The organism is Actinomadura sp. NPDC047616 (assembly GCF_040642915.1).
In the GTDB taxonomy this organism is placed as follows: Bacteria; Actinomycetota; Actinomycetes; order Streptosporangiales; family Streptosporangiaceae; genus Spirillospora; species Spirillospora miaoliensis.
Map to the genome: position 1 here is coordinate 230,687 of NZ_JBEYTB010000004.1, position 395,444 is coordinate 626,130.

Here is a 395,444-nt window from a genome sequence, read left to right on the forward strand (position 1 = left end):
GGATGGGTGAACACGACGGCGCCGCGGCGGTCGAGCTCGGCCAGCAGCGGGTCGAACGCCCGGTCGCCGAGATAGCGCCCGGCGGCCGAGGTGTTGAGCAGCACCCCGTCGGCGCCCAGCTCGTCCAGCGCGTACGCGATCTGCCAGAGCGCCAGGTCCGGGTGGAGCATGGCCACGTTGGCGAAGAAGCCGAACCGGGTGGGATGGTCGCGTACCAGCTCGGCCAGGGACTCGTTGCACACGCGCACGCCCGACTCGGCGACCTTGCGGTCCGCGAACACCTCGGCCGGCACGGGTGCGGAGGCCACCCCTACGGCGATGCCGTTGGCCTCCAAGGTCTCCAGGGTGCTCGGCAGGGTCCACTGGGCCCAGGAGGGACCGCCGGTGGGCGGGATGATGCCCTGCTCGATCGCCCACAGCCGCATCCTGCGTGGCACGGCGTGGTGGTGAGTGTCGATCCGTCCGTACGAGGGCCGGTGCGGGCTCGCGGCGGCGCCGCGCACCGGCAGCGGCACGGGCATGGCGACGGCCGCCGCCGCCATGCCGGTCGCGGCGGTCAGCTTGAGTGTCCCCCGGCGGGTCAGCTCGGGCATGAGGGTCTCCTTGTCGATCGCGAGGAGGTGGCGCATATGAGATAATCTCATCTGAGACTATATCAGGAGCTACTAGACTGGGCCCATGCTGGACGACCTGCTGGAACGCCTCCTGTCCGGGGAGGGCGGCCCGGCCGCCGATCAGGTGGGGCTCGGCATGCTGCTGGCCGAGGCCCACAACCAGAGCCGGGAGCGCCTGAACGAGGCGCTGCGTCCGCTGGGCATCAACGTCCGCGGATTCGCCGTGCTGCTCGCGCTGCCGATGTACGGCCCGGTCAGCCAGCGGGACCTGATCAGCCATATCGGCATCGACAAGTCCACGATGGTCCGGCTCATCGACGAGTTGGAGGACGGGGGACTGGTCTCCCGCGAGCGGGCGCCGCAGGACCGGCGCGCGTACTCGATCGTGCTGACGCGCCGCGGCGAGCAGACCCTGACGAAGGCACGGCGGATCGCCGAGCAGGCGGGCGAGCACATCTTCGGCCGGCTCACCGACGCCGAACGCCGGCACCTCGTCGACCTGCTACGCCGCCTGGCCGAGCAACCCGTCCCACCCCAGCCCGACGCCAGTCCGCGCTGATCACCCGCCGGTGCCGCCCGCCCGTCCGGCGCCTTGACGAACCTCGGCCGCCGCCGGCCATGCGGAACTCCGCCGCCTGCCCCGCCTTTGACCGTCCTGCACCTGGTCACCCGCGCGCTGAATCCGACCCGCGCGACTCGGCCCGCGCCTGCACCGAATGGCCTGTGCGGCTCCCAGCCACTCCCGCCGCCGGTCGGCCTCACCACTGCCCCGTGGTCAGGGCACAGGCCGCCCTACCCCACCACGGCCTGATCGGACCTGCCCAGGCACGTGAAAACCTCCGCCCCGAACACTCCACCGATTCGTTGAGGCCGCTGACGCCGGCAACCGTTGATAACGGCCCCTTGAGCCGTCCACCCGTCGTATTCGACCCGCGTGTGGTTGAGCGGCTGCGGATCAGTCAGGGGTGCCGGGTCTGCGCGCGAGAACAAGCCGGTAGCGCGGGCTGCCGTCCTCGCGTCGGCCCAGAAGCGTCAGGGGGACTGTCGTCACGGTGAATCCGGCTGCCGTCAGATCGTCGCGGACCGCATGCAGCGGGCACGTGCGGTAGTACATGACGAACGGGGGACGCCACACGGCATTGCGGGCCCGCATGGCCAGGTCGAACCCGAGCAGCGCCCAGTACCAGCCCGAGGTGATGGGCTGCGGTGCACCGATCGGGAAGGCGAAGAGCCCGCCGGGCCGTAGCGCGCGGTACACCCCGGAGAAGAGCGCGGGCCGTTCGGCGGGCAAGAAGTGTCCGAGCGCCCCGAAACTGACCGCGAGGTCGAAGGCCTCGTCGAAGGGCAGGTCGCGGACGTCGGCCCGTACCCACTCGGCGTCTGGATGCGCCCTGCGCGCCTGCGCGAGCATGCCGGCGCTGAAGTCAACGCCCGTGATCCGTCCTTGGCACAGGGGTTGGAGGACCCGCATGCCCGCACCGGTGCCGCAGCACACGTCCAGTCCGTCGCCAAAGGGCCCCAGCGAACCCAGCGCGTCGGCGGTCGCGTCGAGAATGCCATCCGGGGTGCGGAAAGGCGTGTGGTCGAACTTCGGAGCGAGCAGGTCGTAGCCGCGCTCGACCGAGGACAGCGCCTGCATCGCCAGTTCACGCAGAGAGGGACCTTGGGCCGAGAACACCGCCCAAGCCTACTTCCCAGCCCCCGACCAACCGTCAGCTCGGGCACGAGGCGGTGGATCCGGCACCCCTACAGAATCCACCCCGGATTCATGTCGCCTCCCGCACCACACCACCCGCCGCGCCTCCGCCGCCACCGCACCGGCCGGCGCAGGCACGGACCACGCCACCAACGCCGGCGGCCCGGCCGGCCGGGAACACGGACCGTGCATACGGACTGTGACCGGCAGGCGCGGATGGCGGCTCGATCGGCACCGGTGCCGCTGAGCTGCGGCGCCGCCCGCCGGAGGCGACGTGAACAGGGCCCTGTCATCTGCGGCGACGCGCTGAGCACACACTCCGCGCGCCCTTGTTCCTCCACCCCGTTTCCGACGTACCGTGTCCGCCCCATGTGATCCGGATGCGCGGCGCTCAGTCGCCGCCGTCGCCACCCCCGTTCCCGTCGCCGCCGAAACCGCCAGCGGAGGAGCGGCCGTCGTACCCGGCCCCACCGTCGTAGCCGGTTCCGCCACCTTCGCCCCCTCCTGGAAGAGGGCCACCACCCCGGCGACGAGAAGCGCGACCAGCCCGGCGGCAGCAAGGAGGTCATCGTCAATGAACCAGGCCGCCAAGCCGGAGACGATCAGGAGCAAGCCCCGGTAAGTGGCATGGTCATGCGCAGCCCTGTGTGCCGCACGCTCCTCCGTACTCAGGAGATGCGCGTGCCCCCTTCCCCAACGCGGTGCCTGTCATTCACAACCGACATCGCCGTGGGACTGGCCTCGGTGCCGCCCGCGCAGGCCGATCCGCCGAACTCCGAACGCCCAAAGGTGGGCGACCGGGAAACGTGTCGTCGAGGGCAAGAGGCTCTCAAGGATCGCCCACGCACGAGCGACCCGGCAGCCAAGCCGGGACCTGCCGCCAAGGCCGCTTGGTCGAAGGCCGACGCGGCCGAGGTGACCCTCGACGATGGCACCCGCTCAACGCAGCGCACGGCTGCGGCGAACGGGCTGGCTCGGACCGATGATCTCCCGGTGTGGCTACAGGGCCCCGGCCTCGCGTAAAGGGCACGCGGTCGCGACCGGCGATGGCCGGCAAGGCCCGGGGCGAGATCCTCAACCGTCAAGCCGCATGCTGCGCCAGTGTGGGGAACTTGTCTTCACCGTCGCTCCCGCTGGGAAGGTCGTCGGCGGCCGGGTCGGGACCGCGTTCGCCCAGTCCTTCGGCGGAGCGTACGGCACTCGACTGCGGCTTGTTCAGCTGCTCGCGTGCGCGGTGAGCAGACCGCAGAAGACCGAATGCCGCCGTTCCACACCACTGAGCACCACCAACGACGGTGATACCAAGACGCTGACCGCCGACGTCGACACCGGCGCGGCGGCACCGGTGGTGCTGGCGGCGGCACCCGGTCCGGCCGTTTCGTAAGGGGGCTACACCGCCACCCAGCTGGAACCCTCGACGACCTGGGACGTCTAGGCAATACCGGCGAGACTTCACCTGGAAGTACCCGATGCGCGCCGTCCCGGTGCCTGGGGACCTGTCTCCGTCGATCCGGGTGGGCTACTCGGCGCAAAGCGTGGACGGCCGGACCGGCAACACCAACAGCCAACCCTCCTGGGCCGGCGAGGGTTTCGACCCATGGCCGGGGGCATCGACGCCGCTACAAGTCCTGCGAGGACGACGGCGTGCCCAAGAACACCGAAGGCAAGCCACCGAGCGATCTCTGCGGGGGCCATGACAAGTTGCACGGCCGGGGCCCGGAGTAGGTTGAGCGGATGTCCACATCGTCGGTGATCCTGCTGCTGTCGGGGAGCCTGAGGTCCGGCTCCACCAACGAATCGGTGCTGCGCACGGCGCAGGCCGTCGCGCCCGAGGGGGTGCGCGCCGTCCTGTACGACGGCTTGGCGGAGCTTCCGCACTTCAACCCCGATGACGACACCGACCCGCCACCGGCCCCCGTGGTCCGTCTCCGGGCGGCGATCGACCAGGCCGCCGCGATCCTGATCTGCACCCCGGAGTACGCGGGCACCCTGCCGGGCTCGTTCAAGAACCTGCTGGACTGGACGGTCGGCGGCACCGAGATCTGCGACAAGCCGGTGGCCTGGGTCAACGCGGCCGCCCCGGGCCGCGGCCACGGCGCGGAGGCCACGCTGCAGGCGGTCCTCGGCTACACCGGCGCCCGCATCGTGGAGGCGGGCTGCGTGAAGATCCCGGTGGACCGCGGCATGATCGGCGACGACGGGCTGATCACCGACCCAGACGCGCGCCGACGACTCGGCGACGTGCTCGGGCTGCTGGCGGCTGCGCCCGCGCAGGCCGCGTGACCTGATCCTTCCCACTGCCTTCAGGGGCAGTGTGCTGAGCTGCGGAAATCATGGACGCCACCCCCGTACGCGCGATCCAGTTCACCGGAGTTCACTCATGGCGCCCCTGTCCTGCCCCGCCCGTACCTGAGCGCTGCCGCTGTGCCGGGCGGCCGTGCTCGGGGGCGTCTGGCATCAGAACTGTGATCGTTGAGCTGCGGCCCGGGAGGGGCTGTTGCCAAGCTCGGCGTCGGCATTTTCGGCATGACCCCCAGTCGGAACTGGCGCTCACGGAGCCATGTTTCCGCCAGGCACCCCGCCCGGATCACGACACGGTCCAACAGGGCAGGGCGGCGGACTAGGGTCGTCAAGCGTGATCGAGTCTTCCTCCCTGGACACCACCCGGGCGGCCTACGACGCCGTCGCCACCCTTTACGCCGAGATGTTCCGTGACTCGGTCGAAGGCCATCCGCTGGACCGCGCCCTGGTCACCGCGTTCGCCGAGTTCGTACGAGCCGCGGGCGCCGGGCCGGTGGCCGACCTCGGATGCGGCCCCGGCGGCGTTACGGCGCGCCTGGCCTCCCTCGGTGTGACCGCTTTCGGCATCGACGCGTCGCCGGCGATGATCGAGCTGGCCCGCCAGGAGTACCCGGACCTGCGGTTCGACGAGGGTTCGATGCTCGCGCTGGACATCGCGGACGGCACGCTGGGCGGCGTTCTCGCCTGGTACTCCATCATCCACACGCCTCCGGAGGATCTGCCGGTGATCTTCGCGGAATTCGCGCGGGTGCTGGCGCCGGGCGGTCATCTGCTCGTCGGGTTCTTCGCGACCGGCGACGACTCGCCACACCCGGCCGAGCCGTTCGACCACAAGGTCTCCCTCGCCTACCGGCTCTCCATCGACCACGTCGCGGACCTGGCGTCCAAGGCCGGGCTCACGGAGATCGGCCGGTCGCGTCGCGAGCCGGCCGAGAACGAGAGGTTCCAGCACGGCCGTCTCATCGCGCGCAAGCCGACGAAGTCGTAGGCCCGGTCAGCAGGTCAACGAACGCCGGGTCGGGTGCCGGCGGAGGAGGTCGCGGGCCTGTTTCGGGAGACGTGGAGTGGGTCTACGAGTCGCCGTGGTCGAGGGATCCCGCGAGAGCCCGCCGCGCCCCCACTGGGGCGTCCGCGCGCCGTCGCCGGTGCCGCTCCGCCACCTGGCTATCAGCCCATCTGAACCCGGGCCCTACTACCGCCGAATACCTACCGGCCGCCGGGCGTGCGGGTGAGCGCTCCCCTCACAGAATCCGGGGAAGGGCGCCCGGGACAGCGCCAGATTCTAGGTCGCCAACGCCCCTTTGCGCAGGGAACACCCCGTCCTACTTCCTGCTGCCCTGACCACCCCGCCCGAGCGGACTGGCCCCACCACCCGCATCCGGGGGAGGCACGACCGGCACACGTCTGCGGCATACCCTGGCCTCCCTGGTCTGCCCCGGTTCGCCCAGGCATTCGCAGGACAGTCGGCAGTTCGGCCGGTCGGACACTGGCACCGGTCAACCGAACTCCGTCTCGACCCTGGAAAGACACTAAGGCTTAGGTGCGCGGGGTGTCCGTACGCGGGGTCAGGCGGGGGTGGCTGTGCGCAGGGGGTCGGGGAAGGGGACGCCGGTCAGTTCTTCTGAGGCGGTCCATAGGCGGCGGGCGGTCTGGGGGTCGCTGGCTGCTGTGGATCGGCCGACGAGCGTGGGGGCGCCGCGCATTTCTGCCAGGCCGTTCGGGCCGACATAGGACGCACCGGGCAGGTCCTGGACGGCGGCGTACAGCGTGGGCAGCGCGCCCGCCCTGCTGTCCTGCGCGACGATCCGGTTGCCGAACAGCATGGACGCGCGGCGCAGGACGCTGGCGTCGCCGCCCTGCAGGTTGGTGGCGGCATAGCCGGGATGGGCGGCCAGGGCGCGGACCGGGGAGCCGGCCGCGGTCAGGCGGCGCTGCAGTTCCAGGGTGAACAGCAGGTTGGCCAGTTTGGACTGGCTGTAGGCGCGGGTCGGGGAGTATTCGCCCGTCAGGTTCAGGTTCTCGAAGTGGATGCGGGTGCCGGGCCACCTGTGCGCGCCGGAGGAGACGGTCACGACGCGGTCGGTGACGTGCGGCAGCAGCAGGTTGGTCAGCGCGAAGTGGCCGAGGTGGTTGGTGCCGAACTGCATCTCGAAGCCGTCCTTGGTGCGCGACTCCGGGATGTTCATGACACCGGCGTTGTTGATCAGCAGATCGAGGTCGCCCTGCCAGGAGGCGGCGAACTCGCGGACCGAGGCGAGGTCGGCCAGGTCCAGGCGGCGCACCTCCAGGGTGCCGCGCGCGCCCTTGACGGCCGCGGCGGCGGTCTCGCCACGGCCGGTGTCCCGCACGGCGAGCACGACGTGCGCGCCCGCGCGGGCCAAGGCTTCGACGGTGGCGGCGCCGAGCCCGCTGTTGGCTCCGGTGACCACGGCGGTTCGGCCGGTCAGGTCGGGAAGGTCGGCTGCGGTCCAGCGTGAGGTCTTGTTCTTCGCCATGAAGGAAATGTAGACAACGCCAACAATGCTGTCAATGTCAACAATGTTGGCGGTGACCACGACGGGGCTAGGCTGGTGGCCATGACGACCCGCCGCTACCACCACGGAGACCTGCGCGCCGCGCTGCTGACCCGCGCCGAGCAGACGCTGCGGGACAAGGGGCCGGGGGCGCTGTCGCTGCGGGAGCTGGCCCGTGACCTGGGCGTCAGCCACGCCGCGCCGAGCCGCCACTTCAAGGACAAGCAGGCGCTGCTGGACGCGCTGGCGCTGGCGGGATTCGAGCGGCTCGGGGCGGCGATGACCGCGGCGCTGGAGGAGGCGGACGACTCGTTCGCCGACCGGCTGAGCGCCGTCCTGCGCGCCTACGTGGGCTTCGCCATCGGCAACGCCGCCCTGCTCGACCTGATGTACTCGGTCAAGCACGACCCCGCCGCGTCCGAGGCGCTGATCGCGGCCACGAACAGGCTGGCGACGCTCGCCGCGGAGCTGATCGAGGACGGTCAGCGCAGGGGAGAAGTGCGCGACGGCCCGGTGGAGAGCATCGCCCTGCCCGTCATGGCCGCGCTGCACGGCTTCGCCGCCCTGGTGGTGAGCGGCGCCCTCCCCCCGAATCTGGTCGAGCAGGGGCTGGACGACACGGTCGCGTTCGTCCTGCGGGGCGCACTGCAGACGAACGCGGTATAGCCACAACACCACGACCCCTGAGATCGCCGATTCCCAACGTGGGACCAACTCTCATCACCGTGACCGACACGATCCCGTTTACCGTGCCGCCTAGCTGACCGGCTGCGGATATGGATGCCCGCGATGGCACGGCCTGCGAGGCCGGGAGAGCGGCTGCAGGGTGCCGGGTGGTTGGGCTGCGGCCGCAGCCCAACCCGGGTGCATCGCTGGCGGTTCCTCTCTGTCAGGACGGGGCATCCTCGGCCAGCATCGCCGTCACCCTCCCGATCCCGGGGAATTCCGCCGTGATGCTGTCGCCCGGCGCAATCGGGATGGCCCTGGTGAGGGAGCCGGACAGCACGACCTGGCCCGGTTCCAGCGACACCCCCATCGCGCCGATGGCGTTCGCCAGCCAGGCCAAAGCGTTGAACGGCGTGCCGAGGACCGCCGCTCCCGTGCCAGTTTCGATGACCGTGCCGTTCCTGAGCAGAGCGCAGTTCGCGGACGGCAGGTCGACGTCGGCCGGATCGATCGGCGTGCTACCGAGGATCGCCGCCCCGGACGACGCGTTGTCGGCGATCGTGTCGACGATCGAGATCTCCCAGTCCCGGATCCGGGAGTCGACGATCTCGAGCGCCGGCAGCAGGTATCCCACCGCCCTGACGGCGTCGTCGGCCGTCACGCCGGGTCCCCGGAGAGGGGCGTCGAGGACGAAGGCGATCTCCGGCTCGATCCGGGGCTGGATGAACGCGCGGGCGGGGATCGGCCGGTGCTCCGGGCGGAGCATGCTCGCGGTCAGATGGCCGTAGTCCGGCTCGTGGACGCCCATCTGCCGCTGGATCGCGGCCGAGACCAGGCCGATCTTGTGGCCGCGGACCCGGTCTCCGGCCTCGGTCCAGCAACGCGCCTGCTCCTGCTGGATCCGGTAGGCGTCGGCGATCGTCGCGCCGGGGTAGGTCGCGCTCAGGGGAGGGATCGGCGTGCCCGACCGGTGGGCGTCGAGCAACGCGGCGGCCGCCTCACGGATCTCGGAAGTCCTCACTGACGCGCTCCGTACCGGCTGGAGAGCTCCGCCGCGACGTCGATGATCATGTCCTCCTGGCCGCCGATGACCTCGCGCCGGCCCAGTTCCAGGAGGAGTTCGCGCACGGGCACGCCGTACTTGTCCGCGGCGCGCTTCGCCGGGTGAAAGAAGGTGGAGTAGAGACCGGCGTAGCCGAGCAGGAGCGCGGTCTCGTCGATGATCTGGGGTTCGGTCATCAACGGTGCGATGACGCGTTCGGCGACCTCGATCAGCGCGAAGACGTCGACTCCCGGGTGGTGACCGGCTCGTTCCAGCGCCGCCGCGAGAACCTCCGTCTGGGCGTTGCCCGCGCTGGCCCCCAGACCTCGGAGAGACCCGTCGATGTAGGTCGCGCCGTTCTCGACCGCGGCGAGCGCGTTGCCGATGCCCACTCCCAGGTTGTTGTGGGCGTGAAACCCGATGTCGGCGTGGACCGCGTCGCGCAGGGCGGCGACGCGGGCTCCGGCGGAGCCGGGCACGAGCGCCCCGGCGGAATCGACCACGTAGATCACCTGTGCGCCATAGGAGTCCAGTTTGGCGGCCTGCTCGGCGAGGGCCGCGGGTTCGAGCTTGTGGCTCATCATCAGGAAGCTCATGACACGCATGCCGTGGTCGCGGGCGTGGCGGATCGGCTGCTCGGCGCAGTCGGCCTCGGTGCAGTGCGTGGCGACCCGCACCGTGGCCGCCCCCGCGTCGCGGGCGGCGTCCAGGGCCGCAAGCGTCGAGATCCCCGGCACGTACAACACGGCGATGTCCGCCCTGTCCACCGCGGCGACGGCGGCCCGTACGTACTCGACGTCCGTCGCGGCGGCGAACCCGTACTGGACCGAGGAGGCGCCGATGCCGATGCCGTGGGCGACCTCGATCACCCGGACACCCGCCCTGTCGAGGCCTCTGGCGACCGCGCCGACCTGGTCCGGCGTGAACCTGTGCGAGACGCTGCTCATGCCGTCGCGCAGGCTCGTGTCCACGAGAGTGATCATCGGGCGGCTCGCAGGGTCTTCTCCGCGATCCGTTCGGCGACGGCGACCGCGGCGGCGGTGATGATGTCGAGATTGCCCGCATACGTGGGCAGGAAGTCGCCGGCGCCCTCCACCTGCACCATGACGGTGACCAGGTCGCCGTCGACCTCCACGAGTCGCAGCCGGTAACCCGGCACATAGCGGCGGACCTTCGCGACCATGTCCCGCACGGCGCGCTCGATCCGGCCGGCGTCGCTCCGGCGAACCCGTGCGTACACGGTGTCCCGCATGACCATGGGCGGCTCGGCCGGATTGATCAAGGAGAACGCCTTGGACTCGTCCACTCCGGCGACCGCGATCAGGGCCTGTGCGGTCTTCTCACTGAACTCGCTGAGATTCCACCGGGTCCCCGGACCGGCACTGGCGCTCGCGATGGTCGCGACGATCTCGCCGTACGAGACGTCGGCGACCTGGTTGATCGCGTGCAGCAGGGGGATGGTGGCCTGTCCCGCGCAGCTGACCATGTTGAGGTTCGGCGCCTCCAAATGGTCGTCGAGGTTGACGGCGGGCACCACCCAGGGGCCGACCGACGCGGGTGTCAGGTCGATCGCGGTGATTCCCGCGGCCGCGTAGCGCGGCGCGGCCGCGGCGTGCACCTTCGCCGAGGTCGCCTCGAAGACCAGCGGGGGTCGGTCCGGTCGGCCGAGCAGCCAGTCGACGCCCTCCGCGGACACCTTGACGCCGAGGTCCTTCGCGCGCCGCAGGCCCTCGCTGCCGGGATCGATGCCGATCATGAAACGCGGGTCGACGAGCTCGGACCGGCGGAGCTTGTAGAGCAGATCCGTTCCGATGTTGCCCGAACCGACGATCGCCGCCGGGACTTTCGCGGGCATGCGCGCCCTCCTCGTGACGAAAGGTGTTGCCTTCCCCGCAGGCCGGCGGCCGGGGGCTTCAGGGGATTCGCGGGCTCAGCCGCGTGCCGGTCGGTGAAGCTCGACCAGGAGTTCCAGTTCGACGGGCGAGCCCAGCGGCAGCGTCGACACGCCGACCGCCGAGCGGGCATGCTGTCCGACGTCGCCGAAAAGTTCGCAGAGCAGGTCCGATGCCCCGTCGCCGACCCGCGGGTGCCGGGTGAAGCCGGCCGTCGACGCGACGAACACCAGGGCTTTGACCACGCGGGCCACCGCCGCCAGGTCACCGATCTCCGCCTTCAGCGCCGCCAGTGCGTTCAGCGCGCACTGGCGCGCGCACTCGTACCCGAGTTCCACGCTGACCGTGTCACCGAGCCGGCCGACCGCGATCAGCCGCCCCTCCCGCAGCGGCACCTGGCCCGATACGTGGACGTGGTCACCGCTGCGTACGGCGGGCACGTACGTCGCGACAGGGGGGACGACCTCCGGCAACGTCAGCCCCAGTTCCCCGAGGCGCTGTTCGGGATGTGACCTCGTGCGCTCCGTTCCGCGGCGTCCCTGGCTCATCGAGGGCCACCGCGCCAGTCGGGCATCGCCCGTTTGCCGACGGCGACGTCATAGGCCGCACGGGCCAGCAGACGGGTCGAGTCCAACGTCGGCAGAGAGGAGACATCGGGCGTGATCAGCAACGGGATCTCGGTGCAGACGAGGGCGACCGCGTCACAGCCCCGGTCGGCCAGCCGGTCGATGACGCGGAGGTACTCCTGGCGCGACGCGTCGCTGATCACGCCGTTCACCAGCTCCTTGAAGATGACCTCGTTGACGAGGTCGCGGTCGTCGGCGTCGGGCAGTTCCGCGGCGATCCCACGGGCGGCGAACGCACGCGGATACAGCGGGCCGTCCATCGTGTACTTGGTGCCCAGCACGCCGACACGGGTGCGCCCCTCGGCCGCGGCCTGGTCCGCGACGACCTCGGCGATGTGCAGGCCTGGCAGCGCCAGGTCCGGTCCCGGCACCTCCATGGCCATGTGGGCGGTGTTGTCCGGGCATGCGAAGAAGTCGGCGCCGGCCCGGGCGAGCCGCTGCGCGCTGGTGGCCAGGGTGGCCCGGACGGTCGCGTGATCTCCCGCGTCCCAAGCGGGCATGCTGTACCCGAAGGCGATGTAGTCCAGGGTGACGTCGGGATGCTCGTTGCGGCCGGTCCGGTGGAATCCCTCCTCACAGAAAGTGAGGAAGCAGAGCGCGGCCCCTCCCGTGCTGTGAGCGAGAACCCCAAGGTGTTTCACGACGGCTCCGGCATTTTCCGGTGAAGCGGGACGGCTTCATTCTTTACCGAGGGATCCCGACATGCCTACTCTGAGGCATCGATCGATATGGCGCCCATGCCCTGGAGGTATGGATGGATCTACGGTTGCTGGGTTATGTGGTCGCGATCGCGGAAGAGGGATCCATCAGCGGAGCCGCCCGCCGGCTACGGCTGACTCAGCCGAACCTGAGCCGGCAGCTCCGTGAGCTGGAACGACGCCTGGGTGCCGAACTGTTCGCCCGCGGCGGCCGCCGGCTCGTTCCGACCGCCGCCGGGGAGGCGCTGCTCCGCCGGGCCGTGCGCATGCTGGCCGATGCCGAAGCCGTTCCGAACGACGTACGGCTGGCCGCCGAGGGCAAGACCGGTCGCTTGACGGTGGGGTTCGCCGGATCGGGCATCAACGGCGCGCTGGGAGACGCCCTCGGGCGGCTGCGAGCGGAACTCCCCGACGTCGACCTGTCCCTGGTTGAATTGTTCGATGACGCCGAGATGTCGGCCGGCATCCTGGACGGAAACCTCGACGTGGCGGTGCAGCGGCTGCCGGTCCGCGACGCCCGTCTCGCCACACGGGTCTGGGCGCGCGAGCCGCTGACCCTCTTCCTGCCGTCCGTGCACCCCCTCGCCAGGACCCGTGAGCCGGCGCCGGTGTCCGTACTCGGTGAGATCCCCCTGGTGCTGTGGCCACGCGAATCCGCGCCCCATGCGCACGACGAGATCATCGCGTTGTGCCACCACGCCGGGATCGTGCCGCGCATCGGCGCACGGGGCCGGACCGTTCAGACCATCCTCGCGCTGGTCGCCGCCGGCTTCGGCGCGGCCGTGATGGCCGACTCCTATCGAGTGCTGCACCGGGAGGGGGTGACACCTCGACGCCTCGCGGGTACCGCCACCACCTTGCACCTGGTCTGGCGAGCCGGGGACACCGACCCGCTCCTCACGCGTTTCATGGCCGCCCTGAACACCGTGAAGGCCCGGCATCGCACGCAGTGATCCCACGGTGCGACGGCATTCGCCAGCGCCCGGTAGGTCGCGGCCGCCTGCGCGGGCGGCATGACGCCGTTGTTCAGCGCTTCGGGCCCGGATCGGCACCGGCTGTCAGGAGCGTGGGGCGGGGCCGCTCTGTTGCTCGGCCACCCATGCGGCGATCTCGGCGCGGCTGGTGAAGCCCAGCTTGCGGAGGGCGGCGCTCACGTGGGACTGGACGGTACGGGGGCTGAGGAAAAGGAGCGAGGCGATCTGCTTGTCCGTCTTGCCTTGGGCGATCAACTCGGCTACGGCGTGCTGTTTGTCGGTGAGCAGCCGGTTCGCCGTCCGCGGCCGGGGCGGAGCGTCGGCCCGGAGGGTGGACGGCTGGCCCAGCGCCAGGTCGATCGCGGTGTCGAGTTGCATCTGCGCGCCGTAACTCTCGGTCATGTCGTACGCCTCGCCGAGGGCCGCCCGGGCTTGTTCGACGCAGGCGGTGTGGGCCTGCGCCCAGGGACGCAGCCGGTGGATGGCCACACCGAGGGTCCGCTGCATGTTCCGCGCGGCGCCCAGAAGCAGAGCCGCCTCTTCGTGATGACCGCGGGCCACCGCGCACCACGCGAGCGACTCCACGCACCAGACCGAACCCCACCGTTCGCCGATGTCCCACTGGGCGCGCAGCGCGGCCCGGAACATCGCGACGGCGGACGCCGGGTCACCGTGGCGGAGCTCGGCCACGGCGCGGGCCCACTGGGCCCAGGCGGCCGCCCAGGTCGCGTCGTGGGCGCGGGCGTCGGCGAGGTGCCGGCCGGTGACGGCGAAGGCGTCCCGCGCGGGCGCGGTGAACGCGGCGGCGATCGCGTGGAACATGTCGGCCATCGGCAGCACACGCGTGTCGTTCATCGCGGCCAGTTCGTCGCGGACGGCGGCCCACCGCGCGAGCGCCTCGGGGTCGCCGTGGACGAACAGGGCCGTCGCGGCGATGAAGAAACGGTGAACGGCCAGTGCGAACGCCGCCTCGCCGCTTCCGGAGACCGCCGGTGCCAGGGCGTCGCAGCGGCGCAGCAGGGTCTCGGCGTTGATCTCGTCGCCCAGGCACAGCGCAATCCAGCCCGCCTGGGCGAGCACCGTCAACCGGAGCGGTGCGGCCGCCGAGTTGTCGGCCAGGGCCTTTTCGGCTCGCAGCAGGGTCCGCATGCCCTCGCCCAGCGTCCCGCCGAAGAACCACAGCCGCAGAGCGGTCAGCGCGGAGGCGAGCCGGGCGCCGACCTCCGCCTCCTCCAGCGTCGTCGCGGTGGCGCACCGTTCCAGGACGGCCCGCTGGTTCGGCAGGTCCTGGCGCGCCTCCCACAGGTACCGGGTCTCGTCCGGTCCGTACCAGTTGCGGCTGCACCATTCGGCGCGGTCGAGGAGGTATGCGCTGAGCCGACGGTACGCGGCAGTCTCCTCGCCGGGCGGCGGCGTGGGCCGACGGTGCTTCGGCTTCGGCGGGTCCCCGGTGCGCGAGCCGAGGCGGGCCAGCCCGTACTCCCGCACGGTCGCGAGCATGGTGTACCGCGTCGGAATGGCATCGGTGTCGGGGACGACGATGCTCTTGGCGGCCAGCTCGCCGATGAGGATCGGCACCTGGCCGGCGTCGAGCTCGCCGCCTGCGGCGACGGCCGCCGCCGCGTCCATCGTGAAGCCGCCCGCGAACACCGCCAGCCGGGGCCACAGCAGCCGCTCGGCCGGCGAGCACAGCTGGTAGCTCCACTCGAGGCTGTCCCAGAGGGTCCGATGGCGGGCCGGGGCGTTCACGTCCGCCGTGAGCGTCCGCAGCCGGAAGTCCGACAGCATCGACACGATCTCCGCGACCGACATCACGCGGACGAGCGGCGCCGCGAGTTCGATGGCGAGCGGGATGCCGTCCAGCATCGCGACCAGGCGCGCGACGTCGGCCGCGTTCCGGGGCGTGAGCGCGAAGTCCGCGCGCGCGGCGCAGGCCCGCGCCGCGAACAGCCGTACGGCCTCGTACTCGGTCGCGACGGCCCGGTCGGGGACGGCCGGGACGCTCAGCGGCGGCACGTCGATCAGGTGTTCACCCGCACAGCGCAGCGGCACCCTGCTGGTCGCGATGATCCGCAGTGCGGGGCAGTCGCGCAGGAGACGGACCACCAGGGGCGCCAGTGTCCGGATGAGGTGCTCGCAGTTGTCGAGCACGAGCAGGGCCGCCCGTCTGCTCAGCGCTGCGGTCAGGATCTCGCCGGTCTCCCGCGCCGACACGTCGTCGATGGGCAGCGCGTCCAGGATGACCCGTCCGACCGTGGTCGGGTCGGTGTGGGAGGCGAGGTCGACCCACCAGGCTCCATCGGGGTAGGCGCGGCGGGCCTCGCTCGCCAGCCGCATCGCGAGCCGGGTCTTGCCCGTACCGCCGGCGCCGGTCAGTGACAGCAGCCGTACATCCGGGTCGGCCAGTCGCGCCTTCGCCGAGGAAAGCAGCTCCCGGCGGCCGATGAAGCCGTTGAGCTCGGCCGGAACGTAGCCGTCGCGCCAGCCGTCCGCAATGCGTTCCGTCACCCGCTCCGCCCGTCCTCGCCTCCCCGCCGCGGGGGCGGGTACGCCGAACGGCTCATGATCGTAGTGAGTCCGGCGCCGCCCGGTGGCGAAGTCGGTCTCGTCGCTCGCCGAACCCCCGTGAGGCCAATTCCGTACCGGACTCCGTACAACGACGGAGGATGCGGGATCCCCTGCGGCAGCACCATATCCGGATGCACCAGGTCCCGGTGGCGCCCCGCCGATCCACCCTCCACAGCGGATGAGTGAGACACCGCTTCGGCACGACGCCGGGCCGATCCGCGATCCCGGGCCCACGATGGCGTGGGCGGCCCCGTCCATCGCCCGCGTCGTCGACTGCCTGCTGGGCGGCAAGGACAACTTCCGCGCCGACCGCGAACGAGCGGCGGAGGCGCTCGCCGCCGACCCTCGGCTCCGGCAGGTCGTCGTCGAGAACCGCCGGTTCTCCCGCAGGGCCGTCCGCTACCTGGCCCGTGAGTGCGGTGTCAGGCAGTTCGTCGACATCGGGACCGGCCTGCCGGCCGCCGAGAACACCCACGACATCGCCCAGGACCACGACGCGAGCGCCCAGGTGCTCTACGTGGACAACGATCCGATCGTCGTGGCCCACGGTCAGGCGCTGCTCGCCGAGAACGATCGCATCGGGGTCGTCCAAGCCGACCTGCGTGACCCCGGCGCACTCCTGGACCACCCCGTGTTCACCCGGCTCATCGATCTGGACGAGCCGGTCGCGGTGCTGCTCACTCCCGTCCTGCAGTTCCTGTCCGACGCCGACCGCCCGGAGGAGGTCATGCGGACGGTCCGCGACGCACTGCCGCCGGCCAGCCATCTCGTCCTCTCACACGCGTGCCCGGAGGCGTGCCCCGAGCGGGTCGAGCGCGTCATGGACGTCTACCGGTCCGTCGTGCCCTCGGCCACGGCACGCGAACGCGAGCGCATCGCGGGCTTCTTCGGCGACTTCGAGTTCGCCGAACCGGGTCTGACCTGGGTGTCGTCCTGGCGTCCGGACATCGCGGTGCCGCCCCGGGTGGCCGAGCGCGTCTGGCAGCTCGGCGGCGTCGCCCGCAAACCGGGCCCGGCGGCCGGCCGGGCCTGACGACCACCATCACGACGAGCCGACGCATTGGAGAACGAACGTACATGGGTGGGAGACCGGTCCGTCGTTTCCGTGAACTCAGCGCCGTGCGGCCGCCGACCGACACGAGGATCGTGCTGCGGCGTGCCGTCGTGCTCGGCGGCAGCATCGCCGGCCTGCTCGCGGCCCGCGTCCTCAGCGACCACGCCACCGAGGTGATCGTCCTGGAACGCGACGACCCCGACGCGCGCGGGCCGAGGCCCGGGGTACCGCAGGGAACGCAGGTGCACGTCCTGCTGAACGGCGGGCGGGTCCAGCTCGACCGCTGGTTCTCCGGGTTCTCCGACAGCCTGCTCGCCGACGGTGCGGTGCTGTCGAAGGACGACGCCATCCGCATGTACGTCGACGGCGTCCTCAAGGTGCCGGTCGCGGACGGGATCGTCAGCGCCAGCCGCCCGTTCCTGGAGAGCCGGGTACGGACCAGGACGCTCGCCCTGGGCAACGTCCGGCTGCTCCGGGCCAGGGCGTGCGGCCTGACGTTCGGCCCGGACCGGGTCACCGGCGTGCGGTACACCGGCGACGGCGACGCGGCCGACCGGATCGCCGAGTTGCCCGCCGATCTCGTGGTCGACGCGATGGGCCGGTCGAGCCGGCTCGGCGACTGGCTCGAAGAGGCCGGCTGGCCCCGGCCGCCGATGCGGCGGGTGGGCATCGACCTCGGCTACGCCACCGCGAGCTTCCGGCGCGACGGCGCCCCGCTCGACGTCTCCACCGTCCAGGCGATCGTTCAGCCGGGCAGGGAGCGCCGCCCGGGGGTCAGCGTGCTGACCGCCGTGGAGGACGGCCGCTGGTCCATCCTGCTGTCCGGGTTCGCCGACGACCGGCCGACGCGGGACCCGGAGGAGTTCCGCGCGCGCTGCCAGCGGCTCCCGCCGGTTTTCGCGTGGGTCGCCGACAACTGCCCGATGATCGGGTCGGTCGTGACCTACCGGCAGGCCGACTCCCGGCGGCGCGACTTCCACGCGGTGCGGCGGCTGCCGGCCGGCCTCGTCGCCGTGGGTGACGCGGTCGCCTCGTTCAATCCCGTGTACGGCCAGGGCATGTCCTCGGCCACGCTCCACGCTTCCTGCCTGTCGGCCTACCTGCGGTCGTCGCCGTCGTTCTCGGAACCGGCCCACGACTACTTCGCCCTCGTACGGCTCGTCGTCGACGCCGCCTGGCAAACGTCGACGACCAACGACCTCGCGCTGCCGCACGTCACCGGCCCGTATCCGCGCGGCTTCCGACTCGCGCACCGGATCAGCGACCTGATCCTTCGGGCCTCCGTGACCGACGCGGAGGTCAACCACCGCTTCATCCAGGTCACGCACATGCGAGCCCATCCGAACACCCTCATCCGGCCCGGTCTCCTGCTTCGCGCCCTGCGCGCCAGGCGGGCGGCCGGCACCGCTGAGCATTCCGATCCGACCGCCTAAGGAACAGCCATGGACATCACTCCCCGCGGAGCCGGACACGCCCCGCCGCCCGGCCCTCCAACGCACCCCGAGCGTGTGCGGCTGTACGACGAGGCATTCGCCGCGGATCCCGCGCGGACGTACACGCGGCTGCGGGAGTACGGCGATGCCGTGCCGGTTGAACTGGCCCCAGGCGTTCCGGCGACCCTCATCATCGGTTACGAGGCCGCGCTCGAGGTACTGCGCGATCCGGTGACCTTTCCCAAGGACCCGCGCCGGTGGCAGCGGGACGTCCCGCAGGACTGCCCGGTGCTGCCGCTGATGATGTACCGGCCGAACTGCATGTACACCGACGATCCGGTGCACACGCGGCTGCGGCGGGCGGTCACGCGTGCGCTGGACCACATCGACTCGTCCGCGCTGCGCGAGCAGGTGGGCGGCATCGCCGAGGAGCTCATCGCCGGATTCGGCGCCGCGGGCGAGGCCGACCTGCTCGCCGACTTCGCCCGCCCCCTGCCGCTGCTGCTGTTCAACCGGCTCCTCGGCTGCCCGCCCGCCCTCAATGAGCGGCTGGCCCGCGGGTACCAGGGCATCTTCGACGGCGTGGCAGCGGAGAAGGCGAACGCCGAGCTCACCGAGGGCGTCGCCGAGCTGATCGCGCTGAAACGACGCCGGCCAGGGCCGGACCTGACCTCCAAGCTCCTGGCCGATCCGGCCGAGCTGTCCGACGAGGAGGCGCTGCATCAGGTGCTCCTCCTCATGGGCGCCGGGGCCGAACCGGAGCAGAACCTCATCGCCAACGGCGTTCACCTGCTGCTGACCAGTGCGGAGATGGCGGACGACGTCTGGGGCGGCAGCCTGCTCATCGAGGACGCGCTGGACGAACTGCTGTGGAGCGACCCGCCGATTGCGAACTTCGGCTTCACCTATCCCCGGCAGGACGTGAAGTTCCGCGGGACGATCCTGCCCGCGCACCAGCCGGTGGTGATCGGTTTCTCCGCCGCCAACGCCGACCCGCGCACCATGGCGGGAGCACGGGTCGGCAACCGGGCCCACCTTGCCTGGGGCGCCGGCCCACACCTGTGCCCCGCCAAGCGGCCCGCGCTCCTCATCGCGACGGTCGCCATCGAGAAGCTCCTCGACGGACTGCCCGGCCTGACGCCGGCGTTCCCGGGCGGCGAGGCGACCTGGCGGCCCGGCCCGTTCCACCGGGCCCTGACTGCCCTGCCCGTACGCTTCTCCCCGGTGACGGCCGGTCCGCGCCGCCATGGCGACCTCAGCGGCGTGTGACCGACCAAGGTCACCCTGCCGGTTCCGGAGGCATCCTGTATGACGCCGTCAGGGCAGGTCTGAGGCGGGCGGCTGCGGCGAATCTCCGAGGGAGGGCCGCTCGGAACTCTCCCACTCCTCCACGTTGCGCGGGAGCGTCTCCAGGGGGAGCGCAGATGCCTGCGGTGGACGTCGCTGTACGTACGCAGATAGGCGATCTCGCGTTCCAACCGGCGCCGTTCGTCCTCTGCGAGCACCCCTCCTTGCCCATGCCGCGCGACACTGGGCCGTGCCGCCCGGCTCCGCGGATACCGGCGAGCGGCGGCGGTGAGGTCGTGGAACGCGCCGTCCTGGATCGGCGATCACGACCTCAGCGGTCGAGAGCCTGGCGGAGCTCCGCGATGTCCACGCCGAGCGAAGCCAGTAGCGGGCCGCATGGCGCTGCCGGCTCGGCGACCAGTACGGCCAGCAGGTGGGTGGTCCCGGTGGACGGATCCCCGCGCTCGTGGCAGCGCAGGCGTGCGCGGGTCAGGAGCCGTGCGATCTCCTCGTGCATCGTCGGGCGGAACGGATCCGCCGTGGACGGTTCCGCAAGCGCGTCCACCACGGCGGCGAGCGTGATCCCTCGCTCCCGCAGCAGCTCGGCGCCCTTGTTGGTTGGCGTCCACTCGGCGCGGAGCGTCAGTCCGGCCTTGGTGAGCTGGTCGTCCAGGGCGAGCATGCCGAGCAGCAGATGAACGGGGGTCACCTCGGGGTGCCCCAGCCGTACGGCCTGGCGCTCGGCCTCCAGGCGCACCGTGGGAATGACCGGCGACCCGAAGCCGCCGCTGGACAGGACTCTGGCCAGGCGGCCCCAGTACCTGCCCCGCTCGTTGAGCATGCCCATGTTGCGCAACCCGGCGGCGCCGTCGGGGTGCCGCGTGCCGTCCTCGCGCGCGCTCGGATGCACCGCGAGCCTGGCGATGAGATCGTCCCGGTTCACTCGCTGTTCGAGCAGCGCCTCGCACGCCCGGTTGCCGCGATCGTGCAGCAGTCCCATGAGGAGGTGGGACGGGTTCGCCCGCGACACCCCCAGCTCCCCGGCCCGCATGAGCGCTTGGGCGAGCGCGGCCCTGAGCGCTCCGGTCGGCCGTGGCGGCACCTCGTCCTCGGCCGCCGCCCACGCCGTCTCGCGCAGCAGGGCCGCGGCGGCGTGGCCGCCGAGGGGCTCACCGTCGCCGGCACGGTCCTCGCCGACCCAGTGCTCGGCGCCCTTCGCCGTGATGACTCCCATCAGCGATCCGCTGTCGCGGACCCGGGGAGCCAGCAGATCCTTGGCCGCGGACTCGCCGTCGAGCAGCGCCAGGAGCACGTGCTCGGTCCCCACGTCCGGCCGCCCGTCCCGGATGGCCCGGCGGAACGCCTCGACCAGAGTCTCCCTCAACTCGCGAGAGGCGTCGGCGGTGGCGGTGTGCGGTTCGGGCCGCATGTCGATCCTTTCGGTCGCGGGCTCGGTGACGGCGGTTTCGATCACCGTTCGGCAGCCTACGAACGCGCATCGAACCGGGGCATGTGCCGATCGGCCCGACCTCATGGCCGATCGGCCATCATGTCGGAGTAGATCCTCCAGACCCGCATACCGACCGGCCGAAGGTGAGGTGACCGCAGTTGCCTGCGCCGACCGGATGGGCTCGTACTCGGGCGGCGGCCGCCGTCCGCGAGGCGCGGACGGCCGTACGTTCGGCGGCGCCGCATGTGGTGGCCGCCGAACTGGCGCTCTTCCTCGTCGCGCTCGCCGCCGGATTCCTGCAACTGCTGTGGTCGCCGCCGGCGCCGGCCCGGGTGGCGGCCGTCGCCGCGAGCGCGTGCTGGGCCGCACTGCTGCTCCCCGCCCGCAGACGCTCGCCGGTCGCGGCCCTCGCGGCCACGGCGCCGGTGCTCGCCAGCGGGAACGTCGGGGCCATGGCGGTCCTGCCGATCGTCTCGTACGCGACGGCACGGCGCGTCCATCCTGCCCGGCGTCTGTGGACGGTCGTACCGGCGACCGCGGCGGCCGGGCTGCTCCTCGCCCTCGCCGTCGAACGGGACGCGCCGTACGGACTGGAAGCGGCCCTCGCCGGAAACGCGATCAGCGTCGCCGTTCTCCTCGTGTTCCCGGCACTCGCCGGTGCCCTGCGGGGTCAGCGCAGGCCGCGCGTCCGCCTGCTACGTGAACGCAACGCCTACCTGGAACGGGCACAGGGGCTGGCCGCTGACAAGGCGCGGATGAAGGAACGCGCGCGCATCGCCGCCGAAATGCACGACATGCTCGGCCACCGGCTCAGCCTGATCTCGATGCACGCAGGCGCGCTCGAACTCACCGTGGCCCGTTCCGCGCCCGAGCTCAGCGCCCAGGCCGAGCTGCTGCGCACTTCCGCGTCCACCGCGATGAGCGAGCTGCGCGGCATCCTGGGAGTCCTCCGCGACGCCACGGACGAAGCCCCCGAAGCCGAACGCAGCGGGACCCGAGCCGACATCGCCGACCTCGTCGCCGAGTCCCGGAAGGCGGGCGTCGACGTGGAGCTGGTGTGGCCCGGCCCCGACCTCGCCGGCGCCGATCCGCGAACCCGCCACGCCCTGCACCGCGTCGTACGCGAAGGGCTGACCAACGTCCACAAGCACGCCCCGGCCGCGCGTACCAGGGTCGAGGTGACCATGGAACGCGACCGGGTACGCGTCCGCGTGACCAACGGCCCCGTACCGGGCACGCGCCCGCGCTCGCCCGGCACCCGGCAGGGACTCGTCGGCCTCGAGGAACGTGTCGCCCTGCTCCAGGGCGCGCTGACCGCAGGCCCCACCCCCGAGGGCGGCTTCCAGATCGCAGCCGACCTCCCCGCCCATCCGTCCGTGCCCGCCGACCCCCCGGTGCCCAGGGAGGAACCCGAGCCGCGCGAGGTGCCGCCCCCGCTCGACGCCGAGGTGCTGACGCTGCCCCGCGTACTGGGCGCGGGATGCCTGGGCGCCCTGGCGGCCGTCCCGGTCGTCACCGGCCTGGCCGTGCTGATCGTCCTCAGCCTCCTAGAATGACCCGGTGATCCGGACCCTCATCGCCGACGACGCGACGCTCATGCGTGCCGGAATCCGCCTCATCCTGGAGCACGCAGACGACATCGAGGTCGTCGCCGAAGCCGCGGACGGGCCCGCCGCCGTCCGCGCCTGCCGCGAGCAGGAGATCGACGTCGCCCTGCTGGACGTGCACATGCCCGGCGGTGACGGGCTCACCGCCATCGCCGGTATCGTCCGGGAGTCGCCGCGCACCAACATCGCCATGCTCACCGCCTACGACGACGACCGCAACGTCGCCGAGGCCCTGCGCGCCGGCGCCATCGGGTTCCTCCTCAAGGACACCGCGCCCACCGAGCTGATCCGCGCCGTACGCGTCGCCGCCACCGGCGAGTCGATCCTGGCGCCGCAGATCACCCGCCGGCTCATCGAACGCCACCTCATCTCCGACTCCGGCGGCGCCGAGGCGGCGGCCAGGAGCCGGATCGAGCGGCTCACCGACACCGAACGCGACGTGCTCCGCCTCGTCTCGGCCGGGCTCTCGAACGCGGAGATCGCCGAACGGCTCTACATGGCCACCGGCACCGTCAAGGCGCACATCAGCCGCATCCTCACCAAGCTCGACTGCGCCAACCGCGTCCAGGCCGCCATCCTGGCCCACGACGCCGGCCTCCCCGCAAACGGCTGACCCCGTCCCCGCCCCTGACCGGAACCCACCGAATCCGGGTCACTTCTGCGGTTTGCGCAAAGGCAGTTCCAGTTCGAACGGGAAGCGCTGCTCCGGGGAGCCTGTAACTCGAGGTGTGAGCGTGATCTTGTAGCGGGTCTGGTTATCTTTACTGGACGCGGCCTGGGTCGGGGCGGCGTCGGGCACGGTGTAGGCCTTGCGCAGCTCTGCGGCCACGGCGGCGCGGTGCTTGCGCGGGACCGGCCGGAGGCTGTCGCGGATCAGGTGGACCACACACGACTGGACGCTGGTGTGCGGGAACGCGGCGGCGATGGCGTCCTCGAAGCCGGTCAGCCGGTCGCCGCGGGCTCAAGGCGCCGATCGCATCCGGGCGCTTGGCAGCGGTGCGGACGGTCCTGGCGGGGGGCGAATTGATCGGTCGGCGCTGCCAGAAGGCCGCTTCGGGATCGGGGTGGGACAGCGCGAGTTGGATCGTCCGGCGGAGCCGGTCGGTGATCTCCTCCGGAGTCTCCGCCGAGGGCAGCAGTCGCGCCGACCACATCCCGGATGCGGCGCGGGGTGTTCCAGCCCGGCAGTGCGGCGTCGGCGCCGCCACTGGGCGGCCGGGAACTGGGCTGGGACACCGTCGTCTTCGACGCTGATCCTCTGAATGGGCAGCTGGGGGCGGTGGCTTGGTGGGGGCGTCCCCGGGTTGGCCTCGCGAGCCAACAACGAGCCGACATGGCTGGCCGGCGGTCACGGATGGCCGGGAAAAACACGTCGGCGATCGACGACACCACGTGCGAGGGGCGGAACGGGAATTCCGGGATGCACGTGGCCACCGCCCACCTGGTCGCCACCGACCACTCCGACGCGCACTGTGTGGAACGGTTCTTGGATTGATTCGAACCGCGGCTGGCTAAGGTGCAGCGGGTGTCGGGTTTGTTTGGGAACGTTTGCGGGCGCGGAGGAACCAATGCGCGGCGACCAATGGGATGGCGCCGACGGGGTACCAGGCAACGTCAATGAGGTCGAACTGGGCGCCTAGCAGCTGGCGTGCGAGCCAGCTGCGCTGGGAGAGTGCCGCAGGTATGGGGGTGAGCTGTGCAAACTCAATGAACCAGCAATATGCGATCGCGGCGCTGCCGGCGTGCAGCGGGGAGATCGGCGGCCATATGAAAATCACTATCGTGTAGACGATGGCCGCGGACAAGGCGGCGCCTGAGTACTGTTCGATGGGCCCGTCCATCGAGGCGCGGATTGCGTAGGCCGCGCCTGCAAAGCCGGCTGCCGATACCACCATCAGCAGCCGGGTCCAGCGCACTGCGAGCGACATCGCGCAATCATAAGTGGCAGCGCAGCTAAGGTGGTAGCCAGGCCGCTGAGCTTGGACGGGCCGCAGCTGCACCGCTTCTTGGCCGTATCCGGCTGGACCGGCTTCGCGTCGGCGACGTGGAACGCGTCTTCGACGCGATCGATGAACTCAACGAGACCATCACCCGTGCCCGCGAATCCGGCGATCCAAAACTGCGGGCCAGGGTCAAGGGGCGCCGGGTGGTCGGCCCGGCCACCAAACAGCGGATCCGGGCGACGCTGCGGTCCGCGCTCAGCAAGGCGATCCGGGAACGGCTGATCGAGGTGAACGTCGCCGCGCTGGTGGAGCTGCCCTCGGGTAAGGCGCCCAAGGCGCTGGTGTGGACCGACGAACGCATCACCGTATGGGAGCGGGACTTCGCCGCCCACATCGAGAAGATGAACGCGCGCCGCAAACGACAATCCCGGCTCGAACCGCACAGGCGGATCGGGGAGCGGATCAACCGGCTGGACGCCTACATCGGCGCCCCGCGCCCTTCCAAGGTGATGGTGTGGACCCCGGCCCTGACCAAACGGTTCCCGCACCGCGCCCGCGGCCACCGGCTGTACGTGCAGTACCACCTGATCGCCTTCCGCGGCCTGCGCCGCAGCGAATCCTGCGGCCTGCGCTGGAGTGACCTGGACCTGGACAACGGGACGGCCACGATCCGGTGGCAGAAGATCGGAGCCGAGACCTTCGAAGGCAAACCCAAGACCGAAGCCGGGGAGGCGACCATCAGCCTCGACACCGCAACCAACAAAGTCCTGCGCGCCCACAAGGCTCGCCAGAACGCCGAACGTCTGCAGGCTGGAGATGCGTGGGTAGAGACCGGTTACGTGTTCACTACCCCGACCGGGGAACTGGTGACTCCCAACCAGGTCACCGACCAGTTCGAACAACTGTCGATGGAGGCAGGACTGCCTCCCATCCGTCTGCACGATCTCCGGCACGGTGCCGCGACATTCCTTCTGGCAGCCGGGTACGACATGAAAGTCGTCCAAGAGACCCCGCGGCTGTCGTCGATCACCATCGCCGCCGACATCTACACCCGCCTGCTGCCGCAGCTGGCCCACAAGTCCGCCGAAGACGCCGCCGCCGTCATCCTCAACGCCGACCACCACGGCAAACCCGCCAAGCCCGCCTCGAACGGACGGGCCTTCCAGCTGGGAAAGGCACCAGTGGTGGAGCGGCCGACGGCGGGGACTGGGAGGCCGAGACGCTGACCGCAGGGGACACCGCTGGGGCGAACGGCGCTGACCATTGCCCCCAGGCCGCCCACCACAGCTGCCACCGCCTGATCTGGGGCGAGCATGCCGAGCGGACCAATACCTTCGTTCAACCAACTCAGCTCTCGCTCGCACACGGTCCCGCATCTTCTCGCTCTCGGCAGGATGGCGGGACCACCAGCTGCGGCTCAGTGACCAGGTCGCGGCAGCGCAGGTTTGGCGGTGCGCAGTGAGGCTATGGTGGCGTGAGATCCCAGGATCCGCTACTACCTGTAAGTCCCCGACGCCAAGCTCGACATGCCGTTCGAGTAGATCGACCATAGCGTACTCAAGCGCATCACGGCCAAGGCCAATGTATATCTCAGCCAGCGTGACTTTCATGCAGGCCGATCCCCCCCGCTCGGATGGTTTTTGGGGGCTCCTGTTGAGAGGGCAGCTGGCGGAGGACTGGGAGGGGCCTTGTCCGTGTGATGCCGCTCAGACTGGCAGCCCGGGTAGTAGCCTCCGGTGGGTCGTCACCGATTCGGGCTGTCGGTCCTCCGACTTTGGTACCGGGCGCACCGGGGCCGATGAGCCGTCTGCACCAGCTGTGTATTCGTGCCCAGATCGTGCTTGGGGCTGGTGGCGGTGGGAGGGTAAGGCGTCGTAGCGCCTCTTCGGCATGATTGGCCTCGCTGACCAGTTCCTGACCGAGTTTGCGGCACCACCAGCGGTGGAGGTTTCTGCCGAGCACCAACCCGATCGGGCTGACGAGGAGAGCCAGGGCTAGTGGCCACTGAAATCTGGTGGTGGACGGCCAGAATCTAGTAGTGATCAGCTTGCGGGCGGTCTTCGGAGCCGGTACGCCCTGGCGCGTGACGCCAGGGCGTAGGTGAGCATGTCGTTGCCGCCCACCTTCGGGGGACGGTGCTCAGAATCCTGGGCTCACCCAGTGCGCCATGACTCCGGTGCGCCCGTCGGCGTTGCTGAGGATATTGGCGGTGCCGGTCTGCCCGATGCGGTAGGCATGGAGCGTCACACGGTCCCCGGCGTCGAATTTGTGCAGGAACGTCTGCCCGGTGGTGTTCTGGATCACCTCGTCCGAGGCCTGGAGGCCGGTGATTGCCTCGCTGCCGGGGATGAGCGCGTTGTTCTTGAACAGTGCTGTGGTGACCCACAGTGCCGCGTTCGTGGACACAGAGATCGCGGGGCGGGCGAGGTAGGAGATCTCCCACACACCGGGGAAAGGGATCGTGAGTTCCGGGACATCGGAGACCGGCTCGTAGTCACGGTCGGCGCCGGTGAGGTCGTGGCGGAAGGTGAGCGGGTCGGTCTGGAGCCAGGTCGACCCTCCCTGCTGGGAGGTTCCTGTGGTTGCTGCTTGCATGGAGATCTCCGTATCCGTTCGCGGCGATGATCCTGGAGCAATCATCCAGATACCCTGTGTAACCAAACGCCAAATGTACCTTCACGTGTCAATCATCTGCCGGTGCGGCATCTATTCCGTCTCGGCGAGGAAACCTCTACCAGGGGGGATCGGGCCGGAAGGGTGCGAGCGGCGTGTTCGAGTGGCATGCGGCGTTGGTGAACCAGCGTGCCGGTGATCGACGGTTTGTGCAGCGGGTGACCGACGCGCAGGGGCGGGTCACGGTGACGCCTGGCGAGGCGGAGGGACCGCAGGTCACCGATGCGCTGCGGCAGCAGCAGGAGTTGTTCCGCGCCAAGCTCGGCAGGGAGATGGGGCCGACGGATCCGGTGTTCTTCGACCCGGACGCCGATGAGCCGGTTCCGGTCGACCCGGGCAAGATGATGGCCGAGATCCGCCAGGAGGCCGAGCGGATGCCCGAACCTCAGATGCGGGCGTATCTGCTGGCGTTCGCCGACTGCGGTTACATGGTGACCGAGGCCAACCAGCACACGTTCTGCGGCCTGCCGGCAACGCGCTCGCCGCCTCCAGCTCCGCGTGGCTCGCCCCAGGGCGGCGGGCGGGGGGCGTGATAACCGCCAAGCCGAGCGCGAGGCTGAGCGTCGGCCGCCGCCGTCACGGCGCTGACCGGGCGAGCCGTCACAGGCTGGGACCGCGACGAGTACAGCTGCTCGGTGTACGGGCCGTCCACCTACGGGGGCAGGCAGAGCATGCCGTTGCGGGGCTCCCTTGATCGCACGGTCGCTCAAGGGAGCATCAGCCGAGCAAGCGGCTCGCGAGCGTGGCGTGACGCAGCTCGGTCCGTCGCAGCGCGCCCAGCACGATCCCGTGCGGGCGGGCGTAGCAATGGGCCGCGATCCTGACGAACGCGTCGCGGGTGCCCCAGAACAGCGGGAGCTGCCCGGTCTTCTCGGCCCGCAGCAGTGACCAGCGGCTGAAACCGAACGACGGCGCCGCCGCCTCGGCCGTCAGCGCTGCCCAGTGCCGCAGATCCGCCAGGTTCGCCCAGTACGGCTTGACCCCTGCGAGCTGTTCGGGCGGTACGTCCAGGGCCTTGGCCAGCGCCACGAGTCGCGGCGGGTCCGGTCGGCACCGCCCGGCCACACAGGCGATCAGCTGGTGACGGGTCGCCCCGCTGCCCAGGGCCTCGGCGAGTGCGTCCAGGCTCAGCCCACACGCCAGCCGGGCCCGACGCAATGCCTGACCGTCCAACCGTGGCACTCCATGCACCGGCACATCCCCCCTCGCAAGACGTGCCACCCGGCCTTGCTCCCTTAACCATCCGGACAGTCAAGCGTTGTGCCCCAGCTCCGCCTATGCTGGGCGAACCGTTTCATCCTTCCGCGCTGCGGGAGTTCCCGCCGACCTGGGTGGCCCATTCACCAGGTCGTCCGCGTACGCGGGACATCGGCACCTCGTGCGTGTGCTCAATGTGGAACGGCGATCGAACTTTTCGGCCCGAGTCGGGGTCGTACGTGACGCCAACGCGTTTTCGGATTGGGAGGAGGACCGCATGCCAGATGATCTGATCATCCCTGCGATGCTGGCCGGCTGCGCCGCGTTCGCCGGAGTCGTCACCTACGCACTCGTCGGCCGTGACCTTCGTGGTGGGGCCAGGGTGGCGGCCGCGCTGGGCAGTGCCGTTCTCGTGGGACTGGCATCCGTGTTCGTGCTCTACCTTTCGGTGGCCGCTTTTCTGGCGTGCGCGGTGGCCTATCTGGTGACGCGCCGCCTCCTACGGCCGGGTCTCGCTCTGGCGGCGTCCGGGGTCGTTCTCCTTGGCGGGATTTCCTGCGCTGTGGTGATCATGTCCATCGCGCTGAGTGAAATGTAGTCGGTGGCTTCTCCAGCCAGGTCACGGGGCTGATGTGCTCGCCTGCCCGCAGCAGTGCAGGGCGCGCTGCCGGTACAGCTGTCCTTTCCGCCCCGGCACCCGCGCACCGCCAACGTCATCTGCGCGCCGCGCACGGCGGGGCAGGTGATCAGTCTGGCCGAGCACCGCGACCCCGGCCGAGGGTGTCCTGTCGGTACGGGATCTGGCGGTCACGGCCCTGTTCTCGTATAGCTACGGCGAACGGTCATGTAGCGCCGAGTGACGCTCAGGGCTGGGCTTGGCGCGAGGGTGGGCGGTACAGCGGTTGGCGGTAGCTCCAGCTCCGCTTCGAGGTCGGCTTATCGGACTTCTGTCGCCTGACGGTTTGGCAGGGTGATGTCGCAGTAAGTGCCGGATTTACTGTGGCAGAGCCCCAACCGTGATCGCCGCGACCTGCGGCGGGGCAGTCCGGCCGCCGGGGCGAGGTGTACGCATTTACTGCGACAGTGCTGGAAGGATGGGACGGACGTGATGATCGAACCGGTGACCGAGTCCGGGAGTGGGGGCGCGCTCCGGCTGCCGCGCGCCCGGGTAGTGCCCCTGTCCGCCCCGCCCTCGTCGTACACCGCGGCGGTCGAGCGCTACCTCACCGGCGCCGGCATCGCGAAGTCCTCCGCGCGCATCTACCGAATCTCCCTCACGACGTGGGGGTGGATGCTCGCCGGCGAACCGGCGCCGACCGGCCCCTCCCGCCGGAGCGCGAAGCCGCCCGTCTTCCCCGTCACCGCGATCGACGACCCGGCACTGCCGGAGGTCTTGGCCGAGCTGGCGGCGGCGCGGGCGGACGAGTGGACGCCGACACCGTCAACCGGGAGCTGTCCATCGCGCGCAAGGCGATCGGCTGGTGGCAGCGCCAGGGCTGGATCGAAGGCGATCCGACAATCGGCATCGAGCGGCGGCCGGCACCGCCGGACCGCACCAAGGCTCTCGCGGAGAAACCAGATCGCCGCTCTGTGGCGCCTCGACGTCGCGCCGCGGGAGAAGACGCAGTGGAAGATGCTCTATGAGTCCGCCGCGCGGGCCGACGAGGTGCTGTGCCTGAACGTGGAAGACCTCTACCCGCAGGACAAGCGCGGCAGGATCACCGCCAAGGGCGGGGCGACCGAGTGGATTCACTGGCAGTCCGGCACCGCCCAGCTCCTGCCCCGCCTCATCGCCCGCCGCACCCGCGGCCCGCTGTTCCGCACCGACCGCAAGGCCCCGGCCGGAACACCGACGCTCGACGTGTGCCCGGAGACCGGCCGGGCCCGGCTCTCCTACCGCCGGGCCGAGGAGATCTTCGAGGAGAACACCCGGCTGCCGGCCAACCCCCTCGCCTCACCCGACGACATCGAGGACCTGGACGGGTCGACGCTGGCGGGGACATACCGGGGCGAACTCGCGTTTGCCCTGGTCAGGGGTGGTGGGTCGCGTGGGACTCGAACCCACAACCTACGGATTAAAAGCCAGCCCCGATCCGTATCTCCCGTGCCACCGGACACCAGAACGTGCCGCCGCGTCCACGTCTACCCTGATTTGCGTGTCACTCCGTGACGCCCTGTACCGCTCCCTACCGTGGCCGCCGAGCGACCACCGAGCGACCGAACTGGCCTATGTGCAGGAGGTGCTGATCGGTGGCGCGAATCACGACGCCGGGTTCTCACCTCTTTGCCGCCAAGTGCTGGCGTGCCTTCAGCAGTCGACTTCTGGCTGTTCCGGATGGGCACGGGAGCACTGCGGGAGGCGGCTTGCCGAACATCCAGAGTGAATCGTCGCTTACCTGTGCGCGCGTCTGCGGCCCAGGCCGTCGGCCTCGGCGCGCCAACGTGGCTGGGACGCGGGTGCAGGTCCAAGGGACTGCACTCATCGACGCAGATCACCCGCGATCGCCGCTGGGACGACCGAGTCGAGGTCCGCGCTGAAGTCTAGGACCACCACAGAGTGGCCGCTCCAGCAGCCCGGAGCCGAGCAGGAGCGCTCCCCGGGGGAAGGAGCGGGTCGGCGTCGGCGCAGATGCCTGGGTGGATGAGCCCAGTTCGACGTAGCTGCACCAGCGTTGCCGATTGAGGAGCTCGGTCTGCATCCGGCCCAGAACGACAGATGACGGCGTTGTCTGAACACTTGCCGACTGAGCCCATGGAGCGACCATGCCAGAGCTCTTGGCGCGCTCGGTGATTGCCCAAGAGGCGCACCCGGTGCTTGGAGTGGATCAGTGTGCCGGGCTCGGGCGTCGCTCCTGGATCGCCGTGTCGAGCGCGCGTTGGGGGACAAGGGGAGGCCACAGCCTGTCGATGAGGGGCGCGGCCAGGCGCTCGCGGCTCTCGACCTCAGCATCCTTCGAACTCGGCCGACTACCCCGTCGCCACATCCGCCAGTCAGTCTGATTAGCCCTGGATCAGCCCTTCACATTATGACATGTCGTTGTCGGGCTAAACGAGTACCACATGACTATGCCGGTTTGGCACGTCGACGAAGCCGAGTGCCTCATTCCTGCTCAACTCTTCGACCGCAGCTCGCAATGAGGTATGCCCGATCTCGAGTTGTTCCACGAATGGCTTGAGTCGCTCCCTAGCATCCTCGCTTTTGATTCGAGGAAGGACCACCTCCAAGAGGTCATCCGCGTGAATTTCTGCCAAGCCATCAGAACCCCGGGCAAGGGCACGCATTTGTGTCCTGTAAGTCTCTAGGCAGAGACCGACCACCAAGTCGAATCGGTACTCCTCCAATCCGGGCTTGATGCGTAGCCGGTGAAAGCCGTTTGTCACCACAAGCCTAGTGCAATCACCTCCCGCCATGAACCACTTGCGCACAGAGGACCAGATTGCTCCGACAAATATGTCTCCAGGCGCCGCTGAATGTTTAGCGCGATCTGGCAGTTCCCATCCGCGCATCTCAGTCCATTCATACGTGCCTACGCCTACGTCGGCGATCTCTACATACTTGTAGAGATCGGAGGCGAAGCGGCCTGACTTCCCAAGCGATACTTCGGGAACGATGTCCACGACATCACGAAGGGAAAAGTACTCGCCAGCGTTGATCACTTCCTGCTGTGCTTCTATGAACTTCCTACTGTGCCGCTTCGGGTCCAGTGTGAGCTTGGGGTCTGCAATAATGCGCTCGATAGGAATCGCCCAGCCCGAGCCAGGATGGAGCTCGCCTTGTCCTCCCAGCCACGAGAAGTAAGTCCGCGCGTCGCTCGACCGAAGCCGCTGTAGTACTCCTGTGAGGTCTTGATCGAGAACCTTCTCGCCGTCAATTACAATTTCGGTGCCATCTTCAGGGGCTCGTTTCCAAGTCGGCCGCCCACCTTTGTTGCCAACTTCCCAGCCGACCTTCTCGACCATCTCGACTGCTACTGCATAACTGTCCGTCTCTTTGCTGTCGGCGAGCGGAGTTTTTCTCTTCTCAAGTAGGATGACGGAGGCAGATACATCGGCTCCGCTTTGCTTGAACGTGAATCGAGGGAATGCCACGATGGCTGCAATCCGGCAGTGTCGCAGAAGCCATTCTCTCAGAACCAAGTACTGACTCGAGCGGTTAGCCAAATAGCCGTTAGGGAGAATGATGGCAATTCGTCCATCAGGTTTAACCATGCGAACGCACGCCTCGAGAAAGAGAATCCCTTTCTGCTGTGCCTTGCGTATTTTGTTGTCTCTTTGGAGACGACCCTTGCTATCGACGATCCACTCATGCCCTAGGTCGAACTTTGCGAGAGTCGTGATGTGCTTCTCGGTAATGTTCGTACCGAAGGGCGGATTGCATATCACGACGTCATAGCGTTCATTGTTGTGCTGCGCGTCGACGTTGGCTAGAGAGTCTTCAAGTGTGATTTCAGTGTCGGTTGCTCCTTGTAGAACTTTGTTTAGTTCGGCAACTTGGACAGCTGTTACATTGTTATCTGCCCCAAACAGGGTGTTGACCAGGCTTCGCTTGCCGGTCCGACGTCGGTGAGTCGCCATCAGAAAGTCGGCAGATCCAGCTGCGGGATCCTTGACGCGATCGGTCTTGCTAGGGGCCACGAGTTCGACAATGAAATCACTCAGTGTGGTCGGAGTGAAGTACTGCGCCATATCCCAGCGGTAGAGGTCTTTGGCGAACTTCATATAGAAGTCCTGAACCAGCCGGGGGCTTGCCTGGCTCAGATTTCTGTCGGCAAGAAGGGTCAGTGATTGCCGAAGAGCCTCACCCTTGACTTGTACTCGGTTTGGCACGCTCTTAGGCAGCTTGGCGCCGAAATACTCGACTGCCTTAGTCAAGACGGCGTTGAATGCCTTCTCGGTTATCTCATGCGGCATGCCAAGCGCAATTGGGTCTTGCAGGTTCAGTGCATCATTTGGACGGTCGACGTACTCCATCTCGTCAAACAGCTTCGCTAGCAGAAGCTGGAGCATTACCGTATACCTAGTCTCCTTATCGATAGCGTCGGCATGAAGGACGTCTTCGATACGGGCGAATAGGTCCAGGAGCGAACCTGGAGACTTCAGGTCAGAGAACGTGAGCTTGGGGGCGCCCCTAAACGATTCGCCATACCGAGGAAGCGCGGCGAGCGGGGCTTCTCTTACTCGCTTTTCTCTGTCATGCCAAAAGACCCTCTGCTCAACATCATCCCAATAGATAGCAAGGGCGCCGCGCTTGGCGGGACCGAGGAGCGGCTTAACTTGAGTCTCTTTTGCCTTGCTGGCGTCCGTGTTATCACGCTTGACTTCACCGAGAACCACCGCGTGAAGAAGGCGATCCTCAGTCTTCATGTTACGAGCTTCTTCAGCTGAAATGTCGTAGACAACCACATCAGTCCGAAGACTGTTCCGTCCGGCGTTACCAAGCCGGTACACGATTGCCTCAGTAGTGATCTGCTCTTTCGGATAGCCGAGGCTGAGCAGGTGACGGATCATGTCGATGCGGAGCTTCTCCTCAGACGGTCCAAGGCCGTCTGAGCGCCGCGCAGTCGCCTTGAGGGGACCACGAAGCGGACAGTGAAGTGTAAGTCCGCCGCCACGCAAGCCGGCCTGCAAAGAGGAGGGGGACGCAGCTGTACTCACGGAGTGACCCTTCTAGCAGCCCAACGGGGGATGTGAATGCGACATCTCAGCGCACCAAGTATAGCGCTATGGCGGCCGGGGCGTCGGAGGTGAGGCCCGGCGCGAGGGGTCAGACGTAGGAGCGGCGCGGGGATGGTCCAACAACGCGTCGAACTACTCCAATGCCACAGAAGTAGCCAAGTGCCCCATTGCGGACATTTATTGGAATTGGAAAATTTGCAGAGACCCGGGAAGTTGGCATCCAGAATTTCACTACAATGCTTGACCAGACGTCTGGCGGTGGCTACTACTAGTGACGTCGGAATTCAGTCGCTGAGTGAACTGGCTGACTTGATTGCCGCAGTAGTTGGCCGCTAAGTACAGGAAGATGTCATTATGATTGCGAATTCTGAGGCTAACCTGGCCGCTATCCTGCAGGTGCTTCGTGAAGTGGTTAGGCCTTGGATGCGGGAGGTGTGGCCAGCAAACTCATGTGTTGCTACTGCGCGCGTAGTAACTGAGGTACTTCATTCGTGTGGATTTGAGCCACGGCCAGTTTCGGTTTGCGCCGTAGTTGCGAATGAGGCACTGCGGCAGGCAATTGAAAGGGATGTTCCTAATCCGCTGGCAATAGAGGGTGTCATGCTGGCGAGATTGGGAAATCCAAGGGGTGGTGCCAGGTGCGGAGAGGCCGGTTGGGCTGGGCATGTTGCTGTCATATGCGAGGGCTATATTATTGATCTCGCGATAGATCAAGTTGATTGGCCAGGGCGTGATATATGTGTTGCTCCACTCGTGGCACCTTTTAGTGAATCGACGCCCAGGGGTGACATGCTTGAGTGGCGAGTGGCGCATGGTGCCATATATTTCCATTTCCTTTGGGAGGATTTTTCTTTTGTTGACACGCCTGATTGGTGCTGCTTTTCGGGAGGGGCCGTGGGAGATATGATCCGGAAGGCCATAATTTTCCTTTCTGGCTTTGGATTGCATTTTTCTGGAGACCTGTATAGTGGAGAATCTTTGCAAAGATGTTGATTTGCGTGTTGGGTCGTGGTCATGGCGGCTATCCGAAGGGCTGTCGGGAGGCTGGTCAACATTTCATCGTACGGCGGGCACGAACCTGACTTGGGTCGACCAGGCCAGGCTGGCTTCGGCCAGTACCGGATCCTCCAGCAGCAGATTGAACTGGCGGTAATTGAGCGGGGCCATCTCGCATGCGCTCGGCCGAGCAGATCCACCACCTGACGCCGGCTTCTGCAGAGCTACGGCAGCGCCCCCGCGAATCTTCAGCGCTGGCGCCCGCAGGGACGCTAGGGCAGCTGCGGGCTACTACCGTCCCTGGGCTGCAATAGGGGATGACCACCTCAGGGTGGGCCCCACAGGGCGCCATCGCCCATCATGTGCCGTCTGCCAGTGCCCGTCGATGCCCCGAGTCGCGGTAAACCTTGGTAGTCATTACGGTTGCCCGGCACCGGGTTGGGGACGGCCGTGACCAAGTGGGTATTGGCGTCGATGGTGATTTGCACATTGGCCAAGTACCGACAGTTCTTGCTGCGCACGGCCAGGCACCAGTCGCGCATCGACACCACGCCGTCCACTCTTCGCCGTCCGGACCACCTTTGAGTGGATCACTGCATGGCTCGCAGTAGTCTGTGTCGTGCTGTGACCGTCTCGCTCGCCTTCACTGCGGCTAGAAGATCGGCCATGAGGTGGTCGGGAATGGTTCCGCGATGGAGTCCGGAGAGCTGGACCCTGTTCGACAGGGTGTTCTGCTCGGTGGTGAGCAGCTGGGTGCGGCATAGGTGATGGGCGAGAATGTCTCGTGCCACGTATCCGTCCCCGTTGGCCACTGCCTCCTGGAGTAGCCGAGTGGCGGCCGGTGCAGCGTCGGGGCGGCGTTCGGCTGCTTCTGCGAGGTCGATGACGGTCATGCCCAGACGTGCGTGGAACACCGCGAGTCCTGGGGCGGTGTGCAGTCTTAGGTAGTTGTTCACCATGGTGGTCAGGGCGGAATCGACCGGCCGCGCGGTGGCAGATAGGCACAGGACAGTCAGGCAGGCCGTGACCGTTTGTTCCCATGGTTCTGCGGGGGTGCTGTCCTGGAGCAGTGTGAATGCAGTAGCGGGATCGTCGGCATGCAGGTGGGCCAGTACGGCCACCTGGCGTCCGTCCAGGAGCCGACGTCCGACGCCTTTGTGTCGCTCGGCGTGGGTCAGTGCCTCTTCCCACCTGCCTGCGCTGGCCAGGGCTCGGGTGCCGTCGGCGAGCAGGACGGTCCAGAGCCACTGGCAGAGGGTGCGGTGGTCCTCGCCTGGGGTGGTGAAGTTTCGGAAGGACACGTACCGACCGTCTAACTCGGTGTCTGTGCGGGCGGTGACCGCGTGGAACAGCGTGCCGAGCAGGCGGTAGGCGCCGTCGCCGTCGCCCTCCCGGATCAGTAGTCGGGCGAGGTTGACCAGGGGCTCCAGGGCATGCCGGGCCACCGCCGGGTCCAGTGGCCGGCCGCTGAGGTAGGTCTCGAAGTGACGCCAGCACAAGGAACTCGCCAGGTCAGGCAGGCCGCAGTCGCTGGCGATCAGTGCCGCCTTGTTCTGCGCGGCGGCGGCCAGCGCCTGGTTGCCGTCGCTTTCGGCAGCGCGTGCCAGGTCGCCGATCTGGCGAACCCGCTCGGCGAGGGGCAGGCATGGAGGGCGCGGGCGAGCGACCAGCGGGAATCGCCTTGCTATCTGGGCGATGTCCATTTCATCGCCACTCGATGATGATCCGATTCAGGGCGTTGTCGAAGGCGAATCGGCCGGGACGCGACTTGGGGGATTCGCTGTCGAGTGGTTGGAGCTCGAATTCGGCCTGGCGGCCGCGGTACTCACCGTCCCAGGTGCGGACGGCATCGGCCACCTGTTCGGCGAGCTTGTCGCCACCGGGGCCGTGGCCGATGACGCCGAACTCATACAGCGTGGCGCCGTCTGGGGCGGTCTTTGTGGCCTTGCGTCGGGTCAGGTAGGTGAGTGCTCCGTGGTCGAAGGTCGCGGTGGAACTGGGGTAGGGGGCGCTGAGCAGGCCGTTGTCGATGGCCTGCCTGGTGGCGGGCATCCGGCTCAGGCCGTTGGGCATTGTGCAGGTGAGCCATAGTTCCAGCCACTCTGCCGACTCGGGGCCGCGAAAGGTGACGCCGGTCCAAACTTCGCAGCGGGGCTGGTGGAGTACGTCGGCGAGTGCTTCGGCGTCGACAGTTTGGTCGCCGTTGGTTACCAGCGTCACGGTGCTGTCGGGGGTCAGTGGGACCAGACGCCGCGGATCGTCGGCGATGCCCTGGCGCAGGGGCATGAAGGTGTTCATTTCGCTGTTGACGCTTCGCCAGGCGCCGTCCTTGCGTTCGAAGGCGATCGAGCGGGAGACGCTTCCGCGCAGCCGCAGCGGTGCAAGCAGCCGTCCTGTGGAGGCGAGCTGGTCCAGCCATGCGTGCGGCACTCCGTGCGCGCCGACCGTGGCGATGATGCGGTCGTAGGGCGCGTTGTCGGCGTAGCCGAGCGCTCCGTCGCCCAGGACGACCGTTACGTTGTCGATGCCGGCGGAGGTCAGCCCGGCTCGCGCTCCCTGCACGATATCGTCGTCGACGTCGATCGTGGTGACGTGGCCGCGCTCGCCCACCAGGTGGCCGAGCAGACCGGCGTTGTACCCGGTCCCGGCGCCCAGCTCCAGCACCTTGTGGCCTGGTTCGACTTGGGCCTGTTCGAGCATCATGGCCACGATGTCGGGCTGAGATGCACAACTGATTGGCGCGCCGCCGGCGTCGAACTTGGTGTCCACCGTCGTGTTCGCATACGCCTTCTCCAAGGGAGCATGCGGGACGAACACGTGGCGGGGCACCGTCCGCATCGCTTCGCGGACGCGGGCTGTGCGGATGCGCCCTTGCTCCATGAGTTGGTCCACCAGGGCGGTGCGAAGGTGCTCGGCGGAGGTGCCGATCGTGTTGCTGCTCACCGCGCCAACGGTAGTGTTCCGCGAGCCCGCCCTACGGGGGAACACGGCGTTGTCTTCGGTTTCCATGACTACCTCTTTCGCCAGTGCTGCCAAGGTGCCTTGGTCCTCGCGCGCGAGACCCAAGCGGTTCCAGTGGAAGATCAAATGGTGGGCGAGTACGGCTCGCAGTCCTCGTTCCAGCCGTCCACGGCCATTGAGATCTGCGAGCTGTTGACCGGCCTGCTCGAACGCGGCGATCCATTCGGCCAGGTGCGATAGCCGTCCGCCGGTAATGGGACTGCTGCTCGGGCCGACGTCGACGGTCATGAGCCGACGCACGGCATCCGTGAGCCGTCCGGCTGAGAGCGGGCCGCGCTCGGCACGAGGCTGCTCGGGGGGACGTTGCGCGGCGACTTTGGCCCACACGTCCCCCTGCTCGTACCAGTCCAGTCGGGCGGCGCGCATCGCCACGCTGGGCAGCAGGATCGCCAGTTCACGGCGGCCAAGACTTGGCGTGCCCCTCTGCCCTGGGGTGTGCCGGCGGGCGAGGTGGCGCAGGATGTGGTGGCTGTCGTGGTGGAACAGCGTGTGAGCGACGTCCATGCCGGCGGTGCCGCCGAATGCGGTGGTCTCCGGTTCGTAGATGCCCGGCGTCCATTCGCGGATCAGTCCGCCGGACATCAGGTCGTCCAGCACGCGGTCCAGACGCTGGGACACGCGCTGGTCCGAGGTGTGGTGACGCAGCCGCCAGGTGGGATATTTCCGCACGAACGACCACCGGGTGAGCTCCTCGCCGACGTGTGTGGCGACCAGCGCGGGCAGTAGATGTTCCACAGCCACCATCTCGGCGTTCGGCCAGTCGGTGAACTGGATGAGGCGTTGCGGCCACTCTGGTGGTGCCATGGGTTCCCCCTCCTGCGGGTCCGGGTGACGTGGGCTCAGTTGATCAACAAGCAGGTCTCCCACCCCGAAAGCGAGGGCCTGTCGTCCTGGGCATGGGTGAGCAGGGCCAGCGCCACGCCCGCGGCGCCTTCGAGGAACCCGATGTCGCCGCCGCCATCTCTCGGGCGCAGCAGGCAGGTGGCCACCACGTCGGGCGCGATGCCGGTGATCGGGGCCAGCAGGCGCGGCACGCAGTCGGCCAGCCGCTGCGACAGGCTGGGCGTGGTCGCATCGGCGGCGGCGAGCCGGGTGATGTGGGCGAGTCCGGCGAAGCCGTGGCACAGCGACCAGTCGGCGATCGCGGTGAGCTGGGCCGGATCGGTCATCGCGCCCAGCAGGGCGTGCTCGGCCATCTGCTGCCGTGCTTTGTCGCCGGTGGCCAGCGCGGCGAGCTGATGGGCGCGCGCGAGCCCGGCGGTCCCGTAGCACCAGGACGGGCGCCCGGGGCCGCCGCCAGGCTGGCTGGAGCGCAGGTGCCGACGCGTGATCCAGTATGGCCACCAGGCGCCGTCCGACTCTCCATCGGGGCCCCCGCCGGGTCCGGGTTGACGCCATTGATCCAGCCAGCCGCAGATCCGCCCGATCGCCTCAAGTTGACCGTCGACGACGATGCCGTGACGCGCGGCCAGCGCCAGCAGGGCCAAGGGGCCAGCGATGCCGTGCGCGATCCCGCTGTTGGCGTGGCCATCTGGGAACTGCGGTGACGGTTTGCCGGACGGCGCCAGGTCGCTCCACCAGCCGGGCAACAGGTCCCCGTCGTGGGGCAGGGGCTCGGTGAGCCGCACCAGGTAGGTCAGGACGTCCCGGGCCAAGTCGGTGCAGGTCTCGCGGCGCAGCAACAGTGCGCCGATGCCGGTCAGGCCGCGGATCGTATCGAACTCGGCCAGCGCGGGCAGCTCACCGCGGTCCAACCGGGTGTGGGCGCGCTGTAGGCGTTGGCGTGTCGCCGCGGCGATGTGCCGGTCGAGGATGGCCAGAGCGCGGGCGTAGCGGCCGGGCCGGTTTTCAACTGCGGCGTGCAAGGCGAACGCGAGCGCGGGTGCCCCGTAGTACAGGTGACTGCCCTCGCCCGTGACGACCGGTTCGGCGGCGGCACAGGCGAGCCAGTCGTGAGCACGCTGCCAAGACGACTCACCGGCGTGGGCCCGTTCGATGTGCAGCAGCGCGACGCCGACGGCGCCGTAGGCCAGGGACTGAGGCCACCAGCCCTGCTTCAGGTCCACACCGCGCGCAGCGGCCGGCGAGGCGAGCCGCTCGGCGACCTCGGCAGCGATCGTCCGCGCCGCTTGATGCTGCTCGACGGTCACGGTGGCCAGGGGAGTCACCGGGTGCTCCTCCGAGCCCTCCAGGCCAAGGCGGCGGCACGTGCCAGCCGCACGCACACGCGCTCGTCTTCCTTGGCGATTCCGGCTGCGCGGAGGTGGTGGGCGTGCAGCAGCGAGTCCAACACCATGTCCGGCCCGGGGTCGCCGACCTCATCTAGAAGAGCCCGGTAGCGGGTCAGCGCGAGGTCGCGGTCCTGCCACGGGGCGAGGATGGCCGTGCCGCCGGGCGCCGCCCGCAGTGCCGCCCAGCCGCCGGTCGGGTCGGCCAGGCGTACCGCTTCGGTGAGCACCGCCCGATCAGGCGACTGCGGAACCCTGACGTTCCCGTACCTGATCAGCCAGTCCATGCCGCGCTGGGTGCTGCCAGTGAACGCGGCGGCGATCGCCACGAAGTTCGCCGCGGCCAGGGCCTGGGGGTGCGGACGGTCCGGCCGGGCGAACTGCTCGGCCAAAGCACACGAGTCTGCGGCGAAGACCTTTTCGGCCGCGTCCATCACCGGCCCGGTGCCCCACCGGCCCGTCTCGGGGTAGGAGGTGGCGAACTGCAGTTCGCTCAGTAGCCCATGGCGCCGAAGTCGTGCGGCCCACGCGCTGACGCGGCCTGCGGCCGCGCCGAACTCGGAGGGGGTAGGCAGCGCGATACGCAGGCGCAGGTGCCAGCGCGGGTCACGGTAACGCAGGTACCACCACAGCGGAGGCTCGTCCCATTGCGTGAACAGTTCGCCAAGATGCCGCCCCAGGATCTCGGGGTGCCGCTCCACGTGCATGTAGAGCTTCACCAGTAGCCACCGGGACGCCCCGGGGAGGTGCCCGTGATCGCGGGTGAGTAGACGGGCGGCCGACACCGGCGGCACGGTCGGCCAGCGCGGGGCACGCGCGGCCGTCATCGCGACGACGACCTCGTGGGCGTGCCCCTCAAGCCAGGCATCGTTGGCGGACACTTCGGTCAGGACAGCGACATCGGCGGAATCGAGATGCGCGCGCAGCACCGCCAGGTGCGCGCGCTGGTTCAGGTCCAGCCGCAGCAGCCGATCTCCCTCGGTGAGGGCGACGGTGTGCGGCGCTCGGCGCCGGGTCCGCCACTCGTCCACCGCCTTCTCCCACTGCGGCCAGGGAGCGGAGCGGCCGGGCAGGTCACGACGATGCAGTCTCCAGCGGGCGGGAGACAGCACCGTGCGGCCGTACCGCACGCGTGGCAGGTACGGCAGATAGCCGGCGGCGCCCCAGTCGAAGGCGGTGACGACGGCCGCCTGGGATCTGGTGATCTCGGCGAGGAACCGTGCCAGTGGAGGAGTGTGCCCGCGCAGATCAAGGGCGTGCAGGATCGTGGGCTCCAGCCGACACCTCCGAGATAGAGAGGCCAGGTAGAGCCGCCGCCGGTCGCAGCCCACGGCCACGTCCTCCAGCGGGATCACCTTCCCGCCGGGAAGTCGGTGTTCGGCGATGCTGATCGTGGCGGGTAGCAGCGCGGGCGCGCGGGTCACATGGGCGTCACTCTGGTGCAGCGGCGCGTACGACACCTGCACCGGCAACGAGCCGGGGTCGATGACCGGCAGATGCTCCAACACCGCAGCGGCCCTGGCCCGCTCGTCAGGCTCCAGCAGGCCGATGAACCGGCCGGTGGTCGTGCCGACACCACGCGACGGACTGACGACGGTGAGGCCGAAGTCCCCGCGGGCGAGCGCGGCCAGAGAAGTGGAGCGGAGGTAGAACCGCAGCTCGACGTGCGGCGGCACTTCCATGGCGGCATGGTCCCCCGCCTGCAGCTCGCCGATCAGCTGCTCATCCAGCAGGATTTCCTCACGGCCGTCGAGCGCCGCCTCCTGGGCAAGAGCGAGCAGTCGCCGATCTCGCGCGGTCACCGGCTCACGCGGTTCGGGCCCGCAATTCAGAAAGCCCTCGGGAAAGCCCAGCCCGACATCGGGGTCCACAACGTCGCGGAGCGGCACCAAAGAGCCGGTCCCGTACCGCTCGAAGAAGCGATTGTGGTACCTCTGCCAGGCTGGAGTACCGAACGGGAACGCCGTCAGGCGAGCCAGCGCCGACGCCGCCGTCTCGGCCTCCCGGGCGACCTGCGGCGGCAGGACGACCGAGCAGTCCAGCCGCAGATCCACGGCCACCGGCTGGTCCGCCGCCGTGCTCAGCGCCGCCATCTTCTCCCGCAGAGCGGTGCGCAGACGCCGCCTTGCCACCACGCTGGCGGCGCGGTTGTGCTCCTCCAAGCCGTCGTGGATCTCCCTAAGGCGGTGCAGCAGGTCGGCGCTCTGCGACACGTCGTCGCCCCCGGCAGCCTCTACCTGTTCCACCAGATGGCCCAGAGCGTCAAGCGTTCCGGACGGCGCGTGCAGGCTGGAGATGAGGGCGCCGTGTTCCACCAGGGTGGTGATCAGTGCCCTGACCGCGGACGGTGCCGCGGCCGGGAACTCGGCTGCGACCTTCTCCGCCAACGCCTCGAAGCGGGTCGGCGTCCGAGCCGCCTCCATAACGATCCGCACCGCGGATGTGAACCGCAGCGATACCTCCGTCGTGGCGGCACGATCGCTGCGGCGCGGCCGAGGCGGATAGGGGACGATCAGCCGCCCGCCCCGGACGAACGCGGCGGAGTTGGCCATCAAGGGCAGCCGTTGCAACAGGTTCGGGCAGGCTTCCAGCCGGACGGTTACATCACTGAGCCAGCGGGCGTCGGCTCGCGCGACGGGACGGTGTCCCTCGCCCCAGGCCGCCATCGGCTGGGGGCCGAAGGTAGCGGGAGCGACCCCGGCGAACAGGCCGAAGGGCGTCGCCCGGCCAGTCATCCGCAGCAGGTACCGAACCACGGACATCACCGTGCGCCGCATCTGCCGAGTGTCCGCGCTCGCCGTCGTGCACATCGCCTCAATCTGCCGAGCGAGCACAGGACTGGCCTGCTCGATGGCCTCGGCAACCGCATCCAGCGCCCACACCTGGCGCAGCCATGTGCGCCACCGAACAACCTGGCCCGGCGAGTCGTCCGTCAGGTCCGGCCACGCCGGCAACGGCAACACCGCATGTCGAGCGGCCCGGACCAACGCCGTATCAGCACACCGGTACATCAGCCCGTCGTTCCTGGAAGCCATACGCTCACCCTGGTCGTGTGAGGCTCGTGGCCGATGGTCCCGGGCCACGCGGAGAGCAGGCCCCGCGCGCCCCGGAACCGGCCGAGTGATAAGGGATGTCAGACCACGTTGGTGGCGCACGGGCTGGAGCAGGTGCTGCCGCAGCCGTCATCGGTGAGCACGATCAGCTCTGCGGACCCGTCACCGGACTCCAGGACGCTGATGTCCAAGTCGAACTCGCTGTTCCCCACGGACGTTTGATCGGCCATTGACCGCCTCCCCAAGTCGGAGCTGTTGACCCTTGTCAGCCTGCTTTGAGGCATCTCTGATGCCAGATTTACCGGCTGCCGCGCTCGTAGCAACAAGACAAAAGGGGCGGTGTGCTGATGGCCGTCATAAGATCTAGAAAGCGGCCTATGAAACCGCAGCTTAGGTTCTAAGCGGCTTGCATGGAAAGTATGCCAGGAAACCTGGTGAGTCTTCGCCGCAACAACGCGCAGGTGATCACTTCAAACGTCTGCGACGTGCCCTGCTGCCGCGCTACCGGGAGCAGGGACGCTGACGGCGCTTGCGTCGACACGACGGCTTCTCGAAGGGCGGCAAGCTGCCCGCCTGACGAGAGCGACAGTGCGCTCAAGCGGATCGGCGTCGATCCGCTTGTGTTGCCATCGGTTTACTGATCAGAACCTCTATGTAGCCCGCTGATCGTGCCACTCGTCCGCCAGGATCGAGTGAACAATCGAGTCCCTCCATTGCCCCCGGACGCGGATGTGTCCGCGGATGCGGCCTTCCTCGATCATTCCCAAGCTGGACATCAGCCGTGCCGATACAAGATTGTCGGGGCTTCGCGCACCCCACAGGCGGTACAAGCCCAGTTCCTGAAAGCCCAACCGCAGTAGGAGCCGGACCGTAGCGGCACCGAGCCCCTGCCCCCAGTGTGAGGCGCGGAGCGCGAACCCGAGTTGAGCGCTGGACTGGCCGGGGTGCTGGGCATCGACGGCGAGGCGGGCAAACCCGATGGTCTGGCCGTCGTAGACCACCGCAAGCGAGTACTCCGTGCGATGCTCCTCCTGGCTGGCCGCCATCACCGACTTCAGCGTCTGTGCTACCTGGTCCCGGGTCCTCGGCTCAAAGGACAAGTGCGCGGTCACCTTCGGATCGCCGTACACAGCCAGCACGGCGTCGACATCATCAGCGGTGAATTCGCGCAGCATGACGCCGCGGTCATCGGTGATCGAGACCGGATACATGCCTTGAGGTTAGCGGCTGGGCGGCAACGCCGCGGGAGCCGGAGTTGCCGCGTACGCTTCGATCTGCTCTTGGAGGTCGTGAACGCCTGCCGCATGGCGCAGATCTGGTGCACCGAGCGCGCGGTGCACGCGCATGACGCTGGCGCGTATACCTTCGATCCGCAAGGCGGGTGGCAACGCCAGCACCGGGACGAGGGCTTCTGCCGCGCCGTCGACGTTGTTCTGAGCCGCTCGGGCCAGCGCTAGATCGGCGTGCGCGCCTGCTTCATCGGAGAACGAACGGTCTGCCGGATCGGCCTCCTGGTAGGCGCGAATCGCGGCAATCGCCGCCCGCTCTGCGTCGGCTTCCTCCCCAGGGAGCCACACTTGGGCGTCTGCGGCGTAGTAATCCTGCCGGGGGGCAGGGAACGACATGATCCCGCCGAACTCGTCCAACTCGTCGCTCTGAACAGCCTCTCGGGCGTCTTTCGCCCGATCGATCGCCTCCCGGCAACGCTCGGCGTCCCCGATGATCGCGTAGCAGCGGGCCACCTGCGCCTGCAGCCACACTGCAGCGGAACCGCGGGTCGCCTCGGCCGCTGCCGCACCCTGCTGTGCGTAGCGTACGGCTTCGTTGCCTCGCCCAGTCCAGTAAGCGATCAGCGAACGGAGCCCTGCGGTCCAGGCCATGAGCCCGTGGTGCTCGATCTTGTCGGCGCATACATAGGCGGTGCGCGCCTGTGTGAGCGCCGCGTGGGGCTGCCCGAGATCATGCGAGGCCTTGGCCATCATTCCCGATAGCACACCGGCAAGCAGATACAGATCAGCCGCGTGGGCTGGCCGCTGCCGCCCTTCCAGAAGGCGGAACGCGACATCTTGCAGATCGGCGAGATCCGCGAGCAGTTCCGGTAGGGGCGTCTGCGTGTAAGCGACGGCCAGCCGGGCGGCCTCCTCCCGAAGCTGCGCCACCGTCTCCGGACCTACGTTGCTGGCCTCGACTCCGGCAGTGAACCGCAGGGCTCTACGTGCTGCCACCTCTACCTGCCTTTCAGGGCCGTGTGTCAACGGTGCTGACTGCACGGACGGCTGTTCCTGGGCTGGGGCCGGCTCCCCGACCGTGGAGAGCGGTATGGGCGGGCCGAGCGCTGCACCACATCGGAGGAGCACTGCGCGTTCGTGCTCGTCAAGTCGATCCAATGCATCCGGCGTCAACAGCCGAAGCGGGTTGGTCTGGAAAATCGACGCCAATGTGATGATGTGTGTCGCCAGCGGACGCCGGGACGAAGGGCCGGGGAACGCCTCCAGCCGCGACAGCATGGTTTGATCCATCGCTGGACCAGGAGCCGCCTTGGTAAAACGTTCCACCACCTCACTTTGTGACCAGCCCACAGCCATCCGGTAGGCCATCAGCATCGAGCAGCCGGTCCGCGCGCGAACCTCGCACGCGATGTCGTGAAGCTCGCGGCCTTGCGCGGTCATCCGTTCCCGAAGCAAGCGGATGTCGCGTTTCGACCAAGTTCCCACCTTGGCTCCTTCGTGAGGCTCCCTGATGCCAGGGTCGCCGGTTACCGCGGGCGTAGCAACAGTGCAAAACGGGCGGCGTTATAGACGACTGTCATAGGGCTAGGGGTGTGAAGTGAGAAGTCGCAGGTCAGAACCCACGTACCTTGCATAAAAAGTATGCTTGCCCCCGGACTTTGCCTCGAGCCCAGGTGACTTGAACGGTAGAGCCGACCGCGCGCCTGGGCTATGTCCAGCCTGCCGACACCAACCCGGCAACCCCAGAACGCCAAGTTCCGCAAGATGGTGTGGACTGAAGTGCGACCTGCGCCGGTTCACGTGCCCCGGACCCGGCGGGCGCCTTCGGGCTTGCGCTGGTGCCCAAGCGGTCCGGGCGAACGGTCAGCAGCCTGGACACCTTACTTGGCCTTCACCGCACCGCCGCAAGCGCCAACGGCATGGAGTTGCTGAACTGCCAACTGCGCAAGGTCGCCAAAGTCGGAGGGCACTTCCCCGGCGACGACACACTGATCGAGCTGCTACGGCTGACCACCGTCAACTCGAAGACAAGTGGACACGGGAAACTCGGAATCCTGCGAGCAAACTGCGGTCACGTAAGGGTGATGGGCGCGTAAAAAGAGTCAGTGTAGACGGTCGGTTGCGTGGCGAAGGTCGTGCACTCGGCCAATGCTGTTCTAGCGTCTCCTTCATGTCCAACAACTTTTCGCTGCTCGATCTCCTGAGGAATCCTTCAATTGCGAGACTGTATGCGGCGCGGGTAACGGGGAATGCCGGTGACGGTTTCGGCATGCTGGCATTGTCCTTCGGGGCTCTTCATATGGGATATGGGCCTGCCGGGCTGTCGGTGGTTGTGGCGGCCAAGGCGGCTCCAGCGCTGTTGGTACTGGCTGGCGGAATCGTCGGGGATCGGTTTCGTCGTCACCAGGTCATGGCCGGCGCCGAAATGCTCGCGGCGGGCGCGTGGTGTGGTCTTGCGGTGTGCTTCTTTGCTGGAGCCGCGCCGCTGGCGTTGGTGTGTGGACTGGCGCTGCTGGCTGGGCTTGCCCGCGCGCTTCTGGTCCCCGCCGAGCGTGGCATCGTTGCTGACCTGGTGGAGGGGCGGGCACGGCAGGTGGCCAACGCGCTGCTCGGGCAGTCGGTGGCGGTGGGGTTGTTGATCGGGCTTGCGGTGTCGGGAGTCCTCGTCGCGGCGGCCGGCGCGTGGGCGGCGGCTGCGGTGAAGTGCGGGACGTCCATGGTGGGTGCGGCGCTGTTGGTGCGGCTGCGTACCCCCGCGAGGCGTCGGGAAGGCTCGGGCATGCTCGCCGAACTGCGCGGCGGTTGGCGGGAATTCACCTCGGTGCAGTGGACGTGGGCTCTCACCGGGCAGTTCACTGTCGTGGCCGTCGCGGTCAGCGCGTTTTCCTCTGTCGTCGGGCCCTTGTACATGGCGCAGGGGCATGGCGGCCCTGGCGGCTGGGGGATGGTGTCCGCGATGGAGGCGGGTGGAGCGTTGGCGGGCGCCCTGGTGGCGGCCCGATGGCGTCCAGCACGGCCAGTCCTGGCGGCGGCCTTGCTGCCGGTCACGGCTGCGGGGCCGATGGTGCTCGCGGGTGTGGGGGCGGATTGGTGGCTGGTCGCTGCGGCCATGGTGGTGCCGGGCGTATGCCAGACGATCTACGCGGTGCTCTGGTCGACCACGGTGCAGGCCACCTTCCCGCCGGACGTCCTGGCCCGGGTCAACAGCTGGAACCTGCTGGGAGGATTCGCGCTGACTCCCGTGGCGGTGCTGGTGGCAGGTCCGCTTACCAGCAGGTTCGGTGTCTCCGTCGTGGCGACAGGAGCAGGAATGCTGATCGTCGTGGCGACCTTGACGGTACTCCTGGCCGTGCAGGTCCGTCGGTTCGGGGCACAGACCGAGCACGGTGAGCTTGCTCAGGCTGGATGACGGCGCGAGCGCTCTTGATTCTGAAGGCCCTTCAGGGGCCTCGGCCGAGCGGGTGTGATTGTGCTGGTAAGCCGACGGTAGAGGTCAGAGGTCTGGCTGGCGGGACGGAGGGCGGTATCGAGCGCTCGCAGAACCTCGCAGAGTCGTTCGTACGTCTTGTGGATCTCGGCGGCCCGACCGTGTTGGGCGAGCAGCTTCATCTGCGCGCGGTAGAGGTGCTCGGCGTACGGGTCGATGTCGATCGCCGCCGCCAGATGGGTGATGGCGGCGTCTGGTTCGGTTTCGAGGTCGGCCAGTTGCATGAGCGCTTTGGTGATCTTTTGGTCGAGGTCGCGGGCGGCTGTCTCCGCCCAGCTGTATGGACTGCCGTTGAGGATCGGTCCGGTGTACGCGGCTACTGCCGCTTGAAGGGCGGCGTGCCGGGTGGTGGGGTCGGTCGCCGTGGCGGCACGGGTGAGCGCGTCGTGGATCTGCCAGAGGTCGGTGGTGACCAGGTCGGGGTTGAGGCGATAGCCAGAAGCCAGCCGCTGGATGACGATCTTTCCTGATGACGTTGGCCGCCCCAGGGCCCGACATAGCTTGCCGCGAAGCTCGCGAAGAGGCCCGTGGAACCGCTCACGATCAATGGTTGGATCGGCCTCCGGCCACAGCAGGTCGTAGGCGGTGCCGCGCTGGAGTCCTTGGCGGTGTTCAGAGAGGAGAACCAGCATGTGGAAGGCGTCGGTTCTCCTGGGGAAGCCGACTGTTGCGGCGGGTCCTTCGATGACCATTCGCCCGATACGCGCGATGGCTGTAGTGGCGGATTGATGGACGCTCACGCTTGGAAGGAGTCGTTCAGGCGCGGCTTCCTTGGAGGCGGCAGGGGGCTCTGCAGAGGGTTCCTCGGGGGAGACGGTAGGGACGCCTACCGAGGCCGTCCTGATATTGATCGCGAACTTATCGAGTACTTCCGTGCACCGTGCTGCGCTGAGCATCGGCATCGGATCGAGGGTTGGTGTCGTGATCGGGGAGCCGTGTTGCAGCGGATGGCCGTCCGCACGGATGTCCAGGGTGACCCCGTATGGCCACTGACCGACCAGGACTGCCCTGACCAGACGGGCACCTACCTGGGCCAGATCAGCATGGAGACGCTGACCAGCTTCGGCGGCATCCGCGAAGAGGACCAGCTTGGGCTCTGCGGAGGTGGTTGTACTCATCACGTCCTGCTCTTCGGCCGCCTTGGCGGAAGCGATGATTGAGGCCTCCGCGTGGAGAAGCGCGTCTTCTGTCGCCGGGGTGATCACTAGGTTGGATGACGAGCTCGTCCACCGTGCTTGGGAATCTTCCATGCCCAGGAGCCGGTTGAGCATGGGGCGAGGAATCACGACGACCAAGTCCTCGGTGTCATGAGTCAGGCACTGGCACAGCAGCGTTCGTGCAGCCGCAGAGGCTCCAGGCCCTACAAGGCCGAGTCCCCTGCCGGCGCCGAGGTCAATGATTGCCGGATAGCTCCTGCCCGCATGGGCTCCTGTCCGCGGAGGTGAGGGGGCGGTCCCCAAAGCGTGTGCGTCAGGGGTAGTCGTCGCCACGTCTCGTTGTTGTCGCTTGAGCCCGGCCCAGGTCAGTCGACGTGGCCGACGGGTTCGCTGGGCGAGTCGTGCAGCGCCAGCATCGGCTTGTGGCCTCACGGTGAGCTCAAACAGCCGCATGCTGTGGTGCATGAGCAGTAGCAAGACGATCCACAGAACGGGCACGACATTGCCGGGCGTCAGAGCCGTCAGCCGTCCTTCCCCGGCTGACGCCTTGGCGATGGTGGAGCTCGTGGAAGATGTTCGTTCTGCCAGGCGTGGCGTGCGGCCCGTGAGGATCCTGGCCACAGGGGTGCGCACGATCCAAACAGCCGAGCGAGGGCGCGGCTTTCGGCTATGCGGCTCGGCCTGGTTACGTCCGGTCGGTCGGTGGCGCGCTGCGTGATGGCGACGGAGGGAGAGCCGAAGCAGGCCTGTTCCGACGTTTATCGGTGCCCAGTGCCAGTGCGGTGTGTTCCGAGGTCGCTTCCGTGGCCGTGTGGGTGCAGTCACCCGCTGGCCAGAGAACAGGGGATGGAGCTGGGGGCGCCGCAGTTCGCCGAACATGTGCTGGCACAGCTGCCTGCTATTGAGCCATGCGGTCGGTACCGGGAGCTCGCTCAGCGGGCACGTCGGCTTGGACAGCGTCACGGACTTCGGCGGGTTCGCTGCCCGGCTGTTCGCCGGTAGGGCCCAGGCTGACGGCAACAACAGCACGGTGACGCACATTGCTCCCGGGAGAGCTGCCCAGCGCCGAGGGCGACGCTCGCGTGCCGGGCTGACCTTCCCCAGTGGCATCCACATGAGCCTCGTCGGCATGGCACACCTCCACCCACTAGATGATCAGTGACGTCTTGATCAAAGCCGCAGGTCAGAGGTGGGAAAAGCGTGGAAACGATCACTGGGTGGAAGTGGCCGGCCGGCCCGGAGCCTCGCCGGTGCGGCGGGACGAGGCGAGGTCGCCCGACAGGAAGGGCCTGCGGAGTGGGCGGCCCGTTGGCGATGCGGGGTGATGAAAAGTCACCAACGATGAGAACCATCAACCCTGGCGGCGTGGTGAGCAGCGCCGGTTCGACACGCGACGCGTCCTCCAAGCTTCGTAACAGCCCGCATGCTCGTCGGTACGCTCTGTCTCAAGGGGGTGACTGTGAGCATGCGAGATGAGGAGACTGCACGGCGGTTGCTGGAGGGCGTGGTCTCGGACGAACTCCTGGCCGTCTACACGAAGCTGCTGACCGAGGACGGCTGCCCGCATGACGAGGCCCCCTCGATGCTCGGGAGCCCGGATGCGGTCGAGGCACTCACCTCGCGCGGCATGGCTCACGTCCGTCCGGGAGGTCCCGCCGTTCCGCCACGGCTGGTGCCGGCCCCACCTGACCTGGCGTTGCAGGGTGTCCTCGCGGACCTGGGCCGACGGCTCATGGCAGAGCAGGAACGCCTGCTCGCAGGGCATCGCCGGCTAAGCGAAGTCAACAGCGTGTCCGCCGCCGCAACCGGCGACGGTCCGCTGGAGCAGCTCGTCGAGATCGTGACCGATCGGGCCGAGATCAGCCGCCTGTCCTACTCGTTGATCAATGCCGCCCGGCACGACTGGCTAACGCTTGACAACTACGTCCTCGAAACACCGGTCGAGGAGACGACCGGGTTCGCGCCGCTACCGGTGTTCGAGGGCGAGGTGCGCTGTCGCGCCATCTACGAGACCAGGTGCGCCGAGCATCCCATCGGTGTGAAGACCATCGAGGCGGCGGTGAAAGCGGGCGAGCAGGCCAGATTGCTGCCGCGCATCGGGATGAAGATGAAGCTCGCCGACGAGGCGGTCGCGCTGTTGCCGTTGACGCCCACCGGCATGTCAGGCGCCCTGTTGGTTCGATCCCCGGTCATCGTCGGGGCGCTGCGAGAGTATTTCGAGATGCTGTGGGAGCGGGCCGTTCCGTTCGGCAGTCCTGACGGGAACGCGCCCTCGTCGCCGTTGACGTCCACACAGGCGACCGTCCTGCGATTGCTGGCCCAGGGGTTGCCGGACGAGGTCATCGCGCGCCGCATGGACCTGAGCGTCAACACCGTGCGGCGCCACATCACCGCCATCCGGGAGGCGTTGGGGGTCGATACCCGCTTCGCCGCAGGAGCCGCCGCCGTACGCCGCGGTTGGATCGAGTAGCCACGCACAAGGGAGGCCGCCCCCATGCCCGAGTTCCGGGATTTCGTCCCCCGACAACGGTTCCAACCGACGTTGGCGTTGTCGCCCGACGCGACGACCGTGGCGTACTCGGGGAACGCGTCCGGCCGCTACGACCTGTGGCTGGTGCCCGTGGCAGGCGGGCCTCCTCGTCGGCTGACCAACCTCCAGGGGCGTGCCGTGCGGCAAATCGCCTGGACACCCGACGGCAAGGAGCTGGTCTTCTCCGCCGACCGGGACGGCGACGAGCGGTTTCGGCTCTTCAAGGTCTCGCGAGAGGGCGGCGAACCGGTCGAGCTGACCTCCGGGGCCGACTGCCAGCGGGTCCTTCCCGCCGCTCCCTTCGATGCCACCGGCCGGTTCCTGGCGTACTCCGCCAATGACCGCGACCCCGAGGTCCAGGACCTCCTGGTGCTCGACCTCCAAGAACAACGTGAACGCCGCATCGTTCCGCCGCACGGCGTGGTGTTCGAGCCCACCGGCATCTCCCCGGACGGGAGTTGGCTGCTTGCGGGAGGCTTCCGCACGCACACCGACATCGGCGCCTACCTGATCGACCTGGCCGCCCCCGACGCGGAAGCCGTGTGCGTGACGGCCCCGTTCGACGCGGGCGTCTTCGAGCCAGGACCGTGGGCACCCGACTCCTCGGGCTTCTACCTGCTCACGGACATGTGGAGTGAGTTCGCCGCTGTGGCCTTCTACGACCTCGCCGATCGCGATATCCGTCCGATCGCCCGTCCCGAATGGGACGTGGAGCTCGTGGACGCGGCCGCGGCCACCGTTCTGTGGTCGGTCAACCAGGCTGGCCGTTCTGCTCTTCACGCCCGGCGAGGCGCCCACGACCTGGCCCTGCCTGAGGTGCCGCCTGGTGTGATCACGGCCCTCGACCTCGCGCCGGATGGCTCCCGTGCCGCGATGCTCATCGACACGGCGACCCGTCCCGCCGAGATCGCACTGTTGGACCTCGACGGCCGCGAGTTCCGCTATCTCACCGATACGCGTCCGTCGGCGCTCAAGGTCGTCGAGCCTGTCGCGCCGCAGATGGTGACGTACCCAGCGGCGGATGGCCGGCCGATCCATGCGCTGTTCTACGAGCCGAGTGGCGACGGCCCCCATCCGGTGCTCCTGTCAATCCATGGCGGCCCGGAAGCCCAGGAGCGTCCCATTTACGCACGGTCGGGCCTCTACCAGCATCTTCTGGCGCAGGGCGTTGCGATCCTCGCCCCGAACATCGCCGGATCCACCGGGTACGGGACGGCGCACCAGAAGCTCATCCATCGAGACTGGGGCGGCATCGACCTGGACGACCTCCACCACACGGTGCGGTTTCTGCGTGCCCTGCCGTGGGCGGACGAGAACCGAATCGCGGTCGCCGGGGCGTCCTATGGAGGTTTCGCCGCGCTGTCCTGCCTGGCCCGTCTACCGCACCCCTGGGCCGCCGGCGTGTCGATCTGCGGACCGACCAACCTGGTCACACTTGCCGAAGCGTCCCCGCCGACCTGGAAGACGTTCGTCGCCACGGTCCTGGGCGATCCGGAGACCGACAGAGAACGCCTGCTGCAGAGGTCGCCGGTGACCTACGCCGACAACATCGCCGCGCCGCTGTTCATCATCCAGGGCGCTCGGGACCCGCGGGTGCCGCAGTCCGAGTCGGACCAGATCGTTCAACGGCTCCGGGCGCGTGGCGTGGAAGTGCGATATGACGTGTACGCCGATGAGGGGCACGGCTTCACCAACCGCGACAACGAGATGAAGGCGTACAACGACATCGCGGACTTCCTCATCACTCATCTGCGCCCGGGGAAGGCGTGAGGTCCTTGGCAAGTGCGCGGTTGATGGTGGCGTCGCGGTCCCGGTAGGCCGGGATGGCACGGTACCCGGCTCGGACGTAGAGGCCGAGCGCTTCGGTGTTGCGTGAGCCGGTTTCGAGGATGATCCGGTGAGCGCCAGCGGCACGAGCCGCCTGCTCCAGGTCGTCCAGGATGCGCCGCCCCAGGCCGCGTCCGCGGTGTGCCGGGGTGACGTACATCTTCTTGATCTCGACGATGCCGGGCTGGTAGGTGCGCATGCCGCCGCAGGCGCATGGGATGTCGTCGGCGTAGGCGACGAGGAAGACGCCCAGCGGCGGGGCGAATTCGGTTGGGTCCTCGTTCGGTGCGTCGGCGAAGCCGTACCGGCCGATCTGTTCCAGGTAGAGCTCGTCGACGAGTCGCCGCACGTCAGGGTGGTCATAAGGACGTGGCTGGATGACGAGGCGAGGATTGCTGTCGGAGGAAGGTCTGGCCGGCGCCATCCCTCCATGGTCACGCAGTATGGAGTGCGTCATCCAACTCGGGGAGCAGATCGGCGACGTAGGGGTTGCGAGCCCGGCGTGCGAAGGCCCGACGTAGGCGGCGGATCAGTGTGCGGCAGCGAACGGACTGGACACCCGCAAGGCGTGCGGTGGCGGCGCGCGCCGCCGCGACGGCCGCTTCGAGGTCGTGCTGCTTGAGGTGTGCCTCGACCAGGTAGCAACCGTGCAGAAGGGCCGAGCGCTGGTACTCGGCGCGCAGGCCGGCCGACGTCAGCGGGGTGAGCAACTCCACGGCCTCGCCCAGCAGGTGCTTCGACTCGGCCGGGTTCTGCCCGGCCAGGTCGACCAGCGCCTGACCGGCCTCGGCGTCGAGCTGGTCGGTGTTGAGGTAGTAGAGGAACGGCGGGGCATCGTCCACGGTGCGCTTGTCCAGCAGATCACGAGCCTGTTCCGCGGCGTCCCGGAATGCGTGGACGTCTCCGGCGGCCGCGTGGGCGGTGGCCAGGCGCCCCGCGAGCCGTGCGCGCGTGGCCGGGGTCGCCTTACGTGCACGCGCCGCGGCGGCTTCGGCCAGACGGACGGCGTCCGCCGGGTGGCCGGAGTGGGCGGACTGGTAGGCCAGCATGCCGAGGCTGTTGGCCGCACTCTCGATCGCGACGGCGCGGATGCTCGGCTGGTGCGACTCGGCGGCGGCTCGGGCGGCCCGGATCGCCAGGAGCAGGTAGCGCTGACCCGCGCCGTGGTTGCCGGCGTCCCAGTGCATCCAGCCGGAGAGTTGGGCGAGGTCAGCGGCGGCCAGCAGGAGCCGTTCTCGGACGTCGGCGGTACTGGTGGCGTTGCGCAGGAGGTCGAGAACGGCGTGCAGTTCGTTGCTGACGTAGCGGAGATTGAGCGCGCCCCCACCGGCCCGGTCATCGAGCAGGCGCAGGTCGGCGATGTGGCGTGCGATCAGCGTCATCAACGCGGGGCGTACGGGCTCGCCACTGGCGGCGTCCATGACGCGGCATGGCGAGTGGCGTATGCCGTCGAGCGCTGAGGCTATGAGCTGAGGACCGCCGACCTGGACGCATCCCTCCTGGGGATGGCGAACGAGGTCGGCGATCTGTGAGAGGACGTCGTCGGGGTTCCAGGCCGCTGCCAGGTTGTCGACAGCGGTGGCCGGTGGTCGTGTCGCCGGCACCTTCCCCGGCCAGATGTCGTGCGGTGTGATCACTGTGCCCAGAGCGGTGGACAGCACCTCGGCCACGACCGTCGGATATGGCGGGTATGGGCAGAACCCTTTGGAGAGCCAGTGGTACGGCGTCGTGGGGTGGATCTGCTCGCTGATCCTTCCGCGGATCTCCAGCCAGCCGTTGACGGCATGAGCCAGATCGCGCGGGGTCCACTTCACTCGATCGAGGTAATCGGCGAGAAAGATTTGTTTCGTTGTCATGTGATCTCCAGCCGATTTCGCCGTTCCGCTCAATGTAACCGGACGTGACGCGCGGAGCTGCAGGAACGCAGTCTTCGACGGCACGTTCACGACGTTCACGGCCCCGTCGGTAAGCATCACGATGTTCACGCCGCTACCGGCTGGCCGCCCCAGGTCACGCAGCGCAAATGTGAACCGGCACCGATACCCGCAGGTCGCTGGTGCGATCAGCGCTCCGATCAACGACTGCGAACTCCGACCTGGAGTGATCGATCATGAATGCCTCACGACTGGTACTCCCGATGGCCGTCCGTTCGCCGATGCGAATGATCCTCATGCTTCGGTCGACGACCAACGCCAGCCGACGCCTCCTCCAGTACGTCCAGGGGAACTCGCTCCGCGTGCCGGCCAACCGCGAACAGGTCCAGATCGCCCGCCGTCACACCCGGATCGTCCTGGGTGACGGTCACCCCTGCATCGACGCTGCGCTCATCGTGGTCAGCGAGCTGGTGACGAACGCGATCGTGCACGGCTCGGCCGAGGGAGCACCAGTCCGGCTGAAGGTGCGGCCGCTGCCCCGATCGCGGGTCGTCGTGACGGTGACCGACCGGGGCGGGGGAGTTGGAGGAGCACCACGGCTGCAGGTTGACGCCGGGGGACAGACCTCCGGTCGCGGGCTCTTCATCGTGGGCGCCCTGGCGGCCCGCTGGTCGATCCGACGGGTGGGCAAGGGCCATCGCATCCGCGCGGTCCTCAGCCCGAACGCGAAAGACAGCGCGGGGCTCGCTCTGCCGGACTTTGAGGCCCTGCTCCACTGCGATGATCTGTTCACCCATGCTCTGAGCCAGTGGTGACAAGAAAACCACGCAGAAAGGCCGCCGCTGCCGACATCGCCAGCCTCAAGCAGCTTGGAGATCGGCTCCGGGAAACCTACGAACTCACCGCCATGGTGGAAAAGGCGAAAGGGCGTCCACGCCTGGTGGTGGCTTGGCCGCGGCTGACTTCTGCGCGGATTGTGGTCGGGGTCGACTGGTTCTGGTGGTCGTGGGGCGAGGCCATCGCTCCGCGGCACGAGCCTGACCTTGCAGCCACAGCTATCGCTCGACGGTTCTATAAGGCACTGATCGTTCACGCGAGCGTCGGAGGATCCCTCTACAAGCCATAACCATGGCCTTCTCTTGTTGCCGGTCGACAAGGAGAAGTGGTGTTTTCTTCGGTCAATTTCTTCTGTCGACGTTCACCGTTGACTTGACGCGTCCACTGCAGGTGAGCCCTGATGGCGGCGCGCCGCACGGAATTCAACAGATGGGCCGAAGCGGCAAGGTGAGGGAAGGGAAAGTCATGGTGGCGTTGAGGGGAACCGTTCTCCAGGCAAGGAACTGGCTGGTCGAGGGCGAACCAATGTCATGGCGCCGTGTCTTCGCCGGAAGGGCGGACCAAGCCGCAACCGCGCGCAAGTTCGCCGCCTACATGCTGGCGGACACAGGTCGAGCCGACGACGCGGAGTTGATCGCATGTGAACTGATCAGCAATGCGTTGCTTCACTCGCGTTCCGGAGAGCCGGGCGGATGGTTCGGCATCGAAGTGACGCGCCACGGCAACGTGCAGATCGCCGTCTACGACGTAGGGGGAAAGGGAATACCGCGCTTCCCAGACACTGTCGCAACCGAGTCGACCGAACACGGCCGCGGACTATACGTAATACGTGATCTCGCGGCTGGGATGGGCGTCCGAGGTAGTCCGGAAGACGGTCATATGGTCTGGGCTCGTCTCTGCCTCGGACAAGAGAGCTCATGACCGCGGCGGAGCCCTATCCGGCCGCCGAGTTGGCGCGATTGCGCGCCCGATGGCCGCACTGGGGGTTCTTGTACATCCGGCCGCGTTGGGTCGCAGTACAAGGGAAGGTCACCATCATCACGGCGACTTCCGTCGAAGCGCTGTGTGCCCAGCTTCCTCCCGCTCGTCGTCAGCGACACGAACTCTTGTCTATTCCGCCGCCTGGAAGGAGCTCGAACGGGCGCGGATCGCTCGATTGACCTTCCCATCAGTAGACGACGTGGGTGTTCACCTCGGAGGAGGGGCCGAGGTGAACACCCACGTCTTTCTTCCTGTCGCGCCGGGGTGCCACAGGGGCGGCCATGCGGTGGACCGCTCGGCGGACCGCTTATGAGCGGCACACTGAATAGATGACGTTCGTGCAGGTCATCGTCGTCTTGAGGGTGCCACTGGAGCGTCCGACTATCCCTAAGGGGATACGGAATGAGTAACGATGGTGCGTCGCTGGCTGACTGTGCCGGCTGAACCGCTCCTGCCTATAACTGCATGTCAGGTAGAAGAAGCAGGCCCACACCCAGGATGAGCCGGCCGGTAAGTGGGGTGAGTCTGCGGCCGATGCTCCGAGTCCTGTGCCCCTGGAATGCCCTTCCTCGAGTGCAGCCATCGCGGTTTGTGCTGACCCGCCCGCAAGTTCGGGACGAGATTGACGACGCCACCTCGCGTGAAGGTGCAATGCCCTCAGAGCTTCGCCGATTTTTTGTGCAGGCTTTATGTTGTCGAATTCGGTAATGCGTGGAGGGAAGCTAGTCCAGCCGTTCAGGTGACACAAAAAATATGCGGGCGGCCTTGCTATCTGGTGCCAGGTCGAGAAATGGTCGAGCTGCAAACGCCGGAACGGCACCGGAAACCCGGTAGCCGAATCGTGAAGGGAAACCGACATGACCGCCACCGACATCCGCCCGGCCGCCACCACCGAAACGCGCCACAACGACGACACAGGAACGCAGGACGCCGTTTCCGCACCTGCACCCGACCCGCGCTCTTCGGGCGCCGGAGGCGCGGTTTGGGACGCGCTGAACGACTACCCCGGAAGCACGGTCGCCGCCATCGCCGAGGCGGCAGGTGTCAGCAAGGCCACGACGGCACGGACGCTGACGGCCCTGGAAAAGAACGGCCAGGCAACCCGAATCCACAGGACCCGCAAAGGCGGCAAGCGCACCCCGGACACCTGGCACCCCGTAACCGTCACCATCGCTCCTGAACACGCTGACACCGACGACGACCCGAGCACCGCCGAGAAGGCGACCGAAGCGTCCAGCGGCCATTCGGACGCACCCCAGGCCGACAACCACGACACCGGCTCAGACGAGACGGCGGAAACCCCGGACCCCGCCCGGGACGCCTCTGAGACGGAATTGGACGCAACGGCGGTAGCCGAAGCGCGCGAGGCCCTGACGACCATGGCCGCCGCAATCAGCGCGGCCCTGGAAGCCCTCGATTCCGGCGACCGAACCGAGGCGCTGACGGCGACCGAGACGGTTTACAGCGGTTCCGCGAAGGCGCGCCGCTTGGTCCGTGCCGCCGTCAACGGACGGCCGCGCAGCGCCTCCGGCCGGGTTCGTTCCCAGCCCGGTGAGATGCGCGCCAAGGTGGCCGCGCACCTCGCCGCACACCCGGGCGCCGAGTTCACCCCGCACGAGGTGAGCAAGGTCATCGGTCACTCGGCCGGTGCCGTCGCCAATGCCCTCGACCGCCTGGTGAGCACCGGCGAGGCCGAGATGACGTGCGAACGTCCCCGCCGCTACACCGCCGCCCGCACTACCGAGGACGCGGCCGCAACGTCGGAGACCGCCACGCCGTGAGCACCGGGCGGGTTACCGGACGACCGGGACCCGCCCAGCCTCGACCAACGCCGCCACCGCAACACGCTTCGGAGAGCCACGATGACTACGACCGTTTCCGCCGCCACGCCGTCGCCCACGGCCGCCAGCACCGCCGCACCCGCCGCAGCGAGCAGCCGCACCAGCACCGGCCGACTTGGCCAAGGCGAACTCCGCCGCAGAGTCGCCGTTCACCTGGCCGCCCACCCCAGCACCGCGTTCACCCCAGGGGAGATCGCCCGCGTTCTCGACCGATCGGCCGGGGCCGTGGGGAATGCCCTGGAGACGCTGGTTGCCCACGGCCACGCCGAGCAGGTGAACACCAAGCCGCGCCGGTTCCGCGCTACGCCGACCACCGCCAGTGCCACGGTCAGCCATGGGCCCAAGAAGGCGACGCCGCGTGCGTCGTCCTCACCGCCGCCCGCCCCGCCCACGGCTGCCACCCCGACGCCGCCCACGTCACCGAGCTCGCCACCGAAGGAAAGCCCGGCGACCGGCACAACGCGCAAACCGGCGCCGGTGCGACGCCCGAACGGCCAGACCTACCATCCGCGCCAGCTGGCCGATCTGCCCGACGTGGCGGCCCTGCGCCGCCTGCGTGAGGCGTCCATACCCGCGCTGTTGTACGGTCCGCCCGGCACCGGTAAGACGTCCCTGGTCGAGGCGGCCTTCCCCGACCTGATCACCGTTGCGGGGGACGGAGACACCGCCGTCGCCGATTTCATCGGCGAATACACCCAGGCACCGGGCGGCGGCTATGAGTTCGTGTACGGCCCGCTGGTCACCGCGATGACCGAAGGCCGGTGCCTGTTCATCGACGACGCCACCCTCATCTCGCCGAAGGTCCTGGCCGTGGTCTATCCCGCCATGGACGGCCGCCGCCAGATCACCGTCAAGACCCACAAGGGTGAGACGGTCACCGCCGCCGATGGCTTCTACGTGATCGCCGGACACAACCCCGGCGTACACGGCGCGGTTCTCACCGAGGCGCTGGCCTCCCGGTTCGCCGTGCAGATCAGGGTCTCCACCGACTACGACCTGGCCCGCACCCTCAAGATCGATTCCAAGGCCGTCCGGGTCGCGCGCAACCTGGCGCACCGGCAGAACTCGGGCGAGATCGGCTGGGCGCCCCAGCTGCGCGAGCTGATCGCCTTCCAGAAGATCTCCAGCGTCCTCGGCACCGATGCGGCCGTCGCCAACCTCCTCGGCATCGCCCCCGAAGAAGACCGCGACGTGGTCGCCGAGGTCATCGGTTCCATCTACGGCCGCACCATCACCCCGCTGGCCCTCGGACACCAGCTCTGACCAACCCGCGCCACGAACCGCAGGAGACGACATCATGACCGCACACCTGATCGCCGCACCGACCCCGACGCCGACCACCGACCCGCGCGGCCCTTGGTTGAGGCTGTCCGCCGCCCTCACCGAGGAGGTCACTGACCTGGCCGACCGCGAAGACCTCACGGTCACCTGCGCCCCAGGACTCGGACGAGGCGCCCCGGGATGCTTCATCCCCACCCTGGCCACCGTCGAGCTGGACGGGGCACACCTCGGCCACGACCCCACCACCTGCGATCCATCCCGCCCGTCCGACCGTGACCGCTACCCCGCGTTGTGGGGCGTCCTCGTCCACGAAGCCGCACACGCCCGCCACAGCCGCTGGGCCACCCCCGGCGGAACGCCCGCCGCCCACGTAGACGCCGCGATGACGCTCGAAGAATCGCGCATCGAGGCCGCCCATATACGCCGACGCCCCGCTGACCGGCGCTGGCTGCGCGCGGCCGCCAGTCACCTCGTCCTGGCCGACTTCACCACAGCTTCCGGCGACCCCGCCCCGTCCGCAACGGCAATGACCCCATGGAACGCCGCCCGCGCCGCCGGACTCCTGCTCGCCCGCACTGACGCCGGGATCCTCGACCACGACGAAACCGCCGCGCTGGCCGCCACCATCACCAAGATCCTCGGAGCCAGCCGCCTCAGCGCCCTTGCGGCCCTATGGCACATCGCGCACATCACCGCCGACGACGACCACGAGACAATGCTCGACCTCGGCCGCCGTTGGTGCGCCATCGTCGGCACCAACCCCGACCAACCCGCACCCGCCCCCGCACCAGGCGCCTCGGGCGAGTCCGAAGAACCCTCTCCGCTGGCCGAAGCGATCACGTCCACCGTGACCACCGTCATGAGTGCCGAAGCCTCCAGCGATGCCTCGCCCGAATCCGACCCGCGTCAGCAGGAACGGGACGCGCGCGACGCCGCCGAACGCGCCGCCCGCCGCGTCTTCGGCGCAACGCACACCGACACCGGCCGCCGAGGACCGACCGCCATCAAACGCACCCGCCCGCCACGCCCCGACGAGCAGGCCGCCGCCCGCCGCCTGGCCCGCCAGCTACGAGCAGCCGCACACCGTGAACGAACCGCCGCCACCCACACCTCCGCCACCCCGCCCGGCCGCCTGCGGATGCGCGAGGCACTGGCCGCCGACGCCCAACGAGCCGCTGGCGTCATCCCGACCGCCGAACCGTTCACCCGGACCGTTCGGCGCCACGTCCCCACACCGCCCCTGCGTGTCGGCATCGCCTGCGATGTCTCCGGCTCCATGAACGCCGTAGCGGCACCCGTCGCCTCCGCCGCCTGGATCCTCGCCCGCGCCGCCGCCCACGTCCCCGATGCCCGCTCGGCCACCGTCATCTACGGCGCGAAGGTACGGCCGATCACCCGCCCCGGCCGGACGCCGACCCGCGTCGCCGAGTTCACCGCCAACGACTCCACCGAAGACTTCATCGAGGCCGTAGAAGCACTCGACGCCGCGCTGGACCTCAGCCGCCCCGGTGCCGCCCGCCTCCTGATCGTCGTCTCCGATGGCATCTACACCACCCGCCAACGCACCGAGGGCCAGCAACGCATCAACCGCCTCACCGCCGCCGGTTGCGCCGTCCTGTGGCTCGCCCTCGACAAGCATGCGTACCCCATGAAGGGCGCCCATCTGGTCACCCTGGCCGACCCAGCCACAGCTGCCGACACCATCGGCCAAGCCGCCACCCAAGCCCTCCGCAACGCCTGAAACACGAAACTGACTTCAGCCGCGTGCGGCGGCGGACCCCAGCAGGTGAGCTGGCCGGGGTCTGGCTGGGCCCGGTGGGCGTGGTCAGGTGGGTTCGGCCGTGACGATGTAGCCGAGAGGTGAGCTTGGCGATGAGACGGTTCTTCTCACGGTCGGCATGTCGCGGCGCGTGTAGAAGTCGGCGCCGAAATACCCATTGTCCTATGCGCGGCAAGGTACCGGGCCTGCGGAAAACTGGCTCGCCTCCTCAGAGTCGGATGGTTTCGGCGGGTGACGGCAGGCGACTCTGGATCAGCAGGCTAAGACGCCTGCGGCCAGCGTCCCCGCTAAATCTGCTGGCGACCGACCCAACGCGCCAGAAGTCGGCACCCGACTGGATCCATCGCCGGCCCTCGTTATCAACAGATTCTGCCTCCAGCGTGGGCAAATCCCTCATAACGTCCGCATAGAGCTCGGGCTGGGCGAGACCTCCGCCGGTGCTTCGTACCACCTCGATCACCTGGGGTAGCACCCGGTGCAGCGCGACCGCACCGCTGCCCTTCTGCAGGACGAAGTCCGAGGCGTCCTCGAACGGCTCGGGCATGACCTGCTGAATTCCGGTCCAGTAGGCGTTGATGATGGCTGCGATCTGGACGGCGTCCGCGCGCTTGAGTGCTGGCATGTCCAGGACGGGCTTGAGAGAACGGGCGAACTGCGGTTTGGGGATGGTGACCCCGTCGCCACGGGTCTTGCGCCGGTTCGCCTGCTGGAAGCGGCCCCGCCACGGCCCGTCCAGCTTCTCCAGCTCATCGACAACGGCGTAGGCGCGAGTCACCCAGTCCCGGTCCTCGGCCGCGAGCATCTCCCTGTACTTGGGGTCTTCTTCGGCCATCTTGGTCAGCAGTTCCTCGGCGAGGCTGGTCTTGACTGGAGCAGCGTTGCTGTTGACCTCGTAGAACTCCCGCATTTCTTCGACCGGGTCCAAGCCGAGGGTGAGACTGATCGGCACGGGGAAGTCTTCGTAGCCTTCCAGCTCGGCGAGGAGTTGGATGAGCCCGCTCGCGCGGTGCTGGCCATCGTAGATCCACAGCTCCAGGTCCTTGGCGAACGCAATTCGCCCGCTGCCGATCCAGTTGCCGCCCTCTTGGACGGCCTTCTCATAACCGGCCTCGTCGACGTCGACAAGGATGGCGACCCTCTGCTCGTCTATGTCCTTCTTGCGGATGTTAATGAGCAGCGGGTTGGGCATCCGGCCGTGTCGCTCGTTGTAGTACCGAGCCGCCTTCTGTACCCGGGCTTTGACCGGGGCGCGCTGGTAGCCCTCCTTGGTGCCCGGGTCGTATATGTCGATCTGCTGATGCTTTGCGACGGTGGCAGCGTTGGCGAACGCCTGAAGCATGCGGGTGCCTCTCTGCACACAGAGCGCCCCTGAGATTTCGATCTTCTCGCTAATGATCATTCTTCTCTCCAGATGCCGCAGTCAGAGCTCGTACAGTAGATCTTGATCAAGGTCTGGTCAATCGGATCTGGTGAGAAATCCTTGGATTGCAGTACTGAGTCCAGCTTTGTCGGAACGTTCCATGTCGGAACTAGATCACTAAGTTATGGGTCTATGTCTGTTTTTGTGCCAATTGGAGAAGATTTCTTCTCTCCAATGGATGTCAGCCATCAAGGAACTCAAGTCTTCGATAGCCTCACTGCTTCAGCGCAGTTGGATTCGCCTCGGAGCCATCCTGAGCCTGAGAAGCACGGCGACGCCGACGTCACCGTCGTATAGTTCGAGCTATCCATGGGGACCGGGACGGGAGAAGCCGAGCAGGGTGCGGCGGTTGTAGGACTGGATCTGGACGACGGTGCCTCGGTGTGGGGCGGCGATCATCTTGCCGGGGGCGATAACGAGGCCGACGTGGCCGGGGTTGTCGGGGGAGGTGCCGGGGCCGGAGTTGAAGAAGACCAGGTCGCCGGGCTGTTCCTGGCCTTTGCGGACGTGGGGTGTTTGCTTCCACTGGTCGCCGGAGACGCGGGGGATGGTGACGCCGGCGGAGCGGTAGGCGGCGAAGGTGAGGCCGGAGCAGTCGAAGGCGTTCGGACCTTCGGCTCCCCAGACGTAGGGCTTGCCGAGTTGGGCGTGGGCGTAGGCGACGACCTTCGCCGCGACGGCGTTCGGCGGTAGGGCGGGCGCGGTGCAGGCTGCCGGGAGCGCGGCGGCGCCGGGGGCTTTGGCGTAGGCGTTGGCTTTCGCGAGGACCTTGGTCACGTAGTCGTGGGAGTGGTTGTAGCGGAAGATCGCTGTTCGGAGCTTCTTGGGGGCTCCGTTGTGTTTGAGGTAGCGGGCGGCCGCGGGGATGGCGTCAGCGGGGTTGTAGCGGTCTTTGCGCCCGTCTTGGTCGCCGTCGACGCCGAAGCTTTGCCAGGTGGCTGACAGGAACTGCATGGGGCCTCCTGCGCCGGCGTGGTTCTCGCCAGAGCGGATGCCGGGGAGGCGCGATCGGCCGTGGTCGGATTCGGCCTTGCCGACCGCGGCCAAGACCTCCCATGGGACGCCGTACTTGGCGGCTGCCTGTTGGTAGAGCGATAGGTAGTTGACGGGGATGTCGGCCACCGGTCGGCCGAGCGGGGCGCAGGCTGCGGGTGGTGCGTCCTGGCCGGAAGACATGGCGCCGGTGAGGCCCGCGATCAGGGCGACGATCAGGAGCAAGGTGATCGCCAGGGCGCCGATGAGAATGTTCATCGGTCACCCTTCGTCGGTGGGGTGGGCGGGTTCTTCGGCGCTGGTGAGTTCGGCGAGTCGTAGGCGGGGGCCTGCGAGGGTGAGCGGTAGCCAGACTGGGCCGGCTGGGCCTTGTGGGTGAGTGGGTGGGGTCTGGACGGCGGTTGCGACGGGGACTGGGCGGGGTTGTTCGGTGAGGTGTTTGCGGAGGTTGGCTTCGCGGGCGGTGCTGGGGAGCCAGAAGAGCACGATGGTTGAGATGCCGCTGGATTCGGCGAGGGCGGCGTAGCCGTCGAGCTTGGCGGCGACTTTGGTGAGGGGTTCGCTGCCGGTGTCGTGTTCGAGGAAGAAGTCGAGTCCTGCTTGTTCTCCGCGGGCGGTTGGTTCGACCCAGTGGCCGAAGGCGTCCGGGCGTACGAGGTCGCCCCAGAGCGCGGCGCAGCGGCGTTGCGACCACCAGGCGGCGAGTTGGGTGCCGTCTGCGCGTTCTCGGGCGTGACGGTGGAGGGTGGCGAAGAAGTCGTTGACGCCGACCAGGTGGCCGAGCTGACGGGAGTGGCAGACGCTAAGCGCGGTGGTGCGGCGGTAGCCCAGCTCGGCAAGGTCGATGCCGCGTTGTGCGGCGAGGACGTGGGCGCCGGCGGGGCCGAGGACCCAGTGCCAGGGCAGGGTTCCGGTTGGGGTCCAGGGCTGCATGCGTTCCAGTGCCGCCATTCGGTACAGCTCCAAGAGCCGGTGGCGTGCTTTGGTGGCGCTGGAGAAGAAGATGGCGGTGAGCTGGTGGGTGGTCAGGACACGGTGTTCCCAGACCAGTTCGAGGATGTCTCGGTCGCGGTCGGTGAGGCGGCGGGCGAGGTCGGCGAGCAGTTCGGCCGTCACCCGGGGTGGTGGTGCAGCGCTGGGCTTGCGTGTCCTGGTGGCGGGTCGGGTCATTCGCGCCTCCTCGGTCGGTTGGGTGCAGTGCTGTGGCTCGTCCGGTGGCGGGGGTCGGCGAGGAGGCGCTTGGCGCGGGGTGTCGTGGGGGTCGTGGGGCGTGTGGTCGGGGTTGACCAGCGGCGGGCGGCTGTTCGTACGGCGTCCTGGCGTCCGGGGGTTGCCGGTGGGAGGGGGCGGGTGCGGAAGGTGAAGGCGCGGGTTTGTTCGGCGCCGGTGACCAGGCGTGCGGCGACTTGGTAGGCACCGAGGTGGGCCAGGTCGTGGGCGGACAGCAGGGGTGTGACGTGTCGTGCCAGGTCGGAGGCGTCTTCGGGGGAGGTGGCGAAGTAGAGCTTGTTGCGGGCGTCGGCCGACAGCGCCTCGCGCAGGTCTTTGGGGAGTTGGGTGAGATGCTGGTGGGCCAGGACGAGGGAGAGGCGGTAGCCGCGGGCCTCGGCGAGCACGTCGGCGATGGAGCCGGGCAGGTTGAGGAAGTTGTGGCACTCGTCGACGTAGGCCGCCGCGTCCGGGCGCTGGGCTTCGGGGACGTTGGCGCGGCGGGTGACGGCCTGCCAGGTGTGGGCCAGGAGCAGGGACCCGAGGAGACGCGCGGCGTCTTCGCCGAGGACGCCCTTGGGGAGGCGGGCCAGGATGATGCCACCGGAGTCGAGATGACGGCCGAGGTCGACGGTGGATTCGCTGGAGGAGAGGGCGTCCCGGACGAAGGGGCGGAGCAGGACGGCGCGGAGCTTGTTGAGGACGGGCCCGATGACGGCTGCGCGGCTGGCTGGGGAGAGCTGGTCGTAGTCGGCCCAGAAGCCGGACAGCAGTTCGTCGTTGAGCTGGGCGGTGATCCGGGCGCGGTACGGGGTGTCGGTGAGCAGGCGGGGGACTTGCGCCAGGGTCGCTTTGGGACCGTTGACGCGGGTGAGGGTGAGGCAGGCCGAGCGCATCAGGTCGTCCAGCCGGGGTCCCCAGGCGGAGGAGAAGCAGCGGCGGAAGATCGTGATGATCGAGTCGACGGCGAACGCGGGGTCGGGGCCGGCGAGGACGTTCACCGATGGAGGCGGTGCCGCGTCGGACGGGTCGAACAGGACCGTGCGGTTGACGGCCTTGGGCGGGAGGCGGTCGAGAATGTCGACGATCAGGTCGCCCTTCGGGTCGATGACCAGGGCACCTCTGCCCGCTTGGGCGTCGGAGAGGATCATTGAGGCGAGCAGGGTGGACTTGCCGACGCCGGTTTCGCCGAGCACGTGGACGTGCTGGCGCGCCGCCTCGACGGAAAGGGCTACGGGACGCGGGTGGCCGGTGTCGGCGTCGCCGAGTATCCGGACGTTGCCAGAGGTGGGGATGGCGGGTGAGGGGGCGACTGGGCGGGCTCCGGCGCGGGTTACTCCGGGAGCGTCGGGGTCGAGAGGGAGATGAGCGAGTGCCGCCAGCTCGTCCGCCGACAGGAGGAAGCCGCGGCCCAGTTGACGCCCGGCGAGGTGGGCGGCGGGGCGGTGGAGTCTGCGGCGTTTGAGGTGCTGGTGTGCGGAGCTGTAGAGCGCGAAGGTGGAGGCGAGGGTGTGGGCGTGTCCGCGTAGCCAGCCGCGCGCGGCAGCCTCGGGGCGGGAGTCGGTGGCGACGGCGTAGCGTATCTGCGCTTCGAAGCGTGGCTGGGCGGCCTTGGCCAGGATCGCGCGGACTTGCTCCGCGCGTTCGGGATGCGTGCGTGCCAGTTCGCCGGCGCGGGGATGGCCCGACATACCTGGAGTGGTCAGCTCGAAGAGCCACGCTTGGGGTGCGCAAGAGCGTCCTCCGCGCAGGGCGGCTGCGGCCCGGTGGGCGCGGGCGAGTCGGCGGCCGGTGACCGGGCGGGCCAGGATCTGTACGACGGCGTACTCGCCCTGGCCGAGCCCCGAGACGGCAGAAAGCAGTGCTCGTAGCGGGTCGGCGTCATGGTCGCTGACCAGCGGGAAGTGCTCCGGTCGAGCTGGTAGAAGGCAGCCGCCGGCCGAGGCTGCGGTGACGGGGATGGGCGGCGTGGCCGTTTCGGTCTTGACAGTGGCGCCTGGCCACGCTGCCCGGATCGTCTTCTCGACCATGCCCGGCGGTACGGTGCCGGGCACCCAGATCTGGATCCGGACGCCAGCGGCGTCGGCGACGTACTCGAAGCCGAGATGGGGTTGACCGAGCAGCAGGCGTTTCCACGCGGGGCGGAGCAGTCCCGTTTGATGGGCCCACCATGCTGCGGCGCTGGACGGCTCGACTGCGGGTGGCAGGGAGATGTGAATGACGCGGGCGCCTTGCCTGAGCCGATTGCTGCGCCAGCGCCAGATCAAGGACCTCGCACCGTAGAGCCCGGTGCTGCCGGCGAATGTGATGGCCGCGAGGGTGGGGCCGTGGTCCGCGAGGAGGTCGATGAACTGCTGCGGGTTGTCCAGCAGGTCGGGTAGGAGGTGGGCTGGCCTGGTCACAGTGGGGCTGCCTCGTCGTTCTCGAGACCGGATGCTTCGAGTTCGGCTAGTTCGGCGGGGTTGGTGGTGACGAGGTTGTGCTCGGCGGGAGACGCTTCGCTGAAGAAGGCGGCTCGGTCGCCGGCGGTGCCGCCGCACAGCAGGCCCTCGCCTCGGTCGGCGGACAATAGGAATGCTCTTTCGCCATCGGAGAGGTTGAAGGCGTCGGCAACGGCCTGGATGGCCTGCGGGGACTGCCGGAGCAGGACCTGGGTGGCGGCGTTGGACACCACGGCTCGTCCCAGGTCGGTGGAGAGTAGGTCGGCGGCGTCCTGGGTGACGACAGCCAGCCCGGCCCAGTGCTTGCGGGCGGACTTGGCGAGGCGGTAGAGGAACTTGGCGCCTTCGGATTCCTTCATCAGCAGCCACGCCTCGTCCACCACGACCAGCCGCCTGCGGCGGTCGCTGGGGTTGGCGACGCGCCGCCAGATGGCGTCCAGAGCCAGCAGCACCCCGACCGACTTCACCTCGTCGGGCAGGTCCCGGAGGGAGAAGACGATGAGGTGCCCGTCCGGCTTGGTCGTCGTCGGACCGGCGAACAGGCTGCGATAGGAACCGGTGACGTAGGGTTCCAACCGTCCGGCCAGCTCAACCGCTTCGGGCGTGGCGTCCTCGTGCAGTTGTGCGACGAGGTCGGCCAGCAGCGGAGCGGGACGTTTCCAGGTTCGGGCGTCGGCGGTGATGCCCTTGGTCGCGTAGGCGGCCACCACGGCGCGGTCCAGGGCCGCGCGGGCATCGGAAGCCAGGGGCTCCCCGATCATCGTTGAGACGAGGGTCTGGCAGAACAGCGCCCGGCGGATAAGGGCGTCTTGGCCGTGCGCGGCGGGCAGGTCGAAGGGGTTGAAGCACTCACCCTTGGCGCCCAGCGGCAGGCGGGTGCCGCCGACCGCCTCGCACAGACGTCGATACTCGTCCTCCGGGTCCACGACGGCGACTTCGACGCCTTGGTAGAGCAGTCGGAGAAGTTCGAGTTTGGTGAAGTAGGACTTGCCCGCGCCGGAGCGGGCGATGGTGACGGAGTTGTGGTTGTCCTGGGCGAAGCGATCCCAGACCACGACGCCGGAACTGGAGAGGTTCAGCCCGTAGAGCACGGCGGTATCGCCGACGGCGGCGGCCAGGTCTGGGGAGACGAACGGGAAGCTGGCTGCCAGAGCGCTGGTGTCGAAGGCCCGCCGCAGTCTGAGGGGATCGGTCCCCAGCGGCAGGGTGGTGACCCAGCCTTGCAGGGCCCGGAACGTGGTGGGCTGCGCGTCCAGCAGCAGCGATGCCGCCAACGCGCGGACCTGCTGAACCTCGCCGTCGAGGGCGTCCTGGTCGGGGGCGTGAACGGTCAGGTAGAGGCCGACGCGGAACAGCTTTCCGTGGCCGCGCGCCAGCGCGGCGGACAGTTCGGCTGCGTCGTCGGCGGCGGCTTCGGCGGCGAAGTCGGTCAGCCGCCCGGCCTGGGCGTCGGAACGCGACGAGGACTCCAGCCGGGCGAGCTGGCGGCGCAGCCGCTGGACCGCGACCATCGGCGGGATCGGCTCGATGTGCAGGGAAAGGTCCAGGTGACCGGGGTAGGTCAGCAGGGGTTCCAGCCATCCTGCACCGACCTCTCGCGGGTAGCCGATTATCGCGAAGGACGCGCACATGCCTTCGGGGAGCTGAATGCTTCGAGAACCGACCCGAAGTGCTGAGGGCCCGAGAAAGTCGGCCAACCGTGCTCGGTGCTGGACAGCGGGACGGCCGAACCGGGACAGGGACGAAGGAATCTTCATCGAGACACCGCTTCCATGCTTGGCGGGACACCTGGCCCACGTGGCGTAGTGATGTGAAGGCAGCGAGGATCTGCGACGGTCAGCGGTCGTCCGCTTCCGCGGCGGTGATGGTGTCGTGAGGGCTGGCGAGTCCAGGCGGCCTGGCTTCGCCCGGTGAGAGAGCGCTGGACAGAATCTCGATGCAGGCCCGCGCGTGCAGTACCTCGGCGTTGATGCCGATGGCCGACAGTGACCGCACAGCGTTATCGGCGCGACGGGCCAGCAGGTTCGCGGTGACGTCGCGGGCGCGGCTGCGCCGCACCGGCTTGGCCTCCGGCTGCTCGCGGAGCACCAAGAGCACGTGCCGGATCAGCAGGTCACGCGAGGTGTTCAGTTCCCGCAGGTAGCCGGCGTGTTCCAGGGCGGCCTGCTCAAGAGCGGGGTGCGCCAGTTGCGGAGCGGAGTCTTCGAGCCGATCGATGAGTCCGCCCAGATCGGCCGAGCGCGCCTGCACCAGGATCTGTACGGGTGCGTCCAGCGAGTTCAGCCATCGCCCGAACATCGCCACCAGCGCCGCCTGTTCCGCCGGGGTGCGTAGCGTGAACGACACCGTTCCGGCGCGTACAAGCATGGCGGTGCCGCCGTCGGCCAGCTCAAGGACGCCGTCCTCACGGATCGCCCGGACGGGAAGATCCAACGGGCCTGGCATTCGTCCGCGCAGCTTGCACCACGCTGGGAGCGGTGCCACTCCCTCGGGCGCGGCGACCAGCGCCTTGCGAAGCCGCAGGTGATGCAGGCCGGCAATGACGAGCCGGTCCAGGCTCAGCCCATCGCGGCGTCCGAGTGCGAGCGCGCAGCCAATGGCGACCATGGGGAACACGACCGCTGCGATCATCGGTAGGGGAAGGTGATCCTGGGCGAGGAGGTACATCCATGCGGCCAGGAGCCCGGTGCCGCCCAGGATGAGCACCTGTCGGGCCGTCAAGCCTGCGATGAGCTTGTCGGGCATCTCCACGTCCGCAGGGATCTTGGCGACCAGCAGCTCGTCGTCCGGCGTGGTCATCGCCTGCCTCCTCTCCGGCGCCGCGGCCGGTCAAGCCGCAACACCACATGCCGCGCCGGTGTGGCGCCGCGCTGTGCTGGTGGAAACGCCCTCTGCCGCCGACCACCGTCTGCAGTAGCCGGAGCGCTGCGCTGGGCATGCGGGACGCGCTTGGTCGGTGTTGCATACGTCGCCTGCGGCTGCGCGGGGTGCCGCCTGGCGCCAGGAGCCCTGTGGTCGCGTCGGTGCTCTGGACGTGGACGCTCGTCTCGATGCCCGTGCTGGGGACCTGTGTGATGCCGTCCGTAATGGCTGCGATGGCGCCGCTCCGGTTGGTCACCGCTGTGCCTGTTGGCCGGCGCCGGGCCACCGCCAGGATGGCGTGGCCTGGGATTGCCACGGGTGCCACCAGGGCTGTTGCCAGGGCCCCCTCCCGGGTGTCCTCCGCCCGGCCCAGGACGGGAACGTGGGCCACTGCCCGGTCCGCCCCGATGCTTGCCGGTGTGCGTGGCTCGGCCACCACGCACTACGCGACCGACGGTGCTGACTGCCGCGCCGACCGTCCGGTAGACCAGGAACGACCTGACCAACTGCCCGAGCATGCGCGGCTGGGCCGAGCGCCAGATGGTGCGGGCCACCCAAGACGGGATGCGGATCATGACCCACAGCAGGCAGATCACCAGCAGTACGTCGATCAGGTCCTGCTTGGTGGTCGGGATGTTGTGGAAGGTCCCCTCGTCCTTGGTTTCGGCGAACAGCACCTGTAGCGCGGAGACCAGGACCAGTGATTGGCAGACCTGGATGGCGAGCATCCCGGTGATCCCGCGCCACCACAGCCGGGCGATGCCGTCGGTCATGGGCAGGGCGTGGAACATCAGGGCCAGCGGCGCGGCGGCGATCAGCACCATGGTGATGGCCAGCCGGGCGACGTAGATGAACGCCACGATCAGCGCCAGCACCACCGCCACCAATGCGACGAGGACGAAGAAGGTGCCGACGGTGTTGATGGACGCCTCGACGCCGTTCCCGAGAACCGTGCCCGCCTGCGCCGGGTCGATCTTGCTGCTTCCGGCGGTCAGGAACGCCTTGGCCAGTCCGTTGGCCAGCGAGATCCCGTGCCCGATGAAGATCAGGCTGAGGTTTGTGGCCAGGAACGCCAGCAGCAGCCGCGGCAGCAGTTCCTTGGGCGACAACTCGCCTGGCAGGGACTGGCCCGCCATGAGCAGGATCCCGGTGATGGTGATCATCAGGACGAAGCAGGTGTTGGCGATCCACTGCGAGGTGCCCCACAGCTCCCGGGCTCGTTTCATCTCCGGCGAGTCGATCTCGGGGGTGCCCAGCACGGTGGCCGACAGGAACTCGAAGGTCGGCTTGGACGCCGACTCCACCAGGTCCCGGAACCATCCGGTGACCGCGTCGCCGGCCATGCACCCCAGGTCGCCGAAGCCGCACTTCTTGGGCGGTGTGCCGCTGTTGTTGTACGGGGAGCTGGGGTCCTGCACCCACTTGCCCGGCGAAACCTCGCACAACGTCTGCGGCATCGGTGCACCCAGGTTGTAGACCAGCTTCTGCTTCCCCGGGCAGGTTGCCTGCCCGGGGAGCGGCTTGGCGGCGGAGGGATCGATCGGCACCCACTTGCCCGGGGACACCTCGCACATCATCTGCGGCTTGATGCTGAACGGCCGCGTCTCCACCTTCGTCTTCCCCGGACAGGACGCCCCCGCCTGACCTTGCCCCGCCCCGGCAGGCGGTGGCGACGGTGTCACGGTCCCCGGCGTCGTCGCTGGCGGGGAGTTTTGACTGCTGGGCGGTGTGGTCGGTGACGGCCCAGGCGACGCTGGGGCAGCCGCCGCATGCTTTCCCGTGCTGGCAGCGGCAGCCTGCGAGGAGCCTGAGCTGACGCCCGTAGCGAGCATCGCGGCACCGATCAAGGCGGCCAAGATCATCACCAGGAGGACCCAGCGCCCGGAGCGAGGGTCGGCCATTCACGCCCCCACGATCTTCTTCAGGATCTGCACCAGCACGGGGGCCAGGACCGCGATGCCGTAGCCGAGCGCGGCGTATTTGAGTGTCTTCTTGGCCGCCTCCACTTCGCCGGGGTCGCCTCCGGCCAGGATGTAGCGGACGCCGCCGATGGTGGCGAACAGCGTCGCCAACCCCACCAGCAGGCCGACGAGCACGTTCCGCAGGTTGGTGATCACCTGGTTGAGGTCGGCGACCGCGACCAGGTTCGTGGCTGCGCCCGCCACCTGTGGCGCCAACGCCACCCAGGCGCCGACACCGGCACACCACAGCGCCACGGCCCCGGTGAGGCGGATCCAGCTCACCCCTCGCCGCGCCGACTGCCGCCGAGACGGATCTGATTGCATTGAGCAACTCCCACGAGTTGACGAAGCCGGAGGAAATGCCTGGGCCAGGGGAGTCCGCGGGGCCGCGATGGCCGGGCTTCCGGGTGTCCTCCTTCGAGGTCCTCGGATGAGCGGTGTGCGACGGGGATCGAGCGGCCGCCTCAGCCGGCCTATCGCGACGCCCCGCGGACTTCCCTGTCGCTCTCTGAAAGCCCCGCTACCAGCCCGGATTCCGATCCAGACCAGCAGAATTGGCCGTGACTTTGCCGTCCTGAATGGCCGCGACGAGCCGCTTTTCGGCCCGCTCACGCCGGTCGTAGAGGCGTCGCGGCACCTCACCACGCTCACGGGCGAAGACACTCAGCGGAATCTTCTCCAACCGGGTGACCCCGATCAGCTCCGCCTCCTCGGCCGTGATGACGCCCTGGCGGACGGCGTCGGCCAGCACCAGATCCTCATGCCCGCCCACCGGCCGCGGAGCGATCATCGGCAGCGTCTCAGTAGTGAGGGGGACGCAGGTGGCCTCTTGGCGGCAGGTCTTCACGCCGGCGCGCCTGGCCGCCCACAACAACCGCGGTGCTATCGAGTGACGCTCCAGGTCGATGCTGGCCAGACCGGCGACGAACGCGGTCAGGAGCGAGGAGATGACGTCCTCGGCGTGCGCTGCGAGCAGGCCGCGCAGCAGGCGCGCGGTGACCTGCTTGAGCCCGGGCATGGCCACCCCGACACAGCCGATCGTCCACGCCGGCCCGTCCGACCGGGAACGGTGAACCAGTTCTCGCCAGGCGGCGTCGCGCGCGGACAGGTCCGTGGCTGGATGCAGCAGGATCGCCCGCAGTTCCCGCAGATCGATGTCCCGGGCCGGAAGACCATGCCCGATGAGCGACCCATCGAGGCTCAGCGGCGAAGGGCCGCTCACCAGAAGGTTGAAGTGCTGGTCGGCGAGATCAAGCGCGTTGCATCGCGCGGCGTCGTACTGCTTCTCGGTCGCGGTGAGGTTGGAGTGCATGACAGGCCCCTCGAAGCTGAGCGGAGTGGATCGGACGCCGCCAGTCCTCCACCCCCGTTCGGGACTTCCTTGGGGCCTTTTCGGGACCAGTTCGAGGCCCTCTCTCCGCGCGAGAAACAACCCCGTAACCCTCAAGTTCGGCCCTGACCTGCAGAAACCCCGGGTACGGGAGCATTGGCTGGACCGCTGAGTAAACCTGCGACAAGTCCCAAAACCCGCCCTGACCAGCCACGACTGCCGCCCCAGAGGACGCTCGTAAAGCATTGTTAAGTCGCCGATCCCACGTCCACGCATCGAGGAGAAATGCCCCGGCCGTGGGCGTTGACGGCGGTAATCACCCTACTCGGGTGATTCGTCCAGGTGCTTGGCGGACTCTTTACGACAGGCGCCCGAAAAGAACCTGCCCGGCCGGGCTTTTAGAGGTGCGACAGGGATCGAGTGACCGCGCCGGGTCACCCCACGATGAACTCACCACCCAGCTTCGGGTCCTCCAACCCGAACAACCGGCGGTCCGGCATCAACGCCAAGACCAGGCAACTGCTACCGCTGACCGTCTGGCTGTGCCCCGACACCGCCCAGGAGACGAGCACCACCACCGCGAGCCAAGGCCAACAGCAGACCGGGTTGTGTCTGCGCCACACGCGAGCTGTGGGGACCGAGCTCGCCCGCCAGCTGATCTCCACCTGCACACCCCAAGGGGGTGTCGTCGCCGAGGCGTTCACCTCCAGCGACGCCACCCTGCGCGCGGCCGCCGAACTCGATCGCCGGGCGATCGCCTGCGTGCCCCATCTCCCGCTGGCCCAGCACATCGGTGGACGCCTTCGCGCGGACTGCTCACCACAGCAGCTGTCGAGGATCGCGATGCGTCCCTGCCGTCCCGATCAGATGCATCGCGGTCTGGCAGACTTCGCCGGCGAGGTGGCCTTGGTGATCGCGGCACCGCCCCCATACTCCCTCGGCCGCCCCGCCGGTACAGGACGGTGCCCAGGCTGCCTGTCGGACGCCCTGACCGGTGGCGAACTGCGCATCGACGGCTTCCTGCTGGCGGCCTGGCGTACCCTGCGCCGCGGCGGCCACCTCGCTCTGATCACCACGGCCCGTCACGAGAGGGGCCGCCTGGTCGACCCGGCACCCCAGATCATCCGGCAGGCCAGAACACTCGGCTTCCGCTACTCCCAGCACGTCATCGCCTTGCGCGTCCCCGTCCAAGGCGACGAACTCCTCCTCCAGGCCAGTCCCACACAAGTGGCTCAGCTTCGTGACATCAGGTCACGCGCCTTGCCACCGGCTGTCAGTGTGCATGCCGATGTGTGCCTGTTCACCAAATCGTCTGCAGCCCGTACCGGCGGCCAAGGGGCAGGCCGATGAAGGGCTCTGGTTCACGCCCTCAACGCGTCGCGGAGGAACCGTGTGTGCCGGCCCGTCGGAGGCTCTCGGTGCTGGTCACCGCGCAACGACCTTCCCGGCAACAGCGCCAGGGCCGGTACGTGCCCGAGTCGATGAAGCACCCGGCCCGCATGCTGCCCGCCATCGCCGCCCACGTCATCACCGACTACACCGGCCCCGGGGAGTTGGTTCTCGACCCGATGTGCGGGATCGGAACGACACTGGTGGAAGCGATCCACCTGGGCCGCGACGCCGCGGGCATGGAGTACGAGACCGACTTCGCGCACCTGACGTTGCGGAACCTGCGGCACGCCCAAGCCCAAGGTGCCACGGGGACGGCGCGGCTGGTGTGCGGGGACGCGCGCAACATCGCCACCGTGTTCGCCGAACTACGCGGCAAGGTCGCGCTCGTGCTGACCTCGCCACCCTATGGATCTCACACGCACGGGCACGTCAGATCCGGACGTGACAACGGCGGCGGAAAGATCGAGAAGACCAACCACCGCTACTCCACCGATCCGGGCAACCTCGCCCACCGCGGCCTCGACGAACTGCTGGACGGGTTCGGGCGCATCCTCGCCGGCTGTACTCAGTTGCTCCAGCCCTTCGGGGTGGTCGCCGTCACCGTCCGCCCCATTCGGGTCAAAGGAGAACTGATCGACCTCCCCGGACGCGTCACCGAGACAGCGGAACGTGCCGGGCTGGTATTGACCGATCGGCTCGTGGCGCTGCTGTGCGGACTGCGGGACGGTGGCCTGGTCAATCGGGCCTCCTTCTTCCAGATGCTCGAAACCCGCCGCGCCCGAGACAAAGGCATCCCCGCCTGCGCGACCGCGCACGAAGACCTGCTGCTATTCCAGCGCACCACCGACCTCAACACAGACCGCGAGTAAGCGAACCGATCCCATTCCGCACGTCGTTGGCTGACGGAATCGCCGTTGACTTCGGCGGCGCATCAAGTGCCTTTCCCCGCGGTGACAACAGTAGGCCTGGCCGCAACCGCCATCACTGTGCCTGCTGCGCACTTCGTGATGACTGTTCCAGAGGGACTGGCGGGGAGTCGGGGCGTTCTCGACTTGCTGGAGGTGTGGCGCGCTGGCGGAGCCTTGACATTCGCGGATGAGGCGAGCGTGCATGCGCCCGTGACCGCCGCCGTTCGCATGATCGCCCAGCAACCCTTCCTGCCGCGCCCTTGGTCTGCCTGCTATGTCGGCACGGTGGGGGACCGGTGCACGGCGCCTGGCTGGACACCGCACCTGGCCACGCGCCACGAGAGCCGCAACCGCTCTCTTCAGTGCGGCCAGGTTGTCGGACGTGTCTGCACGGAGTGGTCACAAGATTCAGACCAGCAACGATCGATCGGAGAAATTCATGTCGCTTACCAGTCCTGAAGGCACCCCGCTCCGGAAGACCGACCACCGTGAGCAGACCGGAAGCGAGGTCCACGCTGAAAGGGCACGCGCGGCGGCGCGGTTCGCCTTCTACGGTTGCACGCCGCAACGCGCTGACACCGGCCGCATCGCCCACGTCCAGCGGGCCCAGCAACGCGCCGTCGCGCGGGAGGTGATCAAGCCATGTGGCGGGGAGATCGTCGTCGAGTACTTCGACACCTACACCCGCCACTGGACCGCCGACGTCCCGCCGGAATCCCACCGGCCCTGGGGACAGCGGCCCCAGGCACGCGCACTGATCGACGCCCTCGCAACCGACACCTTCGACGCCGTGGTGATCGGAGACCTGGCCGCCGCCACCTTCGGCAGCACCAGCATGTGGGACGTCGTCGAACTTCTGCGCCAGCACCACAAGACGCTGTGGGCTCCAGGCATCGAAGGCGCACTCGACCCCGACGACCTGGCCCAGCTGCTGCTGGCCAAGGTCCTCATCGGCACGCCCATCCCACGGCCTCGGGGCTCGGACCGCGAAAGCGCGGCTGACTAGTCCGGCCCGCTGGCCGCACCGGACGGCTGCAATGGCCGCCCGGTGCGGCCGGACCGCCTGCCCTCGACTCCACACGATCACCTGCACACCCAGCGAAGGGACGCTGCATGACCGATCCCTCCCCCAAGACGAGCCACAACCGCCCCGCCTGCCAGCGCGCCGAACGTCCGGCCTCCTCGACACGGCGCCCGGGACGACGCTGCCGACGCACGATGGCGCAGGGTCTGTCCGCCGAAGAAGTCCGCAACCTGCCGGTCACCATCGACCTGGTCACGGCCGGGCGCGCGCTGGGAATCGGACGCACCAAGGCCTACCAGCTGGCCCGCACCGGCGACTTCCCCTGCCGTGTTTGGCGGGTGGGCCACAGCTACCGGGTCCGCACCACCGACCTCCAGACATTCCTCGGCATCGACCCTGCGGCGTCGCCCGCGCAGCGAAAGGACATGTGATCGTGGCGGCAAAGGGAAGGACGTTCAAAAGCTGCGGATGCCGCGACCAGGCGGGCAGGAAGCTGGGCCAGCAGTGCCCGAAGCTGCGCCGCGCCGACGGCCGGTGGAGCACCACCCACGGCACATGGAACTACCAACTGGAGCTGCCACCCAATGCCGACGGCACCCGGCGCGGCCCGCTGCGGCGCGGCGGATACCCCAGCCAGGACGCCGCCGATGACGAGATGAACGAGGTCAGGGAGCTGCTCAACATTGCAGCCGGAGACACCGGCGTCGCTGTGAAGATCGCCGACTTGATCACCGCCACCGTCCGGGAGACCAAGAAGCTCCCCGCCGCCGAGGAGGTGCGGCGTAAGGTCCGCACTGGGCAGGACCTGGCGCGGTCGATCACTGTGGGCGAGTACCTGGACCAGTGGCTGGCCGGACGCAAGGCCCTGCGTGAGAGCACGCGCCGCAGCTACGCCGACCACATACGGCTCTATCTCAAACCGCACCTGGGCGACATCCGCCTGGAACGGTTGCGAGTGGCAGACGTGGACCGGATGTTCGAAGCGATCGATGAACTCAACGACCTCATCACCCAAGCCCGCGAATCCGGTGACCCGAAGCTGCGCGCACAGGTCCAGGGCCGCCGCGTCGTGGGAGCGGCCAGCAAGCAGCGGATTCGTGCCACATTGCGCAGTGCGCTGAACAAGGCGATCAAACAGCGTCTCATCGAGGTGAACGTGGCGGCGCTGGTGGAGCTGCCGTCCGGTAAGGCACCCAAGGCACTCATCTGGACGGACGAACGCATTGCCGAATGGCGCAAGAACCTCGACGTCTACATCCAGACCGTCAACGCCCAGCGCAAACGCCAGCGGATTGCCGACCCCGCCAAGTGCACAGGCAACAAGATCAACCGGCTGGACGCCTACATCGGCGCGCCCCGCCCGTCGAAAGTCATGGTCTGGACTCCGGCTCTGACCAAAAGGTTCTTGCAGCGCGCCGAAGGGCACCGGCTATACGCGCTGTACTACCTCATCGCTTTTCGTGGGTTGCGGCGCGGTGAGGCATGCGGGCTCCGCTGGACCGACCTGGACCTGGCCAAGCGAACGGCGTCGATCGGCTGGCAGATCACCCAGATCGGTCCGGAGACGTTCGAGGGCAAACCCAAGTCCGAGGCCGGGGAGGCCACCATCAGCCTGGACACCTCCACCGTCAAGGTGCTGCGCGCGCACAAGGCCCGCCAGAACACAGAACGCCTGGCCGCCGGAGACACATGGGCCGAGACCGGATTCGTCTTCACCGACCAACTCGGCCAGCCGGTCGTGCCGAACGAGGTCACCGACCAGTTCGAGCGGCTGTCGATGGAGGCGGGGCTGCCGCCGATCCGGCTGCACGACCTGCGCCACGGCGCGGCTTCCTTCCTGCTGGCCGCTGGCTACGACATGAAAGTCGTCCAGGAGACCCTACGGCTGTCGTCCATCTCCATCGCGGCCGACATCTACACCAGCCTGCTGCCGCAGCTGGCTCACAAGTCCGCCGAAGACGCTGCCGCCGTTATCCTCAACGCAGACACTACCGACATGCGGACGGCTTAGCCTGGAAGTCTGCTGTTCCTTGGGCTGCGTGGCCGACTGCCTCTCATCGGTTGGCGCTGCTGCGTCGTGGCGGGCCGCTGACGTCCGGAAGGACGGCAGGCATACCGCATCGACACCGAGGCGGTCGAGCGGTCCCTGAGGAGTTGCAGAGTTACCTGCGGACCTGCTGTCCGCCTGCGGAAATCAACGCGAGCCGTACAGGATCTCGGTGGTATCGGCTCCGTCCTGCTCCAGCCGCCATAGCGCTCGACGGGCCCGGGCGCGGCGGTGTTCGAGGACTTCGGACAGGTCTTGGCCTGTGACGACGCCGTTGATGGCGTCGTCGACGATGAAGGCCGACAGACTGTTCAAGAAGCTGTCGACGGTGGCAACGACGGCGGGCACCGTCCGGGTGCCATGAACAACGGCATTGCGTAGCCGAAGCGCGCGGACAAGCAGCAGGCCGAACCGCTGCTCCAGTTTCTGCAGGTGCTGTCGTGTTGCCAGGGGATCGCGGGCCCACCGGTCGACGGCTTTGGCCTGGTAGCGCTCCAGTGGCCAGTCCTTGGGAATCGCGGCCGCGACCGCGGCCGCAGAATGCAGGAACGCTGGCATATCGAGGGGCCTGCGGTCATGGCGGGTCCGGGGCCCGAACGCCTCGTAGGCCGGATGCTCAGCGGACTGCAGTCTTGCCATCAGCCAGTCGCATCGGCTGGCGGTGACGCGCAGGTCCCGCAGGAACTGGGCCAGTGCCCAGCGCTGGCGCAGGAAGTAGTCGACGGTCCGGTCCCAGCGCTCGCTGCCGCGTAGCGGCAGCGACTGTTCAAAGGCCCGCACGTACAGCACCACGCGCTGGGCGGGGTCGACCTGGCGGCGTGTGGCCTGGTACCAGCGCACCTCGGCAGCGGCGTCCAGGGCGGCGGGTTCACCGCGTGCCAACGCTGCCGCGTAACCACCTGGCAATGACTCCAGTGCCCTGCCCGTACCTTCCTGCAGCACCTCATAAGGGGTTACCGCGTCGTCACGTGCGGGATCATCGAAGGGCAGGGCATACGACCAGTTGGCCTCGGGATCCGGCTCCGGGTCTGCGTGGACGGCGGGCGCTGGATCCTGCACGACGCTACGGCCGTTATCGCTGGTGTTGCTCGACGTGCTCGCAGTGGGCGAGTCGGCAGGGTCGTGGTAAATGGTCTCGCCCAGCATCAGACGCCACGCCGAACCGCCGCGGCGGAAGGTGGCCGCCTCCACCACGCTGAGTACCAGGTCACGTGCCCACTCGGCGGGCGCGCGGCCATGGGCTTGGGGGTTGTAGCGCCCCTGAGCTCGCGGGCCCTCCAACTCCACCCGCGCATACACGTAATGCCCGGCCGCGTGACCTGTCGGCGTGTCGGCGTCATCACTCCTGTGGGCGGGGTCGGCATCAGCCGGGTCGTCATCGACGCTCATCAGGCGCCTGATAGGCGGTGTGAGTTCAGCAGGGAACTGCGCTTCGCGCCACCTGGTCAGGATTTCGGGGTGCTCGGCCAGGTCATCCCACAGACGGCGGGAGAAGAACTGGATCTGCCCGACGCGCAGGTAGTCGTCGGCCAAGCCGGCGTTGGCGAACGCGAACCAGGCCACCCGGACGGGGTGATCGGCGATGCTCAACAGCTGCTCGGCTTGGTCGAAACCCGCCTGTTGGACTTTCGACCGCAGATGTGAACGCCGCCAGCTCCACTGATTGCCTAGCGCTTCATCGATCTCGCGTACCTGCAGAACATGGAGCCGGTCGCGATCCAGCTCGGGACCAGAGACGCACACCGCCTCCACAAGGTCTCGCCAGGCGGCTTGGGCGCACTCGCTGCGGCGCAGTCGCTGCCGCAACAGTCGGGTGGTGTGCAGCAACCTCAGGCTCGCCCCGCCGTCCTCCAAATCCTTGGGCAGGTCTTTCAGCGCCTGCAGGTAGTCCTGCAGATCCGGTTCCAGTATCCGGCTCAGATTCGGGCCCAGGCTCTTGAGCGCCTGGATCACGTCGTTGGTCAGAGTTCGACGGTCGTGTGGCTGTGGCGGCTGGTGCCCGGCTCGCACCGTCTCGCACACCGAGATCACCTCGCTCAGCGCCGCGACCGGCAGCAAGGTGAACGGCGCCTGGGCAGGCTCGGTCTTCAGATATGCGACCACGAACGCCCGATGCCCGGCGGATGCGGAAAACTCGGCCATCCTCCGCACTTTAAAGTCTTCACGGCGCAGCGGCACGGAATCTGACGGTTCCAGCGTTCAACGTCGCTCGCGCCCCCAGCCGGGTGACCGCTAGTCCGTCAGCTCGCCGATCAGACCCTCGACGCGTTTTCGGACCTCGTCCCGGATGGGACGGACGGCGTCCAGGCCCTCGCTGGCGTGGTCGCCCCCCTCATCGAAGTCCCCGTCCTGGTCTCCCTCGTCTACCTGGCGCTGTCACCACGCCACCGGATGGTCGGCAAGCCCACCATCCCAGGCCGTGCACCCGAACAGTCCCACCCTGCTCGCACGCTCACTCCTTGAGACGCGGCGGCGCAGGTGTTCTCCCTGGAGCCTCGACGATGAGCGATACGGTCGCTGCTTCGACTTCCGCAACCCGGCCATGCGCGGCAGGTCATTCCAGCACGTGGCGGCCAGATCCTCATTCCGCCAGTCGATCGGTCGCGGCCGCGGCGCGGCCCTGTCGGCACGTCCGCCATGAACGACTCGGTACGGCACAACCGAGATGGAGATTGTGGACGGAAAATCCGGTGCGTGTGTCCGGGGGCTGACCGCCGAGCAGGCATGGAGCGACCACGGGGACGAAGCGGGGCAAACCTGGCGGGGGACATACTAGGGCGAACTCGCGTTTGCCCTGGTCAGGGGTGGTGGGTCGCGTGGGACTCGAACCCACAACCTACGGATTAAAAGTCCGGAGCTCTGCCAATTGAGCTAGCGACCCTGGGGGTGTGTGGTGTGGTTCTCACCGGCCTTCGTGGTGGTAGTCCTGTCCGATCAGAGTCTAGAGGGCGGTGTGGGTGCTCGCATCCGAGTATGGCCAGGGGGGCTAGGTGAGGCGGACGGGGAGGTGTTTGAGGCCGTTCTGGAAGTTGGAGGCGAGGCGGACGGGGGTGCCGGTGCGTTCGACGTGGAGGGGAAGGAGCTCGGTGAAGACGGCGCGCATCTGGGTGCGGGCCAGGTGGGCGCCCAGGCAGTAGTGGGGGCCGAAGCCGAAGCTGACGTGGTCGTTGGGGGTGCGGGTGATGTCGAAGCGGTCCGGGTCGGGGAAGACGGTCTCGTCGCGGTTGGCCGAGGCGTGGTAGACGACGACCTTGTCGCCGGCGCGGATCCGGACGCCGGACAGGACGGTCTCGTGGGTGGCGGTGCGGCGGAAGTTCATGACCGGGGGCCAGTAGCGGAGCATCTCCTCGATGGCGGTGGCCAGGTGGGAGGGGGTCTCGCGGAGGCGGCGGAACTCGGCGGGGTGGTCCAGGAGGGTGAGGAGGCCGCCGGGGATGGCGTTGCGGAGGGTCTCGTTGCCCGCCACGGCGAACAGGAAGAACATGTTCTCGAACTCTGAGCGGGTGAGGCCGCCCGCGAGCATGCGGGACATGATGTCCTCGCCGGGGGCGTGCCGTTTGACGTCGGCGAGGGCGTGGGCGTAGGCGAACATGTCGGCCAGGGCGGCGCGGGAGCGGGGGTTCATCGGGCGGCCGTCGGGGCCCGTCAGGGAGCGGGGGCGGTGCGTCAGGGCGTCGCGGCCGAGGGGGGTCAGGGACGCCTGGTCGGCGGTGGACAGGTCGGCGTGGTCGGGGTCCTGGTAGCCGATGACGCGGGACGCCCAGTCGTACAGGAGGCGGCGGTCCTCGGCGGGGACGCCCATGATCTGGGCGAGCGTCCAGACGGGCAGGTCGGCGGCGACCTCGACGAAGTCGATCTCGCCCTGGCCGGCGGCGCCGGCGATCAGGTCGCGGGCGCGTGCGGCGATGGTGGCCTCCAGGGCGCGGACGGCGCGCGGGGTGAAGGCGGCGGCGACGATGCGGCGCAGGCGGGTGTGGCCGGGCGGGTCCTGGTTGAGCATCATCGACCGGACGAAGGCGAGGTCGTCGGGGGTGTCGGGGTCGCGGATCTGGGTGGCGCCCAGGCGGGAGGAGAACGATTCGGGGGTCCGCAGGACGTGCTTGACGTCGGCGTGGCGGAACACCGCCCAGTAGCCGGGGCCGGGAGGCCAGGGGCCAACGGCGGGTTCGGGGATCCAGCGGACAGGTGCGGAGGCGCGCAGCCGCCGGAACGTGGCGTAGGGCACGTCCTCGGCGTAGGTCGCCGGAAGGAAGATCTCTTCGTGCGTCGGCACCTTTCCATTGTCATCATGACGGGATGACGATGACTCCCGCCGACGGCGACCGGATTCTGCGTGAGAACTTCGCGCCCTGGGTGCAGGACCTGGGGCTCACCGTGGAGGAGGTGGGGGACGGGCACGCCACGCTGCGGCTGCCGTGGTCGGATCGGCTGGCGCGGGAGGGCGGCGGCCTGTCGGGGCAGGCGCTGATGGCGGCGGCCGACACCGCCACGGTGATCGCGGTGTCGGGGGCGCGGGGCGGGTTCGTGCCGATGACGACCGTGCAGCAGTCGACGACGTTCCAGCGGCCCGTCGTCGGGACGGACGTGCTGGTGACGGTGCGGATCACCAAGCTGGGGCGGACGCTGGCGTTCGCCGACGTGACGATGACCGCCGACGGGTCCACGGCCGCCATGGCGAGCACGGTCTACGCTCTGCTGGCATGAGCAAAACGATCAAGGTGGTCGTCCCCGACGGCGAGTTCGACCTGCATGTGTGGGAGCCGGCCGGCGGGAGCGGGCCGGGCATTCTGCTGATCCAGGAGATCTTCGGCGTCGGCGAGTACATCCGCGCGGTCGCCGAGGACCTGGCTGGGCTCGGTTACGTGGTGGCGGCCCCGGACCTGTTCTGGCGGCTGCAGCCGGGCTGGGCGGTCCCGCACACCGAGGAGACCGTCAAGCAGTCGATCGAGCTGGGGGCGCGCTTCGACGCGGAGAAGGGCGTCGACGACCTGGCGGCCGCGCTTGAACTGCTGCGGGAGTTGCCGCAGGTGACGAACGGGGTCGGGGCGCTGGGCTTCTGCCTCGGCGGGACGATGGCGCACCTGCTGGCAGCCCGGGCGGATCTGGACGTGGCCGTGGCGTTCTACGGGTCCGGCGTGCCGGACGCACTTCAGCTGCTCGACCAGATCAGCTGCCCGATCCTGTACATCTTCGGCGGGTCCGACCCGTACATCCCGCGTGAACAGGTCGCGCGGGTCGAGGAGGCCGTCGCGGGACGGGCCAACGCGACCATTCAGGTGCTGGAGGAGGCGGGGCACGCCTTCCACAACCGCAAGGCGCCGATGTTCCACCAGCCCGAGCCCGCCGCGCGCGCTTGGGAGTTGACGGAGGAGTACCTCAAGCGGAACTTCCCGGCTCAGCCCAGGTAGGGAGGGCTTCGGTGGCCGCCAGCCACTCGGCGGGCGGCTGGGCGTCCGCCGAGGCGGCCACGATGCCGCCGACGATCGCGCAGGTGGTGTCGACGTCGCCGCCGGCCGCCGCGGTCGTCCAGAAGGCCTGCGCGTAGTCGTCCAGGTGGCGGGCCGCGGCCCACAGCGCGAACGGGACGGTGTCGTGGGCGGCGACCCGGCGGCCGTTGCCGAGGACGGCCGAGGCGACGGACGGGTCGGAGATCGTCAGCAGCCGCCGCGCCTCCGCGATGCCGTCGCGCACCTTGCCGGACGGGACGTGCCGCAGGATCGAGTCGATGAACACTCCCGGCGGCCGGTGGCCGGAAGCGGTCAGGGCGGCGGCCACGGCGACGGCGATCGTCCCCGCGACGGCCTCGGGGTGCGCGTGCGTCACCACGGCCGACCGTTCGGCCTGGCGCGCGGCTTCGGCGGGGTCGCCGGCGTACCAGGCGCCGAGCGGCGCGACCCGCATCGCGCCGCCGTTGCCCCACGAGCCCTGGCCGTCGAACGTGTCGCGGGACAGCACGCGCCAGTCGCCGCCCTCGCGGACCAGGCGCAGCAGCCGGTTGGTGGACGGGCCGTAGCCCCGGTCGAAGTCGTGGTGGGCGGCGAAGCTCGCGGCCAGGGCGTCCTGGTCGACGGTGCCGTGGCGGCGGAGGACGTGCAGCACCGAGCAGGCCATCTCGGTGTCGTCCGTCCACTGCCAGGGCGCGGGCGGAAGGGCGCGGTCGTCGAACGCGGCGCGGTTGGCGGGGACGAAGAACTGCGAGCCGAGCGCGTCGCCGACCGCCAGTCCTCGCAGGGAGAGGTGTGCGCGCATCGCACCGCACCCTATCCCGGCCAGAGCGGATCCTCCGTCTCCAGCAGCCATGCCCAGGTGACGGCGGGGTGCAGGAATTCCTCGCCGTCGGCCTTCCGGCGCGTCCACACGTCGCCGTCCCAGCCCTGCGGGGCCAGGCGGCGCAGCGCGGCCACGCAGTCGGCCGCCGGGACGGGCGGGACGACGGAGACACTGAACTCCAGGTACTCCGGGATCTTCCAGTACGGTCCCTGGGCCAGCACCAGCACCTCGCCGTACCGGCGCAGGCGCCGCGCCAGCCAGGTGGCGACCGCCCCGCCGTACGCCTCCCCAGCCTCGGCGAAGATCCGCAGGTTGACGGTGCCGTTCACGACTCCGCCCGCCCCACGGCGCCCAGCAGCCGCGGCAGTTCCCTACGGGATGAGACGCCCAGCTTGGGATACGCCTTGTAGAGGTGGTACTCCACCGTCCGCGGGCTCAGGAAGAGCTGGGCGGCGATCTCGCGGCTGCTCACGCCGTCCGCCGCGAGCCGCACGACCTGCCGTTCCTGCGGCGTCAGCCGGTCGAGCACGTCGGGTGCGGCGGCGGGCGCGGCGGCGCCGGTCTCGCCGGTCGCGCGCAGTTCGGCGCGGGCTCGTTCGGCCCACGGCGCGGCCCGCAGCCGTTCGAACGTCTCCAGGGCTGAACGCAGCGGGGCGCGGGCGTCCGAACGGCGCCGCGAGCGCCGCAGCCATTCGCCGTAGAGCAGTTGCGTGCGGGCCCGTTCGAACGGCCTGCCGCCGTGCTCGACGTGCAGGCGGACGGCCTCGGTGAACGGCTCCTCGGTGTCGTCCAGCAGGGCCTGGCAGCGTGCCGCGACCGCCAGCGCCCACGGCTGCCCGCCCGCCCGCGCCCACCGCTGGAACCGCTCCAACGGTTCGCGCGCCCGGTCCGGGGTGCCCGCGCGGACGGCCGCCTCCACCCGGTCGGCGTCGGCGGCCGCCATGCGGTGCGCCACGTCCTCGAAGTGGCGCAGGGCGTCGGCGTGCCGGCCGAGACCGAGGTCCAGCAGGCCGAGCGCGTACGCGGCGTCGGGCGGCGCGTCGGCGAGCAGTTCGCGCACCCGCCGCTCGTCGCCCTCGATCGCCGCGATCCGCGCCAGGGTCGCCTTGAGCGGTCCGGTGCTCTGCCGCAGGCCGATGTCGCGGGCCAGCGCGAGCGCCTCGGCGACGGTGCTCTCGGCGTCGCGGTGCAGCCCGGCGGCGATCTGCGCCTGCGCCTGGGCCCGCAGGACGCCCGGCAGGGAGCCGACCAGGCCGCCCGCGCGGCAGTACGCGGCGTGCGCGGTGGCCAGCTCCAGCGTCGCCTCGTCGTCGCCGACGATCAGGCCCGCGTGCACGGCCTGCATGCGGCGGTCGGCGAGGGCGGCGTCGGCGGCGGGGGACGACGCGGCCGGAGAGGACGCGTCCGCGGCGCGCACCTCGGCGATCATCTCGGCCAGCAGGGGCAGCCCGGCGGCGTGGTCGCCGGCGGCGACGAGCGCCATGCCGTCCACCGCCTTGTCGGGACGGCCCAGCGCGTGCAGCCGTTCGGCGGCGTCCCGCACCCCCGACAGCTCGCCCGACGTCCAGGCGTACGTGGCGGCGGTCCGCAGCATCGACTGGGCCTCGGCGGGCGCGGCGTCCGCGGCGTGCTCGACCAGCAGCCGCGAGGCGGCGCACGGATCGCCGCGCTCGAACTCCACCGCCGCCCGGACGGACGCCAGCCGTGCCCGTTCGGCGGCGTCGCCGGCGTACTGTTCCGCCTCCGCCGCCAGCGACAGCGCGGCCGCGTGGTTGCCCGCCCGCAGGACGGCCGACGCCGCGTACCGCAGCCGCCGCGCCCGCCCCGGCAGGGCGGGGGTGAGCCGTGCGGCCTGCCGGTACAGGGACGCGGCGGTGTCGAAGTCGGCCAGCTCGCCGGCCCGCCCGGCCTGGGTCTCCAGGTCGGCGGCGACGCTCTCGTCCGGTGTCACGGCCGCCGACGCGCGGTGCCGGGCCCGGCAGCCCGGATCGTCGGCGGTGTCGGCCAGCGCCCGGTGCACCTCGACCCGCCGAGCCGACGGGGCGTCCTGGTAGGCGGCGGCGCGCACCAGCGGATGCCGGAAGGTGATCGAACTGCCCGCCACCTCCACCAGCCCGGCCTGCTCGGCCGCCGCCAGGTCGGCCAGGTCCACGCCGAGCCGCTGTGCGGCGCCCAGCAGCGACGGCATGTACCCGCGTCCCTCGGCCGCCGCGATCAGCAGCATGAGCCGGGCGCGCTCGGGCAGGGCGGCGACCTGCGCGCGGAACGAGGCCAGCACCCGGTCGGTCACCGGCAGCGGCGCGGCCCCGCCGTCGGACAGCCCGCGCCGTGCGGCGGCGAACTCGATGAGCGCCAGCGGGTTGCCGGCCGACTCGCGGAAGACCCGGTCGTGCAGCGCGGCGGGCAGTCCCTGCTCCGCCAGCAGCCGGCCCGCGTCGGCGCGCACGAGCCGCCGCGGCCGCAGCTCGGGCAGGCCCGTCCCGCCGAACGTCTCCTCGCGGGTGGCGAACAGCATCGCCACGCCCTCGGCGGCCAGCCGCCGCGCGGTGAACAGCAGCGCCTCGGCCGTCCCGCGGTCGATCCACTGCAGGTCGTCCACCAGGCAGAGCACCGGCTGCCTCTCGGCCAGGTCGGCGAGCAGCGTGAGCAGCGCCAGCCCGGCGGCGAACCGGTCACCGGGCCGGTGTTCCACGCCGGCGCACAGGCCGAGCACGGCCTGGAGGGTCTGGGCGTGGACGGGCGGCAACGCGCGGATCCGCTCCTGCACGGGCCACAGCAGCTGGTGCAGCCCGGCGAACGGGATGTCCTGCTCCGCCTCGACGCCCGTCACGCGCAACACCCGCGTCCGCGGGGCGCCGTCGTCGGCGTTCGCCGCCGTGTGCTCGGCGTGCTCCAGGAGTGCCGACTTGCCGATGCCCGCCTCGCCGCGCACGACGAGGGCGCCGCTGCGCCCGGCGCGCGCGTCGGCGAGCAACCGGTCGATCTCCGCCAGCTCCGCTTCCCGCCCGTACAACACGCCCCCAAAGTTACGTGGCCGACCCCCGAAACCCTACGGATTCGGCCCGTACCGCCCCGCTCCTAGGTTCGTGGACGTCTACCGACAACCTTGCATCCCCTTGGGAGAACATCGTGGACGAGCTGTTCGAGCCCGTGACCGTCGGAAAGCTGGAACTGCCCAACCGCCTGGTGATGGCCCCGATGACCCGCAGCCGGGCCACCGAGGACGGACGAGTGACCGAGGCGACCGCCGAGTACTACGCCCAGCGGGCCGCCGCCGGTCTGATCATCAGTGAGGCCGTGCAGCCGAGCGTGCGCGGCCAGGGGTACGTGCTGACGCCGGGGTTGCACTCTCCCGAGCAGACGGCGGCGTGGCGCGCGGTGACCGACGCGGTGCACCGCGAGGGCGGCCGCATCTTCGCCCAGCTCATGCACGGCGGCCGTGTCGGGCACCCCGTGCTGTACCCGGACGGCGGCCTGCCGGTGGCGCCGTCGCCGATCGCCTCGGGCGGCCAGCTGTTCACCCCGGACGGCATGCTCGACCACCCGGTGCCGCGCGAGATGACGCTCGACGACATCGCCGAGGCGATCGAGGACTTCGCCGCCGCCGCGCGCAACGCGGTAGAAGCCGGGTTCGACGGGGTCGAACTGCACGGCGCCAACGGCTACCTGATCCACCAGTTCCTGGCCGACGGCAGCAACCGGCGCACGGACGCCTACGGCGGTTCCATCGAGAACCGCGTCCGCTTCGCCGTGGAGGCGGTGGCCGCCGTCGCCGACGCCATCGGCCCCGAGCGGGTCGGGCTGCGCATCTCGCCGGGGAACGCCGTCAACGGCGTCACCGAGAGCGACACCGCCGACCTCTACTCCGAGCTGGTCCGCGCCCTCGCCCCGTACGACCCGGTGTACCTGCACATCATGGAGGTGGGGGACCGGGCCCTGACCGAGCGGCTGCGCGCGCAGTGGCCGGGCACGCTGGTCCTGAACCCGCATCCCACCCCCGAGGCGTTCCCGGCGACCGTCGAGCACGGCGTCGCGGCGCTGCGGGACGGGGTCGCCGACGTGGTGGCCTTCGGCGAGCTGTGGCTGGCCAACCCGGACCTGCCCGCGCGCATCAAGGCCGGAGGCCCCTACAACGAGGCGGACAGGGCGACCTTCTACGGTGGCGACCACCGCGGCTACACCGACTACCCGCTGCTGGAAGCCTGACCGGTGTCCTCGCGGCGGTCGCGCCGTGAACACAGGTGAGCGCTCCGGCGCCATCGGGATGGTGCCGGAGCGCTCACCGTGATGCAGCCGAGAAGCCCCGTCATGGCCGTCTCAGCTTCTTTGCGCTGCCCTGGGGTTCAGCTGCCCAAGGCCGTTCGTGGGCCGCGTCGCCCGCGTCCCGCGTCCGAGCGGGGTCCGTGCCCCGCGCCGGGGCCGGCGTGCCGGTGGTGCGTCCGCGCCGATCGCACGATGGGACGCCGCCTGGGCGGGGTCGGATGAGGGGGATGCGGGACGCGGGCGCGGGCGTCGCGGAGACCGCGGATCAGTAGCCGGGACGGACGGCGCCGCTGAAGTTGCGCTTGTAGTAGCCGGTCAGCTTGATCTTCTTGACCCGCTTGCCGGAGCTGGGCGCGTGGATCATGTAGCCCTTGCCCACGTAGATGCCCATGTGGCTCTTACCGGAGTAGAAGAACAGCAGGTCTCCCTTGACGGCTCCCTTCCAGGAGACCTTGTACTTGACCGCCCGGTAGATCTGCTGGGTGGTGCGCGGCAGCTTCACTTTCGCGCCCTTGCGCCAGGCGCCACCGGCCAGACCCGAGCAGTCCCAGGACTTGGGACCGGTGCCGCCGTAGCGGTACGGGTCGCCGATCTGCTTGTAGGCGTACTTGACGGCGGCGGCCGCGCGCTTCTTCTGCTTGGCCTTGCGGGAGGCGGAGATCTTCGCGCTCACCAGGGTCGCCGTCTCGGGGGCGACGGTGATGGCCTGCGCGCCCTGCTGCGACGTGGTCCTCGGTGCGGCCTCGGGCTCGGCGGCCCGCACCGAGCCGGCCGCGACGAGGCCGGCTCCCAGCGCGGCCGTCGCGGTGAGCGCGACGCCGCCCGTGAGCGCGCCGCGGAGGCCGACCTTGGACCTGGGGGTGGTTCGGGGGGTATGCAGAACTGCTCCTGACCTAGCTCTTGACGCCTACCGGGGGCAGCCCGCGCGCACGCGGTGTCACCGCGGTCGCGATAGGGAATGCCGGGGCCGCTCGGCGGCGGTCGCGTCCTGGGAAGCCGGACACGCCGCTGGCCTCGGGGCCCGCACCGGTTCCGTGTCTCCGGTCGACACGGATTCGGCTCGACGGCGGTCTGCTCGGCGCCGGGCGGCCGGTGTCTCCGTTGACCGGCTCACGCTCCCGGGGCTTCCGGGATGGGGGGCGGCGCCACCGCCCGTCGTGGATGTTCTGTTATCGGCAGCGGCAGCGGTGCCGCGTGCTGGAACCGGCATGAAGGTAGCCACGGCTCGGGATATCCGGCAAATCTCCGATGCCGTCCGGAAGGGTGGACAGGTGTCCGGCGAGAACCCGTCCGAGCCGTTCTGCCTGCGCGAATACAGTGCGGTATTCGCGCATTGTGATCTGAATCACATTTGATGCCGATAGGAAAATCTGCCGTCCGCGCCGGGCGTGTCGCGGGGCTCGGATACGGCCTCGGTGCCTCGCCTCCGGCCCCCGCCGAGGGTCACGGTCTGTAGTGGACGGCCGTGTGCCATCCCTCCGGGGTGACATCTTGCATGCTGGTCAAGGCAATGGAGAACAAAAGCAATTCGGGACACTTTACTCTGTGTGATGTCGACGTCGCTTAGGCGATAGATAATTGTCCGCTCTGTGATTAACCCCACAATGGCCGCCGAAGTTGATCTCCGCGGCCTTCCGGACCGTAACGGATGGACGGGTGTGCCGGACGCCGGGAGGTGCCTGGAGCGGTCCATACGGTTGCGCTTCGTGTCGGCCCGAACACGTCGACGGCGCCCGTCGGGTGACGGGCGCCGTTCCATTCGGTGTTGGTCGGGCCTTTGAGGCGCGTCCGGCGGCCCCTCCCGGTCGATAACGGTTGCGTTACTCGCGGCGGTATTCAGCTGTCGCTCAGCTCCAGGCGGCGGCGGAAGGATCGACGTACGGGGCGTTCGGGGGCAGCACCTGCCCGGACGCCTCGCGCCGAGCCGCCGCCGCGCCGGCCTCCTGGCGGTCGCGCACGCACTTGGCCAGCGTGAAGGTCGAGGTCGTGACGTAGAGCATGCCGAGCGCCAGGAAGGCGCGGATCCAGACCGGCGCCGGCAGGTAGACGATCCCCAGCGTGACCGCGGCGATCGACACCACGAACGACAGGATCGCCTGGACGAAGAATGCGGTCGTGCCCTTGAGCTGCAGCAACGCGTTCATGTGCCCACTGTGCCGCGCGGCGGGCGGCCGCGCCTGAGTAGAAGTGCGCACTGACCTACTCAAGTCCGCTCAAGTCCGCGCCCCCGGACCGGCCGTCCGTCTGGGCATTTCCGGCACATTTTCGTATCCAGGCCGGAATCGGTCATTCGTCACCGAGCGCGTTCACGTTGAAATGAATATCGTTTTCGTGTCACCCTGGTGCACGGATCGTTCCGACCCGTAACCGAGGGGAGACATGCCATGTCCCTGACCGTCGACGACCGGCTCCTGGAGCGGGCCCGGCAGGGGGAGGTGGACGACGCGGAGTTCGTCGACTGCGTCCGCCGGTCGCTGCCGTACGCCTGGCAGGTCATCAGCGACGTCGTGACGCGGATGCGCGACTCCGCCGACGGCTTCGCCGACAACACCACCCCGCCGCCGGACGAGCGCGCCCGCGGCCAGCTGCTGCGCGTGCTGGCCAGCGACGCGATGCGCGGCGCGCTGGAACGCCACTTCGGCGTCCGGCTGGCGTTCCAGAACTGCCACCGCGTCGCGGCGTTCGCGCCGGGGGAGAGCCGCCGCCACGCCGAGTTCGTCACGCCCCGCGCCCAGTTGCTCAACCAGTCCCCGGAACTCGTCGACTGCTGAGCCGGCCGCCGCACGGCCCACCCGGCGGTGCCCGGCCGGACCACCCGGCTGGGCACCGCCAGGAGGTCCGCCGCAAGCGCTGCGGATCGGGGTGAGGTGGGCATGACCCCTGAATCTGCGGGTACCGCCCTCGGGACCGGAACCGACCCAAGGGAAACGTGTGGAGAACATGCAGACCAAGGCCGGACGCCCCGAATCCGGCATGGCCGGGACGCCGGAGCAGGCGGGCTGGTCCGGTCCGGAGCGCCTGCTGCTGACGCTCAAGCGCGCGGCCGCCGTCCTGCAGGAGGTGGACGTGGAGTTCGCGCTGGCGGGCGGGTTCGCCGCGTACGCGCACGGCGCCGCGGTGTCCACCCACGACGTCGACTTCATCCTGCGCGAACGCGACGTGGAGCCCGCCGCCGAGGCGCTGGTCAAGGCGGGCATGCGGCGCCGGGACTGCCCGGAGAACTGGCTGGCCAAGGTGTACGACGGGGACCAGCTCATCGACCTGATCTACCATCCGTCCGGCCGTCCGGTGGACGACGCGCTGCTGCGGCGGGCCGAGGAGCAGACCGTGGCGGCGGTGCGCATGCAGGTGCTGCCCGCCACCGACCTGGTGGTCATGCGGCTGCTGGCGTTCTCCGAGACGTCCTGCGACTTCTCGGAGTACCTGCACGTGTGCCGCGCCCTGCGCGAGCAGGTGGACTGGCCGCGGGTGGCCGAGGAGACCGCCGACTCCCCGTACGCCTACGCGTTCCTGGTGCTGCTGTCCAGGCTCGGCGTGATCGAGGGGGAGTTCCTGTGACCGACGTACCCGGTTACCTGGCCGCGCACATCCAGGAACGGCTGGCGGCCGAGGCCCACGAGCTGGGCATCCGCGTGGACGTGCACGGCGACGTGGTGTACCTGCGCGGCGAGGTCGTCACCGAGGAACGGCGCCGTGAGATCGAGGACGCCGCCCGGGGCGCCGCCGAGGGGCACCGGATCCGCAACGAGGTGTCCGTGGTCACGGCGCGGGAGCCGGACGGGGAGGAGACGCTTTCATGATCCGTGTCGCCGCCGTGGGCGACCTGCACGTGGGGCCGGAGGTCGCCGGAAGCTACCGTGAGCGGCTGTCGGCGCTGCCCGACCAGGCCGACGTGCTGCTGGTGGCCGGGGACCTGACCCGGCACGGCACCGTCGAGGAGGGCCGCGTCGCCGCGGCCGAGCTGCGCGACGCCGGGGTGCCGGTGATCGCGGTGCTGGGCAACCACGACTACCACTCCAACGCCGAGAACGAGATCACCGCCGTCCTGCGGGACGCGGGGATCACCGTCCTGGAGGGCGAGGGCACCGTCGTGGACTGCGGCGGCGTGCGGCTCGGCGTGGCGGGCGGCAAGGGTTTCGGCGGCGGCTTCCTGGGCCGCTGCGCCAGCGACTTCGGCGAGCCGGAGATGAAGGCGTTCGTCCGGCACACCAAGGATCTCGCCGACCGGCTCGGCACCGCGCTGCTCGGCCTCGACTGCGACGTGCGGGTGTCCCTGACGCACTACTCGCCGTCCGAGGACACCCTCGCCGGGGAGCCGCCGGAGATCTACCCGTTCCTGGGCTGCTACCAGCTGGCCGAGGCGATCGACTGCGCCGAGGTCGACCTGGCCGTGCACGGGCACGCGCACAAGGGCACCGAGAAGGGCGTCACGCCCGGCGGGGTACGGGTGCGCAACGTGGCGCTGCCGGTGATCCAGCACGCGTACGCGGTGTACTGCCTGGGCGAGCGGCCGGACGCCGAGGCCGAGTGCCCGCCCTCCGCCGAACACGCCGCAGTGAGCTGACGCAGTGAGCTGACGCCGTGAACTGACGCCGTGAGCTGACCTCGCCACCGCCGCTCGCCCGCTGAGAGGCCCCGGCCGGGGGCGCCGCGCGCCCGGCCGGGGCGGTGGGCGGTCAGCCGGGGTGGATCTCGCCGCCGGCGGGGACGAGGGTCTGGCCGGTGTAGTAGGACGACAGGCGGCCCGCCGCGAAGAAGACGTAGGACGGGGCGATCTCGTCGGGGTCGGCGGCGCGGCCCATCGGGGCCTGGGCGCCGAAGCTCTCGACGCGCTCCTCGTCGAAGGTGGCGGGGATCAGCGGCGTCCACACCGGGCCGGGCGCCACGCAGTTGACGCGGATGCCGCGGTCCATGAGGTTCTGCGCCAGCGACTGCGCCAGGACCATGGCGGCGGCCTTGCTCGCCGAGTAGTCGATGAGCGTCTTGTTGCCGCGCAGCCCGTTGATCGACCCGGTGAACACGATGGCCGACCCCTCGCCCATGTGCTCCAGGGCCTGCTGGACGATCCAGAACAGGCTGAGCACGTTGACGTCGAAGGTGCGCCGGAGCTGGGCGTCGTCGATCTCCCGGATGTCCTTGACCGGCTGCTGGGTGCCGTGGTGCAGGACGAGCACGTCCAGGCCGCCGAGCTCGCGGGCGGCGTGCTGGACGACCTCGCGGCAGTGCCGCTCCTCGGCCAGGTCGCCGCCGAAGGTGTGGCAGCGGCGGCCCTCCCGTTCGACCAGGCCGGCGGTGTGCCGGGCGTCGTCGTCCTCGTTCAGGTAGGTGATGGCGACGTCGGCGCCCTCCTTGGCGAACGCCACCGCCACCGCCCGGCCGATGCCCGAGTCGCCGCCGGTGATCAGGGCCTTCCTGTCCTTGAGCAGGCCGCTGCCGGTGTAGCCGCGCATCTCGTCCCGGGGCTCGGGTGTCATCTCCCCGGTCCGGCCTGGGTAGGGCTGGCTCTGCGCGGGTCGTTCGCTCATGGGTCCCCCTCGCGGTAGCTGGTCCTGAGGAACCGGGCGTACGGTACGGAACCGGGTGCCCGGCGCACGCGGGGCGGGTGCCCGGCGGGGCGGGGGCCAAACATGACCCGTGGCGTGACCCTTCGGTAACATCGGCCCGAACCAGATTCGGTCCCTGACGTAAGGTGCTGCTTATGGACCTGAACGGAGTTTCCGCCGTCGTCTCCGGCGGCGCGAGCGGCCTCGGTGAGGCCACCGCCCGTGAGCTGGCCGCCAACGGCGTGAAGGTGGTCGTCGCCGACCTCCAGGAGGACAAGGGCAAGGCCCTGGCCGAGGAGATCGGCGGCGTGTTCGTCAAGACCGACGTGACCGACGAGGCTCAGGTGCAGGCCGCCGTGCAGGCCGCCGTCGACAGCGGCGCGCCGCTGCGCGTCATCGTCAACAGCGCCGGCATCGGCTGGGCCTCGCGCACCGTGGCCCGCGACGGCAGCCCGCACGACCTGGGCGCCTTCGAGACCGTCATCCGCGTCAACCTGATCGGCACCTTCAACCTGATGCGCATCGGGGCGGCCGCGATCGCCAAGACCGACCCGGCCGACGAGGACGGCCTGCGCGGCGTCGTCATCAACACCGCCTCGGTCGCGGCGCTGGAGGGGCAGACCGGCCAGGTCGCCTACTCGGCGTCCAAGGGCGGCATCGTCGGCATGACGCTGCCCGCCGCCCGCGACCTGTCGGCGATCGGCGTGCGGGTCAACACGATCTGCCCCGGCATCATCGACACGCCCATCTACGGCACCGGCGAGGCCGCCGAGGCGTTCAAGGCCAAGCTGTACGCGCCGGTCCCGTTCCCCAAGCGCATGGGACGGCCGTCGGAGTTCGCGCACCTGGTCAAGGCGCTGATCGAGAACGACTACATGAACGGCGAGACCGTCCGCTTCGACGGCGGCATCCGCTTCCAGCCGAAGTGAGGAACGCATGAGCGAAGCCCTATCTCCCGAGGGGGGACGACCCCCCACACCCCCCGAGGAAGCGGTGCTCACCGAAGAGGACGGCGCCGTCCTCATCATCACCATCAACCGTCCCGAGGCCAGGAACGCCGTCAACGGCGCGGTCGCCCAGGGCATCGCCGCCGCCCTGGACGAGCTCGACTCGCGCAAGGACCTGTCGGTCGGCATCCTCACCGGCGCGGGCGGCACGTTCTGCGCGGGCATGGACCTCAAGGGCTTCCTCACCGGGGACAACCCGATCGTGGAGGGCCGCGGGTTCGCCGGGATCGTCGAGCGCCCGGCGGCCAAGCCGCTGATCGCCGCGATCGAGGGCTACGCGCTGGCGGGCGGCTGCGAGGTCGCGCTGGCCTGCGACATGGTGGTGGCGGCGCGGGACGCCAAGTTCGGGCTGCCCGAGCCGTCGCGCGGGCTGGTGGCGGCGGGCGGCGGGCTGCTGCGGCTGCCGCGCCGCATCCCGTACCACATCGCCATGGAGATCGCCCTGACCGCCGACAAGTACCCCGCCGACCGCATGGCCGAGCTGGGGTTCGTCAACCGGCTGGTCGAGCCGGGCGAGGCCCTGGCCGCCGCCAAGGAGCTGGCGCTGAAGATCGCCGAGAACGCTCCGCTGGCGCTGGCCGCCACCAAGAAGATCATCGTCGAGTCGGCCGACTGGTCGGACGAGGAGGCCTGGCAGAAGCAGGGCGAGATCGTCATGCCCGTCTTCGGCTCCAAGGACGCCCAGGAGGGCCCGGCCGCCTTCGCCGAGAAGCGCAAGCCGGTCTGGAAGGGCGAGTGACCCTTCCGTAGCCGAACCCGGACGCCCGGACGGCCTCGCGCCGCCGGGCGTCCTCGGTTGTGGAGGCGGCGGTCCTCGGCGAAAGCTCAGCGCGCTTTCAGGTTGCGTTCAGGTTGGCTTGTCACCCTCTGGAATGATGGACGAGGGGGACGTGTCAGTGGCTGAGCGAACGCCGAACAACGCCGCGGGCGGCGCCCGGGCGCCGGAGGCGCTGCTGCTCGTCGTCGAGGACGAGCCGAACATCCTGGAGCTGCTGGCGGGCAGCCTGCGCTTCACCGGCTTCGAGGTGATCACCGCGACCAACGGCGCGGACGCCGTCCAGGCCGCCCAGCGGCACCGTCCCGACCTGATCGTGCTGGACGTGATGCTGCCGGACTTCGACGGATTCGACGTCGTGCGGCGGCTGCGCTCGGGCGGCACCCGCACCCCGGTGCTGTTCCTGACCGCGCGGGACGCCGTCCAGGACCGCATCAAGGGCCTCACCATCGGCGGCGACGACTACGTCACCAAGCCGTTCAGCCTGGAGGAGGTCATCGCGCGCATCCGCGCGGTGCTGCGCCGGGTGCGCGACGGCGTGCCCGAGCCCACGCCGCGCATGGTGTTCGCCGACATCGAGCTGGACGAGGACAGCCACGAGGTGTGGCGCGGGGGCAAGCCCGTCCAGCTGTCCCCGACCGAGTTCAAGCTGCTGCGCTACTTCATGGCGAACGCGGGCCGCGTGCTGTCGAAGGCCCAGATCCTCGACCACGTGTGGAACTACGACTTCCGCGGGGACGCGGGCATCGTCGAGTCCTACGTCTCGGCGTTGCGGCGCAAGGTCGACAACGTCGAACCACGGCTCATCCACACCCTGCGCGGTGTGGGCTACGTCCTGCGCATGCCCCCCAGCGGGGGCTGATCCCATGCCAGCCCCGGACCAGCCGAGGGGCCCCGACTTCGTCCCGCCGGACGACCACCGCCCGGCCGACCCGGGCGCCCCCGCGCCTACCCAGCCCGTTCAGGGGGGCGGGGCCACCCGCCCCGACGGTGTCGCGCCGGTCGGGTACGGCGGCGGGCCTCTTCCCGGAGGCGCGGGCGGGTACGGCGCGGCGGGCCCCGGGTGGGCGGCGCGCCTCGCCGAGCGGCTGCGGGCGATGGCCGGGCGGACGTCGCTGCGGGTCAAGCTCATCGCCGGGATGCTGGTGCTGGTCACCCTGGGGTTGACGGTGATGAGCGTCGCCTCGGTGTACGTGCTGCGCGAGTACCTGATCGACCGGGCGGACGTGCAGCTGAACGCGGCGGTGGAGCAGGCGATCGGCCAGGTCGTCCCGCAGCTGCGCCGTCCCGCGGCCGACATCGGCATCCGGGTGCCCAGCGAGATGTACGCCCAGGTGCGCAGCGCCGACGGGCAGATCCTGGACGAGGAGGCCGCGTTCGGCGAGCGCGGCACGCCCCGGCTCCCGGCGAACCTGGACGGCCGCATGAACCAGCCGTTCACCGTGCGGGGCAACGGCGGGTCGGGAGCGAGCTGGCGGGTGCTGGCCGAGCCGCTGCCCGGCGGCTCGATCCTCGTCGTCGGGCTGAGCCAGGACGAACTGCAGCGCACCGTGGGCCAGCTCATCGCCATCGACGCGACCGTCGGGGTGCTGGTGGTGGGCGTGCTGGCGGGCGTGGGCGTGTGGGTGGTGCGCGCCAGCATGCGCCCGCTGGCGGCGATCGAGCAGACCGCCGGGGCGATCGCCGCCGGGGACCTGTCGCGGCGGGTGCCGGACGCCGACCCGAGCACCGAGGTGGGACGGCTCGGCAGCGCCCTGAACAGCATGCTGGCGCAGATCGAGGCGGCGTTCCGGGCGCGGGCGGAGTCCGAGGCGTCCGCGCGCCGGTCCGAGGAGCTGGCGCGGCGCTCGGAGGAGCGGATGCGGCGGTTCGTCGCCGACGCCAGCCACGAGCTGCGCACCCCGCTGACGGCGATCCGCGGGTTCGCCGAGTTCTACCGGCAGGGCGCGGCGCGGTCGCCCGACGAGCTGGACCGGCTGATCGGCCGCATCGAGGACACCGCGTCCCGGATGGGCCTGCTGGTGGAGGACCTGCTGCTGCTCGCGCGGCTGGACCGGCAGCGTCCCATCGAGCGGCGCCCGGTCGACCTGCTGGCCGTGGCCGCCGACACCGTCCAGGAGACCCGGATGGTCGCCGCCGACCGCGAGATCGAGCTGTCGGTCAGCGGCGACGTGGCGTTCCAGGTGATCGGGGACGAGGCGCGGCTGCGCCAGGTGCTCGGCAACCTGCTCACCAACGCCGTCACGCACACGCCCGCCGGCACGCCGGTGGAGGTGCGGCTGCGTCCGGGCACGTTGCGCGACGCGCCCGCGGCCGTGCTGGAGGTCGCGGACGAGGGGCCCGGCCTCACCCGCGAGCAGGCCGAGCGGGTCTTCGAACGCTTCTACCGGGTCGACCCGGCGCGCGGCCCGCAGACCCGCAGCAGCAAGCACGCCGGGACCGGCCTCGGCCTGGCGATCGTGGCCGCGCTGGTGGCCGCGCACGACGGGGCGGTGGAAGTGGACTCCGAGCCGGGACAGGGCGCGGTGTTCCGGGTGCTGCTGCCGCTCGCGCCGGACTGAGCCCTTCCGCACTGAGCCCTTCCGCACTGAGTCGTTCCGCACTGAGTCGTTCGGCGCTGAGTCGTTCGGCACCGAGCCGTTCGGCGCCGGCCCTGGGCGAAGTTTGAGGAACGATTCAGGAAGCGTTCAGGTACGTGCGATTCGGTGGCTGTCACAGGGCGCCCTCCGGGGCACGGGCCGTGCCGGCGGAGGCGTGCGCCCTGGCCAAACGCCACCGTGACCGGGAATCGCGCGAACCGCCCGCCCGCGCCGATTCCCGGTCACGGTCTTTGTTCGTGATCTTCGGGGGCGGCCGGAATTGTTTTCAGGTGACTTTCAGGAACGGCTCAGGGACATTCCAGCCCGGTGGCGCATCATCGTCGGTAAGTGAACGACAGGGGGATGAGATGAGCGCCGACCAGCCGAACTTCGCTCCGTATGGGGAGCGGGGGCAGGGGCAGCCGACCCCGCAGCCGCAGCCGGGCCCGCGGTCCGGCCCCCAGACAGATCCGCAGGCAGGCCCGCGGCACGACCCGCAGGGCGCCGCCGCCGAGACCGGGCCACAACCGCAGCAGCCGCAGCAGGCCCCTCAGGACGGGCCGCAGGCATCGCCGTACGCCGGGCCGTACGCCGGGCCACAGGCAGGACCGCAGCCGCAGTGGCGGATGCCGCAGTTCGGGCCGCCCGCGCCGGGCATGCCCGCGATGGCGCACCCACCGGCGGGTGCCTCGGGCGGTGTCTGGTGGACGGCGCGCCGCAGGCTCGCGGCGGTCGGGGCGGCGGTCGCGCTGGCGCTGGGCGCGGGCGCCACCGGGGCGGTGACCGCGCTGGCCGTGTCCGGCGGCGAGACGGTGTACTCCAGCCCCACCGCGGTGTCCGGGGCGTCCAACAAGAACGCGACGGCGACCGCGCAGACGGCCGCGGCCGTGCAGCCCAGCGTGGTGTCCATCCAGGCGCAGACCGCCACGGGGCAGACCGCCGGCGGATCCGGGGTCATCCTGCGGTCGGACGGCGTCATCCTCACCAACGCGCACGTCGTCGAGGACACCGCCCAGATCGCGGTGAAGTTCAGCGACGGCAGGACCGCCTCGGCGCGGCTGCTGGGCGCCGACTCCAGTCACGACGTCGCGCTGATCAAGGCCGAGGGGGTGTCCGGGCTCAAGCCCGCCACGCTGGGCGACAGCGGCGCCCTGGCCGTCGGCGACCCGGTGCTGGCCGTGGGCAGCCCGCTGGGCCTGGACGGCTCGGTGACGTCCGGGATCGTCAGCGCCCTCGGCCGCAAGATCCAGGAGGGCGACTCGCAGGAGCAGGCGCCGGGACTGCCGCCCTACCTGCGGGGCCGGCTGTCCCAGCAGCAGACCACGGTGATCGAGAACGCGATCCAGACCGACGCGGCCATCAACCCCGGCAACTCCGGCGGCGCGCTGGTCAACGCGGCCGGGCAGGTGGTGGGCATCAACACCGCGATCGCCACCTCCGGCAACGGCTCGGGGAACATCGGCGTCGGATTCGCCATCCCGATCAACGACGCCAAGAAGATCGCCGACAAGATCATGGCCGGCGGCGGCGTCTGACCGGCCGGAGGGGGAGAGAGCGCCGCGCCGTGCCGGGTCCGTCTAGGGGGTTCGGGCCCGGTCGCGGCGCGGCATGGGGGGAGGCGGCCGCGTGATCCCGGTGGGGGTCGGGATCACGCGGTCGTGCCGCCGTGCGCGGCCGGACGGCGCGGCGCCGGCATCCTGGCCAGCATCTCGCGCGTCGTCCTCAGGTAGTGGTCGCGGGGGAACGTCCGCACCCGCAGCGGCAGCCGTGGATACACCGTCCGCAGGGTGCCCATGAGCAGGTGGAAGCGGCGTTCGCGGGCGGCGTCCCAGGGCCATCCGTACTGCTCGCGGATCGGCGCGGGCATCAGCCCGGCGGTCAGCAGCCGGATCGCCGACAGCCCGGGCTCGGCGGCGCGGCCGAACGGCAGCCTCGGGTACAGGACCTGCCGGGCGATGGCCCGGGACGCGTCGCTGATCTCCAAGGTCTGGATCATGTGCGCGTAGTAGGCGCGGAACTCGGGGTAGGCGGCGGGCATCCGCTCCTCGGGACAGCCCAGGATCGTCGCGAAGACCTTCGTCTGCCGGTAGTACTCGTCCAGTTCCCGCTCGGTGAACGCGTGGCGGAACAGGTACTGGTGGAGCTGCGCCGCGACGGCGAACAGCGTGGCGGCCACCCACATCTGCAGCTCGGGGTCGTCCGCCCGGTAGCCGGGCCCGGTGACGCGGCCGTGGGCGCGGCGCACCAGGGCGCTGAACCGCTCGGCCTCGTCGCGGTCGCCGAACACCACCGCGTACACCCAGCCCATGGTCATCCGCAGCCGCCGCAGCGGGTCGGCGGCGGTGTAGCTGTGGTCGTAGACGCCCTGGGCGACGCCCGGGTGCGCGGTCTGCAGCAGGGACGCGGCGCCGCCGGCCGCGATCAGCACGCCTTCGCGGGAGACGACGCGGATCAGGTCGCCGTCCCGGAACAGTCCCTCGCTCATACGGCCAGTGTAAGTGGCTACTTGCGCACGGGGGTGTGGCGGTCGCCGGGGAAAACGAGGCGACATGATCCGGGACGAGCGGGGATAATCTGGCCCATGCCCGAGCAGATCCGCGTCCGCGACTCGTTCTCCGTGCCGGAGTCCGAGCTCGCCTGGCGCTTCTCCCGCGCCTCCGGGCCGGGCGGGCAGCACGTCAACACCAGCGCCACCGCGGTCGAGCTGTCGTTCGACGTGGCGGGCTCGCCGTCCATCCCCGAAACGCTGCGGCGCCGGGCGCTGGACCGGCTGGCCGGACGCCTCGTGCGCGGCGTGCTCACCATCCGCGCCGAGGAGCACCGCTCCCAGCTGCGCAACCGGGAGGCCGCCAAGGCCCGCCTGGCCGCCGTGCTCGCCGAGGCCACCGCGCCGCCGCCCAAGAAGCGCATCCCCAAGAAGATGCCGCGCGCCCTCAACGAACGCCGCCTGGAGAACAAGCGCCGCCGCTCGGAGATCAAACGGCAGCGCGCGTCCCGCTGGTACTGACCTGGCCCCGGTGGGGGCTGGTGCCGGCCGGGGTCACGCGGACGCCGAGCGGATGGCGCGCATGGCCTCCCGGCGCTCCTCGCCCGACAGCGTGTCGACGTAGACCTCGCCCCGCAGGTGACCGCACTCGTGCTGCAGGCAGCGCGCGAAGTAGCCGGTGCCCTCCACGCGGACCGGCCTGCCCTTGACGTCCACGCCCTCCACCACGGCGTGGCCGTACCGGGGCGTGTCGAACCGCAGGCCGGGCAGCGACAGGCAGCCCTCCGGCTCCACCAGCGTGTCGCCGTCCGCCGTGACCAGCACCGGGTTGATCACGTGGCCGACATGGCGGCGGTCCCGGTCGTCGAGGCAGTCGTAGACGAAGATCTGCTGGGCGACGCCGATCTGGTTGGCCGCCAGCCCCGCGCCCTCCGCCTCGTACATCGAGGCGAACATGTCGTCGACGAGACGGCGCAGCGCGGCGTCGAACGTCCGTACCGGGTCGCACTCGGTCCGCAGCACCGGGTCGCCGAGCCGCCGGATCGGCCGGACGGTGCCCCGCCCGCCGTCCCCGCGCCCGCGGCGCCGTGCGTCACGTATGTCGGCCGCCTTGCTCATGACGGTGATCCTACAAAGCGCGACGGCGCCCCGCCCGAAGCGGCGGAGCGCCGTGCACGCGTGCGATGCGTCGTGTGAGGTGTCTTCCGATGCGTCCCGAACCCCCGGATCCGGTACGGATCAGCTCGGATCGAGCGGGCCGCGGCCCGCCTGGGGCGGCACCGGGCCCGGGCCGTGCGCGGTGCCGGGGCCGCCGGGCCGCGCGATCTCGGGGTCGTCCACCGGGGCGGGCGCGTGCACCTGCGGTGCGGGCTTGACCTGCGGCGGGGCCGGCGCCGGCGCGGGCGCGTCCACGTTCGCGGGGTCGGGCTCGGGCTTCTTCAGCGGCGTCGCGGGGGCCGCGGCCTGCGGCGCGGGCGGGGCGGCGGGCTTGCCCACACCGGTGCCGCCCACCGACGACGCGGACGGAGCGGACGGAGCGGACGGAGCGGAGGGAGCCGACGGGGCGGCCGGAGCGGGCTTGGCCGCCGGGGCGGGGGCGGCCGGGGCCTTGGCCGCGGCGGGCGGCTTGGCCTGGGCCGGGGCCTTGGCCTGGGCCGGTGCGGCGGCCGGGGCGGTCTGCTTGCGCTGCGGCGCGGCCGGCTTGACCGCGTCCTCCACCATCTTCTCCAGCGGCCCGGCCTCGTTCTCGGCCGTCAGCAGGCGGTTGAGCGTCTCGCTGATCTCGGTGAGCCGCTGCAGCGCCGTGGTGTGGTTCTTGGTGAGGTGGTTGAGCCGCTGGGTGGCGCCCTCGTTGATGACGCTGGCGCGGCGCTCGGAGGCGGTCAGCGTCCGCTCGGCCTCCAGCCGGGCGCTGGTGACCGTCTGCTCGGCCTCGGACTTGGCCGCCGACAGCACGCTGTCGGCCTCCTTCTTGGCCGACGCCAGCACCTGCTCGGCCTTCTCCTGCGCCTGGGCCACGTCCCGGTCGGCGCGGGAGCGGGCCTCGTCGATGATGCGCCGCGACTCGTTCTCGGCGTCCTTGCGGATCTCGGCGCCCTTGGCCTCGGCCTGGGCGACCTTGTCCTTGGCCTCGTCCTCGGCCAGGTTGATGATCTGGCGGAGCCGGTCGGACAGGTCGTCGCCGGTGGGCTTGCGCGCCTCGCGCAGCTCGGCCATCTCGCGCCGGGTGCGCTCGACGTCGTCCAGCGCGCGGGCCAGGCGCGCCTCCAGCTCCTGGATCTTCTGCTGGCTGCGCGCGATGTACTCGTCGACCTGGCGGCGGTTGTAGCCGCGCATGACGATCTCGAAGTTGTCCTCACGGAGGAGGTTCGGCAGGATTTCCGCTTCGTTGCTCATGGTGCCTTGGGGGGTCGTCGCCGGGGTGTCACCCCGTCGGGTTCGGGGACTGCACGGGCTTCTACGTCGCTCACTGCGTCGTGAGGGGTGGGCGGGACGTCGCTAAGGGTAGGGAACGTCAGAGTTGACTCTTGTCCGCCCCACCCCGTTCGCGCAACCGGAATGCCTGTTCTCGCTGCTGTTTCTTGTCCCGCGCCACATCGGCACGTTAGCCGCTCCACCGAAAAGCCCGGATATGTCCGAGGCGCCCCGTGCGCGTGCCCCGGCGCGGGGCGGGCCTAGCATCTGCGGCATGAGCCATGTCGGTAGCTATGTCGGTTCGTTGGGCGAGGACGCGCCGCGCATCCATCCCGAGGCGTGGGTGGCGCCGGGCGCGGTGGTCGTCGGCAAGGTGACGCTCGGACGCCGGTCGAGCGTCTGGTACGGGTCGGTGCTGCGCGGCGACGACGAGGAGATCATCGTCGGGGACGAGTGCAACATCCAGGACCTGAGCTGCCTGCACTCCGACCCGGGGGTGCCCGCCGTGCTGGAGGACCGGGTCAGCCTCGGGCACAAGGCGATGGTGCACGGCGCGCACGTGGAGGCCGGGTCGCTCATCGGCATCGGCGCGATCGTGCTGAACGGCGCGCGGATCGGCGCGGGCACCCTGGTCGCGGCCGGGGCGCTGGTCCCGCCCGGCAAGAAGATCCCGGCCGGGGTCCTGGTCGCCGGGGTGCCGGGCAAGATCGTCCGGGAGCTCACCGACGACGACCGGCTCGTCCTGCGCTACACCCCCGACACCTACATGGAGAAGGCGCGGCGGCACCGCGAGGCCTCCTGGGAGTGACCGTTCCCCGCCCATATGGCCGTGCCTGCCTGCGATGACGCCCCTTTTGCGTTGATCGCCGGAGTGGCGGCCCCGTCATGCTGACTACGATGACGACGTGGTGTGGGGACCGGGCTATGGCAACGCTCCGCCGCCCAGCCCCCCGAGGGGGCAGGATCCTTTCTCGGCGGCTGAGCACGACACGAAGGCGATGGTGGCCGCCGGTTGGTGGGCGTCGGCCCCTCCCCAGCAGCGCCAGCACGCCCTCAGCGGACGGGTGCTGGTGCTCCCGGACGGCACCCGCTGGCTGTTCGGCGCGTGGGCCCGCTGGTACCGCCTGCACCCCTCGGACGGCCAGTGGTACCTGTGCCCGCCCCCGCGCTCGCCGCAGATCCGCATGGCGGCGCGTCCCGCCCAGCACGGGGCGATGGGGCAGGTGCCCGCACTGCCTCCCCACGTCATCCCGGCGGGGCCGGACTTCTCCTACGACGCCCCGGCGGCACAGCCCTTCGTACGACGCTCGTTCCTGCCCGACCTGACGTCCCAGGTGCGTTCGACGGTGGAGTCGGCCGCCGCGCTGCCCGTCGCCGAGTACCCGCACACGTGGCAGCAGTTCACGCCGCAGACGCCGTCCACGGTCGCCGCCGCCTGGGGCGTGCTGCTGTGGTGCGCGCCCGCCCCCGTTTTCGACGCGCGGATGGACGAGCAGATGCTCGACCTGTGGCGTCCCTACCGCGCCAAGCCGCTTCCCCAGGTGGACGGGCCGCGCTGGCTGACGCCCCCGTCGCTGGAGGCGCTGGCCGGGCTGTACGCGGAACGGCTCCGGGCCAGCCGCGTGGACGCCGCCGTCGTCGTCCTGCGCACGATGTGGGCGGTGGCGAGCGCGCTACGCGAGGACGTCCGTTTCCGGGCGCGCGCCGACGCGCTGCTGGCCATTCTCGGGGTGACGCTCAGCAACCCGACGGTCGACTATGACGTGCTGCCGTACGGCGACCAGGCCCTCGTCCAGCAGTGGCTGACCCGCTGCCCCCCGCACCTGGTGCCCGCCCTACGCGACGAGAGCTCCCCCGGTGACAACTTCCGCCACGCCTTCTACAACCTGGCCGAGGTGGTGGGGAAGCTCTCCGGGCAGCACGCCGACCCCGCCTACATCGAGCCGCGTCTGGTGGCCGCCGCGCTGCTGGCCGCCGACCTGAACGTGGTGCGCAGGGACGTGGCCGGGAACATCGTCCCCTGGCTCGACCCAGAGATCCGGTACACCGTGCAGGCGGTGCTCGACCAGCAGGGCCATCCGTTGCGGCGCCTCTGGCCGGAGGACCTGCGCCTGCCCGAGCCGCTTCGTTCGGCGATCTCCCGGGGGGACGACGCCGAAACCCTGCTGGCCGCGATGTACGCACTGGATCTGGCGTGGTGCAGGCTGGCCGGGGGGATGCCCGCGCGTCCCCGTGGGTTCCCCGTGCCGAACGCCGTCATCGCCAGGATCATCGGGCGGCACCGCGTGCGCGCCACGGCGTCGGCGGCGACGGTCGCGCCTCTGTCGTCCGCGTCCCCGGCGCAGCCGTCCCACGACCCGTCGTTCGGGGCGTCGCCGTCGTTCGGCCCCATGAGCTCGCAGGGGCAGCCGGGGCTTCCGCCGGGTGTGCCGTCCGGTTCCTCCGGCGGGCCGAGCCGGCCCGACCGGCCCTTCGTGCAGCCGCCCGCGGACGCCGACCGCAGGGAGCGCCGTGACCTGGGCCGGATGCAGCCCCCGGCGCCGAACATGTCGTACTCGCCTCCCGAGCCGCCGATGTCGGCTCCCGAGGAGGACAAGGAGCCCGAGAGCGTCGCCCCGCCCTACACCGAGCTCGGATTCCAGCGTCCGGGCATGCCGAATCCGGCGAGCCCCGCCGCGCCGCCCGGCCCGGGGGGTTCGCCAGGGGACGCGGCCGCCGTCTACGACATGCCCGCCCCCGCCGCACCGGAGCCGTACAGGGCGCCGCAGCCCGCCCAGCCCCAAGCTCAGCAGGGCCAGCCTCAGCCTGCCCAGGCCCAGTCGCCGCAGCTTCAGCCTCCGCAGCACCCGCAACCGGTGGAGGAGGAGCAGCAGGCGGAGAACGCCGCCCCGCCGTACACCGCGCTCGGCTTCCAACGCCCCGGGGCGCCCGCCGCGACGCCACCCGCGGCCTCCCAGGGGCCGCCTGTGCCCCCCGCCCCCGTCCAGCCCGCGCAACCCGCACCGCCTGCCCAGCAGGCCGCCGAACCCGCCCCGCCCGCACAGCCCGCGCAGCAGAGCCCGCCTCGCACGCGCGTCTTCAGCGGCGACGACCTGCAGGGCATGGACGAGCAGGAGCAGTCCCAGCAGCCTCCCCTGCCGTCCGGGGGAGACGCCGGCGGCCCCGGCACCCGGATCATGTCCGAGACCATGGTCGGCAGCTTCGACTTCCTGGAGGACACGCCCGCCCCCGACCGGCCCGTCCACGAGATCCCCCCGCCGCGCGTCCAGGAGGAGGACCGGCGCGTCCTGGAGCGGTACGGCATCAGTTTCGTGTCCGGCTCGCAGGACGCGGGCGAGCTGCTCGACGAGCTGCGCGCCCAGGTCGAGGAGTGGAACGCCCCCGCCGGGTCGGACATGGAGGCCACCCGCGTGGACCGTCCGGGCGGCGCGGGCGATCCCATGACACGCGTCGACAGGCCGTCGCAGCGAGCGTCGCAACGATCGTCCACGACGGGCCTGACCCGCGTGGACGGCGGAGCGGCGCCCGGCCCCGGCGTGCCCAGCGTGCTGCTGGTCGGCAGCCCGCACACCGGCCAGCGGCGCCTGGCCCGGCTGATCGCCCTCACGCTCGCCGAGGCCGGCCTGGGCGACGGCGCCATCCGCGCGGTCGACGCCGAGGACGTGCGCGCCGCGCCCGCCGAGCGCACCGCGCACATCCTCACCAGGCAGGGCCCGACGATCCTGTTCGAACGGCTCGACGTCGCCATCGACGCCGCGCCCGACCCCAGGGCGGTCGTCGGGGCCGTGCGCAGGGCCCGGCTCAGCCCGGCGGCGAGCACGGTGCTGATCGCCACGTGCGACCCCCGCGCGTTCCGCCGCCTGCGCGAGGACCACCCCAAGCTGGTCGAGGTGTTCCGGGTCTTCCGCATGCCCGACCTGACCGACCTGGACCGGCGCATGACGCTGCTGCACGTGCTGGCCGGGGAGCGGCGCGTCACGCTCGGGCCCGCCGCGCTGGAGGTCGTCCACGCGGACCTGGACCGGCTGCGCGGGCCCGGCGACCTGGTCAACGCCCGCCTGGTGGAGGCCTACCTCGACCAGGCGTGCCAGCGGCACCTGGAGCGGGCCGGCAGCGCCTCCCGCGACCGCCTGGTGCTCACCCCCGACGACTTCGACGGCGTCGCAGAGGGCATCGAGCCCGCGCTGCGCCCGCCCGGCGACGTCGACGGCTACCTCGGGCGGCTGGACGGCCTGTACGGGCTGGACGAGGTCAAGGCCACCGTCCGGGAGCTGCTGGACGAGGCCGAGGTCGAGGCCGAGCGGGTGCGGCACGGGATGCGCGGCCAGGCCGACCGCAACCTGATCTTCGTGGGCCCGCCCGGCACCGGAAAGACCACCGTGGCCGGCCTGCTCGGCGGGATGTACGCCGCGCTGGGGCTGCTGGACGCCGGGCACGTGGTGGCCTGCCGTCCGGTCCACCTGGCCGGACGCGACGCGGTCGACGCCGAGAACCGCGTGCACGCCATGGTGGACCAGGCCATGGGCGGCGTGCTGCTGATCCAGGAGGCGTACCGGCTGGACCGCACCCCCGCGGTGGTCAACGAGCTGATGCGCTGCATGGCCGAGCGCGGCGACCGGTTCATGGTGGTCTGCTCCAGCCCGGCGGCGGAGATGGAGGGCTTCCTGTCGGGCAATCCCGCGTTCCGCGGCCGGTTCGGACGCGTCGTGGAGTTCTCGGGCATGGACGACCGCGACCTGGTGCGGCTGTTCCAGGACTACGCCGAGCGCGACCTGTACGTGCTGGACGAGGAGCTGCGCGTCGAGCTGCTGACGCGCTTCGAGCGGCTGCGCCAGGACGCCTCGTTCGCCTACGCCCGCACCGTCCGCGAGCTGTTCGAGCAGACCGTGGCGCGGCAGGCGGCGCGGCTGGCGGGCGTGGACGTCAACGCCGCGACCGTGGCCCGGCTCACCGTCCGTGACCTGCCGGAGTCGTCGCTGCAGCAGATGATGGGCGAGCTGCGTCCCGGCCAATGACCGCCGCGGACGCCCCATCCTGTCCGCCCGTCCTGTCCGTCCTGCCTGCCCCGATGCGTCCCGCCCGCGCGGCCGCGCCGACCGTCCGGTTCGGCCTGGTCCGTACCGGCGGGCCATGTCTTGACATAGGCGGACTAGGCCGGGAATGGCACGCATCATCCCTACGGCGCCCGGGAAGACCGGGCAAAGAGAGTGACCCCCGAATGGCCCGCTTGGGTCATGTGCCGTCAGGGGCCGGACGCGTAGCCTCGACGGTGGGTGCGGGGAACGAACGGAGGTGGACGCGGTGCGCCAGCAGGATGTCGACCTGCGCGTCCACGACCGTGTCGCGCTGGACGAGATCGAGCTCTACGCCGAGATGCTCAGCGCGGTCGCGGCGGCCGAGGGGCCGCTGACGCTCGCGGAGATCGACGTGGTGCTCGGCGTGCGTTCCGACGGAGGCGGTCGTCGCGAGCTGATGCCACGGGACTAGCCGGCACCGGACTGGCTACTGGAGACCGGGATGTGCCGGGGGACGCGGGACGCGCCCCCGGCACATTTGCGTCCGGCCTACCGCCACCCCCCGACCGCGACCTTCGACCCCCACGAGCCCCTCGGACGCCCGGCAGGCCGTCGGAAGCCCCCCGGGCCTGGCCGGAAGCGGGCTGTAACGAATCTCACGCGGTCTGCGGTGGCCCCCCGCGACCGCCCCTCCGCCGCCCGCCGTGGTGATCCATCCGCCCAGATGGCGGGCTTTGGCGGGAGTGTGCACCTCTTGATCTCGGGCATCTTCTAGGTGAGAGGATGGGGACCGGCAGCCGAAGGAGGGGCAAAGGTTCTTTTTACCGCTGGTTGCCCCTACGATCCTCAGCGGACCGTTCCGGCACTTCAGGAGTACGACGTGCGCTTGCGTCTCACGCCGCGTGAGGACAGCTTCTACGACATGTTCGCCGACTCGGCGAACAACCTGGTCACCGGCGCCAGGCTGCTCGTGGAGCTCATCAGCGACGGCGCCGACCGGGAAGGGATCGCGGAGAAGCTGCGCGCCTGCGAGCACGCGGGCGACGAGTGCACTCACGCGATCATGCGCCGGTTGAACGAAACGTTCATCACGCCGTTCGACCGCGAGGACATCTACCGGCTGGCCTCCACCATCGACGACGTCATGGACGCCATGGAGGAGGCGGCCGACCTCGTCGTCCTGTACCAGATCGACGAGCTGCCCAAGGGCATCGTGAACATGGTCGAGGTCCTGGAGCGGGCCGCCGAGCTGACCGCCGAGGCGATGCCGCGGCTGCGCTCGATGAAGGAGCTCAACGAGTACTGGATCGAGATCAACCGGCTCGAGAACCAGGGCGACCAGGTCTACCGCAAGCTGCTGGCCACCCTGTTCAGCGGTGAGTACGACACCCTGACGGTGATGAAGCTGAAGGAGGTCATCGACCGGCTGGAGGAGGCGGCCGACGCCTTCGAGCACGTGGCCAACACCGTCGAGACGATCGCGGTCAAGGAATCATGAGCGCGGCCGGCAATCCGGGGGCGACGCTGGCCGCCAAGGACGCCGGGCCCGGGGCCGAACCGTCGCTGGCCGAGCAGGCGCGCCGGGGGCCGAGCAAGTTCTGGCTGGCGCTGCCGATCGGGATCATCGCGGTCATGCTGGCCGGGGCGCTCGGGCTGCGCCAGGACGCCCAGACCGCGGTGCTGGTGCTGGTCGTGGCCGTCGCGCTGGTCTTCGACTACACCAACGGGTTCCACGACGCGGCCAACGCCATCGCCACCTCAGTGTCGACGCGGGCGCTGACGCCGCGGGCGGCGCTGCTGATGGCCGCGGTCATGAACATGGTCGGCGCGCTGCTGGGCGTGGAGGTCGCCAAGACCGTCAGCGAGGTCATCACCCCGCCGACCGGCCTGCACGGCCTCACCGTGGTCGCCGCCGGGGTGCTCGGCGCGATCACCTGGAACCTGATCACCTGGTACTTCGGGCTGCCGTCGTCGTCCTCGCACGCCCTCATCGGCGGCGTGGTGGGCGCCGGGCTGGCCTCGGCGTCCTCGGTGAACTGGAGCAGCGTCGTCGACAAGGTCGCCATCCCGATGGTGGTGTCGCCGGTCGTCGGGTTCTGCCTGGCGTACCTGGTGATGGTGGCGATCCTGTGGATCTTCCGGCGGGCGCACCCCAGCCGGGTGGGGCGCCGCTTCCGCGTCGCCCAGTCGCTGTCGGCGGCGTCGATGGCGCTGGGGCACGGCCTGCAGGACGCCCAGAAGACCATGGGCATCATCGTGCTGGCGCTGGTCACCACCGGGCACAACACCGGCGGCACGGTGCCGCTGTGGGTGATCGTCTCGTGTGCGGGGGCGCTGTCGCTGGGCACGTACGCGGGCGGCTGGCGGATCATGCGGACGCTGGGCCGCAAGGTGATCGAGCTGGACCCGCCCAAGGGGTTCGCCGCCGAGGCGACGGCCTCGATGATCCTGTACGCGACCGCCTACATCTGGCACGCTCCAATCTCCACCACCCACACGATCACCTCTTCGATCATGGGGGTGGGCGCCACCAAGCGGCTGTCGGCGGTCCGCTGGGGCGTGGCGGGCAACATCGTCACCGCCTGGATCCTCACCATGCCGATGGCCGCCGCCGTGGCCGCCGTCGTCTACTGGCTCGTCCACTTCTTCGGGGCCTGATCCGCCGCGATCCCCCCAGGCCTCCGCGGGCGGGGCCGCCCGGCGCCGTGTGCGCCGTGAGCGGCCCCGCCCGTTCGGCTCACCGGCCGGAGATGCGGTTCAGCGTGGGCGGGGAGACGGGCGAGCTCGTCTCCAGGTACTTCTGGAAGGCGTCCAGGTCGACGGGGCCGAGCACGGGGTTCTTGTCCTCGGTGAAGACGGTGAAGCCGTCACCGCCGCCGAGCAGGAAGTTGTTGGCCGCCACCTTGTAGGTCGCCGCCGGGTCCACCGGCTGCCCGTTCACCGTGATGCCGGAGACGCGGTCGCCGACCGGCCTGGACCGGTCGATCGTGAAGCGCAGCGTCGACGACGGCTGCAGGATCTTCTCGCCCGACGACGTCCACTGCTGTTCGAGCAGCGCGTCGAGCTGCGCGCCGGTCAGCGACGCCACGCCCATGATGTTGCTGAACGGCTGCACGGCGAACGCCTCGCCGTAGGTCACCACGCCGTCGCCCTCGGAACCGGAGGCGGCGTAGGTGAGGTCCGCGCGCACGCCGCCCGGGTTCATCAGCGCGATCTGGGCGCCCTGGTCCTTCATGGAGGCCAGCTGCGCGTCGGCGATCACGTCGCCCAGGGCGGTCTCCCCGGTCGGGGACGGCGCGCGGGTGAGGTCGGCGGTGATCCGCCCGATCGGCTTGTTCGCGACCGGCGCCACCCGCTCCTTCCACGTCTTGACGAACTGGTCGATCTCGGGGTCGGGCGGCACGTCCCGGGTGACGACGTGGTTGTCGCCCTTGAGCGAGGAGCGGACCACGTCGCGGGTGCGCCGGTCGACGCGGAAGTCGACCTGGGTGACGACGCGGCCGAACGACGAGCCCGAGGAGTACAGCCGCGGCTGCCCCTTGGGGTCGGTCACCTTGCACACGTACTGCTGGTGGGTGTGCCCGGACAGTACGACGTCGATCTCGGGGTCGGCGTCGCGGGCGATGCGCGTGCCCGCGCCGGCCACCACGCCGCAGGCGTCGGGCCGCTGCCCGGACGGGGCCTGGTCGCCCTCGTGGACGAGCAGCACCATGGCGCGCACGCCGCGGCGCTTGAGCTCGGCCGCGGCCCGGTTGGCGGCGGCGACCTCGTCGTCGAACTTCAGCCCCTGGATGCCGGACGGGGTGACGATCGTCGGGGTGGTCTTGGTGACCACGCCGATGAATCCGACCCTCACGCCGTTGATCTTGCGGATCGTCCACGGCCTGATGGCGGGCCTGTTCGTCTCCTCTTTCAGCACGTTGGCGCCGAGGTAGTCGAACCTGGCGCCCTTCCAGGTGCCTGCGGGTGAGCAGCCGTCGACGGGGTGGCAGCCGCCGTTCTGGATGCGCAGCAGCTCCTTGTAGCCCTCGTCGAACTCGTGGTTGCCGACGGCCGAGGCGGTCACGCCGACCTTGCCGAGGAACTCCACCGACGGCTCGTCGTGGTAGGCGGCCGAGATCAGCGGCGAGGCGCCGATCAGGTCGCCCTGCGCGACGGTGACGGTGTTGCGGTCGGCCAGGCGCTTGAGGTGCGCGGCGATGTACGCGGCGCCGCCGGCGGGGACGGACGCGCCGTGCTCGTCCACGGCCGTGCCCGAGCTTCCCGTGGGCGGTTCCAGGTTGCCGTGGAAGTCGTTGAGCGCGAGCAGCCGTACGGGGGCGGTGGGTCCGTTCTGGGCGGCGGCGGGCTGCGCCGCCACGCCCACCGCCAGGCCCGCGAGCGCGACGGCCAGGGTGATTCGTCGTCGGGTCATGCGGGCACCGTAAGCCAGCCGGACGTACGGGTATATGCAGCTCAATGACGTTTTCGTGACGGTTTCGTCAGGGCGGCGGGTGCGCCGGCCCGACCACTCCGCGCGCCGCATAACCTGTGATCATGAGCGGTGTGGCGGTGCGGCGGACGCTGGCGGAACCGGAGATCGCCGAGGTGATGGCGCTGGTGGCCGCCGCCGAGGAGCACGACGGCGTGGGTCCGCTCTCCGAGCACGCGCGCCTGTGGCTGCGCCGCGCGCACGAAGGCCCGGGCGGGCCGCGCGCCCTGACGATCACCGCCGGCGGCGCCGTCGTCGCCTACGCGCACCTGGACCCGGCGTCCGGCGAGGAGAGCGCGTCCGCCGAACTGGTCGTCCACCCGGCCCACCGGCGGCGCGGCCACGGCCGGGCGCTGCTGCGGGCGCTGCGCGAGGAGACCGGCGACGGGCTGCGCGTGTGGGCCCACGGCGACCTGCCCGCCGCCGCGGGCCTGGCCGGGGCCGAGGGCCTCGCGCGCGTGCGCGCGCTGTTCCAGATGCGCCGTCCCGCCGCCGACCCGCTGCCCGAGCCGCGCCTGGCCGAAGGCGTGCTGCTGCGCACGTTCGAGACCGGCCGCGACGAGAAGGACTGGCTGCGGGTGAACGCCCGCGCCTTCGCCGACCACCCCGAGCAGGGCGCCTGGACGCTGGACGACGTGCTCCAGCGCGAGCGCGAGCCGTGGTTCGACCCGTCCGGCTTCTTCCTGGCCGAGCGCGACGGCGCGCTCGCCGGGTTCCACTGGACGAAGATCCACCCGGACGGTGTCGGCGAGGTGTACGTCGTCGGCGTCGACCCCGCCGCGCAGGGCCTCGGCCTCGGCCGCGCCCTCACCCTGGCGGGCCTGCGTCACCTGCGCGAACGCGGCGTGCCCGAGATCATGCTGTACGTCGACGAGTCCAACACGGCGGCCGTGCGGCTGTACGAGTCGCTCGGCTTCACCCGTCACGCCGTCGACGTCATGTACGGCGCGGCGTAGGGAACCCGCCGCCGCGGCCGGACGTGGCCTGCGGTGTTAACCCGCCGTCTACGCCTAGGCGAGACAGTTTTTTTAACGTTGCCTGACCCAGTTCACCGTCCGTTCACCTTCTCCAGGGTGACTGGTCACCTCCTCTGCCTAACTTCTCACCCGACGGTGACCCCATGGGCCCAGACGGACCGCCGGCACCCGGCGGTCGGACGGGGTGGGTTGGTCGGGTGTGACCAGGACGGGGCGCCGCCCGACGACTAAGAGGAGATTGACCGGTGAAGAACGGTTCTCGGTTGGCCGCCCTGGGCGGTGTGGTGGTCGCCGGGGCTCTCGCCCTGAGCGCCTGCGGCAGTGACGCCAACACGACCGCCACTGCCAGCAACGCACCCACCGGCAACATCGACTGCGCCAGCGGCATGGTCAACGCGGCCGGGTCCAGCGCGCAGAAGAACGCCATGGACGAGTGGGTCAAGCAGTACACGGCCAAGTGCTCGGGTACTCAGATCAACTACAACCCCAACGGTTCGGGCGCGGGCATCAAGGCTTTCACCGACGGTCAGGTCGCCTTCGCGGGGTCCGACTCGGCGCTCAAGCCCGAGGAGGTCACCGCCGCCAAGCAGCGCTGCCAGGGCGGCAACGCCGTCAACCTGCCGATGGTGGTCGGCCCCATCGCGGTGGTCTACAACCTTGACGGCGTGGACGGCCTGCAGCTGTCCCCGGAGACGGTCGCCGGCATCTTCAGCGGCAAGATCAAGAAGTGGAACGATCCGGCGATCGCCAAGGAGAACTCCGGCGCCAAGCTGCCCGGCACCGACATCAAGCCGGTGTACCGGTCGGACGAGTCCGGCACCACGGAGAACTTCACCAAGTACCTCAAGGCCACCGCGCCCGGCGCGTGGACCGCCGAGCCCGCCAAGAAGTGGCCGTCCAGCGGCGCCGGGCAGGGCGCGGCCAAGTCCGACGGCGTGAGCGGCCAGGTCAAGAGCACCGCCGGGACGATCTCCTACGTCGAGATGTCCTACGCCCACAACCTGAAGCTGAAGACCGCCAAGATCAAGAACGGTGCGGGCGAGTACGTCGAGCTGTCGGCCGACAGCGCGTCCAAGGCCCTGGCGGGCGCCAAGCAGGTCGGCACCGGCAACGACGTCGCCCTGGAGCTCGACTACGCCACCAAGACGGCCGGCGCCTACCCGATCGTCCTGGTGACCTACGAGATCGCCTGTGAGAAGGGCCTGCCGGCCGAGCAGGCGAAGTTCGTCAAGTCCTTCCTGAACTACACCTCCAGCGCCGACGGCCAGAAGGTGCTGACCAGCGTGGGCTACGCGCCGGTTCCGCAGGAAGTGCTGAGCAAGGTGCAGGCCACCGTGAAGGCCCTGTCCTGAGATCGGACCCCAGTGACCGCAGCCCCGCCGCCGAGGACCTCGGCGGCGGGGCACGCCTGGGTTTCGCCTAGTCAGTGAAGGAGGATCCCCCCGTGACCACCGACACGGGCGTGAAGAGCACCGCCGCGGCCAAGGGCCGCGTCCGCGGAGCGGCCATGAGCACCGGACGCGCCGGTGACAAGATCTTTGTCTCGGCCGCACGGGGTTCGGGGATCCTCGTGCTGGCCATCATGGCGGCCATCGCCGTCTTCCTGATCTGGAAGGCGATCCCCGCGCTGCGGGAGAACGAGGCCAACTTCCTCACCAGCGAGGAGTGGGACCCCAACGGGACCACGCCCCGGTTCGGCATCGCCCAGCTGGCGTTCGGCACAGTGATCTCCTCGCTGCTGGCGCTGGTCATCGCGACGCCGGTGGCGATCGGCATCGCGCTGTTCATCTCCTACTACGCGCCGCGGTCGGTGGCGGGCCCCCTGGGCTACCTGGTGGACCTGCTGGCCGCCGTGCCCAGCATCGTGTACGGGCTGTGGGGCCTGCTCGTGCTGGCCCCGCACATGGAGGGCGTCAGCTCGTTCCTCAACTCCGTGCTCGGCTGGATCCCGCTGTTCGGCGGCGACAGCCCCGGCAAGAACTCGATCTTCACCGCGTCCGTGGTGCTGGCGATCATGATCCTGCCGATCATCTCGTCCATCTCCCGCGAGGTGTTCCTGCAGGTGCCGCGGGCGCACGTGGAGGCGGCGCTGGCGCTCGGCGCCACCCGCTGGGAGATGATCCGGATGTCGGTGCTGCCGTACGGCCGGTCCGGCATGATCGGCGCCTCCATGCTGGGGCTCGGCCGGGCCATGGGCGAGACGATCGCCGTGGCCATGGTGCTGACGTTCGTGCCCGGCATCAACTGGCACCTCCTGGAGGACGGCGGCACCACCTTCGCCGCCAACATCGCCAACAGCTTCGCCGAGGCCACCGAGACCGGCCGCGGCGCGCTGATCGCCTCCGGTCTGGTGCTGTTCGTGATCACGCTGATCGTCAACATGGCGGCGCGGGCCGTCGTCGCCCGCCGCAAGGAGTTCGTGTGACCACCCTGACGAAGCCCACCGACGACCTGCCGCCCGCGGCCCGCGGCTCCATCGGCTCGGTCTCGGCCGCACGCAAGCTCAAGGACCGGATCGTCCAGGTCCTGGTCTACGTCGCGTTCGGGCTGGCCGTCGTGCCGCTGGTGTCGGTGCTGTGGACCGTGCTCACCAACGGCCTCGGCCGCCTGGACGGCACCTTCCTGCAGTTCTCCATGAACGGCGTCGGCGGCCGCGACGAGGGCGGCGGCGCCTACCACGCCATCCTCGGCACCCTGGAGCAGGTCGCCATCACCAGCCTGATCGCGGTGCCGATCGCCGTGCTGACCGCCGTCTACCTGGTCGAGTACGGCGGCAACAGCCGGCTGGCCCGCGCGGTCAGCTTCTTCGTGGACGTCATGACCGGCATCCCGTCCATCGTGGCCGGCCTGTTCGTGCTGGCGCTGTGGCTGCTGACGTTCGGGTTCACCTACTCGGGGTTCGCCGGGTCGCTGGCGCTGACCATCCTGATGATCCCCACGGTGGTGCGGGCCACCGAGGAGATGCTCAAGCTGGTGCCCAACGACCTGCGCGAGGCCTCCTACGCCCTGGGCGTGCCGCGCTGGCGCACGGTCTGCTTCGTGGTGCTGCCCACCGCGCTGACCGGCATCGTCACCGGCGTCATGCTGGCCGTCGCCCGGGTGATGGGGGAGACCGCCCCGCTGCTGCTGACGATCTTCTTCACCAAGGCGATCAACACCAACCCGTTCGAGGGGCCGCAGGCCGCGCTGCCCACCTTCATCTGGGAGCAGGCCGGCGACCCCAACCAGGCGTCCATCGACCGGGCGTGGACCGGCGCCCTGGTGCTGATCCTGCTGATCATGCTGTTCAACCTGGGCGCGCGGCTGGTCGCGCGGGTCTTCCGGCCGGTGAGCCGCTGACCGTCCCGCCGGAAGACGATCCGACCGCGATGCGGCCGCGCGAGGCGACCGCACAGTAGGACCCGATAGGAGCGATTCCCCCCATGGCCAAGCGGATCGAAGTGTCCGGACTGCACGCCTACTACGGCGGCGTCCACGCCATCGAGGACATCTCGATGACCATCGAGCCGCGCTCGGTGACGGCCTTCATCGGGCCTTCGGGCTGCGGCAAGTCCACGTTCCTGCGCACCCTCAACCGGATGCACGAGGTCATCCCCGGCGCCCGCGTCGAGGGCAAGGTGATGCTGGACGACGAGGACCTGTACGGCCAGGGCGTCGACCCGGTGGCGGTGCGGCGCGTGGTCGGCATGGTGTTCCAGCGCCCCAACCCGTTCCCCACCATGTCGATCTACGACAACGTGGCCGCCGGGCTCAAGCTGAACGGGGTCCGCCGCAAGCGCCAGCTCGACGAGATCGTCGAGGAGTCGCTCAAGGGCGCCAACCTGTGGAACGAGGTCAAGGACCGCCTGAACAAGCCCGGCGCGGGCCTGTCCGGCGGTCAGCAGCAGCGCCTGTGCATCGCCCGTGCCATCGCCGTGCAGCCCCAGGTGCTGCTGATGGACGAGCCGTGCTCGGCGCTGGACCCGATCTCCACCCTGGCCATCGAGGACCTGATCGCCAAGCTCAAGAGCCAGTACACGATCGTCATCGTGACGCACAACATGCAGCAGGCCGCCCGGGTCAGCGACCGCACCGCCTTCTTCAACATCGCCGGCATCGGCCAGCCCGGCAAGCTCATCGAGATCGGCGACACCAGCAAGATCTTCACCAACCCCGAACAGAAGGCCACCGAGGAATACATCACCGGCCGCTTCGGCTGACGTCGCGCACTCCCGGCGCGGGCGGTGTCTGCAGTGGCGTCCTGCTACGTGGGGAGGGCGGCCCTCAGTGCGGTGGGCGGTGGCTTGACCACGTGGCGGGGTGCCTTGCCGGCAGGCAAGGCACCCCACCACGTGAAGGTTTTTGGTTCGCTCCAGTGAGGGAGTGAGCCTGGGTGTGAGTCTCAGGAGGGGACCGGGGCGGCCTCTTCCTGCTCGCCCGGGCGGTGGTCGGGGACGAAGCGGTATCCGACGTTGCGGACCGTTCCGATCAGGGACTCGTACTCGGCGCCGAGCTTGGCGCGCAGCCGCCGGACGTGCACGTCCACCGTCCGTGTGCCGCCGAAGTAGTCGTACCCCCACACCTCCTGCAGGAGCTGGGCGCGCGTGAAGACCCGCCCGGGATGCTGGGCGAGGTACTTCAGCAGCTCGAACTCCTTGAAGGTCAGGTCGAGGACCCGGCCGCGCAGGCGCGCGGTGTAGGTGGCCTCGTCGATGGTCAGTTCCCCGCTGCGGATCTCCCCGGGCACGTCGTCGGCCTCGGCCGCCGCCGACGCCCGGCCCACCGCCAGCCGCAGCCGCGCCTCCACCTCGGCGGGGCCCGCCGACTGCAGCAGCACGTCGTCCAGCCCCCACTCGGGGCTCAGGGCGGCCAGGCCGCCCTCGGTGACGACCGCCAGCAGGGGGCAGTCGAGCCCGGTCGTCCGCAGCAGCCGGCACAGGCTCTTGGCCTGCACGAGGTCGCGGCGGGCGTCCACGAGCACCACGTCGGCCGGTGGAGCGTCGATCAGCGCGGACCCCTCCGCGGGGGCGACGCGCACCGAGTGCAACAGCAGCCCCAGTGCGGGCAGGACCTCGTCGGAGGGTTCCAACGCGTTGGTCAGCAGGAGCAGGTTGCTCAAGTGCCGCCTCCTCGCCCATAAAAACGATGAAGGATCCAGGCTTGCGTCCTCCGTCCGGCACCGGTCGCCGAACCGAAGGCGGGGTTGCCATGAAGGGTGTTCACACGAACTCCACGGCCCCATCGCCCGGATCCCTATCCCCCGAGCATAGCCGAGCCGACCTTCGGGGCAACGGCCGGACGTCCGCCCACCCCGCCGGACCACATCCGGCCGCCGCAGTGGGAACATCGTCTGGGGACGCGTTCCTCTTTCCTCTGCGGACTCTCAGCGGCTGGTGACGATGGCCAAGGGAACGATCAGGTACTGGGCGGCGGCGAAGGCGGCGGCCGGGGTGGAGCAGGAGCCCTACGACGCGGCGACCCTGGCCGAGGCGCTCGACGCGGCGGCCGGACGGGACGGACGCGGCGCGGACTTCCGGCGCGTGCTCGCCCGCAGCTCGTTCCTCATCGACGGCGACCCCGTCGGCGCCCGCCCCCACGACGCGGTGGCGCTGCCCGAGGGCGGTGTCGTCGAGGTCCTCCCGCCCTTCGCGGGCGGCTGACGCATAGCGCCGGGTTCGTACGGAGAGTTCCGCGATGTCATCCCGCAGGGCGACCCGGCGGAACCCGGGCGAACGGCACTATCGTGAGGCGACCGTGCGGCCCGTACCTGCGAGGACCCGAGGAGAGGCATGCGCAAGCTACTGGTGGTGTTGATCTTCCTGGCCGTGGTGGTGGGCGTGCTCGGCGTCATCGCCGACCCGATCGCCCGCAACCGCGCCGAGGACGAGATCGGCAGGCAGGTGGCGGCGCAGTACAACCTGTCCACGCAGCCCGAGGTCACCTTCCACGGCTTCTCGTTCCTGCTGCAGGCCCTCCAGGGCGAGTACGAGGGCATCGACGTCGACCTCGGCCGCTGGACCGAGCAGGGCGTCACCGTGCACGACGTCAAGGTCGAGATGCGCGGGGTGGACGCGCCGCTGTCCGAGATCGCCAAGGGGTCGAGCGCCAACGTCACCGCGCGGACCGCGACGGCCTCGGCCGTGGTGCCCTACGACGTGATCAAGCAGCGGGCGCCCCGGGAGGTGCGGCGCATCGGCCAGCGCGGCGACGACCTCGAGGTGGACCTCGCGGGTTCGGTCGCGGGCATCCCGCTGTCGGGCAGCGCCGTGGTCGAGGTCAAGCCCACCTCCCGGGGGATCGCCATCACGCCGGTGTCGGTCGGCGCCGACGGCGGCGTGCAGGTGCCGCTGGCCCTGATGCGGCGCCAGCTCACCTGGACCGTGCCCGTCACCGACCTGCCCGTCGGGTCCCGGATCAGCCGGGTCGAGCCGACGCCGGGCGGCCTGCGCGTGGCCGCGACCGCCGAGAACGTGCGCCTCAACGACCTGCCGAACACCTGATCGCGGCCGATCTCCGGCCCGGTTGAACCGATGGGGCAGCCCGAACGTGATGCGGGTGTGGGTCCCACGGCGGATGAGGGGTTGCTGCGCGCCCTTTACAGCGAGCACGGTGGTCCCCTCCTCGGCTACGTGATGCGGCTGACCGGCGGGGACCGTCCCCAGGCGGAGGACGTCGTCCAGGAGACGCTGCTGCGCGCCTGGCGGCATCCGGAGGCGCTGGCGGGACGTCCCGTGCGGCCCTGGCTGTTCACGGTCGCGCGCAACCTGGTGGTGGACGCCCACCGGGCCCGGCGCGCGCGCCCGCCCGAGACCGGCATCGACGAGCAGGTCACGTCCACCCCGGGGTCGGACGACATCGACCGGGCGCTGGAGTCGTGGACGGTGGCCGAGGCCCTGGCCGACCTCAGCCCGTCGCACCGGGCCGTTCTCGTGGAGACCTACTACCGGGGCCGGTCGGTCGCCGAGGCGGCCAAGGCGCTCGGCGTCCCGCCCGGCACCGTCAAGTCCCGTACCTATTACGCGTTGCGGGCGCTCAAACTCGCATTGGAGGAGCGGGGGTTGGCGCCATGAACGAGTGCGCGCAGGTGCGCACGGCGCTCGGCGTGTACGTCGTCGGCGCGATCGACGCCGCCGAACGCAGCCGGCTGGAGGAGCACCTGGACGCCTGCCCGGCCTGCCGTGACGAGCTCGCCGGGCTGGCCGGGCTGCCCGCGCTGCTCGGACGGGTCGACGAGGCGCAGATCCGGCAGGTCGCGGGCCCGCCTCCCGAACTGCTCGACTCGCTGCTGGCCCGCGCCGCCGAACGACGGCGCACCCGCTGGTTCGGGGGCGGGGTGGGGCGGCTGCGGTGGGTGCCGCTGGCGGCGGCCGCGTGCGTGCTGCTCCTGGTGGGAATGCTGTTCGGCGGCCTGGTGCGGCCCTTCGGGGACGGCGGGCGTCCCACGGCCGAGCGGACGGTCACGGCCGCCCCCCAGCCGCAGGTGACCGCCGCGGAACGGCTGACCGCCTCCGACCCGCGTACACGCATCGACGCCTACGTGATGCTCTACAAGAGGAAGTGGGGCACCAAGGTCGAGCTGTACCTGTCCGGGGCTCCGCGCGGGGAACGTTGCAAGTGGTACGCGGTGGCCCGGGACGGGCAACGCGACCCCTTGGGCAGCTGGTACGTCGCCTACGGCAGGGGCTACGGCCGGTACGACGCGTCCACGATGTTCCAGCGCGACCAGATCTTCTCGTTCGAGATCGTCACGGTGCAGGGACGGCCGCTGCTGACCGTCCGGGGGTGATCGTCCCGGGTGATCGTCGTCCGGGGCCGTCGCGGAACGGAAGAACCGGGGCCGCGCAGCCGTTGTGCCAGGCGATGTCGATCGAAGGCGCCGCGGCGGTGTTGCCCGGCGGCGGCGCGGCGGCGTCCTGCGCGGACGGAAAGGGGACGGCGGGTGGACGAGCGTCTCGGAGCCGGTGATCTGGGGGCCGAGCTGGGCGAACGCGCCACGCTGGTGCAGTTCTCGTCGGCGTTCTGCGCCCCCTGCCGGGCCACCCGGCGGATCCTGGGCGAGGTCGCGGCGATGGTCGACGGCGTCGCCCATGTCGAGATCGACGCCGAGAAGAACCTCGACCTGGTGCGCCGTCTGGGCGTCGTCCGCACGCCCACGGTGTTCGTCCTGAACGCCTCGGGCCAGATCGTGCGCTCGGCCGCCGGGCAGCCCCGCAAGGCCGACGTGATCGCCGCCCTCGGCGCCGCCGTCTCGTGAACGCCGCCGCGTCCGCCGCTCCGTCCGCCATTCCGGCTGTCGCGGGGGCGGCGCTGACCTGCGGCGAGGCGACTGTCACTGTCTCGAAAGCCGAGACGGATGTGACAGGGCGCCGATCGTCGGCTTACCATCGGTTCGTGCGTTACCGGACGGAGCAGCTGCTCACGAAGCGTCGCGCGGTCGACTTCTGCCGCGTGACCACCGCGCTCTGTCGTATGGCCTGAGGCATCGAGCCCGCTTTCCGCCCCGAGCTCCACTCGATCTCGTCGAACTCGCCGTACGCACGCCTCCTCTCCGCCAGGAGCACCCCGATGCAGGTACACCCGCGTGGGCAGCGTTGGGCCGCGGCCGTCACGACGGTGGTCCCCGGCGTGACACCGGCGACCGCAAGCCGGTGGCTGCTGGCCGCCCAGGCCGCGGTGTCCGCGATCGCGAGGGTCCCCGGCCCGCGTCGCGCCCCGGTACGCGCCGCTCTTCCAGGTGCCGGCACGGCCCCGGCCGGGTGCGCCACGGGAACTGGAGTCCGCTGGTCCGCCTGGGTTCGCGCAGGGCGTAGGCCTGGTCCTCGCCCTGGTCGCGACCGCCGGGTACGCCACGGGGACGGGATGGCTCGGCAACGGTGCCGCCGACTTCGCGCCGGGTACGGCGTTCCTGAACGCGGCGTTCGGGTTCTGCCTCGGCTGCGAGATGTACATGCTGATCCGCCGTTCCACTTGCAAGATCCGCTCCGACAGGGAGGTTCCCGCATGAGCCGCTCCGACGTCCTCGTGGACGCCGACTGGGTGGAGGCCCACCTCGACGACCCCGGCCTGGTTCTGGTCGAGGTCGACGAGGACGTGTCCGCCTACGACAAGGGCCACATCCGCGGCGCCGTGAAGATCGACTGGAAGACCGAGCTGCAGGACCCGGTCCGCCGCGACTTCGTGGACAAGACCGGCTTCGAGCAGCTGCTGTCGGCCAAGGGCATCGCCAACGACGACCTGGTGATCCTGTACGGCGGCAACAACAACTGGTTCGCCGCCTACGCGTACTGGTACTTCAAGCTGTACGGCCACCAGAAGGTCCGGCTGCTGGACGGCGGCCGCAAGAAGTGGGAGCTGGACTCCCGCGAGCTCGTCACCGACGTGCCGTCGCGTCCCGCCACCGAGTACAAGGCCAAGGACCAGGACCTCGACATCCGCGCGTTCCGCGACGAGGTCGTCGACGCCATCGGCAGCAAGAACCTCATCGACGTCCGTTCGCCCGACGAGTTCAGCGGCAAGCTGCTGGCCCCGGCGCACCTGCCGCAGGAGCAGGCGCAGCGGGCCGGCCACGTGCCGACCGCGCGCAACATCCCCTGGTCGAAGGCGGCCAACGACGACGGCACCTTCAAGTCCGACGAGGAGCTGCGCGAGCTCTACACCGAGGCCGGGGTGGACCTGTCCAAGCCCACCATCGCCTACTGCCGCATCGGTGAGCGCTCGTCGCACACCTGGTTCGCCCTGCACGAGCTGCTGGGCCTGTCGGACGTGAAGAACTACGACGGGTCCTGGACCGAGTACGGCTCGCTGGTCGGCGTGCCGATCGAGCTCGGCGAGGCCAAGTAACACCCGACCGGCCAAGACCGAGGCCGCGCCGACGGCCGAGACCCGCCAAGCCGCCCGGCGGCCGTGCCCGCCGTGTCCCGGAGATGTGGAGGAACATATGACCACCCAGGGCTGCGCAGCGCCCGCGCAGACGGCGCATCTGCCCGCTACCGTCGACCTGTCCAACGAGGCCGTCATCCAGGGCAAGGTGACCCGTGACGGCGCCCCCGTGACCAGCGCCTACGCCCGGCTGCTGGACTCGACGGGCGAGTTCACCGCCGAGGTCGTCACCGGCGACGAGGGCGTGTTCCGCTTCTTCGCCGCCGACGGCGACTGGACCGTCCGCGTGCTGGCCGCGGGCGGCGTGAGCGTCGACACCGCCGTCACCGCCAAGACCGGCGAGGTCGCCGCCGTCGAGGTCTCCATCTGACCCGACGCCGGTCGCGAACGACGACAAGGACCCCGGCACCCCCGTCAGGCGGGCGCCGGGGTCCTTCGCGTCTCACGTCCTGCTACCGCTCGGTTGCTCACCAGGCATTTGTGTAACATTCGCGGAATGCCTGGACTGTCGGCACGTTCGCCGCTCGTGCTGCCGTGGGCGACGCTCAGGCTCGCCGGGCGGTTCGCGCTGCCGCTGGCGCTGTGGTTCACCGTGGGGGAGCTGCTGCGGTACGGGGTGATGTACGGCGGCTACCGCCTGGGTCATCTGAAGGGCGCAGCGGCCACGGTCGCGCCGCTGGTGACGGTCAGCCTGCTGGTCATGATCTCCCTGGCGGTCACGGTGGCGATGGTCCACTGCGTCCGGGAGGGCCTGGACGTGGTGCACGCCCGCGAACCCGGCGGCGACCTGACCCCGTGGGCCGTGGGCAACCGCGAGACGGCGATGGAGGCGCTGGGCCGCGCCGTCCTGCCGTTCATGGTGTTCTACCTGGGCTGGGGCCTGCACAGCCAGGACGCCCGCGAGTTCGTCGACATGGCGCAGAGCCGCGGCTTCGCCGAGGGCGGCATCACCGGCCAGATCGAGGGCCTCGGCATGCTCATCAGCCTCGAACGGCACCTGACGCTGGCGGTGGGCCTCACGGCCGGGTTCTTCGTACTGAAGGTGGCGTTCGAATGGCTGGCCCAGGGCCGGCTGGCCGGCTCCGGCGCCGTTCTGCTGGCCTTCCTGGAGATCAATTTCGCGCTTTTCGGCATTTTCACCGTCGACCACCTGCGCGGCGAGGCGGGCGAGTGGATCACCGACCGGCGGGTGTGGGGCTGGGTCGAGCAGGCCGCCGGCGGCGGCCTGGACCTGTGGCCCTCGTTCAAGCACGCCGTGCTCGGCTCGCTGATCTGGCTGGTGATCGCCGGGGTGGTGCTGGGCCTGGACACCGGGGACGAACGGGTCGTGCTCGGCCGCGGCGGCACGGCCCGGCGGCTGGCCCGCGCCGGCGACCTCGACCGGACCGGCAGCCCCCGGGAGATCGCCACCCGCGGCATCCGAGAGATGTGGCTGCCCGCCTGGTACGGGCTGCGGCTGGTGCGCCGGTCGGGCGTGGTGCCGTTCGGGCTGTTCTGCGTGCTGTTCGTGGGCCTGGACGTCGCCGAGCGGCTGGCCCGGCGGCAGATCTACGAACTGCTGGGCCCGCACTCGGCGGCCTGGTGGGTGCCCCGCCTCACGCTGATCGGCTTCGGCACGGCCCTGGTCTTCCAGATCCTGCGGATCTGCCTGCTGGCGGCCGCGTTCAACCTGGTCGTGGCCAGGGTCACGACGCGAACCGCAGCGAAGGCAGCGGCCCCTTCGGCTGGGACGTCGCCGGCGGCCGCACCTCGAGCGTGACCGTCCCCGCCTTGGCGCGGGGCAGGACGCCCCTGACGGTGAGCAACGCGGTGGCGCCCGCGCGCGGCGGGGACGACGGCAGCGCCGTCGCGCTCCAGAACCGTCCTTCGGCGTCGCGTAGCCGGTAGGTCATCCCGTACGAGGTGACGGCCTTGGCACCCGCCGGGGTGAGCGGCCTGATCGCCACCACCATCCGTACCTCCGCCACGTCCGGGTCCGGGTTGAGCGGCGCCTTGGTGACCGTCCGCCGGACGAACAGCCAGCGGGTGCCGGCGAGCGTGCCGACACCGCCCTTGGCGACCACGGTCGGCTTCTCGGGCCGCTCCAGCCGCTGCTGGATGTTGCGGGTGTCGTCCAGCCAGTGCAGCCCGACCAGGGCCGGCAGCAACGTCACCAGGGCCATCGCCTCAAGGAACCGCCGATCCCCGGGCCGCACCCGCCGCCGCGGCTCCGCTGTGTCCTCCGAGGCACCCGCGGCCTCGTCCTCCTGGCGTGTCGAATCACCGGACGCCCGGTGCTCGCCGCGTTCCCGGCCGCCGGACGGCTGCGTGCCGCCCTCGTCCCGCTGCCCCGTCTCGTGCGCGAGCGGTTGAGCCGCCGACTGCGCCCTCTCGTTACGCGCCGTCCTGCTATACCTCCCCACGGCAGGCACCCGAGGCGAGGCCCTGTCCGGCCGCTCGAACCACGGATTGGAGCCGGCCGACCCGCGAGCATCGTGTTCGCCCGGAGTACGCCCAGGCTGGTCGCCGGGATCTTGGGAGGGTGCCCGGTGGGTCATGATGCCGCCGTTCGCACGTCGTAGCCTTCGGAGGCGCGGCGGACGAGGTCGGTGGCGCGTGCCCGGGTCAGCCCCAGGTCGATCTCGGTGGCCGCCGACAGCTGCGGCAGCAGCCCGCCCTCCCCGACCACCAGCCGCGCACCTTCCAGCCGCCGCGACGGGAGCTCGAAGACGAACGCGGTCCTGTCCCAGATCAGCGGCTGGAACTCCGGGTCGAGCCCCAGCGACACCGACGGTCGCGGGTCCTTCCGGAAGATGTAGCCGCCGGGCGTCTCCACCTGCGCCGTCTGCAGCCTCAGCGGCTCGCGCCGGCTCATCACCCGCGCGTGGACGATCAGGAAGACGCCCTCGGTGCGCACCGGCGGCCTGCTGGGCAAGGAGGACGCCAGCGAACGTGCGGCGGCGACCCGCTGCACCTGCACGCTGAACTCCGGGTTGGTGACGACCTGGCCGATCCGGCCGGTGTCGCGAATCGGGTCCAGTTGCCGCGACTCCACCTCCGGCGTCAGGTCGTACAACCACAGCGCCGCGGCGAGCAGGGCGGTGCCCACGAGCGCGGCGCCGCCCTGGACGAGCAGCCTGCCCGCGTTCATGACGGCGCCACCGGCAGGGTGAGCCGTCCGGCCAGCCCCGCGTCGTCCTCCAGCTCCACCCGCCACCGGAACGAGGTGTCGGTGAACCCGGTGCCGAACTCCCATTTGCGCAGGCCCACGGTGAACGCGGCGGGCGCCTCGCGCGGTCCGAGCGGCCACCGCGCCGCCGCCTCGACGGGCAGGCCCGGCTGGACGACGGCGGTGGCCGAGCCCGCGGCGGTGCCTTCCACGTCCTCGGGCTTCACCCACTTGCCGTTCGCCGCGCGGGCCGCCACGCCCTGGCCGAACCCGCTGAGCCCCAGGGAAGCCGTCTCCTTGCCCTTGTTCACCACCCGCAGCCGCACTTCCAGGCGCCGCTGCGGCGCGTTGCCGAACGGCGGCCTGACGTTCACGATCCGCGCGTCCCGCACGGTGACGTCGAACCACCCCTGGTCGATCGGCCTGCCCGGTGCCTTGACCGGTTCCTGCGGCGTCTCCCGGAGCCCGCCGGTCAGCCACAACACCGACACCAGGACCGCCGCCGCGCCCGCCGCCGACAAGGGCACGAGCCATCTCGGCCGCGTGGGCGGCGTTGTCGACGTGGAGGCTCGCACGCGCCAGATGCTAATCCCGGCTTCCGACAACCGACAGGCCGCGGCCGTCACCGCCCGGTCCTAGGCGGCCTCGCGCACCGCCGTGCTCAGCGGTTGCCGCCGATCTTGGCCAGGGTGTCGTTGATGGCCTGAGTGATCAGCTCCATCTGCCGGAGGCTCTGGTTCTGGATGTCCTCGGCCTGCTCACCCGGGTCCGCCTCCCGCTGGGCCGCCCCGGCGGTCGCCGCCTTGGCGCGCAGGTCCTCCAGCGCGGCGTTGACCGCCACCACCAGCTGCTCACCCAGCTCCTGAGGGGACATCCGCATGGCCTTCTGATCCAGGTCCACGCTCTTGACGCGGCCCCCTGCCTCGGCGGTCACCTTGATCCTGCCGTCGGCCGCCTCGCCGACCCCCTCCAGCGTGTCGCCGTCCGCGGCCTTGGCGCTCTTCGCGGGACGGGGCGCCGTGTCGCCCTGCCGCATCGACTCCAGGGTCTTGCGCGCCTCGGTCAGCATCCGTTCGAGCTCCGCGCCCGAGAACTCCGCCACCCTTGTCACCCTCCAAGATCGAATCCCGTCCGCCAAAGGAGCATATGACGCCGCATGGTCGGATACGGGGGCATTCATTGGACGATTAGTGGAGGTGCACGCCACGCGGGCCGACCGTACCGTCCGCGCCGCTCCGAACGCCGCAGGGCACCACGACGGCGGTCGGAGTTTCGTAGGCTTGCGGTGACGAAGGGGAGGCAGGTGTCCGACTCGAGCTGGCAGCAGATCGTCCTGCGCGAATTGGGAATGCCCCGGCGCGGACTCGCGACCCTCGACCCGGAGCCGGACAGCCCCCCGCAAGGACCAAAACCCCACCCCGCCCCGACCCCAAGGGCACCGCAGCCGCCCGCCCCGGACAGTGCTCCACAGAGGCCAGCGCCCCACCCCTCGCCGATGGCGCAGCCGAACGAGCAGGTGCACGCGCCCCCGAAGGGCCAGCCCGCACCAGCGCCCCCGCCAAAACCGGATCGCGCACCGCAGCGGCCAGCGCCCCATCCCACTTCGGTAGCGCAACCGGGCGAGCCGGCGCCCCCGTCCCCGAAGGCGCCGCAACCCGCGCTGGCGCGGCCGTCCGAGCCGGATGGTGCTTCACAGGGGCCAGCGCCCCACCCCTCGCCGGTGGCGCAGCCGGGTGAGCAAGTGCGCCCGGCCTTGGAGGTGCCGCAGCCCGCGCCGGTGCGGCCGCGCGAAGCGGACAGTGCTCCGCTGGGGTCGGCGCCCCATCCCGCTGCGGTGGCGCGGCCGAGTGAGCCGGTGCGCCCGGCCTCGAAGGTGCCGCAGCCCGCGCCGACGTCGCCCCGGCATGGTGACGGGGGGATCGGCGATGAGCTGGGGCGTAAATCGCATCATGGTGACCCGCTGCTCGTGCGGATGGGGCGGGGTGTGCGCAAGGTCGTCGGCGGCTCCGGAGCGTCCGGCGGTCAGGCTCAGGTCGCGGTCGCGGAGATGCTGCGGCGTCCGGTGCCCGGTCTCCGGCGGCTCACGGTGGTCAGTGTGCGCGGCGGGGCGGGGAAGACCACCATGGCGGCGCTGCTGGCGACCGAGCTGTCGCGGTATCGCGCCGACCGCGTGCTGGCCGTGGACGCCGACGCCGAGCTGGGCTCGCTGCCGCTGCGGCTCGGAGTGCAGGCCGAACGCTCGCTTTTCGACCTGGTGGAACGCCGGCCGCGTTCGTTCGAGGAAGCCGCTCCGTACCTCACGCGCGCGGGCGAACGGCTGTGGGTGCTGTCGGCCACCCGTGGCGGGCGCATCGCGGAGCAGTTCACCCTCGACGCCTTCGAGACCGCGCTCGGCGCCGTCGGCGGTCATTTCGCCGCCGCGGTCGTCGACTGCGGCGCGGGCATCCTCACCGACCTGCACCAGGGCATCCTCGCGGGCACGCACGGCCTCGTCCTGGTCACGCCGGGCACGGTGGACGGCGCACTGAGCGCCCGCGGCGCGCTGGAGTGGTTCCGCGACAACGGCCGGCAGGCGCTGCTGCAACGCACCGTCGTGGCGACGGTGACGCACGCGCCGCAGGCGAGCGCCGACCTGGAGCGCGCCGAGCAGATGCTGAGCCAGTGGCAGCTGCCCGTGGTGCACGTGCCGTACGACCGGCATCTGGCGGTCGGCGGCGCGTTCGACGCCGGCAAGCTGGCCGGGGACACCGGGACGGCCGTCGGCCGCATCGCCTACGAGGTGTTCGCCCGTTCGATCGGCGCGCCGGGGGTGGGCGGATGAGCTGCGACCTGGTCGCCGTGGTGCGCCGCCCGCCGGACGTGCGGGCGGTCGTCGACGGGCTGATCGCCATGGGGTTGTCGCTGGAGGTCCGTGGCGGCGAGCCCGCGGCCACCCGGCTGTACGACCTCGCGGGTCAGCTGCTCGTGTCCATTGAGGCGCCGGTGCCGGTGGCCGTTCCCGGGGAGATCCGGCGGCTGCTGGGCGCGGAGTTCACCGAACGGCTGGCGTCCTCGGACCAGGTCTGGTGGGTGGACGTCCGCGCGGCCGCCGACGTGCCGGAGGGCCCGCAGGTGGCCCGTCGCTTCGCCGACGCCCTGGTGCGCTGGCTCGGCGGCGCGGTCCACCCCGACGGCGAGTCCGACGGCCCGCCGCTGAGCTGGCGCGCGACCGAGGCGGCGGCCGAGGCGGCAGGCGCCGGCGGGTCCGCCGCTGCCGGCTGAGCCCGGCGTCACCGGCCCGCCGCCCGGACTGGTGGCGTCAGCCTGCGGCTCGGGTCCGGACGATGGACGCGCAACGACCGGTTTCCCTGACCGGTTCGAGTGGTGGCGCAGTTGAGCCGCGGCCGTGTCCGTGGGGCTGTCATGGCGAAGGGCCGTACCGGGTGGCGGTACGGCCCTGTGGGGGGTCGTCAGCTGCTGAAGCGCAGGGCGTTGGTGACTTCGACGCCGAGTTCGCCCGCCGTGTTGTAGACGGAGCCGGTCCGGTCGCCGACGGCGCCGCCGCGTGCCCAGTACGACTGGGCGTAGATGATCGAGGAGTTCAGCGTCCAGGCGCGGGTCCACTGGCTGGGCTCCTGGGAGAGCTGCGGCATTCCGCTGGTGTTGGACGGCTTGAGCAGGCGGGGCCAGCCCTCGGAGTAGACGGCCCGGCTGAGGCCGTTGGCGTCGGACGAGCTGCCCACGTTCACGACCGAGATGACGGTGACGATGCTGCGCGACGGGTTCGCGTACACCGCCGAGTACATCTGGCCCGTGCACGGGTAGAGGCGCAGCCGCTCCAGCATGGTGGAGTTGGCCCGCGCGGTGCATGAGTCGATACGCGTCCCGACCTGCGTGAACGTGTTGCCGCGCGCGGTGCGGATCGTCGACTTGAGCACGCCCTGCGGGTCGATTCCGCCGGTGCCGGTCGTCGGGGTGCTGTAGGGCGAGTACGACGGCGTCGCCGTTCGGGACACGGCGAGCGGGGGCGTGGGCCGGTCGTCATCGTCGTCTCCGCCGTTCGCGAGCACGACGACGACGCCGACGATCAGAACGAGTACCAGGAGCCCGCCGCCGAGAAGCAGGGCGATGATGACACCGCCGCCACCGTCGCTCTTGGGCGGCGGAAGCGGGTTTCCGGGCACTCCGGGACCGAACGGCGGCCCCTGCTGGGGCCCCGGCGGGTAGCCCGGCTGCCCGGGCCATTGAGGCGGCTGCATGGTCCCTCCGAACAGGTCGAACGGTGAGGTTTCAGCGAGACGTGGACGGCGCGGTGGTCATCAGACGGCCCGTTCGGTCCTGATTGTCGCTGTTTCGGCCATCTCTTTCGATGCCGTCGAGGCGGCCGATGTTCATGTGACGCATCGTCGTCCGCGGCCGTTCCCTCCTGCCGGAAGAAACGCGGGGACGTCGTTCGCGCCGGTCAGCGGCCGGAGTGGTGGGCCAGCAGCGCCGACAGCAGCCGTACCAGTTCGCCGCGTTCGGCGGGGGAGAGCGGGGCGAGCAGGTCGTCCTGGACCTGGGCGAGGACCTGGTCGAGGTGGCGCAGGTGGCGCGTCCCCTCGGGGGTGATGGTGATGACGTTGCGGCGCCGGTCGGCGGGGTCGGGCGAGCGGCGCACCAGGTCCTGGTCGGACAGCTCGTTCAGCATGGCGACGACGTCGCTGCGGTCGATGCCGGTGCGGCGGCCGAGCGCCGCCTGACTGGCGGGGCCGAACTCCTCCAGGGCGGCCAGCAGCCGGTAGTGGTAGCCGCGGGCGCCGGCGGCGGCCATGCTCTCGGCGACCAGCCGGTGGGAGTGCAGCGAGACCTGGTTGATCAGCCAGCTCGGCGCGTCCTTCAGGCGGGCGGGGGTGCCGTCGTCGGCCGTGGCGTTCATGCCGTCAGTCTACCCAGTCGTTGGTCAACCCCACGATTTCTCACCGGTTCGCCGAGCGCAGGTACGACGTCGTCCACTGGACGGAGTTCGACCGCGGCGGCCACTTCCCGGCCATGGAGATCCCCGGCCCGTACGTCGAAGACGTCCGCGTGTTCTTCCGCGGGCTCCGCTGAGGGCGGCGTGAAACGGCCCGGCCCGTTCGTGGCCGGACGTGGCCGGACGACGCGTCCGGCCTGGTCAGGGCGTGAGCGGAGGGTGATGACGTGTGCACCGGGCGGCAGTAGCATGCCGGGGCATGCCAGAGAAAAAGATGAATGGCGGATTCGTCGCCTGTCTCATCATCGGCGTGCTCGCGCTCATCACCGCCGTGGGCGTCCAGTTCCTGAACATCGTCACCGCCGGGGACGACTCGCGCGATCCCCGGCAGATGGCCGAGCTGGGGAACTTCACCATCGTGTGCGCGATCACCGGGGTCGGCATGATCCTCGCCGGTGTCGGGCTCCAGCTGGGCGGCCTCGCCAAGGGCCCGGAGCGCGCCGCCACGCCGGGGCAGGCGGCGGCGTACCCGCAGTTCCAGCAGCAGCAGCCGCAGTACGCCCAGCAGCAGCCGCAGTATTACCCGCAGCAGGGAGCCGCCGTTCCGCAGGCGCAGGCCCAGCACGCCCCGCAGGCTCAGTACCAGCAGCCGTCGCCGCAGCAGTCCCAGCAGCAGGGGCAGTCGCAGCAGCCGGAGAGCTGACGCGTCAGGACGGCTGGGCGGACCGCAGGTGCCGCATGACCTCGCGGTGGCGACGCCAGCCGTCGGGGGAGCGGCCGTCGCCGAGCGGGAAGAGGGTGACCGGGGCGCCCGGCGGGCCGATCTGCCGGCCGGGGATGCCGGGCGGGCCCGTCACGGTGCCGGTGACGGCCAGCGCGACCGGAGCGGGGCTGCCCGTCCAGCGCGGTTCGGCGGTCAGGTCGGCGCGGCCGGGGACGAGCTGGGCCAGCAGGGAGGTCACCGGCTGCTCGGCGGCCAGCGCGCCGATCAGGGACGGCAGGTGCCGCAGCGGCGGCGGGTCGTCGGCGGTGTAGCCGACGGTCACGGTGGTCACCTCGGTCGTCGAGCCCGTGCCCGCCGCGGTGAACTCGCACACCGCCTGGGCCGGTCGCGGGCCGTCGCCGATGACGACGAGCCGGGCCGAGGCGCGGCCGCGGGCGTACTCGGTGAACCGGTCGGGCTCCCAGGAGTGCGCCAGGGGTTCTGCGGGGCCCCACCCGGCCGGTGGCCGGCCGGTCAGCAGCCGCAGGAGATGGTCGGCGGCGCCGCCGAGGGTCTCGTCGCCGGGGCCGTGCTGCGAACGGTAGACCAGCGCGAGCTGCGCGCCGATCGGGGCGGTGGGACGGGTGGTGAAGCCCGGCGCGTAGTCGCGGGCCTCGGGCACGGGGACGAACGTCGCGCCGTCCCACTGCAGCGGCCGTCCGGTCAGGCCCTCGTAGTAGCCGTCGCCGTCGCGCACCACCCACTGCGCCGTCCGGCCGGCCACGACCGAGCGCAGCGGCAGCGACAGCCGCGTGTCGATCGGGGTGACGAGCTGCAGCGTGCGCCCGGAGGCGGCGCAGTCGTCCAGGGATTCGGCCAGCCAGGCGTGCAGCGCCACGAGGGGACGGTCCTGCAGTACGACCATCGCCTGGTCGGTCAGGGCGTCCACGATGCTCATCCTCACCGGAGTCTAGTCGTCCCGTAGCGCCCGGTAGTGGCCGGAGCCGGCGGGCCTCGACTTTGCCGTGAACCGGGTGGCGGCTGTCCCCTGTGTGCTGAAATGTTACGGATGCAGCGATTGGCGGCGCCCCCGCGCGTGTACTTCGACAACGGCGCGGCCCCGCCCCCGGAACCGGGGCGGAGCCGCCGTTGGCGCGTGCTGGGCTGGGTCTCCATCGCGCTGTCGGCGCTGCTGGTGGTCGGCAGCCTGACCGCCTACGGCTTCTGGCGCCGGCTGGACGGGCAGATCACCCGCGAGAACGTCGACGACAAGCTGGGCGAGAACCGCCCGGCCAAGCTCAACAACTCCATCAACATCCTGCTGATGGGCTCGGACAGCCGCCAGGGCGAGAACGCCCGGTACGGCACCGAGGAGGGCGAGCGCTCCGACACCACGATCCTGCTGCACATCTCCCCGGGCGGCGACCGGGCCATCGGCCTCAGCTTCCCGCGCGACACGATGGTGCAGCGCCCCTCGTGCAAGACGCGCAACGGCGGCACGCAGCCCGGCGGCCTCAGCATGCTGAACGCGGCGTACTCGATCGGCGGCCCGTCCTGCACCTGGAAGACCATCGAGGCCATCACCGACATCCGCATCGACCACTACGTCGAGGTCGACTTCACCGGCTTCAAGCGGGTGGTGGACGCCCTGGACGGCGTGGAGATCTGCGTGCCCAAGGCCGTCAACGACCCCAAGGCCGAGCTGTACCTGCGCGCGGGCAAGCAGACCGTCAACGGCGACCAGGCCCTCGGCTACGTGCGCACCCGCACCGGCGGCCTCGGCGACGGCTCGGACCTGTCGCGCATCAAGCGCCAGCAGCAGTTCATGGCCTCGGTCGTCAACAAGGCCACCAGCCAGGGCATGCTCACCGACCCGGGCAAGGTGTACGGGTTCCTGTCGGCCGTCACCAAGTCGATGAAGACCGACAACCGGCTGACGCTGTCGGTGATGCAGCGGCTGGCGGGCAGCATGCAGGGCCTCAGCGCCGGCAAGGTGCGGTTCGTCACCGTCCCGGTGCAGGCGTATCCGGCCGACCCCAACCGCGTGCAGTTCAACAACGCGCTGGCCCAGCCGCTGTTCAAGGCGATCCGCCAGGACAACGAGGTCCCGCAGAACAACCCCGGGCCCAAACCCCCGGCCGCGGGTCAGGCGGGCGGACAGCCCGGCGGCGGGGCGCGGCCGGGCCCCGCGCAGCCGCCCGTCCCCCCGAACCAGGTGAAGGTCGCCGTCTACAACGGGACGCCCACCGACGGGCTCGGCCAGCGCGTCGCCGACCAGCTCGCCGAGAAGAACTTCCAGGTCGTCAGCGTCGGCAACACCAAGGCCAAGTCCACCGCCCGCACGCAGATCCTCTACGGCGCCGGCGCCGAACGGCACGCCGCCGCGCTCGCCGCCGTGCTGCCCGGACGCCAGCCGCGCCCGTCCGCGACGGCCAGACCTGGCCAGGTGTACCTGGTAATCGGACGGGACGGGGCGAACGTCGCGGGGGCGGCCCGCCAGGTGCCCAAGGTGGCCGGGGAGATCCGCGCCGACCAGGACGTTTGCGCCCAGACATGACCGCGCGCGCAGCTCGCGGGGCAGGCGCGGGAAATGTTACAAGGGGGTGAATACAGCGAGGAACGCGAACAACCGGTCGATGGTCCGTCCGGCTCCGCTGTATCTTGGCGACGCTCACGAACCTTTCACCTACCTTCGGCAATGAACCAGCTGGACGTGACGGCTCCCCGCCCGTGACGACCGCGGGGCCGCGTGCGGCCCCACCGCACAACGGCCCGCTCCCGGGAATGGACAGTTCTTGAAGGCCGACATCCCCCCCGAACCCTTCGCCCTCCTGATGACCGTCTACGGCGGTGACCGGGAGGAGTATGTCCGGGACGCCTTCCGCAGCGCCGTGCACGACCAGACCGTCCGGCCCGACCAGGTCGTCCTCGTCCAGGACGGCCCCGTCTCGCCCGAACTGGAGTTCTGCCTGCGCGGGCTGATCGCCGCCAGCCCGGTCGAGGTGACGTTCGTGCAACTTCAGCGCAACCGCGGCCTCGGCCCCGCACTGGACGCCGGGCTGCAGGCCAGCCGGTTCGACATCGTGGCGCGCATGGACGCCGACGACGTGGCCATGCCGCACCGCTTCCAGATGCAGGTGCCGCTGGTGCGCGCCGGGGCCGACCTGGTGGGCGCCGGGCTGCTGGAGTTCGGCTCCGGCATCGACGACGTGGTGGGCCGCCGCATCCCGCCGAGCGACCCCTACGACATCGCCCGCTACTCGCGCCTGCACGACCCGTTCAACCATCCGACCGTCGTGTACCGGCGCAGCGCGGTCATCGCCGTCGGCGGCTACGGCGACCTGCCGCTGATGGAGGACTACTGGCTGTTCGTCCGCATGATCGCCAACGGCGCGCGCGTGGTGAACATCGCCGAACCCCTGGTGTACTACCGCGTCGGCGACGGCGCGTACGAGCGGCGCGGCGGCCGCGAACTGCTGCGCTCGGAACTGCGCCTGCAGCGCGAGATGTACCGCGAGGGCTTCATCACCCGCATGCAGTACTGGCGCAACGTCATCATCCGAGGCGGCTACCGCCTGACGCCCACACTGATCCGCCGCCCCGTCTACCGGCTGATCGTCGCCCCCTACGGCGCCCGCCGCAACCGCGACGCGTCCGATACGCTGCCGGCCCCGCAGCAGCAGGCCCCGGTCGCGCAACCGGAGCCCGCGGCTCCGCAGCCGCAGGTCCCGGCCCCCGCCCCGGTCCCTGAGCCGCAGCAGGTTCCGGCTCCCGCTCCGGCCTCTGAGCCACAGCAGGTTCCGGCTCCGGCTCCGCAGCCGCGGGGCGCGGCCGTGCGGCCGAAGCCGGCTTCCCGATACGTCCCGCGTCACGCCCGCGACCAGCGCGACGCGGTCGCGGGCGGCGGAAGCGAGGGCTGACCGGCCGTCAGGGGACCGGGCGCGTCCACAGGATCGGCTGGTCGTCGTTCGGGTCGGCGGTGCGGCCCACTCCCAGCAGCTTGCCCTTGAACGCGGCGAGCCCGGTGACCTGCTGCTCGCCGTCGCCCGCCAGGCCCTTGCCGCCGGGCTTCTGCGACGTCCAGGACGAGCCGTTCGCCGACGTCCACGACACCACGTCCGCGGCCCCCGGGTCGCCGGTCGTGCCGGTGGCGGCGAAGCCCTTGCCGGCCGACGACAGCGAGGTCATGGTGACCTTGGCGTCGCCGCCCGGCGCCTGCAGCGGCTGCCAGGTCTTGCCGCCGTCGGACGAGACGTACCCCAGCCACACCAGGCCCTGCCCCGTCGCGGCGATCCCCGCGGCCACCAGCGTGTTGCCGTTGGACGCGACGTGCGTGAGGTGCCCCTCCTTCGTGCCGCCCGGCAGCGACAGCAGCTGGAGCGTCCACTGCTTGCCGTCCGTCGACGACCACACGCCGGGACGGTTGCCCGCCTTCGGGTCGCGGACACCGCCGACGGCGGCGTAGCCGAACGAGCCGCCGGTCACGTCGAGAATCCACCGGGTGTCGCCGTTTCGGCTGTTCAGCGCGCCGTTCGGGCCGGCGTTGGCGCCCGCGTCGCGGCCGCGCTCCCAGTTCTTCAGGTCGGCGGAGAACCAGGCGGCGGCCGACGTGCCGTCGGTGCCGACGACCACGTAGCCGGCCTGGCCGGACGCCGCCGCGCTGGTCGTCGGCACCGCCCGGGAGCTGCCGCGGAACGCGGCGGCGGTGTCGACGGCCTGCCAGGTGGTCCCGTCGGCGGAGGTGACGACCAGCGGCCGCCGCGGCGCGACCTGGTCGTAGCCCACGGCCAGCCAGCCGGACCCGCCCGAGGTCACGTCCAGGAGCTGCTGCGAGCCCGGACGGGTGAAGGCGGCGCCGAGCCCCTGGGCGGGCTGCCAGGTGCCGCCGTCCTGGGACGTCCACACGGCCGCGTCGCCCGCCGCGCTGCCCACGGCGACCGCGCGGTCGCCGGTCGCGCCGACCGCGATGACCGAGTGGTCGGAGCGGACCGCGCCGGGCACCTTGGCCAGGTCGACGGGGAGCTCGCGACCGCCGCCGTCCCACACGCCCAGCAGCGGGTCGGCGTCGCCGCCGCCCGGCTCGGTGCCGACGAGGACGGCCTGCTCCCCGGCCAGCGCCGCGTCGTTGATCTCACGGCCCGGCTGGGCGGCCAGCACCCCGGCGTCGCGCCAGCTCCGGCCGTCGGCGCTGCGCGACAGCAGCACGTCGCGGCCGCGCGTGACGACGGCGGCGAAGCCCTTGTCGTCGCCGAGCAGCTGCGTGGTCACCCGGTAGCCGGACGTCTTCAGCGTGCCCGCCTGGGTCCACGAACCGCCGTCCTTGGAGACGAACGCCTGGCCGTGGGCGGAACCGCCGGCGCCGAGCTCCCGCACCGCGACGAACCCGGCGGGGCCGCCGCCGATGATCAGTCCGCGCGAGCCCTTGGGCACCGGGACCTCCGAGTTGGTCCAGGTGCGGCCGCCGTCCTGCGAGCGCCACACCCGCCGGTACGCGCCCTGGCGGCCCTTCTGCGGGGTGACCAGCGCCTCCATGAGGATGACGTCGCCGCTGGCGGCGGCCGTGACGAGCTGCAGCCTGGCGTCGCGGACCTGCAGGCCGATCTGGTCGCCCGAGCGCGGCTCCCAGCGGCGGCCGTCGCCCGACAGCCAGACGGCCGGGACCGAGTCGCTGAAGTCGCCCTTGGCGGAGGTCTCGCCGACGGCCAGGAAGCGGTCGCCCGCCGCCACGATCCGGTTGACCCGGGTGTTGCCGCCGAACACGTCGCCGACCGCGTCGGGCTGGCGCTGCCAGTCCCGCCCGTTCTCGCTGGTCCACACCGCGCCGCCGCCCACGCGCGAGCCGATGGCCACCCAGCCGCGCGACGAGCCGCCCACGGCGGCCGGGACGTCGCCGACGCGGGGGGCGGTGTCGTCGGCGCCGCGCACCGCGGCGGGCCCGAACGTGCGGCCGCCGTCGGTGGAGACCAGGAACATGCCGCGCGAGCCGCGCGGGCCGGTCTCGCCGCCCACCGCGACCACGGTGGAGCCGGACGCCGCGACACCGGTGATGTCCTGGTCGTACCCGTCGGTGCGGGCGGTGGCGTCCACCGGGAACACCGAACGGGCGAGCTGGGCTCCGGGGCCGCCGCCCTCGTCGTCCCCGCCGAGGTTGGACACGACCACGAAGCCCCCGGCGACCAGCGCGGCGGCGGCGAGCCCGGCGCCGGCGATGAGCGCGATGCGCTTGCCGAGCTTGCCGGAGCCGCGCTTCTTCTTGCCGCTGGGCGCGGTGCGCCACGGCTCGTCGATCTGCGGCGGCGGCGCCACGGGTTGGGGTGCGGGCCCCATGTCGAACCGGGTGTCCGACAGGCCGGGCGGGTTCGGGTCGTGGCCGGGGATCTCCTGCGCGTAGGGGAACGGCGTCGGCTGCGGCTTGTTGTCGGGGATGTCCTGCGGGAACGGGAACGGCGCCGGGGGCTGCCGGTGGTCGGACGGCGGCGCCGGAGGCTGGTACGGCGTGGGTGCCGGCGCCGGTGCCGGCGCCGGCCCGGGGGCGGGCAGCGCGGACGACGCGTCCGGGATCTGCTGGGCGTAGGGGAACGGTTCGGGTGCGGGCGGGGCCGGTGGCTGGGGCGTGGCGGTCGGCGCGGCCAGCGGGGTTCCCGGGATCTGCTGCGCGTAGGGGAACGGCGCGGCCGCGGCCTCGTCCGGCGCCTCCTGCTGCGGCCCGGGCGCGGGCTGCCGCGGGAGCGGAAGCTGCTCGGTCGGCTCCTCCTTCGACAGCCGCGGGCCGTGGTCGACGCGGGTGCGCTCCAGGTCGTCGTCGTCCTCGTCCTCGTCGGTGGCCTGGTCGGCGGCCTCGCTCTTGGACGGGAGCCACGGGGACAGGTCGGTGACGGTCTCATCGGGCGACGGCTGGGGAGCCGGCGGCGACGCGGCGGCGGCCTTGGCCGGGTACACGTCGGTACGGGTGGCGTCGGCGTCGTTCTCGTCGCCGCCGTCCTGTCCGGCGCCGCGGTCGACCCGGGTGACCTCGCTGTCGAAACGCGTGGTCTCGGCGTCGTTGTCGCCGGCGTCGTTGTCGCCGGTGTCGAACGGCGGCGGGGGCGCCTCCGGCAGCAGGGGCGCGTCGGCCTGCGAATCGGCCTCGGTAAGCCACCGCGGCGGGGGCGGGACCGCCGCGTCCTGCGGGGTCGACGCCTGCTGCTGGTCGCGGCCCGGCTCGTCGTCCGGGGTCCTGGGTGCGGTCACGCCCGTCTCCAGTGATCGTGTGACGCCCGACTGTGCGCGCCTCAAAGTATGCGCGTTCGATGGCCCATCAAAGGTTCGCCACGGATCATATCGGCGGCGCCGCGTGAAACGGTCTTGTAAAGCGGTGCCCGGCCGCACATCTGTTGCCGTAAATGGCGAGTGACTCGCGTGAACGTGTGCCGGCCGGGCTTGCGATCTTCGTAAAGGTGGCCTGTTGCGGACCACGGGACCAGGTGGTTCAGCGGGTGCGTCCCGCGGTGTGGCACTTGGCGCCCGCACAGCGGGTCAGCGCGTACATCAGGCCGGACAGTTCCCGCGCGCGCTGCGGCGGGATCGCTTTCGCGCGGTTGTCGAGCGCGTGCGGGTCGCGTGCGAGGTCGTAGTACTCGCGCTCGCCGTTGACGTACTCGACGTACAGCTCGTTCGTGGTGCGCAGCGCGTTGTAGGTGGGGGGCGCGCCGGGGCCGGAGTCCTGCCGGTCGGGGTCCTCGCGGCTGGGCGGGGGCTTGACGTGCTCGATCAGCGCCACGTTCCGCCAGTCGTCCGGGTCCTTGCCGCGCAGGAACGGCACCAGGGAGCGTCCGTCGGTCGCGGGCGGCACGGTCACGCCCGCCAGTTCCAGGAACGTCGGGGCGATGTCGGTGTTCTGGGTGAGGGCGTCGGTCGTGCGGCCCGCCGGGACGCCCGGGCCGGTGACGACGAACGGCACCCTGATGTCGGTGTCGTAGGCCGTCATCTTGCCGCCCGCCAGCCGGTACTGGCCGAGGTGGAAGCCGTTGTCGGAGCCGAAGACCAGGTAGGTGTCGCGGTCGTGGCCGGTGTTGGCGAGCGTCTGCTGGATGCGCCCGATGAGTTCGTCCACCGACTGCACCATGCGGACCCGGTCGCGGAAGCCCGCGTCGATGCGGCCGATGCCGGGCTTGCGCAGCCGGGGCCGCGACCGCAGCCACGACGGCTTGTCGGCGTTGTCGGGCTCGTTGAACGACGGCGGCCGGGGCGCCGTCAGCTGCGGGAAGGCCGCGGCGTGGCGGGGCGCGGGCACGAACGGGCCGTGCGGCGCGAACGTGGCGACCTGCAGGAAGAACGGCTTGCGGTCGGCGGCGGCGCGCTGGATGAAGTCCACGCTCTTGTTCGCCAGCACGTCGGTGAGGTAGTCCTGCGGGCGGCTGCCGTAGTGGACGAGCCTGCCGTTCTCGTTCAGGTTGTAGTCGTACTCGGGGTAGCCGTTGCCGGTGACGGCCCACTCGTCCCAGCCGGGCGGCACGTACGGGCGCGGCCCGCCCTGCGTGTCGGCGGGAAGGTAGCCGTTCATGTACTTGCCCATGAGGGCGGTGCGGTAGCCGGCGCCGCGCAGGGCCGGGGCGAAGGACGCCTGCTCGCCGCCGCGCGCCTTGAACACCCCGTACCCGCCGTCGGGCGGGAAGTTGGTGCGCACGCCGGTGTTGTGCGGATACCGCCCGGTGAAGATGGTCGCGCGGGACGTGCAGCACAGCGAGTCGGCGACGACGAACCTGTCGAACGTGGTGCCCTTGCCCCGCATGTCCTGCACGCGCCGCATGTGCGGCACCAGGTCCCAGGACAGGTCGTCGGTGAGGACGAAGACGATGTTCGGCTTCTTCGGCACGGGCGTGACCGAGGGGCTTGCGCCGCCGCCGAAGGGGGACAGGTTGACGCCCAGGCACCCGGCCAGGCCGAGCGTGAGCGCCAGCAGCAGCGCGATGACGAGAGGAGGACGGGCGGTGCCGAGACGCCTGTGCCGGTACAAGTCCCGAGTCTCCTCTCCGGCGGGGATCGACCAGTAAGCGTATTAGGTTCCTCCGGAGTGGTCCGGATGCGTATTCAGTGACGAAGGAGGCCGAACCGGGCGCGCGGGCCGGGTGTTTGGCATCATGCGGGTGGCGAGGGAGTTGATCGTGGACCTGCGAGCACGCGGACCGCTGTCGTCGTTCGGCGGGCCCCACGGCAGGCCCGGCGCGCCGGTCAGCGCGCTGGTGGCGCTCGTGGTGCTGGCCGGGCTCGCGGGCATGCACGCCCCGGAGCCGGGCATGGCCGAGGCGGGCGAACGGAAGGAACCCCGGGCCGGACGGCCGTCCGCGCGGCCGTCGCCTGCGGCCAAGCCGTCGCGGGCGCCCGCGCCGCCGGTGCCGAGCCCCGCGCAGACGGCGACGCCGTTCACCGCGCCCGGGTACTCGCCCGTCAAGCCGGTGATCGACCAGTACTTCGCCGACCCGACCGTCGTCAAGGTGGCGGGCACGTACTACGCCTACGGCACCAACAGCCCCGACGCGGTGATGCCGGTGGCCACGGCCCCGTCGCCGACCGGGCCGTGGACCCGCAGGCCGGGCGACGGCCTGGCGCGGCTGCCGGCGTGGGCCGCTCCCGGGTGGACGTGGGCGCCGGAGGTCGTGCCGCCCCGTCCGGGCGGCCGCACCCACGTCCTCTACTTCTCCGCACGCCGCAACGACCGCGACATGCAGTGCATCGGCGTGGCCACATCCACCTCACCCGCAGGCCCGTTCGTACCGCTGGACGGTGAGCCGCTGGTCTGCCCGCTGGGCCTCGGCGGCGCCATCGACCCCGCCTCCTACATCGAGGAGGACGGCACCCGCTACCTGCTCTACAAGACCGACGCCCGCAGCAAGGCCGCCGTCTACCTCGTCCGGCTGACCGCCGACGGGCTGCGCCTGGCGGGCCCGCCCAAGCGCATCCTCGGCCGCGGGGCGGGCGAACCCGTCCTGGTGGAGGCCCCCGACCTGGTGCGACGCGGCGGCAAGTACGTGCTGTTCTACTCGGCCGGCTGGTACTTCAAGTCGAACTACCAGACCCGGTACGCGGTCGCGTCGTCGATCGAGGGCCCGTACGAGAAGGCCCGGGGGCCGCTGCTGTCGACCGGCGGGTACGGCGGCAGGGTGCGGGGTCCGGGCAGCGCCGACGTGCTCGCCGACGCCGGCGGCGACTACCTGGTCTTCCACGGCATCCAGCGGTACCTGGGCGGCTCGAAGGTGAACCGGGGCATGTACGTGGCCGCGCTCGGCTGGGACGGCGCCCGGCCCGTGGTGCGCGGCGCGCCGGTCCGCTACGAGGCGGAGCGGGCGCGGCTGAACGGGTGCGCGACGCCGCTCGCCCGGCCCAGGGCGTCCGGCGGCAAGGCCGTCGGGCCGTTCGACCGTCCGGGCTGCCCGGTCGACGTCTCGGTGTTCGTGCCGGTCGCCGGGCGGTACTCGGTGCGGATCCAGTACGCCAACTGGTCGGGCAAGAAGGCGCGCCTGGAGGTGACGGTGAACGGGGCGGCGCCGGGGCCGGTGGGCCTGCGCAGGACGAAGAAGGGCTCCTGGACGTCGGCGACCGTGCAGCGCGACATGAGCGCCGGGTGGAACACGCTGGGCCTGCGGCGCCTGGACGGCAGCGGCCAGGTCGACTACGTGGAGGTGCGGTAGGGGCCGGTCCGCTCCAGCAGGGTGAGCATGCCGCCCCGGAACCGCCACTCCCCGGCGACGCGCCACGGCCCCGTGGCGAGGACCATCTGCTCGCGCCGCCACACCACGTCGCCCTGGTGCGTGACGATCGACCTGGTGCGCATCACCCAGACGCGTTGGGAGCGGATGAGGGAGCCGCGTATCTCGCGGGGGAGCAGGTCGCGTCCCTTGAGGTTCTCGGCCCGCACCGGGGACTGCGCCTGCCCGATGTCGCGCAGCCGTCCGAAGGTGCCCGGATAGGCCGCCGCGCCCCACCGGGCGATGCCCGCCAGGTAGACGATGGCGTCGCCGTCGCGTCCGTGGTCTCGCACGGCCTGCGCGGCGGCCCGGAAGTCGTCGAGACGGCTGTCCTGCTTCCGGATCGCCACGTGCTCGGGCACCGAGACGGCCGCCACGACCGCCACCGCCGCCGTCACGGCCACCGCGCCGGCCGCCGGACGCGCCAGCGTGCCCAGGCGGGCCAGGCCCGCGCCGGTCAGCAACGCCAGGGCGGGGACGCAGAAGAAGACGTAGCGCTCGGTGTACATCGGGTCGGACACCAGCGAGACGAGCACCAGCACCGCCGGGGGCAGCACCAGCCACGGCACGGCCAGGGCGGTGAGGGAGGCGGTGCCGTGCGACCGCCGGCCCGCGACCGCGCCGACCACCGCCAGCGCCAGGACCGGCGCGACCAGCCACCGCCCGCCGGCCAGGAACTCCGGCAGCTTCTGGACGGTGTGCCACGTCGGGGTGCGCAGCCAGTCGATCTGGACCTTCTGGCCGGAAGCGGCCAGCCCGAACGGCACGAGCGCCAGCGCCGCGACCCCCACGGCCGTCGACCAGCCCGCCCACACCCGTCCGGCACGCGCGAGCCCCGGACGCGCCGCCAGCAGCGTGACGGCATGCGCGGGCACCAGCAGCACGGCGTCCAGGTTCAGCAGCCCCAGCAGCACGACGGCCGGCGCGTAACCGGCGAACCACAGCCAGGGACGCCGCGCGTCCCGCTGCACGGCCCGCACCAGCAGGTACGAGGCGAGGACGGCGGCCGCGGCCACCATCGCGTACGAGCGCGCCTCCTGCCCGTACCGCGACACCGTGACGCCGCCCGCGTACGCCAGCCCGGCCAGCAGCCCGGCGAGCGGGCCGTGGCAGCGCCGCCCCAGCACCGCGACCCCGGCGGCCGCCGCGGCCGTGGCCAGCGCGCTGGGCAGCCGCAGCGACACCTCGCCCGTGCCGAACACCGCCGCCCACGGCCGCATGATCAGGTAGTAGGGGGCGTGGACGAGGTCCAGGTCGTCGAAGACCCGCAGCATGTCCGCGACGGGACGGCCGGCCAGGCTGACCGTGGCGGACTCGTCCAGCCAGAACGACGGCCCGCCGATGCCGGCCAGCGTCACCGCCAGCGCGACCACCGCGGGCAGCAGCGGCATCAGCCGGACCGCCCGGGACGGCGTGCGATGGTCCACGACACGCACGTGATGATCAGACGTCGCGAGGGACATCTGGGGATGATGCCTAAGAACGCGGCGGTTCGTCCACGGAGCGCGACGCATCATTCACGACGTTCACTTCCGCGTTCACCCCCACGTCGCGCAGCAGCGCCGCCGTCGGCCGGGGCCGGGACAGCACCCCGTCCCTGATCCCCCGGAGCAGGGCACGGCGCAGAACCGTCCGGTCCGAGGACGCGGCGAACGTGCGCGACCAGCGCCGCAGCGTCGACCCGGCGTACAGGACGCGCTCCGGAAGCGACAGCCCGGGACTGCCGGTGAACAGCCAGATCTTGTTGCGGACCTCGTAGAAGAAGCGGTCGCCGGGGTCGGTCTCGGTCCCGCCGAACGCCCGGGTCTTGTGGACGACCACGCTGTCCGGGCACAGCAGCCCGCGGCGGCCGCGCAGCAGCCGGGTGGTGAACTCGAAGTCGTCGTTCCACAGGAAGTAGTCGGCGACCGGCAGCCCGCGTTCCCGCACGACGGCCGCGTCCACCAGCACCGACACGAACGACGCGGAACGGATCGGCACGCACCCCGCCGCCTGCGCGACCTGCCGTTCGGCGGCCGGGACGCGGGGCTTGGCGCGCGGCGTGTTCATCGGATGGTCGCGGCCGTCGGTCCACACGACCCGGCTGGCGACCAGCGTGGGCGCGCCGTCGTCGGCGGTGGCGCGGTCGCGCGCGTCCAGCAGCGCCCGCAGGGCGCCCGGCTCGGGGACGGTGTCGTCGTCCAGCAGCCACAGCAGGTCGGCGCGTCCGTCCAGCGCCCGCGCCATGCCCGCGCCGAACCCGCCCGCGCCGCCGACGTTGCGGGGCAGCTCCAGCAGGTCGACGTCCGGGAAACGGTCGCGGACCATCGCCGCGGTGCCGTCCGACGAGGCGTTGTCCACCACGACGATCCGGTCCGGGACGCGGGTCTGGGCGAGCAGCGCGGTCAGCGACTCGGCCAGCAGGTCACGCCGGTTGAAGGTGACGACGACGGCCGTCACGGCCGCGACGCTCACGGGGTGCGCCTTCCGGCGGCGCGGCGGGCCGCCCGTTGCAGGCCGGGCGACGGCGACGCGGCCGTCTCGATGAGCTGGTCCAGGTTGCGCCGCACGTTCGCCAGCTCGCTGTGCAGGTGGGCCAGGCCGATGCGTTCGTTGGCCTCGGCGACGCGTTCCAGCAGGTAGGCGGCGACGGCGACGGACCCGGTGGCGATCAGCTCGTCCGGCACGTCCCCGGGCAGCAGCGTGGCCTGCGGGGAACGGGAGGTGGTCAGCTCGTCCAGGTCGCCGACGATCCGGTAGCCGGACGCGCGCAGCGAGCCGGCGAGCGCGCGGGTGCGGTCGGCGGCCCAGGCGGCGTGCCGGTCGGGCAGGCCCATGGGGGTGCGGCCGGCGTCCTCGGCGGCGTCGGCCAGCCCGGCGCCGACGAGGTGGTCGCGCACGGCCCGTTCGTAGTCGGCGCCCAGCGCGGGCCCGATCTTGACGTTGAGGCGGCGCAGCAGCTCGGCCTCGACCACCGACAGCGGCTCCTCGGCGGGGATGCCCGCCACGTCGTAGGCGGCCGGGTCGAGCCCGGTGAGCCGGCAGTACCGCTTCCACAGCTGCTCGGGACGCGCCCCAGGCGGCGGCAGCGTGATGACGTGGATCCGTTCGCGCGGCACGGCCGACTCCCACGTCCGCAGCACCCGCACCGGGTCGTGCAGGCCCCAGAACATCGGCCCGTACGGTTCGGGCGCGTCGATGCCCAGCTCGACCAGGTCGTCGACGAACCGCTCGAAGGTGATGGTGTGGGCGTGCCGAAGCTGGGCCTGCCAGTCGAGGATCAGCTGCCAGCCCAGGTCGCGGGTGATGAACACCACGTGCACCTCGGCCGGTTCCAGCGCGGCCACGGCCCGTTTGACCTGCTGCTCGGTGGCGCCGCCGAGCAGCTCCTGGGAGAACAGCACGGTGGGCCCGTCCCAGTCGCGGGCGCGGCGGGCCACGCGTTCCCAGGCGCCGTCCCAGGCGGGGTCGCGGCGGCCTCCCCACGACATCTCGCGCAGGTCCATGACCGCGCCGAAGTGCTCCCCCGGCCCCCCGAGCGGGTAGCAGGCCCCGGCGTCGCCGAGCCGCGCCCGGTTCTTCCACAGCGCCCGCTGCAGGAAGTCCGCGCCGGCGCTGGGCGCGCCGACGTGCAGGAAGACGGACTTGGCGGATCGATCTTCGGCCATGTGCGCGCTCACCTTCACTCGCTGTCGGCGCGGTCGTCCGGGGCCGCGGGGGCGTCCGGGGCCGCGGGGGCGTCCGGGCGGGCGCCGGTCCGGGCCTGGATGCGGCGGTAGGCGCCGCCCAGCCGCCGGACCGCAGGGTAGCGCCGCATGCCGCGGGCGGCGCGCGTGGTGAGCGGGGCCGCGTCGCGGACCATCCGCGCGGTCAGGTCGCCCAGCGCGGCCGTGTCGGCGGACAGCTCGTCGAGCCGCTCGCGGACGGTCGCGTCGCCGCCGGGCGTCGCCGCCGCCTGCCGCTCGCGGTCCAGGAGCCGCCCCAGCAGCGCGGCGACCGCGTCGGTGCCCACGTCGGCGGCCTCGGCCCAGCGCGGGGCGTCCGGGTGCGGCGCGGGCGGGGCGCCGGGCGGGGTCTCGTACCCGGGGATCAGCTCGTACAGGTCGCCGACGACGCGGTAGCGGGCCGCGCGCAGCGCCTCGACGGTCTCCACGGCCCGTTCCACCGCCCAGGGCAGGTGCTCCCCGGGCAGCTTGATCTTGATGGGGGAGGGCCGCCGGGTGAGCACCTCCTGCGCCAGGAACAGCTTGACCTCGTCGTTGAAGACGTGCCAGCCGACCCGGTCCTCCAGCCCCTCGTTCAGCAGCCGCAGGAACTGCGTCTCGGCCAGGCCCAGCGACGGGTTGGCGAACGTGGCGGACAGGTCGCAGGCGGCGGGGTTCAGGCCGACGGCCTCGCAGAACCGCAGCCACAGCAGGTCGCGGGGCGCGCCGGGCCGCGGCAGCGTGACGACGTGGACCCGCTCGGGCGGCAGCCGCGCGCCCCACCGGGCGAGCACCGCCACCGGGTCCTGCAGCCCCCAGAACAGCCGCGCGGCCTCGAAGTTCTCCCAGTCGGGCCGCGACAGCGCGTCGACGAACTCGTCGAACGACCAGGTGAAGCGGTTCTTGACGTCCTCCTGCCAGTGCGCCGGGATCTGGCGGCCCAGGTCACGCGCGGTGAACAGGACATGCACCTCGGCGAACTCCAGGTCGGCCAGCGCCTGCGCCACCCACCGTGGATGGGTGGGGGCGAACAGCTCCTGGGAGATGATCGTCGTCCCGGGCCAGTCGCGCGCGGCGTCCACCAGTTCGCGCCACGCGCCCCGCACCGTCGGGTCGGTGGCGCCGCGGAAGAACGTGCGACGCAGGTCGAAGGCGGCCCTGACGTGGGCGGCGAAGTCGCCGCCCGGGTACAGCACGCCCTCGGCGCGCAGCCGCTCACGGTTGTGCCACAGCACCGTCTGCAGGTAGGTGGTGCCGCTCTTGGCCGCCCCCACGTGCAGGAAGACCACGGGACGGTCGCCCGAGGGCACGCTGCCGGAAGGGGTCGGGGCCACGAAGATCCTCGTTGACGTACGCGTCGACGTGCGGATCCTCACTCCCGCCGGGGGGCGGATCCTCACGGACTTGCACCTGTACCAATGGAACCCCGGGTATCTTAGCCCCGAATCAGTACCGATTGGCCGATAGCAGGCCCTTGCCAGACTCCCCCGAATCCCCCGCGGAGACGGACGTCGTCCTGTGAATGTTGATCTTGTAGTCGCCGGGTCCGGGTTCTTCGGGCTCACGGTGGCCGAACGCTGCGCCGCCGAGCTGGGCCTGCGGGTGCTGGTGCTGGAGCGTCGCGGGCACATCGGCGGCAACGCCTACAGCGAGCCCGAGCCGGAGACCGGCATCGAGGTCCACCGTTACGGCGCGCACCTGTTCCACACCTCCAACGAGCGGGTGTGGGAGTACGCCCGCCGGTTCACCGCGTTCACCGGGTACCGGCACCAGGTGTACTCGACCTTCAAGGGCCGGGTGTACCCGATGCCGATCAATCTGGGCACGATCTGCGCCTACTTCGGCCGGGTGTTCTCCCCGGACGAGGCGCGGGCGCTGATCGCCGAGCAGGCGGCCGAGGTGTCCGCCCCGGCCAACCTGGAGGAGAAGGCGATCTCGCTGATCGGGCGGCCCCTGTACGAGGCGTTCATCCGCGGTTACACCGCCAAGCAGTGGCAGACCGACCCGCGGGAGCTGCCGGCGGAGGTCATCGCCCGGCTGCCGGTCCGGTACACCTTCGACAACCGGTACTTCAACGACACCTATGAGGGACTGCCGGTCGACGGGTACACCGCGTGGCTGGAGCGGATGGCCGACCATCCGCGCATCGAGGTGCGGCTGAACGCCGACTTCTTCGACGTGCGCGACGAGGTGGTCGGCAACGTGCCGGTGGTGTTCACCGGGCCGCTGGACCGCTACTTCGGTTACGTGCACGGTGAGCTGGGGTGGCGCACGCTGGACTTCGAGACCGAGGTCAAGGAGACCGGCGATTTCCAGGGCACGGCGGTGATGAACTACGCCGACGAGGACGTGCCGTACACGCGGATTCACGAGTTCCGGCATTTCCATCCCGAGCGCGACTGGTATCCGTCCGACCGGACGGTGATCATGCGGGAGTACTCGCGGTTCGCCGCCCGTGACGACGAGCCGTACTACCCGATCAACACCCCGGCCGACCGGGACCGGCTGCTGGCCTACCGGCGGCTGGCGCGGGGCCAGGACGGCGTGCTGTTCGGCGGGCGGCTGGGCACCTACAAGTACCTCGACATGCACATGGCCATCGCCGGCGCGCTCAGCATGGTCGACAACAAACTGCGCCCCCACTTCACGAAGGGAGCGCGTCTCGTGACCGGAGGAGTGGACGAGTGACCGAGGTGACCGGCGCGCCCAGTAACCTGCGCGTGCTCCAGCGCGTGGTCATGCCAGTGGACCGCGACCTGGACGTGCTCAAGCTGTACGTGGAGGGCCGCATCGCCCGGGGCGCCGAGGCGCTGGAGGCCGAACGCGTCGCGGAGAACGACATCGCCAGGGCCGCCGAACTCCCGGTCGACGTCGCCGCCGAGGACGTGGGGCGCCGCACCGTCGTCGTCCCGATCGGGCGGCGCGTGTCGTTCGCGACCTACTTCAACGCCTTCCCGGCCAGCTACTGGCGGCGCTGGACGAGCATCGAGGACGTGCTCCTTCGGGTCCGGGTGCGCGGCCAGGCCACCGTGATCGTCTACCGGTCGTCCGCCAAGGGCCACATCCAGCGGGTGGCCTCGGTGCGGATCGACTCCGAGGAGCCGCGCGAGGAGACGTTCCGGCTGTCGCTGCAGCCGTTCATCGACGGCGGCTGGTACTGGCTGGACGTGCTGGCCGGGGAGCGCACCGCCGTGCTGGAGCGGGCCGACTGGTGCGCCGAGCCGGACGGGGAGCAGCCGGTCCGGCAGGGCCGGGTCAGCCTGGGCATCACCACGTTCAACCGGCCCTCGTTCTGCGTCGACCAGCTGATCGCGCTCGGCGGCGCCCCCGAGGTCCTGGAGATCCTCGACGAGATCTACGTCGTCGACCAGGGCACGCAGAAGGTCCGCGACCACGAGAACTACCCGCGCGCCGCCGCGCTGCTCGGCCCGCGGCTGCGCGTCATCGAGCAGGCCAACCTGGGCGGCTCGGGCGGGTTCGCCCGCGCCATGGACGAGACGCTGCGCGCCGGCAAAAGCGACTACGTGCTCCTGCTCGACGACGACGTGGTCACCGAGACCGAGGGCATCCTGCGCGCGGTGGCGTTCGGCGACCACGCCCGCACGCCCACCATCGTCGGCGGGCACATGTTCAACCTGTTCGTCCGGTCGCAGCTGCACGCCTACGGCGAGAGCATCCAGCGGTACCGGTGGTGGTGGGAGGAGGCGCCGCACACCCGGCGCGAGCACGACTTCGCCCGTCCCGCCAACCCGCTGACGGCCAAGCAGACCAGCACGGGCAGCCTGCTGGAGACGCCGTGGCTGCACCGCCGCGTCGACGTCGACTACAACGGCTGGTGGATGTGCCTGATCCCGGTCGACGTCATGCGCAAGGTCGGCCTGTCCATGCCGATGTTCATCAAGTGGGACGACGCCGAGTACTGCGTGCGCGCCGGCGCCGCGGGCTTCCCGACCGTCTCGCTGCCCGGCATGGCCGCCTGGCACGTCCCGTGGCAGGACAAGGACGACGGCATCGACTGGCAGGCCTACTTCCACGAGCGCAACCGGCTGGTGACCGCGCTGCTGCACTCGCCGTACGAGCGGGGCGGCAACCTGCTCAAGGAGAGCCTGATCATCTCGGTCAAGCACGCGCTGGCCATGCAGTACTCCACCGCCGAGCTGATGCTGCAGGCGATCGAGGACGTGCTGCGCGGACCGGACCACATGCACGCCGAGATCGCCGGGAAGCTGCCGCAGATCCTGGCGTTCCGGGCCGCGTTCCCCGATGCCCAGAACCGGTCCAGCCACGAGGAGTTCCCGCAGGTCAAACGGCGGCGGCCGCCCAAGCGCGGACGCGACCCGCGGCCCCCGCGCGGCCGCGCCGCGCTGCTGGCCAGCGCCGCGTTCGGCACCCTCAAGCAGCTGCGCCCGGTGGACGCCGCCACGCGCGACAACCCGCAGACCGTCATCCCGCACATCGACCGGCACTGGGGCGTGCTGTCGAAGTTCGACAGCGCCCTGGTGTCCTCGGCCGACGGCACGAAGGTGGCCTGGTACCAGCGCGACCCCGAGCGGTTCAAGCAGATCATGAAGCGCACGTCGCTGCTGCACGCCCGGCTCACCCGCGAGTGGTCCGACCTGAGCCGCCGCTACCGCGCCGCCATGCACGACCTGGCCGCCCCCGAGACCTGGCGCCGCACCTTCGACGCCGCGGACGCCGGGGACCGATGACGGCGGCTCCGGCACGGGCCGACGACCGGCTGCGCCCGCCCGAGGCCGACGGCGGGCTGGCGCAGGTGTTCCGGCGCCGCTACCTGCTGCGGCTGCTGGTGCGCCGGGAGCTGAAGGCCCGCTACAAGGGGTCGCTGCTGGGGCTCGGCTGGTCCTACGTGCGGCCCGCCGTGCACTTCGCGGTCTACTTCTACATCATCGGCGTGTTCATGGGCATGGACCGGGCGGTCCAGCACTTCCCCGTCTACCTGTTCTCCGGGATGGTGCTGGTCAACCTGTTCACCGAGACGCTGCACTCGTGCACCCGCTCGGTCACCGGCAACGCGCCGCTGGTCAAGAAGGTGTTCCTGCCGCGCGAGCTGTTCCCGGCGGCGTCGCTGCTGGTGTCGCTGGTGCACTTCCTGCCCGGCTTCGTCATCCTGCTCGCCGCGTCGACGTCGTACGGGTGGCGGCCGTCGCCGGCCGCCCTGGGCGCCGCCGTGCTGGGCTTCGCGATCGTGGGCACGCTGGGCCTGGGCCTCGGGCTGATGTGCGCCGCGATCAACGTGTACTTCCGGGACCTGGAGCAGGTCGTCGACATCCTGATGATCGTCATCACCTGGACGGTGCCGATGATCTACCCCTGGACGCACGTGCGCGACCAGGCCCCGGACTGGGTGCTGGACGCCTACCTGGCCAACCCGCTCGTCTCGGCGGTCAGCCTGTTCCAGCGGGCGTTCTGGTTCCCCGGCACCCGGCAGGACTTCGCCTTCCCGCCCGACCTGTACGCGCGGGCCGCCGTGTCGCTGGCCGTGGCGCTGGTCGTGCTGGTGGCCGGGAAGCTGCTGTTCGCCCGCGCCCAGCGCCGCTTCGCCGAGGAGCTGTAGCCGTGAGCAGTGACTTCGTGAGCAGTGACGCCTTGAGCGGTGACGCCGTGAACGTCCCTCCGTCGATCGTCATCGACCGGGTCAGCAAGCGGTTCACGCTGCGGCACGCCCGCTCCATCAAGGAGATGACGGTGCGGGCGATGCGGCGGGAGAAGCTGTCGGAGACCTTCAACGCGCTGGACGACGTCAGCCTGACCGTGCGTCCCGGCGAGACCGTGGCGCTGATGGGGCTGAACGGGTCGGGCAAGAGCACCCTGCTCAAGCTGATCTCCGGGGTGATGCGGCCGGACCGCGGCCGGGTGCTGGTGCGCGGCCGGATCGCCGGGCTGATCGACGTCGGGGCGGGCCTGCATCCCGAGCTGACCGGCCGGGAGAACGTGTACCTCAACGCGGCCATCCTCGGCATGGGCGAACGCGAGATCCGCGCCAAGTTCGACCAGATCGTCGAGTTCTCCGGCGTGCAGCGCTTCCTCGACAACCAGGTGAAGTTCTACTCGTCCGGCATGTTCATGCGGCTGGCGTTCGCCATCGCCGCGCACACCGAGCCGGACATCTTCCTCATCGACGAGGTGCTGGCCGTCGGCGACCCGCCGTTCCGGGAGAAGTGCCTGGCGCGCATCCGGGAGCTGCGCGGCGAGGGCCGCACCATGGTGATCGTCGCGCACGACATCCGGATGCTGACGGAGCTGTGCGACCGCGGCGTGATGATGCGGGACGGACGCAAGATCTTCGACGGGGACGTGGCGGAGGCCGGTTCGCTGTGGCGCGAGGACCGGCAGGCCCGCCGCGTGGCGGCCACGGCCGGCCATGGCGGGACGCCCGGACCCGGCGGCGCCGCCGGACATAATGGGGCGGCTCCCTGAATTTCCCGCGATGACGGAACGCGTCGATGCATAACGCGTCGATAGGGTGTCCGCACCATCATCGGCACGCCGGGGGCACGGCAGGTACGGCAGCAGGAGGGGACGGCGTTGGCTGAGCACGAGATCGGGTGCCCGCTGCTGGAGGAGGTCCATCGCATCGTCGCCGACAAGCAGTGCGCGGTGCTGTCCCTGGACATCTTCGACACCCTGCTGTGGCGGCGGGTGCCGCGTCCCACCGACGCGTTCGCGCTGCTGGCGGCCCGGCTGCGCGCCGAGGGCCTGTGCCCGCCCTGGGTCACCGACGCCACGTTCCGCCGCATGCGGATCGCCGCCGAGCGCGCCGCCCGCCGCGGCCGCGACGCCATGGGCAGCGAGGTGTCGCTGGCCGACATCTGGCGCGCCATGCCCACCGACGTGTTCCCGGGCGCCGTGCTCGACCAGCTCGTCGAGGCCGAGGTGCGGCTGGAACGCGACGTCACCGTCGTCGACCTGGACATCGCCGCGGTCGTGCGCGCCGCCCGCAAGCAGGACATCCAGATCGTGCTGGTGTCCGACACCTACTTCACCGAGGACCACCTGTCGCTCCTGCTCGACCGGCCCGAGCTCGGCCCGATGCAGGACGTCACCATCTTCCGCTCCAACCAGCACGGCACCGACAAGGCGTCCGGCCTGTGGGAGATCGTGCTGCGCGAGCTGGACCGCAGCCCCCGGCAGATCGTGCACATCGGCGACAACGAGACCGCCGACGACGAGGTCCCGGCCGAGCTGGGCGTGCGCACCGTCCACTACCGCAGGCTCGACGAGGCCTACGAGGAGGTGCTGCGGCGCGAGCGCGAACCGGTGGACGACCTCGACACGCACGCCCCCGACCTGGACGAGGTCCACGGCGACTTCGGCCTGACCAGCCTGCGCGCCAAGACGATCCACGCCGGCGGCCCGCACGCCACCTCCGCCCTGGACACCGCCTGGCGCTACGGCGCGGGCGTGCTCGGCCCGGTGCTCACCGGCTTCGCCGAGTGGGTCGCCGCCCGCGCGCACGCCTCCGGCACCCGCCTGCTGTGGTGCCCCATGCGCGAGGGCGAGCTGCTCTCCCAGATGATCAACAACGCGGCGCGGACCCGCGGCTGGGACGTCGAGGCGCGCCCCGTCTGGCTGTCCCGGTTCGTCACCTCGCTGGCCGGGCTCGACCCGTTCGACACCGGCGCGGTCCACGCGTTCGTGCGCAGCGGCTACCAGATGACCGTCCGGCAGGTGCTGTCGGTGCTGGAGCTGCAGGCGGGCGAGGTGCCCGGCCTGGCCACCGAGCTGGACACCGTCATCGACAACGGCGACATCGCCGAACGCGTCGCCCGCGCGCTGACCGAGACGCCGCACCTGCGCAACCGGCTCGCCGTCACCGTCACCGCCGCCCGGGAACGGATGATCAGGTCGCTGCGCGAGGCGGGCGCCCTCGACGACGGCGCCGAGCTGACCCTGGTGGACCTCGGCTGGGGCGGCACCATCCAGCTCCAGCTGGCCCGGGCGCTGCGCATCGCCGGGATCGACGTCGCCCCCGCCGGGCTGTACCTGGCCACCGACAACCGGTCCGAACGCGTCTACCTGGCCGGGCTGCGCGCCGAGGGCTACCTGGCGCAGGCCGGGCACCCCGAACGCGTCGCCACGACCGTCACCCGCAGCCCCGAGATCGTCGAGCAGTGCGTCAACGCGCTGTGCGGGTCGCTGGTCGGGTTCGAGGAGGACGGCTCCCCGATCCTCGGCGAGACGTTCGACGCGCCGTCGCAGAACGCCGAGCGGCGCGCCGTCCAGGACGGCATCCTGGCCTTCCAGCGCATCTGGAACCGGTATGCGACGGCCGCCGAGGGCCACTGGCCCGACCTGGCCGAGCCGCGGGCCGCCCGCGACCGCCTCGCCCGGATCCTGGTGGCGGCCCTGGAGGCGCCGACCCCCGCCGAGGCCGCCGTCTTCGGCAACTGGGCGCACGAGGACAACTTCGGCTCCGACCTGGTCACCACGCTGCTGCCGGACGACCTGCGCGCCGCCGTGCCGTACCTGTCCGTCAACGACCTGGCCGACCTGCACATGCGCGACTCGTTCTGGCCCGGCCTGATCGCCGCGTCCGACCCGCAGCTCGGCGCGCTCACCCGCGTCATCGCCGACGGCCACCTCGACCGCCGGGCGCTGGAACCGGCCGGGGAGCCCGTCGACACCCGGCTGCGCTACCGCACCGTGGACGACCGCTGGCACGAGACGATCCGCTGCCGCGTCCGCGTCAACCACAACGGGCTGTCGTTCGCCCGGCTGCGCTTCGAGCACCACGACACCGTCGACATCTCGCTGGCCATCCCCGGCCGTCCCGCCATAGTGCGGGTGGACTGGATCGAGGCCAGGGTCATCGCGGGCGGCCGCCGCCGCGAGCAGGTGCTGCGCTGGGACAAGCCGGAGGACTTCGTCGGCCTGCACTACGCCGACTGCCGCTACCTCGGCGGCAACCTGATGGAGTTCTTCGCCCCGCACGCGGCCGTGTGGCTGCCGATCGCCCGCCGCGCCGGGGAACCGGTCGTGTCGTCCGGCCAGGTCAGCGTCGCCTTCGCCATGCTGCCGCAGTCGATGAGCGGGATGGCCCCGCGCATGCCCGTCGACAGGCGCGCGGAGATGTCGGCCCGCGCGGCCCGCCTGTCGGACCGGCTGCGCCAGGAGTACCGCAGCGCGGGCGTCAAGGGCGTGGCGGCCGGGGCGAGCCGCGTCGCCAAGCGCAAGCTGGGAGGTGCGTCCTGAACCCGGCCGAGATCGCCGGCTCGCGCGACGACCCGCACCGCCAGGCCCGCGCCGCCCGGGAGCAGTCGCCGCTGCTGCACTCCATGTCGGTGTTCCGCGAGCTGTTCGAGCTGGTCTTCGCGCACCGCCAGGTGGCCGCCGTCGTCGAGGTCGGCGTGGAGTCCGGCCAGGTCAGCGCCGTCTACGCCGACCTCGGCGCCACCGTGTACTGCGTCGAGCCGAATCCGGACGAGCGGCTGCGCGAGTTCCTGTCGGCGCACCCCCGGCTCAACCTGGTCGAGGGGACGTCCCCGGAGGTCCTGGGCGAGCTGCCCGCCGCCGACCTGTACGTGCTGGACGGCGACCACAACTACGCCGTCGTCCGCCGCGAGCTCGCCTGGATCATGGAGCACGCCCCGGACGCCGTCGTGGTGCTGCACGACGTGCTGTGGCCGTGCGGCCGCCGGGACTTCTACTACCAGCCGTCCCCCCTGCCGCCCTCGGACGTGCACGACTCGACCCGCGACGGGCCGACCGTCTGGCACGACGAGGTCACCCCGGCCGGATTCGTCGGCGACGGCGCGTACACCGTCGCGACGCACGCGGGCGGCGAACGCAACGGCGTGCTCACGGCCGTCGAGGACGCGCTCGCCGACGACGGCGCGGACTGGCGTTTCGAGATCGTCCCGGCCGTCTTCGGGTTCGGCGTGCTCGCCCGCGACGGCGTCCCCGGCACCGCGGAACTGTTCGCGGCGCTGCGGCCGTACACGTCCTCGGCCCTGCTCGCCGCCATGGAGAACAACCGGATCGCGCTCTACACGCGGGTGCTGCAACTGCAGTACGAGGCGCGGAGTCACGCCGACGACGCCAACCGGCTCGCCGAGACCATCGCCGCCCAGCAGCGGGAGATCGAACGGCTGCGCGGCGAACTCGACCGGGCCAACGCCGAGATCGCGACCCGGCGGCACGAGCTGCAGGGGCTGCGCGACGAACTGGCCCGGCGGTCGGCTCCCAGCCGCGCCGCGCCGCCCGAGCTCGGCACCGCCGTCACCCAACTGGGGAGGGCCATATCCGCCCGCGTGCGCAGGGACCCGGACCCACGATGAACCCGGCGCCGCCGTCCCGGTTGATCGCGATCCTGGCCTTCGTCGGCTTCTTCGCGGTCGGCGGCGGCTGGGCGATCGCCATGCCCTGGGACGGGGGGCCGGACGAGCAGGCGCACATCACCCGCGCGGCCGGCGTGGTCGGCGGGGACGTCGCCGCACCGCCGGAGTACCTCACCGTGCCCGGCTTCTCGCGGCCGCTGCCGGGCACCCACCAGACCGTCCCGTCCGGCGTCCTGCGGAAGTCACCCGCCTGCTTCGCGTTCAAACCCGAACAGCCCGCGAGCTGCCTGGACGAGACCGCCTCGGCGCCGCGTCCGCACGCGCCCGCGGACGGATTCTCCGCCACGGGCCGCTACCACCCCACCTACCACGCGGTGGTCGGCTGGCCGCTCAGGCTGTGGCCCGACGACACCGGCCTGCTGCTCGCCCGGCTGCTCAGCGCGGCCCTGTCGGCGGCCTTCCTCGCCGCCGCGACGTACAGCGTCCTGGCCTGGTCACGGCGGCCGTTCCTGCTCGCCGGGCTGCTGGTCGCCGCCACCCCCATCGCGCTGCACCTGACCGGTGTGATCAACCCGAACGGGCTGGAGATCTCCGCGGCGATCGCGATGTGGACGGCCCTGATCCCCCTCGTCCTCGGCGACGGGCCTGTCGACCGGCGGCTGCTGGTCCTGGCCGGCGTCGCCGCCGCCGTCGTGACCTGGACCCGTCCCTCCGGCCCCCTGGCCGTCGCGCTGGCCCTGGCCGTCCTGGTCGGCACCGCCGGACGCGCCCGCGTCGCCCGGCTGGCCCGCGACCGCGGCGCCCGGCTGTTCGCCCTGGTCGTCGCCGTGGCGGGCCTGACCTCGGGGATCTGGACGCTCGCCATGAAGGCCACCGAGCTGGTGCCGGTCCCCGGCGGCGCCGGGCTCGGCCCCGCCGACGCGCTGCGCGTCGTCGCCGTGGAACGCACGTACTTCTACCTGAAATCCATGGTCGGCCAGTTCGGCTGGCTGGACTTCAACATGCCGGGCGCCTTCTACGCCGTCTGGTTCGCCGCGGCCGGTTTCCTCCTGGTCGCCGCACTGACCGCGGGCACCCGCGGCGACCGGCTCCGCCTCCTGCTCGCCGTGGCGGGCGCGTTCGCCCTGCCCCTGGAAATGGACATCCTCGGCGCCGAGTCCGACGGCATGGTGGCGCAGGGCCGCTACATCCTGCCCGCCGCGGTCGGCGCCGCCCTGCTGGCCGCGTACACCATCGACGAACGCGGCCTGCTCACCCGGCCGTTCGCCCCCTCGGTGACCCGCTGGCTCGCGGCGGCCGTGCTCCCCGCGCACCTCGTGGGACTGGCGTACACCATGATCAGGTACCAGCACGGCCTGCGCCCCGACGTCCCCACCCTGAACCCGCTCACCGGCGAGTGGCATCCCCCGCTGGGCTCGGCCACAGCCCTCCTGACGGCGACGGCCGGCCTGGTCGCCCTCGGCACGATGATCTGGCTGTGCACCCGCGCCACCCGGGAGACCGCCGTCCTGCCGCCACGCCGAACACCGACCGCCGCGCTCTGAGCAGTCGGCGATCGGGGCCCGTAATACCCAGGGAAAGGAGCCGTGAATGACCGACTACGTCGCGACCATCGCCATGCACCAGGAAACCTGGGGGACCTTCCTCGAACCCGACCCCTCCCTGGCCGACGTCGAAGACCTGCACGAGGCGCTGGGCATTCCCATCTACAGCGGTCACCACGCCCCGCTGAAGGCGTTCGCGGGACACAACACGATCTTCGACCGCATCACCACGCGGATCGAGTCGTCGCAGGTGGCCTACGAGGACCAGTGCAGCGCCAACCACTACTTCGACATCTTCTCCCGCGTCGAGCGCACCCACCTGGAGCTGACCCGGCTCGTCGACGTCGGCGTCTTCATGGGCGGCTCGTCCAGCGTCCTCGCCGGCTGCGTGGAGCCGATGGGGCTGGAACTCGACCTCGTGGACGTCAACCACGCCTACCTGCAGTTCACGCGCGAGCGCCTGCGCCGCCTGTTCCCGAACGCGATGTCGCGCGTCCGGATGTTCCACGGCGACCTGCCGACCTACGTCAGCACCGTGCTGACGACGGAGCCGCAGACCCGCGCGTTCGTCCACCACGACGGCGCCCACGACTTCAACCAGGTCGTCAAGGACCTCAGCTCGCTGTACTTCGTCCGCGACCGCGTGCACGGCCTGGCCATCCAGGACACCCACCTGCGCGGCTCCATCGAGCACAACAACTTCGTGGACGCCGCCGTGTACGCCATGTTCGGCGTCGGCGTCCACTACGAACCGCTCGGCGCCAACTTCCCGGCCGGTGACCCGGTCACCCACCCCAACCAGTGGAACGGCAACTACTTCCTCGCCGGCCAGTCCGAAGGCATGTACATCCCCTTCGCCGACCTCGAATGGAAGTACCCCCACCCCTCCATGGACCTGGAAACCTTCCTCCCCGTAAAAGCCTGACGCCTCTGCGTCACCGCGTGGCCTCTCCTACTCCCAAGAGGCTGCCGCCCACCCCACAGCAGCCGTGTCGGCGGAATGCCCGCCGCCTTGCTCGGCATCGGCGCTGGTGCCCGCGGGACGGCGTCGGCGCCGTCCGGCCGGGCACCAGCGCGCCGGGCGCGGGTCTCGACGTCATTGGCGGCTGGGTCTCAGGTCGACTCCCGGTCCGTTGTGGTGAAGTCGCGCGGCCGGGGGTCAGGAGGCGGAGAGTGTGCCGGTGGCGACCAGGGCGAGGACGATGAGGCCGAGGATCACCCGGTAGCCGATGAAGACGGTGTAGGTGTGCTTGGCGACGAACTTGAGCAGCCAGGCCACGGCGACGTAGGCCACGATGAAGCTCACCGCCGTGGCGGTGAGGGTCGCGGGCCAGCCGACACCCCGGGAGATCGCGTCGTACTCGTCGACGATCTGTAGTCCCCCGGCGGCGGTCAGCGCGGGAACCGACAGGAAGAACGACAGCTTGGTGACCGTGACCCGGTCCAGGCCGCGCAGCAGGCCCGCGGACATCGTCGCGCCCGAACGGGACACCCCCGGGATCAGCGCCAGGCACTGCACGATCCCGATGATCAAGGTGTCCTTCCAGGTCACGTCCTTCTCGTTCCGGGCCTGCGTGGCGGTCCTGTCGGCGAAGTACATCACCCCGCTCCACAGGATCAGCGCCGACCCGACGAACCACAGGTTGCGCAGCGTCGTCTCGATCTGCTCCTTGAACAGCAGGCCGACGATGCCGATCGGAATCGCGCCGAGCCCCACCGCCCATGCCTGGCGGTAGTCCAGATCGTCCCGGTACTCGCGGCGGAACAGACCGCGCAGCCACGCGCCGATCAGCCGCGCGAAGTCGGCACGGAAGTACAGCAGCGTCGCCAGAACGGCACCGACCTGAATGATCGCGGTGAACGCCGTGATGTCAGAATCGTCGGGAGAATATCCGAGCAGGCTCTCCAGAATCGTCAGGTGCCCGGTGCTGGATATCGGCAGGAACTCGGTCAGCCCCTCCACGGCACCGAGGAAAACCGCTTCCAGAATGTTCAAAGGTGACCCTCGTATTCGTTCATCGGTGTACGCCACGGCACGAGCGCGGTCGTCCGCGACCGGCTCGATCGCATGCTCAGGCGGTGTGTGCCGCTCGCCGTACAGCCCCCACGGACGGGGAACTCCCTCAGCGCCAGGAGAGACAGTACTGGTCATCGCCAAGCGGGCAAAACCCGCGATCGGCACCGAATGCAGCTTACTTTGGCCGGTGCGCTCGCCGCGCTTGAAACGAGAGGATCGGGCGGGTGTCTGTGGGCGTCGGTGAAGGACTGCCGGGCCCGAATATGCCTATGTGGAACAGATTCGAGACGAATGGCTTAGGAATTGGTGACATTCGCGTAAACGGTCAGTGAACGCCGGCTCTCCGCCTCCCGTGGTGGCCGAAGACGCCTCCCTGGGACGTCGTCACCGTCACGCCACGCCGCCCCGGGACCCTGGGCCGCCCCAGCGCGTTGATTCGCCATCGGTAGGGTCGGGCCGTGTGACGGGGATCGTGGACTATGGGCGGTTTGCGGAGCGGCTCCGGCAGGTGATGCCGCGCTGGGACGAGCGGACGCGGATGACCGAGGAGGAGTTCGCCGAGCACCTCGCCGACACCGGGCCGCGCTGGGAGCTGCTGCGCCAATTCCAGGAGGAGTGGGGGTACGTTCCGCTCGAAGATGACACCGTCTGGCCGCGCTGGTCGGAGGACGAGCACAAGGCGTACGTACGCCGGCTGTCCGGCCGGACGGGCGACGACGACCGGTTCGCCGACGTCGACCTGGCGCTGCCGATCCCCAAGGCACTGGACGAGTGGTGGGATCTGCCGTTCAACTCCTTCACCCACCGTCCCCGCCTCTACTGGACGAACCCGCTGTGGCCCCCGACCGTGCGTCCCGACCCGACCGGGTACGGCGCGAGCGACGGGCTGCCGGAGGACAACCCGTACGTCGGCCCCGGCGGCGACCGGCGGGTCTGCGTCCTCATGGCGGAGAACCAGTACTGCAACGAGTGGGGCTATCTGGCCGCGGAGGCCGGGATGGCCGATCCGCGGGTGTTCGTGAGCGTTGAGAAGGACTGGGTCGAGCAGAGCCGCTCGGTGTCGGAGTTCTTCCTCCAGCTCGCGGTGGAGCGGCTGCCCGAGCACTTCGGGTGGACGCTGTCGCTGGGGGAGGAGGAGTTCGGCGCGGACGAGGCGGAGATGGCCCGGCGGGTCCGGGAGCGGTTCCCGGAGCTGGGCCTGCTGCCGTGGCGGGAGCTGGGCGCCCGGACCTACGCCTACGGCGCGCCCGACGCGATCATCCGGTACAACGCCGGGGAGTACCACGACGCTCCCCTCCACATCCACGCGCGGACACGCGCTGCCCTGCGCCGCGTCGCGGACACGCTCGGGATCGACCTGCGAGAAGAGTGGATCGCGGCGCCCGACCCCGAGGACGCCCGGCTGGACATCGGGCCCGTCGCGATCGCGGCGGGCGACACCGACGACCGCGGCAGGTGGACGGCGCGCCAGGTGAGCCCCGAGCGGCCTGAACGCGCCGAAATCTCGTTCGGGCGGCTGACCGGCGACGCCGAGCCGCCTGGGCTGACGGTGACGGCCCTCGACTCCGAGGCCGTCACCCTCGTCGCCGGGGACCGTGACGGCGGAGTGCACGCCCGCCTCCTGGACGCCGACCCGCCGCATGCTCTCCACCACGCCCTGCACAAGGGCGCGATAACGGCGGTGACCAGCATGCGGACCTTGACCGGGGCCCCGGTGATGTGGAGCGGAGACGACAAGGGCGTCGTCCGGATCTGGGGATCGAACGTCGACCCACGGGACACGCCGTACGACGTCAGGAGGCGGAACCGGGTCACCGCCCTGCACGCGGAGTCGCTGCCGACCGGTCCGGCCGTCGCCATCGCCTGGTCCGACGGAGTCGTCCGGATCTGGGACGTGTTCACCCTGCTCGCCGCCGATCTGGAACTCGGCAGCGGCATCGACCATCTCGTCCTGCGGCCCGACGCCACGCTCGTCGTCGGCGGCGACCACGGGACGGTCACGTTGCAGTTGCGCCCCGAGCGGCTGTGGCCGACGCACGAACTGACGGTGCGCCTGGGCAAGGTCGACTGGGAGTCCCTCGCGACCTCCCGCGATCGCGACGCCTCCGGTATCCCCGACCTGATCCTGCGCGCGGCCACGGCGAACGCCGACCATGCCGAGCGCACGGTAGAGGCCCTGGCGTCACGGCTCCTGGAGAAGGACGCGCCCTGCTCGGCCGCCGGGCCTGCGGCGCCCTTGCTGCTGGACGTGGCCGCCGCCCCAGGCTGCGAGGCCCGCGCCGGCCTGCTGGAACTCCTCGCCCGGATCGTGGGCGCCCCGACCGCCGACCGTAGTGCGGCGCAGGCCCGCGCGGCGGCCGCGTCCCGGCGGCCGACCCTGCTCGCCCTGCTGGACGACCCGGACCCGGCGGTACGCGCCGCCGCCGCGACCGTCATCGAAGCCGCCGACCTGGACACCGCCCGCTCGAATCCACACCCCACCTGAGAACAGGCCAAGGCCGGTGCCAGAAATCCACCGCGCCACCCACCCCACCGCGCCAGCCCGCGCCGATGACTACCCGGCTGGCCCGCGCTGCGCTGACCACCGGCCGCGCCGACTCGCGCGGCGCCGGCGACTACCCACCGCACCGGTCCGCGCCGTGCTGACGACCGGCCGCGTGGTGCCGTGCGGTGCTGGCGACGGGCCGCGTGGTGCCGTGCGGTGGTGGTGACGGGCTGCGTGGTGCCGTGCGGTGGTGGTGACGGGCTGCGTGGTGCCGTGCGGTGGTGACGACCGGCCGCGTCGGGCCGCGCCGTGCTGATCGGCCGCTGCGTCGGGCCGTGCCGCGCTGACCGCTGGCCGCGTTGGGGCGCGCTGGCGACTACCCGCCGTGCCGACCACCAGACGTTCGTTCCCGGTCGGGCGGGGCAGGTGGGTGGCCGAGCCCGGCGCGGACTCGAACTCGTCGCGCAGCTCAATGGCAGGGCCCAGAACGGGCCGAGCCTGGTCGGGCGCGGCCGGGTGGGCTCCAAGCACCACATGTTGATCGACGGCCACGGCGTCGGGCCCAGAGTTCACCGTCCGAGGGCGCCATGCCGGCCCCGGCGCGGCCTTCACCCGAGCCGGGCGGTGAGGTCGTCCAGTGTGGTGGCGAACCAGACGTGTCTGCCGCGGTTGCTCTCGGCGACGAAGGCGCGCAGGGCGCTGCTCGCCTGGAGTTGCGTCGAGATGTCGCCGACGATGGCGACGCGCACCCCGTAGTTCACGAATTTCTGGAGGAACTCTCCGGCGATACGGGTCGAGAGGTCGAAAAAGGCGTCGTCAAGCCGTTCCACGGGGAGGACGACCATGTCGGCTCCGTTCGCGGCGGTGTCTCCGATGAGGTCCAGGGCGTCCTGCTCGGCCTTCAGAACATTCCCGTCCGGGTTGCAGATGAGCACTGTCGTGTCGCCGATGTGCTGGGTGGCGTGTGACATCCAGGGTCCTTCATGGGGTTGCGCCGCGTGGTGCTGACGGCAGTCCGGAGGGTGTGCCGGTCGTCGATTCTCAGAGGGGGACGTCTCGGTGACAGGCGGGGTGGCGAACGTGGTCGTCCTGTGCTGTGTCCTCACCGAGGGACGGTCATGAGTTCCCGTTCAGGTAGGCGTCGACGAGTCTGAGGATGTCGGCGGCGCGGTCCAGATCGGCCAGGATGACGATCTTCATGGCGGCGCGCTCCTCGTCGTAGACGATCTCGACGCGCGGCTGGCGGCCGTCGTGCGAGGCGCTGACCGTGGCCGTGAGGTAGGTGCTGAGGCGGTCCATCAGTTCGCGGCCGACCGCGTCCACCTGAACGACGCTGGTCACTTCCGCGCGAGGTCGCGCGTGGTGCGGCTCGTCCAGCGGCCGCCCGGTGAAGGACTCCAGGTCCGCCCGCGCGATCCGGTACTGCTTGCCGATGCGGGTGGCCTGGAGGCGGCCATCGCGCACGTAGCCGCGCACCGTCTTCACATGCAGCCCGAGCAAGGCGGCCACCTGCTCGACGGAGTACCACTGATCACCCGGTCTCAACTACCCCAACCTTCCCTATCACTCCCTTGATAGGCGGAGCATAGCGGAAGATAGGGAACTCCCGTTGGACGGCACACCCGGGGCTCACCAGGACGCGACGCACAGCCGGTGGCGACGAGTCGTGTGGCCGCCCCTACCACGGGGCACGCCAGGCCGGCCGGGTCAAGAGGTGGCGGTGGTGTAGCGGGTGGCGAGCATGCGTAGGTGGGTGACGAGTTCGGGGGGTTCGGTGACGGTGAAGTCGGCGTTCAGCAGGCCCAGGTAGACGGCGAGGGTTTCGATGGTGTCGGCTCCGGTGTGCAGGATGCAGCTCTCGGGGTCGACGGCTTCGACGGTGCCTACGGCCGGGTTGATGCGGTCGGCTATGACGTCGGCGGGGGCGTGGACGGTGACGCGGGCCCGGTAGCGCCAGGCGGCGGCGGAGACGCGTCCCGAGACGTAGGCCGCCACGTCGTCGTCGGGCAGGGCGCGGGGCGTGAAGCGGGGGCCGGTCGGGATGCGCGGGGTGAGGCGGTCCACGCGGAAGGTGCGCCAGTCGGCGCGGTCCAGGTCGTAGGCCAGCAGGTACCAGCGGCGTCCCCAGGTGACCAGCCGGTACGGCTCGACCTCGCGGCGGGTGCCGCCGCCCGCGTGGGTGGTGTAGTCGAAACGCAGCCGTTCGTGCGCGCGGCACGCGGCGGCGAGGGCGGTCAGGACGTCGGGGTCCACGGACGGGCCGGGCCGGTCGTTCGGCACCGGCACCGTGTAGGTCTGCAGCGTGTTGACGCGGTGCCGCAGGCGGGACGGCATGACCTGTTCCAGCTTGGCCAGGGCGCGCAGCGACGCCTCGGCGTTCCCGGCAACGCTGCCGGCGGCGGTGCGGAGCCCGACCGCGACCGCGACGGCCTCGTCGTCGTCCAGCAGCAGCGGCGGCAACGACGCGCCCGCGCCGAGCCGGTAGCCGCCGGCCGAGCCGCGCGTCGCGTGCACGGGGTAGCCCAGCGAGCGCAGCCGCTCGACGTCGGCGCGGACCGTCCGGCCGCTGACGCCGAGACGTTCGGCCAGTTCGGCGCCCGTCCAGTCGCGGGGCGTCTGCAGGAGGGCGAGGAGGCGCAGCAGGCGCGCCGAGGTTTCCAGCATGAATCCAAGACTGCCGGACCATTAGGAACGAACTTCTCCTAATGGCGGTGCAGAGTCGTCCCCATGAGCGACATCCGCGAGTTCCGCATCGACACCCCGCAGGCCGACCTCGACGACCTGGCCGACCGGCTGGCCCGGACCCGCTTCGCCGAGGAACTGCCGGCCGAGGAGGTCACCGACGGCGTGCAGCGCGGCCCGATCCAGCCCGGCTGGGAGTACGGCGTGCCGGGCTCCTTCGTCCGCGACCTGGTGGCGCGCTGGCGGGACGGCTTCGACTGGCGGGCTCAGGAGGCCGGGCTCAACTCCTTCCCGCAGTTCACGACCGAGATCGACGGCCAGACCATCCGCTTCGTGCACGTCCGCTCCGCCGAACCGGACGCCACCCCGCTGATCCTCACCCACGGCTGGCCCAACACCTTCGTGGAGTACCTGGACCTGGTCGGCCCCCTCACCGACCCGGCCGCGCACGGCGGCGACCCGGCCGACGCCTTCCACGTGGTCATCCCGTCCCTGCCCGGGTTCGGCTTCTCCGGACACACCCGCACCAAGGGCTGGGACGCGGCCCGTACCGCCGACGCGTGGGCCGAGCTGATGCGGCGGCTCGGCTACGAGCGGTTCGGCGCGCACGGCAACGACGCGGGTGCGATCGTCAGCCCCGAACTCGGCCGCCGCCACGCCGACCGCGTGCTGGGCGTCCACGTCAACCAGATCTTCTCGTTCCCCTCCGGCGACCCGGCCGAACTGGTCGACCTCACCCCCGAGGAACAGGGCTACCTGCGGTTCCTCGGCAACTTCGTCGAGCACGCCATCCACGACCGCGCCCAGCAGGCGCAACCGCAGACCCTCGCGCACGCCCTGGCCGACTCCCCGGCCGGGCAGCTCGCCTGGATCGGCCAGCTCCTGGCCGGCGTGCCCGACCCCGACGTCATCCTGACCAACGCGACGATCTACTGGCTCACCAACACCGCGGCGTCCTCGGCGCGCTTCTACTACGAGAACCACCACGCCGACCGGACGACCGAGCCGACCACCTTCCCGCTGGGGCTGGCCTCGTTCGCCTACGACTTCCGGCCGCTGCGGCGCTTCGCCGAACGCGACCACAAGAACATCGTGTCCTGGAACGAGTACGACCGCGGCAGCCACTGGGCCGCCCACGACGCCGCCGACCTGCTGGTCGACGACCTGCGCGGCTTCTTCCGCCGCTTCCGCTGACGACGTCCCGGGGGCGGCCGCTCATCCCTGCCGCCCCCCAGGAATCCGGCCGCCGGCGGAGTGTCACCGACGACGCCCTTCAAGGGCCCACCAAAGTGGGGGCGAGGCATTGACGTTCGGCCAGTGCGCAGACCGGGGCTTCGCCCGCATGGTGATCACTGTGCCGCATGTCCTCACCAAGTCCTCCTCTGACAATGCCGACGACGGCCGTTTCCTCTCCTTGACGCACCGGCTGGGCGGGGCCTCCATGCTCATCTCGCCGCTGCTGCTGCTGGTCGGGGAGTCGTTGCGGATCTCGGCCGACCTCCTCTCGCCCGACGGGCCGTCCACCGGGTTCGACTACCCCGGGCAGCTGGCCGCCTACCAGGACCACCCGGCGCTCATGACGGCGTCGTACGTCGTGTTCGCGCTCGGCTGGTTCGCCCTGTGGCCGGCGTTCCTTTCGCTCGCCGCCCTGATCGGCAGGACGAGGCCCGGTTGGGGACTGCTGGCAGGCGCGTCCGCCCTCACCGGGCTCATCGCCCTGGCCTTCTACGAGGGCATCAACCACCTCGCCTTCCGGCTGGTGGACCACCAAGGCGTGACGGCCGCCACCGCGACCGTCGGTGACGTCTATGCCTCCCCGAACCTCGCGTACGCGCTGACCGCCGCGTACAACCTCGGCTGGATCGTCCTGGCGATCGGCGCCTACCTCTCCCGCACCCTTGGCCCGTGGCGGTCACTCTGCCTCGCCCCGATGGCCCTACACGCCACTGGAGTGCTAAAGGCGGGCGAACCGCACGGCATCGCTTTCGTCCTGGCCCTCGCGGCCGCGTTCGTCCCACTGGGCCTCACCCTGGTACGCGGTGCGGTTCCGGCCCTCTGTGCGGCGCGTCGCGGATCGGGAGCCGACGCCACTACATGAGGCATTGCGACATGTGGTGACGGTTGGGTGCGGTTTACGCACCGGCGTCCGCGTCCTGGACGCTTGCGCGCTGGAGGTGCGTGTCCTCATTGAGCCTTGTCGGCATAGGGGCCGCGTGCACGGCGTGGTCGGCGTGTCGGTGGGGCCGGTTAGATTGCCCCGCATGTCGCGAGGATCCCTGAACGAACTGCCGGACGGACTGCCCGCAGGCAAGCTGATCACGCCCGAGGACGCCGACCGTCCGGCCCTCTGGGTGTCGGACGAACGGCTCCCCGACGCGGGCCGGCACTGGCTGAGGCTCTACGACCTTCGTCACGAGACCGGCCTCTACCCCTTGCTGCTGGACGGGATGGCCAACGACCCAAGCCGTCCCTGGCATGACGGCGAACTGTGGCCGGAGCCCGTCGACGCCATCGACGCACTCGACGCCGGGGACGTCCTGGAGAAGAAGTGGAACTCGGTGACGGAGGACTCGCAGGGCGGCCCGCTTTCAGGCCCGTGGCCCGGCCTGGCCCCTCCCGGCAAGGCGGATGTGGACGCCGACACCGTCGCGCGACGCCACGGACAGGGAAGCGACTCCAGCCTGCTCGGCCTGGTCCCCGCCGACCGCGGCGCGGACGCGCTGACCGTGGCGGGCTGGGACGGGCCGTGCAACCACATCAGCACGGACAAGATCTCGGCCGTCATCCGCACCTGGGAGGACCGGTTCGGCGTCCGTGTGATCTCGGTGGGCTTCGACATCCTCCGGCTCTCCGTGGCCGCGCCGCCGACGACGATCGAGCACGCCCGCCAGGTCGCCGTCGAACACCACGCGCTCTGCCCCGACAACATCTGGCAGGGGGTCGGCGACTTCGAGGAGTACGCGAAGTTCCTGGTCGGCGCCGAGTCCTGGTGGTTCTGGTGGGACTGACAACGGCCACCCGCCGCCCCGCTCGTCACACCTGACGAGTTCGACTTGCTTCTCACCCCCAGGCACGAACCCGATCTCTCCCTTGTACGAGACGGGCTCGTCCTGTTCACGCGCGCTGTCCTGCTTCCCAGCGCAAGGCGCGCTTACCTGGCGACTGTCTGTCCAGCGAGCGTCTTGGAGCGCCTGCCCGGCAAGCGGGGGCATATCTCGTGAGCATCGGCTGGTGTGCCACATCGAGTTGTTCAGGCTTGCGGACGGCGTTCGCCCCGATCGCCTTGAAGGCCTCCGGCAGCAAGCCCGGTGTGCATGGCCTACGACGCGCGGCCGTCACCATGTCGAACGCCGCCCGCACCGGTTGGCGTCACCGGCTCCCGCACCCGTTCCCGAACACCACGCCCGCGACCAGGCACGCCGTTCCGTACACGAAGACCACCAGCGTCATCATGAGGCGCTCATCTCCTGGACGATCTTTCGCACGGCCACGTCCACGCGCTCGGCGGAAGTGATCACCTTGCCGTTGTCGGCCCAGACGAACCACCACACGCCCTGGACGTAGTCGCACCCGATCTCCCTCGTCCAAGCGGACGTTCTCTCCCGGGCGATCCTCAAGAGGGGGAAACCGCACCGCTCCACTACGGAGCCGCGGATGTTGTGCGTTTCCAGGGACGCCTTGAGCGCGCCCAGGTGTTCCCTACGGGGATTACGCGGCATGAGTTGCTCGGGGGTCGCCGCATGCCGTCCTTTGTCGAAGCCCATGGGAATTGGGTCTCCCTTCGTGTATGGGCGGCGCGGCCGGTGTGCCCGGGGGGACGCCCACCGGCCGCGCCGCTTTCTCCCCCCTGGTCAGCGACCGTTGCCCTTGGCCCGCGCGCGCTTGGCCTCGGCGTTCAGTGCCTTACGCAACGCGGTGGGGTTCGGCTGCATAACCGTGGCGTCCACTCCGGCGGTGGGGTCGATCAGTGTGGCGACGTATTCGCCCGGCGCCCCGTCCCACCTCTTGGACCGCCAGATGTGGTGCCCAGGGAAGTCCCTACGCAGCCGCTCCATAGCGGGGTCGTCGATCTGCATGTCGATGAACCTTCGGTCTGGATTTCTCGAGGAAATGCTGTGACCAGCCTCACACGTTCGACTACTCTCTGCGTCAGACTGAACACACAGTGCAGGACCACCAAGTCTCATCCCGCACGCGGAGGTGACCCCCCATGACCGGACAGCAGCCCGAGCAGACCCGTGATCCGCTCATCCGCGCCTTCGGCGCCGTCCTACGCTCCTACCGTGAAGGGGCGGGGCTCTCTCGCCTCCAGCTCGCCGAGGCTCTCGGCTGCACCCCTGGATGGATCGAGAAGATGGAGACCGGCACCAAGCCGTCCGTGGACTCGGCCATCGACCTGGACACGTTCTTCAAGATCCCGGAGAAGACCTTCCAGAAGATGGCCGAAGAGATCGAGAAGGCCGGCCGCCACGTGGCCCCGCCCCCAGGCTTCAACCACTACCTGGAGTACGAGGCCAAGGCCGACTCGCTGCACATCTATGGGGCCATGCTCGTCTCTGGTCTTTGTCAGAGCGAGGGGTACGCCCGGGCGATCATCGGCGCCAACCAGCAGCCCGATGCTGTAGAGCCGCTCCTGCGCAAGAGAATGGATCGCAAGAACATCCTCATGCGTGAGGATCCTCCGCGTGTCTGGCTTACGTTGGACGAGAACGTTCTGCGACGTCAAATAGGCAGCCCAGAGGTCATGCAGGAGCAGCTACAGCATCTGCTCGACCTATCGCTACGTCCCAAGGTCCACGTGCATATCGTGCCACACGACGTTGGCTACCACGAGGGACTCGGAGGTAGTTGCACTCTGCTGAGCTTCATTGATGGGCCCGGGGTTGCCTACATCGAGTCCTTCGGGCAGGGCCTGCTTATTCAAGAAGCTAGCGCCGTTGCCAGATGCAGCGAGGGGTATAGCATTCTGCGTAGTCATGCACTGTCAGTGGACGAGTCGCGAGCTGTGATCAAGTCAATAATGGAGAGCTATGAGAACCCATGACCCTTCGGTCCCTCGGTGGCGTAAGAGTAGCCACAGTGACCACCACGGTGGAGAGTGTGTAGAGGTCGCCACCCTTGCCCCGGCGATCGCTGTCCGGGACTCCAAGAATCCTGACGGTCCGAAGTTGACCTTCGGCGCTGCGGAGTGGCGCGCGTTCATGCAGGCGGTGAAGGGTAGTGAGTACGACCTCGGCTGACGTTCGCTGGCGCAAGAGCACTCGCAGTTCTCACGAAGGCGGCGAGTGCGTCGAGGTTGCGGACCTCGTAACCGGTGTCATCGTGCGGGACTCCAAGAACCCCGAGGGGCCCAGGCTGACCTTCGGCGCTGCGGAGTGGCGCGCGTTCATGCAGGCGGTGAAGGGTAGTGAGTATGACTTCGGCTGACGTCCCCTGGCGCAAGGGCAGCCGCAGCGGGCATGAAGGCGGCGAGTGCGTCGAGGTCGCGGACCTCGCCGCCGGTGTCGCCGTGCGGGACTCCAAGGACCCGGACGGCCCCAAGTTGGCGTTCGCCGCGGGGGAGTGGCGCGCGTTCATGCAGGCGGTGAGAAACAGTGAGTACGACCTCGGCTGACGTCCGCTGGCGTAAGAGCAGCCACAGTGACCACCACGGTGGACAGTGTGTGGAGATCTCCAGCCTTGCCGCAGTGGTCGCTGTCCGAGACTCCAAGAACCCCGACGGGCCGAAGTTGGCGTTCGCTGCCGATGAGTGGCGGGCGTTCACCGAGGCGGTGAAGGGTAGTGAGTATGACCTCGGCTGACGTTCGCTGGCCTAATTAGGCGACCTTGGTGATCTTGCATTCAATGCCGGCGGGTCCAATCGGAGCTTGCGCCGCGGTGGTTCCTCCGAAGGTGTTCGTGCCTCGAACCTCGAAGGTCTGAAGGCCGATCCGCTGGTGAGAGGCTGCATCCAAGACCTCGACGGTGACCGAATAGCTCGTCGCGTCGCCTGTGATCGTGCCGTTGATCGTTACCGTGCCCTGCGATCCGGTCGTGTTCACCTGGCACTCGACGTTGGTGCTGTAGCTCTTCGAGCCAAGGGACGGGGTAGTCCCTCCTGGCGTACTGATCAAGTAGAGCACGGCGAGTAGTCCCAGGAATCCCGACAATCCCAAGGCGACGGTCAAGTAGGTCTTCCACCTGGGGCGCGGACGCGAGCCGTATTCATCATTGGCCATGGTCCACTCGTGAGTCGGCATCGCTGTCCCGTCATCCTGATCGAAGTCTGCGCAGGTCAGCATATAGCTCAGTACATGTGATCTTGTGGGTCTGGTACTGGGGACCGGTCGGCGCTGGTGGCTACGTCACCGTGGTCCCCCGTACAGCGAAGGCGCCCAGAGCGCTCCGTGCACACGCAAGGCGTACCGCGTCGCTCGGCATGGCGGGTGACCTGCCCGGGGTCGCGACCAAGGCCCGCCGGGTCGTCAGCAAGGGGTGGCCGGTGCAGGCGGGGGGACCGGTGGTACGCCAGCGCCGCCCGGCTACCCAGTGCGGATGCACCGCAGCCGTCCGGGCCGCCCATGGCCCGGCCTCACGTGCAGCGGCGCTGGTGCCTGCGTCGAGGTGGCGGACCTCGCAGCCGGTGTCGCCCGTGCGGGACTCCCAAGAACCCCGAGGGGCCGAAGTCGACCTTCCGGGCCGACGAGTGGCGGGCGTTCACACGGCGGTGAAGAGTAGTGAGTATGACCTCGGCTGAGCATGTGACGAGCGAGCAGCACGCGCCCGTCCTCGATGCACACGGCGTACGCCGCCAGCCGGAAACTCATCCCTGTACCTCCAACACCCGGAATCGGGAAGAAGGTCTGTCGCGACCCAAGATCCGCGAATGAACCTCGCCGCATACTGACAGAGGCTCCGCCACTTCGCGCTCAACACTCGGCCTCCGCGCCAGGGCGATCAGGAAGGGCTCACCGTGATCGACGGCGGGGCCACAGGAGTCAGTGGGCGGGGGCGGGGCCGGCGGAGGGGCTGGGGAGGGTGGTCGGGGGCGCGGGCTTCTTCGTGGGTGGGGGCGGGGTGGGGTAGCTGGTGCGGGGTGGGAGGCCGCAGTACTTGAGGTGGGCGGCGCCCGCGCCGAGGTGGTTGGTGGGCAGGTAGTCGACCCCGGCGGCGAGTTCGAGGTCCATCCAGTCGATCTGGCGGAACCTGCGGCAGTCGTGCATGCCGGGCAGGCACTTGGTGAAGGCGCCGTTGGCCTCGTTGTCGCCCATGAGCGGGTTGTCGCCGCCGAAGCCCTTGCCGCTGGCGAACCAGTCGGAACGGTACTGGCCGTCGGGGCCGTGCCACATGCGGACCTTGAGGCCGGCGTCGTGGGCCTTCTGCACCAGCCGGGTGAACTCCTCCTTCTCGTCCTCGCTGAGCGCGGGGTCCGACGAGACGCACTTCTTGAAGTCACCGTTGAGGATGGAGACCCGCTGGGCGTACTCGTGGTCGTAGGCGGGGTTCCTCGGATCGAGGTTGGCCGGGATCCTGCACTCGTCGAAATCGGTCAGGAAGGTGACGTTCGACGGTGCGCCGATGACCGCCTGCCGGTCGGCCTCGTACGGGTCGGCGGCACTGAGCGGCAGGACGACCTGCACGTCCGGGGGCAGATCCTTGATCTCCTTGAGGATCTGCTTGTAGGCGAGCGCCTTGGGCTTGCTCTTGACCTCGATGAAGATCTGGAACGGCTCCCGGCGGCCCGGGTAGACGGCGCCCTGCTGCCGGGCCCGTTCGATCAGCGGGTCGATGTACTTGTCGCGCAGGGTGCCGACCTTGGCGGTGCCCTTGTCGTGCTTGAGCTTGAGCTCGCCGTCCTCCCACCACACGTCGGCCTCCACGCTGGTCGCCCCCGCGTTGAGGGAGTCGGTCAGCGGCCTCCGGTTCTGGTAGTCGTTGTGCGCGTTGAGCCGGTCGAACCAGGGCGCGTCCGGATTCGGCCGGCAGACCGGCTTCGGCAGCGGCGGCTTGGTCGGACGCACCGTCTGATGGGCGAGTGTGCCGGGCGGCGTCTCTCCGCGGCCCCGTTGAGCCAGGGGGCAGGAGTCGCCGAGAACGCGGCAGACCGCGCTGGTGCAGGCATGCGCCACGGTGGCCCCCACACCGGACATGGACACGGCGGTGACGATTCCGGCGATCAGCAGGGTGACGGCGATGTACTCGAGAGCTCCGGCGCCGCTGTCGGGACGTTGCACGATCGAGATGATCGTGTTGGGCTGCGGGTGCCCCCCAGGGTCCTGAGACCTGCTTTGGGACCCAGTTCGGGTGCCTGTCGCTGGGCCGTGGAGGCTGGCCCGCAGGTGCCGGGCGCCCAACCCCGGGAAGTCGCCTGCGACGGCTCAGCGAGGGGCGCGGCGCGCATATGGGCCGGGACAGGCGCGCAGTCCGCCGGTAATGTCGGCGACATGTATTCGACGCGGGTCTCTCAGCGTGTGAACGCGCCGCGCTCTGTCGTCTACCAGGCGCTCGTGAACGCGGACGCGATCGCGAAATGGCGGGTTCCGGCGGGCATGAGCAGCCACGTTCACGAATTCGACGCCCGGGAAGGCGGATCGTTCCGGATTTCGCTCACCTATGACGTGCCGGGGCCGACCGGAAAGTCGTCGTCGCACACCGACACCTACCACGGCCACTTCGCCGAGCTGGTCCCGGACGAGCGGGTGGTCGAGGTGTTCGAGTTCGAGACCGCGGAACCGGAAATGCGCGGGACCATGACGATGACGACGACGCTCACCGACGCCGACGGCGGCACCGAAGTCGTCATCGTGCACGAGGGGATTCCCGACGCCATTCCCGCCGCCGACAACGAGACCGGCAGCCGGATGGCGCTGGCGAACCTCGCGGCGCTCGTCGAGGGGGAACGCGCCCTCTGACCTCCCCGCGTCCATGGCACGGGCGTGTGCGCGGGCAACGGGCGGTCCCTATGCCGCGAGGCGTCACTCGGACGGGCGGACGGGCTGGCGGAGGATCGTCTTGAGCTGCTCCGGCCGGGTCCGGCGCGGGTCGCTGAGGTAGATCTCGTGGTGCAGGCCGTGGAGGCGCAGGCCGTTGGCCTTGACGTAGTCGTTGTGGAGGTGGGCCAGCAGGGGAGCCTCGTCGTCGTAGGAGCCGACGTGCAGGATCTGGGCGCACAGGCCCTCGTGCAGGGTGTGGTGGCGGAGGCCGGCGATGGCGGGGAGTTTCTTCTTGGCCGCCGCGGCGGCGCGGGCCTCCTCGATCGTCTCCTTGGTGATCCAGTCGGGCAGGCTGATGAGCATCGTCCATTTCCAGGACGCCTTCGCCCTGACGGTGAACGCCTCGTAGTCATCCGCCCACCACAGCCCTTCCAAGGGCGCCACGACGAAATCCTGGCCGTCGCGTTTGGCGGCGAACTTGAGCGTATAGGCCACGGTGTAGAGGGCCTCGACGGCGGCCGCGTAGGTGGGCGAGGTGTTGGGGTCGCCCTGGCCGTCGATCGCGATGAACTGCTGTTCGGGCACCTCGATCAGCGCCCACGCGGTGTTCTTCGGCGCGTACAGTTCTTTGCGTTCTCGTTTGACGTCGTAGGGCGACATCACTCGGGTCCCTTCGGGGGCGGATGCGTGGGCGGGCGCGTATTCGTCTTTCGCGGGTCCGTTTCCGGAGGCGCGTTCATTCCGCGTCGTCCAGCCGGATCATCAGGCGGGTCCGGAGCTGGTCCGGTGGCGTGCGCGCGGGGTCGGAGACGTAGACCTCCCGGAGCGGCCCGGCGGGCAGGTGCCCGTGGTCGCCGACCCAGGCCAGCAGCGCGTACGCGGTGAGCCCTATCTGCTCGTACGGCCCGACGTGGGTCGCCGCCGCGAACAACCCGCCGGGCAGGACGTCCGGAACCGTACCGGGGACGGCCGCGGACGTCTCCACCGCGACGGAAATGGCGATCTCCGGAGCGAGGTCGAGAGGGAACAGGCCGATCAGTGTTCCGAGCGGTCCGCCGTCCGGGGCCGAAGGGTCGTCGTCGGCGCCGTGGTCCGGCGGGCGAGTGTGCGGCTGCGCGTTCCCGCCGAGCACCGCACCGATCAGCCGGGCCACGCACGCCGACGTGACCTCTCCGATCCGTTCCTCCGACGCGACGTCGCGGACGAGCGCCACCCGCCGGGCCGGTTCGCGCACGAGCCGCACCTCCGGCAGGGGCAGGCCCGCGGCGAGGATGCGTTCGAGCGCGGCGAGGTTGCGGCGGCGCCGCGCCAGGTCGGCCTCCATCCGGTCGCGGACGTCGCCCAGCACGTCGGTCGTCCCCGCCAGCACCTGCCCGATCGCCGGAAGCGGCACGTCGAGGGAGCGCAGCAGGCCGATGACGAGCGCGTCGCGGGCCTGCTCGGGCCGGTAGTAGCGGTACCCGGTGTCCGGATCGACATGGGCCGGCGCCAGCAGGCCCATGTCGTCGTAATGCCGGAGCTGCTTGACGCTGAGCCTGCACAGCCGGGCGAACCGCCCGATCGGCAGAAGTCCCTCTGTCACGCCCACAAGCATGGACGCTCCCATTGTGGGAGAGTCAAATCGCGACGAGTTCGTGCGCGGAGTTCGGACGGACCGCCCCGATTCCCTTCACCCCTGTGGCGCCGGGGGCAGGTCGACGTGGCGGACGGTGAAGTTCCCCTGGGTGACGGGGGCGAAGGCCGCGGGGGCCATGCAGGTGCCGACCGGAGACTCCTCCCACGTGCCGTGCTCGTTCTGGGTGACGTTGCCGACGGCCCAGGAGAGGCCCACCCAGTCGTGGCCGCGGTCGTTGACGCTGAAGCCGAGGCGTCGTCCCACCCAGTCGGCCAGCGGGCCGTCGGCGCGGACGACCTTCGCCGTCAGGGTGGCGTTGCCCGGGCTGGTCGCCAGGCAGTCCACCTCGGCCTCGGCCCGGAGAGTCGTCTGCTGCGCGGCCACGTAGTGAGAGATCTTCACGGTGCCGCGGGCGTCCGTGGGCAGTCCGCCGGGTGCGCCGATCTCCGGCATCGGCCGGGAGTATGGGACGGCGTGCGCGTCGATGGCGAACCTGCGGACGTCGGCGTCGGGCGCGAAGGTGAGGCGGAAGGAGGCCGCGCCCGTGACGCTCGCCGTCTTCGGCTTGGCGGCGGCCCGCGGTTGCGCGGCGGACGCGGAGGTCGCGCAGGCGGTGACGGCGGCGGCCGCGGCCAACGTGAGAGTGACGGCCTTGATCTTCGCGCTGGGCATGTGGGCTCCTCGTTCGGTCAGGGCGCCGGGTCCTCGGTGGCCCGGCATCCCTGATCCTGCTTTCCGGCGCGGGTGGCCCGGCTCCCCCGTGCGAGGCATCCGGCTCCCGCGCTGGTAGGAGACGGACGGCCGGTCGGGGCGCCGCGGCTCGGTGACGCGGTGCGCGCGGGCGCCGCCGGGATCGCCGTACCGAAGGGCGTCGCGGCTGGTCGGACGCGGTTAACGGGTCGCCTGCAAGATCCACTGAATGGGACAATGCGGACGTGGCCAACCTCTCCATCGCCGGGATCCTGCGCAGCGTCATCGGGACCGTCGTCACCCTGCTGGTCGGCGTCGGCCTGGCGACCCTCGGCATCTTCTTCGCCGTGACCCAGGCGCCGGACGGCGTCCGCGACCTGCGCGCCTACGAGGCGGCGCAGCGCTGCCCGGCCGCCCCGTCCGGGCCCGCCGAATGCCGCTGGACGAAGGAGTTCACCGTGTCCGGCGTCCGCCTGACCAACAAGAGGGGCGAGTCGGACCGTGTGGTGCTGACCGACGCGGACGGCGTCAGGTGGGAGACGTACTACTCGTCCCGGGTCCCCCTCGTGGACAGCCTCGACGAGGGCGACCGGGTCACCGGCACCATCTGGCGCGGCCGGCTGACGGAGATCGCGGCCGACGGCGAGTCCCAGCGGACGCACGAGGCCCCGGCCAACCTCCGCGCACGGTTCCTCATCCTCGCGCTGATCACCGTTCCCAGCGGCCTTCTCATGGCGGCCTCGTGCCTGTGGCGGCTGGCTCGCCGCGCCTCCGACCCGACGCCGGGCATGGTCGCCACCCTGGGCCTGTCCTTCGGCCTGTTCTTCGGCGGGCTCTTCACCCCGCTCCTGACCGCCGGCAGCAGAGAAGAGAACTTCTGGCTGACGGCGGCCGTCTGGCTCCCCATCGCCGCCATCATGACCGCCGTGGCCCGCGTCCATGTCACGCAGAAGCGGGCCGCCGCCGACGCCGACACCGCGACGCCCGCGTCATAGCCGCTGATACCAGGCACCGGGCATCCGCCGGTCCGGACGTTCCGGTACGTGACGAGCCCCCGATCCGTCCGGGATCGAGGGCTCGCGGGGGGTGGGGGAGCGGGTCAGGCGGACTGCACGCCGGGCCTGCGGTCTTCGACGACGAACGCGGCGCGGGTCGAGATCGGGGCGTTCGGCCGGGTGACGTACGGCAGGACGCGGAACTCGCCGAGCCAGCGCTCGCGGTTGACGTTGACCCGGACGTAGCCGCGCTGGGCGTTGTAGAACTTCATGTGCGGGTTGGCCGCCAGGAAGGTCTGGCCGAGCGCGTCGACGTCGGCGCCGTCGCCGCCGCTGGTGATCGAGGTGCCGACGAACTCGCTGGCCACCGTGGGCGAGTCGGGGTCGTCGAAGTCGCGCTTGAGGTCGGCGGCGTAGTTCTGGTGGCGGTCGCCGGTGATGACGACCAGGTTGCGGACGTCCCGCTCCTGGACGGCCGCCAGGATCTCGTTGCGGTCGGCCACGTAGCCGTCCCACGGGTCGACCCACACGTCCTTGCCGGTGCCCGGGTCCCAGTCGGTCTCCAGCATCGGCACCTGGTTGCCCAGGATCTGCCAGCGGGCGCGGGAGGAGCTGAGGCCGTCCAGCAGCCATCGCTTCTGGTCGGCGCCGAGGATGGTGCGGTCGGTGTCGAAGCGCTCCTGGCACGCCTTGGTCCGGCCGGTGCCGTTGCCGTACGAGCACGCCTGGATGTCGCGGGACCCGCGCGTGTCGATCATCGTGATGTCGGCGAGCCGTCCGTACGCCAGCCTGCGGTGCACGCGGATGTGCGGGCCGGAGGGCAGCTGGGCGCGCCGCAGCGGCAGGTTCTCGTAGAAGGCCTGGAACGCCGCCGCCTTGCGCCGGGCGAACGCGGCCGGGTCGGGGTTGGGGTTGCGGCCCATGAGGACCGTGTCCTTGGCCCAGTCGTTGACGACCTCGTGGTCGTCCAGGGTGTGGATGAACGGGAAGCGGGCGTGCGCCTTCTGCAGCGGCGCCTCGGCCTTGTAGAGGGAGTACTGCAGCCGGTAGCGGGCAAGGTCGAACGTCTCGGTGCCGAACTGCTCCGGCACCGTCACGCCCCGCTTGTTGTTGTTCTTGATCTCGTACTCGTAGATGTAGTCGCCCAGGTGCACGACCAGGTCGAGGTCCTCGGCGGCCATGTGGTCGTACGCGGTGTAGTAGCCGTCCTGCCAGGCCTGGCAGGAGGCGAACGCGAAGTCGAGTTCACGCGGGTTGGCCGCGGCCACGGGGAACGTCCTGGTCCGGCCGACCGGGGAGATCTCGCCGCCCGCGCGGAACCGGTAGAAGTACTCCCGGTCGGGGGCGAGGCCGTGGATCTCGGGGTGCACCGAGTGCCCCAGCTCCGGCGTGGCCACCGCGGCGCCGCGTCGCACGACCTGCCGGAAGCGCTCGTCCCGGGCCACCTCGTACTCGACCCGCACGCTCCTGTCGGGCATGCCGCCCTTGCCGTCGGCCGCGAACGGCTCCGGCGCCAGCCTCGTCCACAGCACGAAGCCGTCCGACGACGGATCGCCCGACGCCACCCCGAGCGTGAACGGGTTGTCCTTCCTGAGCGTGAACGCGTTCGCGCTCTCCCCGCCGAGCACACCCGTGCCGAGGACGACGGCCGCGGCGCCGGCACCGCCCAGGCCAAGGAATCGGCGCCGTGGCACCGAACCGACTTGCGAAGTCATCTTGCCTCCCGCCCTTGATCTTGACGGCGGTAAGCAAACCTCACAAGGCACACAAATTGCCAAAAACCGGGTGAACAACTCCGATCACACAGCTTTCGGTGCGTGTCCATCGGCGCGACGGAGATCGTTGCACACGAGGCAACGCCCCGATCTCCCGCAGTTCACGCGCCGGGGGACGGTCATCTCGGCTGCACGGTGTTTTCGCAGGTAGACGGGCAATCATCCGTGCTCGCGAGGGGTGGAACGCGGATCGCGCGCACGTTCCCCGGCGTGAGCGGCCTGTCAGAAGTCGACATGCGGCGCCTGCGGGACGGCGCCGACCGTGACGGCATCGGCGAGCCGGTGGTCGGTGCAGTCGTGCACGACCACGGCAGGGCGCTCGTGCTGCGCCGCTCCGAGGTCAGCGACGAGACCGCGTGGAGCGTCCGTGCCTGGGCCGCCCGGTCGTCGGGCCGCGGCTCCGCGACCGCGTCCTGATCCGAGCGGATTGTCATGCCGCGGCCGAGAGAAAAGCAGAATCGAAGGACGTTCGGTCGTGTCGGCACTTAAGATCAAAAATCGGTGGAGGGTGTACGTGGGAGAAAGGGCGACGCGATGGCGGACGTGTCCGAACAGGCGGAGGACTGGGCCTCCAGGGGCATCGACATCAGCAAGCCGAGCATCGCGCGGGCGTACGACGTCGTCCTCAACGGCAAGGACAACTTCGAGGCCGACCGGGCGTTCGTCGGCGAGATCACCAAGGTCGTTCCGGAGATCTACGACGTCGCACGGTACAACCGGGAAATTCTCGGACGCGGCGTGCGATTCCTGGCCGAGCAGGGCATCCGGCAGTTCCTCGACCTGGGCTCCGGCCTGCCCACCGTGGAGAACACCCACCAGGTCGCCCAGCGCGTGGCCGCCGACGCCAACGTCGTGTACGTCGACAACGACCCCATCGTCCTGGCGCACGGCCGGGCGCTGCTGGCCGAGAACGACCGCACCACCGTCGTCACCGCCGACCTGCGCGACCCCGCCGCCGTGATGGGCGACCCGGAGGTCACCCGGCTCATCGACTTCACCCGGCCGACGGCGATCATGCTGGTGGGCATCCTGCACCACCTGCACGACGACGAGGACCCGCAGCGGATCGTCGAGACGTACATGGACGCGGTGCCGTCCGGCAGCTACCTGTTCGTCACCCACTTCTGCGCCTCCAGCCAGGCCGCGCGCGACGCGGAGAAGCAGTACCTCGCGCTGCTGGGCACCGGCCGGTTCCGCACCCCCGAGGAGATCACCGCGTACTTCGACGGCCACGAACTGCTGGAGCCCGGCGTGGTGCCGCTCCCGCTGTGGCGTCCGGAGGGACCCGTGCCGCCCGAGGACGAACTGTCGGTCGGTCAGCGCCTCATGTACGGCGGAATCGCCCGCAAGCCGTAGCTGGTACGCGGAGCACGTCGACCATCGCCGGAACGAAGGCCGCTGCACCTACGGGCGCGGTGGTGGCCGCGCGGCCGGGTGCCGCATCCTCGGTCGTCACGGACTGGGTGAAGCGGAACGGAACCGTGGTGGACGGCTCCGCGTACGGCGGCTCGTCCTGGGGCGGGGCAGGCGGCACCTTGTACCGGCTCGGCTGAGCCCGCGTGCGGCGAATGACGATGTTCCGGTGGCCGGATCCGGCCACCGGCGCGCCCTCCGGGTGTCCGATGTTTACCGCAGGTGAACCTGCTGACCGAATTCGACGTGAAATATCGTTCTCCAGGCGCTGTTCGGGGGAACGTGGCGCGGGACCCGGCGAACGTCTTTAATCTGGGCGGAAGAGGACGCCATGCCCCCAGGCATCCCGCAACTCCCAGGGGTCTCACGACGTGACCGACAGCGCCCACGGGTCCGCGATGACGCGGCTGATCCAGGCCGACCGCGTCTACGTCGGCTGGCGCTACGCGCAGGTCCACCCGGATCCGGGGCCGCCGCCGGTCCCGCCCGAGCCCGCGCGTCCCGAGCCGCCGCCCGGCGTTCCGGCGCCGCGGCGCGTCGAGCACATGGCCGGGCGCCCGCTGCGCATGGCCGCGGGCGGCACCGGGGTCGGCGTCGCGCTGTTCGTCGGCTGCGGGCTGGCCGGGGTGCTGCCCTGGGCGTTCGCCGGTGTGGCGCTGCTGGCCTGCGCGATCATCCTCGGCATCACCGGGTCCGCGCTGTGGCGGGAGGAGCGGGTCATCCGGGCCCGCCTGGCCGCCGAACACGACCGGCTCGAACGACTGCGCGCCGAGCGCCGCCGCCGCGAGGAGGCCGCGGCCCGGGCGCACGACGCCGCGTACCGCGACTGGGAGCGGCGCCGGCACGCCTACGACAGCCAGCGCGAGTGGTACCCGGTGGCCGTCCCGCCCGGCGTCGACCGCGTCGACGTCGTCGGCGGCACGCTGGCGGGCTGGTCGGCCACCGTCACCACCATGGGCGCGTCCCGGCTGGCGGTCGGCGCGCGCGTCACCGTCATCGACCTGTCGGAGGGCGCGGTCGCCCACGACCTGCTGCGGCTGGCCGCCGACCGCGGCGACGACCCGCTGGTGTGGGTGCTGCCCGCCGACCTGCCCCGGCTCGACGCCACCCGGGGTCTCGGCCCCGAGGCGCTCGCCGACGTGCTGTCGCTGGTGGTCGGCGCCGGAGACGAGCACGGCAGCACCCGCGACCTGTCATTCGACAACTCCATCCTGGAGCGCATCATCGAGGTGCTGCGGCCCGTCGACCCGAGGGGCGGCGCCGCCGAGCCCACCATCCCCCAGATCACCGCCGCGCTGCGGGTGCTGGCCCAGGTCGGCGACCCGCGCGACGACCTGCGCCGCGGCCTGCTCACCGACGACCAGCTGGAACGCATCGCCACGATGTTCGGCCGGGACGCCACCGACCGGATCGTGGTGCGCCGCGCCTGGGCGCTGGAGGCGCAGCTGCGCAAGCTGGAGAAGCTGGCCACCGAGCCGGTGCGGCTGCCGCCGTCGCGCCTGCACGTGCTGTCCATGGACCGCCGCGCCGGGGTGCTCACCAACCGGATCCTCGGGACGTACGTCACCACCGCGCTCACCCACCGCATCCGGCAGTCGCCCCCCGGCGGGCGCTGGGACCACACCCTGTTCCTGTGCGGGGCGGAGAAGCTGCGCGGCGACGTGCTCGACCGGCTGGTCGACGCCTGCGAGGCCACCGGCACCGGGCTGGTGCTGATGTACCGGTCGATCCCGCCGCACGTGCGCGAGCGGCTCGGCCGCCGCGGGCACGCCGCCGTCGGGTTCATGCGCGTGGGCAACCCCGAGGACGCCCGCGTCGCCGCCGACCACATCGGCGCGGGGCAGCGGCTGCTCGTCGCCGAGATCACCGACTCGGCGGGCGAGACGCTGTCGGACGACGTCGCCGGGGAGGGCTACGCCAGCACGGTCGCCTACGCCCGCGTCCGCGGCGACGAGCTGACCGACCCGGTGTGGTCGCCGCTGCCCGCACCGGCCGCCGACGACGCGGCGCTCGCCCAGGTCATCGGCTCGGCCACCACCTGGGGCCGCACCATCGGCGCCGGCGGCGCGGGCAAGCAGCGCTTCCGCGAGCTGCTCATCGAGCCGCACCAGCTGCAGGAGCTCCCGCCCACCGCGATGGTCTTCACCCACGCGGGCGGCAGCGGCCGCCGCATCCTGCTGGTCGACGCCAACCCCGGCATCATCACCCTGCCGACCACGCACTCGATGCAGTTCGAGGAGTATCTGCGCGAGCAGGAGAAGCTCGGCGGCCAAGCCGAGCTGGAACGCGACAGCGGCGACGCCCCGCCGCCGGACGACGCGTCCGGCGCGCACACCTCCGAGGCGTCCAACGGCTCGCACGGCCCGCCGCCCCCGCGCGCGTCGTCCGTGCCGCCGCATGCGGCGCCGCACGTGAGCCCTCAGGACGCGACGCCCGGCGAGGACGACACGAACCGCACCACGAACCGCGACGCGACGGGCGCCAGGGACGGCGACACGAGCGGCGCCAGGGACGGCGCCATGAATGGCGCCCCGAGCGGCGACGGCGGCAGGGACGGCGCCACGAGTGGCGACAGGGGCGGCGCCACGAATGGTGACGCGAGCAGCGACAGGGGCGGCGACGCGAGCGGCGGCGGGGGCGGCGGCAGGGGCGGCGACGCGAGCGGCGACGGGAACGGTGACGCGGACGGGGCGGCGAGGCGCGGCAGGCATGGCGGCGCCCGGAGGGGGACGCGGATCGTTCCGTCGCTGCGGTCCAGCGGGAGGCACGCCGCCGACCCTCCGGCGGGACGCTAGGAGTGCTGGCGCGAGCGGCCGGGGGCCGGTAAGGATGCTGGGGTGACGTCAGCCCCGGATGCGCAGTCCTCAGGTGCCGAACTCTCGCAGGGCAGGTCCGTACTCGCGGGGCCGTGGTACCGGATCCAGGCGATTCCGGCGCCGCGGCGCACCGCCTCCGCCGAATGGGACTTCGTCAGCGTGCTGCCCGCCGCGATGTCGGCGGCGCGGGGCCGGCGGCCGTTCGTGGTGGGATGGCTGTCGCCCGGCGGCGGCGCGCCCCTGGAGCTGATCACCAACGCCGGGCCGGTCGGCGGGCCGCCCGCGCGGGACGGCGAGACGCGCGGGCTGCTGTTCCCCAGCGGCGCGCGGGGCGTGGCGATCGGGGACGCGTGGCAGCGCCAGGCCGAGCGGATGACGTGGACCCGCTGCCCCGGGCGCCTGGCCCCGCAGGTGGCGCGTCCCGACGAGGGCTTCGGGCTGTTCGAGTCGACGCTGGTCACCCTCATGGAACGGCCGTTCGGCTGGTTCGTGGTCGCCGACCCGTGCGACGAACGGCAGGTCGACGCCGAGATGCGCGAACTGCACCACGAGCTGCGCATGCTGCGGCGCGGCGAGGACGAGCAGGCCCGGCTCGCCGTCGCCCGCGCCGACCAGCGGCTGGCCGAGCTGGACGCGTTCCGCGAGGCCGGGCTGTGGCGGGTGCGGGTGCTGGCGGGCGCCGCGAACCCGGCGGAGCTGGGCCAGATCGCGCCCGTGCTCGTCGGGTCGATGGAGCTCGGGCACCACCCGTACCGGCTGCGGTCCGGGCAGGTCAGCGGCTCGTTCAGCGAGATGTTGGACGTCGACCCCTACAGGGGCGCGGAGGCGTACCGGGCCGCCGAGAGCTACCGGGGCGCCGAGCCGGCGCGCTACCGCGCGGAGGCCGCCGCGTACCGGGGGCAGGCCCGCCGGGCCGACGCCGGGGGCGTGGACGGCGAGCAGCGGTTCCCGTTCGTCGCCACGGCCGGGGCGCTGGCCGCGCTCGCCGGGCTGCCGCGCCGCGAGGTGCCCGGCCTGCGGGTGCTGGACGCGGGCTACTTCGACGTCACCTCCGAGACCGACGAACCGTCGTCCACCGCAGCCCACGAGCCGCGCATCGAGCTCGGCGCGATCCTGGACGGGCAGGACCGCCAGGTCGGCCGGTTCACCGTGCCCCGGTCGACGATCAACCGGCACGTGTTCGTCACCGGCGCGACCGGGGCGGGCAAGTCGCAGACCGTCCGGCACCTGCTGGAGCAGCTCACCCGCGCGGGCATCCCGTGGCTGGCGATCGAACCGGCCAAGTCCGAGTACGCGGCCATGGCGGGACGCATCCACGACCTCGGCGGCGGCGTCACGGTGGTGAACCCGTCCGACCCGGGGGCGGTGCCGCTGTCGGTCAACCCGCTGGCGCCCGAGCCCGGCTACCCGGTGCAGGCCCACATCGACATGGTGCGCGCGCTGTTCCAGGCCGCCTTCGACGCCGAGGAGCCGTTCCCGCAGATCATGGCGCAGGCGCTGCAGCGGGTGTACGAGGCCAACGGCTGGGACGTGGTGACCGGCGGCGGCGTGCCCGGCTCGCTCATCGAACCCGCCGTCCCCACGCTCGAACAGCTGCAGAACGCCGCGCTGCAGGTCATCGGCGAGGTCGGGTACGGGCGGGAGCTGATGGCCGACGTCCAGGGGTTCGTGGACGTGCGGCTGCGCAGCCTGCGCATCGGGTCGGCCGGACGGTTCTTCGAGGGCGGGCATCCCGCCGACGTCGGCGGCATGCTGCGCGAGAACATCGTGCTGGCCATCGAGGACGTCGCCAACGACGAGGACAAGGCGTTCCTCATGGGCACGCTCATCATCCGCATCGTCGAGCACCTGCGGATGCGGGCCCGCGCGGGCGGCACCGCGCCGGGGCTGCGGCACGTCATCGTGATCGAGGAGGCGCACCGGCTGCTGCGCAACCGCGGCCCCGAACGCACCAGCTCGCACGCCGTGGAGCTGTTCGCCGGGATGCTGGCGGAGATCCGCGCGTACGGCGAGGGCATCATCGTCGCCGAGCAGATCCCCACCAAGCTGGTGCCGGACGTCATCAAGAACACCGCGCTGAAGGTCGTGCACCGGCTTCCGGCGTTCGACGACCGGCACCAGGTGGGCGCGGCGATGAACCTGGACGACGACCAGTCCCGCGAGGTGGTGTCGCTGCGGCCCGGCGTGGCGGCGGTGTTCGCCGACGGCATGGACCGGCCGCTGCGGGTGCGGGTGCCGCTGGGCGAGGGACGCGAGGAGGTGCTGCCCGGACCGCCGCCCCCGATCGACGGGCGCCGCTCGGCCGCCTGCGGCTGCGAGTGCCGGCTGGGCCGCGCCTGCACGCTGATCGAGCTGCGCGAGGCCGACCTGCTGGCCGCCGGCCCCGACTGGGCGTGGCTGCGGCTGTGGGCGGACGTGCTGGTGCTCGCGCACGTGGTCAACCGGCCGCTGCCCGCCGTCCCGCCGGACCTGGCCCGCGCCTGGTCGCGGCTGGCGCCGCGGCTGCGCGAGTGCGCGCTGGCGACCGTCCTGGAACGCGCGGTGACGCGCCGCGCCTGGGCGCTGCGCACCGTCTACCCGCCCGCCGAGCTGACCGCCAAGGCCGCGGAGGTCGCGCAGCGCCTCCTGGACGGCGCGCACGAACTCGCCGGTACGGCGCCGGGGCCCGCGTGGGTGATTCCCCAGGTGCGGTGGCTGCACGAGATGGACAAGCTGTTCCCCTACGGCTCCGGCACCCCCGACAAGCACGCGCCCGCCCCGCCGCTGGACTACCAGCTTCCCGGGTTGAAGCAGTCGCCCGAGCCCAAGCTCGGCCACCGGCTGCGGGCGCTGCGCCGCCACCCGCTGTCGATGGAGCTGGAACGCAACCGTCCCGTCGCGCTCACCGCGCTGGGCGGCGAGGACGACCACGCCGCGTTCGGCCGCGACCTGGCCGTGGTCACGATCGGCGTGCCCGAGGACGAGCAGCTCGACCAGATCGCCGACACCATGCGCGTCACCGCGTGGCTGGAGTCGGTGCTGACCTGGCCGGAGCGGTTCGTCGACTCCTTCGAGGAGGACGCGCCGGGCCCGGACGCCTGACCGAACGCGCGCGGGTCAGATGGTGTCGGCCGAGCGCGGGGACAGGCCCTGCCGCTCGGCGATCGGCCGCCAGTAGCGCATGAACTCGGCCTTGGCCTCGCTGGCACGCACGTTGACGTCGGCGACCTCGCTGTCGGACGGGCAGCCGGGCGCCGCGTCCAGGTAGCGCTGGTTGGACTCCACCGACGCCTGCAGGGCCCGGACGAGCGCGTCCTTCATCTCGGCGCCCTGGTCGAGGTCGTCGACGTCGAGCGCGCGGGCCCTGCCGAGCTGCTCCTGCCGCTGCCGGCGGATGCGTTCCAGGGCCGACGGCTGGCATCCGCCGGTGACGACGCCGCCGAGCTCGGACCGGGTGCTCGCCATCTCCGACAGCAGCCCGTCCACCTCGGTGGCCTCCCGGGCGGCGTCGCCGTCACCCGGCGGCGACTCCTCGGGCGTGGGGTCCTCCGCGGCCGACTCGTTCCCCTGCGGGCTCGCGACCGTGCTCGCCGAGGGGGCGGCGGAGCCTCCGCCGTCGCCGCGCGGCCACAGGACGATGGCGACCGCCACCGCGACCAGCACCACCCAGCCCGCGAGGAACAGCACGTACGGCAGCGCACGGCGGCGGCGCCTGCGGGGCGGGGGCGGCTGCCACACCTGCGGCTCGTCCCACGGCTCCGGCGACAACGCGATCGCCGTCTCCCCCGGGGACGAGGGCGGCGTCATCCACGGCGGGGGGTCCTGCGGGGGGACGGACGGCGGCGGACCCGGCTGGTACGGGTTCGGCGCGTACGGGTCCCGTGCGTGCGGATCGGGGACGGTGGCGGAGTCGTCGCCGAAGACGCGCGTGGTGCCCGAGTCGTCGTTCGGCGGCCGCAGGTCGTCCCCGACCAGGGTCGGTTCGTCCCCGCCGAGCGGAGCGTCGCAGCGTGTGCAACGTGGCAACGCAGGCGTGGTGTCGCTACCGCATGCCGGACAGCGCATCGCAGTCCCTTGCCGTGATGGAAGACCCGTCCCAACATAGTGCGGCACCGCCGGATGGGCCGCAATTCATCCCGCGATCAGCCGGTCACAGATTGGCTGCGATCCGGTGCGGCAGACCGGCCTTCTTCGCGATCGGGTTCCAGATCGCGACGAGCCTGCGCTTGGCGATGATCGCCTTGCGCTCGGCGGGCACGCGTCCCGACGCGCGGCCCACGTCGGGACGGGGCTTGCCCCGGCAGTTGCGCTGCGCGCGCTGTCCCCACGTGATGAGCGCCTGGTCGGCCTGCAGCGACGCCTGGAACGCCTGCCGCATGGTGGCGCGCAGACGTTCACCGTTCGGCACCTTGTCGAGCTGCAGGGCCTGCGTCCGGCGCAACTGGTTCTCCCGCCGGGTCTTGACGTTCTGGAAACCGGCCATGGCGGCGGGCAGGGTCTTGCAGGAGCGGGCGGCGCCGACCGCGCGCTTGAGCTCGTTGCGGGTGTCGCGGCTGGCGACCAGGATGGCGTCCACTTCCTTGGCCTGGTCCTGCATCGTGGCCGGAAGCTTCGTCTGCCGCTGCGTCACCGTCGTCTTGGTGGGGGACGGCGACGCGGAGTTGGCCACGGGCTGCTGCGACTTGGTGTCGTCCTTGGCGAACACGACGAGACCCACCGACACCAGCGCCGCGACGACGAGCCCGGAGACGGTGATGAGCAGCGGCTTGCTCACCCCCTTCTTGGCCTTGGCGTGCGGACCCGCCGGGTAGGGCGGAAACCCCGGGGGAGCGGTGTCGGCCCCCTGGATGGGGTGGGAGAAGTGCCCGTCGGCCGGGTTGTGATAGGGCGCGCCGTAGTACGGGCCGTTGCCCGGCGCGGCGCCCGGGTGGGGCGCCGGCGGCTGGTTCACGTACATGCCCTGGTCCATGAGGGTGGGCGGCGCGGGCTGCTGCATCGGCGGCGCGGGGGACGCGGGGGGCATGGCCGCGTGCGGCATGGGCGGCTGCGGGGCGCCGGCGTCCAGGACGGTGGTCTGCCCGGGCGGCTCGGCCGTGGGCGGCGCGGTGTCGGCCGGAGGCGGGGCGTCCATGCCCCAGGCCGGGGGCGGCTGCTGCGCCGCCCACGCCTGGGCGGCCTGCCCCTGCTCGTCCGGACGCTCCTCCGGACGCTTCGGTTGGGCGAACCACGACTCCGGGATGATCGACTCGGGGGCCGTCGGATCGTGCGGTTCCGCCGGGCCCTGCGCACCGGCGGCCTCGTTCGTCCACGCGGCCGGGGCGTCGGGCGCGGAGGGCGTGGGCGCGGAAGCGGCGGGCTCAGGAGGAGCGGGCTCGGCAGCAGCGGGCGCGGGCGCGGCGGGCGGGACGAAGCCGTTCGAGGGAGTGGCCGCGTCGGCTGGGGCGACGGCGGGCACGATGACGGTCGGCGCGCCCCCGGCGGGCGTCTTCGGCGCCTCCGCGACGTCCGCCACGTCGGCGGCGTCGAACGCCCACGCCGACGTCGTCTCCGGGTCCACGGCGGCGGGCGCGGACGGCGCCGGGGAGGCCGGTGGGGCGGGCGGCGCCGGGATGACGACCGTCTCGCCGGTCGTGGCGGGCTCGGCGGCCACCGGAGCGCCCAGCGGCCCGTTCGCCGGGCCGCCCAACGGCGTGTGGCAGTTCGGACACGTGCCCGGCGTGCCGGGCGTGTTCGTACCGCACGTCGGACACTGCATGGCTCAGACCTCGCCTTGTCGCCGCTTTCCCCCGCGAAACAGCAGGGCCCCGGACAAAGTACTAGGTGAGGGCGCTCTCCGGCGCCTGGATGGCAAGTACGGCCGGCATCGCCGCGCCGCCGCCGGGGCTCGCACCGAACCACGACATGTCGATGGGAGTCAAGATGAGTAAGCCTGGTTTACCCGATTCCGTGTGACGCTCGTCGCAATCCGGGGTCCGGTGCGGCCGGGCCGCCGCGGTGACGCGCCCACCTTGATCGTCCGGTCGGGCGACGGGACACCCGCCGGGGCGGCTAGGCTCGGAGCGGTTTCCAGGCGCCCGGATGCACAATCAGAGAAGACGGAGCCCATGAGCGATCTACCGCTGCGTTCGCAGCTGGCCGTCGCGCTCGGTCGTACGGCCGCGAGGATGTCCCGGCTGGCGGGCCGGGGTGACGGATCGGTGATCGGGGGACGGGTCGGGCTGGCCCTCGACCCCGAGCTGCTCACCAGGCTCGCCCGGGACCGCAAGCTCGTCCTCGTCAGCGCCACCAACGGCAAGACCACGACGACCCGGCTGATCACCTCGGCGATGACCCCGCTGGGGGAGGTCGCCACCAACGCCTTCGGCGCCAACATGCCGACCGGGCACGTGTCCGCGCTGGCCTCCGCCCCGGGCGCGCGCTACGGCGTGCTGGAGTGCGACGAGAAGTACGTGCCGATGGTGCTCGGCGAGACCGGCGCCAACGTCGTCGCGCTGATGAACCTCAGCCGCGACCAGATGGACCGTGCCGCCGAGATCTGGCTGCTGGCGGGCAAGTGGCGTAAGGCCCTGGAGGCCTCGCCGCAGAGCCACGTCGTCGCCAACTGCGACGACCCCCTGGTGACCTGGGGCGCGGCCACCGCCAAGAGCGTCACGTGGGTGTCCGCCGGGCAGCACTGGCGCGAGGACTCCTGGTGCTGCCCCGAGTGCGGCGGGCCGCTGGACCGCGAGGAGCACGACTGGCGCTGCCGCCAGTGCGCCTTCGCCCGCCCGCGTCCCGACTGGACCCTGCAGGGCGACGTGGTGACCGCCCCCGACGGCCGCGCCTTCTCGCTGGCGGGGCTGTCGCTGCCCGGCCGCGCCAACCGGTCCAACGCCGCGGTCGCGCTGGCCGTCGTCGCCCAGTTCGGCGTCCAGCCCGAGCAGGCGCTGCCGCTGCTGGCGCAGGTCAGGTCGGTCGCCGGCCGCTACACCACGGTCGAGCACCAGGGCCGTCAGATCCGCCTGCTGCTGTCGAAGAACCCGGCGGGCTGGCTGGAGGCGTTCGACGTGCTGCAGCCCGCGCCCGGCCCGGTCGCGCTGTCGATCAACGCGCAGGGGCCGGACGGCCGCGACACCTCCTGGCTGTGGGACGTCGACTACCGCATCCTGCGCGGCCGCCCCGTGTGGGTGACCGGCGAGCGCCGCATCGACCTGGCCGTCCGCCTGGAGGCCGCCGAGGTGTCGTTCACCGTCGTGGACGACATCGAGCAGGCGGTCATGGCGGTGCCGCCCGGGCACCTGGACGTGATCGCCAACTACACCGCCTTCCAGAACATCCGAGCGAGGTACGGCCGTGTCGTCTGACCGCCTGAAGATCGTCTGGATCTACCCCGACCTGCTGAGCACCTACGGCGACCAGGGCAACACCATCGTCCTGGAGCGCCGCTCGGCGCTGCGCGGCATCCCCTACGAGACCGTGCACGTGCGCTCGGACGAGCCGGTGCCCGTCGACGGCCACATCTACCTGCTCGGCGGCGGTGAGGACCGGCCGCAGATCCTGGCCGCCCAGCGGCTGCGCAACGACGGCGGCCTGTACCGCGCGGCCGAGCGAGGCGCCGTCGTGTTCGCCGTCTGCGCCGGCTACCAGCTGCTCGGCACCCAGTTCGGCGGCGAGGAGGGCCAGCCCGTTCCGGGCCTCGGCCTGCTCGACATCAGCAGCGGACGCGGCGAGCAGCGCGCCGTCGGCGAGATCGTCGGCGACGTCGCGCCCGAGCTGAACGTGCCGCGCATCACCGGGTTCGAGAACCACCAGGGCGTCACCCGGCTGGGCCCGAACGCCCGGCCGCTGGCGCGCGTCGTGCACGGCATCGGCAACGGCGACGGCCACGAGGGCGCCTACGCCGGGCGCATCATCGGCACCTACATGCACGGCCCGGCGCTGGTCCGCAACCCCGGCCTCGCCGACCTGCTGCTGCGCTGGGCCATCGGCCAGGAGCTGCCGCCCATCGACGACTCCTGGGCCGCCCGCCTGCGCGAGGAACGCCTCAACGCCGTCCTGTCGTCCTGACCGGCCCGGCCGGGGGTCACATCTCCTGGCCGGAGAAGTCCATGATCGGGCGGATCTCCACGGCGGCGAGCCGGGCGTCGGGAAAACGGGCCGCGATCTCCGCGGCCCGCTCCGGGGTCTCGCAGTCGATCACGAAGTAGCCGGCGAGCTGCTCCTTGGCCTCGATGTACGGGCCGTCCGTGGCCACCGGGACGCCGTCGCGCGCCCGCACGGTCCGCGTGTTCACCGGGTCGGCCAGCGCCGTGCCGGAGACCAGCTCACCGGACTCGATGATCTCCTCCCACAGGCGGTCGGCCTGCCGGGTCAGTTCCTCGCGCTCCTCCTCCGGCAGCGCCAGGAACCGGGGATCGCGCAGGTACAGCGGGTGCTCCCAGTTCTCGGGGTTGCTGTAGATCAGCAGCAGGTACTTCATGCGGGCTCCTCGTGTGCTCGACGACGTCACGACTCACGGCCTCGGCGCGGACCTGTGGCCGGCGCGGACAGCCTGCACCGCGGACCGTCCCGTGACCAGTTCTCCCGGCGCGTGTCGGGAAGGCCCGCGAAGCGGCTCTCACAACGAGGATCGGAGCGGACGACCCGGATTCGACATCGCGTCGCGGCGTTCTCCGCCACACGAGGCCCGGCGTGACGTGTCAGCGGGACGAGGCGGCGGGCTCCTCGTCCCGTTCCGGCTCGCGGCGGCGCGTGCGCAGCGTTCCGGCGCGGGCGCGCTCCTGCGGGTGCGCGCGGACCCGCAGCAGGCTCGCCACCGCCGTGATCACCAGGACGCCCAGGATGACCGCCAGCGACAGCGGCGTGGGGATCTCCGGCACGCTCTCGCTGACGTCCTCGTGCACGAACAGCAGGATCAGCTTGACGCCGATGAACGCCAGGATCACCGACAGCCCGAGCGACAGGTACACCAGCCGTTCCAGCAGCCCTTCCACCAGGAAGAACAGCGCCCGCAGCCCGAGCAGGGCGAACGCGTTGGCCGCGAAGACGATGAACGGCTCGCCGGTCACCCCGAACACCGCCGGGATGGAGTCCAGCGCGAACAGCAGGTCGGTGCTGCCGATCGCGACGAACACCAGCAGCAGCGGCGTCACCACGCGCCGCCCGTCCTCGCGGGCCAGCATCCGCCCGCCGTGGAAGTCGTCGCTCACCGGCATGATCGAACGGCTGCGCCGCACCAGCCAGTTGTCGCGCACGTCCGGGTCCTCGTTCCGATGCCGGACCAGCTGCGCGGCCGTCCACAGCAGCGCCAGCCCGAACAGCAGGAACGTGAACGAGAACAGGTGGATCGCCGCCGCGCCCGCCGCGATGAACACCGCCCGCATCGCCAGCGCCGCCGCGATGCCGAACAGCAGCACCTTCTGCTGGTACTCCGGCGGCACCTGGAACCGCGCCAGGATGATGACGAAGACGAACAGGTTGTCGACCGACAGGCTCTTCTCCACCACCCATCCGGCGAAGTACTCGGTGCCCGCCGCCGACCCGGCCGTCCACCACAGCACCAGCCCGAACGTCACGGCCGCCGCGATGTAGAACACCGACCAGAACGTCGCCTCGCCCAGTCCCACGGCGTGCGGCCGGCGCACCGCCACCAGGAGGTCGAACACGAACAGCCCGATGATCAGCGCGATCGTCGCGCCCCAGGCCCACAGCGGAATCTCGATCACGCCGGACGCTCCTTCGCAGCGAGGGGTCGCCCGCGATTGTCACCGCTGTGCGGTGGAGTATTCCGGCGCGCTTCGCCAACCGAGCCGCCTGCCGAGCCGCCCTCCTGGCTGCCCGCGGCGGCCGGTGCCCGGCGGTCAGTAGACGAGCGCCTGCACGCCGTCCGTGGTGATCTCCTCCACGAACGTGGGGGCGCCCGCGATGCGCACGCCGGGGAGCACGTCGTCGGGGCCGATGTCGCGGCGCGCCGCGCACTGCGTGCACAACGTCACCCGGCCGCCCGCCAGCACCGCGTCCAGCAGGTCCTCCAGCGGCGTCGCGTGCGGCAGGGAGAACTCCTTGGCGCGGCCGGGCAGCGCGAACCAGGAGGACTCGCCGGTCAGCCACAGCGACACCGGCACGCCGCTGACCACCGCGGCCGCCGCGACGTTGAACGCCTGGTTGCAGCGTTCGGGCGCGTCGGCGCCCGCCGTGGCCTTGATCACAAGAGATCTCGCCATGCCCGCAGCCTAGCCCCGGCCGGGACGCGCGTCGGGACGCGGGCGGGCACCGCCACGGCGTAGGGTGCCTGCCGTGGGCGGCATGGTGAACGCGGTGATCCTGGTCGTGGTGCTCGGTCTGGTGGCGGTGGCGGCGGTGCTGATGGTGGTGCGGCTGTCGCGGCTGCGCTGACGTCGGCGGCGTCCCGCGGCCGGAGGGGCGGCGATCTCGGCGGCCGGCGATGTCCCGTGCCCTCCGGCGCGCCGCTACGCTCGGTGGTCATGGAGCCTGAGCTGCACCCCGACCTCAAGCCGCTGGAGTTCCTGCTGGGCACGTGGGAGGGCGCCGGAGTCGGCGACTATCCCACGATCGACGCGTTCAACTTCGGGCAGGAGATCTCGTTCACCCACAACGGGAAGCCGTTTCTAATCTACTCCAGCCGCACCTGGCTGATCGAGGAGGACGGCTCCCTCGGCCGGCCGCTGGGCACGGAGACCGGGTACTGGCGGCCGCAGCCCGGCAACCAGGTCGAGGTGACCCTGGCCCACCCCACCGGCATCGTCGAGATCTACGTCGGGAACGTGGCCTTCCACCGGGTGGAGCTGCAGACCGACGTGGTGGCGCGGACCAGTTCCGCCAAGGAGGTCACCGCCGGACGGCGGCTGTACGGGCTGATGCCGGAGAAGGACGGCAAGCGCGACCTCGGCTGGGTGTACGAGATGGCGGCCATGGGGCAGCCCCTGCAGGCCCACCTGTCCGCCCAGCTCAAGAAGATCGACTGACGGAACCGGGCGCGCGGAAGGCGCCGAGCGCATGAAAAGACCCCCGGACCTTCCGCGCGGTGCGGGTGATGGGAGGACTACCCATCGGTCCGGGGGCCCGGTGCCTGCCTGGTATTCACCGGTCGACGCCGCGACCGGACTGCCTCTCCCTGGACGGCTAGCTCGTCCGCGGAATCGGTAGTGCCAAGGCGTGACGGCGACCTAGTGGACAGCCACCTCGCAAGTCCTACAGTCACTCATGCCTAGGACCACCTCCTTTCCTGCGTGAGACGCAGGTTATGCGAGGCCGACGCGAGGGGCAAGACATTTTTCCGGTGGACCGATGCGCCCGGCGCCCCCAGCCCCGCGGAAGGCCCGCGGGCTCGCCCGGAAGGCCGCGCTGCACCGGGGCTGAGACCCGCACGGTGACATCCGGCACAACATAGAATCTGCACATGGCGGACACGTGGCAGGAGGAGCTTCGGGCGAAGGGCTACCGGGTCACTCCCCAGCGCCAGCTGGTGCTCGAGGCGGTGACGAACCTGGAGCACGGGACCCCGGAGGAGATCTGCGCCGAGGTACAGCGCACCGCCCGCGGCGTCAACATCTCCACCGTGTACCGGACGCTCGAACTGCTGGAGGAGCTCGGGCTGGTCAAGCACGCCCACCTGGGGCACGGCCCGCCCAACTACCACCTGGCGGCCGAGGCCGAGCACATCCACCTGGTCTGCCGGGACTGCGGCACCGTCAACGACGTCGCCCCCGAGGCCGCGGCCGGGCTGGCGGAACTCCTGGAGAAGCAGTTCGGCTTCGAGACCGACGTCCACCACCTCACCGTCTACGGCCGCTGCGGCTCCTGCCGCGGCTAGCGCGCCCGGCGGACACCCGTCGCCGCGACATCCGGCCTCGGGCGGGGGCTCATGAGCGCCGGTGGCGGGAAATAGTCTGGGACGCATGGAGAGCCCGCTGTTGAAGCTGCCGGGGGCCGTCGCCGCGGACGCGCCCGACCAGGAGATCGCCGCCCACTACGGTGAGCCGACGCAGGAGCAACGCGCGCTGGAGGCGGGCGAGGCGTTCGTCGACCGGAGCAACCGCGGGGTCGTGCGCGTCTCCGGACCCGACCGGCTGAGCTGGCTGCACAGCCTGACCAGCCAGCACCTGCAGAATCTTAAGCCCCACGAGCCGACCGAGGCGCTGCTGCTGAGCCCGCAGGGACACGTCGAGCACCACATGCATCTGGTGGACGACGGCGAGGCGGTCTGGATGCACGTCGAGCCGGGCACGGCCGGCCCGCTGGTGGAGTTCCTCGACAAGATGCGGTTCATGCTGCGCGTCGAGGTCGCCGACGTCAGCGACGCGTACGCGGTGGTGACCACCGGGCGCGACCCCGAGCCGGGAACCCTGGCCCTGCCCGACGTGGTCGGCACCGCGCAGATCATCGAGCGGGAGGAGCTGGCGAAGCTGCCCGAGGCCGCGCGGCCCGCCGGCGTCTGGGCGTACGAGGCGCTGCGGATCGCCGCGCACCGCCCGCGCATGGGCCGGGACACCGACCACCGCTCCATCCCGCACGAGATGGGCTGGATCGAGGTCGCCGTCCACCTCAACAAGGGCTGCTACCGGGGCCAGGAGACCGTGGCCCGCGTCCACAACCTGGGGCGCCCGCCGCGCCGCCTCGTCTTCCTGCACCTGGACGGCAGCGTCGACCGGCTGCCCGCCCACGGCGACCCGGTGGAGATACCGGGCGGCCGGACGGTGGGGTTCGTGGGCTCGGCGGCGCGGCACCACGAGCTGGGGCCGATCGCGCTGGCGCTGGTCAAGCGGAACGTACCGGTGGACGCCGAGCTGCTGGCCGGAGGCGTGGCCGCCGCCCAGGAGGTCGTCGTGTCGCCGGAGACCGGCGCGAACGCCAAGATAAATTTCCGCCGGCAAGCCGCACATCGGGCGTAAAGTTCCTACCATCCGGGCAGACTCGTCTGTCGTAGACGGAAACCGTCAGGGGGTGGGTCCCGGCCGATGGTCGCGCACCAGGGGAACCAGGAGCCGCCGCTCGTCCGCAAGAGCGCGACCGGACGGCGCCGCCGTCGGCGCCGCGAGTCGGCCCTGGTCTGGTGGGGCGCGTTCGCCGTCCTCCTGGTGGCCGCGGGGTGGTGGCGGTCCTGGCGGCTGGCGCTGCTGGCCCTGCTGCTGTGGTGCCTGTACGAGCTGGTGCTCGTCCCCACGATCTGCCGGGTCGCGACGCGTCAGGGCTACTCCTGCCGGGAGCCCGCGCGCGGCCGCCTGTTCGCCTGCTCGTCCGGCCACCAGCAGGTCAAGACGGACGCGCTGTGGCGCCTGGTGGGCCTGCGCAACCCCCTGCGCCGTCCGCCCAAGGCCGACCCCAACCGGGAGACCGGCACGCTGATCGTCTCGCCGGCGGTGCGCGGCCGGCTCGCCCAGGCCGACCGCGCCCTCATCCTGCTGGCCGCCCTGGGCACCCTCGTCACGATCGCCGGGGTGGTCTACGGCTTCGACCTGTGAGCCCCGAGACCGCAGCCCCCAGACCGCAGCCCCGAGACCGGCGATCCGGGGCCCGGGACGGGTCAGGTCTCGACGATCAGGGTGACCGGGCCGTCGTTGACCAGGGCCACCTTCATGTCGGCGCCGAACACGCCCGTCTCGACCTTGGCGCCGAGCGCCCGCAGCTCGGTCACGACCGCGTCCACCAGCGGCTCGGCGACCGGGCCGGGGGCGGCCGCGATCCAGGTGGGACGCCGCCCCTTGCGCGCGTCCCCGTACAGCGTGAACTGGCTGATCACCAGCAGCGGGGCGCCCAGGTCCGAGCAGGACTTCTCGTCGGGCAGGATGCGCAGCCCCCACAGCTTGGCGGCCAGCTTGCGGGCCTGCTCCGGCGTGTCGTCATGGGTCACCCCGACCAGCACCAGCAGTCCCGGCCCGTCGATCGCGCCCACCACGCGGTCGTCCACGGTCACGGAGGCGCGGCTCACCCTCTGGACTACAGCCCTCATGGCCATGCATTCTGCCTGGCATGGGAGCAAAGACGCTCATCACGGTGGCGCCCACCGGGGCCGAGTCCGCCAAGGCGGACGTCCCGGCGCTGCCGGTGACACTTGACGAGCTGGTCCAGACGGCCAAGGAGTGCCAGGCCGCCGGGGCCGCGGTGATCCACGTGCACATCCGGGACTACGACGCCCGGCCCACGCTCGACCTGTCCCGGCTGCGGGACACGGTGCGGGCGCTGCGGGAGTCCACGGACCTGATCGTCCAGCTGTCCACGGGCGGCGCGGTCACCGACCCGTACGAGGACCGGCTGCGCGTCCTGGAGGCCGGTCCGGACGCGTGCTCGCTGACCTGCGGCACCGTCAACTTCGGCGACGAGGTGTTCATGAACCCGTGGCCGTTCATGACGGAGCTGTACCGGCGCACCCAGGAGCTGGAGATCGTCCCCGAGTTCGAGCTGTTCGACCTGGGGCAGGTCGCCGCGCTGCACCGGCTGCTCGACAAGCACGGCGCGCCCTACGGCGGCCACGTCCACTGCGACCTGGTGATGGGCGTGCCGGGCGGCATGCCGGGCGACGCGCGGACGCTGGTCGCGGCGGTCGAGGCGCTGCCGGACGGGGCGACCTGGTCGGCCACCGGCGTGGGCCGCACCACACTTCCCGTCATGTACGCGGCGCTGTCGGCGGGCGGGCACCTGCGCGTCGGCATGGAGGACACGCTCACCTACGCCAAGGGGCGGCCGGTGACGTCCAACGCCCAGCTCGTGGAACGCGCGGCCACCCTCGCCGACCTGGCCCAGCGTCCCGCCATGCCCGCCGCCGAGGCCCGCGCCTTCCTGGGCGTCAGACCGCGCTGACCACCGCCGCCGGCTCCCTATCCTGTGGGTGGTCGAACGGCAGGACGCGGCGTTGGGAGCAAGGTGGACACCCATCCGGTGCTGGTGGAGGTGGAACGTTCCGGGTTCGTGGAGTCGCGGCATCGCGGGTCCGCGGTGGGGCTGGCCGCCGGCGGCTCGGTGACGGTGCGCGCCGGAGACCCCGACGTGCCGATCTTCCCCCGGTCGGCGAACAAGCCCATGCAGGCGGTGGCCATGCTGCGCGCCGGGCTGGACCTGGACGGCGAGCTGCTGGCGCTGGCCGCGGGCAGCCACTCGGGCGAGGACTTCCACGTCGAGGGGACCCGCGCCGTCCTCGCCGGCGCCGGGCTGGACGAGCGGGCGCTGCGCTGCCCGCCCGCCTGGCCGATGGAGCAGCGGATCGCCGTGGCGGTGGCGCGGTCCGGCGGCGACCGGTCGCGGCTGCGGATGAACTGCTCCGGCAAGCACGCGGCCATGCTGGCGACGTGCGTGGCGGCGGGCTGGCCCACCGCGTCCTACCTGGACGCCGATCATCCGTTGCAGCGGGCCGTACGCGCCACGATCGAGGAGCTGACGGGCGAGAAGGCCGCCGCGGTCGGCGTCGACGGATGCGGCGCCCCGCTGTTCGCGGTGTCCACGACCGGGGTGGCGCGGGCGTTCCGCGCGCTGGTGCTGGCCGCGCCCGGCACCGCCGAACGCCGCGTCGCCGACGCGATGCGGGCGCATCCGCAGTGGACCTCGGGGACGCGCCGCGAGGAGCGCCGCCTCATGGACGCGGTACCGGGGCTGCTGGTCAAGTGCGGCGCCGAGGGCGTGGACGCGTTCGCCGCCGCGGACGGACGCGCCGGCGCCGTGAAGATCGACGATGGGGCGATGCGGGCGCGCACTCCCGTCACCGTCGCGCTGCTGCGGGCGCTCGGCGTCGACGCGTCGGCGGACGTGGACGCCGCCGCCCTGGACGAGCTGGCGGCCGCGCGGCTGGACGGCGGCGAGCGGACCGTGGGCACGATCCGTCCCGCCGCCGGCCTCTTCACGGCGGCGCGCTGACCCGGCGCCTGCTCAGGCGGACGGCGTCCTGGGGCCGTGCCGGGCGGGAGCCTTGGGCTCCCCGGCCCCGGGCGCCTCGGCCCCGGGCTTTTCGGCCATGGGCTCCCTGGGCTTCGGCTCCTCGGCGAGGGTGCCGTCGAGGTTCAGCGGCGGGGGCTGCCGGCCCGGCCGCTCCGGCGCCGGATACAGGTCCTTGGGGAACTGCATGTCCGGGGAACTGTGCGAGTACATCCCCGGCCAGTAGTGATAGGCGCCGCCCTCGACCGGCCCCCAGTGCGGGGACTGGTCGCATCTGCGGTCCGGGTGGATCTTCCTGGACGAGGCGAGGATCGTCATCGTCATCCACGTGAGGATGCCGATGACCAGGATCGGCGGGCCGATCCACAGCGCGATCTCCGGGCCGATGTGAACGGCTCCGGGCAGTACCACCACGTCTCCCACCTCCCGAGCGGAATGTTCCGAAACGGGCGGATACCCATGTGCACCGCGGATACTCCCATCGTAGGTCCCGTGTTCGCGCAGGTCAGCGCGTTTCTCCGGAAGTCACGCGGGCGGGTTCGGCGGGGGCCGGGGCGCCCACGGTGCGGTCGCGGGCGGCGGCCATGCCGGGCAGCGCCAGCCCGGCGGTGATCGCCAGCACGACGGTCATGGGGACCGTCCAGCCGTCGGTCACGTCGTGCAGCGCGCCGACCAGCAGCGGGCCCAGCGCCGCGATCAGGTACCCGACGCCCTGCGCCATGCCCGACAGCTGCGCGGCCACCTGGGCGTCGTGCGCCCGCAGGCCGAGCAGCGCCAGCGCGGTGGCGAACAGCACGCCCTGCGCGAAGCCGAGCACGACCGTCCAGAGCCACACCGACCCGATCGGCGCCCAGGCGATCCCGGCGAACCCGACCAGGCACAGCGCGACCGCCAGCACGACGATCGGCCGCTGGTCGCGGGCGCGGCGGGCGAGCGTGGGCATCGACAGCGACCCGACCGCCTGGAACAGCGCCGACAGCGCCAGCACGTATCCGGCGGACGTCTCGGCCATGCCGCGGTCCTGGCAGATCGTCGGCAGCCAGCCGAGCACCACGTAGTTCAGCAGCGACTGCACGCCCATGAACACCGTCATCTGCCAGGCCAGCCCGGACCGCCACACCCGCGCGGCCACCTGGCGCGAGGCGCCCGCGGGGACGGGCGTGCCCGGCGCGGCGCGGCGGGCGCGCGGCAGCCAGACCAGCGCCGCCAGCACCGCCGGAATCACCAGCAGGCCCAGCGGCAGCCGCCACGACGCGTCCAGCGCCCGCTGGACGGGCACCGCGATCCCCGACGACACCGCCGCCCCGGTGGTGACCGCCACCGTGTAGATCGCGGTGACCGTGGTGATCGAACCCGGATGGTCGCGCTTGATGATCGCGGGGATCGCGACGTTGCCGATGCTGATCGCGATCCCGGCGACCAGCGACCCGGCGAACAGCGCCGCCGTGCTCGGCGCCAGCCGCAGCAGCAGCCCCGCCACCAGCAGCCCCATGGCCGTCACCAGCAGCGTCTCGCCGCGCGGGGCGCGCCGCAGGAACGCCGCCAGCAGCCCGTAGGCGCCGAAGAACGCCAGCGGCAGCGTGGTCACCGCGCCCGCCCCGGTGTTGGACAGGCCGAGGTCGTCGCGGATCTCGGTGAGCAGCGGCCCGACCGAGGCGAGGGCGGGCCGCAGGTTCACCGCCACCAGGACGATCAGCAGGATCTGCAGGACGAACGCCCCGCGCCGCTCGCTCACGCCCCGGCCTCCCCGGCGTCCCGGGCGTCTCCGGCGTCCCCGGTGTCCGCGGGCTCGGCGCCGGATTCGGACTCCAGCAGGGCGGACACCACGGCCAGCGTCGGTTCGATCACCTCGGCGGCGGCCCGGGCGGCGGCGTCGGCGTCGCCGGCGGCGATGGCGTCCAGGACGGCGCGGTGCCGCTCGGGACCGGCCTCGGGGATGCGGTGGTCCAGGCGGATCGCGCTCAGCGACTCGTGCAGCCGCCCGAGGAAGTACCGGCACGCCTCGATCAGCACCGGGTTGCCGGAGGCCTCGGCGACGCCCAGGTGGAAGCGGGAGTCGGCGGCGCCGAACTCGTCGGCGTCCTCGGCCGCGTCCCGGGCCGCCAGCAGCTCCTCCAGCCGGGCCAGGTCGGCGTCGGTGCGGCGGCGCGCGGCAAGCCGGGCCGCCTGCACGTCGTAGGCGAGCTGCACCTCGAACACGTCGCGCAGCGTGGCCCCCTGGACGCGGCGCAGCAGCGGCCGCGGGTCGGCGGAGCTGCGCACGTACGTGCCGTCGCCACGCCGCACCTCCAGCACGCCGACGTGCGCCAGCGCCCGGATGGCCTCGCGCACCGCCGGGCGGCTGACGCCCAGCCGGGACGCCAGGTCCAGCTCGCCGGGGATGCGCTCGCCCACCCGCCATGCACCGCCGCTGACCTCGGCCTGGAGCTGGTCGAGCACGGCCTCCACAGTGGACCCGCGCGGGACGGGACTCAGGGCCACGGCACGCTCCTTTCGTAAGATGTCTGACATCTTACGATCAGCGCGAATCCGCGCCGCGCCGGGCGCCTACCCCCGCGCGCCGCCGTCCTTCATGCCGGTACGCCCCTCAAGCCGGTACGCCGGGGCTCAGCTCTTGCGTTCGGCCTCGTCGCGGCGCGTCCGCTGTGCCGGGCTGCCCTCGATGATGCCGCCCGTCACGGCGCCGCGGTGCGCGGACCGGCCGTGCATGCGGTCGATGCGCACCCGCTTGTGCTGCCCGTACCAGAGCAGCAGCAGCCACGTGATGAGCGCCAGCGCGATCACGATCGGGCCCAGGACCAGCCAGTAGTTGTCGCCGAGGGGAAAAGTCGCATCCAACACCAAAACGGTCACACCTCCTCGTCCCGGCCCCTACCCGGCGGGAGGATTCCAACCGCGATACCCGTGTGTTCCCGGACGGTCCGGAGGGTCAGCCCTCCGGATTCGCGAGCACCCCGCGCAGGCCCCGGGACTGCGAGATCGAACCCGACGTCGTCAGCGTGAACACCCGCATCGACTCGGCGAACCGGGACAGGTCCCACTCGGCGGGGCCCTCGTACCAGGCGAGGTTGTCGGCGCCCTCCGCGCGCTCGCCCGCGTCCTCGACCGTCTTGGCCCACGGGCCGACCACGCCGAACACCACCGCGTACGGCAGGAACCGGGAGAACAGCGCGATGCGCTCCCGCGAGCCGAGCTCGGCCGCGGCCCCGTCCGGCAGCTCCCCGCGCTCCAGGAAGGCCCGGAAGCCGATCGTGTGCGCCAGCACCGTCGACCCGCGCGCGGTCTTGGCGGGCATGAACTGGCCGCCGTACGCCAGCGCCGCCCCCGCGATGATCACCGCGAGCCCGGCCAGCGCCATGTCGGTGAACAACGCCAGCGCCACGGTGCCCGCGACGCCGAGCACGGTCAGCACCATGCCCGCGATCGTCCAGCGCGAGCGCACCGCGTCGGGGCGGCGCGCGAACCAGCCCTGCTCCACCACGTCGTCGTACATCGCGCTGCGCACCCGCGCCAGGGCGCGGGCGAACGTGCCGTCCAGCTCCGACAGCCGGACGCTGTCGCGCGCGCCGCCGTCCGGGGCGGTGAACAGGGCCTCCAGCAGGATCCGCTCGTAGCGCAGCAGGTCGTCGGGCGGGGCGGGCAGGCGGCGCAGCGTCCAGTCCAGGCGGCCGGTGACCGCCCGGTCCTGCTCCTCGATCAGCAGGTGGCCGCGCACCGCCAGGTCGACGATCGTCGCGGTCACGTCGATCACGTCGGCCTGCTCGTCGATCAGCGTGCCGATCTGGCCGGGACGGACCCCGTCCGGCGGCTCGAACCGGGCGCCCGCCACCGGCGCGTGGTCGCCCTCGGCGGCCCTGCGGCCCACGACCCGCGCGTCCCGGCCGCGCAGCAGGTACAGCACGGCGATGCCGCCGAGCAGCAGCACCAGCAGCCCCAGCAGCGCCGACGCGGTCACCGCGTTGATCGAGAAAGCGGTCGCCACGGTGTGCCGCCGCTCGTGGATCGGCCGGCCGCCGATGGTGCCGGGCGGGTACCCGACCACGACGGTCAGGTACTCGCCCGCCAGCATCTCCTGCTGGCTGAACACGCCCTGCGTGTGCGTGTGGTTGGTGTAGAACTGCGTGCAGCCGATCGCGGTGCCGGGCGGCCCGGCGAAGCAGTTGATGTTGCGGATCATCGCACCGCCGTCGACGGTGGCCCGCGAGTCCTCCACCGGCACCCGCCAGCCGCCCGCCGCGGGCCAGCGCAGCTCCTCGGTGGCGCCCATCGGGGCGACGGCGCCGCGCACGTCGTACTCCAGGATCACGGTGCGCCGCCCGGTCAGCGCCCCCGGGCCGCTCACCCGGACGTCGGTGCGCGTGTCCGACGTGGACACCGACACCTGGGTGGGCCCGCCGTCGGGGCTGGACGCCCGCACGTTCTCCAGCCGGTAGACCCGGTCGCGGGTGACGCTCTCGTGCTCGCGGGTCACGAACGAACGGGTGAAGCCGCGCCGTCCGGCGAACTCGTAGACGATCGTCTCGCGGGCGTGCAGCGTCCCGCCGGCGCCGACCCGCAGCGCCACCTGGTCCCGCACCACCTTCTCCGCGGCGGCGGCGACCGGCGCGGCGGCGACCTGGGCGGTGTCCGTCTGGGGGGTGGTGACCTGGGCGGACGGCGTGGCCGCCTGGGCGGGGCGCCCCGGGACGACCAGGGCGACGAGCGCGGCGAGGGCGAGGGAGGCGACCATCGGCCGCGAGCAACCCGACATGGGCGCAAATCGTAGCCGCCCGGCGCCCGCCTGCCACGGGGGTACGGGCGCCTCGTCCGGATCCGTGACCAGCGCGTGGGGTTTCGGCGGTGTGGGATGATTCTGCCCTATGGCAGGCCAGTACCCCCCGCCGGCACCGGCGCCGGCCCCGGCCCCGCCGCGCCTGCCCGGCCAGCGGCCCGGGGAGTACCGCTACACCCCGCCCCGGCGCGGGCCGCGCCGCACCACCGGGGGCACCGTCGCCGGGCTCGTCGGCGTGCTGGCCGCGTTCGTGGTGCTGGCCATCGTGGGGTTCTGGCTGTTCGGGGACGGCGACGGCACCACGCGCGGCCCCGGCCTGGGACGCCAGCCCGCCGCCTCCCGCGCCGACGCCACCGACAACCGCCTCTACGCCACCGGCGCGCTGACCCCCGTCGCCTGCCGCATCCCGGCGATCGACCAGGCCCCCGCGTCGATGCGCCGCTTCATGGACGCGCTCAGCGACTGCCTCGACGCGTCCTGGCGGACCCAGTTCGGCAAGGCGAGCATGGCGTTCAGCCCGCCCAAGCGGGTGTTCTGGGAGACGTCGGGCCGCAGCCCGTGCGGCACGTACCCCAACCCCGGCGCCTCGGCGTTCTACTGCCCGGCCAACAACACGATGTACGTGGGGCTGCGGCACGTCGTGGAGACCTCGGGCGGCGAGCCGCTGTCGAACTTCACCGTGTTCGCGCGGGTGATCGCGCACGAGTACGGCCACCACGTCCAGGAACGCGCCGGGATCCTGCGGTACGGGCACCGGCAGATGGAGACCGCCTCCACCGCCACCGCCCGCATGGAGACCAGCCGCCGCATCGAGCTGCAAGCACAGTGCCTGGCGGGCGCGTTCCTCGGCGCCGAGCGCCGCGCGATGGGCATCACGCGCCGCCAGTACCTGGCGATGATGGAGGACGTGCGGGGCCGCGGCGACGAGCGGCTGCCCCCTGACCAGCGCGATCACGGCTCGTCCCGCAACTACGCGGGCTGGGTCGCGATCGGCTTCCGCGGCGACGGCCTGGCCGTCTGCAACACCTGGACCGCGCCGCCCCGTGCGGTCGGGTGAACCCTCTGTGAGCGTTCTCACGGATCAGTGCTAGCTATCGTGCTTGCAATTGCAAGCACCCTGACGCAGGGTGGAACCATGGCAAGTCCGAAGGTCGGCTCGATCGGCGAGTACATCCGCGAGCAGCGCACGCGCGCCAAGATCTCGCTGCGCCAGCTCGCCGATGTGTCGGGGATCTCCAACCCCTACCTGAGCCAGATCGAACGCGGGCTGCGCAAGCCCAGCGCCGAGATCCTCCAGCAGATCGCCAAGGGGCTGCGGATCTCGGCCGAGGCCCTGTACGTGCAGGCGGGGATCCTGGAGGACCGCGACGCCGACACCGACGTGCAGACCGCGATCCGGGCCGACCTCATCCTCACGGAACGGCAGAAGCAGGTTCTGCTGGACGTCTACGAGTCGTTCCGCCGGGAGAACGAGGCTGCCGCCGCCACATCCGAGCGTTACCAGGACACAGGAAAGGACGAGGTGGGATGACATTGGCTACCACCCTCCGCGCCAACAAGGCCGTCTACACCATCGCCGGCGCGGGCGACCTGGCGGTCGAGAAGATCCGCGAGGTCCCCGACCAGGTCGTCAAGGCCCGCGAGACCGCCGTCAAGTACCAGGACGACCTGCGCGAGGTCATGGACCGCTACCGCGGCCAGGTCCTCGAGGCGATGGGCCGCTACCGCGGCGAGGTCCGCGACAACGTCGGCCGCGTGCAGGAGCGCATCGAGGTCAAGGACCTGCCCAACGCCGCCGTCGCGTACATGACGCACGGCGCCAGCCGCGCCGTGGAGTTCATCGACGAGCTCGCCGAGCGGGGCAAGCGCGTCGTGCACAAGGAGGCCGTCGCCGTCGCCGAGATCGCCGAGGCCGACGCCAAGCCCGCCACCCGGGCCCGCGGCACGCAGCGGCGCACCACGCAGTCCCGCGCCGCCGCGGCCAGCAGCCGGAAGGGCGGCGCCTGAGCCTGCGGCCGCCTGGGCGCCCCCAGGCCCACACCAGGTCCACGGGGCCCGGTCCGGGAACACCCGGCCGGGCCCCGTCGTCTTGTATGTGACGCGCACGTTGCCCATAAGGTGGGAACCGAGGACCTCGCGGCAGAGACAGGCAGGAGCGCTGATCGGTGGCCGGTTTCGGAATCTTGGACTTGTTCTTCTGGGCTCTCCTGGTCGTCGCGTTCGTCATGGAGGCGTGGGCGCTGGTCGACTCCCTGACCGTGCCCAAGGACGCCTACGCGGCGGCCAGCAAGCAGAGCAAGAAGCTGTGGACGATCATCCTCGGCGTCGCCGCCGTCCTGGGCTTCGCCCACGCCGTGCTGCCCCTCCAGGGCGCCTCCCCGATCATGCTGCTCATCGGCATCCTGCCGGTGGCGGCCTTCATCGCCGCCGCCGTCTACCTCGCCGACGTCCGTCCCGCCGTCAAGCCCTACAAGAAGCGCGGCGGCGGTGGCCGCACCAACATGGGCCCCTACGGCCCCTGGTGACCCCGCGCCCCGCACCCCCACGTTCCTGAACGCACCAATGACCTCTCGCCGCCGACTGTCCTCGGTAACGCCGTGGCATGCCGCTGCCCGCGCCCTCGGGTGATGCCGCGCGTCCACGCGTCCGCCCAGCTCCGCGACACACAAGCCACGGCGGCGCCCCCCGGCTTCGGCCGCTCAAGCGCCCGGAGCGTTCCGCGCGGCTTGCCCCTCCCGTAACAGGAGGTCCTACGGTCTCGGGGCATGAAGATCGTTGTCCATGACACCGCGTCCGCCATGTCCGACCTCCTGCGGCTCCCGTTGGACGAGCGGCCCGACGCCCTGCGCGAGATCTACCGCCCGCTCGAGAACGTGATGCCCGTGCCGCCCGGCATGGACCTGGTCCAGACGCACCAGCAGATGGGCAGTGGCTTCCGGATCGACCGTGAGGACCCGCGTTACCTGACCGCCTTGAGGCAGATGCGGGACGCGGACGTGTGGACCCGCATCGAGGATTGCCTCACCGCGGCGTGGGAGCGACTGAGCGACGCGGCCCCCGGGATCAACAGCGCCGACACCGTGCACGTCGTCCTGGTGCTCGGCAACCCCGATGACGACCACCTGACGGTCCGCAGCGCCGGCTACTTCGGCATGGGCGGCTTCCCGGGGGCGATCCACCTGGTGATGTGGCCCACCGAGACCAGCCTGGCGAAGATCGGCTACGCCGCCGCGCACGAACTCCACCACAACGTGCGCTACGCCAACGTGACCTGGAACCCCGCGACGGTCACGGTCGGCGAGCAGGTCGTGGCCGAAGGGCTGGCCGAGGCGTTCGTACGGGAGTTGGCGGGCGAGCAGGCCATGGGGCCGTGGGCGACGCGACTGACCGGAGCGGAACTGGACGGGGTCTACGAGAAGGTCTCGGCGGGGATCGATGTGGCCGGGATGCAGAACCTCACCGCGTACGTGCACGGCGACGCCACCGCGCAGCTCATGGGGCAGCAGCCCGTCGGACTGCCGGACTTCGCCGGGTACGCGGCCGGCCTCCGGATCGTGGACGCCCATATGGCTGCCTCCGGCCTGACCGCCGCCCAGAGCACCGCGCTGCCGGCACGCGACATCCTCCTGAACGCGGGCGTCCCGACCACCGCGTGACGCATTGGTGAGTCCCGCGGATCGGAACAGAGCCCCGGAGAGGTGAGCGACACTGTGCTGATGACGAGTGATGCCCACCGACAGGAAGGGGCGCCCGCCGGCGAGGGCGTCGAACCTCCGGCCCCCGAGGAGCTCACCGTCGGCCGGGCGGCCGCGCTCGTCGGGGTCAGCGTGAAGACGCTGCACCACTGGGACGCGATCGGCCTGGTGCGTCCGAGCGGGCGCACATGGGCGGGGCACCGGGTGTATTCGGGCGACGACGTCGCCCGGATGCACCGGGTCCTCGTCTACAGGGAGCTCGGGTTCCCGCTCGCCGAGATCGGCCGCATCCTCGACGATCCGGACGCCGACGCGCGCGACCACCTGCGCCGGCAGCGGGCACAGCTCGTGGAGCGCATCTCCCGCCTGCGGAAGATGGTCGACGCGGTCGATCGCATGCTGGAGGCGTCCGGACGCGGGATGCGGCTGACCCCCGAGGAACAGGTCGAGATCTTCGGCGACGACTGGCAGCCCGCCTGGATCGAGGAGGCCGAGGAGCGCTGGGGCGACAGCGCGCAGTGGGCACAGTACGCCGAACGGGCCGCCGGGATGACGCCCCGGGACTGGAAGGACGTCAAGGCCGCGACCGACGCCCTGCACGCCGACCTCGCCGCCGCCAGGCGCGCCGGCGTGACGCCCGGCTCCGACGAGGCGAACGCCCTCGCCGAGCGGCACCGCGCGTTGCTCTCCAGGTACTTCGACTGCACGCACTCGATGCAGGTGTGCATCGGGCGCAGGTACGTCGGCGAACCGGGATTCGCCGACTACTACGACGCGCTCGCGCCGGGCCTGACCGTCTGGCTGCGCGATGTGATCTTCGCGAACGCCGAGGCGCACGGCGTCGACCCGGAGTCCGCGATCTGGGAGTGACCGCGCGCGGGGCGGCGGTTCAGGGCGTGGTCGCGGCGGTCGGGGTGCCGGCCGGTGCCGGGGTGGCCGGGCGGCCGCGGACGGGACGGGCCAGGCCGAGGGCCCGCAGGTTGGTGACGAGGCGCGCGGCCATGTGCCGGTTGCCCGCCAGGTTGGGGTGGATGTTGTCGGCCCGGATGTAGTGCACCGCGTTGCCGGTGCCCTTCTTGCGGTTGCCGGTGAACCAGCGCTGGCCGATCGGGTCGATGAACGGCACGCGTTCGGACACCGCGGCGGCGCGGATGGTGTCGCGGACGCGGACGGCCTTGGCTCCCACGTCACGACCCCACGTCGGCCCCATGATCACCAGGTGCGTGCCGGGCCACTGCGCCCTGATCCGGCGTATCAGCTGCACGGTGCGGCGGCGGACGTGCCGCGCGGGGGTGAGCACGTCGTTGTGCCCGCCGGAGACCAGCATCATGTCGGGGGCCGGCCGCCAGGCGAACTGCCTGGTGAACAGGGCGTCGTAGCGCTGTTTCGCGGGGCCGGGCTCGGCGAAGCCCGAACCGACCCGTCCGCCGATCACCACCTGCCAGCCCAGCAGCCGCGCCGCCTGCCCCGCGTACGCCTGCTGCGAGGTGAGGCCGCGGATCCCGGTGGTGAAGCTGTCGCCCAGCACGTACACCACCGGCGGCCGGGGAGGCGGGGCGGTCTTCCGGGCGGACGTCGAGCCGGATCTCAGATAGGTCGCGGCCGTGCCGGCCAGCCCGAGCGCCAGCAGCACGACCAGTGCCGAGAGGACACGTCGGGACAACGGCTGGGAGGCCTTCCTGTGGCGACGGCAGAGGTCAACGGAACGGTGGGAGCGCCGTTCGGGCTGGGTGACGGTCGACGCGGGCCGCGGGCGGCGTCCGACCGGTCGGCATCCTATCCGGGCGGCGGGGCCGATTGATGGACCACTGCGTGTCGCCGTGGCAGGGGTGTGTCAGGCTCTCGTGGGGGGAGTCGGCCCTGCGCTTCGTAGGTGGCGTGGTCTCGTGCTTGCGGGGCCCCGCCCTGTGACCCGTCCGTCCTAGGGCTTACTCGTCCTCGTCGTCGCTCCGCACGTCGATGCCCTGGTGCTTGAGCAGGGCCTCCATGCCCCTCTCAAGGCGGTCCATCCGGCACTCGAAGCGCCCGAACCCGGTCTCCAACCGGCCGAGACGGCCCTCGACGCCGCCGACGCGGGTCTTGATGTCCGAGACGTCGTTCTCGAGGCTCACCAGGCGGTTGTCGAGATTCGCGACGCGGTTGTCGAGACCCACGACCCGGTGTTCGAGCTGTACCACGCGGGTTTCGACGTTGCCGATGCGGGTTTCGACGGTTCCGATGCGAGTCTGGACGTTCACGAGCCCGGTCTCGACGCCGACGAGGCGGCTCTCGAGGTGCTTGACCCGCTCAAGGGTCTCGACCGTCGTGTCGGCGATGCTGGTGATGTCCTCGTCGTGCCGTTCCTGGCGACTCTCCACGGCCTGGAGCCTAGTCGTCAGGTCCATGATCGTTGGCGCCATGTCACCGTCCTTCCACGGGTTGTACGTGCCGTGACGAAATGGCGACCCTGAGTATAGGGCTCCTCGCCGACAGTGTTTCTGGTGTTCGGTTAACCACTTTTCCTACTGGTTTGATTGACTTAAGAGGGATGTCCGTTTACTCTCGTGGCGTGTCGGTGACGATGTGCTTGACCAGCCGGGGGCACGTGGATCTGTGCCGCGTGGCCAGCGCCCTCTGTCCGCTCTGACGTCCTGAGCCACGGACCGCCCGGGCGGCGACTCCGCCGGGGTCCGTGTTCCGCTGTGCGGTGATCACCCTTTTTGTCGAATTTCGCGCGTGCCCTCTTGGCGTGCGTGCATTGTTCCCTGGAGGTCGGGCCGGTCATGGCCTATCTGATCCGTGATGACGCCGAGGCGGTCGAGGTCGCGCGGCGGCTGGCGACGCGGCTGGCGGTCGGCGCGGCGCGCCGGGACGCCGAGCGGACGCCGCCGGTGACCGAGGTCGCGGAGCTGTCGGAGTCGGGCCTGCTGGGCATCACGGTGCCGCGCGAGCACGGCGGCGCCGAGGTGAGCGCGGTGACGCTCGGGGAGGTGTTCCGGCTGCTGGCGGCGGCCGATCCCAGCGTCGGGCAGATCCCGCAGAACCACTTCTTCTTCGTCCGGGTGCTGGCCGAGAACGGCACCGAGGAGCAGCGCGGCTTCTTCTACGCCGAGCTGCTCAAGGGCCGGTTGTTCGGCAACGCGCTGGCCGAGGCGGGCGCGCGGGACGCGTTCGAGTTCCGGACGCGCCTGACGCCGCTGCCGGACGGCGGCTACACCGTCAACGGCACCAAGTCCTATGCCACCGGGTCGCCGTTCGCGGACTGGATCCCGGTGTACGCGACCGACGAGCGGAACCGCGTGCACGCGGTGTTCGTCCCGGCGGGCGCGCCCGGACTGGAGGTGGTTGACGACTGGTCGGGGTTCGGGCAGCGCGGTACGGGCAGCGGCACCGTCCACCTGCGGGACGTGCGGGTCCCCGCCGAGCGGGTGGTGCCGCACTACCGGACGTTCGAGCGGCCCGAGGTGTTCGGCGCGTACGGGCAGTACATGCACGCGGCGATCGACGTCGGCATCGCCGGGGGAGCGCTGGCGGAGGGCGCGGCGTTCGTCCGCGAGTCGGCCCGGCCGTGGCCGGAGGCGAAGGTCGACCGGCTGGCCGAGGAGCCGCTGGTGATCCAGAAGTTCGGTGAGCTGGCGCTGCTGGTCCGCGCGGCCGAGGCGCTGCTGGTCCGCGCCGGGCAGGCCCTGGACGCGGCGCTGGCGGGCGCGCCCGTCCTCGACACGGGGAGTCTGACGGACGCCGACGCGGGGGCGGAGGCGTCGCTGGCCGTTGCGGCGGCGCGCGCGCAGGCCGATCTCGCGGCGTTGACGGTGGCCGCCGAGGTGCTGGGCGTGGTCGGTGCCCGCGCGTCGCTGGAACGTTACAACCTCGATCGGCACTGGCGGAACGCCCGCACCCACACCCTGCACGACCCGCGCCGCTGGAAGCTGCAGCACCTCGGCGACCACGCGCTCAACGGCGTCGCCCCGCCCGCCAACGGCATCGTCTGACCATCTTCCGGGAGATCCAACGTGACCACCGAGACCGAGACAACGCCGCGCGACCACGAGGGATGGCTCGCGCGGGCCCGCGCGGCCGCCGCCGAGCTCGCCGCGGACGCGGCCGAACGCGACCGGGCGGGCGGCGCGCCGTTCGCCGAGGTGGAGGTCCTGCGCCGGGCCGGCCTGCTGACGCTGCTGATCCCCGCCGAGCGCGGGGGCGGGGGCGCGACCTGGCGCACCGCCTACCAGGTGACCAGGGAGATCGCCGCCGCCGACGGCGGCATCGGGCAGCTCCTCGGCTACCACTACCTGCTGTCGTGGAACCTGCACTTCTTCGGCGAGGAGAAGCTGCGCGAGCGCGTCGAGCCCCGGGCCGCCGGCGAGCGCTGGCTGTGGGGCGGCGCGTTCAACCCCCGTGATCCCGACCTGACGTTGACGCCGAAGGACGGCGGGTTCGAGCTGAACGGGACGAAGACGTTCGCCACCGGCGCGCGGGTGGGCGACCGGCTCGCCGTCGGCGCCGCGCACGCGCACACCGGCGAGCCGCTCGTCGTGATCGTCGACCCCCGGCACGAGGGGGTGCACCGGCCGGACGACTGGGACAACATCGGGCAGCGGCTGTCGGCCAGCGGAAGCGTGTCGTTCTCCGCCGTCCCGGTGCCGGAGGAGGACGTCATCGGGTCGCTGGCCGACCCGTCCCCGTGGACGACGCTGGTGACGCCCGCGATCCAGCTGGTGTTCGTGCAGTTCTACATCGGCATCGCCGAGGGCGCGCTGGCGGCCGCCCGCGACTACACCCGTACGACCACCCGGCCGTGGCTGTTCAGCGGCGTGGACCGGGCCGTGGACGACCCCTACGTGCTGGCCGTCTACGGCGACCTGCTGGCCCGGGTGCGGGCGGCGCGGGCGCTGGCCGACCAGGCGGTCGAGGAGATCGAGCAGGCGCTGCACGCCCCCGACCGGGAGGCGCTGACCGAGCGGCGGCGCGGCGAGCTGGCCGTGCTGATCGCCACCGCCAAGGTCGCCGCGACCGAGGCGTCGCTGAGCGTCTCGTCCCGGATCTTCGAGGTGACGGGCGCGCGGTCGACGCGGGCGGCGCTGGCCCTGGACCGCTTCTGGCGCAACGCCCGCACGCACACCCTGCACGACCCCGTCTCCTACAAGAAGCGCGAGGTCGGGACGCATTTCCTGACCGGCGAGTTCCCCGAGTTCTCCCTCTACACCTGACCGCCCGCACCCGACCGAGCCATCCCCGCAGAACGGACGCACGATGTCCCCAGTCCCCTTGCCCCATCACCTCTCCCGCCGCGCCGTGCTGCGCGGTGCCCTCGGCGTCGGCGCGCTGGCCGCCGCCGGTCCGCTGCTGAGCGCCTGCGGCGGCGACGGCGGCGGGGACGCGCTGGACCCGGCCGCCAAGCCGGAACTCGCCGGCGAGACGCTGAAGGTGCTGGTCAACCAGCCCAACGCCGGGGCGTTCGAGGTCCTGCGGCGGACGTTCAAGGCCGAGACCGGGGCCGACATCCAGGTCACGCCGGTGCCGTACGACAAGCTCCTGGCCACGGCGATGCTGGACGCGCAGTCCGGCGCCGGGCAGTACGACGTGATCATGTACTGGTACGTCGGGCTGGGCAGCCTGGCCGAGGGCGGTGTCCTGGAGGACCTGACCGCCTACATCAAGGCCAACCCCGACATCGACACCGGCGACCTGCTGCCGTCGATCTACGACCCGTACACCCTGTACCAGGGCAGGCGGTGGGGCCTGCCGTTCGACGGCGACACTCACATCCTCTTCTACAACACCGAGCTGTTCGAGAAGTACGGGCTGGACGCCCCGAAGACCTGGGAGGACTCCAACGCCGCCGCCGAGAAGATCACCAAGGACGGCCGGGGCGCCCACTACGGCGTGATCGTCGAAGGCCAGCAGGTGCCGATCATCCTGGGCTGCACGTTCGCCAACCGGCTCGTCGGCTTCGGCGGCCGTTTCCTGGACGACTCCGGCAAGCCCGCCCTGGCCTCCGACCAGGGCGTCGCGGCGCTGCAGTCGCTGCTGGACGTCGCCCCGTACGCGCTGCCGACCCCGCTGCAGACCGGCTTCGACCAGGCGCTGCCCGCGTTCCTGTCCGGAAGGGCAGCCCAGCTGGAGTTCTGGACGGACCACTCCGTCAAGGCGCAGGACCCCAGGCAGTCCAAGGTCGTCGACAGGTGGGACGTGGTGACGCTGCCGGTCGGCGGCTCCAACACCACCCACGCCACCTCGCTGGACGCCGGGTTCGCGCTCGGCGTGTCGAAGCTGTCGAAGAAGAAGGAGGCCGCGGCCGCGTTCGTGAAGTTCGCCGCGAGCAGGAGGCAGAACGAGGCGCAGATCGCCGTGTCGACCAGCGGCTCGGACCCCGTCCGCACCAGCACCCTCCGCTCGCCGGTCTTCCGCAAGTCGTTCGGCCGGGCCGCCGACGTCGTCGCCGAGGGGCTGTCGGGAAAGCCGCTGGTCTGGCCGAACGGCCCCGAGGCGCCGGAACTGCTGCAGACGCTGGTGGACGAGCTGGCGCTGGCCCTCCAGGGCAAGCAGCAGGCGCGGCAGACGCTGGAGAAGGTGCAGAGCGCGTGGGAGAAGCGGCTTGGCTGACAGTGCGATCAGCCGCCCGGCCGTGCGGTGGGGGGCGTGGCGACGGCGCCGCGCCCGCCGCTGGTCGCGCGTCTCCCCCTGGCAGGCCGCGCCGGTCACCCTCGCCCTGCTGGTGTTCACCGCGTACCCGCTGGTCTACCTGGTGGGCCTGGCGCTGACCGAGTCGACGCTGGCGCGGCCGCTGCGCGAGTGGGTCGGCACCGAGAACTTCCGCGCCGCGCTGGAGAACGACGTGTTCACCGGGTCGCTGTGGCGGTCGACGGTGTTCGCGGTGCTGGCGGCGTCCGTCCAGCTGGTGATCGGGACGGCGCTGGCGCTGGCGCTGCACGCGCGCGGCAGGCGTCTCGGCCTGCTCGGCGGGTTCCTGCTGCTGCCGCTGGTCACCCCGCCCGTCATGGTCGGGGTCGCGTGGAAGCTGCTGCTGGCCCCGGTGGGCGGCGCGCTCAACGGGACGCTCGGCCTGGCCGGGCTGGCGCCGGTCAACCCGCTGGGCGACGAACGCGGCGCGTTCCTCGCGCTGGTCGTGATCGACACCTGGCAGTGGACGCCGTTCGTGGTGCTGCTGGTTTACGCGGCGCTGCTGGGCGTGCCAGGAGAGCTGCGCGAGGCGGCGGTGCTCGACGGTGCGGGCCGGTTCCGGCTGCTGGTGTCGGTGGTGCTGCCGTACGTGCGTCCGGCGCTGCTGGCCGTGCTGCTGCTGCGGCTGGTCGGCGGGTTCAAGGTGTTCGACATCGTGTACGTGGTGACGACAGGAGGTCCGGGCGCCGCCACGAACACCTCCACCTACGAGATCCAGCGGACGGCGCTGGAGTCGTTCAAGGTCGGCACGGCCGCCGCCGAGACACTGCTGTTCTCGCTGGTGGTCGGGTTGGTCGCCACGCTGGTGGCGGTCGTGCGGCGGCGGGTCGCGAGGGCCGAACGGTGAGCCGCCGCTGGATCACCCCGCTGCTGGCGCTGGTCGCGGCGCTGATGGCGGTGCCGCTCGTCTACATCGTGTCGCTGTCGGTGCGGTCCCGGGACGACGTGCTGAACGGCGGGCTGCTGCCGAGCACGCCGTTCTGGCGGAACTGGCCCGACACGTTCGAGTCCATCGACCTGGCCCGCCACCTGGCCAACTCGTGGGTCGTCGCCGCCGGCGGCGTCGCCCTCACCCTCGTGATCGCGGTGCCCGCCGCGTACTACACCGCCCGCGCCCGGCGCAGCGGCGAGCGGCTGCTGTCGCTGGTGCTGGCCTCGTACTGCGCGCCGCCCGTGGTGGCCGTGCTGCCGCTGTTCTACCTGCTGCGCACGGCCGGGCTGAGCAACACCCTCACCGGGCTGGCGCTGGTCACCGGGCTGGCGAACGTGCCGGTGGCGGTGTGGCTGCTGGACGGGTTCGTCCGCCGGGTGCCGCGCGAGGTGGAGGAGGCGGCGTGGCTGGACGGTCTCGGCAGCTGGGGCGCGCTGCGGCACGTGGTCGTCCCGCTGGCCGCGCCGGGGATCGTCGCGTCCGGGCTGATCTGCTTCTTCCTGGGCTACAACGAGCTGCTGTTCGCGCTGAGCCTCGCGCAGGAGACGTCGGTGCAGACGCTGCCCGTCGCGCTGTCGCGCTTCCAGGGCGACCGGAACATCCAGTTCGGCCAGCAGGCGGTCGCCTCGATCATCGGCGTGGCCCCGGTGTACGTGCTGGCGCTGCTCGCCCAGCGCCGCCTGGTGGCGGGCCTGTCCGCGGGCGCCGTGAAATGACCCGGTTTCGTCAAAGGAGTGCGCATGACACCCGTCCCTGAACCGAAGAAACGGATCTTCCTCAACGCCTTCGACATGAGCTGCGTCGGCCACCAGGCGCCGGGGCTGTGGCGACATCCCGACGACCAGGCGTACCGCTACACCGATCTGGACTACTGGATCGAATTGGCGCGCCTTCTGGAGCGGGGACGTTTCGACTCGCTGTTCCTGGCCGACGTACTCGGCGTGTACGACGTCTACACCGGTTCGCGTGACCCGGCCGTACGGCAGGCGACGCAGATCCCGTTGAACGACCCGCTGCTGGTGGTGTCGGCGATGGCGGCGGCCACCCGGCACCTGGGCTTCGGCGTGACGGTGTCCCTCACCTACGAGCAGCCGTACAACCTGGCCCGCAAGTTCACCACGCTGGACCACCTGACCAAGGGCCGGATCGCCTGGAACGTCGTCACGTCCTACCTCGACAGCGCCGCCCGCAACCTGGGCATGGGACGCCAACGCGACCACGACGACCGGTACGAGGTGGCCGAGGAGTTCCTCGAAGTCTGCTACAAGCTGTGGGAAGGGTCCTGGGAGGACGACGCCGTCGTCCGGGACGCGCGCAGGGGCGTCTTCACCGACCCCGCCAAGGTGCACGAGATCGCGCACAAGGGCAGGCACTTCGACGTGCCCGGGGTGTTCCTCAGCGAGCCGTCGCCGCAGCGCACGCCCGTCATCTACCAGGCGGGCGCGTCCACGGCGGGACGGGCGTTCGCGGCACGGCACGCCGAAGGCGTCTTCATCAACGCGGTCACCAAGGAGGGGCTGCGCAAGCGCGTCACCGACATCCGCGCCCGCGCCGCCCGCGCCGGACGCGACCCCGCCGGCGTGAAGATCTTCATCCTGTTCACCGCGATCACGGCGCCCACCGACGCCGAGGCCCGCGCCAAGCACGACGAGTACCTGCGTCACTCGTCCCACGAGGGCGCGATGGCGCTGTACGGCGGCTGGAGCGGCCTGGACCTGTCCCGGTACGACCCCGACGAGCCTCTCGAGTACGTGCGCACCGACGCCGTCCACTCGGCGCTGGAGATCTTCACGACGATCGACCCGGAGCACCGCTGGACGCCCCGCGACATCGGCCGCTACCTGGCGATCGGCGGCATCGGCCCGGTCGTGGCGGGCTCCCCGTCCACCGTGGCCGACGAGCTGGAGTCCTGGGTGGACGAGACCGGCATCGACGGGTTCAACCTCGCCTACGCCGTCACGCCCGGCACGTTCGAGGACTTCGTCGACCTCGTCGTCCCGGAGCTGCGGCGCCGGGGCCGCGTGCCCGGGGCCTACGAGTCGGCGACCCTGCGCGAGAACCTGCTCGGCCCCGGCCAGGTCCGCCTGCGCGACGACCACCCCGGCGCCCGCCACCGCCGCGCCGTCGCGGCACGCGGCGCCGGCCGACCCGTGGAGAAGGTGGGATGACCATGGCCGAGCACGAGCACGAGCACGCGCACGTCATCAGGACCGACGAGGAGGCCGTCGCGACCGCCGCGCGGCTGGCCGCCGCCTTCGCCGCCGGCGCGGCCGAACGCGACGCCCGGCGGATTTTGCCGCACGCCGAGCTGGACGAGCTGTCCCGCAGCGGGCTCCTGGCGATCACCGTTCCGCGCGAGCACGGCGGCGCCGACGTGCGCGCCGACACGCTCGCCGAGGTGTACCGGCTGCTGGCCGAGGCCGATCCCAGCATCGCGCAGATCCCGCAGAGCCACGTCGTGTACCTGCGGGTGCTGGCCCAGCAGGGCGACGCGGACCAGCAGAAGTTCTTCTTCGCCGAGGCGCTGGCGGGCAAGCGGTTCGGCAACGCCCAGTCCGAGGCGCACACCAGGCACGTCCAGGACTACCGCACCCGCCTGCGCCCGCACCGTGACGGCGGCTACGTCCTCACCGGCGAGAAGTTCTACTGCACGGGCGCGTTGTTCGCCCACTGGGTGCCGGTGCTCGCCCAGCTCGACGTCCCGGGCGAGGGCGACAGACTGCACGTCGCCTACGTGCCCAGGGACGCCCCCGGGCTGGAGATCGTGGACGACTGGTCGGGCATGGGGCAGCGCACCACCGCCAGCGGCACCGTACGGCTCGACGACGTGCGCGTCCCGGCCGAACGCGTCGTCCCGCATCACCTGACGTTCACCGGCCCGCAGGTGCACGGCGCCTACGCGCAACTGCTGCACACGGCCATCGACGCGGGCATCGCCGGGGGCGCGCTACGCGAGGCCGCCGAGTTCGTGCGGACGAAAGCCCGCCCGTGGTTCGAGAGCGGATACGACACCGCCGCAGAGGACCCGCTCCTCATCCAGAGATTCGGTGAGCTGGCCATCACCGAACGCTCCGCGCGTGCGCTCCTGGCCGAGGCGGGACGCGCCGTGGAGACGGCCCGGCACGCGCTCTCCGACGAGGCGGCGGCCGAGGCGTCCATCGCCGTCGCCGTCGCCAAGACGGCCGCCGACCGCGCCGCGATCGAGATCACCAACGCGCTGTTCGAGGTGTCGGGCACCCGCTCCAGCCTGGACGGGCTCAACCTGCACCGGCACTGGCGCAACGCCCGCACCCACACCCTGCACGACCCGGTGCGCTGGAAGGTCCAGCACATCGGCCGCCACGTGCTCAACGGAACGCCGCCGCCCCGGCACGGCGTCATCTGACAGAGGGGCCACCTGTGACGCTGACCTTCCACTGGTTCCTGCCCACCTACGGCGACAGCCGCTACATCGTCGGCGGAGGCCACGGCCTGGACGCGGGCGCCGCCGCCGGAGACCGTCCCGCCACCCTGCGCTACCTGGGCCAGATCGTGGCCGCCGCCGAGGATCTCGGCTTCGAGGGCGCCCTCACCCCCACCGGCGCGTGGTGCGAGGACGCCTGGCTCACCACGGCGCTGCTCGTGGAGGCGTCCGAATCGCTGAAGTTCCTCGTGGCGTTCCGGCCGGGCCTGCTGAGCCCGGTGCTGGCCGCCCAGATGGCCGCCACCTACCAGCGGCACTCGCGGGGGAGGCTGCTGCTGAACGTCGTCACCGGCGGCGAGGCCCACGAGCAGCGCGCGTACGGCGACTTCCTCGACAAGGCCGGCCGCTACGCCCGCACCGACGAGTTCCTCCACGTCGTACGCGCCCTGTGGCGGGGCGAGAAGCTGGACTTCGACGGCCGTCACATCAAGGTCGAGGGCGCCCGGCTCGCCCAGCCGCCGAGCCCCGTCCCGCCGATCTACTTCGGCGGGTCGTCGGCGGAGGCGGGGCCGGTCGCGGCCCGGCACAGCGACGTCTACCTGACCTGGGGCGAGCCGCCCGCCGCCGTCGCCGACAAGATCGCCTGGATCCGCCGGCTGGCCGGCGAGCGGGACCGCCGCGTGCGGTTCGGCATCCGCCTGCACGTCATCAGCCGCGACACCGCCGAGGAGGCGTGGGCGCAGGCCGGACGGCTGCTGGCCGGGATCTCCCCGGAGACGATCGAGCAGGTCCAGGCGGGCCTGCGGCGCAGCGAGTCGGAGGGACAGCGGCGCATGCTCGACCTGCACGGCGGCGCCGCCCGCCGCGACCTGCGCGAGCTGGAGATCGCCCCCAACCTGTGGGCGGGCGTCGGCCTGGTCCGCGGCGGCGCCGGGACCGCCCTGGTCGGCAGCCACGCCGAGGTCGCCGACCGGATCGCCGAGTACGCCGAGCTGGGCCTGGAGGAGTTCATCCTGTCCGGCTACCCGCACCTGGAGGAGGCGTACTGGTTCGGCGAGGGCGTCCTGCCCCTGCTGGCCGACCGCGGCCTGTGGAAGCACCCCGCGGGCGGCCCCGACCTGGCCGCGCCCGCCGTCCCCTTCGTCTGACCGCCCCGGGACCACACCCCCCGTGAAAGGACTCGGTGATGACCGAACTGCTGCCCGACCAGATGATCGACGAGGACCGGTTCCGCCGCGCGCTGGCGCTGCACGCGGCCGGGGTGGTGGTGGTCACCGCGGCGTGCGGCGCGGAGCCGGCCGGGCTGACCGCGACCTCGTTCTCCTCGGTCAGCCTGTCCCCGCCGCTGGTGTCGTTCTACGTGGACCGCGGCTCGACCACCTGGCCGTCGATGCGCCGCGCGGAGCGGTTCGCGGTGAACATCCTGGCGTCCGGGCAGGCCGACGTGGCGGCCCGGTTCGCCCGGCGCGGCATCGACCGGTTCGCCGCGCCCACCCGGTGGCACCCGCACACCGACGGCACCCCGCTGCTGGACGACGTGTGCGCCCACCTGCTGTGCGTCCCGTACACGACGATCGACATCGGCGACCACATCCTGGTCGTGGGCCTGGTGACGTCCGCCGACATCCGTGAGTCCGACCGGCCGCTGCTCTACCACCTGGGACGGTTCGGGCACTTCCTGCCGCAGGAACGGTGACCGCGGGCCGGGCACCGGGGCCGGGCGCCACCGGCGCCGGTGCCCGGCGGCTCAGGGGCCGGCGGGACGGCTGAGCGCCTCCACCGACCGCAGGCCGTGCTCCACGACGTCCAGGGCGCGGTCCAGGGCGGCACGGGTCGCCGCCGGGTCGAAGCCGTGGCGGCGGCAGTGCATGATGACGGTCTGCACGGCGCCGACCGCCGCGCCCGCCGCCGCGAGGGCGTCGATCTCGTCCAGGTCCGGGCACAGCCCGGCCAGCAGCGAGCCCAGTTCCTGCTGGGTGTCAGTGAGGCGTTGCAGCGCGCGGGCCTGCAGCCCGGGACGTTCCAGGATGAGCCGGATCTGCACCGCGCCGTAGTCGCCGTGCTCGGCGGCCAGCGCGGCGATCGCGTCCGCCGCGGCGCGCCGGACGGTCTCCAGCGGCGTCTCGTCGGGGACGCGCCGCGCCAGCCGTTCGCGGACCTCGGCCAGCCGGTCGTCGATCTCGGCGAAGACCACGTCCTCCTTGCTCGGGAAGTAGCCGAAGAACGTGCGCGGGGACACCTCGGCGGCGGCCGCGATGTCGGCGATCGTCGTCTCCTCGTAGCCCCGCTCGGCGAACAGCCGCAGCGCGGCGGAGGCGATCGCCCGGCGCGTGCGCTCCTTCTTGCGCTCGCGCAACCCCGGGCGCGGCTCTGACCGTCCGGCGTGATCCACGTCACGTACGGTATCACGACTGCAAACTTGCAGTTATTGCAAACCTGCAGCGGACGTGTTTTCCTGCGTGGTCATGACGGGCATGTCGGGCATGGCGGGTGGGCTGGATCGGCTCGGCCGCTGGTGCGTCCGGCGCCGGCGCGCGGTCGTCGGGCTGTGGATCGCGGTGATGCTGGGCACCGCCGTGCTCGGCCTCGCCCACGGCGGGATGTTCGTCCAGCAGGGCACCCTGCCGGGCACCGAGACGCAGCGCGCCATCGACGCCCTGCGCGCGGACTTCCCGGCCATGACCGGCCCCACCGCCACCGTCGTGTTCCACGGCACCGACCATGGCAGCCCGGCCGACTGGCGGGTCGCGCTGGCGATCGGCCAGGCCGTCGACCGCATCGGACGCCTCGACCGCGTCGCCTACGTCGAGAACCCCTACGTCGAGGGCATGGGCGGCCTGCGCGGTGACGACGCCGTGGCCGTGCGCGTCAACTTCACGGGCACCATGGGCGACCTGGCCGTCTCCGACCTGGAGGACCTGGACCGCGCCGTGGAGCCCGCGCGCATGGCGGGCGTGGACGTGGCGTTCGGCGGCATCGCCGCGATGCTGCTCAACCAGCCCCGGGGCGGCCCGCAGGAGGCCGCCGGGATCGTCATGGCGCTGGTGGTGCTGCTTTTGGCGTTCGGGTCGTTCCTGGCCGCGGGCGTCCCGATCGTGGTGTCGCTGTGCGGGATGGCGGTCGCCTACTCGCTGATCCACTTCGCCGCGTCGCTGTTCGAGGTGCACCCGACCGCGCCGCTGGTGGCCGCGATGCTGGGCATCGGCGCGGGCATCGACTACGCGCTGTTCATCGTCACCCGGTACCGGCAGCAGCTGGCGGCCGGGGACGACGTGGAGACCGCCGTCGGCAGGGCCATGGCGCACTCGGGGCACGCGGTGGTGTTCGCCGGGGGCACCGTCGTGTTCGCGATCTGCGGGCTGTTCCTGGCGGGCATCGCGTTCGTCGGGCGCATCGGGCTGGCCTCGGCCCTGGCGGTCGGCGTGATGGTGCTGGCCGCGCTCACCCTGCTGCCCGCCGTCCTCGGCGCCCTCGGCACGCGGATCGACCGGTGGCGGCTGCCGCGCGTGCGTCCCGACCGCAGCGCCGACCGGTGGACGCGCTGGGGCCGCCACGTCGACCGGCACGCCTGGCCGTACGCGATCGCCGCCATGCTGGTGCTGCTCGCGCTGTCGATCCCGACGCTGAGCCTGCGCTTCGGCGTGATGTCCGACAGCACCGCGGCCCCGGGGACGGACGCGCGGCAGGCCTACGACATGGTCGCCCGCGAGTTCGGTCCCGGCCACTACAGCCCCTTCGTGATCGTCGCCAAGGTTCCGGGACGCGCCGAACGCGTCCCCCGGCCCAAGGCGACGCCTTCCCCGAAGGCGTCGGAGACGTCCGCGCCGGTGGTGAGGGGCCTGGCCGGGCTCGGCGGGCTGACGGGGCCGCCGCCGGCGACGCCCTCCCCGTACCCGGGCCAGCCGTCGCCGTCGCCGACGGAGGGCACGCAGCAGGTGAAGGGCGCGCCCGACCCCACCAAGAAGCCCGACCGGGACGCGGTGCTGCTCGGCCAGCGGCTGCGGCAGCGGGTCGCCGAGGTGCCGGGCGTGGCGTTCGCGGCGGAACCCGTCGTGTCCGGGACGACCGTGATCGTGCGGGTCGTCCCGGCGACCGCGCCGCACGAGGCGGCCACCACCGACCTGGTGCACCGGCTGCGCGCCGTGGAACTGCCCGCCGTCGCGGCCGCGACCCCGGGGGCTGTCGTGCACCTGGGCGGCGAGAATCCGGCGATCATCGACCTCGCCGACACGGTCGGGGCGCGCATGCCCGTGGTGGTGGTCGCGGTCGTCGGGGTCGCGCTGCTCCTGCTGGTGGTGGCCTTCCGAGCGGTCGTCGTCCCGGTGAAGGCGGCGCTGATGAACCTGCTGTCGATCGGTGCGTCGTTCGGGCTGGTGACGGCGGTGTTCCAGTGGGGCTGGGGGATCGGGCTGCTCGGCCTGGACCAGCCGATCCCGGTGATGTCGTTCGTCCCGCTGTTCATGTTCGCCCTGGTCTTCGGGCTGTCCATGGACTACGAGGTGTTCCTGCTGGCCCGCGTCCGCGAGGAGTACCAGCGCACCGGCGACCCGCACGACAGCGTGGCCCGCGGCATCGGCGCCACCGCCCGGCTGATCACCTCCGCCGCGCTGATCATGATCTTCGTGTTCGCCGGGTTCGTCCCGCAGCCCGACCCGACGGTCAAGATGATGGCGCTGGGCATGGCGGTGGCGGTGGCCGTGGACGCCACGCTCGTGCGGTTGGTGCTGGTGCCCGCCCTGATGAGCCTGCTCGGCCACGCCAACTGGTGGTGGCCCGGCCGCGGCGGACGGAAGGGAGGCGGCGCGCCGGACGAGAGGTTGCCGACCGTGACCGCCCGGCGCGCCGCGGGTCAGGAGGTGCGGGGCTCCTCGCTCTGAGGCGTCCCGCGCTGGAACAGGACGAACAGCCACGCCATCGACGGGACGAGAATCACCGCCCCCACGCCGAGGGACACCAGCACGACCTGGAGCACGGCGTCGTGCGCGGCGGCCGCGTCCAGGTCCAGGTCCGCCATGGCGGCGGCGCCCCACAGCACGGTGACGACGGCGAGGGCGCCGGTCGCCCGGACCGCCAGGTAGGACCGCCGCACCAGCAGCACCAGCGAGACCAGCCCGGCCGCCGCCGACACCAGGATCAGCGGGTCGTGCACCCCGAACGCGGCGGCGCCCGGCAGCGCCAGCACCCCGACCGCCGCGCCGGACACCAGCGCGAAGCCGCGGAACCGCAGGGAGGCGCCCTGGTCGCCGAGCCGCCGCGCGTCCCAGATCAGGTAGACGGCCGCCAGGTACGCGCACAGCACGGTGGTCAGCAGCCCCCCGTACACCCCGGCCGGGGTGAGCCAGCCGGACGCGCCGACGGTGAGCGCGGCGGCCACCGCGCCCAGGCAGTAGGGCGTCAGCACCGACGACACCCCGAAGATCCACCGGTACCAGCCCTGGTCCGGCACGGCCTTGGCGAACACGAACGTGCTGCCGCGCGCCACGATGCCGAGGGCCGCCAGCGACAGCGGCACCCAGTGCGCCGCCATGACGTCGGCGAACACCGGCGGGAACGCCGTCCAGGTCATCACCATCACGAAGATCAGCCAGACGTGGTTGGCCTCCCACAGCGGCCCCATGGCGTGCTCGATGACCCGCTGGTCGGAACGCCGCCGCGACACCAGGTGCCACAGCCCGGCGCCGAAGTCCGCCCCGCCGAACAGCAGGTACGCCGACAGCCCCACCAGGATCAGGCCGATCGCGACGTCCGCGTAGCTCATCGTCCGCTCCTCGTCTCGCCCGAGCCCACGGTCTCCTTCCCGGCCGCCTCCCGGTCGGCGGCCGGCTCGTCGGGGGTCGTGGTCGCGCCGGTCTCGTCCTCGGGGGGCGCGGACGGGCCGTCCGCCGCCGCGGGGACGGGACGGCGCCGCATCCGCCGCAGCACGCTGATCGTCGCGGCGGCCAGCACGGCGTACACCACCAGCACGATGTAGAGGCCGTAGCGCAGGCCGGGGTTGGGGTTGACCGCCTCCTCGGTGCGCATCACCCCGTACACGATCCACGGCTGGCGTCCCACCTCGGTGGTGGTCCATCCGGCGAGCATGGCGACCGACGCGGCGACCCCGGACGCGGCGGCCAGCCGCAGGAACCACGGCCGCCACGGCAGCTCGGCCCGCGCGCCGCCCGACCGGCGGCGCAGCCACCAGGCCAGGCCCCACCAGGCGGCCAGCGCCAGCAGCGCCGTCCCGATCGCGATCATGAGCTCGAAGGAGGTCTTGACGACCTCGGCGGGCGGCCGCACGTCCTCGGGGAAGGAGTCCAGCCCGCGCAGGGTGGCGTTCGCGTCGAACTTCAGCATCAGCGACAGCGCGTTGGGGATCTCCAGCACGGCGAACCGGAACGGGACCCCCGCCTCGGTGTGCTCGACGCCCTCCATGGCGGCGAACTTGACCGGCTGGTTGTCGGCGACGAACCGCACCGCCCAGTCGCCCACCAGCACCTGCAGCGGGGCGCACACCGCGCCCAAGGAGAAGGGGATGGCGAAGCCGAGCCGGTGGTAGCGGTCGACGCGGCCCGCGCGGGCGTCGCGCAGCAGCGCCACCGCGTACACCGACGCGACGATGAACCCGCACACCATCAGCGACGCCAGCAGCAGGTGCACCGCCTGCGTCGGGGTGGCCGGGTTGAACATCGCCGCCAGCGGGTCGACGTCCGTGACCCTGCCGTTCTCCAGCCTGAACCCGCGCGGCTGGTTCATCCACGCGTTCACCGTCACCACGAACGAGGCCGACAGCAGGCCCCCGATCACCACGGGGATACCGGTGAGGAAGTGCGCGCGGGGCGACAGCCGGTCCCATCCGTAGAGGTAGACGCCCATGAAGATGGCCTCGATGAAGAAGGCGATGCCCTCCAGGGCGAACGCGGCGCCGAACACCTGCCCGTAGGTGTCCATGAACCCCGGCCACAGCGTGCCCATCTCGAACGACAGCACGGTGCCGGACACGGCGCCGACCGCGAACAGCACGCCCGCCGCCTTCATCCAGCGCCGGGCGAGCTCGGCGTAGACGACGTCGCCGGTGCGCAGCGACCGCCACTCGGCGAGCAGGGTGATCGCGGGCAGTCCGATGCCGATGCTGGCCAGGATGATGTGGAAGCCGAGGGTGAACGCCATCTGCTGGCGCGCGGCCATGAAGTCCGCCGGGGTGGCCGCCCCGGTGCTCGTCGCGTTCTCCGCGAGCAGCGCGAGGGAACTCATGCAACCGACTGTAGTACTACAAGCCGTAGTACTACAGGAAGTGGTACTACCGGCCGTGGTGACGTCCCTCTCAGTCGGATACCCTGGCGGTCGTGAAGGGTCTGGGAGAGCTTGAACGCACGGTCATGGAGGTCCTCTGGGAGCGGGACGGCGCCGGCCTGGCGGCCGCGACCGCCCGCGACGTCAGCAGAGCCCTGGCGAGCGATCGGGACCTCGCGCACACCACCGTCATGACGGTCCTGGACCGCCTGGCCAAGAAGGGTTTCCTCCAGCGCGAGCGGGACGGCCGCGCCTGGCGCTACCGCCCGGTCGCCAGCCGCGAGGAGTACGTCACCGAGCTGATGCTGGGCGCCCTCAACGAGACCGGCGACCGTGACGCGGCCCTGGTGCGCTTCGTGCACTCGGTGTCGCAGACCGAGGCCGACGTGATCCGCCAGGCCCTCGCCGAGCTGACCGGGAACGGCTCCGCCGCCGGCCTGCCCGGCGCTAAGCTGCCGGACGGGGAGCTGCCCAACGCGAACCTGTCCGACCGGAACCTCACCACCGGCAAGGAGCCACCGGCATGACCGGCGCCGCCCTGCTCGCACTGATCTCCATCGGGACCGTTGGCGGGGCGCACCTGCTGTCGCGGGCCCGGTGGACGTGGCGTTCCCCCCGCACCGCGATCGCCCTCTGGCAGGCCCTCGGGCTGGGCTGGGGCGTCGCCACGATCGGCGCCCTGCTGGGCTTCGCGCTGATGCCCTACGACCACGGCATCGCCGGCGGCCTGCCGCTGCTGCTGGCCGACCACGCCGCCCGCCTCGACGCCTGGCACGTCGCCGCGCTGCTGTCGGCCGTCACCCTGGCCGCCGTGCTGCTGGTGATGCTGGCGTACGCGGTGGTCCGGGTGGTGCGGGCCCGGCGACGTCACCGGGCGCTGCTGGCGCTGATCTCCCGCCGCGACGCCGCAGTCCCCGGCACCCTCGTGCTCGACCACCCCACCGCCGCCGCCTACTGCGTGCCGGGCGTGCGCTCGTCCAAGGTCGTGGTCAGCGCCGGGACGCTGGAGCTGCTCGACCCGGCCGAGCTGGCCGCGGTGCTGGCGCACGAGCGCGCCCACGCCCGCGAGCGGCACGACCTGGTGCTGCTGCCCTTCGCCTCGCTGCGCCAGGTCTTCCCGCAGATCGGGCTGGTCGGACGGTGCCTGGACGCGGTCGAGCTGCTCATCGAGATGGCCGCCGACGACCGCGCCCGGCAGCACCGCGCGCCCCGGGAGCTGGCCACCGCGCTGCTGCGGTTCGCCGCCGCCCGCCCGGCGGCCGCCCCGTCCGGCGCCCTCGGCGTCGCGACCGCCGACGACATCCCGGTGATGGCCCGGGTCAACCGGCTGCTGCAGCCGGTGCCGGTGGGCCGTCCCACCCGGGTCGCCGCGACGGTCGCCGTCCCGCTGATCGCGCTCGTGCCGCTGCTGCTGTACGCCCTGCCGCACTGATCCCCGGCTAACCGGCGAGGGTCAGTCCGTACAGCCGCGCCACCCGGATCCTGATCACCAGCCGCCGCTCCTTGACCATGTGCTCAAGGAAGGCGGCCTGGTCGGCGGCGCTCATCTCGACCGGGTTGATGGCGAGCAGCTCGCGGCCGGTCTCGTCGCCGGGCTGCTCGCTCACCGGGGACGCCTCCGCCTCGCCCTCGGCGACCACGTACGTCATGTGGTCGGCGGACGTCACGTAAAGCGCCACGCGGGGGTCGTTGCGCACCTGGCGCACCTTCAGCCGGTCGGCCGTGGTGGAGAAGCGCAGGACGCGTTCCTCCGGGTCCCAGTGATACAGGACGGTCGACAGCGCCGGATGCCCGTTGCGCTTGTTGGTCGCCAGCGCACCGAACCGGTGCTCACCCAGCAGGCGTGACAGTTCCTCGTCGGTCAGCTTCTTCGGCCCGGGGCCGGTGCCGGGCGGGTATTCGTCGGTCATTTCGTTCAGGCCTTCTTCTCGGTGGGGACGCGGCGCAGCACGAGCAGCGCCAGCACGATCGCGGTGACCAGCAGCCCGGCGCCGACGCCGAACGCCAGCCGGTAGCCCCCGGTCAGCGCCAGCGCCTCCCGCAGGCCGTCGTCGCGCAGGTGCGCGGCGCGGGTGGCGGCGAACGTCGACAGGGCCGCCACGCCGAGCGCGGCGCCCATCTGCTGGGTGGTGTTGAACAGCCCGGACGCCGCCCCGGCGTCGTCGTCGCGCGCGCCGGACATGCCGAGGCCGGTCAGCGCGGGCAGGGCGAGGCCGAACCCGCCGATCAGCACCATCACCGGCAGCAGGTGGGTGACGTAGGGGCCGTCCGCCGACAGGCGGGTCAGCACCGCGTACCCGGCGACCACCGAGGCGAGCCCGGTCAGCAGGACGGTCCGTTCGCCGAACCGGTTGATCATCCGCGCCGACACCACCAGGGAGATCCCGCCGATGGCGATCGCGCCGGGCAGCAGGGCCAGGCCGGTCTCGGTGGCGTTGTAGCCGCGCACCTGCTGCATGTAGAGCGCGATGAGGATCTGGAACCCGAACATCGCCGCGACCAGCAGCATCTGCACCAGGTTGGCGCCCCAGACGTTGCGGACGCGCAGCGTCCGGAGCGGCAGCAGGGGAGCGGCGGCGGTGGCCTGGCGGGCGACGAACCCGGCCAGCAGCGCCAGCGAACCGGCGGCCAGTGCCAGGGTGCGCGCCGACGCCCAGCCGTGCCGCTCGGCCTGGACGATCGTGTAGACGGTCAGCATGGCCCCGGCGGTGACGAGCACGCCGCCGAGCACGTCGGCGCCGCGCCGCAGCCCGAGCCCGGGGTCGTCGGCCAGCAGCCGCACCGCCCCGATCATCGTGGCCAGCCCGATCGGCACGTTGATGAAGAACACCCAGTTCCAGCCGAACCCGTCGGTGAGCAGGCCGCCGAGCACCTGCCCGAGCGCGGCGCCGGTCGCGCCGGTGAACGCGAACGCGCCGATGGCCCGGCCCCGCTCGCCCGGGTCGGTGAACAGCGTCACGATGATCCCGAGGGAGACCGCGGAGGCCAGCGCGCCTCCGGCGCCCTGGGCGAACCGGGCGGCGACCAGCATCGCGGGCGTGGTGGCCAGCCCGCACAGCACCGAGGCGGCGGTGAACACCGCCAGCCCGGTCAGCAGCACCCGGCGGCGGCCCGCCAGGTCGCCGAGGCGCCCGGCGAGCAGCAGCAGCCCGCCGAACGTGATCATGTAGGCGTTCACCGTCCAGGTCAGGCCGGACGGGCTGAACCCCAGGTCGGACTGGATGGCGGGCAGCGCCACGGTGACGATGCTGCCGTCCAGGATGATCATCAGCGACGCGGCGCACAGCACGGCCAGCGCATACCAGCGGCGCCGGGACGCGGGCGCCGCGGTCTCGCCCGGGCCGGCCGCGGGCCGCGCGGACGCGGTCCCGGTCGCCGGAGAGGCGGTCTCGGACATGGGGTCATCTCCTGTCAGCGCTCAGCGCGGGACGAGCTCAACAGGAGAGACAGTAGCAGATAGTTTTTTAGTAGACGATCCTCTATTGACCTATCTTGTGTCCTATCTGGCGCGCTCGCGCGGGCGGCGGCACTGCGCCTCCACCGGTTCGGCCAGGTGGCCGCCCGCCAGGCGTTCCATGGCGCGCAGGAACACCTCCCGCTCGTCCTCGGGCAGCGCCTCCAGGACCGCGCCGTGCACCCGGTCGACGATCTGCCTGCTACGCTCCACGATCTCGGCGCCGCGCTCGGTGACCTTGACGATCCGGGCGCGCCGGTCGTGGCTGGACGGACGGCGCTCGGCGTATCCGGCCTTCTCCAGCGCGTCCATCGTGACGACCATGGTGGTCTTGTCCATGTCGCCGAGCTCGGCGAGCTGGATCTGGGTGCGCTCCTCCTCCAGGGCGTGGACGAGCACGCAGTGCATGCGCGGGGTCAGCCCGATCTCGGCGAGGGCGGCCGTCATCTGCGTCTTCAGCACATGGCTGGTGTGGTTGAACAGGTAGGACAGGTCCGGGATCGCTTGCGTGACGGTCATGCCGCCAGAATAGTTCGTCAGCAGATAATCCGTCAGATTACCTATCGTCGGCCGGGTCGTCGGCCGGGGTCCCGGCGGGGGGCGATGCCGTCGAGCACGGCCGCGACCAGGTCGCCGACCTCGTCGTCCCCGGGCACGTCCGCGGGCGGCGACGCCGGCCGGGCGTACCCGTGGACGAACGTCGACGTCACCGCCTCGTGGCACACGCCCACGATCATCCTGGTCGCCGCCTCGATCCGCGCGTCCGGCGCGAGCCTGCCCAGCTCCCGTTCGTCCCGCAGGTAGGCCAGCAGCCGGTCGCGCCAGTCCCCGCCTGGCCGCCCGCCTCCGCCGCCGGGGGCGGCGAACCGGGCCAGGACGGCGGGCTGCCCGACGAGCCCGGCGAAGGCGGGCAGGATGCCCGCGTGCAGCCTCATGCCGTACACGACGTAGGCGCGCAGGTTCTCCTCCACCGTCGCGGTGCCCGCCCCGGGGAGGTCGCCGAGCTCGCTCTCCACCGCGCGCACACGGGCCCGCAGCGCGCACGCCAGCAGCTCTTCCTTGTCGGCGAAGTGGTTGTAGAGCACTCCGTCGGCGACCCCGGCCTCGCGGGCGATGAGCCGCACGGTCAGCCCGGCCGTCCCGCGCTCACGGATGAGCCGTTCGGCGGTCGCGACCAGGTGCTCGCGCAGGCTCTGCTCCCCGCCCCGCAACGCGGCGGCTCTCCTCGGCGACATCACCCCTGATCGTAATCGGGCGGCCCGCCCGGCGGCACGATCCGTCCGGTCATCGGAACGCGGTGACCAGCCAGGCGGTCGCCGGCAGCCGGACGGCGTCCGGCTCCTCGAACCGCCGCATCGCGATCTCCAGCGCCTCCAGCGCCCGTGCCGCCGTCGCCTCGTCGACGCCGCCGAGGTGGTGCCGCACCGGGCCCCAGCCGCCGAGGAACCGCGCCGCGTCGGCCGCGTCCCGTCCCCAGACCTGCACCGCCTCCACGTGCGCGCACGTCACGTCGCGGAACCCGGCGCCGTCGCCGAGCACGGCGCGCACCCGTTCGGGGTCGGCCAGCGAGGTGGGCCCCGTGTCGGCCGCGCCGGCGGGACGCAGTTGCGGCACGTGCTCGGCCAGGGCCGCGAACAGCTCCCCGAGGCCGCTGCCCCGCACCGGCTGCATGCACAGGAACGCCACCCGCCCCCCGGGGCGCAGCGCGCGCCGGATGTTGGCGAACGCCGCGACGGGGTCGGCGAAGAACATCACGCCGAACCGGCTGATCGCCACGTCGAACGCGCCGTCGGGGAAGGGGTGCACCTGGGCGTCGCCGCGTTCGAACGTCACGTTGCCGACCTGCTCGTCCAGGGCGGCCAGGCGCGCCGTGCGCAGCATCGGCCCGGACAGGTCCACGCCGGTGACCTGCCCCAGCCGGGCCCGCCGCGCGGCCAGCCGCGTCACCTGCCCGTTGCCGCAGCCGACGTCCAGCACGCGGTCGCGCTCGCCGATCGCGGCCGCGTCCAGCAGCGCGTCGTTGAAGCCGCTGTTGACCGCGTCGTAGCGGTCGCGGTGGGCGGCCCAGTGCTCGCCCTCGTAGCCGTTCCACGCCTCGGCCTGGTGGGAGTTGACGATCTTCGGTGCGGTGGCGCTCATCCCGGCCCTCCATATGAACACGTGTTCATGAACATGCGTTCATAGTGGGTCATGCGGACGCCTCCCGTCAACGGCGAGGGCATGCCGAGCGCACGACGAAGGCCCGCCGCGACGGGGCGTCACGGCGGGCCTTCGGGGAGGCGGCTGGCTCAGGCGGCGGCGGTCACCCGTGGGGCGGTGCGCACGACCTCGTCGACGAAGCCGTACTCCTTGGCCTCCTCGGCGGTGAAGAACCGGTCGCGGTCGGAGTCGGCCTCGATCCGCTCGACCGGCTGGCCGGTGTGCTGGGCGATCAGCTCCTGCACGATCCGCTTGGTGTAGCGCATGTTCTCCGCCTGGATCCGCACGTCGGACGCGGTGCCCGCGACGCCGCCGGACGGCTGGTGCATCAGGATCCGCGCGTGCGGCAGGGCGTAGCGCTTGCCGGGCGTCCCGGCCGACAGCAGGAACTGGCCCATGGACGCGGTGAAGCCCAGCGACACCGTCGCCACGTCGTTGGGCACGTACTGCATGATGTCGTAGATCGCCATCCCGGCGGTGATCGAGCCGCCGGGGGAGTTGATGTAGAGGAAGATGTCGCGGCGCCGGTCCTCGGCGGACAGCAGCAGCATCTCGGCGCAGATCCGGTTGGCGATGGCGTCGTCCACCTGCTGCCCGAGGAAGATGACGCGCTCGCGCAGCAGCCGCTGGAACACCGGGTCGAAGCCTGACGGCAGCTCGTCCTTCGTCGCCATGGTCGTGGTCATGGCCCCAGCAAAGCCGCGCGGCGCCGCCGGCGTCCAACAACTTCCGGCGGGCGATTGACGACCGGCGGTGGTTAATCTGGACGCGTGGACGTGGATCTCCAGCTCGTGCGCGCCTTCGTCGCCGCCGCGGAGGAGATGCACTTCGGCCGCGCCGCCGCCCGGCTGTTCCTCACGCAGCAGGCGCTGTCCAAGCGCATCCGCAGGCTGGAGGAGGCGCTGTCGGCGTCGCTGTTCGAACGCACCACGCGCCGCGTCGAGCTGACCCCGGCCGGGCACAGCTTCCTGCCGCTGGCCAAGGACGCGCTCGCCGCGTTCGACGCGGCCGTCGCCTCGGTGCGCGAGACCGCCCAGCGGCTGCGCGTCGACGTCTTCGACGAGCGTTTCACGCCCATGCGGCTGCTGCGCGAGCTGCTGGAGCGCGACCCGTCGCTGCGCGTCCAGCCCAGCATGCGCCAGGGCCTGGCGCTGGCGCTGCCCGCCCTGCGCACTCGCGAGATCGACGCCGCGTTCGGCCAGGTCATGGACCTTCCCGAACCGCTGCCGCCGGAGCTGGCGCACCGGCTGGTGCACCTGGAGCCGATGCACGCCTTCGTCCCGCTGGACCATCCGCTGGCGTCCCGGGACGCGATGCGCCCGTCCGAGCTGCCGGGCGTCGCCATGCCCGACCCGGGCGGCGCGAGCGAGGCGCGCGGCTACCTGACCGGCCTCGCCCACCACTTCGGCGTGCCGATCCGCTTCTACGAACCGGCGATCGGCCACCGCCACTACGGGGAACTGGTGCGCCGCGAGAAACGTGACGTGGCGCTCGGCGAGGCCGTCATCGAGATCCCGCCCGACTTCGGCCTGCACCGCATCCGGCTGGTCGACCCGGTGCCGCTCGCCCCCTGGTCGGTCGTGTGGCATCGCGGCAACACCAGCCCCGCGCTGCGCCGCATGCTGCGCCTGCTGCCCGCGCCGACCCCGCCGCCGGACGACCCCGGCCACTGGATGCCGGACGCCTACCGCGCCTGACCCTTTCTCCGGATGTCCGCATTCGGACATCCACGGGTGCTCCACCAGTGCCGTCACCGCCATTGACGAAAACGGTGGACTGAAACAGGGCATTCGCGTTCCCGGGTCGTGCAGAATGATCCGTCCAACACCGGGGGCGACCAGGGGAACGGCAATGATCGAACGCGACTGGTATCGGCGGGTGGATCGGAGCATGCCCCATCCGGCGCGCATGTACGACTACTACCTCGGGGGCAAGGACAACTTCGAGGCCGACCGCAAGGCCGCCGACGAGGTTCTGCGCGTCCTGCCCGAGGCCCGCCTGATGGCGCTGGAGAACCGGGCCTTCCTCGGCCGGACGGTGCGTTTTCTCGCCGCCGCCGGCATCCGGCAGTTCCTCGATATCGGCACGGGACTGCCCACGCAGGGCAACACCAACGAGGTGGCGCACGAGGTCGCGCCGGACGCGCGCATCGTTCACATCGACAACGACCCGATGGTGCTGGTGCACGCCCGCGCCCTGCTGGCCGACCGCCACGACGGACCCACCGTCGTGGTCGAGGGGGACGTGCGCGATCCCGACGCGATCCTGGGGCATCCCGACGTCCGCGCGGTCATCGACTTCGACCAGCCCATAGCCGTTCTGCTCGTCGCCATCCTGCATTTCGTCCGCGACTCCGAAGAACCCGCGGGAATCGTCGAACGTTTCAAACGGGCCATGGCGCCCGGAAGCCATCTGGTGATCAGTCACGGCACGCAGGACTTCGACCCCGAACGGTCCGCGGAGGCCGTCCGGCCCTACGACAGCGCCACCGCCCCGTTCGTCACCCGCAGCGGCGCCGAAATCGAGCGTTTCTTCGACGGCCTGGAAATGGTCGACCCTGGAATGGTGCGACTCCCGCTGTGGCGCCCGGACGGCGACCCGCCGCCGTACCTGGACGCCATCTGGGTGTACGGAGGGGTCGGCCGCCGCGCATAGGCGCGGCCGGTGCCGTCGGCCTTACCGCCCGTAACATTACTGTGCCGTCCGGGCGGCGGCCACAGTCCGCCAACGGTCTTCCCGCGCCGCGCCCGAACACCGAAGGTGGTCCCCGGGTCGCTGACTGCGGGAGGCCACGCCGATGGTCAACGTCGCTGCCGGATCGGGCACCACGCGCGTTCTCCGGGACGAGGCGTCCCGATGAGGCTGCGCTGGCGAAGGCGGCCGCGCCGCCCCGAGGTGCTGCTGGAGGCCCTGGGGCCGAAGCTGACCGAGCCGGAGTGGTACGCCAGGGCCGCCGAACTGTCGCGGACCGGCATGCTCACCATGGCGCGGCGGCTGCCCGCGCTGATCGGCCAGGTGATGGTCCTGGCGTGGCGGGCCAACCGGCGCGACCTGATCGCCACGGTGGTGCTCAACGTCGTCGCCGGACTGTTCACGGCCTTCGGGCTGCTGGCGACCACGGGCGTCCTGACCGCCCTGTTCGCCGCCGGTCCCACTCCGGACCGGGTCCGCTCGGCCGCGCCCGCGCTCGTGCTGGTGGGAGTGGCCGTCACGGTGCGGGGGGCGTTCGCGGTGGCGGCGCAGTGGGCGCAGGCCCGCCTGCGGCCCCAGGTCGAGCAGATCGTCGAACTGCGCCTGTACGAGGTCACCACGGGCATCGAACTGGCGGCCTTCGACGACGCCGACTTCCAGGACCACCTGCACCGCGCGCGGCTGCGCGGCGTCGATTCGGCCCCCTCGATGGTGGACAACGCCGTGGACCTGTTCACCGCCGCGGTCGGGGTCGCGGCGGCGGCCGGCGCGCTCGGCGTGCTGCACCCGGTGCTGCTGCCGCTGCTGCTGCTGACCGCGCTGCCCGAGGGCTGGGCGGCGGTGCGCGCGGCCCGCCTGGGCTATCTGACCCAGCTCAGCCTGGTGGAGGCCCGCCGCCGCAGCTGGATCATGGCGGAGCTGATGACCGAGCGGATCCACGCCGCCGAGGTCCGCTCGTTCACCCTTCGCGGTTTCCTCCTGCGCCAGTACGGCACCCTCGCCGACCACATCCGCGGCGTCATGCTGGCCCTCGCGCGCCGCCAGACCATGACCCGGGTGTGGGGCGACGTGCTCAAGGGCCTGGCGACGGCGCTGATGTACACGGCACTCGGCCTGCTGCTGTGGAAGGGCATCATGCCCCTCGCGGTCGCCGGAACAGCCGTCCTGGCGATCCGCGCCGGCCAGAACTCCCTGATCAACCTCGTCTACGCCCTGAACCGCTGTTACGAGGACGGCCTGTACTTCAGCGACTACGTCAGCTTCTGCCAGACCGCCGAGACCCGGCTGCCCCCGAACTTCACCACCTCCGACACGGCGAGCGCGCCCGGCAAGGCCGCCTCCCGCCCCGCCCCGGCCTCCCCGGCCGACGCTGCAGGCGAGACGAACGTCCCGGCCCCGGCGAGCACCTCCAACGGGGCGGCGACGTCCGGCACGCTGGACACCGCGACCCCGGCGCGGGCCTCCACCACGGCCGACGCGCCGAACGCGCCGGACACGTCCAACGGGGCGGCGGCGTCCGACGTGGCGGGCGCGTCCGGCGTGGTGGCGGCGTTGCGGCGGTTCCGGGAGATCAGTGCCGAGGCGGTCACGTTCGCCTACCCCGGCGCCGACGTGCCGTCCCTGCGCGAGGTGTCGGTGCGGCTGCGGCGGGGCGAGATCGTCGCGCTGGTCGGGGAGAACGGGTCGGGCAAGACGACGCTCGCCAAGATCCTGGCGGGCCTGTACGAGCCGCAGCAGGGCGAGGTGCGCTGGGACGATCTGCGCGTGTCCGACCTCGACCCCGACGATCTGCGCCGCGCCATCGCCGTGATCGCCCAGGACCACACGCACTGGCCGATGACCGCCGCCGACAACATCGCCATGGGCGACGACCTGGACGCCGGCCCGGTGCGGCGGGCGGTGGAGGAGGCGGCGGCCGCGTCCGGCGCCGACGAGGTGATCGCCACCCTGCCGCACGGGCTCGCCACGCTGCTGGACAAGCGGTTCGCCGACGGGCGCGAGCTGTCGGGCGGCCAGTGGCAGCGGCTGGCCGCCGCCCGCGGGTTCTACCGGGACGCGCCGTTGCTGATCTGCGACGAGCCCACCGCCGCGCTGGACGCCCGCGCCGAACACCGCCTGTTCCAGCAGATCCGCCACCACGCCGCCGCGCACGGCCGCACCGTCCTGCTGATCACCCACCGGCTCGCCAGCGTCCGGCTCGCCGACCGCATCTACGTCCTGGACGAGGGTCGCGTCATCGAGCACGGCGACCACCGGCACCTGATGTCCCTCGGCGGCCTGTACGCCGAGCTGTACGAACTGCAGGCCTCCGCCTACCGGCAGGGCGGCCGCGTCGAGGTCCGCGCGGCGGCCGACGGCGGCGTCCGCCCGGCCGCCGACCCGGGTTAGGCTGGCGATCATGAGTTCGGCCGTGCTCTCCCCTCCCGCCGCGTAGGGCGGGCCACCGGGACAGACGAGCGCGCGGGGTGAACGTCCCTCCGCGCGACGGTGCGGTGTGCCCGCGGACGGAAGCACACGACCACTTCCTCTCGCGGAGAACGAACACGTGTCGAACACCGTCGTCCGCGTGCCCGTCGCACGCGGACTTCTGTACCTGGCCATCGCCGGCACGACCTGGGGCACCACGGGCGCAGCCGTGGACCTGGCCTACCGGTCGAGCGACCTGGGGCCGGCGGCCGTCTCCTTCTGGCGCTACGTCAGCGGCCTGGCCCTGCTCCTCCTCGTACGGCCCGCCGTACGTCCGTCCGGGAAACAGCCACGCCTCTCCCACCGCCTGGGGACAGGGCTGGGGCTCACCGTCTTCCAGACCGCCTACTTCGGAGCCGTCCAGACCACGGGTGTGGCGGTGGCCACCATCGTCACCCTGGGGGCCGGGCCGGTGCTCATCGCCGTGGGCGCCCGCCTCGTGTTGGGCGAGCGTCTCGGCGTGGGCGGCGTCGCGTCCATGGCCGGAGCCCTCGCCGGGCTCTCGGTGCTCGTCCTGGGGGACGACACCGGAACGGTGCGTCCCCTGGGCATGGCACTCGCCCTGCTGTCAGCCGCCGGATACGCCGTGGCCACGCTCCTCACCCGCTGGGCGGGCCCGGACCAGGACTCCTTCACCACCACCCTGTGGGCCTTCGGCATAGGCGCCGCGGTACTTCTGCCCCTGGCAGCCGCAGAGGGACTGTTGCCGCACACCGCCGACCCGGTACGCGTCCTCGTCCTGCTGGCCTACGTGGCGGCGGTCCCGACCGCACTGGCGTACCCGCTGTACTTCGCGGGGGCCGCCGCCGTCCGAGCCGCCACCGCCTCGGTCGTCATGCTGCTGGAACCGGTGAGCGCGGCCGTCATCGCCGTGACCGTCCTGGACGAGCGCCTCACCCCGTCCACCCTGACCGGCGCCCTGCTCCTGCTGGCCGCCGTCACAACGCTCACCTACGCCGAAACCCGCCGCCCATAGCCGCCGTGCCCGGCCGTCTCACCGACGGCCGGGCCATCGCTGTGCTAAAGCTCGTCGCCGCCGAGACGATCGGACATGGGTGCGGTACGCCTGGCCATGGTTGGTCGCGGTTGTGGACGGTTGACTTCTTGTCGTGGGCGAGACCCGCTCAATGCGATGTGAAAGGGATGTTCGATGGACAAGAAGCTGCTCGGCCGCGAATTCCGACTGGCTTACCGTCCGGTCGGTGAGCCGAAGACGGACGTTTTCACGATGGTCCGCACCGAGGTGCCCGAACCCGGGGACGGGCAGATCGTGGTCCGTAACACCTGGATGTCGGTGGATCCCTGGATGCGGGAATCGATGAAGGGGAAAGTGCATCTTCCGCCGTTCGATCTCGATGCCCCCTTGCCCGGCCTCGCCGTCGGGGAGGTCGTGGCCTCACGGTCGGCGGCGATACCGGTCGGCGCGACCGTCTCGCACTTCCTGGGCTGGCGGGAGTACGCCGTCGTGGCGGCCGCCGAGGCGACCGTCGTCGACACCGACCTCGCACCGGCCGAGGCGTATCTGGGTGTTCTGGGGATCACCGGGCTCACCGCGTACGCGACGTTGACCGAGGTCGCGGCGGTGCGCGAGGGCGACGTGGTGTTCGTCTCGGCCGCCGCGGGGGCCGTGGGAAGCGTCGCCGGCCAGGTGGCCCGCAAGCTCGGCGCCGCGAAGGTCATCGGTTCGGCCGGCGGCCCCGAGAAGACGCGGAGGCTGGTGACCGATTTCGGCTATGACGAAGGCATCGACTACAAGGCCGGGCCGATCGCCGAGCAGCTCGCCAAGGCCGCCCCCGACGGCATCGACTACTATTTGGACAACGTCGGCGGCGACCATCTGGAGGCCGCGATCGGCCTTCTGCGCGAGCGCGGCCGGATCGCGATGGTCGGCGCGATCAGTTCCTACAACGCCACCGAACCGCCGCCCGGCCCGCGCAACCTGTTCGATCTGGCGGGCAAGAACGCGAGCCTGCACGGGATGCTGATCGACGCGTATCTCCACCTGTCTCCCGAATGGGTCCGGCGCGGCGCCGAATGGCTCGCCGACGGCACGCTGCGGAATGAACAAACCGTTTTCGAGGGGCTCGAACAGGCGCCCGCCGCCTTCCTGAGCCTCATGCGGGGAGCCAACATCGGGAAGATGCTCGTCCGCATCGGCTGATGCCGACATGGGCCCGAGGGGGGCGGCCCACCGCCGGTCGAGGGCGGCCCCCTCCCCGGGACGGCCGTCCTCGACCTGGACTAGGGCCCGGACTGGCCGCGGAAGGTGGCGCGGTAGGCGGTGGGGGCGACGCCGAGGGCGTCCTGCAGGTGCCGGCGCAGGGACGCGCCGGTGCCGAAGCCCGCGCGTTCGGCGATCTGGTCGACGGTCAGGTCGGTCTCCTCCAGCAGCCGCCGGGCCAGGTCGACGCGCCGGCGCGTCAGCCAGCGGCCCGGCGAGGTGCCCACCTCCTCGCGGAAACGGCGGGTGAAGGTGCGCACGCTCATCGCCTCGCGGGACGCCAGGTCGCGCAGCGTCAGGGGGCGGTGCAGGTTCTCCAGCGCCCAGGCGCGCGCACGGCTCGTCGAGGTCACGCCGGGCTCGGGCAGCGGACGCGGGATGTACTGGGCCTGGCCGCCTTCGCGGTGCGGCGGCACCACCGTGCGGCGGGCCACCGCGGTCGCGACCGCCGCGCCGTGGTCACCGCGGATCATGTGCAGGACCAGGTCGATCCCGGCCGCCTCGCCCGCCGAGGTCAGCACCCGTCCGGCGTCGGTGTAGAGCACGGCGGCGTCGACCGTCACGTCCGGGAACGTCCGGGCGAACAGGTCGCACGACATCCAGTGCGTGGTGGCGGGGCACCCGTCCAGCAGCCCCGCCGCCGCCAGCACGAACGCGCCGGTGCACACCGAGGCGACGCGCGCGGACGGCCGGACGCGGGCCAGCGCCTCCGCCAGCGGCTCGGGCAGCGCGCCCGGCCGCAGCTTCTCGTCCTCCTCGTGCGACGCCGGGACGATCACGGTGTCGGCCTCGCCGAGCGCCTCGGGGCCGTGGGGCACCGTGACGGCGAAGTCGGCGTCGGTGCGCACCGGGCCGGGCGTGGTGGAGCACGTCACCACCTCGTACAGCGGGCTCCCGTCCGGTGCCGTCGCCGTGCCGAACAACTGGTGCACCAGGCCCAGCTCCATAGGCAGCACGCCGTGCCGGACCAGGACCGCCACCCGGTGCCGCCCGTCGTCACGGAACACGGCCATGGCCCGATCCTTGCACATGTTGGCCATCGGGCCACTGGTCCGGCCGCACGCCCGGCGAGCAGCATGGCCGGAACGACGCCGAGCGGAAGGAGCCGCGACCGATGAACGTGCTGTGGGTTCTGGCGCATCCCGAGCCGCGCTCGCTGAACGGCGCGCTGCGCGACGAGGGCCTGCGCACCCTGGCGGACCTGGGCCACGACGTCCGGCAGTCCGACCTGTACGCGATGCGGTGGAACCCCGTGGTGGACGACGCCGCCGACACGTGCGACCAAGACACGTGCGACCACGACGTCCGCCGTGAGCAGGAGAAACTCCTGTGGGCGGACGCGCTCGTCGTGCAGTTCCCGCTGTGGTGGCACAGCGTGCCCGCCATCCTGAAGGGCTGGTTCGACCGGGTGTTCGCCAAGGGGTTCGGGTTCGGGGTGCGGGACGGCGACGGGCGCGTCCTGCGCTACGGCGAGGGCACCCTGGCGGGCAGGCGCGCGTTCGTCATCACCACGGCGGGCGCGCGCGCCGCGGGCATGGGCCCGCGCGGCGTGCACGGCGACGCCGAGCAGGTGCTGTTTCCGCTGTTGCACGGCACGCTGTGGTACACGGGCATGTCGGTGCTGCCGCCGCTGGTCCTGACCGGCGCCGACCGCCTCACCCCCGGCGGCTACCGCGCCGCGGCCGCCGAGCTGAGGCGGCGCCTGCGCAGCCTGCCGACCGCGGCGCCCATTCCGTACCGCGCCGAGCACGGCGGGGACTACGACGAGCACCTCGTCCTGCGCCCCCACGTCGCCCCGGGCCGCTGCGACTTGGCCGTGCACCGGGCGTGAAAGGAATGGTCGACGCGCCTTTCGCCTGGCAGGAGGGCCGGCAATTCACGCCGCCCACCGGCCGGCCCGGATGAGGGGCGCCTAAAGGCAGACCCAGCAATAGAGCTGCTCTCCCCTGGCGCGGGCCAGTACGGCGAGCTCGATCAGTTTCTCGAGCAGCGGTTGGATGTGCTCGACGCGCGTCACGTCGAGCTCCTCGGCCCGCATCCACTCGGCGGCCAGCTCCGGTACGTCCGCGTCCGGCACTCCTGCCAGCGCGTCCCGCACCGAGCTGTCAAGCTGCGTCACCCACGGCCCCGTCACCCATGGGTCGTCATCGTCTTCGGGGCCTTCCGGCCAGGGATACGGGGTGGTCGGCCACACCGTCGTCTCCTTGACCAGGTCCGGTGACCACGGCACCTTCGTGATGGCGGCGATCAGCTGCCCCAGGACGACGCACGAATCCACGCCTTTGGTCTGGACTCTGTCGAAGCCGTAGCCGAACAGACTGCCATCGGGTTCCAGCGCTTCCACCACTGATTCCGCATCGGGCGCGCGGAAGTAGTCGGTCAACACACCCATCGGAACTCCTCGGTCCGGTACGCCAGACGGTCGACGGCCAGTAGAGCAGGGGACACCGACAGAACGGCCCATCGGCCGACCGGCGTTCGGCGATGGCGCTGGGACCGCCTGCGCGTCAGCCGGGCCCGGGAATGAGCAGGACGGAAAGGGACTCGCCGCCGGGGCGATCCCGGGCGGAGTTTTCTGCGTCCCATTCCCCGGAGGCGATGTGCATGGGATCGGTTGTGGAAGCCGCGGTGGAGGCGTTTCGGGCCGCGCAACGCGGGAGCCGGGAGGCGAGGGCGCGGCTGGAGGAACTGCGGGGGCCGCTCGTCGCGCTGGCCGACGAGGGCGACGTGGAGGCGCAGAACGCGCTGGGCGGTATCGCGCTGGAACACGACGGCGACGCGGAGACCGCGCTGCGGTACTGGACGCTCGCGGCGCAGCGGCAGCATCCGGCCGCGCAGCGGGGGCTCGGGCATTTGTACGCGGCGGGCAAAGGCGTGGAACGGGACGTTGAGAAAGCGGTGGAGTTGTTCCGCCCCGCTGCCGTCGCCGGGGACCCTTACGCCATGTTCAATCTGGCGCTGCTGCATCTGCGGGAGGAACGGCTCGCCGGGTGCATGAGCCGGGACGAATTGGTGGCCCTGCTGGAGGGGGCCGCCGACCAGGGGCTGGCGGAGGCGGCCACGGAACTGGGCAATCTGCTGGCCAAGGAGGATCGGGACGAGGAGGCGCTGCGGTGGTATCTGCGGGCCGCGCACGTCGGGTACCCGCCGGCGATGTTCGTGGCGGCGTGCTGGTACCGGGACGGCTACGGCACCGAACCCGATCCGGTGCAGGCCGTGCGCTGGTTCCTGGCGATGCTCGGCGCGGGCAGCGGGGACGGCGTGCACGAGGCGATCCGGCTGGCCGGCTCCATGACCGACGAGGAGATCCGCCGCGCCGCCGCGCTGGCCGGAGATCCGAACAGCGGTGACGCCCTCATTTCCACCGTTCGGGGACGCACCTCCGGCGATTAGCGTTTCACCGCCGTCATCCGGGTCGTGAAACATTTCACGGCCCGGATGACGCATTTGCGGGCGCCGGGTTAGCATCCGCATGGGAGCGCTCCCAATCCGGCAACCCCCGCCACCGGAACGGAGAACGCGTAATGCGCCTCAACCGAATGCTCCGCCGTGCCCTGACAATGCTCTCCGCGGCGGCGCTCGTGCCGCTCGTGTCGGTCGACACCGCGTCGGCGCACGGATCCGTCATCGACCCGGCGTCCCGCAACTACGGCTGCTGGCAGCGCTGGGGCAGCGACCACCTGAACCCGAACATGGCGCAGCAGGACCCCATGTGCTGGCAGGCGTGGCAGGACAACCCCAACGCCATGTGGAACTGGAACGGCCTGTACCAGAACAACGTCGGCGGTAACCACCAGGCCGTGGTCCGGGACGGGCAGCTGTGCAGCGGCGGCCTGGCCGAGGGCGGCCGCTACCGCTCCCTGGACGCCGTGGGCGCGTGGAAGATGAAGGACATCTCCAGCACGTTCACCATCAACCTGTACGACCAGGCCAGCCACGGCGCGGACTACATCCGCGTCTACGTCACCCGCCAGGGCTACAACGCCCTGACCCAGCCGCTGCGCTGGAGCGACCTGGAACTGGTCCGCGAGACGCCCCGGTACGCGCCCGCCAACAACTACGTGGTGTCCAACGTGAACGTCTCCGGACGCAGCGGCCGCCACGTCGTCTACACCGTCTGGAAGGCGTCGCACATGGACCAGACGTACTACATCTGCAGCGACGTCAACTTCCGCTGAGCCGTCAGGGCGACGCCCACCGATCCCGTCCCGCCGGAAGCCGCGCCGCGTCCGGCGGGACGTTCTCTTCCCGGGCGGGCAGGCGCACGGTGACGACCAGCCCGCCGCCCGCCCGCGGCTCGGCGGTGACCGTCCCGCCGTGGGCCGTGGCCGTGGCGCGCACGATCGACAGCCCGAGGCCCGAGCCCCGGTCCGAGCGCACGCGGTCGGTGCCGAGGCGGCGGAACGGCTCGAAGATGGTCTCCACCTCGTACGGGGGGACGACCGGTCCGCTGTTGGAGACGACCAGCTCGGCCCAGCCGCCGCGGCGGCGCGTGACGACCGACAGCGACCCGTCCTCGTGGTTGTGCCGGATCGCGTTCTCCACCAGGTTCTGCACGAGCCGTTCGACCAGCACCGGGTCGCCCGCCGTGGGCGCCGCCGCCAGCGCGCGGGACGCGCCGACCCCGCGCGCCGACGCCTCGGCCGCGGCCTGGTCGAGGACGTGCGCGGCGACGTCGGCCAGGTCGAGCGGACTGGTGTCGGTCACCTCGTTCTCGCTGCCCGCCAGCGTGAGCAGCCCGTCGATGAGCCGTTCGTGCCGGCCGTTGACGACCAGCAGCGACTCGCCGAGCCGCCGGACGTCGTCGGTGGCGTCCGGGCGGCGCAGGGCCACGTCGATGAGCGTGCGGTTGATGGCCAGGGGCGTGCGCAGCTCGTGCGAGGCGTTGGCGACGAAACGGCGCTGGCCGTCGAAGGCGCGGGCGAGCCGTTCCAACATGGTGTCGAAGGTGTCGGCCAGCTCCTTGACGTCGTCGCGCGGTCCCCGGTAGGCGATCCGCTCGGTGAGGTTGTGGCTGCGCGCCACCCGCCGCGCCGTCTCGGTGATGGCGTGCAGCGGACGCAGCGCCCGGTCGGTGAACAGCCAGCCCAGCCCGAACGCGGCGGCGGTCACCACGGCCAGCGCGATGCCGCCCTGGGTGAGCAGGGAGTTCAGGATCTCCTGCTGCGAATCGTCCTTGACCCTGACGAACACCGCCTGTGCCTCCCGGGAGGAGATCAGCGTGTCCGGCGGGACGTCCATGAAGCCCCGGTTCGCCGTCGTCGGCGCCGTCTGGCCGTAGTAGGCCAGCTTCCCGCTCTCCACCGGGCCCTTCGGCGGCGCCACGGTGCTCTTGACGAGGAAGTACGTCAGCGCCAGCAGCACGATCCCGCCGAGCAGGAACAGCCCGCCGTACAGCAGCGTGAGCCGGACCCGGATCGTGGGCCGCAGCCCCTGCACCAGCGTGTTCATGGAATCCGGTACCCCACTCCCGGGACGGTCTCGATGAGCGGCGGCTCGCCCAGCTTGCGGCGCAGCTTCATCAGCGTGACGCGGACGGTGTTGGTGAACGGGTCGGTGTGCTCGTCCCACACCTTCTCCAGCAGCCGTTCGGCCGACACCACGGCGCCGTCGGCGCGCAGCAGCTCGGCGAGCAGGCCGAACTCCTTGCGCGCCAGGTGGACGTACCGGCCGTCGCGGTACACCTCGCGGCGGGCCGGGTCGAGCCGCACGCCCGCGCGTTCCAGCAGCGGCGGGTCGGCGGGGCGGGCGCGGCGGCCCAGCGCGTGGACGCGCGCGAGCAGTTCCTCGAACGCGAACGGCTTGACCAGGTAGTCGTCGGCGCCCAGGCGCAGCCCGGCGACGCGGGCGGGCACGGCGGACGCGGCGGTGAGCATCAGCACCCGCACGTGCGCGCCGGAGTCGACGACCGCGCGGCACACGTCGTCGCCGTGCACGACCGGCAGGTCGCGGTCCAGGACGAGCACGTCGTAGTCGTTGACGCCGAGCCGTTCCAGCGCCGCGTCCCCGTCGTACACCACGTCCACCGCCAGCGCCTCGGCCCGCAGGCCCTCGGCGATCGAGTCGGCGAGCATGCGCTCGTCCTCGGCGATCAGTACCCGCACCGTGTCCCGTCCTCCGTCGTACGCCGTGTGCGGCAACAGCCTTCGCCATGGCGCGTAACGCCGGCATAACCCGGATCGGTTACGCCCGGGTTATGGGCGCGGCGCTGGACTTCCGGCACGTGTTCCGGCGCGGGAGGCGCCGGAGGACGCCGAGGACGAGGAGTGCGACCGATGAGACGACGGATGCTGGCGTCCCTGGCCCTGTTGCCGGTGCTGGCACTCGGCCCCGCGGCCTGCGGTGACGGCGGAGAGGACGCCGTGAGCAGCTCCCGCAAGGAGCAGGCCGCCGACCTGGACAAGATGCGGCAGTACGCCAGGTGCATGCGCGAGAACGGCGTCGACATGGACGACCCGGACCCCAATGGCGGCATGCGCGCCCGCGTGACCAAGGAGGACGGCAAGGGCGCGGAGGTGATGAAGAACGCCGAGGCCAAGTGCCGCCGCCTGCTGCCGGACGGCGGCAAGCCGAAGAAGCCGTCCGCCGAGGAGCTGGCCAAGATGCGCGCGCTGGCCAAGTGCATGCGCGAGCACGGCATCAACATGCCCGACCCGGAGTCCGACGGGAAGGTCGTGATCGGGCACAAGCAGGGCGACCCCGGCCCCACACCCGGCAGCGCGGAGTGGCAGAAGGCGCAGAAGGAGTGCGACAAGTACGCGCCCAAGCGCGGCTCCGGCGGGGGCAAGGTCAGCGGAAGGAAGACCACGCCGTGAGCAGGACGCGCATCGCGGTGCTGGCCGTCGTCGGGGCGGTGGTGGTCGGCGGCGCCGGCCTGGCCACGGTCGGTCTGGGCGGTGGCGGCGGGGCCGATCCCGCCGCCGCGGGGTCCGCGCTGCCGCCCGCCACCGAGCCGGTCGAGCGCACCACGCTGGTGGAGACGCAGACGGTGGACGGCACCCTCGGCTACGGGACGACGCGTACCGCGACCGGCGGGGGCGGGCGCGGCACGGTCACCTGGATCGCCTCGCCCGGCACGGTCGTGTCCCGCGGCCGGTCCGCCTACAAGATCGACAACCGTGCGGTGCCGCTGCTGTACGGGAGGCTGCCGGTCTACCGGACGCTGTCGGCGGGCACCGAGGGACCCGACGTCGAACAGCTCGAACGCAACCTGCGGGCCCTCGGATACACGGGTTTCACGGTGGACGACACGTACGACTCCGCCACGGCCGCCGCCGTCGAGCGCTGGCAGGACGACCTCGGCCTGTCCGAGACCGGCACGGTGACGCCCGGGTCGGTGCTCGTCGCGTCCGGCGCGATCCGCGTGGCCGAACGCAAGGCCGAGGTCGGCGACCGGGCGAGCGGCCCGATCCTCACCTACACCGGCACGACCCGGGTGGTCAGCGTCGACCTGGACGTCAAGTACCAGCGGCTGGCCCGCAAGGGCGCCGAGGTGACGGTCGAGCTGCCCGACGGCGACACGGTCAAGGGCAGGATCAGCGCGGTCGGCAGGGTCGCCACGGAGGGACGCGACGAGGAGTCCCCGACCACCATCTCCGTCACCGTGGCCCTGCGCGGGCAGCGGGCGCTCGGCTCCTACGACAAGGCGCCGGTGGACGTGCGGCTGACCGCCGAACGGCACGAGGACGTGCTCGCCGTCCCCGTCGCCGCGCTGCTCGCCCAGTCCGACGGCGGCTACGCCGTGCAGGTCGTGGAGGGCTCGCGGGTGCGCACCGTGCCCGTGGAGACGGGCGTGTTCAGCGACGGCAAGGTGGAGGTCTCCGGGGCTGGGCTGGCCGAGGGCATGAAGGTGGGGGTCCCGGCATGATCCCCGTCGCGGAGCTGCGCGAGGTCACCAAGTCCTATCCCGGCGGGGTGACGGCGCTGGACGGGGTGTCGCTGACGGTCGCCGCCGGGGAGCTGGTCGCGGTCGTGGGGCCGTCCGGCTCCGGGAAGTCGACGCTGCTGCACCTGCTGGGCACGCTGGACCGGCCCAGCTCGGGGACGGTGCTGGTGGAGGGCAAAGACGTGTCGCGGATGTCGGACCGGCGGCTGTCGGTGCTGCGCGCCCGGCGGATCGGGTTCGTCTTCCAGCAGTTCCACCTGGCCGCCGGGGTGTCCGCGCTGGACAACGTGGCCGACGGGCTGCTGTACGCGGGACCGTCGCCGGCCGAGCGGCGGCGCCGCGCCCGCGCCGCCCTGGAACGCGTCGGCCTCGGCCACCGGCTCGGGCACCGGCCGCACCAGCTGTCGGGCGGTGAGAAGCAGCGCGTCGCGATCGCCCGGGCGGTGGTCGGGGAACCGGCGATGCTGCTGGCCGACGAGCCGACCGGCGCGCTGGACTCGGCGTCCGGCGCGGGCGTGCTCGACCTGCTGCGCGAGCTGGCCGCGTCCGGCACCGCCGTCGTGGTCATCACCCACGACCTGGAGATCGCCGCGTCGCTGCCCCGCCAGGTGCGCGTGCGCGACGGCCGTATCGTCCACGACACCGTGGCCGCCGGGGCGGAGGTCGCGCGATGACGTGGAGACCCGCGATGACGTGGAGACGGCGGCGCGGAACGCCGGAGGAGCAGGCCGCCCGGCTGGGGCCGCGGGACGTGCTGCGGGTGGGCGCGGCCGGGCTGCGGGCGCGCCCGCTGCGGGTGTTCCTGTCGGCGCTGGGCATCGCGATCGGCATCGCCGCGATGATCGGCGTGGTGGGCATCTCCACCTCCAGCCGGGCGCAGCTGCAGGCCACCCTCGACCGGCTCGGCACCAACCTGCTGACCGTCGCTCCCGGAAAGGACTTCTTCGGCGCCGACGCCAAACTGCCCGAGAGCGCCACCGGCATGATCGGCCGGATCCCGGACGTGCTGTCGGCGTCCGCCACCGGCAAGGTCGACGCCAAGGTCTACCGCAACGACCACATCCCCGAGGGCGAGAGCGGCGGGATCAGCGTGCTGGCGACCCGGCTGGACCTGCCCCGCACGGTCGGGCTGTCCATGGCCGACGGGACGTGGCTGAACGCGGGCACCGGCCGCTACCCGGCGGTCGTGCTGGGGTCCGAGGCGGCCCGGCGGCTCGGCATCGCCCAGGCGGGCGCGCAGGTCTGGCTCGGCGAGCAGTGGTTCACCGTCGTCGGGATCCTCGCCCCCGCCGACCTGGCCCAGGAACTCGACTCGGCCGCCCTGATCGGCTGGGACGCGGCGGGCTCGCGGCTCGGCTTCGACGGGCATCCCACCACGGTCTACGCGCGCGCCGCCAAGGACCGGGTGGAGCAGGTGCGCGACCTGTTGGCCGCCACCGCCAACCCCGAGTCGCCCAACGAGATCGAGGTCAGCCGCCCCTCGGACGCGCTGGCCGCCCAGAACGCCACCGACCAGGCGTTCACCGGGCTGCTGCTCGGCCTCGGCGGGGTGGCGCTGCTGGTCGGCGGTGTGGGGGTGGCCAACACGATGGTCATCTCGGTGCTGGAGCGCCGCGCCGAGATCGGCCTGCGCCGCTCCCTGGGCGCCACCCGCGGGCAGATCCGGCTGCAATTCCTCACCGAGTCGCAGCTGCTGGCCGCGCTCGGCGGGGTCGGCGGGGTGAGCCTGGGCATCGTCGTGACGGCGGTGTTCGCGGTGATCCAGGGGTGGCCGACGGTCGTCCCGGTGTGGGCGATGGCCGGCGGAGTCGCCGCCACCCTGGTGATCGGGGCGATCGCCGGGCTGTATCCGGCGATCCGCGCGGCCCGGCTCGCCCCGACCGAGGCCCTCGCCGCGCCGTGACGACGGTGCCCGGCCGGGCGCGGAACCCCGCGTTCCTTACGATGACCTGCATGGAGTCGACGACGCGGGGGTCCACGGACGGGGCCGGGGCGCGACCGCCGAGCGGGCGCGGAGCCCAGGCGGCGCGCAACGACCGGCTGATCCGGGAGGCGGCCCGGGCGGTGTTCACCGCCGACCCCGAGGCGCCCATCGCGGCGGTGGCCCGGCACGCGGGCGTCGGCATCAGCGCCCTGTACCGCCGGTACAGGAGCAAGGAGGACCTGCTCCAGCGGCTCACCGCCGAGGCCATGGACCGCTACCTGGCCGAGGTGGACCGCGCCCTCGCCGACGACCGCGACCCGTGGACGGCGTTCGCCGACTTCATGCGCCGCTGCCTGGACCTGGGCGCCGGATCGCTCGGCATGCGGCCGGCGGCCGGCCTGCCGCCGACCGAGGAGATCGCCGTCAGGGAGCGGCGGATGCGGGCGGCCACGCACCGGCTGCTGGACCGCCTCAAGGACGCGGGGACGCTGCGCCGCGACATCGAGGTCGGCGACGTCGCCGTGATCCTGGAGAACGTGCAGGCCCTGCGCGTCGGCGACGACGAGCGCACCAGGCGGCTGCGGCACCGCTACCTGACGTTCCTCCTGGCGGGGCTCCGGCTGCCCGCGGACGCCGAGCTGCCCGGCCCCGCCCCCGCCTGGGAGGAGCTGCGTGCCCGTTAGGCGTCCGTGTCAGGCCGTGCTAGCAGGCCGGGCAGCCGGAGCCGCCGCCGCCGTCGCCGTCCTCGGCGCAGTCGGAACCGTCGGCGGCGTCGCAGGGGCCGAAGATGTCGGGGCTGCCGGCGCCGTCGGGGTCCAGGTGGGCCAGCAGCGTGCGCAGGATCTCGCGCAGCCGCAGCACGTCCTCGCGGCTGAGCGGGTCGAACAGGTGGCGCCGCACCGCCTCCACGTGCCCGGGGGCGGCCGCCTCCAGGACGGCGAAGCCCTCGTCGGTGAGCTCGGCGATGGTGGTGCGCCGGTCGTCCGGATGCTTGGCGCGGCGCACCCAGCCCGCCTCCTCCAGCCGGTTGACCGCGTGCGACAGGCGGCTCGGCGAGGAGCGCACGACCGCGGCCAGCTCGGTCATGGTCAGCGCCCGGCCCGGCGCCTCGGACAGCATGGCCAGGATCACGTAGTAGGTGTGCGGCAGGCCCGAGTCGCGCTGGAGCTGGCGTTCCAGCGTCTCGTTCAGCAGCCGGGTCGTCCACAGGAAGGCCCGCCAGGTCTGCTGCTCCTCGGCGTCCAGCCAGCGCGTCCCGTACTCGGCCATGCCCTCCAGCTTACTTGAAGATTCAAGACTTGAAGCTTCAACCAACTCGGCGTATGCTCCGCACAGACTTTTGTCAAAGTTTGAACTATCTGGACCGAGTGGAACGGGGACGATCATGACCGCCCGGATGCCCGTGCTCTACCTCAGCCATGGCGCCCCGCCCCTGGCCGACGACGAGGTCTGGACCGGCCAGCTCGCCCGCTGGTCCGCCGGCCTGCCGCGCCCGCGCGCCGTCCTCATGGTGTCCGCCCACTGGGAGGAGGCCCCGCTCACGATCGGCGCCACCCGGACGGTGCCGCTGGTGTACGACTTCTGGGGCTTCCCCCGGCACTACTACGAGGTCACCTACGAGGCCCCCGGCGCGCCCGAACTCGCCGACGCGGTGCGCCGCATGCTGCCGGACGTCCACCACGACCCGGAACGCGGCCTCGACCACGGCGCCTACGTGCCGCTGAAGGAGATGTACCCGGACGCCGACGTCCCCGTGCTGCAGATGTCCATGCCCACCCTGGAGCCCGAGCGGCTGTTCGAGATCGGCCGGAAACTGGCCCCGCTGCGCGACCAGGGAGTGCTCATCGTCGGCAGCGGCTTCACCACCCACAACCTGCGCGCGATGAGCCCCGCCCCCGACGCCGCGCCCCCCGCGTTCACCGTCGAGTTCGACGACTGGGCCGAGCGCTCGGTCGGCGCCGGAGACGTCGACGCGCTGCTCGACTTCGAGGCCAAGGCGCCCGCCGCGCGCCTGGCGCACCCCCGCACCGAGCACTTCGCGCCCCTGTTCGTGGCGCTCGGCGCCGACGCCGACGGCACCGGTGGCACCGGCGGCCGCTCGGTGATCGACGGCTACTGGTTCGGGATGGCCAAGCGATCCTTCCAGTTCGGCTGAGCGCCCCCGAGACGGGCGCCGGACCGCGGGATCAGCTCATCTCGGTGAAGCCGTCCCGCCAGGTGGCCACGCTCGGCTTCCAGCCCAGCTTCTTGGCCTTGGCGTTGGACACCGGACGGCCGATCGCGGCGGCGTGCCGCGCCGTGCCCGGCGTCGGGGCGCCCAGCGCCGCGCTGTAGACCGGCAGCCACTCGGCCGTCGTGGCGGGCTCGTCGTCGACGATGTTCACCGGGCCCGCCGGCCAGTCCAGCGCCGCCAGCGCGGCCGAGGCGGCGTCGTCGACGTGCACGAACGAGGTCCACCCCGGGTTCTGCCGCAGGTTGCCCGCCCGCACCCGCTCGGCGATCGCGCCGCCCGGCGCGTACCAGGTGCCCGGGCCGTACAGCGCCCCGTACCGCAGCACCACCCCGCGCGGCATGGTGCCGACCGCCTCCTCCAGCGGGGCGATGCCCGCGTGCGGGGGCAGGGTCGGGTCCAGCGGGTCGGTCTCCACGGCCGGACGCGTCCCCGGCACGTACAGCCAGGCGATGCTCTGCGCGACCATGACCTCCACGTCGGCGGCCCGCGCCGCCGCCACCAGGTTGCGGGTGCCCTCCACCCGCAGCCGGGAGTTGGCCTCGAAGTCCTCGTCGGCCAGGTCGGTGAGCTGGTGGACGATCACGTCGGGCCGCGCGGCCAGGACGGCCTCGCGCAGCGCGCCGGCGTCGTAGACGTCCACGACGACGGGCGTGGCGTGCTGGTCGGCGAGGGACCGGGCGCGCTCCGGCCGCCGGGTCGTCCCGGTGACCTCGTGGCCCGCCTGCACGAGCATCGGGACCAGCCGGCGCCCGACAACCCCGGTGGCACCGGCGACAAAGATCTTCAAGGGGGGTACCTCCACGACATTCACGCCGTTGTGGTCGTCACCACGGCAGGATAATGCGGCATCGCACGACGTTTCGCCTCCGCCTGACGGACCGGTGGCCTGCGGTGCCGGTCCGGCCGTCGGTTCGGTCGCTGTCCCACGTCGATGATGCGGCGAATGTCACCCCGGCCGCGCGCGCGGCACGCGGATCGACCCCAGCTTTTCAGGTATCTCTCGTTCCCGGTAGTTGAACTTCGAACAGCGCGCCGCCGCCCGGCGCCTCGCCGACGGTCAGCGTGCCGCCGTGCGTGCGCACCAGGTCGCGGGCGATGGCCAGGCCGAGCCCGGCGCCGCCGTCGTCGCGGCTGCGCGCGTCGTCCAGCCGGACGAACCGTTCGAAGATCCGCTCGCGGTCGTCCGGCGGCACCCCCGGGCCGTCGTCGGCGACGCGCAGCACCGCCCGCGTGCCGTCCGCGGACGCGGCCAGCGACACGCGGATCGCCGACTCGGCGTGCCGTTCGGCGTTGTCGAGCAGGTTGGACAGCACCCGGGCCAGGCGGGTGCGGCCGCCCATGACCGGTGGCGCGTCGCCGGCCACGTCGGCGTGCACGGCCAGGTCGCGCCCGCCGGCGGGACGGCGGCGCAGCTCCTCGCCGACCAGCGCGGCGAGATCCACCGGTTTCGCCTCGACGGGCCGGTCCCCGGCGTCCAGGCGGGCGAGCAGCAGCAGGTCGGCGGCCAGATGCTGGAGCCGGATGACGTCGTCGGTCAGCCCCTGGACGTCCAGCAGCTCCGGATGCGCGGCGGCCACCTCCAGCTGGGTGCGCAGCGACGCGATCGGGCTGCGCAGCTCGTGGGAGGCGTCGGCGACGAACCCGCGCTGCCGCGCCACCGACCGCTCCAGCGCCGCCAGCGTCTCGTTGGTGGTGGCCGCGAGGTGGGCGACCTCGTCGCGCGACCGCGGCAGCGGGACGCGCCGGGCCAGGTCCCCGGACGCGGTGATCTCCGCCAGCTCCCCGCGGATGGCCTCCACCGGACGCAGCGCCCGCCGCGTCACCAGCCACGTCACCACCGCGACCACGATCAGCAGCGCGGGCAGGCCCACCAGCATCGCGCGCGCCACCGTGCCGACGGCGTCGCGCGTGGTCTGCAGCCCCGCGCCCGCGTAGACGGTGACGGTCTCCCCGGCGGGCGTGGTGGCCTGGACGGCGGCGAACCGGTAGTCGGCGGTGTGCCCGTCCACGGTGGCGGTGCCGGTGGAGTGGCTCACCTCTCCGGAGACCTGGCCGCGTCCGGGCGTGTCGTCGTCGCCGTGGTCGCCGTCCCCTTGATCGTCGGCGTCGTCGTGGTGGGTGGGGGGCGCGCTCGCCGTGGCGCCGGGCCGTACCTCGCTCGTGCCGGTGCCCGTGATGGCCGTCAGGTCCTCGCTCACCGCCCGTACGCGGCCCAACGCGTCCACGACCTGGACGGGATGCTCATCGCCGTCGTCGAGTTCCAGCCGGTCGAACGGCGTGCCGGTGGCCAGGTGCGAGGCGATCTCGCGCGCGGTCACCTCGGCCTGCAGGTCGGCCCGGCCGGCGAGGTTGGCGCGCAGCAGCAGCACGACCGCCAGCCCGGCGGCCACCAGCGCCGCCGCGACCACGGCGGTCGCCCCCAGCGTCGTGCGGGCGCGCACCGAGTCGAAGAACCGCACGGTCAGCCGCCCCCGTCCGGTGTGCGCGGGGCGCCGCCGTCGGTGGCCAGGCGGTATCCGGCGCCCCGCACCGTCGTGATCGACCGGCGGCCGAACGGGGCGTCCAGCTTGCGGCGCAGCGCGCTGACGTACACCTCCACGATGTTGGGATCGCCGTCGTAGGCGAAGTCCCACACGTGCTCGATGATCTGCTGTTTCGACACCACCCGGCCCGCGTTCACCGCGAGCTGCTCCAGCACCGCGAACTCCTTGGCGGTCAGCTCCACCTCCGTGCCGCCGCGCGTCACCCGCCGGGCGGCCTGGTCGACGGTGAGGTCGCCCAGCACGATCGCGGGGGAGCCGCCGCGCGTGCGGCGCCGCAGCAGCGCCCGGATGCGGGCCAGCAGCACCACGTAGGAGAACGGCTTGGTCAGGTAGTCGTCGGCGCCGGTGTCCAGGCCCTCGGCCTCGTCGTACTCGCCGTCCTTGGCGGTCAGCATGAGGATCGGGGTGTCGTCGCCCGCCGCCCGCAGCCGCGCGCACACCCGGTAGCCGTTCAGGCCGGGCAGCATCACGTCCAGCACGATCAGGTCGTAGTCGTGCGCGACCGCCCGGTCCAGGCCGGTGACGCCGTCGTACGCCACGTCCACCGCGAAGCCCTCGGCGGCCAGCCCGCGCGCCAGCGCGTCGGCCAGCCGTTTCTCGTCCTCCACGATGAGCAGGCGCATGCCCCTCAGGCTGCCAGAGCCACCTGAAGAGGATTTCAGGTTGGTTCAGGAGCGCTACAGGTCGGGTTGCCAGCGTGGTACCCGTCGGAGGCGGCCGACCGGAGCCGCCGCGAACGACGGGAGGAATTCATGGGTTTCGCCAGGAAGGTGCTGTCGGGCCGCGGCCTGCTGGTCGCCGGGCTCACCGCGGGCGTGCTCGCCGCCGGCGGGACGGCCGCCGCGTTCGCCGCCGGCGGGGACGACGACGACACGGCGCCGCGCGCCCCGCGCATCGGCTACGCGCAGGCCGCCGACGCCGCGCTGAAGGCGGTGCCGGGCGGCCGGATCGAGAGCCTGGAGCTGGACGACGACGGCCGGGCCCTGTGGGAGGCCGACGTGCTGGCGGGCGACGGCGTCTGGCGCGACCTGCGCGTCGACGCCGGCGACGGCCGGGTGGTCTCCAACCACGTGGACCGTCCCGAGGACGGCGACGACGGCGACGACCGGGACGACCGCAAGGAGCACGACGGCGCGTCCGGCCGCCCGGCGCAGGCGCGGGCGCTGCAGTCCGCGAAGGTCGACGCGGTGCGGGCCGCCGGGGCCGCGTCGCGGTCCGCGCCCGGCGTGGTGACCTCGGTGGAGTTCGAGCACCGTGCCGCGCAGCCGGTGTGGGAGGTCGACATCACCGGGCAGGACGGCCGCGAGCGCGAACTGCACGTGGACGCCGCCACCGGCAAGGTCGTCGCCGACGACGACTCCGGCGACGACTCCGGCGACGACTCCCGCGACGACTCCGGCGACGACGACTGAGTTTTCGGGGGACGCGACGCGGCGCGGCGGGAATGAGATCGTACGCGGGGAGGTGACGGTCGATGCAGATCACGCTGGTGCAGGGAGACATCACCGAGCAGCAGGTGGACGCGGTGGTGAACGCGGCCAACTCGTCCCTGCTCGGCGGGGGCGGAGTCGACGGGGCCATCCACCGCAAGGGCGGCCCGGAGATCCTGGAGGAGTGCCGCAGGCTGCGCGCCTCCCAGTACTGCGGGGGCCTGCCGACGGGGCAGGCCGTGGCGACCACCGCCGGACGGCTGCCCGCCCGCTGGGTGATCCACACGGTCGGGCCCGTCTACTCGGCCTCCGAGGACCGGTCGGAGCTGCTGGCGTCCTGCTACCGCGAGTCGCTGCGCGTCGCCGACCAGCTGGGCGTGCGGTCGGTCGCGTTCCCCGCGGTGTCGGCCGGGATCTACGGCTGGCCCATGGAGGACGCGGCGCGCATCGCGGTGCGCACCGTCCGCGCCACGGCCACCACCGTGGAGGACGTGCGGTTCGTGCTGTTCACGCCGGACGCCTACGAGGCGTTCGGCAAGGCCGTCGGCGACGGCTGAGCACCCGAGCCCGTGAGCACGGGGCGTCAGGCGTCGGCGGCCAGGGCGCGGGCGGCGGCGTAGTCGGCCTTGCCGTTGGGCAGGCGCAGGCTGCGCCGCGTTCGCGCGAACGCTTTGGGGATCTTGTATCGGGCCAGGTGGCGGGCGCATCCGGCGCGCAGCTCCGCGTCGTCGGGGCCGTCGCCGTCCCGGTCGCCGGCCACGCGCAGGACGGCGACGATCTCGGTGCCCCACCGCTCGCTGGGACGTCCCACCACCAGGGCGTCCAGCACGCCCGGCAGGTTGCGCAGCACCCCCTCCACCTCCTCGGCGAAGACCTTCTCCCCGCCGGTGTTGATCGTGGTGGCCTCGCGGCCGTGCACCTCGACCGTCCCGTCGGCCAGCAGCCGGGCCCGGTCGCCGGCGATGACGACGCGTTCGCCGTCCACGGTGCGGAAGGTGGCGGCGGTGCGCTCCGGGTCGCCCAGGTAGCCGAGCGGGATCGTGCCGGTCTTGGCCAGCCAGCCCAGCTCGTCCTCGCCGGGGGACAGGCGGCGGGTGCGGTCGGCGCTCAGCACCCGGGCGTCCGGCGTCGGGACGAACGGGCCGTCGGCGGCGCCGCGCCGGGTCACCTGGAACCCCGACTCCGAGGACCCCAGCACGTCCACGATCCGCGCGTGCGGCAGCCGCTCCAGCAGCCGCCGCTTGACGTCCGTGCTGATCGCGGCGGCCGAGTTCAGCAGCGTGCGCAGCTCGGGCAGCTCGACGCCGCCGCGTTCCAGCTCCGCCAGGACGGGCCGCGCGAACGCGTCGCCGACCACCGGCATCCGGGTGACGCGTTCGCGCGCGGCCGTGGCCACCAGGTCGGCGGCGTCCAGCCCGTCGACCCGGCCGGGGAACACCACGCAGGCGCCGCCGCACCAGGCGCCCAGCGCCGACCACGTGCCGCCGCCGTGCATCAGCGGCGGGCCGACCAGCACCCGCTGCCGGGCGCGCCTCGCCCGTTCGACGGCCTCGTCCAGGTCGGTGATGGGCGTCCCGTCGCGGCGGGCCAGGCCGAGCGGGCCGGTCATCAGGTCGCCGATCCGCCACAGCACGCCCTTGGGCAGCCCGGTCGTCCCGCCCGTGTAGAGGATGTGCAGGTCGCCGGGGTCGGGGTGGACGCCGTCGAGCGGGGTCGCGGGGGCCTCGGCCAGCGCGGTCTCGTAGTCCAGCGCGCCGGGCGCGAGAGGCGTGCCGGAGCCGTCGCGCACCTGGAGCAGCAGCGGGGGCCGGTCGAGCCGTTTGGCCACGCGCGCGATCACGGGGGCGAAGCACGCGTGGTAGAGGATGGCGCGCGGGCGGGCGTCGCCGAACAGTTGCGCCAGCTCGTCGTCGACGTACCGGTAGTTGACGTTGAACGGCGCGACGCGGGCCTTGTGCGCGCCCAGCAGCCCTTCCAGGTACTCGGGCCCGTTGTGCAGGTAGAGCGCCAGGTGGTCGTGCGGCGACTCCCACGGGTGGGCGGCCTTGCCCCGGACGCCGAGGCCGTGGGCGTGCAGGACGTGCGCCAGCCGCCGCGTCCGTTCGGCGACCTCGGCCCAGGTGCGCCTGCCGTCGCGCCACACCACGCACTCGCGGTCGGGCACCGCGGCGGCGATCGCCTCGTGCAGGGTCGCCAGGTCGAGCTGCGGCATCGGCTGGGGCATCGGCACTCCCTTCGCACACGCTCCAGGAGATCACCGTAACCGAACACTTACCGAATCTCATTCAGTTACGGCGATCAAGGCTCAGCGGCCCGCGTTGCCCAGCGCCCGGGTGCCCCGGTCGACGGTCTCCAGCCGCGTCGTGCCCTCGCCGACGCGGAACGTGCGCAGCGTGAGCAGCTCCGGCGTCGCCGCCGAACGGATCGACCGCACCGCCTTCATGGTCGCCGTGATGCCCGCCGGGGTGACGTCCATGACCACGTAGCCGTGCGCCGCCGAGTTGAAGTACTCCAGGTGCGGGTTGCTGCCGCGCAGCGCCCACGTCAGGTCGGTCTCGGGCGGCACCAGCAGCCCGCCCTGCCCGAACGTGGCCATCTCCGTCAGGTTGGACGAGGTGACCGAACCGCCCAGCAGGCTCACGCCGACCGGCCGCTGCAGGGGGTTGTCGAAGTCGGGCCGCAGGTACCCGGCGCCGAACGAGTGCAGGTCACCGGTGATCGTGACGAGGTTCTCCACGTCGCGGAACGCCGACAGGATCCGCGTGCGCTCGGCCGGGAAGCCGTCCCACTGGTCCAGGTTGAGGAACACCTCGAACCGCCCGTCGAGCAGCGAGCGGGCGTTGGGCCGCGCGTTGACCTGTTGCGCCTTGACCCGCTGGGATCGCCCGTGGTCTCGTAGATGTAGTCGCCGAGGTGGACGATGAAGTCGACGTCCTCCTCGGCCAGGTGCCGCAGCGCCGTGTAGTAGCCGTTGGTGTAGTCCTGGCAGGAGATGTAGCCGAAGCGCAGGCCGCCCAGGGACGCTCCGGGCGCGGGCAGGGTTCGGAACCGTCCCGTCCGGCTCGCGGTGCCGCCGACGATGAACCGGTAGTAGTAGGTCTGCCACGGCCGCAGCGCCCTGGCGGAGACCCGCACCTTGACCGTGAAGTCGCGGCTCTCCTCGGCGGTGGCCACGCCCCGCACCAGCGGGGTGCCGAACGCCTCGTCGGCCGCGATCTCGTACGCCACGCTCGGCGTCGCCCGCGCCGCGTCCGGCGCCACCCGCGTCCACAGCACGGCCCCGTCCGGCGACGGGTCGCCCGACGCCACGCTCTGCGGGAACACCTCCTCGGCCCGCCGCGCCCCGCGGATCTGGAAGAGCCGCGCCACCGTGTCGGGGGACCCGGCCGCGGCGGGCACCGCCTCCCCGACCGACCAGGTCACCGCCGCCGCGAACGACAGGCCCAGGAACGAACGACGGGACACCCGGCTCACGGCGACCTCCGGCGGGGGGATCGGGGATCTTGACCGACGCAACCCTGACGGTGGCCGACGAGCGCCGGGTAATCAACAGATGGCCGCCGGGCGACGTGGCCGATAGTGGCAACGACCTGCGCACGCCCAGGCACACGGCACAATCACTGGGTGGCCCCCCGCACGACCAAGCCCCGGGGAGAGGTCACCCGGGGCACCACCGCCCCCAACCGGCTGCGCCGCATCGACCGCTGGATCACCGCCACCCAGACCGGCCCCCTGCGCACCGGCCCGCGCCCCCTCGTCGTCGACCTCGGCTACGGAGCGTCGCCCGTCACCACCGTCGAGCTGTACACGCGGCTGCGGCGGGTGTCCCCGCGGGCGGAGGTCGTCGGCATCGAGATCGAGCCGGAGCGCGTCGCCGCGGGGCTGGCCTTCCTGGACAACGCCCCCGGCCGTTACGAGGGGCTGTCGTTCCGGCGCGGCGGCTTCGAACTGCCCGTCGAGCGGCCGCCCGTGCTCGTCCGCGCCTTCAACGTCCTGCGGCAGTACGAGGAGGCCGCGGCCTGGCAGGCGTGGGACGAGCTGTCCGCGCGCCTGGCGCCCGGCGGCGTCCTGGTCGAGGGCACCTGCGACGAGATCGGCCGCCGCGCCGTCTGGGTGACGCTGCGCGGCGGCCGACCGCAGACGATCACGTTCGCGGCGCACGTGACGTCCCTGGACCGCCCCTCCGACCTGGCCGAACGCCTCCCCAAGACGCTGATCCACCGCAACGTGCCCGGCGAACGGGTGCACGCGCTGCTCACCGCCTTCGACCACTGCTGGGCGATGGCGGCACCCCACTCGGCGTTCGGCCCCCGCGCCCGCTGGATCGAGGCCGTCCGGCTCCTGGCCCGCACCCACCCGGTGCTCGTCCACCCGCCCCACGGGGGCCGGGCGCGCTGGCGGCTGGGCGAGCTCACCCTCCCCTGGTCGGCCGTGGCGCCCGCCCCGTGAGATCCCGCGCGCTCAGACCCGGTGGACCTTGTGGGCGGTGGCCTGGGCGCGGGGCTGGACGTCGATGCGGTCGATGTTGACGTGCGAGGGACGCGTCACCACCCACGCCACGCAGTCGGCCACGTCCTCGGCCACCAGGGGCTCCGCGACGCCCGCGTAGGTCTTCTCGGCCTTCTCCGCGTCGCCGCGGAAGCGCACCAGGGAGAACTCCTCCGTCTTCACCATGCCCGGCGCGATCTCGGTGATCCGCACCGGCTCGCCCACCAGTTCCAGGCGCATCACCTCGTTCACCGCGTAGGCGCCGAACTTGGCCGCGTTGTAGCCCGCGCCGCCCTCGTACGGCTGGTGCGCGGCCAGGGAGGTGATGTTGACCACGTGCCCGTCGCCGCCGGCGATCAGCTTGGGCAGCAGCGCCTTGGTGACCCGCAGCAGCCCCAGCACGTTGACGTCGTACATGCGGGCCCAGTCGTCGGGGTCGGCCTCGGCCACCGGCTCCAGCCCGATCGCGCCGCCGGCGTTGTTGACCAGCACGTGGCACGCGTCGACCGCCGCGGCCAGGGCGTCCACGGACTCCTGGGAGGTCACGTCCAACGTCACCGCGGCCGTCCGGCCCGCGCCCGGCACGTTCTCGGCGATCTCCTTGGCCAGGGCGTCCAGCCGGTCGCGTCGCCGCGCCGCCAGCACCACGTTGAACCCCTCGGCGGCCAGCCGCCTGGCCGTGGCCGCTCCGATACCGCTGCTTGCTCCGGTCACTACCGCCGTCTTACGCATGCGCCCAGCTTTCCAGGCACGACGGGGCCGCGCACCGCCGGGGGCGGGGCGCGTACCGGCAGGTGAGGTTGATCACGACCGGTGCCGAAGCGGTTGGGGACCGCCGCCCGGGAACACCTGAAGCGGGTGGATAGGTTGCAGTAGCGGAGGTGGTGTCCGGTGCCGCGTCGAATCAACCGGGTTGCGACGATCAGCGTTCACACGTCCCCTCTCGACCAGCCCGGTACCGGAGACGCGGGCGGCATGAACGTCTACGTCGTGGAGGTCGCCAAGCGGCTCGCGGCACGCGGCGTCGAGGTCGACATCTTCACCCGCGCCACCTCGCGCGCGCTCCCGCCCGTCGTCGAGCTGGCGCCCGGCGTCGTGGTCCGCAACGTCATCGCCGGGCCGTTCGAGGAGCTGGACAAGAACGAACTGCCCCGCCACCTGTGCGGCTTCACCACCGAGGTGCTGCGCGCCGAGGCCGACCACGACCCCGGCCACTACGACCTCCTGCACACCCACTACTGGCTGTCCGGCCAGCCCGGATGGGCCGCCAAACGCCGGTGGGGCGTGCCGCTGGTGCACTCGATGCACACCATGGCCAAGGTCAAGAACGCCGCGCTGGCCGACGGCGACGCGCCCGAGCCCCGGGACCGCGTCCTCGGCGAGGAGCAGATCGTCCAGACCGCCGACCGGCTCGTCGCCAACACCGCCAAGGAGGCCGGCCAGCTCACCCGGCTGTACGGGGCGGCGCCGTCGCAGGTGGAGGTCGTCACGCCCGGCGTGGACCTGTCGGTCTTCCGGCCGGGGGCCGCGCTGGCCCGCGGGCTGCTGCCGCACCGCACCGGCCCCGCCCGGCGCCGCCTCGGGCTGCCGCGCGACGCCTACGTCCTGCTGTTCGTCGGCCGCATCCAGCCGCTCAAGGCGCCGGACGTGCTGCTGCGCGCCGCCGCGCGGATGCTCGCCGACGAGCCGCGCCTGCGCGGACGGCTGGTCGTCGCCGTCGTCGGCGGGCCCAGCGGCAGCGCCCGGTGCCGTCCAGAGGAACTGCACTCCCTGGCCGCCGAGCTCGGCCTGTCGGACGTGGTGCGCTTCGAGCCGCCCTGCCCGCAGCCGGAGCTGGCCGACTGGTACCGCGCCGCGGACGTCACCGTCGTCCCGTCCCACAACGAGTCGTTCGGCCTGGTGGCGGTGGAGTCGCAGGCGTGCGGCACGCCCGTCGTCGCGTCCGCCGTGGACGGGCTGTGCACGGCCGTGCGCGACGGGGAGTCCGGCCTGCTGATCTCGGGCCACGACCCCGCCGACTACGCCGCCGTCCTGCGCCGCCTGCAGGCCGAACCCGGACTGCACGCCCGCCTGTCGCGCGGTGCCGTGCGACACGCCCAGCGGTTCGGCTGGGACGCCACCGTGGACCGCCTCCTGGAGGTGTATACCGGTGCACTGTCCACGTTCGCGACGTCCCGCATCCCCGCCGAGGTGACAGTGTGAGTGCCGCAGGTTCCGATCCGGTTTCGGTGATCGAGGAGACGCTGCGGGCGGCGGAGCTGGAGTACGAGACGCCGCGCGACGGCGCGTTCTTCGTCAGGCTGCCCGGCCAGCGCAAGCTCGCCACCATGACGTGGCTGATCGTCGGCGACCACAGCCTGCACGTCGAGGCGTTCTTCTGCCGCCGCCCCGACGAGAACCACGCCGAGTTCTACCGCTTCCTGCTGGAGCGCAACGGCCGCATGTACGGGGTGAGCTTCGCCCTGGACGAGGTCGGCGACGTCCACCTCGTCGGCCGCCTGCCGCTGGGCGCGATCACCCCCGAGGAGATCGACCGGCTGCTCGGCTGCGTGCTGACCTACTCCGACGAGAACTTCAACAAGGCGCTGGAACGCGGCTTCAAGACCTCCATCCAGCGCGAGTGGGACTGGCGCGTCAAACGCGGCGAGAGCCTGGCCAACCTGCGGGCCTTCGCCTCGTTCGCCGACCCCGCCAACCGCGACCCGCGATAACCCCCTGTTCACGCCGGGCGGATAAGCTTCCATGCCATGGCGACCCTGGTACTGCTGCGGCATGGCGAAAGCGTCTGGAACGCGGAGGGGCTGTTCACCGGGTGGGTGGACGTCGACCTGTCCGCCAAGGGCGAGAGTGAGGCCACCAAGGGCGGCGACCTGCTGCTCGACGCCGACATCACGCCCGACGTGGTGCACACCTCGATGCTGAAGCGGGCGATCCGCACCGCGAACATCGCACTGGACGTGGCCGACCTGCTGTGGATCCCGGTGCGCCGGTCCTGGCGGCTCAACGAGCGGCACTACGGCGCGCTGCAGGGCAAGAACAAGGCGCAGACCCGCGAGGAGTTCGGCGAAAAGCAGTTCATGACCTGGCGCCGGTCCTACGACACCCCGCCGCCGCCGATCAAGGACGACGACCCGCTGTCCCAGGTCAACGACCTGCGCTACGCGAGCCTGCCGTCCGAGCTGATCCCGCGCACCGAGTGCCTGGCCGACGTGGTCGACAGGCTGCTGCCGTACTGGTACGACGCGATCGTCCCGGACCTGGCCGCGGGCCGCACCGTCCTGGTCGCCGCGCACGGCAACTCGCTGCGCGCCCTGGTCAAGCACCTGGACGACATCTCCGACGAGGACATCGTCGGCCTCAACATCCCCACCGGCATCCCGCTGGTGTACGAGCTGGACGACGACTTCGCCCCGCTCAAGCGCGGCGGCGAGTACCTCGACCCGGCCGCCGCCAAGGCCGCCATCGAGGCCGTCAAGAACCAGGGCAAGAAGTAACGGCCGCCCACCGCCCCGCTGGCGCGAGGGCCGGGCAGCGCGAGGGCCAGGCAGCGCGAGCGCCGGGCAGTGCGGGGGCCAGGCAGTGCGAAGGCCCCGTCCCACCGGAGGGACGGGGCCTTCGCGTACCCCCAGGGGACGGCTCAGGAGTCGACGATCTCGGCGGGGCGCTGGCCCGTCACCATGTAGACCACGTTCTCGGCCACGTGCACGGCGTGGTCGGCGAACCGCTCGAAGTAGCGGCCCGCCAGGGTGATGTCGACGGCGGGCTCGACGCCGTGCTTCCACTTGGGCGACAGCAGCACGTCGAACAGCTTGCGGTGCAGCCGGTCCATGGCGTTGTCGTCCTCGTCGAGTTCGAGGCCCATCTCCACGTCCCGCGCCGCGATCACGCTGCCGGTCTTGGCGATCATGCGCTCGGCGATCTGGCCCATCTCCAGCACGGTGGCCTGCAGTTCCGGCGGGACCGCGGGCTCGGGGTGGCGGCGCCGGGCCGTCTTGGCGATGTGCACCGCCAGGTCGCCCATCCGCTCCAGGTCCCCGCTCATCCGCAGCGCGGTGATCAGGGTGCGCAGGTCCCCGGCGACCGGCTGCTGCCGGGCCATCAGGTCGAACACCGTCTCCTCGATCTCCGCGTCGATCTTGTTGACGTGCTCGTCGGCGCTGATGACCTCCTCCGACAGCCGCAGGTCGGCGTCCAGCAGGGCGGTCACCGCGCGGGCCATCGCGGAACGGACCAGCCGGGTCATCTCCACCAGCTTGTCCGAAAGGCCGTCGAGTTCCTCGTGGTAGAGGTCGCGCACTTGTGAAATCCTCGCGTGTTCCGGGACGGGGGTAGGGGAGTAGTGGGGGCACGGGTCGGGGAAACGGGCGGCCGGGCGGACTCGCCCACGCCACAGCTTGCCGTATGGGCATGAACGACGCCGAATGGCCAGGTGAACATTGGGGGAACGCCGCCGCGTCCGGTACCCCCGCGGTGCCTGACGGGCGTCAATGGCACTTACGATCCGTTGTGTGGAGGTGGAGATTGTCGCTGGTCTGGCCGCGCTCGCGGGCCTCGCGATCGGGCTCACGACGGGATTGGCGGTGCGCGTGAGCGAAAGGGCCCAGCGCGTCGCCCCGCCGGCGACCCCGCAGAGTGTGCTGCCCCCCGGAGTGGCCTCGGTGCTCAGCGTCCTGCGCTCGTCCGGCGTGGTCGTGGACGCCGAGGACCGGGTCGTGCGGGCCAGCTCCGCCGCCCGCGCGTTCGGCCTGGTCAGCGGCGACCGCCTCATGGTCGACGAGGTGTTGGCCATGGCCCGCCTGGTGCGCCGCGACGGCGAGATCCGCGAGACCGAGATCCAGGTCGGCCCGTCCCGGGCGCGCGGCCGCGCCGACGGCCGCTGGTTCGCCGTGCGGGTGGCCCCGCTCGGCTCCCAGGGCCTGGTGCTGGTGCTGGCCGAGGACCTGACCGAGATGCGCCGCGTCGAGGCGATCCGCCGCGACTTCGTCGCCAACGTCAGCCACGAGCTCAAGACGCCCGTCGGCGCCCTGTCGCTGCTGGCCGAGACGGTGGAGAGCGCCGCCGACGACCCCGAGGCGGTGCGCCGCTTCGCCGGGCGCATGCAGCAGGAGTCGGTGCGGCTGACCAACCTCGTCCAGGACCTGATGACGCTGTCGCGCATCCAGGGCGACGAGCCGCTGCCCGAGCTGCGCCCCGTCCCGCTGGACGAGGTGATCGCCGAGGCGATGGACCGCAGCCAGATCAAGGCCGGCTCCAAGAACATCGAGCTGACCAGCGGCGGGCAGCGCGGCCTGGAGGTGCGCGGCGACGAGGAGCTGCTGGTCACCGCGCTGCGCAACCTGATCGACAACGCCATCGCCTACAGCCCCGACAACACCCGCGTGGTGGTCGCCACCCGGCGCTGCGACGACCAGCGGCACGTCGAGATCAACGTGACCGACCAGGGCATCGGCATCCCCGAGAGCGACCTGGAACGGATCTTCGAGCGCTTCTACCGGGTCGACCCGGCCCGCTCCCGCCAGACCGGCGGCACCGGCCTCGGCCTGGCCATCGTCAAGCACGTCACCACCAAGCACGGCGGCGAGGTGACCGTCTGGAGCAAGGAGGGCTCCGGGTCGACGTTCACCATCCGGCTGCCGCTGCTCGGCGGGGGACGCGCCGCGCGGTCCGAGACCGGGGCGGGCGGCCTGCACGGCGGACCGCCGTCCGGCGAGCGCGCCCGGGTGGGCGCCCGCCGCCCGCCGATGCCCGCCGACGACGGCTCCATCGTGTACCCGACCCCACCGACCCCGGAGGGCCCGGCGTGGACGTCGTGACGACCGCACCGCCTGCCCTGCCGGCGGGGGCCGCCCCGCCCGTCCAGGGACCCGCCAAGACATACGCCCGGGAGGCAACACCGTGACCCGCGTGCTCGTCGTGGAAGACGAGGAGTCGTTCAGCGACGCACTTTCCTACAACCTGCGCAAGGAGGGCTTCGAGGTCGCCGTGGCGGCCACCGGGCCCGACGCGCTGGACATCTTCGAGCGCAACGGTGCCGACCTCGTGCTGCTCGACCTGATGCTGCCCGGACTGCCCGGCACCGAGGTGTGCCGGGAGCTGCGCGCCAAGTCCAACGTCCCGGTGATCATGCTGACCGCAAAGGACAGCGAGGTCGACAAGGTCGTGGGCCTGGAGCTGGGCGCCGACGACTACGTGACCAAGCCCTTCTCCACCCGGGAGCTGATCGCCCGCATGCGGGCGGTGCTGCGCCGCCAGGGCGAGGTCGAGGAGCTGGCCCCGGCGGTGCTGGAGGCCGGTCCGGTGCGCATGGACGTGGAACGCCACGTCGTCAGCGTCAACGGGGCCCCGGTCCAGCTTCCGCTCAAGGAGTTCGAGCTGCTGGAGGTGCTGCTGCGCAACGCGGGCCGGGTGCTGACCCGCATGCAGCTCATCGACCGGGTGTGGGGCGCCGACTACGTGGGCGACACCAAGACCCTGGACGTCCACATCAAGCGGCTGCGCGCCAAGATCGAGGAGACGCCCTCCCAGCCCCGCTACATCGTCACCGTGCGCGGTCTCGGCTACAAGTTCGAGCCCTGATTCACCAGGCGGCCGCGAACGGAAACGGCCCGTACGGCGATCGCCGTACGGGCCGTTCCGCGTTCTGAGCGGCCCTGAGGCGCCCTCAGGGCCGCTCGCGGCGTGTCAGTGGCCCGCGGCCGGGCTCTGCGACGTCTCGGCCGCCGGGGACTCGTGCCCGGCACCGCCCGCGGGCGTGGCGCCGCCGGTCGGCTCGGGTGCGCCCTCGTGGCCGCCGGGGGCGGGGCTCGCCGGGGCGGACGGCGTGGCGGTGGCGCCCGGAAGCGGCGACCCGCCGGACACCGGGGCATAGGTGCTGAACTCGCCCTGCTGCGGGATCACGGGGACGTTCACCTCGATGCTGCCCGCGTGCTCGAACCGCAGCGTCACCGGCAGCACCTCGCCGCCGATCAGCTGCCGGTTCAGGCTCGTCAGCACCACGACGGGGCCCTTGCCGGCCGGGACGGGCGCGGGGGCGGGCTGGCCGGGCGCGGTGGTCTGCGGAGCCCCGGTCTGCTCACCGGCGGACGGCGACGGCGAGGTGGTGCGCTCCTCCTGTGCCGTGGCCGTGGCCGTGGCGCGGGGCGTGGCCGTCGGCTCCTCGGCGCCGCCCTCCTCGGTCGGCGACGGGCTCGCACCCGGACGGGGCGACTCGGCGCCGGGTTCGGGGGAGCCGGTCGGCTTGGCGGCGGCGGTGGGGCTGGGGGAGGCGCCGGGCTCGGCCGCGCCGCCGCTCAGCGTCACGGCCGTGGCCACGCCGTTCTCCTGCGCGGCGGGCAGCACCACGGCGCCGCCCGCGATGCGGGCCTGCGCGAACGCGGGCGAGGAGACGCTCACCAGGCGGTCCTGCCGGCCCCTGACCTGGTTGATGATCGTCGCGTACAGCGGCAGCGAGCTGCCCGGGCCGAACTGCATGCCGGGCTTGGGGCCCAGCAGGAACATGTTGCGGACGTCGACCTGCGGGATCTTCGCGCCCTTCGGCACCGAGGCGTTGACGCCCTCGGTCAGCTGGGTGGGCGCGGCGGTCTGGGGTTCGCTGCCGGCGCCGCAGCCGGAAATCACCGGCGCGATGGCGACGGCACCCGCGATGGCGAGTGCGACCACTCGACGGCTGTCTCGGATCACGGCGTCGTTAACTCCTCGCGAAAGGGCGTCTGGAAGGCGTGGCGGTGGTGTGCAGGAGGCACGACCCCCGCGTTCCGGGGTACGGACGGCGCTACAGCGCCAGGGGAAGCGTAGCGAGGTCTCGCAGGTGACTGCGTTCTGGGGGTGCCTTCGGCGTGGAACGCCTCGTCGGCCGCCCGGTCGGTGCGCGCCTGGGGGGGCGCGTCCGGGGCCGCGCCCCGGGTTACGACAGCGCCTTGATCTTGTTGGTCAGGTCCGGGCCCGGCTGCGGCGCGTGCAGCACCTCGGTGACGACGCCGTCCGGCGCGACCAGGACGGCGGTCGGCGCGGTGGCCGGTGCGCCGGACGGCCGCGCGGCACCGGACGCGGTGGCCGTCGGACTCGCGGACGCGACGGGCGGGGCGTAGGTGCCGGCCAGGACGTTGCCGGTGTCGTCCACGAGCACCGCCGTGCCGTGGTGGGCGGCCCCGGCCAGCTGGCGCAGGCGCCGGACGGCCTCGTCCGGCTTCGCCTTGTCGGCGCGGCGGTCGGCGGTGATCCAGAACCGCAGCTCGAACTCCTGGGTGCGGGCCGCCAGTTCGGCCACGAGAGCCTCGCAGCGGCATTCTGGCGGCACGATGACGATCACCCCGGGGCGCAGGTCGCGCAGCGGGATCCGGGCGCGCTCGCGGCCGATCAGCGCGACCTGGGCGTCCGGCAGGTAGCCGCCGATCCGGCCGGGGGCGGCGGTGGGATGCGGGGCCAGCATGGGCGTGCTGGGACGCGGCGTCGGACGCGGCCCGAACGCCGTCATCAGCACCCCGCTGGCCAGCGCGACCAGCAGCGCGCCCGCGATGATCGGGATCGCGATGCCGTACCGGGTGAACGGCCGGGTCAGCCGCCGTATCCGCTCGCGCCGCCGCCGCTGGCGCTCCTCGCGCCGGTAGGCGATGACGTCGCGATCGAGTTCGCGGGCGTCGTCGGGCACCACGACGTCGACAGGGGGCAGCCCGTAGTCGTCGGGCTCGGGGTCGCCGTCTGGCCTCACGCCGCACCTCACATCCTCGGTCGCCGTGTCCCGGGACGGTCGCCCGTGCGGAGCGCTCGCCCCTCGTGCCCCATTTCTTCCGTGTCGGGCGCTTCGTACCCGCGCGGCCCGGCATGTTCACCTCCCAGTATGGGCCGCCCGGGCCGGGACGGCAGGGGGTTGCCGTGCGCTGTCTTCACTGATAAGCCGGGGTGTGATCCCATGGATGTCGGCCCCGGGTTTCGCTTGCGGTATGCGCCGGTCATGCACCTTTCACGGCCTTTGTCAAGACCCCAATTAAGGGGTTGACCTGCGCATTTGTCCTTAAGGTCGGTGCGGCCACCGACGGGTCCGTGCTACCCTTGCTGTAGCGGAAGGGGTACTTGTCACATGACTTTCCAGGTCGGCGACACCGTCGTCTACCCCCACCATGGGGCTGCTCGGATCGAGGCCATCGAGACTCGCACCATCAAGGGTGAGGAAAAGACCTATCTGGTCTTGAAGGTCGACAAGGGCGACCTGACAGTGCAGGTTCCAGTGGAGAACGTCGAAGAGGTCGGCGTTCGCGATGTCGTGGGCCAAGAGGGTCTGGAGAAGGTGTTCGAGGTGCTGCGCGCACCCTACACCGAAGAGCCGACCAACTGGTCGCGGCGTTACAAGGCGAACCTGGAGAAGCTCGCGTCCGGTGACGTCAACAAGGTCGCCGAGGTCGTCCGCGACCTGTGGCGCCGCGACAAGGAACGCGGACTGTCGGCCGGTGAGAAGCGGATGCTCGCCAAGGCCAGGCAGATTCTGGTCAGCGAACTCGCGCTGGCCGAGAAGACCAACGAGGACAAGGCCGAGGCCCTGCTGGACGAGGTGCTGGCCAGCTGAGGTGACCGAGAAGTCCCCACGGGTGGGCGTCGGAACCGACGTCCACCCGTTCGCTTCCACGGACCGGCCGATGTGGCTCGCCGGGCTCGAATGGCCCGGAGAGGGGCCCGGCCTGGCCGGCCACTCCGACGGCGACGTCGCCGCGCACGCCGCGTGCGACGCCCTGCTGTCGGCGTGCGGCCTGGGCGACCTCGGCGCCGTCTTCGGCACCGACGACCCGCGCTGGTCCGGCGCCTCCGGCGTCGACCTGCTGCAGGAGGTGGCCCGCCGCGTCGACGAGGCCGGCTACACGATCGGCAACGTGGCCGTCCAGGTCATCGGCAACCGGCCCAAGGTAGGCCGCCGCCGCGCCGAGGCCGAGAAGATCCTCACCGAGGCACTGGGCGGCGCCCCCGTCAGCCTCTCGGCCACCACCACCGACGGCCTGGGCCTGACCGGCCGGGGCGAGGGCCTGGCCGCCATGGCCACCGCCCTGGTCTTCCCCCGAGGCTGATCCCCGAGCCCTGATCCCACGAGCCCGATCCCACGGGTCAGGGCGTCGCGGGAAGGACGGTGGCCGTCACCTCGCCGAAACTCAGCGGCGCCCCCGTGGCGCCGGGGGCGGTGGCCCGGATGGTGACCGTGTCGCCGTCCTCCAGATAGGCGCGTCGGGTGCCGTCGGCGAGGTCCAGTGGTTCGGTGCCGTTCCAGGTCAGTTCCAGCAGGCACCCGCGGTGCTCCCGTTCGGGGCCGGAGACGGTGCCGGACGCGAACAGGTCGCCCGTGCGCAGGGACGCGCCGTTCACCGTGGCGTGCGCGAGCTGCTGCGGTGACGTCCAGTACATCAGCGCGAACGGCGGACGCGCGACCACGTGGCCGTTGATGAGGATCTCCAGGGACAGGTCCAGCCCCCACGGCTCGTCGCACCGCAGGTAGGGCAGGGGCGGGGGGTCCTGCGCGGGCGGGGTGACGCGGGCGGCCTCCAACGCGGCCACCGGCACCACCCAGGGCGAGATCGACGTGGCGAACGACTTGGCCAGGAACGGGCCCAGCGGACGGCTCTCCCAGGACTGGATGTCGCGCGCGCTCCAGTCGTTCACCAGCAGGAACCCGAACACGTGGTCGCGGAACGCCTCGGTGCCCACGCGGCGGCCCGGTGGGGACGGCACGCCCGCCACGAAGCCCACCTCCGCCTCGAAGTCCAGCCGCAGGGAAGGGCCGTAGGACGGCTCGGCTTCGCCGGGGGCGGTGAGGCGCTGCCCGCAGGGACGCACCACCGGCGTCCCGGAGACGTAGACGGTGCCGGAGCGGCCGTGGTAGGCGACCGGAAGCCGCTTCCAGTTGGGCGGGAGCGGGTCGCCGCTCGCGCGGAAGATCCGCCCGGCGTTGGCGGCGTGGTGCTCGGAGGAGAAGAAGTCGACGTAGTCGGCGACCTCGACCGGACGCAGCAATTCCACGTCGGCACGGGGCACCAGGTGCGGTTCGACGCGGTCCCGGTACGTCTCGTCGGTCAGCAGTTCGGTCAGCCGCGCCCGGTTGGCCTGCCAGGCGGCGCGTCCGGCCGCCATGAAGGCGTTGAGCGAGCCGGAGGCGAACCAGCGGCGGTCGTCGACCAGTCCCGCGGCCGCCAGCCCGGCCAGGTCCAGGACGTGCCCGCCGATGGCCACGCCGACGCGCGGCAGCTCGCCGCGCCGGGAGAACACCCCGTACGGCAGGTTGTCGACACCGAAACCGCTGCCGGCGCTGCCCGCGACCCATGATTCGCTCGTCATGAGCCGTATCTTCCCCGGGATCCCGATCATCCATCAGGCCCAGCCGGATCAGGTCGGCCCGGCCTGGGGCGGCCGGCCGCCGGTCGCTCAGGCGCCTCGCTCGGCGTCTCCGGGCGGGGTCGGGGAGCTGCGGAGCGAGCCCGACGGCGGGTTCCAGTCCCAGATGGGCAGGTCGTCGGAGCGGCCGGCGTCGCCGTTGGGCTCGGCGTCCCCGGCGGGGACGAACGGGCGCGTGGTGGTGGCCGTGTCGTCTCCGGCGTCGGGATCTTCGGCGCGGTCGACGTGTGTGAGCTCGGTGTCCTCGTCCGGGAGGGGGATCTCCGCCGTCTTCGCCTCGGCTCCGGCCTCCGGCTCCGGCTCGGGTTCGGGCTCCGGCTCCGGCTCCGGTTCAGGCTCCGGCTCGGGCTCGGGCTCGGGCTCCGGCTCGGGCTCGGGCTCCGGCTCGGGCTCCGGTTCGGGCTCGGGTCGGGCGGCGACGGCCGTGGGCACGGTCAGCGTCGGTGCGGGCTCGTCCCGAAGGACGGGGGGCGGCTCCAGCTGTTCGGTCGCGGCGACGGCGGCGGCGGGCACGAAGGACTTGGGCGCGGGCTCGTCCCACGGAATGGGAGGCGGCTCCACGGGCTCGGGGGCGACGGGCTCCGCCGGCTCGGCGGGGGCCTTCGCGGGGCGGCGGCTCTCGGTGCGGAGATGGCGGAACATGGTCAGCCACAGCCAGACGCCGATGATCAGCATGGCCTCGGGGGCGATCGCGACGCCCGCGCGCAACCGGTCGTCCGGGAGGGACGCCAGGCCCCAGACGGCGTGCTGCACGCCGATCGCGGCCATGCCCGCCAGCAGCGCGGCCAGCAGCGTCCAGCGGACGAACCGCGACCACCAGCGGCCGTGCCGTGCGACCACCAGCGACAGGATGACCACCACGACCGTCACGTCGGTCATGACCGGGTACGCCCAGGCCCAGCGGCGCGGCACGCGTCCGGCCAGGGCGAGGTCGCGCAGCACGTCGTAGGTCAGGACGAAGGCGCAGGCGGCGAGCGCGGTGACGGCCAGGCCGGCGGCTGCGGTGAGCAGGCGGCGCAGGGCCGTGCCGCGGGGAGCGTCCGGCTGGCCGGAGCGATCAGTCGACATGTGGGCTCGTCTCGGGGCGTGGACCGGGGTCGGTGAACGGACCGGCCCGGCGGGGGCCGGGCGGCCGTCCCTATCTTCGCGAGCATCGGCGCGGACTGGGTACGTCACACGCGGGGACGCACGTTATGGGCAACACGTACCCGGGCGAGGGGCGCCCCCGAGGAGGGCTGCCATGCCGTACTACAGGGCCGTCGGCGACATTCCGCGCAAGCGTCACGTGCAGTTCCGCCGCCCGGACGGCGGTCTGTACGCCGAGGAGCTGATGGGGGAGGAGGGCTTCTCCTCCGACGCCAGCCTCCTCTACCACCGCTACGCCCCCACGGCCATCATCAAGAGCGAAGGCGTCGAGGACGGCGCGGGCGCCCAGCTGGATCTGGCGCCCAACCAGCCGTTGCAGCCCCGCGCGTACCGCACCCAGGACCTGCCCGCGGGCGGCGACCTGGTGACGGGACGGCACCTGCTGTTCGGCAACGACGACGTGCGCATGGCGTTCGCGGCGGCGACCGCCCCCAGCGAGCTGTACCGGAACTCCATGGGGGACGAGGTCGTCTACGTCCAGACCGGTGCCGCGCGCTTTGAGTCCACCTACGGCGCCCTCGACGTGGCCGAGGGCGACTACGTCGTCATCCCGACCGGGACGATCCACCGCTGGGTACCGTCCCAGGGCGAGCCGTTGCGCGCGCTGGTCGTGGAGGCACGCGGGCACATACGGCCCCCCAGACGGTACCTGTCGCAGTACGGGCAGTTCCTTGAGCACGCCCCCTACAGCGAACGCGACCTGCGCGCCCCGGCGGAACCCCTGCGCGTGGAGGGCGAGCAGGTGCCGGTGCTGGTCCGCAACAGGGGCGGCCTGTCACGGCTGACGTATCTGCACCATCCGTTCGACGTGGTCGGCTGGGACGGTTACCTGTACCCGTACGCGTTCAACATCCGCGATTTCGAACCGATCGTGAAGCGCACCCACGCGCCGCCGCCCGTGCACCAGACGTTCGAAGGCACGGGTTTTGTGATCTGCTCGTTCTGCCCCCGTCCGCTGGACTTCGACGAGCACGCCGTGCCGATTCCCTACAACCACCACAATGTCGACTCCGACGAAATGATGTTCTACGTGGGGGGCGACTACTCGGCCCGTAAGGGCTCGGGCATCGGAATCGGCTCGATCTCGCTGCATCCGTCCGGGTTCACCCACGGGCCGCAGCCGGGCGCGGTTGAGGCGGTGGTGGAGGCCGTCCGGCAGGGCCACACCACGACGTCCGAGACGGCCGTCATGATCGACACGTTCCGGCCGCTGCTGCTGGGCGCGGCGGCGCGCCGTTGCGAGGACCCCGAGTACGCCTGGACGTGGGCGCGGTCGGCGACCTGACCGGGACGGTGATTTCCTGGGCGGTGATTTTCTTCGCCCTTGATGGGGTAGGCGGATGTTTGTGCCCTTCCCCTCGTCCGTGCTGGAACAGGCGGCCCGCAGGCACCTCGGCGAGCCGATCCGTGCCTTCGACGCCCGTGGCGCCCGGCGCCGCGCACTGGCCTGCCCGGCGCTGGCGGCGTCGGCGGCCGCCGCGTTCGCCGCGCCGGCAGTGGCGGGCTTCGGGAGCGGGCGGCCGTGGCCGGGCGTCCTGGCCGCGCTGGCGGCCGTCGTCTGCCTGTGCGGCGCCGTCTGGACGCTCCGCAGAGCCGCCTGGGCCCTGCGCCGCACCGGAACCCCCCGGATCGTCTATTTGTTCGTCCACGGGCTCGTGGTGGACGACGGGAGGGGCCTGGCCACCCACCACTGGGACGAGCTGACCGCCGTCACCGTGTCGGGCGTGCGGACGGCGGCGGGGGCGCGCACCCGGTGGCGGGTGACGGTCACGGCGGCGGGCGGACGCGAGATCGCGCTCGGCGGCGGCATGCCGGACGCCGGGGTGCTCGGCGAGATCGTCTCCGCCGAGGTGACCGCGCGCGCCGTGCCCCGGCTCATGGCCGCGATCGAGGCGCGCGAACGGGTCCGGCTCGGGCCGTTCACCCTCGGCCCGCAGGGCGTCGGCAAGGACGGCGACCGGCTGCCCTGGCCGGCGGTCGCCGAGGCCGGCATCGACAACGGCGTGGTGTACGCGCGCGACGCCGACGGCCTGGTCGAGATGACCGCCCTGGCGGCGCGGGTGCCGAACGCGGTGGCGTTCGTGGAGGTGTGCCGCCGCGTCGGGGCCGGCCACCACGACGACGACGGCGACCTCGTCCGCTGAGAACGCCGCTACTTGCAGAGCTTCTGGGTGGCGGTGCCGGTCTCGATCTCGGGTTTGCCGGGGGTGGGGGAGGGCGACGGGGAGGAGATCTTCACGCGCTTGGCGCCGTCCCAGTCGGCGCCCACCATGACCTGCACGCGCGAGCCCAGCGAGGACACCTTCCGCAGCTTGGCGCCCGGGACGGCGGCGGCGACGGTCCTGGCCGCCTTCTCGCCGTCCGGGCCGTACTGGATCTGCGTCGTCTGCAGCCCGCGCCGCGCCACGCCCGGCACCACCGTCACCGGGAACCCGACGCGGCGCAGCTCGCCGCCCGCCCGGGTGGCCAGGCCCGGGGTGCCGATCGCGTTGAGCACCCGCAGCGGGATCTCGTCCGGCGGGACGGTCGGCCCGTCGCTCGGCTTGGCGCTGGGCTTGGCCGCCGACGGGCTCGCCGACGGCGAGGCCAGCGGCTGGTCGCGGTTGAGGCGGTGGAACAGGTCGCGGGCGTGCCGCTGGTCCCACAGCACCGTCGACTGCGGCTGCGGCGAGTTCCACAGGTTGACGTTGTAGTCCTGGTTGGCCAGCGGGACCTTGGCGAAGGTGACGTTGTCGGTGGACAGGTCCTTCATCTGGTCGGCGAGCTTGGGCAGGTTCTCGGCCAGGTCCTCGTCGACCCGCAGCGACTTCAGCGCGGCGTTCAGGAAGCGCGTCGACTTGACCGGGTCGCTCAGCGTCCGGGAGTTGAGCGCCTGCTTCATCATCGACGCCATGAACCGCTGCTGCCGGTCGATGCGGCCGAGGTCGCTGCCGCCGGTCAGGGTGTAGCGGGCGCGGGCGTAGCTGAGCGCCTTCAGGCCGTCCAGGCGCGATGTGCCCGCCGGCAGCACCAGCCCGCTCTTGCGGTCGTTGATGGGCTCCTCGGTGCACACCTCGACGCCGCCGAGCGCGTCCACCATGTTGATGAACCCGTAGAAGTTGACCTCGACGTAGTGGTCGATGGACACCCCGGTGGCCCGCTTGACCGTGTCGACGGTGAGGTCCGGCCCGCCGAACTGGTACGCCCACGTCAGCTTGCCGGGACGCGCCGGGACGGAGGAGCCCTTGGCGCCCTCCGAGCCGTTGGAGCGGTGCGCGGGGATCGTCACGTACGAGTCGCGCGGCAGGTTCACCACGCTGACGCGGTCGTGGTCACGGGACACGTGCACCAGCATCATCGTGTCGGACCGCTCGCCGGGCTCGTGCCCCAGCCGCGCCGCCTTCTGCTGCGCGCGGGTCAGGCCCTCGCGCCGGTCGACGCCCGCCACCAGGACGGTCATGGCGCCCTTGGGGCCGTCCTTGTTGAGCCCGCCGACCTTCACCCGGTCGATGGCGTCGCTGACGTAGTTCTGGAACGCCCACGCGCCGCCCGACGTCAGCAGCACGAACGTCGACATCACCCCGGTCACCATCAGGAAGCGGCGCTGCCGCCGCGCGCTGACGGCCGCGCGGGGGCTCAGCCCCGGGCCGGGACGGCGCGGGCCCCGCGGCGCGTCCACCGCGACGCGGGGGGCGGGCAGGCCCTCGACGGTGACGCCGTCGATGTCCTCCTCGTCACCGGCCCCGCCCGCACCGCCGGACGGGCCGTCCGCGGGTCGCGGCCGGAAGTACCGTTCGAGCGGATCGCTGTCGTGACCGTCCCTCATGTTGGCTCTGCCATCCTGGCCGCCGCCTCCCGAAGCCTCATCGACGCCTGGCCGCTCGTCGCGCCGCAGGTGCCGCGAACGTTCCCCACTTTAAAGTGGGGAACACCGGTCCGTTCGCTACCTGAGGCTCGTGTCCTTGGAGTAACGTGGCGCCGTCTTGACCTCCTCCCCGGCGGCCGCACTCGCCCAAGGGTGTCGTGAGCTGCGTCATGAACGAGCGAGCAAGAGAGGAAGGGGGGCTCTCCCCGGCCGACGGCCGGGGCTCGGCCCACGAGCCCAGAATGAAATCGTCTCCCCACGCGCACAGCACCGACGAGCAGCACACCGTGCACGCGACCGATCCGGACTCCGGCCGCGATCCCGTCTGGGACGCCGGCCGCGGTCCCGGCGGCGCGGGCGATCCCGGCCGGGACCCGCGTCCCGGCGCGTCGCCCGCCGCGTCCGGCCGCACCTGGCCCGCGGTGTCGGTGGTCATGCCGGTGCTGAACGAAGAGCGGCATCTGGCCGACGCCGTCCGGCGCATCCTGTCGCAGGACTACCCCGGCGAACTGGAACTGGTCCTGGCCATCGGGCCGTCCAGGGACCGCACGGAGGAGATCGCGCAACGGCTCGCCACCGAGGACCCGCGCGTCGTGGTGGTGCCCAACCCCACCGGACGCACCCCGCAGGGCCTCAACATCGCCATCAAGGCGTCGCAGTACTCCATCATCGTCCGCGTGGACGGCCACTCCCTGCTGCCGCCCGACTACGTCCGGGTGGCGGTGGAGACCATGGAGGAGACCGGCGCCGACAACGTCGGCGGGATCATGGCGGCCGAGGGCATCACCCCGTTCGAGAAGGCGGTGGCCCGGGCCATGACGTCCAAGATCGGCGTAGGCAACGCCCGGTTCCACACCGGCGGCGAGGCCGGCGACGTCGAGACCGTCTACCTCGGCACGTTCCGGCGCAGCGCGCTGGAGCGCGTCGGCGGCTACGACGAGACGTTCGTGCGGGCCCAGGACTGGGAGATGAACCACCGCATCCGGCAGACCGGCGGCCGGATCTACTTCACGCCGCGCATGCGCGTCACCTACCGGCCGCGGCCGAACCTGCGCGCGCTGGCCAAGCAGTACTACCACACCGGGCGCTGGCGCCGGGTGGTCGGCCGCGAGCACCAGGGCACGCTCAGCCTGCGCTACCTGGCGCCGCCGATGGCGGTGCTGGCGATGGCCGCGGGCGTGGTGGCCGGGGCGTTCGGCTTCTGGCCGGGCTGGCTGGTGCCGGGCGCGTACGCGGCCGGCATCGTGGCCGGCGCGGTCGTGGAGGGCCGCGGCCTGCCGGTGTCGGCCTGGGTGCGGCTGCCGCTGGTGTTCGCCACCATGCACATCAGCTGGGGGGTCGGCTTCCTCACCAGCCCGCCCGGCCTGGGGCAGGCGACTCCGGCGAAGTCGTAGAAAGTCACTCGAACCGCGCTGGTCAGGGCCACGTCTCACGGTTACGTTGGTGATCGCCCAGGTGGGCGTCGCCCACTGCCCAGGGAGGTGGCCATGACCGGCGGAGCGCGTCACGGGATCGGCGCGGGGATCGGGATCGTCGGCACGCCCGTGTTGATGGCCTTGCTGATCTTCGGGTCCGAACGGCTGTTGATGCAGTGGCGGTACACCGCCGTGTACTTCCGGGGCGAGTTCGCCACCGGCACCGGCCTGCTCGGAGGCCTGCTGATCCTGCTGCTCGCGGCGGGCGTCGCGGCTCTGGTGACCACTCGCGTCTCGCCGGTGGCGTCGCTGATCCCCGGCGCGGTGTTCACCTTGTACGGGCTGCTGTGGATGCTGCTGCCCGGCCGGGCCATCCGCATCGAGCTGCCCCTGCTCAGCAGGGAGTACGGCCTGGTGGTGGCGCAGGTCGGCGGCATGGGCATACTGCTGCTGATCGGCGTCATCCTGGTGGCGGGCTCGGCGGTGCCCTCGCGCTGGCGGGCCGCGGCCGCGTCGGGGCCCGGCCGCCTGGCGCAGCCGCACGGGCCGGCCTTCGCGGCGCCGGGCCAGCCCGCCCCCTATGGCGCCCAGTCCGCGCCCTACGGCGGCCAGTCCGCCCCGTACGGCGGTCAGCCCGGCCCGTGGGGGCAGGGGCCGCAGCAGCCGTGGCAGCAGCCGCAGCCCGGCCAGCCGCAGCCCCAGTACGGGCAGGCCCAGCCACAGTTCGGGTCCGCCCCGCCGCCCGGCGGCGCGCAGCGGTCCGACCAGCAGGAGATCCCGGCTCCGCCCACGTCCGGGAAGGACGAGGGGACGGCGCCCCGGTCCGGTTCCACGCCCGGTGACGACGACGAGCCCGGCGAGTGGACGCGGGCGTACGGCGGCGGCGACGACCGTCCGCCGCCGCCCGCCTAGGCCGGCGCGGCGCCGTCCAGGGCGGCGACGACGCCCGGGACGTCGTTGACGACCACGGCGTCCACCCCCGCCTCGGCGTAGGCGGGGGCCGTCTCGGCCGACGGGCACCACGCCAGCACCTCGAGGCCCGCCTTGTGCGCCACGTCCACGCAGTGCTCCAGCGGACGCAGCCGCGTGTCGGGGTGCTCGAAGCCGCACGACCCGGTGTGCAGGCCGACCGCCTGCACACCCAGCCCCGACGCGGCGGGGATCGCGTGCCACAGCGGGAAGCGCAGCCACGTCAGCAGGCCCACCGCCAGGTCGGGCAGGTTCTCGCGCAGGTGCAGCAGCAGCGACGGGTCGAACGAGGTCACCAGCAGGGGACGGCGGCGGGCCTCGCGGCGCAGCAGCGGCACCAGCAGCGCGCCGGTGCGCCGGGACGGCGGGTCGACCGCGTCCTCCAGGATCGTCTTGACGTCCACGTCCACCGGCACGCCCGGCGGCAGCGCGTCGAACACCTCGGCCAGCAGTGGCAGCCCGCACTCGGCGGCCGCCGTGTCGACGAGGAACGCGCCGTCGGCGGTGGTCGGGTCGTGCCGCAGCACCAGCTCGTCGTCGGCGGTGCGGGTCACGTCGATCTCGATCCAGGTCGCGCCCGCGTCCAGCGCGGCCAGCAGCGACTCCAGGGTGTTCTCGGCGACGGTGCGGGGGTCCGGCCCGTCGCCGTCCGCGCCGGGCGGGCCGGGCAGCGGGACGTGCCCCGAGCCCAGGCCGCGATGACCGATGACGGTGGGCGGGTTCTCGAAGATCACGTGTTCTCCGGGGGGTTGGCGGCGATCTGCTCGGCGATGTGCTCGGCCAGGGCGACGTCCAGCGGGTGGGTGACCTTGAGGTTGTGCTCGCTGCCCTCGACGACCCGGATCGGCACGTCGGGCAGGTAGCGGTGCACCACCCCGCAGTCGTCGGTGGCGACCAGATCGGGGTCGGCCAGCGCCAGCTCGTAGGCCTTGCGGACGGTCCCGAGCCGGAAGCCCTGCGGGGTCTGGAAGCGCACCAGCGTCGAACGCGGCGGCATGTCGGCGACCAGGCCGTCGCGGACCGCCACGATCGTGTCGGAGGCGGGCACGCCCACCGCCACCGCGTCGTGGTCCTCCAGCGCCGCCAGCGTCCGGTCGATCACCGCGCGGTCGACGAACGGGCGGGCCGCGTCGTGGAACAGCACGCGGGTGCCGTCGGGACGGTCGGCCAGGGCGGCCAGCGCGGCGGCGGTGGACGCGGTGCGCGTGGCCCCGCCCTCGATCACGCCCGTGACCTTGCGGAACGGGGCGGTCAGCGCGGCGGCCTCGCGCACGTGCCCGGCCGCCATCACCACCAGCACCTCCGCCACGTCCGGGTGGCCGTCGAACGCCGCGACGGCGTGCGCCAGGATGGGCCGCCCGCCGACCTCCAGCAGCTGCTTGGGCCGGCCGGCGCCCAGCCGCGCGCCGACCCCGCCCGCGAGCACCACGGCGACCGTCCGGGTCGCGGTGTCCACTGTCAATGTGACCTCTCACTCCGTGGTCGTGCCGCTACTCTGGGCAATCGTCCGTGCCGGCGCCGGTGTCGCGCTCGCCGGCCCGGCGCCGCGCGACGCCCGCGCGGTGCGCATCCCTTTTCCTACCCTGTTGCGACGCGATCCGGAGGCGCCGATGACCGTGGCGGTGATCATGGCGACCGGGTGGGACGGCGGCGGCCCGGACCCGGGTCCCGCGGCCGTCCTGCCCTGCGGAGGCGATCCCCGCCGGGCCGCCGAGGCGGCGGACGAGGCGCCCACGCTCCTGACGCGCCTGTGCGAGCAGCTGGCAAGGCTCAACGTACCGGATCCGGTCATCGTCACCCGCCCCGAAATGGCGCCCGCCCTGCACAAGGACGGCCACTTCGTGCTGGAGTCGCCGAGCCCCGCCGCCGACCTGCGGGAGATCGCCCGGATCGCCCGGCACGCCCGCGAGCCGGTGCTGCTGCTGCCGGGCGACGTGGTGGTCGGCGCCGAACTGCTGCGCAGGCTGCTGCTGGACGGCGACGACGCGCCGGTCACGGCCGTCACCGTCCCGCGGGGCGGCGGGTACGGCACCGTGCCGGTGCGCAGGTACGACGGATGGATCATGTCGGCCGGGTCGCCGTACCATCGGGTGACCGCGCCCGACGCCGCGTCGCCCGGCGTGCTGCGGGTGGCCGCCGACCGGACCGACGACCTCGCCGCCCTCGCCGGACGACTGGCCGACCTGCTGCGGGACGCCCGCGCGCTCCCCCTGACCGTCGTCGAACCCGAGGCGGCGCACCTGCTGCTCGTGGGGCTGGTGCGCACGGGCGTGCCCGTGCGTGACTGCGGCGACCCGCGGCTGCCCTGCCCGCGCGTCGGCAGCGCGGACGCCGCCGTCGCCGCCCGCGAGGCGGTGGAGAAGGCCGACGAGGAACGGGTGCGGCTCGCCGCGGCCGTCAAACGCGACGACGGGGTGTTCGCCACGTACGCGGTCGGCTCCTACAGCCCCCACCTGGTGCGGTGGGCGGCCCGCCGGGGGCTGACGCCGATCACCGTGACGTGGATGTCGCTGGGCCTGGCGGTCCTAGCGGCGGTCTGGTTCGCGGCGGGCACCCGCGGCGGCGTGGCCACGGGCGCCGCGCTGCTGTACGCGGCGTTCGTGCTGGACTGCGTGGACGGCCAGCTCGCCCGCTTCACGCGCCGCCGCAGCGCCCTCGGCGCCTGGCTCGACGTGCTCCTCGACCGCGTGAAGGAGTACGGCGTGTACGCGGGGCTGGCGGTGGGCGCCATCGCCGCCGGGCACGGCTCCGGGGCGGTGTGGGGGCTGGCGGTCGCCGCGATGACGCTGCAGACCGTCCGGCACACGCTCGACCACTCGTTCGCGTCGCGTCCGGTCGGCCCCGGCCGGCGGCCCCTGCCCCAGCGCACCGCCCCCCTGACGGCCCCCGACGACGGGCCGATCGAACGCCGCCCGGCGCCGTCCAGGAAGGCCCTGCGGTGGGCCAGGAAGGTCGTCGTGCTGCCGGTCGGCGAGCGGATCGCTCTCATCGCCGTGACGGCGGCGCTGTTCGACGCGCGCGTGACGTTCGTCGCGCTGCTGGCGTGGGGCGGCCTGGCCCTCGCCCACCGGCTCGCCACCCGTGTGCTCACCGGCCGGAGGAGGAAGGTGATCGTGCGATGACGATGCCGGCGATCCGCGTCCCGGACGCCCGCGTCCCCGTCCCGCCGTACCTGCTGCGCGACGACGGCCCGATCTGCCTGACGCTGGCCCGGCTGGCCGGGGGCCGGCTGCCGCCGCTGCCCGGCGTGCTGGTCGCCGTCGCCCTCGGCGCCGTGCTGATGACGGCCGGTCTCGGCGCGGATCGGGGGCCGGCGCTGTTCCTGCCGGTGGCGGTGGTGCTGCTGACGGGGGCGGCTGCGACACATCCGCATAACGGAAGGTTCGACTGGCTTGTCCCGCCCCTGCTGCGCACGATCGAGTATGGTTACCTGGCCGGACTGGGGTTCGCGCAGGGTGTGCCGGCACCGCTGGTGTACGTGCTGCTCGCGGTTCTGGCCTACCACCACTACGACACCGTGTACCGCACCCGTCAGGGGCTGCGGCCGGGCGCCTGGGTGCTCCGGGCCGGTCTCGGCTGGGAGGGCCGCACGCTGGTCGTGGCGGCGGCGGGCCTGGCCGGGCCGCTCCCGTTCGCGTACGCCGCGCTGGCCGCCTACCTTGGCGTGTTGTTCGCGGGTGAGAGCGTCACGACCTGGCTGCGGACCGGGCGCGACAGCGGCGTGATCGTCGACCTGGAGGAAGAGGAATCATGATCGGCATGGTGCTGGCGGCGGGCGCCGGACGCAGGCTGCGGCCGTACACCGACACGCTGCCCAAGGCCCTGGTCCCCGTACGGAGCGGGCCCGACGGCGACACCACCATCCTGGACATCGCCCTGGGCAACCTGAGCGCGGTCGGGCTGACCGACGTGGTGATCGTCGTCGGCTACCGCGCCGAGGCGGTCGAGACCCGCAAGTCCGACCTCGAACGGCGGTACGGCGTGTCGATCACCCTCGTCCACAACGACAAGGCCGAGGAGTGGAACAACGCCTACTCCATGTGGCTGGCGCGCGAGCACTTCTCCAAGGGCGTCCTCATGGTCAACGGCGACACCGTGCATCCGGTGAGCGTGGAGAAGACGCTACTGGCCGGGCGGGGACCGGACATCCTGCTCGCGGTGGACAACGTGAAAACTCTGGCCGACGAGGAGATGAAGGTCACCCTCGACGACCAGGGCGACCTGGCCCGCATCACCAAGCTGATGGACCCGGCCGAGGCGTACGGCGAGTACATCGGCGCGACCCTCATCGAGCCCGCCGCCGCCGGGCCGCTGGCCGACGCCCTGCAGGCCACCTGGGAGCGCGATCCCGACCTGTACTACGAGGACGGCTACCAGGAGCTGGTCAACCGGGGCGGCCGCGTCGCCGTGGCCCCGATCGGCGCCGTGGAGTGGGTCGAGGTCGACAACCACGACGACCTGGCCAAGGCCCGCCGGATCGCCGCCGGCTACTGACCCGGGCTCCCGCCGCGTCGCGGTATCCCTGCCCCTCCCCTCCGCCGTACGGGACGACCGAGCGAGGAACGCACATGCCCCTGCTGACGCGGATGCTCACCGCGCCGCTGTCCATCGACGTCCGCCGTGGGGCCGTGGCCGCCCTGGGCGACCTGCTGGCCGACCGCCGCATCGCCACCGAGGGCCGGGTCGCGATCGCCGTGGGCCCCGGCCAGGGCGACCAGATCGCCGAGCACGTCAAGCCCTCGCTGGAGGACTGCGAGCTGTTCCGGGTGGACGGCGGCACCGTCGACGCCGCGGTCAGCCTCGGCTCCAAGCTGCGCGGCGGGTCCTACGAGGCGGTGGTCGGCATCGGCGGCGGCCGCACCATCGACGCCACCAAGTACGCCGCCACGCTCGCCGGCATCCCCATGGTGTCGGTGGCCACGAACCTGTCCCACGACGGCATCTGCTCCCCGGTCGCCTCCCTGGAGCACGACAAGGGCAAGGGCTCGTTCGGCGTGGTCATGCCGCTGGCGATGATCGTCGACCTGGACTACGTGCGGGCCGCGCCGCCGCGGCTGGTGCGCGCGGGCATCGGCGACGTGGTCAGCAACCTGTCGGCCGTCGACGACTGGCTGCTGGCCGCCGAGGCGTGCGGCGAGCCGGTCGACCGGCTGGCGCTGACGCTGGCCCGCACCGCCGCCGAGGCCCTGCTCAACCAGCCCGGCTCCATCGAGTCCGACCGGTTCCTGACCGTTCTGGCCGAGGGACTCGTACTGTCCGGCATGGCCATGTCCTTCGCCGGTTCGTCGCGGCCCTCCAGCGGCGGCGACCACGAGATCCTGCACGCCATCGACCAGATGTTCCCCGGCACCGCCAACCACGGCGAGCTGGCCGGGATCGGCGCGGCCTTCTGCTACCACCTGCGCGCCACCCGCCTCGGGACGGGCGCCGACCGGCTCGCCGAGGTCATGACCTGCCTGGAGCGGCACGGGCTGCCCCGGCTGCCCGGCGACGTCGGGCTGACCGTCGAGCAGTTCGCCGAGGCCGTCGCGTACGCCCCGCGCACCCGCCCCGGCCGCTATACGATCTTGGAGCATCTCGGCCTCGACAAGGGCGCGATCCTCAAGGCGGTTGAAGAGTATGTCCAAGCCCATGGAGGCTGAGCTGCCCGCCGACGCCGTCCGCCCGTCCCGCAGCGCGGCGACGGTCGCGGACGTGCGGCGCCACGGGCAGCCGCCCGGCCTCAAGGAACGGCGCAACGAGGAGCACTGGGCCGGGCGCCTGTACATGCGCGCGCTGTCGCCGTACTTCGCCTGGCTGTTCCTGCGGCTGGGGTTCACCCCCAACCAGCTCACCTACCTGATGATGGCCTGCGGCGTGGCCGCCGGCGTCGTGGTGTCGCTGCCGGCCGACCCGCTGTGGACGGCCCTCGGCGGCGCCCTGCTGATCCAGGCGTACCTGCTGCTGGACTGCGTGGACGGCGAGGTCGCCCGCTACCTGCGGCAGACGTCGGTGGCCGGGGTGTTCCTGGACCGCATCGGCCACTACCTGTCGGAGGTGGCGCTGCTGATCGGCCTCGGCTACGCCGCGCAGGGCGGCTGGCAGACCGGCGGCTACGCCGAGCTGGGCCTGCTGGCCGCGGTGGGCGCCGCGCTGATCAAGGCCGAGACCGACAACGTGGTGGTGGCGCGGGCCAAGTCGGGCCTGCCCGCCGACCCGGTCGGCGGCGACCGGGCGCTGCGGCCCCGCTCCACCGGCATCGCGCTGGCCCGGCAGGCCGCGTCCATGCTGCGTTTTCACCGCATCATCGGCGCGGTGGAGCTGTCCCTGCTGATCCTGGCCGCTACTGTGCTGGACACGCTGCTGGGCACCGAGACCCCGGCCGCGATCCGGGTGCTGACCGTCGCCGTGGCGGTCGTGGCCGTCCTGCAGACGCTGCTGCACCTGATCAGCATCCTGGCCTCGCGGAGGCTGAAGTGAGCGCCGCGCGGACCGGGGACGACGTGTGGACCGGGGACATCGACGCCGTGGGGGGACGCCCGTGAAGCTCAGCGTTGTCGTGCTCACCATGGGGAACCGGCCGGACGAGCTGGCCCGCGCGGTGCGCAGCGCGCTGGAACAGGAGCACGTGGACGTCGAGGTGGTGCTCGTCGGCAACGGCGTCGACCCGGTCGGCGGCCGCGCCGCGGTGCCGCCGTTCGACGACGAGCGCGTCAAGACCATCAGCCTGCCGACCAACGTGGGCATCCCGGCGGGGCGCAACCGCGGCGTGGAGGCCTCCAGCGGCGACGTGATCCTTTTCCTGGACGACGACGGGTGGTACCGTTCGCCGCGGCTGGGTGCGCACGTGCGCGACCGCTTCTCCGCCGAACCCGACCTCGGGATCATCTCCTTCCGCGTCCGCGATCCCGAGGGCGGACGCGGTGAGCGGCGGCACGTGCCCCGGCTGCGCGCCGGCGACCCCGAACGGTCGTCGGAGGTGACGACGTTCCTGGGCGGCGCCTGCGCGGTCCGCCGCGCCGCGTTCGACGCCGGGGGCGGGCTGCCGGAGGACTTCTTCTACGCCCACGAGGAGACCGACCTGGCCTGGCAGGTCCTCAACGCGGGCTACCGCATCGTCTACGACGCGTCCGCGGTGATGTACCACCCGGCGGTGCTGCCGACCCGGCACGCGATGTTCTACCGCTACAACGCCCGCAACCGGGTGTGGCTGGCCCGCCGCAACCTGCCGTGGCCGCTGGCGCTGACCTACCTGGCCGTGTGGGTCGGGATGACGGTGCTGCGGGAACGCAGGCCGAGCGCGCTCAAGCCGTGGTTCAAGGGCTTCTTCGAGGGGTGGCGCAAGCCGGCGGGCGCCCGCCGCCCCATCTCCTGGCGCACCGCCTGGCGCATGACCCGCACGGGCCGCCCCCCGATCATCTGACCGTCATCCGGCGGGGCGCCGGTCGCCGGTCAGGGTGTCGCGCCACCCGGGCCTGGTGGTCAGGACGGTCAGGTGCTGGGTGGCGCGGGACACGGCGACGTAGAGGACGCGCAGGCCGCGCGGTGACTGGGCGGCGACGGTCTCCGGCGCGACGATCACGGCCGCGTCGAACTCCAGGCCCTTGGCCTCCAGGACGTCGAGGACCTGCACGCGTTCGGGGAAGCCGGCGGCCAGGCGGTCGCGGTCGGCGGCGGTCCAGGACGGGGCGGCGCCGGTGTGCTCCTCGGCGGTGTCCGGGGCGTCGGTCAGCGGGAGGGAGGTCTGCCCCTCGGGCCGGTTGCGCAGCTCCAGCGGGACGATCAGGCCGATCGTGCCCTCGACCTGCGTGAGGAGTTCCGCCACGGCGGCGCGGGCGGAGGAGATCAGGTCGGCTTCGGGCACCACGCGGACGACCGGGTCGATGCCGGAGGTGCGGACGGCGCGGGCCGGGCGGGCGTCGGGCAGGGCCAGGGCCAGCACCCGGGACGCCACGGCGGCGATCTCGGTGGAGTTGCGGTAGTTGGTGGTCAGCTCGTACTCGTAGCGGGCGCGGGCGGCGGGCTTGCGGGGGCGCCGCCGCGACGACGAGCGGCCGCGCCGGGGTGAGGGCTTGTCGACGCCGAGGGCGGCGTCCATGGCCCGGCGGGCGGCGTCCAGGTCCTCCCAGGCGCTCTGCGCGGGGTCCTCGACGATCGTCCAGCTCGCGTGCCGGCCCCGGCGGCCGAGCATGCGCCACTGCATGGGCGACAGGTCCTGGGCCTCGTCCACCACGATGTGGGCGTACTCGGGACGTTCCTCGACCACCTCGTCGTCGACCCGGCGGGCCCGTTCCAGGCGTTCGATGGACGTGGTGAGCTCCTGCATCTCCGGCTCCCACGACTCGTCCGCGATCTCCTCGCCGGTCAGGATGTTGACGCCGTCGACGACGAACGGGTCGTCCTCGGCGGCGGGGCGGCGCCGGGCCGGCGGGCGCGGCGGGGAGCCGAGCAGCGCGTCCAGCTCGTCCAGCAGCGCGATGTCCTGGTAGGTCAGGACGGGCTCCGTGCCGGATCGCGAGTCGGGCCCCAGGGCCGCCGACCACGCCTCGGCCAGGCGGGTGACGGCGTCGCGGTCCAGGTCGCGGCCCGCCGCGCGGCGCAGGCGGGCCGGGTCGCCCAGGGAGCGCAGCACGTCCAGCGGACGCCGCAGCGGCCACCAGGCGAGGAGGAACTGGGCGAACTCGCGCTGCTCGCGGACGCGGGCGTCGAACTGCTCGCGCCGGGTGTCGCGCTCGTCGGGGCGGGCGCGGGAGGAGCCCGGGGCGTCGCCCTCGTCGAGGGCGGCCAGGCCGTCGGCGGCCAGCAGCGCGTTCCACAGGCCCGCGTCGGCCTCCTCGGCCTGGGCGGCGGCCTCGGGGCCGCCGAGGTCGGTGAAGCGTTCCCACAGCGCGTCCAGCAGCGCGTCGGCGGCGCGGGCGCGGGCGGCGTTGACCGAGCCGCGGCTGCGCCGGTGCAGGTCGGCGCGCAGCCGGTCGAGCCGGGCCCGGTCGAGGCGGACGATCACGCCCTTGTGGACGACGCGCAGCTCGTCGGGCGCGCCGGGCGGGTGGTCGGTGACGGCGCGGCGCAGCACCCGGGCCATGACCTCCGAGCCCTTGAGCCGGGCCAGCTCCGGGGTGTCGTGCGTGCGGGCCGACACGCCGTCCACCAGGTCGCCGAGGGACCGCAGCGCCGCCGACTCCTCCCCGAGGGACGGCAGGACGCGCTCGATGTAGGCGGTGAACCGCCGGTTGGGGCCGACCACCAGCACGCCGCGCGAACCGAACCGCCGCCGGTGCCGGAACAGCAGGTAGGCGACGCGGTGCAGGGCGACGGCGGTCTTGCCGGTGCCGGGGGCGCCGCGCACCAGCACGGTGCCGTCGGCGGGGGCGCGGATCACCTCGTCCTGCTCGCGCTGGATGGTGGCCACGATGTCGCGCATGGCGCCCTCGCGGGTGCGGGCGAGGGAGGCCAGGAACGCGCCGTCGCCGACCACCACCATGCCGTCGGCGGCGGACGGGTCGAGCAGGTCGTCCTCCAGGTCCACGACCGTGTGGCCGCGCGAGTGCAGGACGCGGCGGCGCACCACGCCGCGCGGGTCCTCGGGGGTGGCGCGGTAGAAGTCCTCGGCGGCGGGCGCCCGCCAGTCGATGACCAGCGAGTCGTGGTCGGGGGTGCGCACGCCGATGCGGCCGATGTAGCGGATCTCGCCGCCGGAGAGGTCGAGGCGCCCGAACACCAGCCCGTCGTCGGCGACGTCGAGGGCCTGGGCGCGCAGCGCCGCCTGGTGCACCATGGCGTCCCGGTCGACCAGCGAGCCCTTGGTGCCCGCCAGCGCCTGCCGGTAGCCTTCGCGCAGCATGGCCTTGGCGTCCTCGCGCATCTCCTCCAGCCGCGCGTACGCCCGGTCGACGTACCGCTGCTCGGCGGCGATCTCCTGGTCCTTGACCGTCTCCGTGGTCTTGGCGGACCCATCCGTCACCGGGGACGACATTCCGGGCTGCTCCCTCGCGACCTGCGCTGACCTGCTGTCCTGCCGAGGTGCTCGGCGGTGCGCCCCAAGGGGGCGAAAGAGACAGCTTACGCGGTCGCGGCCCCGGCCCGCGTCTTCCGATGATCAAGCAGCGGGCCGAGACGATCAAGCGGTGGCGCGGGCCAGGACGCGGCGCAGCAGGCCGGGGGCGTACCGCTTGGCCAGCACGGTGGCCCGGGTGAGGGCGTCGGGGTAGACGTAAAGGAGTTCGTCGCGCCGGGCCAGGGAGCGGTCGACGGCGTCCAGCACCGCGCGCGGGGGCATGCCCTTCATCCCGGCGGTCGCGGCCGGGTCCGCCGCGGCGGCCGCGCGGAAGCCGGGCGTGTCGACCTGGCGCGGGCACACGACGCGGATCCGGACGCCGCCGCCTCGGTGTTCGGCGGCGACGCACTCGGCGTAGGCGTTGACCGCGGCCTTGGCGGCGGCGTACGCGGAGGTCTTGGGCGTCGGCACCCAGGACGCGAGCGAGGAGAACAGCACCAGGTCGCCCCCGCCGCGCGCCAGCATTCCCGGCAGGACGGCCCGGACGGCGTGCACGGTGCCCAGGTAGTCGACCCGCAGCACCCGCTCCACCTCGTCCAGAGGCTGTTCCAGGGCCGGGACGAGCGGCCCGACGGCGGCGGCGTGCACCAGGCGGTGCACCGCGCCCGCCTCGGCGACGACCTCCTCGACCGCCTTGGGGTCGGCGACGTCGCACACCCGGACGTGCGTGTTGGGGGAGCGCGCCGCCGTGCGGGCCAGGCCGTCCTCGTCCACGTCGACCGCGACCAGGTCCCAGCCCGCCGCGGCCAGGCGCTGAGCGGCCAGGGCGCCCAGCCCGCTCGCGGCCCCGGTCACCAGTGCGGTGCGTTTCACGAGGGCACCTCCTCGGCGGCGCCGAACGTCATGGTCAGGTGGGCGATGGTGCTGCTGCTCAGCGCGGCGGCGCGGTGCAGGCCGAGGCCGCGCAGCTCGTCGGCCACGGGGTGGTCGCCGAGCCTGACTTCGGCGCCGCCGGGCCGCATCCGCAGCCCGGACGGCGACACCGTCCAGGGGATGTGGCGGGTGACGCCGTCCAGGCACGAGTAGGAGTCGAGGCGGGGCGCCGTCCGGCCGCCGGGACGCCCGGCGGGGACGGGCAGGCCGGGTTTGACGGCCAGTTCGATCGCGGTGCGGCCGCCGAACCGCACGGCGCACCGCTTGATCCGGCCGCTGAGGTCCATGGGCATGTCGGCCAGCACCTTGGGGAAGCCCCAGATGGACCGGCCCGCGTCCAAGGTGAACTCCTGGTTGACCGGCAGCCAGTGGATGAACGCCCCCACGCGCTTGCGGCGGCCCCCGGAGGCGCCGGGGGCTCGGACGAGGAAGGCGACGGCGAACTCGTGGTAGGGGCCGAGGTCGCCGTCGGCGTACCGGACGAACGCCAGCGAGCAGATCGCCCGGCCGGGCAGCGGCTCGGCCACCTCCAGCCCGGAGTAGGCGATCAGGCTCTGCGCGGGGCCCGCCGGGACGGCGAACATCGCCGAGGCCACGGCGGCGTCCCGGATCCGCACGGGCAGGGCGACCCGCTCGCCCTGGATCACGTGGACATCGGTGGCGGTGCTCACACCACTAAGTAGAACAGGTTCTTATTTTGTTGTCACCCCGCCGGACAGCGCGGCCCTGATGCGCTCCAGCGTCCGGCGCATGCCGCGCCGGTTGACCTCGGCGCGCCGCTCGGCGGGCACGCCGGTGAACACCCGGCCCAGCAGCGACACGAACGCGGCCCCCCGCTGGTCGCGGCGCAGGTCGTGCCAGTACTCGGTGAGCCGCGTGGAGTTCTCGCCGACCCCCTCGACCCGGTAGCCCCACAGCGCGACCGGCATCCCGAAGCTCGACACCCGGAACGCGAAGACCTCGCCGGGCACCGCCGCCGTCACCTCGCAGGTGGTGAACCACACCCGCCAGCCGATCCGGTTGAACCCGACGAACCGGGTCCCCTCGCCGGCCGGGCCGCGGCCCCGCACCCACACCGCGAACAGCTCCGGGCTCCACTCGCGCATCCGCCGCGGGTCGGACACCGCCTCGTACACCGCCGCGGCGGCGGCGTCGACCAGCACGCTCTCCTCGGCCACCCACTCGCGTTCCATGCCCCGATGATCCCGCACCCGGCGGCCCGCCGTCCGGTGTGGGGCGGGCGGTCGGGCGGGTCCGGTCAGCGCAGGTGGGCGAAGCGGGCCCGCCAGGTGGCGTACCATTCGGCGAACCACGGGTCGCCGCCGTCCGGCAGGTCGGCCAGCGGGATGATGTAGGTACAGGTCTCGGCGTAGTAGCGGCGCTGGAAGTCGGGCGGCATCCGGTCCAGGGTCTGCACGTTGCTGATCCGGTCGGCGAGCTTGACCATGATCGCCTCACGGGGGGCGTCGCGCAGGCGGCGCAGGTAGGCGGCCTTGGCGGCGCGTTTGGCCTGGCGGCCGAGCCCGTCGGACGGCGGCTTGGTCACCCACTCGACCAGCTCGCCCACCCACGGGCCGAACTCGGCCTCCACGTCGCGGGCGGTGGCGCCGGTGTCCTCCACGACGTCGTGCAGCAGCGCGGCGGCCAGGACGGACACGTCGGTCACGCCGCGTCCGCGCGCCAGGACCTCGACGGCCTCCAGCAGGTGCTCCAGGTAGGGGGCGCCGGTGGGCCGGGTCTGGTCGCCGTGCCAGTGGCGCGCGGCGGCCACGGCCCGGTCCAGCGTGGCAAGGTCGGCGGGAGCGGCGCCGGACGCGGCGAGGGCCGCGCGGGCCTGGTCCCACGTCCGCCACGTGGTGAACAGTTCCACCGGAACCTCCGTTCTGGCCTGGCCGTGTCGCGCGGGGGGCGTGGAACACGGCATGGTGGAGACGTTCTCGCAGCACAGTACGTGACGGCGGAAGGAGGCGGCACGGGCGTGGGCGGCAGGCGGTTCGGCGGGCGCCGGCGGGCGGCGGTCGGCGTCGTCTGCGGCGTGCTGGCCGTGGCCGTCTGCGGGGTGCTGGTGGTGCGGGCCGTCACGCGCGCCGAGTGGTGGCAGGTGCGGCACAGCGTCACCGCCGTGCCCGTCGCGCCGCTGGCGGACGTCGGCCCCCCGCCGGGCCCGCTGGCGACGAGCTGGCAGCGTTCGGCGCCGGTGCACCGGGGGCCGCTGGCCGGTTACAACAGTGTGGCGTTCGAGGTGGCGCACGGGCAGGCGGTGCTGGCCTCGGGCGGCGGCCTGGACGTCCGCGACGCCCGCACCGGCGGTGAACGCTGGAGCTACCGGCGCATGGGCTGGACGATGCTCGGCTGGGCGGCCACCGGCTCGCGGCTGGTCGGCTACTTCGAACGCGACGGCGACCGCGGCGAACGGATGATGGTGGGCTTCGACGCGCTGTCGGGCGCCGAGCTGTGGCGGCAGGCCGACGAGACGCCCGCCTCGGTGGCCCGCACCACGCTGCGCTGGCCCGCGGGCTCGGACGCCGCGCTCACCACCAGCGGCGACCGCCGCGTCCTGTACGGGCGGTCGGCCGCCAACGGCGCCCGGCTGTGGACGCAGCGGCTCCCGGCGGGCTGCCGGCTGTTCGAGGGCGCCGCGCACGCCTCCGACTCCGTGGAGACGACGGCCGTCCTCGCCCTGGACTGCGCCAAGGGCCCGAGCCGCCTGATCGCGGTCAGGCCGGACACCGGCGCCGTGCGCTGGACGCGCCCCCTGGAGTCGGCGGAGGCCCCCGAGGTGACGGTGCTGGACGGCGTCACGCTCGCCGACGACGGCACGGCCCTGCGCGCCTACCGCGAGAACGGCCACCGGCTGGCCGAGTGGGGCGGCGAGAACGTGTGCGGCGACGCCATCTGCCCGGCCGTGGTCGCCGGCGGCCGCCTGGTCGTCGCATACCGGCCCAACGGCGCGCGCCGCGGCGAACGGCGGCTGGAGGCGGTCGAGACGGCGTCGGGGCAGGCGGCCTGGCGCCGCGACGCCCCCGCGTACGCGGCGCTGGCCGCGGCGGGCGGCCGGATCTACGCGCTGCGGCCCCGGCTGTCGGGCGCGCTGCTGCCCGCCGGGGTGGACGTCGTCGAACCCGGCGACGGCGGCAGCCGGACGGTCGCGGCGCCGTTCGCCATGGACCCGGAGCTGGACGGGGCGCGGCCCTGGCTGGCGGCGGCGGGCGGGCTGCTGTACGCGGCGGTGCCGACCGCGACGCCGCGTCCCGGGGGCGCCGCCCGGCTGGTGGCGCTGCGCGGCGGTTCGGCCGGGCCGGGCCCCGCCGAGCTGGGCGGCACCCCGGCGGCGGACTGGCCGGACGCCTGCGCGCTGCTGAAACGGCCCGACCTGCTGGCCGCGCGCCTGGATCCCGGCAGTGCCCGCCCCGGCGGCGACCGGATCGGCGAGCAGAAGCTGCCGCATCCGGTGAGCTGCACCTACGAGGCGCCGGAGCGGGACGGGCTGCCGGACGCCCCGCCGCTGACCGTCGCGCCGTCCGGCGGCCCCTCCGAGCAGCCCTCCGGCGTCCCGGCGGCGCCGCGGGACTCCGCCTCCCCGGACCGGCCGGGCTCGGCGTCACCGAGCGCGAGCGCCTCCGGCGGCGGGGTGTCCGGCAAGAAGAGCCCCGGCAAGGACGGCGACCGCCGCACCCCCGAGCCGAGCGCGAGCGGCCCGGGGACGGACGACGACGAGTGGGGCGCCCGCAGCCTCACCGTGACCGTCAAGTGGGTGGCGCCGACCGGGCAGGCCGCGTCGGCGCTGATGGAGACGCTGCGGGCGGTCCAGTCCCAGGCGCGGCGGCGCACCGACATCGGCGGGGACGAGGCGTACGAGCTGGGCCCCACGGCCGGGACGATCGCCGTGCGGGTCGACCGTTACATCGTCGTGGTCACCGCCGCCCGCCCGCCCGGCGCGGCCAGCAGGCTGGCCCGCGCCGCCGCCGTCGGGCTGACCGGGGGAGCGGGGCGCTCCCCCGAGCCGTCCTAGTCGGCGAGCGGCTCGGGCTGGGGCGCCACGACCGGGCCGGGGGTGGTGCGTCCGGCCCACTGTTCGAGCTGGGCGACGAACCGCTCGGCGTGCACCGGCCAGTGGAACCGGGCCCGCGCCGTCTCGTAGCCGCGCTTGCCGAGGTCGGTGCGCAGCTCGGCGTCGTCGCGCAGCCGCCGGATCGCGTCGGCGGCGGCGGCCGGGTCGCCGAACGGGACGACGAACCCGCAGCCGGCCGGTTCGACGATCTCCACGGCGGGCGGATTGGGCGTGGTGATCACCGGGATGCCGCGGGCCATGTACTCCACGACCTTGGTCGGCATCGAATGCCGGTAGTTCGGCTCGTCGTGCAGCAGCGCCAGGCCCGCCATGGCGCCCTCGGCGATGCGCAGCGCCCGGTCGTTGGGCACGAAGCCGTACCAGCGCAGCACGCCCTCGCGCTGGGCGTCGCGCAGCGCGGGCCGCACGTCGCCGTCGGCGGCGCCGATCAGCTCGACCAGGACGCCCTCGGGCGCCAGCAGCCGGGCCGCCTCGATCATGTCGAACGCGCCCCGGGCGCGCGACAGGTGCCCGACGTAGACGGCGCGGTGGCCGTCCGGCGGGGAGGGCGGCAGGTCGGACACGTAGGTGGTGTTGGGCACCACCGGGTGCTCGCCCTGGAACCGCGCGCGGTAGCCCTCCTCGGCCAGCAGCAGCCGGTGCCGGCGTTCGCTGCGCGTCTCCAGGCGCCGCACGGCGGGACGCAGCAGCGGCCGCACCGGACCGGGCACCCAGCCCTTTGCGGTGAGGGCGGCGGCGGTGTCCTCGTGCACGTCCCACACCACCGTGCGCCTGCGCACCGAGCGGGGCAGGCCGACCAGCAGCTCCGGGTCGTGCAGCAGGATCACGTCGGCGTACGGGGCGTGCTCCTCCAGCGCCCGGTGCGCGGCGCGCAGCGCGCGGAGCCTGCGCCGTCCCACCGCGCGCGGCACGTCCACCGGGCTCACCCGCCGCCAGGGCGTCACGTTGCACGCCCGGAACGGCGCGATATAGGTGACCTCGTGACCGGCGTCGAGCAGCGCGCGAATCTGCCGGTGCAAAATCCTGGCATCCTCTGGATGATGCACAATCGTGCAAACGCAGACCCGCATGGGCATTCACTCCGGATCGGTGCCGATAATCGTCCATCGTCGAGTCTGCGCGGGCCAGGGAAATTGTGTGTTAATTCCGCCTTACCGCGCGATGGCCGCCCCCGGTCGGCGACCCGTCCCGCGACCGGGACCGGGGGCCGCGGCGCTCAGAGCAGCTCGACGCTCTCGCTGCGGGCGCCGCGGGTGCGGCCCCGGGTGTCGAACAGCAACCGCGCGTGCCGGGACAGCAGCGACGCCTCGTAGGCCGCGTGGTCGGCCAGGACGATCACCAGGTCGGCGTCCTCCAGCGCGGCCACCAGCTCCGGATCCCACGGGGACGGCTCGGCGCCGGGGCGCTGCCCGCCGCCCGGCCGCACCACCGGCGGCGGGCCGACGCGCGGCACCTCCGCCCCGTCCACCCGCCAGTCGGCGACGTACGGGTCGTGGAAGCGCAGCTCGGCGCCGAGCCGGGCCAGCCGCCGCGCCACCGGCCGCGCCGGCGACTCGCGCTGGTCGGCGATGTCGGCCTTGTAGGTGACGCCGAGCAGCAGCACCTTGGCGCCCTTGAGCGCGCGGCCCTGCTGGTTGAGCAGCTGCTGGGCGCGCTCGACGACGTACCGGGGCATCCGGTCGTTGATCTCCTGGGCCAGCTCCACGAACCGGAACGGGTAGCCCAGCGACCGCACCTTGTACGACAGGTAGTTCGGGTCGATGGGGATGCAGTGCCCGCCCACGCCCGGCCCCGGCCGGAACGCCTGGAAGCCGAACGGCTTGGTGGCCGCGCAGTCGATCGCGTCCCACAGGTCGATGCCCAGCTCGTGGCAGAACACCGCCATCTCGTTCACCAGCGCGATGTTGACGTGCCGGTAGGTGTTCTCCAGCAGCTTGGCCATCTCGGCCTCGCGGGTGCCCTTGGCCTGCACGACCTCGTCGACGAACTTGCCGTAGAACGCCGCCGCGGCCGACGCGCACGCCGGGGTCAGCCCGCCCACGATCTTGGGGGTGTTGCGCACCCCGTAGACCGGGTTGCCCGGGTCGATCCGCTCGGGGGAGAACGCCAGGTGGAACTCCTCGCCCGCGGCCAGCCCCGACGTCTCCAGGATGGGCCGCACCACCTCGTCGGTGGTGCCCGGGTACGTGGTGGACTCCAGCACCACCAGCGTGCCCGGCTCCAGGTGCCGCGCCACGGTCTCGGCGGCGCCGCGCACCGCGGTCAGGTCCGGGCCGCCCTCCTCCGACAGCGGGGTCGGCACGCAGATCACCACGGTGCGGGCGCCGTCCAGGACGTCCTCGTCCACGCTCGGCCGGAACCCCGCCGCCAGCATCTCCTCGACCTCGGCGGCCGACACGTCGTCGACGTGCGACAGCCCGGCCTTCAGCCCGGCGACGACCCGCGGGTCGCGGTCCAGCCCGCCGACCCGCAGGCCGGCCCGGCACGCCTCGCGCACCAGCGGAAGCCCGACGTAGCCGAGCCCGATGACCACCAGATCCACCCGGCGGCTCCCTTCACGCGTGTTCACGGCGCCGGAACGGCCGCTCCTGCCGTACGGGACCCGCCGCGCGGGAACCGTCGGCACGGGTTCCCGGTGTCACGGGAACCCCTGTCACGGCACCCGCGGCGGGTCCGGATAGGCGGACCGGTACCGGTCCGCCACGGCTCGCCAGGTGCGTTCCGCTCGAACCCATTCCCGAGCGGTCTGTCCGATTTTCCGGCGTAGTTCGGGACTGTAAATGAGCCGGGAGAGTGCGTCCGCCCATGCCTCCGGGTCTTCCGGAACTGTTAACGTCCCGGTCACGCCCGGTTCCACGATTTCGCGCAATGCCTTGACATCACTTGCTATTACTGGGATTCCCCCGGCCATCGCCTCCACGGGCTTGAGGGGCGTGACCAACTGGCAGACGCGGTCGGCCCGCCGGGGAACCGCGAACACATCGAGGACCGCGTGATACCGACGTACCGACGACATCGGCACCCTGCCGGGGAACACCGCGCGCACGCCGCGCTCGGCGGCGCGCCGTTCCAGCGCGCCGCGCTCCGGTCCGTCGCCGACCAGCAGCAGCACCACGCCGGTGCCCTGCCCGCGCAGCAGCGCCGCCGCGTCGATCAGCGTGTCGATGCCCTCGTAGCCGTAGAACGACGAGGTCAGGCCGACCACCGGGGCGTCGGTGCCGAGGCCCAGCTCGGCGCGCAGATCGGCGGCGTCGGGCAGCGGCTCGAGGAACGCCTCGTCCACCCCGTTCGGCACCGTGATGATCTTCTCGGGGTCGACGCCCCGGCCGGCGATCTCGGCGCGCATCGCCTCGCCCAGCGTCACCACCACGTCGGCGGCGGCCATCCGCCGCGTCTCCAGCTCGCGGGTGAGCCGGTAGAAGTCGTCGGTCTCGCGGTGCGACGGGTCGCGCGACAGCCAGGAGTCCTCCAGGAAGCCGCGCACCTCGTACACCACCGGCAGGTCGTGGCGGCGGCCCAGTTCCAGCGCGACGGCCGCGTTGTGGTGGTCGCTCACCGCGTGCAGCACCGCCGGGCGCAGCTCGCGCACCAGCCGTCCCGCCAGGTCGGCGCTCTTGGCCACGGCCTTGACGGGCGTGCCGGGCGGCAGCCACGGCAGCAGCCGGTGGTAGGGCACCCCCTCCACGTCCACCCGCGCGCGCAGGTCGGCGATGCCCTGGTTGAGCGGGTAGCCGAGGCGGGTGACCACGTGGGTGTCGTAGCCCATCGCCCGCTGCGCCAGCGCGATCCGGTGGGTGCGCACGGTGTACCCGGCGTTCGTGCGGGGCAGCGCGTTCGTCACGAACTGCAGGACGACCGCGGAGCCGGCCGGACCGGCGCCGCCCGTCGTCGCCGCGGCGGCGCGGCCGGGGACGTCGTGGTCGAGCAGGACGCGCAGGTCGGCGGACTCGCGCCGCGGATCGCGCGGCCGGGGCACCGCCAGCCGGCCGAGCCGGGTGCGCCGCAGCCGGGCGCTGGCCCCGGCGGGCAGCGCGCGCAGCAGCAGCCGCACGGCCAGCCGGGGCGCCCGGCGCGGGTCGGCGCGCAGCTGCCGCCAGGCGAGCCCGGGCAGGTAGACCGCCGCTTTCAGCGGCGGGAGCAGGGGATTTCGGATGAGCACGGCGGGCGAGCGTAAGCAACCCGGATGAACAGAAGGGAAATTGTGTTGGGGTCGATCGTTCATGTCCTGGGGGCCCGGCCGAACTTCGTCAAGGCCGCCCCGGTGATCGGGGCGCTGCGCGCGGCGAACGCCGGGCAGGCCGTGGTGCACACGGGCCAGCACTACGACGAGCGGATGTCGGAGATCTTCTTCCACGAGCTGGGCCTGCCGGAGCCCGACGTCAACCTCGGCGTCGGCTCGGGCAGCCACGCGGCGCAGACCGCCGCGCTGCTCACCGGACTGGAGGGGGAGTTCACGAGCCGTTCACCCGCGCTCGTCATCGTGTACGGCGACGTGAACTCGACGATCGCCGCCGCCCTCGTCGCGGCCAAGCTGCACATCCCGGTCGCCCACGTGGAGGCGGGGCTGCGCAGCTTCGACATGACCATGCCGGAGGAGGTGAACCGGCGCCTCACCGACCAGCTGTCGGACCTGTGCTTCGCCACCAGCCCCGAGGCCGTCGGGCACCTGGCCCGCGAGGGCGTCCCGGTGGAGCGGGTGCACCTGGTCGGCAACCCGATGATCGACACCCTGCTGGCCAACCTCGACAAGTTCGACACCGCCCGGGTGCGGGCCGAGCACGGGCTGCCCGAGCGGTACGTGCTGGCCACCATGCACCGCCCCGCCAACGTGGACGCGCCGGAGACGGCCGCCGCGCTGGTCCGGCACCTGCACGGCGTCGCCGACCTGGCCGACCTGGTCATCCCGGTGCACCCGCGCGGCCGCGCCAACCTGCTGGCCGCCGGGCTGGACGACCACCCGGGCGTGCACGTGCTGGAGCCGCTGGGCTACATCGACTTCGTCGCGGCGGTGCGCGGCGCGGCGGCGGTCGTCACCGACTCCGGCGGCCTGCAGGAGGAGACCACGATCCTCGGGGTGCCGTGCCTGACCGTCCGGCCGAACACCGAACGGCCGATCACGATCACCCACGGCACCAACCGGCTGGTCGGCTTCGAGGAGCTCGTCCCCGCCGCGCGGAAGGTGCTGGAGGCGGGGCACGTCGACGCCTCGCGCAAGCCGCCGCTGTGGGACGGCCAGGCCGGACCCCGCATCGCCGACGTGATCATGGAGTATCTCGGTGACCAACCCGCGTGACGCCCTACCCAGAGCCGCATCCGCAGCGAAGGCCAACCGCCAGGTGGCCCGCCTCCGCGCCCAGCTGCGCGAGAGCCAGGCCCGCGTGCAGGAACTGGAGCAGCGGCTGACCGCCCTGGAGACCTCGGCGGCGCTGCAGTTCGGGCGGCTCGTCGCCGGCGCGGCCCGCAACCCGCGGCGCCGCGCGCCGCGCCTGCCGCGCGAGCTGTACCGGCTGTGGAAGAAGCGCAACGCGCCCACGGCCGCCTCGGCGACCGCCACCGACGCCAAGGACCGCGTCCAGCTAGACCACGTCGACCGGGCCGAGGACCGGCTGCTGGTGGCGGCCCCCTACGAGGGCCCGGTGATCGCCGGGATCCTCGGCCGGGCCGCCGCCGCGGCGCTGGCCGGGCACGCCAAGATCGTCCCGCTGTACCCGCACGACGCCGTCACCGTGCTGGAGACCGCCGACGTCGACATGCTGGTGGTGGACGCGGCGGCGGGCGAGCCCGGCGGCCCGTGGGCCTACCTGGGCACGCCCGGCATGTACGACCGCGAACGCGTCCTGCACGACGCGCGCGAGCTGGCCCGCGTCCGCGGCCTGCCGCTGGTGCTGTGGGGCGAGGCGCCGCCGCCGGGCCTGGCGATCCTGCAGTGGGACGCCACCGTCACCGCGCCCGCGCGGCTCGCCGAGCTGGTCCCGACGTTCGAGCCCGCCTGACCGAAACGCAACGCCCGAAAGGAATGCCCGTGCGACCACGCGCGCTCGTGTACGGCGACGTCGATCTCAACCTGATCGACGGCTCGGCGATCTGGGCCCAGGGAATGGTGCAGTCGCTGGCCCGCGCCGGCTGCGCGGTGACCCTGGTGCTCAAGGCCCCGGTCCGCACCGGACGGCTGGTCGACCCGCTGCGCGCCCTGCCCGGCGTGACCGTGCGCAGCCCGCACGCCGAGGGACGGGTCGAGGGCGACCGCGGCATGCCCGCCAAGCAGGCCGCCGTCGTCCTGACCGAGATCGACGCCGAGGACCCGTTCGACCTGGTGGTGGTGCGGGGACGGCGCCTGGCCGGCAAGCTGGCGGCCGGGCCGCTGGCGGGACGGCTGTGGACGTACCTGACCGACGTGCCGCAGTCGGCGGGCGAGTTCGACCGGGCGGCCAAGGGTGAGCTGCGCCGCATCGCCGACGCCTCCCGGATGCTGCTGTGCCAGACCGAGGAGCTGCGCTCGTTCCTGGAGAGCGCCGTCCCGGCCACGGCGGGCAAGAGCGTGCTGTTCCCGCCCGTGGTCGTCCTGCCGGACGGGCTGACGCCGCGCGGCGGAGAGCCGCCGCGGGGCCGGGCGCTGCGGCTGGTCTACACGGGCAAGTTCGCGCCGCGCTGGAACACCTACGAGATGACGGGGCTGCCGCGCATGCTGGCGCTGCGCGGCGTGGACGCCGAGCTGCACATGGTCGGCGACAAGATCCACGACGACCCGAAGGACCCCGGGTTCTCCACCCGCATGCGCACCGCCCTGGAGAGCGCGCAGGGCGTGGTGTGGCATGGCGGCCACCCGCGCGCCGAGGCGATGCGGCTGACCGCCGAGTGCGACGTGGGCCTGTCGTGGCGGCACCCCGAGATGGACGCCAGCCTGGAACTGTCCACCAAGGTGCTGGAGTGCGGCGCGCTGGGAGTGCCGGTGCTGCTCAACCGCACCCCCATGCACGAGCGGCTGTTCGGCGCCGACTATCCGTTGTTCGTGGCGTCCGAGACCGACGTGGTCGACGCGCTGACGCTCATCGGCAAGAACCCCGACCTGTACGCGCTGGCCGCCGAGCGTTGCCGGGCCGCCGCGCGCGACTACACGCTCGACGCGGCCGCCGAGCGGCTCGGCGCCTACCTGGCGCAGGCGTTCCCGGACCCGTCGGAGGCCGTCCTCGCCGCCGCCCGTCAGGCCGCCGCGCACGGCGCGGGCGCCGCCCCGGCGGGCGCCGCCGGCGAGCGGAAGCTGCGCGTGGGCGTCGCCGGGCACGACCTGAAGTTCTTCACCCGGCTGCTGGACTACCTCCGGTCGCGCCCCGACATGGAGGTCCGCGTCGACCACTGGGCCGCGCTGAAGGTGCACGACCCCGAGCGCAGCCGGGAACTCGTCGAGTGGGCCGACGTGGTCGTGTGCGAATGGTGCGGGCCGAACGCGCTGTGGTACGCCAAGCACAAGCGGCCCGGCCAGCGCCTGCTGGTGCGCCTGCACCGGTTCGAGCTGTACGCCCGGTGGCCGCAGCACCTGGACATCGACGCGGTCGACCAGGTGATCTGCGTCAGCCCGCACTACGCCAGGCTGACCCGCGAGACCACCGGCTGGCCCGCCCACAAGGTCACCGTCGTGCCGAACTGGGTGGACGACCGGCAGCTCGACCGGCCCAAGCTGGCCGGCGCCGAGCACCACCTCGGCATGATCGGCATCGCGCCGTCTCGCAAGCGGCTCGACCTGGCGCTGGACGCCCTGGAGGAGCTTCGCCGCGACGATCCCCGGTTCACGCTGTTCGTCAAGTCCAAGCTGCCGTGGGAGTACTGGTGGATCTGGCAGCGCGACGAGGAGCGCGCGCACTACGAGCAGGTGTTCCGCCGCATCCGCCGCTCCCCGCTGCTGGCGGGCGGCGTGGTGTTCGACACCTACGGCCGGGACGTGGCCGCGTGGCTGCGCCGCATCGGGTTCGTCCTGTCCACCAGCGACGACGAGAGCTTCCACCTGGCCCCGGCCGAGGGCATGGCGTCCGGCGCGATCCCCGTGCTGCTGGGCTGGCCGGGCGCCGACACCATCTACGACACCCGCTGGATCCACGCCGACGCGTCCGCGATGGCCGCGTCGATCGCCACGACGGTGCGCGACGGCCACTGGGAGGCCGACCGGCAGGTGGCCCGCGAGCAGGTCACCCGCGCCTACGGCCTGGCCGAGGTCTGCCGCCAGTGGACCGAACTGCTGGCGGGCGTCCGCGCCTAGGAATTTGGGGGACGACCCCCAGCCCCCCGTCACCCCGGCAGGCGGTCCTCGCTCCGCTGGCGCTCCGCTGCGGTCGCCTGCCGGGGCGCTAGGAACCGGGGAACAGGTGATCGACGACGCGGGCGGCGGCCCTGCCGTCGTCCAGCGGGCAGAACCGCTCGACGAACGCGTCGTAGTTGTGCCGGTACTCCTTGGCGATCGGCTCGATGTCGCGGATCGCCTCGATCACCGCGTCGGAGGTCTCCAGCAGCGGACCCGGCGCCTCGGCCTGGAAGTCCAGGTAGAAGCCGCGCAGCCGGTCGCGGTAGTCGGCCAGGTCGTAGGTGAAGAACAGCATCGGCCGCCGGGTGTTGGCGTAGTCGAACATGACCGACGAGTAGTCCGTGATCAGCACGTCGGCGATCAGGTACAGGTCGGTGATGTCGGGGTAGAGCGAGACGTCCATGACGAACTCGCCGTCCTCGGGCACCCCGTCCACGACGTTGCTGTGCAGCCGGACCAGCAGCACGTGGTCCTCGCCCAGCGCGGCCCGCGCCCGCTCCAGGTCCAGGCGCAGGTCGAACTTGTAGCGGCCCCGGCTGTAGTACTGGTCGTCGCGCCAGGTCGGCGCGTACAGCACGACCCGCTTGCCCGCGGGCACGCCGAGCCGGTCCCGCACCCGCGCCGCGACCCGGTCGGCCTCGGGGTGGTACAGCAGGTCGTTGCGCGGATACCCGGCCTCGATGATCTCGCCCTTGAACGAGAACGCGCGGCGGAAGATCTCGGTGCTGAACGGGTTGGGCGACAGCAGGTGCGTCCACTCCGGCAGCGCCGGCGCGGCCTGCGCCTCCTCGCCCTTGCCCTTCCCGCCCTTCGCCAGGGAGCGGTAGGCCTGCTTCATGCCGGGCGCGTAGGCGAAGTGCGCCTCCTTGACGTCCCGGCCGACCTTCTTCAGCGGCGTGCCGTGCCAGGTCTGCAGCACCACCTGGTCGGGGTGGCGCTGGAACCAGTCGCCGAGCCGGTGGTTGGTGATGATGTACCGGGAGCTCGCGATCGCCTCGTGCCACTCGCGGCCGTTGAGGCGCACCGGCGTGAGCGTGCCGGGCAGCTCCACCTGCGCGTCGTTGACGACCCACAGCTGCTCCAGGTCGCCCGCCAGGCCGCGCGCCACCATCTCCTGGTGGATGGCCTTGGGGCTGTCGGAGTACTGGCGTCCGTTGAAGCAGGAGAACACCACCGCGTCGCGCAGCCCCTCCTTGGCCACGCGCTGGCGCGCCTCGGACCGCAGCGTCGTCGCGGCCGAACGCTCCTCGGGCGGGACGTCGCCGGACACCCGCACCACCAGGCCGACGCGCTGCAGCTCCAGCGCGTAGCCGCGCCGCGCGACCTCCAGGGCCGGGGGCAGCGCGGACGACACCGCCGGGTCGGTGCGCACGGCCAGGGCGCGGCCGCCCGGGGAACGGAACAGCACGTCCCACTGGCCGGCGCGCAGCGGCAGCACGCCCGCCACGCTCGGCACCGCCGCGGCCGGGACCTCGGCGCGCAGCACGCCGTCGTCGCCGCGGGTCACGCCGAACGCGTACTCCTTGCGGCGGCCCCGGCTGCGCAGCACGATCTCGCCGGTGTCGCTCGCCCGGTGCGTCCCGGCCAGGACCAGGGTGCCGTCCGGACGCCACGCGCACTCGGTGACCGTCAGCCGCGCCGTGCGCGACTGGACCCGCAGGTAGCCGGACGCGTCGCGGCCGGCGAACAGCTCCCGGCCGCCGGTGAGCCGCTCGATGCCGTCGACGCCCTCGGCCAGCACCAGGGGACGCCCGTCGATCAGCACGGCCCAGTCGCAGGTGTCGTCGACGGCCCGCGGGTCGGTCACCTCGTTCGGCTCGGGCAGCGGGACGCGCGCCACGAACCGGGTGCCGACCACCGTGACCGGCACCGGGACGACCTCGTCGCCCACCGCCAGCGCCAGCGCGGCCTCGCCGGCGCAGGCGCCCTCGACCGCCAGCTCGTCGCCGTCCCAGCGCAGCGACGTCGCCTTGGCGGTGACGGTCTCCACGTCGATGCGCAGGGTGCCGTCCACCACCTGCGGGACGATCCGCACGTCGGCGTCGACGTAGTGGTACGGCGGACGGGCCGCGCTGCCGCTGGTGCCGCCGCGCAGCCGCGCCGAACGCAGCACGCCCGCGTTGAACACCACGGCCTCCACGTCCCAGGACCCGTCGGCCCAGGCACCGCCGCGCCGCAGCTTCTTGGGGTCGAGGACGAACTCGAAGCCGGTCCACGGCCCGGAGTTCTTGCCGGGCTTGCGGGTCTGCCGGGCCCGCAGCACCACGCGCCGCCGCCCCGACCGCAGCACCACGCTCTTCACCGACGTCCAGCGGCGCCGCATGCTGACCGAGTTGATGTACGCCTCGCCGGACACGAACAGCCGCCCGTCCCGCCAGGCCACCTCGTGGGTGCGGCTGCGCAGCGCCACCTCGGTGCGCGCCAGGTACACCTCGTCGGGGACGGCGAGGTTGTCGTCCTTCCAGTACGGGTGGACGACGTAGCGGCGCAGCCCGCTGCGCACGATGCTGGGGTGCGGCTTGCCGCGCGCGTACCGCACCACCTTGACCAGTTCGGTGCGGCGTTCGCGGCTGGCCAGGTGCCACTTCAGGCGGGTGATCGACGGCAGGTCGGCGAGCGTCTCCGGCTCCAGCCAGGACGCGTGCGCCGCCGCCTGCTCCACCACGGTGGCGCGCTCGTCGTCGGTGGCGTCGGGCAGGGCGTCCAGGAACGCCCGCAGCTCGCCGTTCAGCACCGACGCCAGGAAGTCGCGGCGGTCGCGGGGCGTCCAGCGGCCCTCCAGCGCGTCCAGCGCGGCGGCGACGGCGGTGAAGCCGTCGGCGACGGCCTGCGGCTCGGCGGTCGGCTGGGGCGCGGTGGGACGGGCGCGGCGCAGCACCACCTCGGGGAGCACGTCCACCGCCTCGGCCAGGAAGTGCGCCTGCACCGCCACGGCCAGGTCGTCGTCCCGGTTGATGTCCGGGAAGGTCAGGGCGTGCCGGTCCCAGAACGCGCGGCGGAACAGCTTGGCGGTGACCAGCCGGTCCTCCAGCAGCGCCGGGTGCCGGCGCACGTGGGTGCGTGACAGGGCCGACGCGAACGCCTCGCGGTGCCGCCGCGACGGTTGCGACCCCTGTTCCCGCCGGACGGCCACGTTGCCGGCCGCGAAGTCCGATCCGCTGGTGGTGAGCGCGGAGTGCAGCGCGGACAGGGCCCCTTCGGGCAGCACGTCGCCGTCGTCGGCGAACGCCAGGAACTCGCCGCCGGCCTCGGCGACGCCGATGCCGCGGGCCGCGCCGCGGCTCGGCGCCCCCCGGCGGATCACCCGGAACCGCTCGTCGGGCAGGTCGGCCTCGGCCGCCGCCCCGGTCCCGCCGTCGACCACCAGGACCTCCAGCGAGCCGTACGACTGCACGGCCAGTGACCGCAGCGTCTCGTTCAGCTCCGTGGCGGTCCCGTGCGCGAGGACGACGACGCTGATCCGGTGTGGCACCAAGGCGATCTCCTTCTGCCGGGGGGTGGCGGGAGCCTGGGTGGCGGGGAGTCTAGGGGGCTTCGGGCGGGTTGGGCACCTGTTCGCCGAGGAATATGCGGCGCACCGCCCGCTCGGCGGCGTGCCCGTCGTCCCACGGGCAGAACCGGGCGCGGAACGCGGCGCGGGCCCGCGTCACCGCCTCGTCCTGCCAGGGCGCGCCCGACCGGAACGTCTTGATCAGTTCCTCTTCGTCGTGGGCGACAGCGCCGGGCGGGAAGGCGGTGACGTCGAAGTTGGTGCCCCGGGTGAGCTGGTAGGTCTCCCAGTCGGGCACGAACAGCACGATCGGCCGGTCGGGCAGCACCGCGTAGTCGAACATGATCGAGGAATAGTCGGTGAGCAGCGCGTCGGAGGCGATGCACAGCTCCTCGACCGAGCGGTGCCCCGACACGTCGATGACCCGCTCGGGGTCCCACTGGCCGGCGCCCGGCTTGTAGAAGTAGTGGGCGCGCATCAGCAGCACGTACTCGTCGCCGAGTTCGCGGGCGAACCGCCGGATGTCGAACGTGGGCCGGAACGAGCGCTGGTACTCGCGGTGCGTCGGCGTGTAGAGGACGGCCTTCTTGCCCTCGGGAATGCCCAGCTTCTTGCGGAGCTCGGCCTTCTCGGCGTCGGTGGCGCGCGCCAGCCGGTCGTTGCGCGGGTAGCCGACCTCCAGCATCTCGTACTTGCAGGGGAAGCCGCGCTCCCACGCCTCGGTGGACAGCGGGTTGGACGACACCACGAAGTCCCACCGGTCCGCCCGGGAGATCATTAGCTTGAAGTCCATGCCCTTGGCGCTGGCCGGGTACTTCATCTGGTCCAGGCCCATGCTCTTGAGCGGGGTGCCGTGGTGGGTCATCACGTGCACCTGGCCGGGCCGCTTGACGATGTCGTCGACCCAGTTGACGTTGTTGACGAAGTACTTGCCGCGGGCCATGACGCGCCAGAAGTCCTTCGACCCGCGCACCACGTAGTCCACGCCCTTGGGCACGGACTTGACGTTCTCGCGCTTGACCACCCACACGCCGTGGATGTCCGGCGCCAGCTCCCTGAGCTTCTCGTAGATGGCGGCGGGGTTGCAGGAGTAGCCGCGGTGCCAGTACGCGGCGAACACCGCCAGGTTCTCGTCGATGGGCATGCGCAGCTGCGCCTTGTAGTACTGGCGCAGGCCGGTGCGCTTGGCGACGTTGACGGCGGCGCGCTTGCGCTTGCGGAACATCGACGTCGCGGCCTTGGCCGGCTTGCGGGACGGCGGCTTGCGGGTCAGCAGCCGCTGGTAGCCCCTGTAGTCGTTCTTCTCGATGAGCTGGTACTTCTTGGCCGCCTGCTCCCCGTCGGGAAGCTCGTGCCCCGCGGGCCGGTACCTGGCGTAGGTCTGCGCCATGCGCTCGAAGTAGCGCGGGGCGTCCTCCTCGTGCACCCGGTCGCCGCGCTCCAGGATGAGCTGCATGTGCCACATCGCGCGGTCGAACATCGGCGCCCGGAACCGCTCGCCGTCCGCGCCCATCGCGTCGATGAACGCGAACACCCGGTCGTACTGGTCGAAGACGTCGAAGTGCTTGGCGCTGGCGGTACGGGTGACCGCACCGCGCCGCCGCTGCCGGTAGATGTAGCAGACCTGGTCGAGCAGGCTGATCCGCTCGGCCGCCAGCAGCACCGGGTAGGTGACGTTGACGTCCTCGTAGTAGCCGGCGCCGAACCGCAGCCCGAGGTCCACCAGGTACTGGCGGCGGATCGCCCGGTTCCAGGCCGTCATCATCATCTTCAGCACCGACGGCCGCTCGGCGCAGGTGAACACCTCGGGCGCGGGCGGGTCGCGGAACAGGTCGTTGCCGGTGCCGCGCTTGACCTTGCCGTGCCAGTACTCGCGGGCGTGGTCGAACAGCAGCACGTCCGGGCGGGTCTCGGCCAGCCGCTCCAGGACCGCGGGGACCGCGTCGGGCGTGAGGTAGTCGTCGCTGTCGACGAACCACACGTAGTCGCCGGTGGCCATGTCCAGGCCGATGTTGCGGGCCTCGCCCAGCCCGACGTTCCGCTCCAGGTGGCGGACCCGCACCCGCGGGTCGCGGGCGGCGTACTCGTCGAGGATCTGCCCGCAGTGGTCGGGGGAGGCGTCGTCCACCGCGACCACTTCGAGGTTCGGCACGTCCGGCACCAGGATCGAGTCCAGGCACTGGCGCAGGTACCCCTGCACCAGGTGCACGGGGACGACGACGCTGAGCGATACGGGCGCGCCCGGGCGCGGGGCGGTCTGTCCGTCTCCGGTGTGAGCGGGGGTGTCTGCCATGGCTCCGAAAGGGTCTCGTCCTGCGGTCGGCCTGTAGAGGGGCTGTACGGACTTTAGTCGTTGTTTACCGGGCATACGCCGCTGATTCGATAGGACGCCGCCCACATCACCGGCCCCCACCCGTCGCTGCCCACCGTCGCGCTGTGGTTACGGTGGGACATGTTTGGCATATAAGGGATGTCCGACATGCGGGTGCCAGAGGGAGGCAAGCGGGACGTTGGTTGTGGTCGACCACAGACTCAGGATCGGTGAACGTCTGGGAAGACCGGGGGCAAGGGCCACGGCGGCGCACGCGCCGTTCGCGGTGGTCCTGACGGCGGGGATCGCGCTGCGGATGCTGGCGGTGCTGGGCTACCCGTCGGTGCTGTGGTTCGGGGACTCGGAGGGCTACCTGCGGGGCGCGCTGCGCCCGGAACCCTCCGAACTGAGGCCGAGCGGCTATTCGCTGATGCTGTGGCTGCTCAGGCCGTTCGGCGACTTCACGCTCGTGGTGGCCGTCCAGCACCTCATGGGCGTGGCGGTCGGGGTGATGCTGTACGCGGTGGCGTGGCGCGCGGCCCGCGCCGCATGGCCGGACCGCGCCCTGGCACCGGGCCTGGTCGGGGCGGCCGTGGCGGCGCCGTCGCTGCTGGACGCCTACCAGATCGAACTCGAACACCTGCTGATGTCGGACACGGCGTTCACCTTCCTGGTGACGGCGGCGCTGACCGTGCTGCTGTGGCGTCCGGGGCTGACCTGGCGGACGGGCGCGGCGGCCGGGCTGATGCTCGGGGCGGCCGCGCTGACCCGTTCGGTGGGGCTGCCGCTGATCGCCGTGGTCGTGGTGTGCCTGGCCCTGCGCCGGGTGTCGTGGCGGGCGGTGGCCGCGTCGGTGGCGGCGTTCGCGATGTGCGTCGGCGCATACGCGGGCTGGTACCGGGCCGTGCACGGCGAGTTCGCGATGTCCAGCTCCAACGGGGCGTTCCTGTACGGACGCACCGCCGCGTTCGCCGACTGCCGGGAGATCCGTCCGCCGGCCGACCTGAGGGTGCTGTGCCGGGAGCAGACACGTCACGTCCCCGGGGTGGCACCCGCCTTCGCCGCCCTGTGGACGAAGTATTCGCCGTTCCGCGACCTGCCGGGCGGGGTGACGGGCCGGTACGCCAACGAACTGGCCACCCGATTCGCCCTGCGCGCGGTGATGGCGCAGCCCGCCGACTACGCGTGGACCGTGGCGCGCGACACGTCCCGGTCGTTCGCCTGGACCCGTAGCGACTACCCCCGCAGGTGGACGGCCTCGCAGTACCGCTTCCCCGAACACGGGTGGATGCCGAAGAAGGCCGTCCCGGAGGCGCGGGCATACGGCCGCGACTCGGCCGAGCCGCGCGTCGTGGAGCCTTACGCGGGCTGGATGCGCGCCTACCAGAAATGGGGCTACCTGCCCGGGACGCTCCTGGGCGTCGTCCTGGTCGCGGGCCTCGCCGGCATGGCCGTCAGGCGGCGTCCCTGGGGAGGGGCGGCGCTGCTGCCGTGGCTGACGGGCGCCGCGCTGCTCGTCGTCCCGCCCGCCATCGCCGACTTCGACTACCGCTACGTGCTGCCCGTCATGCCGATGGCCGCGCTGGCGGCGGCGCTGGCGCTGCTGCCCCGGACCCGCGCCGCGGAGCCGCCCCGAACCCACGCCGCGGACGCAGACGACCCCGGCAAAGGCGACGCGGCAGTGCGGGGCGACAGATAGCCTGGTGAAGTTCTGCAGGTGACCGATTTGCGGACACGCGGGGTGGGTGTGGAACAAAGGCCGAAAGTGACCGTCGTCATGCCGGTCTACAACTGCCGGGCATCGCTGGGGCGGGCGCTGGAGTCGGTGTACGAGCAGTCGCTGGGCCGCTCGGCGGGCGCGGGCGCGATCGAGATCATCGCGGTCGACGACGGATCGACCGACGGCAGCGGCGAGGAACTGGACCGGATGGCGGCCGCGCGGCCCGGGCTGACGGTGGTGCACCAGCCCAACTCCGGCGGTCCGGGCGCGCCGCGCAACACCGGCATCGACCGGGCGTCCGGCGAGTACGTGTTCTTCCTCGACGCCGACGACCACCTGGCGCCCGAGGCGCTGGAGCGCATGTGCGCTATGGCCGACGCCAACGGCACCGACGTGGTCGTCGGCCAGTACGTCGGCGTGGGCCGCCAGGCGCCGGTGTTCCCGCGCGACCTGCCGCGCACCACCGTCGCCGAGACGCCGCTGCTCTACAACACCCTGTCGCCGCTGAAGCTGTTCCGCCGGTCGCTGCTGGAACGGCTCGGGCTCCGGTTCGTGGAGAACCTGTTCTCGCACGAGGACATGCTGTTCACCGCCCAGGCGTACTTCGGCGCCGACGGCATCTCGGTCGTGGCGAGCTACGACTGCTACTACTGGATCGACCGGGAGGACGGCACCAGCAGCCTCCAGCAGGGCGGCGCGCCCGCCGAGCAGTACTTCCCGGCCATCTCGGAGGTGATGAGCTTCCTGGCGGGACGGGTCGAGCCGGGCCCGCTGCGCGACCGGCTGATGCTGCGGCACTTCCGGCACGAGATCGCCACCCGGTTCGGCGCGCGCTACCGCGAGCTGCCGGAGGAGGAGCAGGCGCTCACCCGCGTCGGCGCCCGCCGGCTCGTCGACGCCTGGTACACGCCCGGCGTCGAGACCGGGCTGTGGCCCCGGTCCCGGCTGGTGATGCACTGCCTGCGGTACCGGCTGGACGACGTGCTCGCCGAGATCGTGGCGACCGACCCCGACGGCCCGCCGCCGCCCACCGTCGTGGAGAAGGACAAGGCGTTCCAGGCGTTCCCCCGCTTCCGCGACCCCGCCACGGCCCTGCCCGACCACCTGTACGACATCACCGACCGGATCGGCACCGAGAACCGGCTGACCGAGGTGTCCTGGACGCCGTCCGGCCTGCGCGTCATCGGCCGTGCCGCGCTGTCGGGCGTCACCGAGCGGCAGGAGACGACGCTGCTGCTCAGGCGCCGGGGCGAGCCGTCCGCCGAGCGCCGCCTGCCGGCCCGCGCGCTGCCCCCCGACAGGTTCCGCGCCGACATCGACCTGGTCGCCGACGAGATGCTGGACGACGGCGCCTGGGACCTGTACGTGGAGATGCGGGTGCAGGAGCTGACCGTGGTCCGGCAGCTCGGGCCGGCCGACGACCTGGAACCGCCGGAGCGGCGGCTGGTGCGCGGCGGGCGCGCGGCCGTGCCGGCCCGTCGCGGGCAGGGCCTGGAGCTGCGGGTGACCGCCGCGCAGCCCGGCGTCGTGATGACGCTGGAGAGCGCCGAATGGGCCGCGGACGGGGTGCTGCGGATCACCGGTCACGTGCCGAGCGCGCTGCCGTCCGGCCACCCGGTGGAGGCCTCCGCCGAGCTGCTGCGCCGCCAGGACGGCACGGTGGTGCCGGCGAAGGCGCGGGCGTCGTGCGTCCCCGAGGCGCTGAACCTGACCGCCGAGTTCGACCTGCGCGGCTGCGACCCGGGCAGGTGGACGCCCTGGGTGCGGTTCACCGTCGACGGCGTCACGATCCGGGTGCGCCCCCCGGCGCCGCCCTCGCCGCCGCGGCCCGGCCCGGCGGGCAGGCTGCGGCAGGCCACGCCCTACCGCACCGAACGCGGCGGGCTGTCGGTGAAGATCACGCCGGCGCGGGCCGCGCAGGCCGCGCGGCGCTTCGCCCGCCGCCTGCGGGGCTGAGCGCCTTCGGGACGGCGGCGGCGCTCTGTGCGCCGCCGTCTCCGTCTCCGGGCACGGTGCCGGGACGCAGGTTCTCGTACAGGGTCACGGTGCCGCCCTTGAAACGCCAGCGCTTCACCTTGCGGAAGGCGCCGGACCGGCGGACGAGCCGTTCCTTGGCGCGGTCGGGGGCGTCCGGCGCCTTGGCGTTCCGGTGGACGTACCAGAGGCGCTCGACATCGGCCAGGCGTCGCGCCAGCTCGGCCGAGGGGACCTCCTCGCCGTCGATGGTGCCCGACCGCGTGCCCGTCCGTCCCAGAGCGATGTCGCGCAGCCCCGCGTAGGCGTCGGCGTAGGCGCTCATGGCGCGCCGGTAGTACTGCTGGTGGAACAGCAGCGCGTCGCCGGGCCGCTTGCCGGTTCGGATGATCGTGCTGAGCGTCCGCAGGTCGTCGGCGCGCGCGTCGGGCTCGCGGACCTGCCGGTGCGCCGGGACCAGCGCCACGACGAGCACCGCCAGCACCGCCGCCGCGGCCCACGCGGGCAGCCGCCGCAGGCCCAGCGCGACGAGCAGCGCCAACGCCGGGAAGCAGAACAGCACGTAGCGGAACAGGTACGTCGGCACGACGAGCGAGGCCACCAGCAACGCGACGGGCGGCACCACCAGCCACGCCAGCAGTCCCCAGCGCGTGTCGTCTCCCGCGCCCTCGCCGGGACGCGTGGACGGGCGCCAGAGCGCGACGACGACCAGGGCGAGGGTCGGCAGGATGAGCCAGTGCGTGCCCGCCAGCATGTCGAGCAGGTACCACAGGTCGTCGCGGCCGGGCCTGGTGATCCAGTTGACCTGCGCCCGCTGCGTGACCGACAGGAGCGCCAGCGGCAGCACCGCCGCCAGCGCGCCGCCCGCCGCCACCGCCCAGCGCCGCAGGTCGCGCCGCGCCGCCACCGCGTGCGGCAGCACCAGCAGCAGCGCGAACATGTGCAGCCAGCCCATCAGCGCGACCACCGCGCCGTAGGCGGCCCACTCCCGCCGTCCGCCGTCGTCGCCCCGCCGCTCCAGGGCGCGGACCAGCAGCAGCGTCGCCGCCACCGCCAGTGCCGTCACCCACGTGTACTGGCGGGCCTCCTGGGCGTACCGCGACATCGCGGGCGACACCGCGACCAGCAGCCCGGCGACCAGCCCGGTCCGCGCGTCCGCCAGCCGCATCCCGAGCCACGCGGTGAGCCCGGCCGCGGCCGCGGCGCCCAGCACCGACGGCAGCCGCACGGCCGTCTCGCCCGCGCCGAACACCGCCACCACCGGATGCATGACCAGGTAGTACAGGCCGTGCACGGCGTCGATGTCGGACAGCAGCCGCAGCGCGTCCCACGGCGAACGCCGCGCCACCCCGATCGTGACGGCCTCGTCCCGCCACAGCGCCGGCCTCGCCAGCGCCCACAGGCCCACCGCGAACGACAGCGCCACCGGGATCGTCACCGTGAGCGCGCCGGCCCCGCGAAAACCCCCGACGGCTCTCCCGATCGCGCGCACCGACAGGACGCGCCTCGGCATGAAGACCCCCGTCCCCGCACAAAGGTGGATGTTTCGATCCTAGGTGGAATTGCGCATTTGATCTCAGCCGTCCGCGGGCGGGCTATGCTTCGCGGGGGCGGTGCCGGGGGGTTCGCGTACATGGCCGGATGCGGCCGCATGGACGGAGAGCGCGGAGCTGGAGTGAGCGACGAGGCCACCAACGTGCAGGGCTCGAGCCGATCGACGCGTGGCCTGGCGCGTGGGCTGATGGGCGGCCTGAGCAGGTTTCTTCTCGGGCACGGCCTGTTCCTGGTCGTGCTGGCCGGAGCGGTCGTGATCCGCTGGATCGCGGTGCGGGGTTTCCCGTCGGTGCTGTGGTTCGGCGACTCCAACACCTACCTGGAAGGCGCGCTGCACTTCGAGCCGTCCCCGCTGCGGCCCGGCGGCTACTCGATCTTCCTGTGGCTGCTCAAGCCGTTCCACAGCTTCCTGGTCGTGCTGGCGGCGCAGCACGCGATGGGCGTGCTCACCGGGGTCATGGTGTACGCGCTGGTGTGGCGGGGGATCCGCGCCGCCTGGCCGCGCCGCGGCGTGTGGCTGCCGGGCCTGGTCGCGTCCCTGCTGTCGGTGCCGGTGCTGTACGACGCGTACCAGATCCAGCTTGAGCACATGCTCGTCTCGGACGAGCTGTTCACCTTCCTGCTCGCCGCCGGCGTCACCGCGGTGCTCTGGAAGCCCCGCCGGATGAGCTGGTGGGTCGGTGCCCTGGCGGGCCTGCTGATCTCCTCTGCGGCCATGGTGCGGTCGGTGGGGCTGCCCATGCTGATCGTGGTGCTGGTGTGCATGCTCGTGATGCGCTCGGGCTGGCGGGCCATGGCCGCGACGGTCGTGGCGGCCGTCATCCCCGTCGCGCTCTACATGTCGTGGTTCCACTCCGCGCACGGCAAGTACGCCATCACCACCACCGACCGCATCTGGCTGTACGGCCGCACCGCCGACTTCGCCCGCTGCGACATCATCAAGCCCGACCCCGACGTCGCCATCCTGTGCCGGGACCACCTGACGCCCGTGCCCGGGACGGCGCCGGCCTTCCAGGCCCTGTGGGGCGACGACTCGGGCTTCAAGAAGGTGCCCGGCTGGATGTACAACCCCAAGGCCAACGAACTCGCCGGGGAGTTCGCCATGGCCGCGATCACCAAGCAGCCCGGCGACTACGCCCGCGTGGTCGTGCGCGACACGTTCCGCTCCTTCGAGTGGGAGCGCAAGCCCTACCCGCGCAAGAGCACCGTCGAGGAGTACGAGTTCCCCGTGGGCGCGTCACTGCGGGACGACCACGCTCTGCGCGCCTACCCGTACGGCGGCAAGACGGCCCAGGCGCGCGTCGTCGAGCCCTACGGCGACTGGATGCGCGACTACCAGGACTGGGCGTTCGTGCGCGGCCCGTACCTGGGCGTCCTGATGGCGGTGGGACTGCTGGGCGTCCTGGTACGGGTGCGGCGGCTCGGCGGCGAGGTGCTGCTGCCGTGGTCGATCTCGCTGGCCCTGCTGGTCGTCCCGGCCGCCACCGCCGACTTCGACTACCGCTACGTCCTGCCCGCCATCCCGTTCGCCGCGCTCGCCGCGGGCCTGACCTTCGCCCGCCGCCCCCGCCCGGCCGTCGCGCCCCCGGCCGCCGCCGAGCCGTCGTCCCCCGAGCCCGGTGAACTGTCCGACGACTCCGAACCGACGGAGAACCGCGAAAAAGTCGGCCGGTAATCGCCGCTCGGCGGCAGGGCCACTTTCCAGTGATTACTGAAAGTGTTCAAATGAACACTCTCTGCTGTCGTTGTATGGCTGAACATCAGTCTTGCCGACATCGATCAGAATCGCGGTAATCTTGCTTCTCTTTGCTGATCTGGAGGTATTCGCACAAGAAGGCTCGGGCATCTCCTCATTTGGCGAGAAAACGGAAATTCCCATCTCTCGCCACGGTCGAAAACCCAGATGGGGGGAGACATGCGAATCGACATTCGCACGGGAGTTGCCCTGGGCATCTCCGGGCTCGTGCTGAGCGGCGCGGCCGTGCTCACGCCCGCCGCCCAGGCGTCCACCGTCGCCAACGGCACCACCGCCGTCACCGGCCAGGCGACCTCGACCACCGCGGCGATTCCCGTCCGGTGCGCCGCCAAGAAGGGCTGCAAGCGCATCGGCCGTCAGGGGCGCAAGGACTGGGGCTGGGGCTGGGGTCGCCGCGGCTTCCGCCACCACCGCTTCTTCCGCCACCACCGCTTCTTCCGCCACCACCACCGCAAGTTCGGCCACGGCCGCGGCTTCGGCTACGGCGGCAACTTCGGTGGCGGCCGGGGCTTCGGCGGCTACGGAGGGAACTTCGGCGGCGGGGGCTTCGGCGGCTACGGAGGGAACTTCGGCGGCGGGGGCTTCGGCGGCGGCCAGGGCTACGGCGGCGGCTACGGCGGCGGCTTCGGTGGCGGCCGGTAGGGCCTCGGGCGCGACGGCCTCGGCTGCGGTCGGGGCCTAGTCCTACCAGCGGGCCTCGGTCCGTGACCACCGCACACGGGCGTCTCCTGCCAACGGCAGGGGACGCCCGTCCCATGCGCGGCCTCGGCCGAAACCCATCCGCCCGCTACCACGTGCCCTTCTCGACGCGACCGCCAGCCGGCCCCGGAGATCACGAACGTAGGCGGCGGCAGGCCAATCACCTCCGTTCGGCGGCATTATCGGCCTCCTCCAAAGGGACTAATTCTCCCCTCCTGGGAGGACCCGGTTCTCCACCCGAATACCGTGCCACCGACCAAAAACAATTGCGCCCCGGCCCGGCGGCTGCCCACCAGTCCGCGCCACCCCGCGCCACCGCGGCGAAAGGCCGTCCCCGCACAAGGGCTGACCGGGCGATACGGTCGCCCGAGACCGAACCGTGCGCTCAGCGTGCCGTCTAGTACTGGGCGTCGGCGTCGTCTAGGAGGCGGTGCAGACGTTGGGCGCGTCCGCGGGTGATGGTGTCCTCGCGGGTGCGGGTGACGACCTTGGCGCGGAGCTGGTCGATGCGGACGTTCACAAGGCGGCGCTCGCCCTCGCGGGCCTCCCGGATCGCGGCGTCGATGAGGTTGGTCAGGTCGAGGCCCACGTCGGAGCGGATCTCGTGGGCGCGCACGCCGTTCTCGACCGACGTGCGCAGGATCCGGAGCACGTCGCCGCGCCCGGGGGTGCGGCGGTTCGGCGGCGGGGCGGGCGGCGGCGCCTTGCCGGTGGACGGCGGGTCCGGGACGGGCGTGGTGGCCGGGGCGGACCCGGTCGCGGGCAGCCGGGACGAGGTGTTGGGAGTTCCGGGCGCCGAGGCGCGGGGCGGGGCCAGGGTGGGCCGGTCGTCCAGGGGTGTCATGTCGATCCCGGCGTACAGGATCGTCGCGGCGGTGGCGGTCGAGGCCAGGCTGCCCGCGACCGGCCAGAGGATCCGCAGCCCGCGGCGGCCGTGCGGGCGGGGTGCGGCCGGACGACCGGTGGCCTGCGGACGCGCGGCGCGGTCGCCGAGAGGGTCGACGATCTCGTCGGCCGGCGTCCCGCGCCGGCCGTCGCCCCGGAGGTCCGGCTCACCCGCCATGCTGGTCCAGGACACCGGTCAGCTCGGCGGCCGCGTCCGCGGTCAGCGCGCGTTCCCGGAGCCGTGTGTCGATCTTGCGGCGCAGCTCGGCGACCCGGGCGTCCACGTCGACGGCGCGGCCCGTGGCGAGTTCGCCGCGAAGGTTGTTGATCAGGTTGGTGAGGTCGACGGCCACGTCGGACCGGATCCGGCCGCTGGCCCGGCCGCCGTCCACGAGCGGTTGCAGCCGTCCGAGGACGCCCAGGGTGCTGGTGTCCACGGCCCGGCGGGTGGCAGTGGGCCTGGACGGCGCGGCGTCGGTGGGCTCGGGGACCGGAGCGGACGGCTCGGTGGGCTTGGTGGTGGCCGGGGGCGGTTGCGGAGCGGCGACCTCCCTGAACGGGGGCGGCGGGCGGTTCAGCGCGACGAGCACCGCTGTGATCACGGCGGCGGCGGCAATGACGGCGGCCGTGACGAGGACGGGCCGCCGGTCAGGGGGCGGTTCCTCCGGCGGGGGAGGAGCGGGCAGGAACTCCGTCCGCCCGTCGTCGTGCGGCGAGTCGGGGTCCGGGTCCGGTGGGGCGGGGTCGTCGCCGCCGAACAGGCTCGCCAGGGTCATCTCGTTCCGGGCGGACGCGGACGGCGCCGCCACGCGGGCGAGCACGTCGGCGACGCGGCTCATGGGCGGCCGGTCCAGGGGATCGGACGCGCGGCACTCGTAGCCCAGGATCGTCACCTCGTCCGGCACGCGCGCGGCCGTCGCGCCCGCGTCCAGGCAGGCGGTGAGCAGCGCGCCGAACGCCAGGACGTCACCGGCCCTGTCGATGGCCAGGCGGTCGGACGGTGTGGCGGGCGCGGCGTCGGCGGCCCGGCCGGGCGGCTCGGAGGTGGGGCCCGCCGCGGCGGCGCGCAGCACCGCCCCGATGCCCACGTCCACGATCTTGACGCCGCCGGGCGTGAGGAAGATCCGGCGGGGCGTCAGGTCGCCGTGCGCCACGCCGTCGCGGTGCGCGACAGCCAGCGCGGTGGCGACCCGGGCGCAGATCTCCAGGGCCTCGGCGGTGGGCAGCGGGGCCCGGTCGACGCGCGCGGCCAGCGTCTCGCCCTCCAGATACTCGGTGACCAGGTAGGGAGTGGCGCGTCCGGCGGAGTCACGGGTCTGGTCGCAGTCGTAGATGGCGGCGAAGGCGGCGTGCCGCAGGCCCGCGGCGCGGCTCGCCAGCTCGTGGAACGCCCGGCCGCGGACGGTGTCCGCCAGCCGGGACGGGTCGGGCAGCTTGACGGCGACGGACCGGCTCAGCGCCTCGTCCCAGGCCCGCCACACCTCCATGGCGTCCCCGTCGTCCAGGCGCTCCATCAGCCGGTAGCGCTCGGTGAGCCGCAGGCCCGGCCTCACCGGACCGGCCTTCCGCGCGTGCGGGCCGTACATCCAGGCACGTCCAGCAGTACGCGGCACACCGCCCCGAGGGTTCGACGCCGTGCGGCGGCCTCGGCTGCCGGGCCGTTGGCGAATGGGAACGCCGTCGTTGCCGGGGAGGTTTCCGCAAACGGCGGTGTTTACGAAAAGGCCGGCGCCCGCCCGGCTGCGCGCACGCCGGATCCCGTCGGAATTCCCCGCGGGTTCGTCCCGCACGCCCTCCGGCCGTCGTCAACTTCGGCGCCTACGGCGGGATACGTAATGCCACTATTGGGACTCTTCCGGCAAAGCCCGTCATTTCACCCGCTGGAGTTCATGGCGTCTATCGGCGCTAGCCGCCATCCCCGTCGAATCCGGAGGAATCCCTGGGGGAATATCCCTGCCACCACCCCTGGTACGGCCACCGCCCCCACTGCGGCTGCTGCCGGTCCTGTGGAGACTGCCACGACCGCCACGGGTGGTAGGGGTAGGGGTATCCGGGCATCGGTGTCAGCGGGCCCGCCATCCAGCTCGGTGGGGCGATCCCCGGCCTCGGCGCGGCGTGCGGGGCGGGCTCGGACGGCTCCGGCAGGGCGATGGGCCGCTCCGACGGCGGCGTGGACGGTGTCGACGGCGCGGACGGCTCCTGCCCGCCGGGCCCGCCGGGCTTGTCGTCCTGGTCGGCGGGCGTACCGGGAGACTTCGCCGGTGCCGTCTCCGGCCGCTCGGCCGGCGGCTCAGGACGCGGCGTCCGCTCGGGTGACGCACTCAGCGACGGCGTGAGCGTGTTCCGCGGGACGATGCCGTCCGGCGTCGTGGACGGCGTCCGCGACGGATACGCCTGGATCGCCACCGACTGCGGAACGGGCAGCGGATCGTCCCCCGCGTCCAGCGACCCGACGATCCCGTAAAAGGCGACGCCAGCCGTCGCGGCCAGCAGCGCCATTCCGGTCCAGGCGCCGTAACGCGGCGAGGTGTCCCGGACGTCGCGGGGCCGCCGGTGCCGGCCGGCGCGCATATCGGAAATGCGGTCCCTGTTGAACATCCGGCCCACTCCTGTCGCTCCGCCACGACCAACGCTCAGGCCACTTGACTACGCTCACCGGCCGATCACCGTCAAGAGGAATCGGAGGACTATTTCGACGCGCTTCGACCCGCGCGGCCACCGGGCGGTGAACGGCGAATGAGCGCGCGCCGCGCACCCGCCGGATCGATCACGTCCTGATCAAGGACATGGAAAAGCCCGTCCGCGTTGACGCGGACGGGCGGTGCGAAACGCGCCGGGCGAGCGGCGCGCCCGCCGGTCAGACCCGGTCGGCGACCGTCACCTGCTCGGGAAACCGGGCCCGGTGCTCGGCGATCTTGCGCTCCAGCTTGGTCAGCGTGCGGCTGTAGTCGCGGCTGGACAGCCAGAACTTGTAGATGATCACCAGCTCGAAGGCCAGCATCCCGGCGGCGGCGAGGGCGGTCACCGGAATGATCGCGCCCGGCACCGCGGCCGCGACCAGCGGGGCGACGATGAACACGCCCATCTGGAACTCGATGCCGCTGACCAGGTGCGGGCGGATCCGGCCGCGCAGCAGCGCGTTGCGGATCCGGGCGTACCAGGGGAAGCGCCGGTTGAACTCCTGCTGCATGGCCAGGTTGGCCTGCTGGTCGGGGTTGTCGCCGACGACCCGCTCCTCCATGTCGGCCTCCGGGTCGGGACGCAGCGCGCCCGCCGCCGACCGCAGGTCGTCGCCCATCTGCGCGGCCTCGGCCCCACCGTCGGCGCGGCGCGCGGCCTCCTCCAGGGTCCGCGCCTCCTCCTGCATCTGCCGCAGCTTGTTGCGCATCTGCGAACGCACCTTGTAGATCTCCAGGGCGTCCATGTAGCGCAGCATGTCCAGGAACACCACGGCCAGCGCCGTCCACACGTACGCGACGTTGCCGGTGGCCGCGTACTGCCCGCCCATCAGCGCGATCGCGCAGGCCAGCACCCGCACCCGGTCGAAGATGTAGTCCAGCCAGGCGCCGAACACCGATCCGGTGCCCTTCAACCGGGCGATCTTGCCGTCCATGCAGTCGAGCGTGAACGACAGGTGGTACAGCAGCGCGCCCACCAGCAGGTACGGCCACTCGGCCACCGCGAAGCAGGCCCCCGCGCCCAGCCCCAGGATCAGCGCCCCCACGGTGAGCTGGTTGGGCGTGATGTTGGTGCGGTTGGCCGTGAAACGCACCAGACGGGATGCCAGCGGGTCGACCAGCAGCACGGTCCACCATGCGTCACGCGCCTTGTACGTCCGTTCTCGAACGTCCGCGAGCGTGAAGTTCGCCATGGAGAGCTGTCCTTTCAACTTTGTGGCTGGAGGCTTCCCGCCGTCGCTGGGCACGAACCCACGGGGACGCCGCGGTTCGCGGTCCTGGTGGCTCGCCCTGGCGGCTCCGAGCGCCGTCGGCCGCGGGACTCGGGCGCGCGCGCCCGTCGGCCGAGAGGCTCGATGCTACCGCTCCAACACGGGGTGTCCGCCGGGTGAACGCGCGATTTGTCATCTTATGGTGATCAAGTCGGCCCCGTGCGCACCCGGCGCGTCCCCCCGGAGCACCTGGACGGCCCCGGGGGGACCCGGAACGATCAGCGCGACAGCAGCCGGTCGACGACCTGGGCGGCGGCCTGCCCGTCGTCCATCGGGCAGTACTTGTCGCGGAAGGCCCGGTAGGCGGCGGCGTGCTCGACGGAGAGGGAGTCGACGCGGCGCAGCGCGTCCACCACCTCGTCCGGCTCGGTCAGCAGCGGGCCCGGCGCGTCCTCGGCCAGGTCGAAGTACACGCCGCGCAGCTCGTCCCGGTAGAAGTCCAGGTCCGGGGTATAGAAGAGGATCGGCCGCCCGGTCGCGGTGAAGTCGAACATGGCCGACGAGTAGTCGGTGACCAGCACGTCCGCGACCAGGAACAGCTCGGCGACGTTCGGGTAGTTCGTGACGTCCACCACCTGGTCCCCGATGCCGATCGTGCGGTCGGCCACCATGTGGTGCTGGCGGACCAGCACCACGTGGTCGTCGCCGAGGGCGGTGGCGAGCCGCCCGGTGTCCAGCACCAGCTCGGCCTGCCGGCCTCCGGTCTGCCACACGTCCTCCCGCCACGTCGGCGCGTACAGCACCACGCGGCGCCCGGCCGGCAGCCCGAGCCGCTCGCGCACCCGCAGCGCCCGCTCGTGCCGGTCCTCGGCGAACAGCAGGTCGTTGCGCGGGTAGCCGGTCTCCATCACGTCGCCGTCGTAGCGGAACGCGCCGCGCAGAACCTCCGTGACGTGCGGCCCGGACGACAGCAGGTGGTCCCAGAACGGCACGTCCTCCACGAACCGGCCGAGCGTGGCGATGCCGCCCGCGATCCGGCCGCCCCGCAGCAGGTCGTAGCCGACGTGCTTGTAGGGCGTGCCGTGCCAGGTCTGCAGGTACACCTGGCCAGGACGCTTCTCGTACCCCTGCATCTGCGGGCCGTTGTTGACGACGAACCGCGCCGCCGCCGTCAGCTCGTAGTACTCGCGGCTGCCGCGCAGCACCGCCCTGCCGCCGTCCGGCACCCGGAACTGCCCGTCGGAGGTGCACCACACCAGCTCCAGGCCCAGGTCGCGGCGCTTGAGCTCCTCGTAGATCGCCTGCGGGTTGCACGCGTACTTGCGGCCCGAGTAGCTCTCGAACACCACCAGGTCGCGCAGCGGCGCGGTGTTCGACGACGAGAAGTGCCGCCGCTGCAACGTGCGCTGGGCGTAGGGGCCGCGCTCGTCGTCCGACAGCGCCGTGCGCACCCACAGGTGCAGCAGGTCCCGGTTGACCTGCAGCGCCAGCTCGTGGACGCCGACGAACCGCGGCTCGGGCAGCGCGGCGCGGGTCTGCCGGTCGATGCCGACGGCCACGTCCCCGTTCGGGCCCGGCGCGTACAGGTCCCACCGGCCGCTCGGCAGCGGCAGCGCCCCCTCGAACGACTCCCACCGGGCGTCCAGCAGCGCGGTGAACTCGGGCCCGTCCCACGTCAGCGGCACCTCGTGCCTGCTGGTCGTGCGGCGCCGCCGCATGACGAGCCGGTCCGGCCGGGTCTCGGGGTCGGCGCACGCGCCGGTCAGCTCGATCGTGGCGCCCTCCAGCCAGCGCACGCCCGTCACCACCAGCCGCGGCGCCCGCTCCACCAGCGTCAGGTTGCCGTACTTGGTGCTGATGACGTCGTACTCGCGGCCCGCCACGGTCTCGCGCAGCCCCAGCAGGTCGGCCTCCACGCCCAGGCGCAGCTTGCCGCGCCCCTTGGCCTTCAGCGACACGTCCCAGTCGATGCTGTCGCCGGTCACCGTCGCCTCGGCCGAGCCGGTCTGCTCGGCGAGCTTGGCCAGCTCGATGGACGCGGTGAACTCCACCCGCCCCCCGGCGCCCGACCCGGTGTGCTTCACCGGGAACTTCACCGTGGTCTTGCCCTGCCGGAACGACGCCAGCAGCTGCCCGCCGGTCACGTACACCGCGTCCTCGCGCCGCACCCACCCGGTCAGTTTGACCGTGCCCTTGCCGCCGCGCACGTCGGTGACCTGCGCGCGGATCGGCTGCACGCCGATGAGCAGCTCGCGCGCCTGGGTGTACTTGGGCTTGACCTGGCGGCCCGGCGCCACCTCGTGCGCCGGGGGCCACCAGCCGGCGCCCTTGGGACCGGCGAGCCTCGCGCGCCGCTTCTCCCCGTGCGTGGTGACGGTGACGAACACGTGCCAGTTGCCGTGCCCCGAGCCCAGCTTGGCCGGGTCCAGCTCGAACGCGAACCCCGACCAGTCCAGGTCGGCGGTGGCCTGCCCGCTGCCCGCCGTCACGTCCGGACGCCGCACCCGCTCCACCTTGGGACGGATCACCTTGGGGAACAGCCGCAGCATCCGGCGGCGCAGCTCGATCTCGATCACCGAGTCGTCGGCGGACGCCACGTTCAGCCGGTCGACGTAGGCGTGGCCCTCGATGCGCAGCCGCCCGTCGCGCCACAGCACCTCGTCGATGCCGGTCTTCAGCTCCAGCTCCTTCTCCGACAGCTCGAACAGCCGGTCGGGGAAGCGCGGGTCGCCCAGGAACGGGTAGTCGCCGTACCAGCCGGACGCGCCGTCGCGGCGGATCGCGCTGGTGCGCTCGGGATGCCGCTTGGAGAACGACACGATCTCCACCAGCTCGGGCATCATCCGCTGCCGCACCGCGTGGAACTTCAGCCGGTCGATGGCGGGCAGGTCGTCGTACAGCTTCGGGTCGACGGTGTCGAGGAACTCGTTGACGATGTCGAAGAACGTCTCGCGGTACTGGTCGTCGCCCTGGTCGACGATGTTGACGTAGATGCGGATGTCGTCGCGCAGCGTCGAGGCGTCGTAGCGGTCCTTCAGGTCCGGCGCGTGCTCGGCCAGGAACTCCGACGCCGACCGCACCGAGCGGATGCGGTCGCCCAGGTTGCCCGGCTCGGTGCGCCGCTGCGTGATGGACCGGGCGCCGGTCTCGCGCACGCGCCAGTGGTAGACGACCTCGTGCAGCACGTCCACCCGCTTGGCCAGCACGTGCGCGGGGATCGTCACCGGCGCGTCCTCGTACAGGCCGGCCGGGAACTTGAAGTCGTGCTGGTTCCAGAACGAACGGCGGAAGACCTTGTTCCACGCCGTGCGGTCGCGCAGCAGCTCGGGGAACTCGCGGACGTGGGTGCGCTTGCGCTCCACCGGGAAGATCTTCATGTGGACGCCCGAGTGCGTCAGCCCGTCCACCCCGAACCGCCGCACCGCGCCGGCCGCGATGTCCGACCCGGTCTCCTCCAGGGACGACACCATCAGGTCGTAGGCGTAGCGGGGGATGATGTCGTCGCTGTCGGCGAACGCCAGGTACTTGCCGGAGGCGTGCGGGACGCCCGCGTTGCGCGCCGGACCCAGCCCCTGGTTCTCCTGCTGGACGAGCCGGAACCGCGCGTCGCGCTCGGCGAAGTCCTTGGCGATCGTCGCGCTGCCGTCGGTGGACCCGTCGTCGACCATGATGACCTCAAGGTCGCGCAGGGTCTGCCCCGCGATCGACTCCAGGCAGGGCCGCAGGTACATCTCGACGTTGTAGAACGGAACGACGACGCTCAACAGTGGTGACAAGGTTCTCTCGGCTTTCCCGACGAAGGTGCGCCCGACGCTGGACGCGGAGGGGTGACCCGGGCCGGAGGGACGGCGCACGGGGATTCTGGCAGCGTAGCCAACCGGGCTAACGAACGACCGGTTCGGCGGGTTTCGCGTCCGGCGCCGCGAAGCCCGCCGGGCTCGGCGGACCCTGCGGGCCGTGCGGGCCCTGCGGCGGCCGCGGCGCTCTGCCCTTGGCCTTGGCGGCGGCCCCGCCCAGCCGGCGGAACCGCGTGAACGCCCACGTCATCTTGGGCTCCAGCGCCCAGCTCATGCACCGCACCACCGGCTTGGTGCACAGCAGCGTGCCCACCACCAGCCCGAACACGATCACCGCCAGCACACCCGGGGTGGTGTTCATCCAGTCCAGGTCCCACCAGCCGAGGAAACTCAGCAGCCGCGTGTAGAAGCCGTGCAGCAGGTAGGCGTACAGGGTGTAGGCGCCGAGCTTGGTGAACCACGTCCGGCGCCGCGGCACGATCGCCAGGAAGGCGAACACCAGCACCATCGCACAGGCGAACATGGCCAGCCGCATGGCGGTGCCGGTGACGTTGTCCACCCCCAGCTTGTCGTGAGGGTCCTTCCAGTAGAGCCACTTGCGGGACATGTGGTCCATGGCCAGGTAGGCGCAGCCGAGCCCGCCCGCCAGCACGAACAGGCCCACCACCCGCGACACCGGCCGCTTGACGATCTCGAAGTGCTCGGGCCGCAGCATCAGCCCCAGCACGTAGAACGGCAGCAGCCCGATCACCCGGTGGATGTCGAACGTGCCGCCCATCGGGCTCATGTACGACATCAGCGAGAAGCCCACCGCCACCGCCAGCGGCCAGCGGATCTGCTGCCACACCGGGGTGGACAGCCGCCACATGAACAGCGCGCACAGGAACCAGGTCAGGTAGTACGGGTTGAGCAGGCTGATCTCCAGCTCGTTGCGCCCGACCAGCCAGTCGTAGGTGGAGTACGCCGTCTCGAACACCACGTACGGCACGCCGACGTTGGTGATGAGCTTGCGCGCCTTGCCCGGCGAGGCCGACCAGTTCCGCGAGAAGTAGCCGGTGATCACGATGAACAACGGCATGTGGAACATGTAGATGAAGACGTACAGCGCCTTGGCCAGCGGCACGTCCATCAGGCCCGCGATCGAGTGGCCGACCACCACCAGCAGGATCGCCAGGAACTTGGCGTTGTCGAAGAACGGGTCGCGCTCCTTGCGGCGCGGCGCCGCCCCCGTCTTGCTCCCGCCCGGCGCACCGGCCGCGTCCGCGGACACCACCGCGTGACCGCCCGTGGACACCACCGGGTACCCGCCCGAGGACGCGGCGTCCCGTGAGGCCACGCCACCATACCCACCGGCCTGGGCGAACGCCCCGTGCCGGCCGCCGCCCGGGGTCTGTTCGGAAACCGCAGGATAGGCCCCAGAGGACCCCTCCACCGCGGTCTGTCCGAACGCCGCCCGTGGCGTCGTGCCTGCGTGTGGCACTGCGGGGGCGTTGCCGGTGTCCCGGTGCCGGCCGCCGCCAGGGGTCTGTTCGAAGACTGCGGGATGGGCTCCGGAGGAGTCCTCGACCGCGGTCTGCCCGAACGCCGCCCGTGGTGTCATGCCTGCGTGTGGCGTTGCGGGGGTGTTGGTGGTGTCGCGGTGCCGGCCGCCGCCAGGGGTCCGTTCGGAAAGCGTGGGATGAGCCCCGGAGAAGCCGTCTTGTGTGGTCTGAGCGGACGCCGCCGCGCCGCCACGTCGCAGCGTCGCGCCTGCGTGGGTGAACCCCTCGTATTCGCCACCTGCCGGGGCCTGCTCAGCGCTCGTGGGGGCGTGTTCGCCACCCGCAGCGGTCTGGTCGGAGACCGTGGGGAGAGGGCCGGAGGCGATGTCCGCCGTGGTCTGGGGAGACGGCTGCGGACCACCGTGTGAGGTACCGGCGGCGTGGGCGAAGGCCACGTCCGGTGGGAGCTCGACCGTACGGTCGGGGGCCGCCGGTGGAGCGGTCGCTGTGGGCGGGGCCATTTGGAGCGGTCCCGTGGCCTCGGTCGGCGTCGCGGCGGAGGCGGGCGCGTCGGCGCCGGCGGAGGGCGTGCCGTACGGGGGCGTGTGGCCGGTCACAGGTGGCACGGCGTGACCGGGCGGAGTGCCCGGCGCGTCGGACGTCGCGTCGCCGAACTGGCCGGGCGCGGGCGGGCCGCCCCCGGTGTCCGGTGTCGCGGTCGGGTCGGGGTCGGTCTGCGGAGCTGCGCTCGGCCTGGTCGGATCAGTCATGAGCCGGGGTGCGGGGTCTCCCTAGTACCGTGCGGAGGTCATTCCTTGCAGATGTCGTCGGTCGCCCGGACCTCGCCCTGCTGGCGCGGGATGCCGGTCTGGACGCCCTGGGCGGTCTTCAGCGCCTCCCAGTCCGAACCGACCACCAGGTCGACCACGCCGGGAACGGCGCCGCTGGTGCGCGGGCCGGGCTTGGGATTGGTGGCGATGAGGCCCGCCACCGTCTGGGCCTGCTGGTCGGCACCGGAACCGTACAGCACCTTGGTGGTGCGCGAGGTCGTCTCGTTGCCGCCCACGCTGACCTGGAAGCCCTGTTCCTCCAGGTCGTCGGCGACCCGGCGGGCCTGGCCGTCGATGCCGCTGGCGTTGTAGACGCGCACCCGGATCTGGCTCGGCGGGATCTTGGGCGCGGCGGAGGGCTGCTTGCGCTGCTGGGTCGGCACGGTCTTGTCGTTGCGCAGCGCGCTGAACAGCTGGTTGGCGGCGGGCTGGCTGAGCGCCAGCCGGTTGGGGTCGGGCGCGTACGCGCCGGACGGCACGGTGACGAAGCGCAGCTTGCCGGACGTCATGCCCTGCATGCCCTGCGCGATCTGCATCATCACCTGCGGGGTCAGGTCGCTGTCGGTGGTCAGCGACTTGGTGCTCGCGCTGATCAGCGACCACAGCCGGCTCGGATTGGTGAGCACGCCCGCGCTCATCGCCTTGTTGGCCAGCGAGCCCATGAACTTCTGCTGGCGCTTGATGCGGTCGGTGTCGGAGCCGTTGCCCAGGCTGTAGCGGGCGCGCACGTACGCCAGCGCGTCCTCGCCCTGGATGGTCTGCTTGCCCGCGGGCAGCCGGAGCTTGGCCTTGGGGTCGTTGACGGCCTTGGGCAGGCACACCTCGACGCCGCCGACGGCCTTGGTGATGGCCTTGAACCCGTTGAAGTCGACCTGCACGAAGTGGTCGATGTGGATTTTGGTGAAGTGCTCGATGGTCTTCACCGTGCAGGACGCGCCGCCGAAGGTGAAGGAGGAGTTGATCTGCCCGATCGACTGGGCCGGGGTCGTCTGGCCGTCCTTGGTCTTGCAGGACGGAATGGGGATCATCAGGTCGCGGGGGAAGCTCACCCCGATCGCCTGGCCGCCGCCCGGTGACAGGTGCAGCAGGATCATGGTGTCCGAGCGCGGCGGCTCCTTCTGCATGCTGCGGCCGTACTTGGCGTTGGCGCCCTCGCGGGTGTCCGACCCGAGCAGCAGGATGTTCATCGCGTTGTTGAGCTTCTTCGGCCTGTTCGGGCCGACCAGCGCGTCGGTGTCCTCGTGCGCGATGTTGCCGAACGCCTTGCGGTAGAAGCCGTACGCGGTCAGGCTTCCGACGACCATGGCCACCGACATTCCGATGGACACCCAGCCCAGGACGCGCCAGCCGCGTCGACGCGCCGGCTCGGGCTGCAGCTCGGCGTCGTCGACGTACTCCATGTACATCGGGTTGCTGTTCATCGGCTCCGTGGTGGGGCTCTGCCGCCCCTCAGGGGTCGGAAACTAGGGAGAGGTTAGGTCAAAGGAGGCGGCGTACGGACCCGGTTGCGTCATTCCATCCGGAGAGGCCGGCCACCGCCGTCACATGCTCCAGGATCACTCGGCGATCTACGGCTGCTTCGTCGAAGTTTCGTTGGATTATGACGGAAGCACCCGAGGCTAGTGGGGCGACCAGCCCGCACAGAACCCCGTGCAGTGTGGTGAAGGGCATGTCAACCAGGATCCTGTCGCCCGCGTCGAGCCCCCATTTCTCCGCCGCCGCCAGGGCCTCGTATGTCACGCCTGCCCCACTGAGTGTGGTTTTTGTCACACGCCTCCCGGGTATGGTGAGTGCCGGGTGGTCAGGAGTGACCGACGGGTCAGGCGTGAACCGGTCGCCGTACGCGCGCACCTCGACCGCGTAGTCGAGCACGCCGGGCGGGCAGTCGGCCAGCGGGCCGCCGAGCGCGTGCAGCGACAGCCCGACGATCTCCTCGGCGTCCGTGTCGTCGATCACCGTGTCGAGCACCTCCCCGGCGGCCGCCAGGATGTACGGCCCGGACGGGGCGGCCGGTTCGGCGTCCGGCGGTTCGGTCCCCGGCATCGGGACCGGCTCGGCCACCACGCCCGCCGACCAGCACGCCATCAGCCACACGGCGGTCTGCCAGTGCGCCGGCAGCATCAGCACCGCGCGGTCGCCCGGCCGCGCGCCCAGCCCGTCGACCAGCAGGTTCGCGGTCTTGGCGACCCAGTTGTCGAACGTGCGGGCCGACAGTTCGACGCGCTCGCCGGTGCCGTCGTCGTAAAAGGTCACCAGGGGACGCGACGGGTCGTCGTCCACGCGCCGCCGGAGGAGTTCCACGGGTCCGATCTCGGTCATGTGACCCGAGCGTAGAACCAGCGGCGCCGAACACCCGGCTGCTCGGTGATCACGGCGTGCCCGTCCGGTTCGTTCCGCCCCGGTACGACCGCCCCGCTACGCTCCGCTCCGATGAACCCACCAAGGAGAACCCGATGAGCGCCGGCCGCGTCCTCGCGCGGGTCAGCGTGGTCCCGGCGCTGCTGGTCGTGGCCTGGCTGGCGGTGTCCCTGCCGTTGCTGCTGGCGGGGATCTTCCGTCCGGTACCGGCCATCGCGCTGTTCGCGGCGGCCGCGGCGGCGGTGCTGTGGTTCGGCCTGCGCGCGCCTCACGAAGAGACGGACGAGGCGCGCCCGGTGTCCTGGTGGGCGGCCGGGGGCGTGCTCGCGGTCGGCGTCGTCTTCCTGGTCTTCCAGATCGTCATGAACGCCGAGCAGATCATCGTGCGCCGCGACCCCGCGTCGTACGTGCAGTTCGCGACCTGGCTCAAGGACCACGGGTCCCTGCCGATCCCGCAGATGCGGTGGGCGTTCGGCGGGGGAGACCCCGCGCTGCGCTACGACAGCCCCGCCTTCTACCAGAGGGGCGACGACGTCGTCCCTCAGTTCATGGCGGGCCTGCCGTTGATCCTGGCGCTGGGCGGCTGGATCGCCGGGACGCACGGGATGCTGCTGATGGCCCCCCTCCTCGGCGCCTGCGCGGTGGTGGCGTTCGGGGGGCTGACGGCCCGTCTGGTGGGGCCGAACTGGGCGCCGCTGGGCGCGGCGGCGCTCGCGTTGAGCCTGCCCATGCTGTGGGTGTCGCGCTCCACCTACAGCGAGCTTCCCGCCCTGGTGCTGCTGCTCGGCGGCCTGGCGCTGCTGCACGACGCGCGGCGCCGCCAGGTGCGGACGCAGGCGTTCCTGGCCGGGCTGGCGTTCGGTCTCATCGTGCTGGTGCGCATCGACGCGCTGCGGGACGTGCTGCCCGTGGTCGTGTTCGCCGGGCTGCTCATGGGCTGCGCGCGCCGCACCGGATGGCCGCTGGGGCTGGGGCTGCTCGCCGGGGCCGGCGCGGGGCTCGTCGAAGGGTTCGTCCTGTCCCGCCCCTACCTGAAGTACCTGCACGCGTCGCTGAACCCGCTGCTGTTGATGGCGACGGCGCTGGTGGGCGCCACCCTGCTCATGGTCGTCGCGCTGCGCTGGGACGTCACCGGCCGCCGGCTGCGGCACGCCGGCGCGGCGGTGGCGCGCGGACGGCTGCCGGACGCCGCCGCCGTGCTCACCGTCCTGGTCGTGGTCGCGTTCGCCGCCCGCCCGCTGTTCCAGACCGTCCGCCGCGAGCCGCGCAACGCCGACGACCGGCTGAACGTCCACTTCATCGAGCAGGTGCAGCGCATCAACCACCTGCCCATCGACGGCACCCGCCAGTACTCCGAGCTGTCCTACCACTGGGTCGTCTGGTACATCGGCGTGCCCGCGGCGCTGCTGGCCGCCTTCGGCGCGGCCCTGCTGGTCCGCCGCCTGCTGCGGGGGCGTTCGCCCGAGTGGGTGCTGCCGTTCGCGGTCCTGGCGTGGACGACCGTGACGACGCTGCTGCGTCCCGCCATCACCCCCGACCATCCGTGGGCGTCGCGGCGGCTCATCGCCGTCGTCATCCCCGGGATGCTGCTGCTCGCGCTGTGGGCGGCCGCCTGGGGGCTGCGCCGCGTCCGCCGCGTCGGATACGGGCCGCGCGCCGTCCGGGCGTTCGCCGCGGGGACGGCGGTGCTCGTCCTCGCCCCCATCGTGATCATGTCGGCGGGGTACATGGTGGCGCGCACCGAGCAGGGCGAGGTGGCGGCCGTGCGCGGGATGTGCGAGCGGATCGGCCCGGGACGCTCGGTGGTGATCGTCGAACGCGCCACCGCCGACCGTTTCTCGCAGGTCGTCCGCGGCATGTGCGGGCTGCCCACCGCGCGGACGGTGCCCGACGCCGGTCCGGGCGACGTCGCCCGCGTCGTGCGGAAGATCTACGACGCGGGACGGCGGCCGGTGGTCATCGGCGGCGAGGCCGCGAACGTGACGCCGTACGGGCAGGCGGTCCACGTGCTGGAACTGCGCACCCGCCAGGACCAACGCACCCTGACGCGGGGGCCGACGGGCACCTGGGGCCTGACCGTCAACGTGTGGATGGCCGTGCCGGACCGGCCGTGACGGCGGCGCCGCGCACACGCGTGATGGCCGCCGCGCACCGCCCATGAGAGTATCCTCGCCCTGCGTGAGCACCGAGCCCGAGCCCACGGTCCCTCCCGAACGCGTCCACGTGACGATCGTCCTGCCGTGTTACAACGAGCAGGACCACGTCATCGACGAGGTCGAACGCATCTGCAAGGCGATGGACAACAGCGGCCAGTCCTACGAGCTGCTGGCAGTCGACGACTGCTCCACCGACGCGACCCTGGAACGCCTGCGGGAGGCCGAGCCCCGCTTCCCGAACATGCGCATCATGGCGTTCCAGCACAACAGCGGCTCGGGCACCGTGCGGCGCATCGGCACCCAGCAGGCGCGCGGCGACATCGTGGTGTGGACCGACGCGGACATGTCCTACCCGAACGAGCGCATCCCCGAGCTGGTCGAGATCCTCGACTCCGACCCGGCCGTCGACCAGGTGGTCGGCGCCCGCAAGACCGAGGAGGGCACGCACAAGCTGCTGCGCGTGCCCGCCAAGTGGTTCATCCGCAAGGTCGCCGAACGGCTCACCAACACGAAGATCCCCGACCTGAACTCGGGGCTGCGGGCGTTCCGCCGCGAGGTGTCGCTGCCCTACCTGCGGCTGCTGCCGCCCGGGTTCTCCTGCGTCACCACGATCACGATCGCGTTCCTGTCGAACCAGCACCCGGTGCGGTACGTGCCGATCGACTACGCCAAGCGGGCCGGCAAGTCCAAGTTCCACTTCACCAAGGACGCCTACCGCTACATCCTGCAGGTGCTGCGGATGGTGATGTACTTCAACCCGCTGAAGGTGCTGATGCCGCCCGCGCTGTGGCTGCTGGGCATCGGCTTCGTCAAGGGCGTGTTCGACATGGTCGTGCACTTCGGGTACTTCGCCAACAACACCGTGATGATCTTCATCACCGGGTTGCTCATCGCCTCGCTGGCGCTGCTGGCCGACCTGATCGTGCGTTCGCGCGGCGACACCTGAGAGCGGCGGCGCATGAGGACCGGCGCGTGAGGATCGGCGCATGAGGATCGCCATATGAGGATCGCCATCGTGGGGCCCGCGTTCCCCTACAAGGGGGGCGGCGCCCACCACACCACCGAGCTGGCGCACCGGCTGTCCGCGGCCGGGCACTCGGTCGTCATCGAGTCGTGGCGCGCGCAGTACCCGGCGTTCCTGTACCCGGGGCAGCAGACGATTTCCGAGCCCGAGGGCGAGCCGTTCCCCGGCACGCGCCGCCGTCTCGACTGGCGGCGCCCCGACGGCTGGTGGCGTACGGGCCGGGTCCTGCGTGCCTGCGATCTGGTGGTGCTGGCCGTGCTGAGCCCCGTGCAGGTGCCGTCGTACCTGGGCATCCTCAAGGGTCTGCGGGGGCGGACGCGTGTGGTGGCGTTGTGCCACAACGTGCTGCCGCACGAGCGCAAGCCCTACGACCGTCCGCTGATGAAGGCGTTGCTGCGCCGTGTGGACGGCGTGCTCGTCCACTCCGAGCAGCAGGCGGCGCTGGCGCGTGAGCTGGCGTCCCGTCCCGTGCGCGTGGCGGAGATGCCCGCGCACCTGCCCACGCCCACGGTCGAGGTCGCGCAGGACGACGGCGTGCGCCGCCGGTTGCTGTTCTTCGGGATCGTCCGTCCCTACAAGGGCCTGGACGTGCTGCTGAGGGCGCTCGCCAACGGCCCGGACGACGTGTCGCTGACCGTGGCCGGGGAGTTCTGGGGCGGGCTGGAGGAGACCCGTGCGCTCATCGCCGAACTGGGGTTGAGCGGGCGGGTGGAGTTGCGTCCCGGGTACGTGCCCGCCGCGGACGTACCGGCCCTGTTCGCCGCGTCCGACGCGCTCGTCCTGCCCTACCGGTCGGCGACGGCGTCGCAGAACGTGTGGATGGCCTACGAGCACGGCGTCCCCGTCATCGCCACGCGCGTGGGCGGTTTCGCCGACCAGGTACGCGACGGTGTGGACGGGCTCGTCTGCGAACCCGACGACCCGGGCTCCCTGGCCGACGCCCTCAAACGCTTCTACGCGCCGGGGGAGCCGGAGCGGTTGCGCTCCGGCGTCCGCCCGGTCGACCACGAACCCGTGTGGTCCGCCTACCTGGAGACGCTCACGGGCACGTGGTCCTGAGCCCTCACAGGTGCGGGTCGATGGCCTTCAGCAGCGCGCGCTTGGGCTTGGCGCCGACGATCTGCTCGACGACCTCGCCGTTCTTGTAGAGGTTGAGCGTCGGCAGGCTCATCACGCCGTACTTGATCCCGGTCTGCGGGTTGGCGTCGGCGTCGATCTTGGCGATCGTCAGCCGGCCGGCGTACTCCTTGGCGATCTCGTCCAGCACGGGAGCGACCATCTTGCACGGACCGCACCAGTCGGCCCAGAAGTCCACCAGCACGGGCAGGTCGCTCTTGAGGACCTTCTCCTCGAACGTGTCGTCGGTGACGGTGATGGGCGCGGTCACGATCACTCCTTAGTCGGTTGCGTACCCGGCACAAGACGCTCCGGGCGAGATTCATTCCCGTTACCTCCGTCACGCGGAGGGATGTGCGGCCGCTCCTCGGCGGCCGCGGCCGACCCCGCGGCCGGACCCGCCGCCGGACGGGCCAGCAGCAGCGCGACACCGGCGTTGACCAGGTCGGCGACGGTCAGCAGCACCCGGGACGCGATCGCCACCACGATCGGCGCCCCGGCGGGCAGCGACGACGACAGCGCCAGCACGAGCGCGGCCTCGCGGGCGCCGATGCCGCCCGGCGCGATGAAGATCAGGAACCCGGCCACGAACGCCAGCGCGTAGGCGCCCGTCGCCGCGAACGGCAGGCCCGCCCCGTCGCCGCCCACGGCCGCGCACAGCAGCCAGGTGTGCACGCCGAACAGGGCCCACGCCAGCATCGTCCAGGCGATGGCGCGCAGCGTCACGCCCAGGCTGACCGGGTGCTCCAGCGGCGGCCTGCGCACCAGGCGCAGGGCCGTGTTCAGGCACCAGGTGACGATGCGCGGGTGCAGCGCGCCCAGCAGCACGGGCGCCAGCAGGAACAGCCACCAGTAGCGGTCGCGCGCCGCCTGCGAGGTCAGCGGGAGCGTCACCGACGCGACGGCCAGGCCGCACGCGCACGTCGTGGCGACCGCCAGCAGCACGGAACTGAAGTTGCGCAGCCGCGGCACCTGGTAGGCCCGGCCCATCTCCACCTGGGTGACGATCGCCCACACCTTGCCCGGCACGTACTTGCCGAGCTGGGACACGGCGTTGATGCGGAAGGCCGCCCGCAGCGGCAGCGGCGACCCCAGCCCGCCCAGCAGCGCCCGCCAGGCCACCATCCAGGCGAACAGCCCGGCCAGGCCGACCGCGAACGCGCCCGCCAGCGTCGCCCACGACATCTGCCGGAACGCCTGTACGGTCTCGTCCCACCGGGCGACGAGGCTGTACGCGCAGAAGCCCAGGGCGAGCAGCACGAGCAGGACCCGCACCACCCGCGTCGCGGCGGCCTTCACATTCACCCGCCCAGATTAGGCGAACCGGGCGGCGGACCTGACGGGTCCGCGCTCGCGGGTGCGTCCCCACGAAACCCTTGGGCGGCCGGAGTCCGTGCTGGCCGCCCGCGCGTTTCTCCTGGCCGCACCCCGGGCGCCGCCGAGGCGCCCTATTGTGGGCTGACGATGAAACTCTCCGATGTGGTCGCCTTCATGGGGCACCAGGTGCACGTGTGCCGGTACCGCGAGGCGGGGACGCTGCTCGACTGGATGGGCGGCGACCTGCGCGGCAGGCGCGTCCTGGACGTGGCCGGCGGTGACGGCTACTGGGCCGGACGGGCCCGCAGGCGCGGCGCCCAGGCCGTGTCGATCGACCTGTCCCGCAAGAAGATGCTGTACGGGCGGACCCTCGCCGACGCCCCCGCGCTCGTCGAGTGCGACGCGCTGCGGCTGCCGTTCGGCGACGGCACCTTCGACGCGGTCCTGTCCGTCTGCGCCATCGAGCACTTCGACGACGGCGGGACGTCCCTGGACGAGATGGCCCGGGTGCTCAAGCCCGGCGGCGAGATCTTCATGTCCGCCGACGTGCTCAGCCGCGCCGACGCCTGGCCCAAGCTGCGCGACGCGCACAAGGCCAAGTACCACGTCCAGCACACCTACACCCACGACACGCTCCGCCGCCTGATGGACGAGCGCGGCCTGGACCTGGTGCGGCACTCCTACCAGTTCCGCACCGCCGCCGCCGAGCGGCTGTACCTGTCGCTGTCGGCCTACGGCGGCCGCGTGGGCTTCAACGCCGCCGCGCCGCTGGCCCCGCTGGTGGCCCTGGCCGACCGGCGCGCCCCCAACGAGCGCGGCAGCATCGTGCTGATCCACGCGCGCAAGCGCTGATCCGCCCCGGGTCCGCGCTACGTTGATCCATGAGGGCGTGGTGAACCGGCCGGTCGCTCCCGGCGTCGGAGAGGGAAGCCGGGACCGGTGCGGTGCGCCGGGCCCGCGACGGATGTCCACAGGCGGCGTGGGAGCCGTCCCGCGCCGCGGTGGGCGTAGGCTTTCGGGGGAGGAGTGATCCCCGTCACTTCCACCGAACCGGAATAGGGGTGGACCCGTGACGCATCGGATTCTGCTCGACGCCACCGCAGTGCCCGCGGACCGCGGCGCGCTCAGCCGGTACGTCGACGGCCTGCTCGGGGCGCTGCACACGCTCGGCGCCGATCTCGCGGTGGCCTGCCAGCGCGCCGACGAGCGCCGCTACGCCGAGCTGGTGCCCGGCGCCCGCATCGTGCCGGGGCCCGCGGCGCTGGCGCACCGGGCGTCCCGCCTGGCCTGGGAGCAGAGCGGCCTGCCGTACGTGGCGCGGCAGGTGGAGGCCGACGTGCTGCACGTCCCGGCCTACACCATTCCCATGTCGGCGGGCCTGCCGACGGTGGTGACCATCCACGACGTGACGCTGTTCGCCGAGCCGGGTGTGGACGACCCGATCCGCGCCACCTACATCAAGTCGGCGACCCGCACGGCGGCCAAGCGCGCCACCCGGCTGGTCGTGCCGTCCCGCGCCACCCGTGACGAGCTGGTGCGGGTGCTGGACGCCGACCCGTCCCACATCGACGTGGCCTACCACGGCGTCGACCACGAGCTGTTCCACCGCCCGTCGGAGCAGGAGACCAAGCAGGTCTCCGACCGGCTCGGCCTGCACGGCCGCCCGTACGTCGCCTACCTGGGCGCGCTGGAGCCGCGCAAGAACGTGCCGAACCTGATCCGCGGCTGGGTCAAGGCGTGCGCCGACCGCGAGGAGCCGCCCGCGCTGGTGCTGGCGGGCAGTGGCGGCTGGGACGACGAGGTGGACGCCGCCCTGGCCACGGTCCCGCAGCACCTCAAGCTCGTCCGCCCGGGGTATCTGCCGTGGTCGGCGCTGCCGGGGTTCTTCGGCGGCGCGCTGGCGGTGGCCCTGCCCAGCCGCGGCGAGGGCTTCGGCCTGCCGGTGCTGGAGGCCATGGCCTGCGGCGCCCCGGTCCTGACGACGCGGCGCGGCCCGCTGCCCGAGGTCGGCGGCGACGCCGTCGCCTACACCGAGCCCGACGCCGACGGCATCGCCGAGGCGCTGGCCGCGCTGATCGACGACCCGGCGGGCCGCGCCTCCCTGGCCGAGGCCGCGTTCGCGCGCGCCCGCAGCTTCACCTGGATCTCCTCCGCCGAGGCGCACCTGGCGTGCTACCGGCGCGCCGTCGAGCAGTACGCCGACGCCCGGGGCGCCTCCTCCACGTGAAAATGCCGACCTCGCCCTTCGCGCGCGGTGCCACTAGGCTCGCTCGGACCTGACGCCGTGGGAGCCGGGACGCGGAACCGGCCTGTTTGGGGAGGAGCCTGTTGGAAGCCATTCTGCTGGTCGGGGGGCAGGGCACCCGGCTGCGTCCGCTGACCATCTCCACGCCGAAGCCGCTGCTTCCCACGGCCGGGGTGCCGTTCCTCGCCCACCAGCTCGCACGCGCGCACGCGGCGGGCGTCGAGCGGATCGTGTTCGCCACCTCCTACCGCGCGGAGATGTTCGAGGCCGCGTTCGGGCACCGCGCCCACGGCGTCGACCTGGTCTACGTCAGCGAGGACGAGCCGCTGGGCACGGGCGGGGCGATCCGCAACGCGGCGCGGGCGCTGACGTGCGGGCCCGGCGATCCCGTGCTGATCCTCAACGGCGACATCCTGTCCGGGCACGACATGCGGGCGCAGGTCCAGCTGCACGAGAAGACCGACGCCGTCGTCACGCTGCACCTGACCGAGGTCGACGACCCGTCCCGGTTCGGGTGCGTGCCCACCGACGACGAAGGCCGGGTCACCGCGTTCCTGGAGAAGACCCCGCATCCGGTGACGAACCGGGTCAACGCGGGCTGCTACGTGTTCCGCCGCTCGGCGATCGACACCATCCCGGCCGACACCGTGGTGTCGGTGGAGCGCGAGACGTTCCCCGGACTGATCGCGTCCGGGGCCGTGGTCATGGGCTACGTCGAGCCCGGCTACTGGCTGGACGTCGGCACGCCGCAGGCGTTCGTGCAGGGCTCGTGCGACCTGGTGCTGGGGCGCATGGCCTCGTCCGCCATGCCGGGGGCGCCGGGCGAGCGGCTCGTCCTCGACCGGGCGGTCGTGTCGCCGGGCGCGGTGGTGCGCGGCGGCACCACCGTGGGGCGCGGCGCGGTGGTGGAGGCGGGCGCCACGGTGTCCGGCAGCGTCCTGCTGGACGAGGCCTTCGTCGCCGAGGGCGCCACGGTGCGCGACTCGGTGCTCAGCCGCGGCGCGCGGGTCGGGCCGGGCGCGGTGCTGGACGGCGTCGTCCTCGGCGACGGCGCCGTCGTCGGGCCGGGCAACGAGCTGCGCGGCGGCCTGCGGGTCTGGCCGGGCATCGAGCTGCCGCCCACCGCGGTCCGCTTCTCCACCGACGCCTGAGCCGGTGGTTGCGCGTGCCCCGGCCGGGGCGTTGGCTGGAAGGGTGCGTCACTGGCGGCCGCCGTGGCCGCTCGACCTGCGGACGACGCTGGATCCGCTCCGGCGCGGCCCGCACGACCCCGCGTTCCGCGTCGACGCGGACGGCGCGGTCTGGCGCGCCTCACTGACCCCTGACGGGCCGGGCACGCTGCGCCTGCGCATGCGGCACGGCGTCGTCGACGCCACGGCCTGGGGGCCGGGCGCGGGATGGCTGCTCGACGGCGTGCCCGACCTGCTCGGCGCGGGCGACGTCACCGAAGGGTTCGAGGCCCGGCACCCGGTGGTGCGGGAGGCGGTCCGGCTCCGGCCGGGGCTGCGCATCGGCCGGACGGGACGGGTGTTCGAGGCGCTCGTCCCGGCGGTGCTGGAGCAGAAGGTGCTGGCCGCCGAGGCGTGGCGGGCCTGGGGTTACCTGCTGCGGCGGTTCGGGGAGCCCGCGCCCGCCACCGAGGGGCTGCCGGGCGGGCCCATGCGCGTCCCGCCGCCGCCGGAGGTCTGGGCCCGGATCCCGTCGTGGGAGTGGCACCGCTCCGGCGCCGAGCCGGTCCGCGCCAGGACGATCATCGGGGCCGCCCGCGTCGCCGCCCGGCTGGAGGAGGACCCCGCCGAGCGGCGGCTGTGCTCCCTGCCGGGCATCGGGCCGTGGACGGCCGCCGAGGTGCGCCAGCGCGCCGTGGGCGACGCCGACGCCGTCTCGGTCGGCGACTACCACCTGCCCGGGCTGGTGGGCCGGGCCCTGGCGGGCCGCGAGGTCGACGACGCCGGCATGCTCGAACTGCTGGAACCGTACGCGGGGCACCGCCATCGCGTCACCCGGCTGCTGGCGCCGTTCGGCGGCGGTCGGCCGCGACGCGGTCCCCGTCTGCCCGTACGGGACTACCGGCGGTTCTGAGGGCGCGGGCGGTGCGGCGCCGCCGCAGCCAGAAGTTGTCCGGGGCCCAGTCGAGCCCGTCCCTGCTGTCGGCGCCGAACCGCGAGCCGGCCACTCCGAGGACGGCGATGGCGATGATCACGTAGAGCATCGGAAGACCCTTCGATTGTTGCGGGGGGATACGTGGGCCCTGGCCGGGGGCTCGTTCGCGCGCAGGCCCGGGTGGACGGGGTCGGCCGTCCCAGCGGTTCCGGTGGCGGGTCTCGCCGTCCTTTCCGGGCGCACCATCAGTTTGACTGAGTCCAACATTCAGGTCCAGCGACTATTTCTGCAGCGTTTATGTAAGAATCTCTTCACTATGTTGGATCTGGGGCGGCTGCGGGTGCTGCAGGCGCTGGTGCTGCGCGAGATCGACCTGGTGCTGACCGACGAGTACACCTACCTGCCCCGGCCCCGCCGCCCCGAGCTGAACGCCGAGGTGCTGGTCAGCGAGCCGATGCGGATCGCGCTGCCCGCCGGGCACCCGCTGGCGGCCCGTCCCGGCCCGGTGCGCATGGGCGAGCTGGCCGACCAGGTGTGGGCGACCGGCCACGTCGGCACCAACCACGCCGACCTGCTCGAACGCACCTGCGTGGAGCTCGGCGGCTACCGTCCGGCGGTGCGGTTCCGGACGAACGACCTGCTGGTGGTCTTCGCGGTGATCGCGCACGGCGGCGCGGCGGCGATCGTGCCCGACCTGGCGCTGGCCGAGGACCAGGCGGGCATCGTGGTGCGCGACATCGCCGACGCCCGGGTGAGCCGCCGCATGGTGATGTGGACGCGCGTCGGCGCGGACGTGCGGCCCTCGGTGCGGGCCGTCCTGGCGGCGCTGCGGGATTCGGCGGACGCGCTGGTCGCGGGCCGTCCCGGGCTGGTGCGCGGCGTCCCGGACGCCGATTCCGCGCCCGCGGCGCCCTGACCGCCGCCGGATCGTCGCGGCGGGCGGGAATAAGCACGGGCCCCGCGGGGCTGCCCACTTCGTCGCGTCTTTTCGCCCCGCCCCCATGGGCGTGGAATATGACGATTGGCATAGAGTGCCTGCATGGACGCTGGTGCTGTAACGGACTCCGCGCTCCGCCGGGCCCTCGCCCGGGCACGCGACGGCAAGACGCTCGACCTCGACGAGGCCACCACCCTGCTGCACGCCCGCGGCGCGCGGCTCGACGACCTGCTCGACCACGCCTCCCGGACCCGCGACGCCGGCCTGGCCGCCGCCGGACGGCCCGGGATCATCACCTACAGCCGCAAGGTCTTCATCCCGCTGACCCGCCTGTGCCGGGACCGCTGCGGCTACTGCACGTTCGCCACCGTGCCGCACCGGCTGGACGCCCCGTACCTCAGCCCCGACGAGGTGCTGGAGATCGCCCACCAGGGCGCCGCGCTCGGCTGCAAGGAGGCCCTGTTCACCCTCGGCGACAAGCCCGAGGACCGCTGGCGGCAGGCCCGCGAGTGGCTCGACGCGCACGGCTACGACGACACCCTGTCGTACGTGCGGGCGATGGCCATCCGGGTCCTGGAGGAGACCGGGCTGCTGCCCCACCTCAACCCCGGGGTGATGTCCTGGCGCGACTTCCAGCGGCTCAAGCCGGTCGCGCCGTCCATGGGCATGATGCTGGAGACCACCGCGACACGGCTGTTCAGCGAGAAGGGCGGCCCGCACTTCGGGTCCCCGGACAAGGACCCCGCCGTGCGGCTGCGCGTGCTGGAGGACGCCGGCCGCACCAACGTGCCGTTCACCACCGGGATCCTCATCGGCATCGGCGAGACGCCCGCCGAACGCGTCGACGCGATCTTCGCGATCCGCCGGACGATGCGCGAGTACGGGGCGATCCAGGAGGTGATCGTCCAGAACTTCCGCGCCAAGCCCGACACCAAGATGCGCGGCACGCCCGACGCCGAGCTGGAGGAGCTGGCCGCCACCATCGCGGTCACCCGGCTCGTCCTCGGGCCCAAGGCGCGCATCCAGGCGCCGCCCAACCTGGTCGACGACCAGTATGCGCTGATGCTGCGCGCGGGCATCGACGACTGGGGCGGCGTGTCACCGCTCACGCCCGACCACGTCAACCCCGAGCGTCCCTGGCCGCAGATCGACGAGCTGGCCGCCAGGACCGCCGCCGCGGGCTTCGAGCTGCGCGAACGCCTGACCATCTACCCCGAGTACCTCAAGCGCGGCGAACCGTGGCTCGACCCCCGCCTGAGCGCGCACGTCGCCGCCCTCGCCGACCCCGCGACCGGCCTGGCCCGCGAGGACGCGGTGCTCCAGGGCCGTCCCTGGCAGGAACCCGACGGCGGGCTGGAGTCGTCCGGCCGCACCGACCTGCACGTGGAGATCGACACCACCGGCCGCACCGGCGACCGCCGCGAGGACTTCGACTCGGTCTACGGCGACTGGGACGCCCTGCGCGAGCGCATGAACGCCCCGCAGCGCTTCGACGCCGACGTCAAGGCCGCGCTCGCCGCCGCCGAGGCCGACCCCGCCGGCCTGTCGGACGACGAGGCCCTCGCCCTCCTGCACGCCGACGGCCCCGAACTGGACGCGCTGCAGAAACTCGCCGACGACCTGCGCCGCGAGGCGGTCGGCGACGACGTCACCTACGTCGTCACCCGCAACATCAACTTCACCAACGTCTGCTACACCGGCTGCCGGTTCTGCGCGTTCGCCCAGCGCCGCACCGACGCCGACGCCTACACGCTGTCGCTGGCGCAGGTCGGCGACCGCGTCGACCAGGCGTGGGAGGCCGGCGCCACCGAGATCTGCATGCAGGGCGGCATCCACCCCGACATGCCCGGCACCGCGTACTTCGACCTCGCCCGCGAGGTCAAGCGCCGCGCCCCCGGCATCCACCTGCACTCCTACAGCCCGATGGAGGTCGTCAACGGGGCGTCCCGCACCGACATGTCGATCCGCGAGTGGCTCCAGGAGGCCAAGGCCGCCGGGGTCGACTCGCTGCCCGGCACCGCCGCCGAGATCCTGGACGACGACGTCCGCTGGGTGCTCACCAAGGGCAAGCTGCCCACCGACCAGTGGATCGAGGTCGTCACCACCGCCCACGAGATCGGCCTGCCGACGACGTCCACGATGATGTACGGCCACGTCGACACGCCCGCGCACTGGGTGGCCCACATCAAGCTGATCCGTTCCATCCAGGAACGGACGGGCGGCTTCACCGAGTTCGTGCTGCTGCCGTTCGTCCACCACAACTCGCCCATCTACCTGGCCGGGCTCGCCCGTCCCGGCCCCACCGCCCGCGAGAACGTCGCGGTGCACGCGCTGGCCCGCATCCTGCTGCACGGCGCCATCCCCAACATCCAGACCTCCTGGGTGAAACTGGGCGACGAGCTGTGCACCCGCGTCCTGCAAGGCGGCGTCAACGACCTCGGCGGCACGCTGATGGAGGAGACCATCAGCCGCATGGCCGGCTCCGAGAACGGCTCCTTCAAGACCATCAGCTCCCTGGAGGCCATCGCCGCCCAGGCGGGCCGCCCCGCCCGCCAGCGCACCACCCTGTACGGCGAGGTCCCCGAAGAACGCGTCCAGGCCGCCCGCCGCACCGACGGCGTAGGCCACTTCGGCAAGGGCCTCCCCCTCATCGGCGCCTGACCAGTCCGGCCGGGGGCGCCCTTGGACGGCGCCCCCGGCCGGAGGTCAGGACACGTCGCCGGCGTCCGGCGCGGGGGGCGGAAGATACGACCCGAGCAGACCGTCGGCGTTGCTCAGCGCGGCGGTGGCCTCCCGTAGCCGCTCGGCCCAGTCGGCGTCGTCACGGCGGGCGCCCACGGCGGTCTCGATCGCCGACGGCGTGGTCGTGCCCCACAGCGCGGCGGCGCGGGTGGCCTGGTCGCGCTGGTCGCGGTTCCACCAGGCGGTGACGTGTCCGAGCTGCTCGGCGAGCGTCGCGCCGGGGACGGCCCGTCCGTAGACGGCCTCCCATTCGTCACTGCGGGGATGGCGCCCGGCGCCGGGTGACCGGCGGTGGGCGCGCTCAAGGTCCTCCAGCACCACGCACCACCGGTACGGGGTGGCGAAGTACTCGGCCTCCTCACCGACGCAGACGCTCCTGCCGTCCAGACGCCCGCGCAGCACCTCCGCCAGGTGATCGGCGAACCCGCGCGGGTCGCACGTCGGCGGGATCGCCGTGGAGCGGGCGGCGATGGCGGCGTCGACGGCGTGGGAGATCGCGCAGTCGCGCACGCGCGCGGGCAGCGCCCGCAACGCGCCCAGGGCGGCGGCGTCGGGAACGGGACACCCCCACCCGGTCAGGTGCGCCGCCGTCGCCAGCTCCGCCCACAGCACGTAGTCCGGCCGATCGCCCAGGACGCGCTGGGCGGTCCGCATGTCCCGCAGCGTGCAGGGAGAGCCGTGGCAGTCGGCCCCGCACGTACCACTACGGGGGGACACCAGCACCCCGGGCGAGGCCGCCGTCGCCGTGGACGTGCTCTCCAGGCGCGTGCCGTCCGGCATGCGGACCAGATGCGGATAGTCCATGCCGTCGGTGAACACCGCGCCCTCCCCGGGCGTGAGGGTCACCAGGAACTGCGACTGCCGTTCGGTGATGTTCATGGTGGCGCCGACCGCGTCCCGGTCGTCCTGGGCGGGCAGCCGATGCACGATCTTGACGGCGGTGTTCTTGATGACGTCGGGGACGAGCTTGGACGGGATCTGCTCGGCGATCACCAGTCCCTCCCCGTAGGCGCGGATCTCGGCCAGCAGGCTGGCGAACGTCTCCACCGCGTGGGCGGCCGGCCCCGCCTGCTCGCTGCGGCGCAGCAGCCGGTGCGCCTCCTCGAAGACGCTCAGATGCCGCAGCCCCCCGGCGGCGACGCCGTCATGCCGCTGCCGCAACCGCAGATGCTCCACCAGACGCACCAGGACCGTCCCCATGAGGAACGCCTTGTCGCGGTCGTCCCCGACGTCCTCGATCTCGAGCACCACGTTGCGCGCCAGCAGCCGGTCGAAGTCGATCGGATGGCCGCCCTCGAAGAACCGCCCGGTGGTGCCCAGCCGCAGGCTCGACAGCCGGACACGGATGAAGCCGCGGACGTTGTCGGTGATCTCCTGCCCGTACCCGATCTCGTCCACCACCTGCTCCGCGACGGCCTGCAGGTCGGCCAGCGTCGGATAGCGGGGCCGCGTGCCCGGGACGACCGGCTCGCCCAGCGCCAGATCCCAGCCGAGCCGCTCGTAGCAGCGGGTCAGCGCGGCCGACAGAACCTGGGGAAAGGGCTCGTCGGCCTCGAACGCCGCCAGGAACAGCGCGCGCACCAGATCGGCATGGGTCTGCAAGGGAAAGGGCCGCCCGTCGGGCCCGGCCGCGGGCTCCAGCGGATTGATCCCCGCCGCGATCGCCTCGGCGTCGCCGGGCCGGATCGCCACGACCTCCGCCTCCCCGGCCAGCCGGGCGGCCATCAGCCGGTACTCGGCCTTGGCGGGCTCCACCACCAGCCAGGGCAGCCCGGCCAGGCTCGCGGCCGTCAGCAGCGCCCGCACGGTCTGGGACTTACCGGCACCGGTGGCACCACACACGAAAGTGTGCCTGTTCAGGCTCGTCAAAGGCAGGACCAACGGCCCCACTTCGCGGCGATTGCGGTCCAGCACCTGCCCCAGCCGCACCGCGGCCGCCGGGTCGGGCACGGATTCGGGCGTGACGTCGAATTCCGGTCGCATGACGAACCGGACCCCCGCGATTTCCCTGATCGGAGGACGCGCCAACGCCGCCACCAATTGCGTGCTCGCCTCGAACGGGAAAACCGCCGCGTCGTCCGCGGGCTCGGGCACCAGCGCATAAGGAAGCCGGTCAAGGTCGGCGGACGCGCACACCAATGCCGCCACCCGCGCGGCGTCCCGCGCCGTAGCGGCCCCCGCCATCAGATGAACCCGCCACAGACCCGACGTGACGGCCTGCCGCAGCTCGCGGTGCCGGCGCTCCAGCCGATCGGCCGCCACCGCGTTCTCGGGCGACATGTCCGCCATCGAACGGGCATGCTGCTGCCGGTCGGCCAGATCATCGGCCAGGCTCGCCGCCTCCACCGGACCCACCGGTTCGGCCACCATCATCCACGCGAACGGCCGCATCCAGACCGACAGCAGCCCTTCCTCCAACGACGGCCGCGCCGGCTCACCCAGGCCCGGCACGGCGGCGTCCGCCAGCAGCCCGTCGGCGATGCCGCCGATCCGCACCCAGTACGGCAGGGCGCCCATCGCGGCGTCGACGGCCCCGTCCGGCAGCATGACGCCGCGTCCACCCGCCGGCAGGCTGAGCGTCACCGAACCGGCCGGAGCCTCCGCGCCGGCCTGACCCGCGATCAGCGCGTCCCCGCCGACGAACACCTCGGTCGGCCCGAACGCCTGTGCACGCCGCCACCCCAGCAGCACCGCACCGTCCCCCGAGTGGTAGGCCGACACCAGCGCCGCCACCCGCTGATCCCGCCACTCGTCACGTCCCTCGGCCTCGGGCTCGTCACCGGACCGCCGCGGCACCTCCAGCAGCCGGCACACCGGCAAGCCCCGCACGACATCCCAAACCGACCCACCGGTCATCGCTGCCTGGATCCTCCTTCGGTCGTCGCGGCCCGGTCAGGCTATTGAGCAAGGATTCCAATGTGAACCCCCGTTTCTGATCGGGCGTGGTGACAAGTTCCGTGTCAATCTGCTTGGGTTGTTTGCGGTAATCGCTCCCGAAGCCGGAGCACGCCGCGTGATCGAGACGGGAGAACGGGGAAACGGGGGCTCAGCGTGGTGACCGGCGAACCGATCGATCATCAGCGCGTGCTGACCCGCCGCGCCGCACTCTTCCATCCCGACCCCCGCCTGGGCTGGGTGTTCCGGGACCGGTGGTGGTTTCTGCGGCCCTTTTCCGAACCCCCGCCGCAACAGCGTCACCTGCCCGAATACCTGAAACGCCGGGTCGCCGAGACCGAGCGGCTCGCGCGTCGCCGGCTGCGCCGCACCCTGCCGCTCGGCCTTCTCGGCGCGGCGGTCCTGGCGTCGCTCTCCGCCGTCATGGGCGGCTCCGTGACGGTGTGGGTGCTCGCCCTGCTGGTCGCGATCCCCGGGCCGGCCCTGACCCTGCTCGCCGTCCGGCAACGCGAACAGGCACGTCAGGCCTACGAGCTGGCCCAACGCCAGACCACCGGCGGCTACCAGGCCGAAGCCCGGCAGTGGCGGGAACGCAAGCAGGCGCACGAGGCCGCCGAACAAGCCCGCGTCAACGCCCTGCCGGAATGGAGCGCGGTCCCTCGCCCCTCCCGCCGCCTGGACGTGTTCGGCGGCACACTCTGGTCCTGGGAGGCCCTGCTCACCACGTACGGCGCGTCCGCCCTCGCCGCCCAACCCCTCCTGGTGCTCGACCTGTCCCGCGAACTGGTCAGCGGGGAACTGGTCGCACTCGCCGAGGAGGGCGGGATCGACGTGGACGCCCAGCTGCTCCCCAGCCGCCAGGCGTCCTCCACGTTGCTGTCCGGCCTGCCGCCCCGGGACCTCGTGGACGCGATCGTGGAATCCATGCACGGCGGCACCCCGGACGCCGCCCGCGCCGACCGCAGCATGGACGACCGCATCCTGACCAAGGTCTGCGACGCCCTCGGCGACCAGGTCACCCTCGGGCGGATTGCCGCGGCGCTCCGCGTCCTGATGGGCGAACCCGAAACCTCCGAGACCCTCACCCGCGACGAACGCCGCCGCATCGCCGGCGAGCTGTTCTCGGTGGAGTACCGGCGCCAGGCGCACACGAACCTGTCAAGGATCGAGTCCTACATCCACCCCCTGGAGAACCTCGGCACCGAGGCCCGCTCCGGCTCGGGGCGGGCCGGCTCGACGCGGGCCGGCTCGGCGCGGGCCGGCTCGGCGCGGGCCGGCTACCTCACCTGCATCGCCCTGGACAGCCAGGCCCGCAACGTCCGCGCCGACCTGCTGACCGACCTGATCGTCCAGTGGGTCACCCAGCGCATCACCGCCTCCCACGACTCCACCCCGGCACTCGTCGTCGCGGGCGCCGACGAACTGGCCCGCCGCCACCTGGAACGCCTGTCGGACGCCTGCGAACGCCGCGGCGTGCCGCTGACCTTCATGTTCCGGCGCCTGCGCGACACGTCCGCGGAGCTGATCGGCGGCGGCGCGGTGGCGTTCATGCGGCTGGGCAACCACGAGGACGCCACCCGCGCCGCCGACTTCATCGGCCGCGACCACCGCTTCGTCCTCTCCCAGATCACCAAGAACGTCGGCGGCAACGAGTCCCACACCACCACCGACACCACCGGCGAAGGCGACTCCGACAGCCACAGCACCAGCCACACCACCGGAACCTCCACCAGTTGGGGCACGTCCCGCTCGTCCGGCGCCAACTACTCCGGCGGCGGACTGTTCCCCGACCGCTCCACCTCCCGCGGCAAGGGCAGCAACCGAGGCGGCTCCACCAGCCACAGCGACACCGAGGGACGCACCGTCTCCACCTCCCGCAACTGGTCCGCCGCCTACGCCTACGCGGAGGGCACCAACTGGAGCGACTCCGACAGCATCCAACGCGTCTACGAGTACGCCGTCGAACCGGTCACACTGCAGCACCTCCCCGACCACGCCCTCCTCCTGGTGGAGTCCGCCCCAGGCGGCGGCCGCACCCTCACCCCCGTCGAGTGCGACCCGGCCATCATCACCCTCGACCGCGTAAGCACCACCCCCCTCCCGCCTCCCCAGCAGGCCATCACCCCGTCCGCCGCCTCAGCCCCCCAGTGGCTGACCCCACCCACCCCAGCCGCTCCCAGACCACCCCTGCCCTATGCGCCAGGCCCCCCGCCCGGCTACCAAACCGGCCCACGCCAGCAAGACGACCACTCAAGCCAGGCGCGACCGACACCCCCTCGCCGACGGCCCCCCGGCGAAACCCCACCACGCCAAGGCCCCCCACCCCTGTTCGGCGGAAAGGAATAAGCATGGCCGTCGAGCACACCAACAACGACACCCGTCCCGAAACCACCGAGGCCCCCCGCACTCCCGAAAAGCCTCCACCGCCCCCACCCGACAGGCCGGGCACCCCAGGCCAACCCTCCCGAGCCGAAAGCCGCGCCGCTGCCCAGGCTTCCGAAACCGCCCAACGCGACGACAAGCCGTCCGCGGACAAGCCCCGCCCCACACCGCAAGACAAACCGACCACCGCACCGGAGCAACCCACCGACTGGAGCCCCCGCCGAGCCTCCAGAGAAGCCACCACCCAGCCCCAAGACAAGCCGTCCACCACCCCCGCGGACGAGCGCACCCCCACCCCAACCGACTGGAACCCCCGCCGCACCTCCCGAGAAGCCACCAACCAGCCCCAGGACACCGCGGACCGCGTCCCGAGCACCAAGGACGACGAAGGCGCGGGTAAGCAGCCTCCAGAGGTGACGGACCTGGGCCCACGCCGCGCGTCCAAGGAGGCCGCCACTTCGGAACCACGAGCCGAGGGCGGCAAGGAAGCCACCCGCGGCCGGGAGTCCCAGCGCGTCCGCGATACGAACACCGAAGGCACCACGTCCAAGCCTCAGTCACCCGAGACAACGGACCGACACTCCACCGCCGAAGGGGGCGAGACCAAACCAGACCGCACCCCGCCGGCAGAAGGCACCGCCCACCGCCCGTCCGAGGCCACTGACACAGCTCTCCTCGACGATCCAGCCAAGGCCGCCAAGGACCCCACCTCCACCAGCGACGCCCCCTCCGGCACAGCTCCTGCCGACCAACCACCCCGCCAAGACCAGCGGCAACCCCCCACCCTCGTCGTCGCCGACAGCCCCCAGGCCACCTCTCCGTCCGACGCCCCTTCAAAGGCAACCGGCCCCACCGACCAGCCACCGCCGCCCGAGCCTGTCGCCGCCGCCAAAGCCCCCGACTCCCCGTCCGACGCTCCTCCCACCACCGAACCTGCGAAGCCCAACGCCGACCAGCCGACCAACAACACCGGCGAGTTGGACACGAATGCGTCGGCCCAGTCGCGCGACGCCACCGACCCAGGCAAGACTGAACCCGATGACGCCGCCACACCCAAGGACCCCACCGACCGCGCGGACACCCAGCCGCCAGCCGGCGATGCCGACGCGCCCGAATCCGAGGGTGACGCACCAACTCCGGTCATCGAGCCCGCCCGCCAACAACCCGAGCCCGCAACAGCCGAGGCCCTACCAGCGCCCGTCACCGAGCAGGCCCCGGCGTCAAACGACGCCTCCACGCGCTTCCAACTCACGATCGATGGCCGTCCCCTTCGGGAGTACCTCGACCCCGTCGGTGCCGATGTCGGGACGGGTGGTGGTCAGGTGCCGGACGGGGCTGACAGGACCGGTGACCGCATCGCCGATCTGGAGGACGACGAGAGATCTCGAGCGGACAAGGCTCGGAGGGTCATCTTCGAAAGAGCTGAGGGGATCCGCGATGTCTCTCGCGAGGTCGAGCGCAATGTGAAGAAGCTCCTGGAGAAACCACCGCCGACAGGCCATGCTGAGATAAGTACAGCACCACGCATGAAAGCGAATGACCCGATGAAGGCCGGAGACGGTTTTGTCGGCCTACTTGCCCTCGGCATAGTCATCAATGAGGGGGCGCGTCACGGTATCCGCCTGATGGGTCGCATAAGAAGGAGAGAGCATGACAGTCACCGATGACCAAATCGCCACGTTGCGCGCTCTGCTGTCAGGAAATTTCGAGGAATATGATCGCCTGAGTGTGCAGATCGAAGAGGTTGACGACAGTCGTAGTTACACGGCGCTTGTTGCGGCGGCCTTCTTCAAGGCCGCATACCAGAGGTTCGTAAAAGCAGGCTCTATCGATGACGTGGTCGAGTATGTCGGCGACGTGCGAAGCAGGTTCGCCGGCGTCGCTGATCAGCTTGACCCGCGTACTGCCGAGCGGGTCATCCTGGCGACCGTGGCCGACGAGAACATCGATGACCTGGACGGTAGGACCATCATGGCCACCGAGTTCCTACTGCTGGCTGCACTGGTCGCGGATCGAAACTTCGACGAAGTCGAGCTCAATGATTTCTTGAGTGAGGCGCGTAAGCTCGCTGACGAGTGGCTGCGCTGAAATCCTTCGCTGGTTACCGGTCCTCATGGTGACGTTGACCGACTCGGAGGCTGGCTGCAGTGAAAGTGTCGGATGACCACGTCTCGGCGATGCGGGCATGTCTCGCCGGCGACGATGAGGAATCGCAACGGCTGCACCGGCAGTTGATAGCCGATGGGGCCACGAGCGGGTATGGCCAGTTCCTTTCCGCTGCTTTCGTGACGGCGGTTCGGCGCAGGTTCTCACCGACATGGAGTTGGGGCGAGGTGATCCGATACGTCGCCGGCCTGAGGTCAGTCCTCGGTGGGGACCGTGATCGCCTCGACCCTCTGGTGGCCGAGAACTTGATGCGCCACGCGCTCGGCGACGAGTCCCTCAACATCAAGGCGCTCGACAAGGTGGACGACGAAACGAAGGCGCATGCCCAACTCATGATTCTGATGGCGTTGGCTTCAGATGCGAATTTTGACGACTCCGCGCTGGATGATCTCTTGAACTCTGCTCGGAAATTTGCTGAACAGTGGCAGTGACCTATGAGCAGGCTCGAGAAAATCGTCCGCGAACACTTCGAGCGTGGATGGGCTCATGGCACCTTCTGCCTGGACGATCGGGTGATCGTCGAGAACGAGGAGTTCTATGTCTTCAGCATCGGCGCACGAGAGTGAATTATTGACGGCGACGATTCATATGCGATAGTGGGCGGAGTTCCCATCGTGTATAAGAAAGACGGGCAGATCGGGGCGCGGCCGTCCGTCGAGATTGCCACTGACCCTTCCATTCGAAGCAGGCCTGACCCGAGTCCGACTCTACAGCTCTGACCACTGGTCAGACGGTTCAGGCTTTATGTAGCGCCAGTCGGTGCGACTGGGGTCTCGATCCAGCGGCTGACTGGCGTTCAGGTGGCGGAAACGACAAAAGGGACGCCCCGTGGCCTGCGATTATGGGCTTGTCCAAGGTCCAGCAACGCAGAACGACGAGGCATGCCGTAAGTGCAATCCCCTCACGCGGCACCGGCGGTGGCCGCTGCCTTTGATGAACCGAACCTGATCGCCGATGCTGGGCTGGTGCCGGTGGTGCGCCTGGCCGAGCGGATGGGACTGCCCGAGCTGACTGCCGGGGCGCTGTGCATCACCGATGCGGGCAACAGCGGGGGCGCCAATCCGGCCATGAAGGGTGGCTGGCCGCTCACTGGCCGCCGTACGAGTCATATGCGAGGAACTCGCCGAATCCGTCTTCGAGCCATTCGAGAGTGGTCCATTGCCCACCGTTTTCCAGTGAACCCTCATAGACGATCTCCAGGTAGCTGCCGTCGGTGTGGTTCATCATTCCGAGTCGATGATTCCTGCTGTACAGGAATAGCGAAACGCTGACGTCAGGCTTCCCGTCGATGAGTTGCATCCCCAGCACTCCCTCCCAGCACAACTGGAAGCCGTTCCCCGCTGGGGGCGAACTGCGGATGAGGCAAGAGAACCCGTCGAACCCGTCGTCGAACAGGCACTTTTCAATGGGCTCAGCGAGAAAGACCGGTTCCTGCAGGAACGTGCTCAACTCTGCGATGAGCCGGGCGATCCACCCTGGGCGCGGGTCATCTTTTGTCATTAGATGATCCAATTCGCTGGTGTAGGTTACTGATTCCGCTACAGGAGCTGCCGATTTGCGCAGTTGGGGTCTAAATCCGCGAGCTTCTTTGAAGCAGGGCCTCACTCACGTATCTGGCGCGGCGCACCGCCGTCGTGAACGGGCAGAGTGATCAGGTGAGGGGCAGGGTGCGGCGGAGGTGTTGGGCGCGTTGGACGAGGGGGAGGGGGAGTGCGGCGGAGGGGGCGGTGTTCTCGATGTGGGTTTCTACTGCGGTCAGTAGTTCGGGGCCCAGGCCCAGGCGGACGGCGAGGCGGTCTGCTTCGGATTCCGCGGGGGCTTTGGACAGCCGGGTGAGGGTTGTGGCGGCGTAGGCGACGGCGGCCGGGAGTGCCGCGAGCAGGGTGACGGTCGTGGCGACGGCGGCCAGTAGGAAGACCATGAGGAAGCCGATCGGGCGGTGCCAGGCGACGGCCCGTTTCCACATGGGGACGACCGGCGACCACAGTGTTCGTAGCGTCCACCTCAGTGTTCGGCTCGGCAGCGTGAGGTGGGTGGTGACGAACGCGGGCAGGGACTGCAGGCCGCGCTTGTGGCCCAGTTCGTGAGCGAGGACGGCTTCCAGGTGCGGTGTGGGCAGCGACGCGGCGTGGGTGGTGACCGTCACGATTCGTCGGGCCGGTGTGCAGGCGTTCAGGTCGTCCGAATCGGTGACCATGAGCCGGTACTGCCGGTCGCGGAGGCCCGCGCGGTGCAGGAGGGCGCGCCACGGCCGTTCGAGGCGGGAGCGCTCGGAGGCGGTCGGTTCGCGGCAGCCATGGGTTCGTGCGCTCCATGACTGGGCCGCCGGTAGGAAGGTGAACAGCGCGAGCCCGCACCAGGCGGCGAACGGGACCGGCGCGCCCCACGACGGCCAGGCCAGGTGCGCCGCGTAGGCGAGCGGGACGATGATCGCGGCCTCGCCGGCGAGGACCGCGACCACGGTGACCAAGGTCACCGTGGTCGGCCACATTCCCGGACGGTGTGAGCCCTTCGCGGGGGGCGTTGCCGGCTGGGGGCGCAGGCTGAGCGCCTTCGCCGACGGGGTCTCGCGCGCAGGGACCTTCGCGGGCCCCCGGGCCAGGGCCTTGCGCGGGGAGCGGCGGGCGGGCACGGTCACGTGCTCGGTCATGGCGGCGGCCTTGCCGGTCCACGGGCGTGACTCGTCCGTCCAGGTCTGCCCGTCCCAGTACCTTTCGCGCCCCATCCATTGCGGATCTGGGTACCACCCGGGTGGTGCGCTCACCGAGCCCTGCCTCCCCACAACAGGGATTGATCAGCAGACAGTAGGCTGACGCACCACGCGATGCAGCGTCAACGCCCTTGTGGAACTCAGCGGACCTCGATGAAGGTGTCGGGGGAGCGGGGCGGGCGTTCGCGGGGCGGTGCGGCGGCGTGGCCGATGCCCACGGCGCCCATCGGGTCCCAGTCGGCGGGCAGGTCCAGGGTCTCGCGGACGACGTCGCGGCAGAACATCGTGCTGGACACCCAGCAGGAGCCGAGGCCCTCCACGGCCAGGGCGACGAGGAGGTTCTGCACTCCGGCGCCCGTGGCGACGACGAACATCTCGCGTTCGGCCTGGGAGCGGCGCTCGTCGGGGTAGTCGTGCGAGCCGTCCATCACCAGGCACGGCACCACGAGGTAGGGGGCGCGGCGCAGCACGTCGCCGCGGCGCAGGCGCTTGGCGATCGACTCGTCGGAGAAGCCGTCGCGGCGCAGGTCCGCCTCCCAGGCGTCGCGCATGGCGTCCAGCAGGCGCACCCGGGATTCGGGCGACTCCAGCAGGACGAAGCGCCACGGCGTGGTGTGGTGGGGGGCGGGGGCGGTGATGGCCGCTGCGACCGCCCGGCGCACGGCGGCCGGGTCCACGGGGTCGGCGGTGAACTCGCGGACGGTGCGCCGGGCGTAGAGCACGTCGGCGGAGCCGTACCGGAACATGTCCTCGGAGGCGGGGCGCACCAGCGCGCGGGCGCCCGGGCCGTCGTCGTCGGTGACCAGGCCGTCCAGGCCCCGGACGACGGCGATCGGCACGCCGTCGAGCTTGCCCTTGACCAGTTCGGCCGCGGAGGCGAGTTCGTCGGCGACGGCGGTGATCGTCGCGTCGAGGCGGTTGCCGTACGCGTCGTCGCGGCCGCGCAGGTCGTGCAGCGGCGCCAGGCCGGCCGCGCCGATCGCCACGTCGGTCAGGCCGTTGCGCCACGGACGCCCGAACGTGTCGGACACGATGACGCCCACGTTCAGCCCCGTGCGTTCCCGGACGCCCGCGCGGATGCGGCGGGCCGAGGCGTCCGGGTCCTCGGGGAGCAGCAGGACCGTGCCGGGGGCGGTGTTGGACGCGTCGACCCCGGCGGCGGCCAGCACCAGCCCCTGCCGGGTCTCGACGATGCGGGTCTCGCCGCCCGGGTGGCGGCGCCGGGCCACCACGCGGACGGTCTCGGCGTCGATCGCCTTCTCCCGGTCGTCGGCGACCAGCACGCGTCCCTCGGCCTTGCTGACGATCTTGGACGTGACGACGAGGACGTCGCCGTCGGCGAGGGCGTCGGCGGGCAGCAGGGCCGCGATGTCGGTGCCCTCGGTGACCTCCGGCAGGCCCGGGACGCCGAAAATCTCCAGTTTCATTCGGCGTCCTTCGTCAGCTCGCGGGCCAGGTCGAGGGCGGCGCCGGCGATGTCGGCGGCGGCGCGTTCGTCGGTCATCAGCAGCGGCCGGGACCGCACGGCGATGCCCGGCACCTCCACGTCGGTGTCGGTCTCGTCCACCAGCCAGCCGTCCAGCAGGTCCGGGCCGTAGTGGGCGGCCACCGCCGCGGCCGAGGTCTCCACCCCGATCGCGGTCAGGCAGGCGTCGGCCATGCCCCGCACGGGGGCCCCGCCGATGATCGGCGACACGCCGACGACGGTGCGGGCCGCCACCGCGTCGCGGATGCCGGGGACCGACAGGATCGTCCCGATGCTCACCACCGGGTTGGACGGCGGGAACAGCACCACGTCGGCGTCCTGGATCGCGTCGAGGACCCCGGGCGCCGGCTTGGCGTCGTCCGCGCCCACCGGCGCGATCGACCGGGCCGGGACGGACGCCCGCAGCCGCACCCACCACTCCTGGAAGTGGATCGCGCGGCGTCCCTTCTCGGGGTCCTCGATGACGACGTGGGTCTCGACCTGGTCGTCGGTCATCGGGATCAGCCGCACGCCCGGCTTCCACCGGTCGCACAGGGCCTCGGTGACCGCCGACAGCGGGTAGCCCGCGGCCAGCATCTGGGTGCGCACGATGTGGGTGGCGAAATCGCGGTCGCCCAGGCCGAACCAGCCCGGCCCGACCCCGTAGGCGGCCAGTTCCTCCTTGACCGTAAAGGTCTCGTCAGCGCGGCCCCAGCCCTGCTCCTCGTTGATGCCGCCGCCGAGCGTGTACATCACCGTGTCCAGGTCGGGACAGACCCGTAGCCCGAACAGCGATATGTCGTCCCCGGTGTTGCCGATGACGGTGATCTCCGCGTCCGGGGCCGCCAGCCGCAGCCCGCGCAGGAAGCGGGCTCCACCGATGCCGCCCGCCAGCGCCACGATCCTCATGCGCCCAGCCTAGGGCGCCCCGGAGGCGGCCCTCGCCGCAGGGCCGGGGCGGTTTCCGGATGAGACGACGGGGCACGCGATGTGCAAAGCTTTGCGGAACAACCCATTGCGTACGTCTGGAGAGGTCGTGGTGAACACCGAAGCCGTCCGACGTCTGCGTGAACCGGCCGCCTGGATATTGGTCGCCGCAGCCGGACTGCAATTGCTCGCGGGCATCATCATGTTGTTCATCGGCGGGGGTGACGGCTTCAAGTACCGGGCGTACGCCGAAGCCGGCGACGGCTTCTTCACGCACGTGACCGTGGTGGCGCTGGCCGCCCTGGCGGTCGCGCTGGTGACCTGGGGCCCGGCGCCCACGCCGCAGGCCCGCACCATCACCATGGGCGCGCTGGGCGTGCTCGGCGGCGTCGCGCTGTTCGGCGTCATCGCGCTGCTGGGTTCGCTGTTCGTGGACTCCCAGTACGCGAGCGCGGGCTCCAAGCTGGCCATCTTCCTGTACTGCGCGGCCAAGCTCGCGGTGGTCGGCGCGGGCGGCTGGTTCGTGTTGACGGTGTTCCAGGGCATGCAGCCCGCCCGTCCTCAGGGGGTGGCGCAGATGCCTCCGGGGTACCCCGACTTCGGCTACCAGCAGGGGCAGGGCGTCCCGCCCGGCCAGCCGGGACAGCCCGGCCAGCCCGGTCAGCAGCCGTACGCCCAGCCGTACCAGCAGCCCTACCAGCAGCCGCAGCCGGGCTACCCGCAGCAGTACGGGCAGCCTCAGGGCTACCAGCAGCCGGGGGCCGCGCAGCCGGCGCCGGGACAGCCCGGTGCGCCCGGCCAGGCCCAGCCGGGGCAGGGGCAATTCGGACAAGGGCAGTTTGGACAGGCTCAGCCTGGGCAACAGCAGTACGGCCAGGGCGGCGGCGCCCAGCAGCAGGACTCGGACGGCGACGACGTCGGCGACTGGACGCGCGCGTACGGCGGCGGCGGTTCGGGTCAGGACGCCCAGTCGCCGGCTCAGCCCGGCTACGGTTCGCAGCAGGGCGAGCAACGGTCCGATGAGGGCGGCGACTGGTACCGCGACAACCGCCCCTCACAGTGACCTACGGCGCGTTTATCTGATCTCCGTGCCAAAGCCGATCGCGGCGATACCCAAAAAACCCTCTTTGTCCCCTCGGAAACTGGTTCCGCTTGACGGACCGGGCGCTACACGCGTGTAATTTCGTGGGTGTAGTTCTATGCCTTCTCGGGGGATGGAGCTCGAGGGAAGGCAGTGACCAGGGGGGCTCCACGGGCTAGGAGGTGCGCTGTGAGCGAGGTGGTCATCCCGCTGGCGCACGGCACAGAGGGCGAAGAGTTGGGCTGGCAGGAGCGTGCACTGTGCGCGCAGACGGACCCGGAGGCATTTTTTCCGGAGAAGGGCGGCTCCACTCGCGAAGCCAAGAAGGTGTGCCGCGCATGCGAGGTTCGGGCCGAGTGCCTGGAGTACGCGCTGCAGCATGACGAACGTTTCGGTATTTGGGGGGGACTGTCGGAACGGGAGCGTCGCAAGCTGAAGCGTCAGGCCGTCTGACCGAACGGCCCTCCCCGTGACCCCGGAGCCGGGGAGGGCCGAAGGCGGCGCCGCGCGCAATTCGTCGCGCCGCCGATCCGGGGAGATCCCGGACGCGTCCGCTACGGCGCGCGTACAGTTGTCAGCCGTGTCGGCCCCCGGCCGGCACGGCTGCTGACTGTCGACCCACAGATCGAGCGGACCCTTGTCGCCCACTGTCGATCGCCACGTCGTCACGGCGGTCCTCGTCGCCCATGACGGCGCGCGCTGGCTTCCGGAGACGCTGAAGGCGCTGCTGACACAGACGCGGCCGGTGCAACGCCTCGTCGCCGTGGACACCGGGAGCCGCGACCGCGGCCCGGCCGTGCTGGCCGAGGTCGCCGGCACCGGCAACGTGCTGACCCTGCCCCGCGCCACCGGCTACGGCCAGGCCGTCGCCGAGGCCCTGCGCCACCCCGCCGCGTCCCTCCCCGTCCCCGACGACCGGCCCGGCGAGCCCCGCACCGAATGGGTGTGGCTGCTGCACGACGACTCCGCCCCCGCGCCCGACGCGCTCGCGCTGCTGCTGCGCGTCGCCGACGCCGACCCCCGCGCCGCGGTGCTCGGCGTCAAGGCCCGCGACTGGTACGACCGCCGCACCCTGCTGGAACTCGGCGTGTCCATGGACGGCGCGGGCCGCCGCGAGACCGGCCTGGACCGTCACGAGCTGGACCAGGGACAGCGCGACGGCGTCCGCGACGTGCTGGCCGTCGGCAGCGCCGGGATGCTGGTGCGCCGCGACGTGTGGGACCGGCTCGGCGGCTTCGACGCCGACTTCGGGCTGTTCCGCGACGACATCGACTTCTGCTGGCGCGCGCACGCCGCCGGGCACCGCGTCCTCGTCGTCAGCGACGCCGTCGTCCACCACGCGCAGGCGTCCCACAGGGGACTGCGCGAGATCGGCATGTTCGCCGAGTCCCGGCGCCGCCGCGACCGGCGCAACGCCCTCTACACGCTCCTGGCGAACGTGCCCGTGGGGGCCGCGTCGCGAATTCTCCTACGCAACCTCCTCGTCGCCCTCACGCGGGCGCTCTACCTGACGATCCTCAAACGGCCGCAGGACGCACGCGACGAACTGGCGGCGCTGGCCGACGTGCTACGCGCGCCTGGACGGCTCCGCAGGGCGCGCAAGGCGCGGGCCGAGGGACGCAGACACGTCTACCGCAGTGTGCGCCGCCTCATGCCCCGCCGTGTCGCGCCCCGCCGCCTCTACGAGAACGTCCTCAACCGCCTGTCCGCACGCGACGACGAGGACGAGACACCCGCCCCCGAGGGCCCCGGCCGTCTGCGCCGTGTGCTGACCCGCCCCGGCGTCATGCTCGTGCTCGCCCTCACCGCCGTGACACTGGCCGCGGAACGCTCACTGCTCACCGCGGGCGGACGTCTCGGCGGGGGCGCGCTGGTGCCAGCCTCGGGGGGAGCCGGCGACCTGTGGGCGCAGTACATCTCCGGCTGGCATCCCGTGGGGCTGGGCTCGGACGCCGGCAGCCCCCCGTACGTGGCGGTGCTGGCCGCGTTGTCCACGGTGCTGTTCGGCAAGCCCTGGCTGGCCATGGCCCTGCTTCTCCTGGCGAGCGTGCCGTTGGCGGGGCTGACGGCCTACTACGCGTCGCGCACCCTGATGGTGCAACTGCCGCGCATAGGCCGCAGGGCGCGCGGACGGCGCGTGCCCGGCGCCGCGGTGCGGGTGTGGTTCGCCGCCTCCTACGCGCTGCTGCCGTCCGCCACAGGGGCGGTCTCCAGCGGACGGTTCGGCACGTCCGTCGTCATCGTGCTGCTGCCGCTCATCGCCGTCCAAGCCGTGCGCCTCTACGGCCTGCCGCGCAGGAGCACCGACCCCCGCCGCGCCGACCGCGCCGCCTGGGCGGTGGCCTTCCTGCTGACGATCGCGATGGCGTTCGTACCGCTGACGTGGCTGCTGGCCCTCGCCGCCGGGGCGCTGTCATGGGTGCTGCTCGGCGGCCCCCGCGTACGCACCCGCCTGGTCATCGCCCTGGGCGTACCGCCCTTGCTGCTCCTGCCGTGGACGGTCGGCCTCCTGCTGCACCCGTCCCGCTTCCTGCTGGAGGCGGGCCTGCACGGCGCCACCCCGCCCCTGCCGACCGCCCACGACCTGCTGACGCTGAACCCCGGCGGTCCGGGCGCCCCCGCCCGCTGGACCATGTACGGCCTCGCGCTGGCCGCGCTGTGCGCCCTCCTGCTGCGGGGCCGCCGCACCGTCGTCGCGGCGGGCTGGGCGGTGGGCATCCTGGGGCTGCTCACCGCGATCCTCATCAGCGCCGCCACCGTCACCAAGGGGGCCGACGGCGCCCCCGCCTGGCCCGGCGTGGCGCTGACCTTCGCCGCCGCCGGAATCCTGCTCGCGGCCGCCGTCGCCGTACGGCGCGCCGCGGAAGTCCTCGGCCGACACCTCGTCGCCACCGCCGCCGGCGGCCTCATCGGGGTCGCCGCCGTGGCGACACCCCTGCTCGCTGCAGGGGCCTGGGTTCTGAACGGCGCCGAGGGGCCTGTCGGCCACGTCCCCCACACCGTTCCGCTCTTCGTCAACGCCCCGACAGGCCCGCGCACCCTGATCCTGCACCGCGAGGACGACGGACGTGTCTCCTACACCGTCCTACGCGGCACCGAGCCGAGCCTGGGCGAGAACGAGACCCCCGGCCCCGACCACCTCCAGGACCTCGTGGCCGCAATGGCCGCAGGCCGCGTGGGGGACGGCCCCAGGCTCACCCGTATGGGCATCCAGTACGTCCTGGTTCCGCGCCCCGCCCGCGACGCCCTCACGCCAGTCCTGGACGCCAACCCCGAACTCACCCGCCTCAACCGCACCGGCGCCTACGGCGTCTGGCGCCTGCAGCCCTCGGCCGGCCGCCTCATGCTCCTGGACGGCCGGAACATCACCCCGCTGCCCTCCGGCCACACCAACGCCCGCGTCCGCATTCCCCCGGGCAACGGCCCCCGGACCCTGCTGCTGGCCGAACCCGCCGACGGCGGCTGGCGCGCCACCCTCGACGGACGCGACCTCAAGGGCAAGACCGTGGACGGCTGGGCCCAGGCCTACGACATCCCCGCCTCCGGCGGAATGCTCGACCTCTCCCGCAGCATGATCCTGCGCCACACCTGGGTCGCCCTCCAGGCCGTCGCCGTCCTTGCGGTGGCCGCCCTGGCCCTCCCAGGCACCCCCGAGGCCCCCACCCCCGTGTACCGCCGCCGCCCCCGCCGCCGAGTCCCCGCGGACCCCGCCACCGCCTCCGACAAGACCTCCGCCGACGCCCCCGCAGAGGACAGCAACGCAGCCACCCCGGACGGCGAGAGCACCCCCCAACAGGAGCCCTACCCCCTCACGCCCAAGGGCCCGTCCTCACACGAGACACCCCCGTACGGCCTCCCCACGCCCACGAGAACCCCCGCACACTTCGCTGAGGACACCTCACCCAACCCCACTGCCACCGCCAGCCCGGCCCACCGGGAAGGAACCACCGCCCCCGACGGGCACCTGACACGCGACGGTGAGCCCCGCACAGACACGGCGGCCGTGCCCGTCGTCCCCCCGAGCCACTCGACCGCCCAAAGCGACCCGGCCTCCTCGCCGGCCACAGAGCCACGCGCCGAGGTGAACGCTGGGCGCAGCCGAGTCTTTTCCCGCGCCGCCAAAGCCGCCTCGTTCGCCGAGCGCTTCCCTCGCCGCAAGGGCCTGGCCCTCCCGGCCGACCCCGTCCAGCACAACGCGAACCCCACTATGACGCCGACCCTCGACGACGCTCAGGACGACCCGGCCGCCGGACGCGGCGAGCAGTCTTCTGACGCTGTTGGGGATGCCTCGCGTCCTGCGGCCGAGCCCTTCCGGGACGGTGCGGCTTCCAGGCCGCTCGTAGAGCCTTTGCCGCATGGTGAGGCGGCCGGGCCCGGTGCCGAGGCCGGTTCCCCTCGTCGCGAGGGCTCTCGTCGTGGGGGCGGCTTGGCAGGGGACGGCGCGGAGTTCTCCCCCGCCGGGGAAGCGGGTGCCCTTGGCGGTGAGCGGGGTGCGGAGTCGCGGGACGCGGGTGTGGCGGAGGAGCGGCGGTGAGCATGGACAGGGTTCTGCGGTTCCTCGGGTTCCGGTACGCGACGGCCGGGCTCGTGTCGTTGGCGTTGGTGGCCCTGTACGGGGTGGCGTCGTTGTCGCGGCCCGGGGGGTCGGCTGGGGCGGTCAAGGCGGTTTCCGCGCCTGTCACGTCTGCCGTGGTGGTGTGCCCGGCGGGGGAGAGCGGCCGGTTGAGCCTTCTGTCGGCGTCCCGTGCGCGGTCGGCTGGGCGCGTCGATGTGGTGGAGACGCGGGACGGGACCGGAGTGGCCTCGTTGGGGTCGCCCGGGGCGTTCTGGATGAAGGACGGACTGAAGAGCGACCAGGGGTCGTACACGGCGCGGGCCTCGGGGGCGCTGGCGCCCGGACTTGAGGCGGAGCGCACCACACATTGGCCGGGGGGCGCCGACCGTGGCCTGGCGGGCACGCGGTGCGAGCGGCCTGGCACGGACCTGTGGTTCGTGGGGCCGGGCCCCGTGGCCGCCGAACGCATCGAGTTGTATCTCACCAACGTGGACGCCCAGCCCGCCTCCGTGGACGTCACCGGGCTGTCCGGGGAGGGGCCGCTCGACACCACCGACGGCAGGGGCGTCCCCGTCGAGCCGTACAGCACCAAGGTCGTGCGCATAGGCGACGCGGGGGACGGGCTGGGGGACGTGGTCGCCTCGGCCCGGGATCTCTCCCTGCGGGTGCGTGCCACCACCGGACGGGTCGCGGCGGCCGTGCGGGTGCGGATCGACGAGGGCAAGGGCATCGAGTGGCTGCCGCAGGCGCAACCGCCTGCCACGTCGCTCGTCGTACCGGGGCTGCCCGGTGGGGACGGGCGAAGGCAGCTACTTGTGGCTGTTCCAGGGGAGGAGGACGCCCGCGTACGGGTGCGGGTGGTCACCGCCAAGGGGGCGTTCGCCCCGCAGGGGCAGGACGTGCTCGACGCCCCCGCCGAGACGGTCACGGCCCTGGATCTCGACCGCGCCCTGTCGGGAAAGCCTGCCTCCGTACGGCTGGAGTCCGATCGGCCCATCGTCGCGGGGTTCGCGGCCGAGCGCGGTGCCGACGTGGCCTACGGGGCGGCGGTGCTTCCCCTGGGCGCGGACGGCGGTGCGGTGGCCGAGAACCGGTTCGACGCCTCGCTGATCCTGACCGCCCCCGAGGCGGGGGCCACCGTACGTGTCACCCCCGTCGGCCCGTCGGGGCCGGGCAGTGCGCAGGAGGTGAAGGTTCCGGCCGGGGGGACGGCCGAGGCGAAGCTCACCGCGCCCAAGGGGGCTGAGGACGGCTTCGGGGTGCTGCTCGCACCGAGTTCAGGCTCCGGCCCCGTCTACGCGGCCCGGGTTCTTGCCACGGGCAAGGGCGATGACGGCTTGTTCACCGTCCTGCCGGTCGATCCGGCCTGGACGACCATGCGGATGCCCCCTGCCGCCGACTCCCAGCGGGCCCTGATCCCCTAGCAGCAGGCCCCAAGGTCAGTCGTCGGGGGAGTCGTAGCTGGGGTCGACCGATTCGGGGGAGAGGCCCAGGAGGTCGGCCACCTCCTCGACGAGGACGTCCCGGACGATCTGGGACGTCTCCCGTTCGCCGCCGCCGCGGGCCTCCACCGGGCGCCGGAACACCACGATGCGCACGGGACGTCCGGCCGTGCCGGGGCGGGTCTGGGCGAGCGGCACCGGGCCGTCGAACCACGGTTCGACCTCGGGGACCTCTTCGACGGCGAACTCCACCCGGGCCAGTTCCCGGCCCCAGCGCTGCCCGAGACGGCGCACCTCGTCGGCGACGAGGTCGTCGAAGCGTTCGGCGCGGGTACGGGAGAGGGGCGCCTGCGGGGGCGCCAGAGGGCCGCGGAGGCCACGACCGTGCCGGTCGCGGCGCCGTACGCCTGCCACACGGGATCGCACGTCACCAAGACTACCTCTCCGCCCGCGACGGGCTCCCGCCCCAGGCGCGCAGGGCCGCGCGACCGCGGCGACGGCCTTCCAGGGCCGCCGCGACGCGCCCATGAATATCGGGCGCTTCATGTACCTCTGTTGCGAATTCAGTGGTTAAAGTTACTGAGCGTGGCACACAGACCCACGTGGCCGATGGTGCGGGGATCCGCCTGGTCGCGGCTGGGGGTGACCTTCCAGCTGCTCATGTTGTTCCGGGGCCTGTTGCTGGCGATGGCGCTGGTCCTCATGCCCGCCGCCCGCCTGGACCCGGGGCTCGCGCTCGCCGTGGCCGCGCTGGCCGCCGAGACCGCGCTCGCGGCGGCGGCCTGGCGCACCGTCCTGCCCTGGCTGCGGCGCTGGCCCGTGCTGTGCTGCCTGGACGGTCTGCTGGTGTACGGAGTGCTCGCCCAGGGCGGTGTCTACGGGGAGTTCTTCCTGCTGACCGTCATGACGTCGGGCATCGCGGGCGTGCTGTACCCGTGGCGGCGGGCGCTGCTGGTGTGCGCCGCGCAGGTCGCGTTGTGCTGCCTGGCCATGGCGTCCGAGCCCGCGCACGGGACGGACGCGCTGCTGGGCCTGCCCGTCTTCTACCCGGTGACCGCCTGCGCCGGGGCCATGCTGCGCCGCCTGTTCGCCCAGTACGCGGCGGCCGAGGAGGAGAGGCGCCGGATCGAGACGGCGGTGGCCGCGGCGGCCGAGCGCACCCGGCTGGCCCGGGAGATGCACGACTCGCTGGCCAAGACGCTGCAGGGCATGGTGATGTCGGCGGCGGCGCTGCCGGTGTGGATCCGCAAGTCCCCCGACCGCGCCGAACGCGACGCCCGCCATCTGGTGTCCGCACTGGAGACGGCCACCCGCGAGGCCCGCGGGCTGATCGCCGACCTGCGGGAGGAGGCGTACGGGCTGCCGCTGCCGCTGGCCGTCCGGCGGGTCGTCGTCGAGTGGAGCCGCTCCAGCGATGTCACCGCGCGCACCGACCTGGCGGGGGCCGCCGGGGCGATGGACGCGCCCACGGTGGTGCGTTACGAGGTCGTCTCGGTGCTCAAGGAGGCCCTCACCAACGTCGACCGGCACGCCCGCGCCGACTCCGTGGAGGTGCGCCTGCGGTGCGCCGCCGGACGTCTGGAGCTGACGGTGCGGGACGACGGGGCGGGCTTCGCGCCCCCGCCCGACGGCGCCGTCCACCTGCTCGCGCGCAAGGGGCACTACGGGCTCGTCGGTATGGCCGAACGCGCCCGCCGGGTCGGTGGCGCGCTCACCGTGGACTCCGCCCCCGGCGAGGGCACCACCGTGACGATGACGCTTCCCTGGCCGTGCGGCTCCGCCGACCCCGAAGTCTGGACGCGCTGGGCCGCGGCGGACGCCCCCGCCCTGTCCGCGGGGGCCTCGCCCGTACGGGAGCGGCGGTGAGCGGCGCCGGCATCCGCCGCGTACGCGCGCTCGTGGTGGACGACAACCCCGTCGTGCGCGCAGGGCTCGTCGCCCTGCTGGAGGCGGGGGACGTGCACGTCGTCGGCGAGGCCGTGGACGGGGACCACGCCCTGGAGGAGGCCAAGCGGCTGCGTCCCGACATCGTCCTGCTGGACGTGCGCATGCCCGGCGTCGACGGGCTGGCCGCCGTCGCCCCGCTCAGCGCTCTGGCCAAGGTGCTCATGCTGTCGTACGACACCGACGCCGAGGTGATCGGCACGGCGATCCGCGACGGCGCGTCGGGCTACCTGGTGCACGGGTCGTTCGCCGCGGAGGAGCTGGTGGCCGCCGTCCACGACACGGTCGCGGGACGGGCCAGCCCGCTGTCGCCGGCGGCGAGCAAGGCCGTGGTGGAGGCGCTGCGCCGCGCGACCGGCGGCGCGGCGGCCGAACCGGCCCCCGACCGGCACGCCCTGGGCCTGTCCCCGCGTGAGGCCGAGGTCATGGAGCTGATCGCGCGCGGCCACGCCAACCGGGAGATCGCCCTGGCGCTGGTCGTGTCGGAGAACACCGTCAAGAACCACGTCAACCGGATCTTCGCCAAGATGGGCGTGCGGACCCGCGGAGCGGCCATCGCGCGCTGGCTCGGCACCGCCGGCTCCCCGCCGTCCGCCCACCGCTGACCACCTCCGCGGGGTGATGCTCCTCGCACTGGCGGGTGCACGGAATGTAGTTGTTCTCGCGTAATTGGGCCGGTAACGGCGACACGTGCCGTCGGGTGGTGGCGGAGGCGGCGGGAGCGGGGTACGGTCGGCCATCGTGAGCCCCGTCCGCATCTGCTCCCGCACCGCCTGCAAGGCGCCCGCAGTTTTCACGCTCACGTACGTCTACCGCGACTCCACCGCGGTCCTGGGGCCGCTCGCAACGTACGCGGAGCCGCACTGCTACGACCTGTGCGCCGAGCACTCCGAGCGGCTCACCGCCCCCATGGGCTGGGAACTGGTGCGGCTTCCGGTGGAGGAGCAGACCGAGCCCAGCGCCGACGACCTGGAGGCCCTGGCCGACGCGGTGCGCGAGGCCGCCAAGCCCGTCCCGGGAGGGCGACAGGAACCTGTCGGGCAGGGTACCGAGATCGGCCGCCGAGGGCATCTCCGGGTCCTGCGTTCCGAACCCTCCGAAACCCACCAGAAGACAGGTCAGGACTGACCGCCGGCCCCGCCGTGCCGCACCCGGATGTGTGATTCGTCCTGGTCGGCGGCTAATCGACGTATCCGGGGTATGCGGTGGGGGTGAGCGCTGCGGGGCGGCACGGTTCCGCCCGGTAGGCTCGTGGCCTGGTGCCGGGAGCCAGGGATCGTCCCCCTGGGGGGCGAGCACAGCGATTCGGACAGGGAGCAGGAGTGGGCGATCTCGCCAAGATCTTCAAGGCGTACGACATCCGGGGCGTCGTACCGGAGGAGCTCGACGCCGAGACCGCCGAGGCGGTGGGCGCGGCCTTCGTCCGGGTGACGGGCGCGAACGCCGTGGTCACCGCGCACGACATGCGGGCCTCCTCGGTGCCGCTCGCCGAGGCGTTCGCGCGCGGGGCCACCGCCCAGGGCGCCGACGTCATCGAGGCCGGGCTGGGCTCGACCGACATGCTCTACTACGCCAGCGGCAGCCTCGACCTGCCCGGCGCGATGTTCACCGCCAGCCACAACCCGGCCAAGTACAACGGGCTGAAGCTGTGCCGGGCCGGCGCCAAGCCGGTCGGCCGTGACACCGGGCTCACCGAGATCCGCGAGCTGGTCGAGAAGGGCGTCCCCGCCCACGACGGGCCGCGCGGCACCGTCTCCTCGCGCGACCTGCTCAAGGGGTACGCCGACCACCTCAAGACGCTGGTGGACCTGTCGGGCGTCCGGCCGCTCAAGGTCGTCGTGGACGCGGGCAACGGCATGGGCGGGCACACCGTTCCGGTGGTGTTCGAGGGCCTGCCGTTCGACCTGGTGCCGCTGTACTTCGAGCTGGACGGCACGTTCCCCAACCACGAGGCCAACCCCATCGAGCCGGAGAACCTGCGCGACCTGCAGGCCAAGGTCCGCGAGACCGGCGCCGACATCGGCCTGGCCTTCGACGGCGACGCCGACCGGTGCTTCGCGGTGGACGAGCGCGGCGAGATCGTCTCGCCGTCGGCGATCACCGCGCTGGTGGCCGTGCGGGAGCTGGCCAAGCACCCCGGCGCGTCCATCGTGCACAACCTGATCACGTCCAAGGCCGTGCCGGAGATCGTCACCGAGCACGGCGGCACCCCGGTGCGCACCCGGGTCGGCCACTCGTTCATCAAGCAGACGATGGCCGAGACCGGCGCGGTGTTCGGCGGGGAGCACTCGGCGCACTTCTACTTCCGCGACTTCTGGTTCGCCGACTCGGGGATGCTGGCCGCGCTGCACGTGCTGGCCGCCCTCGGCCAGTCGGACCGGACGCTGTCGCAGCTGCTGGCCGAGTACGGCCGCTACCCGTCGTCCGGCGAGATCAACAGCGAGGTGGCCGACCAGGCCGCGGCCACCGCCCGGGTCCGGAAGGCGTTCGAGGGACGGCCCGGCGTCACCATCGACGAGCTCGACGGCCTCACCGTCGGCACCGACGACTGGTGGTTCAACCTGCGGCCGTCCAACACCGAGCCGCTGCTGCGCCTGAACGCCGAGGCGTCCGACGAGCGGACCATGGCCGAGATCCGCGACGAGGTGCTGGCGATCGTGAGGGGAAACTGACTGTGAAGCTCGACGCCTGGCTGCTGGAGATCCTGGCCTGCCCCAACTGCAAGGGCCCGCTGCGTCCCGACGACGAGGCCGCCGAGCTGGTGTGCGGCGGCGACTGCGGCTACGCCTACCCGGTCCGCGACGACATCCCGGTGCTGCTGGTCGACGAGGCCCGCGCCCCCGCGTCCTGACGTCGCGCAACACCCCCGCCGTACGCGACCGCCCTGCAGACCCGACGCGTCCTACCGGTGCGCGGCCTCGACGTGCGGTCCTGACGCGCCCTTTTCGGCTTGTGGACCGGCGCGCCCTGTCGGCGTGCGGACCCGACGTGCGGATCCAACGCGCCCGGTCGGCGTGCGGAGCCGAAGTGCGCTGGCGGCGGGCGGAGTTCTGGTGCGGGGAGCCGGCCTTCGGGACGGACGCGCGTGACTCGTGACGTGAGGCGGCGTAGGCGGATGGTCGTACAGTGATCGCGTTTGCGAATCTTGACGCTTTCGACCGGAACGTGACGGCGGGCGTGCGCGTCCGGAATGTAGGCGGCCGCGGCGAGGCCCGGACGCCGGTACAGGGTGGGGACGGCGCCCATGGGGCGTCGCGGAGTCGAGCGGAGACCAGATGAGCGACCCGGACGGGGCGGGCGGGCTGGAGGATCCGTCCGCGATCGAGGCCGCCGACCCGGGCGGGATGCTGCGGCAGGTCGCCTCGTCGGCCGCGCAGATCCGGGAGGCGCGGCGGCTGGCCGTCGAGGCGGGCGTGGCGCGGCTGGCCGAGGAGGGACGCCCGCGCGCGGTGGTGGTCACCGGCATGGGCGGCTCGGGCATCTCCGGGGACGTGCTGGCGGCGGTGTGCGGCACCGGCTGCCCGGTCCCGGTGGTGACGGTGCGCGGCTACCGGCTGCCCGGCTGGGTGGGCGCCGCGGACCTGGTGATCGCGGTGTCGTGCTCGGGCGGCACGGAGGAGACCCTCGCCGTCGCGGCCGAGGCGGCGCGGCGCGGCTGCCGCCTGATGTTCGTGGGCGGCGCCGACTCGCCGCTGGCCGACCTGGCCGTCCGGACGCGGGGGCTCTTCGTGCCGGTGCGGTCGGTGGGGCAGCCCAGGGCGACGCTCTGGGGCCTGACGGTCCCGCTGCTGGTGGCGGCGCGGGAGCTGGGCCTGGCGGACGTTCCGGACGCGCTGCTGGAGACGACGGCCGAACGGCTGGAGGACGTGGCGCACCGGTGCCGTCCCGACAGCGAGCCGTTCGTCAACCCGGCCAAGCGGACGGCGCTGGACCTCATGGGCGACGTTCCGCTGGTGTGGGGCACGTCCCCCCTCGCGGGCACCGCCGCCTACCGGCTGTGCTGCCAGCTCAACGAGAACGCCAAGTACCCGGGCGTGTTCGGGGAGCTGCCGGAGGCCGACCACAACCAGGTGATGGCGTTCGACGGGTACTTCGCCCGTCCCCCCGCCGACCCCGGCGACTTCTTCCGCGACCGCGCCGAGGAGGCCGAGCACGGCATTCACCTGGTGCTGCTGCGCGACGTGGACGAGCATCCGCAGGTGCGCAAGCGCCGTGAGGTGTCGGCCGAGCTCGCCGCGGCGCGGGGCGTGCCGGTCACCGAGATCGTCGCCGAGGGCGCCCACCCGCTGGAGAGAATCGCGACTCTCATCGCGCTTGCGGACTACGTCACGGTTTACTTGGCTATCGCGCTGGGCGTCGACCCCACGCCCGTGCCGGCCATCCAAGATCTCAAAGCGAGGATTGTGGAATGAGAGCTGTGCGGCCCGCGACCCTGGTCAACGCGGGAGGTGCGCGGTGAGCGCGGAGGGCGGAACCAAGGCGATCGTCGCCGCGCTGGCCGCCAACCTCGGCATCGCGGCCTCCAAGTTCGTGGCGTTCGTGTTCACCGGCTCGTCGTCGATGCTGGCCGAGTCGATCCACTCGGTGGCGGACTCGGGCAACCAGGGCCTGCTGCTGGTGGGCCGCAAGCGCTCCCAGCGCGCCCGCACCCCCCAGCACCCGTTCGGGTACGGCCGCGAGCGCTACTTCTACGCGTTCGTGGTCGCCGTGGTGCTGTTCACGGTCGGCGCGGCGTTCTCACTGTACGAGGGCATCCACAAGATCAGCGATCCGCACGAGGTGGAGTCGCCGGCCTGGGCGTTCGGCGTGCTGATCGCGGCGATCGTCATGGAGAGCTTCTCCTTCCGCACCGCCATCCAGGAGTCCAACCAGCTGCGCGGCGACAAGTCGTGGGTGCAGTTCATCCGGCACGCCAAGGCGCCCGAGCTGCCGGTGGTGCTGCTTGAGGACCTCGGCGCGCTGGTCGGCCTCATCCTGGCGCTGTTCGGCGTGACGATGGCCGTCGTGACCGGCGACGGCGTGTGGGACGGCGTGGGCACGGTCTGCATCGGCGTGCTGCTCGGCGCCATCGCGATCATCCTGGCCATCGAGACCAAGAGCCTGCTGATCGGCGAGGGCGCCGGCCCCGAGGTCGAGCAGCGGATCATCGACGCGCTGGAGTCGGTGGACGAGGTCGACCACGTCATGCACCTGCGCACCCAGTACGTCGGCCCCGAGGAGATGCTGATCGCCGCCAAGATCGCCGTCCACCACGACGACACGGCCGCCGAGGTGGCCCGCGGCATCGACGCGGCCGAGGCGAAGGTCCGCGCGGAGTTCCCGCACGCCCGCCTGATCTACCTGGAGCCCGCCCTGGACGAGGCGGACCGCAAGCAGGACCAGACGTCCGCGCAGGCGGCCGGGACGGAGAGCGCGGCTTCCTCCTGAGGCATGTTCCCACCGGAACGGCCCGTCACGTCCCCACGGACGCGGCGGGCCGTTCGCCTGACGGGGCGGCCGCGAGATGCGCGGAGAGGAGGAAGGTCAGTTCGGCGGCTGGGGTGTCCGCTTCAGTTCGGCGTTGATCGAGTCCAAGGCGTCTCGCCAGTGCATCGTGGTCCGCCCCCGCGTGAGGCCGACATGCCGGTGGCAGAACCAGTGGGCGTTCGGCGGGGTCCCCGTCCAGCCCTCGCGGTCTCGCGCGTCCTGGATCTCCTGCTCTCGCGGTGAGAGCGCGAAGTACACGAGGGTGAAGATCGAGTGCAGGTCCCGGTCGTCGGGGACGTCGCGGAGATCCAGCCCGCAGACGTGGCAGTGCGGCGGAATCATGACGGCCATCTTCCTAGGGGGGCAGCTTCCCTCGCCGGCCGGCCGAGGCCGTGCCGGTCGACCCCAGCCCAGGCATGACCGGCCGCGCCTCCGCAGAGACACTCCACGGCCGAACCGGCGAGGGCGCCTTCCCATGCGTCCGCCCGGACCCCTGAAACCGGACGGTCTGGTGTGACCCGCGGCAGCCCCGCCGAACCCCCTACGTCGGCAGGTCTGCCGCCTGCGGTCACGGTTATGACACTACGGTCCGCCGCGTCCTCCGCACGTCGTCCCAGAGGAGGGAACCGGAGTCGTCCTCCAGGGGGATCCGGGCGGTCGGCATAACACCGCACGGTGAGGTGTGCCGAGCCGGGCAACGGCCAGTATGGAGAACGTGACCAGTGACCACCGACCACCGAACGCACCGCCGACCCGCATCGGCCCGACGCTCGCCCACCATGCGTGGCGGCTGTCCGGACGCGTCGTGGCGGGACTGGGTCAGCTGCTGCTGTGGGCCCTGACCGGCATCGGCCGCCTGCTGCGTCCGCTGGCCGCCCGCATCGGCGCCAAGCTGTACGGAACCGCGCGCCGCACCCCGCCCGGACCGCCCGGGAGCCCGGGGGCGCGGGACGGCCGCACCCGCGTCACGGCGCCGGGCGACGTCACCGCCCCGCTGCCCCGCTGGATCAACGCGTGGGCCGAGTTCAGCCAGGCGTGGTATTTCGCCCCGCTCACCGGCCTGGCCCTCACGATCGCGGCGCTGGCCGAGCTGGCGCCGCGGACCGACTCGCCGATCAGCGTGGCCGGCGGGTTCGCGGTCGCCGCGACGCTGCCGCTGGGGTGGCGCGAGGAGTTCCTGCGGCCGGTGGCGGCGATGGTCCTCGGCGCGTACGCCGCCGGGCTGCTCACCGGGCAGACGCTGCTGGTCACCACGACGTTCGCCGCGCTCTACACCCTGTACGCGCTGGGCCGCCGGCTGCCCCGGCAGTCCACCGGCGTGCTGGCGGTCGGCAGCGTGGTCACCGTCGCCGTCGTGTACCTGGCCACCGACACCCTGGACCACGTTCCGTGGCCCGCCGCCGTGCTCGCCGTGGTGGCCGCCATCGGCCTCGGCGACGCCCGGCGCACCCTGGAGACCGCCGGACGCACCCAGGCGGAGGCGGACGAGCGCACCAGCGAGACCCTGACCCGGCTCACCGCCGTGCAGCGCGAGCAGGCGGTGATGCGCGAACGGGCCCGCATCGCCCGCGAGCTGCACGACGTGGTCGCCCACTCCGTCTCCATGATCGCCGTGCAGGCCGAGACCGCCCCGTACACGATGCGGGAGCTGTCCCCCGAGGCCCGCGACGGCTACGCCGAGATCGCCCGCACCGCGCGGGAGGCGCTGGTGGAGATGCGCCGCCTGCTCAGCGTGCTGCGCGCGGACGCCAAGGCCGAACCCGAGTCGGCGCCGCAGCCGCGCCTGGAGGAGCTGCCCGGCCTGATCGAACAGCACCGCGGCGCCGGGGGCAGGGTCGACCTGGCCGTCCGGGGAGAACCGCGGACGCTGTCCACGACGGTCGAGCTGTCGGCGTACCGGATCGTCCAGGAGGCCCTCACCAACGCGCGCCGCCACGCGCCCGGCGCCGAGGTCAAGGTGGAACTGACCTATCTGCCCGACAGGCTGGCCGTCCGGGTGCTGGACGACGGGGGCTCGGCGCCCACCATGGTGCTGAACCGGGACGGGTCGCCGGCCCGTACCGCAGTACTGGATCCCGAGGCCGCCGGGGCCGGCCCGTCCGGGCCCACCCGCCTGGAGGAGGCGCCTCCGGCGGAATCGGGCGGCGGACACGGTCTCGTCGGGATGCGGGAACGTGCGACCATGCTGGGCGGGAGGTTCTCCGCCGGCCCCGCCGATCACGGCGGCTTCGTGGTGGAGGCCGAACTGCCGGTCTCTTCGGTGGAGGGGGGACGCGGCTCGGGATGAGCGAGAGGGGCGGCTGATGCGGGACGGCGGAAGGCACGGCGGAGCGGGCGGGACGCGTCCGTGATCGCCGCCGGCACCCCGGGGAGGTCGCGTTGATCAAAGTGCTGATCGTCGACGACCAGACGATCGTGCGCGCCGGGTTCGCCGCGCTGCTGGCCGCCCAGCCCGACATCTCGGTGGTCGGGGAGGCCGGCGACGGCCGCGAGGCGGTGCGGCTGGCCGAGCTGCACCGCCCCGACGTGGTGGTCATGGACATCCGGATGCCCGGCATGGACGGCATCGAGGCCACCCGCCGCATCCTGGCGCGGCCGGGCGCCGAGGCCGTGCGGGTGCTGGTGCTGACCACCTTCGACGTCGACGAGTACGTCTACGAGGCGCTGGCGGTGGGCGCGAGCGGCTTCCTGCTCAAGGACGCCACCGCCGACGAGCTGGTGTCGGCCGTCCGGGTGGTCGCGCGCGGCGACTCGCTGCTGGCCCCGCAGGTGACCGGGCGGCTGATCCGCGAGTTCACCCGCCAGCGCCGCAGCCGTCCGCGGGCCCCGGCCGAGCTGTCCACGCTCACCGCCCGTGAGACCGAGGTGCTGACGTTGATCGCGGGCGGCCTGTCGAACAGCGAGATCGCCGCACGGCTGGTCGTCAGCGAGCACACCGTCAAGACCCACGTGGCCCGCGTGTTCACCAAGCTCGGCGTGCGCGACCGCGCCCAGGCGGTCATGCTCGCCTACGAGTCCGGCGTCGTCGTCCCCGGCGAGAACGACCTGCGCCATACCTGACCCGGTGCGCGGCGCCGGCGGTGTCGGGCGCGGACGGGGCGGGGTCCTCAGCGGCGGCGCTGGAGGAGGCGCAGGGCCTTCTCCTTCTCGAAGTCGAGGGCGCGGGTGGGCGGTGCCGACAGGCGGCCGATGCGTTCGCCGAGTTCGCGGACGCGTGCCTGCACGTCCGGCTCGGCCAGCACGCGCAGCCCGAAGGCCAGCTCGGCCGGGCCGATGTCGTAGCGTTTCTCCAGTTCGAGGGCGAGTGCCACGGCCCGCAGCTCGGCCTCGCCGAACTGCCGGTGGCCGCCGCCGCGCCGCACGTCCCGTCCCGACGCGGCCTGCCCGCTCGCCGAGGCCGCCGCCGCCGGGGCCTGCGGAGCGCGGGCCGGCGCGCCGTCAGGGGCCGAGACGGGACGGCGGGGCGCGGACTCGCGGGTGGCGGGCAGCAGGCCCAGGCTCTCCCGGTAGCGCAGCATCCGGGGGGACGTGCCGAGCCGCCGGGCGGCCTCCGTGATACGCATGGCTCGATTCTGACAAATCAGTGTCAGAAAGTCGCCCCCGGCCGTGCCTCCAGCCCGTGGCCGCGCCTAGACTCGCGGACAGACCGGACCGACGCCCCTTGATCGACCGTCCACGCCCGCTCCCGCCGGCGGCGAGCCGGGCCCGAGGGCGACGCCCGATCACCCGGCGCGGCGGACCCGCTTTCCCGAGTCACCAAAGGAGCTACGAAAGCATGGACTACAAGGTCGCCGATCTGTCGCTGGCCGAGTTCGGGCGCAAGGAGATCCGGCTCGCCGAGCACGAGATGCCCGGCCTGATGGCGGTGCGCGAGGAGTACGCCGCCGCCCAGCCGCTGCGCGGCGCCAAGATCATGGGCTCGCTGCACATGACGATCCAGACCGCCGTGCTCATCGAGACGCTCGTCGAGCTCGGGGCCGACGTCCGCTGGGTGAGCTGCAACATCTTCTCCACCCAGGACCACGCCGCGGCCGCCGTCGTCGTGGGCCCGAACGGCACCGTCGACGACCCCAAGGGCGTGCCGGTGTTCGCCTGGAAGGGCGAGACCCTGGAGGAGTACTGGTGGTGCACCGACCAGGCGCTCCAGTGGCCCGACGGCACCGGCCCGAACATGATCCTGGACGACGGCGGCGACGCCACCCTGCTGGTGCACAAGGGCGCCGAGTACGAGAAGGCGGGCGCCGTGCCCACCGCGTCCGAGGACGACCCCGAGGAATGGGCCATCATCCTCGACACGCTGCGCCGCACCATCGCCGAGAAGCCGGGCCGCTGGACCGCCACCGCCGAGGGCATCAAGGGCGTCACCGAGGAGACCACCACGGGCGTGCACCGCCTGTACGACATGGCCAGGAACGGCACCCTGCTGTTCCCGGCCATCAACGTCAACGACTCGGTCACCAAGTCCAAGTTCGACAACAAGTACGGCTGCCGGCACAGCGTGGTGGACGGCCTCAACCGCGCCACCGACGTGCTCATCGGCGGCAAGGTCGCGGTCGTGTGCGGCTACGGCGACGTGGGCAAGGGCTGCGCCGAGGCGCTGCGCGGCCAGGGCGCCCGCGTGATCGTCACCGAGATCGACCCGATCTGCGCGCTGCAGGCCGCCATGGACGGCTACCAGGTCACCACCCTGGACGACGTGATCGGCATCGCCGACATCTTCGTCACCGCCACCGGCAACAAGGACATCATCCGCGCCGACCACATGGAGCGGATGAAGCACCAGGCGATCGTGTCCAACATCGGGCACTTCGACAACGAGATCGACATGGCCGGGCTGGCCCGCATCCCCGGCATCGAGAAGATCGAGATCAAGCCGCAGGTGCACGAGTGGCGCTTCCCGGACGGCCACTCGATCATCGTGCTGGCCGAGGGCCGCCTGATGAACCTGGGCTGCGCCACCGGCCACCCGTCGTTCGTGATGTCCAACTCGTTCACCAACCAGGTCATCGCGCAGATCGAGCTGTTCACCAAGACCGACGACTACCCGATCGGCGTCTACACGCTGCCCAAGCACCTGGACGAGAAGGTCGCCCGCCTGCACCTGGACGCGCTCGGCGTCAAGCTGACCAAGCTCACCAAGGAGCAGGCCGAGTACATCGGCGTCGACGTCGAGGGCCCCTACAAGTCCGACCACTACCGGTACTGAGCGGCCGTCTGGGGGCGGACTCCCTCCGCCCCCAGACCCCGTCGGACACCGGCGTCACCGGCTCGCGTGCCTGGCCGTCGGGCCGCGAAGGCTCGGCGACACCAGGCCGCGCCGCCACCCGCCTGCCGCACGGGCGCGGACGGACACCGGCGCCTCAGGGGGCGCAGCGGCCCGGCCCGGTACGCGGATGGTCTTCACGGCGCCTCGGTGAGGCGCGCCCACCGCGCCGCGTCGGCCAGGCGAAGACCGGTGCGGCGGTGAGGTGACGGCGCCGAGCACGCTGCGCGCTTCGGCGGTGGCAGGAGTCGAAGACGGGCTCGGTGAACGCGGCGTGCGGCGGGGACGGTTGTGTGCCAGGCCAGGCGCCGCGTCGCCCCGCCGGGACGCCTTGCATCGGACGCCTCGGCAAGGGGTGACGTGGGCGGGACGCGAGGCGTGTGAAGATCGTTCTGGTTGTGCGGGTGCGGGTGGGTTGAAGGGGAGGTGGGCGGATGAGCGACATCGCCGACGAGTCGCTGGCGTATGAGGGCGTCAAGCGGATCGAGTGGGCGGACCGGGCGATGCCCGTGCTGCGGCAGATCCGCGAGCGTTTCGCCGTCGAGCGGCCGCTGGCGGGGATGCGGGTCGCCGCGTGCATGCACGTCACCACCGAGACGGCGGGACTCATCCGCACCCTGCAGGCGGGCGGCGCGAGCGTGGCGCTGGCGGCGTCCAACCCGCTGTCCACCCAGGACGACACCGCCGCCGCCCTGGTGCGCGAGTACGGGGCGGAGGTGTTCGCCCGCGCCGGGACGGACCGCGAGGGCTACTACCGGCACATCCACCAGGCGCTGGAGACCGGCCCGGACCTGGTGCTGGACGACGGCTGCGACCTCGTCAACACCCTGCACACCGACCGGACGGACCTGATCGGCACCGTCCGCGCCGGATGCGAGCAGACCACGACCGGCGTGATCCGCCTGCACCAGATGGCCCTGGAGGGCGCGCTGCGGTTCCCGATGGTGGCGGTCAACGACACCGACACCAAGCACATGTTCGACAACCGGTACGGCACCGGGCAGTCGACGCTGGACGGCATCGTCCGGGCGACGAACACGCTGCTGGCGGGCAAGACCGTGGTGATCGCCGGGTTCGGGTACTGCGGACGCGGCCTGGCCGAGCGGGCCCGCGGGCTGGGCGCGCGCGTCGTCGTCACCGAGATCGACCCGGTCAAGGCGCTGGACGCGGCGCTGCAGGGCTTCGCGGTGCAGCCGATGGCGCGGGCCGCCGAACACGGCGACGTGTTCATCACCGCGACCGGCAACCGGGACGTGGTGGCCGCCGAGCATCTGGCGGTCATGAAGGACGGCGCGATCCTGGCCAACTCCGGCCACTTCGACGTCGAGATCGACGTGCGGGCGCTGCAGGACCTGGCGGTCGAGGTGCACCGCGTCCGTCCGCAGGCCGACGAGTACGTGCTGGCCGACGGGCGCCGCCTCGTCCTGCTGGCCGAGGGGCGCCTGGTGAACCTGGCGGCCGCGGAGGGGCACCCCGCCGCCGTCATGGACATGTCGTTCGCCGACCAGGCCCTGACCTGCGCGTGGCTGGCCACCGCGCACGCCACCCTGGACGTGGCCGTCCACCAGGTGCCCAAGGAGATCGACACCGAGGTGGCGCGGCTGAAGCTGGCGTCCATGACGATCGAGATCGACACGCTGACCGCCGAGCAGGAGGAGTACCTGCACTCCTGGCGCCTGGGCTCCTGAGCGACGGGTAGCGTTCTGGACGTGCCGCGCGGAACGTACCTGCACGTCGAGGAAGAGATCGAGGAGCGCTTCCAGTGCGCCCCGGGGCCGGGCGGCTGGCGGTACGTGGGCGAACGCTCCGACGGCCGCCGTATAGACGTGGTCGTGGACGCGCGGTGGCGGCAGATCCGGGTCGAGGTGCTGGCCCCCGACTGGTGGGTCCGCGGCGGCGTCACCGGCTACCAGGTGGCGTGGGTGCGCGGGGCCAGGCAGGCGGAGACCGGCGACGAGGCGGCCGAACACGACGCCCGCGCCCACGGATTCCTGGGGGAGTCGCCGAGCTTCCTGGTGACGGTCGCACGGTCCCTGCGCCTCGCCGAGGGAGAGCAGGCCGACGTGGGCCTCGTCCGGCTCGCCGGACCCGCCCTGTCGGCGCTGACGGTGACGCAACGCTGGCGGCTCGCCGAGATCACCGCCTACGAGACCGACACCGAGCCGCTGCCCGTCGCGCGGTACGAGGTCGCCGACCTGGCCACGGGCGAGATCGACGAGATCCACATCGCCGGCGACGTGGTCGTCGCGGCGCCCGGCGTCGAGCTGACCGACCTGGAGTCCCCGCCCAACCTCGGCGACCTCGGCCTGTGAGATCGCATTTCAGTCGGCCCGACTGAAATTTCACCTCCCGCACCGAACGCGACTGAAAGCCGCCCCGCGGCATCTGCCGCGACCTGCGCGAACGCCGTTGCGGGACCGGGCCGCCGCAGGTGCGCGCCGCCATTGTCAAAACCGGTGCCGACGGTCATGGTGTCGGCATCGCGAGCGCTCGTGACCGTCCCGACAACCCCCGAACCCCCTGCCGCGCCGGGCGAACCCCGCCCCCGCCCGGGTCCCGGCGCGTGCCGTCGACGAACGGTCAGGAGTGCCCCCCCATGGTCATCCCCCGAAGGTCCCCGCGGCCGCGCGTGCTCGGCGCGGTGCTGGCCGCGCTGGTCCTCGTCCTCGTCGCCCTGCCGACCGCCGCCGGCGCGTCCGCCCCCGCACCCGGCGGCGCCGCGTCCGACCGGTACGTGGTCACCGGGGCGCGCACGGCCGAGCAGCGCACCCAGGTCGCCCGTACCGGCGCGGCCATCGACACCGTGCGGCCGGACGGCGCGCTGGAGGTCAGCGCCCTCCCGGCCGAGATCGCCGCCGTCCGGCGGCTCGGCCTGCGGGTCACCGCGCTGACCACGCCCGAGCCGGGCCCGACCGCCGCCGCCACCTCCTACCACACCTACGCCGAGACGCTGGCGGAGATCGACTCGGTGGTGGCCGCCTACCCGCAGATCGCCCGCAAGTTCGTGGCCGGACGCTCCTACCAGGGCCGCGACATCGTCGGCGTGAAGATCAGCGACAACGCGGCCACGGACGAGAACGAGCCCGAGGTGCTCTACATCGCCAACATCCACGCGCGCGAGCGGCTGACCAACGAGCAGGCGCTGTACCTCATCGGCGTCCTGACCAGGGAGTACGGCTCCACCAGCCGCATCACCAACCTGGTGAACTCCCGGGAGATCTGGATCATCCCGATCACCAACCCGGACGGCCAGGTCTACGACATGACCAGCGACACCTCCTCCGGCCGCGGCTGGCGCAAGAACCGCCAGCCCAACCCGACCGCGACCGGCACCGACCTGAACCGCAACTTCGCCTACCGGTGGGGCTGCTGCGGCGGCTCGTCCCCGACCGGCTCCAGCGAGACCTACCGCGGCACCGCGGCCGAGTCGGCCCCCGAGACCAAGGTGATCGCCGACTTCGTCCGCAGCCGCCGGGTGGGCGGCGTCCAGCAGATCAAGGTCTTCCTGGACATCCACTCCTACGGCGGGCTGGTGCTGTGGCCGTTCGGCTACACCTACTCCGACACGGTGGCGGGCGCCATGTCGGCGGACGAGGAGGCCACCCACCGCACCATCGGCCGCCAGCTGGCCGCCTCCAACGGCTACACCCCGCAGCAGTCCAGCGACCTGTACATCACCGACGGCACCACGGACGACTGGACGTGGGGCGACCAGCGCATCTTCTCGTTCACCTTCGAACTGGCGGGCGGCAGCTTCTACCCGTCCCCGGCCAACATCGAGACGCTGACGCAACGCAACCGCGAGGCCCTGCTGACGCTCACCGAGTACGCCGACTGCCCGTACCGCGCCATCGGCAAGCAGACCCAGTACTGCGGCGCGTGACGCTCACGGTGCGGGCCGGTACCCCGCCCGGCCCGCACCGTCCCCCAACGGCGACGCACCGCGCGAACAACCTTGAGCTCCGCAGGAGGCACCCACGGCACCCAGCCGCAGGTGCCTTTCAAGGCACTGGGAAAACTCCGGGGGAGGAGTTTGCGGTCCCCCCCCGTGGGCACCTGAGGGCCATCCACCAGAGGCGCCGCGAGGTACCTGTGGAGCGCCCAAGGGGCGGCACCTGCGGGCCGCCCACAGGGGACGCCTACGGCGCACCCGGGGGAGGTGCCTGCGGGCCACCCGCTGGAGGGGCTTCAGGCGCACCTCCTGATGGCATCTGCGGGGCCTCTGCTGGAGGCATATGGGCGGGGCCGCCCGACGGAGCCGGAGGCGTCTGGAAGAAACCGACGGGGGACGTATGCGGGACACCCGCGAGAGGACCTTGGGGGGCACCTCCCACAGGCATCTGCGGGACGCCAGCCGGAGGGACTTGAGCAACGCCCGGAGGCGCCTGCGGCACGCCTGCCGGAGGGGCTTGAGGGGCACCGGCCATGGCGGGGCCCTGTGAGGCGCCGTAGGCGGGGCCGTACGGGGCGTCCTGCCGGTGCAGCACGTCCTGATAGGGCCCAGAGCCGTAGTCGGACGGAGGAAGGAACTGAGGCTGTCCCGGCCCCGGCGCGCTGAACTGAGGCGGCCCCTGCGGGACGGCCGCGGCCGGAGGCGGCCCGGCCATCGCCATCGCCGGCTCCCCGGACCACGCCGAGGCGGGGACGGTCATGCGCATGCGGCGGGCGCGGCGCTGGGCGAGGCGCCACTCGTCGCGGCGGCGGCGTTCGGCCAGCACCGCCGACAGGACGATCTCCGGCCGCACCCCCGCCGGAGGGGGCGGGCTCACCACGGCGAACACCTGCTCGGTGATCCGCTCGCCGAGCGCGTCCCGCACCTCCGGCAGCAGCTCCCAGAACCGGGCCAGGTACTGGCGGGCCGCCAGCGCCAGCCCGTCGGGCAGCAGCGACAGCTCCAGCCGCTGCGCCCACTCGGCGAGCTGCGGCGGCATCACCGCGACCGGCCCGAACATCGGCCCGTGCGGCACCCGCTCCTGGATGACGATCGTCCCGGCGAACAGGTCCCCCAGACGCTTGCCGCGCCGGTTGCCCAGCGAGGTCAGCAGCGCGGGGGCGCCCGTCAGCGACCAGAGCTCCACCGCCCCCGCCAGCCCCCGCACCAGCGCCTGCCGGAAACGCACCGGCCCGCCGTCGTCGGCCACCACGCGCAGGCCCAGCGCCAGCTTTCCGAGCGTGCGGCCGCGGGTGAGCGTCTCGCACACGCACGGATAGCCCACCACCACCGCGGCCATCGTCGCGATGCTCAGCCCGGCGGTCCACGCCTCGTCGGCGACCAGCGAGGTCATGCCCACCAGCGACAGGCCGAAGTTGAGAATCGTCAGCTGGAAGAACACGTCCAGCAGGAAGGCGCAGCCACGGCTGGCCAGCCGTGCCACCCGGATGTCGAGCGCGACGGCCTCACCGGTGACGAGTTCGGCCATGTCCGGTCCTCCAGGGTGGGGGCAGGGGTCCCCATTCTGCCCGTTCCGCGCGGGTGGCCGGGCAGGCGTTAGTCTCGCCGGGTGGACGTCGATGCCTACGTGGCCGCCCATAACGCCGAGTGGCGCCGTCTGGAGCAGCTCATCAACAAGAGCCGCAAGCTGACCGGGGCGGAGGTGGACGAACTGGTCGAGCTGTACCAGCGCACCGCCACCCACCTGTCCGTGGTGCGCTCCAGCGCGCCCGATCCGATGCTGGTCGGGCGGTTGTCGTCGCTGGTGGCGCGGGGCCGGGCGGCCGTGGGCGGGGCGCAGGCGCCGCTGTGGCGCGACGTCGGGAACTTCGCCACCCGCTCGTTCCCCGCCGTCGCCTACCGGCTCAAGTGGTGGTGGCTCGGCAACGCCCTGCTGGGCAACCTGCTGGCCCTGGTGCTCGGCGTGTGGGTCGCGCGCAACCCCGAGGTGCAGGCGTCGATCGCGACCCCGTACCAGATCCGCGAGCTGGTCGAACACGACTTCGCCAACTACTACGTCGAGCACTCGGCGGCCTCGTTCGCCTTCCAGGTGTGGATCAACAACGCCTGGGTCTCGGCGGTCGCGCTGATCTTCGGGTTCCTGCTGGGCATCCCCACCCTGTACGTGCTGCTGCTCAACCAGCTGAATCTCGGCGTCACGGGCGGGCTGATGTTCGCCTACGGCAAGGGCGACATCTTCTTCGGCCTGATCCTGCCGCACGGCCTGCTGGAGCTGACCGCCGTCTACCTGGCGTGCGGCGCCGGCCTCAAGCTCGGCTGGACGATCATCGATCCGGGGCCGCGGCGGCGCGGCCAGGCCCTGGCCGAGGAGGGCCGGGCGTGCGTGGCGGTCGCCATCGGCCTGGTCGGGGTGCTGCTGGTGTCCGGGCTCATCGAGGGCTTCGTGACGGGCTGGGTGCACATCACCTGGCTGCGCGTCGGCATCGGCGTGGTCGCCGAGGCCGCCTTCCTGGCCTACGTCATCGTCCTGGGCCGCCGCGCCACCCGCCAGGGCGACACCGGCGACGCCGCCCTGACCCCCGACACCACCCCCACCTCCGGCTGATCAACCGGTTGTTGTCAACGCCGCGAGATCGATTTCTGCCGTGAACGGTTCCGCGATCCTGACGGCTCCGGGATGGACGCCGGTCAGCAGGTATCTGCGTGTGGGGCGGTCGAGACGGTACGTAAAAAGGATCAGGTCGTCCTCGTGTTGCTCGACACGCCAGAAATGGGGGATTTTCGCGTGCGCGTACTCCGCGGGCTTGTCGAACTTGTCGGTCGTCATGCTCACCATGCCCATGACCTCGACGATCAGCAACACATCCGCGGGGAGAACGGGGATCTTCCGACGATCTCCCCGGTACACCATGACGTCCGGTCTGCGGTTGGTCAGCGGAACCTCAGAAAGGCGGAGGTCCACGCCGCCGGTGACGTCCCAAGGAGGAGGAAGCGACCTCTCCAGAGCCATGCCGAGTCCATGTGCGATGCCATTGTGCCGGGGCGTGTCGGAGGGAGACACGATGGGCCGCCCGTCCACCACCTCAATGCGTCGGCATACCTCTACCGGCATTCGGTCATAGTCCGCGGCGGTGATGCCATTGGGGGGGAGCGACAGGTTCTGTTCCGCAAAGGAGATCAATCATTCCTCCCCGATATGCGCGTATGGTGCGAAGTCATGCGACACGGCTCGCGGTGAAGGTCGCCGCCCGACCGCTTCCACTGGGCTGTCGGCGCGACACCTGGCCACGGGCTTTCATCGTTGTCCATGTAGATCGGCAGGCCGTGCGCCACTTCGCCGCCACCCATCCCGTGCCGAAAGCGACATCTTCCTCGGGCGCATCGCATACAGACCGGCGGCAACGTCGGTCTGTATGCGGTCGATCACTCCGAGCCTATCCCTGGCGATTCCGCAATATCGCCGTTTTGGATTCAGAGGCGGCCGGCGGCTTTGAGGGCGAGGTAGGCGTCGGCCAGGGCGGGGGCGATGTCGGCGGGCGGGGCGTCGACGACCTCGACGCCGTAGCCGCGCAGTTCGGCGGTCAGGCGGCGGCGTTCGGCGCGGGCGCGTTCGGCGGCCGCGGCGTCGTAGACGGCGGCCAGGTCGCCGCGGGCGGCGGCCATCTCGCCGACGCGCGGGTCGGCCACGGCGGCGATCATGACCAGGTGGCGGGCGGTGAGCTGCGGCAGCAGCGGCAGCAGGCCCTCCTCGATCGCGGCGGAGTTCAGCTCGGTGAGCAGCACCACCAGGCAGCGCTGCCGCACCCGCGACATCAGGGTGGACACCATCCCGGCCGCGTCGGACTCGATGAGCTCGGGCTCCAGCGGCGCCATGGCGCGCACCATCGCCGGGAGCAGGTCGGTACGGGACGCGCCCTCCACGCGGGCCCGCACGCGCCGGTCGTAGGCGAGCAGGTCGACGCGGTCGCCCGCGCGGGAGGCCAGCGCGCCCAGCAGCAGCGCGGCGTCCATCGAGCAGTCCAGGCGCGGGATGTCGCCGACGCGTCCGGCGGAAGTGCGGCCGGTGTCGAGCACCAGGTAGATGCGGCGGTCGCGTTCGGGCCGCCAGGTGCGCACGACCACGTCGCGGCGGCGCGCGGTGGCCCGCCAGTCGATGGAGCGCACGTCGTCGCCGTCCACGTACTCGCGCAGCGAGTCGAACTCGGTGCCCTGCCCGCGGATCAGCGCCACGTGCTGGCCGGTCAGCTCGCGCAGCTTGGCCAGCTTGCCGGGCAGGTGACGGCGGGACGGGAAGGCGGGCAGCACCCGCACCGTCCACGGGGCGCGGCGCGACAGCTGCCGGGCGGCGAGCCCGAGCGGGCCGGACGAGCGGATCGTCACCGTCACCGCCTGCCGGTCGCCGCGCCGGGTCGGGACGAGCGTGGTCTCGACGCGGCGGCGTTCACCGGCGGGCACGTCCAGCTTCACCACGCGGGGCCCGGCGGCGGCGCTCGGCGGCCACACGTCGCGCAGCCGGCCCTTCACGCGGCGGCGCCCGGTGTTCTCCACGATCAGCGACACCCGCGCGGTCTCGCCGAGGCGGACGCTGGTGTCGCCCTCGCGGTGCAGGCGCAGCGCCCGCACGTTGCCGGCGAGCGTCAGGTCGACCGCCAACGCGGCCAGCAGCACCCCCCACAGGGCCGCCAGCGTCCACCAGCTCGGCAGGACGATCGGCAGGATCGCGCCGAGCAGCGCCAGCAGCCCAAGCCGTCCGGTCAGTGCCATGCCGTGCTCCCCGCCGGCCTGCGGGACGCGCTCACGGCGCCGCGTCCCCGCGGCTCGTTCATCGCATGCCTCCTCAGCGGGGGGCCGGGACGTGGGCGAGGATGCCGTCCAGCACGCCGTCGGCGGTGGCGCCCTCAAGCTCGGCCTCGGGACGGAGCTGGACGCGGTGGCGCAGCGTGGGACGGGCCAGCGCCTTCACGTCGTCGGGCGTGACGTAGTCGCGGCCCGACAGCCACGCCCAGGCGCGCGAGGTGGCCAGCAGCGCGGTCGCGCCCCGGGGGGACACGCCCAGCTGCAGGGACGGCGACTGGCGGGTGGCGCGGCACAGGTCGACGACGTACGCGGCGACCTTCGGGTCCAGGCGCACCGCGCCCACGGCGGCGCGTCCCGCGGCCAGGTCGGACGCCCCGGCGACGGCCCGCACGCGCGACAGGTCGCGGGGGTCGAAGCCGGACGCGTGCCGCTCCAGCATCGCGATCTCCTCGTCGCGGGACGGCACCGGCACGGTCAGCTTCAACAGGAACCGGTCGAGCTGGGCCTCCGGCAGCGGGTAGGTGCCCTCGTACTCGATCGGGTTCTGGGTGGCGCACACCACGAACGGGTCGGGCAGCGCGCGCGCCGCGCCCTCCACCGACACCTGCCGCTCCTCCATCGCCTCCAGCAGCGACGCCTGCGTCTTGGGCGGCGTGCGGTTGATCTCGTCGGCGAGCAGCAGGTTGGTGAACACCGGGCCCTCGCGGAACTCGAACTCCGCGGTCCGGTTGTCGTAGATCAGCGAGCCGGTCACGTCGCCGGGCATCAGGTCCGGGGTGAACTGGACGCGCTTGAAGTCCAGGTCCAGGGCGTGCGAGAGGGTCTTGACCAGCAGCGTCTTGGCGGTGCCGGGCACGCCCTCCAGCAGCACGTGGCCCCGGCACAGCAGCGCGATGACCAGGCCGGTGACCACCGAGTCCTGGCCGACGACCGTCTTGGCCACCTCGCCGCGCAGCGCGGTCAGAGCCTGCCGGACCTGCTGGGCCTGCTCGGTGTCGACGCCTGGGGCGCCGTCCTTGGCGAGCGGGACGGGGTGGTTCACGATTGCCGTACCTGCCTTTCCAGGTCGTCGAGAACGTCGGACAGCCACACGAGTCCGGCGTCGTCCGCAGGTTCAGGACCGTACAGGGCCGCGCCGATCGTCGCCTCGTCGTAGAGCAGGCGGCCGTCCGGGCCGGTGCTGAACGTTCCGGTCTGGGCGGCGCCGGGGGGTGCTCCCGCCCCGGCCGCGCGCACCCTCTGGGCGACCGCGGTGACGATCTCCTGGGCGGCGTTCGGGTCCTGCGCGGCACTGCGCGGCAGGCCCAGCAGGGGGACGAGGCGGTCGCGCGCCCCCGCGCGCAGGGCGTCGGCGGCCCGGTCACGGGCGTGGTGCGCGCGGTAGAGGCGGGCGCGGCCCTCGACGGTCTCGGCCGAACGCACCACCACCGGCAGCGCTTCGGCCACGACCGGCCCCAGCCTGCGTGCCCGCCACATGGCGACGACCGCCACGGCGAGCACCAGTTGCAGGAAGAACAGCTTCACCCCGAACGGCACCAGGTCGCCCAGTGTCTGGTCGCCGCTGGCGCTGCCCGGATCCGGAAGGTCCGGGATGAGCCACACGACCGAGGAACGCGCCCCGGCCAGGTTCATCGCCAGCGCCGCGTTGCCCTCGTCGTCCAGGTACTCGTTGGTGAGCGGACGGGGCGACCCCAGCACCGTCACCGTACGGGCGCCGTCGAGCCTCAGCCGCACGAGCCGGGGGAACGCCTCGGCGTGGTAGCACGCCGTGGTGCCGGGCGGCACCTCGTAGGTGTCGGACTGCCCGAAGGTGACGCTCCCCGCCAGCGTGGCCGCCTGGAGCGTGCAGCCGGGGACGTCGGTGTCCTCGAAACTGCTGCTGGCGACCTGCACCCCGGGGGCCAGCCCGGTGAGGACCCTCCGGGACGGCGCCACGAGCAGCAGGTCGCCGGGGGCGCGCCGCAGCCGGTCGATGTCGGACTGCGTGAGCCGTTCCGAACGGGTGATGACGGTGACAGAGGTGGAGGTGGCCCGTTCGGCGGCGTCGCCGGCGCTGCGCGAGACCGCCACGGGCGTGCCCCGCTGCCGCAGGATCTCGGCGAGCGCGCGTGTGCCGCCCGGGCTCGCCGACTGCGGGTCGAGGTTCTGCCGCGAGGTCTCGGGACGCAGCGCCGCCAGGATCACCGCGATCACGACGAGGCCCAGCACGGCCGCGAGCACGCCGCGCGAGGCCCGCCACCGCCGCCTGGCGACCTGCCCGGCGGTCGGCTCGGCGCCTTCCGCAGCGGACGGCGCGGGCGGCGCGCTGCTGGTGTCCGGGGTGCCGGGGGTGAGCGTCGACGTCACCGGCCATCACCACCGTGGGACGCGCCGCTCCCGCCGCCTTGGGCGCCTTGGCCGCCTTCGCCGCCGGGACTCGGGGCGACTCCGGCCAGGTCCGGAATTCCGGACTCATTGGGCCGCTCGGCGGCCGCGCCGTCGTCGTCCATCGGGCGCGGCCTGGTGGCCTGCACCCGTTCGTCCAGGTCGCGCAGTCGCGCGTAGCCCTCGGGGGTGCCGGGACGTCCGCCGTACCAGACGTCGTCGAAGATCCGCACGCCCGCCCGCAGGTCCGCCGCCACGTCCGGCAGCGCCCGGCCCGCCTCGGCCGCCAGCTCGTCGGCGGTGCGGCCCGGCCGGGGCCCGAGCACCGCCCGTTCCTCCAGGTCGCGGGCGATGGCCCGCAGCCGCTCGCGGATCGCCTCGGCCCAGCGTCCGGCCGCGGCGTGCTCCTCGGCGTTCTGGCGGTGGCTCCGCGGCGTGGACGGCGCGTCGTCCAGCAGGGCGCGGCGCGTGCCCCGGGTGTTGCGGCGGCCCCACATCAGCCACGCGACCAGGCCGATCACCACCGCCACGATGATCGCGATCACGATCCAGGAGATCCAGCCGCCGCTGCCGGGCGCGTTCGGCTGCGCCGACCGGTCGGTCAGCTCGCGCAGCCAGTCGCCGATCCGGTCCAGCAGCCGCTCCAGCCAGGACGGCTGGTCGCGGTGGTAGATCGGTTTGTCCAGTTCGCGGCGGGCCAGGTCGCGGGCCTCGTCCCGGCCGATCGGATCGGCGATCAGGGCGGTGAGCACGGCAGTGATCATGTCGATGTCCAGGTCTGCGGCGACTGCGGCACGGGCGGCTGCTGCGGTACTGGCTGCTGCGGCACGGGCGGCTGGTGCGGTACCGGCGGCTGGTGCGGCGGCTGCGGCGGCTGCGGTCGGACGGCGAGCGGGTCGGGCCGCCACAGCTCGAAGAAGCCGTCGTCCGTCCTCCCTCGGCCGTCGGGCGCGTCCGCCGTCCCGTTCGCCGCCGGCGCGCCGCCGTTTGTGGTGGCCGCGGGGCGCGTGCGGGTCCGCAGGTCCAGGTCGAAACCCTCCCGGCGCATCCGCCGGTCAACGTACAGCAAGGCGATGACACCGGCGTCGAACGGCAGCACCACCGACCAGCTCACGATGCGTCCCAGCGTGTCGACGGCCAGCGCGCCGACCGACGCCCCGGTGCCCTCGGCGTCGCCGAAGACCGCCAGCTGCACGAGCAGGAACGGCGCGCGCAGCGCGAACAGCCCCATGAACACAGTGATCAGCAGGGCGAGCAGCAGCGTGCCGCAGGTGCGCCACCAGCGGCCGCGCGACAGCGTGCGGGCCCGGCGCAGCGCGCCGGCGACGCTCTCGCGCTCCATCACGACCGCGGGCACGGCCGGCACGAGCAGCACGTACACCCAGACCATCGCCGCCAGCCCGAGGGGGACGCCGAACACGCCGGCGATGATGATCGCCTCGACGGGCCCCTCGGCGGCGATCAGCATGAGCAGCGGCGCGTTCGGCAGCACCAGCGCGGTCAGCGAACCCGTCATGATCAGCGCGGAGACGGCCGCGAGCCGCCCCATCCGGGGCCGCGCGTCCCGCCACGCCTGGCGCGGCGAGGTCGGCAGCCCCAGCAGCCCGCGTCCGATCAGCGGCGCGAGCAGCCCGGCCACCAGCAGGATCCCGTACGCCGACAGCACCAGCCCGATCGCTCCCAGGATGAACTGGGTGCCGATCGAGCGGACCAGGAGACCCGGCGTGAATTCCTCACGGGCTTCAGGGCCGATGAAGTAGTACGCCAGAAGCGACCCCAGCACCTGGATGACGGTTGAGACGGCTATGGACAGGCCCAAAGTCGCCCTTGGGTGACGCCGAATGCTGGCGATGGCCGCGTCCAGCATCTCCGAAATCGACAGCGGCCGGAACGGAATGTCGCCCCCGAGCAGGTCCGCGTCCGCCAAGGAAACCCGCGCAGAGGCGGGCTCGGACATAGGCGCCCCTGGCGGCGCGGCGTCCGGCGCAGGCGCGGACGGGGCCTCAGGCGGGAACGCGGAATCGGCCGGGGGCGGGAAGGCGGCGTCAGACGTGGGCGCGGACGCGGGGGCGGCCGGGGGCGGAAACGCGGCGTCAGACGAGGGTGGGGACATGGGGTCAGACGAGGGCGGCGACGTGGGTTCAGGCGCGAACGCGGCGTTGGGCGGGGGTGTGGGGGCAGCGGGGGACACGGGCGCGCCGTCTCGGTCGCCCGAAGCGTCCCAGCCGTTCGGTCCCGGCATCTCCAGCTCCCCGTGCCCCGTGTCCTGTGCCCGTTTCGTGAGGCCTGCCCCCATGACGGCCCGTCCGGCCATCCTGTCACGGCCGAGGTCCCGCGATTGCCTCCTCTTGACGGTCCGCCCACGATGGATTCGATCGGCCGGTTTAGGCCGGGCCACGGGTTGGTCGGCGAAGCGGTGTCTAGAATCCGTTCCTTTGGACGCGGCCAGGCGCACGCCACCTCATCGCCGGTTGGGAGGAGTCATGGCGGAGGCAAACGCAGGTAACCTTGCCTGCCAAGGCATTTCTCTCCCTGGCGAGGTGGGGCCGGGCCATCGTCCGGGGCACGACGGGGGCGTCGATGACGTGCGCGACGCGCTTGCCGTATCCCACCAAACCCCGACTTTGTAGCGATGAGGGCCATGAGAGGACGTGTACTGGTCGTCGACGACGACCTCGCTCTCGCCGAGATGCTCGGCATCGTGCTGAGGGGCGAGGGGTTCGAGCCATCCTTCGTCCACGACGGCGACAAGGCGCTTGAGGCGTTCCGGGAGACCCGGCCCGACCTCGTGCTGCTCGACCTGATGCTGCCCGGCGCCGACGGCATCGACGTGTGCCGTCAGATCCGCGCCGAGTCCGGCGTCCCGATCGTCATGCTGACGGCCAAGAGCGACACCGTCGACGTGGTGCTCGGCCTGGAGTCCGGCGCCGACGACTACATCGTCAAGCCGTTCAAGCCCAAGGAGCTGGTCGCGCGGGTGCGCGCCCGGCTGCGCCGCACCGACGAGCCCGCCCCCGAGACGCTGCAGATCGGCGACATCACCATCGACGTGGCGGGGCACTCGGTCAAACGCGGCGACCGCGCCATCCCGCTCACCCCCCTGGAGTTCGACCTGCTGGTCGCGCTGGCCCGCAAGCCGCGCCAGGTCTTCACCCGCGAGGTGCTGCTGGAACAGGTGTGGGGCTACCGGCACGCGGCCGACACCCGCCTGGTCAACGTGCACGTCCAGCGGCTGCGCGCCAAGATCGAGAAGGACCCGGAGCGGCCGGAGATCGTCGTCACGGTGCGCGGCGTCGGCTACAAGGCCGGTCCCGCCTGAACCGCCCCGCGTGACGGCGAGAACGGCGGCCCCATGAACGCTCCCCCCGCGACGCCCGAGGCCCCGGTGACCCCCCGGGCCCGCGACCGTCACCGCGCCGCGATGACGCACGCCCCGGGGGCGACGCGGCGTCCCGCCGGGGGAGTGGTGCGGTGATGAACGCGGCCAAGCGTGTCGCGCGGCGCGGGCTGCGGGCGTCCCGGCGGGTCCTGCGCCGTGCGGTCGGACGGGCCTACACCCGCTGGCGCCGTTCCATCCAGATCCGGGTGGTCACGTCCACGCTGCTGATCTCGGCGGTCGTGGTGGCGATCCTGGGCGCGTTCCTGCAGCAGCAGATCTCCGCCGCCCTGATGGAGGGCAAGATCAAGGCGGCGATGCTCCAGCTCGACGAGGGCCTCGGGATGGTGCAGCGCGACCTGGGCGGGCCCGCCACCGACGACGGCGGCCGGCTGGAGAGCGTCGTCAACGCCCTCAAGGCCCGCAGCGGGCCGTCCGGGCTGTACGAGATCTACATCCGCGACGCCAAGAATCCCTACTACGACGGTTACGCCACCAACGAGCTGCGCCAGGAGAGCGTCCCTCCGCGGCTGCGCGAGGAGCTGCGCCGCGGGCCGACCGGGGCGCGCGACTACACCTTCGGCAGGCTGTCCTATATCGGCCGCGACCGCGAGCCCGGTCTCATCGTCGGTGGCAAGACCGGCCAGTTCGAGCTGTACTACCTGTTCCCGCTCACCCAGGAGGAGCGCACCCTCACCCGGGTGGCCTGGTCGCTGCTGGCCGTGGGCGCGGTGCTGGTGCTGCTGCTGGCCGCCATCGCCTCGCTGGTCACGCGGCAGGTCGTCATCCCGGTGCGGCTCGCGGCCCAGGGCGCGCAACGGCTGGCCGCCGGACGGCTCGAAGAACGCATGCGGGTGCGCGGCGAGGACGACCTGGCGCGCCTGGCCACCTCGTTCAACGAGATGGCCGCCAACCTCCAGGAGAAGATCGGCGAGCTGGAGGACCTGTCGCAGGTGCAGCGGCAGTTCGTGTCGGACGTCTCGCACGAGCTGCGCACCCCGCTGACCACCATCCGCATCGCCGCCGACATGCTGTACGAGTACCGCGACACCTTCGCCGACCCGGCCGTCGGACGCTCCGCCGAGCTGCTGCAGAGCCAGCTGGAGCGGTTCGAGGCGCTGCTGGCCGACCTGCTGGAGATCAGCCGCCACGACGCGGGCGCCGCCACCCTGGACGCCGAGTCGCTCGACATGCGCGACCTGGTGCTGCGCGCCGTCGGCGACATCCAGGGCCTGGCCGAACGCAAGGGCAGCAAGGTCGTCCTGCAACTGCCCGGCGAGCCGTGCATGGCCGAGGTGGACCGCCGCCGCGTCGAGCGCATCCTGCGCAACCTGCTCGTCAACGCCGTCGAGCACGGCGAGGGCGAGGACATCATCGTGTCCGTCGCCGCCGACCGCGACGCGGTCGCCGTGGCGGTGCGCGACCACGGCGTGGGCCTCAAACCCGGCGAGAGCCAGATGGTGTTCGACCGGTTCTGGCGGGCCGACCCCGCCCGGGCCCGCACCACCGGCGGCACCGGGCTCGGCCTGTCGATCTCGCGGGAGGACGCCCAGCTGCACGGCGGCTGGCTGCAGGCGTGGGGCGAACCCGGCAAGGGCTCGCAGTTCCGGCTGTCGCTGCCGCGCGTGGCGGGCGCCGAGCTGCGCGGCTCCCCGCTGCCCCTCGTCCCGCCGGGAGCCCGCGACGCCCGCGCCGTCTTCGCCGAACTGGAGGCGGGGGATTGATCGCGCGGCTCGGCCGGGAGGGCCGCAGAGACCGGGGAGGCCGGGGATTGATCCGGGTGAGGCCGCCGCGGGGCGCGCTGGCCGCCGCGCTGTCGCTGCTGATGGTCACCGGCTGCGCCACCGTGCCCACCGGGGGACGCGTCGTGTCCGGGCGTCCGGTCGACCGGTCCGAGCAGGTCGACGACCCGTACGTGCGGCTCGTCCCGGTACGGCCCCGCGCCGAATGGGGCCCGGCCGAGATCGTCTCGGGGTTCCTGGCCGCCTCGGCGAGCTTCGACGACGACCAGAAGGTGGCGCGCGAGTACGTCTCCCCGGCCACCGGCTGGCGGCCCGGCCTGCGCCCCGCCGTCACCGTCTTCCAGAACCGCGACCAGCCCATCGTCGTCAAGGAGAGCGGCGCGCAGGCCACCGTCCGGCTGGAGGGCGACCAGCTCGGCACCATCGGGCCGGACGGCCAGTACACCGCCGACCCCAAGCACGTCGAGGTCACCTTCCAGCTGGGCAAGTCCCAGCAGGGGCTGTGGCGCATCACCGAGCTGCCCACCGAGGTACGCGGCGGGCTGCTGCTCACCAAGGCCGACGTGGACCGCGCCTTCCGCACCGTCAACCTGTACTTCTTCGGGCCGGACGGGCGCACCCTCGTCCCCAACGCCATCTTCCTGCCGCTGGCCAACCGGCAGGATCTGCCCAACCGGCTCGTCCAGGCCCTGCTCGTCGGCCCCACCTCGTGGCTGGCGCCGGCCGTCCGCAGCGCCTTCCCGCCCGGCACGCGGCTGCGCGGCGGCATCACGATCAGCAAGGACGTGGCGACCGTCGACCTGACCCGGCAGGCCCGCTCCGGCAGCCCCGAACGCATGTCCGCCCAGCTCGGCTGGACGCTGCGGCAGCTGTCGGAGGTCAAGCAGTTCAAGCTGCAGATCGAGGGCGAGACCGTCACGCCCGAGGGCGTCAGCGCCGCCCAGCCCGTCCGCGCGTGGGCGGCCAACGCACCCGACGGCGAGTCGTCCGAGGAACGCTCCGACCCCCAGAGCGCCTATCTCATCGGCGCCGCGGGCCACCTGAGCCAGCTCGCCGGGGACCTGCCGCAGCCCATCGTCACCGGAGCGGCCGGGCGCCTGGTCCGTCCCGCCGTCACCCCCGACTACCAGGAGGTCGCCGGGCTCAGCCCCGACTCCGGCCAGGTGCTGGCCGGAACCCTGGTCGCCGGATCCACCGACATCCAGCCCCTGCTGACCCGCAGCGACCCGGACGCCCGCTTCACCGCCCCGTCCTTCGACCGCAACGGCGTGCTCTGGACGGTCGAGACCACCAAGGACCGCTCCACGCTCTGGCTACGGCAACGCGGCCGCGCCCCCGTGCGCGCCGCCCACTGGGGCCTGGGCGGACGCCAGGTCCTGGCCCTGCGCGTGGCCCGCGACGGGGTCCGTGTGGCCGCCATCGTGAAAATGGACCGTCGCGCCCAGGTCCACATAGGCCGCATCGTCCGCCGCCCAGACGGCGGCGTCGAGGTCGGCTCCTTCCTCCCGGTCAGCTCCGAACTCCAGGACGCCATCGACCTGTCCTGGCGCGACTACGGCACCCTGGCCGTCCTCGGACGCGCCAAGTCCGACTCCCAACCGCTGCCCTACCTCGTCCCGGTGAGCGGCGGCGCCATCAGCTCCCTCGGCGTCGGCGCCCTGGGCATGCCCCGGACGATCGCCGCCGCCCCCAAGTCGCCGGTCCTCGTCGGCACCCGCTCGTCCCACGAGACCCGCGTCTGCCGCCAGCGCTCCCACCGCGACCAGTTCAGCGAATGGGTCTGCGCCATCCCCGGCAGCGACCCCACCTACGCCCAGTGACCCGCACTCGAGATCACTCTCGCCGAGAAGTTATCCACAATCTCGACGCCCCCTGTTGAGGGCGACGGCTCGCCCGGCATCGTCGAGCCATGCGATTCCTCAACGACCTGCTCGACCTCGTCCTGACGGAACTGTGCGCCGGTTGCGGCGTCGCCACCGGCCTGCTGTGCCGGCGCTGCGCGGCCTGGCTGGAAACCCCCGCCCGCCGCGTGACGTGGCCGACGTCCCTTCCCCCCGGCCTGCCGTGTCCGTGGACGGTGGCGGCCTACGAGGGCCCCGTCCGCTCGATGCTGGTCGCCCACAAGGAGCGCGGCAGGACGGCGCTCGCCCGCCCCCTGGGCGCCGCACTGGCCCGCGCCGTCCAGGCCGCCCTGTCCGAGCCGGGCAGCCCGCGAGATCCCCCTACGGCCCTCGTCCCGGTGCCCTCGGCACGATCAGCCGTCCGGCAGCGAGGCCACGACCCCACCCGCCGCATGACCGACGCGGCCCTCCGCGAACTGCGCACCACAGGACTCGTCCGCCTGGACGCCCTGCGCCACCGCCGCCGAGTGGCCGACCAGGCCGGACTGACCGCCGCCGAACGCGCCACCAACCTCAAGGACGCCCTCGAACCCAAACGCCCGCTCCCCGGCCACCGCGTCGTCCTCGTGGACGACGTCATCACCACCGGCGCCACCCTGACCGAAGCCGCCCGCGCCCTCACCGAAGCAGGCGCCACCGTAATAGCCACCGCCACCCTAGCCACCACCCCCCGCCGAACCCACCCTCCCCCCACCCCCTAACAACCACCCCCCACCCAGCAAGCACACCCCAACCAACCCCCGCAAGGCCAACGTCCCCACCCGAGGGGTCTGTCCAGTTAACGGTGTAACTGGATCTTGTTCGGGTTAGTTTCGGGCTGCGGCCAAGCGGCCTTCGAAGGCGATGTCGAAGGCGTTCAGG

345 protein-coding genes, 1 tRNA gene and 1 pseudogene (1 of these 347 cut by a window edge) are annotated in these 395,444 nt (G+C 72.0%); 196 read left to right on the forward strand and 151 right to left on the reverse strand.

Annotated features, from left to right (window positions below; all coding sequences use genetic code 11):
- Positions 1–629: the 5' portion of an amidohydrolase family protein gene (locus ABZ801_RS11830; protein WP_360696236.1), read on the reverse strand. Its footprint begins 481 nt before the window's first position; only the first 629 of its 1,110 coding nucleotides appear in the window; its start codon is at positions 627–629; its stop codon lies beyond the left edge, outside the window.
- A gap of 49 nt (positions 630–678) precedes the next feature.
- Here ABZ801_RS11830 and ABZ801_RS11835 point away from each other — a divergent pair, with 49 nt between their 5' ends.
- Positions 679–1,173 carry a MarR family transcriptional regulator gene (locus tag ABZ801_RS11835; protein ID WP_360696239.1) on the forward strand — a complete coding sequence of 165 codons (495 nt, stop codon included), beginning with the start codon at positions 679–681 and terminating at the stop codon, positions 1,171–1,173.
- Positions 1,174–1,569: 396 nt separating this feature from the next.
- On the opposite strand, the gene ABZ801_RS11840 is transcribed toward ABZ801_RS11835, so the two are convergent.
- Positions 1,570–2,292 carry a methyltransferase domain-containing protein gene (locus tag ABZ801_RS11840; protein ID WP_360696242.1) on the reverse strand — a complete coding sequence of 241 codons (723 nt, stop codon included), beginning with the start codon at positions 2,290–2,292 and terminating at the stop codon, positions 1,570–1,572.
- A 1,108-nt stretch (positions 2,293–3,400) separates the two neighbouring features.
- On the opposite strand from ABZ801_RS11840, the gene ABZ801_RS11845 reads away from it, so the two are divergent.
- The 3 genes from ABZ801_RS11845 to ABZ801_RS11855 all read left to right on the forward strand — a co-directional run bounded on the left by ABZ801_RS11845 (position 3,401) and on the right by ABZ801_RS11855 (position 5,599).
- Positions 3,401–3,694: a hypothetical protein gene (locus ABZ801_RS11845; RefSeq protein ID WP_360696246.1), complete on the forward strand. Its 294-nt coding sequence runs from the start codon at positions 3,401–3,403 to the stop codon at positions 3,692–3,694.
- A gap of 350 nt (positions 3,695–4,044) precedes the next feature.
- A complete protein-coding gene (locus tag ABZ801_RS11850) occupies positions 4,045–4,593 on the forward strand; it encodes an NAD(P)H-dependent oxidoreductase (protein ID WP_360696248.1) in 549 nt (182 codons plus the stop codon).
- Between the two features lie 352 nt (positions 4,594–4,945).
- Entirely contained in the window at positions 4,946–5,599 is a 654-nt protein-coding gene (locus ABZ801_RS11855) for a methyltransferase domain-containing protein (protein ID WP_360696251.1), read from the forward strand.
- Between the two features lie 577 nt (positions 5,600–6,176).
- Here the strand turns inward: ABZ801_RS11855 and ABZ801_RS11860 are convergent.
- Complete coding sequence (locus tag ABZ801_RS11860; protein WP_360696253.1) at positions 6,177–7,106, reverse strand: oxidoreductase; 930 nt, start codon at positions 7,104–7,106, stop codon at positions 6,177–6,179.
- Between the two features lie 81 nt (positions 7,107–7,187).
- On the opposite strand from ABZ801_RS11860, the gene ABZ801_RS11865 reads away from it, so the two are divergent.
- Positions 7,188–7,790, forward strand: a complete 603-nt coding sequence (locus ABZ801_RS11865) for a TetR/AcrR family transcriptional regulator (RefSeq protein WP_360696256.1) — start codon at positions 7,188–7,190, stop codon at positions 7,788–7,790.
- A 223-nt stretch (positions 7,791–8,013) separates the two neighbouring features.
- Here ABZ801_RS11865 and ABZ801_RS11870 read toward each other — a convergent pair whose 3' ends face one another.
- The 5 genes from ABZ801_RS11870 to ABZ801_RS11890 all read right to left on the reverse strand — a co-directional run bounded on the left by ABZ801_RS11870 (position 8,014) and on the right by ABZ801_RS11890 (position 11,991).
- Positions 8,014–8,811, reverse strand: a complete 798-nt coding sequence (locus tag ABZ801_RS11870; RefSeq protein WP_360696259.1) for a 2-keto-4-pentenoate hydratase — start codon at positions 8,809–8,811, stop codon at positions 8,014–8,016.
- A complete protein-coding gene (gene dmpG, locus ABZ801_RS11875) occupies positions 8,808–9,803 on the reverse strand; it encodes a 4-hydroxy-2-oxovalerate aldolase (RefSeq protein ID WP_344957416.1) in 996 nt (331 codons plus the stop codon). Before dmpG ends, ABZ801_RS11870 begins: the two co-directional genes overlap by 4 nt.
- Positions 9,804–9,811: 8 nt before the next feature.
- Positions 9,812–10,687 (reverse strand): acetaldehyde dehydrogenase (acetylating), encoded by an 876-nt coding sequence (locus ABZ801_RS11880; protein WP_344957414.1) that lies wholly within the window; start codon positions 10,685–10,687, stop codon positions 9,812–9,814.
- Between the two features lie 75 nt (positions 10,688–10,762).
- Complete coding sequence (locus ABZ801_RS11885) at positions 10,763–11,272, reverse strand: RidA family protein (RefSeq protein WP_360696264.1); 510 nt, start codon at positions 11,270–11,272, stop codon at positions 10,763–10,765.
- Positions 11,269–11,991 (reverse strand): amino acid racemase, encoded by a 723-nt coding sequence (locus ABZ801_RS11890; protein WP_360696267.1) that lies wholly within the window; start codon positions 11,989–11,991, stop codon positions 11,269–11,271. The genes ABZ801_RS11885 and ABZ801_RS11890 overlap by 4 nt, the downstream gene beginning before the upstream one ends.
- A 125-nt stretch (positions 11,992–12,116) precedes the next feature.
- Between ABZ801_RS11890 and ABZ801_RS11895 the strand changes: the two genes are divergently transcribed.
- Positions 12,117–13,001, forward strand: coding sequence for a LysR family transcriptional regulator (locus ABZ801_RS11895; RefSeq protein WP_360696270.1), 885 nt, complete (start codon positions 12,117–12,119; stop codon positions 12,999–13,001).
- A gap of 105 nt (positions 13,002–13,106) precedes the next feature.
- On the opposite strand, the gene ABZ801_RS11900 is transcribed toward ABZ801_RS11895, so the two are convergent.
- Complete coding sequence (locus tag ABZ801_RS11900) at positions 13,107–15,530, reverse strand: LuxR C-terminal-related transcriptional regulator (RefSeq protein WP_360696273.1); 2,424 nt, start codon at positions 15,528–15,530, stop codon at positions 13,107–13,109.
- 238 nt (positions 15,531–15,768) lie between these two features.
- Between ABZ801_RS11900 and ABZ801_RS11905 the strand changes: the two genes are divergently transcribed.
- The 3 genes from ABZ801_RS11905 (at position 15,769) to ABZ801_RS11915 (ending at position 19,346) form a co-directional block, all read left to right on the forward strand.
- The gene (locus tag ABZ801_RS11905) at positions 15,769–16,623 is read left to right on the forward strand and encodes an SAM-dependent methyltransferase (RefSeq protein ID WP_360696276.1); all 855 of its coding nucleotides are present in this window, start codon (positions 15,769–15,771) and stop codon (positions 16,621–16,623) included.
- Positions 16,624–16,709: 86 nt separating this feature from the next.
- Positions 16,710–18,077: a hypothetical protein gene (locus tag ABZ801_RS11910; RefSeq protein WP_344957402.1), complete on the forward strand. Its 1,368-nt coding sequence runs from the start codon at positions 16,710–16,712 to the stop codon at positions 18,075–18,077.
- A gap of 9 nt (positions 18,078–18,086) precedes the next feature.
- Complete coding sequence (locus ABZ801_RS11915; protein ID WP_360696280.1) at positions 18,087–19,346, forward strand: cytochrome P450; 1,260 nt, start codon at positions 18,087–18,089, stop codon at positions 19,344–19,346.
- A 349-nt stretch (positions 19,347–19,695) separates the two neighbouring features.
- Here ABZ801_RS11915 and ABZ801_RS11920 read toward each other — a convergent pair whose 3' ends face one another.
- Positions 19,696–20,838, reverse strand: coding sequence for a Clp protease N-terminal domain-containing protein (locus tag ABZ801_RS11920; protein WP_360696283.1), 1,143 nt, complete (start codon positions 20,836–20,838; stop codon positions 19,696–19,698).
- A 134-nt stretch (positions 20,839–20,972) separates the two neighbouring features.
- On the opposite strand from ABZ801_RS11920, the gene ABZ801_RS11925 reads away from it, so the two are divergent.
- Both ABZ801_RS11925 and ABZ801_RS11930 read left to right on the forward strand, forming a co-directional pair.
- On the forward strand, positions 20,973–22,370 hold the full coding sequence (locus ABZ801_RS11925; RefSeq protein ID WP_360696286.1) for a histidine kinase: 1,398 nt from the start codon (positions 20,973–20,975) through the stop codon (positions 22,368–22,370).
- Between the two features lie 4 nt (positions 22,371–22,374).
- Positions 22,375–23,034 carry a response regulator transcription factor gene (locus tag ABZ801_RS11930; RefSeq protein ID WP_360696289.1) on the forward strand — a complete coding sequence of 220 codons (660 nt, stop codon included), beginning with the start codon at positions 22,375–22,377 and terminating at the stop codon, positions 23,032–23,034.
- A gap of 39 nt (positions 23,035–23,073) precedes the next feature.
- On the opposite strand, the gene ABZ801_RS11935 is transcribed toward ABZ801_RS11930, so the two are convergent.
- Positions 23,074–23,367 carry a transposase gene (locus ABZ801_RS11935; RefSeq protein WP_360697109.1) on the reverse strand — a complete coding sequence of 98 codons (294 nt, stop codon included), beginning with the start codon at positions 23,365–23,367 and terminating at the stop codon, positions 23,074–23,076.
- Positions 23,368–23,932: 565 nt separating this feature from the next.
- On the reverse strand, positions 23,933–24,349 hold the full coding sequence (locus ABZ801_RS11940; RefSeq protein WP_360696292.1) for a DUF2809 domain-containing protein: 417 nt from the start codon (positions 24,347–24,349) through the stop codon (positions 23,933–23,935).
- A gap of 116 nt (positions 24,350–24,465) precedes the next feature.
- Here ABZ801_RS11940 and ABZ801_RS11945 point away from each other — a divergent pair, with 116 nt between their 5' ends.
- Positions 24,466–25,590: a site-specific integrase gene (locus ABZ801_RS11945; protein WP_360696294.1), complete on the forward strand. Its 1,125-nt coding sequence runs from the start codon at positions 24,466–24,468 to the stop codon at positions 25,588–25,590.
- A 913-nt stretch (positions 25,591–26,503) separates the two neighbouring features.
- Here ABZ801_RS11945 and ABZ801_RS11950 read toward each other — a convergent pair.
- Positions 26,504–26,959: a hypothetical protein gene (locus ABZ801_RS11950; RefSeq protein ID WP_360696297.1), complete on the reverse strand. Its 456-nt coding sequence runs from the start codon at positions 26,957–26,959 to the stop codon at positions 26,504–26,506.
- A gap of 236 nt (positions 26,960–27,195) precedes the next feature.
- Between ABZ801_RS11950 and ABZ801_RS11955 the strand changes: the two genes are divergently transcribed.
- Positions 27,196–27,570, forward strand: coding sequence for a hypothetical protein (locus tag ABZ801_RS11955; protein WP_360696300.1), 375 nt, complete (start codon positions 27,196–27,198; stop codon positions 27,568–27,570).
- A 184-nt stretch (positions 27,571–27,754) separates the two neighbouring features.
- Here ABZ801_RS11955 and ABZ801_RS11960 read toward each other — a convergent pair whose 3' ends face one another.
- Positions 27,755–28,210, reverse strand: coding sequence for a helix-turn-helix transcriptional regulator (locus ABZ801_RS11960; protein ID WP_360696303.1), 456 nt, complete (start codon positions 28,208–28,210; stop codon positions 27,755–27,757).
- 301 nt (positions 28,211–28,511) lie between these two features.
- Here ABZ801_RS11960 and ABZ801_RS11965 point away from each other — a divergent pair, with 301 nt between their 5' ends.
- From ABZ801_RS11965 to ABZ801_RS11975, 3 genes are all read left to right on the forward strand, one after another.
- Positions 28,512–28,832, forward strand: coding sequence for a hypothetical protein (locus tag ABZ801_RS11965; protein WP_360696306.1), 321 nt, complete (start codon positions 28,512–28,514; stop codon positions 28,830–28,832).
- Between the two features lie 42 nt (positions 28,833–28,874).
- Complete coding sequence (locus tag ABZ801_RS11970; protein WP_360697112.1) at positions 28,875–29,063, forward strand: lantibiotic dehydratase; 189 nt, start codon at positions 28,875–28,877, stop codon at positions 29,061–29,063.
- Between the two features lie 276 nt (positions 29,064–29,339).
- Entirely contained in the window at positions 29,340–30,404 is a 1,065-nt protein-coding gene (locus ABZ801_RS11975) for a site-specific recombinase (protein WP_360696309.1), read from the forward strand.
- A gap of 875 nt (positions 30,405–31,279) precedes the next feature.
- Here the strand turns inward: ABZ801_RS11975 and ABZ801_RS11980 are convergent.
- The 8 genes from ABZ801_RS11980 to ABZ801_RS12015 form a co-directional block, all read right to left on the reverse strand.
- Entirely contained in the window at positions 31,280–33,742 is a 2,463-nt protein-coding gene (locus ABZ801_RS11980; RefSeq protein WP_360696312.1) for an N-6 DNA methylase, read from the reverse strand.
- 1,754 nt (positions 33,743–35,496) lie between these two features.
- Complete coding sequence (locus ABZ801_RS11985) at positions 35,497–36,609, reverse strand: hypothetical protein (RefSeq protein ID WP_360696315.1); 1,113 nt, start codon at positions 36,607–36,609, stop codon at positions 35,497–35,499.
- A gap of 1 nt (position 36,610) precedes the next feature.
- The gene (fxlM, locus tag ABZ801_RS11990; protein ID WP_360696317.1) at positions 36,611–38,731 is read right to left on the reverse strand and encodes a methyltransferase, FxLD system; all 2,121 of its coding nucleotides are present in this window, start codon (positions 38,729–38,731) and stop codon (positions 36,611–36,613) included.
- Between the two features lie 35 nt (positions 38,732–38,766).
- Positions 38,767–40,077, reverse strand: coding sequence for a lanthionine synthetase C family protein (locus tag ABZ801_RS11995; RefSeq protein ID WP_360696320.1), 1,311 nt, complete (start codon positions 40,075–40,077; stop codon positions 38,767–38,769).
- 14 nt (positions 40,078–40,091) lie between these two features.
- Positions 40,092–43,190 (reverse strand): lantibiotic dehydratase, encoded by a 3,099-nt coding sequence (locus ABZ801_RS12000; RefSeq protein WP_360696323.1) that lies wholly within the window; start codon positions 43,188–43,190, stop codon positions 40,092–40,094.
- Positions 43,191–43,288: 98 nt separating this feature from the next.
- Positions 43,289–43,438, reverse strand: coding sequence for an FxLD family lanthipeptide (locus tag ABZ801_RS12005; RefSeq protein ID WP_360696326.1), 150 nt, complete (start codon positions 43,436–43,438; stop codon positions 43,289–43,291).
- Between the two features lie 420 nt (positions 43,439–43,858).
- Complete coding sequence (locus ABZ801_RS12010; protein WP_360696329.1) at positions 43,859–44,419, reverse strand: GNAT family protein; 561 nt, start codon at positions 44,417–44,419, stop codon at positions 43,859–43,861.
- A gap of 9 nt (positions 44,420–44,428) precedes the next feature.
- Positions 44,429–45,922: a hypothetical protein gene (locus ABZ801_RS12015; protein ID WP_360696332.1), complete on the reverse strand. Its 1,494-nt coding sequence runs from the start codon at positions 45,920–45,922 to the stop codon at positions 44,429–44,431.
- Between the two features lie 685 nt (positions 45,923–46,607).
- On the opposite strand from ABZ801_RS12015, the gene ABZ801_RS12020 reads away from it, so the two are divergent.
- Positions 46,608–47,846: an MFS transporter gene (locus tag ABZ801_RS12020; protein WP_360696335.1), complete on the forward strand. Its 1,239-nt coding sequence runs from the start codon at positions 46,608–46,610 to the stop codon at positions 47,844–47,846.
- On the opposite strand, the gene ABZ801_RS12025 is transcribed toward ABZ801_RS12020, so the two are convergent.
- The gene (locus ABZ801_RS12025; RefSeq protein WP_360696338.1) at positions 47,834–49,195 is read right to left on the reverse strand and encodes a BTAD domain-containing putative transcriptional regulator; all 1,362 of its coding nucleotides are present in this window, start codon (positions 49,193–49,195) and stop codon (positions 47,834–47,836) included. The genes ABZ801_RS12020 and ABZ801_RS12025 overlap by 13 nt on opposite strands.
- A gap of 1,351 nt (positions 49,196–50,546) precedes the next feature.
- Here ABZ801_RS12025 and ABZ801_RS12030 point away from each other — a divergent pair.
- Positions 50,547–51,551, forward strand: coding sequence for a LuxR C-terminal-related transcriptional regulator (locus ABZ801_RS12030; RefSeq protein WP_360697115.1), 1,005 nt, complete (start codon positions 50,547–50,549; stop codon positions 51,549–51,551).
- Between the two features lie 24 nt (positions 51,552–51,575).
- Positions 51,576–53,381: a S9 family peptidase gene (locus tag ABZ801_RS12035; protein ID WP_360696341.1), complete on the forward strand. Its 1,806-nt coding sequence runs from the start codon at positions 51,576–51,578 to the stop codon at positions 53,379–53,381.
- Here ABZ801_RS12035 and ABZ801_RS12040 read toward each other — a convergent pair.
- The gene (locus ABZ801_RS12040) at positions 53,353–53,862 is read right to left on the reverse strand and encodes a GNAT family N-acetyltransferase (RefSeq protein ID WP_360696344.1); all 510 of its coding nucleotides are present in this window, start codon (positions 53,860–53,862) and stop codon (positions 53,353–53,355) included. The genes ABZ801_RS12035 and ABZ801_RS12040 overlap by 29 nt on opposite strands.
- Before the next feature lie 10 nt (positions 53,863–53,872).
- Positions 53,873–55,423, reverse strand: coding sequence for a hypothetical protein (locus ABZ801_RS12045; protein WP_360696347.1), 1,551 nt, complete (start codon positions 55,421–55,423; stop codon positions 53,873–53,875).
- Positions 55,424–55,593: 170 nt separating this feature from the next.
- On the opposite strand from ABZ801_RS12045, the gene ABZ801_RS12050 reads away from it, so the two are divergent.
- The 5 genes from ABZ801_RS12050 to ABZ801_RS12070 all read left to right on the forward strand — a co-directional run bounded on the left by ABZ801_RS12050 (position 55,594) and on the right by ABZ801_RS12070 (position 61,993).
- Positions 55,594–56,127, forward strand: a complete 534-nt coding sequence (locus ABZ801_RS12050) for an ATP-binding protein (RefSeq protein ID WP_360696350.1) — start codon at positions 55,594–55,596, stop codon at positions 56,125–56,127.
- 394 nt (positions 56,128–56,521) lie between these two features.
- A complete protein-coding gene (locus ABZ801_RS12055) occupies positions 56,522–57,070 on the forward strand; it encodes an ATP-binding protein (RefSeq protein ID WP_360696353.1) in 549 nt (182 codons plus the stop codon).
- A 917-nt stretch (positions 57,071–57,987) separates the two neighbouring features.
- Positions 57,988–58,911: a helix-turn-helix domain-containing protein gene (locus ABZ801_RS12060; protein WP_360696355.1), complete on the forward strand. Its 924-nt coding sequence runs from the start codon at positions 57,988–57,990 to the stop codon at positions 58,909–58,911.
- A 537-nt stretch (positions 58,912–59,448) separates the two neighbouring features.
- Entirely contained in the window at positions 59,449–60,234 is a 786-nt protein-coding gene (locus tag ABZ801_RS12065; RefSeq protein WP_360696358.1) for an AAA family ATPase, read from the forward strand.
- Positions 60,235–60,268: 34 nt separating this feature from the next.
- Complete coding sequence (locus ABZ801_RS12070) at positions 60,269–61,993, forward strand: hypothetical protein (protein WP_360696361.1); 1,725 nt, start codon at positions 60,269–60,271, stop codon at positions 61,991–61,993.
- A 247-nt stretch (positions 61,994–62,240) separates the two neighbouring features.
- On the opposite strand, the gene ABZ801_RS12075 is transcribed toward ABZ801_RS12070, so the two are convergent.
- The 9 genes from ABZ801_RS12075 to ABZ801_RS12115 form a co-directional block, all read right to left on the reverse strand.
- Complete coding sequence (locus ABZ801_RS12075; RefSeq protein ID WP_360696364.1) at positions 62,241–63,431, reverse strand: DGQHR domain-containing protein; 1,191 nt, start codon at positions 63,429–63,431, stop codon at positions 62,241–62,243.
- A gap of 324 nt (positions 63,432–63,755) precedes the next feature.
- Positions 63,756–64,703 (reverse strand): NlpC/P60 family protein, encoded by a 948-nt coding sequence (locus ABZ801_RS12080; RefSeq protein WP_360696366.1) that lies wholly within the window; start codon positions 64,701–64,703, stop codon positions 63,756–63,758.
- 3 nt (positions 64,704–64,706) lie between these two features.
- Entirely contained in the window at positions 64,707–65,561 is an 855-nt protein-coding gene (locus tag ABZ801_RS12085; protein WP_360696369.1) for a replication-relaxation family protein, read from the reverse strand.
- 50 nt (positions 65,562–65,611) lie between these two features.
- Entirely contained in the window at positions 65,612–68,056 is a 2,445-nt protein-coding gene (locus ABZ801_RS12090; protein ID WP_360696372.1) for a type IV secretion system DNA-binding domain-containing protein, read from the reverse strand.
- Positions 68,053–69,726, reverse strand: coding sequence for an ATP-binding protein (locus ABZ801_RS12095; protein ID WP_360696375.1), 1,674 nt, complete (start codon positions 69,724–69,726; stop codon positions 68,053–68,055). Before ABZ801_RS12095 ends, ABZ801_RS12090 begins: the two co-directional genes overlap by 4 nt.
- 205 nt (positions 69,727–69,931) lie before the next feature.
- Entirely contained in the window at positions 69,932–70,894 is a 963-nt protein-coding gene (locus ABZ801_RS12100) for a PrgI family protein (protein ID WP_360696378.1), read from the reverse strand.
- Positions 70,891–72,567, reverse strand: coding sequence for a hypothetical protein (locus tag ABZ801_RS12105; protein ID WP_360696381.1), 1,677 nt, complete (start codon positions 72,565–72,567; stop codon positions 70,891–70,893). Before ABZ801_RS12105 ends, ABZ801_RS12100 begins: the two co-directional genes overlap by 4 nt.
- Before the next feature lie 291 nt (positions 72,568–72,858).
- Positions 72,859–73,200, reverse strand: a complete 342-nt coding sequence (locus ABZ801_RS12110; RefSeq protein ID WP_360696384.1) for a pilin — start codon at positions 73,198–73,200, stop codon at positions 72,859–72,861.
- A 238-nt stretch (positions 73,201–73,438) separates the two neighbouring features.
- Entirely contained in the window at positions 73,439–74,230 is a 792-nt protein-coding gene (locus ABZ801_RS12115) for a sigma-70 family RNA polymerase sigma factor (protein ID WP_360696387.1), read from the reverse strand.
- 438 nt (positions 74,231–74,668) lie between these two features.
- On the opposite strand from ABZ801_RS12115, the gene ABZ801_RS12120 reads away from it, so the two are divergent.
- From ABZ801_RS12120 to ABZ801_RS12140, 5 genes are all read left to right on the forward strand, one after another.
- Positions 74,669–75,598, forward strand: coding sequence for a DNA methyltransferase (locus tag ABZ801_RS12120; protein ID WP_360696390.1), 930 nt, complete (start codon positions 74,669–74,671; stop codon positions 75,596–75,598).
- Positions 75,595–76,509 (forward strand): DNA methyltransferase, encoded by a 915-nt coding sequence (locus tag ABZ801_RS12125; protein WP_360696393.1) that lies wholly within the window; start codon positions 75,595–75,597, stop codon positions 76,507–76,509. The genes ABZ801_RS12120 and ABZ801_RS12125 overlap by 4 nt, the downstream gene beginning before the upstream one ends.
- 478 nt (positions 76,510–76,987) lie before the next feature.
- A complete protein-coding gene (locus ABZ801_RS12130; protein ID WP_360696396.1) occupies positions 76,988–77,554 on the forward strand; it encodes a hypothetical protein in 567 nt (188 codons plus the stop codon).
- Positions 77,555–77,661: 107 nt separating this feature from the next.
- A complete protein-coding gene (locus ABZ801_RS12135; protein WP_360696399.1) occupies positions 77,662–78,003 on the forward strand; it encodes a helix-turn-helix domain-containing protein in 342 nt (113 codons plus the stop codon).
- 2 nt (positions 78,004–78,005) lie between these two features.
- The gene (locus tag ABZ801_RS12140) at positions 78,006–79,583 is read left to right on the forward strand and encodes a tyrosine-type recombinase/integrase (RefSeq protein WP_360696402.1); all 1,578 of its coding nucleotides are present in this window, start codon (positions 78,006–78,008) and stop codon (positions 79,581–79,583) included.
- A gap of 183 nt (positions 79,584–79,766) precedes the next feature.
- Here the strand turns inward: ABZ801_RS12140 and ABZ801_RS12145 are convergent, their stop codons facing one another.
- From ABZ801_RS12145 to ABZ801_RS12155, 3 genes are all read right to left on the reverse strand, one after another.
- Positions 79,767–81,761, reverse strand: a complete 1,995-nt coding sequence (locus ABZ801_RS12145) for a hypothetical protein (protein WP_360696405.1) — start codon at positions 81,759–81,761, stop codon at positions 79,767–79,769.
- 663 nt (positions 81,762–82,424) lie between these two features.
- A tRNA-Lys gene (locus tag ABZ801_RS12150) sits at positions 82,425–82,500 on the reverse strand.
- A 105-nt stretch (positions 82,501–82,605) separates the two neighbouring features.
- On the reverse strand, positions 82,606–83,892 hold the full coding sequence (locus tag ABZ801_RS12155; protein WP_360696408.1) for a cytochrome P450: 1,287 nt from the start codon (positions 83,890–83,892) through the stop codon (positions 82,606–82,608).
- A 23-nt stretch (positions 83,893–83,915) separates the two neighbouring features.
- Between ABZ801_RS12155 and ABZ801_RS12160 the strand changes: the two genes are divergently transcribed.
- Positions 83,916–84,323 (forward strand): PaaI family thioesterase, encoded by a 408-nt coding sequence (locus tag ABZ801_RS12160; RefSeq protein WP_344957358.1) that lies wholly within the window; start codon positions 83,916–83,918, stop codon positions 84,321–84,323.
- Positions 84,320–85,027, forward strand: a complete 708-nt coding sequence (locus ABZ801_RS12165) for a dienelactone hydrolase family protein (protein ID WP_344957356.1) — start codon at positions 84,320–84,322, stop codon at positions 85,025–85,027. Before ABZ801_RS12160 ends, ABZ801_RS12165 begins: the two co-directional genes overlap by 4 nt.
- Here the strand turns inward: ABZ801_RS12165 and ABZ801_RS12170 are convergent.
- From ABZ801_RS12170 to ABZ801_RS12180, 3 genes are read right to left on the reverse strand one after another with little or no spacing between them, the layout of a single operon-like run.
- Positions 84,996–85,868: an ADP-ribosylglycohydrolase family protein gene (locus ABZ801_RS12170; protein WP_360696413.1), complete on the reverse strand. Its 873-nt coding sequence runs from the start codon at positions 85,866–85,868 to the stop codon at positions 84,996–84,998. The genes ABZ801_RS12165 and ABZ801_RS12170 overlap by 32 nt on opposite strands.
- An 11-nt stretch (positions 85,869–85,879) precedes the next feature.
- On the reverse strand, positions 85,880–86,218 hold the full coding sequence (locus tag ABZ801_RS12175; protein WP_344957352.1) for a hypothetical protein: 339 nt from the start codon (positions 86,216–86,218) through the stop codon (positions 85,880–85,882).
- Positions 86,215–88,905, reverse strand: coding sequence for an AAA family ATPase (locus ABZ801_RS12180; RefSeq protein WP_360696417.1), 2,691 nt, complete (start codon positions 88,903–88,905; stop codon positions 86,215–86,217). The genes ABZ801_RS12175 and ABZ801_RS12180 overlap by 4 nt, the downstream gene beginning before the upstream one ends.
- Positions 88,906–89,018: 113 nt before the next feature.
- Between ABZ801_RS12180 and ABZ801_RS12185 the strand changes: the two genes are divergently transcribed.
- Positions 89,019–90,095: an alkene reductase gene (locus ABZ801_RS12185; protein ID WP_360696420.1), complete on the forward strand. Its 1,077-nt coding sequence runs from the start codon at positions 89,019–89,021 to the stop codon at positions 90,093–90,095.
- A gap of 322 nt (positions 90,096–90,417) precedes the next feature.
- On the opposite strand, the gene ABZ801_RS12190 is transcribed toward ABZ801_RS12185, so the two are convergent.
- Both ABZ801_RS12190 and ABZ801_RS12195 read right to left on the reverse strand, forming a co-directional pair.
- On the reverse strand, positions 90,418–90,915 hold the full coding sequence (locus tag ABZ801_RS12190; RefSeq protein WP_360696423.1) for a C40 family peptidase: 498 nt from the start codon (positions 90,913–90,915) through the stop codon (positions 90,418–90,420).
- A gap of 1,084 nt (positions 90,916–91,999) precedes the next feature.
- A complete protein-coding gene (locus ABZ801_RS12195) occupies positions 92,000–92,296 on the reverse strand; it encodes a YiaA/YiaB family inner membrane protein (protein ID WP_360696426.1) in 297 nt (98 codons plus the stop codon).
- Between the two features lie 240 nt (positions 92,297–92,536).
- Between ABZ801_RS12195 and ABZ801_RS12200 the strand changes: the two genes are divergently transcribed.
- The 4 genes from ABZ801_RS12200 (at position 92,537) to ABZ801_RS12215 (ending at position 94,716) form a co-directional block, all read left to right on the forward strand.
- A complete protein-coding gene (locus tag ABZ801_RS12200; RefSeq protein ID WP_344957341.1) occupies positions 92,537–92,923 on the forward strand; it encodes an SCO5389 family protein in 387 nt (128 codons plus the stop codon).
- Between the two features lie 169 nt (positions 92,924–93,092).
- Positions 93,093–93,710, forward strand: coding sequence for a hypothetical protein (locus ABZ801_RS12205; RefSeq protein WP_360697119.1), 618 nt, complete (start codon positions 93,093–93,095; stop codon positions 93,708–93,710).
- On the forward strand, positions 93,707–93,952 hold the full coding sequence (locus tag ABZ801_RS12210) for a BON domain-containing protein (protein ID WP_344957339.1): 246 nt from the start codon (positions 93,707–93,709) through the stop codon (positions 93,950–93,952). Before ABZ801_RS12205 ends, ABZ801_RS12210 begins: the two co-directional genes overlap by 4 nt.
- Positions 93,949–94,716, forward strand: coding sequence for a metallophosphoesterase (locus ABZ801_RS12215; protein WP_344957336.1), 768 nt, complete (start codon positions 93,949–93,951; stop codon positions 94,714–94,716). The genes ABZ801_RS12210 and ABZ801_RS12215 overlap by 4 nt, the downstream gene beginning before the upstream one ends.
- A 112-nt stretch (positions 94,717–94,828) precedes the next feature.
- On the opposite strand, the gene ABZ801_RS12220 is transcribed toward ABZ801_RS12215, so the two are convergent.
- Entirely contained in the window at positions 94,829–95,677 is an 849-nt protein-coding gene (locus ABZ801_RS12220) for an SDR family oxidoreductase (RefSeq protein WP_360696431.1), read from the reverse strand.
- Positions 95,678–95,850: 173 nt separating this feature from the next.
- Here ABZ801_RS12220 and ABZ801_RS12225 point away from each other — a divergent pair, with 173 nt between their 5' ends.
- From ABZ801_RS12225 to ABZ801_RS12245, 5 genes are all read left to right on the forward strand, one after another.
- Positions 95,851–96,624, forward strand: coding sequence for an SDR family NAD(P)-dependent oxidoreductase (locus tag ABZ801_RS12225; RefSeq protein WP_344957332.1), 774 nt, complete (start codon positions 95,851–95,853; stop codon positions 96,622–96,624).
- Between the two features lie 7 nt (positions 96,625–96,631).
- Complete coding sequence (locus tag ABZ801_RS12230) at positions 96,632–97,441, forward strand: crotonase/enoyl-CoA hydratase family protein (protein ID WP_360696435.1); 810 nt, start codon at positions 96,632–96,634, stop codon at positions 97,439–97,441.
- A 157-nt stretch (positions 97,442–97,598) separates the two neighbouring features.
- Entirely contained in the window at positions 97,599–98,339 is a 741-nt protein-coding gene (locus tag ABZ801_RS12235) for a response regulator transcription factor (RefSeq protein WP_360696438.1), read from the forward strand.
- 4 nt (positions 98,340–98,343) lie between these two features.
- Positions 98,344–100,038: a HAMP domain-containing sensor histidine kinase gene (locus ABZ801_RS12240; RefSeq protein ID WP_360696441.1), complete on the forward strand. Its 1,695-nt coding sequence runs from the start codon at positions 98,344–98,346 to the stop codon at positions 100,036–100,038.
- Positions 100,039–100,424: 386 nt separating this feature from the next.
- A complete protein-coding gene (locus ABZ801_RS12245; protein ID WP_360696444.1) occupies positions 100,425–101,591 on the forward strand; it encodes a trypsin-like peptidase domain-containing protein in 1,167 nt (388 codons plus the stop codon).
- A gap of 113 nt (positions 101,592–101,704) precedes the next feature.
- On the opposite strand, the gene ABZ801_RS12250 is transcribed toward ABZ801_RS12245, so the two are convergent.
- Positions 101,705–102,541, reverse strand: coding sequence for an oxygenase MpaB family protein (locus tag ABZ801_RS12250; protein WP_360696448.1), 837 nt, complete (start codon positions 102,539–102,541; stop codon positions 101,705–101,707).
- Positions 102,542–102,637: 96 nt separating this feature from the next.
- Between ABZ801_RS12250 and arfB the strand changes: the two genes are divergently transcribed.
- Complete coding sequence (arfB, locus tag ABZ801_RS12255) at positions 102,638–103,063, forward strand: alternative ribosome rescue aminoacyl-tRNA hydrolase ArfB (RefSeq protein ID WP_344957321.1); 426 nt, start codon at positions 102,638–102,640, stop codon at positions 103,061–103,063.
- A 33-nt stretch (positions 103,064–103,096) separates the two neighbouring features.
- Here the strand turns inward: arfB and def are convergent, their stop codons facing one another.
- Both def and ABZ801_RS12265 read right to left on the reverse strand, forming a co-directional pair.
- On the reverse strand, positions 103,097–103,660 hold the full coding sequence (def, locus tag ABZ801_RS12260) for a peptide deformylase (protein ID WP_360696451.1): 564 nt from the start codon (positions 103,658–103,660) through the stop codon (positions 103,097–103,099).
- Between the two features lie 120 nt (positions 103,661–103,780).
- Positions 103,781–104,938, reverse strand: a complete 1,158-nt coding sequence (locus tag ABZ801_RS12265) for an ATP synthase F0 subunit B (protein ID WP_360696454.1) — start codon at positions 104,936–104,938, stop codon at positions 103,781–103,783.
- 292 nt (positions 104,939–105,230) lie between these two features.
- On the opposite strand from ABZ801_RS12265, the gene ABZ801_RS12270 reads away from it, so the two are divergent.
- The 5 genes from ABZ801_RS12270 (at position 105,231) to ABZ801_RS12290 (ending at position 112,629) form a co-directional block, all read left to right on the forward strand.
- A complete protein-coding gene (locus ABZ801_RS12270) occupies positions 105,231–105,764 on the forward strand; it encodes a gamma carbonic anhydrase family protein (protein WP_360696457.1) in 534 nt (177 codons plus the stop codon).
- Positions 105,765–105,954: 190 nt separating this feature from the next.
- Positions 105,955–109,971 carry an AAA family ATPase gene (locus tag ABZ801_RS12275; protein WP_360696460.1) on the forward strand — a complete coding sequence of 1,339 codons (4,017 nt, stop codon included), beginning with the start codon at positions 105,955–105,957 and terminating at the stop codon, positions 109,969–109,971.
- 286 nt (positions 109,972–110,257) lie between these two features.
- A complete protein-coding gene (locus ABZ801_RS12280; RefSeq protein WP_344957311.1) occupies positions 110,258–110,443 on the forward strand; it encodes a hypothetical protein in 186 nt (61 codons plus the stop codon).
- A 408-nt stretch (positions 110,444–110,851) separates the two neighbouring features.
- Positions 110,852–111,469, forward strand: a complete 618-nt coding sequence (locus ABZ801_RS12285) for a DUF47 family protein (RefSeq protein ID WP_344957309.1) — start codon at positions 110,852–110,854, stop codon at positions 111,467–111,469.
- A complete protein-coding gene (locus ABZ801_RS12290) occupies positions 111,466–112,629 on the forward strand; it encodes an inorganic phosphate transporter (RefSeq protein WP_360696465.1) in 1,164 nt (387 codons plus the stop codon). The genes ABZ801_RS12285 and ABZ801_RS12290 overlap by 4 nt, the downstream gene beginning before the upstream one ends.
- A gap of 79 nt (positions 112,630–112,708) precedes the next feature.
- On the opposite strand, the gene ABZ801_RS12295 is transcribed toward ABZ801_RS12290, so the two are convergent.
- Positions 112,709–114,385 (reverse strand): bifunctional metallophosphatase/5'-nucleotidase, encoded by a 1,677-nt coding sequence (locus ABZ801_RS12295; protein ID WP_360696468.1) that lies wholly within the window; start codon positions 114,383–114,385, stop codon positions 112,709–112,711.
- Between the two features lie 122 nt (positions 114,386–114,507).
- On the opposite strand from ABZ801_RS12295, the gene mshD reads away from it, so the two are divergent.
- The 5 genes from mshD to pstB all read left to right on the forward strand — a co-directional run bounded on the left by mshD (position 114,508) and on the right by pstB (position 119,618).
- Positions 114,508–115,398, forward strand: a complete 891-nt coding sequence (gene mshD, locus ABZ801_RS12300) for a mycothiol synthase (protein WP_360696471.1) — start codon at positions 114,508–114,510, stop codon at positions 115,396–115,398.
- A gap of 266 nt (positions 115,399–115,664) precedes the next feature.
- Positions 115,665–116,771 carry a phosphate ABC transporter substrate-binding protein PstS gene (gene pstS / locus ABZ801_RS12305; RefSeq protein ID WP_360696474.1) on the forward strand — a complete coding sequence of 369 codons (1,107 nt, stop codon included), beginning with the start codon at positions 115,665–115,667 and terminating at the stop codon, positions 116,769–116,771.
- 155 nt (positions 116,772–116,926) lie between these two features.
- The gene (gene pstC, locus ABZ801_RS12310; protein ID WP_344957439.1) at positions 116,927–117,844 is read left to right on the forward strand and encodes a phosphate ABC transporter permease subunit PstC; all 918 of its coding nucleotides are present in this window, start codon (positions 116,927–116,929) and stop codon (positions 117,842–117,844) included.
- 5 nt (positions 117,845–117,849) lie between these two features.
- Positions 117,850–118,758 carry a phosphate ABC transporter permease PstA gene (pstA, locus tag ABZ801_RS12315; RefSeq protein WP_360697123.1) on the forward strand — a complete coding sequence of 303 codons (909 nt, stop codon included), beginning with the start codon at positions 117,850–117,852 and terminating at the stop codon, positions 118,756–118,758.
- A gap of 83 nt (positions 118,759–118,841) precedes the next feature.
- A complete protein-coding gene (gene pstB / locus ABZ801_RS12320; protein WP_344957299.1) occupies positions 118,842–119,618 on the forward strand; it encodes a phosphate ABC transporter ATP-binding protein PstB in 777 nt (258 codons plus the stop codon).
- 182 nt (positions 119,619–119,800) lie between these two features.
- On the opposite strand, the gene ABZ801_RS12325 is transcribed toward pstB, so the two are convergent.
- The gene (locus ABZ801_RS12325) at positions 119,801–120,517 is read right to left on the reverse strand and encodes a response regulator transcription factor (protein ID WP_344957297.1); all 717 of its coding nucleotides are present in this window, start codon (positions 120,515–120,517) and stop codon (positions 119,801–119,803) included.
- 280 nt (positions 120,518–120,797) lie between these two features.
- Between ABZ801_RS12325 and ABZ801_RS12330 the strand changes: the two genes are divergently transcribed.
- The 9 genes from ABZ801_RS12330 to ABZ801_RS12370 all read left to right on the forward strand — a co-directional run bounded on the left by ABZ801_RS12330 (position 120,798) and on the right by ABZ801_RS12370 (position 127,036).
- Positions 120,798–121,058 carry a MoaD/ThiS family protein gene (locus ABZ801_RS12330; RefSeq protein ID WP_360696477.1) on the forward strand — a complete coding sequence of 87 codons (261 nt, stop codon included), beginning with the start codon at positions 120,798–120,800 and terminating at the stop codon, positions 121,056–121,058.
- A 129-nt stretch (positions 121,059–121,187) separates the two neighbouring features.
- Positions 121,188–121,898, forward strand: a complete 711-nt coding sequence (locus ABZ801_RS12335; RefSeq protein ID WP_344957293.1) for a DUF2993 domain-containing protein — start codon at positions 121,188–121,190, stop codon at positions 121,896–121,898.
- Between the two features lie 30 nt (positions 121,899–121,928).
- Entirely contained in the window at positions 121,929–122,468 is a 540-nt protein-coding gene (locus tag ABZ801_RS12340) for a sigma-70 family RNA polymerase sigma factor (protein ID WP_360696480.1), read from the forward strand.
- Positions 122,465–123,184, forward strand: coding sequence for an anti-sigma factor (locus ABZ801_RS12345; RefSeq protein WP_344957289.1), 720 nt, complete (start codon positions 122,465–122,467; stop codon positions 123,182–123,184). Before ABZ801_RS12340 ends, ABZ801_RS12345 begins: the two co-directional genes overlap by 4 nt.
- A 153-nt stretch (positions 123,185–123,337) precedes the next feature.
- Positions 123,338–123,652 (forward strand): thioredoxin family protein, encoded by a 315-nt coding sequence (locus tag ABZ801_RS12350; protein WP_360696483.1) that lies wholly within the window; start codon positions 123,338–123,340, stop codon positions 123,650–123,652.
- A 480-nt stretch (positions 123,653–124,132) separates the two neighbouring features.
- Positions 124,133–124,402 carry a DUF4395 domain-containing protein gene (locus tag ABZ801_RS12355; RefSeq protein ID WP_360696486.1) on the forward strand — a complete coding sequence of 90 codons (270 nt, stop codon included), beginning with the start codon at positions 124,133–124,135 and terminating at the stop codon, positions 124,400–124,402.
- Positions 124,399–125,238: a sulfurtransferase gene (locus tag ABZ801_RS12360; protein ID WP_344957283.1), complete on the forward strand. Its 840-nt coding sequence runs from the start codon at positions 124,399–124,401 to the stop codon at positions 125,236–125,238. The genes ABZ801_RS12355 and ABZ801_RS12360 overlap by 4 nt, the downstream gene beginning before the upstream one ends.
- Before the next feature lie 97 nt (positions 125,239–125,335).
- Complete coding sequence (locus tag ABZ801_RS12365) at positions 125,336–125,647, forward strand: DUF1416 domain-containing protein (protein WP_344957281.1); 312 nt, start codon at positions 125,336–125,338, stop codon at positions 125,645–125,647.
- Between the two features lie 126 nt (positions 125,648–125,773).
- Positions 125,774–127,036 carry a hypothetical protein gene (locus tag ABZ801_RS12370; RefSeq protein ID WP_360696490.1) on the forward strand — a complete coding sequence of 421 codons (1,263 nt, stop codon included), beginning with the start codon at positions 125,774–125,776 and terminating at the stop codon, positions 127,034–127,036.
- Here ABZ801_RS12370 and ABZ801_RS12375 read toward each other — a convergent pair.
- The 4 genes from ABZ801_RS12375 to ABZ801_RS12390 all read right to left on the reverse strand — a co-directional run bounded on the left by ABZ801_RS12375 (position 126,963) and on the right by ABZ801_RS12390 (position 129,527).
- A complete protein-coding gene (locus tag ABZ801_RS12375) occupies positions 126,963–127,679 on the reverse strand; it encodes a hypothetical protein (protein WP_360696493.1) in 717 nt (238 codons plus the stop codon). The two genes, ABZ801_RS12370 and ABZ801_RS12375, sit on opposite strands and share 74 nt — an antisense overlap.
- Before the next feature lie 131 nt (positions 127,680–127,810).
- Positions 127,811–128,407, reverse strand: coding sequence for a hypothetical protein (locus tag ABZ801_RS12380; protein ID WP_360696496.1), 597 nt, complete (start codon positions 128,405–128,407; stop codon positions 127,811–127,813).
- On the reverse strand, positions 128,404–128,952 hold the full coding sequence (locus ABZ801_RS12385) for a hypothetical protein (protein WP_344957274.1): 549 nt from the start codon (positions 128,950–128,952) through the stop codon (positions 128,404–128,406). The genes ABZ801_RS12380 and ABZ801_RS12385 overlap by 4 nt, the downstream gene beginning before the upstream one ends.
- Before the next feature lie 134 nt (positions 128,953–129,086).
- Positions 129,087–129,527 carry a YbaB/EbfC family nucleoid-associated protein gene (locus ABZ801_RS12390; RefSeq protein ID WP_344957273.1) on the reverse strand — a complete coding sequence of 147 codons (441 nt, stop codon included), beginning with the start codon at positions 129,525–129,527 and terminating at the stop codon, positions 129,087–129,089.
- Between the two features lie 882 nt (positions 129,528–130,409).
- Between ABZ801_RS12390 and ABZ801_RS12395 the strand changes: the two genes are divergently transcribed.
- Positions 130,410–131,246, forward strand: coding sequence for a MinD/ParA family protein (locus tag ABZ801_RS12395; RefSeq protein ID WP_360696501.1), 837 nt, complete (start codon positions 130,410–130,412; stop codon positions 131,244–131,246).
- Positions 131,243–131,686 carry a hypothetical protein gene (locus tag ABZ801_RS12400; protein WP_360696504.1) on the forward strand — a complete coding sequence of 148 codons (444 nt, stop codon included), beginning with the start codon at positions 131,243–131,245 and terminating at the stop codon, positions 131,684–131,686. Before ABZ801_RS12395 ends, ABZ801_RS12400 begins: the two co-directional genes overlap by 4 nt.
- Positions 131,687–131,874: 188 nt before the next feature.
- Here the strand turns inward: ABZ801_RS12400 and ABZ801_RS12405 are convergent, their stop codons facing one another.
- Both ABZ801_RS12405 and ABZ801_RS12410 read right to left on the reverse strand, forming a co-directional pair.
- The gene (locus ABZ801_RS12405; protein WP_360696507.1) at positions 131,875–132,663 is read right to left on the reverse strand and encodes a hypothetical protein; all 789 of its coding nucleotides are present in this window, start codon (positions 132,661–132,663) and stop codon (positions 131,875–131,877) included.
- Positions 132,664–132,866: 203 nt separating this feature from the next.
- Positions 132,867–133,322 (reverse strand): MarR family transcriptional regulator, encoded by a 456-nt coding sequence (locus ABZ801_RS12410; RefSeq protein ID WP_360696510.1) that lies wholly within the window; start codon positions 133,320–133,322, stop codon positions 132,867–132,869.
- 20 nt (positions 133,323–133,342) lie between these two features.
- Here ABZ801_RS12410 and ABZ801_RS12415 point away from each other — a divergent pair, with 20 nt between their 5' ends.
- Both ABZ801_RS12415 and ABZ801_RS12420 read left to right on the forward strand, forming a co-directional pair.
- Entirely contained in the window at positions 133,343–133,495 is a 153-nt protein-coding gene (locus ABZ801_RS12415) for a hypothetical protein (protein WP_360696513.1), read from the forward strand.
- A 122-nt stretch (positions 133,496–133,617) separates the two neighbouring features.
- On the forward strand, positions 133,618–134,061 hold the full coding sequence (locus tag ABZ801_RS12420) for a hypothetical protein (protein ID WP_360696516.1): 444 nt from the start codon (positions 133,618–133,620) through the stop codon (positions 134,059–134,061).
- Positions 134,062–134,065: 4 nt separating this feature from the next.
- On the opposite strand, the gene ABZ801_RS12425 is transcribed toward ABZ801_RS12420, so the two are convergent.
- Entirely contained in the window at positions 134,066–135,019 is a 954-nt protein-coding gene (locus tag ABZ801_RS12425) for a DUF6177 family protein (RefSeq protein WP_360696519.1), read from the reverse strand.
- Between the two features lie 111 nt (positions 135,020–135,130).
- Between ABZ801_RS12425 and ABZ801_RS12430 the strand changes: the two genes are divergently transcribed.
- Together ABZ801_RS12430 and ABZ801_RS12435 are read left to right on the forward strand one after the other, a co-directional pair.
- Positions 135,131–136,618 carry an LCP family protein gene (locus ABZ801_RS12430; RefSeq protein ID WP_360696522.1) on the forward strand — a complete coding sequence of 496 codons (1,488 nt, stop codon included), beginning with the start codon at positions 135,131–135,133 and terminating at the stop codon, positions 136,616–136,618.
- A 238-nt stretch (positions 136,619–136,856) separates the two neighbouring features.
- Positions 136,857–137,981 (forward strand): glycosyltransferase, encoded by a 1,125-nt coding sequence (locus ABZ801_RS12435; protein WP_360696525.1) that lies wholly within the window; start codon positions 136,857–136,859, stop codon positions 137,979–137,981.
- A 7-nt stretch (positions 137,982–137,988) separates the two neighbouring features.
- Here ABZ801_RS12435 and ABZ801_RS12440 read toward each other — a convergent pair whose 3' ends face one another.
- Complete coding sequence (locus tag ABZ801_RS12440; RefSeq protein WP_360696528.1) at positions 137,989–141,291, reverse strand: hypothetical protein; 3,303 nt, start codon at positions 141,289–141,291, stop codon at positions 137,989–137,991.
- A 238-nt stretch (positions 141,292–141,529) separates the two neighbouring features.
- Complete coding sequence (locus tag ABZ801_RS12445; protein WP_360696531.1) at positions 141,530–143,056, reverse strand: sulfatase; 1,527 nt, start codon at positions 143,054–143,056, stop codon at positions 141,530–141,532.
- A 148-nt stretch (positions 143,057–143,204) separates the two neighbouring features.
- Here ABZ801_RS12445 and ABZ801_RS12450 point away from each other — a divergent pair, with 148 nt between their 5' ends.
- Entirely contained in the window at positions 143,205–144,728 is a 1,524-nt protein-coding gene (locus ABZ801_RS12450; RefSeq protein WP_360696534.1) for a family 43 glycosylhydrolase, read from the forward strand.
- Here the strand turns inward: ABZ801_RS12450 and ABZ801_RS12455 are convergent.
- Genes ABZ801_RS12455 through ABZ801_RS12470 form a run of 4 tightly spaced genes read right to left on the reverse strand, consistent with a single transcriptional unit; the run spans position 144,710 to position 149,802 of the window.
- Entirely contained in the window at positions 144,710–146,212 is a 1,503-nt protein-coding gene (locus ABZ801_RS12455; protein WP_360696537.1) for a glycosyltransferase family 39 protein, read from the reverse strand. The genes ABZ801_RS12450 and ABZ801_RS12455 overlap by 19 nt on opposite strands.
- A 49-nt stretch (positions 146,213–146,261) precedes the next feature.
- On the reverse strand, positions 146,262–147,239 hold the full coding sequence (locus ABZ801_RS12460) for a glycosyltransferase (RefSeq protein WP_360696540.1): 978 nt from the start codon (positions 147,237–147,239) through the stop codon (positions 146,262–146,264).
- Entirely contained in the window at positions 147,236–148,432 is a 1,197-nt protein-coding gene (locus ABZ801_RS12465; protein WP_344957243.1) for a hypothetical protein, read from the reverse strand. The genes ABZ801_RS12460 and ABZ801_RS12465 overlap by 4 nt, the downstream gene beginning before the upstream one ends.
- Before the next feature lie 14 nt (positions 148,433–148,446).
- The gene (locus ABZ801_RS12470) at positions 148,447–149,802 is read right to left on the reverse strand and encodes a hypothetical protein (RefSeq protein ID WP_360696544.1); all 1,356 of its coding nucleotides are present in this window, start codon (positions 149,800–149,802) and stop codon (positions 148,447–148,449) included.
- A gap of 184 nt (positions 149,803–149,986) precedes the next feature.
- Between ABZ801_RS12470 and glf the strand changes: the two genes are divergently transcribed.
- The 8 genes from glf (at position 149,987) to ABZ801_RS12510 (ending at position 161,235) form a co-directional block, all read left to right on the forward strand.
- Positions 149,987–151,156, forward strand: coding sequence for a UDP-galactopyranose mutase (gene glf / locus ABZ801_RS12475; protein ID WP_360696548.1), 1,170 nt, complete (start codon positions 149,987–149,989; stop codon positions 151,154–151,156).
- Positions 151,153–153,177, forward strand: coding sequence for a glycosyltransferase (locus ABZ801_RS12480; protein ID WP_360696551.1), 2,025 nt, complete (start codon positions 151,153–151,155; stop codon positions 153,175–153,177). Before glf ends, ABZ801_RS12480 begins: the two co-directional genes overlap by 4 nt.
- Entirely contained in the window at positions 153,174–154,043 is an 870-nt protein-coding gene (locus ABZ801_RS12485; RefSeq protein WP_344957236.1) for an ABC transporter permease, read from the forward strand. Before ABZ801_RS12480 ends, ABZ801_RS12485 begins: the two co-directional genes overlap by 4 nt.
- Before the next feature lie 2 nt (positions 154,044–154,045).
- Positions 154,046–154,906 carry an ABC transporter ATP-binding protein gene (locus tag ABZ801_RS12490; protein WP_360696554.1) on the forward strand — a complete coding sequence of 287 codons (861 nt, stop codon included), beginning with the start codon at positions 154,046–154,048 and terminating at the stop codon, positions 154,904–154,906.
- Between the two features lie 108 nt (positions 154,907–155,014).
- Positions 155,015–157,681: an HAD family hydrolase gene (locus ABZ801_RS12495; protein ID WP_360696557.1), complete on the forward strand. Its 2,667-nt coding sequence runs from the start codon at positions 155,015–155,017 to the stop codon at positions 157,679–157,681.
- Positions 157,682–157,764: 83 nt separating this feature from the next.
- On the forward strand, positions 157,765–158,766 hold the full coding sequence (locus ABZ801_RS12500) for a class I SAM-dependent methyltransferase (protein ID WP_360696560.1): 1,002 nt from the start codon (positions 157,765–157,767) through the stop codon (positions 158,764–158,766).
- On the forward strand, positions 158,763–160,310 hold the full coding sequence (locus ABZ801_RS12505) for a DUF2142 domain-containing protein (protein WP_360696563.1): 1,548 nt from the start codon (positions 158,763–158,765) through the stop codon (positions 160,308–160,310). The genes ABZ801_RS12500 and ABZ801_RS12505 overlap by 4 nt, the downstream gene beginning before the upstream one ends.
- Positions 160,311–160,356: 46 nt before the next feature.
- On the forward strand, positions 160,357–161,235 hold the full coding sequence (locus tag ABZ801_RS12510; RefSeq protein ID WP_360696566.1) for a class I SAM-dependent methyltransferase: 879 nt from the start codon (positions 160,357–160,359) through the stop codon (positions 161,233–161,235).
- Positions 161,236–161,469: 234 nt separating this feature from the next.
- On the opposite strand, the gene ABZ801_RS12515 is transcribed toward ABZ801_RS12510, so the two are convergent.
- On the reverse strand, positions 161,470–162,306 hold the full coding sequence (locus ABZ801_RS12515; protein WP_360696569.1) for an undecaprenyl-diphosphate phosphatase: 837 nt from the start codon (positions 162,304–162,306) through the stop codon (positions 161,470–161,472).
- Positions 162,307–162,787: 481 nt separating this feature from the next.
- Here ABZ801_RS12515 and ABZ801_RS12520 point away from each other — a divergent pair, with 481 nt between their 5' ends.
- Positions 162,788–164,812 carry a hypothetical protein gene (locus ABZ801_RS12520; protein ID WP_360696572.1) on the forward strand — a complete coding sequence of 675 codons (2,025 nt, stop codon included), beginning with the start codon at positions 162,788–162,790 and terminating at the stop codon, positions 164,810–164,812.
- A gap of 608 nt (positions 164,813–165,420) precedes the next feature.
- Here the strand turns inward: ABZ801_RS12520 and ABZ801_RS12525 are convergent.
- The 3 genes from ABZ801_RS12525 to ABZ801_RS12535 form a co-directional block, all read right to left on the reverse strand.
- The gene (locus ABZ801_RS12525) at positions 165,421–165,783 is read right to left on the reverse strand and encodes a DUF4180 domain-containing protein (protein ID WP_360696575.1); all 363 of its coding nucleotides are present in this window, start codon (positions 165,781–165,783) and stop codon (positions 165,421–165,423) included.
- A 145-nt stretch (positions 165,784–165,928) separates the two neighbouring features.
- Positions 165,929–166,357, reverse strand: a complete 429-nt coding sequence (locus ABZ801_RS12530) for a helix-turn-helix domain-containing protein (RefSeq protein ID WP_360696578.1) — start codon at positions 166,355–166,357, stop codon at positions 165,929–165,931.
- A gap of 162 nt (positions 166,358–166,519) precedes the next feature.
- Complete coding sequence (locus tag ABZ801_RS12535) at positions 166,520–167,476, reverse strand: YafY family protein (RefSeq protein WP_360696581.1); 957 nt, start codon at positions 167,474–167,476, stop codon at positions 166,520–166,522.
- Positions 167,477–167,539: 63 nt separating this feature from the next.
- Here ABZ801_RS12535 and ABZ801_RS12540 point away from each other — a divergent pair, with 63 nt between their 5' ends.
- From ABZ801_RS12540 to ABZ801_RS12550, 3 genes are all read left to right on the forward strand, one after another.
- Positions 167,540–168,688, forward strand: a complete 1,149-nt coding sequence (locus tag ABZ801_RS12540) for an epoxide hydrolase family protein (RefSeq protein ID WP_360696584.1) — start codon at positions 167,540–167,542, stop codon at positions 168,686–168,688.
- A gap of 109 nt (positions 168,689–168,797) precedes the next feature.
- Positions 168,798–169,592, forward strand: a complete 795-nt coding sequence (locus ABZ801_RS12545) for a hypothetical protein (RefSeq protein ID WP_360696587.1) — start codon at positions 168,798–168,800, stop codon at positions 169,590–169,592.
- Between the two features lie 163 nt (positions 169,593–169,755).
- The gene (locus tag ABZ801_RS12550) at positions 169,756–170,502 is read left to right on the forward strand and encodes a DUF4253 domain-containing protein (RefSeq protein WP_360696590.1); all 747 of its coding nucleotides are present in this window, start codon (positions 169,756–169,758) and stop codon (positions 170,500–170,502) included.
- 441 nt (positions 170,503–170,943) lie between these two features.
- Here the strand turns inward: ABZ801_RS12550 and ABZ801_RS12555 are convergent, their stop codons facing one another.
- Both ABZ801_RS12555 and ABZ801_RS12560 read right to left on the reverse strand, forming a co-directional pair.
- Complete coding sequence (locus ABZ801_RS12555) at positions 170,944–171,258, reverse strand: hypothetical protein (RefSeq protein ID WP_360696593.1); 315 nt, start codon at positions 171,256–171,258, stop codon at positions 170,944–170,946.
- 87 nt (positions 171,259–171,345) lie between these two features.
- A complete protein-coding gene (locus tag ABZ801_RS12560) occupies positions 171,346–171,570 on the reverse strand; it encodes a hypothetical protein (protein ID WP_360696596.1) in 225 nt (74 codons plus the stop codon).
- 134 nt (positions 171,571–171,704) lie between these two features.
- Here ABZ801_RS12560 and ABZ801_RS12565 point away from each other — a divergent pair, with 134 nt between their 5' ends.
- Genes ABZ801_RS12565 through ABZ801_RS12585 form a run of 5 tightly spaced genes read left to right on the forward strand, consistent with a single transcriptional unit; the run spans position 171,705 to position 173,295 of the window.
- Positions 171,705–172,538: a helix-turn-helix transcriptional regulator gene (locus tag ABZ801_RS12565; RefSeq protein ID WP_360696599.1), complete on the forward strand. Its 834-nt coding sequence runs from the start codon at positions 171,705–171,707 to the stop codon at positions 172,536–172,538.
- On the forward strand, positions 172,525–172,734 hold the full coding sequence (locus ABZ801_RS12570) for a DUF397 domain-containing protein (protein WP_360696602.1): 210 nt from the start codon (positions 172,525–172,527) through the stop codon (positions 172,732–172,734). Before ABZ801_RS12565 ends, ABZ801_RS12570 begins: the two co-directional genes overlap by 14 nt.
- Positions 172,715–172,921 (forward strand): DUF397 domain-containing protein, encoded by a 207-nt coding sequence (locus tag ABZ801_RS12575; RefSeq protein ID WP_360696605.1) that lies wholly within the window; start codon positions 172,715–172,717, stop codon positions 172,919–172,921. The genes ABZ801_RS12570 and ABZ801_RS12575 overlap by 20 nt, the downstream gene beginning before the upstream one ends.
- Positions 172,908–173,108, forward strand: coding sequence for a DUF397 domain-containing protein (locus ABZ801_RS12580; protein ID WP_360696608.1), 201 nt, complete (start codon positions 172,908–172,910; stop codon positions 173,106–173,108). The genes ABZ801_RS12575 and ABZ801_RS12580 overlap by 14 nt, the downstream gene beginning before the upstream one ends.
- Positions 173,089–173,295, forward strand: coding sequence for a DUF397 domain-containing protein (locus ABZ801_RS12585; RefSeq protein WP_360696611.1), 207 nt, complete (start codon positions 173,089–173,091; stop codon positions 173,293–173,295). The genes ABZ801_RS12580 and ABZ801_RS12585 overlap by 20 nt, the downstream gene beginning before the upstream one ends.
- Positions 173,296–173,310: 15 nt before the next feature.
- Here ABZ801_RS12585 and ABZ801_RS12590 read toward each other — a convergent pair whose 3' ends face one another.
- Both ABZ801_RS12590 and ABZ801_RS12595 read right to left on the reverse strand, forming a co-directional pair.
- Positions 173,311–173,775, reverse strand: coding sequence for a hypothetical protein (locus ABZ801_RS12590; RefSeq protein WP_360696615.1), 465 nt, complete (start codon positions 173,773–173,775; stop codon positions 173,311–173,313).
- A gap of 696 nt (positions 173,776–174,471) precedes the next feature.
- A complete protein-coding gene (locus tag ABZ801_RS12595; protein WP_360696618.1) occupies positions 174,472–175,707 on the reverse strand; it encodes a hypothetical protein in 1,236 nt (411 codons plus the stop codon).
- A gap of 210 nt (positions 175,708–175,917) precedes the next feature.
- Here ABZ801_RS12595 and ABZ801_RS12600 point away from each other — a divergent pair, with 210 nt between their 5' ends.
- The gene (locus ABZ801_RS12600) at positions 175,918–176,385 is read left to right on the forward strand and encodes an SRPBCC domain-containing protein (protein ID WP_360696621.1); all 468 of its coding nucleotides are present in this window, start codon (positions 175,918–175,920) and stop codon (positions 176,383–176,385) included.
- Between the two features lie 63 nt (positions 176,386–176,448).
- On the opposite strand, the gene ABZ801_RS12605 is transcribed toward ABZ801_RS12600, so the two are convergent.
- The 3 genes from ABZ801_RS12605 to ABZ801_RS12615 form a co-directional block, all read right to left on the reverse strand.
- Positions 176,449–177,066, reverse strand: a complete 618-nt coding sequence (locus ABZ801_RS12605) for a GyrI-like domain-containing protein (RefSeq protein ID WP_360696624.1) — start codon at positions 177,064–177,066, stop codon at positions 176,449–176,451.
- Between the two features lie 76 nt (positions 177,067–177,142).
- Positions 177,143–177,988 (reverse strand): MerR family transcriptional regulator, encoded by an 846-nt coding sequence (locus ABZ801_RS12610; protein WP_360696627.1) that lies wholly within the window; start codon positions 177,986–177,988, stop codon positions 177,143–177,145.
- 87 nt (positions 177,989–178,075) lie between these two features.
- Positions 178,076–178,693, reverse strand: coding sequence for a hypothetical protein (locus tag ABZ801_RS12615; protein WP_360696630.1), 618 nt, complete (start codon positions 178,691–178,693; stop codon positions 178,076–178,078).
- A 263-nt stretch (positions 178,694–178,956) separates the two neighbouring features.
- Here ABZ801_RS12615 and ABZ801_RS12620 point away from each other — a divergent pair, with 263 nt between their 5' ends.
- Positions 178,957–179,706, forward strand: coding sequence for a hypothetical protein (locus ABZ801_RS12620; RefSeq protein ID WP_360696633.1), 750 nt, complete (start codon positions 178,957–178,959; stop codon positions 179,704–179,706).
- A gap of 104 nt (positions 179,707–179,810) precedes the next feature.
- Here the strand turns inward: ABZ801_RS12620 and ABZ801_RS12625 are convergent, their stop codons facing one another.
- Positions 179,811–181,421, reverse strand: a complete 1,611-nt coding sequence (locus ABZ801_RS12625; protein WP_344957175.1) for an alkaline phosphatase D family protein — start codon at positions 181,419–181,421, stop codon at positions 179,811–179,813.
- A gap of 270 nt (positions 181,422–181,691) precedes the next feature.
- On the opposite strand from ABZ801_RS12625, the gene ABZ801_RS12630 reads away from it, so the two are divergent.
- The 4 genes from ABZ801_RS12630 to ABZ801_RS12645 all read left to right on the forward strand — a co-directional run bounded on the left by ABZ801_RS12630 (position 181,692) and on the right by ABZ801_RS12645 (position 188,791).
- A complete protein-coding gene (locus ABZ801_RS12630) occupies positions 181,692–181,898 on the forward strand; it encodes a hypothetical protein (protein ID WP_360696637.1) in 207 nt (68 codons plus the stop codon).
- A gap of 117 nt (positions 181,899–182,015) precedes the next feature.
- Positions 182,016–182,837, forward strand: a complete 822-nt coding sequence (locus ABZ801_RS12635) for an SAM-dependent methyltransferase (RefSeq protein WP_344957172.1) — start codon at positions 182,016–182,018, stop codon at positions 182,835–182,837.
- A 428-nt stretch (positions 182,838–183,265) separates the two neighbouring features.
- On the forward strand, positions 183,266–185,689 hold the full coding sequence (locus ABZ801_RS12640; RefSeq protein WP_360696640.1) for a hypothetical protein: 2,424 nt from the start codon (positions 183,266–183,268) through the stop codon (positions 185,687–185,689).
- 42 nt (positions 185,690–185,731) lie between these two features.
- A complete protein-coding gene (locus ABZ801_RS12645) occupies positions 185,732–188,791 on the forward strand; it encodes an ATP-binding protein (protein WP_360696644.1) in 3,060 nt (1,019 codons plus the stop codon).
- 15 nt (positions 188,792–188,806) lie between these two features.
- Here the strand turns inward: ABZ801_RS12645 and ABZ801_RS12650 are convergent, their stop codons facing one another.
- Positions 188,807–189,715: a hypothetical protein gene (locus ABZ801_RS12650; RefSeq protein WP_360696647.1), complete on the reverse strand. Its 909-nt coding sequence runs from the start codon at positions 189,713–189,715 to the stop codon at positions 188,807–188,809.
- A 124-nt stretch (positions 189,716–189,839) separates the two neighbouring features.
- Positions 189,840–191,375, reverse strand: a complete 1,536-nt coding sequence (locus ABZ801_RS12655; protein WP_360696650.1) for a hypothetical protein — start codon at positions 191,373–191,375, stop codon at positions 189,840–189,842.
- A gap of 418 nt (positions 191,376–191,793) precedes the next feature.
- Between ABZ801_RS12655 and ABZ801_RS12660 the strand changes: the two genes are divergently transcribed.
- A complete protein-coding gene (locus ABZ801_RS12660) occupies positions 191,794–193,032 on the forward strand; it encodes a MurT ligase domain-containing protein (RefSeq protein ID WP_360696653.1) in 1,239 nt (412 codons plus the stop codon).
- Positions 193,022–193,735 carry a glutamine amidotransferase gene (locus ABZ801_RS12665; RefSeq protein WP_360696656.1) on the forward strand — a complete coding sequence of 238 codons (714 nt, stop codon included), beginning with the start codon at positions 193,022–193,024 and terminating at the stop codon, positions 193,733–193,735. Before ABZ801_RS12660 ends, ABZ801_RS12665 begins: the two co-directional genes overlap by 11 nt.
- Before the next feature lie 16 nt (positions 193,736–193,751).
- On the opposite strand, the gene ABZ801_RS12670 is transcribed toward ABZ801_RS12665, so the two are convergent.
- The 3 genes from ABZ801_RS12670 to ABZ801_RS12680 all read right to left on the reverse strand — a co-directional run bounded on the left by ABZ801_RS12670 (position 193,752) and on the right by ABZ801_RS12680 (position 195,891).
- Entirely contained in the window at positions 193,752–194,147 is a 396-nt protein-coding gene (locus ABZ801_RS12670) for a YciI family protein (RefSeq protein ID WP_344957161.1), read from the reverse strand.
- Positions 194,148–194,367: 220 nt separating this feature from the next.
- A complete protein-coding gene (locus ABZ801_RS12675) occupies positions 194,368–195,393 on the reverse strand; it encodes a TerC family protein (protein WP_360696660.1) in 1,026 nt (341 codons plus the stop codon).
- Between the two features lie 135 nt (positions 195,394–195,528).
- Positions 195,529–195,891, reverse strand: coding sequence for a DsrE family protein (locus ABZ801_RS12680; protein WP_344957157.1), 363 nt, complete (start codon positions 195,889–195,891; stop codon positions 195,529–195,531).
- A gap of 261 nt (positions 195,892–196,152) precedes the next feature.
- Between ABZ801_RS12680 and ABZ801_RS12685 the strand changes: the two genes are divergently transcribed.
- The 4 genes from ABZ801_RS12685 (at position 196,153) to ABZ801_RS12700 (ending at position 199,149) form a co-directional block, all read left to right on the forward strand.
- The gene (locus ABZ801_RS12685; protein ID WP_344957155.1) at positions 196,153–196,653 is read left to right on the forward strand and encodes an FABP family protein; all 501 of its coding nucleotides are present in this window, start codon (positions 196,153–196,155) and stop codon (positions 196,651–196,653) included.
- A 434-nt stretch (positions 196,654–197,087) separates the two neighbouring features.
- The gene (locus ABZ801_RS12690) at positions 197,088–197,501 is read left to right on the forward strand and encodes a Fur family transcriptional regulator (RefSeq protein ID WP_344957153.1); all 414 of its coding nucleotides are present in this window, start codon (positions 197,088–197,090) and stop codon (positions 197,499–197,501) included.
- An 85-nt stretch (positions 197,502–197,586) separates the two neighbouring features.
- A complete protein-coding gene (locus ABZ801_RS12695) occupies positions 197,587–198,579 on the forward strand; it encodes a folate-binding protein (RefSeq protein ID WP_360696664.1) in 993 nt (330 codons plus the stop codon).
- Between the two features lie 66 nt (positions 198,580–198,645).
- A complete protein-coding gene (locus ABZ801_RS12700) occupies positions 198,646–199,149 on the forward strand; it encodes a hypothetical protein (protein WP_360696667.1) in 504 nt (167 codons plus the stop codon).
- 62 nt (positions 199,150–199,211) lie between these two features.
- On the opposite strand, the gene dtd is transcribed toward ABZ801_RS12700, so the two are convergent.
- Positions 199,212–199,637: a D-aminoacyl-tRNA deacylase gene (dtd, locus tag ABZ801_RS12705; protein ID WP_344957147.1), complete on the reverse strand. Its 426-nt coding sequence runs from the start codon at positions 199,635–199,637 to the stop codon at positions 199,212–199,214.
- Between the two features lie 20 nt (positions 199,638–199,657).
- Between dtd and ABZ801_RS12710 the strand changes: the two genes are divergently transcribed.
- Positions 199,658–200,485, forward strand: a complete 828-nt coding sequence (locus ABZ801_RS12710) for a 3-keto-5-aminohexanoate cleavage protein (RefSeq protein ID WP_360696671.1) — start codon at positions 199,658–199,660, stop codon at positions 200,483–200,485.
- Positions 200,486–200,548: 63 nt separating this feature from the next.
- Positions 200,549–201,532, forward strand: a complete 984-nt coding sequence (locus ABZ801_RS12715; RefSeq protein ID WP_360696674.1) for an asparaginase — start codon at positions 200,549–200,551, stop codon at positions 201,530–201,532.
- Between the two features lie 12 nt (positions 201,533–201,544).
- On the opposite strand, the gene ABZ801_RS12720 is transcribed toward ABZ801_RS12715, so the two are convergent.
- The 5 genes from ABZ801_RS12720 to ABZ801_RS12740 form a co-directional block, all read right to left on the reverse strand.
- On the reverse strand, positions 201,545–201,964 hold the full coding sequence (locus tag ABZ801_RS12720) for a hypothetical protein (protein ID WP_360696677.1): 420 nt from the start codon (positions 201,962–201,964) through the stop codon (positions 201,545–201,547).
- Between the two features lie 91 nt (positions 201,965–202,055).
- The gene (locus tag ABZ801_RS12725) at positions 202,056–203,285 is read right to left on the reverse strand and encodes an MFS transporter (RefSeq protein ID WP_360696680.1); all 1,230 of its coding nucleotides are present in this window, start codon (positions 203,283–203,285) and stop codon (positions 202,056–202,058) included.
- The gene (locus tag ABZ801_RS12730) at positions 203,282–204,031 is read right to left on the reverse strand and encodes an FCD domain-containing protein (protein ID WP_360696683.1); all 750 of its coding nucleotides are present in this window, start codon (positions 204,029–204,031) and stop codon (positions 203,282–203,284) included. Before ABZ801_RS12730 ends, ABZ801_RS12725 begins: the two co-directional genes overlap by 4 nt.
- Positions 204,032–204,157: 126 nt before the next feature.
- A complete protein-coding gene (locus tag ABZ801_RS12735) occupies positions 204,158–204,388 on the reverse strand; it encodes a hypothetical protein (RefSeq protein ID WP_360696686.1) in 231 nt (76 codons plus the stop codon).
- 91 nt (positions 204,389–204,479) lie between these two features.
- Positions 204,480–206,300, reverse strand: coding sequence for a DUF2207 domain-containing protein (locus ABZ801_RS12740; protein WP_360696689.1), 1,821 nt, complete (start codon positions 206,298–206,300; stop codon positions 204,480–204,482).
- Positions 206,301–206,409: 109 nt separating this feature from the next.
- On the opposite strand from ABZ801_RS12740, the gene ABZ801_RS12745 reads away from it, so the two are divergent.
- From ABZ801_RS12745 to ABZ801_RS12770, 6 genes are all read left to right on the forward strand, one after another.
- Positions 206,410–207,378 (forward strand): neutral zinc metallopeptidase, encoded by a 969-nt coding sequence (locus tag ABZ801_RS12745; protein WP_360696692.1) that lies wholly within the window; start codon positions 206,410–206,412, stop codon positions 207,376–207,378.
- Positions 207,379–207,456: 78 nt separating this feature from the next.
- On the forward strand, positions 207,457–207,852 hold the full coding sequence (locus ABZ801_RS12750; protein WP_344957129.1) for a helix-turn-helix transcriptional regulator: 396 nt from the start codon (positions 207,457–207,459) through the stop codon (positions 207,850–207,852).
- Entirely contained in the window at positions 207,849–208,328 is a 480-nt protein-coding gene (locus tag ABZ801_RS12755) for a hypothetical protein (protein ID WP_360696696.1), read from the forward strand. Before ABZ801_RS12750 ends, ABZ801_RS12755 begins: the two co-directional genes overlap by 4 nt.
- Before the next feature lie 158 nt (positions 208,329–208,486).
- On the forward strand, positions 208,487–208,846 hold the full coding sequence (locus ABZ801_RS12760; protein ID WP_360696699.1) for a DUF2516 family protein: 360 nt from the start codon (positions 208,487–208,489) through the stop codon (positions 208,844–208,846).
- Positions 208,847–209,086: 240 nt separating this feature from the next.
- Positions 209,087–209,977, forward strand: coding sequence for a DUF2268 domain-containing putative Zn-dependent protease (locus ABZ801_RS12765; protein WP_360696702.1), 891 nt, complete (start codon positions 209,087–209,089; stop codon positions 209,975–209,977).
- Between the two features lie 60 nt (positions 209,978–210,037).
- Positions 210,038–210,886: a MerR family transcriptional regulator gene (locus ABZ801_RS12770; RefSeq protein WP_360696705.1), complete on the forward strand. Its 849-nt coding sequence runs from the start codon at positions 210,038–210,040 to the stop codon at positions 210,884–210,886.
- A gap of 19 nt (positions 210,887–210,905) precedes the next feature.
- Here the strand turns inward: ABZ801_RS12770 and ABZ801_RS12775 are convergent, their stop codons facing one another.
- Together ABZ801_RS12775 and ABZ801_RS12780 are read right to left on the reverse strand one after the other, a co-directional pair.
- Positions 210,906–211,679, reverse strand: a complete 774-nt coding sequence (locus ABZ801_RS12775) for an SGNH/GDSL hydrolase family protein (RefSeq protein ID WP_360696708.1) — start codon at positions 211,677–211,679, stop codon at positions 210,906–210,908.
- Positions 211,680–211,944: 265 nt separating this feature from the next.
- Complete coding sequence (locus ABZ801_RS12780) at positions 211,945–212,415, reverse strand: hypothetical protein (protein ID WP_360696711.1); 471 nt, start codon at positions 212,413–212,415, stop codon at positions 211,945–211,947.
- A 161-nt stretch (positions 212,416–212,576) separates the two neighbouring features.
- On the opposite strand from ABZ801_RS12780, the gene ABZ801_RS12785 reads away from it, so the two are divergent.
- The 10 genes from ABZ801_RS12785 (at position 212,577) to ABZ801_RS12830 (ending at position 222,709) form a co-directional block, all read left to right on the forward strand.
- On the forward strand, positions 212,577–212,642 hold the full coding sequence (locus ABZ801_RS12785) for a putative leader peptide (protein ID WP_360697126.1): 66 nt from the start codon (positions 212,577–212,579) through the stop codon (positions 212,640–212,642).
- Positions 212,643–212,778: 136 nt separating this feature from the next.
- Entirely contained in the window at positions 212,779–213,987 is a 1,209-nt protein-coding gene (locus tag ABZ801_RS12790; RefSeq protein WP_360696714.1) for an SfnB family sulfur acquisition oxidoreductase, read from the forward strand.
- Positions 213,988–214,008: 21 nt separating this feature from the next.
- Positions 214,009–215,205 (forward strand): acyl-CoA dehydrogenase family protein, encoded by a 1,197-nt coding sequence (locus ABZ801_RS12795; protein WP_344957115.1) that lies wholly within the window; start codon positions 214,009–214,011, stop codon positions 215,203–215,205.
- 58 nt (positions 215,206–215,263) lie between these two features.
- Positions 215,264–216,601 carry a sugar ABC transporter substrate-binding protein gene (locus ABZ801_RS12800; RefSeq protein WP_360696718.1) on the forward strand — a complete coding sequence of 446 codons (1,338 nt, stop codon included), beginning with the start codon at positions 215,264–215,266 and terminating at the stop codon, positions 216,599–216,601.
- On the forward strand, positions 216,594–217,526 hold the full coding sequence (locus ABZ801_RS12805) for a sugar ABC transporter permease (RefSeq protein WP_360696721.1): 933 nt from the start codon (positions 216,594–216,596) through the stop codon (positions 217,524–217,526). Before ABZ801_RS12800 ends, ABZ801_RS12805 begins: the two co-directional genes overlap by 8 nt.
- Positions 217,523–218,326 (forward strand): carbohydrate ABC transporter permease, encoded by an 804-nt coding sequence (locus tag ABZ801_RS12810; RefSeq protein ID WP_360696724.1) that lies wholly within the window; start codon positions 217,523–217,525, stop codon positions 218,324–218,326. The genes ABZ801_RS12805 and ABZ801_RS12810 overlap by 4 nt, the downstream gene beginning before the upstream one ends.
- A 24-nt stretch (positions 218,327–218,350) precedes the next feature.
- Positions 218,351–219,778, forward strand: a complete 1,428-nt coding sequence (locus ABZ801_RS12815; RefSeq protein ID WP_360696727.1) for an LLM class flavin-dependent oxidoreductase — start codon at positions 218,351–218,353, stop codon at positions 219,776–219,778.
- A 2-nt stretch (positions 219,779–219,780) separates the two neighbouring features.
- Positions 219,781–220,995 carry an SfnB family sulfur acquisition oxidoreductase gene (locus ABZ801_RS12820; RefSeq protein ID WP_360696731.1) on the forward strand — a complete coding sequence of 405 codons (1,215 nt, stop codon included), beginning with the start codon at positions 219,781–219,783 and terminating at the stop codon, positions 220,993–220,995.
- Between the two features lie 14 nt (positions 220,996–221,009).
- Positions 221,010–222,161, forward strand: coding sequence for an LLM class flavin-dependent oxidoreductase (locus ABZ801_RS12825; protein WP_360696734.1), 1,152 nt, complete (start codon positions 221,010–221,012; stop codon positions 222,159–222,161).
- A 38-nt stretch (positions 222,162–222,199) separates the two neighbouring features.
- On the forward strand, positions 222,200–222,709 hold the full coding sequence (locus ABZ801_RS12830; protein ID WP_360696737.1) for a flavin reductase family protein: 510 nt from the start codon (positions 222,200–222,202) through the stop codon (positions 222,707–222,709).
- 51 nt (positions 222,710–222,760) lie between these two features.
- On the opposite strand, the gene ABZ801_RS12835 is transcribed toward ABZ801_RS12830, so the two are convergent.
- Entirely contained in the window at positions 222,761–223,405 is a 645-nt protein-coding gene (locus ABZ801_RS12835) for a TetR family transcriptional regulator (protein WP_360696740.1), read from the reverse strand.
- Between the two features lie 73 nt (positions 223,406–223,478).
- On the opposite strand from ABZ801_RS12835, the gene ABZ801_RS12840 reads away from it, so the two are divergent.
- The gene (locus ABZ801_RS12840) at positions 223,479–225,890 is read left to right on the forward strand and encodes an MMPL family transporter (RefSeq protein ID WP_360696743.1); all 2,412 of its coding nucleotides are present in this window, start codon (positions 223,479–223,481) and stop codon (positions 225,888–225,890) included.
- Here ABZ801_RS12840 and ABZ801_RS12845 read toward each other — a convergent pair.
- On the reverse strand, positions 225,863–226,771 hold the full coding sequence (locus tag ABZ801_RS12845) for a cytochrome d ubiquinol oxidase subunit II (RefSeq protein WP_360696746.1): 909 nt from the start codon (positions 226,769–226,771) through the stop codon (positions 225,863–225,865). The genes ABZ801_RS12840 and ABZ801_RS12845 overlap by 28 nt on opposite strands.
- Positions 226,768–228,246, reverse strand: coding sequence for a cytochrome ubiquinol oxidase subunit I (locus ABZ801_RS12850; protein WP_360696749.1), 1,479 nt, complete (start codon positions 228,244–228,246; stop codon positions 226,768–226,770). Before ABZ801_RS12850 ends, ABZ801_RS12845 begins: the two co-directional genes overlap by 4 nt.
- A gap of 92 nt (positions 228,247–228,338) precedes the next feature.
- Between ABZ801_RS12850 and ABZ801_RS12855 the strand changes: the two genes are divergently transcribed.
- Positions 228,339–228,812, forward strand: coding sequence for a BlaI/MecI/CopY family transcriptional regulator (locus ABZ801_RS12855; protein ID WP_344957088.1), 474 nt, complete (start codon positions 228,339–228,341; stop codon positions 228,810–228,812).
- Positions 228,809–229,717 carry a M56 family metallopeptidase gene (locus ABZ801_RS12860; protein WP_360696753.1) on the forward strand — a complete coding sequence of 303 codons (909 nt, stop codon included), beginning with the start codon at positions 228,809–228,811 and terminating at the stop codon, positions 229,715–229,717. The genes ABZ801_RS12855 and ABZ801_RS12860 overlap by 4 nt, the downstream gene beginning before the upstream one ends.
- A 7-nt stretch (positions 229,718–229,724) precedes the next feature.
- Here ABZ801_RS12860 and ABZ801_RS12865 read toward each other — a convergent pair whose 3' ends face one another.
- The 6 genes from ABZ801_RS12865 to ABZ801_RS12890 form a co-directional block, all read right to left on the reverse strand.
- Complete coding sequence (locus ABZ801_RS12865) at positions 229,725–230,195, reverse strand: TIGR03618 family F420-dependent PPOX class oxidoreductase (protein ID WP_360696756.1); 471 nt, start codon at positions 230,193–230,195, stop codon at positions 229,725–229,727.
- A gap of 5 nt (positions 230,196–230,200) precedes the next feature.
- Positions 230,201–231,682, reverse strand: coding sequence for an MFS transporter (locus tag ABZ801_RS12870; RefSeq protein ID WP_360696759.1), 1,482 nt, complete (start codon positions 231,680–231,682; stop codon positions 230,201–230,203).
- 102 nt (positions 231,683–231,784) lie between these two features.
- Complete coding sequence (locus ABZ801_RS12875; protein WP_360696762.1) at positions 231,785–232,258, reverse strand: MarR family winged helix-turn-helix transcriptional regulator; 474 nt, start codon at positions 232,256–232,258, stop codon at positions 231,785–231,787.
- Positions 232,259–232,299: 41 nt separating this feature from the next.
- Positions 232,300–232,974 (reverse strand): helix-turn-helix domain-containing protein, encoded by a 675-nt coding sequence (locus tag ABZ801_RS12880; RefSeq protein ID WP_360696765.1) that lies wholly within the window; start codon positions 232,972–232,974, stop codon positions 232,300–232,302.
- A 49-nt stretch (positions 232,975–233,023) separates the two neighbouring features.
- Positions 233,024–233,878, reverse strand: coding sequence for a methyltransferase domain-containing protein (locus tag ABZ801_RS12885; RefSeq protein ID WP_360696768.1), 855 nt, complete (start codon positions 233,876–233,878; stop codon positions 233,024–233,026).
- 149 nt (positions 233,879–234,027) lie between these two features.
- A complete protein-coding gene (locus ABZ801_RS12890; protein ID WP_360696771.1) occupies positions 234,028–234,624 on the reverse strand; it encodes an ATP-dependent Clp protease proteolytic subunit in 597 nt (198 codons plus the stop codon).
- Positions 234,625–234,708: 84 nt separating this feature from the next.
- Between ABZ801_RS12890 and ABZ801_RS12895 the strand changes: the two genes are divergently transcribed.
- The 5 genes from ABZ801_RS12895 to ABZ801_RS12915 all read left to right on the forward strand — a co-directional run bounded on the left by ABZ801_RS12895 (position 234,709) and on the right by ABZ801_RS12915 (position 241,256).
- Positions 234,709–235,635, forward strand: a complete 927-nt coding sequence (locus tag ABZ801_RS12895; RefSeq protein WP_360696774.1) for a LysR family transcriptional regulator — start codon at positions 234,709–234,711, stop codon at positions 235,633–235,635.
- Between the two features lie 154 nt (positions 235,636–235,789).
- Positions 235,790–236,593, forward strand: a complete 804-nt coding sequence (locus ABZ801_RS12900) for an SAM-dependent methyltransferase (protein ID WP_360696777.1) — start codon at positions 235,790–235,792, stop codon at positions 236,591–236,593.
- Between the two features lie 201 nt (positions 236,594–236,794).
- Positions 236,795–239,017 (forward strand): ATP-binding cassette domain-containing protein, encoded by a 2,223-nt coding sequence (locus tag ABZ801_RS12905; RefSeq protein WP_360696780.1) that lies wholly within the window; start codon positions 236,795–236,797, stop codon positions 239,015–239,017.
- A 178-nt stretch (positions 239,018–239,195) separates the two neighbouring features.
- Positions 239,196–240,071 (forward strand): DMT family transporter, encoded by an 876-nt coding sequence (locus tag ABZ801_RS12910; protein ID WP_360696783.1) that lies wholly within the window; start codon positions 239,196–239,198, stop codon positions 240,069–240,071.
- A gap of 174 nt (positions 240,072–240,245) precedes the next feature.
- Positions 240,246–241,256: an NADP-dependent oxidoreductase gene (locus ABZ801_RS12915; protein ID WP_360696786.1), complete on the forward strand. Its 1,011-nt coding sequence runs from the start codon at positions 240,246–240,248 to the stop codon at positions 241,254–241,256.
- Positions 241,257–241,336: 80 nt separating this feature from the next.
- Here ABZ801_RS12915 and ABZ801_RS12920 read toward each other — a convergent pair whose 3' ends face one another.
- Positions 241,337–242,329: a helix-turn-helix domain-containing protein gene (locus ABZ801_RS12920; RefSeq protein ID WP_360696789.1), complete on the reverse strand. Its 993-nt coding sequence runs from the start codon at positions 242,327–242,329 to the stop codon at positions 241,337–241,339.
- A 101-nt stretch (positions 242,330–242,430) separates the two neighbouring features.
- On the opposite strand from ABZ801_RS12920, the gene ABZ801_RS12925 reads away from it, so the two are divergent.
- The gene (locus ABZ801_RS12925; protein ID WP_360696792.1) at positions 242,431–243,147 is read left to right on the forward strand and encodes an NAD(P)H-dependent oxidoreductase; all 717 of its coding nucleotides are present in this window, start codon (positions 242,431–242,433) and stop codon (positions 243,145–243,147) included.
- Between the two features lie 81 nt (positions 243,148–243,228).
- On the opposite strand, the gene ABZ801_RS12930 is transcribed toward ABZ801_RS12925, so the two are convergent.
- On the reverse strand, positions 243,229–243,708 hold the full coding sequence (locus ABZ801_RS12930; protein ID WP_360696795.1) for a hypothetical protein: 480 nt from the start codon (positions 243,706–243,708) through the stop codon (positions 243,229–243,231).
- A 212-nt stretch (positions 243,709–243,920) separates the two neighbouring features.
- Here ABZ801_RS12930 and ABZ801_RS12935 point away from each other — a divergent pair, with 212 nt between their 5' ends.
- Together ABZ801_RS12935 and ABZ801_RS12940 are read left to right on the forward strand one after the other, a co-directional pair.
- Complete coding sequence (locus ABZ801_RS12935) at positions 243,921–244,709, forward strand: tetratricopeptide repeat protein (protein ID WP_360696798.1); 789 nt, start codon at positions 243,921–243,923, stop codon at positions 244,707–244,709.
- A 131-nt stretch (positions 244,710–244,840) separates the two neighbouring features.
- The gene (locus ABZ801_RS12940) at positions 244,841–245,494 is read left to right on the forward strand and encodes a lytic polysaccharide monooxygenase (RefSeq protein ID WP_360696801.1); all 654 of its coding nucleotides are present in this window, start codon (positions 244,841–244,843) and stop codon (positions 245,492–245,494) included.
- 4 nt (positions 245,495–245,498) lie between these two features.
- Here ABZ801_RS12940 and ABZ801_RS12945 read toward each other — a convergent pair whose 3' ends face one another.
- Positions 245,499–246,767, reverse strand: coding sequence for a HAMP domain-containing sensor histidine kinase (locus ABZ801_RS12945; RefSeq protein WP_360696804.1), 1,269 nt, complete (start codon positions 246,765–246,767; stop codon positions 245,499–245,501).
- Entirely contained in the window at positions 246,764–247,420 is a 657-nt protein-coding gene (locus tag ABZ801_RS12950; protein WP_344957046.1) for a response regulator transcription factor, read from the reverse strand. The genes ABZ801_RS12945 and ABZ801_RS12950 overlap by 4 nt, the downstream gene beginning before the upstream one ends.
- A 171-nt stretch (positions 247,421–247,591) precedes the next feature.
- Here ABZ801_RS12950 and ABZ801_RS12955 point away from each other — a divergent pair, with 171 nt between their 5' ends.
- The 5 genes from ABZ801_RS12955 to ABZ801_RS12975 are packed head-to-tail and all read left to right on the forward strand — an operon-like array spanning position 247,592 to position 251,808.
- Complete coding sequence (locus ABZ801_RS12955) at positions 247,592–248,131, forward strand: hypothetical protein (protein ID WP_360696807.1); 540 nt, start codon at positions 247,592–247,594, stop codon at positions 248,129–248,131.
- Complete coding sequence (locus tag ABZ801_RS12960; protein ID WP_360696810.1) at positions 248,128–249,183, forward strand: peptidoglycan-binding protein; 1,056 nt, start codon at positions 248,128–248,130, stop codon at positions 249,181–249,183. The genes ABZ801_RS12955 and ABZ801_RS12960 overlap by 4 nt, the downstream gene beginning before the upstream one ends.
- Positions 249,180–249,875 (forward strand): ABC transporter ATP-binding protein, encoded by a 696-nt coding sequence (locus ABZ801_RS12965; RefSeq protein WP_360696813.1) that lies wholly within the window; start codon positions 249,180–249,182, stop codon positions 249,873–249,875. Before ABZ801_RS12960 ends, ABZ801_RS12965 begins: the two co-directional genes overlap by 4 nt.
- A gap of 14 nt (positions 249,876–249,889) precedes the next feature.
- Positions 249,890–251,104, forward strand: a complete 1,215-nt coding sequence (locus ABZ801_RS12970; protein ID WP_360696816.1) for an ABC transporter permease — start codon at positions 249,890–249,892, stop codon at positions 251,102–251,104.
- Positions 251,105–251,154: 50 nt separating this feature from the next.
- Complete coding sequence (locus tag ABZ801_RS12975) at positions 251,155–251,808, forward strand: helix-turn-helix domain-containing protein (protein WP_360696819.1); 654 nt, start codon at positions 251,155–251,157, stop codon at positions 251,806–251,808.
- Between the two features lie 19 nt (positions 251,809–251,827).
- Here the strand turns inward: ABZ801_RS12975 and ABZ801_RS12980 are convergent, their stop codons facing one another.
- The gene (locus ABZ801_RS12980) at positions 251,828–252,394 is read right to left on the reverse strand and encodes a MarR family transcriptional regulator (protein ID WP_360696822.1); all 567 of its coding nucleotides are present in this window, start codon (positions 252,392–252,394) and stop codon (positions 251,828–251,830) included.
- A 115-nt stretch (positions 252,395–252,509) separates the two neighbouring features.
- On the opposite strand from ABZ801_RS12980, the gene ABZ801_RS12985 reads away from it, so the two are divergent.
- Complete coding sequence (locus ABZ801_RS12985) at positions 252,510–253,280, forward strand: class III extradiol ring-cleavage dioxygenase (protein ID WP_360696825.1); 771 nt, start codon at positions 252,510–252,512, stop codon at positions 253,278–253,280.
- A gap of 31 nt (positions 253,281–253,311) precedes the next feature.
- Here ABZ801_RS12985 and ABZ801_RS12990 read toward each other — a convergent pair whose 3' ends face one another.
- The 3 genes from ABZ801_RS12990 to ABZ801_RS13000 all read right to left on the reverse strand — a co-directional run bounded on the left by ABZ801_RS12990 (position 253,312) and on the right by ABZ801_RS13000 (position 256,524).
- On the reverse strand, positions 253,312–254,145 hold the full coding sequence (locus ABZ801_RS12990; RefSeq protein WP_344957030.1) for an NAD(P)-dependent oxidoreductase: 834 nt from the start codon (positions 254,143–254,145) through the stop codon (positions 253,312–253,314).
- A gap of 202 nt (positions 254,146–254,347) precedes the next feature.
- Complete coding sequence (locus tag ABZ801_RS12995; RefSeq protein ID WP_360696829.1) at positions 254,348–255,817, reverse strand: HAMP domain-containing sensor histidine kinase; 1,470 nt, start codon at positions 255,815–255,817, stop codon at positions 254,348–254,350.
- Positions 255,818–255,819: 2 nt separating this feature from the next.
- Entirely contained in the window at positions 255,820–256,524 is a 705-nt protein-coding gene (locus ABZ801_RS13000; protein ID WP_344957026.1) for a response regulator transcription factor, read from the reverse strand.
- A gap of 129 nt (positions 256,525–256,653) precedes the next feature.
- Between ABZ801_RS13000 and ABZ801_RS13005 the strand changes: the two genes are divergently transcribed.
- Complete coding sequence (locus tag ABZ801_RS13005; protein WP_360696833.1) at positions 256,654–257,313, forward strand: PepSY domain-containing protein; 660 nt, start codon at positions 256,654–256,656, stop codon at positions 257,311–257,313.
- 62 nt (positions 257,314–257,375) lie between these two features.
- Entirely contained in the window at positions 257,376–257,888 is a 513-nt protein-coding gene (locus ABZ801_RS13010) for an O-acetyl-ADP-ribose deacetylase (RefSeq protein WP_360696836.1), read from the forward strand.
- Between the two features lie 26 nt (positions 257,889–257,914).
- On the opposite strand, the gene ABZ801_RS13015 is transcribed toward ABZ801_RS13010, so the two are convergent.
- The 3 genes and pseudogenes from ABZ801_RS13015 to ABZ801_RS13025 all read right to left on the reverse strand — a co-directional run.
- Complete coding sequence (locus tag ABZ801_RS13015; protein ID WP_360696839.1) at positions 257,915–259,555, reverse strand: AMP-binding protein; 1,641 nt, start codon at positions 259,553–259,555, stop codon at positions 257,915–257,917.
- A gap of 81 nt (positions 259,556–259,636) precedes the next feature.
- Positions 259,637–260,140 carry an alkaline phosphatase D family protein gene (locus ABZ801_RS13020; RefSeq protein WP_360696843.1) on the reverse strand — a complete coding sequence of 168 codons (504 nt, stop codon included), beginning with the start codon at positions 260,138–260,140 and terminating at the stop codon, positions 259,637–259,639.
- Between the two features lie 77 nt (positions 260,141–260,217).
- Positions 260,218–260,805: pseudogene (locus ABZ801_RS13025) on the reverse strand (PhoD-like phosphatase N-terminal domain-containing protein); the annotation flags it as partial.
- A gap of 150 nt (positions 260,806–260,955) precedes the next feature.
- On the opposite strand from ABZ801_RS13025, the gene ABZ801_RS13030 reads away from it, so the two are divergent.
- Positions 260,956–261,780: a class I SAM-dependent methyltransferase gene (locus tag ABZ801_RS13030; protein ID WP_344957016.1), complete on the forward strand. Its 825-nt coding sequence runs from the start codon at positions 260,956–260,958 to the stop codon at positions 261,778–261,780.
- Positions 261,781–261,792: 12 nt separating this feature from the next.
- On the opposite strand, the gene ABZ801_RS13035 is transcribed toward ABZ801_RS13030, so the two are convergent.
- Positions 261,793–262,551, reverse strand: coding sequence for an SDR family NAD(P)-dependent oxidoreductase (locus ABZ801_RS13035; protein ID WP_360696846.1), 759 nt, complete (start codon positions 262,549–262,551; stop codon positions 261,793–261,795).
- Positions 262,552–262,710: 159 nt separating this feature from the next.
- Between ABZ801_RS13035 and mshA the strand changes: the two genes are divergently transcribed.
- Genes mshA through ABZ801_RS13050 form a run of 3 tightly spaced genes read left to right on the forward strand, consistent with a single transcriptional unit; the run spans position 262,711 to position 265,313 of the window.
- The gene (mshA, locus tag ABZ801_RS13040; RefSeq protein WP_344957011.1) at positions 262,711–264,021 is read left to right on the forward strand and encodes a D-inositol-3-phosphate glycosyltransferase; all 1,311 of its coding nucleotides are present in this window, start codon (positions 262,711–262,713) and stop codon (positions 264,019–264,021) included.
- Positions 264,018–264,530 (forward strand): YbjN domain-containing protein, encoded by a 513-nt coding sequence (locus ABZ801_RS13045; RefSeq protein ID WP_344957009.1) that lies wholly within the window; start codon positions 264,018–264,020, stop codon positions 264,528–264,530. The genes mshA and ABZ801_RS13045 overlap by 4 nt, the downstream gene beginning before the upstream one ends.
- A gap of 36 nt (positions 264,531–264,566) precedes the next feature.
- Positions 264,567–265,313, forward strand: a complete 747-nt coding sequence (locus ABZ801_RS13050; protein ID WP_344957007.1) for a phosphoglyceromutase — start codon at positions 264,567–264,569, stop codon at positions 265,311–265,313.
- Positions 265,314–265,456: 143 nt separating this feature from the next.
- On the opposite strand, the gene phoU is transcribed toward ABZ801_RS13050, so the two are convergent.
- Positions 265,457–266,116, reverse strand: coding sequence for a phosphate signaling complex protein PhoU (phoU, locus tag ABZ801_RS13055; protein ID WP_344957004.1), 660 nt, complete (start codon positions 266,114–266,116; stop codon positions 265,457–265,459).
- A 211-nt stretch (positions 266,117–266,327) separates the two neighbouring features.
- On the opposite strand from phoU, the gene ABZ801_RS13060 reads away from it, so the two are divergent.
- Together ABZ801_RS13060 and ABZ801_RS13065 are read left to right on the forward strand one after the other, a co-directional pair.
- Complete coding sequence (locus ABZ801_RS13060; protein WP_344957001.1) at positions 266,328–267,632, forward strand: ATP-binding protein; 1,305 nt, start codon at positions 266,328–266,330, stop codon at positions 267,630–267,632.
- Positions 267,633–267,714: 82 nt separating this feature from the next.
- Positions 267,715–268,395, forward strand: a complete 681-nt coding sequence (locus ABZ801_RS13065) for a response regulator transcription factor (RefSeq protein WP_344956999.1) — start codon at positions 267,715–267,717, stop codon at positions 268,393–268,395.
- Positions 268,396–268,500: 105 nt separating this feature from the next.
- On the opposite strand, the gene ABZ801_RS13070 is transcribed toward ABZ801_RS13065, so the two are convergent.
- Both ABZ801_RS13070 and ABZ801_RS13075 read right to left on the reverse strand, forming a co-directional pair.
- Positions 268,501–269,499, reverse strand: coding sequence for a hypothetical protein (locus tag ABZ801_RS13070; protein ID WP_360696853.1), 999 nt, complete (start codon positions 269,497–269,499; stop codon positions 268,501–268,503).
- Between the two features lie 223 nt (positions 269,500–269,722).
- The gene (locus tag ABZ801_RS13075; protein WP_360696856.1) at positions 269,723–270,526 is read right to left on the reverse strand and encodes a hypothetical protein; all 804 of its coding nucleotides are present in this window, start codon (positions 270,524–270,526) and stop codon (positions 269,723–269,725) included.
- Positions 270,527–270,895: 369 nt separating this feature from the next.
- Between ABZ801_RS13075 and ABZ801_RS13080 the strand changes: the two genes are divergently transcribed.
- Both ABZ801_RS13080 and ispF read left to right on the forward strand, forming a co-directional pair.
- Positions 270,896–271,378, forward strand: coding sequence for a CarD family transcriptional regulator (locus ABZ801_RS13080; RefSeq protein ID WP_067910339.1), 483 nt, complete (start codon positions 270,896–270,898; stop codon positions 271,376–271,378).
- A gap of 22 nt (positions 271,379–271,400) precedes the next feature.
- On the forward strand, positions 271,401–271,871 hold the full coding sequence (gene ispF, locus ABZ801_RS13085) for a 2-C-methyl-D-erythritol 2,4-cyclodiphosphate synthase (RefSeq protein ID WP_360696859.1): 471 nt from the start codon (positions 271,401–271,403) through the stop codon (positions 271,869–271,871).
- Positions 271,872–271,908: 37 nt separating this feature from the next.
- Here the strand turns inward: ispF and fahA are convergent, their stop codons facing one another.
- Together fahA and ABZ801_RS13095 are read right to left on the reverse strand one after the other, a co-directional pair.
- A complete protein-coding gene (gene fahA, locus ABZ801_RS13090) occupies positions 271,909–273,129 on the reverse strand; it encodes a fumarylacetoacetase (RefSeq protein ID WP_360696862.1) in 1,221 nt (406 codons plus the stop codon).
- Positions 273,130–273,216: 87 nt separating this feature from the next.
- Positions 273,217–274,254, reverse strand: coding sequence for a hypothetical protein (locus ABZ801_RS13095; RefSeq protein ID WP_360696865.1), 1,038 nt, complete (start codon positions 274,252–274,254; stop codon positions 273,217–273,219).
- 172 nt (positions 274,255–274,426) lie between these two features.
- Between ABZ801_RS13095 and ABZ801_RS13100 the strand changes: the two genes are divergently transcribed.
- The gene (locus ABZ801_RS13100) at positions 274,427–275,617 is read left to right on the forward strand and encodes a homogentisate 1,2-dioxygenase (protein ID WP_360696868.1); all 1,191 of its coding nucleotides are present in this window, start codon (positions 274,427–274,429) and stop codon (positions 275,615–275,617) included.
- A gap of 55 nt (positions 275,618–275,672) precedes the next feature.
- Positions 275,673–276,476: a DUF6585 family protein gene (locus ABZ801_RS13105; RefSeq protein ID WP_360696871.1), complete on the forward strand. Its 804-nt coding sequence runs from the start codon at positions 275,673–275,675 to the stop codon at positions 276,474–276,476.
- Positions 276,477–276,484: 8 nt separating this feature from the next.
- Here the strand turns inward: ABZ801_RS13105 and ABZ801_RS13110 are convergent, their stop codons facing one another.
- The gene (locus ABZ801_RS13110) at positions 276,485–278,137 is read right to left on the reverse strand and encodes an LCP family protein (RefSeq protein ID WP_360696874.1); all 1,653 of its coding nucleotides are present in this window, start codon (positions 278,135–278,137) and stop codon (positions 276,485–276,487) included.
- 281 nt (positions 278,138–278,418) lie between these two features.
- Here ABZ801_RS13110 and ABZ801_RS13115 point away from each other — a divergent pair, with 281 nt between their 5' ends.
- Positions 278,419–279,570: a glycosyltransferase family 2 protein gene (locus ABZ801_RS13115; protein WP_360696877.1), complete on the forward strand. Its 1,152-nt coding sequence runs from the start codon at positions 278,419–278,421 to the stop codon at positions 279,568–279,570.
- A 93-nt stretch (positions 279,571–279,663) separates the two neighbouring features.
- Positions 279,664–280,503, forward strand: coding sequence for a hypothetical protein (locus ABZ801_RS13120; protein ID WP_360696880.1), 840 nt, complete (start codon positions 279,664–279,666; stop codon positions 280,501–280,503).
- Here ABZ801_RS13120 and ABZ801_RS13125 read toward each other — a convergent pair.
- Together ABZ801_RS13125 and ispD are read right to left on the reverse strand one after the other, a co-directional pair.
- Positions 280,500–281,294, reverse strand: coding sequence for a glycerophosphodiester phosphodiesterase (locus tag ABZ801_RS13125; RefSeq protein ID WP_344959607.1), 795 nt, complete (start codon positions 281,292–281,294; stop codon positions 280,500–280,502). The two genes, ABZ801_RS13120 and ABZ801_RS13125, sit on opposite strands and share 4 nt — an antisense overlap.
- Positions 281,291–282,016 (reverse strand): 2-C-methyl-D-erythritol 4-phosphate cytidylyltransferase, encoded by a 726-nt coding sequence (ispD, locus tag ABZ801_RS13130; protein WP_360696882.1) that lies wholly within the window; start codon positions 282,014–282,016, stop codon positions 281,291–281,293. The genes ABZ801_RS13125 and ispD overlap by 4 nt, the downstream gene beginning before the upstream one ends.
- 130 nt (positions 282,017–282,146) lie before the next feature.
- On the opposite strand from ispD, the gene ABZ801_RS13135 reads away from it, so the two are divergent.
- The 6 genes from ABZ801_RS13135 (at position 282,147) to ABZ801_RS13160 (ending at position 287,962) form a co-directional block, all read left to right on the forward strand.
- The gene (locus ABZ801_RS13135; protein WP_360696885.1) at positions 282,147–283,682 is read left to right on the forward strand and encodes a CDP-alcohol phosphatidyltransferase family protein; all 1,536 of its coding nucleotides are present in this window, start codon (positions 282,147–282,149) and stop codon (positions 283,680–283,682) included.
- Entirely contained in the window at positions 283,679–284,314 is a 636-nt protein-coding gene (locus ABZ801_RS13140; protein WP_344959600.1) for a DUF5941 domain-containing protein, read from the forward strand. The genes ABZ801_RS13135 and ABZ801_RS13140 overlap by 4 nt, the downstream gene beginning before the upstream one ends.
- Entirely contained in the window at positions 284,311–285,054 is a 744-nt protein-coding gene (locus ABZ801_RS13145) for a phosphocholine cytidylyltransferase family protein (protein ID WP_344959598.1), read from the forward strand. The genes ABZ801_RS13140 and ABZ801_RS13145 overlap by 4 nt, the downstream gene beginning before the upstream one ends.
- A gap of 92 nt (positions 285,055–285,146) precedes the next feature.
- Positions 285,147–286,202 (forward strand): iron-containing alcohol dehydrogenase family protein, encoded by a 1,056-nt coding sequence (locus ABZ801_RS13150; RefSeq protein WP_360697129.1) that lies wholly within the window; start codon positions 285,147–285,149, stop codon positions 286,200–286,202.
- Positions 286,192–287,019 carry a CDP-alcohol phosphatidyltransferase family protein gene (locus ABZ801_RS13155; RefSeq protein ID WP_360696889.1) on the forward strand — a complete coding sequence of 276 codons (828 nt, stop codon included), beginning with the start codon at positions 286,192–286,194 and terminating at the stop codon, positions 287,017–287,019. Before ABZ801_RS13150 ends, ABZ801_RS13155 begins: the two co-directional genes overlap by 11 nt.
- Before the next feature lie 88 nt (positions 287,020–287,107).
- Complete coding sequence (locus tag ABZ801_RS13160) at positions 287,108–287,962, forward strand: glycosyltransferase (RefSeq protein WP_360697132.1); 855 nt, start codon at positions 287,108–287,110, stop codon at positions 287,960–287,962.
- Positions 287,963–287,965: 3 nt separating this feature from the next.
- On the opposite strand, the gene ABZ801_RS13165 is transcribed toward ABZ801_RS13160, so the two are convergent.
- The 5 genes from ABZ801_RS13165 to ABZ801_RS13185 form a co-directional block, all read right to left on the reverse strand.
- Positions 287,966–290,500 (reverse strand): ATP-binding domain-containing protein, encoded by a 2,535-nt coding sequence (locus ABZ801_RS13165; protein ID WP_360696892.1) that lies wholly within the window; start codon positions 290,498–290,500, stop codon positions 287,966–287,968.
- 156 nt (positions 290,501–290,656) lie between these two features.
- Positions 290,657–291,406, reverse strand: a complete 750-nt coding sequence (locus ABZ801_RS13170) for an SDR family oxidoreductase (RefSeq protein ID WP_360696895.1) — start codon at positions 291,404–291,406, stop codon at positions 290,657–290,659.
- A complete protein-coding gene (locus ABZ801_RS13175) occupies positions 291,403–292,137 on the reverse strand; it encodes an acetoacetate decarboxylase family protein (RefSeq protein ID WP_360696898.1) in 735 nt (244 codons plus the stop codon). Before ABZ801_RS13175 ends, ABZ801_RS13170 begins: the two co-directional genes overlap by 4 nt.
- A gap of 21 nt (positions 292,138–292,158) precedes the next feature.
- Complete coding sequence (locus ABZ801_RS13180) at positions 292,159–292,659, reverse strand: SRPBCC family protein (protein ID WP_360696901.1); 501 nt, start codon at positions 292,657–292,659, stop codon at positions 292,159–292,161.
- A 65-nt stretch (positions 292,660–292,724) separates the two neighbouring features.
- Positions 292,725–293,336 carry an HD domain-containing protein gene (locus tag ABZ801_RS13185; RefSeq protein ID WP_360696904.1) on the reverse strand — a complete coding sequence of 204 codons (612 nt, stop codon included), beginning with the start codon at positions 293,334–293,336 and terminating at the stop codon, positions 292,725–292,727.
- Between the two features lie 108 nt (positions 293,337–293,444).
- Between ABZ801_RS13185 and ABZ801_RS13190 the strand changes: the two genes are divergently transcribed.
- The gene (locus ABZ801_RS13190; RefSeq protein WP_360696907.1) at positions 293,445–295,478 is read left to right on the forward strand and encodes a PQQ-binding-like beta-propeller repeat protein; all 2,034 of its coding nucleotides are present in this window, start codon (positions 293,445–293,447) and stop codon (positions 295,476–295,478) included.
- Here the strand turns inward: ABZ801_RS13190 and ABZ801_RS13195 are convergent.
- The 3 genes from ABZ801_RS13195 to ABZ801_RS13205 form a co-directional block, all read right to left on the reverse strand.
- On the reverse strand, positions 295,475–296,608 hold the full coding sequence (locus tag ABZ801_RS13195) for a glycosyltransferase family 4 protein (RefSeq protein WP_344959578.1): 1,134 nt from the start codon (positions 296,606–296,608) through the stop codon (positions 295,475–295,477). The genes ABZ801_RS13190 and ABZ801_RS13195 overlap by 4 nt on opposite strands.
- A gap of 146 nt (positions 296,609–296,754) precedes the next feature.
- Positions 296,755–298,080, reverse strand: a complete 1,326-nt coding sequence (locus ABZ801_RS13200; protein WP_360696911.1) for a nucleotide sugar dehydrogenase — start codon at positions 298,078–298,080, stop codon at positions 296,755–296,757.
- Positions 298,081–298,191: 111 nt separating this feature from the next.
- Positions 298,192–299,697 carry a glycosyltransferase family 4 protein gene (locus ABZ801_RS13205; protein ID WP_360696914.1) on the reverse strand — a complete coding sequence of 502 codons (1,506 nt, stop codon included), beginning with the start codon at positions 299,695–299,697 and terminating at the stop codon, positions 298,192–298,194.
- A gap of 54 nt (positions 299,698–299,751) precedes the next feature.
- Between ABZ801_RS13205 and wecB the strand changes: the two genes are divergently transcribed.
- From wecB to ABZ801_RS13220, 3 genes are all read left to right on the forward strand, one after another.
- Positions 299,752–300,831 (forward strand): UDP-N-acetylglucosamine 2-epimerase (non-hydrolyzing), encoded by a 1,080-nt coding sequence (gene wecB / locus ABZ801_RS13210; protein WP_360697136.1) that lies wholly within the window; start codon positions 299,752–299,754, stop codon positions 300,829–300,831.
- A complete protein-coding gene (locus tag ABZ801_RS13215; RefSeq protein WP_360696917.1) occupies positions 300,815–301,531 on the forward strand; it encodes a hypothetical protein in 717 nt (238 codons plus the stop codon). The genes wecB and ABZ801_RS13215 overlap by 17 nt, the downstream gene beginning before the upstream one ends.
- A 104-nt stretch (positions 301,532–301,635) precedes the next feature.
- On the forward strand, positions 301,636–303,789 hold the full coding sequence (locus ABZ801_RS13220) for a glycosyltransferase (RefSeq protein ID WP_360697139.1): 2,154 nt from the start codon (positions 301,636–301,638) through the stop codon (positions 303,787–303,789).
- A gap of 88 nt (positions 303,790–303,877) precedes the next feature.
- Here the strand turns inward: ABZ801_RS13220 and ABZ801_RS13225 are convergent, their stop codons facing one another.
- On the reverse strand, positions 303,878–307,303 hold the full coding sequence (locus tag ABZ801_RS13225) for a bifunctional glycosyltransferase family 2 protein/CDP-glycerol:glycerophosphate glycerophosphotransferase (RefSeq protein ID WP_360697142.1): 3,426 nt from the start codon (positions 307,301–307,303) through the stop codon (positions 303,878–303,880).
- A 52-nt stretch (positions 307,304–307,355) separates the two neighbouring features.
- Positions 307,356–309,614 (reverse strand): CDP-glycerol glycerophosphotransferase family protein, encoded by a 2,259-nt coding sequence (locus ABZ801_RS13230; RefSeq protein WP_360696920.1) that lies wholly within the window; start codon positions 309,612–309,614, stop codon positions 307,356–307,358.
- Between the two features lie 304 nt (positions 309,615–309,918).
- On the opposite strand from ABZ801_RS13230, the gene ABZ801_RS13235 reads away from it, so the two are divergent.
- The gene (locus ABZ801_RS13235; protein WP_360696923.1) at positions 309,919–311,331 is read left to right on the forward strand and encodes a hypothetical protein; all 1,413 of its coding nucleotides are present in this window, start codon (positions 309,919–309,921) and stop codon (positions 311,329–311,331) included.
- A 66-nt stretch (positions 311,332–311,397) separates the two neighbouring features.
- Positions 311,398–313,308, forward strand: coding sequence for a glycosyltransferase family 2 protein (locus ABZ801_RS13240; protein ID WP_360696926.1), 1,911 nt, complete (start codon positions 311,398–311,400; stop codon positions 313,306–313,308).
- Here the strand turns inward: ABZ801_RS13240 and ABZ801_RS13245 are convergent.
- Positions 313,250–314,839: a glycosyltransferase family 39 protein gene (locus ABZ801_RS13245; RefSeq protein WP_360696929.1), complete on the reverse strand. Its 1,590-nt coding sequence runs from the start codon at positions 314,837–314,839 to the stop codon at positions 313,250–313,252. The two genes, ABZ801_RS13240 and ABZ801_RS13245, sit on opposite strands and share 59 nt — an antisense overlap.
- A 162-nt stretch (positions 314,840–315,001) precedes the next feature.
- On the opposite strand from ABZ801_RS13245, the gene ABZ801_RS13250 reads away from it, so the two are divergent.
- Complete coding sequence (locus ABZ801_RS13250) at positions 315,002–316,555, forward strand: hypothetical protein (protein ID WP_360696932.1); 1,554 nt, start codon at positions 315,002–315,004, stop codon at positions 316,553–316,555.
- Positions 316,556–316,795: 240 nt separating this feature from the next.
- The gene (locus ABZ801_RS13255; protein ID WP_360696935.1) at positions 316,796–317,278 is read left to right on the forward strand and encodes a hypothetical protein; all 483 of its coding nucleotides are present in this window, start codon (positions 316,796–316,798) and stop codon (positions 317,276–317,278) included.
- A gap of 454 nt (positions 317,279–317,732) precedes the next feature.
- Here ABZ801_RS13255 and ABZ801_RS13260 read toward each other — a convergent pair whose 3' ends face one another.
- The 8 genes from ABZ801_RS13260 to ABZ801_RS13295 all read right to left on the reverse strand — a co-directional run bounded on the left by ABZ801_RS13260 (position 317,733) and on the right by ABZ801_RS13295 (position 330,536).
- On the reverse strand, positions 317,733–318,398 hold the full coding sequence (locus tag ABZ801_RS13260; protein WP_360696938.1) for a hypothetical protein: 666 nt from the start codon (positions 318,396–318,398) through the stop codon (positions 317,733–317,735).
- The gene (locus ABZ801_RS13265; RefSeq protein ID WP_360696942.1) at positions 318,388–319,773 is read right to left on the reverse strand and encodes a protein kinase; all 1,386 of its coding nucleotides are present in this window, start codon (positions 319,771–319,773) and stop codon (positions 318,388–318,390) included. Before ABZ801_RS13265 ends, ABZ801_RS13260 begins: the two co-directional genes overlap by 11 nt.
- A gap of 352 nt (positions 319,774–320,125) precedes the next feature.
- On the reverse strand, positions 320,126–320,818 hold the full coding sequence (locus ABZ801_RS13270; RefSeq protein WP_360696945.1) for a hypothetical protein: 693 nt from the start codon (positions 320,816–320,818) through the stop codon (positions 320,126–320,128).
- 259 nt (positions 320,819–321,077) lie between these two features.
- Positions 321,078–322,091, reverse strand: a complete 1,014-nt coding sequence (locus ABZ801_RS13275) for a CDP-alcohol phosphatidyltransferase family protein (protein WP_344954290.1) — start codon at positions 322,089–322,091, stop codon at positions 321,078–321,080.
- Positions 322,092–322,387: 296 nt separating this feature from the next.
- Positions 322,388–325,873: a CDP-glycerol glycerophosphotransferase family protein gene (locus tag ABZ801_RS13280; RefSeq protein WP_360696949.1), complete on the reverse strand. Its 3,486-nt coding sequence runs from the start codon at positions 325,871–325,873 to the stop codon at positions 322,388–322,390.
- Positions 325,874–325,991: 118 nt separating this feature from the next.
- A complete protein-coding gene (locus ABZ801_RS13285; protein ID WP_360696952.1) occupies positions 325,992–327,242 on the reverse strand; it encodes an acyltransferase family protein in 1,251 nt (416 codons plus the stop codon).
- A gap of 953 nt (positions 327,243–328,195) precedes the next feature.
- Positions 328,196–329,638 carry an LCP family protein gene (locus ABZ801_RS13290; RefSeq protein ID WP_344954296.1) on the reverse strand — a complete coding sequence of 481 codons (1,443 nt, stop codon included), beginning with the start codon at positions 329,636–329,638 and terminating at the stop codon, positions 328,196–328,198.
- A gap of 58 nt (positions 329,639–329,696) precedes the next feature.
- Positions 329,697–330,536, reverse strand: coding sequence for a TIGR03089 family protein (locus ABZ801_RS13295; RefSeq protein WP_360696956.1), 840 nt, complete (start codon positions 330,534–330,536; stop codon positions 329,697–329,699).
- A 134-nt stretch (positions 330,537–330,670) separates the two neighbouring features.
- Here ABZ801_RS13295 and ABZ801_RS13300 point away from each other — a divergent pair, with 134 nt between their 5' ends.
- Genes ABZ801_RS13300 through ABZ801_RS13310 form a run of 3 tightly spaced genes read left to right on the forward strand, consistent with a single transcriptional unit; the run spans position 330,671 to position 334,814 of the window.
- Positions 330,671–332,689, forward strand: a complete 2,019-nt coding sequence (locus ABZ801_RS13300; protein ID WP_360696959.1) for a hypothetical protein — start codon at positions 330,671–330,673, stop codon at positions 332,687–332,689.
- A 43-nt stretch (positions 332,690–332,732) separates the two neighbouring features.
- Complete coding sequence (locus ABZ801_RS13305) at positions 332,733–333,677, forward strand: glycosyltransferase family 2 protein (RefSeq protein ID WP_360696962.1); 945 nt, start codon at positions 332,733–332,735, stop codon at positions 333,675–333,677.
- Positions 333,678–333,731: 54 nt separating this feature from the next.
- Positions 333,732–334,814: a glycosyltransferase family 4 protein gene (locus ABZ801_RS13310; protein ID WP_360696965.1), complete on the forward strand. Its 1,083-nt coding sequence runs from the start codon at positions 333,732–333,734 to the stop codon at positions 334,812–334,814.
- A 4-nt stretch (positions 334,815–334,818) separates the two neighbouring features.
- Here the strand turns inward: ABZ801_RS13310 and trxA are convergent, their stop codons facing one another.
- Together trxA and ABZ801_RS13320 are read right to left on the reverse strand one after the other, a co-directional pair.
- Positions 334,819–335,142 (reverse strand): thioredoxin, encoded by a 324-nt coding sequence (trxA, locus tag ABZ801_RS13315; RefSeq protein ID WP_344954306.1) that lies wholly within the window; start codon positions 335,140–335,142, stop codon positions 334,819–334,821.
- 2 nt (positions 335,143–335,144) lie between these two features.
- Complete coding sequence (locus tag ABZ801_RS13320; RefSeq protein ID WP_360696968.1) at positions 335,145–336,176, reverse strand: lysylphosphatidylglycerol synthase transmembrane domain-containing protein; 1,032 nt, start codon at positions 336,174–336,176, stop codon at positions 335,145–335,147.
- Between the two features lie 159 nt (positions 336,177–336,335).
- Here ABZ801_RS13320 and ABZ801_RS13325 point away from each other — a divergent pair, with 159 nt between their 5' ends.
- The 6 genes from ABZ801_RS13325 to ABZ801_RS13350 all read left to right on the forward strand — a co-directional run bounded on the left by ABZ801_RS13325 (position 336,336) and on the right by ABZ801_RS13350 (position 344,134).
- A complete protein-coding gene (locus ABZ801_RS13325) occupies positions 336,336–337,040 on the forward strand; it encodes a class I SAM-dependent methyltransferase (RefSeq protein WP_344954310.1) in 705 nt (234 codons plus the stop codon).
- Positions 337,041–337,257: 217 nt separating this feature from the next.
- Complete coding sequence (locus tag ABZ801_RS13330; protein WP_360696972.1) at positions 337,258–338,415, forward strand: glycosyltransferase family 1 protein; 1,158 nt, start codon at positions 337,258–337,260, stop codon at positions 338,413–338,415.
- 101 nt (positions 338,416–338,516) lie between these two features.
- Positions 338,517–339,584: an NDP-sugar synthase gene (locus tag ABZ801_RS13335; RefSeq protein WP_344954314.1), complete on the forward strand. Its 1,068-nt coding sequence runs from the start codon at positions 338,517–338,519 to the stop codon at positions 339,582–339,584.
- A gap of 43 nt (positions 339,585–339,627) precedes the next feature.
- Positions 339,628–340,515, forward strand: a complete 888-nt coding sequence (locus tag ABZ801_RS13340) for a DNA-3-methyladenine glycosylase 2 family protein (RefSeq protein WP_360696976.1) — start codon at positions 339,628–339,630, stop codon at positions 340,513–340,515.
- A 337-nt stretch (positions 340,516–340,852) separates the two neighbouring features.
- Positions 340,853–341,452 carry a LysR substrate-binding domain-containing protein gene (locus ABZ801_RS13345; RefSeq protein WP_360696979.1) on the forward strand — a complete coding sequence of 200 codons (600 nt, stop codon included), beginning with the start codon at positions 340,853–340,855 and terminating at the stop codon, positions 341,450–341,452.
- A 123-nt stretch (positions 341,453–341,575) separates the two neighbouring features.
- Positions 341,576–344,134 (forward strand): bifunctional FO biosynthesis protein CofGH, encoded by a 2,559-nt coding sequence (locus ABZ801_RS13350; protein WP_360696982.1) that lies wholly within the window; start codon positions 341,576–341,578, stop codon positions 344,132–344,134.
- A 45-nt stretch (positions 344,135–344,179) separates the two neighbouring features.
- Here ABZ801_RS13350 and ABZ801_RS13355 read toward each other — a convergent pair whose 3' ends face one another.
- Entirely contained in the window at positions 344,180–347,044 is a 2,865-nt protein-coding gene (locus tag ABZ801_RS13355) for an ATP-binding protein (RefSeq protein WP_360696985.1), read from the reverse strand.
- 255 nt (positions 347,045–347,299) lie between these two features.
- On the opposite strand from ABZ801_RS13355, the gene ABZ801_RS13360 reads away from it, so the two are divergent.
- Genes ABZ801_RS13360 through ABZ801_RS13380 form a run of 5 tightly spaced genes read left to right on the forward strand, consistent with a single transcriptional unit; the run spans position 347,300 to position 352,224 of the window.
- A complete protein-coding gene (locus tag ABZ801_RS13360; protein WP_360696988.1) occupies positions 347,300–349,456 on the forward strand; it encodes a hypothetical protein in 2,157 nt (718 codons plus the stop codon).
- A 2-nt stretch (positions 349,457–349,458) separates the two neighbouring features.
- Entirely contained in the window at positions 349,459–351,159 is a 1,701-nt protein-coding gene (locus tag ABZ801_RS13365; RefSeq protein ID WP_360696991.1) for a hypothetical protein, read from the forward strand.
- A complete protein-coding gene (locus tag ABZ801_RS13370; protein ID WP_360696994.1) occupies positions 351,143–351,580 on the forward strand; it encodes a hypothetical protein in 438 nt (145 codons plus the stop codon). Before ABZ801_RS13365 ends, ABZ801_RS13370 begins: the two co-directional genes overlap by 17 nt.
- Positions 351,581–351,639: 59 nt before the next feature.
- On the forward strand, positions 351,640–352,089 hold the full coding sequence (locus ABZ801_RS13375; protein WP_360696997.1) for a hypothetical protein: 450 nt from the start codon (positions 351,640–351,642) through the stop codon (positions 352,087–352,089).
- 3 nt (positions 352,090–352,092) lie between these two features.
- The gene (locus ABZ801_RS13380) at positions 352,093–352,224 is read left to right on the forward strand and encodes a hypothetical protein (RefSeq protein ID WP_360697000.1); all 132 of its coding nucleotides are present in this window, start codon (positions 352,093–352,095) and stop codon (positions 352,222–352,224) included.
- A 520-nt stretch (positions 352,225–352,744) separates the two neighbouring features.
- Here the strand turns inward: ABZ801_RS13380 and ABZ801_RS13385 are convergent.
- The 4 genes from ABZ801_RS13385 to cofD all read right to left on the reverse strand — a co-directional run bounded on the left by ABZ801_RS13385 (position 352,745) and on the right by cofD (position 356,742).
- Positions 352,745–353,107, reverse strand: coding sequence for a hypothetical protein (locus tag ABZ801_RS13385; RefSeq protein ID WP_360697148.1), 363 nt, complete (start codon positions 353,105–353,107; stop codon positions 352,745–352,747).
- A gap of 202 nt (positions 353,108–353,309) precedes the next feature.
- Positions 353,310–354,440 carry a M48 family metalloprotease gene (locus ABZ801_RS13390; RefSeq protein WP_360697003.1) on the reverse strand — a complete coding sequence of 377 codons (1,131 nt, stop codon included), beginning with the start codon at positions 354,438–354,440 and terminating at the stop codon, positions 353,310–353,312.
- A gap of 68 nt (positions 354,441–354,508) precedes the next feature.
- Complete coding sequence (locus ABZ801_RS13395) at positions 354,509–355,795, reverse strand: coenzyme F420-0:L-glutamate ligase (protein ID WP_360697006.1); 1,287 nt, start codon at positions 355,793–355,795, stop codon at positions 354,509–354,511.
- Complete coding sequence (gene cofD, locus ABZ801_RS13400) at positions 355,792–356,742, reverse strand: 2-phospho-L-lactate transferase (protein WP_360697009.1); 951 nt, start codon at positions 356,740–356,742, stop codon at positions 355,792–355,794. Before cofD ends, ABZ801_RS13395 begins: the two co-directional genes overlap by 4 nt.
- Positions 356,743–356,869: 127 nt before the next feature.
- Between cofD and ABZ801_RS13405 the strand changes: the two genes are divergently transcribed.
- The 4 genes from ABZ801_RS13405 (at position 356,870) to ABZ801_RS13420 (ending at position 363,820) form a co-directional block, all read left to right on the forward strand.
- Positions 356,870–357,823 (forward strand): hypothetical protein, encoded by a 954-nt coding sequence (locus ABZ801_RS13405; RefSeq protein WP_360697012.1) that lies wholly within the window; start codon positions 356,870–356,872, stop codon positions 357,821–357,823.
- A gap of 207 nt (positions 357,824–358,030) precedes the next feature.
- The gene (locus tag ABZ801_RS13410) at positions 358,031–358,294 is read left to right on the forward strand and encodes a WhiB family transcriptional regulator (RefSeq protein WP_067907771.1); all 264 of its coding nucleotides are present in this window, start codon (positions 358,031–358,033) and stop codon (positions 358,292–358,294) included.
- Positions 358,295–358,478: 184 nt separating this feature from the next.
- Complete coding sequence (locus tag ABZ801_RS13415; protein ID WP_360697016.1) at positions 358,479–362,375, forward strand: glycosyltransferase; 3,897 nt, start codon at positions 358,479–358,481, stop codon at positions 362,373–362,375.
- A gap of 296 nt (positions 362,376–362,671) precedes the next feature.
- Positions 362,672–363,820 (forward strand): DUF5719 family protein, encoded by a 1,149-nt coding sequence (locus ABZ801_RS13420; RefSeq protein WP_360697020.1) that lies wholly within the window; start codon positions 362,672–362,674, stop codon positions 363,818–363,820.
- Positions 363,821–363,835: 15 nt separating this feature from the next.
- On the opposite strand, the gene ABZ801_RS13425 is transcribed toward ABZ801_RS13420, so the two are convergent.
- Positions 363,836–364,264 carry a metallopeptidase family protein gene (locus tag ABZ801_RS13425; protein ID WP_344954352.1) on the reverse strand — a complete coding sequence of 143 codons (429 nt, stop codon included), beginning with the start codon at positions 364,262–364,264 and terminating at the stop codon, positions 363,836–363,838.
- Between the two features lie 159 nt (positions 364,265–364,423).
- On the opposite strand from ABZ801_RS13425, the gene ABZ801_RS13430 reads away from it, so the two are divergent.
- From ABZ801_RS13430 to ABZ801_RS13460, 7 genes are all read left to right on the forward strand, one after another.
- Positions 364,424–365,704, forward strand: a complete 1,281-nt coding sequence (locus ABZ801_RS13430) for a sensor histidine kinase (protein ID WP_360697024.1) — start codon at positions 364,424–364,426, stop codon at positions 365,702–365,704.
- On the forward strand, positions 365,701–366,387 hold the full coding sequence (locus ABZ801_RS13435) for a response regulator transcription factor (RefSeq protein ID WP_344954356.1): 687 nt from the start codon (positions 365,701–365,703) through the stop codon (positions 366,385–366,387). Before ABZ801_RS13430 ends, ABZ801_RS13435 begins: the two co-directional genes overlap by 4 nt.
- A 136-nt stretch (positions 366,388–366,523) precedes the next feature.
- On the forward strand, positions 366,524–366,910 hold the full coding sequence (locus tag ABZ801_RS13440; RefSeq protein ID WP_344954358.1) for a DUF3499 domain-containing protein: 387 nt from the start codon (positions 366,524–366,526) through the stop codon (positions 366,908–366,910).
- Between the two features lie 194 nt (positions 366,911–367,104).
- The gene (locus tag ABZ801_RS13445; protein ID WP_344954360.1) at positions 367,105–368,454 is read left to right on the forward strand and encodes a phosphomannomutase/phosphoglucomutase; all 1,350 of its coding nucleotides are present in this window, start codon (positions 367,105–367,107) and stop codon (positions 368,452–368,454) included.
- Positions 368,451–368,633, forward strand: a complete 183-nt coding sequence (locus tag ABZ801_RS13450; RefSeq protein ID WP_344954973.1) for a Trm112 family protein — start codon at positions 368,451–368,453, stop codon at positions 368,631–368,633. Before ABZ801_RS13445 ends, ABZ801_RS13450 begins: the two co-directional genes overlap by 4 nt.
- 424 nt (positions 368,634–369,057) lie before the next feature.
- Positions 369,058–370,194, forward strand: coding sequence for a bifunctional phosphoglucose/phosphomannose isomerase (locus tag ABZ801_RS13455; RefSeq protein WP_360697029.1), 1,137 nt, complete (start codon positions 369,058–369,060; stop codon positions 370,192–370,194).
- 43 nt (positions 370,195–370,237) lie between these two features.
- Positions 370,238–371,209, forward strand: coding sequence for a cation diffusion facilitator family transporter (locus tag ABZ801_RS13460; protein WP_360697032.1), 972 nt, complete (start codon positions 370,238–370,240; stop codon positions 371,207–371,209).
- A gap of 96 nt (positions 371,210–371,305) precedes the next feature.
- On the opposite strand, the gene ABZ801_RS13465 is transcribed toward ABZ801_RS13460, so the two are convergent.
- Positions 371,306–371,590 (reverse strand): hypothetical protein, encoded by a 285-nt coding sequence (locus ABZ801_RS13465; protein ID WP_360697035.1) that lies wholly within the window; start codon positions 371,588–371,590, stop codon positions 371,306–371,308.
- Positions 371,591–371,963: 373 nt separating this feature from the next.
- Between ABZ801_RS13465 and ABZ801_RS13470 the strand changes: the two genes are divergently transcribed.
- Both ABZ801_RS13470 and ABZ801_RS13475 read left to right on the forward strand, forming a co-directional pair.
- Complete coding sequence (locus tag ABZ801_RS13470; protein ID WP_360697038.1) at positions 371,964–373,535, forward strand: histidine kinase; 1,572 nt, start codon at positions 371,964–371,966, stop codon at positions 373,533–373,535.
- A 92-nt stretch (positions 373,536–373,627) separates the two neighbouring features.
- The gene (locus tag ABZ801_RS13475; protein ID WP_344954368.1) at positions 373,628–374,308 is read left to right on the forward strand and encodes a response regulator transcription factor; all 681 of its coding nucleotides are present in this window, start codon (positions 373,628–373,630) and stop codon (positions 374,306–374,308) included.
- Positions 374,309–374,355: 47 nt separating this feature from the next.
- Here ABZ801_RS13475 and ABZ801_RS13480 read toward each other — a convergent pair whose 3' ends face one another.
- Positions 374,356–374,811, reverse strand: a complete 456-nt coding sequence (locus ABZ801_RS13480; RefSeq protein ID WP_360697041.1) for a MerR family DNA-binding transcriptional regulator — start codon at positions 374,809–374,811, stop codon at positions 374,356–374,358.
- 212 nt (positions 374,812–375,023) lie between these two features.
- Between ABZ801_RS13480 and ahcY (ABZ801_RS13485) the strand changes: the two genes are divergently transcribed.
- The 4 genes from ahcY (ABZ801_RS13485) (at position 375,024) to ABZ801_RS13500 (ending at position 380,394) form a co-directional block, all read left to right on the forward strand.
- Positions 375,024–376,454 (forward strand): adenosylhomocysteinase, encoded by a 1,431-nt coding sequence (gene ahcY / locus ABZ801_RS13485; protein ID WP_360697044.1) that lies wholly within the window; start codon positions 375,024–375,026, stop codon positions 376,452–376,454.
- A gap of 491 nt (positions 376,455–376,945) precedes the next feature.
- The gene (ahcY, locus tag ABZ801_RS13490; protein WP_360697047.1) at positions 376,946–378,199 is read left to right on the forward strand and encodes an adenosylhomocysteinase; all 1,254 of its coding nucleotides are present in this window, start codon (positions 376,946–376,948) and stop codon (positions 378,197–378,199) included.
- Positions 378,200–378,220: 21 nt separating this feature from the next.
- Positions 378,221–378,823 carry a hypothetical protein gene (locus tag ABZ801_RS13495; RefSeq protein ID WP_360697050.1) on the forward strand — a complete coding sequence of 201 codons (603 nt, stop codon included), beginning with the start codon at positions 378,221–378,223 and terminating at the stop codon, positions 378,821–378,823.
- A gap of 284 nt (positions 378,824–379,107) precedes the next feature.
- The gene (locus ABZ801_RS13500) at positions 379,108–380,394 is read left to right on the forward strand and encodes a M14 family metallopeptidase (RefSeq protein ID WP_360697052.1); all 1,287 of its coding nucleotides are present in this window, start codon (positions 379,108–379,110) and stop codon (positions 380,392–380,394) included.
- A 256-nt stretch (positions 380,395–380,650) separates the two neighbouring features.
- Here ABZ801_RS13500 and ABZ801_RS13505 read toward each other — a convergent pair whose 3' ends face one another.
- Positions 380,651–381,931, reverse strand: coding sequence for an RDD family protein (locus ABZ801_RS13505; protein WP_360697055.1), 1,281 nt, complete (start codon positions 381,929–381,931; stop codon positions 380,651–380,653).
- 81 nt (positions 381,932–382,012) lie between these two features.
- On the opposite strand from ABZ801_RS13505, the gene ABZ801_RS13510 reads away from it, so the two are divergent.
- Positions 382,013–383,008 carry a stage II sporulation protein M gene (locus ABZ801_RS13510; RefSeq protein WP_360697059.1) on the forward strand — a complete coding sequence of 332 codons (996 nt, stop codon included), beginning with the start codon at positions 382,013–382,015 and terminating at the stop codon, positions 383,006–383,008.
- On the opposite strand, the gene ABZ801_RS13515 is transcribed toward ABZ801_RS13510, so the two are convergent.
- The 6 genes from ABZ801_RS13515 to ABZ801_RS13540 all read right to left on the reverse strand — a co-directional run bounded on the left by ABZ801_RS13515 (position 383,009) and on the right by ABZ801_RS13540 (position 389,347).
- The gene (locus ABZ801_RS13515) at positions 383,009–383,584 is read right to left on the reverse strand and encodes a Uma2 family endonuclease (RefSeq protein ID WP_360697062.1); all 576 of its coding nucleotides are present in this window, start codon (positions 383,582–383,584) and stop codon (positions 383,009–383,011) included. It lies immediately after the preceding gene.
- Between the two features lie 290 nt (positions 383,585–383,874).
- The gene (locus tag ABZ801_RS13520) at positions 383,875–385,167 is read right to left on the reverse strand and encodes a DUF58 domain-containing protein (RefSeq protein ID WP_360697064.1); all 1,293 of its coding nucleotides are present in this window, start codon (positions 385,165–385,167) and stop codon (positions 383,875–383,877) included.
- A gap of 73 nt (positions 385,168–385,240) precedes the next feature.
- Positions 385,241–386,242 (reverse strand): MoxR family ATPase, encoded by a 1,002-nt coding sequence (locus tag ABZ801_RS13525; RefSeq protein WP_360697067.1) that lies wholly within the window; start codon positions 386,240–386,242, stop codon positions 385,241–385,243.
- Complete coding sequence (locus ABZ801_RS13530) at positions 386,239–387,546, reverse strand: DUF4350 domain-containing protein (protein ID WP_360697070.1); 1,308 nt, start codon at positions 387,544–387,546, stop codon at positions 386,239–386,241. The genes ABZ801_RS13525 and ABZ801_RS13530 overlap by 4 nt, the downstream gene beginning before the upstream one ends.
- Positions 387,543–388,328: a DUF4129 domain-containing protein gene (locus ABZ801_RS13535; RefSeq protein WP_360697073.1), complete on the reverse strand. Its 786-nt coding sequence runs from the start codon at positions 388,326–388,328 to the stop codon at positions 387,543–387,545. Before ABZ801_RS13535 ends, ABZ801_RS13530 begins: the two co-directional genes overlap by 4 nt.
- Positions 388,325–389,347, reverse strand: coding sequence for a hypothetical protein (locus ABZ801_RS13540; protein ID WP_360697076.1), 1,023 nt, complete (start codon positions 389,345–389,347; stop codon positions 388,325–388,327). Before ABZ801_RS13540 ends, ABZ801_RS13535 begins: the two co-directional genes overlap by 4 nt.
- A gap of 858 nt (positions 389,348–390,205) precedes the next feature.
- Between ABZ801_RS13540 and mtrA the strand changes: the two genes are divergently transcribed.
- From mtrA to ABZ801_RS13560, 4 genes are all read left to right on the forward strand, one after another.
- Positions 390,206–390,883 (forward strand): MtrAB system response regulator MtrA, encoded by a 678-nt coding sequence (mtrA, locus tag ABZ801_RS13545; protein WP_344954396.1) that lies wholly within the window; start codon positions 390,206–390,208, stop codon positions 390,881–390,883.
- Between the two features lie 155 nt (positions 390,884–391,038).
- A complete protein-coding gene (gene mtrB / locus ABZ801_RS13550; protein ID WP_360697081.1) occupies positions 391,039–392,664 on the forward strand; it encodes an MtrAB system histidine kinase MtrB in 1,626 nt (541 codons plus the stop codon).
- 56 nt (positions 392,665–392,720) lie between these two features.
- A complete protein-coding gene (locus ABZ801_RS13555) occupies positions 392,721–394,502 on the forward strand; it encodes an LpqB family beta-propeller domain-containing protein (RefSeq protein ID WP_360697084.1) in 1,782 nt (593 codons plus the stop codon).
- 89 nt (positions 394,503–394,591) lie between these two features.
- Positions 394,592–395,284, forward strand: a complete 693-nt coding sequence (locus ABZ801_RS13560) for a phosphoribosyltransferase family protein (protein ID WP_360697087.1) — start codon at positions 394,592–394,594, stop codon at positions 395,282–395,284.
- The last annotated feature ends 160 nt before the right edge of the window (positions 395,285–395,444 follow it).

What these genes read in the sequence shown, in the direction of transcription:
- ABZ801_RS11835 (WP_360696239.1), top strand. Translation starts at nt 679, where the DNA reads ATGCTGGACGACCTGCTGGAACGCCTCCTGTCCGGGGAGGGCGGCCCG.
- ABZ801_RS11845 (WP_360696246.1), top strand. Translation starts at nt 3,401, where the DNA reads ATGCTGCGCCAGTGTGGGGAACTTGTCTTCACCGTCGCTCCCGCTGGG.
- ABZ801_RS11850 (WP_360696248.1), top strand. Translation starts at nt 4,045, where the DNA reads ATGTCCACATCGTCGGTGATCCTGCTGCTGTCGGGGAGCCTGAGGTCC.
- ABZ801_RS11860 (WP_360696253.1), bottom strand. Translation starts at nt 7,106, where the DNA reads ATGGCGAAGAACAAGACCTCACGCTGGACCGCAGCCGACCTTCCCGAC.
- ABZ801_RS11865 (WP_360696256.1), top strand. Translation starts at nt 7,188, where the DNA reads ATGACGACCCGCCGCTACCACCACGGAGACCTGCGCGCCGCGCTGCTG.
- ABZ801_RS11880 (WP_344957414.1), bottom strand. Translation starts at nt 10,687, where the DNA reads ATGCCCGCGAAAGTCCCGGCGGCGATCGTCGGTTCGGGCAACATCGGA.
- ABZ801_RS11885 (WP_360696264.1), bottom strand. Translation starts at nt 11,272, where the DNA reads ATGAGCCAGGGACGCCGCGGAACGGAGCGCACGAGGTCACATCCCGAA.
- ABZ801_RS11905 (WP_360696276.1), top strand. Translation starts at nt 15,769, where the DNA reads ATGAGTGAGACACCGCTTCGGCACGACGCCGGGCCGATCCGCGATCCC.
- ABZ801_RS11915 (WP_360696280.1), top strand. Translation starts at nt 18,087, where the DNA reads ATGGACATCACTCCCCGCGGAGCCGGACACGCCCCGCCGCCCGGCCCT.
- ABZ801_RS11940 (WP_360696292.1), bottom strand. Translation starts at nt 24,349, where the DNA reads ATGTCGCTCGCAGTGCGCTGGACCCGGCTGCTGATGGTGGTATCGGCA.
- ABZ801_RS11950 (WP_360696297.1), bottom strand. Translation starts at nt 26,959, where the DNA reads ATGCAAGCAGCAACCACAGGAACCTCCCAGCAGGGAGGGTCGACCTGG.
- ABZ801_RS11965 (WP_360696306.1), top strand. Translation starts at nt 28,512, where the DNA reads ATGCCAGATGATCTGATCATCCCTGCGATGCTGGCCGGCTGCGCCGCG.
- ABZ801_RS11980 (WP_360696312.1), bottom strand. Translation starts at nt 33,742, where the DNA reads ATGATCCGTCACCTGCTCAGCCTCGGCTATCCGAAAGAGCAGATCACT.
- ABZ801_RS11985 (WP_360696315.1), bottom strand. Translation starts at nt 36,609, where the DNA reads ATGGACATCGCCCAGATAGCAAGGCGATTCCCGCTGGTCGCTCGCCCG.
- fxlM (WP_360696317.1), bottom strand. Translation starts at nt 38,731, where the DNA reads ATGGCACCACCAGAGTGGCCGCAACGCCTCATCCAGTTCACCGACTGG.
- ABZ801_RS12000 (WP_360696323.1), bottom strand. Translation starts at nt 43,190, where the DNA reads ATGGCTTCCAGGAACGACGGGCTGATGTACCGGTGTGCTGATACGGCG.
- ABZ801_RS12005 (WP_360696326.1), bottom strand. Translation starts at nt 43,438, where the DNA reads ATGGCCGATCAAACGTCCGTGGGGAACAGCGAGTTCGACTTGGACATC.
- ABZ801_RS12010 (WP_360696329.1), bottom strand. Translation starts at nt 44,419, where the DNA reads ATGTATCCGGTCTCGATCACCGATGACCGCGGCGTCATGCTGCGCGAA.
- ABZ801_RS12020 (WP_360696335.1), top strand. Translation starts at nt 46,608, where the DNA reads ATGTCCAACAACTTTTCGCTGCTCGATCTCCTGAGGAATCCTTCAATT.
- ABZ801_RS12025 (WP_360696338.1), bottom strand. Translation starts at nt 49,195, where the DNA reads ATGCTCAACCGGCTCCTGGGCATGGAAGATTCCCAAGCACGGTGGACG.
- ABZ801_RS12030 (WP_360697115.1), top strand. Translation starts at nt 50,547, where the DNA reads ATGCGAGATGAGGAGACTGCACGGCGGTTGCTGGAGGGCGTGGTCTCG.
- ABZ801_RS12035 (WP_360696341.1), top strand. Translation starts at nt 51,576, where the DNA reads ATGCCCGAGTTCCGGGATTTCGTCCCCCGACAACGGTTCCAACCGACG.
- ABZ801_RS12040 (WP_360696344.1), bottom strand. Translation starts at nt 53,862, where the DNA reads ATGGCGCCGGCCAGACCTTCCTCCGACAGCAATCCTCGCCTCGTCATC.
- ABZ801_RS12050 (WP_360696350.1), top strand. Translation starts at nt 55,594, where the DNA reads ATGCGAATGATCCTCATGCTTCGGTCGACGACCAACGCCAGCCGACGC.
- ABZ801_RS12060 (WP_360696355.1), top strand. Translation starts at nt 57,988, where the DNA reads ATGACCGCCACCGACATCCGCCCGGCCGCCACCACCGAAACGCGCCAC.
- ABZ801_RS12070 (WP_360696361.1), top strand. Translation starts at nt 60,269, where the DNA reads ATGACCGCACACCTGATCGCCGCACCGACCCCGACGCCGACCACCGAC.
- ABZ801_RS12075 (WP_360696364.1), bottom strand. Translation starts at nt 63,431, where the DNA reads ATGATCATTAGCGAGAAGATCGAAATCTCAGGGGCGCTCTGTGTGCAG.
- ABZ801_RS12080 (WP_360696366.1), bottom strand. Translation starts at nt 64,703, where the DNA reads ATGAACATTCTCATCGGCGCCCTGGCGATCACCTTGCTCCTGATCGTC.
- ABZ801_RS12095 (WP_360696375.1), bottom strand. Translation starts at nt 69,726, where the DNA reads ATGTGCGCGTCCTTCGCGATAATCGGCTACCCGCGAGAGGTCGGTGCA.
- ABZ801_RS12100 (WP_360696378.1), bottom strand. Translation starts at nt 70,894, where the DNA reads ATGACCACGCCGGACGACGAGCTGCTGGTCGCCAAGATCCCTGCGGAC.
- ABZ801_RS12115 (WP_360696387.1), bottom strand. Translation starts at nt 74,230, where the DNA reads ATGCACTCCAACCTCACCGCGACCGAGAAGCAGTACGACGCCGCGCGA.
- ABZ801_RS12125 (WP_360696393.1), top strand. Translation starts at nt 75,595, where the DNA reads ATGAAGGGCTCTGGTTCACGCCCTCAACGCGTCGCGGAGGAACCGTGT.
- ABZ801_RS12130 (WP_360696396.1), top strand. Translation starts at nt 76,988, where the DNA reads ATGTCGCTTACCAGTCCTGAAGGCACCCCGCTCCGGAAGACCGACCAC.
- ABZ801_RS12135 (WP_360696399.1), top strand. Translation starts at nt 77,662, where the DNA reads ATGACCGATCCCTCCCCCAAGACGAGCCACAACCGCCCCGCCTGCCAG.
- ABZ801_RS12145 (WP_360696405.1), bottom strand. Translation starts at nt 81,761, where the DNA reads ATGGCCGAGTTTTCCGCATCCGCCGGGCATCGGGCGTTCGTGGTCGCA.
- ABZ801_RS12160 (WP_344957358.1), top strand. Translation starts at nt 83,916, where the DNA reads ATGACGATGACTCCCGCCGACGGCGACCGGATTCTGCGTGAGAACTTC.
- ABZ801_RS12165 (WP_344957356.1), top strand. Translation starts at nt 84,320, where the DNA reads ATGAGCAAAACGATCAAGGTGGTCGTCCCCGACGGCGAGTTCGACCTG.
- ABZ801_RS12170 (WP_360696413.1), bottom strand. Translation starts at nt 85,868, where the DNA reads ATGCGCGCACACCTCTCCCTGCGAGGACTGGCGGTCGGCGACGCGCTC.
- ABZ801_RS12195 (WP_360696426.1), bottom strand. Translation starts at nt 92,296, where the DNA reads ATGAACGCGTTGCTGCAGCTCAAGGGCACGACCGCATTCTTCGTCCAG.
- ABZ801_RS12200 (WP_344957341.1), top strand. Translation starts at nt 92,537, where the DNA reads ATGTCCCTGACCGTCGACGACCGGCTCCTGGAGCGGGCCCGGCAGGGG.
- ABZ801_RS12205 (WP_360697119.1), top strand. Translation starts at nt 93,093, where the DNA reads ATGCAGACCAAGGCCGGACGCCCCGAATCCGGCATGGCCGGGACGCCG.
- ABZ801_RS12215 (WP_344957336.1), top strand. Translation starts at nt 93,949, where the DNA reads ATGATCCGTGTCGCCGCCGTGGGCGACCTGCACGTGGGGCCGGAGGTC.
- ABZ801_RS12220 (WP_360696431.1), bottom strand. Translation starts at nt 95,677, where the DNA reads ATGAGCGAACGACCCGCGCAGAGCCAGCCCTACCCAGGCCGGACCGGG.
- ABZ801_RS12225 (WP_344957332.1), top strand. Translation starts at nt 95,851, where the DNA reads ATGGACCTGAACGGAGTTTCCGCCGTCGTCTCCGGCGGCGCGAGCGGC.
- ABZ801_RS12230 (WP_360696435.1), top strand. Translation starts at nt 96,632, where the DNA reads ATGAGCGAAGCCCTATCTCCCGAGGGGGGACGACCCCCCACACCCCCC.
- ABZ801_RS12240 (WP_360696441.1), top strand. Translation starts at nt 98,344, where the DNA reads ATGCCAGCCCCGGACCAGCCGAGGGGCCCCGACTTCGTCCCGCCGGAC.
- ABZ801_RS12245 (WP_360696444.1), top strand. Translation starts at nt 100,425, where the DNA reads ATGAGCGCCGACCAGCCGAACTTCGCTCCGTATGGGGAGCGGGGGCAG.
- ABZ801_RS12250 (WP_360696448.1), bottom strand. Translation starts at nt 102,541, where the DNA reads ATGAGCGAGGGACTGTTCCGGGACGGCGACCTGATCCGCGTCGTCTCC.
- arfB (WP_344957321.1), top strand. Translation starts at nt 102,638, where the DNA reads ATGCCCGAGCAGATCCGCGTCCGCGACTCGTTCTCCGTGCCGGAGTCC.
- def (WP_360696451.1), bottom strand. Translation starts at nt 103,660, where the DNA reads ATGAGCAAGGCGGCCGACATACGTGACGCACGGCGCCGCGGGCGCGGG.
- ABZ801_RS12265 (WP_360696454.1), bottom strand. Translation starts at nt 104,938, where the DNA reads ATGAGCAACGAAGCGGAAATCCTGCCGAACCTCCTCCGTGAGGACAAC.
- ABZ801_RS12270 (WP_360696457.1), top strand. Translation starts at nt 105,231, where the DNA reads ATGAGCCATGTCGGTAGCTATGTCGGTTCGTTGGGCGAGGACGCGCCG.
- ABZ801_RS12275 (WP_360696460.1), top strand. Translation starts at nt 105,955, where the DNA reads ATGGTGGCCGCCGGTTGGTGGGCGTCGGCCCCTCCCCAGCAGCGCCAG.
- ABZ801_RS12290 (WP_360696465.1), top strand. Translation starts at nt 111,466, where the DNA reads ATGAGCGCGGCCGGCAATCCGGGGGCGACGCTGGCCGCCAAGGACGCC.
- ABZ801_RS12295 (WP_360696468.1), bottom strand. Translation starts at nt 114,385, where the DNA reads ATGACCCGACGACGAATCACCCTGGCCGTCGCGCTCGCGGGCCTGGCG.
- mshD (WP_360696471.1), top strand. Translation starts at nt 114,508, where the DNA reads ATGAGCGGTGTGGCGGTGCGGCGGACGCTGGCGGAACCGGAGATCGCC.
- pstC (WP_344957439.1), top strand. Translation starts at nt 116,927, where the DNA reads ATGAGCACCGGACGCGCCGGTGACAAGATCTTTGTCTCGGCCGCACGG.
- pstB (WP_344957299.1), top strand. Translation starts at nt 118,842, where the DNA reads ATGGCCAAGCGGATCGAAGTGTCCGGACTGCACGCCTACTACGGCGGC.
- ABZ801_RS12330 (WP_360696477.1), top strand. Translation starts at nt 120,798, where the DNA reads ATGGCCAAGGGAACGATCAGGTACTGGGCGGCGGCGAAGGCGGCGGCC.
- ABZ801_RS12335 (WP_344957293.1), top strand. Translation starts at nt 121,188, where the DNA reads ATGCGCAAGCTACTGGTGGTGTTGATCTTCCTGGCCGTGGTGGTGGGC.
- ABZ801_RS12340 (WP_360696480.1), top strand. Translation starts at nt 121,929, where the DNA reads ATGGGGCAGCCCGAACGTGATGCGGGTGTGGGTCCCACGGCGGATGAG.
- ABZ801_RS12345 (WP_344957289.1), top strand. Translation starts at nt 122,465, where the DNA reads ATGAACGAGTGCGCGCAGGTGCGCACGGCGCTCGGCGTGTACGTCGTC.
- ABZ801_RS12360 (WP_344957283.1), top strand. Translation starts at nt 124,399, where the DNA reads ATGAGCCGCTCCGACGTCCTCGTGGACGCCGACTGGGTGGAGGCCCAC.
- ABZ801_RS12365 (WP_344957281.1), top strand. Translation starts at nt 125,336, where the DNA reads ATGACCACCCAGGGCTGCGCAGCGCCCGCGCAGACGGCGCATCTGCCC.
- ABZ801_RS12370 (WP_360696490.1), top strand. Translation starts at nt 125,774, where the DNA reads ATGCCTGGACTGTCGGCACGTTCGCCGCTCGTGCTGCCGTGGGCGACG.
- ABZ801_RS12380 (WP_360696496.1), bottom strand. Translation starts at nt 128,407, where the DNA reads ATGAACGCGGGCAGGCTGCTCGTCCAGGGCGGCGCCGCGCTCGTGGGC.
- ABZ801_RS12400 (WP_360696504.1), top strand. Translation starts at nt 131,243, where the DNA reads ATGAGCTGCGACCTGGTCGCCGTGGTGCGCCGCCCGCCGGACGTGCGG.
- ABZ801_RS12405 (WP_360696507.1), bottom strand. Translation starts at nt 132,663, where the DNA reads ATGCAGCCGCCTCAATGGCCCGGGCAGCCGGGCTACCCGCCGGGGCCC.
- ABZ801_RS12410 (WP_360696510.1), bottom strand. Translation starts at nt 133,322, where the DNA reads ATGAACGCCACGGCCGACGACGGCACCCCCGCCCGCCTGAAGGACGCG.
- ABZ801_RS12420 (WP_360696516.1), top strand. Translation starts at nt 133,618, where the DNA reads ATGCCAGAGAAAAAGATGAATGGCGGATTCGTCGCCTGTCTCATCATC.
- ABZ801_RS12425 (WP_360696519.1), bottom strand. Translation starts at nt 135,019, where the DNA reads ATGAGCATCGTGGACGCCCTGACCGACCAGGCGATGGTCGTACTGCAG.
- ABZ801_RS12430 (WP_360696522.1), top strand. Translation starts at nt 135,131, where the DNA reads ATGCAGCGATTGGCGGCGCCCCCGCGCGTGTACTTCGACAACGGCGCG.
- ABZ801_RS12465 (WP_344957243.1), bottom strand. Translation starts at nt 148,432, where the DNA reads ATGGCCGAAGATCGATCCGCCAAGTCCGTCTTCCTGCACGTCGGCGCG.
- ABZ801_RS12485 (WP_344957236.1), top strand. Translation starts at nt 153,174, where the DNA reads ATGACGGCGGCTCCGGCACGGGCCGACGACCGGCTGCGCCCGCCCGAG.
- ABZ801_RS12500 (WP_360696560.1), top strand. Translation starts at nt 157,765, where the DNA reads ATGTCGGTGTTCCGCGAGCTGTTCGAGCTGGTCTTCGCGCACCGCCAG.
- ABZ801_RS12505 (WP_360696563.1), top strand. Translation starts at nt 158,763, where the DNA reads ATGAACCCGGCGCCGCCGTCCCGGTTGATCGCGATCCTGGCCTTCGTC.
- ABZ801_RS12510 (WP_360696566.1), top strand. Translation starts at nt 160,357, where the DNA reads ATGACCGACTACGTCGCGACCATCGCCATGCACCAGGAAACCTGGGGG.
- ABZ801_RS12525 (WP_360696575.1), bottom strand. Translation starts at nt 165,783, where the DNA reads ATGTCACACGCCACCCAGCACATCGGCGACACGACAGTGCTCATCTGC.
- ABZ801_RS12535 (WP_360696581.1), bottom strand. Translation starts at nt 167,476, where the DNA reads ATGCTGGAAACCTCGGCGCGCCTGCTGCGCCTCCTCGCCCTCCTGCAG.
- ABZ801_RS12540 (WP_360696584.1), top strand. Translation starts at nt 167,540, where the DNA reads ATGAGCGACATCCGCGAGTTCCGCATCGACACCCCGCAGGCCGACCTC.
- ABZ801_RS12550 (WP_360696590.1), top strand. Translation starts at nt 169,756, where the DNA reads ATGTCGCGAGGATCCCTGAACGAACTGCCGGACGGACTGCCCGCAGGC.
- ABZ801_RS12555 (WP_360696593.1), bottom strand. Translation starts at nt 171,258, where the DNA reads ATGGGCTTCGACAAAGGACGGCATGCGGCGACCCCCGAGCAACTCATG.
- ABZ801_RS12560 (WP_360696596.1), bottom strand. Translation starts at nt 171,570, where the DNA reads ATGCAGATCGACGACCCCGCTATGGAGCGGCTGCGTAGGGACTTCCCT.
- ABZ801_RS12565 (WP_360696599.1), top strand. Translation starts at nt 171,705, where the DNA reads ATGACCGGACAGCAGCCCGAGCAGACCCGTGATCCGCTCATCCGCGCC.
- ABZ801_RS12570 (WP_360696602.1), top strand. Translation starts at nt 172,525, where the DNA reads ATGAGAACCCATGACCCTTCGGTCCCTCGGTGGCGTAAGAGTAGCCAC.
- ABZ801_RS12580 (WP_360696608.1), top strand. Translation starts at nt 172,908, where the DNA reads ATGACTTCGGCTGACGTCCCCTGGCGCAAGGGCAGCCGCAGCGGGCAT.
- ABZ801_RS12590 (WP_360696615.1), bottom strand. Translation starts at nt 173,775, where the DNA reads ATGCTGACCTGCGCAGACTTCGATCAGGATGACGGGACAGCGATGCCG.
- ABZ801_RS12600 (WP_360696621.1), top strand. Translation starts at nt 175,918, where the DNA reads ATGTATTCGACGCGGGTCTCTCAGCGTGTGAACGCGCCGCGCTCTGTC.
- ABZ801_RS12605 (WP_360696624.1), bottom strand. Translation starts at nt 177,066, where the DNA reads ATGTCGCCCTACGACGTCAAACGAGAACGCAAAGAACTGTACGCGCCG.
- ABZ801_RS12615 (WP_360696630.1), bottom strand. Translation starts at nt 178,693, where the DNA reads ATGCCCAGCGCGAAGATCAAGGCCGTCACTCTCACGTTGGCCGCGGCC.
- ABZ801_RS12625 (WP_344957175.1), bottom strand. Translation starts at nt 181,421, where the DNA reads ATGACTTCGCAAGTCGGTTCGGTGCCACGGCGCCGATTCCTTGGCCTG.
- ABZ801_RS12635 (WP_344957172.1), top strand. Translation starts at nt 182,016, where the DNA reads ATGGCGGACGTGTCCGAACAGGCGGAGGACTGGGCCTCCAGGGGCATC.
- ABZ801_RS12660 (WP_360696653.1), top strand. Translation starts at nt 191,794, where the DNA reads ATGAGCGATCTACCGCTGCGTTCGCAGCTGGCCGTCGCGCTCGGTCGT.
- ABZ801_RS12670 (WP_344957161.1), bottom strand. Translation starts at nt 194,147, where the DNA reads ATGAAGTACCTGCTGCTGATCTACAGCAACCCCGAGAACTGGGAGCAC.
- ABZ801_RS12680 (WP_344957157.1), bottom strand. Translation starts at nt 195,891, where the DNA reads ATGGCGAGATCTCTTGTGATCAAGGCCACGGCGGGCGCCGACGCGCCC.
- ABZ801_RS12685 (WP_344957155.1), top strand. Translation starts at nt 196,153, where the DNA reads ATGGAGCCTGAGCTGCACCCCGACCTCAAGCCGCTGGAGTTCCTGCTG.
- ABZ801_RS12690 (WP_344957153.1), top strand. Translation starts at nt 197,088, where the DNA reads ATGGCGGACACGTGGCAGGAGGAGCTTCGGGCGAAGGGCTACCGGGTC.
- ABZ801_RS12695 (WP_360696664.1), top strand. Translation starts at nt 197,587, where the DNA reads ATGGAGAGCCCGCTGTTGAAGCTGCCGGGGGCCGTCGCCGCGGACGCG.
- ABZ801_RS12700 (WP_360696667.1), top strand. Translation starts at nt 198,646, where the DNA reads ATGGTCGCGCACCAGGGGAACCAGGAGCCGCCGCTCGTCCGCAAGAGC.
- dtd (WP_344957147.1), bottom strand. Translation starts at nt 199,637, where the DNA reads ATGAGGGCTGTAGTCCAGAGGGTGAGCCGCGCCTCCGTGACCGTGGAC.
- ABZ801_RS12710 (WP_360696671.1), top strand. Translation starts at nt 199,658, where the DNA reads ATGGGAGCAAAGACGCTCATCACGGTGGCGCCCACCGGGGCCGAGTCC.
- ABZ801_RS12740 (WP_360696689.1), bottom strand. Translation starts at nt 206,300, where the DNA reads ATGTCGGGTTGCTCGCGGCCGATGGTCGCCTCCCTCGCCCTCGCCGCG.
- ABZ801_RS12745 (WP_360696692.1), top strand. Translation starts at nt 206,410, where the DNA reads ATGGCAGGCCAGTACCCCCCGCCGGCACCGGCGCCGGCCCCGGCCCCG.
- ABZ801_RS12750 (WP_344957129.1), top strand. Translation starts at nt 207,457, where the DNA reads ATGGCAAGTCCGAAGGTCGGCTCGATCGGCGAGTACATCCGCGAGCAG.
- ABZ801_RS12755 (WP_360696696.1), top strand. Translation starts at nt 207,849, where the DNA reads ATGACATTGGCTACCACCCTCCGCGCCAACAAGGCCGTCTACACCATC.
- ABZ801_RS12765 (WP_360696702.1), top strand. Translation starts at nt 209,087, where the DNA reads ATGAAGATCGTTGTCCATGACACCGCGTCCGCCATGTCCGACCTCCTG.
- ABZ801_RS12770 (WP_360696705.1), top strand. Translation starts at nt 210,038, where the DNA reads ATGACGAGTGATGCCCACCGACAGGAAGGGGCGCCCGCCGGCGAGGGC.
- ABZ801_RS12780 (WP_360696711.1), bottom strand. Translation starts at nt 212,415, where the DNA reads ATGGCGCCAACGATCATGGACCTGACGACTAGGCTCCAGGCCGTGGAG.
- ABZ801_RS12790 (WP_360696714.1), top strand. Translation starts at nt 212,779, where the DNA reads ATGGCCTATCTGATCCGTGATGACGCCGAGGCGGTCGAGGTCGCGCGG.
- ABZ801_RS12815 (WP_360696727.1), top strand. Translation starts at nt 218,351, where the DNA reads ATGACACCCGTCCCTGAACCGAAGAAACGGATCTTCCTCAACGCCTTC.
- ABZ801_RS12820 (WP_360696731.1), top strand. Translation starts at nt 219,781, where the DNA reads ATGGCCGAGCACGAGCACGAGCACGCGCACGTCATCAGGACCGACGAG.
- ABZ801_RS12830 (WP_360696737.1), top strand. Translation starts at nt 222,200, where the DNA reads ATGACCGAACTGCTGCCCGACCAGATGATCGACGAGGACCGGTTCCGC.
- ABZ801_RS12840 (WP_360696743.1), top strand. Translation starts at nt 223,479, where the DNA reads ATGACGGGCATGTCGGGCATGGCGGGTGGGCTGGATCGGCTCGGCCGC.
- ABZ801_RS12845 (WP_360696746.1), bottom strand. Translation starts at nt 226,771, where the DNA reads ATGAGCTACGCGGACGTCGCGATCGGCCTGATCCTGGTGGGGCTGTCG.
- ABZ801_RS12850 (WP_360696749.1), bottom strand. Translation starts at nt 228,246, where the DNA reads ATGAGTTCCCTCGCGCTGCTCGCGGAGAACGCGACGAGCACCGGGGCG.
- ABZ801_RS12860 (WP_360696753.1), top strand. Translation starts at nt 228,809, where the DNA reads ATGACCGGCGCCGCCCTGCTCGCACTGATCTCCATCGGGACCGTTGGC.
- ABZ801_RS12865 (WP_360696756.1), bottom strand. Translation starts at nt 230,195, where the DNA reads ATGACCGACGAATACCCGCCCGGCACCGGCCCCGGGCCGAAGAAGCTG.
- ABZ801_RS12870 (WP_360696759.1), bottom strand. Translation starts at nt 231,682, where the DNA reads ATGTCCGAGACCGCCTCTCCGGCGACCGGGACCGCGTCCGCGCGGCCC.
- ABZ801_RS12875 (WP_360696762.1), bottom strand. Translation starts at nt 232,258, where the DNA reads ATGACCGTCACGCAAGCGATCCCGGACCTGTCCTACCTGTTCAACCAC.
- ABZ801_RS12880 (WP_360696765.1), bottom strand. Translation starts at nt 232,974, where the DNA reads ATGTCGCCGAGGAGAGCCGCCGCGTTGCGGGGCGGGGAGCAGAGCCTG.
- ABZ801_RS12885 (WP_360696768.1), bottom strand. Translation starts at nt 233,878, where the DNA reads ATGAGCGCCACCGCACCGAAGATCGTCAACTCCCACCAGGCCGAGGCG.
- ABZ801_RS12890 (WP_360696771.1), bottom strand. Translation starts at nt 234,624, where the DNA reads ATGACCACGACCATGGCGACGAAGGACGAGCTGCCGTCAGGCTTCGAC.
- ABZ801_RS12900 (WP_360696777.1), top strand. Translation starts at nt 235,790, where the DNA reads ATGATCGAACGCGACTGGTATCGGCGGGTGGATCGGAGCATGCCCCAT.
- ABZ801_RS12905 (WP_360696780.1), top strand. Translation starts at nt 236,795, where the DNA reads ATGAGGCTGCGCTGGCGAAGGCGGCCGCGCCGCCCCGAGGTGCTGCTG.
- ABZ801_RS12915 (WP_360696786.1), top strand. Translation starts at nt 240,246, where the DNA reads ATGGACAAGAAGCTGCTCGGCCGCGAATTCCGACTGGCTTACCGTCCG.
- ABZ801_RS12920 (WP_360696789.1), bottom strand. Translation starts at nt 242,329, where the DNA reads ATGGCCGTGTTCCGTGACGACGGGCGGCACCGGGTGGCGGTCCTGGTC.
- ABZ801_RS12925 (WP_360696792.1), top strand. Translation starts at nt 242,431, where the DNA reads ATGAACGTGCTGTGGGTTCTGGCGCATCCCGAGCCGCGCTCGCTGAAC.
- ABZ801_RS12930 (WP_360696795.1), bottom strand. Translation starts at nt 243,708, where the DNA reads ATGGGTGTGTTGACCGACTACTTCCGCGCGCCCGATGCGGAATCAGTG.
- ABZ801_RS12935 (WP_360696798.1), top strand. Translation starts at nt 243,921, where the DNA reads ATGGGATCGGTTGTGGAAGCCGCGGTGGAGGCGTTTCGGGCCGCGCAA.
- ABZ801_RS12940 (WP_360696801.1), top strand. Translation starts at nt 244,841, where the DNA reads ATGCGCCTCAACCGAATGCTCCGCCGTGCCCTGACAATGCTCTCCGCG.
- ABZ801_RS12945 (WP_360696804.1), bottom strand. Translation starts at nt 246,767, where the DNA reads ATGAACACGCTGGTGCAGGGGCTGCGGCCCACGATCCGGGTCCGGCTC.
- ABZ801_RS12955 (WP_360696807.1), top strand. Translation starts at nt 247,592, where the DNA reads ATGAGACGACGGATGCTGGCGTCCCTGGCCCTGTTGCCGGTGCTGGCA.
- ABZ801_RS12965 (WP_360696813.1), top strand. Translation starts at nt 249,180, where the DNA reads ATGATCCCCGTCGCGGAGCTGCGCGAGGTCACCAAGTCCTATCCCGGC.
- ABZ801_RS12970 (WP_360696816.1), top strand. Translation starts at nt 249,890, where the DNA reads ATGACGTGGAGACGGCGGCGCGGAACGCCGGAGGAGCAGGCCGCCCGG.
- ABZ801_RS12975 (WP_360696819.1), top strand. Translation starts at nt 251,155, where the DNA reads ATGGAGTCGACGACGCGGGGGTCCACGGACGGGGCCGGGGCGCGACCG.
- ABZ801_RS12980 (WP_360696822.1), bottom strand. Translation starts at nt 252,394, where the DNA reads ATGGCCGAGTACGGGACGCGCTGGCTGGACGCCGAGGAGCAGCAGACC.
- ABZ801_RS12985 (WP_360696825.1), top strand. Translation starts at nt 252,510, where the DNA reads ATGACCGCCCGGATGCCCGTGCTCTACCTCAGCCATGGCGCCCCGCCC.
- ABZ801_RS13000 (WP_344957026.1), bottom strand. Translation starts at nt 256,524, where the DNA reads ATGCGCCTGCTCATCGTGGAGGACGAGAAACGGCTGGCCGACGCGCTG.
- ABZ801_RS13005 (WP_360696833.1), top strand. Translation starts at nt 256,654, where the DNA reads ATGGGTTTCGCCAGGAAGGTGCTGTCGGGCCGCGGCCTGCTGGTCGCC.
- ABZ801_RS13010 (WP_360696836.1), top strand. Translation starts at nt 257,376, where the DNA reads ATGCAGATCACGCTGGTGCAGGGAGACATCACCGAGCAGCAGGTGGAC.
- ABZ801_RS13015 (WP_360696839.1), bottom strand. Translation starts at nt 259,555, where the DNA reads ATGCCCCAGCCGATGCCGCAGCTCGACCTGGCGACCCTGCACGAGGCG.
- ABZ801_RS13035 (WP_360696846.1), bottom strand. Translation starts at nt 262,551, where the DNA reads ATGCGTAAGACGGCGGTAGTGACCGGAGCAAGCAGCGGTATCGGAGCG.
- ABZ801_RS13050 (WP_344957007.1), top strand. Translation starts at nt 264,567, where the DNA reads ATGGCGACCCTGGTACTGCTGCGGCATGGCGAAAGCGTCTGGAACGCG.
- ABZ801_RS13080 (WP_067910339.1), top strand. Translation starts at nt 270,896, where the DNA reads ATGACTTTCCAGGTCGGCGACACCGTCGTCTACCCCCACCATGGGGCT.
- fahA (WP_360696862.1), bottom strand. Translation starts at nt 273,129, where the DNA reads ATGACGAGCGAATCATGGGTCGCGGGCAGCGCCGGCAGCGGTTTCGGT.
- ABZ801_RS13095 (WP_360696865.1), bottom strand. Translation starts at nt 274,254, where the DNA reads ATGTCGACTGATCGCTCCGGCCAGCCGGACGCTCCCCGCGGCACGGCC.
- ABZ801_RS13100 (WP_360696868.1), top strand. Translation starts at nt 274,427, where the DNA reads ATGCCGTACTACAGGGCCGTCGGCGACATTCCGCGCAAGCGTCACGTG.
- ABZ801_RS13105 (WP_360696871.1), top strand. Translation starts at nt 275,673, where the DNA reads ATGTTTGTGCCCTTCCCCTCGTCCGTGCTGGAACAGGCGGCCCGCAGG.
- ABZ801_RS13110 (WP_360696874.1), bottom strand. Translation starts at nt 278,137, where the DNA reads ATGAGGGACGGTCACGACAGCGATCCGCTCGAACGGTACTTCCGGCCG.
- ABZ801_RS13115 (WP_360696877.1), top strand. Translation starts at nt 278,419, where the DNA reads ATGAAATCGTCTCCCCACGCGCACAGCACCGACGAGCAGCACACCGTG.
- ABZ801_RS13120 (WP_360696880.1), top strand. Translation starts at nt 279,664, where the DNA reads ATGACCGGCGGAGCGCGTCACGGGATCGGCGCGGGGATCGGGATCGTC.
- ABZ801_RS13140 (WP_344959600.1), top strand. Translation starts at nt 283,679, where the DNA reads ATGACGATGCCGGCGATCCGCGTCCCGGACGCCCGCGTCCCCGTCCCG.
- ABZ801_RS13145 (WP_344959598.1), top strand. Translation starts at nt 284,311, where the DNA reads ATGATCGGCATGGTGCTGGCGGCGGGCGCCGGACGCAGGCTGCGGCCG.
- ABZ801_RS13150 (WP_360697129.1), top strand. Translation starts at nt 285,147, where the DNA reads ATGCTCACCGCGCCGCTGTCCATCGACGTCCGCCGTGGGGCCGTGGCC.
- ABZ801_RS13155 (WP_360696889.1), top strand. Translation starts at nt 286,192, where the DNA reads ATGGAGGCTGAGCTGCCCGCCGACGCCGTCCGCCCGTCCCGCAGCGCG.
- ABZ801_RS13160 (WP_360697132.1), top strand. Translation starts at nt 287,108, where the DNA reads ATGGGGAACCGGCCGGACGAGCTGGCCCGCGCGGTGCGCAGCGCGCTG.
- ABZ801_RS13180 (WP_360696901.1), bottom strand. Translation starts at nt 292,659, where the DNA reads ATGGAACGCGAGTGGGTGGCCGAGGAGAGCGTGCTGGTCGACGCCGCC.
- ABZ801_RS13195 (WP_344959578.1), bottom strand. Translation starts at nt 296,608, where the DNA reads ATGCGGGTCTGCGTTTGCACGATTGTGCATCATCCAGAGGATGCCAGG.
- ABZ801_RS13220 (WP_360697139.1), top strand. Translation starts at nt 301,636, where the DNA reads ATGGTGCAGTCGCTGGCCCGCGCCGGCTGCGCGGTGACCCTGGTGCTC.
- ABZ801_RS13230 (WP_360696920.1), bottom strand. Translation starts at nt 309,614, where the DNA reads ATGGCAGACACCCCCGCTCACACCGGAGACGGACAGACCGCCCCGCGC.
- ABZ801_RS13245 (WP_360696929.1), bottom strand. Translation starts at nt 314,839, where the DNA reads ATGCCGAGGCGCGTCCTGTCGGTGCGCGCGATCGGGAGAGCCGTCGGG.
- ABZ801_RS13255 (WP_360696935.1), top strand. Translation starts at nt 316,796, where the DNA reads ATGCGAATCGACATTCGCACGGGAGTTGCCCTGGGCATCTCCGGGCTC.
- ABZ801_RS13260 (WP_360696938.1), bottom strand. Translation starts at nt 318,398, where the DNA reads ATGGCGGGTGAGCCGGACCTCCGGGGCGACGGCCGGCGCGGGACGCCG.
- ABZ801_RS13270 (WP_360696945.1), bottom strand. Translation starts at nt 320,818, where the DNA reads ATGTTCAACAGGGACCGCATTTCCGATATGCGCGCCGGCCGGCACCGG.
- ABZ801_RS13275 (WP_344954290.1), bottom strand. Translation starts at nt 322,091, where the DNA reads ATGGCGAACTTCACGCTCGCGGACGTTCGAGAACGGACGTACAAGGCG.
- ABZ801_RS13290 (WP_344954296.1), bottom strand. Translation starts at nt 329,638, where the DNA reads ATGAACAGCAACCCGATGTACATGGAGTACGTCGACGACGCCGAGCTG.
- ABZ801_RS13295 (WP_360696956.1), bottom strand. Translation starts at nt 330,536, where the DNA reads ATGACCGAGATCGGACCCGTGGAACTCCTCCGGCGGCGCGTGGACGAC.
- ABZ801_RS13300 (WP_360696959.1), top strand. Translation starts at nt 330,671, where the DNA reads ATGAGCGCCGGCCGCGTCCTCGCGCGGGTCAGCGTGGTCCCGGCGCTG.
- ABZ801_RS13305 (WP_360696962.1), top strand. Translation starts at nt 332,733, where the DNA reads ATGAGAGTATCCTCGCCCTGCGTGAGCACCGAGCCCGAGCCCACGGTC.
- ABZ801_RS13310 (WP_360696965.1), top strand. Translation starts at nt 333,732, where the DNA reads ATGAGGATCGCCATCGTGGGGCCCGCGTTCCCCTACAAGGGGGGCGGC.
- ABZ801_RS13325 (WP_344954310.1), top strand. Translation starts at nt 336,336, where the DNA reads ATGAAACTCTCCGATGTGGTCGCCTTCATGGGGCACCAGGTGCACGTG.
- ABZ801_RS13345 (WP_360696979.1), top strand. Translation starts at nt 340,853, where the DNA reads ATGTTGGATCTGGGGCGGCTGCGGGTGCTGCAGGCGCTGGTGCTGCGC.
- ABZ801_RS13350 (WP_360696982.1), top strand. Translation starts at nt 341,576, where the DNA reads ATGGACGCTGGTGCTGTAACGGACTCCGCGCTCCGCCGGGCCCTCGCC.
- ABZ801_RS13365 (WP_360696991.1), top strand. Translation starts at nt 349,459, where the DNA reads ATGGCCGTCGAGCACACCAACAACGACACCCGTCCCGAAACCACCGAG.
- ABZ801_RS13370 (WP_360696994.1), top strand. Translation starts at nt 351,143, where the DNA reads ATGACAGTCACCGATGACCAAATCGCCACGTTGCGCGCTCTGCTGTCA.
- ABZ801_RS13380 (WP_360697000.1), top strand. Translation starts at nt 352,093, where the DNA reads ATGAGCAGGCTCGAGAAAATCGTCCGCGAACACTTCGAGCGTGGATGG.
- ABZ801_RS13395 (WP_360697006.1), bottom strand. Translation starts at nt 355,795, where the DNA reads ATGAAACTGGAGATTTTCGGCGTCCCGGGCCTGCCGGAGGTCACCGAG.
- cofD (WP_360697009.1), bottom strand. Translation starts at nt 356,742, where the DNA reads ATGAGGATCGTGGCGCTGGCGGGCGGCATCGGTGGAGCCCGCTTCCTG.
- ABZ801_RS13420 (WP_360697020.1), top strand. Translation starts at nt 362,672, where the DNA reads ATGAAGGACGGACTGAAGAGCGACCAGGGGTCGTACACGGCGCGGGCC.
- ABZ801_RS13455 (WP_360697029.1), top strand. Translation starts at nt 369,058, where the DNA reads ATGAGCGACCCGGACGGGGCGGGCGGGCTGGAGGATCCGTCCGCGATC.
- ABZ801_RS13465 (WP_360697035.1), bottom strand. Translation starts at nt 371,590, where the DNA reads ATGATTCCGCCGCACTGCCACGTCTGCGGGCTGGATCTCCGCGACGTC.
- ABZ801_RS13480 (WP_360697041.1), bottom strand. Translation starts at nt 374,811, where the DNA reads ATGCGTATCACGGAGGCCGCCCGGCGGCTCGGCACGTCCCCCCGGATG.
- ahcY (WP_360697044.1), top strand. Translation starts at nt 375,024, where the DNA reads ATGGACTACAAGGTCGCCGATCTGTCGCTGGCCGAGTTCGGGCGCAAG.
- ahcY (WP_360697047.1), top strand. Translation starts at nt 376,946, where the DNA reads ATGAGCGACATCGCCGACGAGTCGCTGGCGTATGAGGGCGTCAAGCGG.
- ABZ801_RS13500 (WP_360697052.1), top strand. Translation starts at nt 379,108, where the DNA reads ATGGTCATCCCCCGAAGGTCCCCGCGGCCGCGCGTGCTCGGCGCGGTG.
- ABZ801_RS13505 (WP_360697055.1), bottom strand. Translation starts at nt 381,931, where the DNA reads ATGGCCGAACTCGTCACCGGTGAGGCCGTCGCGCTCGACATCCGGGTG.
- ABZ801_RS13520 (WP_360697064.1), bottom strand. Translation starts at nt 385,167, where the DNA reads ATGGCACTGACCGGACGGCTTGGGCTGCTGGCGCTGCTCGGCGCGATC.
- ABZ801_RS13535 (WP_360697073.1), bottom strand. Translation starts at nt 388,328, where the DNA reads ATGATCACTGCCGTGCTCACCGCCCTGATCGCCGATCCGATCGGCCGG.
- mtrA (WP_344954396.1), top strand. Translation starts at nt 390,206, where the DNA reads ATGAGAGGACGTGTACTGGTCGTCGACGACGACCTCGCTCTCGCCGAG.
- mtrB (WP_360697081.1), top strand. Translation starts at nt 391,039, where the DNA reads ATGAACGCGGCCAAGCGTGTCGCGCGGCGCGGGCTGCGGGCGTCCCGG.
- ABZ801_RS13560 (WP_360697087.1), top strand. Translation starts at nt 394,592, where the DNA reads ATGCGATTCCTCAACGACCTGCTCGACCTCGTCCTGACGGAACTGTGC.